Consider the following 461,373-nt stretch of genomic DNA (forward strand, 5'->3'; position numbering starts at 1 on the left):
TCTTTTACGCCTGGCGTACCAAAATCGTTAGAGGTACTGCCTAAGGCCATGACCAGAATGTCATAGGTCAATTCACGTTGGGTCACCAGCACATCACCGTGTTCATCGCAAATTTCAGCCAAACTGAGTGTTTTGGTTTCACGGTTAATGTCAGTTAAGGAACCTAACTGGAAGTTAAAGTGATGGTTACGCGCATGAGCCAGATAGCTCAATGCATCGACGCCATCATCAAGAGAACCAGTGGCTACTTCGTGTAACAGTGGTTTCCACAGATGACTGTGATTGCGATCAACCAGAACGATGTCCGCTTTCTTGCTGCGGCCCAGCTTATGGCCCAGACTCGTCGCCAGCTCAAGACCGCCGGCACCACCACCAATAATAACGATTTTCTTCTTCGGCGTTGTCAAAATGACCCCCTAAATGTGAACCAATTGTTAGCTAAGGGTAAAAGAATAATATCCTTAGATAACATAGGGTTCGCTGATGCTAAATCAATAATCTGTAGCCAGAATATCATGCAGGGTTATTTGGTCATACCAAAATTGATATATATCAACTTTTTTTGATTAAAGTGGCAGCATAGGGAATCTTTCTGGAATAGGATTCAAATAGTTAGCGTTTAGTCACAGTTTAGAATTTTTCTATTTGCAGCGAGGAAAAATCTTATTTTGCCGTTTTTAAGCAACAAAACGGCCTGGATAAAGGATTTAAACTCCCTTCCCCAAACCGGTTAGCAGAACGTTATAAGCTTTACAATTAACCAATCTTTAACAAACCGACAGTTTTAGGCTCAGCAGTCACTTTACGCTAGCCAAGAGTTTTAAAGGCTTTAATGCGCTGAAGGTGGGGTGAAAGATCCTTAAACTTGTGGTTTTGTTTCTCGTCCCAAACAATTTCATAATAAGGATGTAGGTCACCCGCAGTTCGCTGGCTATCAAGCATTTCATCATGACGAGACAACACCACCAGGCAACGATCGCGATTTTTCTCGCGAAAGTCATTAATACACTTGCTGGCGATATCAACATACTCTTCTGGGCGGTCGATTTTACCGCCCATATTGTCCTGCGGATACAGATTCGGGTTGAAAGCAACCTGTCGAATACCGCACAGGAAACCAATGCGCTCGGCCCAAAACCCGCCTAAACCAACACCACAAATCAGTGGTTTGACATCACCGCCCTGCTGAATGGCTTTATCCACTTCTTTCAGTAAATGCTGCATATCATGTCGAGGATGCAAGGTGCTGTAACTGATAAAACGCACATCTGGATCGATAAATTGCAGTTGCAGGACTTTCTCGTGATTACCGGGGCTATTGGAATCAAAACCATGTAAATAGACGATCATATTTATCCTCGCGACTTATACTTGTCATACGTCAAGCTGCATGTGCGTTGGCTACACTCAACTACTCGGCCCATCCGTGAGCCTCACCTCGTTGAGGCCGCTGCAACTCGAATTATTTAGAGTATATAACTTATTTCAATTGGCTCTTATGTGCATCCCAACGTGCGCTGAGTGCAGTTAATGCCTTATTCGCCTGTTGCCAGCGTGATGACCCCATCAATGATTGACGCTCAAACTGCCCAGAATGATACAAGCGCGCAACCTGATCCGCTTTGACCGGAGACAGGTTATCTAGCACGCTGATGGCACCCTGGCGGTTATTACACACCAAAATCATATCGCAACCGGCATCCAGCGAAGCCTGCCCGCGCTCGGCGTAACTGCCCATTATCGCAGCACCTTCCATCGATAAATCATCTGAGAAGATAATGCCATCAAAACCTAATTCCTGACGCAATATCTGCTGGAGCCAATACGCCGAGCCGCTGGCCGGGCGCGCATCAGCTTCAGTATAAATCACGTGAGCAGGCATGATGGCATCCAGCAGTCGCCGCTCGATCAACTCGCGAAATATAACCATATCATGAGTACGGATTTCTGCCAGTGGTCGATTATCATGTGGCGTCTCCTTATGGGAATCGGCGGTGACCGCACCATGACCGGGGAAATGCTTACCGGTGGTCTTCATCCCGGCACTATGCATTCCTCGGATAAAGCATTCCGCCATTGCCAGAGCCTGTTGTGGCTCGCTGTGGAAAGAGCGCTCACCAATAGCGGCGCTAACATGGCCGATATCCAGTACTGGCGCAAAACTGATATCGATATCCATCGCTATCATCTCTGCCGCCATCAGCCAACCGGCCTCTTGCGCCAGCTTAGCTGCCGTAGCTGCATCATTAATAGCGGCAAACGACTGGGCCGCAGGCAGGCGAGTAAAGCCATCACGAAAACGCTGCACCCGGCCCCCTTCCTGGTCAACGGCCACCACCAGACGCTCACGAGAGGCCGCCCTGATTTGACGAACTAGCTCACGCAACTGCTCCGCATCATGAAAGTTACGGCTGAACAAAATCAGACCGCCCACCAGTGGGTGTTTTAAAATCTCACGCTCTTCAGCATCCAGCTCATAGCTGGCGACGTCTAACATTACTGGTCCCACAACAACCTCACTTCATTCAATAAAATACCCCTCGGACGGGGCCGCCACAGGGGGTCGATTTGCCTGGCTGCTACGCCAATTTCTTTGGGTAACGCTACGAATTAAAACGATAAATTAAACCGCTGGCGCAGTGGCGACGCCCATTGTAAAAATGTCTCATCACCCGTTTGCTGCCAGCGCACCTCAAACCACATCAGCATCAGGTAATCAATCCACGGTAACCAGCGCTGTATCTGCTGTGATAAGCGTTTGATGTCAGGGTATCCCTGCTCACTCGCGCAGTAGTGCTGTAAAAAGGCATGTTGTTGTGGCAATAACCAGTTATTGCCGCGAAACAGCGCCGCAATATCCAATGCGATATCCCCATCGGCAGCATATTCCCAATCAATCAGTTTCAGCCCGGTTGGGGTCATTAACACATTGCCGGGATGGACATCCATATGCAACGGCGCCAACTTAATAGGCTGCGGTAGCGGGCGGCGCAGAAAGTCATGTTGGCGGCGCAACCAGGCAGGTGAGCGGCGCGTTGAGTCAATCAATTGCCCATAGCGGGTTAACTGACGGCGCAAGTCGAAACGGTAGCCGCTGATGGGCAGATGATGCAGACGGGCCAATAACTGTGGCAACTGCCCATTATCTGATAATTCAATAAATTGCTCATTAGTGACAACGTCACCTTCAAGCCAATTAACCACTAACCAGTACTGATCGGCGGCAATAATGGCCGGTGAGAAATGCTGATTGGCCACGTGTCGTAACAGTTTTCGTTCCCGCCGCCGGTTCACCCCCAACTGACGTTTGGCTAGTGATTGTTGACGTGCCAACCAGTCAATATTGGGTGCTGTAATACGCCAGCTTTCACCGGTTAGCCCCGCGACCGGACTAAAGTGATAATCGGCGATTTTCATCGCCGGATTTATGCTGTCAATGAATGCATACAGAGAGGGATCAGCGCTGAACCGGGCCATTACCAGACCAAATGATTTCGCCTGATTGCGCCTGCATCAATTGCATTTCAATGGTTGGCGACTTCACATCACCACTCACATCGCTGTACAGCACATATTGAGCGCCGACATAGCGGGCCAAACCAATCGCTTTGCTGCGCGACCCCAGGCTATCTTCTTCCGAAAGCCCCAGCGTTTGCTTAGCAACGGCTAATTGTTGCGGCGAGATCAAAACAAACTTTTTATTCGACGCTAGCACTTGATGTAATGCGGCGGTGGCTTTCGCCGTTTGCAATGCACCATTGGTGTTGTTTTTAACGCTATCCAATAGCAGAATGCTGCCATTCGCCACTTCGTTGTTATTCACCATTTTCGCCACCAACGGCTCGACACTGATAGCCCAATCGATAGATTGCACTTTCGGTGGCTGCGGCACGGTGTCTACCGGCGGAGGTGTCTCAACGACAGGGGGTGTTACCGGTTCAATGGTGACGGGCGGTGTCGTTGGTGCAACAGGCGTCCGAGACGGACAACCGGTCAGCACTAACGCTGCTAAAACCACAAATAAATACCTTTTCATTGCCCTACTCCAATGGTGAAAATCAATCGGTTATAAAAATAAATGAAGGCGTGCACTGCGCGCATTAAAATTATTATTAACTGACTGAATAGTGACATCGTCCCCTGGTGCTATCATCATAAAACGCGGCGCTTCCAGCGGCGGCACATCTAAGCCCTGGGTATCATACCAATAAAAACGGTAGTTGATTCTTACCGGCTTATTCTGGCTATTCGTGATAACTGAACGCGCAACATTATTGCCAGAAGAGAGTGATACTGTGGGTTGAGAAGCCAAAATACCTGCCGTCAGAACCGACGAATCCATTACCACGGTTTGCTGTTTATTTACTGCAATCCCTTTCGGGTTGCTGCACCCCAATAATGTCGCGATACATGCCGACACCATCACCGGTAATAAAAACGCCTTAACACGGCGCATAGGCTTACCTCATTTAGACTCAATCATTATGCCGCTATTGATGCAGCATCATTATTTATGTGACAACAATGAACCCAGATAGCGACCACCAACCAGGTGCATATGAATATGATAGACCACTTGCCCGGCATGTTGGTTACAGTTGATGATCAGGCGATAACCCTCTTCGGCAATGCCTTCTTGTTGTGCAAGTTTAGCGGCCACGGTAATCATACGACCCAGTGTGGCTTCATGTTCTGCCGTGACATCATTCACAGTTGGAATAAGAATGTTGGGAATGATTAAGATATGGGTGGGTGCCTGTGGGGCAATATCACGAAACGCCGTCACCAACTCATCCTGGTAGACCACGTCGGCAGGAATTTCACGGCGGATAATTTTGCTAAAAATCGTTTCTTCGGCCATTACGCATTTCCTTTATCATTATAAAACGGAGAATGCGTAGTATGAGCGACAAATTCTATTGATTTCAACCTCAATAATCAGCCTCTGGCATAAGCCGCCGCTTTTTCAAACAAAGCGGGCTCTGGGCGAATCCCCGTATACAGCACAAATTGCTCAACCGCCTGAATAGCAAATACTTCTGCGCCAGTAATAACGGTTTTCTGCTGTGCTTTGGCGTAACGGATAAGTGGGGTGACTGCCGGCAGTGCCACCACATCAAAAATGATATCCGCACTATCTATTTCACCCTGAGTAAATGCCAAAGCATCAGCATCCTTCCCCCCCGACATCCCCACCGGAGTAGCATTAATCAACACATTAGCCCGAACGTCCTGCATATCAGGGCGATAAATATAACCTGATTGATCCGCTAACTGCTTACCTGTCACTTCATTTGTCGCAATGATATAACCCTGCTTAAAACCTGCATTTTTTAATGCAAAAGCCACTGCTTTTGCCATGCCACCACTGCCACGTAAAGCAAAAACCTGCTTTGATGACACCTGATATGTCGCAAGCAACATGGCGATGGCGATATAGTCGGTGTTGTACGCCTTAAGGTAGCCTGCGGTATTGACCAGAGTATTTACTGAGTTAATGGCTTTAGCTGATGGGTCCATCTCATCCACCAGCGGAATCACCGTCTCTTTAAAGGGCATTGAGATGGCACAACCACGAAATCCCAGCGCCCGCACACCACCGATGGCGGCAACAAGATCAGTGGTGGTAAAAGCCTTATACAGATAATCGAGGTCTAAGGCATCGTACAAAAAGTTGTGAAAACGGGTACCAAAGTTACTGGGCCTGGCCGCCAGAGAAATACACACTTGGGTGTCTTTATTTAAATACCGGGTCATCTTCTCACCTTAAATAGTCATTACGCCCTGCCCGTACAAGCTTTTCATACCGAAGGACGGTGGGCGATAAGCCCTTGCTGTACTAAAAATTATCGGCTAAAAAGGTGATATTAAAAACTGCTGAGATTCATTCAATAGAGATCCTCTTTTATGGTCAGTCGACGTCTTGAGCAACAATATTTACGCTTATTGGGCGTGGTTGGGGTGCAACAGGTTACGATTACACTGCACGAATTAGCCGACAAGCTTAGCTGCACTAAGCGCCATATGCGGACATTGCTGGTTAAAATGCAACAGGCTGGCTGGTTAATATGGCAGTCAGAAGCTGGCCGTGGTCGCCGTTCACATTTACAACTATTGCGGAACACTCATCAACTATTGATTGAAAAAGCGGAACAGTTATTGGATTCAGGCGATTTCAACGAGGCCATTGCGCTACTGGGAGAAGATAAGCAGCTTATTACCCCGTTGCTCCGAACCAAGTTGGGGTACCGGATACGTGATGACTATCAAGCCTTGCGAATTCCCTACTACCGCGCCATGGCTAACCTTTATCCTGGAACCCCACTGCGCCGATCTGAATTACATTTAGTTCGGCAGATCTTTAATGGCCTGACGCGGATAAATTAGGAAAACGGCCAAGTTGCCACCGATTTAGCCCATCAATGGCGCATGTTGGACCCATTACACTGGCGCTTTTACTTACGCCCTGGCGTACAGTTTCATGATGGTCGCGAGCTTTCCAGCCATGATGTGGTCAACTCATTGATGCGTTGTACTGACTTGCCGCTATTTTCACATATTCAATACGTCAGCGCATATGGGCCACTGAGTGTCATTATCGAACTGAATCAACCCGACCCGCAGCTTGCGCTATTGCTGACTCACCACGCAGCACTGATTTTGCCGAGCGACCACGCCTCACGACCCGATTTTGCGTCTCATCCGGTAGGCACCGGCCCTTATCGGGTCGCCGAAAATGATGATTGGCATTTGCAGATAAAATCCTTTGACCACTATTTTGGTTTTCGTGGCCTGCTGGATGAAGTTGAAGTCCTTATCTTCCCTGATCTGGCCCGTCAGCATACGCAAACGCCAACTGTACTCGCTGAGCAACTGAGTATTGATCATATTCAGAGTGCAACGTGGCTAAGCTCCAGTATCAGTGATATTGATTATGTCGCTGGATTCGCTGCCAGCCTGACGGGTAAACCTTCAGATTCAACCCAAGAGATGTTTTTGGAACGGGGTGGATATTTTCTGTTATGTGACAGCCGCTCACCCCATTGGCACCACATAGAGCAACGCCGTTGGCTGCGAGAGGTACTCAATCCATATAACGTTACCCAACGGTTGATTGAGCCAATTCGCCCGTTCTGGGTACCCGCCAGCAGTGTTTTACCGACATGGTTCCACTCAATGCATTCAGGAGATAAAAGTTCTCCTTTCGCCGCGACGACAATGGCTGATGACAGCCCGGTGTTAACCTTGGCCTATCATGCCCAACACCCAGAATATACGATGCTGGTTACGGAAATGTCGCATATTTTGGCGGCACAGGGGATTAGGCTAGTGGTATCAGAGCTTGATTACGCCACCTGGGCGAAGGGCGATGCCGATGTTGATTTGTGGCTGGGGACGGTGAATTTTGCAGTTCCAGAAGAGTGGAATATCGGGGCATGGTTACTGGGTATGCCGCTATTGCGCCAATCTATTGTAGGTGGTGATGAGATGCGTTTGCAGACATACCTGCACAACTGGCGTAACCAGTCCCTCAGTACCGGGCAATTAGTCAGAGAGGTTATAGCTGACGGCTGGTTACAGCCATTATTCCATCACTGGATGCGCCTGAAAGCCCCACCGCAGGCTCAGGGCGCACATCTGAATAACCTTGGTTGGTTTGATTTCCAGACGACATGGTTAGAACCACAGTAACGTTTTTCCAACAAAAAAAGGGAGGCTTTCGCCTCCCCTTTGCACTCCCCAAACCTGAATTAATGGTTACGAATATACTCGTCCATATCTGTTTTCAGGTTATCTGATTTAGTCCCGAAGATAGCCTGAACACCAGACCCTGCCACCACTACACCCGCAGCACCCAGTCGCTTCAGACCAGGTTGGTCAACCTTGGAGACATCCGCCACGCTGACACGCAGACGGGTAATACAAGCATCCAGGTTAGTGATGTTCTCTTTACCACCAAACGCATTTACCAGTGCCGCTGACATTTCTGTGCCGCCCTGGACAGTTTGCTCAGTGGTTGTCTCTTCACGACCCGGTGTTTTCAGGTCCAGTTTGGTAATCAGCACACGGAAGATGGTGTAGTACACCAGACCGTAGCAAATACCCACCAGAGGGAACAGCCAGATACGGCTACTGTTACCACTGAGAACAATGAAGTCAATCAAACCATGGGAGAAGCTGGTACCGTCACGCATTCCAAGCAGAATACAGATTGGGAACGCCAGACCAGCCAAAATTGCATGGATAACATACAAAATTGGTGCCACGAACATGAAGGAGAATTCAATTGGTTCGGTGATACCCGTCAGGAATGAGGTCAGTGCTGCGGAGATCATGATCCCGCCCACTTTAGCGCGGTTTTCCGGCTTGGCTGAATGCCAAATCGCAATCGCAGCGGCTGGCAGACCGTACATTTTGAACAGGAAGCCACCAGACAGTTTACCGGCAGTTGGGTCACCCGCCATGTAACGTGGAATGTCACCGTGGAACACCTGACCTGCTGCGTTGGTGTATTCACCAATTTGCATTTGGAATGGTACGTTCCAGATATGGTGCAGACCGAATGGTACCAGCGCACGTTCAACTACGCCGTAGATACCAAAAGCAACGACTGAGTTCTGGTAAGCCGCCCATTGGGAGAAGGTCTGGATCGCAGTACCGATAGGTGGCCATACGAAGGACAGGATCACACCAACGAAAATAGCGGTGAAACCAGAAATAATCGGAACAAAGCGTTTGCCCGCAAAGAAACCGAGATATTCAGGTAACTGAATACGGTAGAAGCGGTTGAACATGTAGGCGGCTATAGCACCTGCAGTAATCCCGCCCAGTACCCCAGTATCGGCTAAATGTTTGGCCGCAATTTCTTCTGCTGGCAGATGCAAGACCAGAGGCGCTACCACAGCCATGGTTTTCACCATGATGCCGTAAGCAACAACTGCCGCCAACGCGGATACACCGTCGTTATTGGTAAAGCCGAGTGCAACGCCAATAGCAAAGATTAATGCCATGTTAGCAAAGACGGAACCGCCCGCTTCTGCCATTACGTGAGAGACTACTGTTGGTAGCCAGCTAAAATTCGCGGAACCGACACCCAGCAGAATGCCTGCGATGGGTAAGACGGATACCGGTAGCATTAGCGATTTACCTACCTTTTGCAGGTTTGCAAATGCGTTCTTAAACATAGTTGAGTGTGCTCCTGAGTAATAGTGCTTTTCTGCTGTTTCTCGCGTTTATTGGCATTACAAAGGGGGGAGTAAGCCTTTGCGAATAAGGGTGTCTAAAGCACCCTTTTAATTTTTACGAAGAGTAAAATAAATAGCCTGCTTAATGTTTGATGGCAGTCACGTTTCTTTCAAGAAAGCGCTTAATTTGCATCAAATCGCGCATTTTTTGTAAAAAAACGTCAACAAGACCTGCCCTCACCCAATAAATCGGGTGAGAACATTACTCGTTCCGGGGATTAATTACGAGCTTAAAAAAAAGTATTATGAAGGAGGCTAACTATTTTCACTGGCGAGCCGGGAAGGGTCCAGATGAAATAACCGGCAGAAGTTGTCAGTCGTCGCCTGCGCCAGTGATTCAAGACTCACGCCTTTCAGCACTGCCATATACTCTGCAACATCACGGACATAGGCTGGTTGATTCTCTTTGCCACGGTGGGGAACCGGGGCCAGATAAGGTGAATCGGTTTCTACTAATATCCGATCCAGCGGAACATAACGGGCCACATCACGCAGTTGTTCCGCATTACGAAAAGTGAGAATCCCCGAAAATGAGATATAAAAACCGAGGTCTAATAGCGTTGCTGCCGTGGCTTTGTCTTCTGTAAAGCAATGTAAAACACCACCACACTCCTGCGCCTGCTCTTCCTGCAAAATTGCGAGTGTATCTTCACGCGCATCGCGGGTATGCACAATCACCGGTTTGTTTAATTCGCGACCAATACGAATATGTTCACGGAAAGAGGCTTGTTGCAGCGGGATATTATCTTGCTGATAAAAATAATCCAGCCCGGTCTCGCCCATCGCCACCACATTATCTGCCGCAGCCAGGCTTCTGAGTTGCTGGAAATCATAGCCACCATCGAGATTCAGCGGATGGACACCACATGAAAATGCCACATTTGGGCGTTCGCCAATAAGGGATGTCATGGCAGAAAAGCCCGGTAACGTAGTGGCTACCGCCAGGACGAAACCGACATCTCGCGCACTTGCTTTGGCTAATACATCATCGACGCTGCTGTGCAACGTCTGGTAATCAAGGCTATCAAGATGGCAGTGTGAATCTACTAACAACATAATATTAAACTCTTCCATACTTTTCATAATTGAAGCCGCAGGGGCGCTCGCTATATTCGTTACTCGGCCCATCCTTCGGCCAGCCGCTGCAACGCCAATTACGTTGAGTGTACAATCAAGGTGAGGTGGAATAGGTGCCGGTGGATAACGCGGTTTCCCAGTTAAGTAACAACTCAGTGAGTAACAATTCACGGTTGACACCGACGACAGATAGTAATTGATGACGGCATTTTGCCAGTTGTTGCGTTGACTGAAGCAACACCAGTGTGGTGGCTACGCGTGCCAACTGTTGTACCAGCGACAATTGATCCTGATTAACAGCAAACTCACCAGCACCTTGTTGCCATTTCAAAGCATCCAGCAGCAGCGAAGAGAGCCATTGGAGGCGTTCAGCTGCATCATCATGGTTCAACTGCACTAACAATGACAGTAGATCCGAACTGTTCAATGCACTACTGAGCGCGCTACACAGCGCAGTTCGTAGAGTCCAGCGCTCCGGTTGCAACAACCGCTCGGCTGCCAAGGGTGCGCCCTCACTCAATTTAAGCGCGGCCAGCGCCGTCACCGGTTCTGCTTGAGTCTGGCGTTGCAGCCATTGCAAACTGAGTGCGGTATCTGGGCAGGCTAAATACCAGTAAAAACAGCGGCTACGCAGCGTAGCTAACAAACTGGCGGGTTGATGGCAGTCCAGCAGGAAATAGGTTTTCTCCGGTGGCTCTTCCAAGGTTTTCAATAAGGCATTTGCCGCCGCATCGGTCAACAGTTCGGCGTGTGGCAACCACACCACCTTAGCCCCACCTTGTTGTGCATGGGAATAGAGCTTATCTATCTGCTGACGCACCAATTCGACCCCAATACTGCTTTTACCTTTTTCCGGTGCCAGTACATACCAGTCCGGGTGGTTACCCGCCAGCATTAAACGGCAGCTATGGCATTCACCACAACTTTTCTCACCTTGCCGCTGCTGGCACATCAGCCAGCGACTGAGGCCATAAATCAACGCCTCTTCACCATTACCGGGCAAGGAGTGGAGTAATAACGCGTGGTGCCCGCGCCCGGCAGTATGCTGCCCTATCAACTGGCGATAAGGGGCCGTAAGCCACGGATACCATTTCATTATGCGGTTTCCCGGCTGGCCAGCCATTGAGTCAGTACCCGGCTGATTGATGTGCTCACTTGCTCAAGAGATTGGGAGGCATCGATGGTTTTTATGCTGCTATCAGCGGCGGCCAGTTCGAGATAGCGTGCCCGCGTGCGTTCAAAAAAGGCCAGCGACTCTTGTTCAATACGATCCAACTCGCCACGGGCACGAGCGCGTGCTAAACCGACCACAGGCGGCAGATCAAGATACAGCGTTAGATCAGGGCGGAATTCACCCAATACGGTATCACGCAGTGACGTCATCAGTTGGCTATCAATGCCACGCCCTCCTCCCTGATACGCCTGAGATGAGAGATCATGGCGATCACCCACCACCCAACTGCCTCGAGCCAGCGCCGGTTTAATTACATTCTCAACTAATTGTACTCGCGCGGCATACAGCATCAGCACTTCGGCTTTATCTGTCAGGACTTCACCATCAATACCTTGTTTAATCAAATCACGCAGTTTTTCTGCCAATGGTGTCCCACCCGGCTCTCGGGTAAAAACAATATCGTTAATCCCTTGGGCGCGCAGCGTGGCAACCACGGTGTCTCTGGCGGTGGTTTTCCCTGCCCCTTCCAGCCCTTCAATAACGATAAATTTACTGTTCATTTTTATCCTTAAGCGATTGACGATAGACCCGTACCGCTTGGTTATGACTGGCTAAATTGGTGGTAAATGTATGCCCGCCCTTACCATCTGCCACAAAGTAGAGATAGGCGGTTTTGGCCGGATGCGCGGCAGCCGTCAGTGATGCCAGCCCCGGCATGGCTATTGGGGTGGGCGGCAAACCAGAAATCACATAGGTATTATAAGGTGTTGGTGTATCTAAGTCTTTACGACTAATGTTGCCATTATACTTGTCACCCATACCATAAATGACTGTAGGGTCAGTTTGCAGGCGCATACCAATCCGCAGACGGTTAATAAACACCGATGCGACTTTAGTGCGTTCTTCATTTACTGCGGTTTCTTTTTCGATGATAGATGCCATGGTGACCAGCTCACCCGGTGTCTTATAGGGTAAAGATTCCTCTCGCCCTTGCCAAATTTCATCAACCGTCTTTTCCATCTTCGCATGGGCACGTTTGAGTAAGGCCAGATCAGTCGTCCCGGCGGTATAGGAGTAGGTATCAGGATAGAGCCAACCCTCAGGGTGATCACTGTCTTTTAACCCCAGTAACACCGCAATCTCACTATCACTTTTGCCGGCCAAAACATGTTTTACGTATTTCGACTGCTGCAACTCATCCAGCCAGTCACGTAGCCGCTTGCCCTCAATAAAGCGCACGGTAAATTGTGCTTCTTTACCACTGGCGAGTAATTCCAGCATGCCGCGCACCGTCATGCCAGGGGTAAAACGGTAAGTCCCCGCCTTAAATTTTGCCAACTCAGGCTCTATACGTAACAGCCAGGGGAACAAACGGGTGTTTTTAATCACGTGGTCACGTTGCAGTAAATTCTCCAATGCGACCCGCCCCGTACCGGCGGGGAGTTTAAAGATGGTTTCTTGCTGGATAGCCAGCGGCTGGTCCGCAAAGTGTTGTATTTTCTGATAACCCAACAGCACTAATCCCAAACAGATAGCGGCAAAAAGGATTACAACTCGGGTGCTTTTTATTTTCATCGGGTGGCCATCTTCAAATTAAAGGTAGTCATCTACGCTATACATTAAAACCAACATGCTGCTGAGACCATCAGTTATGCATCGCAACAATACTGATTCAGGAAATCAAACAACTGACGCGAGTGATAAAGCCATTTATCGGCGCGGTTCACAGACAGTAGCGGCATCAGCGCGTTGCACACGATAATTTCATCCGCATCAGCCAGTGCCTCCAGTGGCTGCGCCACAATCGCTACCTGCTGCCCATGCCCGGCCAGACAGGTAATAATCATCTGGCGCATGATGCCATCAACACCCGACTGGCTTAAGTCCGGGGTAAATATTGCACCACCTTTACGCCAGAATAAATTAGCCGCACAGCATTCCACCAGCAGGCCCGCAGTGTCAAGCACCAGTGCCTCATCAGCCTCTGTCTGCTCAAGATGCGCACGAATCAACACTTGCTCAAGGCGATTCAGGTGCTTAACACCCGCCAGCAATGGGCTGCGAGCTAATGTCACCGGGCTTAATGCCAATGAAATACCCCGCTCACGCCAACTATGATAATGCGCCGGATAATCACTAAGCGAAATAATGCGCGTAGGGTGCTGACAAGCAGTACCGCTGTAGCCGCGCCCACCGCTACCCCGGCTAATAATCACTTTCAGTACCCCATCTTCAGTATGGTTTGCCGCCTCGACCATTTCCTTAGTCAAGGCATTCCAGTTTACTGTCGGCATCAACAAGCGTTCGGTTGCCTGTTGCAGGCGCAGTATATGTTTATCAAGCCACACTACCCGACCATGAGATACCCTTGCCGTCGTAAAGCAGCCATCACCAAACTGCACTGAGCGGTCTGACGCTGAAATCAAATTTTGCTCTATACCATTAATCCAGAACATTCAGACTCTCTTTAAATGGGAGGGGTATTGTTTGCCATACATTCAGTTGCTAAATATACCTTGCCAGTAAATATATACTGTACATAAATAAAAATTGTACATGGCGACAGTAGCAGATTTAGTCAATGGCTGTTTTCAGATTTATCTCTTATTAAGACAGTGATTATGGCGGGATGTTATCTCTTTCTTACTTGGCACTGTGGCGCGACGTTAGCGGTGACAGCACTCACGTTGAGCCATTAAGTGATGCGGGGTTAACCTAATAAAAGACCCGGAAAACCGGGCCTTTTTAGCAGCAGAAGCTTAACAGCAGAAGTTAGACCTTGCGGAAAACTAAAGAACCGTTAGTGCCACCGAAGCCGAAGGAGTTACACAAGGTGTACTCCATATCTTTTACCTGACGGGCTTCATGCGGAACAAAATCCAAATCACAACCTTCATCCGGGTTATCCAGATTAATGGTTGGCGGAATAGCTTGATCACGCAACGCCAGCACAGTGAAGATAGACTCAACCGCACCGGCTGCACCTAACAAGTGCCCAGTCATGGATTTGGTGGAACTGACCATCACTTTGCGGGCATCTTCACCAAATACAGACTTAACTGCCTGCGTTTCGGCTTTGTCGCCAGCAGGAGTCGATGTGCCATGGGCATTGATATAGCCGATTTGAGATGCGGTCACACCCGCATCACGTAATGCATTCACCATTGCCAGCGCTGCTCCTGAACCGTCTTCCGGTGGAGAGGTCATGTGATAGGCATCGCTGCTCATCCCAAACCCAACAACTTCAGCATAGATTTTTGCACCACGTTTCTTCGCGTGCTCGTACTCTTCCAGCACCATCATGCCTGCGCCGTCACCCAGAACGAAACCATCACGGTCTTTATCCCACGGGCGGCTTGCGGCTTGCGGATTATCGTTACGAGTAGACAATGCACGAGCGGCACCAAAACCACCGACACCCAGTGGAGTACTGGCTTTTTCAGCGCCACCTGCCAGCATGACATCCGCATCATTGTAAGCAATGATACGTGCCGCTTGACCGATGTTATGCACACCAGAAGTACAGGCAGTCGCGATAGAAATGCTCGGCCCACGCATACCACACATAATGGTCAGATGGCCGGCAATCATGTTAACAATGGTTGATGGCACGAAGAACGGGCTAATTTTACGTGGCCCACCATTCACCAGCGCAGTGTGGTTCTCTTCAATCAGACCCAACCCACCAATACCAGAACCAATAGCGGCACCGATACGAGGAGCATTAGCTTCGGTTATTTCAAGCCCTGAGTCTTGCATGGCTTGCATGCCAGCAACAATGCCGTACTGTATGAATGCATCCATTTTGCGTGCATCTTTACGCGAAATGAACTCTTCACAATTAAAATCTTTTACTAAGCCAGCAAATTTCGTTGCATAGGCACTAGTATCGAAATGGTCGATCAGGCTGATGCCACTCTGCCCGGCAAGAACAGCGTTCCATGTGGATTCTACTGTATTACCGACAGGAGACAACATGCCCAGTCCAGTCACAACAACTCGACGCTTAGACACGGTTGTCCTCCAAGGAGGGAAAATAACACTTAGGACAAAAAAAACTTAGGCGGTCGAGTGACCGCCTAACTATCTAAACTTAAAGCATGTTCGCTTACTGCTGGTTAGCGTTGATAAAATCAATAGCTGCCTGAACAGTAGTGATTTTCTCTGCTTCTTCGTCTGGAATCTCAGTATCAAATTCTTCTTCCAGAGCCATTACCAGCTCAACGGTGTCCAGAGAATCCGCGCCAAGATCTTCAACGAAAGAAGCACTGTTCTTCACTTCGTCTTCTTTAACACCCAGTTGTTCAACGATGATTTTCTTAACGCGTTCTTCGATAGTGCTCATACTCTTAAATTTCCTATCAAAACTCGCTTTCGCGATGGTTTTCGTAGTGTATAAAATGTTGAAAAAGATGCAACTAAATCTCGGCTGGTCAAACCACGATTTTACGCTATTTTGCGGTTTTCACCTCAAATAATGCAAATACTTTCGTGATTTTTAAATCATATACATGCCGCCATTGACATGTAACGTTTCACCAGAGATGTAGCTGGCCTCGTCAGAGGCTAAAAATGCAACAGCGCTGGCGATTTCTTTAGCTTGCCCAAGCCGGTTAGCTGGTACTTGGGCTAAAATGCCTGCGCGTTGTTCATCTGTCAACGCCGTCGTCATGTCCGTCTCAATAAAGCCAGGTGCCACAACGTTGACAGTAATGCCACGTGAAGCAACCTCACGCGCCAAAGACTTGCTAAAACCGATCAGACCCGCTTTAGCTGCCGCGTAGTTAACCTGCCCCGCATTGCCCATTGTCCCAACCACAGACCCGATGGTGATGATACGCCCAAACCGCTTTTTCATCATAGCGCGCATTACCGCTTTTGACAGGCGGAATACAGAAGTCAGATCGGTGTCAATAATATCTTGCCACTCTTCATCCTTCATACGCATCAGCAGGTTATCACGCGTAATACCTGCATTATTCACTAAAATATCAACTTCGCCAAATTCCGCACGAATCGCTGTCAAAACAGCATCGATTGACGCGGGTTCCACGACGTTCAACATATAGCCTTTGCCATTGCTACCCAGATAGGCACTAATCGCTTCTGCACCCTTCTCACTGGTCGCAGTGCCAATAACCCGGGCACCACGTTCGACCAATAATTCTGCAATCGCACGGCCAATCCCACGGCTCGCGCCGGTTACCAGCGCAATTTTTCCTTCGAAGCTCATGTTATCCTCTTTCTTAGTTTTCAAGCGCGCTGGTCAATGTAGCAACATCGTTTACCGGTGCTGCGGTTAAAGTATCCACGATACGCTTGGTCAAGCCAGTCAAGACTTTACCTGGCCCAACTTCTAACAGCAGCTCAATACCTTCTGCTGCCATAAATTCAACACTCTCAGTCCAACGTACCGGGTTGTAGAGTTGGCGCACCAGCGCACTACGGATAGCGTCTGGTGAAACTTCCGTTTTCACATCAACATTATTGACAACCGGGAACAATGGCGCCTGGAATTCAATGTTTTCCAGTGCTTCGGCTAACTTATCAGCCGCCGGCTTCATTAACGCACAATGAGATGGCACACTGACCGGTAAAGGCAAGGCGCGCTTGGCTCCGGCCGCTTCACAAGCAACCCCTGCGCGTTCTACTGCTTCTTTGTTGCCGGCAATCACGACCTGGCCTGGCGAGTTAAAATTGACAGGCGAAACAACCTGACCTTGTGCTGATTCTTCACAGGCTTTAGCAATGGATTCATTATCCAGACCTATGATGGCGTACATTGCGCCGGTGCCTGCTGGTACCGCTTCTTGCATCAGTTTGCCGCGCAATTCAACCAGAGTGATCGCCTGTTTGAAATCAATCACACCCGCGCAAACCAGCGCTGAGTATTCACCCAAGCTATGACCTGCCATCATTGTCGGCAGCTTGCCGCCTTGATGTTGCCAGACACGCCAAATTGCAACAGATGCCGCCAGCAATGCCGGTTGTGTCTGCCACGTTTTATTCAATTCGTCTGCCGGGCCTTGCTGCACTAGCTGCCAAAGGGAGTAACCCAGTACCGACGACGCTTCACTGAAAGTCGCTTCAACTATCGGAAATTGTGCCGCCAAATCGGCCAGCATGCCAAGGGATTGAGAACCCTGGCCTGGAAATACCATTGCAAATTTCGACATTCTGCTTTCCTGTTAAATCAAAAAAGGTACTGTTAAATCAAAAGCGAACCAGCGCAGAGCCCCAGGTAAAGCCACCGCCAAACGCTTCCAGCAGCACTAACTGCCCACGTTGAATACGCCCATCTCGCACCGCTTCATCCAGCGCCGCAGGGACAGATGCCGCAGAGGTGTTGCCATGACGATCAAGAGTTATCACCACTCTATCCATCCCCATGCCTAACTTCTTCGCCGTTGCGGTAATAATACGCAGGTTAGCCTGATGCGGCACTAACCAATCCAGCGCACTGCGCTCCAGATTGTTGGCCTGCAATGTCTCATCCACAATGTGGGCAAGCTCAGTCACCGCGACTTTAAATACTTCATTACCGGCCATGGTGACATAGGCTGGTTGCTCTTGTTTTTGGCGATCTTGGTACGGCAGTGCCAGCAACTGACCATAGCTGCCGTCGGCATGCAAATGGGTTGACAGTATGCCAGGCTGTTCAGATGCGCCTAAAACCACAGCACCTGCACCATCACCAAACAGAATAATCGTACCGCGGTCTTCTGGGTCCAGCGCGCGCGATAACATATCGGAGCCAATCACGATGGCATGCTTAACCGCACCACTTTTCACATATTGGTCAGCCACACTCAGAGCATAGGTAAAGCCCGCACAGGCTGCTGCCAAATCGAAAGAGGCTGCATCTTTAATACCCAGCATTTGCTGTACCTGACAGGCCGAGCTTGGGAAAGCATGGCTTGAAGAGGTGGTAGCAACAATAATCAGCCCAATCTGGTCCTTACTAACGCCAGACATCTCCAGTGCTTTTTCAGCCGCATGGAAACCCATGGTTGCGACTGTTTCATCCAGGCCGGCAATACGCCGCTCACGAATACCTGTACGGGTGACAATCCACTCGTCCGAAGTATCCACCATTTTTTCTAAATCAGCATTGCTGCGCACTTGTACGGGCAGATAACTCCCCGTACCGAGAATCTTAGTATACATGTACGATCAGTCACTCTTGGGTAATACCGCTTCAAGGCGCGCGGCTATCCGTTGAGGGACTTGCCGCTGCACCGCCTGCACCGCCTGTTCGATTGCGACTGCGAATGCACGTTGATTCGCCGCGCCATGACTCTTGATTACAATGCCCCGCAATCCTAACAGACATGCACCATTATACTGGTCGGGGTTCAAATGACCGAACCGTTTTGCCACACGTTTTTGCAGCCAGCGCCCAATGAGTTTAAGCCACCAGGACTGTTTACTGCCTTCGCCCGATGATTTGAGCAGTGACAAGAACATTCTTATCACACCTTCCATGGTCTTTAGAGTGACGTTACCCACGAAGCCGTCACAAACCATCACATCGGTCTTACCCGTAAGCAAATCATTGCCTTCCAGATAACCAATATAGTTGATCGCCGGTGTATTTCTTAATACTGCGGCGGCTTCGCGGATATTATCTAACCCCTTGGTTTCTTCTTCGCCGATATTGAGCAAAGCAACACGCGGGTTGGTAATACCGACAACTTCTTCTGCCATCACCGAACCCATGACAGCAAACTGCACCAACATTGTACTATCACATTCAACGTTAGCCCCTAAATCCAGCACCACCGTCTTGCTGCGTTGCTGGTTTGGGATGACAGTCATTAACGCCGGGCGCTCTATTCCATCTAATGGCTTAATCATCATCTTCGCCAGCCCCATCAAGGCTCCTGTATTCCCTGCACTCACACAGGCTGCCGCGTCCCCGTTTTTGACCAACTCCAGCGCTATGTGCATCGAGGTACCACGACTGGCACGAATAGCTTGTGAGGGTTTAGCATCGCTGGCAATAACATGCTCAGCAGGGATGACCTGTAACCTCACCAGCAACAAAGGATCGGCATTAACAAGTAACGGAGTGATGGTGTCGGGATTCCCGACCAGCAGGAGTTTAAGCCGTGGATTAGAGGCCAGTGCCTGCAATGAAGCAGGCACTGTGACGTGGGGACCGAAATCCCCACCCATTGCATCTAACGCTAGGGTTAGACAAGTCAAGGTATCGCCTTGCTAAAGATTAGCAAGTACTACTCAGCCGATAACCTTGCGGCCACGGTAGAAACCGTCGGCTGTGATGTGGTGACGCAGGTGAGTTTCACCGGAAGTTTTGTCCACAGACAGAGTGGCAGTGGTCAGCGCATCGTGTGAACGGCGCATGCCACGTTTGGAACGAGTTGGTTTGTTCTGTTGTACGGCCATTGACCTTACTCCTTAATTACTTTCTTTAAACTGGCTAATACGGCAAATGGATTCGGTTTCTCCACCTCTTCAGGCAGTTTACCAAATACCATGTCCGCCTCGGACACTTCACAGTGTTCAGAATCATGTACCGGAACGACAGGCAGTGAAAGAATAATTTCGTCTTCAATCATAGCCAGCAGATCAACTTCGCCAAATTCGTCGACTTCGATCGGCTCGTACGCTTCCGGTAATGCTTCAGCCTGCTCATCATTGACGACCGGGCTAAAACAATACGTTGTATGAACATGTTGTGCAAACGTGTTACTACAGCGCTGACACATCAATGTTACATCGACGTCCGCGTGACCTGTAATAACCGCCAGGCGCTGATTATCGATATTAAACGATAATGAGGCCACGACATCGCTGTCCACACTTACCACTGAATCGGCTACACGTGTAACCTGCTCAGGAGAATAGATACCTGCGTAATCTAAACGTTTCTGAGCGGTACGAACCGCATCAATGGTCAGGGGTAATTTTACCTTTTGCATAGGGCGCGCATATTAACTTTGTAACGACATAGAGTCAAAGAAAAAGGCCTTTTTACTGCACCTTTCACCAATATTCGCTTCCGAAGCGGCAGACAGTTTAAAATGCCTGATTAAATTACGCTACGGTTTATGGAAAATATTATGCTGCAACTGGTTCTTGCTTCAACCTCATCATATCGTCGGACTTTGCTGGAAAAGCTGCAATTACCTTTTGTTACTGCGGCACCACAGACCGATGAAAGCCCACAGGCAGGTGAAGAAGCCAGCGCGCTAGTGCAGCGGTTGGCGAGTACAAAAGCACAGGCACTGGCGGGGAGTTTTCCACAACATCTGATAATCGGCTCTGATCAGGTCTGTGTCATTGACGGATTAATCGTCGGGAAACCCCACAATTATGCAAACGCAATGAAGCAATTGCAGCAGGCCAGTGGACAATGTGTCACTTTTTATACCGGTCTGGCCCTATTGAATACAGCAACCAACAGCATTAACTGCCTGTGCGAAACTTTTGACGTTTATTTCCGAACGCTAAGTGAAGCAGAAATAGACGGTTATTTGACGCGAGAGCAACCATGGGATTGTGCCGGCAGTTTTAAAAGTGAGGGATTGGGTATTACCCTATTTGATAGATTATCAGGCCGCGACCCAAATACACTTATCGGTCTGCCGTTAATCGCCCTCACCGAGATGCTGATTGAGCAAGGAGTAAATCCGCTCCTGTAAATACTGCATAACAAAACAGGGCGCAATTGATACTTGCACCCTGTTACTTCAATTATTTATTACGGCAATTTATTTTTCTGCTGCTTTCTTTCGTAATATCAACAAACAGTGGCGTAACTGATTATCCAGTGGCGCTTCAATGCGCATGGTTTCACCGCTATTGGGATGCTCAAAACGTAATGCCGCCGCATGCAGGAATAAACGATGCAGCCCGGTTCCTTGCAATTGTTGATCAAATTCACGGTCGCCATAGCGATCATCAAAAGCAATTGGGTGACCCGCATGGAGCGCATGTACGCGGATCTGGTGAGTACGACCAGTAATCGGGCTGGCCTTGACCAAGGTTGCATGCTCAAAGCGCTCTTCAACTTTAAAACGCGTTTCTGACGGTTTGCCCTCGCTGCTGACTTTCACCACTCGCTCGCCACTTTGTATAATATTCTTCAACAAAGGTGCCTGCACCGCTTTACAGTGAGATTGCCATTGACCACGAACCAATGCCAAATAGTCTTTCTGCATCCCTTTTAACCGCAGTTGCTCATGCAAAGAACGCAGCGCAGAGCGTTTTTTCGCTACCAATAAGACACCGGAGGTATCACGGTCAAGGCGATGAACCAATTCAAGGAAGCGGGCTTCGGGGCGCAATGCACGCAAGGCTTCAATAACACCAAAACTCAAACCACTGCCACCATGAACCGCCGTGCCAGAAGGCTTGTTCAACACCAACAGATAGTCATCTTCAAATAAAATACAGTCGGCCAACGCCGCAACTTTATCAAGTTTGGCAGAGACCTGAACCTCTTCGCGCTCAGCGACGCGCACTGGCGGTATCCGGACCACATCCCCGTCAACCAGTTTATATTCTGGCTTAATGCGCCCTTTATTAACGCGAACCTCACCTTTGCGCACGATGCGGTAGATCATACTCTTTGGCACACCTTTCAATTTAGTGAGCAAAAAGTTATCGATCCGCTGACCAGCTTCGTCGGCAGAAATGGTGATTAATTGTACTACTGGATTATTCGTTTTCATGGTGCGCGATTCTAAATACACCGAGGAATTAGCGCCACCCCTTTTTCTGTGCTTAACTGTCAGTCTGGCTATTTAAAGATAACGTTTGCGCGCATTTATTGTTTAATAAGACAACGATAGCCGCCAACGCTGTGAAAACAGTAAAAGAATCTTTACGTAGACAGGTAAAGTCATCTTGCTATATCAGTGTCAGCAATGGAATAATGTCACTAATTCTGCGTTGATTCTCGTTAGACCAAGAGACTTGTGGAATAATAAACTTTGCCTGATCACACAAAAACGCAGCAATGGCGTAAGACGTAATGTGAAATCAAGCAATTAGCGGGCTGCGGGTTGCAGCTTGGCCGGCAAGTGGGTCTGCTCTGTTGTCTTATATTCAGAAGCGCCCCTTTATATAAAAGCGCTGTTTTTCAGAAAGAAACACAGGCTTACCGAAATAATGCGCCCCTATGCAGGCGACAACCGTGAGGTTGACGGCTTTGCTAGAAGACTCGGGGTCATCGGTTTACCCGGCCATAGAGGTTATTTTGCCCGCAGTTCTAACGCCAATGTAAAAATAACGAGTAAGTTAAAGATGAAAAGAATGTTGATTAACGCAACTCAGCAAGAAGAGTTGCGTGTTGCCCTTGTAGATGGACAGCGGCTGTATGATTTGGATATTGAAAGCCCAGGTCATGAACAGAAAAAAGCGAATATTTACAAAGGCAAAATCACCCGAATAGAACCCAGTCTGGAAGCCGCTTTTGTTGATTACGGCGCTGAACGTCATGGTTTCCTCCCACTAAAAGAAATTTCTCGCGAATATTTCCCTAGTAATTATTCCTCTCATGGCCGCCCAAACATCAAAGATGTGCTGCGCGAAGGCCAAGAAGTTATCGTTCAGGTTGATAAAGAAGAACGTGGCAATAAAGGTGCCGCACTAACAACTTTCATCAGCCTGGCTGGCAGTTATTTGGTTCTGATGCCGAACAACCCACGTGCCGGTGGTATCTCCCGTCGCATTGAGGGTGATGACCGCACCGAACTGAAAGAAGCCCTATCCTCCCTGCAATTGCCTGATGGCATGGGTCTGATTGTCCGTACTGCCGGTGTTGGCAAATCTGCTGATGCACTGCAATGGGACTTGTCATTCCGCCTCAAGCATTGGGATGCGATTAAAAAAGCCGCTGAAGGTCGCCCTGCACCATTCTTAATCCATCAGGAAAGTAACGTAATTGTCCGCGCTTTCCGTGATTATTTGCGCCCGGATATCGGCGAGATCCTGATCGATAACCCTAAAGTTCTCGAACTGGCAAAAGAGCATATCGCCGCTCTGGGTCGCCCGGATTTCAGTAGCAAAATCAAATTGTATAGTGGTGAAATCCCCTTATTCAGCCACTACCAAATTGAGTCTCAGATTGAGTCAGCGTTCCAGCGTGAAGTACGTCTGCCTTCCGGCGGTTCTATCGTTATTGATACCACCGAAGCCCTGACGGCAATTGATATCAACTCCGCGCGTGCAACACGTGGTGGCGATATCGAAGAAACCGCGTTTAACACCAACCTTGAAGCCGCTGATGAAATTGCCCGCCAGTTACGTTTACGTGACCTCGGTGGCCTGATTGTTATCGACTTCATCGATATGACACCAGTGCGCCATCAGCGTGAAGTTGAAAACCGCCTGCGTGATGCCGTTCGCCAAGACCGTGCCCGCATCCAGATTGGCCGAATCTCTCGCTTCGGCTTGCTGGAGATGTCCCGTCAGCGTCTTAGCCCGTCACTGGGTGAGTCAAGCCACCACGTGTGCCCACGCTGTAGCGGTACCGGTACCGTTCGTGACAACGAATCACTGTCACTTTCTATTCTGCGTCTGATTGAAGAAGAAGCGCTGAAAGAAAATACCCATGAAGTTCACGCCATTGTACCGGTACAGATTGCGTCGTATCTGCTTAACGAAAAACGTGAATCCGTCAATGCCATTGAAAAACGTCAAGGTGGTGTACGTGCGGTGATCGTGCCAAACGATCAGATGCAAACACCGCACTACTCTGTTCTTCGGGTACGTAAAGGCGAAGAGGTTCCTTCTCTCAGCTACCTGCTACCACAACTGCATGAAGCAGAAATGGCGCAGCCGTTAGAAGAAGCAACAATTGAGCGTAAACGCCCAGAACAACCAGCGTTGGCGACTTTCTCTCTGCCAACCGAAGTACCACCGGAAGCTGCACCTGCTAGCGTCAGTGCTAAACCAAGCGTTGCGCCACAAGTAACCGCATCTGCTGCTACCTCAGAACAGCCTGGCTTCTTTAGCCGTTTGTTCAGTGGCCTAAAAGGTATATTCGGCACATCAGCAGAAGAAGTTAAACCGGTAGAGGTCGAGAAAACCGAAACCACCGAAAACCGCCGTAATGATCGTCGTAATCCTCGTCGCCAGAACAATGGCCGCAAAGAGAGAGGCGACCGTACACCACGTGAAGGCCGTGATAACAGCACACGTGACAACAGTGGCCGTGATAGCAATAGCCGTGACAACAGTGGTCGTGACAATGCGAACCGCGAAGGTCGTGAAGATCAGCGTCGCAACAAGCGTCCAGTGGCGCAAACTACTGCGCCGCAAGCACAAACTGACGTTGTTGAAACGGATAAAGCGCCACGTGACGAGCAGCAACCACAGCGTCGCGGTGATCGTCAGCGCCGTCGTCAGGAAGATAAACGTCAGGCACCACAGGAAGTCAAAGCAGAAGTAGAAGTGGCAGCAGTCAGTGTGGTCGAAGAGGTGCAACCTGAGCAAGAAGAACGTCAACAGGTTATGCAGCGTCGTCAACGCCGCCAATTGAATCAGAAAGTCCGTATTCAATCTGCCAATGATGAGCTGAATGTGCTGGAAAATGCAGCCCAGGAAAATCCTGTTAGTGCACCGCTAGCAAGCATTGCAGCGCCAGTTGTGCAGGAAGAAGTGAAATTACTGCCACAAACGACTGTTCAAGCGGATGATGAAGCTACTCACGATCGCAATGCCAATAATGAAAATGGTATGCCACGTCGTTCACGCCGCTCACCTCGTCATCTGCGCGTCAGTGGCCAGCGTCGTCGTCGCTATCGTGATGAGCGTTACCCGACACAATCTGCTATGCCACTGGCCGGCGCTTTCGCCTCACCAGAAATGGCTTCAGGCAAAGTGTGGGTCCGTTATCCAGTAGCTCAAACAGTTGAACCTGCTTTTGTAGAAAACCCGGTTGAACAACCATTGCCAATAGCAGTTGCAGCAGTAGAGACCCCGGTTAATATTCCGGCCGTGATTGTAGCAGCCCCAGTCGTTGCCGCACCTGTCGTCGTCGCCGTGACTGAAACTGTCACTCCGACACCTGCTGCGCAACATAAACCAGGTGGTTCTTCATCTTCAGCCGCAGCCGTTCCTGGCCGTGCTCCTGTTGTCGTGCCAGTGGTTGTAGAACCTGTTGCCGTTGAGCCAACTGCTGTAGAACCAACCGTTGAAGCTGTCGCTGAGGTGGTGCAAGCTGAAACTACCGCAGCGGTTGAAACAGTATCCGACGTTGAAGAAACTGGCGTTGCGGAAGCTACCGCTGAACCTGTGGTTCAGGAAACGGTAATTGAGGATACAACTGCTGAAGAAGCGGTGGTGGAAGAAACCATTGTTGCTGAAACTGCTGTTGTTGAAACAACTATTGTTGAAACACCGGCGGAAGATGCGGTTGTAGCTGAAACTGTGGTGGAAGACGCTGTAGCTGAAGCACAGGCAGTGACCGAAGTCGTTGTTGAAACATCGACAATTGAAGAACCGCTAATTGAAGAAACCGCTGTCGAAGCCAGTGTCAGTGACACGGTTGTGGTTGAGGCTCCTGTTGCTGTTGTGCCACAACAGTCGACTATCGCTCACCCTGAAGGTGTGGTGTTCAAACATTACGCTTCAGCACCGATGACCAAAGCACCGGCACCGGATTACGCGCCAGAGTCACCGTCTAAAGGTCAGTGGGAACGTCCAGCCTTTGATTTTGCAGGTAAAGGTTCTGCTGGTGGCCATGCGGCGGCAACTCAGGCAACCGCGCCGGCAACAAAACCGCAATCTGTCGAATAAATGTAATATTATTCCGACCAGACATTGCAAAGACAAAACCCGCCATCAGGCGGGTTTTTTTATATTGGTGATATCTTTAACCAGAGATCACTCTCAGGCTATCTGTTTCAGTTTCTTTATTTCGAGGTTTTCCAGTTTCCCTTCAATAGCTTTGACAAACGCTTTGAAGTGCTCGGTTTTATTATGTTTTTCCAATGCATCATCAGATGCCCAGCGTTCGAAAAACACAAAAGAACCTTTCTGGTCGCTTTCGGCATGGAGATCATATTGCAGATTCCCCTTCTCCTCACGACTCGGTTCTATTACCAAATGAACCGCTTCTTTTACTGCATCAATAAATTCAGGTTTTGCCACTAAACTGGCGATGACACGGACTTCCATAGTTATTCTCCCATGCTGTACATTCAATTAGCGTATTTTACTGCTAATCAATAGCTCACCCTAACGGGCAATTTTATCCCGAGCCCCTCTATAAGATGCCCTTTTTGCCTTGTTTTCAACTTAACCCTAACAATCAGATGCATCCTGCGCACTTTCCGCTTATCCTTAGACCCCGCCGGAAACAGTATAAAAACCCCAATATCTCATCATGACTGCGGAGCTAGTTGAATGACTGCACAACCCCAAACCCTGAAAATTCGCCGCCCGGATGACTGGCATATTCACTTACGTGATGACGAAATGCTCAGTACCGTGCTGCCCTATACCTCCGAGGTGTTCGCCCGGGCCATTGTCATGCCCAATCTGGCTCCACCAATTACGACTGTTGCCAGTGCTATCGCTTATCGGGAACGAATTTTAGCCGCAGTACCTGCCGGGCATAACTTCACGCCGTTGATGACCTGTTATCTGACCAATACACTTGATGTCAAAGAACTGACCACCGGCTTTGAACAAGGCGTATTTACTGCGGCAAAACTGTATCCAGCGAATGCTACGACCAACTCAAATCATGGTGTATCCGATATCCCGGCGATATACCCGTTGTTTGAGCAAATGCAAAAGATAGGTATGCCGCTGCTGATCCACGGTGAAGTAACAGAAGCTGCCGTTGATATTTTTGATCGCGAAGCGCGCTTTATTGAACAGATTCTGGAACCGATACGTCGCCAATTCCCTGAATTGAAAATTGTCTTCGAGCACATAACCACCAAAGATGCGGCCGATTACGTGCTGGCAGGCAATCGTTTCCTTGGTGCAACTATCACCCCACAGCATCTGATGTTTAACCGCAATCACATGCTGGTCGGTGGTATTCGCCCCCACTTGTTCTGTCTGCCAATATTGAAACGCAGCACGCATCAAGAAGCATTGCGCCAGGCCGTTGCTAGTGGTTCAGACCGTTTCTTCCTCGGAACCGATTCCGCTCCCCATACCAAACATCGTAAGGAGTCATCCTGTGGCTGTGCTGGCGTGTTCAACGCACCATCAGCGCTGCCAGCTTATGCTACTGTGTTTGAAGAGATGAATGCGCTACAGCATCTTGAAGCATTCTGTTCATTAAATGGTCCACGCTTCTATGGCTTGCCGATTAACGAAGAGGTTGTTGAATTGGTTAAGGCCCCCTTCCAACAACCAGAAGAGATCCCATTAGGTGATGAATCTGTGATTCCTTTCCTGGCCGGTCAGACTATCAATTGGTCAGTTAAAAGCTGATAAGCGCCGCTGTAGGGGCTAACCCTTTACAGCGACGATTTTTATATCAGTCACTTGCAACCCGAATACTTGTACGGTATAAATAACCAGTATAAATATTCGGAGGGCCAAATATGCGTGTTGAAGTGAGTATTGATAAAAAAAACCCGTTACCCGCAGGTGCTATCGAAGCACTAACCCATGAATTGAGTAAAAGACTCAACACCAAATTCCCGGACACCACCACCGCAGTACAAATACGTTATGCCGGAGCAAATAATCTTTCCGTTTTAGGTGGTGCCAAAACAGATAAAGATTTGATCTCTGAAATATTACAAGAAATATGGGAAAGCGCTGACGACTGGTTCGACGCGGAGTAACCCAATGTAATGCTGTTTTGCCGGGGAGTCGCTCCTCGGCTTTTTTATATAAGCGTCTAAACTTCCTTTACTCACCGACTTCTTTTAACCCATTTATTGTTGATTAAGAAATCATCATAAAATAAATAATTTGTAAAGATCTTGCGATAATCTCCAAATTTATCGGCGGTTGCGTATACTGAAAAAGCTCACTTGATAATGAGCCGCATTGATCCTCATTAGTCACTCCAGTCAGTAACTACTATATAAGGGGTCTTTATGGACAGAAATGATGAAGTTATTCAGACTCACCCGCTTGTAGGCTGGGATATCAGCACTGTAGATGTATACGACGCTATGATGATACGTCTTCATTACCTGTCTTCCATGGATCAACCGCCAGAAGATGCGCTGGTTGATAGAACGCTCTGGTTAACCACCGATGTTGCACGCCAATTAATAAATATCTTAGAAGCAGGCATTGCTAAAATTGAGTCATCGGAATATCAAGATCGCGATCACCGTAAACATTAATTTTTTTCCACCAGAAAACGAGTTTAATGTTCGCCAAAAAAGGCACGAGTGAATATCACTTAGTGCCTTTTTATTAACCATTCCCACCACTCTATGGCTAACAGCGCTTTTTCTCCTCTCAGTCCCGTGCTATTACTATCGTTTTAATTTTTATCAGCACTGTTGCTACCTTTAATTCAAATCGTTCGGGTTATTGCCGCGATAAATACACATTGCTAGCACAAACCCTATTGAAAAAGCCAGGTGGCGATATTCCCCGGGATGCAAAATATGGATTATGATCTAGTTGTCATTGGTAGCGGTTCGGTCGGCTCTGCCGCAGGCTACTATGCGTCACAAGCTGGTTTAAACGTACTGATGATTGACAGTGCCATGCCGCCTCATCAAGCAGGCAGTCACCATGGTGATACACGGATCATTCGCCATGCCTATGGCGAAGGTGAGAAATATGTTCCCTTAGTTTTGCGTGCCCAAACATTGTGGGACCAGTTATCAGCTCAAACAGGTGAATCATTATTTCAGGCCAGTGGCGTGCTTAATCTTGGGCCAGATGACTCTATTTTCCTGCAAAATGCGCAGCACAGCGCTCAACAATATAACTTGCCGGTTGAAACCTTAAACGCGGCCCAGATCCGTGAAAAGTGGCCGGTATTTACCGTACCAGATAATTATATTGGTGTGTTCGAACCACAATCAGGTTATCTACGTTCTGAATTGGCGATTAAAACGCTGATTAAAGCCGTCACAGAAGCAGGCTGCGGTATTTTATTCAATTGTCCGGTTACCGCTATCGAACCGCTGGATGGTGGTGTAGATGTCGTGACTATAGATGGTACCTACAGTGCTAAGAAAGTGATTGTCACTGCCGGAACCTGGGTCAAAGAGCTGTTACCCGAATTACCGGTGACCGCCATACGTAAAGTGTTTTCATGGCACCATGCCGATGGCCGCTATAGCGAAGGAAATCATTTCCCGGCATTCACCGTCGAGACACCGGATAATATCCATTATTACGGCTTCCCCTCGCAAAATGACGAGTTAAAACTAGGCAAACATAATGGTGGTCAGCCTATTGAAACAGCGGCACAACGTAAGCCCTTTGGCAGTTATGCCGAGGATGGAACCGAAGTATTTGGTTTTTTACGTAACTTCTTACCGGGAGTGGGTGTCTGTCTGCACGGCGCGGCATGCAGTTATGACATGAGCCCTGATGAAGATTTTATCATCGATACATTACCCGATAACAAAAATATCATGGTGGTAACAGGCTTAAGCGGCCATGGATTTAAGTTTGCAACTGCATTGGGGGAAGTCGCTGCACTCTTCGCACAAGATAAACCCTCACCTATTGATATTTCAGCCTTTTCGCTATCCCGCTTCGCCAAATCGTAATGCTGTAACCCGCGAGTTCAGCACTTGATTGCTACCGATGACTGTTTCTTTTTATTTCAGTCATCGGTATATCTCGCTCTCATTTTCACCTCATTATTAATATAAAACGCCGCAAATTTAATAATTAGCAGAGTCTTATATTCGTAAAAGCCGCTAAAAACAATCGTGAATCCCGAATTGACGTTTTAGGCATCAGGGGATTACTTTATCCTTGTATGCGGCCAGGTATGGTTGCTGTTAGACAAGGATGTATGCCACATGAAAATATTAATTATCGATGAATGTTTTTATACCCGATCAGGGGTAAATACTTATTTAAATAACGCTTCATATCTCGATTTAATGGATGTTCCTACGGTGGAACAGGCTACATTAGCTGTTCATGAGTTTGATCCTGAGGTAATTATTGTTAACCTTACCCAATATTGTCGCTATGGTGGACATTGCCCGTTATTAGCACAATTTTTGAGTTGTTGCCTGCGGGCTAAAGTTTATATTTATCTGGATGCGTCATATCCGTTTAGTGAAACACCGATACCCCTGACAGATTCTGTCTCTATTTTGGCTAAAAAACGCTTACCGGAGTTGTTACAAAGACTATCGGACTTTTCAAGTGAGGGTATCGGTAAGCCACATCCCCCCTGTCCAGCATCCCTATTCAGTCCACAAGAGCATAAAGTCATGTGCTACTGGATGATGGAGATGCCCAATTACCGCATTGCCAGGAAGTTAAATATCAGTGACAGTACAGTTTATTCGCATAAACGGCATATTACCGAAAAAATAAAAGTCAGAAACCGTTTGGAATTATGCTTTATTTACAATGTATTTAAATATTTATACTAAGGCGTTGGTGTATAGAGAGTCGCAATAAAGGGAGTATTCCCTTTCAGTAAATTTTCTGTATATGTGATTTTTGTTCTTAACAAATAATGTAACCGGATTAATATAGTGAGTTATCGCTTGCAGTTAAAGAATCGGTTACATTTCACTTAATATCACCAATACATATCAATCTTTTCCATTCGTACCACAATGCCCATATTATCCAAAGAAATGACTTATTTCATCATGCTGTAACTCAGGAATTTAGCCTGCCAGCTTATTGTTTATAAAAGTAAAAATCCTTATAATGGGCGATAATTCTAGCCTCAGGCACCCTGCATGTTAAATAAATTGCTATCGATGGTTATCAATAATGTACGGGAACATCTACTGCTCTATATCTGCTTGTGGCTGATTCTGTTAGCACTGGATATTTATTTCTTTTTCTATTAACGCGTTTTCTCTACCTTTTCTAGCCGGGCCACCAGATAGCTTCCCACCTGTGGCCCAGCAATAAATACGATATCCGCAGTTTGCACTACTCTACCTTGGCCGGTTTGCCATCACTCAATAACACGGCGATTTTATAACCGGCTGGTGTTAACTCTAATACTATTTTGGCAATAATGGTTAACGGAACGGAAAGCAGCATACCAATCGGCCCGAGTAGCCACCCCCAAAAAATCAAGGATAAGAACACCACCAAGGTTGATAGACCCAAACCACGCCCCATCATCCGTGGATCAATAATATTGCCACCAATCAGGTTAATCAAAATATACCCGCAGGTAACGGCAAAAGCATCAGCAAAACCATTAAACAACAGTGCCTGAACGATGGGTGGGATAGCCGCCAATACGGAGCCGATATTAGGAATGTAATTGAGGACGAAAGCCAGTAGCCCCCAAAGGAAAGCGAATCTGACCCCCATCGCTGCCAGGAATAACCAAATAACAATCCCCGTCGCAATGCTAATAATCGTCTTGATCACCAGATAATGAGTTACACCATTTAATGCACGCTTGAGAATCGCATTCCCTTGCTCTGGGTTATCAAACATCAACTGCATTTTATAAGGCAGTCGTTCCACTTCAAACAACATAAAGACCACCGTCATCAGCAGCAAGAACATACTAGCCATGGCACCAGAAAGGTGGCTCAGGAGACGGGTCACAAAGTTCATCGCGGTGCTAGGATCGACATGCTTCATAATGTCATCCACCGAGAACTCAATATTAAAGCGCATTGCAAACTCTTGCAGGTCGCGCATTTTTTCCAGCATCATGCCACGATATTGCGGCAACGAGCGGGCAAACTCATTTAATGAAGAACCCAGGCGGCCAAAGAGCAATGCCATGAGTAAAATAATAATGCTAACCAATAAGACAATAGCTAAGGTGCGGGGAATTCTTATTTTCTCCAACAGTTTCACTAAAGGATTTAATACGATAGCAAGAAATATAGCCAACAAGAATGGAACCACGATCGGCGATGCCGCTTTAATTCCCGCCATAATCACCACCAGCATAGCCAGCATCGTGACTAACCGTAGCCCTTGGCTACTCACTCCAGGTATTGTCATTATCAATCCTTGTATTGGAATCGCCATTGCGCTAAAAATGGCATAAAAAAGACGCTATCGAATAAAATAACCGACAACGTCTAACTTTAATAGTACATCCAGTAGGTTAACCCTACGACTATTTTTTATCTGTGCTCTTTTCTGGTATCGGAATGTGCATGGTAGTTTGCAACAATCCCTTCGATTTATTAAAAATCTTAATGCCGTTTTCGCGCCCAGCACGCCGGGAGCGTTGCTCTTCCTGCGGCAACTTCAGCTCTTCCTGACAGATATCACTACAGCAACCAGCAAACTTTGCCGCACAGGTCGGACACTGAATAAATAGTAAGTGGCAGCCATCATTCTTACAGTTGGTATGCGTGTCGCAAGGTGTACCGCACTGATGGCAGTGGGCTATCACATCATCAGAGATCCGCTCCCCCATCCGCTCATCAAAAACAAAGTTTTTACCGATAAATTTCAGCGGCAACCCCTGTTCTTTTGCTTTACGGGCATATTCGATAATACCGCCCTCAACGTGATAAACGTTTTTGAAGCCATTGTGCAGCATATAGGCGCTGGCTTTCTCACAGCGAATCCCACCAGTGCAATACATAACAATATTTTTCTCTTTGTCATGTTGCAGCATATCAACCGCCATTGGCAATTGCTCACGGAAAGTATCAGAAGGGACTTCAATGGCATTTTCGAAATGGCCTACTTCGTACTCATAGTGATTGCGCATATCAACAAACAAAGTATCGGGATCATCAATCATCTGATTAACCTGATCGGCCTTCAGATAATGCCCTATATTACTGGGATCGAAACTCTCGTCATCAATACCGTCCGCCACAATGCGTTCGCGAACTTTCATGCGCAGCACCCAGAATGACTTCCCATCATCTTCATGAGCCACATTCAGCCGCACCTGATCTAGTGCAGGATGTGCGGCAAACAACGCGGTTTTGAACTCATCATAACGATTAGCGGGCACACTGATTTGTGCATTGATCCCCTCTTTAGCCACATAAACCCGACCAAACACGCCGAGTTTAACAAATTGACTATAGAGGTCGTCACGGAAGGTTTTGGCATCTTCCAGAGTGAAATATTTATAAAAAGAAACTGTGGTGCGCGGTTCGGTTTCAGCCAACATGCGCGCTTTAAGTTCCTCATTAGAAATTCGGTTATGTAACACTGGCATGGTGTACGTTCCTGTCTTTCGAAGAGGTTACTGATAAAAATTTAATCATTGATCAATGGGTTAGGTAATTCATTAGACGGCTAATCACGTTAATTCATTGTACAATAGAACTGATGTTTCACCACGGGACAGCCGTGCGGCGCATATAATACCTGAAACATTACTGCGGAACATCTTTAGCGGTAATCACTATCAGTAAAAGCGGAAAGAACGATCCCAGTGAGTAAGGCAATTCCGGCAGCAATCAGCAAAGAGAGGGTTTGCCAGTAAGCCCCCATATAACCCAATATGCCACCGACGACCAATAAACCCGCACTGAGTCTTGCTACTGCCATCGACGGCTCTCCGATAAGAATGAATGAAACTCATTTATACATCGGGAATATCATAACGTAGAAATAAAAATCCCTCTTCAATTGAGAGGGATTTAAGTCAAAATTGATAGCCTGCTAGCTAATCACTTCCAATCTGGCTGGTAGCCCTTGCCGAACCGCGGCACCACTGACCCAATCCAGCCAGGTATTGGGGACTTCTCGCGTTGGATCAGTAAACCCCAAGTCATTCAGATTGCTCCCCTGACCGATACGCGGGTCTGACGCCATGATCACACCATCCAACGAATGTGTTCTGGCACCCATCTCGCGATGTCCATAACCATGTTCAATAGCAACCACACCAGGCATAACACCATCCAATAAACTTACCTGTACCTTCATCTGACCACCGGGGGTCATCAGGCGTACACTGTCACCGTGCTGTATCCCGTAGCGCTGAGCATCGGTTGGATTAATCGCCACCAAATTGGTGGGTTTGACCGCGCGTAAGCGCTCAATCATCGCAGTAGAACTGCTCATGAGATGAGACTTGAAGGACATCAAGCGCAAAGGCCAGTCAGTTGCCGGATAATGGGTAAAGACATCGGAACCATCGGCCAGACGAGGTGGATACCAAGTCGGACAGCCGCTATAACGCTCACCGGTTATCGCATGGTGATGTTGCGCGACATTTTCGTTCCAGATTTGCAGTGGCTTTTTCCACTGCGGCCCGGTGGCATCGCCATTCCAACTTTTCTCATAAGGCGCAAAACGCCCACCACGCGCCAACAGGTAAGCCACTCGGCGCTGCTCATCAATATGCAGACTGCGTTGTAAGTCGGGCCATAAGCGATCGACGCCGGTTAATTTCAGTTCTTCATCCGAGGCTGGTGGCAGTGGTTTTTCACCGCCATAAGCAATATTGGCCGCGGCCCGTAAATAGTAATCCTCGGCCCGCTCCAGCGACAAATTGTTTCCCTGGCTGTCCTGCATCGCATTGGCACCGAACCCCGGTAATTGCAATGCCTTGGCCACTGCAATCAGGAAGCTCTCCATGGCCACAGGCTCGCCTTGAGCCGTGCGGACAGTACGTGATGTCACCACGGGCCAGCGGGCAGTGCTGGCTTTGACCAGTACCCCGGCCCAGGGCGCACTGAATCCCCAACTCTCAAAATTATGGGTATCCGGTACGATATAATCCGCCAATGCGGTGGTTTCATTCATAAAAGCATCAATGGCAATAAACAGCGGCAATTGACGTGGATCTTGTAGTTTCGCCTCAATCAAGTTGCGCAGCCCCGCGACCCCGTACAGCGGATTAGTCATATGGCTAATCCATGCCTTAAGCGGATAGGGATAACCCGCCAATGCCGGTGCCAATTGTTCGGTCAATTGCCCACCGACAAAGGGATACCATGGGCCACGGGCCGGATAGCCAGGCTGACCCTGCTGAATCTTTTGCTGATACTCTTGCGATTGTTCATAGGGCTGCTTGCTGCGCGATAGCGGTAAGCCTTTTGGTTTTATCATTCCAGCGAAAGTAGCTAACTGATAGCGAGGACCATCAGCAAAACCATCAAACTTACCCCCCCCAACCGAAACTCCCCCCTTAAGATTCAAATTACCAATCAGGGCATTGAGCATCATGACCGCCCAGGTGGTATAAAAACCGTTACCCCCCATCATGCCACCATGGGAGATAACCGCAGCCTGACGCTGGTAAGCCGTAAACTCTTTCGCCAAACCAACCATCGTCTCTGCTGGGACGCCGCATTGCTGGCTGTATTCTTCCAGAGTAAAACGCTCTGCCGCTTGCCGCAAACACGCCATACCTGATTGCACCTGCACAATTTGACCATCATGTAAGGTGACCTCGCGCGTGACAAACAATTGAGCGTGTAATGCTAATGCAGCAGGCTGCAATGTACCGTCAACCACTTGCACTAATACCGGACTCTCTTCAGCTTCGGCCACTGACTCACCACTTAGCTGGCTGGCACGTAGGAACTGGCCTGCCAAGGGATGGGTTTCAGTGGTTATCACCAGATGGCTGGCATTGGTCCAACTGCGCTCACCCGCCGCTTGCATGGCAACCTCACCAGGAACGGACAAATAAGCGTGGTTAAAACGATTCTGTTCGATAATCCAACGAATCATCCCCATTGCCAGTGCCGCATCCGTCCCCGGCAACACCGGAACCCAGCGGTTATGCTGATTAGCCAATGTGGTTGTCAGTGGCAGCGCGGGGGCGACCACCACATAATTGAAATCATCACGCCGGCGAGCATTGGCTAGCTGACGCCCTTGCCGCTTAAATGGGTTGCCAGATTGCGCAGGCGACGTCCCCAAAAATAGGGCAAAACGGACGTTATCCCAATCAGGCTTAACATGGGCATTTTTATCTAAATCCCCCATCAACGCACCTGAACCGGCACGATACGCCAAACCACAATATGCCCCGTGGCTACCGAGATTTTTAGTGCCGAACGCTTGATGAGCAAAACGTCGGATAAAAGCATCGCGCCCATCATCACCGGCGTTAGTCACTAGTAACTGATTGGCTTTCGGCCCCAATGAGGGCTGCTGAGTATCAATGGGGGTAATCAGGTCACGGATAGCCCGCAACCCTTCAACCGGCCCCTCGCCAAAGAGATCACCGCCTTCGGTCACTTCCGCCACCAATTGCTCAAAGCTGATACGCTGCCATTTGCCACTGCCCCGTGGCCCGGTGCGCTTCATTGGCTCGGTAATACGATAAGGGCTATCGACCCCTTCTAATAGCGTCGCGCCGCGCGCGCAAGCCGTTGAACGCCTGGCCATGCCTGACTCTCCACCTAAACGTTGCAGCGCTTCACTTAGTGGTAACTGATACGGAAAATGGTGGTCATGAGACAACGGATGATAAGGGTTACCGGCGATGCGCAGGATTTTATTGTGCTGGGTATCGACTCGCACCCGTAAGCCACACAAGGTCCAACAACCAAAACATTGTGTCATTGAAACCGCTTGTTGCGGATTGGCCTGCCACTGCTGCCCAATACGTCCTTCTGGTGCTAATGCGTTGGCACTAACAGGATCGAGTGTAAGCTTTCCGGCACTACCATCAATCAGGCCAGCCAATGTTTTGCGTGCCACCGCATGATAACTGGCAGCAAATGCAACCACGCCCCCCAAGGCTAAACTGCCTTTTAACCATTGACGCCGTGTAGACTTAGCCATGATGCATTTCTCCTTTCACTGTTTTCTCGCCTGAAACTGTTTTTTCACTTGAGACTATTTTTTCACTTGAGAATTGTTGTTCAAGCCATCTGACACCTTCACGGATAGCAATAATCACCGCTATCCATAATCCGCATGTACCCACCACGGCCAGCAATCCTTCACTCCCCAGCGGCAACGAATAGGGATTGGTTAACACATTGTATTTAGTCAACGTTTGAGTATGCATCAGCAATAGCCAACGTACCGACCAACACAACGTCAGGGCTGCCAGTGCCTGAGCCACTACCATCCCGCTTGATAAGGTTTTTTTCCTGTTGAACAGCGCCATTGCCAAAAGCAATAGCCACAGCACCACAGGAAATGCTGCCAAAGTCTGGGCATGCATAGCCCAGTAGCGCAGAGCCTGTGCCGAGGCATTATCACCACTGGCCCACAGCACAGTAACCAACGCCAGCATCATTAAATTGATGGGTTGCCAGCGCGCCAATGACACCTGATAGTGCGGCTCACGCCATAGCCAGGTAGCCAGTAAAGGCGTGATCGTCTGCCAGGCAGTCAGGAAGATAAACAGTGGCAACCATAAACTAAACCACAGGGGTTGGGCGCGCAGGATTGACACCTCGCGGCCGGTATAGAGCAAAATAGTGATAGCAGAAAACGCACAGAGTCCGGCTAATCCTGTCAATAATCGCGCTAATGGTTTTGCCCGCAATCGGCTGTAGGTCAGCGCCAGAAAATAGGACAACACCAGCAGGGTAAACAAGGGTAAGAAAAGAGATCCCCATGACATCCACGACCACGGCGTAAAGTGGGCATAGAAGTGCCAGACGCGGGCCGGTTGATGTAGGTCCGCATTGAGCGCCAATGGCGCAACCACCACCGCAGTCACCGCCAACATCAGTGCAGCAAACTCCAATGGATTCTGCTGATGGCGAGAGAACATCCGTTGCCAGCAGGCAAACAACACGCCACTACAAGCCAGCCCGATAAAAAAGAAATACTGCACCGCCCAAGGCAACCAGGCGATATCTTGTGGGCGAGCTAAAATTTCACGGATCATGGGTGTACCTCCTGCCAGAGCGCGGGTTGGCCCTGCAATGGTCGGGTGAAAATGTCATTTAGCCCGAGGTAAAACACTTGAGGGTGAGTGCCTTGCTCCGGTTTCAGCACTTTAATGTCAGCGGCATGTTCTAGTAGCATTTGGCGCAATATACTGTTGCCATCGCGTAAATCACCGATAATCCGCGCCCCGCCGACACAAGACTCCACACAGGCAGGCAGCAATCCAACATCCAGACGATGAACACAAAAAGTACACTTGTCCGCAGTTTGGGTACTGTGATTGATAAAACGAGCTTCATACGGGCAGGCCTGAACACAGTATGCACAACCAACACAACGGGTATTATCGACCACCACAATGCCATCTTGACGCTGATAAGTGGCCTGTACCGGACAGACTGGCACGCAAGGCGGGTTATCGCAGTGGTTACACAGGCGGGGTAGCAATACATTGGTGACACTTTCTGCCCCAGACAGGGCAATTTGATACTGATTAACTGTGGTACGGAACTGGCCTTGTGGCAGTTGGTTTTCAATCGCGCAACTGACAGTACATGCCTGGCAACCAATACAGCGGCGCAAATCAATCAACATGGCGTAGCGCCGTTTGATATCACCTTGTTTGCGTGCCGGTTCCATCCGCCAGCCCGCATCCGCCAATGGTACCAATGCTGCGCCAGCAGTTAAGCCCCCGAGCCGCTGTAGAAATGCTCTTTTTCCTTGATCCATTTTTCTTCTCATCTGCTTAATAACAATGCTCTTAATTCAAGGATTGTAGAAATCGACGAGCAGAAGCCCTATTGTGGTTTTCCACATTCCCTTTAAGGACTTGATCCAGGACAATTGCGCACTGCGACGGGGATCATAAAAAGGAACATGCATGAGTTTCAGAGGGCTGGTGATAGTGCTGTTTTGGTGGTTTTCAACCGCCCATGCCAATGATTGGACCATTGGCGTGCTGGCATTACGCGGTGATGCTCAGGCGCAAGCACATTGGCAACCGTTGGCCGATCGCCTTAATCAGCACTTGCCTGGGCAGCACTTTCAGTTATTACCCTTGGATTTAAATGCGATGAAAAGTGCGGTGCAGCAGAACCGAGTTGATTTTCTGCTGACCAATCCAGCGCAATATGTGCAAATTGATAACCACTATCCTCTGCGTTGGTTGGTCTCTTTGCGCTCCAATCATGAGCCAGACAGCACCAGCCGCAATGTGATCGGTAGTGTTATTCTGGTACGCGCTGACAGTGATATCCATAATCCCCAAGGATTGATTGGCAAACGTGTTGGTGCCGTCTCTCCCGATGCCTTTGGCGGTTACTTGTTGGGATACAAAGTGCTACGCGATGCGGGGCTGCAACCAGAACGGGATTTTCAATTGCATTTTTCTGGCTTCCCGGTGGATGCGTTAATTTATCTACTGCGTGATCGCGCTATCTCCGCGGCTATTGTGCCCACCTGCCTGCTGGAAGATATGCAGGCAGAAGGATTAGCGCATACCGCTGACTTTAAGCCGCTATTGGCGAAGAAAACCGCCATTCCATGCCTGAGCAGCAGCGAGTTATACCCAAATTGGTCGTTTGCCGCGTTATCACAGGTACCGGATGAATTAGCCGATAATGTTACGCGGATTTTGCTCAGCCCCGATGGGGACAAAACACCACAATGGGGTGCCCCCTCCTCCACCAGTCAGGTCGAAAGTTTATTACGTTCAATTAATCAACATCCCCAACAGCCGCAGTTCTGGCAACAGACTCTTGAGTGGGCACAACAACATCGGCTGTTGATCGTCGCCATCGCGGTGATTCTGTTATTGCTCGCGGCCAATCATATCTGGGTGGCGTTTCTGGTGCGTCGTCGCAGCCAGCAATTGGAGCAACTTCACCAGCAACTTAGGGCTAGGGAAAGTGCGTTGGAACAAGCTCAGCGCCTGAGTATTCTCGGTGAGATGGCCGCGGGATTCGCTCATGAATTAAATCAGCCGCTCAGCGCTATTCAGCATTACGCCGATGGCTGCGCTATTCGCCTGCAACGGGAACAGGCTGATCACTCATTACTGCCCATTTTGAGTCAAATCAGTCATCAGGCCCAACGCGGGGCTGATACCATTGCTAACTTACGGCTGTGGGCAGGAAAACAGCCGGCCATGAACAGCTCTGCCGCCTGCCAACCATTACCTGCCTTGGTTAATCACCTCTGGCAGTTACTGGCAGCCACCAATCCAGCGCCGTGTTGCACGTTGCACACTGATATCGAGGCATCATTAGCGCTGCATTTACCGCCCACGCTGCTCGATCAGGTCTTGTGTAATCTGATCACTAACAGTTTGCAGGCCGGTGCCCACCAGTTATGGTTCAGTGCTTATCAGCAAGCCGATGTGGCAATATTAATTTTGCAAGATGATGCCGGTGGCCTGACGGCCGAACAGCTCAACCAGCCTTTGACCCCATTCCGTTCCACCAAAAGTGATGGCCTCGGTCTCGGCCTGGTCATTTGCCAGCGATTAATCTGTCGCCAGGGCGGAAATCTGGCACTACTTAACCACATGGCCGCCAATGATAAGATTGGACTACGCGTTACCCTGACACTGCCACTTAACCCAAGCAAGGAGCTTACTCTTGTCACTGATTCATCTACTTGATGACGATATTGCCGTCACCGACGCTTGCCGTTTTTTGCTGGAAAGCCTGGATTACAAAGTGAAGGTATGGCATGACGGTGAGCGTTTCCTGGCCCAAGCTGATTTATATCAATCTGGTGTATTACTGCTCGATATTCGTATGCCGCTGCTAGATGGTACGCAAGTCTATAACCAGATGCGCCAGCGAGACAGCACGCTGGCCGTCATATTCCTTACCGCCCATGGAGAAGTGCCGCAGGCGGTTGAGCAGATGAAACTGGGGGCGGTTGATTTCTTACAAAAACCAGTCGCGACTGCGCCGCTGATTACCGCCTTACAACAGGGCTTCCAGCACACAGAGCAGTTGACAGCCCGCCGACAGGTACAACTGCGTTATGCCTCGCTGACGCCACGGGAACAGATGATTGCGCAATGGGTTATGCAGGGTTTGATTAATCGGGATATCGCCGACAAAGCTTGTGTGTCTGTCAGAACCGTAGAAGTGCATCGGGCTAAAGTGATGGAAAAGATGGCAGTTAACAGTCTGGCTGAGTTAGTCAGCTTACTGAATCCGTTCAAATAGCCAAATTCAATCATGGTTATTTAACCATCAGATAGGTGATTTAATCGGCTGGAACTTCAACCGAAAGGCATAAAAATGGCTTTTTGGTGCGGTCTGTTTTCCTGTAAGCCACTAAAAATGTCACAATAGGCTACCTTAAATGACAGATGAATACGTTGGTATGGATGACCGGCAACTGCCTATTGAGGTTCGCTAAAGAACCACATATCCGCTATCAAGAGTAAATAGTTAACTGTCCGACTGAATTACAATAACGCAGAGAACAGATATGCAAGTTCCTTCTTTTGAACGCTCACTGCTACACCCTCGTTATTGGCTGACCTGGCTTGGCCTCGGTATCCTCTACCTATTGGTGTTGCTCCCCTACCCAGTTATCTATGTCCTGGGCACCTCCCTTGGCCGCTTTTCTATGCGTTTTCTCAAACGGCGTAAACGGATAACACAGCGTAATCTCGAGTTGTGCTTTCCTGATATGCCACAGGCTGAACGCGATGAACTGCTGGTTAAGAACTTTGAATCAGTAGGGATGGGGTTATTTGAAACAGGCATGGCTTGGTTTTGGCCGAACTGGCGCATTGAGCGCTGGTGTAGCGTTAGTGGTCTAGAACACATTCAACAAGCACGAGAGGAAGGCAAAGGGGTTTTATTGATCGGCTTGCATTTTCTTACGCTGGAACTGGGTGCCCGCATCTTCGGTATCTACAATCCGGGCATCGGTGTCTATCGCCCGCATGATAATAAAGCCATGGACTGGATGCAGACTTGGGGCCGGATGCGTTCAAATAAAGCCATGTTAGACCGCAAAGATCTGAAAGGAATGATCCGCAGCCTAAAACAAGGCGAAATTATCTGGTATGCGCCGGATCATGATTACGGTCCGCGCAGCAGCGTATTTGTGCCCTTGTTCGCTGTCGATCAAGCGGCAACCACCACTGGGACTTACCTGCTGGTACGTATGGGTAAACCGGCAATTATTCCTTTCACGCCGCGTCGTTTACCTAATGGCAAAGGTTATCAACTGCTGTTGCAACCCGCGGTAGAGAACTTCCCGTTAGATAATGAAGTGGCGGCGGCCGCGTTTATGAATAAAGTGATCGAAAAAGAGATTGCCCAAGCCACAGACCAATATATGTGGCTACACCGGCGTTTTAAGACCCGGCCAGAAGGCGCGCCTTCATTGTATGAATAGCATGACTTATTCAGAAATAGAATATTGCTAATGGTAATGAGAATTAATTTATATCAATTTTTTTGATACACTTCGTCAGATTTATCCGCTAGGCAAATAAGATTTATCTGACGATACTGAGAGTAATTAATCTTAGTTATTATCCGGTTATTTTCTTTTTTAATAAGGATATATATGCTCGCAACACTTAATCTCTGGTTCACTCGATTAACAGACCATCCTAACGGCGGCAAACTATTATTACGCCTAACGTTCGGTGTCTTGATGTTATTTCATGGTGTCGCCAAAATTCAGCATGGCACAAGTTGGATAGCCGCGTCTTTACAGGCGCAAGGCATCCCCAGTTTTGTCGCCTATGGCGTTTACATCGGCGAAATTGTCACCCCGATCCTGATTATTCTTGGTCTGTTTACCCGCCCTGCGGCGTTCGTTTACGCCGTTAACCTGCTGGTTGCAGTATTAATGGTCGGTACGGGGAAATTCTTTACCCTGACCCAAGTCGGTGCTTGGGGTTTGGAAAACGAAGCTATGTATTTCCTCGGTGGTGTCGCTATCATGCTACTGGGTAGTGGCCGTTATTCCGTGACTAAAAATGAAGCTTACCGCTAATCACTGGCGCTAAATAACAAATATCAGACTAACCACTTCGCCTTTGGCGGGGTGGTTTTTCCTGTTTTCTGTGCCAGCTGTAACATCATGCTAATGCCACAACTTCTGTGTTATTACCAAATAGAATAAGCATATCCATCCATTTCAAACCACCTTTCCATTTTATAAAAACTAATATTTATCTCATTGATGTCGCTGCACTATGAGCGCATACTTATCAGGCTAAGTATCTGCTTCTCGTGCTTTGCCGCCCCTTCAAACGCCCTACTGACGAATAAAGAGACGCAAAGCAATCACTTACTTAATCGGTAATTTATGACCTCGGCGCCACAACCTGTTAACTGGAAAAGAAACCTATTTGTCACCTGGTTAGGCTGTTTTCTAACCGGTGCTGCATTTAGTTTGATCATGCCATTCTTGCCATTGTATGTGGAGGAGTTAGGCGTGAGCGGTCACCAGTCATTGAATATGTGGTCCGGTCTGGTATTCAGTATTACTTTTCTGTTTTCTGCCATTGCCGCCCCCTTCTGGGGGAGCCTGGCTGATCGTAAAGGGCGGAAAATCATGCTATTACGCTCAGCGTTAGGCATGGGGATCGTGATGGTTTTAATGGGTATGGCACAGAATATCTGGCAGTTTCTGGCATTACGTGCACTGCTGGGACTATTGGGTGGTTTTATTCCAAATGCCAATGCACTGATCGCCACTCAAGTACCGCGCAACAAGAGTGGCTGGGCTTTGGGGACGCTCTCAACCGGTGGAGTGAGCGGTGCATTAATCGGGCCACTGATCGGCGGGTTGTTAGCGGATAACTATGGCCTGAGACCGGTATTCTTTATTACCGCGGCGGTGTTGTTGCTCTGTTTTGCTCTAACCTGGCTGTATGTCAGGGAGCAGTTTGCACCGGTACTGAAAAAAGACATGCTTAACGGGCGGCAAGTATTTAACTCCCTGAAGAACCCGAAGTTAATCCTGAGCCTGTTTGTCACCACCATGATAATCCAGATTGCTACTGGCTCAATTGCGCCGATCTTGACGCTGTATGTGCGCGAACTGGCCGGTGATATTCATAATTTGGCTTTCGTCAGCGGCATGATTGCGTCAGTCCCAGGGGTTGCTGCATTGATGAGCGCGCCGAGATTAGGAAAACTGGGTGATAGAATCGGCCCAGAGCGCATTCTGATTGCCGTGCTGGCTCTGTCAGTGCTTATCCTGATCCCGATGGCTTTCGTGCAGACTCCATTGCAATTGGGTATTTTGCGCTTCTTGTTGGGGGCAACGGATGGTGCATTGCTCCCTGCGGTACAGACGTTACTGATTTATAACTGCACCAATCAAGTGGCTGGCCGGATTTTCAGTTATAACCAATCGTTTCGTGATGTCGGTAATGTCAGCGGCCCGCTACTCGGGGCTGCGGTTTCTGCCAGTTATGGTTTCCGCGCTGTATTTTGTGTAACTGCTTTGGTGGTGCTATTTAACGCGATCTATTCTTACTGGTGTTTACAGCGCCAGCCCTTAAAAGCACGGCAACGTGAGGTTCAACAACAGCAAGATAGCTAAAGATTAGAGGGGTAACCCAACCGCCGGATACCAGCATAAACCATCCTAAGTCCCTAAACAAAAGCACGTATATTCCTGCTCTTTTCTGCCCGAATCCTCCTGAGATGCACTGACAAAGACCCCATCAAACGTTAATCCCTCGCCAAGTTGCTGTTTATTGTGTTTTTATGCGAAAATTTTTTATTTCAGCACTCTCTCATGTCAAAATAGCCATAACCTATTGATTTAACTTATTGATAAATAATATTAATAATAAGATTAAATAATGAAACTTAGTCCCTATCTTTTGTAGTGAAATGCACTCAAAGTCAGAAAGATAACCCTGATAAATGCGATGTGTATCGACTTTTCATCTAAAAATACGATATAACCCCGATAAGCAGCAAAAAATGACGTTATTATTGCGTTAAATTCTACTGTAACGAGTGTTAACCCTGATAACTGGCCGTAGTGCCAAAGGGGTGAACATTCGATGATGGCTTATTCGCCCGACTTTAACGGCGATTCTATGGGAAGACTTTATGCAAACCTCTGTTAACTCCGAAGGCGGCCGCACGTTCTTTGGCCATCCTTATCCGCTCAGCGGCCTGTTTCTTTCTGAAATGTGGGAGCGTTTCTCGTTCTACGGCATCCGCCCACTGTTAATTCTGTTTATGGCCGCCACTGTATTTGACGGTGGTATGGGCCTGCCTCGTGAGCAAGCCTCCGCTATCGTCGGGATTTTTGCCGGTAGCATGTATCTGGCAGCATTACCCGGTGGCTGGCTGGCTGATAACTGGCTCGGCCAGCAACGTGCAGTCTGGTATGGTTCTATCCTGATTGCACTGGGTCATCTGTCGATTGCGCTATCAGCGTTCTTCGGCAATGACATGTTCTTTATCGGTTTAGTGTTTATCGTGCTGGGTACCGGTCTGTTCAAGACCTGTATCTCAGTCATGGTCGGCACCCTGTATAAGCCAGGTGATGCCCGCCGCGACGGTGGTTTCTCTCTGTTCTATATGGGTATCAATATGGGGTCATTTATCGCGCCGCTGCTTTCCGGTTGGTTGCTGCGATCCCACGGCTGGCACTGGGGTTTTGGTATCGGCGGTATTGGTATGCTGGTCGCACTGGTTATTTTCCGTGGTTTTGCTATCCCAGCGATGAAACGCTATGACGCAGAGGTCGGGCTAGACTCAAGCTGGAATAAACCGACCAATCAGCGTCAAGGGGTTGGCAAGTGGGTTGCAGGTATTATGGTGCTAGTGGCGGTGCTGATTACCCTGATATCACAAGGGGTTATCCCGATAAACCCAGTATTGATTGCCAGCTTATTGGTCTATGTTATTGCGGCCTCAGTAACACTCTATTTCGTTTATCTGTTTGCCTTTGCCAATATGAGCCGTAAAGATCGCGCTCGCCTATTGGTGTGCTTCATTCTGTTAGTGTCTGCGGCGTTCTTCTGGTCAGCCTTCGAGCAGAAACCAACCTCATTCAATCTGTTTGCCAATGATTACACTAACCGTATGGTTATGGGCTTTGAGATCCCAACAGTCTGGTTCCAATCAATCAATGCGCTGTTTATTATTCTGTTGGCACCGGTATTCAGTTGGGCTTGGCCTGCCCTGGCGAAGAAGAAAATTCAGCCCAGCAGTATCACCAAATTTGTCATTGGTATTTTATGCGCAGCGGCCGGTTTCGCTGTGATGATGTATGCCGCTCAGCATGTGCTTAGCAGTGGTGGTGCCGGTGTTTCACCGCTGTGGCTGGTGATGAGTATACTACTGCTGACACTGGGTGAATTGTGCCTTAGCCCGATCGGTTTGGCCACCATGACCCTACTGGCACCAGACAGAATGCGCGGCCAGGTGATGGGCTTGTGGTTCTGCGCCAGTTCTCTGGGTAATCTGGCAGCAGGCCTGATTGGCGGACATGTTAAAGCTGACCAGCTTGATATGCTGCCGACACTGTTCGCCCGTTGCTCAATTGCATTGGTTATCTGTGCGGCAGTGTTAATATTGCTTATCGTACCGATTCGTCGGCTGATGAATAATACTCAGGGCCAACAAGCGGCCTGATGCATATACTGCAACCACTGTTCACGCAAACCCGCCCTTGTGGCGGGTTTTGTTCTACAACTGCCATTCCTGTTGCTGTAACACCACACGATAACCATCGCTATCTTCGAACGTTTTGCCGCTGACATCCCAATAAGGATTATAAGCAGTGACCTCGCGAAAACCTGCCGCCGCCATCTGCTGGCACTGCACAACCCATTGCGCTTGATCCGGTATATAAAATACTAATAAGTTGTCCTGCGTCGGTGCCGCCCCTACCCGAACACCGCGATGATGAGTAAACTCTAAATGGTAAGTGTGATGTGGATGTCCGAGAATAACACCATCAAACCCCTGATGATCGACAAAATGGCCCAGTTGGCTAAAGCCTAGCCCACGGCAGTACATCTCACTGATTAATTTAAGATTATCTGTGGGTCTGGCAACACGCATTATCGAGGTTTTCGGTAATACTGACGGCGGTTTACTTACGTGGGTATCGGGTAACCTCACTGCTTTTGATGGCATCGACTCTCTCCTGATAACACATTTGAACCTAGAGATTAAACATGAAAATAAGACCTGCGCAACCTGCAGACTACCTGGCTATATTAGAGTTGCAGCGACAAAACACCCCAGAAAACTTAAGTCCAGAGCAGCGAAAGCAGGGTTTTATTGTGTCACAAATGGATGAAAAGCAACTGGATTCGATTAATCAGGATTTGGGGGTTCTGGTTGCAGTTGATGATGGGCTAGTCGCCGGCTTTGTCTGTTTGGCCCACACGCATAAACAACCACGACCACCGGTGGTTGATGCCATGCTGGAAGCCATAAGCCATCAACAGTATCAAGGCCAACCATTAGCACAATTGCGGGTATTTCTTTACGGGCCGGTGTGTATCGATAGCCGCTGGCGCGGCAAAGGGGTGCTTAAACAGCTGTTTAGCGCCGTTAAAAATCATACCTGTCATCAATTTGATGTAGGGGCCGCGTTTGTTAACAACAATAATCCACACTCATTGGCAGCCCATGTCAAAGGGTTACATATGACACCGATCAATGAATTCGTTTGTCAGCAACAACACTACCAACTGCTGATTTTTGCTACCAACGAATGATGTTACTCATAAGGACCATGACGAGCATCGATTGGCAGCATAAAAGTATCAACTATCATTGACAGCGGAACGTCTATCACCGTGACATATTTCCATGGTCCCTCACGCATATCCCATTGCACGCCAGGATAGTATTGATGCCCATGGCCCTGCCCCGGCACCGTGCGGCTGATAATGCTGCCACAGCCGGACAACAACATAATACCGATCACCAGCATAACAATGCGGGCCATGCTGGTAGGGCAATGGGTCAGTTTAACGATGGGATTCACACAGTTACTCTTCAGGTTTAGCGCGATACACAGCTTATCATAGCGCCATGTAAACAACGGTTAAGACTCAATCTGGCTAATGTAAAACATAGAAAGTGTTAAAGCGTTAGTCCGTATTCACTAATACGCTATCACCGCTCAGACCGAATTATCACTAATAAAAAAACGGGCTATACATAATGTACGCCCGTTTTTACTCAATATTACCGTTACTTCATATCAGCGTTACTTCGCTGCTGGAAACGCCTTTATATTATGCGCGAGTTGGCGATAATACCCGTTCCAAATCTGATACTGCTCCGGCTGCTGCCAGACTTGCTGGTGCAAACGCGAAATCAATACCGGGTCGCTGAGTAATTCCAGACGCTGTAATTTAGCCAATTTATCCGGCCCAGCCTCCAGCGCGAGTGTCAGCCGCTCGCCACGCACCTGCTCGATAATCGCACGGGTATGGTGGCGAGCTGTCGCCATCGCACTGGCCAGCGCGTTATACGATGGGTTCATCACCGCATGCAAGAAACCATTACTGAGCGCCCGCTGATGGTTAAGCTTCAGGTACTCTTCCGTCGCCAGCAATTCTCGTGGTGGATTATACTCTTCCGGGATCAAAAATAATTTAGCCCGTTTACTGGCCATCCCCAATGTCCGACGGCTGGAAACCACAGAGACTAGCGGTGACAGAATCAACGAAAATACAATCGGCGATAACCACCACAAGAAGCGCAGATCCAGCCAGGCCACGCCACCGGCCCAAACCAGACCCAGTATCAATTGCGAGCCGTGACGAACCATAGCTTCACTCCACGGCGTGGCATCATCATCACGTTGTGGTGAGTTCCATTGCACTGACCAACCGAGGAAGGCGCTAACCACAAACACGGTATGGAACAGCATGCGCACAGGGGCCAGTAACACGGAGAACAACATTTCAGCCAGCATCGACAGCAATAGACGCAGCGCCCCACCGTACTCTTTCGCCCCTTTTGCCCAGATCAAAATGATGCTGAGTAATTTTGGCAAGAACAGTAATACCAAAGTGGTGGAGAACAAGCCAATTGCCAGCTCGGGCCGCCACTGGGGCCAGACTGGGAACAGTTGACGCGGTTGCAGGAAATACTGCGGTTCCATCAAGGTATGCACCGCTTGCAAAGCAGTACACAGCACCAGGAACATAAACCACAACGGCGCAGACAGATATGACATCACACCGGTGAGGAACACAGCCCGGTGAACCGGATGCATGCCCTTAACCAGGAACAACCTGAAATTCATCAGATTACCGTGGCACCAACGGCGGTCTCGTTTTAGTTCATCAAGCAAATTAGGTGGCAGTTCTTCATAGCTACCCGGCAAATCATAAGCAATCCACACTCCCCAGCCGGCACGACGCATTAATGCCGCTTCCACAAAGTCATGCGACAAAATGGAACCTGCGAACGAACCTTCACCCGGTAATGGTGCCAGTGCACAATGCTCGATAAAAGGCTTAACCCGAATAATGGCATTGTGGCCCCAGTAATGGGATTCGCCTAACTGCCAGTAATGTAAACCAGCCGTAAACAGCGGACCATAGACTCGCGTGGCAAATTGCTGGATACGGGCATACAGCGTGTCCATACCTGAGGCTTTCGGCGCAGATTGGATAATCCCGGCATTTGGATTGGCTTCCATCAGCCGCACCAGCCCGGTCAAACACTCACCGCTCATCACGCTATCGGCATCCAGAATCACCATATAGCTGTACTGACTGCCCCAACGGCGGCAGAAGTCATCGATATTACCGCTTTTGCGTTTAACCCGGCGGCGGCGGCGGCGGTAGAAAATGCGCCCATGCCCATCGACATCACGACACAGCTCCAGCCAGGCTTTCTGCTCTGCCACACAGATATCGGGGTCATAACTGTCACTCAGCACATAAATATCGAAGTGCTCAAGCTGACCCGTGGCGGCGACTGACTCATAAGTAGCACGTAGCCCCGCAAATACCCGCTCCACGTCCTCATTACAAATTGGCATAATCAGCGCGGTCCGGTGAGCTGGATTGAGCGCCTCATCTCCTTTGATAGTAGAGGATATGCTGTATTTATCTTTGCCAATCAGCAATTGCAGGAAGCCCATCAGCGCGGTCCAGAATCCGGCAGAGACCCAACAAAACAGCACGGCAAACAGAATCAGGATGCCGGTTTGTAGCAGGTAAGGCAGCAATTGCATTACCGAAACCTGCCAGTTTTGTTGCCAGATCTCAAAAGGATCGATTAACGCCCACCCCTGGTAGGGCAGAATGGTCTTCATATAACTGGTCGCAATGGTGGTTTGCAACACAATGAGTATCAGCAAAATATAGCGGCGCAGAGAACCTACGCTACGCCATTTCTTCTCGGCGATGGCCTGCTCATGGGTTTGTGCCCGTGACACCGGGTTACGACCCAATAATGAATCCCAAAAACGCCCCACCGGATTGGTCCGCCATGCCTGCGGTGCCATACTGGTGCGTTTGATGGGCGGCATCGCATTAATGATCGTGCGCCCTTCGCAATCTGACTCCAGTTGTTTCCCTTGCGCCAAGGCCTCCGGCCACGCCGCACGCAGACGGGCATTGACTGATGCTAACGCACTGTCTTCCTGGCTAAAAACTCCCGTTGGTGGCGCACTGGCCGCCAGTTGCTGATGCAAATGCTGCATCGCTTCAGGGGGGCTATCGAGTAATACATCTTCAGGTAGAGCATCACGCAGCGCCCCTTGCTGCTGAGCAGTCAGGGGCAAGTCCGCAATATAATCCTGTACAGGAGATTGATTTGACTTATTCATCGGCAGGTAGCTGATAGCTCCAGGTTTCAGTCAGGGTTTTATCACCGTTAACCAGCGCAGCACGCATTTCTATCGGTTTTTTTGCGTCCTTAACTTTCAGCCGCAATGTTAAACGCCAGCCCTTAGTAACCGGGTTGTAGCGCACACTGTTCTCGATCAATTCACCGTTGTCGTCGATACTGACCTGTGAAGCTAGCGGTGTATTTTCATCAAGTGATTTCAACACTGGACCGACAAAATCAACCAGGAATGCCACACTGCCATCAGGCTGACGAATCAGATTCGACTGTTTCACATCACCGGTTGAACGTAAGGTCTGTTTGACATAGGCCACGTCCGGCGAATGCAATTTCTCTTCATCGCGCGTGAAGTGCAGGCGGTAATTCAGATCAAGTGATGTTTTTGCATCCGGCAACACGTCTGGTGACCAGAAGGCCACGATATTGTCGTTGGTTTCATCCGCCGTTGGAATTTCCACCAGCTCAACTTTACCTTTGCCCCAATCACCACGCGGTTCAACCCAGGCACTCGGACGCAAATCGTAGCGGTCGTCTAAATCTTCATACTGCGAGAATTCACGACCCCGTTGTAGCAAACCAAACCCTTTTGGATTTTCCACCGTATAGGTGCTGACCGACAGGTGTTTTGGATTATTCAGTGGTCGCCAAATCCATTCACCATTACCCGCATGAATAGAAAGACCATTGGAATCATGTAATGCCGGACGATAGTTCAACACTGCTGACGGCTGGCTTGGCCCAAATAGGAACATGCTGGTTAATGGTGCAATACCCAGCTTCTCAACCTTGTCGCGCAGGAAGACTTTGGCCTGTACATCAATAGTGGTGTCGCGCCCCGGATAAATGACGAAACGGTAAGCACCGGTGGCACGAGGTGAGTCCAGCAGAGCATAGACAACCAGATGTTTGTCATTTGGTTTAGGCCGCTCAATCCAGAACTCACGAAAACGTGGGAACTCCTCGCCAGAGGCCAATGCAGTATCAATGGCCAGCCCGCGTGCAGAAAGGCCATAAACCTGACCTTTACCAATCACACGAAAATAGCTGGCACCAAGCATACTTACGATTTCGTCTTTCTTATCCGCTTTATTGATCGGATAAAGCACTTTAAAACCAGCAAAACCTAAGTTCTTCACTGACTCGGCATCATGCTTGACCGAACCAAAGTTAAAATAGTCAGGGCTATAATTGATGGGTTTAACACTGGTCGCAGTAACTTCGTTGATCTGCACTGGTGTGTCGAAGTACATGCCTTGGTGATAGAACTCTAACTTAAATGGCGTATCCAGTTTGGTCCAATACGATTTGTCATGGTTAAACTGAATCTGCTGATAGTCGGCAAATTTCATTTCGCGAAATTGCGATGGAAGGTTACTTTTTGGTGCCTCGAAGCTTTTACCCGCCAATGTCTGTGCCTGTTTAGCCACATCATCTAACGAGAAAGCCATTGCCTGAGAAGTGAATAATGACAGCAAGAGAGTTACCCCCAGCCATCTGACGCTGTTCGCGCGTGACCCTTTAGACATTCTATTAACGTTTGAAAAAATATTAACTCGCACATCTCCCCCTGTTCGGGTGCTTAAATCATCACAGCCAAATTATTGACGGTTTATCCCACATACCGTACAGATAAATTCAGGTTAGCGTAAATGCCTGAGTTATGCCGACGGTTGATTGTTTAAACCCGTGGCTAAGCCACAAGACTATCTTGCCCAGCTAAAATACGCTATGGAAAATCATTAGCCCTTATAGTAGTGTTTCTCGCCTTACTGATCCATTGAATAACGTATATTGTTATCAATAAACGTTTACTATAAAAACAACTCCGTGGGTAAAACTGGCGCGTTATTCTAATTCCGATAACAAATAGTGAATAAGTATGAAAAAAAATACTAACCAACGGGAGTACTTTCTAGACGCTATCCGCGCCTATTTGATGTTACTCGGCATTCCTTTTCATCTTTCTCTTATATACTCCAACCATCATTGGGCGGTGAATAGTACGCATCCTTCACATCTATTTACCTTACTAAACGATTTCATTCACGCCTTTCGCATGCAGGTATTCTTTGTTATTTCCGGCTATTTTTCGTTCATGTTATATCAACGCTATGAGCGCCAGCGCTGGCTTAAGGTCCGCCTGGAGCGGGTGGTTATTCCGTTACTCACCGCCATCCCATTAATAACATTGCCACAATTTTACCTCCTTAAAAATTACACCACCAAATTACAAGATTGGAATTCATTTACAATTTATCAAAAAATAAATATTGCTATTTGGGAAATGGTTTCACACTTATGGTTTTTGTTAACCCTCGCATTGCTGACGACAATCTGTTTTTATCTGTTCAAAAAAATCAAGAATAACCAACAGTCAGTTCCAGTGTTGATAAAGGAAATGAATAATATAGGAAAAATCTCACTATCATTGTTTGGCTTTGTATTAATCTACGCGGTCATTCGTAGAATAATATTTCTTCTTAACCCGGAAATACTCTTTAATAGTGTCTTCAATTTCTTTGTTATGGAGACTTTGTTTTATCTACCGTTCTTTCTATTGGGTGCTTACAGCTTTATCTATCCGCCACTCAAACGGGTATTTCTTACCTTTTCACCTGGTGCATTTTTGGCCTCAGTGTTGTTATTCATCGCCTATTCGATAAACCAACATATTAATACTGCTGAGTTTTTTGCCTTTGAGCTGGATCTTATCATCAAGGCATTGATGGGCGTGACCATGACCAATGTGGTCTACTCTATGCCCCATTCCCGAACGAAACGCAACAAACCATCATGCGTTATGCAGCGAGTAGATACTCTAAAAATACCTCATTCGGTGAGCTGTATTCCAGAGATTTGCGCCCCCGAGTGTTGAGGATGTGCTCCAGTCTCGCAATATCTTCATCGCTGACGCCATTAAAATCGGTTCCTTTCGGATAAAACCGCCGTATCAGACCGTTGGTATGCTCATTCAACCCCCGCTCCCAGGAATGATAAGGCCGGGCAAAGTAAACCTTTGCGCCCGTTACCTGAGTGATGTCCTTATGTTTCGCAAACTCGGGTCCGTTATCTGCCGTCAGGGTTTTAAACTCGCAGAAAGTATTCGCCACGATGTCCCTGAACGCTTCCACGACGCTCTCAGCGCACTTATTGGGGAGTTTACGGATAATGACCTGCTTTGTGGCTTTGTCCACGACCGTCAGCAGGAATGACTTCTGGTCTTTGCCAAAAATCGTATCGATTTCAACATGCCCGGGAACCTGTTTGAGTTCAGCCTCAGCAGGCCTGTGCTCAATGCCAACCCTGTCCGGGATGGGCGTGCGTCCGGGCTCACCCGTATCATAGCGATAGCGTTTACCCCGGTGAGGGAGCTGAAGGTAAAGCTTACCGCCAGCCTGTCTGTCCGAACGGATATAGCGGTAGAGGGTATTTTTGCTGACGGCGATATCAAACTGGATTTTCAGTCTCCCACAGATAACCTCAGGGGAGGTATGTACAGCCAGCGCCTGCCGGAGAAAGTCTTGTGTCTGCTGGCCCAGAGGGAAACAGGCATTGTGTGCCGAGGTGGCGCCCCGCCGTTGTCTGGCTAAGGCATCAGCGCGTCTGGAGGAGTAAAGTCCGTTGAAGGCGGGGTCCGTATTACGCCTGAGCTCCCGGCTCAGGGTAGAGCGAGAGACGCCGAGCTCTCTGGCAATGCAGGACTGATTAACGCCTTCAGCTTTTCGTTTTTCGATGTAAAAGCGCTCATGCTGAGTCAAATGTTTTCCCTTCATGCAACAGGGTCTCCGACAGGGTCAATACGGCTATTTTATCCGTACCTGACCGGTGGGTCACTTTGTAGCATTTCGTTTGGGAATTGGCGTATTGGGTACCGGTTATTAAACTACCCCTCACCACGTATCACCTATCTGGTTAATGCCTCACTTTTCATCTACCTGGTGCATCATCCGCTAACCTTGATTTATGGTGCCTTTATTACACCGCTAATTGACAATAATGGCCTTGGCTTTGTAGTGGGCATGGCCTTTGTTTGCCTGATTTCATTCATGTTATATGAGATTCATCGCCGTATTCCATTGCTGAAATTCTTATTTTCTGGCAAGCCGCAGCAAACGGTGTAATCAAATTATTATTCAAACGAATAATGTTATTGCTAAGTGATATGAATATCGGCATACCGCTTAAGCGATAAAACGGCTACACTGTGAAACCATCATGTAGATGGCGGGATGGCTAATGCCTCACTGCTTGCTCTGCTTTCAGAGCAACTATCCTGTTGATTCCTTATCAGGATTTGTTTCACTTGCAGTGACAACAAAAAGAGGAATTGTGATGAAAAAGCAAGAATCTACTGAGAATAATCCCAAGTCTGATGCTGTTGCAGTCACCGAGTTCGCTACCCTGTTTGCCTTGGTTAGCCGCCTTAGCGGAGCGCTGGACAGCGCAATCACCGGAAAAGATCGCAGCGTATTAGTTAACGAACTGTCACAGCTTTCTGTCGATAATCTTCCTGAACAGGAAAAAGCACCGACAGCAGAAGCACTGAGAAGAGCGCTGGTAACACTCAAACGCGACTAGTTCTACTATCCAACGCTCACCCTTGATTCCCCGCTGGGCAATTAAAGGTGAGCGACCCCTCTTTTATCCTCATAATTTTAATCATTATATAGACTTAACGTCTTTTACATTTCAGCAAAGCTGCAAATGATTCCATTCCAAAGAACTGACAAAATCAGTGGTTCAAGTGAGTAAGTACCACAACGCTATGAACTAAAGAAATGCTGATTTAACACATTGAATTAGGTCATCTCTTCGCATTAGATGAGGTAAATCTGTGTATAATAATTTTTTATAACTTTGGCCTGTTATTCATTTATTTTCGCCTTAAATCAGGAGAACTCCCACCTTGGACGCCATCGCAATTAATAGCCTCTTTTTGATCGGCGCAGTGCTGGTGGGAGCCAGTATTTTACTGAGTTCACTCTCTTCCCGGCTGGGTATTCCGATTCTGGTTATCTTTCTGGCCATCGGTATGCTGGCAGGCGGCGACGGTATTGGCGGGATTGCTTTCGATAACTACCCAGTGGCGTATCTGGTCAGTAACCTTGCGTTGGCGGTTATCCTGCTAGATGGCGGGATGCGCACTCGAGCCTCATCATTCCGTGTTGCCCTATGGCCTGCGCTCTCTTTAGCAACCGTCGGTGTGGGGATTACTGCCGGTCTGACGGGCCTGGCTGCGGCCTGGCTGTTCGATTTAGATATTATTCAAGGGCTGCTCATTGGTGCGATTATTGGCTCGACCGATGCCGCTGCGGTATTCTCACTGCTTGGGGGTAAAGGCCTCAACGAGCGCGTCAGTGCCACTTTAGAGATAGAATCAGGCAGCAATGACCCCATGGCGGTGTTTTTAACCGTTACCTTGATTGCCATGATCTCCGCAGGTGAAACCAGCCTCAGTTGGATGTTCCTGGTGCACTTAATCCAACAGTTTGGTCTGGGAATTATCATCGGGTTAGGCGGTGGCGGTTTACTGCTGCTCTTTATAAACCGAATAGAGCTAGCGAATGGTTTATATCCCCTGCTGGCAGTTAGTGGTGGGATTCTGGTTTTCTCATTGGCAACGGCCATGAACGGCAGTGGTATTCTGGCAGTATATCTCTGCGGGCTATTACTGGGTAACCGCCCTATCCGTAACCGCTCCGGTATATTACAAACTTTCGATGGGCTGGCATGGCTGAGTCAGATCGGGATGTTCCTGGTGTTGGGGCTGTTGCTTAATCCAAGTGACCTATTGCCGATAGCGATCCCAGCGCTGCTCCTCTCATTGTGGATGATTTTGTTCGCCCGACCACTGTCGGTGTTCATTGGTTTACTGCCGTTCCCAAGCTTTAATCTGCGTGAACGGATCTTTATTTCCTGGGTGGGTTTACGCGGTGCAGTGCCGGTTATTCTAGCCGTATTCCCGATGATGGCCGGCATTCCCAACGCGAATTTATTTTTCAATGTGGCCTTTTTTGTCGTGCTGGTATCACTGCTGCTACAGGGTACCAGCCTGTCATTTGCCGCACGTAAAACTAAATTGGTGGTGCCTCCAGCACTAGCACCGGTCTCGCGCATTGGGTTAGATATTGATATGAATAACCAATGGGAACAGTTCATTTACCAGTTGAGTTGTGACAAGTGGTGTATCGGTGCTGCGCTGCGCGATTTGAAAATGCCTAAAGGGACACGTATTGCGGCGCTGTTTCGTGGTAAAGACTTATTGCACCCCACCGGCAGTACCCGTCTGAAAGAAGGTGACATCTTGTGTGTTATCGGTCAGGAACACGACCTGCCAGCATTGGGAAAACTGTTTAGTCAGTCGCCCAATATCCAACTGGATGAACGCTTCTTTGGTGACTTTATTCTTGATGCCGATGCCAAGCTCCACGATATCTCTCAGATTTATGGCCTTAATCTGGAACCCGGAATCGATAAACAGCAAACATTGGGCCAATTCGTCCTCTATTTATTTGGTGGAGAGCCTGTTATTGGCGATCAGATTGAGTGGGATGGCTTGACCTGGACGATTGCCGAAATGGAATCGGATCGGGTAAGTCGGGTCGGGGTGAAAATCGTTACCGATAAAGCCTGATGTTATGATGAATAAGTGATAGGGATACCGTACAGGGGAACGCAATGAAATTGTCTATTTATGACCATCTGACAGTATCAATTTTATGAACCTACCTCCTGCTGATTGGGATAACCAGCGTACATTTCTGGCCATTATGCGTGAAGGCAGTTTATCTGCCGCCGCACGGAGTCTGAATGTTTCGCAACCGACAGCCCGCCGGCATATTGAGTCGCTGGAACAATGTCTTGGGCAAAAATTGTTTAACCGCACGTCCACTGGATTAATCCCAACGGAAACAGCGCGGGCACTGTTACCCCATGCCTTGGAAATGGCCACCGCTGCCGACGCTTTTGTACGAGCCGCCTGCGCCGATATTGGGTCAGCTAAAGATACCGTGCGCATTGCCACCAGTGAGTTACTTGGCGTTGAAATCCTGCCGCAACGCTTAGAACCTCTGCGCTTACACTATCCTGAGCTGGTGCTGGAATTAAGTCTGGGTAGCAAGATAGAGGGGTTAACCCGCCAGGAAGCCGATATTGCAGTAAGAACCTTACGCCCCAAAGCGTTGCCAGTTATTGCGCAACGGGCGGGTTATTGCGAAGTTGGGCTGTTTGCTACTGAAGATTACATTGAGCGCCATGGTATGCCGCAGAGTCTCGGAGCATTAGCGTTTCACGCGTTAATCGGTCCGGATCGTAACACCTACGATGTCCAGGTTCTGCGTGAACAGGGAATCGATTTTAAACCGCACCAATACCGCCTACGTACTGATAGCCATTTGGCACAGTTGGCGGCAATACGCAGCGGTTTGGGCATTGGTGCCTGCCATGAACCCATAGCTCGTCAATCTGGGTTAGTGCGGGTGTTAGCACAAGAATTCTCGTATCCACTGGAGTTTTGGCTGGTGATGCATGAAGATCTACGCAATACCCAGCGAGTCCGCGTGGTATTCGATCATTTACTCAATACACTGCGCCAATATCTGGCTGAATAAGCGCTAAGTGCAACAGGGCCTATGCGACCCTGTTGATTAATTAAGACAATTTAAAGTGGATAACGCAATATAGCGCTCAACTGATTACCGGCTAAATCGCTTTCCCGCACCGCCAAAACTCGAGCTCCGGTTGCCAATGCACGTCTGGCAATCTCATCGATAACCCCATATGTCAGAGCATCATCTTCTGACGCAAAAGTAATAATACCCTGATCATTGATAGTTCCTGGGACTTGGCTTTCAATATCAACCAGTAATAAATCAATAGCACCGAACGTTGCCGCCCGTGCCGCATCCGACAAATCATGAGTGACTCGACGTTCTCCTGCGCGCTGTTCAAATAACGGCTTCAGCCCCTCTATTTGCGCCCGATAGAAATTATCCAATACCGGGCGCGCTAATGTGGCAAGTTCCGAAATATTAAGATGTTCTGCATTGGTAGATAACGTTTCATCCACCAGATTTGATAATGAATTTGTCGCCCGATAAATTGACGTCAAAGGTTCAGTACTGACTAAAATAAGCGGATAGTTATGACGGGCAAATAATGGCCGCAGGGCATTATCTATTTGCCGGGTATATTGTGCGAGCCTTACTTTTTCATGTACGCCATCATACTTACGTGCATTTAATGAAGCTTTACCTACTGCATTTAACACATTGTCAGGTAGGTTGGGAACAGAAACGATAGCGGGTGGTGCATCGGCAAAAAACTCAATCAAACGCACTTCATTTTCTGATAATGCCAGAATATAAGCGGAGTGTGGAAATGTCAGTGCGCGTAATAACGGTTTGAGGTGGAAACGCTCACTGATCTCTACTTGGTCTTGCAGTTTATTAGCCAAACGGTAGGTTCGCAAAGTATCAGGCGTCGCAAGTATTGCGAGGCTGTAAGCATGCAGATCCCAGAATGACTCATCCTCTAATACGGAATATAACTCTTCTTCCAATAAAGCCAGACGCCGTTTATCAAAGTTTACGGCCTCAAGCTGTTGTAATGCCTCTTTTATTAAGTTCCCCAGCTGGATTTTACTGCCAGCTAACTGTTGATGTAACGGTGATGTTTCAAGATAGATGGAAACGCAGGCATCGGAGCGTACATCAGAAAGACTAAGAAATTCTTCACGACTTGGAATGTCAACATGTAGCATAGGTCACCTTCAAGAAATAATGGACACGATACTTATATCTTTATCAAGTGCATGTTTATTATAGCCAACCAATGCCACTTTGCTTTCTATCGACATCGAAAAAATCGTTGCACGCTAAAATTGTTAAAATACATTTAACTGCTGGTATTAGCCCTAATATCTCAAATTCAATTAAGGCTAGTACATCCCCCACATTGATAACTTTGCACTATTTATTCTTTATTCGTTATTCTGTCTTATTCTGTTTTATTCGATTAACCAAAATGATCCCCGCACAAACCAATACCAGCGCAAGGGCATTCTTCCATTCTAAAATGCTTTCATTGAGGAAAATGGCGGACAGAACCGCACCTGAAACCGGGATGAGAAAATTGAACGGTGCAACCATCCCTACCCGATTATATTTGAGTAGCAAGCTCCAGAGTGCAAAAGCGGCCGATGACAACAGCACCAGGTAGGCCAATAACAATAAAGCCCGCCAGCCAATGTCACTCAAATGGCCACCAAAGAGATAACCGCCAAGCGTCAACACCAACCCTCCGATGGCAAGTTGGTAGCCTGTCATCACCGTGGTATCCATGGTTTGTGAAATACGTTTGCCGTAAATACTGGCGGCAGAAAGGATGAAAGCAGCCAGTACCACACTTCCCTCACCTAACAGTGAAAAATTAAAATCCATCAAATCGGCGCCAAAATTCACCACCATCACGCCAGCAAAACCCAGTGCGCAGCCAATGATTTTATTAAATGATAATCGATCATTTTTATAAATATAATGCGCCAACAAGACACTGAAGAATGTCCCCGTTGCATTCATGATGGAACCTTTCACCCCGGTAGTATATGCCAGCCCAATATAGAAAAAGACATACTGTAACGTGGTCTGTGTTAGACCTAAAATGGCAATCTGCCTATATTGGCCCTTGTTAAGTCGGCCAATAGCTTTACCACTGGCAACAGCAAAAATGAGTAGCACTAACCCGGCCAATAAAAAGCGATAACCCGCAAACACCATCTTGCTCGGAATGTCATCTGGGGCGATATGAAACAGTGCATAACCATTTTTAATCGCAGGGTAGGCACTGCCCCAAAGAAGGCAACAGAAGGTTGCCACGAGGAAAACAAATTTTTTATTGGTAAAAAGCGCAGGACTGCGGTCCACGTGAACATCCTTTTCAATCAAAAAATGAAATGATGTTTCGTTATAACTATTTCCTGTTGAAAAGTCCCGTCTGATGTCACTTTTCTCTTAAAAAGATCCATCAACTCTCCGAGTACCGCACCTATAGCACGTGGCCATCAAAAATAGATTGTCTGTCTTTTTGCTATTTGTAGAATAATTGAACGACGATGCTGACATTCATTAGTTATTCATGGCGTTGTCTAACCTCGTTCAATGTTTGCACTAACGGACAGAGATCGTGTACGATGCTGGTTTAATTAAATAACTTTGGTTTTCATCATGTTAAAACTATTTAACGTAAACTTTAACAGTATGCCTGAAAGAAAGTTAGACGAGATCTTCACACTTAGAAAAATAACATTTAAAGATCGCTTAGATTGGAAAGTAACCTGTACTGATGGCAGAGAAAGCGACCAATATGATGATGAGAATACAAACTATATATTAGGAATAATAGAGGACACTATTGTTTGCAGTGTCAGATTTATTGAAATGAAATATCCGACAATGGTGGCAGGGCCATTCGCACCTTATTTTTCCGACATTGACCTTCCGGTCGATGGTTTTATAGAATCCAGCCGTTTCTTTATTGAAAAAAAACTAGCAAGAGATATGGTAGGCAATAATAGTGCACTCAGCGTATTACTTTTTTTAGCAATGGTTAATTATGCCAGAAGCCGTAATTATAAAGGTATACTGACTGTTGTCAGCCGAGGGATGTATGTATTACTGAAGCGTTCCGGCTGGAATATTACAGTTTTAAACCAAGGTGAGTCAGAGAAAAATGAGGTTATTTATCTTTTACATCTGGGTGTCGACATTGATAGCCAACAACAATTAATAAAGAAGATACGCAGAACGCATCACGTTGAACCTCATATACTTGAAACCTGGCCATTAGCGGTGCCAGATATAGTTAAATAGGTTTAATTAACTTTAACTCTATGCCAAGTCTTATCGCATGCTTGGCATTTAAAACACCAAGTTTTCTGACAACATTACCAATATGAAACTTAACTGTACTTCTTTTTATTCCCAATATTATGGAGATTTCCGAGTATGTTTTGCCGACACTAGCCCAATATAAAATTTCGTTCTCTCTAGGCGAAAAGATTTCCCTTTCGTCACCAGCACCATTCAACTTATTGTTTTTACTGTTATTTTTGTGGTAAAGACCCAACATTCTATCATGAGTCAGAATAAGCAGCATTTGAATTTTCTCTTTATTGGTCTCAATGCTCTCATCAAAAGAAATGCTATCATCACTTCCATTAGAAATATTCAGCGTTGCCATATTATGATTATTATCATGAAGAACAAATGTATAACCATTAATGATATTATATTCTCTGGCAAGGTTAAATACGGCTGAGTCGGTTGACTTTATATTAATCACCGAATTATCGTCCCAAGCAAACGGAGCAACTTTGTCTTTTGCCGTCAAAATAACAGGATCGATAAGGTGGTAGTTATTTTTTTATATGTTTGTATCCAATCCATTGGATAGTTTGAAATAATAGTCGGGTGTAAGGGTGTTTTCTTATTCATTACCAAATAGGAATAACGCAGATCACCATAAGCTTTTATTCTTCTTTGAATATAGTTCTTTATATCTTCATTAATACTTTCATTGTCAAAATAATCAATTATCATAACAGACCAAGTTTACTATATATGTTGAGCAACGATACAATTTTATGACATTGTTTTCAATAGAAATCAGTGTATAAAATAGACTTACAGAGTTTCCTCACAAACGCCCGGCTAACATTATATGAACAAACAACCTAGACTTAAGGCTAGCTATTATTATAGCCCTATGTTTATTAGACTGTTTTTGCTTTAAATAATTAGTTTTAGATATTATAGAACTAATATATTAGCGCACAGACGCTAAGAAAGTTAGTCAAAAAAGAATATATTTTCGCCAACACCAGGGGACTTTTAGTCCCACAAGACCTGCTCTGCCTAGCCATCTGGATGCATTTACATTCAGATGGCCATAATATCGCCCCGCCCCCTTCTCATCGTTTAAAAATCATACAAATAATCAATGTGTGCAGTAAATCCATGCTCCTTGCGATTAATAAATGATTCCTAATACATATAAACATTAACCTTATTTATATAATTTTGATAAACTTGACTTAAGTCATATCACTAACCCGAATTAATTGTATGATTAATAAACGGTTATAATGTTTTCCCTGGTGTTGGCCGAATTGGCATCCCTTACCAAATGAGATTGGTAAGGGTTTTTTTTGTCTATCATTCAGCCTGCTGCATCACCCGAGCTAATGTAATAGCACGGATAATCACCGCACGATCAACCTGTGGGTTACCACTTTCCAATAACTGCTGCCAAATAGCGATGGCCTGCGCGTATCTATCATGGGTAAAGTTATCAGCGGCTTGCAGCATTAGCGCAGTATATTGCATGGGATCTTTAGTCAAAGCCTGCTGTAACCAGTACGTCACATCACCCGTCATTTTTTGCCCTGACCGGTAATAGAACACCGTCGCTCGTGCAGCATCAAAGTGGGCACTGGCCCCCTGCAAACGTTCAGCCTGCTGCAAGGCGATCAATGCATCCTCAAATTCGTTACGATATAAATAATGTTGAGCTAAACTGTACCATCCATCCCCCTTATCGGGAGCCAAACGAATACGTTGTTGTAACCGAGATAGCGTGGGATCACTGCTCTGCTTATCGAGCATATTATTCAACCGCTGGGCTTCCTGTAGCCGCAAAGCCTCTTGCTGCACGGCGGTATAATGGCCCAGTTGCCGGTATCCCAACATAATTAGAATCAGCACCACCAGGCTGAAGCCCAGTGGCCAGCGCCAGCTCAACCTACCATATTGCACCAGCCACGGCCACCACAAACTCACTACCACCAACAGCACCAGTATCGCCAGCCCTATCGATAGCACCATTATCGCGGCCCTCTCACACCTGAGACAGATTGCCGGCGTATCCTAAAAATCAACCCACCTAACACGCAGACCAGCAACCCCCCAGGCCCAAACCATAGCACCAGTGTGGCACTGCGCAACGGAGGACGATACAGAACAAAGTCCCCATAGCGCTGGGTCATTACGGCCATTATCTCCTGAGAGCTGTGTCCTGCTTCTACCAACTGATAGACCTCTAATCGCAAGTCTTGCGCTATCGGCGAGGTCGACTCCAGCAAGTTCTGATTTTGGCATTGGGGACAACGCAACTCCTGCGCCAATGCCAATGCTTGTTGCTGATGTTGCGGCGAACTAAAATGATAGGTATCCACCAGATCAGCCGCAACACCAGATGAAAAAACCAGTGATAACATCAGGAATAAAACTTTCATGGGGTTCCCACCCTCGCCCATTGCGCCAGTAGCGGCATAAACTGTTGTTGCCATATCTCTGTCGTCATTTCACCAGCATAGCGCTGGCGAATAATGCCATTTGCATCAATTAGCCAGGTCTCAGGTGTACCATATACCCCCATCGCCAGTGCTAATGTGCCATGCGGGTCATAAAGGTTCTTCTGATAAGGATTGCTGTAGCGCCGCAGAGTATTTAACGCCGCCTGACGGTCATCGCGGTAATTCAGACCATAGAACTGCACACCATGCAGCGTCCCGGCTATCTGCCCCAGTAGGGCGAGCTCTTGCTTACAACTGGCACACCAACTGGCCCATACATTAATCACCGTCACCTTACCCAACAGTTGCTCTCGCGTTATGTTCTGCCCGGGCTGTTGCAATTCGGATAAAGAAAAAGCGGGAAACGGCAGGTCTTGCTCGGCCAACTCGATACGATGCGGATCCCGCGTTAAGCCGCTATAAAGCAAGCAGCCCAGCAGTAAGGCAACCAGAGGGACAATCAACCAAGGCCAACGTTGTTTCATTTATCCCCCGCGAGGTCGCTAACAGGGTGGATTCTGCGCCATAGCGCCAATAAACCACCAACTACCATCATCAGTGCGCCCCCCCAAATCCAGCTGACCATCGGTTTATGCGACAAACGTACGCTATACTCCCCCGCGCCCAAACTATCCCCCAGAACCACATAAAAGTCGGCCAGGGGGCTACTGGCTATCGCCGGCTCTATCATCAACATTCCTCGCGCTGTATAGTGCCGCCGCTCCGGTAACAATGTGGTTAACGCTTGCCCATTCTGGCTGACCACAATATGCGCCTGCTCACTGGTATAGTTTGGGCCGATCACTAATTCAGTTTGACGATAGGTAAACTGATAACCCGCCAGCGTGACCTGACTGCCTGGTGCCATACGTCGCCCCTGCTCGACGGTGTAATATGAAGCAAACAGCATTCCCAGCAGGCTGACCGCAACGCCACCGTGTATCAACCATAAATAGCCACGTATCTTTGGCGCAAATAATGGCGCGAACAACGTCCAGAGGGCCAGAGTGACACCTATCAGCATCCCCACCTGCCACGGTGATTCGAATAGACCTAAACTGAGCACCCCACCGGAGATAGCTAATACAGCAGGTACGACAAGACGCCAGCCATTGATTTTGCGGCTTTGCCGCCAATCGGCAAACGGCGTTATGCCCATCAGCAATAGCAACAGCAGCACAAAAGGTGTCAGGGTTTGATTAAAATAGGGCGCACCAACAGACAGTGATCCTAACCCCAGCACACTGACAATTAATGGATACAATGTGCCAATCAATACGGTTACCGCAGCAATGCTTAGCAGCACCATTGCCGCCAGCAGTAATGACTCCAGTGAGAAGAGGTTGAAAGCAGCAGAGCGATTGTTGCCCCGCACCCGCAGGGCAAATAGCATCAATGAACTCAACGTCACCATGCCAAACAGCGCCAGTAAAGCCTCACCGCGCGCCGTATCAACAGCAAAAGCGTGAACTGAGGTCAACACCCCAGAGCGCACGATAAAAGTGCCTAACAAGCAGAGTTGAAATGTCACCAGCGACAGCAAAATGCCCCAATGATGATATAAGCCCCGTTTCTCAATAACAGCCAGAACATGTAACAGTGCAGTTGCGGTGAGCCATGGCAGTAATGACGCATTTTCAACCGGGTCCCAGAACCACCAGCCGCCCCACCCCAATTCGCTGTATGCCCACCATGCCCCCAACAAAATGCCAAACGTGAGAAAACTCCAGGCAGCCAATACCCAGGGACGGCAGTAGTGCACACTATTGTTGCCATTGCGGCCTGCAAGCAACGCCGAAACGGCAAAAGCAAAACTAACGGCAAAACCGCTATACCCCAGATACAACAAGGGTGGATGAAATATCAGCGCCAGATCCTGCAACATTGGATTTAAATCACGCCCCTGCGCCAACGTCGGGAACAATCGCTCAAAAGGATTGGAGAAAAAGAGGATAAAAACGCTCAGGATAAGCAGTAGCCCCCCCATCACTGCCAACGCGCGAGCAAAAAAACGCAGCGGAAAATGACGGCGAAAAAGCGTCAACGCGGAACTCCACAGGCTCAGAGCAAACAGCATAAACAACAAGGAGCCTTCATGCCCGCCCCAGATTGCCGCAACCTTATAAAATAGAGGGAGCTGGCTATTACCGTGTTGTGCTACATAAAGCAGAGAAAAATCATCGCTAACAAAGCACCAACCCAGTAACAACAGTGCCAATGTAATGAATAAGGTCACGGCGTAACTGAACGACGGTAACCAATACAACAAAGCCAATCGCCGCCCATGGAGAGCAATAATAGGCACACCAGTGAGCAGCAGCGCCAATGACGCAGCCACCAACAGTGACAACAGCCCCAACTCACCTACCATACATTTTCACCCATCACCGGTTCGCCTCCTCACACAACCGTCATCTGACCGGCATAAAGAATAAAGAAACGTAAAACCAATACGCCAAACAAACTCAAGCCGGATACCGTCACTAGAAATGAAACCCGATGGCGCATTCCATGGCTACAAAAACGGTTTAAAACTAATGGCAGCACCATGCCGCAACCGATAACCCAGAACCAAAACATCGCGGCCCAAAAACCACCGCCCAACGCGACAGCAACCGCGACTTCTTTCTGACCACCGCCGAACCACAGCCCGGTGAAGAATGCTAGCAGCAGAAATAGCTCCAACCACACCACCGGTTTTTCCAGCCGATGAACAAATGCCAGTGCCGGGCTATCTATGGGTTCTTTAAAAAAGGTCACTGCGCACAACACCATGGCGGCAATACCCGAAGAAACGCCGGAGAACAGAAATAACACCGGCAATACCGGATTATTCAACAAGGGGTAACTCTTCAGGGCCGATAACAGGAAGCCGGTATATGCCCCCAACGCCACAGCCAGAAACATCATCAATGGTTCCAACTTGCGTTCAATCGGTGCCAGTTTATGCAGTACCGTGCCAACCCAATTCAATTTGCGGTAAGGCTGTAATAACGCCGTCAGCCCGTGGCGAAATATCACCGCCAGCCAGACCAACAGCACCACCATATAAATTTGAAACAGCATGACACCCAATGACATCACCGAGCTGGTACTGTAGAAAAACATCAGCTTCCAGAAAGTCCACGGCCGGGTAAGGTGCAGTATCAAAATAAACAACCCCATAATCACCGCTAAGGGCGCCATCATAGCGGTCGATTTAACTAACCCACTGCGCGCCGCCTCACCGCCCAGAACCCGTTGCTTAACCAATAGGCTAACTACCACCATACCCGCCGATACTCCTATCAAAAACAGATAGATGGCTATCGGCCAATCCCACACTAACGAGGCAAAGTGAAACGGGGTATTCAGTTCAGGATTCATCCGGTTATCTCCCCATACTGAAAGGGAACACGATACAATTTCGGTTGTGTCCCAAGATGTAACTTGGCGCGATACACAGTGCGCTGATGCAATAATTTCACCAGTTCACTGTTAGGGTCGTCCAAATTGCCAAAGGTGAGTGCCTTGGTTGGGCACGACAAGACACAGGCGGGCTGTTTACCCTGCTTTAGATTAGTTTTCCGACAAAAATCGCATTTATCGGCAGTTTTCGTCACCGGATGGATAAAGCGCACCCGGTACGGACAGGCGGCGATACAGTACTGGCACCCTACGCAGAGGTCGGGATCGACATCAACAATCCCAGTCCCGCTATCGCGATACGAGGCTCCGGTTGGGCACACATCGACACAGGGTGCCTTATCGCAATGCTGGCAGGAGTGACGATAGAACTGATATTTTACGGCAGGAAACTCACCGACCGGTTGGCTACGGATGATGTTTAACCGTGAGACCCCAGCGGGTACATGATTAACCTCACGGCAAGCATCCATACAGGCCGTGCAACCAATACAACGGGTTTCATCATGTAGCATCCCGTAACGAATGCCATCAACAGTGCCGCTGAGTGCCAGTGAACGTCCAGCAGAACCGGTCAGGAAAATCAGCGCCCCCATACTGGCGATAAAGTGACGACGGTTCGTATTCATGGTGTTTCCTTCGATATCAGCTCCTGCTGACGGCGATGACAGTCAACACAGAGTTTGACCCGCCCTTTATCGTCAAGGCCATGCATCGGGTCGGTTTTAGGATGCAACTGATGACAACTGACACAAGAAAGCTTCAACATGTGCACATCATGGGGCCAGAACGCCTCGCGTAATTTCTCCGGCAGATGGCAGCTCATGCAGACACTGTTTTGTTGTGAGACGCTGTACATCGCTTTATCGGCATTAAACATATCGCGGTTAAAACGCATCACATCTTTAATACCATTACGGTGCAGCACCGATGCCTGCCCATGGCAGTTGGTACAGGTTAAGGCCAACTGCGTATTCGGATTTACCGCGCCAGCATGTTTGCCATGCAACTCATCTTTTTGTTCTTTATGACATTGGATGCAAGCAGCATCCGGGTTGCGCTGCGGCTCAACAATATGGCGCAACGCGGGCATTTTCGCCGTCGTGTTCGGTGTTGTGGCGAGAGTGGGCAGCGTGCACAGAATCAACACTACCAGCAGCGCGGCTGAACCGAATGAACGTAAAACGCGCATAGTTATTCCACCTTTGCTATGGCCCCAATCTAGGGCCGTTTGTCTCTGGAATAGATCCGGTGAGCGTATTGTCACACCGGAACGCCTCTTACTGGCTCAACCGGCCCGCTTTTCTGGCTTGATCATCCCAGGCTGGTACCACTTGTTGCAGAAACTCCTGCTTCTCGCGGTTCAGCTTATCCATATCCATTCCCAGCGCTTTCTGGGCATTGAGTTTGGTCGAAATATCCGGCAGCGGAATTTCGTGGCTAATCCCTTTTGTCGCCAGCAGACGTGCAAGTTTGGTGCGGGCATCGGCAGCTTTATTCAACGCGCCCCCCAATACACGCAGACCAACATCCGGTGCATGCATATGAATACCGTGGGAAGCAATGGCATAATCCCAGCGCCATTGGGCATGGCGGATATCTTGCAGAATAGGTTGCATTTCTTGTTCGGTTGCCCCGGAATCCCAAGCAGCTTTTGCCTCGTAATGCGCGTGAACCAGTTGTTTCTCAACATTCAGTTTTAACTCCTGAATGCTGGCTTTGCGTTCAGCAACAATATCTTGCAAGATTTTTTTATCCTGGGTATGGCAGTTAACACAGGTAGTTTCAAAGCTATCAAACGGGTTGCGGATCTGGTGGTCGGTATACACCTTACCTGCCGCATTTTGGATTTTCGGCATATGGCAATCGATACAACTGACATTGTTTTTACCGTGGATCCCCGCACGCCAGGTTTCATACTCAGGATGTTGGGCTTTCAACATCGGGGTTTTTGACAGCGGATGAACCCAATCGGAGAAAGCGATTTCATCGTAATACTTCTCCATTGACGCCACATCCGTGCCTTGATCCCATGGGAATTTCACCGCTTTATCTTTACCGGCGAAGTGGTACTCAACATGGCACTGGCTGCACACCATGGATTGTTGATCCAAGCGGCTGGCATCTTCGAAAGGTTTATTGATAGATTGCAAAGCACGCTCAGCATAGGGCCGGGAGAGGACTAAAGCTGGCTTCCCGGCAGCAAAATCAGCAGAAGCGGTATTATGGCAATCGGCACACCCCAACTGATTGACGACTTCCGGGCCACCTCTGGCCCAAGTCCCTTTGAAATACCCTTCTTCACCTTGTTCATTGATCAAGCGGGCAACATCCGGGCTTTTACAGCTCCAGCAGGCCATCGGCAAGGGGCCATCCTCTGCGGTCTTCGGTGCTGCGGTACGTAAGGTTTCCCGCACATCAGTGACAGCATAATAGTGCCCACGAGGTTTGCTATAATCTTTGGCAAACGGATATCCGGCCCAAAGGATCACCAAATTGGGGTCATCCGCCAGCGCATCTTCTCGTGGCCCACTCTCTTTGGTTTTCAGCCATGAGGTGAATTGGTCAACATGCTGTTCAGCGAATTTATCGTTGCGGGCCTCAATCGGCGGCGTAGGTGCCGCCGACAAAGAAAATACCGCGCCTATTGCCAAAAGAGCCATTATCCCTACCAACACCTGTCTTATAAATTTGCTCACAATATTTACTCCAGTGTGTTTTTCCATACCGGACGCTATCAGTGCCCGCACCAGATGGTTTTTTTATTTTTAAACCCGCAATCAGGTGAGAAATAGCGAGCCAGGAGGCGAAGCATGACTGATATCACCCTGTGGGTTAGGCAGATAGTAAGGAGGATTTGCAGCAAATGATTTGTAGTAGTAAGAATGCTTGTTTTAGATCAAACAATTTTTGTGTGGGTATTCGCTTTTATGAACCAGCTCAAAAAAAAAGCATCTCATCGATCAATTTTTACATAAAAGTCAATCATATACCTCTTTGTAGGTATACCAAGACCATTAGAGCTCCTCGCTACGTAAATATAAGGGCTACCAGTTTCACAACTCACTTCAACCGCCAAGATATAGGTAACCAGCAACCACAACACAATCAGGCAAGCGAGTATCACTTGCATCATAACTTTCGATTTATTTCGAATTGCTATTTTATTTGCTATCGATCTCAAATGCCGGATCGCTATCCGGGCTGCAAAAATGGTGCAACCAGGGGATTCCATCATTCTCGACAGTGGCAGTACCACATTAAATGTTGCGCAAGAGCCGGCAAAACAAGATGGAATAACGGTACTGACCAATAATCTGCCGGCTGCCTGGGCACTTTCCAGCAATAAAGAGATTACGTTAGTGATATGTGGTGGTACTTTTCGCCATAAAACCCGTTCATTCCACGGTTCCCATACTGAATCTGAGTTGATGGTTAATCAGTATTCTCGCTAATGGGGCGATTCACACGGGATACGGCATACCAGACGGCATACTGAATAATTTTGTTTGGGATAAGTAACTGGGGGAAAAACAAGAGGATAAAGAGAAATGATGGCGGAGGAGGAGAGATTCGAACTCTCGAACGGTTACCCGTCGACGGTTTTCAAGACCGTTGCCTTCAGCCACTCGGCCACCCCTCCGCAACGAGCCGAACTATAAACAGAGCTCTGCCGCTTGTAAAGCCTGTTTGTGCTTAATTGACCAAAAAATCCGCTAGCTGATTGTCGAGTGCTGAATTTATCGTCATCCCTTATGCTAACTGGCCATTAGGCGTACAGCAGCCGGTTTATTTACTCTCGCACAGATGGCACCTCACCAAATAACAGCAGAGACTTCTTTGGGGTAGTGGCAAATATTTGCTAAATTAGCGGCCGTTTCATTGATTGAATTACCGAGGTTGTATGTTGGAGTTTAAAGGCCAGGTTATTGATACCGATGCACAGGGTTATCTGAAAAATAGCACGGACTGGAGCGAGGCTTTAGCGCCCATACTGGCTGAACAGGAAGGGATTATACTCACTGAACCACATTGGGAAGTGGTGCGCTTTGTGCGTGCATTTTATCAAGAATTCAATACATCACCTGCAATCCGCATGCTGGTAAAGGCCATGGCACAAAAGTATGGTGAAGAGAAAGGTAATAGCCGATATCTGTATCGTTTATTCCCCAAAGGGCCAGCAAAGCAAGCAACCAAAATTGCAGGATTACCCAAACCCGTTAAGTGTATTTAACGACAGATAACAGTATTTAACGACGGATAGCTGTGTTCTGGTACTGCTCGTGAGTTAATAGCGGATGTTAAATTTTTCAAACGCGGTGCTCGGATAAGGTTCCGTCAGCAGGCGATCCACCCGCGCACCGCGTGGCCCCCCCAGCTTAATCCACTCAAGCAGGTGTTCAACCGCATGTTGCTCGCCGTAAGCCACCACTTCCACACTGCCATCATCACAATTTTTAGCGTAACCCGTCACACCCAGCGCTTGTGCCTGACGTTGCGTGCTATAGCGGAAACCCACGCCCTGAACAACGCCATAAACATAGGCGGCAGTGCATACTTTTGGCATATAGACTCCTCATCTACGTGATAATTTGCATTTTCCGGCTCATACTCCGACAATACTGCTCTTTTTTACCTAGCTGGCAGCAACTTAATTATGACCGTAAGCCTGATTCTTGCCAAAGGACGTGAAAAGTCCTTACTTCGTCGCCATCCGTGGATCTTCTCTGGGGCCGTTCAACGCCTTGAGGGGAGTGCCCTGCCCGGTGAAACCCTCGATATCCTTGATAGCCAGGGTAAATGGCTGGCCCGTGCCGCCTACTCTCCTGAATCACAAATTTTGGCACGAGTCTGGACGTTCCAACAAGATGAAGTTATTGACCGCGAGTTCTTCATCCGCCGTCTACAGCAAGCGCAAAGCTGGCGTGATTGGCTGGCAAAGCGTGATGGTTTGAACGGCTATCGCCTGATCGCCGGTGAGTCTGATGGCCTGCCGGGTATCACCATAGACCGCTTCCAGAACTTTCTGGTATTGCAGTTACTGTCGGCCGGCGCTGAATATCAGCGGGAAACGCTGGTTAGTGCCTTACAACATTGTTACCCAGAATGCTCTATTTATGACCGCTCCGATGTTTCCGTACGTAAAAAAGAAGGCTTACCTCTGACGCAAGGTACAATCAGTGGTGAAATGCCGCCTGACCTGCTGCCAATAACCGAAAACGGCATGCAACTGTTGGTTGATATTCAGCACGGCCATAAAACAGGATTTTATTTAGATCAGCGCGATAGCCGCCTGGCGGCGCGTAACTACGCCGATGGTCGCCGTGTTCTGAACTGTTTCTCTTATACCGGTGCCTTTGCTGTCGCAGCGCTGATGGGAAATTGTAAGCAAGTTATCAGCGTTGATACGTCACAAGCTGTACTGGATATAGCCAAACAAAACATTGAACTCAACCAGTTGGATTTGAGCAAAACCGAATTCATTCGGGATGATGTGTTCCAATTGCTGCGTAACTACCGCACGCAAGGGGAAAAGTTTGACATGATCATTATGGACCCACCGAAGTTTGTGGAGAACAAAAGTCAGTTGGCAAGTGCGTGTCGTGGCTACAAAGATATTAATATGTTAGCGATACAATTATTGCGCCCAGGCGGGATCTTGTTAAGTTTCTCCTGCTCTGGTTTGATGCCAACAGATTTATTCCAGAAAATTTTGGCCGATGCTGCGTTAGATGCAGGGCATGATATACAATTTATAGAACAGTTCCGTCAGGCAGCGGATCACCCGGTTATCGCGACATATCCAGAAGGTCTGTACCTGAAAGGGTTCGCGTGCCGGATAGTATGACTTGAAATGCCCTACACTGCCCTCATATAGAAGGCAGAGTAATGTTTCTCAGGAGGTTATCATGATTGCCAGCAAATTTGGTATTGGGCAGCAGGTCCGCCACAGCCTACACGGCTATTTGGGTGTAGTGATTGATATCGATCCTGAATATTCTCTCGAGCCACCGGAACCTGATGAGGTTGCAAACAACGCTATGTTGCGTTCGTCACCTTGGTATCACGTGGTTATTGAGGATGATGAGGGGCAACCGATACACACCTATCTAGCTGAAGCGCAACTAACCTATGAAGATATGGATGCTCACCCAGAGCAACCTTCATTGGATGAACTGGCGGCGTCCATCCGCCATCAGCTACAGGCTCCGCGTCTACGCAACTAAATCTTGAGATTTATCGATAAAACCCGGCGCTTAGTACCGGGTTTTTTATCGCCAAAATTAGCAACGTCGCGTATCACTGTTTTTCTAATCCCAGGCGCGGTATTTCAATCTTCGGACAACGGTCCATCACCACCTTTATTCCCGCATCTGCCGCCAAGGTAGCCGCCAACTCATTAATAACACCAATTTGTAACCACAGAACCTTGGCGCCGATAGCAATAGCATCTTGCGCAACGCCGTATGCAGCCTCGGCATTACGGAAAACATCCACCATATCGATAGCATGAGGAATATCCGCCAGTTCTGCATATGCCTGCTGACCCAATAATGATTTCCCCGCCAATTTAGGGCTAACAGGCGTGACTTGATACCCCTGCTGTAGCAGATAAGCCATAACACCATAACTTGGCCGCGATGGGTTATCACTCGCCCCGACTAATGCAATTGTTTTTACCTGTTGGAGAATGTCAGCAATATCTTTATCGTGCATTTTTCAGTTCCTCTGATGCGCTAAAAGAATATCCCAATCCATGTGCACCCGGAGGGATACTACCAATATTAGGCGATCCTCTAAGTGTACATCATGGGGAAAATGGATCATAAATGCGGTCAGATTGATTTGGTTTAAGAGATGTCGCAGTAATTACTGTTAGAGTGCCGGCTTTATCCTTATAATTCATCAGGATAAAAACGTTATATTTATACTGATCATTTCAAAAAGTAAATAAATGTGGGCGAACGGAAAGACTTTGACACATAATCTAGCCTGTCTGACAATGTACGCGGATATCACCCTCAGGAGCAGCACATGAAATTTGGTCTGGTGGTCGTAGGGATTTTGGCCGTTTGCTGTAGTGCTTCAGCTATCGCCACGACCTTAAAACTCGCGCCGGAAATTGACCTGTTGGTGGTCGATGGGAAAAATATGTCAGGATCCTTGCTAAAAGGAGCCGATAGCTTGGAATTAAACAGCGGTCAGCATCAAATTCTGTTCAAAGTGGCTAAACCACTGCCAGCCGATCCGAAAGTGTTGTATGCCTCTCCGCCATTAGTGGTGGTGTTTAATACCCGCAATGTTCGTTCAGTCGCCATAAAATTACCGGTCATTGATACCGAACGAGATGGGCATAAGTTTTCTAAAAACCCGGTATATCAGCTTATTGGAGATAATGGCCGCCCATTATCTGTGCGCCACGATGTATTACATCAGGACAATCTCAACACTGCCAGCACACTTGAAACTGCAATGGCCAGTTATAATGTTGGCCAATTTAGTGCTTCAGTTCCCTCTTTTGCCACCATTCCACCGTCAACTGTGAGTGCGGTGCCGGGGACCACTATTGCCGTGGCAGGGACAAATACCGCGCAGAATACCACCAGCCTGCAAGGGGAAAATGTTGCCGAACAGATGCTGCAATATTGGTTCCTGCAAGCCAACGCCGAAACTCAACAACGCTTCCTACTCTGGGCTAAAAAGCAACCGGGCAAATGATCCGTTTACGATAAGGCGGTTCTTAAACATCAGGTTATGCTTGTTTCCTCGCATTTCTTTGCGTTACCGCTATGCACAAAATCTCCGTTTCAGTAATCTGTTAGCAAACCGCTAGCATTTATTGAAGGATATCTTGATGGAACTGACTACCCGCACTATTGCGGTACGCAAGCATATTGCCCTTGTTTCCCACGATCACTGCAAAAAATCGCTGCTCGAATGGGTTATGGAAAATAAACAACTGCTGTCCCAGCACGAACTTTATGCCACAGGTACCACCGGAAACCTGGTACAAAAAGCCACCGGCATTGACGTTAACTGTTTACTAAGTGGTCCGATGGGGGGAGATCAAGAAGTGGGTGCGCTGATATCAAAGAAAAAAATCGATATTTTGATTTTCTTCTGGGACCCACTGAATGCTGTGCCGCATGATCCCGATGTGAAAGCCCTACTACGTCTGGCAACAGTCTGGAATATACCTGTCGCCACCAACCGCTCGACCGCAGACTTCTTAATTGGTTCTAACTTGTTTAGCAGCGAAGTTACCATCGCAATCCCTGATTATGATCATTACTTAAAACAGCGACTGCAATAAGCATTACGCCCGGTGCCACAACCACCGGGCGTAATGTATGCGATAGCTCCGTTAAGGTTTACGCTGAACAGGAACACCTAACTCGCTAAGTTGCTTAACAAAAATAGAGGGTTTTGCTGTATCTTGCAGTAACCAGACCTGGTGTTTCGCACGAGTCATTGCGACATATAATAAACGCCGCTCCTCCGCATCTGGGAAATCTTCCGGTGCCGGTAACAGCACATCTTCCACAATTGATTCCCGCGCTACTGCCGGAAAACCATCATTACCTTCATGCAGCCCTGCAATAATCACATAGTCGGCTTGCTGCCCTTTACTGGCATGAATAGTCATAAAATCAATCGTCAGTTTTGGCCAGCGAGTTGCCGCTTTTTGCAAAATCTCAGGCCGTAAATGGTGATAGCGGGCCAAAATCAAAATGCGCTCATCATCCTTAACAAAACCGCTTAATTTATCCAGCAAGGTGTCAAGCTGTTGGTCCGGTAAAATGATGACTGACTTTTTGTTACCTTTACTCAAGCTGTTAAGTGGCTTTTTCAATTGATGTGGGTTTTGCTGAATAAACCGGTTCGCAATTTCACCGATCCTATCATTAAAGCGGTAAGTGGTATCCAAGGCACATTCAGCCCCTTCACCGAAGTACTGGCTAAAAGCTGTAGTGAGCGAGAGCTGCGCGCCACTAAACCGATAAATCGCCTGCCAATCATCACCCACCGCAAATAAACAGGTTTGCTTATTTTGTTTGCGCAGTGCTGCCAGCAGCATAGCGCGTTGCGGTGAGATATCCTGAAACTCATCCACCAAAATATGCTTCCACGGACTAACAAAACGCCCTTTATCCAGTAAGTTAACTGCCTGATGAATCAAGCCGGAGAAATCAACCGCACCTTCTTCTTTCAACGCCGTTTTCCACGCTTTCAATAACGGTGCCATTAACCGTATACGTTTCTGGAAGAGATCACGCACTTCTTCATCGGCCTGCTCAATCATTTCGGCTTGACTACCACCGTGCATTCGCATCAGCCCTACCCAACGCTCCAGCCGCCCCGCCAATCTGGCTGCTAAACGTTTATCTTGCCAAAACTCACCCTCATCAACCTCCCACTCAAGCTCATCAGTTAGCCATTCACGCCACCCTTTTGCCCGCGCTTTTTTCTCACTACACTGCTGTTGCCAATTCTTAATCAATAACGACCTTCTGGCCTGGCTGTCTGATTCTAATTTACTGATTAGTGGTGTTTTACGGCTGCCTTGCTGGATAATCTGCAATGCCAGTGCATGGAAGGTTTTAGCCTGAATATCATCCACAGCTAACCGTTGCTTAATGCGATGATTCATCTCATCAGCCGCCTGACGGCCAAATGCGAGCAGTAAAATCTGCTCCGGTAATGCTTCATTACGGCGTAACAACCAACCGGCACGGGCTACCAGCACCGATGTTTTACCACTGCCGGCACCTGCCAGAACTAATACCGAGTCTTCGCCATTAACCACCGCCCGGCTTTGCGATTCATTCAGAGGGGAGGTTTCTACACTTTGGAAGAAATCTTGATGCTCTTCCAACATTCGGTTGGTCCATTGCTGATTCCGGCGTTCTACACTGCGACTACCTTGCTGCAACCAGCGCAAACAGATCTCATAATCTGCACGACAGGTCTCAAATTCGTTCAACCGCTGCACCGGTATTGGCAATGAGGCTAAAGCCTCGCGAATAGAGTGCTGCACCTGTCCTAACTCACTGCGTTTAAACCATTTATCCTGTTGCTCAATCCGCTTGATTGATTCCACTTGTTTATGTAAAACCTCAACACAAACCAAGCTCATCTCTTCACTCCATTGCTGCCAGATGCCCAGTAAATGTTGATAGAAACGTTGAGTTTCCTGCCATTCGGTGCCATGTAAACGGACAACTTGTTGGTCTGGCAATTCAAATTCCAGTTCGCCCCAGACAATACCGCGCTTACATTCAATGTTAACCAACTGGTTAAAAGGAATTAGGTACTGATGTTTATCACCGCATACTTCGATGCCAGCATTGAGCAAACGCACCCGGTTGTAAGGGTGCTGAGCCAAATGCTTGCCAAAAGATGTCGCTTTAAGTTCCATATCTGCGCGCCATTACTCGTATTAAGTGAATTGAAATAACACAATGGAGTGTAAATAAAATAATTGAGTTTAAACAACAGGTATCCGATAGTTGACAACGGAAACTAACCCGCTCTATTCATATAGAATGGTTAGCGTTTGTTATCACTCATCCGCGTTGCGGTTTTTTTATTCAGCTAGGCAGATAAATCACTATGCGTACTGTACTGAATATTCTTAATTTTGTTTTAGGTGGTTTCTTCACCACACTGGGCTGGCTATTCGCCACAGTCGTCAGTGTCGTTCTGATTTTTACCTTACCATTAACGCGCTCTTGCTGGGAAATTACCAAATTATCATTTCTTCCATATGGCAATGAGGCGATCCATGTCAATGAATTATACCCAGAAAAAAGTAATGCTCTGATAACTGCAGGCGGCTCGTTACTGAATATTGTCTGGTTCATTTTATTTGGTTGGTGGCTGTGTTTATCCCATATCGCCACAGGGATTGTGCAATGCATAACCATCATTGGTATCCCGGTCGGTATTGCCAATTTTAAAATTGCTGCTATTGCTTTGTGGCCCGTGGGCCGCCGTGTCGTTTCAGTCGAAATGGCACAGCAAGCGAGAATGGCTAACGCTCAACGCCAATATCAGCAACGCTGAATTTTCAGTTTTAGAGGTTTTTTGTGCTCACTTTCGTCACTGGTTTACGCCGTTATGTCTACAATAGTAGCCTGCTTTATCATGCCCGTATTTTTATCGCGTTGGCGGGAGTAACGGCGGTTCCGTGGTGGATTGGTCAGCCCAAACTGACAATTCCGTTAACACTCGGTGTCGTCGCGGCAGCACTTACTGATCTTGATGACCGCCTGACAGGGCGATTACGCAATTTATTCATTACGCTGATCTGTTTTTTTGTCGCCTCCGCATCGATAGAGTTGTTATTTCCTTATCCCTGGTTTTTTGCCCTCGGTCTGACCTTTTCAACCTGTGGTTTTATTCTGCTGGGGGCTTTGGGGCAACGCTATGCAACCATTGCCTTTGGCGCATTGCTAATTGCTATCTACACCATGTTGGGTACCTCGATGTACCATATCTGGTACCAACAGCCGCTACTGCTGCTGCTCGGAGCTGTTTGGTATAACGTACTGACCTTGTGCGGACACCTTATTTTCCCTATCCGCCCCTTGCAGGATAATCTAGCTCGTTGCTACCAGCAGCTTGCTCACTATTTGGAAGCAAAAGCTAATCTCTTCGATCCTGATATCGAATCTGATGTCGACCAGCCTCTTATTGATGTGGCGATGGCCAACGGCACACTGGTATCAACCTTAAATCAGGCCAAAGCCTCACTGGTGACTCGCTTGAAAGGTGATCGGGGCCAGCGTGGGACCAGACGGACACTTCACTACTATTTTGTCGCACAAGATATTCATGAACGCGCCAGCTCGTCACATGTCCAATATCAGGTTCTACGAGAGAAATTCCGTTACAGCGACGTGCTATTCCGCTTTCAGCGCTTACTGAGTATGCAAGCCAGAGCCTGCCTGCAACTTTCGCAATCCATTCTGATGAGACAAAAGTATCAGCATGATCCTCGCTTCGAGCGAGCCTTTACGTTTTTAGATGCGGCACTGGCCAGAGAACTCGCGCAAAACGAGAATATCCCGCAAGTTAAAGCCCTTTCCCACTTACTGAGAAATTTACGGGCTATTGATGCCCAATTGGCGGGAATTGAATCCGAACAAGTATTAGCCGAAGGCCCTCAGCCCGAGAGCCGTTTGTCTGACGACCACATTACCGGATGGAGTGATATCAAGCTGCGTATCAGCCGCCATCTCACCCCACAATCTGCACTATTTCGCCACGCAGTTCGCATGTCAGTGGTGCTATGTCTCGGTTATGCGTTTATTCAACTAACAGGCATGCGCCACGGCTATTGGATCCTACTGACCAGTCTTTTTGTCTGCCAACCTAACTACAATGCGACGCGCCGCCGCCTTGCATTGCGTATAATTGGCACGCTAGCGGGTATTCTTATTGGTTTGCCTATCCTGTATTTTGTGCCTTCCATTGAGGGGCAACTCATCCTTATTGTCATTACCGGGGTACTATTTTTTGCTTTCCGTAATGTTCAGTATGCTCATGCAACGATGTTTATTACCCTGCTGGTTTTGCTCTGTTTTAACCTATTAGGGGAAGGATTTGAGGTTGCCGCACCTCGGGTATTTGATACCCTGCTAGGCTGTGCCATCGCCTGGGTAGCGGTGAGTTTTATCTGGCCGGATTGGAAGTTCCGCCACCTCCCTGCGGTGGTTCATAAAACGCTGAATGCCAACTGCCGCTATTTGGATGCAATTCTGGTGCAATACTATCAAGGCAAAGATAATAGCCTGCCCTACCGTATAGCCCGCCGTGATGCACATAATTGCGACGCGGAGTTAGCCTCAGTGATCTCAAATATGTCTGCCGAACCCAAAAATGACAAAGAAACTCAGGAGGCAGCATTCCGATTGCTCTGTCTGAACCACACGATGCTGAGCTATATATCCGCGCTGGGTGCTCATCGAGAGAAACTGAGCAACACCGCCACCCTGAATCTGCTTAATGATGCGATTTGTTATGTCGAGGGTACACTTGAGCAAGAGCAGCCTGACAGCGCGAAAATGGCCCAGGTGCTAGCCAGCTTATCTACCCGGCTACAGAACTGTAATCCTGAGCCGGAGAGCAAAGACCAATTGGTTTTACAACAAATAGGTTTATTGCTTGAACTGTTACCTGAACTCAGTGAACTGAATAGGCACATCAGCCAGACTAATTAAGATTGGGGCCATTCCCGATGGCCCCGCTATGCTGTTTCAAACTGCGTAATGTTGGGCGAACGGATGTGTATCTCAAACCATTCAATAAGTTCACTACGCATCAATAAAGGCAGCACAGCATAATGGTGGCCACTTATCGCCCCAGCAAGCGCCAATAATACATTAACCCCGAGTGAGCGCCTTAATGCACGTAACTTCAGATAACAGCATTTGGCCCCTTCACGCCGCAGTTCCGCCGCATTCTTGATGACGGCTTTCCACAATAGTCGTTCAAGGCTGGCACTGAGATTCGGCAAATCTTTCAGACGAACTGTTGGCCCTTTTTTGCTTAAAATCTCAGCTTTCGCCCCTTGATAAGCGCGTGTAGCAAAATGACTTAGTGTGCACTCATCACTCCATAATGCAGAGTCTACCCAATAATAACGCAGCAATACCGGTAACCCGCGTTTAGCGTAGACAAAGTTACTCATCCCCCGACTGCGGAATAGCGTTTCTATCTTATTATTAGCGCGTAAATACAGTTCGCCGTCCGAAATCACCGCAAACATAATGCCGTTCGCCAATAGGCCATAGCCACCAAATTGCGAACGAACTGTGATCTTGCCTAAAAAATCGAAACGATCCTGTGCTTGCATGATTTTGTTTTCTGATGCGTTTTCCATAACTACTCCTTTAGTAAAAATCCAATCCAACGTCCCTATCCAGTTGCAATAAGTGTAAGAGGAACAACCAATTAAAAAATACGCAATATGGATTACCTAGCCAAACACAAAATGAATTTGCACGGATTTACATCACAATTATGCGAAGCGTCTTGTAAAAATTTAGTTGATCTTCGAACAAACAGTGACTACTGTATATGCATACAGCACACTACAGGCGAGGTTCATAATGCGTACTCAATCACTAAAACCTTATAATGCTAATTATCATTCTCTTATTAGCCGTGAAACACCGGAAAGAGTTGATGCTCCAACAGATAGTGGCCTTATCAGTGAACTTGTGTACAGTGAAAACCAGCCTGCGGTAACTCAGTTATTGCTTCCTTTATTGCAACAACTTGGTAAGCAGTCTCGGTGGCTTTTATGGCTGGCCCCACAACAGAAATTAAGTCGTTTATGGTTACAGCATTCAGGCTTACCAATAGATAAAGTCGTTCAGTTACGGCAAATCAATCCATTGTCGACTGTTGATGCAATGGAGAAGGCATTATTGACGGGAAATTACAGTGTCGTTCTTGGTTGGCTACCGGAGTTGTCAGAAAATGATCGAATCAGATTACGTTTGGCAGCAAAGTTAGGGAATGCTTATGGGTTTGTTATGCGTCCGTTGAATGACATAAAACTGAACCAAGGACAGTGCGCAACGTTAAAAATTCATTCTTCTTTGTATCATTAAGTAAATTTAGGATTTATCCCATGAATTATTACAATATTTAGCGCTTACTCCTATAAAACCGGCATAAAGCGAGTCGGAATGCGGCTTGCAGCAGAAAATAACGTCTAGAAAACGCGGGTTTTTACCGCTAAATCGTTAAAGATAATGCACTATTTCGCTTTTTTTTCAGGCGGTTTATCACATCACACTTGTAACTTTCTCGCCACGTTGTAGACTTTACATCGCCAAGGTTGCTCTAAAACGCCAAATTATACTGGCAGCGTGATTAACGGGAGCGTTAAAACCTTGGCGAAGAATTTTAACCAAGGGCTTAGCTTTTTAAAGCTCATTGCCTATTTGGATGATAACGAGGCGTAAAATGAAAAAGACAGCTATCGCATTAGCAGTGGCACTGGCTGGTTTCGCTACAGTAGCGCAAGCCGCACCGAAAGATAACACCTGGTACACCGGTGGTAAACTGGGTTGGTCCCAGTATCAAGATACTGGCACTGGCGGTATCTATGGCAACGTTGGCAACGACGGTCCTACCCATAAAGACCAACTGGGTGCTGGTGCGTTCTTGGGTTACCAAGCAAACCAATACCTGGGCTTTGAAATGGGATACGACTGGCTTGGCCGTATGCCTTACAAAGGCGACGTAAATAACGGCGCATTCAAAGCACAAGGCGTACAGCTGGCTGCTAAACTGAGCTACCCAATTGCTCAGGACTTGGACCTGTACACCCGTCTGGGTGGTCTGGTTTGGCGCGTAGATTCTAGCGCTTACGATGCTCCTACTGATAGCCGTGCTAGCAACCATGACACCGGTGTTTCTCCACTGGTAGCGCTGGGTGCAGAATATGCATGGACCAAAAACTGGGCAACCCGTATGGAATACCAATGGGTTAGCAACATCGGTGATAAAGCTACCGTTGGTGCTCGTCCAGACAATGGCATGCTGAGCCTGGGTGTTTCTTACCGTTTCGGTCAGGAAGATGCAGTAGCGCCAGTAGTTGCTCCAGCACCAGCTCCAGCTCCAGTTGTTGACACTAAGCGTTTCACACTGAAATCTGACGTGCTGTTCGCTTTCAACAAAGCAACTCTGAAACCAGAAGGCCAGCAAGCTCTGGACCAACTGTATGCACAACTGAGCTCTATCGATCCTAAAGACGGTTCTGTAGTTGTTCTGGGCTTCGCTGACCGTATCGGTCAACCAGCACCGAACTTAGTTCTGTCTCAGCGTCGTGCTGACAGCGTGCGTGATTACCTGGTTTCTAAAGGTATCCCTGCTGACAAAATCACCGCTCGCGGTGAAGGTCAAGCAAACCCAGTTACTGGTAACACCTGTGACAACGTGAAACCACGTGCTGCTCTGATCAATTGCCTGGCACCAGATCGTCGCGTAGAGATCGAAGTTAAAGGCTACAAAGAAGTTGTAACTCAGCCACAGGCTTAAGTTTACTCCTTTCGTAAAAAACCCCGCATTGCGGGGTTTTTTTTGTCATCAATGATAACAAACCAGGCCACATCTCTTTTCTTAATGGCTCTATATCAATATCAACTTTTATCTAATTCATACCAAGACAGGTTAAATCTCTTTACCGAGAATATCCTGTAAGTCCTGTTTCAAAGATGACATCTGGTTGGCATATTTCTCTTTACGCTCAGCATCTTCAATTAACTGCACCACTGTATCTGACAGAGTATTGCCACGGCGCCGGGCTAGAGCTGCCAAACGCTGCCAAACCAGAAATTCCAGATCGATCGACTTTTTGCGCGTATGCTGATGCTCAGCATTGAAATGGCGCTTACGTCTGGCGCGGATAGTCTGCTTCATCCGCGTCGCCAGTTGTACGTTCATATGAGTGTCAATCCACTCCAGCACCTTTACTGGTTCACTTTCCAGTTTCATCAATTGCTCTACTGCGTCTGTAGCTGCACTGTTTTCAATGTGGCGGGTAATGGCTTCACCTTCACGGTGTTTTTTTACCAAATACGCCCATTTCCAACCACTTTCCAGATTTTCCAGTTGTTGATATTTCATCGTGAGCTCTTTAGTGACCGTGTAACTTAAGTCAAGCATAACAGTTTTACGCAGAATTTCACCCTACTAAAAGCCTATGATTAGTTTGTTTTTTGTACGGAATACTGCCGATGTCTTACTCCTTGCTACCAACTGCCACTCTACGTATATGCAGCCTGCTTTATTCTTGTATAATCGCCCTTTCCCTTTTTGACGATTGCATCTATTACTTTGACCAATAACCGACTTGAATGGCAGTCAATGCTGCCGAACGCAACGCCCTATGAAGCGTTATTTACTACTGCCTCCCTGTTGGAGCCGGTTTCTTTCTCGGCGATTCAGCCCCGGTTAGAGAATGGCATGACGCTATTTTGTCATCCACAATCTCAACCGCGTTTTATGCTGATTAAAGCACAGGAGAGTACTGAGTATCTGGCATTGATCGCGCAGGCAGTTAAAGAGCTGCAACCTGAAGCCTCTGCCGTGTTTGGTGGCGATTATCAGATTGATACCAATCTAGTGACCTGGCAGCCGGCACAACGTGGTGACGAGCCTTTTGCGGCACATTCACGCTGTCTCTATCAGGAATGGATAGAACCAGAACAACTGTTTGGTTGTGTTAGATGGCATAAAGATCAAATCAGTCTGCAACCCGGCTTGGTTCATCAGGCTAATGGCGGCATATTGATCCTGTCAGTACGGGCATTACAAGCTCAACCACTGATGTGGCTGCGTCTGAAACAGATGATTGTCCAGCAGCGCTTCGATTGGTTGTCACCTGATGAAACTCGCCCTCTGCCAGTACACATTCCCTCTATGCCACTGGATCTGCGCCTGATTCTCGTTGGCGACCGTCTGGGCCTTGGCGATTTCCACGATATGGAACCCGAGTTAGGTGAATTGGCTATCTATGGCGAGTTCGAAGTCGAGCTGCCGCTGGTCGATATCGATGGCATGACCCTATGGTGTGGCTATATCAATGCGTTATTGCAGGAAAAGCAGTTGCCATCTTTATCTGCCGATGCCTGGCCAGTTCTGTTTCGTCAGGCAGTGCGCTACAGCGGTGATCAGGGCAGTCTGCCGCTGTGCCCAGTATGGCTAACTGGCCAGTTGGCAGAAGCAGCGCTGTATGCTGAAGAAGAGTCAATTACAGCCAATGCGCTGGACATTGCCTTGAATGCCCGTGATTGGCGTAATAGTTATCTTGCTGAGCGGATGCAAGATGAGATTGAACTAGGGCAAATTTTGGTTGATACCGAAGGGTTAGTCGTCGGTCAGATTAATGGTTTGTCGGTACTGGAATACCCAGGTCACCCTTATGCTTTTGGCGAACCTGCACGTATCAGTTGTGTGGTTCACTTGGGTGATGGCGAGTTTGTTGACGTTGAACGTAAAGCAGAACTGGGCGGTAATCTACATGCTAAAGGCATGATGATTATGCAAGCATTCTTGATCTCAGAATTGGAACTTGATCAGCCGCTACCCTTCTCGGCTTCGATTGTTTTTGAGCAATCCTATGGTGAGGTCGATGGTGATAGCGCATCACTGGCCGAGCTTTGCGCCTTGATCAGTGCCCTTTCGCAGCAGCCTATCAACCAGCAAATTGCGGTCACAGGCTCTGTTGATCAGTTTGGTAATGTGCAGCCTATTGGCGGCGTAAATGAAAAGATCGAAGGCTTCTTCGAAGCTTGTCAGCGTCGCGGGTTGACGGGCACTCAAGGGGTGATTCTACCGACGACCAATGTCCGTCATTTATGCCTGAATCAGGCAGTGATTGAGGCGGTACAAAATGGTCAGTTCCATCTCTGGGCGGTTGATAGCGCCGCTGAAGCACTGCCGTTATTGACAGGCATGGTGTATGCCGACGAGCAGCAACCAAGCCTGTTAGGTATAATTCAAGAGCGAATCTCACAGGTTAATCCGCAGGACAGACACCGTTGGCCTTGGCCATTACGCTGGCTAAACTGGTTCAACCAGGGCTGATCGGACTTGCTCAGCGTACAGGTGTACGCTATTCTGCGCACTTCACTAAAATAAGGCTTACTGAGAACATGGTAGATAAACGCGAATCCTATACAAAAGAAGACCTTGAAGCATCAGGCCGTGGCGAACTGTTTGGCGCTGGCGGACCACCATTGCCAGCAGGCAATATGTTAATGATGGACCGTGTCGTCAAGATGACAGAAGACGGCGGTACCTATGGCAAAGGTTATGTGGAAGCGGAACTGGATATCAATCCAGATCTATGGTTCTTCGGTTGCCACTTTATCGGTGATCCTGTAATGCCAGGCTGCCTGGGCCTTGATGCTATGTGGCAATTGGTTGGGTTCTATCTTGGCTGGTTAGGTGGCGAAGGCAAAGGTCGCGCGCTGGGTGTCGGTGAAGTTAAATTCACCGGTCAGGTACTGCCTGAAGCCAAAAAAGTAACATATCGTATTAATTTTAAACGCGTTATTATGCGTAAATTAATTATGGGTGTCGCGGACGGTGAAGTTTTGGTTGATGGCAAAGTGATTTACACTGCCACCGACTTGAAAGTCGGTCTGTTTAAAGACACCAATACTTTCTAATATCTGTTATCCCTGTGCAGGGGCAGTTACTCCCCTGCACCATAATAATGATGCCACGAGGCATTTTTTTTAACCCAAGTGACTACAATAAATGTAGTCACCTGTTGAATGTTAATTTTCAGCCCACGCTCAGCCAAAACCACAATAATGATGTGAGGAATGGAATGCAAAGAACCCGCCTTGAAGACATGCCTTGCCCGATTGCCCGCTCTCTTGAACGCGTCGGCGAATGGTGGAGCATATTAATCATCCGCGATGCCTTTCAGGGGTTAACGCGGTTTGATGAATTTCAGCAAAGTTTGCAGCTATCACCCACTATCCTCACCCGCCGCCTAAAGTATCTGGTGGAAAGTGGAATCCTTGAAAAGCGGCTCTATAATCCGCGTCCTGCCCGCTATGAGTATTTACTGACTGAGCGTGGCAATGATTTTTTCCCAGTGATGGCGGCACTATTCCAGTGGGGTAATCAGCATTTTGCACCACTTGGTCCTGCGGTAGTTCTCGCAGATCGCCGTACAGGTAATCCGGTAGAAACTATCTTACTGGACAGAAATACCGGGCAACCTATTTGTGCACAAGATGTCACTCTTGCGGCAGGCTCCGTCAAGAGCGATATAATTAATAAACGGTTGGCACTGATGCATGGCAAACAGTCAATAGATACCAGGTAACAGTCTCACTCAATTAAGTCTCAAAAGGAAAAACAATGAATACGCGCCGTGTAGTAATTACAGGTATGGGTGTGGTTTCCCCGTTAGGCTGTGGTAGCGAAACTGTTTGGCAACGTTTGCTGGCAGGGCAATCCGGCATCCGTATTCTGCCGGATGAGATTGTCGGTGATTTGTCAGCTAAGATTGGTGGGCAAGTGCCTACACTTGACGCAGACTCAGAAGCAGGCTTTGATCCTGATAAAGCTGTTGCGCCAAAAGATCAGAAGAAAATGGATCGTTTCATTGCGTTTGCGATGGCGGCGGCAGATGAAGCTATTACCCAAGCCGACTGGCATGCTGACGATGTAGAAAAACAGGAACGTACCGCTACCGTGATTGGTTCTGGTATTGGCGGTTTCCCTGCAATTGCCCATGCCGTACGCACCACCGACACTCGCGGGCCAAAACGCCTCTCCCCTTTCACAATACCTTCATTTTTGGTGAATTTGGCTGCGGGTCATGTTTCTATTAAACATCATTTTAAAGGGCCAATTGGCGCGCCCGTCACCGCTTGTGCGGCGGGAGTGCAAGCTATTGGTGATGCGGTGCGGATGATCCGCAACGATGAAGCGGATGTTGCCTTATGTGGTGGCGCTGAAGCCGCGATTGATAAGGTCAGTTTGGCTGGTTTTGCTGCAGCTCGTGCTCTATCAACCGGTTTTAATAGCACACCTGAGAAAGCCTCCCGTCCCTTCGACAGTGCTCGCGATGGTTTTGTGATGGGGGAAGGTGCCGGTTTACTGATTATTGAAGAATTGGAACATGCTCTCGCCCGTGGCGCACAACCGTTAGCTGAGATTGTCGGCTACGGTACCAGTGCTGATGCCTACCATATGACCTCTGGAGCTGAAGATGGTGATGGCGCATATCGCGCAATGAAGATCGCATTGCGTCAGGCTAAAATTAAGCCAGAACAAGTTCAGCATCTTAATGCGCATGCAACCTCAACTCCGGTGGGGGATCTTGGCGAAATCAATGCGATTAAACACTTATTTGGTGAAGGTAATACCTTAGCCATTACCTCAACCAAGTCAGCCACCGGGCATTTGCTGGGGGCGGCTGGCGGATTGGAAACCATCTTCACGGTACTGGCACTGCGTGATCAAATCGTGCCTGCCACTCTGAATTTGGAGAATCTGGATGCCGCGGCCAAGGGGTTGAATATTGTGGCAGGTAAAGCTCTCCCCCATGAGATAACCTATGCACTGTCAAATGGCTTCGGTTTTGGCGGGGTTAACGCGAGTATCTTGCTAAAACGCTGGGCTGAATAATTTGGTCAGACCTCGATGAGTTGACGCCAGTCAATGATTCGGGTGAGCGAATTCAGACAACAATGCTGCAGCGACAAGTACCACCTGTATTACTCAAAGTAATTGGTGTTGCAGCTAGGCGGCAAATGAGTGAATCCCGATGAGTTGACACTAGTCAATGATTCGGGTGAGCGAATGCAGCCAACAATGCTGCAGCGACAAGTACCACCTGTATTACTCAAAGTAATTGGTGTTGCAGCTAGGCGGCAAATGAGTGAATCCCGATGAGTTGACACTAGTCAATGATTCGGGTGAGCGAATGCAGCCAACAATGCTGCAGCGACAAGTACCACCTGTATTACTCAAAGTAATTGGTGTTGCAGCTAGGCGGCAAATGAGTGAATCCCGATGAGTTGACACTAGTCAATGATTCGGGTGAGCGAATGCAGCCAACAATGCTGCAGCGACAAGTACCACCTGTATTACTCAAAGTAATTGGTGTTGCAGCTAGGCGGCAAATGAGTGAATCCCGATGAGTTGACACTAGTCAATGATTCGGGTGAGCGAATGCAGCCAACAACGCTGCGGCACCAAGTACGAAGAGTAAAAATGAAAACCTCCGCAATATGCGCATAAAGCGGAGGTGATCCCTTAGTCTGACAGAGAGCCGCTTAAGCGGTCACAGCCCTGTCCTCCATGGCTTGTCGCCAACCTCCTAACCAATGCGATCTGGCGTCTAAAGCTTGATAGGGACAAATTTCCCTTGAACGCCCTGAAATACCTGCTTGATACCCGCGTGACAACGCCCTTTCCAGGCGATCTCTTTTCTGTCTCTTCATGCCTCGTTTCCCTCATCTTTCGGTCTGGTGGAAAGAAAACAGTGACCACTTTATGTGCAGTCACAATTAAGTGATAGACCTTAGGAAACAGAAAAGCAATGCGCAAAATTCACGCCAATGTCATATTTGTGAGCTATGTCCGCTGAATTTGCTAAGTGATTGATTTGGGATAACTGAAAGCAATATATTGATATTAAACAAAAAACCCTCTTTCGCAGTAATTTTTCATTAGCAACGAAAGAGGGTTTGACTGATATTAGACTAAATTAGAACAAAATATTACTTAACGTTTTGTAACTGAGCAGCAATAACCTTGGCTTCCTGCTGCCAGCCCTGCGCCAAGGTTCGGATCAGAGCATCGTAGCCGTCTTCACTCTGTTTAAGCTCGAGATCGAATGGCTGCTTAATCAACTGTCCCTGATGTTTCAGTATCCACACACCACGAATGACGGCGCGACCATCATAGCGGCCATGGAAGCCGGTTACAGTCACATTGAGGACATCCTGATCGCTATCCAGTGGTTGTGAAGAGACCAACCAACCCGGCAGCGCATTACTCAGATTGGTTACCAAGGTTTGCTGCAACTGTTGATCCAGTGGACTGGCCCACAAGTTGTTGCTGGCAATGACATACTGTACATCATTGGTTTGGTATACCACTCCCGTCGCAGCCAGATAATCAGCAACACCAACATGTTCAATCCATAATTGCCTTGAAGCAACACTACTACTGACCGTAGCAGGTGCGCTGAGTGCCGGTAACTGATAGTAGGTTTTGCCGGGTTCGCTACTGCAAGCGCTAAGTAACAGCGCTGCGAGAACTGCCATCCATTTCATCATTTTTTGGCCTTCTTAGGCTGAGGATCCTGACTTCCTGCCGCTTCAAATACCAGCGCGTTACTCTTCTCATTCAGCGTACGCAATACTGGCTGTAATTCACGCAAGACCTGATCTAACCGTTGCATATCACCCACCATCTTGTTGTAGGCCGGTGAACCTGGCTGGAAGCCTTTCATGCTGCGATTCAACTCATTCAGGGTTTTTTGCAGATCTTTGGGGAGATCCTGCATCGCCGGGCTTGAGGTGATTGCAGTCAATGCCGCCAAGGTTTTCTGAGTTTCACGCATCGTTTTCTGACTTTCAGCCAGTGTCTTCGTGACTTCATTCACCATTGGATCCAGAGGTAGACTATTAATCTTATCCAGTGTTTGCATCAATTTCTGCTGAATTTGCGCTAAACCACCACTGACTGTGGGCAGCAATGGATAGCCCGCCACTTCCAACGGCCCTTTCCACGGTTTGGCATCTGGGTAGAAATCCAGATCAATAAACAGCGCCCCCGTCAGCAAGTTACCTGATTTCAATGAGGCACGTAGCCCGCGTTCTTTGGCTGTTTTCAATATTTGCGCAAAGTTGGTATCCGAGCCTAAATCATCGCGGAAACGGCCTGGCTCAATGCGAATAAGCACCGGAATACGGAAATCATTATCAACTCGCTGCCTCATACCTTCGGTGAAGAACGGCACATCGGCCACAGTACCCACACGAATACCACGGAACTCTACCGGCGCACCAGACTGCAAACCACGTACAGAGTCGGAGAAGAACAACAAGAAATCTTCATGTTCAGTGAACAGAGAATTTTGAATGCTGCTGCGATTATCAAACAGTTTGAATTCAGCTTTATCTGCCGTGACCGGTTTGCCCAGATCCAAACCATCAGGCACATCGAAACTTACGCCACCACTGAAAAGGGTTGCCAGCGATGCCATTTCAACTCGCATTCCTTGTGATGATAGATCGACCGCTACACCACTGTCCTTCCAGAAACGGACATTACTGGTGACCAGACTGTCATAAGGCGCACCAATAAATAACTGATAACGCATTAAGCGTGACTTGGCATCGAAGGTGCTGGTTTCTACCGATCCGACCCGGTAGCCACGGAACAATACCGGGTCGCCAGCATTCAACTGCCCAGCCTGTTCGCTGTCCAGAATGATACGCACCCCTTTAGCATCAGGTGAGGCCAGCGGTGGGGAATCCAATAAGGTGAATTCACTTAATGATTTACCTTTGCTACCCGGTTGCAGCTCAATGTAAGCACCGGAAAGTAGTGTTCCCAGGCCAGATACACCCTCACGGCCAATCTGCGGCTTCACCACCCAGAAGACGGTATCGCCATGTAACAGGGTATTCATGCCTGAGCTGAGCCGTGCCTGCACGATAACATGGTTCAGATCCTCACTCAGCGTGACCTGCTCTACGATACCGACATCCACACTACGACTTTTTATTTTTGTTTTACCTGCTTCAATACCTTCGGCATTCAGTGTGGTCAATACCACCTGTGGCCCCTGGTGGCTGAAATGATAAAACAAAATCCATGCGCCAATCAGCACAGTGACAATCGGGATGATCCACACCGGCGACCATCGCTTGATTTTTTCAATTTCCGCCACATTCTGGCTGGGATTATTGTCCGTCACCTTGCGGCTCCTTTTGGGTTGATTCACTGATTCGATCCCAGGTTAAACGAGGATCAAAGGTTAATGCAGCAAACATTGTCAGAACCACTACCATGGCAAATAGCAGTGCACCAATCGCTGGATAAATACTCATCAGTTGCCCAATACGGACTAATGAAGAGAGCACAGCAATAACAAAGACATCGATCATTGACCAACGGCCAACAAATTCCACGATTTCATAGATGAAATGCATCCGTTCAGTATCGCTATTACCTTTACCTTTTGCATCCCAACACAGCCAGGCAATCGCTAACATTTTTAACGATGGCACCATGATACTGGCGATAAAAATCACCATCGCCACCGGATAAGAACCTTCGCTCCACAAGAAAATGACCCCCGCCATAATGGTAGAACCCATTTGACTCCCCAGACTTTCGGTAATCATAATCGGCATCAAATTAGCCGGAATATAGAGCAGAATCGAGGTGATCAATAGGGCCATTGTCCACTGCAAGCTATGGCGACGACGAACATAGCCATGAGTATGGCAGCGCGGGCATTGCACCTGGGATTGCGGCAAAATTGCGGTACAACAAGAACAGGATCGCAACCCCTGACGCAAACCAGTACGGCCCGCAACCAACGGGAGCTTCAGTTCAGGAGCCGGGGCAATATCCTGCCACATCCAATGACGATCGACACATTGGAAGGCGCGGACTTGTAACAGACAAAATAGGCAATAGGGGATAAAACTGCTGCCAATACCGATGTCGCCATACGCCATCAGTTTGACAAAGCTCACCAGCACACCGGCGAGGAAGATCTCAACCATGCACCAGCTTTTAAATTGGAATAACGCTTTCGCTATTGCGGCTTTCAAGTGGGCTGGCATCCGCACCCGCAGGCAAAGCAGGATGATGGCTACCATACAGAATGCCGGTATCAACTGAACCAGTACCATAAATAACGTTGCCATGCTGGCATAGTTATCTGACACCATGACTCTGGGTATTTGGAGTAAGGTAATTTCGCTGGTGATCCCGGCCACACGCATGTTGACGAACGGAAACATATTAGCCAGTAATAGCATAAATAATGCGCTAACCGCGTACCCCACAGGGCGCTTGCGTGGCTCATCCCACCTAGTAGTCAGTGTGGTTTTGCAACGCGGACATACCGCTTTAGTGCCATAAGGCAGGGAGGGTAAGGCCACTGACATGTCGCACTGCCGGCACAGGATGACATTCCCTGACTGCCCGCCGTGTTTAGGCTCAATAACAGAATACAATATCTATGTCCTTACGGCTGGCCTGTATATCCCTTCATCTTTCAACATGCAGATGGTTGGCTGTTCCGTTACTCCGCCATCCATGGTTCTCGCCTCTATCAGGCCGCTGCAAGCTACCTTCCTGCACGTTGAAATCTATTGGGTATTGTTGAACACCGTTCTATCAAGAGACTTACTATAACAATAGACATAATATCGTATTGCACGTCATCTGGTAGAACGGTGGTTACACATTTTTAACCGTTTTTCTGAGCTTCCAGCTCTTCCCAACGACCAAATGCTACTTCTAACGCCTGTTCAGCATCAGCTAATGCTTTCAAGACCTGTTGTGTCTCTTCATGCGGGCGGGAGAAGAAATCTGCGTGACCAACTTCAGCCTGTAACTCACTGATTTCATTTTCCAGTTTTTCTAGCTGTTGCGGTAACTGATCCAACTCACGTTGTAAGTTATAGCTCAACTTACCCGGGCGCTTCGCGGCGGGAGCATTACTCTTAACCGGTGTCGCAGTTTTGGTTTCTTCAACTTTAGCCGCTACCTGACGGATAGGTTTTGCCTCAGCACGTTGCTGATGCGCGTCATAATAGCCGCCAACAAAACTATTGATCTGGCCAGTACCTTCAAAGATCCAACATTCAGTCACTGAGTTATCAACGAATTGACGGTCATGGCTTACCAACAGCACTGTGCCCTGATAGCTATCAACCATCTCTTCCAACAACTCCAGTGTTTCCACATCCAGATCGTTGGTCGGTTCATCGAGAATCAGCAAGTTGCTAGGCTTAAGGAATAATTTAGCCAATAACAGGCGATTACGCTCACCACCAGACAGCGCTTTCACCGGTGTCATTGCGCGTTTAGGGTGGAACAAGAAGTCTTGCAGGTAACCGAGTACATGGCGCGAGCGGCCATTTACCATCACTTCTTGCTTACCTTCTGCCAGGTTATCCATCACCGTACGTTCGGGATCAAGTTCTGCCCGATGCTGGTCAAAATAAGCCACTTCCAACTTGGTGCCACAATGTACTTTGCCGCTGTCCGCTTTAAGCTGACCGAGCATCAGTTTCAGTAATGTCGTTTTACCGCAACCATTTGGGCCCACCAGCGCGATTTTATCGCCACGCTGTACTTGTGCGGTAAAATCTTTCACTAATACTTTGCCATCAATCTGATAGTTAACATTCTCCAGATCAAAGACAATTTTGCCTGAACGCACAGTCTCTTCGACTTGCATCTTGGCTGTGCCCATCACTTCACGGCGTTCAGAACGCTCCATGCGCAGCGCTTTCAGCGCGCGCACACGGCCCTCGTTACGGGTGCGGCGCGCTTTGATACCTTGGCGTATCCACACTTCTTCCTGCGCCAGTTTGCGGTCAAATTCAGCGTTTTGCAGCTCTTCAACCCGCAGTGCTTCTTCTTTGCTGGCAAGATACAGTTCGTAATTCCCTGGCCATGACACCAATTTGCCACGATCAAGGTCGACAATACGGGTCGCCATCGCGCGGATAAAGGAACGGTCATGAGAGATAAACACGATGCTGCCCTGGAATTCTTTCAGGAAGCCTTCCAGCCAATTAATGGTTTCGATGTCCAAATGGTTGGTCGGTTCATCCAGCAGCAGCACTTTCGGCGAGCTTACCAGCGCACGGCCTAGTGCTGCTTTACGCAACCAACCACCTGACAGTGATGAAAGTTCGGCATCAGCAGATAAACCAAGTTGAACCAGCACTTCCTGAATGCGGCTGTCTAATTGCCACAAACCTTGATGGTCCAGAATCTCCTGCAATGCCGCCAGACGATTGAGGTTCTTCTCACTTGGGTCTAACTCAACCTGATGCAAGCTTGCGTGGTAGGCTTTTAAATGTTCAGCCTGTTCTTGCACGCCTTCAGCCACAAAGTCAAACACGGTACCGGCCACATTGCGTGGTGGGTCTTGTTGCAGACGCGCCACAATCAAATCTTGCTCATAAATGATGCGGCCATCATCCAGTGCGACTTCTTTGCTCAAAATTTTCAATAAGGTGGATTTACCTGCGCCATTACGGCCCACCAGACAAACGCGCTCGTTTGCCTCAATATGCAATTCAGTATTATCCAATAAAGGTGCATCGCTGAACGACAGCCAGGCACCGGACATGCTAATTAACGACATAGTTTCTACTTTTCCTCGTGGCTGTGGGTGACCAGCCAACAGTTGTGGATTTGACGATTACGGGCAAAGTCTTCTGATTGTGTCTGAGCTGTTATCTCTTTCGCTTCCAGCCCTAACGCCTTTATCCCGTCCAAATCCATCTGGAAACCGCGCTTATTGTTCGAGAACATGATTGTTCCCTTACGGCGCAGTAACCGTTTAAGTTCTTTCATCAGCACTAAGTGATCGCGCTGAACATCAAAGGTGGTCTCCATACGCTTGGAGTTGGAGAAAGTCGGTGGATCAATGAAGATCACATCGAACTGCTCATCGGTGTTACTGAGCCATGAAAGGCAATCAGCCTGAATCAAGCGGTGTTGTTGGCCAGTTAAGCCATTCACCCGCAAATTCTTCTCGGCCCACTCCAGATAGGTACGCGACATATCAACCGTCGTGGTACTGCGCGCACCACCCAAGCCGGCATGAACACTGGCCGTACCGGTATAGGCAAACAGGTTAAGGAAGTCTTTACCCTGGCTCATTTTACCTAGCATCTGGCGAGCGATACGGTGATCAAGGAACAGACCGGTATCGAGGTAATCGGTCAGGTTAACCCATAGCTTGGCGTTATATTCACTCACCAGCAGGAATTCACCTTTTTGTGCCAGCTTTTCGTATTGGTTTTTGCCCTTCTGGCGCTCACGGGTTTTTAATACCAATTGATTGGATGGGAGATCCAGTACCGCAAGGGTGGCATTAATCACATCAAATAAGCGCTGGCGGGCCTTTTGCGCATCAATCGTTTTCGGCGGCGCATATTCCTGTACCACCACTTTGCTGCCGTAACGATCGACGGCCACATTATAATCAGGCAAATCGGCATCATACAGACGGTAGCATTCGATACCCTGCTGTTTGGCCCACTTATCCAGCTTTTTCACGTTTTTACGTAGACGGTTGGCATAATCTTCTGCCACCTGAACACCCGCAGCACCCTGTGGATTCGCCGCTAACTGATAGTTTTTCTGCACGCAATCCAGCGGGCCATTTTTCGCTTTAAATTCACGTTCCGCCCGCAGTTGCAGGCAACTCAGCAATTCCGGTGATGCACTGAACAGCGATAAACGCCAGCCACCAAATGCCGATTTCATGATGCGACCGAGCATATTATGCAATGCAATCAATGCCGGCTCGCTTTCCAACCGCTCACCGTAAGGCGGGTTACTGATAACCGTGCCTACCGGCCCTTCCGGCAGGGGGTTCACTAACTTACTGACATCATTGGCATTGAAGCTAATCAGCTCTGATACCCCAGCGCGGCGGGCATTAGCACGCGCCATTTCGATAACTCGTCTGTCGATGTCTGAACCGAAGAAGCGAGAAGTGGTTGCCTGCAAACCATTGCGGGCACGCACTTGCGCCTCGGTGGTCAATTCACGCCATAGCACTTCGTTGAAGGCACTCCAGGCGGTAAAGCCCCAATGGGCGCGATGCAAACCAGGGGCGCGATCAGAGGCTATCATTGCCGCTTCAATCAGCAATGTACCGGAACCACACATCGGATCGACCATCGGTGTACCTGACTGCCAGCCAGAACGCTGGATAATTGCCGCTGCCAGGTTTTCTTTCAGGGGAGCCTGACCGGTCAGATCACGGTAGCCGCGCTGATGCAGCCCTTCACCACTGAGATCCAATGCCACACTGGCCATATCCCGTTGTAGGAAAACATTCACCCGAATATCCGGTTGCTGCTTGGCAACCGTTGGGCGCTGCTCCAACTTACGGGTAAAGCTGTCAACAATGGCATCTTTTACTTTCAATGCACCGTACTGGCTGTTGCGGATTTCATCATTCACGCCGCTAAAGTGCACAGCAAAGGTTTTATCCACACCAAAAATTGACGGCCAGTCGATCGCCTGCACCCCGAGGTACAAGTCCAAATCGCTGTAAACTTTAAATTCGTTAAGCGGTAACAAGATGCGCGAAGCCAGGCGGCTCCACAGCAGGCTTTGGTACATGAGTCGATCGTCACCCTGAAAATGTACCCCACCCTGTACTATTTTACAGTCGTGAGCGCCCAGCGCTTCGAGTTCGCTTTTTAACAGTTCTTCCAGTCCACGCGCCGTGCTGGCAAACAGAGAGTTCATATCGCACTATCACCAAAAAGAAAATTGTTGCGCATTATAGCTAATCCCAGCAGCTTGTCATAAAGTTGCTCCTTCTTATTTAATACTCGCACGGAGGCAATGGTGATTACCCTCTCCCGACTCTACGTTCATCCGGTGAAATCCATGCGCGGCTTGCAGCTTTCTCATGCTCAAGTCAGCAGCAGTGGGCTGGCCTTTGACCGCGTATTTATGATTACCGAACCGGATGGCACTTTTATTACTGCGCGCCAAAATCCGCAGATGGTGTTGTTCACCCCGGCATTAATGCCGGACGGTTTATATCTCACGGCGCCCGATGGCGAGAGTGCCAGTATCCGCTTTAATGATTTTTTAGCCAATGCTGAACCGACGGAAGTCTGGGGAAATCATTTTACGGCGCTAATTGCCCCTGAGACCATCAACAACTGGCTCAGTGGCTATTTTCAGCGTGAAGTGCAATTACGCTGGCTCGGTGCACAGTTAACCCGCAGGGTGAAGCCGATGCCAGAGATTCCACTGTCTTTTGCTGATGGCTTCCCTTACCTGCTCGTTAACGAAGCATCATTTAAAGAACTACAGCAACGCTGCCCTGGCAGTATTAAATTAGAACAGTTTCGCCCGAATTTAGTCGTAACCGGTGCCAGTGCATTTGCCGAAGACAGTTGGCAGGTGATTCGCGTTGGAGATATCACCTTTGATTTGGTTAAGCCATGCAGCCGTTGTGTATTAACCACCGTCAGCGTAGAACGCGGGCGGAAACATCCAGCCGGTGAGCCATTACGAACACTACAGACATTCCGAACTGCGGAAAATGGCGATATCGATTTTGGCCAGAATATGGTGGCCAGGAACAGCGGTATTATTCGGATAGGTGATGAAGTAGAAATTCTGTCAACCAAACCACCTCGGCCATACAGTGCAGGTGCCATAGTTGAAAGCCTGGCGGCACCACTTGATCAATCCAAAGCGGTATCGATTGAATATAACGGCATTCGCTTTAATGGTAATAATCAGCAGGTATTGCTGGAACAATTGGAACAACAAAATATCCGTATTCCTTATTCATGCCGGGCTGGGATATGTGGCAGTTGTAGAATTACATTAGTGAATGGCGATGTTGCACCTTTAAAACAGAGTGCCATTGGCAACGACGGAACTATTCTTTGTTGTAGCTGTATTCCCACAGGGGATATTACCCTCAGCGGTAAATAAGATAATCCCGATAAACTTACTCTCTGCACGCAGCTAACCACTTTACTGCGGTATGAAGGGGAATTATACCGCTCGGTCGAAAGCTGGGGCGGTATAAACCTCTGCAATGATAAGGGGCAACAAACGGTCATTCATTATCTTAATGGTATCACCTAATACCATCTGCCGTCCAGCTAATACCACTTGTGATTGTGCTAATAAACACAAACTTGCCGAATCACCCGACTCAACCACTAACAAGCGAACATCTTCACCACTATCCAATACTTTAACTAACGCCAACTCACCATTTTTTGGCATCAGCGCTTTAGGGTATTGTACAAAATACCAACTTTTGGGCATTAGTGGTTTTAGGAAACGAAATGCGACCAATGCATTTAACACTAATTCTGAACGTTGTTCATGGCTCAATTTAATTTGGCGACATTGATCTTCGAATTCAAAATAGAGAGCGGCATCGTCGACACAGAATGCGGATTCATCGAAAGCATCTGGGGTTAGCATTTTAGACGGGAAACGCGAGCGAAATATCATACCATTAGCTAAATCCAACATCAGTCGGTCGTGTTCGGTATCAAAATACCAACGCCATTTATCATCTGGTTTAATTCGCATATTTTTCCTTCCCGCCATGCTGCTAACATCATTGACTCAATAACTGAGTTCTTCGCCCATCAAATGGGATTAATTTCATATATCCGCATCATACTTCAAACAGCATGTGCGTTGGCGGCTCTCGTTACTCAGCCCATCCATGGAGCTCGCCTCTACGAGACCACTATAAGTCGCGTTCAAATCAGTTCACGACCACTTTGTTATTCGATTACCGGCTACCTGCAACTCACATTATTTAGGTATAGGGCTTTCGCTGTATATTTAATCTACCGGAGTAAAATATAGACGAGCCGGAGGAAGAAATAAACCCCCCGGCCAGTAATGAAGTTAAATAATTAGATATGAGTGATGATATTCTTAATCAAACCAGGCCCACGGAAGATAAAGCCGGAATAAATTTGAATCAATGAAGCACCTGCCGCCATTTTTTCGCGAGCGGCAGTAACCGAATCAATTCCACCTACCCCGATAATTGGCAGACGCCCTTGCAGCTCTTGTGATAAGCGACGAATGACTTCCGTGCTGCGTAATTGTAATGGTCGGCCACTTAAACCACCGGCTTGTTCGCAATAATTTAATCCCTGAATGAGAGAGCGATCTAACGTTGTATTAGTGGCAATAACGCCATCTATATTATGGCGAACTAAACTGTCAGCTATTTGGATCAACTCTTCCTCGGTAAGATCCGGCGCGATCTTTACTGCCACAGGAACATATTTATGATGGCGCTGATGTAATTCAGTTTGTTTATTTTTAATTGCTGCCAACAAATCATCTAACGCTTCACCATACTGCAAAGATCGTAACCCTGGGGTATTAGGTGAGGAGATATTAATCGCAATATATCCCGCGTAAGGATAAATTTTATCCATACAAATCAAGTAATCTTCTTTACCTTGCTCTACCGGGGTGTCTTTATTTTTCCCGATATTAATACCTAATATTCCGCCAAAATGTGATTTTTTGACATTTTCAATTAAGTTATCAACTCCGTGATTATTAAATCCCATCCGGTTGATCAAGCCTTCAGCTTCAACGATCCTAAACAACCTTGGCTTATCATTACCTGACTGTGGCCGGGGTGTCACCGTACCCACTTCGATAAAACCGAACCCCATCGCGCCCAGCGCATCAATACACTCACCGTCTTTATCCAGCCCCGCCGCCAAACCTAATGGATTTTTGAATGACAATCCCATACAGCTCACTGGTTTGGTTGGTACCGACTGGCGAACCAGGAATTCGAGTGGTGTGCCAGTAACACGTTTTAACTGCCGGAAAGTGAATTCATGGGCACGTTCTGGATCAAGCTGAAATAGTGCTTTTTTGACGAGTGGGTAGTACATGTGATCTCCTGACCGGCTTTCAACCTATGGATAGACGCGGGAATGGTAAATTTATCTATCAGGAAAGTAAACGATTGCTCAGTAAAGCCACGCAAAGAATCTCTTTGTTTAACTATATTGATAACAAGGTGTTAACTATTTGTAGGTCAAGAACCATAAAAAAGAGGGCATTGCTGCCCTCTGTGCTGTGAAGGTAACGTTAGTGGGCAGCGCTATTGGCTGATTCAGCCATTATGCGGCCAGTGCTTTAGTTATCTTCTCGTATAAATCACCGGACAGATTATCTAGCGTTTTAAGTTGCTCCAGCGCCTGGCGCATTAGAGCCTGACGGCCAGCATCATAACGTTTCAAGCGAATCAACGGCTCAATCAGCCGTGCAGCCACCTGCGGGTTACGGGTATTCAAATCACTGAGAATTTCGACTAGGAATTGATAACCACTGCCATCGCTGGCATGGAATGCCGCCGGATTACCCGAAGCAAAACTACCGACTAACGCACGAGTGCGATTTGGATTGCTCAAACTGAATGCCGGATGCTTAAGCAAAGCCCGCACCTGTGTCAAAACATCAGCCGCCGGACTCGTCGCTTGCAGTGCAAACCATTTATCCATAACCAAACCATCATGATTCCAACGCATATCGAAGGCTGTAAGCAACTCATCACGGCAAGGTAATTGTGCAGAGACTGCCGCCGCTAATGCGGCCAGCGAATCAGTCATATTATCCGCCTGGTGGTATTGTGACGAGACCAGCTTGTTAGCAAAATCTTCATCAGCAAAAGCCAGATAATTCAGGCAGGTATTACGCAATGCACGCTTGGCAATATCACTGTGTTCAATACGATACACAGGTGTCATATTCGCAACATATACGGCTAACAGTTCATCAGACAATGCCTGAGCCAAACAACGAGTAATAGCCTCATGAACCGCACTGATCGCCAGCGGATCAATGGTAGTAAACAGCTCTGCTATTTCATTTTCTGACGGTAAGGTCAAGATCTGCGCTGCCAGAGCCGGATCAAGATTTTCATCGAGTAATACTGCCCGGAAAGCATCCGCAACGTGAGTGGGTAAACTCAGCGGCTGTTTCTGCTGATACTTGGCAACATTAAGTTTGATATAGGTTGCCAGCAAGCTCTGGGCAGCATCCCAACGAGAGAATTCATTACGCGCATGCTGCATCAGGAAAGTGAGCTGCTGATCACTGTAGGTATAATCCAGTTTGACTGGGGCGGAGAATTCGCGCAGCAAAGAGGGGATCGGCGTATGTTCAACATTATCAAAGGTAAATGTCTGCTCAGACTCCGTCACATTCAGGACATGATGGACGGGCAAGCCGTTTTTCTGTAGCGCAATCACATTACCGTTACTGTCATATAGTTCAATATCTAATGGAATATGCAGCGGCAGTTTTTCCGGCTGGTCAGCGGTTGGTAAGGTTTTCTGGCTGACGTGCAGATGGTACTGCTGCTTCTCAGCATCATAGTCATCACGAATGGTCAGAATCGGAGTGCCGGACTGGCTATACCAGCGACGGAATAAAGAGAGATCGACATTCGATGCATCTTCCATTGCTTGTACAAAATCATCGCACGTTGCGGCACTACCATCATGGCGTTCAAAATAGAGCTGCATACCGGCCTGGAATTGTTGTTCACCCAGTAGGGTATGCATCATGCGGATAACTTCTGAACCCTTCTCATACACGGTAAGGGTGTAAAAGTTGTTCATCTCGATAACTTTGTCTGGTCGAATAGCATGGGCCATTGGGCTGGCATCTTCGGCAAACTGTGCGGCACGCATTACGCGTACGTTCTCAATTCGATTAACTGAACGTGAACCTAAATCAGAGCTGAACTCTTGATCACGGAATACCGTCAAGCCCTCTTTCAGGCTTAACTGGAACCAATCACGGCACGTGACTCGATTACCTGTCCAATTATGAAAATATTCATGTCCGATAACCGCTTCAATATTCAGATAATCTTTATCTGTTGCTGTTTCAGCTTTTGCCAGAACATATTTAGAGTTGAATACATTCAGGCCTTTATTTTCCATCGCACCCATATTGAAGAAATCAACCGCGACAATCATATAGATGTCGAGATCGTATTCCAGACCAAAACGAGTCTCATCCCATTTCATGGAGTTCTTCAACGACGTCATCGCCCAGTCGGCACGATCTAAATTACCGCGGTCAACAAAAAGCTCTAATGCGACTTCACGCCCGGAGCGGGTAATGAACTTATCGCGCAAGACATCAAAATCACCGGCAACCAGAGCAAACAGATAACAAGGCTTAGGGAATGGATCTTGCCATTTTATCCAATGACGACCATCTTCCAGTGTCCCCTGCCCCACAGGGTTACCATTGGAAAGCAAATAAGGATAACGAGATTTGTCAGCCACGATGCGGGTCGTAAAACGGGCCAAAACATCAGGACGGTCTAAATAGTAAGTAATATGGCGGAAACCTTCAGCTTCACACTGGGTGCACAGCGCGTCACCGGAAAGATATAATCCCTCAAGTGCACTGTTGGTCGCAGGATGAATATCATTGACGATTGTCAGTGTGAAATGTGCGGGTAATTGCTCAATGACCAGCGAGTTATCCTGTAGCTGATAATGAGGCCAAACTTGCCCATCAACACTGATACTGACGAGCGTGAGATCCTCACCATTTAGAATCAACGGCGTCACATCTGCTACCTGACGTTTTACTTTACTGACCGCCGTTACCGTCGTTTTTTGCGCATCCAGTGCGAAGTCCAAATCGATATCGGTAATGGTGTAATCCGGCGATTTATAATCGTGACGGTATTTAGCTTGCGGCTGTTGTGTCATAGGAACCCTTTTGACGTCATCAGTGAATATGATTATCAGGTCTGTATTAATAGTCGTATAAGGCCAGTATCACGGCGACCAGAACATTGCTGTCAGCCCATTAGCCTCAGACTCAGATAGCTTTTTAATGTATCACAATTGTAAAAAAAACCTAGGTGAGAGCGAGTGCTATTACGGCAGATAACGCATTGAATGTGCTTTTTTCGAGCCGCCTCGCAGCTCATTTTCCTTCTTGCATTTGGCGAGCAAAATATCCGTTGATTTGCTCGGTATCGTCATTTCTGACAGCAGAATATGCCAATACCATCAGACGAAACCCGACATCATGCACATTGGCCTTCATACATTAATAAGATTGAACATAGATTCAGATCTTTTTGTCGTTGCCCCCTAACTCATCGTTTTCTTTAACGCAAAATAGCCATCCATTCCATATAACAATAAAAAATAAGCTCAACACACTGAAGATTCAACACTTCATAATACATATTATCGATTTAACAAAAACAATAGAGACCTCGTTTTATTTAAAATAAAATTATGTTCTATTTCAATGGAGGATTGTTAAGATATTCAAATGTAAAAGGAGTTATTATGACCAGCAGAATCAATTCACGTGTCATTCATCAAGCTGCAAGAAACATTTCTCCTGTCGGAGGCTGGGCCGCTGAAGCCGGAGGAACTACCGGAGGCAGCGAAGCCACCAGTGATGATATTTATCTGGTTTTTTCGGTATCAGAACTTAGACGGGCATTATCGGAATCAGGAGAGCGGCCGAAGATAATTCAAGTATATGGTCTGATTGATGTGAGTGAAGGTCTTCCTTATCAGGACCAAGCAGACCAGAAACAGCGTGGTATTGTTTATCTCAATGCCAATACCACGTTAATTGGTGTCACCGAGAATGCGAAATTTATCGAAGGTTCAATCATTATCCAAGATGCCAGTAATGTTATCGTTCATAACATCTATATTGAGAACCCAGTAGATGTCGATCCCCAGTTTGAAGAAGGTGATGGGTGGAATGCTGAATGGGATGGTTTAAATATCATTAATTCACACCATGTCTGGATCGACCATGTCACGTTTAGTGATGGTCGTTTTACGATTGATCAATACACCGAGAAGGATGGCTGGAAGTTTGTTCAGCATGATGGCGCGTTAGATATTAAACGCGGCTCTGACTATGTCACGATTTCTCACTGCCGTTTTGAATTACATGACAAAACTATTTTGATTGGTCATAGCGATAGTAATGCTGAGCAAGATGCAGGAACCATGCACGTTACATTCTTTAATAATTACTTTACGCGGATAATCCAGCGTACTCCGCGAGTTCGTTTCGGCAGCATACATCTCTATAATAATTTATTTGAGCAAGATAAATCAGATCCTATATATCCCTACGAATACAGCTATGGCTTGGGTTATCAGTCTAGTATTTTATCAGAGAAAAATATATTTTTGGTTAATGACCTTACGGCTGAATGTCGGGTAATGAAGGCGTTTAATGGCGGCGATAAAGTTAATGATGACAGCTCGACTTTTAACCATAGCCTTGCTGAACTCAACAATTGTGGGTTTGACGCTGATATCGGCTGGGTCCCACCCTATGCCTATGATGTTGTAGCGCTTAGCCAAGAATTCACCGACCATATCCGCAATCAAGCGGGATCGGGTCTACCCTACGGCCATCTTCCCTGATCGTACTTATCTAAGTCGATGTCTAAACATATAGTATGATGTTTGCTATTTCCCCACATTGCTCTGCGTTGATTGTGATATCTCAATGATGGGGAAATACCCGCACCAGGCTGCCAAGGTGACCTCTGATAACTAACAGGAAACAAAGATTTACCTTTTGTTGCTCGGTAGTGCAATTTAATAACCCTATATTTTATAAGTCAATTTATCCTTTATTCGCTAAACAGTTAAAAATCTGACCTTCAGGGCCAACACCACTAAAGAAAATAACCGTTTCACTGATAATGGCACGTTTAATCCTAGACCTGTGATTAGCATTTATGGTGTGATGAGACTTCAATAACAGGATAATACCGGTATACTCCTGCGACTTTATAGATTATGTCCAAAGTAATTGGTGTTGCCGGTCGGCGGCCAGTGAACGCATTACGATGAGCTTACATAAGTAGGTCATTCGGGTGAGTGAACGAAGCAGCCCTGACAACTTCAAGTACCAAGGGTATATGCTGACTGCGGAAAATGCTCCTACGAGGATGCTGTATAGCGCCATGACCCAAGACGCCTCACCGATTTTGACTTCACTGCTTGATACGGATGCTTATAAGCTCCATATGCAACAAGCCGTGTTCCATCGCTATCGCCATATTACCGTTGCCGCTGAATTCCGCTGCCGTGGTGATGAGTTGCTGGGCGAATATGCCGATGAAATCCGCCATCAGATAGCGCTAATGAAACAATTAGCGTTAACCGATGATGAGTTTACCTACCTCTCGGGGTTACCCTTCTTTCAAGATGATTACCTCAATTGGTTGCGGGATTTTCGTTTTAACCCTGAGCAGGTCACCGTATCCAATAATGACGGTAAATTAGATATTCGGATTGCCGGTTTATGGTGCGAAACGATTTTATGGGAAGTCCCTTTGCTGGCGGTGATCAGTGAAATCGTTCATCGGCGCCGGTCAGTCGGTGTCACAACAGCCGAGGCCGTCACGCAACTGCGCAACAAACTTCAGCAGTTTAAGATTCTCAGCGCGGATATCGATATTAGTCATTTCAAGCTAATGGATTTTGGCACCCGTCGCCGTTTTTCACGCGATATACAGCATGCTATTGTCAGCAGCTTAAAAGATGAGTTCCCCTATATTGTAGGTACCAGCAACTATGATTTAGCCCGCAACCTGGCATTAGCTCCGGTCGGTACTCAAGCCCATGAATGGTTCCAGGCTCATCAGCAGATAAGTCCGATACTGGCCAATAGTCAGCGCGTGGCACTTCAAGTCTGGTTAGATGAGTACCCAAATCAACTTGGTGTCGCACTGACTGACTGTATTACCATGGATGCCTTCTTGCGCGATTTTGATGAGACATTCGCCAATCGCTATCAAGGATTGCGCCATGACTCAGGTGACCCGGTAGAATGGGGTGAAAAAGCTATCGCCCATTATGAAAAGCTGGGTATTGACCCAATGAGTAAAACATTGGTGTTCTCAGATAATTTAGATCTGGAAAAAGCGTTGTCACTCTATCGCCATTTCTATCAACGAATTAAATTGGTGTTCGGTATCGGTACCCGTTTAACTTGTGATATTCCCGGCGTTAAACCGCTCAACATTGTCATTAAACTGGTTGAATGCAACAACAAGCCGGTCGCAAAGCTCTCGGATAGTCCGGGTAAAACTATCTGTCAGGACCCGGCTTTTGTTGATGAGTTACGCGAAGCATTCGCCCTGCCGTTAGTCAAAAAGGCCAGTTAGTATCGGCCTGCATAATGAGGGTTCGTCGGGGCGTTAATATAGCCCGGCGAGCCACTTCACTTAGCCGTTTTCCCCTCACAACCACTTCCCAATTAAACCCAACTCTGATTTGTGCCGCCTTTATTAAGGATAACGACAGAAATGTTGCACTGATCTGGTGATTTCTACTTGTGTCCTGCACTGCCGCAAGTAACATAGCAACATCCCCATTTGGTTGGGTTGTTAACTATTTCTATATCAAAACTATTAAAGAGAGAAATCTATGAGCGTAGTGCCTGTAGTCGACGTACTGCAAGGCCGTGCTGCGGTTGACAGTGAAGTCACCGTACGCGGTTGGGTGCGTACCCGGAGAGATTCTAAAGCGGGTATCTCCTTCGTTGCCGTTTATGACGGTTCCTGCTTTGACCCGTTACAGGCCGTCGTGAATAATGCTTTGCCTAATTATCAGGATGAAGTACTGCATCTGACTACCGGCTGCTCAGTAGAAGTCACTGGAACAGTGGTGGCATCACCAGGTGAAGGCCAGAGCTTTGAAATTCAGGCAACTGCTATCAAAGTGGTCGGCTGGGTTGATGATCCCGATACCTATCCGATGGCGGCAAAACGTCACAGCATCGAATACTTGCGCGAAGTGGCTCACTTACGCCCACGTACAAACCTGATTGGTGCTGTTGCCCGTGTCCGCCACACCTTAGCGCAGGCAATTCACCGTTTCTTCGATGAAAACGGCTACTTCTGGGTTTCTACCCCACTGATCACCGCTTCAGACACCGAAGGTGCTGGTGAAATGTTCCGTGTGTCGACGCTGGATCTGGAAAACTTGCCACGCACGGATACTGGAGCTGTCGATTTCAGCGAGGATTTCTTCGGTAAAGAAGCATTCCTGACGGTATCCGGTCAGTTGAATGGAGAAACCTACGCCAGTGCATTGTCCAAAGTTTACACTTTCGGCCCCACTTTCCGGGCAGAAAACTCCAACACTAGCCGTCATTTGGCGGAGTTCTGGATGGTTGAACCTGAAGTCGCATTTGCTTCTTTAGATGACGTCGCCGCATTAGCCGAGAAAATGCTGAAATATGTTTTCCAGGCTGTGCTCAATGAACGTGCTGATGACATGAAGTTCTTTGCTGAGCGGGTAGATAAAGACGCGGTAGATCGCCTACAACGTTTTGTCACCTCTGATTTTGCTCAGGTTGATTACACCGACGCTATCGAGATTTTGCTAGCATCGGGCCAGAAATTTGAAAATGACGTGTCATGGGGCATAGATTTGTCTTCTGAACATGAGCGTTATTTGGCTGAGAAACACTTTAAGGCACCGGTAGTGGTTAAAAACTACCCGAAAGACATTAAAGCTTTCTATATGCGGATGAACGAAGATGGCAAAACCGTTGCAGCGATGGATGTATTAGCGCCGGGAATTGGTGAAATCATCGGGGGTTCACAACGTGAAGAGCGCTTAGATGTGTTGGACGCACGTCTGGAAGAGATGGGCCTCAATAAAGAAGATTATTGGTGGTATCGTGATCTGCGTCGCTACGGTACGGTACCGCATTCAGGATTTGGCCTTGGATTTGAACGATTGATCTCCTATGTAACAGGGGTGCAAAACGTTCGGGATGTCATCCCATTCCCACGCACGCCAAGAAATGCCAGCTTCTAAGTTCGTCATTTCGAAAAAAAATGTTTATTTGTATAAATAAAAGCCAGCTCAGCTGGCTTTTGTCATTTTTTAAAGTTCGATCTAAGTCACAAAGTTCCCCAGTATTTACATTTAGTAACACATAGTATCTCAATGAAACACATTCAGGTAATTGGTAGCATTTTCGGTGTGGATTATCAGGTCTGTGAATGGAACACTGCGTTCAGACACAGACGACACCAAACTCTCAACAATAGTTCCAAAAAAATTATTGGCGGCAGTGGCAGGTGTCCGAATAACACCAATGAGGGTAATAATAATGATGAAGCGCAATATTCTTGCAGTAGTAATCCCAGCATTGTTAGTAGCTGGCGCAGCTAATGCAGCAGAAATCTACAACAAAGACGGCAACAAACTTGATCTGTACGGTAAAGTTGATGCGCGTCACCAGTTCTCTGATGCCAAGGGTCAAGACGGCGACGAATCTTATGTTCGTTTCGGCTTCAAAGGTGAAACCCAAATTACTGACCAACTGACCGGTTACGGCCAGTGGGAATATAACATTCAGGCTAACAATGCTGAAGCTCAAGAAGGCAAAGGTAACAAAACCCGTCTGGGCTTTGCTGGTCTGAAATTTGCTGAGTTCGGTTCATTCGACTACGGCCGTAACTACGGCGTAATCTATGACGTCAACGCATGGACTGACATGCTGCCAGTGTTCGGTGGTGATTCAATCTCCGCCTCTGACAACTACATGACTGGTCGTTCTACTGGTCTGGCTACTTACCGTAACACCAACTTCTTCGGTCTGGTTGATGGCCTGAACTTTGCTCTGCAATATCAAGGCAAAAACGAAAGTGGCCGTGATGGCTTGCTGACCACTCAAAACGGTGACGGCTTCGGTATCTCTTCTACTTATGATATCGGTTACGGCGTAAACTTCGGTGCTGGTTTCTCTTCTGCTAACCGTACTACTCTGCAGAAAGATGCTCACCTGTCTAACCAAACATTTGCTGAAGGCGATAAAGCTCAAGCATGGAACGTTGGTGCTAAATACGACGCTAACAACGTATACTTGGCTGTAATGTATGCTGAAACTCAGAACATGACTCCATTCGGTGACGATTCTGTTGCTAACAAGACTCGTGACATCGAAATCACTGCACAGTACCAGTTCGACTTCGGTCTGCGTCCGTCACTGGGTTATGTTCAGTCCAAAGGTAAGGATCTGAACAACAACACTGATGACAACCATGACCTGTTGAAATATGTTTCTGTTGGTACCTACTACGCATTCAACAAAAACATGACCACCTATGTTGATTACAAAATCAACTTGCTGGACGAAGACAACTTCACCCGTGCTAACAATCTGATGACTGATGACGTTGTTGGTGTTGGCTTGGTATACCAGTTCTAAGTTAAACTTAATCACGCAGTTTATCTGCTGACATAAGTTGAAAAAAGACAGGGCTTCGGCTCTGTCTTTTTGTTTTTATCCTTAGCCAATAGAGGGATATTACGCTGTCGAATGCACTATTTTGCCGATTTTTCACCCTGAATTCCCCCGCCTCACAACATTCATTTCTTTTTATCGCAAACGGTTGGCAAAGACTGCAACTGGCGCTACCCTGATAGTTCTGTTTGCTTAACGCTAAGCCATGGAAGCCTCTGACATGTTTGAAAAAATCACTGCTGCACCTGCTGACCCGATTCTGGGCCTGACCGATATTTTCCGCGCGGATGACCGCCCTCATAAAATCAATCTGGGGATTGGTGTCTACAAAGACGAAACCGGTAAAACGCCGGTGCTGACCAGCGTGAAGAAAGCTGAGCAGTATTTGCTGGAAAACGAAGTTACTAAAAACTATCTGGGTATTGATGGCCTGCCGGTTTTCGCCAGTTGCACGCAAGAACTGTTGTTCGGTGCCGACAGCGCTATTATTGCCGATAAGCGTGCGCGTACCGCTCAAACCCCAGGTGGTACCGGTGGGTTACGTATTGCTGCTGATTTTATCGCCCATCAGACCAGCGCTAAACGTGTATGGGTCAGTAATCCTAGCTGGCCGAACCATAAAAATATCTTCGCCGCTGCCGGGCTTGAAGTGGTTGAGTATGCCTATTATGACGCTGCGAACCATTCACTGGACTTCGATGGGCTATTAAAAAGCCTCTCAGAAGCTCAGGCTGGCGACGTAGTGCTATTCCATGGCTGCTGCCATAACCCTACCGGTATCGACCCAACCGAAGCCCAATGGAGCCAATTAGCTGAGCTGTCAGTTGCCAAAGGTTGGCTGCCACTGTTTGACTTCGCCTACCAAGGTTTTGCCAAAGGTTTGGAGGAAGATGCTCAGGGGCTGCGTATTTTCGCTGCTAAACATCAGGAACTGATCGTTTGTAGCTCTTATTCGAAAAACTTTGGTTTGTATAATGAGCGTGTCGGGGCTTGCACCATTGTTGCCGCTAGCAGCGACGTGGCCGATATCGCCTTCAGCCAGGTTAAAGCCGTTATCCGTGCTAACTATTCCAACCCACCAGCCCATGGGGCGTCAGTGGTTGCCACCATCCTGAGCAACGCGACATTGCGCGCCATTTGGGAACAAGAACTGACCGATATGCGCCAGCGCATTCATCGTATGCGTCAGTTGTTTGTGAATACATTGCAGGAAAAAGGTGCGAAGCAGGACTTCAGCTTTATCATTAACCAGAATGGGATGTTTTCATTCAGTGGCCTGACTAAAGAGCAGGTTCTGCGCCTACGCAATGAGTTTGCTGTTTATGCTGTCAACTCTGGCCGAGTAAACGTTGCAGGTATGACACCTGATAACATGGCTCCGCTGTGTGAAGCTATCTGTGCTGTGATTAGGCATCAATGACCTACCGTAAAAAGGGTGCATATGCACCCTTTTTATTTTGTTTCAAATGTCAGAATATGAGTCTTAATGGAACATATATTTGGCAAATTCGCTCATCGGCATGGGCCGCCCATACATATAGCCTTGCAGATAGTCGACGTTATGGGCCTGTAAATAGCGCATTTGAGTGTCGTTTTCGACTCCCTCTGCAATGGTCTGCAACCCCAGTCGGGTCGCGAGATCGATAACATTCCCGACAATGTGGCTCGACAATGCATCGGAACCAATCATGCCAACAAAACTTTGGTCAATTTTCAGAAAATCCACTTTAAAGTTCTGCAAATAAGTCAGACTTGAATGCCCGGTACCAAAATCGTCGATAGCAATAAATACCCCCAAAGCATGCAACTCGGCAAACAATCGGTCAGTAATCTCATCGGCAACGATTAATTTCCGTTCAGTTAATTCCAATGTGATATTGATTTTATTACCACCAAAGGCCTGAATAAAACGGCGGCAATCATCTACCAGACTCAGATCACGGCAATGGTTAGCACTGATATTAAAACCAAAGTGAAAACCTTCCGGTAACTGATTTACGTAAGGTGCAAAAGTGGTACTAACTTGCTGCATGATAGCGCGAGTCATCGGAACAATAAGTTCACTGTCCTCGGCCATCGGAATAAATTTATTCGGCTGAATTAAACCATTAACAGGATGCTGCCAACGCATTAGAACTTCACAACCCACCCAGCATTGCTCTTTGCCTGATACTATCGGCTGCATATAAGCAACAAACTCGTTGTTTTCTAACGCCTGTTTTAATACCTGTGTGGGTGATGCCGCCCTACCCGATAACCAGAAAACCAGCGCGGCTGAACCGATGCTCATTAAGATGAAAAATATCAGGCTACCTTGATTATATTGCCAGGCATAGGCCAAATATTGCTGGTTAGAGAGCGTCGTATTTAATGAATAAGCAAACTTGTCTGAGGCCAGATATAACGGTTCGCTTCCCTCGGGGGGGTGGCCTGGATGTACCATACCCACCGCATCCATCCATTTATCACCCACCCTCAGATACAACTGTATATCACCACTTAATAAGTTAAGGATGCTGCGCAGATAATAGCCATCGACCGCAACCAGTATGCTGTAATCACCTCGCGCCAGCCGATACACCATCAAAGCACGATCTGGAGTGACATCATTACCCTGCATTAGCTCCAGTTGACCATCAACGAACACATCTAGATCAAACGGCGTGGAAAGTGGGCCATATATCGAGGAACAATAGATGGTCGTCCCCTTAGCTAAAGAGACTGAACGCACATCCGGTATAATGACAACTTGATCCCGCAGATTTTGAACAACTTGCATGCAAGGTTTGCCTAATCCGGTTTCTACCTGAAGCGCCGCATGCTGCAAATTATTAAATATCTGCTCGAATCGAGCCCTACCTTGTAATAACTTAGCTTCAGCATCCTGATGCATATTGGCTTTGGTTTGCGCATAAATCACTGCCGCCCCTAACAACAGAAATAAGAATAATACCATGAAAGAAAAACTTAGCCGGGACAGGAATTTATTCAGTCTGAAACGACGAAACGGCATAGTGGCTTCCATTGAAAGGCGCTCGTAATATTACGAACTCAAAACGGCAGCAGAAACAGTGCCGGGTCAATAAACGTGACGACTGTTTGTTGGTCAGGCTTTATCCATCTCGCAAAGATAATATAAGCACCGACCGCTATCATCATTATGATCACAGCACCAATAGATAAATAACTATTGCTTCAAAAAATATGTAAATCACTTATTCAATATAACGTAAAAAGGCACCAGACGGTGCCTTCTTTGAAATTCTAGCTGTTTATGATGTCGACATCACCAAATAGCCGGTTCTTCACGTATAAACGGGTTAGTCTGCCGTTCATGGCCTAACGTAGACATTGGACCATGACCGGGAATAAACGTTATGTCATCACCTAAAGGCAACAATTTAGTCCGAATGGAGTTAATCAGTTGTTGGTGATCACCGCGTGGGAAATCACTACGCCCAACACCACCGTTAAAGATAACATCACCGACCAGTGCCAGACGCCCCTGTTGGTCAATGAAGACAATGTGACCTGGCGTATGCCCAGGGCAATGCAATACCGATAACTCCACTTCACCAACAGTGATTTTGTCACCCTCGGTCAACCAACGGGTTGGGGTAAAAGCTTCACATTCGCTCAAACCAAACATTCTGCTCTGCGCCGGTAGCCCTTCCAACCAGAACGTATCTTCTTTTTCAGGGCCATAAATCGGGATATCAAAATGAGCGGCTAACTCAGCAGCAGCACCCACATGATCCAGATGGCCGTGAGTCAACAAAATCTGGCTGACCTTTACCCCCTGACGTGCAACTTCAGCAATGATCTTGGCTGCATCACCACCAGGGTCTACCAATGCGGCCTGCTTTGTGGCTTCACACCAGATTAAAGTGCAGTTCTGGCTAAAGGCCGTCACCGGAATAATTTGATATTTCATAAAACTCCACCCCAAATGCAACTGGCAATATACCTATCATCTTTCAACCATACATCTGTATGGGCTGCGGTCGTTTACCCGAATCACTGATAGCATCAGTTTATCGAGATTAGCGAGCCAGGACTTTGAGGCTCGCCCTGTGGCTGGCATAAGTGCTATTCAAACCCACTCTGACCGATTTGGCACTTGCTTGCCACCGCCCTACAATTTGAAATCTGTTAGGTATGATTCAATGCATTGGCATAAAAATGTCTGCTACCAGGTTCTTGTCGGCCCAGTATCAATATGTACAAAGTTACTGCGAGGGTAATATCCTACACCACCTGCACGCATTTTTAATGCTGCTTTGCGGATATTACTCAATTGAATACCTTCAATATGAAAATCCATTGCCCGCCCTTGCGTGTGGAAACTGTGTTTGGCCACACCACGGCTGCGTTCGCGCAGTTCATTATTGGTATCAAGTGAGCGGTAACCGGAAATAAGCTGCACTGGTTTAGTTGTGCCAAGAAGCCCTTGTAGGCGGTATAGTTGATCAAACAGGCGTGGGTCGATAGTTTTTACCTTATTGGCCCGATAATCGCGAAAGAGATGGTTTAAGCGGGAAAGTTCATCTTTGTTATAGCCCCGACCATCAAAAAATTCGGCTTTTATGGACTCGCCTGTATTGAGGTTATTCAGGGTCAAGATCCGTGGGCGAGGAGTAGAAAGGGTGGCAAATGCCTGCCCTGGAAGCAGCGATATACCCAGCGCTGCCCCGCCTAACGTTAGCCATTTACGGCGATAATTATCAATTTTATCCATGATCTCTGTTAATACCCGGCAAGAATGTCAAAAGAAAGCACTAACCAAATGTGCCGTCCCGAACCATAACCGCCTACGGAAAACCAGTCAACCCGCATTCGGCCCGCACTCGCTGTGCGTTTAAGTTCGGTTATAGAGAACCCCAATTTGGGGCCCCCTACGACAACCCGATATTAAGACCATTAGTTATTGAGTTTTACTGCATTTATTGCATTAAAAGTTCAGCCTGAGGTGAGATTTGTGCACCGGATCTCACCGTCTTATCATAATTGTAAATATCTGTTCTAAATTGTGGCCTACCGTCATCCGCTACCCATGCTGTCAGATAATACAATTGCACCGGGACACGTTGGCGAATATTCACGTAGGTGGTATCGCCTTGTTTTAACGTTGAGGAAACCCGCGCATCATTCCAGCCAGCATCTTGCAATAACATATTTGCCAGATCCGAAGCTTTATTGACGCGGACACAGCCGGAACTTAATGCACGGATATCTTTCTGGAACAGACCATGGTTCGGCGTGTCATGTAAGTAGATAGCATCAGAGCTTGGCATATTGAATTTGAAGCGCCCTAATGAATTGCTGGCACCTGGTGCCTGACGCAGACGGTACGGGAAGTTATTAGGCGAAATCATGCTCCAATCGATCATCGATGGATCAACAACTTCAGCCTCATTACTCCAACCAGACAGAACGGTATAACCATGACGCTGGAAATAGCCGGCGTCATAGCGTGCTTTGGGTACGATATCCTGGCGCACCAGAGACGTTGGTACATTCCACGGCGGATTGACCACCACATTATTTAACGCACTGCTCATCAACGGTGTCTTGCGGCTTGGACGGCCAACAATCACCCGCGATGAGAGAACCTCAGCACCATTCTTATAATAATTAAGCGAATAGTTTGGGATATTAACCATAATGCCGTTATCGACGTGTCCCGGTAAAATACGCAACCGCTGAATATTCAATGCCAATAATGTTGCCCGCGTTTGTGGTGAGACATTCAACCATTCACGAGTTCGGACACCAATAACACCATCATCACTTAGCCCATGCCACTGTTGAAAACGTTTAACGGCTTCCACCAACTCAGGCGTATAAACATTGTCGGTTATAGTTGTGGTGAGCGGCGCTGATGGCGACGCTACAACCCCACCGGTAACAGGAACGTCGGCCACGGGTGCCGCTGAAGGGCTAACCACTAAACTGTGAGCCTGAGCACGGCTCTTTTCTTCATCAACCGAGAGATCATCATTGACCACGGCTACTGCTGGATTATCCACCGGGATAACCTCTGGGGCTTTGGCCGGTTCAGATGCAATGGGGTGTAGCATGCCCGTTCTGTCTAGGATTTCCCGTAGCGCTGGAATATCGTCACTTAACTGACCTGGGCGCAGGCTGGGGCCATTAGACATCTGTGGCCATGGCTGACGGTCTGCCAGCATCAGTTTCAATGCCTGATGCATTTTGTCGTATTGAGGATGTTGGGGGGCCAGCGATGCCAGATAGGGTGCGGTGGTCCCTTCATGCACCGCTTGCTGCCAACGATTTAAAATAGTAACCGGCGGCATCGCCATTTTGTATGGCACATTGCTGTATAACCAGACACTACCGTTAGCGCCAACACCTGAGATAAAGTGCAAGTATCCCAGCATGGCATCTGACAAAATAACATCGCGAGCTTGACCGGTAATGTCAGGGTCACTCAGCCATTTTACCCACTGCATAAATTGCGGCTGGAGACCGGAGAGTGCCACTTCAGCTAATTGCTGCTGAAAATGCTGCACCGCAGTTCTATCCTGCCACATCGGTTGCATACGGTTGGCGGCATAAAGCAATGCCAACTCAGAAGCATAGAAAGGTGTCACCGTTTTAGGCAGCACTGATAATAACTGTGAGCGGCTTTGTGCGACCGACATTGTCGTACCACTCATAGGCAGCGCTGAGGATGAGTCTAACGGCATGACAGGTGCCGTGGCTGATGCTGTAAATATCGGCATCAGGCTATAAATTAAAGCGCAGTATAATGCTAATGCGCGTTGCGGATTTCGTTTCCCTATCGACATTCTATGCCCCCGGTATGCTTATCTAAGTACGTCATAGTCTGTCGTTACCCTTCTTCCCTGAAGCCGCAGCATTGTTGCTGCTCTGGCACCCGAATCCCTGAGCGTCGATCAGTTCAACGAGATTTGTTCGTTGGCTACCACTTCAATAGTTTCGGGTTTTCATCATTATTATACAAACAGAACTGCCCCTTGCGTGGTCAACGATATAAATTTAACCATTTACGTTACGCTAACAGATTTCCAGTGGTTATAAAATATAACCCTAAGGTGTGGAAGAAATAAAAATGGCCGCTAGTTAGCGACCATTTAATCGGATTAATTATTGCCGCCTTCTTTCTGAACAATAATTAACCGCCGGGTTGTATCTCGGCAGGTATCGGCGGCAATGTTGGTATTTCATTGGCAAAACCTCGTAAGCCAACCACATGTACATGCTCATGATTTTGGAAGACTTTTCGTACCAACTTATAGGTTGTCCCTTTTTCCGGGCTGATATTTTCTGGTGCTGCAATTATTAATTGCATTTCCAGCCGCTCGCACAGTTCAAATAATGTCGCGATAGATTTGGCATCCAAACGCGCCGCTTCATCGAGGAACAGCAAACGGCAAGGGGAAATATCTTTGCCGCGCAGACGACGTGACTCTTCTTCCCAACTCTGTACCACCATGACCAGTATTGACATACCGGTACCAATAGCCTCACCGGTTGACAATGCGCCGCTTTCTGCCCGCAGCCAGCCATCTGAACCGCGATAAACTTCGACTTCCAGTTCCAGATAGTTACGGTAATCAAGCAGTTCTTCACCGATGGTCTGCGGCAAGCGCTGCCCCATATCCATTTGTGGGTTCAACCGCTGGTACAGTTTTGCCAATGCTTCGGAGAAGGTCAGACGATTGCTATTAAACAGATCCTGATGCTGCTCTTGCTGCTCGGATAGCACATCGAGCAAGGTCGCGTGAGCTTCACGTACATTCACATTCAGCCGCACGCTCTTGACCTGACCAAATGACACCGCTTGCAAACCCTGATTCAGCATACGGATGCGGTTCTGTTCGCGCTGAATAGTTTTACGGATAATATTCGATACACTTTTGGAACTGATTGCCAGCTTCTGTTCGCGAGCGGTTAATTCTTCGGTCAAACGGCCCAGTTCAATCTCCATCTGTTCAATGGCTTCAACCGGATCATCAGTGCGAATAATATCCTGACGAATACGTTCACGCAGATGTTGGTAGACCGCGATATAGAACTGAATCTTACGCTCAGGCCGTTTCGGATCTTCAGACAAACGCAGCACATCGCGCAGATGTTCATTATCAGCCACCGCCAGACGCAGAGCACCCAAGGCTTTATCCGACATAGAACGCAGCTCGTCACCGTCCATATAGGCCAGTTCGCGGCGATGCAAACGACGCTCAACGCCATTATCTTTCACCATCCGCATCACCGCACACCAACCTGCTTTGGCATTGACGACTTGTTCACGGATCTGATGATAATCTCGTTCCAGCTTGCGCAGTTTCTTCTGGAGGCTATCCATCTCAGCTTCACAGAAGGTTAGCTGTTTTTCCAACTGATTACGGCGTGAACGGTTAGTACTTAATGCCGCATGCAACTCGTCACGGCGGGTACGAGCACGGGCTTCTGCATTAGCATCAGCCTGAACACCGATATCCACCAGTTCCTGACTTAACTCTTTCAGCATGTCACGCTTGGCGTCATAAGAACTTTTTAACGACGCTAGCACCTGATTATACTGGGTAAATTGCGCTTGATACTGACGTAACTGCTCACGAGCGCGAGTGCGTTCTGCTTCCGCCAGCTCCAAACGCTGGCGCAGTTTGTCGTTGAGATCAGAGTTCTCCGTCAACATGCCCGCAGAATCGGTATAGCTAAAGTGCGCACGACGCTGAACAACTTCAGTCAGTGCAAAAGCTTGCTGTTTAGCCTGACGCTGGCTGTTTTGCGCCAATACATAGTTTTCCTGCAACTGTTCGTGTTGTTGCGGGTCACTTTGTAATACCGCTAACAGCGGTTCAAGTTTAGTCAGGGAAGCGCCATGCTTCTGAATATGGCGAGCCGCCTCTTGCGCTTGCGCCGATTCTTCAGTTATCTCTTCGACACGGTCAGTCAACGTATCATCAAGTAGCAATGAAATCAGTGGGATCAAGCGGTTAAGGGCTGAAATCCCCTCTTTAGCCTGTTCAAATTGCTGGCGCTGCTGCTGGTTGCTTTCTTCGTGTGCACTCAGAGCTCGCTCTATTTCACCACGACGGGTATTGAGTAAACGAATTTCAGCTTCAGGATCTGCATCAAATGCCACGGCCAGATGAGAACCGATAAAACGGCTGAATGCTTGATGCAAGCGTTGCGTTTTTTGCACATCAAATGACAGCGTGGCATAACGTTCAGCCAGGCTGTCACGCTCTTGATACAGTGCTTCCAGCCGGTTCTCACGGGCAGCGCGGCCAAACAGCGGCAGTTCTGGATAACGGGAGTAACGCCACTGGCGATCCGCAATTTTAACCACTACTGCTTTTTCATGCTCTTCAACGGCAAATACACTGTCATCAAATGATTGTGGGTCACCCTCGATAAGATAGAGGTCTTCCGGGCAGTCTTCTAAACCCTGTAGTTGATCCCGCACTAGTGACAAGTCCGGTACCACGATACCGTGGCGCGATGGGCCATACAGCGCGGAGAAGTATGGCGCATCATCGATGGTGACATCGTCATAAATCTCGGAGAGCAACACACCACCGAAGCGTTCGGCCAAAGCAATCATCCGCGCATCTTCAGCACCACTTGGCTGACTTAACCGCTCAATCTGCGTATCAACAGCACGTTTGCTTGCGGCAACTTCATCGCGCTCCACCGTGGTTTCGCGTTCACGCTCCAGCAGTTGCTGCATGTGTTCGGTAACCTGACGGCTATCCTCCAGCGCCTCACCGCTCTGTTCGCTGAGTTGACTCAGCGCATCTTGTGCCGCCAACCAGACTGGCGCACGCGCCGTCAGCTCTTGAATTTTGAGCTTAATTTGCTCGAGTTCCTGACGCATTTCCATGCGCCGCTCACCAGCATCACTGACGTTGAGAGAGAGCTCTTCAACCTGTGACTCCAGCTCACGCTGCAACTCTTCCAACTCCTCCGGCTGGTATACTTGCCCCTGACGTTTACAGAACTCTTGCAGCAAGCGCTCTGCGTCTTGCTGAGCACGTAAACGCTGTTCCAGCTCTGACAAACGCATCCGCAATGGTTGCACACGTTCAGCCAAATGTTGTTGAGACGGCCAGTCACGCAACAATTCCCGCGCAGTTTGCCAGGCTTCACTGCGACTGACTTCGCCGGCGATAGCCACCACTAACTGATAAGCTTGCTCAAATTGGCTGTGCGCAGCATCAGCAACACTCAGTTTTTGCTCAAGTTGTAATAAAGATTCAGTCGCTTCCTGCTCTTTGGCATGGAAGGTTTCTAGCCACTCTTCGGCATTATCGGCAGTTAATTCTGGCAACTGACACAGTGCGCGCGCGCGTTCCAAAGCCTGTAAGGCTTGCTGATATTGGATAGCACGGGTCTGTTGAACGTCCAGCGCTTGCTGGTAATCGGCCAACTGACTTTTCAGTTCGTCCACCTCCAACTCAGCAGCTTCAGCACGGGCTTCGTTATCGGCCTGCTGCTCGCTGGCCTCGGCGACAACTTCATTTTGCTCTTCCAGCCGGTAAGTCAACTCTTCCAAATCACTCTGGTAGCGCTCGATCTTTTCCTGCTGGCGCATGGCGGTCTGCACCAGACTCAGGTGGTCACTGGCCGCCTGATAATCTGTTTCCAGATCCGATTCCGCACTGCTTTGCTCGGCTAACTCTCGCGACATTTCCACATGACGATACTGCTCAGTCACCAATTGCTTGCGGCTGGTCAGCAAGTCACGGCGCAATACCAATGCGCCATCAAGATGGATCCGCCGCTCATTGGCATGACGCATATAGTCAGCAGCAACGTAGGACGTTGCCTCTGAAATCAGATGCTTAAACAGATCACGATCAGATTGAGTGACACGAATAGCCTCAAGGGTCATACGGTTTTCACGCAATGCCGCTTCCATATCCTGGAAGGCTTTCCGCACGCCGCTGTTTTCTGGCAATAAGTAATCACGCAGTGAGCGGGTAATCGCGCTGGAAATACCACCGTACAACGATGCTTCTATCAAACGGTAAAATTTGCTGCGATCGGCAGAAGAGCGTAAACGCTTTGGAATCACACCCAAATCAAACATCAGCGAGTGGTAGTCAGTGATGGAGTTAAATTGCTTGAACTGCACCCCTTCCATCGCTTCGACGCGCTCTTTCAGCTCTTGTAATGACAGGACGCGCGCCTGACGCTCACCCACCACCTCTGTAAGAATCTGGGTAGGTTGGATAGCCGTCGGCAGCCCCTGAATGGTGAAAGGCTTAATATCAACCTTGCGGTCACGCCCTGCCACTTGTTGCAACCGCACCCCGACAACCACACGTTGGTGGCGGGAGTTGACGACATCCAGCGTTGAATAACAGACCCCGGCCCGCAATTTGCCGTGCAGACCTTTATCACGAGAACCACTGGTGGCACCGGCTTCGGTGGTGTTACGAAAGTGCAGCAGTGTCAGGTCAGGAATCAGTGCTGTAACGAAAGCGGCCATAGTGGTGGATTTACCCGCACCATTGCCGCCAGATAAAGTGGTTACCAGCTCATCAAGATCGAATGTCCGGGCAAAAAAACCATTCCAGTTAACCAAGGTCAGCGAGCGAAATTTACCGCGTTCAATCATTCCTGTTCATCCTCTGCACTGTCCGCTGCATTACCCATGGTGATGTCAGTTTCATCGCTTTCATCATGGAGTGACAGACTGTTTTCCACCGCCATGGCCTCGCCATCACGGATCATGCGTAACTGGGCTTCCCGTGGGTCATCGCCGCTACGCACATCAGCACCAAAGCGAAATACCGCTTCAGTGATACGAAACTTGCTGCTGTCATTGCCCATAAAGTAGATCATCCCCAACCGACGCAGCCGGTTAAGTGACGTTCGTACTTTTTCCTGCAACTTCTGTTTATCCAAATCCGACCCGGTTGAGCGCTGGTTAACAAACTTCAGCAATTTGCTCTCATCAGCCAGACTTAGCAGCTCTTCGTATAATTCGTGCTGCGCGAAAATGCCTTCATGGGCCAAACGTTCAGGGCTGAGATACAGATAACAAAGGATCTTGCCAACCATCATATCCAGCTCAGATAGCACCGAGCGTGGAATCAGCGTGGTAGAACGGGGACGCAGATAGAAGAAACCTTCCGGTGCACGGATTAACTCCACGTTATAACGGGTATAAAACTCTTCCAGTTGCTCCTGAAAATCCATCAGGAAAGCATGATTATCCAGTTCATCAATCCCGATATGACGACCGGCACGTAACTGGCTGTCAAGTGCTGGAAACAGTGAGTTGGCCAATGCCTGAGCCAGTTTAACGGGCATTACTACTTCAATATTTGTTGATGACATGTGCCTGCACCTTGGCTCCGTAATCATTGATTGCCAACCATTCTGCTGGTAACCCTGAGAAATCGGCTTCGGCCACACCAAGGCGAACTGCCTGGTCGACCAGGATACGAGCCACGTCGAAATGACGAGCACGCGGATATTGCGCGAGGTAGTCGCGCATCACTTCCCCCAGATTAAGTGGCATCTTTTGTTGCTGGTATACCAACAACGCCTGCTCAATCAGGGCGGCTAATTGCTCACGGATCTCATTAAATTCTTCAAATTCCAGATCCGGTGGCAGCTCCCCGGTAACTTCCTCACTGCGCAACGCCAGTTCTTCATCGCGCATATCCAGCAAGCGATCAGCGTTGGCATAGGTGAGAGTCCATGGGCTATCAAAATAATTCTGAACTGACTGGCGCAAGCGTTGGGCGAAGACACGGTTTTTATCCATATCAATCGCAGTACGGATAAACTTATGCACGTGGCGGTCATAGCCGATCCACAGGTCAATCGCCTGCTGACCCCAACTGATAATGCGGTCAAGTTTACTTTGTAAATCAAAGACCAACTTATCCACCAGATCCAGACCCGCATTGCCGATAGTGGCTTCTTGAATACGTAACAGGTTAGCCTGAAGTTTATCACCTGCCGCTTCCAGCGTATCTTGTAATTCACGCAGTGTGCCGGATGTTTCTGACAACAGCATTTCACAACTGGCAATAGCCGCCCGCCAATCCTGATTCAGCAACGCGGCGATATCTTCCTTCACACTATGTTGCTGCTCGTCCATCAAGCGTTGCGTCATATCAATGCTGTCGAAAATTTCAGCAACTGAATATTTTAGCGGGGCAAAAACATTACGATGCCAGTGGAATTCATCCCCCCCCTCTTCGGCTGCTTCTGCCGCCCGTTGTAGCTCTTGTGCGACAATCGATAACTGCATTGACAGGCGCAGGGTGGAGAATTCGCGCTGCCGGATATAGTAGTCAGTGATACCAATGCCTAACGGCGTCAGGCGGTAAATCGCATTACCATCGGCAATTTCACTGGTAAAGCGGTTGAGTAACCGCTGGCGCACCATGTCATTGATAGCATTATTCGCGCGCACGGCCACGGTTTCATGGGTCTGCTCAAAACCTTTGCAGACGTGGCGAAATGCATCAACTAACTCCCCTTCACTCATTTCGCCATCCAGCCGCTCACCGTTTAACGTGGCAATAGCTAAAAGAAAGGCCAAACGATCGGTGGGCAGAGTAATCGAAAAGTCATTTTTCCGCGCCCAGGCGACCAGTTCGGGTACTGTCTGGGAAAAGTCACTCATAATGGGTCCTTCAGATTTGGCTTAAACGCCATGACATGCACGTAGCGCCCCAGGCTGATAAAGGGCTCCTGCCGGCAATAGCGCTGTTCCAACGCCAATAATTCAGCAAACTCATCAACTTGTTGCTGTTTATTTTTCATGTAATCGTGAAACACCCGTACTCCCGTCTTACCGCTAATGGATAAACCCATTTGCTCAAGCCAACCATATACCGTTGGTGGATCTAAAGGGTATTGCGGCGATAGCGAACGCTGCCTACGCCTTTTTACACCCGGTAACGCCAACTGAAAGTTACCCAATACCGCATTACGCATCACCAATCCATTGGCATTGAAAAACATCAATGAGAGCGCGCCGCCGGGAGTCAACGCATTAAAGAGTATTTGCAGAACGTGTTGAGGCTCTGCAATCCATTCTAAAACCGCATGGAACAATATCAGATCAACCGGCTGTTCTAAATGATGGGTGATGTCCTGAGCCGCACTTTGTACAAATTGCATGTTGTGGCTCACACCTTTTTCCAAGGCAGCGGCCTTCGCGCGCTGGATCATCTCCGCTGACAGGTCACATAATAGGACCTGATGGCCTAATGCCGCCAGTTGGCAAGCCATATGCCCTTCGCCACCACCTGCATCTAAAATCCGCAACGGGCGTGGTGGCAACTGCGCTAACAGCCCGCTGATATCTTGCCAAACCACCGCCTGGCGAATCATTCCCTTCGTCGTACCATAGATATTGCGGGAAAACTTCTCAGCAATGTCATCGAAATTGCGATCCTGCATGAACAACTGCTCCGCTATAACTATTGATTTAACGGCTTTGATAGATAATGGTAAATCAATAGCCACAGTAAAAAGAATGCCTACCAACCTGCTATTTTGGCACAGCCTGACTTAGAATAAATCCTCTTGGCCTGTAATCAGCGCCAAATGCCGGTTTTTCAGCCAAAAGGGCCCTATTTTTATGCTTTTCACCTTAAAAAAGTTTGTTGGCGGCTTATTAATGCCCCTGCCCTTGTTACTCATCATCATGGGGCTGGCACTAATTTTATTGTGGTTTACCCGCTGGCAGAAAAGTGGCAAAACACTTTTTGCGTTGAGTTGGCTGGTATTATTGCTTATTAGCCTGCAACCTGTCGCTGACCGCCTGCTATTGCCACTGGAAAAGTCATACCCGACTTATCAGGGAAACGACCCAGTAGATTACATTGTTGTGCTCGGCGGCGGCTACACGTTTAATCCGAATTGGGCACCAAGCGCCAATTTATTCGCAAATAGCCTGCCAAGAGTCACTGAGGGTGTCAGGCTGTATCGTGCACATCCTAACGCAAAAATGGTTTTTACTGGCAGTGCGGGTCCGAACAACCAAAGCAGTGCAACAACAGCAGCTCAGGTGGCAGAAAGCTTAGGTGTTCCGGTGGCGAATATTATTGCGTTAGAGCAACCGAAAGATACCGTTGAAGAAGCCGCGGCGGTGGCCACTCTGGTGGGTAATAAACCATTTTTGCTGGTCACCTCGGCAAATCATCTGCCCCGAGCGATTAAATTCTTTACCGCCATTGGGTTACATCCAATCCCCGCGCCTGCAAATCAGTTAGCCATCACCACGCCACTGCATAGCTGGGAGCGTGCTATTCCAGCAGCGGCTTATTTAGGCCACACCGAGCGTGCCTGGTATGAAACATTGGGGCTGTTGTGGCAAAAATTAAGCGGGGATAGCAAGGATGAATAATTTTGCTATTAATAACTCATTGTCACCCGTCAATATCCAATAGATTTCGAAATGCAGGAAGGCGGCAAGGGAAAAAATCCCGATGAGCTTACTTATTTTTTAAGATCAAGACCAGTAAGTGATTCGGGTTATTGAGCGCAGCCAACACACCAGCAACTTGAAAGATGAAGGATATTAATCTAGCCAAGGGAGAAGTTGCCTGGCGGCATTATCAAATACAGCACGATCCAGATTCCCGGTATGGATGAAGCGGGCCACCAGTTCCCAAAGGGTATAGAGCCATCGGCGGGCAACAAAGGATTCAGAGACCGGTGCTTTATTGAGATAACGATAGAATAGCTGACTAGGCATGCCCTCTTCGCTGAGGCGGAACAAGTCATACTCTCGTGGAGCCCACAACATCGGACCAGGATTAAGCATCGCTAGCAACTGATCGCTGCGCGCATCTTTTAACATGCTGCGGAGAGTCAGGTTGCCGTGCACCAGCACTGAGCTGTCATCAAAACCGGCAAAAAGTGCCGTTAATGACGCCTTCGCACGGTAAAGTATTGCACGGTCTTCCAATGTCATAACCGGTGAATTCATATTAGACAAGGTCGCCCACAACACTTCAACTCGTTGCTGATACCAACTGAACCAATCATTTTCCTGGGTGCTATCAACATTACCCACACAACCGTGGCTATCAATGCGGTGCCATGCCAGCACACCTTCAACTATCTGATCCATTAAAGCATCCCAGCGCTCCCCCGTCCGAGTCGGTGCCTCCACCGAAACACCACGTAAACGCTCCATCAACAGAATTTCTTTATACGGGGATTGGTGGGTCATCACCAGTCCGTACACTGTGGGTAACCGGATATCACCTTCCCGAGCCAGCATGGAAAGTTTATACGCCTCTTGCTGTGCAATCCCCTGACAAACATAGCTCTTCGCCAGTAATGGGATTGCCTGCCCCTGCTGGTTATACATCGCGTACAGGTGGGCATAGGGCTGCTCGCTGATACGTTCGAGGCGGGTGATAGATTCCCCGAGCACCACACTTAATTCAGCTTTCAGTTGTTCCATTATGCTCAGTCCAATTATCTGGCGAAATTGATGGTTCATAATGGGATGACGGGCGGGAAATTTCCAGAATGCAGATCAACTATTATTGATAATAAAAATCAAACTATCGGATACAAAGTAAAAACGCCAGGCCCAATTGGACCTGGCGCAAACAGTTCGGTGCCCGTAATGGTTACTGATGAAGCATGATAGCGCGCACCCGATCCAGATCAGCCTGAGTATCAACCCCAACCGTGGGTATCGCTTTTGCTACCGCGACGTGGATCTTTTCGCCATACCACAGTACTCGAAGTTGCTCTAATAGCTCGATTTGTTCGAGTTTGCTCGGCGCCCAATTAACATAACGGCGGATAAAACCTGCACGATAAGCATAGATACCAATATGGCGTAAGAAACAATCACCGATAGTCTCTTTTGACTGAGCAAAACGCTCTCTTTCCCATGGGATCGCCGCGCGGGAGAAATAGAGCGCGTAGCCTTGCTCATCCATCACCACTTTAACCGCATTAGGGTTAAATGCTTCTTCGCTACTTTCAATCGGCACCGCTAATGTTGCCATGCCAGCACGACAAGCGGCCAGATTATCAGCCACCTGACGGATAATTACCGGGGGTATCAGAGGTTCATCCCCTTGGACATTTACGATAATATCATCATCTGAAAAACCATATAGTTCAATAACTTCGGCTAAGCGCTCGGTGCCAGATTGATGATCGGCACGGGTCATACAGACCTCACCACCGGCATCCTCAACGGCTCTCACCACCTCAGGATGATCTGTTGCCACAATCACCCGTGACGCGCCCGACGCCTTTGCTCGTTCCATCACATGAACTACCATCGGTTTGCCCGCAATATCAGCCAATGGCTTGCCGGGTAACCGGGTTGAAGCATATCGAGCGGGAATTATAGCGATGAAACTCATGCGTGCTTCTCATCAATTGACAGTGGGCGGGCTTCATTCTCCAACAATACCGGAATACCATCGCGCACCGGGTAAGCCAGATTGTCAGCTTTACATACCAATTCAAGGTTTTCTTTATTGAAATACAACTTGCCGTTGCAAACCGGACAGGCAACGATCTCGAGTAAACGGTGGTCCATACATCCTCCAGAATGGAGTTTAGCCAGCAGGAAAGTGCTCGAGGATACCATATCTGCTGAGGCAGGTTAACTGTACCGATGCTGCCTGCGCTATCAGCGATTAATAACAAGGAGTTATGTTAATTAGCAACTACATAAGTAAATATAGATAGCTATCTCGTGGGATAAATGCTGGTTTTGTTATTGATATGTTGAATAGCGAGGAGTAGAATTTTGTGATTCACATCACATAAATGGGCATGTCGAGTAAGAGATGAAAGTATTCCATAAAATTATTGCGCTGTTTGCTAACTTCAGCAACTAAGCCGCATAAAGACAAATAGAAGCACCTGCAAAAGCTGCCCGGCGACAAAGCAACCTGTCGAATAGAGGCCAAAAATACCCAAGGGTATAAATACAAACGGCTACCAAAAGGTAGCCGTTTGCTTAGAAAACGAGTTGATCGTCGTCGTTTACTTAGAAAGCGATCACATCTGCTGCTGACGGCCCGTGAATACTACGATAAGTAGAGAATTCAACGTCCTGCCCTTCACTGAGTGATTTATTTTTGGTGTTGGCGATAGCCGTCTTGCTGACATACACATCCAAACTACCATCGTGTGGCGAGATGAAACCGTAACCTTCTGATTGGTTGAACCATTTCACGCGACCCATTTTTAACGTCATAATAAATTTCCTTTTACTGGGCATCCTAACAACTCATTTTTATTTATTGTTTAGATGCAGTTGCCCATCCTAAAGTTTTCTGATTAAACCTCTATGAGCTTGATTTTATGAAAAAACCCGCATAAGTGCGGGCTTTAGAATTTTGCTATCCAGATCGATGATTAGCACATCGGCATCATCACTTTCTAAGATAATCTAAACATTATTTCTCTTAAATTACAGAGCAACAACGTTTGCAGCAGCCGGCCCGCGCGGGCTGTCTTGGATGGTATACTCAACACGCTGGCCTTCAGCCAAGGTTTTGAAACCATCAGTTGCGATCGCGGAGAAGTGAACAAACACATCTTTACCGCCATCATGCTGTTCAATAAAACCAAAACCTTTGCTTTCGTTGAACCACTTAACCTGACCTGTCTTCTTAGACATAAACTTCACCTTCAACTTCTTCTTTCAAATAACATTAAATCGGCCATAAGGCACTCGCGCTATGAGTAATAGCGGGCCTGCATCAGAACATTACTTATGGGAGTTACTATCAGAGATACTGGAAGGTTCGTCTTTGGATCGGCATCAACAAGATAACGTCTGGGAGGAACTGCTTTACTTTAGTCTCGAACACTCTTACACATAAATAGGTCTGTAGCACAGGCCAGCGGCTATTAACTCATAAAATACCATGCCGCGCAACTATTTTATCTGGGAAGGTAGTTCAGTAAGTAGCATCAATGGGATGCCACGCATAAAAAACCAATATTCTCCACTGCTTACCCCATTAATTATCGATATCAATCTAGACTAAAAACTGAATAAGCATGAAGGAGCTATCCGATTATGACTCACCCACCGTTTGTCCACCCCGATGAGATTCGCGCCAGATTCTCCAGTGCCATGTCGGATATGTATCAGGATGAAGTGCCGCTATACGGAGCCTTGTTACAACTGGTTGCTGATATCAACAACCAAACTATGGGTCAGCAACCGGAACTTACCCGCCATTTACGCCGGACCGGAGAGATTGAGCGCCTGAACATGGAACGACACGGTGCTATCCGAGTGGGAACCGCCGCTGAACTTGCGACCCTGCGCCGCCTGTTTGCGGTGATGGGTATGCTGCCTGTTGGTTATTATGACCTGGCCCCGGCTGGGGTTCCGGTTCACTCGACGGCATTCCGCGCTGTCCATGAAGCTTCGCTGCAAACTTGCCCATTTAGAATTTTCACCTCATTATTGCGCCTTGAATTAATTGAACAACCAGAGCTGCGGCAACAAGCTGCCGATATTCTGGCAAAAAGAGTGATATTTACTCCACGGGCTATCGAATTAATTACTCAGCATGAAATTTCCGGCGGGCTGACCAGCAATGAAGCCGATGACTTTATTGCTCAGTCATTAGAGACATTTCGCTGGCATAATCAAGCGACAGTAAGTGCTGATGTTTACCAACAACTGCACGATCAGCATCGTTTAATTGCCGATGTGGTGGCTTTCAAAGGACCCCATATTAACCACCTAACGCCACGAACGTTGCATATCGATGCCGTACAAATTGCGATGCCAGAACATCAGATTACCCCCAAAGCGGTGATCGAGGGGCCACCTCCGCGCCGCTGTCCAATATTATTACGGCAAACCAGTTTTAAAGCCCTTGAGGAACAGGTTTCGTTTGTCGCAACAGATGGTCGACTCACTCGAGGGCATCACACCGCCCGTTTTGGTGAAATAGAACAACGGGGGACAGCGCTGACAGCGAAGGGGCGTAATCTCTATGACTGCCTGCTACAGGCGGCACAAGATCAACTACAGGTTCCCGTAAATGAAAAAAATGCCCTGCAATACATGGCGATTCTCAAGGAGAAATTTAGCCAGTTCCCAGATGACTACCCGACAATGCGCGCTGAACAGCTCGCTTTCTTTCGCTATTTCCCTACCGAGAGAGGGCTAAGTACCCTTACTGAATCAATGCAAAACCTGACATTAGACCAATTGATTGACGGGGAATTTATCCAATATGAGCCGTTAGTTTATGAGGATTTTCTCCCCGTCAGCGCAGCAGGTATTTTTCAATCAAATTTAGGGGACAGTGGTCACAGCCAGTTTGCGGGGCACTCCAGCAAGCAGGATTTCCAGCGGGCGCTGGGAGCCACGGTAATTGATGAACTACAGCTATATGAAGAAACCCAGCAGCGCTCAATTGTGGCATGCGCGGCATCCCTCAAGCTAACACTGCTGAGTCTATAAAGTGGGCTACTTGGTGTGGCGTGATAATGCCTGAATGTTCAACAGCAATTGTTCAGCCTGATCCGGCGGTAACTGTGCATCTACCGGCAGGTACCACCAATTAGGCTGAGCAAAAGCCCGGCACTTGACTGCATCTTTTTCAGTCATCAATAATATTTGCGGGCCACTCGTTAGCGGACTAAGTTGTGCTAATGAATAATCCTGATGGTCAGCAAAAGCATGTTTACTCTTAGGCTCAATACCCAGTAAATTCAGGGTAGTAAAGAACCGAGGAGGATGACCAATACCCGCCATTGCAACGACATGCTGGAGTTGCTGTGCGGGTAACCGCTCACCGCTAACCAGATTGACGGCCTGCCGCGCCACCAACTGCATCGGTATTTCTCCGCTGGCGGCAATACCACCATTGGTAATTACCGCATCCACTGAGTGCAAACGCCCCGCCCGTTCACGCATCGGGCCTGCCGGTAACCACCAACCATTACCGAAACGACGCACACCATCGATCACCACCAGCTCAAAATCACGCTGTAGCGCATAATGTTGCAATCCATCGTCGGTGATGATGAAGTCCAAAGTGTGAGCTTTTAGTAACGCTTTGATGGCATCTGAGCGCTTTGGTGAGACAGCGACCGGTGCCTGAGTACGTTGATATATCAGAACCGGCTCATCACCTGCCTGCACCGTGGATGTCTCATTGGATAGCAGTAGCGGATACACCGTAGATTTGCCCCCGTAGCCACGAGACACCACCCCAACACGGTAACCCCGTAGTTTTAGCTGTTCCACTAACCAGATTACGACCGGTGTCTTACCATTTCCGCCAGCAGTAAGGTTGCCGACAATAACCACCGGGACCGGTGAGCGCCAAGCAGAACGCCAGCCAAGAGAGTAACTGGCCCGGATAAGTGCTGTGACCGCACCGTATAACCAAGATAGTGGCAGCAGTAGCAGATACAGCCGAGACCGCCCAGACCAGATACGCTCAATCATTGGCCAAACTGCATACGATTAAGTTGGGCATAGGCACCATGTTGCGCCAACAACTCTGCATGTACACCACGCTCGACAATGCGCCCCTCTTCAATGACCAAAATTTCATCGGCTTTTTCAATCGTAGATAAGCGATGGGCAATAACCAATGAAGTACGGTTTTTCTGCAACTCATCCAATGCGGACTGAATCGCCCGTTCAGATTCAGTATCCAGCGCTGAGGTAGCTTCATCCAGAATCAATATCGGGCAATCTCGCAATAACGCACGAGCGATAGCGATACGCTGACGTTGCCCACCTGAGAGCATCACACCGTTCTCGCCAATAACAGTATCAAGGCCAAATTCCATTTTATTGATAAAATCCATGGCATATGCCATTCGGGCGGCTTCTTCGATTTCAGCGCGGCTATAGTGCTCGTCACGGGCATAAGCGATATTATTGGCAACCGTATCATTGAACAGATGAACATTTTGCGACACCAAGGCGACTTGGTTTCGCAAGGCACCAAGCCGATAATCACGCAAATCGTGCCCGTCCATCAAGATACTGCCTTCGCTGACATCATAGAACCGGGTCAGTAAATTGGCGATAGTTGACTTACCTGAGCCTGAACGCCCTACCAATGCCACGGTCTTACCCGCTTCAATGTGCATATTGATATCATTCAGTGCTGGGGTGTCTTTGCCTGGGTAGTAGAAAGTGACATGGCGGAATTCTATTTCGCCTTTAGCCCGCTCAACTTCCAGTTTCCCCTCGTCTTTTTCCTGTTCCATATCCAGAATAGCAAATAGCGTCTGACAAGCTGCCATCCCGCGCTGGAACTGTGCATTCACATTGGTAAGGGACTTCAACGGGCGCATCAGAGCAATCATTGCCGAGAACACCACAGTGATGGTACCCGCTGTCAGAGTTTCCATCACACTAGGGAAACTTGCCGCATACAGCACAAACGCCAACGCAAATGAAGCAATCAACTGAATGATGGGATCAGAAATGGAAGAAGCAGAAACCAGCTTCATCCCCTGCTGACGCATGCGATTACTGACGGTATCAAAACGCTCGGTTTCAACTTTCTGGCCACCAAAGATCAACACTTCTTTGTGCCCTTTCAGCATTTGCTCTGCACTGGTGGTCACTTCTCCCATGGTGCTTTGCATATTTTTACTGATATTACGAAAACGCTTAGAGACTAACCGGATAGAAACAGAAACAATCGGTGCAATGACGATTAAAATCAGCGACAACTGCCAGCTGTAATAAAACATCATGATAAACAAACCGATAATAGAGGCCCCTTCACGCACCACTGTAACCAATGCGCCAGAAGACGATGCCGCTACCTGCTCAGAATCATAGGTAATACGGGACAACAACGTGCCAGTCGATTGCTGGTCAAAGAAGGATACCGGCATCCCCATCATATGGCTAAATAAGCGGCGACGGATGAACATCACGACTTGACCAGAGACCCATGAGATACAATAGCTAGAAATAAAGCCGGTTATTCCACGAACCACCATCAAACCGATAACAGCCAACGGCATCCATTTTAAAATTGAGCTATTCGCTTTACCAAAACCATCATCGAGCAAAGGTTTCAGTAACGACAGCATAAACGTGTCACTGGCGGCATTAAGGATTAATGCTATCGCCGCGACAACAAGACCGGTCTTATAAGGAGAGATCATTGGCCAGAGGCGACGGAACGTCTGCCATGTGGATAGATCTTTATCATTCATCATGCAAATACCAGCACCAGAAGAAATAGCGGCCCATTCTACTCATTATGGCCTCCAACGCCAAACCGCTGGTGATACCAACGTGGCATTATTTGTTCCCGATAGCCCCTAATTTGCCAACTATCGCTGTAAAAATACACAGTTAGCTGTCCGGATACCGAGGTATCACGCCAAATAATGCTATTTTTTTGATAGCGTTTAATCACTTTTTTAGCTGGCAGGTGCCATTGGTTATAGCGTGCAGCGGAAGCAAAAGCCAATTCTGGCTTCACTGCCCGCAAAAATGGGCCGGTTGAAGAGGTATTGCTGCCATGGTGGGGAACTTGCAGCAATGTTGAGGCTAGCTTAGCACGATAATTTTTAACTAACTGCCGCTCTCCCCGTGTTTCAAGGTCGCCCGTCAATAACAGACTGTGTTTGCCATCATCAATGCGAATAACACATGAGTCATCATTTTGGGCGTTAATCACATGAGTTCTTGGCCATAAAACCTCAAAATTTAAATTTTGCCATTGCCATTTCACGCCTTGCTGACAGGGCAAACCCGCTATCGGGCCAGTTAAGGAGAAAGGTGCACGGATTTTCGCCTGCGGGAATGCCGCCTTTAACTCAGCTAGCCCTCCGGTGTGATCAAGATGATCATGGCTAAGGATAATTTGCTCAACCACAATGCCCCGCCAACGTAAATAAGGGAGAATAACCGCAGCTGCCATGCTACTGGTGTGCCAACGATTGCCCGTATCAAAGATAATTGCTTTCCCTGCGCGTTCTATCACTATTGCCAGACCGTGCCCAATATCCAACATATCAACACGCCAGCGATAATCATCACGCCGCTGAGTGAATAACACCAAATTGACACACAGGACTACCACCCCAATTGGATAGCTGCGCCACCACTGAAAACGCCAAATAAGTATTACCAGCCACCCCGCATAAGCCATGGCAACGGATGCTAACCCAGTATGCAACCAACCGGTTTTTAGATGATTGAGTGGCCAGAGTACCGCGCAAAGCGATATATCGGCCAAGAACCAAAACAGGCCAGCTACGGTAGGCAATGGTATGCAGGCCAAGGCCAACAATACGCAAGGCACAGTAAGCAGGGATATGATAGGCACTGCCCACAAATTTGCAGGGATAGAAAACAAGCTGACGCCATGAAATAGGCCTATCTGCAGTGGCATCAATAGTAGCATCATACCAAATTGTAAATGGAACCAGCGGATAGTCAGCCCAAGCCATCCGCCCCTAAAACGCTGAGTAATTGGCACCCAATAGAACCAACATATCAGACTGAATACCGCCAGACAGGAGAGCCAAAAACTGTCTGATAGTACCGCCAGTGGTTCACTAAGTAATATTAACGCCAACACCCAGAGCCACACTTGCCAGGCGCTGCATAAAATACCGAACAACCTCAGCAGTAACCATAGGGTTAATGCTATAGCCGCCCTCATCGCGGGTGGATTCGCGCCCGCCAACCAAACATAAACCATTGCCACAAACCAGCCAATCAGCAGCGGGAACACGGGCCCTACCCAACTAACGGGTAGAAAGAACTGGATCCCACGAGCCAGTATCCCGCCAAACAGCGCCGCTAGCCCGATGTGCAAACCCGATATCGCCATCAGGTGCGCCGTTCCGGTATTACGAAAAAGTGCCCACTGACGTGTGTTCAACTGTTCTCTTTCACCAAAAGCTAAAGCTAGCAGTATCTGCCGCTGGTCATACTGCTGTAGCTGCTGTTCAATAACACTGATGGCCCGCTGGCGGAGATTACAATGAGCATCACGCAATTCAGCCTTAATCACTCGCCCTTGCAATGGACGCTGGTTGGCTATAGCCCAGCGTTGGCTATCAAACCCCCCTTCATTGAGTAAGCTATGCACCGCCCGCATTCGTAGCCTCAACACCCATTGCTGTCCAGCACAATAGCGCTCAAGCTTCTCCGGCCACTTTACTGATACTGCAATCGGCGGAAATACTCTTTGCCCATTAACTTGCTGAATGCCCAGCAGGACCTTATTCCCTTCTCCCCATGTCAGATAGGCATTCTTTATAGTGGCGATAACTTGCTGCTCACCTTGAGTTAACGCCTCAATTTGCATTAATACCCTATTTCCGTGCCAACTTCCCCACGCAAAACTGATGATGACTAATGCCACGCATTGCCAGTATATACGCCCACTTAACCATACCAGTCCCCCCAACACTAGCAGCCCCACAATGATGAGAGTTCCTGGCAACTGAGGTAGAAAAATAAGAGGTAAGAAGCCAATGGCAATAGCGGCCGCAGCATGATCGATTGATAAAGTGATAAGAAGCCATCCCTTGTATTACTGCCAGATAGCCTCATTGCCATCCGCTTGCCTCATCGTGAATATGTTGATTTTCTCTGTTGATGGATGATGCAGCCAGTACAAAAAGTGGAAGTTCAGAGCGGCTTCGCGGATAGTTTAATCTTGTTACATAGCTAACAACGCCTATGCGGAATGTATCGAAAATAAAGCTGAGCTTATTACAGGTAAAAGGGAGATAGAGATAGAGATAGAGATAGAGATAGAGATAGAGATAGAGATAGAGATAGATGAGGGTATTTGAATAAGTGAATAAGTGAATAAGTGAATAAGTGAATAAGTGAATAAGTGAATAAACAATATTTAATCTATTCGTTATAAGGTTTTAATATATATTCAGCTAATTTTAGCGCGTGACATTAGAAAGAAAAAAGAAAAACGGTGCCATTAGGCACCGTTTCTTATCAGCGTTTATACCTTTTATAATCAGCGTCATAGCAGTATTAGCTATGACACCAATGATTTAGGTATAGATAATAACGCGGTAAGTTGTAACCAACTTAACCGTAGATATTAGCGCGATCACGCAATTCTTTACCTGGCTTAAAGTGTGGAACGTACTTACCTTCCAATTCAACTTTAGCGCCAGTCTTTGGATTACGGCCAACACGCGGAGCACGGTAGTGAAGAGAAAAACTGCCAAATCCTCGGATCTCAATGCGCTCACCTTCAGCTAGTGTTCCAGCCATATGTTCAAGCATTTCTTTCACTGCATCCTCAACGGCTTTAGCCGGTACATGAGATTGCTGGCCAGCAAGTCTTTCAATAAGTTCAGACTTGGTCATATTACCTCCAAGCTTTGCAGCTAAACTACCGTATAGGGGCGGAAAAACCGCCCCCCGTTATTACTCGCCTTTTGCAGCTTTGAACGCTTCTGCCATTGCGCTAGAGAAGTTACCTTCTTCTGGCTTGTTGTTAACTGTAGCAATAGCATCTTTCTCATCAGCTTCGTCTTTAGCACGAACAGACAGGCTGATTACGCGGTTTTTACGGTCAACGCCAGTATATTTGGCTTCAACTTCATCACCGACGTTCAGAACCAGCGTCGCATCTTCAACGCGGTCGCGAGTTGCTTCGGAAGCACGCAGATAACCTTCTACGCCGCCTGCCAATTCAACTGTAGCACCTTTAGCGTCAACTGCAGTTACTTTACCAGTAACAATAGCACCTTTCTTGTTAACAGACAGGTAGTTATTGAACGGGTCTTCTGCCAGTTGTTTCACGCCCAGGGAGATGCGCTCACGTTCTGCGTCAACTTGCAGAACCACAGCTGCGATTTCGTCGCCTTTCTTATATTCACGAACTGCTTCTTCGCCTGCAACGTTCCAGGAGATGTCAGACAGGTGAACCAGGCCGTCGATGCCGCCGTCCAAGCCGATGAAGATACCGAAGTCAGTGATAGACTTGATTTTACCTTCAACGCGGTCGTTTTTGTTGTGAGTTTCTGCAAACAGCTGCCATGGGTTAGATTTGCACTGTTTCAGGCCCAGAGAAATACGACGACGTTCTTCATCGATGTCCAGAACCATAACTTCCACTACGTCGCCAACGTTAACAACTTTAGACGGGTGAATGTTTTTGTTGGTCCAATCCATTTCTGAAACGTGTACCAAACCTTCAACGCCTTCTTCGATTTCTACGAAGCAGCCGTAATCAGTCAGGTTAGTTACACGACCAGTCAGCTTGGTGCTTTCTGGGTAACGTTTAGCGATAGCAACCCATGGATCTTCGCCAAGCTGTTTCAAGCCCAGGGATACACGAGTACGTTCGCGGTCGAATTTCAGAACTTTAACAGTGATTTCGTCGCCCACATTGACAATTTCGCTTGGGTGTTTAACACGTTTCCAAGCCATGTCAGTAATGTGCAGCAAGCCATCAACGCCACCCAGATCAACGAATGCACCGTAGTCAGTCAGGTTCTTAACGATACCCTTAACTTCCATGCCTTCTTGCAGGTTTTCCAGCAATTGATCACGCTCAGCGCTGTTCTCAGATTCGATAACTGCACGACGAGAAACAACGACGTTGTTGCGTTTCTGATCAAGCTTGATGACTTTGAACTCAAGCTCTTTGCCTTCCAGATGCAGAGTATCGCGAACTGGGCGCACATCAACCAGTGAACCAGGCAGGAACGCACGGATACCGTTCAGTTCGACTGTAAAGCCGCCCTTCACTTTGCCGTTGATCACACCAGTAACGGTTGCAGCTTCTTCGTAAGCTTTTTCCAGCATCAGCCATGCTTCGTGACGCTTAGCTTTTTCACGGGACAGCAGAGTTTCACCGAAGCCGTCTTCAACAGCGTCCAGAGCAACGTCAACTTCGTCACCAACTTGAATTTCCAGTTCGCCTTGCGCGTTCTTGAACTGTTCTGCTGGAATTGCTGACTCAGATTTCAGACCGGCGTCAACCAGTACGATATCTTTATCGATAGAAACAACAACACCACGGACGATAGAGCCCGGACGTGTTTCAATTGTTTTCAGGGATTCTTCAAAGAGTTGAGCAAAAGATTCTGTCATGTTAATAATCTTCAGGATTCTTAAGTTTAACGTCCATCTAGCATCCCGCCGGATGGGGTTGTTTCACATGCCTCGCCACAGATCCTTGCAGCAAGGTTAAAGTGCTCATCAAAAATAATTTTAATTAAAAAATAAATCGTTGAGAGCTCAGAACTGACCGCATTGTCGTTATTTTTTCAACGGCAACGCTAAAATTCGTTGGGCATAAGCCAGCGCCTGTTCGATCACCTGCTCGATGGACATACTGGTTGAATCCAGTACCAACGCATCCGCCGCAGGGACTAAAGGTGCAATAGACCGGTTACGATCACGAGAGTCTCGCTCCTGTATCTCGGCCAAAAGACGTTCAAAGTTAACATTAAACCCCTTTTCCTGCAACTGTAGCATACGTCGGTGCGCGCGTTCTTGCGAACTTGCATCAAGAAATATTTTCACCGGCGCATCAGGGAAGACCACCGTCCCCATATCGCGACCATCGGCAATCAGGCCCGGTGCTTCACGAAATGCTCGCTGGCGGCGTAGTAATGCCTCACGGACTCGCGGGAAAGCCGCCGCCTGAGATGCAGTATTCCCTACAGTTTCGGTGCGGATTTCATTGCTGACATCCTCACCTTCTAAAATCACTTTTAACTGCCCATTCTGTGAGACAAAACGAACATCGAGATGTGCGGCAAGTGGAACCAATGCCTCTTCGGTGCTGATATCAACCTGATGATGCAGGGCTGCTAACGCCAAAACCCGGTAAATCGCACCCGAATCCAGCAAGCGCCAGTTCAACGATTCAGCCAAAGCTTTGCAAAGCGTACCTTTACCTGCACCACTTGGTCCATCAACGGTTATCACCGGGGCTATCGCCGTCATTTCTCTCTCCTTTCGGTAGGCAAAACCTCTTGTCTACCCAGCAGGGCAAACACAGGAGCAGCATTATACGCCGCATCGATGTGAACTGTTACCCTCGCGTGGTTCAGTTGCTGAAAATAAAACCATAAGCCGTGGCTGGAGTGTAGAAGAGATGTGAAAGATAGCCAGAAAAAACATTTATTCTTATTTGCCAATAAAGAAAAGTGCTATCCGTCTATAAAATAGGGAATGGGTACCGACTGGTACCCATTAGAGGTCAATAAATTCGGCGCAAAAAGGTCAGGCTGTCTGGCTCAGATTGGCCAATTGTTCAAAGTAGTCAGGGAAGGTTTTAGCGGTGCATTGAGGGTCAAGAATCGTCACCGGAGTATCAGATAACGCCACCAGTGAGAAGCACATCGCCATACGGTGGTCATTGTAAGTCCCTATTTCAGCGGCAATTAATTGCACGGGTGGCACCACACGAATATAGTCTTCACCTTCTTCAACTTCCGCACCCACTTTTCTCAGCTCAGTGGCCATCGCAGATAAGCGGTCAGTCTCTTTTACCCGCCAGTTATAGATATTACGAATAACCGTCGGGCCATTGGCAAACAGTGCGGTGGTAGCAATGGTCATGGCCGCATCAGGAATGTGATTCATATCCATATCGATACCCTGTAATTCGCCACGGCTACATTCTATATAGTCATCACCCCAGCTAATTTTTGCGCCCATTTTTTCCAGCACATCAGCAAATTTGGTATCACCCTGCACGCTTTTTTTACCGATACCCGTAACACGCACGGTGCCACCTTTAATTGCCGCGGCGGCTAAGAAATAGGACGCAGAAGACGCATCGCCCTCAACCAAATAAGTACCCGGAGTGCGATATGTCTGGCCGCTTTTTATATGAAACAGTTGATAGTTCTCATGCACCACATCAACACCGAAGGCTTTCATCAGATGCAGGGTAATATCGATGTATGGCTTAGAGACCAGAGTGCCTTGAATCTGAATGTCGGTATCTTGCTCAGCCAAGGGGGCAGTCATCAGCAATGCTGTCAGAAATTGGCTGGAGACACTACCATCAACGGTCAGTTTTCCACCACGGAAACCACCACGTAAGCGCAACGGCGGGTAGCTCTCTTGCTCCAGATAATCAATCTGCGCCCCGCCCTGACGCAAGGCATCAACCAAGTGGCCAATTGGCCGCTCTTTCATCCGCGGTTCACCGGTTAGTACGATGTCGCTGTTACCCAAGCAAAGTGCCGCAGCCAATGGGCGCATTGCCGTGCCCGCATTGCCTAAGAACAGTTCCAAGGGTTGGTCTGCGACCAATTTGCCACCTACACCATCCACTTCACATTGAGTGCGATCAGCCGAAAGGCGGAAATTCACCCCCAATGCCTGCAAGGCATCGAGCATATGGCGAATGTCGTCACTGTCTAACAAGTTATTCAGCTGGGTCGTCCCTTCGGCCAGCGCTGCCAGAAGAAGTGCACGGTTAGAAACACTTTTAGAACCGGGTAAGTTAACGGTGCCATTGATCAGAGCAATGGGTTGTAAAGTCAGGGATTCCAACATGGGAAAAGCACTCTCCAGTCTTCTGTGTGCAAATAAATATATTTTAAATAAGGGTGATAACTCAATCTGAGCAGACAAACATCCGCCCGGAGGAATCAGCCATGGCGGCGTTCAAAGTCAGCCATAAAATCTGTTAAGACTTTAACGCCTTCAATTGGCATCGCATTATAAATCGATGCCCGCATCCCACCAGCAACACGATGGCCTTTTAAGGCTTGCAAACCCTGCTCTTGTGCCTCGCTAAGGAACACTTTATCCAAGGAGGCATCCTTCATTTGGAATGGCACATTCATCAAAGAGCGGTTGGCGTGAACCACCTGATTGCGATAGAAACCGGTCTTATCGATCGCACCATACAATAGATCAGCTTTCGCCTGATTACGTTTTTCCATTTCAACCAAACCGCCCTGCTCCTTCAGCCATTTAAACACCAGACCAGAGAGATACCAGGCAAAAGTTGGCGGCGTATTGAACATGGAATCGTTATCGGCCAGCACCTTATAATCAAGGATCGATGGCAATTCAGTGCGAGCTTTACCTAATAAGTCGTCGCGCACGATAACCACTGTCAGGCCAGCGGGACCGATGTTTTTCTGGGCGCCAGCATAAATGACACCATAGCGACTGACATCAATCGGGCGAGAAAGGATAGATGATGAGTAATCGGCAACGACAATTTTATCGCCAAAATCCGGCTCTTCTTTGATAGCCAGCCCATCAATGGTTTCATTTGGGCAATAATGTACATAAGCAGCATTATCACTCAACTGCCATTGCTTCATCGGCAAAATACCCGTTAGACTATTTTCGTGGGTTGTCACGTCGATAACGTTAGGGACACAGTATTTTTGTGCTTCTTTGACTGCACTGTGTGCCCAATAGCCGCCGTCAATATAATCAGCACTGTTGTTGTCGCCGAGTAAATTCAATGGCACTGCGGCAAACTGCGCGCGCGCGCCACCATGGCAAAATAACACTTTATAATTGGCCGGAATTCGTAACAGATCACGCAGATCTTCTTCTGCGTCTTCAGCAACCTGAATAAATTCCTTACTCCGGTGACTGATCTCCATCACCGATGTCCCCAAGCCATGCCAGTTACGTAATTCCTGTTCCGCATGACGTAAAACTTCAACCGGTAACATCGCAGGCCCTGCGCTAAAATTATAAACTTGTGTCATTTCCCCTCACCACACTCAACTGAGATTGCCATCGTTATCATTACTCGGTTTTATCATTCGAGTCCGCCTGCTGCAACGGTTATTCACTGGCAAGGGAGAAACTCTCACCCCCTGCGATAGCAGGCTGTGCGTTATCCTGTCATTAATTTGGAATTATTCACCAAAAGCTACCGAACCAAGGTGTTAGCGCACGATAGATGACTCATTTTGCTCGTTGATGGTCCAAAGCTTCAACCCAGTGGTGGTGACCACAACGTTGGCAGGTTTTCTCTGCACCGCTGGATAACGCCACTATCAGGCTGCACTGGCTACAGGCATACTCCGCAGGTTTTTCAATGGTGACCAAGGGGTTAACACAGCATTTAGGTAATACCGGCAAACCGGGTTTGACATGTTCTTGCGCGAAGAAAAACACACTGATTGCACCATTGACTTCCAGGATGGCCAGCCGTACCTGACCAAGATGCTCGACGCCTTGTTGGCGCAACTCCATAAAAAACTCATCATGGGTAATATTTTCCTGCTGCATGGTTTCCCAAACAAATATCCCATCACTGATGATGATCAACGGCTTCCCTTCCATCCACTGCTGTATTTTTTCGCTGCGTGACATCAAGAAAGTAGAGAGGCGGTACAAAATCATAATGCAGATAAATACCATTACGACTGGCAACATCGGCACATCTTCATAAAAAGTGACATCACCCGCAGCGGATCCCAATGTCAAAATGATCACGACTTCAAATAGCGACATCTGCCGCACGCCACGGCGACCACTCAGTTTGAGGAATAAAAAAACCAAGACAAAGGTGAATAAACAGCGCATGCCCACTTCGGCCAAGAATTCGATGGGGAATTTATCCAGTGCCATTCGTTTGAGATCAAATGTTTGCATTTATAGTTGCCCAATAACTTTTTGATTCATTAAAGATAGTCGCCGGACGGCATGGGTGGGTTTATTTCAGATTAGTGGTAATAAAGCAGATACGGAGGCCGAAGCCCCCGTCAAAGACTTATTGAATCAATATGCGTGGAATAGCTTTTGGATCTCTTGCGGTTTTTGCGTTTGGGTTAATGCCAATTGCAGCAAGACACGTGCTTTTTGTGGATTGAGTGAGCCGGATGCAACAAATCCATATTTGGTGTCATCAACTTCTGCATCTTCCGTGGTAGAACCAGTAGGCACACGGGATGAACGCACAACAGCAACCCCACTATGTGCTGCCGTTGCCAGCGTGTCAAAAACAGAATGATAGAGGTTACCGTTACCAACACCGGCACTGACAATCCCTTTATAGCCATCAGCAATCAGCGCTTTAGCCGGTAAATCAGAGGCATTGGCATAGTTATAAATAATGCCAACTTTTGGTAATTCACTCAGTTTGCTGATATCGAAAGCGGGTTGTCTTGGCGCGGGTTGGTGCAGATAATTCACTTTACCGTCATAAATAGACCCCAAGGATCCGGTATTCGGTGACTGGAATGTCTGCACCGAGGTGGTATTGGTTTTCATCACATCACGGCCACTTAACACTTGGTCATTCATCGCTACCAGCACACCACGTTTAGCTGAATTGGCGTCACTGGCGACGACCACTGCATTATAGAGATTCAGCGGACCATCTGCACCCAGGGCAGTTGCCGGGCGCATCGCCCCAACCATCACCACGGGTTTATCGCAATTCACCGTTAAATCAAGAAAATAGGCAGTTTCTTCCAGAGTGTCAGTGCCATGCGTAATCACGAATCCGTCTGTTTTGGCGCAATCGGCATTAATTTTTTTCGCCAACTTCAGCCAGACCTCGTCATTCATATCTTGAGAACCGATATTAACCACTTGCTCGCCCTGAATATTGGCGATTTTTTTCATTTCCGGCACCGCGTTTACCAGGGCATCAACCCCCAATTTACCGGCTTTATAGTTAGATTTTGTGGCTGAATCTCCGCCACCGGCGATAGTTCCCCCGGTTGCCAATAGGGTGATATTGGGTAGAGCAAAGGCCGAACCGCTGATCCCTGCTAAGATTCCGGCTAAGACAGTTAGCTTTATAGATTTCACATTATGACTCCGTTATTTATAAGCTAGTGAATTATGCGGAATATCCATACTGAAACTGTGACATTTGCTGCGCTTTAGGAATACATGGAGCTATTAACTAAAACCCCGTATGATTGCGCGTTTTTAGTACCGCCAAAAAGTGACGACAATGACCCAAACCTTTATTCCCGGCAAAGACGCCGCGCTGGAAGACTCAATCTCTCGCTTTCAGCAAAAGCTGAGTGACCTCGGTTTTAATATTGAAGAAGCCTCTTGGCTTAACCCGGTTCCTCACGTTTGGTCGGTACATATCCGCGACCGTGATTGCCCGTTGTGCTTTACCAACGGCAAAGGTGCCAGCAAGAAAGCGGCACTGGCTTCGGCTTTAGGTGAATATTTCGAACGCTTATCCACCAACTATTTCTTCGCTGACTTCTATCTGGGCAAAGCCATTGCCGAAGGTGATTTCGTTCATTATCCCAACGAGAAGTGGTTCCCGATCCCAGCAGATAACTTGCTGCCAGAAGGCATTCTCGATGAGCGCCTGCTGGCGTTTTACGATCCAGAGCAGGAATTGGTCGCCAGTGACCTGGTGGATTTGCAATCAGGTAACGCCAAACGCGGGATCTGTTCATTGCCCTTTACCCGCCAGTCAGATTTAGAAACCGTCTATATTCCAATGAATATTATCGGCAATCTGTATGTCTCAAACGGCATGTCTGCGGGCAATACTGCCAATGAAGCTCGGGTACAAGCCCTGTCCGAAGTCTTTGAACGTAAAGTTAAAAACCGTATTATCGCAGAATCTATCAGCTTGCCGGAGATCCCTGCTGCGGTGTTAAACCGCTATCCAGGTGTGGTAGAAGCCATTGCCAAGCTGGAAGAAGAAGGTTTCCCAATTCTCTCTTACGATGCCTCTCTAGGTGGCGCTTATCCGGTTATTTGCGTAGTACTGTTTAACCCGTCAAATGGCACCTGTTTTGCCTCATTCGGTGCACATCCTGACTTTGGTGTCGCGCTGGAACGCACCGTGACTGAGCTATTGCAGGGCCGTAGCCTGAAAGACCTGGACGTCTTTACCGCGCCGACCTTCGATGACGAAGAGGTGGCAGAGCACACCAATCTGGAAACCCACTTTATCGATTCAAGTGGCTTGATCAGTTGGGATATGTTCAAAGACAAGGCCGACTATCCATTTGTGGACTGGAGCTTTAAAGGCAGCACAGAAGAAGAATTCGCTACCCTGATGGCTATCTTCAAGCAAGAAAACGCCGAAGTGTATATCGCTGATTATGAGCATTTAAGTGTCTATGCCTGCCGGATTTTGGTACCAGGCTGGTCTGATATCTATCCTGCCGAAGATTTGCTGATGGCGAACAACACCATGGGTGTGCATCTGCGAGACAGCTTGCTGGCCCTGCCCGGCAGTGACTGGCAACCTGGGGAATATCTGGCGCTCATTCAGCAGTTGGATGATGAAGGGTTGGATGATTTCGCCCGCGTACGTGAATTGCTGGGTATCGCCTCGGGTAAAGATAACGGCTGGTATACCCTGCGTGTCGGTGAGCTGAAATCCATGCTGGCATTGGCTGGCGGTGATTTGGAGCAAGCACTGATTTGGGTTGAATGGACGCAAGATTTTAACTCTTCAGTCTTTACGGCAAAACAAGCGAACTATTACCGTTGCCTGCAAACCCTATTGTTACTGACTCAGGAGCCGGATCGTGAAGCGGCACAATATTACACTGCCTTTGTGAAAATGTATGGTCAGGAGGCGGTAGATGCAGCCTCAGCAGCCTTGGTGGGTGAGGCGCGCTTCAATGGCCTGTTCAGTGTTGATGAGGATCTAAAAGCCTTACCAGCTCATCAGGCACTACTAGGTGCTTATGAGAAGTTGCAAACTGCCAAACGCCGCTATTGGGCTAAAAGCGAGTAAACATTTTCTGCCAGCAAATAGCTAAATGCTAATCAGCAGAAAACGACCCACGGCGTTGTCTTTTGGCAGCGCCGTTTAATTTAGTACTGCATTTAATCCTGACGAAAATAAATACAAATCGCCGCGCTCAACAATTGTTTTTGTCATAAAAAAACGTTATTTTCTGACGCCGTAATAGCACCTTTAGACAAACATTATTTAGCGACCAGATAAAATAGATAAATAGGTGAATGAATAGTTAATTTTTAATGACTGATAATAATAAAAATAACTACAAATACCCCTTTTAGTTAACCTTCTCAACGGCTTTAAAACAGTCCAATCAAAATTATTTGTAAATATTAAAATATTTTTTTCAATTAATAATCAATAAGTTAATCGCATTAGCCCTATATTTTATGGTGTTTCACAGCTAACTAAACTCGCGCAATATGATCCATATCAATTTTCACGCTATACTGCTTTGCTAGTATCTCGTTGTGCTTTATTAACCCTTAAGAGAGAGTTAGTGTGAAAGCTGACAACCCCTTCGATGCATTATTACCTGCGGCAATGGCTAAAGTAGCCGAAGATGCCGGTGTCTATAAAGCCACCAAGCATCCGCTAAAAACCTTTTATTTAGCGATTACTGCTGGTGTGTTTATTTCAATTGCGTTTGTTTTTTATATTACAGCGACTACCGGTACTGCTGGCGTGCCTTTCGGCTTTGCCAAGTTGGTTGGTGGTATTTGTTTCTCCCTGGGGCTAATGTTAGTGGTGGTGTGTGGGGGTGATCTTTTCACATCGACCGTACTCACAACTGTCGCTAAAGCCAGCGGCCGTATCACATGGCGTCAACTGGCATGTAACTGGGTTAATGTCTATATTGGGAATCTGTTCGGTGCACTATTCTTTGTGTGTCTTATTTGGTTCGCAGGCCAACATACTGTGGCAAATGGTCAATGGGGTCTGAATGTTTTGCAAACAGCCGACCATAAATTGCACCATACTTTTATTGAAGCGGTGTGTTTGGGTATTTTAGCTAACCTGATGGTCTGTCTGGCGGTATGGATGAGTTACTCCGGCCGTACCATAATGGATAAAATGTTCGCGATGATCTTACCGGTGGGGATGTTTGTTGCCAGCGGCTTTGAGCATAGCATCGCAAATATGTTTATGATTCCTATGGGTATTGTGATTAAAAATTTCGCTTCGCCTGAATTTTGGCAATCCATAGGATCAACACCTGAGCAATTTGCTCACTTAACCGTAAGTAACTTTATTATTGATAACCTGATCCCAGTCACTATCGGTAACATCATTGGTGGCGGATTATTGGTTGGGTTGACTTATTGGGTAATTTATCTGCGCGGTGACCAGCAACATTAATATGTGGCCGCTACGTCTGGTTTTCGAAGAAATTAACATTAAAAGGTAGATGCATTATGACCGAACTTAATGAAAAATTGGCCAAAGCATGGCAAGGTTTTACCAAGGGTGACTGGCAGAACGGTGTAAACGTTCGTGACTTCATCCAGAAGAACTATACCCCTTATGAAGGCGATGAGTCCTTCCTTGCCGGCCCTACCGATGCGACCGACAAACTGTGGGCGCAGGTTATGGAAGGCATCAAACTGGAAAACCGCACCCATGCGCCAGTTGATTTCGATACCGACGTAGCTGCAACCATCACATCTCATGATGCTGGCTATATTAATAAAGATCTGGAAACCATCGTTGGCTTGCAGACTGAAAAACCATTGAAACGTGCACTGATCCCATTCGGTGGCATTAAAATGGTAGAAGGCTCTTGCAAAGTTTATGGTCGTGAACTTGACCCACAACTGAAAAAAGTCTTCACCGATTACCGTAAAACACACAACCAAGGTGTGTTCGACGTTTATACCAAAGACATCCTGAACTGCCGTAAATCTGGTGTACTGACTGGTTTGCCAGATGCCTATGGCCGTGGCCGTATCATCGGTGACTATCGTCGTGTAGCCGTTTACGGTATCGACTTCCTGATGAAAGACAAACTGGCCCAGTTCAATTCATTGCAAGATGATTTGGAAAACGGTAAAGACCTGGAAATGACTATCCAGTTGCGCGAAGAAATTGCTGAACAGCATCGTGCTCTGGCTCAAATCAAAGAAATGGCGGCCAAATATGGCTGTGATATCTCAGGTCCGGCAACTAACGCCCGTGAAGCAGTACAGTGGACCTACTTCGGCTATTTAGCTGCGGTTAAATCCCAAAACGGTGCGGCAATGTCCTTCGGTCGTGTATCTACCTTCCTTGACGTGTACATCGAACGTGACATGAAAGAAGGTAAGCTGACTGAAATTGAAGCGCAGGAATTGATTGACCATTTGGTTATGAAACTGCGTATGGTTCGCTTCCTGCGTACCCCTGAGTATGATGAACTGTTCTCTGGTGACCCAATCTGGGCAACTGAGTCTCTGGCCGGTATGGGCGTTGATGGCCGTACTCTAGTGACCAAAACCAGCTTCCGCTTCCTGAACACCCTGTACACTATGGGGCCGTCTCCAGAGCCGAACATGACCATTCTGTGGTCTGAAAAGCTGCCACTGAATTTTAAAAAGTATGCTGCTAAAGTCTCCATCGATACTTCATCTGTGCAATATGAAAATGATGATCTGATGCGCCCTGACTTCAACAACGATGACTATGCTATCGCTTGTTGTGTTAGCCCGATGATTGTCGGTAAACAAATGCAGTTCTTTGGTGCCCGTGCCAACCTGGCAAAAACCATGTTGTACGCAATCAACGGCGGCGTTGATGAAAAAATGAAGATCCAGGTTGGCCCGAAAGAAGCGCCAATGATGGATGACGTGCTGGACTATGACAAAGTCATGGAACGCATGGACCACTTTATGGATTGGCTGGCTAAACAATACGTTACCGCGCTGAACATCATCCATTACATGCATGACAAGTACAGCTATGAAGCTGCGCTAATGGCACTGCATGACCGTGATGTTTACCGTACTATGGCATGTGGTATTGCAGGTCTGTCTGTTGCGGCTGACTCCCTGTCTGCTATCAAGTATGCCAAAGTAAGCACCATCCGTGATGCTGACGGCCTGGCTATCGACTTCAACATCGAAGGCGAATATCCACAGTTTGGTAACAACGATTCACGCGTTGATGATATCGCTTGTGACCTGGTTGAGCGCTTCATGAAGAAAATTCAGAAGCTGCGTACTTACCGTGGTGCAGTGGCAACTCAGTCCGTGCTGACCATCACCTCTAACGTGGTTTATGGTAAGAAAACCGGTAACACCCCAGATGGTCGCCGTGCTGGTGCGCCATTCGGTCCAGGTGCTAACCCAATGCATGGCCGTGACCAGAAAGGTGCTGTTGCCTCTCTGACTTCGGTTGCTAAACTGCCGTTTGCTTACGCGAAAGATGGTATCTCTTACACCTTCTCTATCGTGCCAAACGCATTAGGCAAAGACGACGAAGTACGTAAAGCTAACCTAGCCGGTCTGATGGATGGTTACTTCCATCACGAAGCGTCCATCGAAGGTGGTCAACACCTGAACGTGAACGTAATGAACCGTGAAATGCTGTTAGACGCGATGGAAAACCCGGAAAAATATCCGCAGTTGACTATCCGTGTATCGGGTTACGCAGTACGTTTCAACTCGCTGACCAAAGAACAACAGCAGGATGTAATTACTCGTACCTTTACACAGTCGATATAATTCCCTGCCGCAGTAAAATGGCATAAACTTAAAGGCTCCACTTTAGTGGGGCCTTTATTCATCCAGCGTTGGAGAAATCCTGCTATGTCAGTACTTGGTCGTATTCACTCATTCGAATCCTGTGGCACTGTTGACGGCCCTGGTATCCGATTTATCGTATTCTTCCAGGGCTGCTTGATGCGTTGCCTGTATTGCCATAACCGTGATACTTGGGATACCCACGGCGGTAAAGAAGTTACCGTTGAAGAATTAGTCAAAGAAGCCATCACCTATCGCCACTTTATGAATGCCTCTGGCGGCGGTGTGACTGCATCAGGTGGCGAAGCTATTTTGCAGGCCGAGTTTGTGCGCGATTGGTTTCGTGCGTGTCATGAAGTAGGCATCCATACCTGTCTGGATACCAACGGTTTTGTACGCCGTTATGATCCGGTCATCGATGAGTTACTTGATGCCACAGATTTAGTGATGCTGGATTTAAAACAGATGGATGACAGTGTGCATCAGAATCTGGTGGGGGTATCGAATCATCGAACACTGGAGTTTGCCCGTTACTTGGCAAAACGTAACCAGAAAACCTGGATCCGCTATGTGGTGGTGCCGGGTTGGTCAGATGATGATAAATCGGCGCACATGTTAGGTGAGTTTACCCAGAACATGACTAATATCGAGAAAATCGAATTACTGCCTTACCATGAGTTGGGTAAGCACAAATGGGTCGCCATGGGCGAAGAATACAAACTGGATGGGGTGAAGCCCCCTACCACAGAGATCATGGATCGGGTGAAAGGCATTCTCGAAAGCTATGGTCACAAAGTAATATATTAAGTCATTACAGTTGCAAGCAGCTAATGGTGCGGCAACTTCAAACAAGAAGGGGGGCGTAGTCAGTTAATTAACGCATCCCCATAGATACCGCCAAATTGGGTTATGCCACTGGCGGTATTTTTTTGGTTGTTATATGGCAGCGTAAGGGGTCTGTTGTTTACCTGGCTTACGCAGCAACATCATCAAATACACTAAGGCGACAGCGGCTATCATGATAAACAGTAAATTATCGGAATAGCGCTGCATCAGCAGCGAGGTCATGGTCGGGCCGGTCAGACTACCGAGGGTATAACTCATCAGTAATGCCTGATTCATTGCCACTAATTCATCAGCGCTGGCCTTTTCACACGCCCAGGCCATGGCGACCGGATAAAGGGTAAAACCGGCACACCCCAGAATAAATAATGCCGGGGCCAAGGCATAATTACCTAAAATGGCTACACTGCCGAGGATGACGACAAACACTTGAATGCGCAGCACCAGTAAACGACCATAACGGTCCGCCATTTTGCCTATCGGCCATTGACCGATAATGCCTGAGCTAACCAGCAAAGCCATCCACCATCCAACGCTGGCATCACTCATGCCCTGATGCGATAAATAGAGCGGCAACAGGCCATAGAGCGAACCTAACAGTACCCCTGAGATAATGCAGCCATTAATACCCAGGCGAGCGCTACGGCGCTTAAGCATCGGCCAAATGGCAATGTGTGAGGACTCACTGCTACCCTGATGTGAGAAGTGGGCAAACAGCAGCGGCAGCATGGCTGTAATAACCAATGTACTGACCCAAGGGATAACATTGAGTAATTGCGTTGACACGACACCTAATAATAATTGCCCGGTGACGGTTCCCAGATAATAGACCATCATATAAGCCGCCAGCAGTTGCCCACGGTTAGCTAACGTGCCGCTGCGCAGTAACGCACTTTCGACAATGACCCAAATCAGGGCGCAAGCCACGCCGGCCAAAAAGCGCCATCCCAGCCAACTCCAGAAGTCCACTGATAGCATTAATCCGCAAGTCGCCAACGCAAATAAAATACAGGCGTAATGGTAGCTGCGATTAAATCCAAGTTGCTGGATCAAGCGCCCTGCAATCAGTGTCCCAACCAGATTCCCACTAAAATAAGACGAGCTAACCATCCCCACCTGCCAGGTTGGCAATTGTTGATGGGATAACCACAAGGGAACCAATGTATTTAACACTGCGATAGAAATCGTAAACAGCAAAAGCCCACAGAGCAGAAGCAGAAGCAGAAGCAGAACCGGGCGAGAATATGCGGACATAATAAGACAGGAGCCGTCGGGACGATAAAAGTGAGCGCATCATGCCACCGGCGATATAAAAGTCAATTACTGCGCGGGAGGGGATAGCACGATATGTTGGAAGCACCTACGAGCAACCTTCAGCCTTTACTCTGGCTATACGCCAAAAAGAAAAAGCGCCCTGGGGCGCTTTCTGCATATTGGATTAGTGATTAATCCGTATGTTATTAACCGATAAAGTCCAGGCCACCCATATATGGGCGTAATACTTCTGGAACCTCAATTCGGCCATCTGCCTGCTGGTAGTTTTCAATCACTGCAACCAGGGTGCGGCCAACCGCCAAACCAGAACCATTCAGGGTATGAACTAAACGGGTTTTTCTATCGGTTTTATTGCGGCAACGAGCTTGCATACGGCGCGCCTGGAAATCCCACATGTTAGAACAGGAAGAGATTTCACGGTAAGTATCCTGCGCTGGCAGCCATACTTCCAAATCGTAAGTCTTGCTGGAACCAAAGCCCATATCACCAGTACACAGCAGCACTTTGCGGTATGGCAGGCCCAGTAATTGCAGAACTTTCTCTGCATGACCGGTCAACTCTTCCAGTGCCGCCATCGAATCTTCCGGGCGAGTAATCTGCACCATCTCAACTTTGTCGAACTGATGCATACGAATCAAGCCACGGGTATCACGACCATAGGAACCCGCTTCAGAACGGAAGCATGGGGTATGGGCCGTCATTTTCAATGGCAGAGTGTCTTCTTCCAGAATCTCATCGCGTACCAGATTGGTCAGCGGCACTTCAGCGGTCGGAATCAGTGCATAGTTACTGCTATCTGACTCTTCTTCCAGCGGTTTGGTGTGGAATAAATCTTCACCAAACTTAGGTAACTGGCCAGTACCATACAAAGTGGCATGGTTAACCAGATAAGGAACATAAGCTTCTTGATAACCGTGTTTTTCGGTATGCAGGTCCAGCATAAACTGGGATAACGCACGGTGCATACGGGCTATTTGCCCTTTCATCACCACAAAACGCGCACCGGTCAGCTTCACTGCAGCAGCAAAATCAAGACCACCGGCCATTTCGCCCAGCGAGACGTGATCTCTCACTTCAAAATCATACTTACGCGGCTCACCCCAACGGCTGACTTCAAGATTGTCTTTCTCATCTCTCCCCACAGGGACAGAATCATCCGGCAGGTTAGGAATAGACAACGCCAGTAAGCGGATTTCGTTTTGCAGTTTGTCCAGCTCAGCCTTAGCCGCATCCAGCTTCTCACCCAGCGCATTCACTTCCAGACGTAATGGTTCGATATCTTCGCCACGCGCCTTGGCCGCACCAATCAATTTCGATCGGGAGTTACGTTCTGCTTGCAGACTTTCTGTTTCAACCTGTAAAACTTTGCGGCGCTCTTCTTGTTGGCGCAACATCTCAACATCAAGTTTAAAACCTCTGCGAGCAAGTTTTTCGGCGACTGCGTCTAGCTCATTGCGCAGCATATTGGGATCGAGCATGCTAGTCCTGTGCTTGTAGTTATAGAATGCCTTTCATCTTTGAAGTTGCAGCGGTATTAGCAGCGTTCTCTCACCCGAATCACTTACCTCAGTAAACTCATCGAGACTCGCTTACTTGCTGCCTACCTGCCACTTCAACTATTTTGGGCATAATGGTTATTAAAGGAGAATTTCATGACATAAGCGGTATAAACAGCCACTTACCATATAGCGCTAACCTTACCGCAACAGCAAGACTAGCGGTAGCGTTTTATCGGGCTATTTTGATCCTGCTCAGCCAACCATGCCAGCTTTTCACCGATTTTACCTTCCAGACCACGGGATGAGGGTGAATAGTAGCGAGTCGCGGCCATTTCTGGCGGGAAATAGTTCTCACCTGCAGCATAAGCATGCTGTTCATCATGGGCATATCGGTACTCCGCCCCAAGCCCCATCTCTTTCATCAGTTTGGTCGGTGCATTACGTAGGTGTTCTGGCACATCAAAGTCAGGCTTATCACGCGCGTCCTGCATCGCTGCTTTAAACGCGGAATAAACCGCATTACTTTTTGGTGCACAAGCTAGATAAACAATGGCCTGAGCAATCGCCCTTTCACCTTCTGCCGGACCGACTCGAGTAAAGCAGTCCCACGCTGATATAGCCACTTGCATGGCACCAGGATCGGCATTACCGACATCTTCCGAGGCAATAGCCAATAAACGGCGGGCGACATAAAGGGGATCCCCCCCTGCAGTGATAATACGCGCATACCAATATAGCGCCGCATCCGGGGCCGAGCCGCGAATGGATTTATGCACCGCCGAGATCAGATCATAATAACGATCACCTTTGTTATCAAAACGGGCGCTCCGCTCGCCAGACACTTCTTTCAGCAAATCAGGGGTTAATACTCGCACCCCGTTGGCATCTATTTCTGCCATATCTGCCATCATCTCAAGGCTGTTTAACGCGCGACGAGCATCACCACCAACCAGCTCCGACATCATGCGGCGGGTCTCGTCCGGCAGTTTGATATTCTGCCCACCGTAACCACGGCTGCCGTCTGACATCGCTTGATCAATCACTTTCTCGATATCTGCGGCGGTTAATGCCTTAAGCAAATAAACCCGCGCTCTGGAGAGCAATGCCGAATTCAGTTCAAACGAGGGGTTTTCAGTCGTAGCACCGATAAAGGTAATAGTGCCATCCTCAATATGCGGCAAAAAAGCATCCTGCTGGCTTTTATTGAAACGATGGACTTCGTCAACAAACAAGATAGTGCGCCGACCAGCATCACGGTTTTGCCGTGCGCGTTCGATGGCCTCACGAATCTCTTTAATACCGGAGGTCACGGCAGAAATGCGTTCCACATCAGCTTGGCCGTAACGACCAATAATTTCGGCCAATGTGGTTTTGCCCGTCCCAGGTGGCCCCCAGAGGATCATGGAGTGTAACTGCCCCGCAACGATTGCCCGTGGTAGCGGTTTACCCGGTGCCAGCAAATGTTGCTGACCAATATATTGATCCAACGTCAAAGGCCGCATCCGCGCGGCCAGTGGTTGAAACTCATTTTGGGAAAAGTCGAGGGACATATTACTCACGCAAACCTCACTGCCGCTGGTCGTCCAGCGTCACCCCTTTTGGTAGGGTAAATTTAAATTTGCTGGCGTCAGCCGAGCTATTTTGTTGGCCTTTCAGGGTGTAAGCACTGCGCTGCCCATCTTGCTCAACCGCAGTAAAACTCTTGATAGTCCCCGTCGGCGTAACCGTAATGGCAAATTGCTTCAGATTACCGCTGGCACTTTTAGGTGTCAGTTCAAAATCATCGCCTTTCTGCTTAACATTGTACTGTTTCCAGTCATCCGGGTTGTTGCGGGTAATCAGCATAAACGGAGTGTTACCGGTTGCATTCTTCAACCAGGTTGCCGTGGCCTGCTCAACAAAGGGGTTGTAGAACCACAAGGTTTCCCCGTCTGAGATAAGTACGCTTTCATCCGGTGAGGTCATATGCCAGTTAAACAGATTTGGCCGTTTCACCCATAGCTCCCCTTCACCTTCCTGCACCGTCGCGCCATCAGCGCTGGTCACTTTTTGCGAGAAATTAGCATGGAAACTGTTCACCTTACTCAGACGACCTTGCAAATCGGTACTGACATCCGCCAGAACTGAAGCTGAAATTAAACCCGATAACAGACAGCAAGCAACAAGCAGTTTTTTCATTATTCTAAATACCTTATAAAATTCTCTGATAAATACGGGGTTATGCTTCTTTGCATAAGGGCCGCAAAGCGGCCCTGTCTATACCCGTCATCTTTCAAGATGCAGGGGTGTTAGCTGCCATCACTCACCCAACTCATTGAGTTATCTCAACTCCTTGGGTTCATTTCGTTGCCGCCTACCTGCAACTCGAAATCTATTGGGTATATGTTAACTTCCTCAGAGCAAAATATGACTACTCATGTGGCGGCGGGGCCAACACTTCACGATTACCATTATGGCCCGGCGTACTCACAATCTGCTGGGCTTCCATCTGTTCGATAATACGTGCAGCACGGTTATACCCAATACGGAATTGGCGCTGCACGCCAGAAATTGACGCCCGGCGTTTCTCTAACACAAAGCTCACGGCCTGATCAAACAGTGGGTCCAGCTCTTCATCACTGTCCAATCCAAGACTACCGCCTTCCCCTTCTTCACTACCACTAAGAATGCTCTCAATGTATTGAGGACGACCTCGGGCTTTCCAATCATTAACCACGGCATGCACTTCTTGGTCACGGACAAAGGCACCGTGCACACGTACCGGAATCGAAGAGTTTGGTGCCATATACAGCATGTCCCCCATCCCCAGCAGTGATTCCGCGCCGCCCTGATCGAGGATAGTCCGTGAGTCGATTTTACTGGAAACCGTAAATGCGATACGGGTTGGAATGTTAGCTTTTATCAAACCGGTGATGACATCTACCGATGGACGCTGGGTAGCCAGCACCAGATGGATACCGGCAGCACGGGCTTTCTGTGCCAGACGTGCTATCAACTCTTCAACTTTTTTGCCCACTGTCATCATTAAATCGGCAAACTCATCCACCATCACCACGATATAAGGCAGTTTCACCAGCATCGGCGGTGAGATGTCCATGCTATCGGATGGCTTCCAGAATGGATCAGGGATTGGCCGCCCCATAGCTTCAGCCTGAGCTACGCGCTCGTTATAGCCTGCGAGATTACGCACGCCCAGCGCCGACATCAATTTATAGCGCCGTTCCATCTCGCCGACACACCAGCGCAATGCATTCGCGGCATCCTTCATATCAGTAACCACTTCGGTTAGCAGATGAGGAATGCCTTCATACACCGATAACTCCAGCATTTTCGGGTCAATCATGATAAAGCGCACCTCATCTGGTGTGGCTTTATACAAGATACTGAGGATCATCGCGTTCACCCCAACCGACTTACCAGAACCGGTAGTACCGGCCACCAGCAAGTGTGGCATTTTGGCTAAGTCTGCCACCACTGGCTGCCCGGCAATATCTTTACCAAGCACAATAGCAAGCGGAGAAGGGTTATCACGGAATTTGGCACAGTCGAGCACTTCCCTCAGGTAGACCGTTTGACGATGCTTATTCGGCAATTCAAGCCCGACATAAGGTTTGCCCGGAATAACTTCCACTACACGCACAGCGATAGCTGATAGAGAACGGGCCAAATCGCGGGAAAGATTGGAAATGCGCGACGCTTTAACACCTGGAGCCAAATCCAACTCAAAGCGAGTAATGACTGGCCCTGGAGAAATACCCACTACTTCCGCTTTTACCCGATAATCACCTAAACGTGCTTCAACCAGACGAGCCGTTTGCTCTAAAGCAAACATATCAACTGGTTCTTCCTCCGCTGGCGGAGAAGAAAGTAAATCAAGCGTAGGCAGTGGTGTGGTCGGTTTAATCAACGGCTGATCATTACGCATCAGGAACGGGTGAATCAAGCTGTCCATTGCTGGCGTTGGTTGCACGGGGGCGACAGGTGGTACCGGTATTGTTGGCTCAACAGCAGACGGGGCTATTGCCGGAGCATGTGCTGTTGTCGGTGCATAAGTAGGCGTTGCCGCAGACTGCGTATAGGGTGCTGGCACCGATGTGACTTGCCCTGAATGCGTTTGATGCACTGATGGCTGCTGATATTGCGCTGGTTGCTCAGGCGAAATAGCGTCTGGAGAAGCTGTGGGTTCCCCTTCATCAACATAGGGAGAAAGCGTGAACAAGGGCTCACGAGGGCTATCATCAACAAGATCTGCGACCGGCGAGAATGTATAGGCGCGGCGGATATCAACAGGCTGCATTCCTTCTGCGACACTGTTTTTGTGATGAGTAGAGTCTTCGTGATGAACAACGTCTTGGTGCTGAACCGCCCCATAACGATGCTGTTGTTGTGCTGCGAATGCCTGCCGTAATGCGGCTTCTTCTAAAGCTTGCTCATCTTCTGGCTCAGGGGCGGTGAACGTATTACCCCCTGCGTCTGATGATTGCTCGTAACGCTCGGATTGCTGGTCGGCAAACGCTTTACGCAAGATAGCCTGCTGCAACGCATCATCATCTGCTGATAGAGGCTCGCTGTCGAACGACGCTGCAGTAACCTGAGGATTTTGCGCTTCTTGTTCGCGTTGTTCCTGTTCCGCCATACGTTGTGAAGGCAACTTGATACCGTAAGAGGCCAACTCACGCCGCGTTGGAATACGCACAGGGTTAGGCCGTGGTAACTCAGGACCGATACCCTGTTTTACCTGAGAACCGGTGTCACTAGTAGCAGTAAATGCTGGCATAAACGTCGCTGCTGCACTCGCAGCGGCGATGGCTGTTCCCGACAAACCGTGATGAGACAATGGGTTATTTGACAAGCTGCTATTGATCAATGGGTCACTAATCAGTGGATCACTGGCCGAACTTACTGCGGCCAAACCATCAAGGGCACGGCCAAAACCAGTGTTCGCATTAGGAACACTATCGACCTGATCACTATGGCGCTGTGCTGTTGAGAAATCGAACGGCGAATGGCTGACAGGTGCAGGTGCAGGTGGTACATCCCATGCCCCCATTTGTGGCTCTGGCCGCTCAACAGGCGTGGCAACGCGAGTCTGAACCGGTGATGGCGTCTCTTGCGGAATTTCAAACGAATATAACGGCGGTGTCGCTGTCGAGTTAGCCGTCATCGGTGCCGTGCTATGGCTGCTAACAGACTCGGCTATCACCCCAGGAGCAGGTTGATAGTCATCATCTGTTGCCCGCAGGCTGCTTAATAGAGGATCATAGTCGCCATTGGACCCCGGCGCTGGGGATAAGGCCGGCTCAGGCGCATTGGCGATGGCGTCGGTTGCTGATGGCGCGGAGAATAGCACGTCGTCATCAGCATGAGCCGCAGATGCCGCAAGTGCGGCGCTAGCCGCGCCTACTGCTAGCGCTTTATTTGAAGCCGCCCGCTGCTCTTGTTCAGCAACGTCGGAATCTTCAACCTGATAATCGTCATCTTCATCGTCATAGCGTTCTTCACGACGTGAGCGATTAGTCATAAATGTCAGTGAGCCTAAGACCACTCCGCCAATTTTCTCAGCAATGACCAACCATGACCAGCCGGTAAACAGCGTCAGGCCAACAGCCCAGATACAGAGCAATGTCAGTGTTGCACCGACACCATTGAACCACGGCAACATGGCATTACTGAACAAACTGCCAATTACCCCACCAGAGGCAAAGTAATAAAGATCGTCAACATTCAATGCAGCCAGGCCACATGACGTTAAAATCAGGGCTAATGTGCCAATCAGACGTAAAGAAAGAGCAAAGTAATCAACGTGTTCATTGGCATCGCGCTGACGGAAAGCCGCCCAGCACAACATCACCATAATCACAGGGATTGCGTAAGCCAAAACACCAAAGGTGAAGAACAGTGTATCGGCCATCCAGGCACCAATACCCCCACCAAGATTGTGGATAGGCTCATGCCATGCAGTTTGGGACCAGCTTGGGTCCGAAGGATTAAAACTGAGCAGCGCCGCCATCAGGTAGGCTGCCAAAATTGTTACCACAATCAAAACCGCCTCAAGTAAACGACGCCCGCTGCTGAGTTTTTTCAGGGTAACTTCTTTATCTTCTGTATATTCCTGGCTCAAGAAAGGCTCTCCAGGTTCCTGTTAACTGGTATGAGTGACAACGCCGAGAACCCTCCCGGCGTTGAAACTGTATGAATAAACAGGAGTGTAACCAAATTACTCAGGTTTTGCACCTGCCTGTTTACCGCGTTTTAATGACTAGGCGGTTACTCTGCTTCACTTCTTCCATGACCACATAGGTACGAGTGTCATTGACGCCCGGCAGGCGAAGCAAGGTCTCACCGAGTAATGTACGGTAAGCAGACATATCAGGTACGCGGGTTTTCAACAAATAGTCGAAATCGCCGGAAACCAGGTGACACTCTTGAATTTCCTCAAGATTTTTAACAGCGGCATTAAATTGCTCAAACACATCCGGAGCGCCACGATTCAGAGTAATCTCAACGATAACCAGCAGCGATGCATCCAAATACTGTGGATTAAGCAGTGCGGTATAACCTTGGATGAAACCCTGACGCTCTAAGCGGCGAACTCGTTCCAAACATGGTGTTGGTGATAATCCTACTCGTTTTGAAAGCTCAACGTTAGAGATGCGCCCATCCTTTTGTAATTCATTCAGGATGTTACGATCTATACGATCAAGCTCTTTCCCCGGGCGTTTTTTATTATCTATCATCTTATAGTCTCTCTTAATTTCCTTGAGTCTGTGACATGCTCTCATCGTGCTTATACTTCGAGCCTGCTACAGACAACGACCCGCAGCCTGTTTTATGCAAATATATCAACACGTTGTTATCTCACACCCTGTCTGTCCAACTGTATGCGAGGTACTCGATGATTATTAGCGTTGAGGAAGAGATAGCACATCACGAACCGCCGTAGAAACTCCCCCCTACAGTTGTTCGAGAACTTACTTCACACGCCATCCAGCATTAATCGAAAACGTTCCAGGGTTTTCGCTTGGCATCACTGATACCAAATCTGAAATTTATGGCGCGCAGATAATTTCTTCTTCCTATGATGTTTTCGCAAATGCACAGCCGATTGTCAAAGTAAAAGAAGTTAAATCAGTAGAACGTGCCAGAATTAAAATCCCAGAGTGTTTCCCTTAGCTATTTTTTCGTCCTAAATTTGCTATAAAATGGTGCAAAAAGGTGGTTTTGTGTCATGGCTATTTTTTGCTCAATCGGCTTGCAAGCCACATTTTTTATAGGGTCAAAGCTTTTCAGCGCGAATTGGCGCGTAACGTAAAAATTAATTTGGGTCCAATTTGCCCGCAGCCTGACGTCACTTCACCGCTAACTGCCGATTCTTAATACATTTAGTTCATTAAATAGGCATCACCTATCAAACAAATCGCTAACAACATTTTTGTCTGCTTTTTTTAATGCCCAATTTTCCCTACAATCGCTAACATTGTCCGCCATTGTGGGAAAGAGGTATTCATGAGCACGGCTAAACATAGCAAATTGATTATTCTGGGTTCTGGCCCTGCGGGTTACACTGCGGCGGTTTATGCTGCACGCGCCAACCTGAAACCTGTATTGATTACCGGAATGGAGAAAGGCGGTCAGTTAACCACCACTACTGACGTGGAGAACTGGCCTGGTGATCCTGAAGGCTTGACTGGTCCTGCTCTGATGGAGCGGATGCATGAGCATGCAGAAAAATTCCAAACAGAGATTCTATTCGATCATATCAACTGCGTTGATTTGCAAAACCGCCCATTCCGCCTGTTTGGTGATGGTGCTGAGTACACCTGTGACGCGCTGATTATTGCTACAGGGGCTTCTGCCCGCTATCTGGGAATGGCGTCAGAAGAAGCCTTCAAAGGCAAAGGGGTCTCTGCCTGCGCGACTTGTGATGGTTTCTTCTATCGGAATCAGAAAGTGGCGGTAGTCGGTGGCGGTAATACTGCGGTTGAAGAGGCGTTGTATCTGGCGAATATCGCAGCTGAAGTTCATTTAATTCATCGTCGTGATAGCTTCCGCTCAGAGAAAATCCTGATTGATCGCCTGATGGAAAAAGTAAAAAACGGCAACATCGTATTGCACACTGATCGCACCTTGGACGAAGTTTTGGGTGATGATATGGGTGTCACCGGTGTCCGCCTTAAATCCACCAAAAACAGTGAGACAGAAGAGATTGCTGTTGCTGGCGTCTTCATTGCGATTGGTCACAGCCCAAATACCGCCATCTTTGATGGTCAGTTGGCACTGGAAAACGGCTACATCAAAGTTCAGTCAGGTCTGCAAGGCAATGCCACACAAACCTCCATTCCGGGTGTGTTCGCTGCGGGCGATGTTATGGACCATATTTATCGCCAGGCAATTACCTCCGCCGGTACCGGCTGTATGGCGGCACTGGATGCAGAACGCTATCTGGATGGGCTAGTAAACGATAAGTAACGATTCCGCATGGGGATCCAAGCGCTATGTGGCGGGTGGTTTACGATAAGTGAACCACCCGTTTTTTATTTTCACTCGCCCGCATCCCAATTAAAAACAGTAAATTACTCCTGTTGTGGAATGCGGTGACTATCACAACCTAATGGTTTCACCTCTCGTCATGACAAGGTAATATTGCCTTTCGCGAGTTTGCCACCGTCAACGGTGACAGACACTTTTTGATATTTTCTAGCTCCCTGCGCAGATAAATTGCCTGATGAATAAAACAAGACAGTATGAGTTGATTCGTTGGCTGAAAAAACAAAGCGCCCCCGCGCAACGTTGGCTCCGCCTGTCCATGTTACTTGGCCTCCTCAGCGGGTTATTGATCATCGCTCAGGCATGGTTACTGGCCACCCTGCTGCAATCTCTGATTATCGACCAACTCCCCCGATCGGCATTGACTGCTGATTTTTGGCTACTGGCCGGAACCTTTGCATTGCGCGCCGTGATCAGTTGGTTGCGTGAACGGGTGGGATTTATCTGCGGAATGAAAGTTCGCCAGCAGATCCGTAATGTCGTTTTAGACCGATTAGAACAGCTCGGCCCTGCGTGGGTGAAAGGTAAGCCCGCGGGCAGTTGGGCAACCATCATTCTGGAACAAATTGAAGATATGCAGGACTACTACTCCCGCTATCTACCACAGATGTATCTGGCCGTATTCATTCCATTGCTTATCCTGATTGCCGTCTTCCCTATCAACTGGGCGGCAGGTTTGATCTTGTTTGTCACCGCGCCATTGATCCCGCTGTTTATGGCACTGGTCGGGATGGGTGCCGCCGACGCCAATCGGCGTAACTTTGTCGCACTGGCACGGTTGAGTGGCAACTTCCTTGATCGCTTACGCGGATTAGACACGTTACGGTTATTTAACCGCGCTAAAGCAGAAACCGACCAAATTCGTGATGCCTCAGAAGATTTCCGCCGCCGCACCATGGAAGTGCTGCGTATGGCATTCTTATCTTCAGCCGTATTAGAGTTTTTCGCCGCCATCTCTATTGCCGTGGTTGCCGTCTACTTTGGTTTTTCCTATTTGGGTGAACTGAATTTTGGTAGTTATGGTTTTGGCGTCACCCTGTTTGCGGGTTTTCTGGTATTGATCCTGGCCCCTGAATTCTTCCAACCGCTGAGAGATTTAGGCACGTTTTACCACGCAAAAGCTCAGGCAGTTGGCGCAGCAGAATCGCTGGTCACATTTTTGAGTAGTGAAGGCGAAGCGATTGGCCAAGGTGACCAAGTGCTGACAGGTAACCAAGCTATCACCCTGGAAGCCGACCAACTGGAAATTCTGGCCCCTAATGGCACCCGGTTGGCCGGACCGTTGACGTTCTTATTACCCGCAGGCAAACGCGTTGCCATTGTTGGTCTGAGTGGCGCAGGTAAAAGTTCATTACTCAACCTGCTGCTGGGCTTTTTACCCTATAGTGGCTCACTGAAAGTGAACGGGGTTGAATTACGCGAACTGGAAGCACCAGCGTGGCGTAGACAATTAAGCTGGGTTGGCCAAAACCCACATTTGCCGGAACAGACGCTGGCGGCCAACATTTTGCTGGGCCAGCCAGATGCGTCACACAGCCAATTACAACAGGCGGTGGAGCGTGCCTATATCAATGAATTCCTGGCTGATTTGCCACAAGGGCTGAATACTGAAGTCGGCGACCATTCTGCACGTCTCTCCGTTGGGCAGGCGCAACGTGTTGCCGTTGCCCGCGCCTTACTGAATCCGTGCCGCTTATTGCTACTGGATGAACCCACCGCCAGCCTTGATGCTCACAGTGAACAGTTGGTGATGAAAGCACTAGAGGAAGCCTCTCGCAGGCAGACGACGCTACTGGTTACCCATCAGTTAGAAGATACGCTGGGTTATGATCAAATCTGGGTAATGGATAGTGGCCTTCTGATTCAGCAAGGTGATTACTCCACCCTCAGCCAGTCTGACGGTTCATTTGCCAATCTGCTGTCCCATCGCAGTGAGGAGCTTTAATTATGCGCGTACTTCTTCCTTTTTTGGCGTTGTATCGCCGCCATTGGTTCCTGATTTGTCTGGGTATCGTGCTGGCAATTGTCACGCTGCTGGCCAGTATCGGCTTGCTGACATTATCCGGTTGGTTCCTGGCGGGTACCGCCATCGCTGGCCCTGCTGGATTATATACGTTTAACTACTTACTACCGGCAGCCGGTGTCCGAGGGGCCGCAATTACCCGTACGGCGGGCCGCTACGCAGAGCGAGTTGTCAGCCATGACGCGACATTCCGTGTACTGGCACATCTGCGGGTCTTCGCTTTCCAGAAGATCCTACCACTCTCCCCTGCCGGTATTGCCCGTTTTCGCCAAAGTGAACTGCTGAACCGGTTGGTCGCCGATGTTGATACCCTCGATCATCTCTATCTGCGCGTCATCTCACCGCTGGTGGCCGCCATCGCAATTATTGCTGCCGTGACGTTTGGTTTAAGCTATCTGGATGTCAATCTGGCCCTGACACTCGGTGCAATTCTGCTGGGGTTATTACTGCTCGTCCCATTGATCTTCTACCGTGCCGGTAAGCCCATTGGTCGTGACCTGACGGACCTGCGTGGTCTTTATCGTTCGCAACTGACCTCTTGGTTACAGGGGCAGGCAGAGTTATTGGTATTCGGTGCGTTGCAGCAATTCCGTGCCTCGTTGCAGGATATTGAACAACGCTGGATGAAACGCCAACAACAGCAAGCATCCTTGGCTGGTTTAGCGCAGGCGCTAATGATTCTGGCTACTGGCCTAACGGTCACGCTAATTTTATGGCTCGCCGCTGAAGGTATTGGCGGGAATAATCAACCAGGCGCATTACTGGCGCTCTTTGTTTTTACCTCTTTAGCCGCATTTGAAGCCTTGCTGCCGGTGGCTGGTGCATTCCAACACTTGGGGCAAGTTATCGCTTCCGCGACCCGCGTTGCGCAATTGATGGAACAACAGCCTGAAGTGACATTCCCGACCCATGGTCCAGAGGTGACCGCACAGGTGGCGCTAGAAGTGACAGGGTTGAGTTTTACCTACCCACAGCAGCCTTTACCCGTTTTGCAGAATATATCGCTGTCACTGGCCGCAGGGGAGCATATTGCGCTACTTGGGCGCACGGGCTGTGGAAAATCCACACTGTTACAATTATTAACCCGGGCCTGGGATGCCAGCCAAGGCAGTATCACGCTTAATGGGGAACCATTGGCCAATTATGACGAAAATACCTTGCGCCAAATGATGACAGTGGTCAGCCAGCGGGTACATGTCTTCAGCAGTACGTTACGTGAAAATCTGTTGCTGGCTTGCCCTACGGCATCTGATGCACAGTTGAAAACGGTTTTGGAACACGTCGGGTTAGCCAACTTACTTGATAACAGTGAGGGACTGAATGCCTGGATGGGGGATGGTGGCCGGCCACTCTCTGGCGGTGAACAGCGTCGTTTAGGAATTGCCCGTGCCTTGCTACATCCAGCGCCTCTTTTGCTACTTGATGAACCTACCGAAGGGTTAGATGCTGAAACAGAACAACAAATTCTGGCTCTGCTGCGCCAACACTGTCAGCACAAGAGCCTGATCATGGTCACTCATCGTTTATACGGTCTGGAATATATGGATCGAATCTGCGTGATGGATGGTGGCAAGATAGTCGAGCAAGGCAATCACCACAGTTTATTGCAACACAAAGGGCGCTATTACCAATTCCATCAACGCCATTGAACAGTGGGCTGCGTGAATTGTGAATGAGTCACCTGATGCGAGCAGGTAATTAGCATAATTCGCGCTAATATGAATAAAAACCACTGAAGAAAAAGTGGTATTCATTGTTATTTATTATACCCAGCGAACTGAGCGTAACAGCTAACAACGCTGTGGCTTCAAGTACCAAGGCTATGGAGCCTGAAGATATCATCAGGGGGATTTATGCGCATTACACAGCTATCTTCTCAGTCATTTGCATTCCCCTCACCTGAGCTGGCTCTGCGCGAACCTAATGGTTTGCTGGCTCTTGGGGGCGATTTAGCCGCTCCTCGCCTGCTGGCAGCTTACCAAAAGGGGATTTTTCCTTGGTTTAGCCCCGGAGAGATGATCCTATGGTGGTCACCGGACCCGCGCGCGGTGTTATTCCCAGAAGATTTGCATATTAGCCGCAGCATGCGCCGCTTTCTGCGCCGTTGTCCTTATCGCCTCACACTTAACCATGCTTTTGCCGATGTGGTCAGCGCTTGTGCTGCGCAACGTGATGAGGGGACGTGGATTGGCGAGGATGTACAGCAAGCTTATTGCCAATTACATGCATTAGGGCACGCGCACTCAGTTGAAGTTTGGTTGGAAAATGAACTGGTTGGCGGATTATATGGCATTGCAGTAGGTAAACTGTTTTGCGGAGAATCGATGTTTAGCCGAGCTGACAATGCTTCAAAAAGCGCATTAATGGTTTTTTGTCATCATTTTACCCGTCAAGGTGGAGAACTGATTGACTGTCAGGTCCTCAACGCTCACACTGCGTCGCTGGGTGCGATTGAGATCCCACGAAACTTTTTTATGCAGCAGTTGAGTCAACTCCAGTTTAGTCCACTACCGGCTGAATGCTGGTTACCGCAATCGTTGAATTTTTCATCCGCGATGCAGTAAAGATCAACCGTTGAGAAAGTACCCCACATTAGGCTTTATCCCCTCTTACCGGCAGACTAATTTTGCTGAAATGGTGCGATGACCGCCAACACTTCTTTACATAATGTGGGTTTTTCGGCATTATCTTGCCGGTTAAAAACTAAGGTAGTAACACCTAGAGGATTCGATGGCCAAAGAAGACAATATTGAAATGCAGGGCACCGTTCTTGATACGCTGCCGAACACCATGTTCCGCGTTGAATTGGAAAACGGGCACGTGGTAACCGCTCATATCTCCGGTAAAATGCGTAAAAACTATATCCGCATCCTGACGGGTGACAAAGTCACTGTAGAGCTGACCCCGTACGACCTGAGCAAAGGCCGCATTGTCTTCCGTAGCCGTTAATCGGCTAATCTGTCGCCAGTTTAAGACTGGCGAGCTCTGAGGATGTAGTCCCCCTCCGGCGCCCTTCCCATTTATGGCAAGGGCGTTTTGCGTTTTCTTTTTTATCGATTGAGTAGGTTTATTCATCGTGAAATAAACAGCAAAATGCAAAAGTCACTAATCGTGGAAAACAAAAAGGGCGATAAGTTTATAGCTTATCGCCCTTTTTTATTGCCCGGTATACTTGACGCAGTAGTCGTGTAACGCCGATATCCCCCGAATCACTCAATACTCACTCATCGGGAATCTTTCATTTGCCATCGACTGCAACGCCACTTATTTCGGACATCTTACATTTAATGAACGGCACCTTCAGTTTTGCGTTTTTGCGCACTCTGAAACTCATAAGCCAGTTGTTGTTTTTCTTTATCCAGCCCAACAGTGACCGAGCCACCATCAACCAGAGAACCAAACAACAGCTCGTTTGCCAGCGGTTTCTTCAGATTCTCCTGAATCACCCGCGCCATTGGTCGTGCACCCATCGCTTTGTCATAGCCTTTATCAGATAACCAATTACGGGCTTCTTCACTGACTTCCAGCGACACGCCTTTAGCATCTAATTGCGCCTGCAACTCAACAATAAATTTATCGACCACCTGCTGAATAACAGTAGGTGACAAGTGGTTGAACCAAATAATGTTATCCAACCGGTTTCGGAATTCCGGGGTAAACACTTTTTTGATCTCTTCCAGTGCGTCAGTGCTGTTATCTTGCTGTTTAAAACCAATTGAGGTCCGTTGCGTTTCACGCACACCAGCATTGGTGGTCATCACCAGAATGACGTTACGGAAATCAGCTTTACGCCCATTGTTATCCGTCAGAGTGCCGTTATCCATCACCTGTAGTAACAGGTTAAACACATCTGGATGGGCCTTTTCAATTTCATCCAGCAGCAGAACTGCATGAGGATGTTTGATAACCGCATCGGTCAACAGACCACCTTGATCGTAACCTACATAACCCGGAGGCGCACCAATCAGGCGGCTGACAGTATGGCGCTCCATATATTCAGACATATCAAAACGCAGCAGTTCGATATCCAGTGCTTTGGCCAATTGCACCGTAACTTCTGTTTTACCAACCCCTGTTGGGCCAGCAAACAGGAACGATCCGACCGGCTTATGCTCGTGCCCTAATCCTGCGCGGCTCATTTTGATCGCCTCAGATAGCGCATCAATGGCTTTATCCTGACCGAATACCAACATATTCAGCCGATCACTCAGATTTCTCAGCACATCGCGATCACTGGCAGAGACGGTCTTCTCAGGAATACGGGCGATACGAGCCACCACGGATTCAATATCCGACACATTGACAGTTTTCTTACGTTTGTTAAGTGGCATCAGGCGGCTACGAGCACCAGCCTCGTCAATCACATCAATGGCTTTATCCGGTAAATGGCGGTCATTAATATACTTAACCGACAACTCCACCGCTGCGCGTATCGCTTTCGCGGTATAACGCACATCATGATGTGCTTCATATTTCGGTTTCAGGCCGTTAATAATCTGAACGGTCTCTTCCGGTGTCGGCTCAGTAATATCAATTTTCTGGAAACGCCGTGCCAGTGCACGATCCTTTTCAAAGATATTGCTGAATTCCTGATAAGTGGTAGAGCCAATGACCCGGATCTTGCCACTAGAAAGCAGTGGTTTAATCAGGTTAGCTGCATCCACTTGCCCACCGGAGGCAGCACCTGCGCCGATAATAGTATGAATTTCATCGATAAACAGGATGCTATCTTTGTCATTTTCTAACTGTTTCAGCAGCGCTTTGAAACGCTTTTCAAAGTCACCACGGTATTTGGTTCCGGCCAGCAGTGAACCTATATCCAGTGAGTACAGAGTGCATTCCGACATCACTTCAGGAACATCGCCCTGCACGATACGCCAGGCCAGGCCTTCTGCGATAGCCGTTTTACCGACACCGGACTCTCCGACCAACAGCGGGTTGTTTTTACGCCGACGGCACAATACCTGAATAGTCCGTTCCAGCTCTTTGTCGCGACCGATAAGTGGGTCAATGCCCCCCACCCGAGCCAGTTGATTCAGATTGGTGGTGAAGTTTTCCATACGGTCTTCCCCTCCTGCCTGCTCTTCATTTACCGGGTTTTCTGCATTCGGTGCTTGACCCGGTTCGTCCTTACGAGCGCCGTGGGAAATAAAGTTCACTACATCCAGACGGCTGACATCATGCTTACGCAGCAGGTAGGCCGCCTGAGACTCTTGTTCACTGAAGATGGCGACCAACACGTTGGCACCCGAGACTTCATTGCGCCCAGAGGACTGGACGTGGAAAACTGCACGTTGTAACACGCGCTGGAAACTGAGCGTAGGCTGGGTGTCACGCTCTTCTTCGCTAACAGGTAATGTTGGTGTGGTTTGTTCGATAAACGCTTCCAGCTCCTGGCGTAACGCTACCAGATCAACCGTACACGCCTCCAGCGCTTCCCGCGCAGCCGGATTGCTTAGCAATGCCAGCAATAGGTGCTCCACGGTCATAAACTCGTGTCTGTGCTCACGCGCTCTGGCGAAAGCCATATTGAGACTGAGTTCAAGTTCTTGATTGAGCATAGGCACCTCCCAATAATTGCCTTAATCAGGCTTTTTCCAGCGTACAAAGCAATGGATGCTCGTTCTCCCTGGCGTATTGATTTACATGTGCGACTTTCGTCTCTGCAACTTCAGCAGTAAAAACACCGCAAATCGCCTTTCCTTGATAATGCACATTGAGCATCAGTTGTGTTGCACGTTCAATATCATAAGAAAAGAACTTTTGCAGAACGTCAATCACAAATTCCATCGGTGTGTAATCGTCGTTGTTAAGTATAACTTTATACATAGACGGCGGTTTGAGCGCCTCTTTCTGTTTATCTTTGACTAAATGTTCAAAATTTAGCCAATCGTTGTTGTTACCCATTGCCTGCCCATCGTTTCACAGAACCATACAGGAGCAATACCTCACTCCGGTTATAAGACCATTTCATGCAGATATCTATTATTATTTTAACATCACTTATGCCATAACGCCGCCAGAGAAAGAAGTCGGTTTTTTTGCGTTAAAAGTGATTAAATTGTAACCAGATAAACACAATAGCGTTAGCTACATCAAACTTTGAATAACTGCCTTGGTCAGACAAAAGCCCTCCCCTTGACGTTAAGGCCATTTCCACTAGAGTGTATTTTCGTGAGCTGTTGGAATTTTAACCAATTCGCGCTCACTTTAACCAGTTATTACCTCATCTCAAACTAGAATAGCCTTGCGAGGAACGTAGAAGTATGGAGACGGGTACTGTTAAATGGTTCAACAATGCCAAAGGTTTTGGCTTTATTTGCCCTGAGGGCGGCGGCGAAGATATCTTCGCTCACTATTCAACTATTCAGATGGATGGCTACCGCACATTAAAAGCCGGTCAGATGGTTAACTTTGATGTCCATCAGGGACCAAAAGGAAACCATGCCAGCCTGATAGTTCCACTCGGGTTAGAGGTCCTATTGCAAGAAGCCATACCGCAGGAGCTCGCTGCAATGGCCTGACACCACGCATTCACTCGCCTGCACCTGCCCATCAGCGAAACAGTCTGGTGCCAACGGTATTTCCCGGGCGGCGTGTTGCTACTAACATCGATTGCGTTTCAAAATGCCAGCCAACGATGACTGGCATTTTTATTTCTCATACTTCTAATATGCGGCCATATGAACCAAGTTCAATCCTTTGACTGATCTATTCACCAGCTAATTTATTCTCGAGCCAATTTATTCTCGAGCTAATGCATCAATCGGGTTTAGTCGAGCAGCACTGCGGGCCGGTAGATAACCAAACACCACACCTATCACTGTAGAGCACAAAAATGCGCTGAACAATGCAACCGGCGGGAAAGCTATCTGCCAGTTAGGCAGAAACATCTCTACAACCAGACCGATGGCAAAGGATAGCGTGATACCCAGAGCTCCACCGACCAGGCAAACCAGAATCGCTTCAATTAGGAATTGCTGCATAACATCACTGGATCTCGCCCCTACAGCCATGCGAATACCAATCTCTCGAGTGCGTTCGGTCACCGAAACCAGCATAATATTCATCACCCCAATTCCCCCCACCACTAATGAAATTACTGCCACCAGTGTCAGGAACAATTGCATGGTACGGGTAGTTTTTTCCGCCGTTTGCAACAAACTATCCATGTTATAGGTGAATATGTCTTTCTTGCCGTGGCGCATCGTCAACAACCGCACTAGCTGCTGCTCAGCTTCTTTGCTGCTATACCCCTCTTTAATGCGGATAGTTATCGAATCAAAGTAGGCACGCCCCATCAGACGGCTCGCCATGGTGCTGTAAGGTACCCATATTCGCAGCGCTTTACTGCTACCAAACATAGATTGCTTTTCTTCTACCACCCCAACCACGGTGGCAGGCATATTCCCCACCAATATGACCTGCCCTACGACGTCTTTCATATGCGGGAACAAGCGGCGCTGGGTATTACGTTCAATAACAGCAACTTGCGACTGGCGTTCAACCTGCTCACGGGTAATGGCCGTTCCCTGTTCGAGTTTCATACCATATACACGGAAATACTGTTCACTGACCCCCGATACGCTGGCGGCAACATCAATATTGCCATAGCGGAGCCGCATACTGCCTGCGATGGTCGGGGATACAGCACTGACGTAGGACTGTGCTTTCAGTGCTGCCATGTCGTCATAAACCAATGCCTGCCGGGTACTGGGGTCGTCATCACCGAAATCTTTGCCGGGATAAACATCAATAGTATTGGTGCCAATAGCCCGGATATCAGCAAGAACGAGTTGTTTGGCCGCATCCCCAACTACCAAGATAGAGACAACAGAGGCAATACCGATAATGATGCCCAACATGGTCAAGGCCGTGCGCATTTTATTGGCCGACATAGCACGCCAGGCCATTAATAAAGCCTCGCGGAAACGACCCGCCAGTTGCTGCCATGATGGAGCGGGTGGCGTCAGACTAATTGCCTCAGAAGCGGCCACTGCTTGCACCGTTTTCGAGCCTGAATCCGCCATAATGCGGCCATCTTTTATTTCGATAACCCGCTCAGCTTGAGCCGCAACAGTAGGGTCATGAGTCACAATAATAACCGTGTGCCCCTGCTGCTGTAGCTGTTTCAGAATAGCCATAACTTCAACGCTGGAATGACTATCCAGTGCACCGGTTGGCTCATCAGCCAAAATCACCTGCCCACCATTCATCAGAGCACGGGCGATACTGACACGCTGCTGCTGCCCACCAGATAGCTGGTTGGGTTGGTACCCGACACGGTCGCCCAGCCCCAGACGGGTGAGTAACATATTGGCCCGCTCGCGGCGTTCATTTTTACCCAAACCGGCATAGACCGCCGGTACTTCGACATTGTGGGCAGCACTGAGATGCGGCAGCAAATGATAACGCTGGAAAATAAAGCCAAAGTGCTCACGGCGCAGAGCCGCGAGTGCATCATTATCCAATACCGCCACATCCTGCCCTGCGACGCGGTAAACACCAGCACTAGGCTTATCCAGACAACCCAGAATGTTCATCAGCGTCGATTTACCCGAACCGGAAGCGCCGATAATTGCTACTAACTCACCGGCATTAATTGTCAGTGAGACATCCTGCAATACATCAACGGTCTCTTCACCGGACTGATAGCTACGACGGATGCCTTTTAACTCAAGCAATGCCGTCATTACGTCTCCTCCGTGCCACCGCGGCTAACGATGACCTCATCACCGATATTCAAACCAGAAATCACCTGTGCATCAACGTTATTACGGATACCAATCGTCACTTCACGTTTCTCTTCTTTACCGTCTTTCAGCACCGCGACCTGATAACGGTTAGTCCCTAACTCATCACCCAAGGCCGATAACGGAATAACCATTGCCTGTTTTACGTTGGCAAGTTGAATTGAAACCTGCGCAGTCATTTGCAGGCGTAATAAGCGATCTGGATTCGGCACCTCAAAACGTGCCGAGTAGAAAATGGCATCATTTACTTTTTCTGGTGTTGGTTGAATATCTTTTAACTCCCCATCAAAGTGTTTCCCAGGATCACCCAGCACGGTAAATGAGGCTTTCATCCCCGGTTTAAGATGAATGACATCCGCTTCGGATACCTGCGCATTCACCAACATAGTGCTCATATCCGCCAACGTCAGAATATTAGGCGCTTGCTGAGCGGCGATCACTGTTTGCCCCTGCAAGGTGGTGATTTGCACCACATCGCCATCCATTGGCGCAGAAATTTTGGTGTAATCGAGATTAATATTGGCTGTATCCAAACTGGCTTTAGTTTTATTAATTTGCGCATTAATCGTCTCTACCTGCGCTTTTTTCACTGCCAGCGTGGTACTGGCCTGATCCAAGTCTTGGCGTGATACCACCTGTAATTTTGCCAAATCCTGTTGGCGGCGCAGGGTGACCGCGGCCAGTTGCATTTCAGCCTTCGCCTGTGCCAACTGAGCATTCAAATCCTGTAATGTCGCCTCTACTTCTTTAATTTGGTTCTGTGCCTGTTGCGGGTCGATCATCGCCAGCAATTGTCCTTGCTTAACTTGATCGCCAATCTCCACATACAGTTTTTCCAACTGGCCACTGACCTGTGCACCCACATCAACTTTACGTACCGCATCGAGTTTGCCGGTTGCCAGAACATTCTGTTGCAAGTCACGATTGGCAACTTTTACTGTTTGGTATTGCACCGGGGCTGGGGCCGTCAGATGTCTGATGAGGAAAAAACCCCCGATAATTAACACGGCAATTATGGTAAGCCATCGGCGCTGACTGCGACTGAACTGAATCAAATCAATTACCTTCCCTATTCGTCAATTTTTCAATCTGCTGAAAATAGCATCAGAAATTCTCATTTAACTAAACCAAATATCAATACAACCGTGCTATAGGCGAAATCTAAGATGCATTGAGCCTCTGTTTAGTTCCCGTTTGTTTGAATAGCGCCAGAAACACAGCGATATTACGGATTTAATCATGCATAACATCAATAACACAGCATCAATCCCCAACAATATTAACCGTTGGGGGTTAATTACATTGCTATTCAAAGGTAGTCAGGCTCTGGGCGGCTCTGGGCGGCTCATGGCAAAAGTTGCGGTTTCGGCTTAAATTTATCGCCCGGACCCTTATCAGCCCAAAACTGACCTTTCGTTTATTGGGTGTACTGGTAAAACAACCGTTACTAAACAGTATACTGCGCGCACAACCCGATTTGCCTTGTAAGTTGCATCGTCCTTATCTGACTAACACGCTCAATAATCGCCAAAAACTGGGGGTGCTACAGGATCATTTCCTCTTGGTAAACCAATGTATGCCTGCAGCATTACGTCGCAACTACTTGCATACTTCGCCCTATAAACTGGCTGAATTAATTGGCAAGAATGAGGAAAAGTATTCTCTTTATTTGGGTGTTATTCCAAAACTCAATAAGGAGGGAGAAATTACGCTGATGCTGGCAAATGAGCAACAGCAAACGCTGGCGGTGCTGACTTTCAGCCTGTTTTACTATCAACAGCAAAAAACATTGTTTATTGGTGGGTTACAAGGTGCCGATAATGGAACACCACACAGCGCAATTCACACCAGCACTAAAGCTTGTCATGGTTTATTCCCTAAACGTTTGGTATTGGAAGCCGCATGCTGTCTGGCAGAGTTAATGGGAATAACACAAATTAAAGCCGTGGGGAATGAAACGCACATTTATCAAAACTGGCGCTATCGGGCCAAGAAAAAAGAGAAATTGCATGCTGACTATGACAGTTTTTGGTTGTCTGTTGGCGGAGAAGCGTGCACAGAAGGCCATTTCAATTTACCGACCAAAATCGCGCGTAAACCGATTGAAGATATTGCTAGCAAAAAACGGGCAGAATATCGCCGCCGCTATGAGTTACTTGCACAACTTGAGGGGGCGTTAGCCACGCATTTTACTCACGACGTGGCGTGACCCGTGTTGAAGTGATCTGGTGCTAATCGGCTCGACCACGCGCCAGCCAAACTACTTGAGAGAACATTTTTTTCAGTAATAGGGGGACAGATTCTACCCCCCTCTCTTTGGCCTGACTGGCAACCTCAATAGCCAGATCCGGCTTGGAGGTACGGTGAATCGCCTTTTCAATCACTCTACGCGGCTGCATTTTGGCATTGGCAGGAATTGCTGAGATCCGATGATAGACATCATCAAAGCCAGCGCGATATAAAAAGTGTTCCATATCTGGTGCTGGCAATATGGTCAGGCGATCCCGTTCATGATCGCGCCCATTGTCCGCCATATTACGCACCGTGGCGGCATACTTTTTACCGGCATCATCGCCATCAGTCAGAACATGCCATTGAATGCCCATCCGGTTGGCAAACTTAAGCAGCGGGCGCAAACCACTCTGAGCGAACTCAATCACTTTTACCCCTTCAGCTTCAAAGTGGTAACCACACTGGCGAGCAAACTCATTGAGTAACCAGATCTCTGTTTCACCTTCCACCAGCAGCCAGCAACGGGCAAACAGGGCTGAGGGCCGATTGAAACGAATATGGAAAGCGATACGGCGGCTATCTTCAGGGCTCATGCCACGAGAGCCAATACGATAAGTCGCGACTTTTGCCGATTCGCGCACCAATCGGCAAATGCTCTCTATCGGCACTAATGACACTAACTCACCGGAATTTGTCGTGGTAATCCGTTGCAGAGGGAGCTGGCTGAGCAACCCCCAGGCGACGGACAGCATTATCGGATGCAAGCGGGTTTCAGGGTCTTCTACCAGTAGCAAGGGCCGAGAATGGGGATCGAGACTCAATGGCCCTTTAGCCTGCAATAACGTTGAAAACATCCCTAAAAGTATCAACCGCATACTGCGGCTGTTCGGCTCAGCCACCATCCGGTTTATATTGTCGAGGGCCAGCCAAGCTTCACGTTCCGGTTGTGGCCGATAACGGTGATTACGCAAACCGGCGGACTGCGATCCAGACTCGGCAAAGTAGTGTTCCAGCAGTTGGCGCATCGCCTCCAAGCCCCGGCGTAATTCTGAATTAGTCAGTTTCTGTGGGTTACGGACCAACTCACGGCTTAATTGATCCAATTGCTGGTTCAACGCCACTTTATCAGGTGCATGGCTGTTTTCGGTGCTGCTACGGAGCCGGCGCATAAAGCGCGCATCACGCAATCGCAATACCGGGTGGATACGAATAACGCCACGTGCCAACTTCTCAATATCGTGCAAAGACAGTGGCTGGCCTTCTAAATCAAGGAACGTACGCCAGGTACACACCGTGCCATCATCAGCCAGTTCCCCCTCGACCCGATAATAAATACGATGCAGACCATCATCATTTTTTATCCATAATGGGGCTAAATGGCGGTAACGTGGGGAGTGCCAATGACCAATGTCTTTCTCACAAAAGGTAAAAATAACCTGTAAATGGCGCTCTTTAGCCGTCTCGTCCCCTGCCGGATAATAAAAATCCTGCACGGTAAAATGATAGAGTTGAGGTTCGGGAGACAACAGCAACGTGAGCGCATCTAATAAGCTGGATTTACCCCAGGCGTTCTCACCGATTAGCACAGTATTATCGTCAAGGCTCAATGAAATACGATTAATACCGCGAAAACCGACAATATCAACACGTTCAAGATACATGCTACGCCTCCGGTGCGGATTTATTCATACTGATACTACAGATAACACTGTTAACTCAGCAATCATAGTCGATTGTCTTGACGCCAGACGCAAAAAAACCTTACGGGTCAAGTGCCGCGGCCCGTGCGTACTGCTTTACTCTGCCGCTGATTTTAGATAGCTTATTGCGCCACAGCTCATTATTCATCTGCTCATGATAACCAAAGTCATTGGCGTTACAACAAGTCCACAAACGAATGGTTAATCGGTCTCGAACCGATTTGCATAACATTCATGCTCGTTCACAGGGTGAGTCTCAAGTAGGTTCATTCATTCCGATGAGCTTACATCGATAAGTGATTCGGGTGGGCAAGTGCAGCTAACACCACAGTAACCTCAATGAAGAAGGGTATAGGACGGTATAACTCGTGTATTCAGGATTGTTGATCATACTTTTGCCGTTAATTATTGGTTATCTGATCCCACTTAGTCGCAAACCATTAATTCAATTAATCAACCGCTTATTAAGCTGGATGGTTTACGTTATTTTATTTTTTATGGGGATCAGCTTGGCCTTTTTGGAAAACCTCAGCGCTAACCTGCTGCTCATTTTCCAGTACACCGGCATCTTTTTTCTGTGTATTTTTTGTGCCAATTTGCTCGCACTGTTTTTGCTCGAACGCAAAATACCGTGGAAGAATACTCATCGGCAGGAAGCATTACCCTCACGTCTGCATATGGCGCTAGAGTCATTAAAACTGTGCGGCGTAGTCATTGTTGGCTTCCTGTTGGGTCTAAGCCAATGGGAGTGGTTGCAGTTTGCCGCCAAAGGCAGCGAGTTGGCACTGATTTTCCTGCTGTTCTTAGTGGGGATTCAATTGCGTAACAGTGGTATGACACTGCGCCAGATAGTGTTGAACCGCCGTGGCACCATGGTGGCATTTGTGGTAGCAATCAGTGCCTTACTCGGTGGTATGCTTGCTGCACTACTGATCGGTTTGCCGGTTAAAACCGGGCTGGCGATGGCCTCTGGCTTTGGTTGGTATTCACTGTCTGGTATTTTGCTGACTGATGCGTTCGGCCCAGTAATTGGTAGTGCCGCATTCTTTAACGATTTGGCGCGTGAATTAGTGGCAATCATGCTGATTCCAACCTTAGTCCGCAGTAGCCGCTCCACGGCGCTTGGCTTATGTGGCGCCACTTCTATGGACTTCACCTTGCCGGTATTGCAGCGCAGTGGTGGGCTGGAGATGGTCCCTGCCGCTATCGTCCACGGTTTCTTGCTAAGCTTACTGGCCCCGGTATTGATCGCTTTCTTTTCTTAATCACTTTATTACCCAGCGCCGTGGATCAGCCGATTCACTGTGCGCTGTTCCTACCTAATAGTGAATAAATTCTCATTCGCAGCAAAAGTTGCGCCAAATCAAAACAAGTGAAAGTTGCATTAAAAAAGCCTTTTTAAACCTCGGGTGCACCTCTATGCTTTTAAACACGCATTACAAATGCAACTTTAAAAGGAAAAATAATTATGTTCTGTGTGCAATGTGAACAAACTATCCGAACACCTGCGGGTAACGGCTGCTCTTACGCGCAGGGGATGTGCGGAAAAACCGCCGAAACCTCTGATTTACAAGACCTATTAGTTGCTGTACTGCAAGGGCTTTCCGCATGGGCATTGACCGCCCGCGAACTTGGTATTATCGATCATCAGATTGATAGCTTTGCACCCAGAGCTTTTTTCTCGACCCTGACCAATGTGAATTTCGACTCAGACAGAATCGTCGGTTACGCGAAAGAAGCCATCTTATTGCGCCAATCACTGGCCATTCGTTGCCGCTTGCTTGATAGCACTATCACGGTTGATCACCCACTGGCTGAGCTACAACTACTGTCCGACGATATCCCTACCCTGCAACAACAATCGCTGCAATTTGCGCTAAACAACGATAAAGCTGACGTCGGTGACGATATCCACGGCTTGCGCATGCTGTGCTTGTATGGACTGAAGGGGGCGGCGGCCTATATGGAACATGCCCATGTCCTGGGGCAGTTCGATGAGCAGATTTATGCTGATTATCATGCTTATATGGCCTGGTTGGGTACCCAACCGCGTGATGTCGACACGCTACTGAATAATGCAATGGGTATTGGCAAAATGAACTTCAATGTGATGGCCATTTTGGACCACGGCGAAACCCAAGCCTATGGCGATCCACAGCCAACGTCGGTGAATGTGCGCCCGGTTGCCGGTAAAGCTATCTTGATCTCCGGTCATGATCTCAAAGACTTACAAATGCTGTTGGAGCAAACTCAGGGAACCGGCGTTAATATTTATACCCACGGTGAAATGCTGCCTGCTCACGGCTACCCTGAGTTAAAACGCTATCCACATCTGGTGGGTAACTATGGCAGTGGCTGGCAGAATCAGCAGACCGAATTCGCCAAATTCCCCGGTCCGATCCTAATGACATCTAACTGTATCATTGACCCGAACGTAGGCAATTACGGTGATCGTATCTGGACCCGCAGTATTGTTGGCTGGCCGGGTGTTAATCACCTGGATGGGGAAGATTTCACCCGCGTCATTGAACAGGCATTGGGGATGGCTGGCTTCCCGTATAATGAGCTGGAACACTTGATTACTGTCGGTTTTGGCCGCCAGACCTTGTTGAATGCGGCAGATACCGTTATTGATTTGGTCGCCACTAAAAAGCTGCGTCATGTATTCCTGGTCGGGGGATGTGACGGTAGCCGTACAGAACGTAGCTATTTCACTGATTTTGCCCGCAGTGTGCCACAAGATTGCATCATCATGACACTGGCTTGCGGCAAATATCGCTTCAACAAACTGGATTTTGGTACCTTGGAAGGCTTGCCACGCCTGCTGGATGTCGGCCAGTGTAATGATGCTTACTCCGCCATCATGCTGGCGGTTAAATTATCAGAAAAACTGGGTTGTACCGTCAATGACCTGCCACTCAGTCTGGTACTGTCATGGTTTGAACAGAAAGCCATTGTCATTCTCCTGACCCTGTTGTCATTGGGTGTCAAAAATATTTATACCGGCCCGACCGCGCCAGGTTTCCTGACTGACAACCTGATGGCCATCCTCTACGAGAAATTTGGTATGCGTCCTATTACCACCGTAGAGCAAGATATGAGTGCGATTTTGGGGAGTTAAGTCAATATTTTGGCTCATTAAGTAATGGCACATTGCCCGGCCAGAGTGGTTTATTGCCACTGGTCGGGCACTATTAATGGCTTTTTTGCCCGAAAATGACCTGATTCGTTGTGAGGTTTTGATGACCGATTTTATCCCAACCGCTGATTTTATCCCAACCGACTGTCCTACCGCCCTGTGCCCTAACCGCATGCAAGTTCATTCCATCTGGCAAGAAACACCCGATGTCTGGAGCCTGCGGTTAATTAATCACGATTTTTATCCTTATTTACCGGGCCAATATGCCTTGGTAAGCATTCGCAATAGTGATGAAACGCTGCGGGCATATACGCTTTCCTCGACACCCGGTTTAAGTCCGTTTATCCAGCTCACCGTGCGCTGTTTAGCTGATGGGGAAGGATCACGCTGGTTGACCCAGCAAGTCAAGGTGGGGGATTACCTGTGGCTTTCCGATGCTCAGGGCGATTTTACTTGTGCTCACGCTGATGATGACCACTACCTGATGCTAGCTGCTGGCTGTGGTGTCACTCCCGTGATGTCGATGTGTCGTGACTTACTGGCACGGCGTGCACAAGCAGATATCCGGGTGATATTTAATGTGCGCTCACCAGCAGATGTCATTTTTGCCGCTAGCTGGCAAGCCTTGTTACAGCGCTATCCACAACAATTACAGCTCACATTGATGGCTGAATCAGAGGCCAGCGATGGGTTCGTTGCAGGTAGAATCAATGCACAAATAATGCAACAGGTAGCACCTGACATTGCCCACCGCCGGGTGATGACTTGTGGGCCCGCGCCCTATATGGATTGGGTTGAGCAGTATTGCCGCGAACAATCAGTTCCAGCAGATCATTTCCAGAAAGAGCAGTTCCGCACCCGTGACGACGTTGTCGATAGCGGTAATGAATTGACGATGACCATCAGCCATCCTTTGCGCAGTGTTAAAGTCCCGGTGGGTACGTCCCTGCTATTCGCCTTGGAACAACACAAAGTACCGGTGATGGCCGCCTGCCGCGCGGGTGTTTGTGGTTCTTGTAAAACCCGTATTCTGCATGGCGAATATACCACCAGCAGCACCATGACGCTGACAGCAGAAGAGATTGCTCAAGGTTATGTGTTAGCTTGTAGCTGCCAGTTACAAGGTGATGTCCAACTAGCCTGAATGCCGATTAGCCTCCATTAATGGCGCAATTATTGCCAAACGCGCCATACTTTGACCTCATAGAATAATGACTCGCCATTAATCCTTGAGGGAACACAACTATGAAGCAAACTGTGGCAACACTGGTCGCAAAAACGTTGGAACAAGCAGGTGTTAAGCGAATATGGGGTGTAACCGGCGACTCACTCAATGGCCTGAGTGATAGTCTGCATCGGATGGGCACTATCGAATGGCTGGGTACTCGCCATGAAGAGGTGGCCGCCTTTGCCGCCGGGGCTGAGGCACAACTCACCGGGCAGTTAGCAGTCTGTGCCGGTTCCTGTGGCCCGGGTAATTTGCATTTGATTAATGGCCTGTTTGACTGTCATCGTAATCATGTCCCCGTATTGGCTATTGCCGCACATATTCCCTCCAGTGAGATTGGCAGTGGTTATTTCCAGGAAACCCATCCGCAAGAACTGTTTCGCGAATGCAGCCACTATTGTGAGCTGGTTTCTAACCCGGAACAGTTGCCACGGGTGCTGGAAATCGCCATGCGTCAAGCTATCCTCAATCGCGGCGTATCAGTGATCGTATTGCCAGGTGACGTGGCGTTACAACCTGCACCAGAAGATGCCGCCATCGTGTGGCAAACACCCAAATTACCGCTAGTTCAGCCGCTGATGAGTGAGTTGAACATTTTGGCGCAAACGCTTAATCAGGCGAAAAATATCACGCTAATGTGTGGTAGCGGCTGTGCTGACGCCCACGATGAAGTGGTGAAGTTAGCTGAAATGCTGCAAGCCCCGGTAGTACATGCCCTACGCGGGAAAGAACATATTGAGTGGGATAACCCTTACAGCGTTGGCATGACAGGGCTGATTGGTTTTGCCTCCGGCTATCATGCCATGCTCAATGCCGATACCCTAATTCTGCTGGGAACACAATTCCCCTACCGTGCATTCTATCCAACCAACGCCAATATCATCCAAATTGATATCAACCCCGGCAGTATTGGTGCGCATTGCCCGGTCAATATGGCGCTGGTCGGCGATATCAAAACCACACTTAGCGCGCTGTTGCCACAACTAGAAGTCAAAAGTGACAGCACATTTTTGCAAAAAGCGTTAGAGCACTACCGTACCACCCGTAAAGATCTGGATGGTTTGGCGACCGCCAATGATAATCAACCCATCCACCCGCAATATCTGGCACAACAGATTAGCCGCCATGCCACTGATGACGCAATATTCACCTGTGATGTCGGCACACCAACGGTATGGGCGGCCCGCTATCTGGAAATGAACGGTAAGCGGCGTTTACTGGGATCGTTTAACCATGGATCGATGGCCAATGCCATGCCACAAGCCATTGGCGCGCAAGCAACGGCCCCTGACAGGCAAGTGGTTGCCTTATGCGGTGACGGTGGTTTCACCATGCTGATGGGGGATTTTCTCACTCTGGCACAATTAAAACTGCCGGTGAAAATTGTGGTGTTTAACAACAGTGTTCTGGGGTTTGTCGCCATGGAGATGAAAGCCGGTGGCTATCTGACCGATGGCACTGACTTGCATAATCCAGACTTTGCCGCCATTGCCAATGCCGCCGGTATCAAAGGGATTCGGGTCGAGAAAGCCTCCGAATTAGATGCCGCACTAGAGAGTGCTTTCGCTCATCCGGGGCCGGTTTTGCTCGATGTGGTCACCGCCAAGCAAGAGCTGTCGATGCCACCACAAATCAAATTTGAGCAAGCCAAAGGATTCAGCCTTTACATGCTAAGGGCTATCATTAATGGCCGTGGCGATGAGGTGGTCGAGCTGGCAAAAACCAACTGGCTCCGCTGATTCCCTAAGCCATCTGGTAACAGAATAATTAGCAATGAAAGTGGTTTTTTATTCACTTTCATTGTTTCCCCCCTCCAGTTTCTGATTGAGACAGAAATTATCCTTATATTTTATGTGTCATAAACGACATTTTTTACTCGTCACCCAGCAAAATAGCAAATAGAGGCGTACTGTCTTTTAATCAGTGGTTGCCATTATTTATCAGGATAATTGTTAGTAGCTATATAAGCAGCACGCTAACTTTATTTATGGTGGTGTCATTATGTCAAAGAGAGCCAAATCAGGGACTTCGGCTACGGCTGAATTAACCTGTTTACTGCGGGCAAAGTCATACGGTGATAAACGGCCTTATTTTAAAAGTGATGATTACGTGGCGGTTATTCTAAGCCAGACCTTCCATTCATTCTTTTCTATGATGCAGAAAACCTTTCTATTGGGCGATGATAGTTTACATATCGCTACCCCAGCAGGAATTTACCCTTATATTGTCGCCAGAACCTTGTATATCGATGATCTATTTAAGAAAACCGCAGGTCGATTTAGTAAAATATTTATTCTGGGTGCGGGCTTTGATTCAAGAGCAATTCGTTTCTATCACGCACTGCAACATAGCCGGGTTTATGAGATAGACCATCCAGCCATGCAACAATCTAAAATAGAGAAACTCCGTGAGTGCGATATCACCCCACCTACCAATCTAACTTTTTTACCCCTTGATTTTAATCTGCAAAGTCTGGCGGACATTCTGGCGGATATCCCGTTACAGGCGGGTGAAAAATGCCTGTTTCTGCTGGAGGGGTTATTGATGTACCTCGAGCCAGAACAGGTAAGAACACTGTTTAGTGCCATAAGTGACTACTGCAATGAAGGTAGCCAAATTATCTGCGACTTTGTTTACGCTCATCTGTTGACGGAACTCTCGGTATTAACCGACGAAGAAGGCTTACCCCAGCACAACCCGGAATATGGCGCAAAAGAGAGTGTTGAACGTGTGCGCAGTATTGGCGAAGAGTGGACGTTTGGTATCACTACCCGCGGCATAGATACCTTGCTGGAGCAATACGGTTTCATATTATTGGATAAGGCTGATGCCCACGAACTGGAAACGCGGTTTTTTACCGATAAACAAGGCAAATGCCTGGAGGAAATTAATACATCTTCGTGTTTGGTCTATGCCCAGCGAGAAAAATCCTAATAAATCAGCCAATAATGCCAATTCGAATTAATTATCAGTTATCACGATAAATATTACTCACCAAATAGCTAAATAATACCTTTCACTCCTTTCTTGTTTTATCAATCTGGCTATGATGAAGAATATCTTCTTATTCTGACCGCGAGAAAATTATGCTGATCGATTTACGTAGTGACACAGTAACTCAACCTGACACCGCAATGCGCAATGCGATGGCTAACGCTGAAGTGGGTGATGATGTCTATGGCGATGACCCAACGGTTAATGCCTTGGAAGCTAAAGCCGCCAGCCTGTCAGGTAAGGAAGCGGCACTGTTCCTACCAACCGGCACCCAGGCCAATCTGGTGGCACTATTAACCCACTGCCAGCGGGGTGAAGAGTATATTGTCGGTCAGAAAGCCCATAACTATCTGTATGAAGCTGGTGGCGCGGCAGTGCTTGGTAGCATTCAGCCACAACCTATTGAAGCCAATGATGACGGTACCCTGCCACTGGATAAAGTGTTGGCAGCCATCAAACCCGATGATATTCATTTTGCTCAGACCCGGCTGTTGAGTTTGGAAAATACCCATAGCGGCAAAGTGTTGCCTCTTCGTTATTTACAGCAAGCTTGGGCGCTGACTCGAGAGAAGAAACTGGCACTGCATATCGATGGCGCACGTATTTTTAATGCTGCCGTCGCCTTAAATGTGCCACTAAGCGAGATCAGCCAGTATTGCGATACCCTGACGATTTGCCTCTCAAAAGGGTTGGGCACACCGGTGGGTTCCCTGTTGTGCGGCAGTGCTGAGTATATTCAACGCGCCCGCCGCTGGCGTAAAATGACCGGTGGCGGTATGCGTCAGGCGGGTATTCTGGCCGCGGCAGGCTTGTATGCCTTAGAGCACAATGTCAGCCGGTTAAAAGATGACCATGACAATGCAATATGGCTAGAGCAGCAACTGCGCGCATTGGATATCGAAATTGCAGCACCCGGAGCGCAGACCAACGTACTGTATATTAAGCAATCCGCCGAGGCTGCCGCCAAGCTTGGCCCTTGGATGCGTGAACGCGGTATATTGATCAGTGCAGGCCCGGTAACTCGAATGATTACTCACCTCAATATCAGCCGCCATGATCTGGAGAAAGTGGTTGCGCTGTGGCGTGAATTTTTGACCGAGCAGCGCTCATGACACCGCAACGGATATTGGTATTAGGTGCCAGTGGCTATATCGGCCAGCACCTGGTTCCAAAGCTCAGCCAACAAGGACACCATGTTATTGCCGCCGCCCGCCGCATTGAGTGGTTAAAAGAGCAACAGTGGTCGGGGGTCGATTGTCGCTTCGTTGATCTTTATCAGCCAACCACCCTCAGTGCTGCGTTGCAAGATATTGATGTCGTTTATTATCTGGTTCATGGTATGGGCGACGGGCAGGACTTGATTGAACAGGAACGTATTGCTGCTAATAATCTGAAAACGGCGCTACAACACAGCGCCGCAACCTCATCGCCCACGGTGAAACAGATTATTTATTTAGGTGCATTACAACCCGAGGATAACAGCTCGCCTCATCTGATTGCGCGTAAGTTAACCGGTGAACTGCTGCGCCAAAGCGGCATTCCGGTCACCGAACTGCGCGCCAGTATTATCGTCGGCCCCGGTTCGGCCGCGTTTGAAGTGATGCGCGATATGGTTTATAACCTGCCCATCCTCACCCCGCCACGCTGGGTTCGTTCTAAATCTTCGCCCGTTGCACTGGATAACCTGCTGGTGTATTTGACTGAATTACTCAACCATCCGGCACAAGATAACCGAATTTTCGAGGTTGCCGGGCCGGAATACATCAGTTATCAGACCCTGTTTGAGCGCTTTATTGCGATCAGTGGTAAACGGCGTTGGCTGATTCCGATCCCACTCCCTACCCGGTTTATTTCGGTTTATTTCATCAATCTGGTCACCTCGGTACCCACGTCGATTGCCAGTGCATTGATTGCCGGATTGAACCATGATTTACCAGCCAATGGTGAGGCTTTGCAGGCGCTTATCCCACAACAGCTGATAAGTTTTGACGACGCGGTCAAAGAGACACTGCGCCGTGAAGATGAAGTGGTCGACTCCGCCGACTGGGGCTACGACCCCGAGGCCCGCGCCCGCTGGCGGCCCGGCTACGGATTTTACCCTAAACAGGCCGGTTGCCAGCTATCGACTACCGCCTCCAGTGAGGCGCTGTGGCACGTGGTGCAACAAATCGGCGGTAAAGAAGGTTATTTTTATGGCAATCCGTTATGGAAAATCCGCGCCTGGATGGATGACATCGCCGGTGGTGGCGTGGTATATGGCCGCCCAGAGCGGGAAACACTGGCATTAGGCGACCTGATTGATGGTTGGAAAGTCATTACAATCAAACCATTACGCCAATTAGCCATGATGTTCGGCATGAAAGCGCCGGGTCTGGGCCGTCTCACTTTTACTATCAAGGATTTAGGTGGCTGCCGAAGCATTGATGTGCGGGCGTGGTGGCATCCGGCCGGTTTTAGCGGTTTACTGTACTGGTTTGTAATGATGCCAGCACACCTGTTTATTTTCCGTGGAATGGCAAAACGCATCGCGGCGCTGGCCGAGCAATATGATCGTGAACCTACCGCACCCGCGCACAACGAATCAGAGCCTTAAATCAAACGGCGTGATGCATCCCCTATTTAATGGGCGTTGCAGCTAATAACGCTGCAAATTCAAGTAAGCAGGGGATTCTGATTGCATAGCACCGCATTTCACGAAAGAATGGCATCTTATTTGCTGGGCGAATGATTCCAAACGCTAGCATTCTGATTTTTGGTGGGAACCGAATTCGCTATGAAGGTATTGGTCACCGGTGCAACCTGTGGGTTAGGCCGAAATGCCGTTGAATATCTCCGTCGTCAGGGTATTAAAGTCATCGCCACCGGCAACAATCCGGCGATGGGCGCATTGTTGACAAAAATAGGTGCTGAATTTATTCATGCAGATTTGACAAACCTGGTCTCCTCGCAGGCGAAAGCCATGCTGGCAGACGTCGATACCCTATGGCATTGCTCTAGTTTTACCTCTCCTTGGGGCACCGAACAGGCGTTCGAACTGGCTAATGTGCGCGCCACACGCCGTTTGGGGGAATGGGCCGCAGCCTATGGTGTGGAGAATTTTATTCATATCTCCTCACCTGCTATCTATTTCGATTATCACCACCATCGAAATATTCAGGAGGACTTCCGCCCGGCACGTTTTGCTAACGAGTTCGCCCGCAGTAAAGCTGCCGGTGAAGAGGTTATCAAACAATTAGCACTTTCCAATCCACAAACCCATTTCACTATTTTACGTCCGCAGGGGTTATTTGGCCCTCACGACACCGTGATGCTGCCGCGCCTGTTACAGATGATTAAGTATTATGGCACTTTGCTGTTACCCCGTGGCGGTAATGCGTTGGTGGATATGACTTACCTGGAAAATGCAGTGCATGCGATGTGGCTGGCGACTCAACGTGAGAACACGCTGTCCGGTCGCGCTTATAATATTACCAATCAGCAGCCCCGCCCGTTGCGCACCATCGTGCAACATTTACTGGAAGAGTTGGATATGACATGCCGTATCCGCTCCGTGCCCTACCCGATGATGGATATCATGGCCAGAGCCATGGAGAAACTGGGGAATAAAGCAGAAAAAGAGCCGGTGCTGACACATTATGGCGTCGCTAAGCTCAATTTTGATCTAACGTTGGATACCCACCGAGCTGAAGAAGAATTAGGCTATCGGCCCATTGTCTCACTGGACGAAGGGATTATCCGTACCGCCCGCTGGCTGAAAGAGCACGGTAAGTTATGCGCTAAGTAAAACAGCACCCTAGGTAAAAATTGGTGGAAATGGTTGATTTACTGACCAACTGCAACTCTGATGACTTTGGGTATATACTGAAATAACTTTCATAACAGATTCTTTCACCTAAGGTCATCATATGAAAAAGAAAAATATTGCCGTTGTTCTTCCTCTTGCCATTCTACTTAGCGCCTGTACCAGCACCGTTGATCCCGCTTATAAGGATATCAGCAGCCGTACTGCACCTTGTGTTGAAGGTGGGCCGGATACCGTAGCGCAAAAATTCTATGACCTCCGCGTGCAACAAATTGGTCATCAAAGTGGCTTGCCTGATGATAATCTCTCGGCCCAATTTCGCCCTTATTTGAGTCAGGCGTTGTACGAGCAAATTCAGATTGCCAGAAAACAGACTGGCAACCGCACTACGACACAGGTGAATAAAACTCAAACCATAAACGGCGATATTTTCACCAGCCTGCGGGAAGGGAGTACCAGTGCCGACGTTGCCAGTGCCTCAACCATTCCCAATACCGATGCCAGAAATATTCCGCTGCGGGTTAATTTGACGCATCAAACTGCAGGTGGCCAATCGGTGATGTGGCAAGACGAAGTGCTGATGATACGTGAAGGGACATGCTGGGTTGTCGACGATATCCGTTTTATGGGGGTATCTGCACCGGCAGGGAGCTTGCGGCAGCTACTGGGTGATCACTAACCAGCCCAAAATGCCACCAACACCCCTGCAATTTGAAAGAAAATGAGTATCCCCTATAGATTTCGGATTGCAGGTAGGCGGCAAAAGAGTGCATCCCGATGAGCTTACACTGGTAAGTGATTCGGGTTAGCGAGAGCAGCCAACACCCCTGCAATTTGAAAGATAACGAGGATAGCTCTGTCAGATTTATGCATCGCGTGACAAATTCCCTCGGATATCAGTCAAATCCAAATGTTATGCTGTTTTGCTGGGTTTATTCTGGTTATTAATAAATTTTAACGCACAAAGATTGCATAAGTATGCCGCGGAAGTTACCATTCACCGCATCATTGGCTATTCAGATTTGGCGCATGAGTATTCAACTTAACGGAATTAACTGTTATTACGGCGTACATCAGGCGCTGTTCGACATTACATTAGACTGCCCGGCCGGCGAGACCTTAGTGCTATTAGGGCCAAGCGGTGCAGGTAAAAGCTCATTACTGCGCGTACTCAATCTGTTGGAAATGCCCCGTTCAGGGACTTTGCAGATCGCCGGTAATCACTTCGACTTTACTCAGGCTCCCGGTGCAAAAGCGATTCGCGAATTGCGCCAAAATGTGGGTATGGTGTTTCAGCAATATAATCTTTGGCCACATCTGTCAGTGGTACAAAACCTGATTGAAGCCCCTTGCCGTGTGCTGGGTCTATCAAAAGATGAAGCCATGGCACGGGCGCAGAAGCTGCTGTCACGGTTGCGTTTGACTGATTTTGCTGACCGCTTCCCCCTGCACCTTTCTGGTGGCCAACAACAGCGAGTGGCGATTACCCGCGCGTTGATGATGGAGCCGCAAGTTTTGCTGTTTGACGAACCCACAGCGGCACTTGACCCGGAAATTACCGCACAAATCGTCAGTATCATCCGTGAATTGGCCGGCACCGGCATCACTCAGGTGATTGTTACCCATGAGGTTGAAGTGGCCCGCAAAACGGCCAGCCGTGTGGTCTACATGGAAAACGGTCATGTGGTGGAACAAGGTGATGCCAGCCACTTTACACAACCAACAACCGAAGCTTTTGCCAGCTATCTGTCACATTGATATCTATTTGGGAATTTGCGATGAAAAAATTAATAATAGCGGCCGTCCTTGCCAGTATCAGTCTGTCCGCCTCTGCCGCGGAAACTATCCGTTTCGCGGCTGAAGCCACTTACCCGCCATTCGAATTTATTGATGCTAATAATAAAATGCAGGGCTTCGATATCGATCTGGCTAATGCGCTGTGTAAAGAGATGCAAGCCGAATGTACCTTTACCAACCAAGCCTTTGACAGCTTGATCCCAAGCCTGAAATTCAAACGTTTTGATGCGGTGATTTCAGGTATGGACATTACCCCTGAGCGCCAAAAACAAGTAGCCTTTACTAAACCTTATTACGATAACTCCGCACTGTTTATCGCTGAGAAAGGTAAAGTGGCTGATTTGGCGGCCCTGAAAGGCAAACGAGTCGGGATGCAGAATGGTTCTACCCATCAGAAATACCTGATGGAAAAACACCCTGAGATTACCGCCGTACCTTATGACAGCTATCAGAATGCTATTCTTGATTTGAAAAATGGCCGTCTGGACGCAGTATTTGGCGACACTGCGGTCGTCAACGAGTGGTTGAAGCAGAATAACCAACTCGCTGCGGTGGGTGACAAAGTGACTGACGCTGACTATTTCGGTACCGGTTTAGGTATCGCAGTGCGTCAGAACAACACCGAGTTACAGGGTAAGTTAGATGCTGCACTGGCGAAAGTTAAAGCAGATGGCACCTATCAGACAATTTATAAAAAATGGTTCCAGCAGTAATCTAAACACCCATGAATGAATTTCAACCTTTAGCAAGCGCCGCCGGTATGACCGTCGGCCTTGCCGTTTGTGCACTGGCCCTCGGTCTGGTTCTGGCGATGCTGTTTGCCGTCTGTGAATCATCACGGGTGAAAGTGGTCAGCTACCTGACTACCGGCTGGGTCACCATTTTGCGTGGGCTACCGGAGATTCTGGTGGTCCTGTTTATCTATTTCGGCTCCTCCCAGTTGTTGATGATGCTGTCGGACGGTTTTACCCTGAATCTTTATCTGTTTGAGCTACCCATTAAGCTCAATATCGATAATTTTGAGGTGAGTCCGTTCTTGTGCGGTGTTATCGCACTCGCCCTGCTCTATTCTGCTTACGCCTCGCAAACCTTACGCGGCGCACTGAAAGCAGTGCCTATCGGGCAGTGGGAGTCCGGTCAGGCATTGGGTTTGAGTCAGGCGGCCATCTTCTTCCGTTTGATCATGCCGCAGATGTGGCGTCATGCATTGCCAGGCTTGGGCAATCAGTGGTTAGTGCTGCTGAAAGACACGGCGTTAGTGTCACTTATCAGCGTCAATGACCTGATGCTACAAACCAAAAGTATTGCAACCCGGACCCAGGAACCTTTCACTTGGTATGTAATTGCAGCGGCAATCTACTTGGTGGTGACTCTGCTGAGCCAGTATGTGCTCAAATGGATTGAACTCCGTACCACTCGTTTTGAACGGAGCCCATCCTGATGCTGGAATATTTACCCGAGATCCTTAAAGGGCTGCATACCAGCCTGACGTTGACGATTGCATCACTGTTGGTGGCACTGGTGTTGTCGCTGCTGTTTACCATTGTGTTAACGCTAAAAACACCGATTATCACGCCACTGGTTAAAATTTATATCACACTGTTCACCGGCACCCCGCTGCTGGTGCAGATCTTTTTGATCTATTACGGTCCAGGTCAATTCCCCGCTATCCGTGAATATCCGTGGTTATGGAGCTTATTGTCGCAACCTTGGTTGTGCGCAATGATTGCGTTGGCATTGAACAGTGCGGCCTATACTACGCAACTGTTCTACGGTGCAGTTAGGGCAATTCCATCGGGTCAGTGGCAATCTTGCGAAGCATTGGGGATGTCAAAAGCCCAATCGTTACGCATCCTACTGCCATTTGCCTTTAAGCGCGCATTATCATCCTATTCCAATGAAGTGGTCTTGGTATTCAAAAGTACCTCATTGGCTTATACCATCACATTGATGGAAGTTATGGGCTATAGCCAACTGATGTATGGCCGTACCTATGACGTGATGGTGTTTGGTGCCGCCGGGATTGTCTATCTGTGCGTGAATGGTTTGCTGACGTTGCTGATGAGATTGGTGGAACGCAGAGCACTGGCGTTTGAGCGGCGCAATTAAGATTATTCTTTTGATTTTGTGACCAATTTGGTTGTTAGCTGTTTAGTTATCATATTCGGTTGTTAGGGCTTCACAGCTCACCTGACCTCCAATGAACCAACCGGCAAAGGGGCCATAAGCGTGGCCCCTTATGCAATCCCGCGCTTGCGCGAAATATTGCCCTGTGGGTAAACCTCCTGCGTCTTTCGGGCTAACGAGCCAGCGCGATTCGCATCCCTGCTCAAGCGCGCTTTTCGCGGGGGTAATTTGTCCCATCCCTGGAACTCACCCCTTCGGGGCCGCTGCTAGCAGCGTTCAAATCTGCTCCCGGCAGATTTGTCCATGCCCGCTCACTCTACCCTCCCTCCTGGTCGGCAACATTCCTGATTGCGCTCAACGTCAAAAGCCAATTCAAAACCATGGTTTTTAGGTTTTGATGTTTAAAAGCACATTTGAGCAGCCGAGTGAAGAGTGGAGTAAGGGAAATCCGCCATGGACGGCGGGTTGAGGCGTCATGAGCAGGGACGCGACAACACTGCGAAGCAGTTTTGAACAACGCTTGCGTTGGCCCGGAGGCTAGCCTCAAAGAGGCCATAATAAAGCCGTCCGCTAGCCGAAATGATGAGCCGAGGGTACCTGCGAAGCAGGCTGGGGATACGTGCGCAAGCGCAGGGGTTCCAAGGGGTTACGCGCTTGTAACCCCCTTGGCGGTTGAGGCACCACATGGCGAGGTGATCACCGCACTCATGTCAACCAAACCCAAACATCTCGCCTGTCCTGTCCTTCCAGTGATTAAAATAAAATTAAATTTTTAATCACATTACTTGCATATAAATTCATAAAATGGCAATGTAAATACCATAATTTATCCGAATAGAACGTGATGAAAAACCACCAGTTATAATAAAATCAATAACTAATAGCTCATTTTATTTAAAAAATTCAGACAGGAGTTTAAGCATGAAAAAGTTACTATTGGCAACCCTACTAAGTGGTATGGTTTTCAGCGCGACTGCCGCAGAAACTATTCGTTTTGCTGCCTCAGCCACCTATCCGCCATTTGAATCAATGGATGCCAATAACGAAATCGTCGGCTTCGATATGGATCTGGCAAAAGCGTTGTGTAAACAAATGGAGGCCAACTGTACCTTCACCAATCAGGCTTTTGATAGTCTTATCCCAGCGCTGAAATTCAAACGTTATGATGCCGTCATTTCTGGCATGGATATTACCCCTGAGCGTAGCAAGCAGGTCGCGTTCACCCAACCTTACTATGCAAACTCCGCCATTGTGATTGCACCAAAAGGTAAATTCAGTTCTTTTGCCGATCTGAAAGGCAAGAAAATCGGGATGGAAAATGGCACCACTCATCAGAAGTATTTGCAAGACAAACATCCTGAAATTCAGACGGTGGCTTATGACAGCTACCAGAATGCCATCATTGACCTGAAAAATGGCCGTATTGATGGGGTGTTTGGTGATACTGCGGTAGTGAATGAGTGGCTGAAAACCAACCCGAACCTGGCATCAGTTGGCGAACATGTGACCGACCCACAATACTTCGGCACTGGCCTTGGCATTGCGGTACGCCCGGAGAATACCGCATTGTTGGAGAAGTTGAATAAAGCCATTGATGCAGTGAAAGCCGATGGGACATATAAAGCTATCAATGATAAGTGGTTTCCAAACTGATTTAATAACTTCCCCAAAGTCATTGCAGTTGTAGGTAGGCGGCAAACGAACGCATCCCGATGAGTTTACTCAAGTAAGTGATTCGGGTGAATGAAGGTAGCTAACAACCCTACAACTTCAAGGCCGCAGGGTAAGTAAGATTAGAACTTCATAGTGGGCGGTATGCGGAAACATATCAAACAACTGCACCCGCTCAATATGGTAATCGGCTAATAGGCTGATATCTTTCGCCATTGTCTGCGCATTACAGCTTGAATAGAGTATGAATTCAGGTGCCATCTGAGCAAGATAGTCACACAGTTCAGCACCAATGCCACGCCGTGGGGGGTTAACCAATACCAACTGCGGCACTTGCGTTTCTGCGGTGGCGAAACGGGTGGAATCCAGTGCAGCAAAACTGACATTCTTTAATCCCAACTGCTGCGCCGATTGGCGTGCGCAGGCGATGGCTTCCGCGTTGATTTCAATACCGATGAGTTGCGTCTCGGTGCTGGCACAATGCAAACCAAAACCACCTACTCCGCAAAACAGATCCCACATACTGCTGATATCCAGCTCCCGCACCCATTGCCGTGCCGTGGCATACAGTGAGGCGGCAACCTGAGGATTGGTCTGGAAAAAACTTTGTGGCCGGATAAACAGCGGCACCTGATTAAACAGTTCGGGCAGCGCCTGCTGTTCAGTTAACGGGACTTCTTGCTCCCCTTCCAAGATTGCCATATGCACTGGCTGAATATTAGCCGAGATAACAGCCAGTTGAGGCAATTGCTGCTGTAACCATGGCAGTGCTGCGCGTAATTGCACCAGCTTGGTTTCAGAACGCAGTACAAAGCGCAGCATTAACTCACCGCTATAAGTACTTTCAGTCAATAACAGGAATTTAAGCTCGCCGCGTTTACGTGCAACGTTATAGGGTGTGAGACCGGCGCGGGCTATAAACGTTTTCAGCACGGTAAAGACCGGGGCAAAACTGGCCGGGTAGAGTGGACAGTCAGATAAATCGACCGGGGTACCGTCACGATGCAACATTCCTAATAGCGGCCGTTCAACACTACCACTGACCACCATTTTCGCTTTATTACGAAAAGCGTTCTCACGCCCGAAAACCGGCGCTAACCACTGAACCACAGGGTGACCAGCTAGCAGACTCTCCAAATGATGTTGTTTGTCAGCCAGTTGTTGTGGATAGGGTTTATCCAGCCACTGGCAGGAACGACAGCGACCCGCCGTATACTGTGCGCAATGCATTAATATTGACCGTTATAATCTGAGAAGTTGAATAATTTGCAGCCGAGGCTGTTGATGAGGCGAATTGTAGCATTGTGCCGCGCTAAACACTCATTTTGACTGAGGGAAATAGCGGTACCAGGGGAAAAACAGCAAACCGATAATCACCACATCAGGGATCTTCTGTAACAGTAGGCTATGTAGAATTTCGCTGCCGGTATCACCTTCAACCCGAAAAACATCTAAATACAACCAGTCCAGTGATACCATCAACAAATAAACACTCGCGATAATCTGACACGCCAAATAGCACCAACGCGCCCAGTTCTTGCGATAACACACCGCAGCGCCGCAGACAATCTCTAACAGCAATAGCACCACACTGGCCAAGAAGATCAGGCCAAAATCCCAGCTTTGCAGACTTTCACTGATAAATTCACCGGTACCCACCCACCCCAGAGTCGCAACCAATAATAATACGCCGAGGATACGGGTAGCAATAATGGCAGTACCGGCGATGAGGACCGGTACTGGCGTCGTTGCAGAGGATGAAAATGCTAAGGATGAAAATAGTTTTCTCATGTCGCCCTATCTGCCCTCAGTCCGGTTGCTGCAACCTAATGTTATCCCTGACAATAACGCCGCTGGTCAGCGGCGTTAAAGCAGAATGAAGCCTAACAGTTTTAACGGCAATCAGCTACGGGCAGCTTTTCGTAATTCACGCAACCGCTGCTTTTCCGAACGGGACATAAACCACCACGCGATTAAACCGATTATCCCAACCACCAGCAAGATAAGTGTGGCAAGGGCATTAATCTCTGGATTAACCCCCATCCGCACACTAGAAAAGACCAGCATCGGCAAGGTTGTCGCCCCTGGGCCGGCAACAAAGCTGGCAATCACTAAATCGTCCAGCGATAAAGTAAAGGCCAATAACCAGCCGGAGATTAATGCCGGTGCAATCATCGGCACGGTAATCACGAAGAACACTTTCAGTGGTGTGGCCCCCAAATCCATGGCGGCTTCTTCAATAGAACGGTCCAGCTCACGCAGACGAGAACTTATCACTACCGTCACATAGGCAGTACAGAAGGTGACGTGCGCCAGCCAGATGGTGAACATGCCACGCTCTGCTGGCCAACCGATAGCATGCCCCATAGCAACAAACAGCAGTAGCAATGATAAACCGGTAATCACATCGGGCATCACCAACGGCGCTGTCAGCATAAAAGCAAAACCGGTTGAACCGCGAAAACGGCCAAAACGCACCATCACCACCGCGGCTATTGTCCCCAGAACCACCGCCATCGTGGCGGAGGCGGCGGCAATAGTCAGACTCAGGCCAACGGCAGATATCATCGCTGAATCATTAAATAGCTCTGTATACCAACGGGTTGACCACCCCGCCCATACGGTTACCAGTTTAGAGCTGTTAAATGAGTAGATAACCAGCATCAACATCGGCGCATACAAGAAGGTATAACCGACAATAAGGATCACCCGACGCCAGACCGAACGTACTTCCGGTAGGTTATTCATACCGGGCCTCCTATCTCTTTATTCTGATGCTTGTGGAACCAGAGTATCGGCACAATCAGCAGCACTAACATCACCGTCGCAACCGCCGAGGCAACCGGCCAATCGCGATTGTTAAAGAACTCTTGCCACAAAATACGACCAATCATAATGCTGTCCGGCCCACCGAGCAGTTCAGGGATAACAAACTCACCCACCGCAGGGATAAACACCAACATGGAACCGGCAACAATGCCACCTTTGGTCAATGGCACAATGACACTGATAAAGGTCTTAAATGGCTTGGCCCCCAGATCCAGCGCCGCCTCCACCAACGAATAATCCAGTCGGGTCAGCGCAGTATAGATTGGCAGTACCATGAATGGCAGATAGGAATAGACCACACCAATGTATACCGCCAGATTGGTGTGCAGAATAATCAGCGGTTGATCAATAATCCCGGCCCACATCAGGAAATTATTCAAGATTCCATTGTTTTTCAGAATACCCATCCAGGCATAAACCCGAATGAGGAATGAGGTCCATGAAGGTAAAATCACCAACAGCAATAAGATATTACGAGTGGATGATTTACTGTGTGCAATCGCCCAAGCCAATGGATAGCCGATAATCAGGCAGCATAGCGTCGACACCGCAGCCACTTGCAATGATTGCAGGTAAGCATCGATATACAGCGGATCATCGAGCAGTTGCAGATAGTTACCAAGATTGAGCGAGATATCCAACTTGCCGTCCAGCCAGGTAACCAGATCGGTATAAGGGGGTACGGCGCGCGCCATCTCGGCCAGACTGATTTTGAATACAATCAGGAACGGCAACATAAACAACAGAAATAGCCACAAATAAGGCATGGCAATAACCAGTTTACGGCCATGCGCCATTTGGTAACGCTGGACAAAAGCCTTAATCGGCCCGACAGTACGGGTCGGTGGTTCTGCTGCCCCACGGGTAGATTTAGACATCACGATATTAACTCCCCAAGGCTCTTAATTACCCAAAACCACGCAACTGTCAGCATCCCAACATAATTGCACTTCATCGCCCCATGTTGGCATCCCTTTACGGTAGCGATGACCATTTTGTAGCTGTGCACTCAGCATCTGCCCGCTGTGTAACTTCACATGATAAATGGATAAATCCCCCAGATAAGCAATGTGTACCACTTCACCGACCGCGAAGTTGCAGCCATCTTCTGGCACTTGTTCACACAACATCACTTTTTCCGGGCGCAGAGCCACAAATACCGGGACACCGTCTACCACCGAGGCATCAGAATCCACTTTCAATGGATGGCGCAGACCGGGGCTGTCAATCACCAATGCATCATCCAGCCGCTCTTTTAGTACTCCCTCAAATACATTCACCGAGCCGATAAATTCAGCGCTGAATCTACTGTTCGGATGTTCATAAATCTCTTCCGGTTCGCCAATTTGCACAAACTTGCCACGGTTCATAATGGCGATGCGCCCGGCCATCGTCATCGCTTCTTCCTGGTCATGGGTAACCATCACACAGGTCGCCCCCACCCGCTCCAGGATATCAACCACTTCCAGTTGCATCCGATCACGCAGCTTTTTATCCAACGCCCCCATGGGTTCATCCAGCAACAGCAGTTTTGGCCGTTTGGCCAAGCTACGGGCCAGAGCCACGCGCTGACGCTGCCCGCCAGAGAGTTGGTGTGGTTTACGCTTAGCAAACTCTTGCATGTGCACCAATGTCAGCATCTCTGCGACGCGGCTTTTGATCTCATCAGCAGGTAACTTGTCTTGCTTCAAGCCAAACGCGATATTTTGCTCAACCGTCATATGGGGAAATAACGCATAAGACTGGAACATCATATTGATCGGGCGCTGATACGGCGGCACATGAGACAAGTCCTGCCCATCGAGCACTATCTGCCCCTGAGTCGGCTGCTCAAAACCGGCCAGCATCCGCAACAGGGTGGATTTACCACAGCCTGAAGCCCCTAACAGCGCAAAAATCTCACCTTTGTAGATAGTCAGATTGACGTCATCTACCGCGGCCTGACCATCAAATGACTTGGTTAAGTTGCGGATCTCCAACAAGGGTGTAAACACCTTCTGGGATTTTGGCTGCGGGCGGGGAATTACATCATTCACTCAGCGTGCTCTCCGTAAAAGCAGAACAGGCCGCATTTAAGGTGCGGCACAATAAAAAACAGGAACAGGAAGATAAACTCCCTGCCCCTACCCTCGTTCATTTCACTTTCCATCAATGTGATATCAGCCACGCGTTGAGCGCAAGCTACTGATTCACACCAATGGGTTATTTACCACTTTTCACTTTTGTCCAAGCCCGGGTGATCACACGATCAATTTTCGGGTCTTGTACTTTCAGCGTGAACATTTTGGCGCGCACATCCGCTGGCGGATAAATACCAGGGTTATCACGTACTTCTGCATTTACCAATGGCGTTGCCGCTTTGTTGGCGTTGGCATAGAACACATGATTACTGATATTAGCAATCACATCAGGGCGCATCAGGTAATTCAGGAACTGATAGGCTTCATCCTGATTTTTAGCATCAGATGGCATCGCAAACACATCAAAGAACGCTAATGCGCCTTCCTTCGGAATGCTGTAGGCCACATTCACGCCATTTTTCGCTTCTTTGGCCCGATTAGACGCCTGCATGATGTCACCGGCCCAACCGACAGCGACGCAGATGTCACCATTTGCCAGATCATTAATATATTGTGAAGAGTGGAAGTAACGGATGTTCGGCCGCAGTTTCAGCAACAATTCAGTGGCAGGACCGGTGTAGTCGGTCGCCTGAATACTGTTTGGGTCTTTACCTAAGTAATTGAGTACAGTTGCAAAGATCTCACTTGGTGCATCCAGGAAAGAGACACCGCAACTTTTCAACTTCTCAAGATTTTCAGGTTTCAGTACCAGATCCCAACTGTTTACTGGCGCATCTTTCCCCAGAGCAGCTTTCACTTTCTCGACGTTATAGCCGATACCTGTTGTCGCCCACAAATAAGGAATAGCATATTTATTTTCTGGGTCGTGTTTGCTGACCAGCGCCAACAACTCAGGATCGAGATTTTTATAATTAGGTAGCTTACTTTTATCTAACGGCTTAAAGACACCCGCAGACAATTGGCGCTCAAGGAAACTAGCTGATGGCACCACTAAATCAAACCCGGTACTCCCGGCCATCAACTTACCTTCCAACACCTCGTTGGAGTCAAACACATCATAGACAACCTTAATGCCGGTTTCCTTTTGGAAATTAGCCAGCGTATCGGGTGCGATATAATCGGACCAGTTGTAAACGTGCAGTGTTTTTTCCTCAGCAGATGCTGAGACGGACGCGGCCATTAATAAGCCAGCAGCAACACCCGATAACCACTTTTTACGATGGGTGAACATCCGTTAACTCCTCCAGAATAGGGGGTGAAGTCGTGCGCTAAATTTGTATCCGCTAGGATACAACACCTTTGCCCTGCCGAGTGCTATTGCCACCTGCACCAGATGCATGACTATGCACGGTGAGTGATTATTCACCTAGTAAGAATAATCACTGTTTAGGCGGAGGAATATTATGCCCTTTGCAGAAACAGCAGCATAACCGCACTTGGCAATCCGTACCATACTCTAGGGTAAAAAACGCCTTTTATCGATTTTTTATGCACATTCTATCTATGTAATGCGCCACTAATGGCATAAACGGCGATAAATATCTGGCAAAGTAGGGTAAAAAGCAGAATATCTTATGGTTTACAGGGGAAATAACAGTGTGCCACCGCTATCAGCGGCACATTTAATGAAGGGATATTAGTGGATAACCGGATAAGCCGTCGCCGTCTGTAGCGATTCATCGTCGTCACTGTTGCCAATAAACAGTAAATCATTGGCACGCGCTTCCAGAATGATCATCGAAATCTGCTCTTCACACTGCTGCATAAAATAGCCAAATTGAGCAAATGTGACACCCACTTCTACCGTCAGTGACTGGCAGACAATCAATTTCGGCAAATTATCATCCTGAATATCGATAAAGGCTTTAACCGTCAGCGAGCTGGCATTTATTTGACTCAGATCCGTGACTAACGGGATAAGGGCCGTCGGCCTGACTTCAGCCAGCGCCGAGAACAAGATGATGTTATCAACCAAATCAACTTTGGCATCAAACACGCCCTCAAAGTTCTGCATATGCGGCAAATGCAGCGCCTGACAGGAGTCGCACTCAAAAAATGAGATACCGAGTTGATCCAGCCAACGCCGTAATAAGGCTAAATCCGGGACGATGAGTGAATCCATAACTACCTACCTCACGATTCTCATAAGACGAAAAGTGGCATAGCTTACGGAATATTAACCGACAGTGCTATGATCAATACCGACAAATTTAATGCCCTTATAAAGACTCAGTCATTATCCTGATCGGGTTTATTATCCTTTTTGCTCTGCTCTGCCTCTGATTCTTTGTTGGATGGCGGCCTTGATATTCTATCGGCGCTACCTAATAGTGGGCCAAAACCACTCGCTACGCGCCAAACAATACACGCAGCGGCAGGGAGCATCAGGCCAATCCCGACAAAAATCATAATAATGGCGACAGCTGGTGTTCCCATTGAACCAGATAATGACAAGTAGCCATTAATACTTAGGTAGGCAACAACCAGTAACAGCATCCCCAGCACTTCTGAAATAATCACAATGCGGGGCATATCTCCTAACGAGCGCATCTTTACCTCCGATAGGCTCTGCATAAGCGTTTATACAGTGTATTGAATCCCCACAACTTGTAACAGTACCGATAAGCAAATAGGTACGATTAATCAAACTAACAGGCAAATCCTGCTTTTTTTTCACCGCGTCAAAGGGCATAGTAGACCGCAGTAAGAGTGAGTAATGCGCTAGAAGTCATTTAACAGTTGAAGATAGAAAGAGCTGTTGGCGAAGTGATTACCCCTGTTTGAGAAATGGCGGGGATAGCTCAATTTAATTAAGGAGTTTTACATGTTTGCTGTGATTTTCGGGCGTCCTGGATGTCCTTATTGTGTCCGTGCTAAAGAACTGGCAGAAAAACTGGAAACTGAACGCGACGATTTTAAATTCCGTTACATCGATATTCATGCGGAAGGTATCACCAAAGCTGATTTGGAAAAAACCGTCGGCAAACCGGTAGAAACCGTACCGCAAATCTTCATTGATGAGAAACACATTGGCGGTTGCACAGATTTTGAAGCATACGCTAAAGAAAATCTGAGCCTATTCCAGTAATCTGGTCAGCCGCACAGAGCGTTTCCTCGCCAATATTATTTGGTTTTATTCGAAAAAGGGTGCTTAGCGCCCTTTTTTTATTGCTGGGACTCTAGTACCACACAGTAAAAACCGCCTCAGGAAACCAGACGAAGCGACCTACAAACAACATATAAGCCCATCTATAATTGGTAACAAAGCATATCCTTCTAGCGAGACCAAACTTCCTGCTTATTACTGGCTGTCTCGCAGCAGACAGATTAGAATAACTCCCACTATCGCCTGCCTTTATGTGCTGTTTAGCGATAAATATTCTGAGTTTAAAGAAATGCCCCTTCTACCTTTAAACCAAGAGCGTATACATCGTGGTCATTCGAGCTAAATAGAAAGTCATACTCGTGAATATAAACGTCGCAAATCTGTTAAACGGCAATTACATCTTGCTGTTATTCGTAGTTTTAGCCTTGGGGTTGTGCCTGGGTAAACTGCGACTCGGCCCTATTCAATTAGGTAATGCTATTGGTGTGTTGGTGGTATCACTGTTGCTTGGGCAACAGCACTTTACCATCAATACTGAAGCGCTGAATCTGGGCTTTATGCTATTTATTTTTTGTGTCGGTGTTGAAGCCGGTCCAAACTTTTTCTCTATATTTTTCCGCGACGGTAAAAACTACCTGATGCTCGCTCTGGTCATGGTAAGTAGCGCAATGATTCTGGCGTTGGGGCTGGGTAAATTATTTGGCTGGGATATTGGCCTTACTGCCGGGATGCTGGCAGGCTCCATGACCTCCACACCGGTTTTGGTCGGTGCAGGTGATACGTTGCGCCATACCATCGCCAATAACCCGGCGTTGCAACACGCGCAGGATAATCTGAGCCTCGGGTACGCCCTAACCTATCTTATCGGGCTGGTGAGCCTGATTTTGGGCGCACGTTATTTGCCCAAACTCCAACACCAGGACTTACCGACCAGTGCTCAGCAGATTGCTCGGGAGCGCGGTCTGGATACCGATAGCCAGCGTAAGGTCTATTTGCCTGTCATTCGCGCTTACCGGGTTGGCCCGGAACTGGTGGCATGGGCAGATGGTAAAAATCTACGTGAATTAGGTATTTACCGCCAGACGGGTTGTTATATTGAGCGTATTCGCCGCAATGGTATTTTAGCCAACCCAGATGGTGATGCGGTGCTGCAAGTGGGAGACGAGATTTCACTGGTCGGTTACCCTGACGCTCACTCCCGTCTTGATCCCAGTTTTCGTAACGGTAAAGAAGTTTTCGACCGTGACCTGCTGGACATGCGCATTGTTACCGAAGAAATTGTGGTTAAAAATAGCAATGCTGTTGGAAAGCGACTCAGCCACTTAAAATTGACTGACCACGGCTGTTTCCTAAACCGGGTGATCCGCAGCCAAATTGAAATGCCGATTGATGACAACGTAGTATTGAATAAAGGCGACGTACTGCAAGTCAGCGGTGATGCACGGCGCGTTAAAAGCGTGGCAGAAAAAATTGGCTTTATCTCTATTCACAGTCAGGTCACCGACCTGCTGGCTTTCTGTGCCTTCTTTATTCTCGGATTGATGATTGGTTTAATTACCTTCCAATTCAGTAATTTCAGTTTCGGCATTGGTAATGCTGCCGGCCTATTAATGGCTGGCATCATGCTCGGATTTTTACGTGCTAACCACCCTACTTTTGGCTATATCCCGCAAGGTGCGTTGAATATGGTGAAAGAGTTCGGGTTAATGGTCTTTATGGCTGGCGTCGGATTAAGTGCAGGTGGCGGTATTAATAGCAGCTTGGGCGCGGTCGGTGGACAGATGCTTATCTCTGGCCTAATCGTGAGTCTGGTCCCAGTCGTCATCTGCTTTCTCTTTGGCGCTTATGTATTACGCATGAACCGTGCTCTGCTTTTTGGTGCCATTATGGGTGCTCGCACTTGCGCACCGGCCATGGACATCATCAGCGATACTGCCCGCAGTAACATCCCGGCACTAGGATACGCAGGGACTTATGCCATCGCCAACGTACTATTAACATTGGCAGGTTCGTTGATCGTTATTATCTGGCCGGGAGTATTAGGCTAGTACACTAAAAAGGCCGTTGCGGAAAAAGCTAAACATTATTTTATACTTTTTTTATTTCCCCAGAACTTTCTTACTGGACTGGGGTCTGATTTAATGCCACTGCTTTTCTTTGATGTCCCCATATTGAGGAGCCCGATAGTCCCGCCTTCTTAGGTTCAAGACTAATCGGGTTTTTTCTTGCCTGAAATTTGAGTTCTGCCTATTTCTACTCTCGTTCATATCGCGCCATCTGCCCCTTAAGGCTTTCTTAAGACAATATTATTACAGTATTAGTATTCCCTATTTCCGCTTCAGGTTACTTCGTGAAGACCAGTAAACCCACCTCTCAAGCCGATGTCACTCCAGTGACATTAAATAATGCCTCAACAGCACAGATAATTAAGACAAACTCCCTTTACTCGTTGCCGTTATCCTTCTATTTTTGGCAGGTTTTTGGGTTAGTGATCTGTGGATTGCTCTTTCTGTGGCTGTCGAACAACGAGCAACTAGATTGGTTTATCAGTAATTACTGGTTTGATCCCGTCGGGCAAAATTTTCCATGGGAAAACAATTACTGGCTGGATTTACTCAACCACCGATTATTGAAAATAACCATTATCAGTACTGCCGTGGTGGCATTGTTATGGGGGATTTATCGCCGTAATGGTCGCTTGGTGACGACCATGTTGTTGTTTGGCATCGGTCCATTGGTAGTTGGGGTGCTAAAGGCCGTCAGCGCCCACTCCTGCCCTTGGGATCTGGTGGAGTACGGTGGCAAAGCTATCAGTTATGCGCTGATGGGTACCGCTCCTGTAGGTGCAGGTCCCGGCCACTGTTTTCCCGGTGGCCATGCATCCAGCGGTTTTGCCGTGATGGCACTGTTCTTCCTGTTCTACCCCGAGCGGCCTCGGTTGGCTTCGCTGTGTTGGTTGCTCGGTATTGGTCTTGGCATGTTGATGGGGTTTGGTCAAATTATGCGCGGGGCACATTTTCTTACTCATAACCTGTGGGCGGGTTGGTGGGTATGGCTGAGCCAGTTGGCTCTGTTTTGGATGATTAGCGGTTTTTACCGCCGCGATAAAGGTACTGAATAATGGAACAAATGAACTATTTTTTCTTTTCCATGATAAATGCGACCCCGGCATCACCGCCATGGATGATTTCTTTTGCGACCTTCATCGCACGTGACCTGATCATGATTATCCCCATGTTACTGGTGGCACTGTGGCTATGGGGGCCAAAAGATAGCATTAACTTGCAGCGAGCAGTGGTAACCAAGGCAGCAATCGCTCTTGTTTTCTCTATGCTTTCAGCGGCTTGCATCGGGATGCTTATCCCACACGATCGCCCTTTTGTTGTCGGTTTTGGCTATAACTTTATGAGCCATGCACCCGACAGCTCTTTCCCAAGTGATCACGGCACCGCTATTTTCACCTTTGCCTTAGCCTTTGTTTTTTGGCACAAACTCTGGTCCGCAGTCAGCATGATGGTCGTCGCGGCCGCCATTGCATGGTCACGTATTTACCTGGGTGTTCATTGGCCACTAGATATGGTGGGTGCCTTCTTATTAGGGATTATTGGTTGCCTATTCGCACAGTTAGTATGGAATTTATTCGGTGACGCTATCGCAAGTGGTATGACTCGCCTTTATCGTATTAGTTTTGCTCTGCCTATCAGTAGAGGATGGGTCAGAAGCTAGTCACGCTAGGTTATAAATCTCACATTGCCGATGGCTCTAAAAGATCGGCAATATCCACCGCCGCCAGTCACATTATAAAATAATCCTTTAAAATCAATTTACAAAAGAAAGTCACCTATTGATTACCGGTGCATTTAAGCCGCTAAAATGTAATTAAAATAACAAAATAAAATGTAAAACAGTTAAATATGTGAGAATTACCTTTGTTTTCCTCTGATAATGTTACTATTATAACAGTAGTGATAACTTACAGATGAACAAAAGGATAAAAATCATGACGATCAATTATGCTAATTACATTGACCATACTCTATTGGCAATGGATGCCACGGAAGCCCAAATTATCAAGCTGTGTGAAGAAGCTAAACAGCATCATTTCTATGCCGTATGTGTTAATTCTGGATACGTGCCAGTCGCCGCTCAACAGTTAGCCGGTAGTACGGTTAAGGTGTGCTCAGTCATTGGTTTTCCACTGGGTGCGGGTCTGACTGAAGCAAAAGCCTTTGAAGCTCAGACAGCAATCAACGCTGGGGCGCAAGAGATTGATATGGTTATCAATGTTGGCTGGCTAAAAAGTGGCAAAATTGCCGAAGTTAAAGCCGATATTAAGGCTGTACGTGATATTTGCGCCACTACACCGTTGAAGGTAATATTAGAAACCTGCCTGCTAAGTGATGCTCAAATCGTACAAGTTTGTGAAATGTGTCGTGAGCTTGACGTAGCTTTTGTGAAAACCTCAACAGGCTTCAGCACCGGTGGTGCCAAAGAAGAACATGTTAAATTGATGCGTGCTACGGTTGGTCCGGTAATAGGCGTTAAAGCCTCTGGTGCAGTTCGTGATCAAAAGACAGCAGAAATCATGATCAACGCAGGGGCGACACGCATTGGTACCAGCTCTGGTGTAACCATTGTTTCGGGCCAACAGGCCGTGGCATCAAGCTACTAACTCATTGTAAGTCTATTAATCGATTGTTTAGATTCGAATCGATTGTCAGCCCGGCTACTGCCGGGCTTATTTATTGCAATACGTTGTATTATAAGAAACTATAGTGCAACGTATGGTATTAATAATTGTTTGTCAGGAATAGCTTATGGAAACCCGCCGTGCAGAACGAATCAATAAACTTACTCAGGCCCTAAAGCGTTCCGACAAAATCCACCTCAAAGACGCGGCCAATTTGCTGCGAGTCTCTGAAATGACTATTCGCCGTGATCTTAGCGCCGAGCCGACCGCCGTGATTTTGTTGGGTGGTTATGTGGTGATGGACCCTAAAAGCAATAACGCCAATAACTATTTTGTTTCTGACCAGCAAGCCAAACAGGTGGAAGAAAAACGCCGTATTGGTCAGTTGGCAGCAAGGTTGATCGCCGAAAATGATACGGTTTTTTTTGACTGCGGCACTACAATTCCCTCTATTATCGACGAGATAGACGAAGAACTGGTATTTACTGCCATTTGTTACTCCCTTAACACCTTTCTTTCCTTACAAGACAAACCCAACTGTAAAGTGATTCTGTGCGGTGGTGAATTCAAACCCAATAACTATATTTTCACACCGATCAGTCAGCACAATGAGCTGGACAATGCCTGCCCAAACAAAGCTTTTATCTCCGCAGCCGGCGTTTCAATTGAGTATGGCGCCACCTGTTTCAACTTCGATGAAATTCTGTTAAAGCACCGAGCTATGGCCAAATCACAACAGAAAATCCTGGTGGCCGACCACAGTAAGTTCGGTAAAATAAAACCTGCCAGCATTGGAGCATTGACCCTGTTTGATGCGTTAGTCACCGACCGCCAGCCTGATGCCGAGTTCAGCCAGTTCTTTTTACAACATGGCATCAAAATCGACTGTTAGACTTGATTACATAGCAAAAATCTTAACCCGGTAAATACCGGGTCGATAAACCTATCCGCATATATCAAGTAAAAATTGGATTATATTTAAGCAGAATAGCACAACATTAAATAACCATATTATATTTGTGGTTAAATCACTCTTTGCCTATCAAATTTCTAAAACACAATTCCATTATTAAATGAACATGCAACAGTATAAAGATTTAAGGTAAATTAATTTAACATTTAGTGTTCATTTAACGCATTTAAATAAAAGAATAACGTTAGTTTATTGTCAGACAAATTAGTGACAGAAAAAATTTATATGACAAATATAGGGCTCGATACTAATAATCATGCGCTGACTTATTCCCCCTCACTATGCCTATTGTCTTTTTTCCTCTTATTTTCCTGTTGAATTTATCATCAAATCCATAAACCACCATCACATGATAATTGATTTAATAACATTAAAAATCAACAAGTTAAATTATTTTTGTTGTTTTAAACTAATGATATTCATCAATAAATCAGTGAAAAAATCGATTTCCGCTAGATCCATAAGCGTGGTTAAAATATATTGCACGCCAAGAAGCAAGGAATAAAGAATAGTCTGTTTATTTATCGGCCAGAAGGGAAAGTATACTTTTCATTATTTCTAGTGATAAATCATAAACATTTACATAACAATCAGTTTTAAATTCGTAACAAATGATCGGCGGCGAGTTTATTAAGCATTTGGGAGCATGATCACGGTAGTTTTCACTGCAAATCGCTATCTTGCCGCCAGCAAAAACTATTGTTCTTCCAAGAACACCAAAAATATCCGATACCGCGAATTCATCTTCTTAATATCGGTTAAATTTTGCACTTGACAATTTAGGTATAAAGCACGATTACGGCACCAAAGTAATAACCAGGGCACCAATTTTAAACGAATCGTTTTGACTGAATTTTTCGCCTGATTATGCAACTCGATAATGCATAGCGGGTATCTAACTTTCGGCTCTTAATTTTAAATTAACGTGTTCACAGTGGAGATCTTTATGGACACTACTCAAGCAGGCACTATTGCCTCCCCGGGAAAAGTTTCATCAAGCACATGGCGTAAAAGTGACACCATGTGGATGTTGGGCCTGTACGGTACTGCAATCGGTGCAGGCGTATTGTTCCTGCCTATCAATGCCGGTATCGGCGGCCTTCTGCCGCTGATTGTAATGGCCATCATTGCTTTCCCGATGACCTTCTTTGCTCACCGTGGTCTCTGCCGGTTTGTGCTGTCAGGCAAAAACCCAGGTGAAGACATTACTGAAGTGGTTGAAGAGCACTTTGGTATCGGCGCAGGTAAGTTGATTACCCTGCTTTACTTCTTCGCTATCTACCCGATTTTATTGGTATACAGTGTGGCAATCACCAACACCGTTGATAGCTTCATTACCCACCAGATGCATCTGCCATCACCACCGCGTGCTATTTTGTCCCTGATTCTGATCGTGGGCCTGATGACTATCGTGCGTTTTGGTGAGCATGCCATTGTAAAAGCAATGAGTATTCTGGTATTCCCGTTTGTTGCAGCATTGATGTTGTTGGCTGTGTACCTGATCCCTAACTGGACCGGTGCAATATTTGAACATGTATCAATGGACGGCAACGGTACTGGTAGCGGTCTGTGGATGACCATGTGGCTGGTTATTCCGGTCATGGTGTTCTCATTCAACCACTCCCCTATCATCTCGGCGTTTGCAGTATCAAAACGTGAAGAGTACGGCGTAGATGCAGAGAAAAAATGTTCACGCATTTTGGCTTTTGCTCACATCATGATGGTTGTCACCGTTATGTTCTTCGTCTTCAGTTGCGTACTGAGCCTGTCTCCTGCGGATCTGGCGGATGCGAAAAGCCAGAACATTTCTATTCTGTCTTACCTGGCTAACCACTTTAATACTCCAATAATTGCCTACATGGCGCCGGTTATTGCCTTTATCGCTATCACCAAGTCTTTCCTGGGTCACTATCTGGGCGCACGTGAAGGCTTTAATGGCATGATGATTAAGTCTCTGCGTAGCAAAGGCAAAACCATCAATCATGACAAACTGAACCGTATTACTGCCCTGTTCATGCTGGTAACAACCTGGATCGTCGCAACCATGAACCCAAGCATTTTGGGTATGATTGAAACCTTGGGTGGCCCAATCATCGCGATGCTGTTGTTCCTGATGCCAATGTACGCAATCCATAAAGTTCCAGCGATGCGTAAGTACAGCGGCCATATCAGCAACGTATTCGTGGTTATCATGGGCCTGATTGCTATCTCTGCAATCTTGTTCAGCCTGTTCGGTAAATGATTCTGAGGCTGGCCAACGTCCACGGCCAGCCAGTTATCATGGTCTGATGTTGTAAATTGTTTCAAAAACCGGAGCGTCCGCTCCGGCTTCCTACCACGGCAATGTCATCACTTTAATAATTAGAACCTTTAAGGGGCGATATATGGTCAGCGTTTTTGACATTTTCAAGATTGGTATTGGTCCATCCAGCTCTCATACCGTCGGCCCAATGAAGGCTGGCAAGCTGTTTACCGATGACCTAATCGAACTGGGGCATCTTTCTGCCGTCACCCGAATCACTGTTGATGTTTACGGCTCTTTGTCTCTTACCGGTAAAGGCCATCATACCGATATTGCGATTATTATGGGTTTGGCGGGGAATCTGCCTGATACCGTTGATATTGATGCAATCTCTGGTTTTATCCGCGATGTAGAGTTGCGGGAACGTCTGCTGTTGGCAAACGGCAGCCACGAAGTTGATTTCCCGGCCAATGGCGGGATGAACTTCCACAGCACTAACCTGCCATTGCACGAAAATGGTATGACCATCAGCGCTCATGCGGGTGATGACTGTATTTTCAGTAAAACGTATTACTCCATCGGCGGTGGTTTTATTGTCGATGAAGCACACTTTGGTCAGGAAGATAGCCAAGCGATTACTGTGCCTTATCCGTTCAAGTCTGCCCGTGACTTGCAAAAGCACTGTAAAGATACCGGTTTATCACTGTCCGGTTTAGTGATGCAAAATGAACTGGCATTGCACAGCAAAGCCGAAATAAGTGCTCACTTTGCCGCAATCTGGGCAGTGATGCGTGCCGGTATTGAGCGCGGCATCAATACTGAAGGGTTATTGCCTGGTCCAATGAAAGTACCACGTCGCGCCGCAGCTTTGCGCCGAATGCTGGTTAGTACCGATAAAAATAACTCGGATCCGATGATGGTTGTCGATTGGATTAATATGTATGCATTAGCCGTCAATGAAGAGAACGCTGCGGGCGGGCGGGTCGTGACTGCCCCGACTAACGGCGCGTGTGGCATTATTCCGGCAGTTTTATCTTACTACGACAAATTCATTCGTCAGGTAAATGAGAACTCATACAGTCGCTACTTCCTGGTCTCTGGTGTGATTGGGGCGCTGTATAAAATGAATGCGTCTATTTCCGGCGCTGAAGTGGGTTGTCAGGGCGAAGTGGGTGTGGCCTGTTCCATGGCCGCAGCAGGCTTGGCTGAGTTGATGGGCGGTAGCCCTGCTCAGGTGTGCATTGCAGCAGAAATCGCGATGGAGCATAACCTAGGGCTGACCTGTGACCCAGTGGCAGGGCAAGTTCAAGTGCCGTGTATTGAGCGTAATGCAATTTCTGCGGTGCAAGCCGTTAACTCTGCGCGCATGGCGCTACGTCGTACTAGCGAACCCAGTGTTTGTCTGGATAAAGTCATCGAAACGATGTATGAAACCGGCAAAGATATGAATTCTAAATACCGCGAAACCTCCCGAGGGGGGTTAGCAATCAAGATCGTTGCCTGTAACTGATTTATATCAGTGATAGGTCACCTAATATGCTAAAAGGGCTACTTTTCAGTAGCCCTTTTTCTTATTAATCAATCATCTTCTTTAAACTAGCCAAATACGCTACCAAACCATTGACTGAGTTTCATCATCACGAAGTCCCAGATGCGACTAAAGAAACCGCCCTCTTTTACTTCGTTTAATACCACCAGCGGGCGTTGGTCAATCGTCTTGCCATTAAGCTGAAAATCGATGGTTCCGACCACTTGATTTTTGGCCAGCGGCGCACGCAGCTCCGTTTGATCCAACTTATAACTGGCTTTAAGATCCTTCATCTGCCCTTTCGGGATAGTGATAGCGGCATCCTCTGCCACCCCAAGCTCGGCCTCGCCGGTATCACCAAACCACACTTTCTGCGTCACAAAAGGTTTGGTGGCTTTAATCGGCACCACGGTTTCATAGAAACGGAAGCCCCAGGTCAACAGTTTTTCACTTTCACTAAAGCGAACCCGATCACTGGGTGCACCTAACACCACAGAGATTAAACGCATTGGCCCTTCGGTTGCAGATGCGACCAGATTATGCCCCGCACCGGAGGTAAAACCGGTTTTCATGCCATCCACATTGAGATTAGTGCTCCATAGCAGACGATTACGGTTAATCTGACGAATCTTATTAAAAGTGAATTCTTTCTCTTTGTGCAGCGCATACTCTTCCGGCACGTCGCGGATCAGTGCCTGACCTAATACCGCCATATCCCGCGCAGTGCTGTACTGCCCTGGCGCATCAAGACCATGGACGGTCATAAAGTGAGTATTCGCCAGGCCCAAGGCTTTGGCGTAATTGTTCATCAGGCCAACAAAACTGTCTTGGCTACCAGCCACATAATCGGCCAACGCAATACTGGCATCATTGCCTGACTGAATCACAATACCTTTATTCAAATCGGACAATTTTACCTGATCGCCCGGTTTCAAAAACATCAGTGAGGAACCACGTAATGCCGGATTACCCGTAGCCCAGGCATCTTTCCCCACGGTCACTAAATCATCAGGGTGCACTTTCCCCGCTTTAATGGCCTGTCCAATCACATAACTGGACATAATCTTAGTCAAACTGGCCGGATCGAGGCGCTGGTCACTGTTCCCTTCCACCAACACCTTTCCACTGTTGTAATCCATCAGCACATAGGCTTTGGCATCTACCGGCGGAGCAGCCGGGTCTCCAGCCGCATGCGCGGCGGGCAGCACCAAAAGCAATAAGCCAGCACTGAAGGTTAATTTCTTTATCTTAAAGGGGAGGATAAATTTCATCATGAGGTCGCCAGAGTATCCTTGCTAATAATTGGAAATAAGTGGTATTCCCAGAACCAACCACTGTCCAATTAGCGAAAAAATAACGTCTTTTCACTTAGACTGAAATATTAGCTTAGTCATATTTCAGTCCCTTTTCTAAATTTATCCCATTGCTGGCTCAATTGGGCGTAGTTTTACGTTTTGTTTTGTAAAGAGACTGTTTTTTGTGAATATCGATGGCTATACGGCTAACCATCTTCCTGTCTGAACATCCTTACACCTAAGCACCTAAACGTCTAAAAAAACATAAATATATAACAAAAGGTAATATAGACAGGTTATTTGTTCTTTTTAATGCTTAAGCCGCTAGCGCTATTATCCAGCCCATCAGTTGTTATCCAAATTCATGCTGTTAAACAATTTATGCTGTTAAACAAATAATGCTGGAGTATGCAATGGCTATCCCACGCTCGGTACTTGATCTTATCGGCCACACCCCGCTACTGGAACTGACCCACTTTGATACCGGCCCATGCCAACTGTTCGTCAAGCTGGAAAATCAAAATCCCGGTGGGTCGATTAAAGACCGTGTCGCGCTCTCGATGATTGAGCAAGCTGAAAAAGAAGGGTTGCTGCAACCCGGCGGAACCATCATTGAAGCCACCGCTGGCAATACCGGCCTTGGGTTGGCATTGGTGGCGGCGCTAAAAGGTTACAAACTGCTATTAGTGGTACCGGATAAAATGAGCCAGGAGAAAATTTTCCACCTGCGAGCATTGGGCGCACAAGTGCTATTGACCCGCTCGGATGTGGGCAAAGGGCATCCGGCTTATTATCAGGACTATGCTCTGCGTCTGGCGCAGGAAACACCGGGGGCTTTCTATATCGATCAATTCAATAACCCGGCAAACCCCGCGGCGCACCGGACATCGACCGGCCCTGAGCTGTGGCAACAGATGGATGGGCAGGTCGATGCCATCGTGGTGGGTGTTGGCTCCAGCGGCACCCTGAGCGGCCTGAGCCAATACTTTGCCGAGGTTTCACCCGCCACCGAGTTCGTACTGGCCGATCCTGCGGGATCTATTTTGGCAGATTACGTCGACAGCTCGCAGATTGGCGATGCGGGTAGCTGGCTGGTCGAAGGAATTGGTGAGGATTTTATCCCGCCACTGAGCAACTTTTCTCAGGTAAAAAAATCTTATCGCATCGATGATGCTGAAGCCTTCAGCACCGCACGCGCGCTATTGCGGGAAGAAGGGGTACTGGCAGGCTCATCTACCGGCACCCTACTGGCCGCAGCATTACGCTATTGCCGCGAGCAAACCACACCAAAGCGAGTGGTCACCTTCGTTTGCGACAGCGGCAACAAGTACCTGTCCAAAATGTTCAACGATTACTGGCTCATGGAACAAGGTTTGCTGAGCAAGCCCCAGTATGGCGATTTGCGTGATTTCATCACTTATCGTCATGAGGACGGCGCAACAATTTCTGTTTCACCGCAGGACACGCTGGCCGTGGCTCACGCCCGAATGCGCCTATATGACATCTCCCAACTACCCGTATTAGACGGCGAAAAAGTGGTCGGGTTAATCGACGAATGGGACTTGCTGAACACCGTACAAGCAGATGCCAGCCATTTCAAATTACCGGCCAGTGCCGCTATGACCCATCAAGTGAACACATTACAAAAAGAGGCCGATTACCGCTCTCTACTGGCAACATTCAATGATGGCCATGTAGCAGTAGTGTTGGATGGAGAGCGTTTCCTTGGCTTGATTACCCGCACTGATGTTTTGAATACCTGGCGTCAAAAGCTGGCTTAATCTTCTCATATTAAGGATTTTTATTATGGCAAAGTTCGATACCTTAACCGTTCATGCCGGTTATACCCCCGATAGCACCGGTGCGGTGATGCCCGCAATTTACGCGACATCCACCTTCGCACAACCCGCTCCCGGTGAGCATACTGGTTATGAATATTCGCGCAGCGGCAACCCAACGCGTGCCGCGCTGGAAAAGGCGATTGCGGAACTGGAAGGGGGCACTCGAGGTTACGCCTTCGCCTCTGGTCTGGCAGCCTGTTCAACTGTGCTTGAACTGCTGGATCAGGGTAGCCATATCATTGCCGTGGATGATTTATATGGTGGAACCTATCGCCTGCTGGAAAAAGTTCGCAGCCGAACGGCCGGTTTGCGAGTGACCTATGTCTCCCCTGCGGATACCGAGGCATTAGAACAAGCAATATTGCCAGAAACCAAAATGATCTGGGTGGAGACACCGACCAATCCATTGCTGAAACTGGCTGACCTGGCGGCCATTGCGGCGATTGCCAAAAAGCATCAACTTATCAGTGTGGCCGATAATACCTTCGCCTCCCCTTACATCCAGCGCCCGCTGGAACTGGGCTTTGATATTGTGGTGCATTCCGCCACCAAATACCTTAATGGCCATTCTGATGTGGTCGCTGGCGTCGCGGCGGTGGGCAATAACCCTGAACTGGCAGAACAGTTAGGCTTTCTGCACAATGCGGTGGGCGGAATTTTAGATCCTTTCAGCAGCTTTCTGACGTTACGCGGACTGCGCACCTTGGCTTTGCGCATGGCGCGACATAATCACAGCGCTCAGCAGATAGCCGAGTGGCTCGAAGGGCAACCACAAGTTGAAAATGTCTATTACCCAGGGCTGAAAAGCCACCCACAACATGAGCTGGCATCACGGCAAATGGCGGGTTTCGGCGGTATGATTTCTGTGCGATTGAAAGGGGATGATGAATACGCTCGCGCGGTAATCAAACGCTCACATCTGTTTACCCTGGCCGAAAGTTTGGGCGGGGTGGAAAGTTTAATCAGCCAGCCATATAGCATGACTCATGCCTCCATCCCCTTAGAAACCCGGCTGAAACACGGTATTACGCCACAATTGCTACGTTTGTCGGTGGGTATTGAGGATACCGAGGATCTGATTGCGGACTTGGCACAAGCACTAAACGGTTAATCTCCTGCTGACAGGACGTTGCCGCGTTGATAGCGGCAACGTCCATTATTACGCAGTGAAACCACAGCAATCAATACCGCGGCTGTTATATCAAATATAGGTGGTGATAAATTTTAGCGCCGGTGAGCCAACGACCTGACCCATCTATCGCCCAGGCTTTGTACGCCCTGAACCAAAATGACCAATATGATTAATGTCGCTACCATCACTTCATTATTAAAACGTTGATAACCATAACGAATAGCCAAATCACCTAATCCACCGCCACCAATAACCCCCGCCATTGATGAGAATCCCACCAGCATCACGACAGTTAAGGTAATACCGGCCAATAAAGCGGGAAGTGCCTCTGGCAACAGAACTTTTTGAATCACATGGCGTGCCGAGCCGCCCATCGATAAAATTGCCTCAATCCGCCCTTTATCCACTTCATCCAAGGCCGCTTCGACCACTCGGGCAAAAAATGGGATGGCCCCCAGAGTAATTGGCACGATGGCCGCGGTACTGCCTAACGTGGTGCCGATAATCCAACGGGTAATCGGAATCAACGCAATCAGTAACACCACAAAGGGCATTGAGCGCCCCAGATTAACAATGGCACCGACCAATGTATTCAAGCGCGGCGCAGGCAAAACCCCATTGGGGCGCGAAATAAATAACAACACCCCCAGTGGTAAGCCAATCAATACAGTGAAAAAGGTGGCAATTACCACCATATAGATGGTTTCGCCGGTGGCATTGGTGACCAGTGCCAGCAGATCTTGCCAACTCATGCCGCTGTTCATATCAGTTCTGCCCTCACGCCACGCTCATTAAGAAATTGTAAGACCTCAGCTAAACTCAACCCGCCGTCTGGGTGGCTGAAATCAACCTGCAAACGCCCAACCCGCTGGCCACCTATCGATTCCACCCCACCGCCAAGTAGGGTTACCCCCACGGCATGTTGCTGCGCCAACTCACTGAGCACGGGGGAAGCCGATAAGGTATCGAAAAAGGTTAGCTCCGCCACTGGCGCACCAGACAACGACGCCGGCCCCCGAGCGGGAAGCAATGAACGCCCTAAACGGGAATGTGTTGATGCCAATAAGTCAGCAATAGCGCCGGTTTCCACCACCCGCCCCCGCTCCAACAGTGCTGCGCTATCACAGATGGATTTCACCACCTCCAATTCGTGAGTGATCAACACGATGGTCAATCCAAGTTGGCGATTGATATCACTGAGCAATGCCAGGATCGATGCGGTGGTTTCAGGGTCCAGCGCGCTAGTCGCTTCATCAGATAACAAATATGACGGTTTGGCGGCCAGCGCTCGGGCAATTCCCACGCGCTGTTTTTGTCCGCCCGATAACTGCGAGGGGAAAGCATAAGCCTTGTCACTCAAGCCAACCAAATCCAATAACTCCGCAACGCGCTGCTGGCGTTGCGCTTTGGGCATCCCAATAATTTCCAGACCAACAGCAATGTTGTCCCATACATTACGTGAATGAAGTAAATGGAAATTCTGAAAAATCATGCCGATATTTTGCCGTTGCAGCCGCAATTCACGGTCAGAAAGTGTGGTTAATTCCCGGCCATCCACTTGAATACGGCCCGAAGTGGGCCGTTCCAATAGGTTTAGACAACGGATTAAGGTACTTTTACCTGCCCCGCTACGGCCAATAATACCGAACACCGAGCCTGTCGGGATCTCAAGCGAGACCTCCTCCAGGGCCACCATTGGCAGCCCTCCTTGTGGATAGGTTTTACTCAGGCGTTCGATGCTAATCATGATTTAAGGCCTGCCACAGGGATAACTGAACCGGCGTATTTCTCAGTGATAAACTTCGCCACTTCGGGTGACTGTAAATCTTTCGCCAATTGTTTGATTCGTGGATCACTGGCCAGCGCGGGGGTGGTGACCAGAATATTGGCATAAGGGTTACCGGCAGCTTTCTCCAGTCCTAATGCATCTTTCGCCGGATTAAGCCCTGCCTCCAACGCATAATTTCCATTAATCACTGCTAAATCAACATCATCCAATGAACGAGGGATTTGCGGTGATTCAATCTCTAAAATTTTCAGGTGTTTTGGATTGTCCGCGATATCCTTCGGCGTCGCCTGATTTTTAGCCGGATCGGTAAAGCCCGGCTTCAAGGTAATCAGTCCCTGATCTTTCAGTAAATAGAGCGCACGGCTGAGATTAGTCACGTTATTCGGCACCGCTACCGTGCCATTTTGCGGGACATCAGCAAAGGTTTTATGTTTGTGGGAATAGACGCCAAGTGGCTCAATATGCACCGTTGCGGCCACGGCAAATTTTTGCCCCAGCGCCTGCTCCTGGGAGTGCAGATAAGGCACATGCTGGAAGTAGTTGGCATCGACATCACCGTGTGCCAGCAACTCATTCGAGTTCACACCATTGGGGATCTCGATGACCTTCAGGTTCAGAGAGGGATCGAGTTTTTGCACAAATTGCAGAATTTCTGCATGAGGAACCGGATCGGCGGCTACCCGCAGCGCTTCGGCTGCCTGTGCTGACAAACTAAAAGAAGACACCCATGCAGTTAGTAAGGTGGCACTAATCAGGCCGGAAATACGTGTTTTAGTCATTATCATCACCCCAAAAATAAAGTTTTTAATTCAAGCGACCCAAAAATCAGTGCGCCAGGTAGATTGCCAGCAGACGATCCGCGATGAACTTATCCAACCCCTACAGCTTCAATTGCGCAGGGTAGTAACGCTCGGCAACATCGGGGTGAGAGCGCAAACGGCCCTTGAGATAATTAAGCCCAACATCACGAAACAGCGGGTTATGAGGATCACTGGCTGGCCCACGCGCTTGCGCCACCAGCGGCGCTGGCAGTTGATACAGCGGAACCACCGCATCCAGACGCGCCCCCAGGAAGAAGGCGATAGATAACCGGTCTGTACCGGCAGGAGGTGTTTCCACCCGGTGCACCGTGGCGCGCAGATAACCATTACTGGCCAGCTCCAGCAGCTCTCCAATATTGACCACGAAGGTGCCGGGTCGTGGTGCGGCATCAATCCAGCGCCCTTCCTCCACCTCCACCTGCAAGCCGCGTTGCTGGTCTTGCAATAAGAAACTGAGGAAACCGGAGTCTTTATGCGCACCGACCCCCTGACCGCTTTGCGTGGTTTCACGCCCCGGATAGCGAATCAGCTTGATATGTTCATTGGGTTTATCGCCATACAACTCATCAAATGCATGTTCATCCAGTTCCAATGCCAGAGCGAAAGCCCGCAGCAAGCGCAGTGCCATTCCGGTCATTTCCCGCTGCCATTGCAGTATTGTTGGTTTTAATTCCGGCAGAGCCTCGGGCCACTGGTTTGGCCCTTGCAGCCGTGCCCAACTTGGCGTGCCCGGCGTTTGCGGTAATGGGGCTCTTTCAGCACCAATATCGAACTGTTCACGCCAGTCCGGCTGGCCTCGTGTTAACTCAGAGGCCGCACGGTTATAGCCACGAAAATGTGGCGAGCGCACCATGGCCACCGCCAGTTTGTCCTCATCAGGCAAGGCAAAAAATTCACGGGATAAGGTTTGGATTTGTTGTAATAACGCGGGGTCAATGCCATGTCCGGTGAGATAAAAGAATCCGATATCTCGTGCGGCATGGCGTAAATCGACTAAGAATGCCTGACGTTCAGTTTCACTGCCATTAAGCAGAGAAAGATCCAATAGTGGTAATGTGTTGGCAGATAATGGGTTAACCGCGGTTGGGTTAACAAATAATGGGTTGCTTAGTGTTTGATGACTCATGTTTCACTCCAGGATTTTCAGTCGGTTGCTTTTTTTGCTCAGAACCAATGAAAACTGGACAACCATATAAACGAATAATCAGCATAATCAGCTCCTGGGCTGTGGGGTGAAAGCAGACAGACGACAACACTCTTTCTTTAGCCATCGGGCGTTTAGTGACAAACCGCGTTAATAACCTGTCATTTAAGGATAAAAAGCAGTTTTAAGAGCGTTCTCGACTAGATACTTAACAATCTATATCTAAACGATATAAACAATTAACACCGAAACTGAGTAACTCACCAATATCAATCCGTTCTATGTTATTTCTTTCATTACTGATAACAATGCCGTATCGCCTGCCCGGCAACATCGAAAACCAGAGTCATAACGTTGTCTTAATATTCAGATAATCTGCCATCCATAACTGTATCGGGGTGAGCTAGCAACCCTGCCGTGCTAAGTAAGCTTCCATGTTTTGCTAGAAAGTATTAGCTTAACGGTTGATACCCTTTTTTCCATCGGGGAATTTCAGATGCCCAGCACATGCACTGTTAAGTTTCACTTCAATCTTTCTGTCAGCCGGGAGGTGACTTAATGGATTTGGCCCTGTTTGATCTCGATGAAACGCTGATCAGTGATGATAGCTCCGGCCTTTGGTTACGCTGGCTGGTTGATAAAGGGCTGGCTCCTAGTGAGCTGGCAGAACAAGAACAGTATTTGATGAAACAGTACTATCAAGGGCAGATGTCGATGTCCTGTTATATGGAATCAACATTGTCGCCCTTAATCGGCAAACATACGGCTGAAGTTGCTGGCTGGGTTGAGCGTTTTATCGAGCGAGATATTCTGCCTCGGATTTATCCGCAAGCCAGGAAGCTACTGGCCTGGCACCGTAATCGCGGTGATTACATCGTGATTATTTCAGCTACCGGCGAACATTTGGTTACCCCTATTGCGCAGCATTTCTCTGCCAATGCAGCATTATCTATCGGTGTTGCGGTGGAGGATAACCGCTACACCGGCAAGACCTATGGCACCCTGACTTACCGTGAAGGCAAAGTCGAACGGTTAAAACAGTGGCTCATGGCGTCGCCTCAGTTAGATTTTCAGCATACCTACGGTTACAGCGACTCGATTAATGACAAGCCGCTACTGGAATATGTTGATCATGCGGCAGTGATTAATCCCGGTAATGAATTAGTGGATTTGGCAATACTGCATGACTGGGATATCCACCATTGGCAACGGCGTTAAATAACGCTGTTTCAGGGGCGTTGGTAGATAAAAATCAAATAAATAGAGAGAATTATATGCTGACTGTTTGGGGTCGGAATAACTCGACCAATGTCAAAAAAGTACTTTGGTGTTTAGAAGAACTGGGTATCAGCTATCAGCGCATTGATGTCGGTGGCCAATATGGCAAGCTCAATGATCCCCTGTATCGCTCAATGAATCCAAATGGCCTGATCCCTTGCCTGCAAGATGGAGACTTCATCCTGTGGGAGTCCAATACGATTGTCCGCTATCTGGCCGCACAATACGGCGATAGTGCACTTTATTTACCTGATGCACAGTTACGCGCAGGGGCAGAAAAGTGGATGGATTGGGCCACTTCCAGCATGGTGGAACCCTTTAAAGCGGTGTTTATCGGGTTGGTACGCACCCCACCAGAACAGCAGGATAAAGTGAAAATTGCTCAGGGTATGACACAACTCAATACCCTGATGGCAATTGCCGATCACGCACTTGAGAAACAAGCGTATCTGTCTGGCGATAAATTCGGTATTGGGGATATCCCGTTAGGGTGCCTGGCCTATGCCTGGTTTAACCTGTCGATCGAACGTCCATCACTGCCAAGTTTACAGCGGTGGTATCACAGCGTGTCACAACGTGCTGCATTCAAAAAAGTGATTGATATTGGCCTGAGTTGATTAAACAGGGGTGAGCTAACGCCGCTAACACCCCTGTGGCTTCAAGGACAAAGGGAGATTAGAAATCGTAGCTGGCACCAACCATATAACGGCGCCCATCCAGCACTTTATCGTTAACTTCGATATCTACACGTTTATCCAGTACGTTATACACGCCTCCCATCAAACGGAACTCTTTGGTCAGTTGATAGTTAGCCCCTAAATCGACAAAAGTGTAAGACGGCGTTTTATTGCCCATACTGGTACGATCAAGATACTCTGATGTTCTACCCCGGTAGTTAGCCCGAACCCAGGTGGCTAATTCTTCATTTGCCTGCCAGTTCAGCGTACCGTTCAACATGTGCTTAGGCATCTGGTTCAACGGTTGACCCGAGAATTGCCCACTTTTCTGCTCAGATTGAGTAAAGGTGTAGTTCGATGTCAGTGACCAGGCTTTATTGATTTCCCAACCGAAAGTCGCTTCCACACCACGGGTCATGGCTTTATCCACGTTGGTGCGATCACTAATAAATTTATAGCTGGTACCATTGATCATACATTGGCCGGACGCATTGCCCGTGGTATCAGTACAACGGCGTACCTCGGTGATTTTATCTTTAAAATCAGTGTTAAACAGTGTCACACCGGCATTCATACCTTCCTGATCATCCCACAGCACACCAATTTCCTGGCTGAGGCTTCTTTCTGGTTTCAGGTTGGCATTACCGACAATGATCGCAGGATCACCCCGACCACCGCCGGTGATTTGTCCCCAGTTTTCCGTGGCCTGACGTAAATCAGGTGAACGATAGCCACCAGATACCCCGCCCTTTAATGTCCATTGTTCAGCCAGATGCCAGACACCGTACAGACGTGGTGTCCAGTGAGTACCATAGTTTTCGTCCTGATCCATACGGACACCGCCGGTCAGCGCGAAATCATTGGTCATCTGCCATTCATCTTCTGCAAATAACGCCCAACTCCAACGGGTCAATTTAGTCAAATCTTTGGCGGAGGCTAGTTGATTACCCTTGTCATTCAGCTCTTCATAACGATATTGACCGCCAAGAATTAAAGTATGGCTATCGAACAGGAATGAGGTTTGGCTATTAAAGATATTATCAACACTCTTCATGTCACGTGATGGATTACGGGTTTCATCTCGTTGAACATAGCTGGTTGAATTACCGAAATCATAATAACCGTGGTGGGTAATCGCATAATTATTACGGTCATATTGCACGTCACTGCTTTTACCGGTTAATGCCACTGAACGCCCGGCGGTTGAGTTTCGGTCCTGCACATAATGGCCGATATCAAAATCAAATTCGTTTTTATCATCGGGAGTCAGGGTAAATGTTGCCGCACCGTTTCTCATGCGCTGTTCATTGTAGCTATCGATTATCTTATCTTCGCTACGATGCGAGAGAAGCCCGCTAACTTTCAATCCCAGCAAGCCATCAATTAATGGACCAGAAGCGTAAGCATTGGTCTGATATATATCGCCGGAGTCTGAATCCTCCTGCAAGGTGGCATCTGCGCGCACCGTGCCTTGCCACTCTTTACCCACCTTCCGGGTAATAACGTTGATTACCCCTCCCATGGCATCCGAACCATATAAAGAGGACATCGGGCCACGTACAACTTCAATACGCTCAATGGCGGCAAGTGGTGGCAGCCAGCCTTGCTCAATCCCTGAACCGTCGCTGTTAGGGCGGGTGCTACGGGTATCAACACGTTTACCATCCACCAGAATCAGGGTGTATTTAGCGGACATGCCACGAATACTGATATCACTGTGGCTACCACCACCGGTGACAACAACGCCGGGAACATCTTTCAGCGCATCGGTAATATCACGATAGGCTTTATTTTCAATCTGCTCGCGGGTAACCACAGAAATAGATGCCGCAGAATCTTGAATGCGTTGTTGGAAACCGGATGCCGTGACAACCATGGTGTCAGTTGCCGTGGTATTTTTTGTTTCAGCGGCGGATGCCTGAGATGAGATAATTGCAGCTATCACTAATGCCGCACTGTGAGATTTTCTAAAACCCTTGTTAACCTTAACCATTACACGATCTCCATGAGGTGTAAATTTATCAACAACCTTTTCAGCAGGCGTTTTTTACTTGCAGCAATGCCGCCTGGCGGACAGGTGAAAATTTATTTTTTATTAATGTCGGCAATAGCTCACCACAGCAGAAATATCGCTTCCGGCCCTTTCTGCCTAATTATTATTTTATGAAATCTGTTACTGCCAAAATATACCCAAAGTAATTAGAGTCACGGGTGAACTGCGTCCCGATGCGCTTAGACGAGTAAGTGAATCGGGTGAACCAGCATCGCTAACCCCCCTTTGGCCATGCTCCGTGACGACTGTTGCACCGCTTCCCCTTATCGTTCCTTATAAGATGGCGCTAACAATAAAACAAACGATAATACTTATCAATAAGATTGCGATAAACAATTAGGTACAATACGATGTAAATCCTTATTTTATAATATTATTTAATCAATAAGCCTGATTTATCCCCGCATTCAAAAGGGCAATAAAGAGAAGTTAGCGAAATTATTTGCTTAACTTTGCTTAAATAATCACCAGCTTACAGCCCAAAAAAAGGGCGATAAGATTATCGCCCTGCCATCACTATGGCTTAATTTTGATTAGCGCTAAAAACTAGTCAGCGGTCATCACCGGCTTTGTCGGCTCAGGATTATCTTCACTGTCATCACGCCATTTCGGGAATTCCATCTCTTGGTATTTGATAACCTTAGTGCCACGGCTCAATTTGTAGCCAAACCAAATCACCAGGAACAATGGAATACCAATATAGGTTGCAGTCACACCATACCAATCAATGCGGTCTTGCAAGAAAGCCTGATAGTTCTGCCCCAAAGTAATAACCAAACACAGTACGAAGGCGAAAATCGGCCCTATCGGGAAGAAACCAGACTGATACGGTAAGTCGTTCAAGTCACGGCCTTGCATCATATAGCCACGGCGGAAACGATAATGGCTGATAGCAATACCCAACCAAGCAATAAAGCCAGTCATACCTGAGGTATTAAGTAACCACAGATACACAGTTTGGTTGCCAAACATTGAACTTAGGAAGCACAATCCGGCCACTACCGTGGTGGCATACAGAGCATTACGTGGCACCCCGCCCTCAGACAGCTTGGCAAAGATACGTGGCGCTTTACCTTCTGAGGCCAGGGTAAACAACATACGGGTTGAGGCATACATCCCCGAGTTACCCGCTGACAACACTGCCGTCAGGATAACCGCATTCATCACCGCGGCCGCTGACAGCAAACCTGCATTCTGGAATACCAGCGTGAATGGGCTAACACTGATATCTTTGACATCATTACGTAACAGACTTGGATCGGTATACGGAATAATCAGGCTGATAATCAAAATAGCAAAGATATAGAACAGTAAAATACGCCAGAACACCTTGCGCACTGCGCGTGGAATATTTTTACCTGGATCTTTTGATTCACCGGCCGCAATACCAATCAGTTCAGTGCCTTGGAAAGAGAAACCAACAATCATTGCCACACCAATCATCGCCGAGAAGCCCCCTGCAAAGGGTGCATCACCAATGGTCCAGTTGTGCCAACCCGCGCTCTCACCGCCTTTCATAATGCCGCTAATCATCATTACACCAATAATGATGAAGATAATGACTGTGGTGACTTTAATCAGTGAGAACCAGTATTCCGCTTCACCAAAGCCTTTTACTGAGATGTAGTTCAGTAAAAACATCAGGGCGAGGAACAGCGCACTCCAAATCCAGCCTGGTGCGTCTGGGAACCAGTAATTCATCACCAATTGTGCCGCGACCAAGTCAACAGCGATAGTGACGGCCCAGTTGTACCAATAGTTCCAGCCAAGGGCGAAACCAAAGCCTTCCTCGACGTATTTGGAGCCATAAGTTGAAAATGAGCCTGATACCGGCATAAATGCCGCCAGCTCACCGAGACTGGTCATCAGGAAATAAACCATCAGGCCAATCAATGCATAGGAGAGCAATGCTCCACCCGGGCCTGCTTGCGATACCGTTGCCCCTGAGGCAACAAACAAACCGGTACCAATAGAACCACCGATAGCAATCATGGCTAAGTGCCGTGATTTAAGCTCCCGACGTAAACGCTGCGCACCCTGCTGCACTGGGATTTTAGTATTTTGCTGAGTCATTCTTACCCTAATCCACCCTTAAAAAATAAGGCGGGATTGTAACAAATCTCACCGACTCGGATAGTAACAATGCGCTGATATAAGATACCTTCATGATCCCGGTGCAATTATTAGCAAAAGCTCATTTGCCAGTAAAAGCCTCTCTCTATCGGGTATTCTTGCCGCAATAGCCAATATCATTGGTGTAAAACGCTTAAAAACCTTATCCCTACAGGAGTAACTCACTCTCGGCTAATTCTGCGGTTCAGACCTCTTCCTGACAGTAGCTGAGAAAGCGCTGCAAGGCGTTAGAGATATGTTTTTGCCGATGATGAATCAGATATAAGGTTCGTATCAGTGGTGGCAAAGGGATGTTGAGTACGATCAGTTCGCCGTTGGCCAGTTGATCGGCAATCACCCGGCGCGACAAACAACTGATTCCCATGCCATAACGCACCGCCCGCTTAATCGCTTCTGAATTCCCAAGCTCCATAACCAACTTGAAATGCGGTAATTTTGCCAACAGTAAGTGATCGAGCACTTCGCGAGTGCCAGAACCGCGCTCACGTAGGATCCAAGCTGCATCGGCCAGTTCTTCCAGTGTCAGCATCTTATGGCATAACGGATTATCTGGGGCCGCAAACACCACCAACTCATCCTGTTGCCAGGCTTTAGTCATCAGTTCCGGCATATGGCACGGCCCTTCAATCAGCCCCAGATCACCGCGAAAATCTGCCACTGCTTCAATCACATCCTGACTGTTACCGATATTCAATTCCAGCGGTGTGTCGGGAAAGTCACGCCGGTATTTGGCAATCATGCCCGGTAACATATAGTTGCCAATAGTGCTGCTGGCAGCAATCCGCAACGCACCTAAGTCCTGCAAAAAAAGCTGTTCTATTTCAATTGCCTGATCCAGCAATGCCAATGCTTTGGGATAAAGCAACCGCCCATGCTCATTGGTGACTAAACGCTTACCGACCCTATCAAACAGTTGCACCCTCAATTGCCCTTCCAAATCCGCCAACGCAGCGCTGACTGCCGATTGTGAAAGCGCGAGCACAACCGAGGCTTGGGTCGTAGAGCCGCTTTTTAGCACCTCAGTAAAGACTTCAAGTTGACGTAAGGTTATGTGCATAACGGTCTCTGTAGTAAAAAATGGAGGACGCTATCATCACTCTGTTCGTCAGTGACTGGATGAAACGAGCTACCTAATTAGTTGTTAATACAATAACTGACGGACAAAAGTGTACCCAATAGATTTCAAAATACAGGCCGACGGCAAGCAACAGAACCCTCGATGAGCTTACACCAGTAAGTGATTCGAGTGAGCGAGCACAGCCAACACACCTGTAACATGAACGATGGCGGGTATATAGCCTCTATTACCGTATAAGACTAACACCTTTGAGTAAAATCGGGAGGTTATCGGCGGATGAAATTAAGCAGTAAGAATACTATTCATTATCATCTGAATAAAAGAATATGCGGTAAATAATAGCCACTATAGCGCTGATAACCGCGTTAAAAATCAACCAGATAAATAATAAATAGCTAAACGTTTGAGATAAAGGAATCCCACGTTCACTCTTGAAGGGATTAAAATGGGGTAGCGGGACAATATGAAAAGGATTCAAGTTATATAACTTGAAAAAATAAGCGATCAAATAAGGAGGGATCAACAAATAAATAAGTGAGGCAATCACCAATATCACCCACAGCGACTTTTCATGTTTTGCTTTCTTCATATCAAAACTGCTGCCTTGACGGTTATGGGGATACCCCCGCCCGTGTACATTTCCGTTATGTATATCATACCAAACTTCATGGTCATTCACGCTCCCTCACAGAGATAGGCAAAATCAGGTGTTGGGCGCTGCCATCACCGCCCTTACCACTTATATAGATTAATTATAAATATATAATGAATTTATCTATTAAGATTGAAGTCGTTAAACTGTGTGCAATCTTTACAGAACACAGGACACAAACATGGCGACTTCTCATACTAAAGAACTCCCTCGAACACATCAGTTCCCCCTAAGCCGCTATATTGCGGGCTTGGTGTTAACCGGCGTGATTACCGGGTTGGCGCTCAACGTGGGTGATATGCCGTGGTTTATCAATATGGGGTTGGGGGCACTGACGCTGGCCATTTTGTTTGGCATCGTGGTCGGCAATACCTTGTATCCGTGGGTACAACCCGTCTGCTCTGATGGCGTCGTCTTCGCCAAACAGCATTTATTGCGTCTGGGTATCATTTTATACGGCTTCCGGCTGACCTTTCAACAAGTGGCGGATGTGGGGGCTACCGGTATGGTTATTGACCTTTTGACCCTCAGTTCAACCTTTGTGCTGGCATGTTGGCTGGGTAAACGGGTATTTGCTCTGGACCAGCAAACCGTAATGTTAATTGGTGCCGGTAGCAGTATTTGTGGCGCCGCAGCTATTATGGCCACCGAGCCGGTGCTAAAAGCTGATGCCAGCAAAGTGGCGGTTGCTGTCGCCACTGTGGTGATTTTCGGCACGCTCGCCATTTTTGTCTACCCATGGCTGTATCAGCTAAACCTGCATTACCAATGGTTGCCGTTTAGTCAGGAAACCTTTGGTATTTTTGCCGGTTCAACGATTCATGAGGTCGCACAGGTGGTTGCCGCCGGGCATGCCATCGGTGATCAAGCTGAAAACGCCGCCGTGATTACTAAAATGATCCGGGTAATGATGCTGGCTCCATTCCTGTTGTTACTCTCAGCCTATTTGGCGCGTTGCAACATCAAAGCCGGCAGTGAAAAACGGGAAAAAAGTGCCATCACTATTCCTTGGTTTGCAGTGATATTTATTCTGATGGCCGGGTTTAACTCACTGAATCTATTACCTGCGGCATGGGTGAATCACCTGATTACACTGGACACCATTTTGCTGGCGATGGCGATGGCCGCACTCGGACTGACCACTCATGTGGGCTCTATCCGTCAGGCTGGGGTAAAACCGTTATTATTGGCACTGCTGCTGTTTGTCTGGCTGATAGTCGGTGGGACCGGCATCAATTTGCTGGTGCAACATATCGCGGCATAAAACATGTCACTTCAGGGCCGCTCGCGGCCCTTTTCTTTTCCTTGCAGCTTCGCCCATTCAATCATGGCGTTATCAGTGCCATAATGGCCCGGTTATCAAAGGAGAATGGAATGAAATTTGTCGGTGCACATGTCAGCGCAGCAGGTGGTGTAGACCAGGCTGTTATTCGGGCGCACGAACTTGAGGCCACCGCCTTTGCCCTGTTTACCAAGAATCAACGTCAGTGGCGTGCCGCACCGCTGGCAGAAGATGTGATAGAGAAGTTCAAGCAAGCTTGTGAGCTATACGGTTATAGCTCCGCTCAAATTCTGCCACATGACAGCTATCTGATTAATCTGGGCCATCCCGTCACTGAAGCGCTAGAGAAATCCCGCGAAGCCTTTATCGACGAGATAGCCCGCTGTCAACAACTGGGGCTGTCATTACTGAATTTCCACCCAGGCAGCCATTTACTGCAAATTGATGAAGATAAGTGTCTGGCACGTATTGCCGAATCTATCAATATGGCGCTCGATGTCAGTGAAGGGGTGACAGCGGTGATTGAAAACACCGCCGGTCAGGGCAGTAATCTGGGGTTTAAGTTTGAGCACCTGGCCGCCATCATTGATGGGGTGGAAGATAAGAGCCGCGTCGGTGTCTGCATTGATACTTGCCATGCTTTTGCTGCCGGTTATGATCTGCGCACGGAAGAAGATTGCGAACATACCTTCAAGCAACTTAGCGATATCGTCGGGTTTCAGTATCTGCGCGGTATGCATCTTAATGATGCGAAAAGTGAATTTAACAGCCGGGTCGATCGACACCACAGTCTCGGTGAGGGCAATATTGGTAAAACCGTGTTCAGCTATATTATGCGTGATCCCCGTTTTGATAATATCCCGCTGATTTTAGAAACGGTCAATCCTGATATTTGGGCTGAAGAGATAGCCTGGCTGAACTCACAAGCTAACGTTTAGCTGAATGGTATTTAGCCGAATCACAGTGAGTAAACATAAAAAAAACCGGCACATAAGGCCGGTTTTTTATGGGTGAAGCTTATGATGCCAGGCTTATGCCGCTTTTGCGACCACGACATCAGCGCGTTTCAACATCGCATACAGACCACCGGCCAATACGGTACCGGCAATGATTGCCACCAGATACAGCAGCACCGGATGAATTGCCCCAGGGATCAGTAACACGAACAAACCACCGTGTGGGGCCATCAGTTGCGCACCGAATGCCATAGACAATGCACCTGTCAGCGCACCACCGGCGATACAGCACGGCAAGACACGCATCGGGTCACGGGCAGCAAACGGAATTGCCCCTTCAGAGATAAAGCACAGCCCCAGAACCAATGCAGCCTTGCCCCCTTCCTGCTCACCTTTGTCAAACTTGTGACGTGCCAACAGTGTTGCCAGTCCCATCGCCAGCGGAGGAACCATCCCTGCGGCCATGATAGCGGCCATCGGCGCGTAAACAGAAGAACTCAGGAGTGCCACACCAAACGCGTAGGCGGCTTTGTTCACCGGCCCCCCCATATCGGTACACATCATGGCGCCGAGGATAGCCCCCAACAACACGGCATTGGCGGTACCCATGGATTGCAGCCAGTTAGTCAGACCTGCCATGATTTTTGCCACCGGCGTACCGACCACATAAATCATAATCAAACCCACTATCAGACTCGCTACCAGTGGAATAATCAATATCGGTTTAAGTGCTTCCATACTTTGCGGCAAACGCAGCTTAGTGCTGATTGCTTTCGCCACATAACCGGCCAGGAAACCTGCGATAATACCGCCGAGGAAACCCGCCCCGGTACTCACTGCCAACATCCCGCCAATCAAGCCTGGGGTCAGACCCGGACGATCAGCAATTGAGAATGCAATGAAACCGGCCAGAACAGGTACCATCAGCGCAAAAGCAGAACCGCCACCAATTTGCATCAAGGCGGCAGCCAATGTGCCTTTCACTTCAAAGGCTTTAATACCGAACACAAATGACAGGGCAATACACAAGCCGCCAGCAACCACCATTGGCAACATGTAAGACACACCGGTCAGTAGGTGACGATAAGGACCACCGGTTTCTGTTTTTTTGGTACCGGTGCTGCTGCCGGTTTTAGGCTGATAGACTTCAGCTTCAACCAGTGCTTTATCCAGTTCTTGTACGGTTTTCTTCAGCGCCAAACCTGTCGTGGTACGGTACATCGGTTTGCCAGCAAACTTATCCAAATCCACTTCAATATCCGCAGCAACAATCACCAGATCAGCCGCAGCCACTTCTTCTGGTGTAATTGCATTACCGGCACCAACGGAGCCTCGGGTTTCTACCTTCACCCACCAGCCACGTTTTTTCGCTTCACTTTCAATGGCTTCAGCAGCCATAAAGGTGTGAGCTACGCCTGTCGGGCAGGCGGTAATAGCCACAATACGTTTCGGGCCAGCCACCGTGGTGGTCGCGGGTGCGACAGCAACCGCAGCCTGGTAAGGTTTAGCCTGCGCAATGGCTTGCGCCAGGAAACCATCAGGATCGCGCACCGCTTTTTCCACATCACCGATATAGAGTTTTTTACCGTTCAGCGCACTGTCAGCCGGGGCTGATTGCCCGGCGACAATCACCAGCTCTGCATCAGTGGCATTCTCAACCCAGCTCAGTCCTGCTTTTGCCGCCGCAGCACCCAACATCAGTGTCGCAAGGTGGCCTCTGGCCTGCCCGAGCGAACTGTCTATTATTAGTAGCGTTTTCATTTCGCCTCCAGGGATTAATTAAAGGGTTTCAGGTCGACTCTTGCCATCATGGCTGCCAACTGCGGGCGATCCGTAATACCAACATTGCTCTGACTTACCGCCAAAGCTGCAACTGCTGTTGCCAGACGCAGCGTGTGCTCGCTGGACTCGCGCATTAACAAACCATAAATCAGGCCACCGACCATGGAGTCACCAGCACCGACGGTACTGACCACTTCACAGGCGGGTGGTTTTGCCAACCAGGCACCCGACGCATTGACCCATAATGCCCCTTCAGCCCCGAGAGAAATCACCACATGAGCAATCCCTTGATCACGCAGAGCGTGTGCAGCTTCTACCACATCACCCAATTCAGGTAATGGACGACCCGCCCAGATCTCCAGTTCACGACGATTGGGTTTCACCAACCAAGGTGAGGCTTTCAGGCCTGCGACCAATGCTTCACGACTGCTGTCGAAAATAATGCACGGGCATTGGCTACGCAGGCGTTTCATCCAATCGGTAAAGTCATCAGGGTTTACGCCCTCGGGCAAGCTACCACTGACCGCGACCATATCGAATTGCCCCAACCAGCTCAGCGAGTCAGTGACAAAACGATCCCAATCCGGTTTATTGACTTCAAAACCGGAGAAGTTGAAATCGGTCACTTCGCCATCTTTTTCTGTCAGTTTGACGTTAATGCGAGTACGGCCCGGTACCACCTGAAAGCGGTTAGCAATACCCAGCTCGCTGAATAACAGTTGAAAACCGTCTTGGTTATCTTTACCCAGGAAGCCACCGACCGTGACATCAATCCCTAGGTCTTTCAGCACCTTGGCAACATTAATCCCTTTACCAGCGGCATGCAGGCCGGCAGTTTTCACCAAATTAACTTCACCGCGTTCAATTTCAGGGCAAAAACCCACCAGATCATAAGCTGGGTTCAGCGTGATGGTTGCAACTCTTCTGCTCATGCTGCCCCCTCGCCCAAACCGGCGGCGATAGCTTCACCAATAGCATCCAATGCTGCTTGTGCATCTTCACCACTGGCGGTAAAGCGCAGGCGATTGCCTTTTTTAACCCCTAAAGCCACAACTTTCATCAGACTACGTCCATTAGCGGGTTTACCGGTGCCGTCCAGATTGGTCACGGTGATTTCACTGGTAAACTGTTTGATTGTATTGACTAAAATCGTCCCTGGGCGCGCATGTAACCCGTGTTCATTACGGATAGCAAACTCAGCGCTTAATACTTCATTCTGCTCGACATACTCACTGGTGAGCAACGCTAGCAAGGCGGCAGCATCAGCGTTCAGCAAAGCGTCAGCTTTTTTCGCCAACAGTAAATCACTTAAATAGTTCAATACCGACAGCGGTTGGTCATCGGCCACGGAGAGCGTCAGCAACAGCGCCACTTTTTCGCCATGGTGCTCAAATGCAGCTACCGGGCGGCTTACTGTGGCAGCACTGACCAAATTACCTTCAGTACTGTCGCTCAGCCAGATACCCTGTCCCAAATTGAGTGGATCACGGGTAATGACATCGCTGACAAAATGAGCATCTACTGCGCCAATTTGTTGCAAGCGACCGGCATTCAGTGCTTGCAGCGTGATCAGATTGTCAGCCGCCACATCGATTGCGATCAGTGACGTGTCAAAATGGAATTCAGCGGTTTTTTGCTCACCCATCAGCAAACTGCGTAACTCTTCAGCCGAGGTAGTTTTCGCCAGACGTGCAGCAACGGCATCATCACTTAATACATGGGTCAGTTGGCGTAACAATGCCAGATGTTCATCTGAACGCGCGGCGATACCGATTACAATATAGGCGGTTTGATCTTCGCCCCATGCAATACCCTGCGGGAATTGGAAAACTTGCACACCGGTGTTTAGCACCAGGTCGCGAGTATCAGTGGTACCATGTGGAATGGCAATGCCATTACCCAGGTAAGTAGAGGTTTGCTGCTCGCGGGCCAGCATGCCATCGACATAAGCGGCGGCAACACAGCCAGCCTGAGTAAGTGCTGCAGCAACCTGAGTAATAGCATCGTTTTTGCTGTCTGCCTGTGCAGCCAGATGGATATCTTGCGTAGATAACTGGAACATAAATCTCCTCTCTTGCTGAAATTGAATCGTTTCAGCTTTAATGAGAAAAAGGAGCGTTACCCTTTATCATTTGGTGACGAGATAACGCTGAAACGTTTCAAGTAGTGTGTTTCCGACTGAGAATATATGCAAGTTTTCTGCTTCTATTCTTGATGGATTTTTGACAGCCCGCACATTTTCGTGGTGAATATAACTCCGTCAGCAGTAAAAAAACCATAATAGCTGATGGTTGCTGACCTTCATTTAACAGGAGTCCGTACAATGTCCGTTGCAGTCGGTGTGGGTGTCATTATCGTTAATCAACAAGGTGAGGTGTTACTGGGTAAACGTTGCGGTCAGCACGCCCCTTATTGGTCGATTCCCGGTGGTCACATGGAGGCTGGAGAGTCTTTTGAACAAGCCGCAAAACGTGAAATAGCCGAAGAAACAGGCTTAAATATCAAAGATATAAGTGTTATCGCGTTATGCAATAACATCGCCACCTGGCGCGCAGAAGGTAAACATACCGTTTCCGTTTGCTTGTTGGCGCAACACGCCGGTGGGCAGCCAGAGCTGAAAGAACCAGACAAGTGTCAGCAATGGCTATGGTGCAATCCGCGGGAATTACCCGAACCTCATTTTGAAGCCAGTCGTCATGCCATCGATTTATGGTTAAATAAGCAGTTCTATTATCCCTTCGACTAAAAAATAGCGCTATACCCGTCATACTTCAAGCTGCATGTGCGTTGGCTGCCATCACTCACCCGAGTCATTGAGTTATCTCAACTCCTTGGGTTCATTTCGTTGCCGCCTTCCTGTAACTTGAATTATTTAGGTTATATAACAAGGTATATAACCCTTTAATTCAGAGAGTTATTTGTGGTATAGCGCTAAAACTGACTGATACCTCGCATTTATATTCAGCAAATCTGAACTAATATTGCTAAATACCCCTAACGAGTTAGTCATCAGCACCAAATCCCCCTACAATAGACCTACTTATTTTATGGGAAATACTTATCGCTAGTGGATAAGGGTCTGTTGGCAGATTATCTGGCCTTTTGAGTATCGAGGCATTAGATAACTTCGTTTTACCAATAACTATTAGATATATTAAGTGGGGCAATTTATGAGCAAGAAACAAACTGGCTTCGTGAAGCGACGCCGGTGGGGATGGTTATGGCTCCTGCTGATCGGCATCATTATTGGTGCTGCACTATTAGCAGGTACCGCCACCGTCTTTCATAAAACCAGTGATACCGCGTTCTGCGTGTCCTGTCACACCATGCAACAGCCATTGGCTGAATATCAAGGCAGTGTCCACTTCCAAAACACCAAAGGCATCCGTGCTGAATGTGCTGACTGCCATGTGCCACACGAACCGCTTGATTATCTGTGGACCAAAATCCGCGCGGTCAAAGATATCTACGGTGAAATGGTTGGCACTATTAATACACCTGAGAAATATGAAGCCCATAAACTCGCCATGGCGCAGTCGGTATGGAAAACGCTAAAAGAGAATGACTCGGCCACTTGCCGCTCATGTCACAGCTTTGATGCGATGGATATCACCGGGCAAAGTGCTGAAGCGCGGATTCAGCATCCGGTGGCAATTAAGCAAGGTGAAACCTGTATCGATTGCCATAAAGGTGTGGCCCATATCCTGCCGGATATGAGTGAGGTGACCCAGGCTGGCGCGGCAGAGTTGGCAACGGCGGCGGCACAAACACCCGCAACGGCGACCACTTTATATACCATCGCCACCGAGCCTTTCTTTATGAATGCTGGTGACAGCCATAACGCCGGTAACCTGATGCCCTCAACACAAGTTGAAGTGGTAAAACAGCAAGGTGATCAGGTGTTGGTTGATGTTAAAGGCTGGCAGCAAGATGGGGTGGCCGAAGTGTTCTATGCCGCACAAGGGAAACGTATTCTGAGTGTATTACTGGGCGAGGACGCACAAAAAGCGCTGAAAACATTGAATACGCAAACCGATGCAGAAACCAATCTGGTTTGGCATCAAGTTGCACTACAGGTGTGGTTACCTAAGAAACAACTCGTTGATGATCAACAGAAAATTTGGCGCTATGCCGCAGATATGATGTCGGCCAACTGTACCGGCTGCCACGGTTTAACCGCACTGGATCGCTTCAACGCTAACCAATGGATTGGGGTAATCAAAGGCATGGCACCACGCACCTCCCTGACTCAGGAACAGTTGCGTGTGATGACACAGTATGTACAAAAACATGCCAGTGATATGCCGGCCAAGCTGTAAATAAGAGGCGAAAATGACTAAATACGAACAACAACCGTTAGAAATGAGCCGCCGTCGCTTCTTACTCGGAACCAGCGCACTGGCTGTATTGCCTATCGTTGGTGGCCTGTGGCCCAAATCTGCATTAGCCCAAGCCATCAGTCAGGCATTACCTCAGTTTCTGGCACTGCGTCAGGCGCAAAAAGGTATTCTGACCGGCGCTCATTGGGGCGCATTTGAAGCTATCGTTGAGAACGGCCGGATGATCGGTGTGCAACCTGTCAAAGATGATCCATGGCCGAATGACCTGATCACTATGGCACCCTATCAGGTGCATGCCGATAACCGCATCAAATACCCGATGGTGCGTAAAAGTTGGTTGGAAGGCGGCCCCGGCAGCCATACCGAACTGCGTGGCCGGGATGAGTGGGTACGCGTCAGTTGGGATAAAGCCACTGAACTGGTATGCGGCGAAATTGTGCGGGTGCAGAAAGACCACGGTCCGCAAGCGCTGTACGCCGGATCTTATGGCTGGAAAAGTGTGGGGATGCTACATAACAGCCGCACGCTACTACAACGCTTAATGAACCTGAGTGGGGGTTTTTTGGGCTATGCCGGTGACTATTCAACCGGTGCGGCACAGGTGATTATGACCCACGTCATGGGGTCAATGGAGGTCTACGAACAGCAGACGGCCTGGCCAAACGTGGTAGATAACAGTGAACTGGTGATCCTCTGGGGCTGTAACCCAATGATCACCTTGAAAAACAGTTGGAATATCCCCGATCATGTGGGTCAAACTGGTTTTGAAGCGCTGAAAAAGAAAGGTACCAAAGTTATCAGTATTGATCCGGTGCATAACGACAGTGCTAAATTCACCAATGCACAATGGATTGCGCCACGGCCATATACCGACAGCGCCATGTTGATCGGTATCGCCCATACGCTATTGACAGAAAAACTGCATAATCCTGACTTTATAAAAACCTACACTATTGGTTTTGATAAATTCCAGGCCTATCTGCTCGGTGAAACTGACGGTCAGCCGAAAAACGCAGAATGGGCGGCGGATATCAGTGGTGTGGATGCCGATGTGTTGCGCCAACTGGCGCGAGATATGGCTAAACAGCGCACCATGATTATGGGGGGTTGGGGGATTCAACGTCAGCATCACGGTGAGCAGCAACACTGGTTACTGGTCACGGTCGCGGCAATGCTGGGCCAAATTGGCCTGCCGGGTGGCGGCTTTGGCTTCAGCTATCACTACTCCTCTGGCGGTAGCCCAACGGCCAAGGGCGGCATTTTACCGGGGATTTCTGCCGGGAGTGCACCGAAGAACTCACCATCGCCGATTCCAGTGGCGCGGATTGCCGAATGTTTGGCCAATCCAGGGAAAGTCATTGATTTCAATGGCACCAAAGTCACCTATCCAGATGTCAAAATGGTCTATGTGGCCGGTGGCAATACTTTCCATCAGCATCAGGATACCAACAATCTGGTGAAAGCCTGGCAGCACCCTGAAACCATTGTGGTTAACGAACCCTATTGGACCGCCACCGCCAAGCACGCCGATATTGTATTACCGGCGACCACCAGCTATGAGCGTAATGATCTGGAAATGGGCGGCGACTACTCACAACTTTATGTCTTCCCGATGCACCAGTGCGTACCGCCACAGCATGAAGCGCGTAATGATTTTGATATCTTCGCGGCGATGGCCACCAAGCTGGGGGTGATTGATGCCTTTACCGAGGGCAAAGATGAGACTCAGTGGCTGAAAGCGATGTACGACGATATGAAGTCACAGGCCCGTACCGCACGGGTCGCCCTGCCGCCATTCGATATGTTCTGGCAATCGAACAACTACATTCGCTTCCCTATCCCCGAAGCGAACCAGCAGTGGGTACGCTTTGCTGATTATCGTGACAATCCATTGCTCAACCCGCTGGGTACCCCGTCTGGCAAGATTGAGATCTACTCCGATACTATCGCTAAAATGGAATACGCCGATTGTCAGGGGATCCCGACCTGGATGCCACCTCATGAATGGTATCGCGGGGTGGAAGCGAAGAAATATCCACTGTCGCTAAACACCGCACACCCAATCAACCGGCTGCATTCACAGTTAGATAACACACCACTACGTGAAAAATACGCCGTGGCCGATCGGGAAGCGATACTGATAAGCCCACAGGATGCCAAGGGGCGTAACATTGTTAATGGCGATTTAGTCCGTGCGTTCAATGACCGTGGGCAGATATTGGTAGGTGCTGTGGTATCTGAAGATGTACGTCCAGGGGTGGTGCGCATCAGCGAAGGGGCATGGTTTGACCCGGCGGATCCAGCGGTACCGGGTTCCCTTTGTAAGAACGGCAATATCAACTGCCTGACTTTCGATATTGGTTCTTCCAGTCTGGCGCAGGGTAACTGTGGGCAAATGGCGCAGCTTGAGATTGAGAAGTATACCGGACCGGTGCTGAAAAACACCGCGCATGCGGTTCCTGCTGGGGCTTAGCCACCAGAAGAACCAAGGGTTAAGCGTACCAACGGGCACTCCGGCGTTTCGCGTCGTTTACGGCCCGAACAGCACGCTTCCCCTTAGATTACTGACAAAGTCCCGGCCTATTGGCGGGGACTTTACTTTAATAGGGGTAGGCTAAAAGGTGGTCAAGAGACGGTTTTTATTCCCCAACAAGGAGCACTTCAATCCCACCTTTTCGTAATCCATTCAAACTTTCCTCTGGAATACCTTTATCGGTGATAACCATATGTATGCGCTGGGTATCAATTATTTTATGCAGGCTGGAGCGGTTAAATTTACTGGAATCAGTGACCACAATGATGCGTTCCGCGACTTCACACATTCGGCGATTTAGGCGAGCTTCGTCTTCATTATGCGTGCTCACACCGCGCTCAAGACTGATGGCGTCTACCCCCAGAAAAAGTATATCGAAATGATAATTTTGCAAGGACTGGTCAGCCTGATCCCCATAGAAGGAAAGGGACTGGCGGCGTAAGTGCCCTCCTGTCATCAGCAATTCCACGCCCTCAGCCTCAAGCAGCGCGTTCGCCACATTCATACCGTTTGTCATAGCAATGACCTCCTTATGATTACGCATATGACGCGCTATTTCATTAGTGGTCGTGCCCGAGTCTAGAATCACGCGGTGCCCAGGTTTAATAAGATTTGCAGCAACGCGAGCAATATCGCGTTTTAAAGAAATATTAAGGGAGCTTTTATCTTCTACCGTGGGTTCAACGCCAGGTGTGCCAGCATCACACACCAGCGCACCGCCGTATGCACGTACAGCAATCCCCTGCTTTTCCAGAAAGGCCAAATCGTTGCGGATAGTCACCGTAGAAACACCAAAGAATGACGATAAATCATTAACCTGAACACTTCCTTGCTGACGAAGCCGCTGAATGATCTGCTCACGCCTTTCACTGGTACCCGTTATACGCTTGTCCATTACTGAATCGGTATTGCTCATATCAGATCCTTCCCAAAAGCCTTTCGTTTCATTTCACTTTATCTATTAACACCTTTCTTTTGCCGGAAAGCAAGTCTTTACATCAGGCCAAACCGTGCTACCACCCGATAAAAAAGCCTTTCATTATGTTTCTTTTGCGAAACAGATCCCATTTCCATTATCTTTCGTTTTGTTTTTATCAACCCATAAAGCAGTATCAATGAAACAAACCGAAAGGCATAAGTAATCAAAACCCCATACGGAGAGGAAAGTGAAACATTTAACCGAGTTTGTGGCCGACCATAAGCACGATAAGCGATGTGGCATTTTTGCCGTCTGTTCTGCTCACCCATTGGTTCTGGAAGCAGCAATGCGCCACGCCCGGGACGCGCAATCCATCTTATTAATAGAAGCCACCTCCAATCAGGTGGATCAGTATGGCGGCTATACCGGTATGACCCCAGATGACTTCCGTGGTTTTGTTGAGCAAATGGCGGATAAACACCACTTCCCTCGCAATCAGTTGGTGTTAGGGGGCGATCATCTGGGGCCAAATCGCTGGCAAAACGCCCCAGCCGCAGAGGCTATGTTTCATGCAGAAGAACTTATTCGCCATTATGTCGCGGCTGGCTTTAAGAAAATTCACCTTGATTGCAGTATGTCTTGTGCAGATGACCCCGTGCCATTAACAGATGAAATCGTCGCCGGAAGAGCAGCAAGGCTTGCCTTAATTGCAGAACAGACCCGCAAGGAAAAACAAGGTTCGTCTGATCTGGTTTATGTTATTGGAACGGAAGTCCCTGTTCCAGGAGGAGCACATGAAACGCTGTCAACGCTGGTGGTCACCTCTCCCCAAGCGGCAAAAGCAACGCTTGAAGCTCATCGTCATGCTTTTGAACAACAAGGTCTGCACGACCTGTGGCCACGCATTATCGGGCTAGTCGTCCAACCCGGTGTAGAATTCGATCATACTCATGTTATTGATTATCAACCTGAGAAATCTCTTGCTCTGAGCCAGACTATCGAAGAGTTTGACACGATGGTCTTTGAAGCTCACTCCACCGATTACCAAACTCCGCTCGCCCTACAACAGCTAGTTCAGCACCACTTTGCCATTTTGAAAGTGGGTCCGGCACTCACTTTCGCGTTACGTGAAGCGCTATTTTCACTGGCCGGCCCCATTCCCGAACGAAACGCAACAAACCATCATGCGTTATGCAGCGAGTAGATACTCTAAAAATACCTCATTCGGTGAGCTGTATTCCAGAGATTTGCGCCCCCGAGTGTTGAGGATGTGCTCCAGTCTCGCAATATCTTCATCGCTGACGCCATTAAAATCGGTTCCTTTCGGATAAAACCGCCGTATCAGACCGTTGGTATGCTCATTCAACCCCCGCTCCCAGGAATGATAAGGCCGGGCAAAGTAAACCTTTGCGCCCGTTACCTGAGTGATGTCCTTATGTTTCGCAAACTCGGGTCCGTTATCTGCCGTCAGGGTTTTAAACTCGCAGAAAGTATTCGCCACGATGTCCCTGAACGCTTCCACGACGCTCTCAGCGCACTTATTGGGGAGTTTACGGATAATGACCTGCTTTGTGGCTTTGTCCACGACCGTCAGCAGGAATGACTTCTGGTCTTTGCCAAAAATCGTATCGATTTCAACATGCCCGGGAACCTGTTTGAGTTCAGCCTCAGCAGGCCTGTGCTCAATGCCAACCCTGTCCGGGATGGGCGTGCGTCCGGGCTCACCCGTATCATAGCGATAGCGTTTACCCCGGTGAGGGAGCTGAAGGTAAAGCTTACCGCCAGCCTGTCTGTCCGAACGGATATAGCGGTAGAGGGTATTTTTGCTGACGGCGATATCAAACTGGATTTTCAGTCTCCCACAGATAACCTCAGGGGAGGTATGTACAGCCAGCGCCTGCCGGAGAAAGTCTTGTGTCTGCTGGCCCAGAGGGAAACAGGCATTGTGTGCCGAGGTGGCGCCCCGCCGTTGTCTGGCTAAGGCATCAGCGCGTCTGGAGGAGTAAAGTCCGTTGAAAGCGGGGTCCGTATTACGCCTGAGCTCCCGGCTCAGGGTAGAGCGAGAGACATCCAGTTCTCTGGCAATGCAGGACTGATTAACGCCTTCAGCTTTTCGTTTTTCGATGTAAAAGCGCTCATGCTGAGTCAAATGTTTTCCCTTCATGCAACAGGGTCTCCGACAGGGTCAATACGGCTATTTTATCCGTACCTGACCGGTGGGTCACTTTGTTGCATTTCGTTTGGGAATTGGCGCCGCTATCGAGCAGGAACTCCGCCCCGCATACCAATGTTCAGGGCTACGAGATGTGCTGGAAAGCGTCATGCAGGAACACCCGGAGCACTGGAAACAGCATTATCACGGTAATAACGATGAACGTCGTCTGGCGCGCGGCTACAGCTATTCTGATCGCGTTCGTTACTACTGGCCCGATCACCACATTGACGAGGCTTATGCTCGGTTAGTAAATAATTTAACGGACAAACCGCTGCCCTTGCCGTTGATCAGCCAGTATCTGCCACTTCAATACGTTAAGGTCCGTGAAGGCCGGCTCGCGGCAACACCGCACGAACTGATTATTGACCATATTCAGGATGTATTGCGCCAGTACCATGCAGCCTGCATGGGAACATCGTCATCCCATTAACACAATGATAATAAGGAATAAAACATGCCAAACATTGTATTAAGTCGTATTGATGAGCGCCTGATTCACGGCCAGGTTGGTGTTCAATGGGTTGGTTTTGCCGGAGCAAATCTGGTGTTGGTTGCCAATGATGAAGTTGCCGAAGATCAGGTTCAACAAAACCTGATGGAAATGGTTCTGGCAGAAGGGATTGCCGTGCGCTTCTGGCCACTGCAAAAAGTGATCGACAATATTCATCGTGCAACCGATCGGCAGAAAATTTTACTGGTCTGCAAAAGTCCCGAAGACTTTCTAACGCTGGTCAACGGTGACGTACCCGTGGCCCGAATCAATGTCGGCAACATGCATTATGCCGAAGGTAAACAACAAATAGCGAAAACCGTCTCTGTCGATGATCAGGATATTGCCGCTTTCTATGGCCTGAGAAAAGCAGGGGTGGAATGTTTTATTCAGGGCGTGCCGACCGAGCCCGCTCAGGATCTCTACAAACTCCTCTGAGGTATTTTCTATGGAAATTAGCTTATTACAGGCATCCGCGTTGGGGATTCTGGCCTTTATTGCTGGCTTGGATATGTTCAACGGCCTGACACATATGCACCGCCCGGTGGTCCTTGGGCCGTTGGTTGGCCTGATCCTTGGCGACCTTCATATGGGGATACTCACTGGTGGTACTCTGGAACTGGTCTGGATGGGGCTTGCTCCACTGGCCGGTGCCCAGCCGCCGAATGTGATTATCGGTACTATTGTCGGCACGGCTTTTGCTATTACTGCCGGTGTAAAACCGGAGGTCGCGGTTGGGGTTGCCGTGCCGTTCGCCGTGGCGGTGCAAATGGGCATCACCTTCTTGTTCTCTATCATGTCTGGTGTGATGGCGCGCTGCGACCGGATGGCGGCAAATGCGGATACCGACGGCATTGAACGCGTTAATTATCTGGCCCTGCTGGCTCTGGGGACGTTCTATTTTCTGTGTGCATTCTTGCCCATCTATTTTGGTGCTGAGCATGCGAAGACGGTCATTGATGTCTTGCCAGCCCGCCTGATAGATGGCCTTGGTGTCGCCGGTGGCATCATGCCTGCAATCGGCTTTGCCGTATTGCTGAAAATAATGATGAAAAACGTTTATATCCCCTACTTCATTCTTGGCTTTGTTGCTGCGGCCTGGCTGAAACTGCCGGTACTGGCGATTGCCGCCGCAGCCTTGGCAATGGCGTTAATCGATTTCATGCGTAAAGACTCAACTCCGCAGCAGACTTCCAGCACTCAGAAAGAGGAATTCGAAGATGGCATCTAATACTCAGGTTCTGCCAAGCGCTAACGTCACTGAAAAGCCGGTCATTGATAGCAACGACAATATCTATGAAGACCAAAGTATCGGTGCGGAGCTGACAAAGAAAGATATCAACCGCGTAGCATGGCGTTCCATGCTGCTGCAAGCCTCATTTAACTATGAGCGTATGCAGGCTTCCGGCTGGCTGTATGGCATATTGCCCGCGCTGAAAAAGATCCACACCAATAAAAATGATCTGGCGCGGGCGATGAAAGGCCATATGGGGTTCTTCAACACCCATCCTTTCTTGGTGACGTTTGTCATCGGCATCATACTGGCGATGGAACGTTCAAAACAGGATGTGAACAGTATTCAAAGTACGAAAATCGCTGTTGGTGCGCCACTGGGAGGAATTGGTGATGCGATGTTTTGGCTGACCTTGCTCCCCATCTGTGGCGGTATTGGAGCCAGTTTGGCTCTGCAAGGTTCGATCCTCGGCGCCATCGTATTTCTCGTGATGTTTAATGTCGTCCATCTTGGGCTTCGTTTCGGGCTTGCTCACTATGCCTATCGCATGGGTGTCGCAGCTATCCCGCTTATCAAAGCCAATACACTTAAAGTGGGGCGAGCGGCGTCTATCGTTGGGATGACGGTGATCGGTGCACTTGTCGCCACCTACGTTCGCTTGTCCACCACGCTTGAAATCACCGCAGGCGATGCTGTGGTTAAGCTGCAAACCGATGTTATCGACAAACTGATGCCAGCCTTCCTTCCACTGGTATACACCCTCACGATGTACTGGTTAGTGCGCCGTGGCTGGAGCCCTCTGCGACTCATCGGGCTGACCGTGGTATTAGGCGTTGTTGGAAAATTTGGCCACTTTTTGTAAGCAAGAGGAAACTCCATGTTAAGCATTATTCTTAGCGGTCACGGTGGGTTTGCCACCGGACTGGAAAAAGCGATGAAACAAATACTTGGCGAACAACAGCAAGTGATAGCCATCGATTTTCCTGAAAGCTCCTCCACCGCGCTGCTTACCGCTCAGTTTGAAGAGGCGTTAGCTAATCTGGATGAAAAAGAAGGGCTAATTTTTTTGACGGATTTGCTCGGAGGTACCCCCTTCCGCGTGGCCTCGACGCTGGCAATGCAGAAAGCAGAACGTGAAGTGATCACCGGAGTAAATCTACAGCTTTTGCTGGAGATGGTGCTGGAGCGCGATGGCCTCAGTAGTAAAGAGTTCCGCCTTCAAGCGCTAGAGTGTGGTCACCGAGGGTTGACCAGTCTGGTGGACGAAATGGGCCGTTATCGCGAAGCCGCCTCGGTCGAGGAAGGAATATGACAGCACTGTTGCGGGCCAGACGGGTGCTAACCGAGCATGGCTGGCTCGACGATCATCAGTTACACATAGATGGCAACACCATCGTGGCCATCGAGCCAATCCCCGCAGGGGTTACGCTGCGCGACGTTGAACTACTGTGCCCAGCCTATATCGATATTCATGTCCACGGCGGTGATGGTGTCGATGTCATGGATGACTCGCCAGAGATACTGGATCAGTTGGCATTGTATAAAGCACGCGAAGGGGTGGGTGGCTGGTTGCCGACCACCGTCACCGCTCCCCTTGGGGAAATAGAGTGTGCACTGCGGCGTATTGCGCAGCGCTACCATCAAGGTGGACAAGGTGCGACGGTGTTGGGTAGCTATCTTGAAGGCCCTTACTTCACCCCGCAGAACAAAGGGGCACATCCACCGGAGCTGTTCCGTGAGCTGGACATTACCGAGCTAAATAGGTTGATTGACGTGTCACAAAACACATTACGTGTTGTGGCATTGGCACCTGAGAAATCGGGTGCGCTGGCGGCAATTAAGCATCTAAAAAGCCAGGGGATAAAGGTCATGCTCGGCCACAGCGCGGCGAACTATGAAGAAACTATTCGTGCGTTTGATGTGGGAGCCGATGGACTGGTGCATTGCTTTAACGGTATGACAGGTCTTCATCACCGTAATCCCGGCATGGTTGGCGCAGGGCTCACCGATAAGCGAGCATGGCTTGAGTTGATAGCAGATGGTCACCATGTTCACCCCGCAGTAATGAGCCTTTGCTGTAGCTGCGCCAAGCCTCGAATATTGCTGATAACCGATGCGATGAGCGCGGCTGGCATGCCTGATGGTGACTATGCGATTTGCGGTCATCCAGTAACAATGCAACAGGGTATTGTCCGTACTGCCTCTGGCGGGCTGGCCGGAAGTACACTTTCGTTGGATGCAGCGGTGCGAAATCTGGTCAATAACGTGGGTGTACCTGCTGAGGATGCAATTCATATGGCCTCGCTGCACCCTGCCAAAATGCTGGGGCTTGACCACACATACGGCTCTCTATTGGCAGGCAAACGAGCCAACATTATCGCGCTTGATTCGCGGCTCATGCTACAAACCATTTGGATTGATGGACAACGAATCGCCCTGTAGACCTTTCATTATATATCACTTTGGTTTGTGGCCAATTCCGCCACAAACCTTTCATTTCCTTTCTTTATGCTCTAGCTCACTTATTAAATAAATATAATATATCCATATAAATCAATAAAATAAAACCAAAAAGTCCACTTTCAGATCACGTTTTTCGTTTTATTACTTTTCTTATATTGACCTTTCGTTTTCTTTTCTATAGATTTTCACTTAGACATAAAATTGATGAAATGAAATGAAACGAAAGATTGTCATGTTCTACTTTGTACTGACCCATTGAATATGTACTACTAAGGACTGAGTTATGAGCGAAACCCAATCTGCCGGTACTTGCGGCACATCAACCTGGACTGAAAAAGAGATCCGCCAGCAACCAGCAAGCTGGATCCGATCGTTAAAAAACATTGAACGTCAACGTAACGATATCGACACTTTCCTTGCGCCGCTCCTGCAAACATCTGACCTACAGATTGTCCTGACAGGTGCCGGTACCTCAGCATTTATCGGCGATATTATTGCGCCGTGGCTGTCGCGCCATAGCGAGAGAAATTTTGTCGCAGTGCCCACAACAGACCTCGTTACTAACCCTGCTGACTATTTATCTCCCCAGCGCCCGACACTGCTCATCTCCTTTGCACGCTCTGGTAACAGCCCTGAAAGCGTCGCCGCAGTGGACTTAGCCAACCAACTCGTCAGCCAGTGCCACCATCTGGTCATCACCTGCAATGAAGCCGGCAGCTTGTATCACAATGCGTTGAAAAGTGATAACGCACTGGCGCTGTTAATGCCAACCGAAACCCATGACCGTGGTTTCGCCATGACCAGTAGCATCAGCACCATGATGGCCAGTTGTTTGGCTGTCTTCGCCCCCGAGGTCATCAACAGCACCAGTTTTCAGGATGTAGCAACGCGCTGTAAGCAGATAGTTGCTTCGCAGGGCGACTTTAGCACTGCCGTATTTGGTGACCTTCCCTTTAAACGGATTGTTTACCTCGGCAGTGGCGGATTACAAGGCGTGGCACGCGAATCAGCACTGAAAGTGCTGGAGCTAACGGCTGGTAAATTAGCGGCGTTTTATGAGTCCCCCACCGGCTTTCGCCACGGACCAAAATCACTGGTTAACGCTGAAACGCTGGTTGTGGTGTTTGTTTCAAGCCACCCTTATACCCGTCAATACGACCTCGATTTGCTGGCTGAGTTGCGCCGCGACCAACAAGCGATGCGCGTCGTAGCGATTTGTGCCGAATCCAGCCCAGAAATCGACGCAGGCCCGCATATTTTGTTACCCGCAGCCCGAGAATTTATTGATGTCGAACAGGCGTTCTGCTTCCTGATGTACACACAGATTTTCGCTCTCAGCGAATCTATCAAAGCAGGTATCACCCCCGACACGCCTTCCGCCAGCGGCACGGTAAACCGTGTAGTGAAAGGCGTCGTTATTCATCCCTGGAAAGGCTGAGAGGATCACTACATGAGCATTATTTCTACCAAATATCTTTTGCAGGATGCGCAGGCTCGGCGCTACGCCGTACCTGCTTTTAATATCCATAACGCGGAAACCATTCAGGCCATTCTAGAAGTTTGCAAAGAGATGCAATCACCGGTGATCCTTGCAGGTACGCCCGGCACCTTTAAGCACATCGCTTTTGAAGAAATCTACGCACTGTGCGAAGCCTACTCTGAAAGTTATGGCATGCCACTCGCGCTGCATCTCGACCATCACGAGTCACTGGACGATATCAGCCGCAAGGTCAACGCCGGTGTACGCAGTGCGATGATTGACGGTAGCCACTTCCCATTTGCTGAGAATGTGTCTCTGGTGAAGAGTGTCGTCGATTTTTGTCATCGCCACGATTGTAGCGTTGAAGCTGAGTTAGGGCGTCTGGGGGGGGTGGAAGACGATATGGATGTCGATGAGGATAGTGCTTTTCTCACTGACCCACAAGAAGCGCGTCGCTTTGTGGAACTTACCGGTGTCGATAGCCTCGCGGTTGCGATCGGAACAGCCCACGGCCTGTACGCCAAACGGCCCAAAATTGATTTCCAGCGCCTGGCAGAAATCCATGAAACCGTCGATATTCCATTGGTTCTACATGGTGCAAGCGATGTCCCTGATGACTATGTCAGACGAGCCATTGAACTGGGTGTTTGCAAAGTAAACGTAGCAACTGAGTTGAAAATCGCCTTCGCAGCGGCGGTGAAAAAATGGTTTGGCGATAACCCGGAAGGTAACGACCCACGCTATTACATGCGCGTCGGTATGGATGCCATGAAAGACGTCGTGCGCAGTAAAATCATCGTCTGTGGATCAGCTAATAAGTTAATCCCCGAAACTGAAACCTCGCTATAAATCTTGTGTCATCAAAATGTTGCCCGGCTACCGTCGGGTAACATCATGAATTCTAATCATTATCAGACTCAAAGCACCGACTCAAAATGCAAATAACCTTTCTGGACCTCAAATAACAAGGATATCGTATGAGAACAATCATAAAGAGCTCGTTATTATTATTGCTGATGAGCAATGGCGCCTTTGCCTCCGAATACTTGCTGAATAACAATAAAATCTCCCTCTCTTTTGACGATACAAACTCAGCGGTGGTGATGAAAGATAAGCTTTCAGGCCACAAGCTTGCGCCGGTGGAGTTGTTCTTTCTAACACTGCCCAACGAAGAGGTTATTCACGCAGCCGATTTTAAAATTAAAAATATCAGCCAAAAAGATGATGCAATTCATATCGACTATGAACATAAAGATTTTGATGTCACCGTGGTGCTCAACGTACTAAAAGGTCAATACGCCAGTATTGACTACCGTATTCAGGCCAAAGGTCAGGCACGGGATGTTGCGAAAATCACCTTCTTCCCAACCAAAGGGCAATCCCAGGCACCTTATGTGGACGGCGCAATTAATAGCTCCCCCATTATCGCTGACAGCTTCTTTATTCTGCCGGAAAAACCGATCGTCAATACCTATGCATATGAAACAACAACTAATCTGAATGTCGCGTTAAAAACACCGATTAAAATGGAGACGCCCGTCAGCTTCACCCTGTATTTCGGCACGTTTGAAGAAAACAACCAGTTGCGTCGCAGCTTTAACCAATTTATCAACAGCATGCGCGCGCGCCCATATCAACCCTACCTTCACTACAATAGCTGGATGGATATTGGTTTCTTCACCACCTACACCGAGCAAGAAGTACTCAACCGGATGGATACCTACGCCGACGAACTGATTAAAAAACGCGGGGTAAAACTTGATGGTTTTCTACTGGATGACGGCTGGGATGACCGCACCGGTAAATGGCTGTTCGGCCCAGCATTCAGTAAGGGATTCGGGGGAGTGAAACAGAAAGCTGACAGCTTACATACTTCGGTAGGTTTATGGCTGTCACCTTGGGGAGGCTATAACAAACCGCGCGATATTCGCGTCTCACATGCCAAAGAAAACGGCTTCGAAACCGTTGATGGGAAATTCGCACTCTCCGGCCCCAATTACTTCCGTAATTTTAATGAGCAAATCATTAAGCTTATCAAAAACGAACATATCACCTCCTTCAAGCTAGACGGTATGGGCAACGCCAATTCGTATATCCCAGGCAGCCAGTTCGCCTCTGACTTTGACGCCTCCATCGAGCTGATTAAAAACATGCGCGAGGCCAATAAAGATCTGTTTATCAACCTGACCACCGGCACCGATGCCAGCCCCTCATGGCTGTTCTACGCGGACGCTATCTGGCGTCAGGGCGATGATATCAACCTGTTTGGCAAAGGTTCCCCCGCTCAGCAATGGATGACCTACCGCGATGCTGAAACCTACCGTTCCATCGTGCGCAAAGGCCCGCTATTCCCGATAAACTCGCTGATGTACCACGGCATTGTTAGCGCGGAAAATGCCTATTTTGGGTTGGAAAAAGTGCAGACCGACCATGACTTTGCTGATCAGGTCTGGAGCTACTTTGCAACGGGAACCCAACTACAAGAGCTTTACATCACGCCGTCCATGTTAAATAACAACAAATGGGATACGCTGGCGACCGCCGCTAAATGGTCACGGAAAAATAGCGATGTGCTGGTTGATACCCATTGGATTGGCGGTGACCCTACGGCACTGGACGTTTATGGCTGGGCCTCGTGGAATAAAGATAAAGCGGTATTTGGATTGCGTAATCCATCCGACAAAGAACAAAGTTACTATTTAGATCTCACTAAAAACTTCGAAATTCCGAGCGGCGAAGCAACGAGCTTCACACTTAAGACGGTATATGGCACCAATGCAACTCTGCCACTCGATTACAGTAAGCCGGCGATTGTTACGCTAAAACCACTGGAAACACTCGTCATCGAAGCAACACCGATGACTAATATGAAGTAACGCGCCTATCAGACCTGTCGTAATAATGCCGCCCGTTCTATCACGAAGGGGCGGTATCCGCTTCCAGCTTAATCAAATAGACCAACGCTTGTTCTCGGGTATCAGCGCACATCTCCCGCAATGCTTGTAAGCTGGCACATACTGCCGGGCGAGAAGGGGAATGAAAAATGGCGCAACGCATAGTCTCATCCAAATGCAGACAACGGGTATTGGCAGGCTTACCGAATGGCATACCGGGGATCGGGCTGGAAATAGAAGGAGCAATACAGCAGGCACCGCAATCTGAGCGACAGTCCATCAGCAGGCTCCTGTAGGCTGGTGGAATAACAGCAGACAATAGCAATCACCCCCATTAACTACCAGCACTATCCTTGCTCGGCGGTTTAATAACCGATCCATGCCATAGGCGGTGCTTTTCACCTCCGCACCATCAGTTCACTTTTTAACCGTTACAATCCCAGTTTGTACGATATTCAATCACAAGTTAATACCATTACCAGACTAATCACTGATCATATGATCGGCATGAGTATATTCGTCTGTTTACAGAATCCTCGCCAACATGTACCATTAAGCTAGTACAAAAGAACCACTAACCTATCATTTATAGCCCGCGTCATTAACGTTACAGCAAGGCAACAAATTCTGCTGTAGCGGCAAAGATGAAGGATATTTGGAGTTACCGATGTCGATGGATGTATCCCAACCGTTATCACGCCCTTCCGTTCTTGGCGGAGCGATGATAGTCGCCGGAACCGCTGTAGGTGCGGGAATGTTCTCAATCCCAATCGTCACAGCCGGGGTATGGTTCAGCGGCTCAGTAATACTGCTGATTTATACCTGGGCTTGTATGCTGATTTCTGGCTTGATGATTTTGGAAGCTAACCTGAACTACCCCACCGGGGCCAGCTTTCACACCATGGTACAAGACCTGCTGGGTAAGATCTGGAGTTCCATCAATGGATTGTCGATAACCTTTGTGCTCTACATCCTGACCTACGCCTATATCTCCGCCGGTGGCTCAATCATTTCTCACACCCTGCAAAATGTCGTGGGGATTGGTCAGACCGGTGCTGGCTTTATCTTTGTGTTATTGGTCGCATTTATCGTTTGGTTATCGACCCGCGCAGTGGATCGCTTAAGTACGATATTAATCGGCGGAATGGTAATTACATTTGTCATGTCGGTTGGTGACATGTTTAGCCATGTACAAAGTGCCATTCTATTCAATCAAACTGATAGCAGCGCCCACTATTTACCTTATGCACTGGCCGCACTGCCCTACTTACTGACCTCATTTGGTTATCACGGTAATGTACCGGGGCTGGTGAAGTACTACCACAAAGACAGCAAAGCAGTGGTGCGCAGCCTGCTGTACGGCACCCTGATCGCGTTAATCATTTATGTCCTATGGCAGTATGCTATTCAAGGTAATATCGCCCGTGACGCCTTCAAACAGGTGATTGCTGACGGTGGCAACATCGGTAGCCTGCTAAAACAGATGGACACCATTTCGACCAGTCAGGCCACCAGCCAGTTACTCAATGCCTTCTCTTATATGGCGCTGGCTAGCTCATTCCTTGGGGTATCTCTGGGGTTGTTTGATTATATCGCCGACTTCTTTAAATTTAGTGATACCCGTAACGGGCGGACTAAATCAGCACTGATCACTTTTGTGCCACCGACCCTCGGTGCGCTGCTGTTCCCGAATGGTTTCTTATATGCCATTGGATTTGCCGGTTTAGCGGCTACCATTTGGGCGGTAATTGTGCCAGCGCTGATGGCGCGGGCCAGCCGTAAACGCTTCCCACTGGCTGTTTATCGTGCTCCCGGCGGGCGTTTGATGATTGGTTTTATCATCCTGTTTGGTTTGATCAATGCCATTACCCATATTGCCGCACTATTGGGTTGGTTACCGGTCTATAAATAGGGTCATTTTTACACCGGAATAACACTCTTTTTAGCGCTATCTCCAAAGCGTTTACTGTTGCCGCCAGGCCGCAAGCGAATACCCCCAGCGACTTCAAATATGGCGGCGATATTTGCTTGCCTGAAACTGGCGGCGCGAGTAACTTGTCGCAACTTATCTTCAATCCTGATTGGCGGTTAATAAATGGCTAGAGCTAACGAAATAAAACGTGGTATGGCGGTCAACCTCAACGGCAAGTTACTGCTGGTGAAAGATATTGATGTGCAAAGCCCAAGCGCCCGTGGCGCAAGTACCCTGTATAAAATGCGGTTTTCTGATGTGCGGACCGGTTTAAAAGTTGAAGAGCGTTTTAAAGGCGATGAGATCCTCGATACCATCACCCTGACCCGCCGATCAGTGGATTTCTCTTACATCGATGGCGACGAATACATCTTTATGGATGATGAAGATTTCACCCCTTATAACTTCAAAAAAGAACAGATCGAAGAAGAGCTGTTATTTATTCCTGAAGGGGGCATGCCAGGCATGCAGGTTCTGACGATGGATGGTCAATTATTGGCGCTGGAATTGCCGCAGACCGTTGATATGGAAATTGTTGATACCGCCCCAAGCATTAAAGGCGCATCGGCCAGTGCTCGCAACAAACCTGCTGTGATGAGCACCGGCTTATCTATTCAGGTGCCGGAATATATCAGCCCGGGTGAGAAAATCCGTATTCATATTGCAGAACGCCGTTATATGGGCCGCGCTGAATAATACCCAATATTCTTAATTTTTCAATATGTTAAGAGCCGGAAAACCGGCCCTTAACTGTTTTATACCCTATAGATTTCAAGATGCAGGAAGGCGGCAAGCAAGATAACCCCGATGAGCTTACATAAGTAAGTGATTCGGGTTATTGAGTGCAGCCAACACACCTGCAGTTTGAAAGATGGCGGGTTATTTTAGCTCAGGGAAGAACGCCCGCTTCAGCGCCAACTCCACACCACGCACCTCAGCTAACCCTTTCAAACGGCCAATCGCCGAATAGCCCGGATTGGTTTTCTTATGCAAATCATCCAGCATCTGATGACCGTGGTCTGGGCGCATCGGGATCGGACGCATATCACCGGCAGTCTGGCGGCGTTGCTCTTCGGTCAAGATGGCTTTGACGACGGAATACATGTCCACATCGCCTTGCAGATGGCCGCCTTCATGGAAGGTCTTTGGGTTCCCTTCGCGGCAGGTCGAGCGTAAATGCGTAAAATGAATACGATCACCAAAGGTTTCGATCATCTTCACCAGATCGTTGTCAGCCCGCACCCCATAAGAGCCGGTGCACATAGTAAAACCGTTATGAATACTATCAACTGTCTCTTTCAGCCACTGCATATCTTCAATGGTGGAAACAATCCGCGGTAGGCCAAGGATTGGGCGCGGTGGATCATCGGGATGTACCGCCATACGCAGACCAACCTGTTCGGCAACCGGTATAATGGCTTGCAGGAAGTGAGCCATATTTTCACGCAGTTGCGCTTTATCGATGCCGTCATACTCCGCCAAACGTGCACGGAATTGATCCAGTGTATAACCTTCTTCAGCCCCCGGCAGACCAGCAATAATATTGCCCGTCAGCTTGGCAATATCCGCTTCAGTCATCGCATCGAAGTAATCTGCTGCCTGCGCCTGTTCTTCCGCAGTGTAATCATTCACCGCACCAGGGCGTTTAAGGATATGCAGTTCGAAGGTAGCAAATGCTATCTGATCGAAACGTAATGCTTTGGAACCATCTGGCAGTTGATATTCCAGATCTGTGCGTGTCCAGTCGAGCACTGGCATAAAGTTATAGCACACGGTATCAATACCGCAGGCAGCCAGATTACGCAGCGTTTGCTGATAATTTTCAATATGTTGCTGATAGTTGCCACTGTGCGTTTTGATCTCTTCATGAATCGGGACACTTTCAACTACCGACCACACCAAACCTTTTGCGGCAAGCTCTGCCTGACGTTGCTTGATCTCACTCACCGGCCATACTTCACCATTCGGGATGTGATGTAATGCTGTCACTACTCCAGTTGCACCCGCCTGACGGATATCATCCAGCGACACCGGATCATGCGGGCCATACCAACGCCATGTTTGTTCCATTTATTTTTACCTTCTCTGCGTAAACTGTTCAGGTGCTAAAAATGTTGTTATACCGATTTCCAAGAGGTATCACTCAGCTTTATCCTTACTTTTTAACCGCCGGGTGTCAAAAAGCAAAACCTCATTGGTTGATCCAACTCACGAATATAACCAATATTGGACTTACCAATTTTATTTTCTGTCATATGGCTTTACACTGCAAGCCGATATTCATGGCAACGAGCAAAAGAAAATGGTCAGTATGGTGTGGCTTCTTTCCTACAAACAGCCGACTAAAACTGGTCTAACAACTTTTTATTTGCCACCTTTTATGTCAGCCCCTTTGTAATAATCGTGGGGTGAATGATTTTGGAGCCACGTATGAACACCATTGCCAACAGCCCCCTTCCCTCAACCGTACAGCAGCCTACTTATGATAGAACAGCACTGAAAAGCCGCATTGTTCACATTGGCTTTGGTGCATTTCATCGCGCCCATCAGGCACTGCTCACTGACCGGGTGTTAAATAAACAAGGGGGCGACTGGGGCATTTGCGAAGTCAGCTTGTTTGGTGGCGACGTTTTGATTCAAAATTTACGCCAACAGAATCATCTCTTCTCAGTGCTGGAAAAAGGGGCGCAAGGTAATCAGGCCATTATTGTCGGTTCGGTATGCGAGTCAGTCCATGCCCGATTAGATGGCATCATTCAAGTATTGGAAAAATTGGCCGAACCACAAGTGGCGATTGTCTCACTGACGATTACTGAGAAAGGTTACTGCATCGAACCGGGTAGCGGCCAATTGGATCTGCAAAATGAGTTTATCCGCGCAGATCTGGCGATACCCGATGCGCCAACCTCCGCTCCCGGTATTCTGGTAGAAGCCCTGCGCTTACGTCGCTCACGCGGCCTGCCACCTTTTACTGTGCTTTCTTGCGATAATATTCCAGAAAATGGCCATGTCGTGAAAAATGCCGTCCTCGGCCTGGCTATGGCCCGAGACCCAGAACTGGCTAGTTGGATCAGTCAACATGTCACCTTCCCTAATACTATGGTCGACCGTATTGTTCCAGCCGCCACCGCTGAAACCTTGCAACAAATTGCCGATACCCTGAGCGTAGCAGACCCTTGTGGTATTGCCTGTGAGCCGTTCATTCAATGGGTAGTTGAAGACAAATTTGTCGCGGGCCGCCCGGACTGGGAAGTGGCTGGAGTACAATTGGTCGATGATGTCTTGCCATTCGAAGAAATGAAGCTGCGCATGTTAAACGGTAGCCACTCATACCTCTCCTATCTGGGTTATCTCGCCGGTTATCAACATATTAATGATTGTATGGCCGACAGTAACTATCGCCTCACCGCCCGTCGCCTGATGATGGATGAACAGGCCCCAACCTTGCGCGTTACCGGGGTGGATCTTAATGCCTATGCTGATCAATTGATTGAGCGCTACAGCAACCCGGCGTTAAAGCATCGCACCTGGCAAATTGCCATGGACGGTAGCCAAAAATTACCACAACGGATGCTCGATTCCGTGCGTTGGCATTTACAACATGGCGGCGCTTATCGCTGTCTGGCATTAGGTATCGCCGGTTGGATGCGCTATGTAGGAGGGATCGACGATAACGGCCAGGCCATAGATATCCGTGATCCGATGGCTGACAGCTTTAAAAAATGTGTCGCCAGCAGTGAAGATGGCGTGGCCCGGGTACAGAGTTTGCTCTCACTGAAGTCGCTGTTTGGTGAGTCCTTACCACAGCAGCCGGTATTTGTTGATGCAGTCACCGAGGCTTACCTCAGCTTGCAACAATTTGGCGCGAAAGAGAGTGTAAAACGTTTGGCGCAGCAGGATTAATTTAGCGCGCTCACAGGGTGAGCCTCAAGAGTGAGGCTCATTAATTCCAATCGGGTAAGTGAGTGCAGCCAACACCGCTGCAACTTCAAGGCCGAAGGGTTTACCCAAAGTCATTGGAGTTGCAGGTAGGCGGCAAGCAAATGAATCCCGATGAGCTTACTCAAGTAAGTGATTCGGGTAAGTGAGTGCAGCCAACACCGCTGCAACTTCAAGGCCGAAGGGTAAATTATTCTTCAAGCTGGTACGGCGCAGACTCAAACAAATAACCATCAAAATCAGGATGGTTGGCATCTGAAAGCTCGAGCAGTTTTAGTTTTACATTTTCCAAGTGCTGCCACATGGCTTGCTTAGCCGCTTTGCTGTCACGGCGTAACACCGCTTGCAAGATTTTCTGATGGTCTTCCAACCACTGCCAACGGTAGCTGAAATCCAGGGTGTGACGGTGAGCAACCTGCCACATGGCGCTGGTTTTGCGCGCTTGCCAGGCCTCTGTAACCATATTGGCTAGCACGCTATTTTGCGTCGATTGTGCCAGTAGGCAATGAAACAACTCATCAGCGCTTTCATCCACTGCCCCCGCAGCCAGTGCAGTCTTTTCCTGCTCGATGGCGTGACGCATTTTGATGATATCGGTTTTGGTCGCCTGCATGGCAGCAAAAGCGGCAACTTCGCTTTCCAGTAATTGGCGGGCTTGCAGTAATTCAAATGGGCCGTAACCACTATCAGAGGCCACTGCGGATTCACCGTTTGCTGGCATATCGGGCACGTTAACCACATAGACGCCTGAACCTTTGCGTACCTCCACCAATTTTTCCAGCTCCAGCATAATCAGTGCTTCACGAACCACACTGCGACTGACACTGAAATTTTCGGCGATGTCACGCTCAGGCGGTAAACGATCGCCTAAGTTGTATTGCCCGCTGACAATCGCCTCACGCAATTGACTGCCCACTTCCTGATATAACCGCATAACCTTATTTCCTGCATCAGGTATTGGCGTGACTAATACCAAATTGGCCTGACCAAAGGGTGTCTGAATGAGGGTTAGTATATCATGTGGTCGAACAATATCATTGTAGCGAAACAAGATGATTTCATTTGAATCGCATCATCCATCTAACACGGCTTATCACTGTGATAAGCCGTGCTTGTAGGAATGCGTCATATTGTTTGAATATATTAGAGATAAGTGACGGTGAAAATTCCCAGACTACGCTGCGGGTTCAACCATTCCAGATGGGAAGAAGCTAAATTACCCGGTAAACGAGCAGTGAGAGGCATATTAGCAGAAACAACTTGCCGTTGAGTCAATGTCTCACCATTACGATAACAGCGTGTGGTAATGATACTCTCGATGAAAGCGGTATCACATGGACTATCTACAATAGCACCAAAAAATGTAATTGTTCCTGTAGCAGACCGGGTAGATTGCGCACTACTTGCAGCAAAGGAGACTATCCATGAAAACATTATTGCTACGATAATTAGCACTCGAAAATTCATCATAACCACCTCGACTCTCATATCTGTCATTTTAAATGATAGAGGATTCCAGCCAGAGCGATGGGAATGAGCGAGCATTTTTTATTGCCCGACTCCGTTTATAACTCACTAAGATTCCTCGTAGAAGTGAATTATATTGCTTAGTCTTGCAACGCTATTAGGCGAGGTTCCTAACATACCTAGGAAATTGTCTGCCTTTTAGCCTTTTTCGTTTAATAATAAGCTTGGCTGGTGTTATATCCTCTTCTGATAACATCGACACCCATGAGCCTTTTCTTGAGAGGTTATTGAAAATAAATTTACGGTAGGAGGCCTCTGATGACAAAAACGAACTTGATTACTGGCTTTTTGGGGTGCGGTAAGACCACCACCATTCGCCATTTATTGTCACAAAAACCGCAAAATGAAAAATGGGCGGTACTGGTTAATGAATTTGGTGAGATTGGTATTGATGGTGCGCTATTAGCAGACAGCGGTGCGGTATTAAAAGAAATACCGGGCGGGTGCATGTGTTGTGTTAATGGGTTACCGATGCAAGTGGGTTTGAATATGCTGCTACAGCAGGCAAAACCGGATCGGTTATTAATCGAACCGACTGGATTGGGCCATCCAAAACAGATCTTGTCTTTATTAACCTCCGATATTTACCAACCCTGGATTGACCTGCGTGCCACCCTCTGTCTGGTCGATGCCCGCCAGTTAAGTGAACCGCGTTATACCGAAAATGAGAACTTCCGCGACCAACTGGCGGCCGCAGATATCATCGTGGCAAATAAGCAGGATACCTACACCTCACAGGACTACAGTGCATTGCAGCAATGGCATGACCGCCAATCCATGCCACGTCCACTTTATTATGCAGAACAAGGAAAGGTAGATGCGGCCCTGCTTGATATCCCACACAGTAATAATAATGAATTGCCTGACGGTACCCATCACCACGGTTCAGGGCGACAAAAAGGCTTGGCGGCACTCCGTTTAAAAGGGATCGAGCCTTGGCGGCGAGCGCTGAATCAGGGGCAAGGTTATCAGAGCTGTGGTTGGGTATTTAATGCTGAGACAGTGTTTGATACGGTTCCATTGTTGGAATGGATACGGTTAAATCCAGTGGAGCGGGTCAAAGGTGTTATGCGTATTGCCGAAGGCACTTTGGTGGTTAACCGGCAAGGTGCTGACTTGCAAATAGAAACACGTCAAATAGCACCACTGGACAGCCGAATTGAGCTGATTAGTGCCTCTGAAGCGGATTGGAACATGCTACAGCATCAATTACTGACTATCAGACTACATAAAGGGGTATGATATACCTCGATTTTTATTTGTTACACAATTCATACATTGATAATTTATAGGCCCCGCATGACTCGGCGTAATTTACCGACAATACTACTGCTCAATTTTCTTGGGATTGCTTTGTTCTTATCTTGGTATATCCCGGCGCACCATGGCATTTGGTTTAAAATAGACTCGGCAATATTCTTCTATTTTAACCAACACCTGCTGTCCAGCACGTCATTTCTGCATTGGGTGGCTATCACCAACAACCGGATTTTTGATGTTATTTCCCTAATATCTATGGGGCTGCTTTATTTGTACTTCTATATGAAGGAAACACCCGCGGGTCGCCGCCGCCTGATAGTCACCGGGTTTGTTATGCTATTAACTGCGGTGGTCCTCAATCAACTAGGTCATCTGCTGCCTGTTTCGCATCCCAGCCCGACACTGACGTTTGAAAATATAAATCGCGTCAGTGAATTAACCGGTATTCCAACCAAAGATGCCTCCAGTGATAGTTTCCCTGGCGACCATGGCATGATGCTGATGATCTTTGCCTGCTTTATGCTGCGCTATTTTTCCCGCGGTGCTTTTGCCATCGCCCTACTGATCGTCGTTATTTTTTCAATGCCACGGGTGATGATTGGCGCGCATTGGTTTACTGACATTGCGGTCGGCTCACTGTCGATAGTGCTGGTTGGGATAAGCTGGGTATTGCTGACGCCATTAAGTGACAAGATAATTGATGTGATTAACCGGAATCTACCAGGGGCAAAAAGCCAATAGCGTTATTGGCTTTATATTAAGGCAAAAAAGTTCATTTTTTGCCTTTCTCTCACCTTAACCTTTTCCTTCATTTATTGTTACCAAACGGCTACAAATCCAGCTATCCACTTTTAATCTGAAATTTTACATTATGTTACATAACCTTTAGCTATAATAATGGATGTAAAAGGTCTCGCCTTTTATTAATCATTACGGTAATCTCGAAAACGTTTGTGTTCGGATTTGGGTCATTCGCCTCTTGCATGATTAATATTGTGCGTTCTAGCACAGTTATTCAGTTAAGTGATTGTCTAATCGGATCTCAATCAATAATCTCGATTCGTTTGGTTTTTTTGGTAGCGACATCCGTCGTAAGGACAGCAAGGGAAAACAACAACAATGGTCAAGTCTCAACCTATTATGAGATATATTCTGCGGGTAATTCCTGCGGTTGCAGCAGCGGTAATGTTATCCGCGTGTAGTTCATCACAGACTTCGAACTTACATAATGCGCAAACTGAGATGCGTGCAGTTAATGACAAAGATGGGCTTTTACTGCAAGCCTCTCAGGATGAATTCGAAGCGATGGTACGCAACGTTGACGTCAAGTCGAAGATTTTAGAACAGTATGCAGGGTGGAAAGGGGTTCGTTATCGTTTAGGCGGTAGCAGCAAACGCGGTATTGATTGCTCCGCATTTGTACAAACCACTTTCCGTGAACAATTTGGTATGGATTTGCCACGCTCAACCTCTGAGCAGCAGGATCTTGGCAAAACAATCCAACGAACTAAATTGCGCCCCGGTGATTTGGTGCTGTTCCGTGCAGGTTCGACTGGCCGCCATGTAGGTATCTACTTAGGTAACGATAAATTTGTGCATGCATCGACCAGTGTCGGTGTGACGATATCGAGCCTAAATGAAGATTATTGGAATAAGCGTTATCGCGATGGCCGTCGTGTCCTAAGTAGCGGTTCGCGCAGTTAGCTGATTTTTATTCCTGTTGTCCGAGATACCAAACGAAACTGTAAAACGCTGCCATTGGCAGCGTTTTTTATTGTCTGAACATACCTCCTTATCCTTCCGCTACCAGCCCAATTTCCGGTCAATTTGTAGGAAACCTCCTTTTTTGGCTGGAGGGCGCGAAATCCAAGAATTTTCTGTGTAAGATAATTCCCGCTTAGCTGAGACTTTTCTGGCGATCAGAGATCTCTACCAACGATTTATCCTTATAAAATTATATAGGTCGTGTTAATAAGCTGGGGATTTGTTTTATCGAAGCATATTGCCAAAAATATATCGGTATAAATGAACGCTGCTTGTTTCAGTTATTTGATGCATTTAAACCGCATCTTTTATTTATATTGAATAGAGATTCAATTGGATAGGCTAATTACTGTTAACCCTGCGCATTGGCAAACTGGTAGCGTTGCGTTGCTAACTTAACTTATACTCATAACACTTTATCGATCATGCTGAGGAGCGGCGTAACATGGGTTCAAACAGTGCGTTCTCCCGCAATATTTTATCCAGACGCCATCTTGTAAAAAAAAGTGTCATCCTCGCACTCTGTTTTTTTATTTGCTTTGTCATTATTACTTTGTCATTACTTTATCGCAGTAGTGAACGTAAATTAACAACACAAAGTGATCATATTATCTCCTACACCTCCCAGTTTCTAAATGAACTGACTACCACTATGTCTCAACTTATCCCGCTAAGTGACAAAAGTTGTGAGCAAGCCAGCCCGGCACTCCACTATCGGGCTGCATTTACTAATGGTGTCAGAGCATTTTTATTGGTTAGAGACAGTATCGCTTATTGCTCTTCAGCAACAGGTGATATGCAAGTCGCTGTCAGTGCGCTATATCCTAAAATAAACTTACATCAGCCGTTGGACTTTAAAATTCAGCAAGGCACCCCCATGATGCCCAGTAAACCTGCGGTCGGGGTGTGGTTGCGTGAAGCTGGGCGCGGCAATACCGGTGTATTGGCGACATTAGAATTAACCTTACACCCTTATTTATTGCTGAATTATTCAGATAATCAAGTCAACGGCTTAGCCATTATTATTGATGAATTAGCGGTAACGACTTTTGACTCTAAAGTCTTACCTATCAGCCAGCTACCGGCACGCGCCTCGCGTGAGATCCAGCTACCGGGCTACCCGATTAAAATATTGATTTATCATACTAGCCTGACAGCTGATGACATTCGCATGACCCTATTAGGAGGGCTATTACTTGCCGGTCTGGTTGGAATCCTTGCTTATTATATTTTAATTGCCAGCCAGAGTGCTGAAGCTGAAATTTTGCGCGGTATTCGACGCGGCGAATTCTTCGTTGAATATCAACCAGTATTTCGTTCACATGATCGTTCATTATCTGGCCTTGAAGCGCTTATTCGTTGGGAACATCCTATTGAAGGGCGCATATCCCCGGATCTTTTTATTCCGTATGCGGAAGCTCAACATCTGATTCAGCCATTAACCCGGCATCTATTTGAGTTAATCATCAAAGACAGTGAATTAATAGCAGACCACCTTCCGGCTGGGACTAAACTGGCCTTTAATATTTCCCCTGTCCATCTTGCTGATGATAACTTCCGCAAAGATGTTTCTCAGATGTTAAAGCAATTAAATACGGATATCTTGGCACCAGTATTCGAGATTACCGAGCGTGGTATGGTTGAAGAAGAGCTCGCTATTAAACAATTTGCCTGGCTGCGTTCTCAGGGGATACAAATTGCTGTCGATGATTTTGGTACCGGTCATAGCGCCCTGATCTATTTAGAACGTTTTACTTTAGATTATATTAAAATTGATCGTGGTTTTGTCAGCACCATCGGCATTAATACCGTAGCAGCACCGGTATTAGACGCAGTACTGATGCTGGCAAATAAACTCAATATTGAAACCGTCGCTGAAGGTGTTGAAACAGAGCAACAGCTCCAGTATTTGGCACATCATGGCGTAAACTACTTACAAGGTTACTTACTCAGCAAACCATTATCTGTTAAAGATCTCGTCATATTTTATAATAAAAAATAGTAACAAAAAAACATATTCAAAGTAATTGACGTTGCGGCCTGACTGCGCATACACAGCTCGAATGAGCTGATTCGAGTAAGTTATTTGGCTTAATGTTTGCTTTAATCCCCTGCAAACTGGTAATTTCGTTTAAGATTATTATCAGAATGAAACGCAGGAGCTTACCGCCAATATGTTGCCACGCCTATTTGCTGCCTTGGTACTTTCAGCCCTGAGTTTTGGCCTACAGGCTGAAACCATCAAAGAAGGCGTCTCTTTTGCCATACTGGGTGAACCTAAGTATTCATCCGATTTCAGCCATTTTGATTACGTCAATCCAGCCGCCCCGAAGGGTGGGGATATCACGCTATCGGCCATTGGTACCTTTGATAACTTTAACCGTTATGCATTGCGCGGTAACCCGGCGATACGCACTGAACGGCTGTATGACTCACTATTTGGTACCTCAGACGATGAGATTGGCAGCTACTATCCATTAATTGCCGAGTCCGCACGTTTTGCGCCTGACTTACACTGGATTGAAGTTGATATAAATCCACGTGCCCGTTTTCATGATGACACCCCTATTACCGCACAGGATGTCGCCTTCACCTTCAATAAATTTATGACCGAAGGTGTGCCACAATTTCGCATTATTTATAAAGGCGTACAGGTAAAAGCCATTTCCCGGCTGACAGTGCGTTTTGAATTCCCGGAACCGAATAAAGATAAAATGTTAGGTTTGTTTGGCTTACCGGTGATGCCTGCTCATTTCTGGCAAAACCATAAACTGAGTGATCCGCTGAGCAAGCCCCCCGTTGGCAGCGGCCCTTATCGCATCGGCAAATATAAGATGGGCCAGTTTATTACCTATGAACGGGTGAGAGATTACTGGGCAGCCAATCTACCGGTTAACCGTGGCCAATATAATTTTGATACCATCCGCTACGACTACTATCTGGATGATAAAGTCGCATTGGAAGCCTTTAAAGCCGGTGCATTCGATTTCCGTGAGGAAACCTCACCGAAGAGTTGGGCGACACAATATGTCGGGGGTAATTTTGCGAAAAATTATATCGCCAAGCAGGATATTGTCGACAACTCGGCACAAAATACCCGATGGCTGGCATTTAACGTTCAGCGCCCGATTTTTAGCGATCGACGAGTTCGCCAGGCACTGACGTTAGCTTTTGACTTTGACTGGATGAATAAAGCCTTCTATTTCAATAGTTATCAACGCACCAATAGTTTCTTCCAAAATACTGAATATGCGGCAAAAGGTTATCCAGATAGTGCCGAACTGGCTTGGCTGGGTCCGTTGAAGGGCAAAGTACCACCAGAGGTGTTCACACAGATTTATCAGCCGCCACAAACTGATGGCAGCGGCGACTCACGGGATAATCTGTTAAAAGCACGGGAATTGCTCAGCGAAGCAGGCTGGGAAGTGAAAAATCAGCAATTGGTTAACAGCAAAACCGGTAAGCCTTTTGTTTTTAAATTGCTGTTACTCAGTGGCAGTAACTTCCAATATGTTCAACCGTTTAAACATAATTTGCAGCGTTTGGGCATTACCATGAATATCCGCGAGGTTGACAGCTCCCAGTTTGTTAACCGCCTGCGCAGTCGGGATTACGATATGATCCCGACGGTTTACAGTGCCTTCCCCTACCCTAGCCCAAATCTGCAAATTTGGTGGAGCTCGGCTTATATCGATTCCAGTTATAACTCCTCCGGGATTAAAGATCCGGCTATTGACCAATTGATCGCAGAGATTATCAAACATCAGGATCAGCCAGAGGCATTACAGTCCCTTGGCCGGGCACTTGATAGGGTATTGACCTGGAACTATCTGATGATTCCGATGTGGTACTCCAACCATGCCCGCTTTGCCTATTGGGATAAATTCTCGATGCCGGCAGACCGCCCCACCTATTCGCTTGGGTTTGATAGCTGGTGGTTTGATGTCAACAAGGCAGCTCGTCTGCCAACAGAACGTCACTAGGGGGCTGCTGTGGGTGGATATCTATTACGGCGACTATTGCTGGTTATTCCCACGCTGTGGGCAATCATTACCATCAACTTTTTTATTGTGCAAATTGCACCGGGTGGGCCAGTTGATCAGGCGATTGCCAATATTGAATTGGGTCACTCCAGTGGATTTACCGCCAGTGGCGGTGATGGTGGGCTGGGGGGGGCTAAAGTCGGCCTCAATGCGGCACAAGTGGGTGATAGCAACTATCGCGGTTCACGCGGGTTAGACCCAGAAGTTATTGCCGAAATCAAACAACGCTTTGGTTTTGACAAGCCGCTGCACCAGCGCTATTTCGATATGCTATGGAGCTATGTCCGCTTTGATTTTGGCGACAGCCTGTTCCGGGGTGAATCGGTAATGTCGTTAGTGAAACATAGCCTGCCGGTCTCTATTTCACTTGGGCTATGGAGCACGCTGATTATTTATCTGGTTTCTATTCCATTAGGCATTAAAAAGGCGGTGCGCAATGGATCAGCTTTTGATACCTGGAGCAGTACTCTCATTATAATCGGGTATGCCATTCCTTCGTTTCTGTTTGCGATTTTACTGGTGGTGTTGTTTTCCGGCGGCAGTTATTTCGATCTATTCCCACTACGGGGGCTGGTTTCCAGTAACTTTGATACCCTGCCGTGGTACGGCAAAATAACCGACTATTTGTGGCATATTACTTTACCGGTATTGGCTACCGTCATTGGCGGCTTCGCCACGCTGACGATGCTGACCAAGAACTCGTTCCTTGACGAAATCCGCAAGCAATATGTGGTGACTGCGCGCGCTAAAGGGTTACCCGAAGAAAAAATTCTGTATCGCCATGTCTTTCGCAACGCCATGTTGTTGGTTATCGCTGGCTTCCCTGCCACCTTTATCAGCATGTTTTTCACCGGGTCGCTGTTGATTGAAGTGATGTTTTCACTCAATGGTTTAGGGCTATTGGGTTATGACGCCACTTTGCAGCGTGATTACCCAGTGATGTTTGGCACTCTTTATATTTTCACCCTGATTGGTTTACTGCTGAATATCCTCAGTGATATCACCTACACCCTGGTTGATCCACGGATTGATTTTGAGGGCCGCCAATAATGATACGGCTAAGTGCTATTAATCAGGCCCGCTGGGCGCGTTTTCGCAATAATCGCCGTGGCTACTGGTCACTGTGGATCTTCCTGACACTGTTTATTATCAGTCTGTTTGCCGAACTGATAGCCAATGACAAACCGCTACTGGTGAACTATCAGGGCCGAATTTATATGCCTTTTATGGTTAATTACAGCGAATCCACTTTTGGTGGGATTTTAACCACGGCGGCAGATTATCAAGACCCTTATGTGATTGGCCGGATTAATGACAATGGCTGGGCCATCTGGGCACCCATACGTTTTAGCAATAACACCATCAATTTTGCGACTGATGTCCCTTTCCCTTCGCCACCTAGCCGGACCAACTTGCTGGGCACCGACAGTACTGGCGGCGATGTCTTAGCCAAAGTCATCTATGGTTTCCGTATCTCGCTGTTATTCGGCCTGACATTAACCCTGTTCTCCAGCGTAATTGGTATCTGTGCTGGCGCGGTACAAGGTTATTACGGCGGCAAAATTGACTTGTGGGGGCAACGATTTATCGAGGTGTGGTCGGGGATGCCGACACTATTTTTAGTGATTCTACTGTCCAGCATCGTCCAACCCAACTTCTGGTGGCTGTTAGCCATCACCGTGCTGTTTGGCTGGATGGGATTAGTGGGTGTGGTGCGAGCAGAATTTCTACGTACCCGAAATTATGACTATATCCGTGCAGCACGAGCTATGGGAGTAGGTGATCGAGTCATTATGTCGCGCCATATGTTGCCCAATGCCATGGTGGCAACACTAACCTTCCTGCCCTTTATCCTGTGCGGTTCGATAACCACACTAACCTCACTGGATTTTCTCGGTTTTGGCCTGCCGATGGGGTCACCGTCATTAGGCGGTCTGTTATTAGAAGGTAAAAATAACCTTCAGGCTCCCTGGCTTGGCATCACCGCATTCCTGGTATTGGCAGTGCTGTTATCTCTGTTGATCTTTATCGGCGAAGCAGTACGTGACGCCTTTGACCCAAGTAAGGTGTACTGATATGGCGACTTCACCACTTCTGGATATTCAAAATCTCAGTGTTGCATTTCGCCAGGCGAATATTGATCGCGAGGTGGTCAGCGAGCTGTCATTGCAAATCAATGCCGGTGAGACACTGGCACTGGTCGGGGAATCGGGTTCGGGCAAGAGTGTCACCGCGTTATCAATATTGCGTTTACTGCCTTCACCACCGGTGGTCTACCCGGGCGGTGATATTCTGTTTGCTGGGCAATCTCTGCTGCATGCCGATGAACCGACGCTGCGAAAAGTGCGCGGCAATCAGATTTCAATGATTTTCCAAGAACCTATGGTGTCACTCAACCCACTGCATACCATTGAAAAACAGTTGGCAGAAGTGTTGTCACTGCACCGCGGTATGCGCCGGGAGGCGGCCAGAGTTGAGATTATTCAATGTCTCGACCGGGTGGGTATTCGTAATGCCAAAGGGCGTTTGGGCGATTTCCCTCATCAACTTTCCGGCGGAGAACGCCAGCGGGTGATGATTGCGATGGCGGTATTGACCCAACCTAAATTACTGATTGCCGATGAACCTACCACTGCGCTGGATGTTTCGGTGCAAGCCCAGATTTTGAGTTTGCTGAAAGAGTTAAAGCAAGAGATGGGCATGAGCTTGCTATTTATCACCCATAACCTGAATATCGTGCGCCGGTTGGCAGATAACGTGGCAGTGATGCGCGAAGGCCGCAAGGTGGAGCAGAATAGCCGTCAGGCGCTGTTTAGTACCCCACAGCACCCCTACACCCGCCAATTATTAGACGCCGAACCACAAGGTGACCCACTGCCCCTCACGCCGGGTCTAAAACCCCTGCTTGAAGTAAAAGGTCTACAGGTGGCGTTTCCTATTAAACGTGGTTTATTACGACGTACCGTTGATTACCATTATGCTTTGCACGATCTTAATTTCACCCTGAATCCCGGTGAGAGCCTTGGTTTGGTGGGTGAATCAGGCTCAGGGAAAAGCACCTCAGGGCTGGCATTGCTGCGCTTGTTACCCTCAAAAGGTGAGATTTGGTTTAGCGGGCAGCCATTACACAAGTTTACCCCTAAACAGATGCTGCCCTATCGCAGCCGAATTCAGGTGGTATTCCAGGATCCCTACTCAGCGCTAAACCCACGCCTGAATGTGCAGCAGATAATCGCCGAAGGGCTGGAAGTTCATCAAAGACTCAGTGCGGTACATCGTGAACAACGGGTGATTAAAGCGATGGAAGAAGTGGGATTAGATCCGGTCACCCGTTATCGTTATCCAACCGAGTTTTCTGGTGGCCAGCGCCAGCGCATTGCCATTGCCCGTGCGTTGATCTTGCAACCGCAGTTACTGATTCTTGATGAACCGACCTCTTCATTGGATAAGTCGGTACAGGCCCAAATTCTGGCTTTGCTGAAATCCCTTCAGCAGCGTTATCAGCTCAGCTATCTGTTTATCAGTCATGACTTACAGGTAGTGCGATCACTCTGCCATCAGGTGATTGTATTAAGACAAGGCGAGGTAGTAGAACAAGGTGACTGTCAGGCCATATTTGCCGCGCCCCAGCAGCAGTATACACAGCAGTTGCTACAATTTGCGGATACGTCAGATTGAGGTCTGGTGCGGGGGGCATACCCAAGCGCCATGACACCGACCAACGCGCAATAGCTAATTAGAAGGGGTACAAGGCGGTCAGGGTTTCGGCAATGGCGACACCGACATCTTTCAGGCGACACATAGTAGCACTCTCATCCTGAGTGTGAACAAATAGACAAGGCTCGCCTTCCCATTCGACTATCGCGGAATCCACTTGTATCTCTTGTAGAGAGAGGTGGAGCCGCTGCATGATAATCTGCGCATGGCTGCCATCGTGGCTGAGTAACTTCAGCCCCATAAGATCATTATTGCTATCGTCTATCGCCGTCAGTGGTATCGGTTCAACTTTGACCCCGATAAAACCTGATAACCAACGGTAACTTTGCGGCAGACGATGTACTACCGAAAGTTGGATATTATTCACGTGTTTTTCCTAGTAAAAATAAAAATTCAAAAATTACAAAAGCACCACAATGACTCACACTCACTAAAGTTATAGCCGCTAAGTTGGCATTGTGCCTGATTCACCCCTCATCAAAACACAACATTGATAACAATTTAGAAACTTAAAACCAACAAAGCCATTTTTGTGTTGTTTTTTTAATCGTGTGTCAGCCCTGCATATCCAGACTGAAACCACCGGTTTGAGATTTAGATCCCATTTTTCGTTATATTTATACCTTTATGGCGACCATCTCAACCATTTTTCTTGCAAACCCATTACTTATTGCTCGCGAAATTTTTACATTTGATGAACAATCACATGTTATCTCTATAGCTCAAAATGAAATTAATCAATTGATAAATATATAAATTTACTAACATACGTAACTATTCGACTGACAGAAATATCTGATAAAAACGCTTCAATAACAATTTGCGATTTTTTATATGTTCGCTCAAAAAGTTAACAATATGGTGCCAATCATAACTATGCAATAAATAATGATATGCATGCTTATTATATTGATTGAACGCAAGAACCGCGCATTTTTAAGTGGCAATTCGGGCGATATTGACGGGAATAAATGAGTCGACGAGGAAAATAATTGAATAAATAAATAATGAGTACATTGAGGATAAATAATGTCAGTGAAGGGAACGCCCTAAGACGCCCCCTCACCTTCTTGCAATAACCATTAACTGATAAGCCCCAGCAACTTAGCCTTGATAAGGATTACGGCGATAGTTATTACGACGATAGTTATTTCACCGCATCCTTATGTGGGCGACTGGCATAAAGATACAACAACATGGCCACAATTATACAAAATGCCATTGAGCTTACCATTGGCCAGGCACTGCGGGATGGCGCCATCGACAACAGCGTTCCTACCACCGCACCAATACCAAAGCGTAGGGTCCCTGCCAGAGAAGACGCAGTACCGGCCATATGGGGGAAATCATCCAAAATAACCGCCATCGCATTCGAGGTGATCATGGCGATGCAACCGACATAAGCCGCTACACCCAATACCAACGCCCAGAACCCCATCCCAGTGGCGCAAACCACCAGCAACCAGATCCCCATAACAAATTGCACTAGCATGCCAAATCGGAACATTTTAAGCGCTCCGAAGCGGCGTACATTGCGGCTATTAATCAAGGTCATCAAGAACAAGAAGACAATATTCAGCGCAAAATAATAGCCAAAGTTTTGTGGAGAAACGCCGTTTAAATCGATATAAACAAAGGGACCGGCACTGAGGAATGAGAACATCCCAGCAAAAGAGAAACCGCTCGCTAACATATAGCTCAGTACCCGCTTATGGCGGAATAACGTGGCAAAATTGCCAATAGTGGTGCGCAAATGGAATCGTTGCCGTTTCTCTCGCGGCAAGCTTTCTTTAATAAACAGTGCAACCAAAATCGCGCCGACCAATGCAGCACCCGCCATGGTCCAGAAGATGGCGTGCCAGCTAAACCATACCAACAATGCACCACCGATAATCGGTGCCAGCAAGGGTGCGATGGTCATCACCAACACTACAAAAGACATCATGCGAGAGAAGTCATCTTTAGTGAACATATCGCGCATCAATGCATTAATCACCACACTCGCGGCGGCGGCAGACAAACCATGCAGGAAACGCAAGTTAATCAGTTGTTCGATTGATTGCGCCATGGCACAAGCCATACCCGCGAGCGCAAATATTAGCGTACCCCAAAAGATAACCGGCTTGCGCCCGAGGCTATCAGCCATTGGCCCATAGAACATTTGTCCGATGGCAAACCCCAGCACATAGGCGCTTAGAGTCATCTGCACCGCACCACTCTCTACGCCAAACTCCTGTGCAATAATCGGCATACTCGGCAGATACATATCAATTGCCAAAGGCATCAGCATTGATAACAAACCGAGGATAAAGATCAAGCCAACGTGGGATGTCCGGTTCTTCTCTTCATTTTGGGTACTGGCATGCACGTTCAACAACTCCTTCAATAACCTACCGCGGGTTATACCCGTCATACTTCAAGCCGCATGTGCGTTGGCTACGCTCTTTCACCCGAATCATTGACTCCCGTCAACTCATCGGGACTCTATCGCTTGCCGCCTTCCTGCAACTCGAATTATTTAGTGTAATATCAACGGCAAGACAGCCCGCGCTGTAATAGAAAATCAATTACAGATGAGGCGCGCCGACACTGGCAATCTCTTCTGTGGTTAACGGGCGGTACTCGCCTGGCGCCAAATCGTCATCAAGTTTAATGTCGCCAATTCGCTCACGATGCAGCTCTATAACCCGATTTCCCACCGCCGCGAACATCCGTTTTACCTGATGATAACGCCCTTCACTGAGGGTTAAACGCACCAACTGAGGCTCTATAACCTCAAGTTGAGCCGGTTTGGTGAGAGATTTTTCATTATGCAACTGTACACCATCAGTAAATTGTTGCGCGGTATCATCAGCCAATGGGTGTTCCAGCGTCACCAGATAGGTCTTTTCACAATGATGGCGCGGTGAGGTGATCCGATGCGACCACTGACCATCGTCGGTCATCAGTACCAATCCGGTGGTATCGATGTCCAAACGCCCGGCGGCATGGAGTTTGTATGCCACTGGCTCATCAAGGAAATACAGCACGGTCGGGTGATCTGGGTCTTCTGTCGAACACACATAACCCTGCGGTTTGTTCAGCATGAAATAACGTGGGCCAACGGTTTGTTGTAATGGGTTGCCATCAAATCTCACGTCTTGTTCCGGTGTCAGCTTAATCGCACCACTTTTGACCACTTCGCCATCAATAGTGACTCGTTTTGCCCGCAGCTCGCGCGCGACTAACGCCCGGCTGACACCTAATTGCTGAGATAAAAACTTGTCCAATCGCATTGAATCTACTTTGCCTGTTGTCTTGTCGTACCGCTGACGGGCACGATACCCGCAATCACACCCGCCAACGACAGCAGGATGCTCATGATACGGTGTGAAATGAATGAAGCAGTTGGGAGAAAATCATTTGCTGCCTACCAGATTCATCAGTATAGCGGCGGTTGCCATATCATCCTAGGAACAGTTACGTAAAAAGTTGTTATTGAGAAACAACTTACCCCCAGAGTGCGCCGCGTCTATCACGCCACCCCATCAGTGCTAACTTGGGGCCTCGCGCCAACAGCCTCCGACAGGCATAATAGTCAAAAGTTTTTCATTATAAAGAGAGAGAAATGTCACGCATACGCGCGGAAAAGGGTTGCGGGGAGAATGGGTTGAAAACCATCGGGCTGGTGCACTAATGGCATTTACACTGCGCCCCTATCAGCAAGAGGCTGTCGATGCCACTCTTGCCCATTTTCGCCGCCACAGTGAGCCTGCGTTGATTGTTCTACCCACCGGGGCAGGCAAAAGTCTGGTGATCGCCGAATTGGCGAAACTGGCTCGCGGGCGCGTTCTGGTGCTGGCTCATGTCAAAGAGTTGGTAGCACAGAATCACGCCAAATATTGCGCCTACGATTTAGAGGCTGATATTTTCGCCGCTGGCTTGCAGCAACGCCAAAGCGCAGGAAAAGTGGTGTTTGGCAGTGTGCAGTCAGTGGCACGAAACCTGCCCCTGTTTGATAGTGCCTTTTCACTACTGATTATTGATGAATGCCATCGTATCAGTGATGACGATGACAGCCAGTATCAGCAAATTATTCAGCATTTACGTACCACCAACCCCCGACTGCGCTTGCTGGGATTGACCGCCACACCTTACCGATTGGGAAAAGGCTGGATTTATCAATTCCATTATCACGGTATTACCCGTGGTGATGAAAAGTCCCTTTTTCGCGATTGTATTTATGAATTACCCTTGCGCTACATGATCAAGCACGGTTTTCTGGTCCCCCCAGAGCGGTTGGATATGCCCGTGGTACAGTATGATTTCAGTCGCCTGACCAGCAACAGTAGCGGCCTGTTCCGAGAAGCAGATTTAGACCGTGAACTTAAGCAGCAGCAACGAATTACTCCGCATATTGTTAACCAGATAATTGAATATGCCGCTCAACGTCGCGGGGTAATGATTTTTGCCGCGACAGTTGAACACGCCAAGGAGGTGTATGGCTTGCTGCCAAAAGACGAGGCTGCACTGGTGAGCGCCACTACCCCGCCTAATGAGCGCGATGCGTTAATCACTGCCTTTAAGCAGCAGCAACTGCGCTATTTGGTTAATGTGGCGGTGTTAACCACTGGCTTTGATGCCCCCCATGTTGATCTGATTGCCATTCTTCGCCCCACGGAATCGGTCAGTTTGTATCAACAGATAGTCGGCCGAGGTTTGCGGTTATCACCGGGTAAAGAAGATTGCCTGATTCTGGATTACGCTGGCAATCCCCATGACCTTTTTACCCCTGAAGTGGGTACCAGCAAGCCGCATAGTGGCAGTCAGCCGGTTCAGGTATTTTGCCCAGATTGCGGCTTTGCCAATATCTTCTGGGGAAAATGTACCGAGTCGGGTGACATTATTGAACACTATGGTCGCCGCTGTCAGGGGTGGTTTGAGGACCAACAAGGCGTGCGGGCGCAATGTGATTATCGCTTTCGCTTTAAGTGCTGCCCGCATTGTGGGGCGGAAAATGACATTGCCGCCCGCCGTTGTCACCAGTGCCAGGAGGTTCTGGTCGATCCCGATGATATGCTGAAAGCCGCGTTAAAATTAAAAGATGCCCTGGTGCTGCGTTGTGGCGGTATGAGTCTGGAGACGGGCCATGACGCAAAGGGTGAGTGGCTGAAAATCACCTACTACGACGAAGACGGCACTAATACCAGCGAACGTTTTCGCTTAACCACCGCCGCGCAACGTATGGCATTTGAACAAATTTTCCTGCGTCCACACCAACGGGCACCCGGTGTGGCGCTGAAATGGCAAACGGCGGCCGATATCATCGCGCAACAAGCCCTGTTACGTTATCCCGATTTTGTCGTGGCCCGCCGTCGTGGGCAATGGTGGCAAATTAGAGAAAAGATATTTGATTATCAGGGCCGTTTCCGGCGGGCTGACTCCCTTGCCTGAGCCGCATTTAGCCTGAGATTTTCGCAGTTTTATTTGCTGTCTGGTCGATATTTCGCTAGAATGCCGCCCGCTTTGCTCTGGGTTTACCCAATCAAAGCCGAGTATCGAACCTGTTGCTGGGTCGCCTGTAGCAGGGTAAATTTTCTTTAAGAGAAAACAAAATGACCACTATCAATGTAGAAGTACGTAACGACCAGGGTAAGGGTGCGAGCCGCCGCCTGCGTGCAGCAAATAAATTTCCGGCAATCATTTACGGTGGTTCTGAAGCAGCTATCTCTATTGCTCTTGACCATGACACCACCAAGAACCTTGAATTGAAACCGGGCTTTTATGATTCCGTACTGACTCTGGTTGTTGACGGTAAAGAAACCAAAGTTAAAGTACAGGCTGTTCAGCGTCACGCTTTCAAGCCAAAACTGACTCATATCGACTTCGTTCGCGTTTAATCGCGTCGCTTTCGATATTCGGGACGCCGAAATAAAAAACGCCGCTTATGCGGCGTTTTTTATTGGCTATCGTCACGGTGGTAACCGTTACTTTTTGCCTGAATTACGCTGTAACTGATCACGCAGATTGGGTGGAGTGCCTTTAATAGTCAACGTATCTGTCGCGGCATCCCAAAAAATACGCTCACCCAGCAACAATGCATCAAAATTGATACTCAACCCACCCCCACTGCCAGCAAATTTGGTTAACTGGCGCAAAGTACCGCGATCTGCTGGGAAACTCTCTTCTAACGCATAACCCTGTTCAGCCGAGAATTGCTGAAAATCTTTCTCACCCAGCGTTGGTAGCTCTTGAGAAAGCGCCTGCAACGCAATCTCTTCACCGGCTTGTAACTGCTCATTACAATAGCTATAAACCTGCTGACGGTATGCCTGGCGCTCATTTTTGCCAAGTTCAGCATCCGCGCAGTAATCATCAACCGCCTGTAATAAGCCCCGATTTTGTGCTTTGGTGTCCAGCCCCTCTGCTGCAGAGAGGAAATCCATAAAGAAGTCGGACACTTTGCGCCCTACCCGCCCTTTCAAGAACGTAAGGTAACGCGTGGATTCTGGATTATTTTCCCATTCGGTTAAATCGATACGGGCGACAATATCAGCACGGTTAATATCGAGATAATGAGTGGTACTGAGATCAAGTTGCTCATTCACTCGCATACTATTACAACTGCTCAGTACCGAGATAAGCAGATACTCCACCGCCAGATAACGATATTGGCAAAACAGCACCACACCGCCTTCGGCAAACGGATATTTGGCTAACTCATCACGTAAACGCCCGGTGGCAGCACGGCTAAAACTGAGGAAGTCTTCATCACCCTTACGGCTTCGTTTCAGCGCTTCAGCCAGCTCGCTCTGCTCATTAAACAGCCCGTAAGCTTTGCTTTTGGCGCTGTAAACACGATGCAGTTCGGCCATCATTTCTTCAACTACAGCATTGGCAGGTAACAGAGAATCGCGCAACACCACATCAAGCGTTTGTTCATCACGCTTGATAAGCTGATGTAAGGCTATCTGGTCAATATCCAGACTCATGATAAATACTCCTTTTGGCTAGGGGCGTATTCAATCACTGATGCCTGAGAGCTGCAACCCTAAAGCATTCGCGCCCCTCAATTAATGGCTAATGATTCTTAATGCTATAAAATAGCGGAAAAGCGTGTCTCTATACGGTAAGATGTGGGACTTTGTCAGGTATTGAGCACACTTTTTATGGCACAATCATCCCGTTATAGCGACGAACAAGTCGAAAAACTGCTGTCAGAATTGGTCAGCGTAATGGAAAAAAACCGTACTCCCACCAATCTTTCTTTGATGGTGTTGGGGAATATGGTAACAAATTTGATCAATACTAGCGTGGCCCCAGCGCAGCGCAAAGTATTGGCACGTTCTTTCGCTGAAGCTCTTCAAGCTTCGATAAGTGAAGATAAAGCTCATTAATTTATCGGCCAAGACTGCAATCTCAATATGGTGACAAATCGTCAGCGCTATCGTGAAAAAGTCTCCCAGATGATCAGCTGGGGGCACTGGTTCGCCCTGTTTAATATCCTGTTTAGCCTGGTGCTGGGTAGCCGCTATCTGTTTGTCTCCGATTGGCCCTCATCGCTGGTTGGCCGTATCTATGCCCTCGTCAGTTGGCTCGGGCACTTTAGTTTTATCGTTTTTGCTGCTTATTTGTTGGTGATCTTCCCACTCACCTTTGTGGTGATGTCGCAGCGACTACTCCGTTTCCTTTCCGCCGCCTTTGCCACTGCCGGCCTGACTCTGCTGTTGGTTGATACCGAAGTTTTCACCCGTTTCCATTTACACCTTAACTCGGTGGTATGGGAATTGGTGGTTAACCCAGACCAGACCGAGCTGGCGCGTGATTGGCAATTAATGTTTATTGCCGTGCCTGTCATTTTCCTGGTCGAGATGCTTTTCGGCACTTGGGCCTGGCAAAAACTACGCAGCCTTAACCGGCAACGCTTTGTTAAGCCGTTGGTGGCGGTGTTTATTTCTGCGTTCTTTGCCTCTCATCTGATTTATATTTGGGCCGATGCCAATTTTTATCGCCCAATCAGTATGCAACGCGCAAACCTGCCACTCTCTTACCCGATGACCGCCCGTAAGTTCCTTGAGAAACACGGCCTGCTCGATCAGCAGGAATATCAGCGTCGCCTGGTGGAACAAGGTAATCCAGATGCACTGGCGGTTGAATATCCACTCAACCCAATTACCTTCAGCGATAAAGGCAGTGGTTATAATTTGTTGCTTATTGTGGTTGATGGTATTCGTGCCAGTAGCCTGCAAAAAGACATGCCTACCCTGGCCGAATTTGGCCGTTCCAACATTCAGTTTGACAGCCACTACAGTTCAGGCAACCGTCAGGATACGGGCTTATTTGGCCTGTTTTATGGCATTTCGCCTACTTATTTAGACGGTATTCTCTCCGCGCGCGAACCCTCAGCGTTTGTTACAGCATTAAGCGCGCAGGGTTATCAGTTTGGTCTGTTCTCATCCGATGGTTTTGAGTCACCACTCTACCGCCAGGCACTGTTAGCTGATTTCACATTACCAACTCCCGCAGTGCAACCGGATAGCGAAACCACGGCACAGTGGCAGCAATGGCTGTCCACGCTCAACAATAATGCACCATGGTTCTCATACATTAACCTCAACGGGGCAGTTGAAGCACAAGACCCGGTAATCGGGCAGAAGGTTGCGTTACCGACTGACTTTATCCGTCACTACCAGGCAGGCGCAAAAGATGTAGATCAACAGATTGCGACTATTCTGGATACACTGAAACAGCGCGGTCAGCTCGATAAAACCGTAGTTATTATTACTGCAGCCCATGGTGTTGAATTTAATGACAGCGGCAATGATACCTGGGGTGCAAGCAGCAGCTTTAATCGCCAACAACTGCAAGTGCCATTAGTGGTTCATTGGCCAGGCACGCCAGCGCAGGCCGTGAATAAACTGACCAATCATGAAGATATCATGACAACGCTAATGCAACGTTTGTTACACGTCAAAACAGCGCCTGAGGATTATTCGCAAGGGGAAGATTTATTCGCCGCACAGCGCAATAATAACTGGGTGGCAACCGGTGACAATGGCATGTTAGTTATTACTACGCCAACACAAACCGTTGTATTAGATAATAACGGTGAATACCGCACCTATGATGAGCAAGGCAATGAAGTCAAAAATGAAAAGCCTCAGCTTCCATTACTGCTGCAAGTGTTGACGGATATAAAACGTTTTATTGCGAACTAGCTCTAAAAACAAGCATTGGTGCGCTCAAAAAACAAGCGAACGTTTTGCCAAGTCTTGCATTAATAACGGTAAAATGTAGTATAACCGTCATAGCATCGGCATGTAGCGCAGCTTGGTAGCGCACCGTCATGGGGTGTCGGGGGTCGGAGGTTCAAATCCTCTCATGCCGACCAAAATACCTTAAGAAAACCAATCCGTTAGGGTTGGTTTTTTTGTTTGTGGGATTTGACTGATGTGGCTATGGTGTAAAATAACCAGACGGCAAAAAGCCACGCGCACTACCTGCCAGAAGACAGGATAGTGCGACTCATACGTAGTTTTAATCGATAATGACTCGGCCATTAAGTGGCTGTACAGGGCGATTATTCGTATGATGAACCACAGAGCGGAATTGATTAATTTGTTCAGCAGAAGCGCTCGCAGGCTGCTCAAGCACCATCCAACTGACACCTTCAGAGCAAGGTGGTGTGGTTAGTGAGCCACTAAAGCGATAAAAATCAAACTTTTTGGGTAGCAATGCTTTGATATCAAGAGGCTTATTTAATATCGCCATTTGGTCAATCGCCGTTGGCATTTGCTGCCAAGCCTGTGCCAGTTGTGGATTTGCATCCCCCTGCTGGAACATGAGTGCGAGCACAGCCAGTGCCCCATCTTTATCTTTATAAACAAAATGAGCTTCTAACGGAAACTGTTTGCCATCAATCTCATTTTCACTTGGGGTATGGAAATGGAATTGCTGTAATGTGAAAGTATCGCCGTCCAGTTTCAGGGTATTGCCAGTGCTGACATTCACCTGAATCGTATGGCCGTTATTCACGATTTGCTGTTTACCTGGTTGGAAAGCCAACTCGAGTTGACTGTGATGGGTTTTCAATGCTCCGTGAATATTAACCGGCGACTGATTTTTACCTGTTTCGCACAGTGAGAAATCCGGTGAGAGCTTTCCCCAATGGGCAGGATCTTCCTGACCTTCATATCCCCAATGAGCATGTTCCGCCGCACAGACTGAAAAACTGGCGGCCAACAGCGCTGCAACTAATAACTGCCCTTTCATTTCTAATCCTTTTTACACAAAAAAACTGAATTAACCCTGACGAATATCCCATGCAAAGAATGATGTTATCGCTTAGGGTAAGAGAATAACCCAGCTTTTTTTAAGGATATGTCAGCCACATCCTACAGACAGGAGGAATAAGCTCTAATTAACTGAATTTAAATATATTTTTTAATCAACCAGAAATGTAACAAACTGCGTTTGTTCACCTGAAGTGATGGGTAAAATGGGGCGAGGGGAAATTAATGGAAAGGCCAAAATTATAATCAGCCTTTCCAACATTACGGGGTTATCGCGGGTTTAGAGCACTTCACCATTGCTGGCAATCACTTGCTTATACCAGTCAAAACTTAATTTGCGTGAACGCGCCATAGTACCAGTGCCATCATCATTTTTATCCACGTAGATAAAGCCATAACGTTTGCTATATTCACCCGTAGTGAATGATACACAATCAATACAGCCCCATGGGGTATAGCCCATTAAATCAACACCATCTTCAAATACCGCTTTTTTCATTTGCTCAATGTGGGCTTTGAGGTAAGCAATGCGGTAATCATCGTGGACCATACCGTCGGCAGCCACTTTGTCGATCGCGCCAAAACCATTTTCAACAATAAACAGCGGCTTTTGATAGCGCTCGTACAATACGCTCAGTGAATAACGTAAGCCGACAGGGTCAATCTGCCATCCCCAGTCTGACGCTTTAACGTGTGGATTTGGCACGCTGCCTTCAAAGCCAGAAAGTGAATTACCGCTGCCAGGGTTAGTAGCAGAAACGGCATTACTCATGTAATAACTCAGCCCCATATAATCAGCACAGCCATCACGCAGAGTATCAAGATCACCCTCTTCCATTTTGATGGTGAATCCGCGACGTTCCCACTCATTTAGAATATAGGAAGGATAGTAACCGCGCATATGGACGTCACCAAACAGATAACGCTCACGCATAGCTTCTACTGAATACATCATGTCATCAGGATGGCAGGAGAATGGATACAACGGCACCATCGCCACCATACAACCAATTTTGAACTCAGGATTAATGGCATGACCAAGCTTGACGACCTTAGCACTGGCAACAAACTGATGATGCAGCACTTGGTACAGCGTTTCCTCTGGATTTTCTTGCTCAGTAAACACTACGCCCGAACAGCAATAACCAAATAACGGATACTTCCAGTTGCGCTGATTATTGATCTCGTTAAAGGTCATCCAGTATTTAACTTTGCTTTTATAACGCGCCATCACCACTTCACTGAACTTCACGAAGAAATCGACCACCTGACGGTTTTTCCAACCACCGTATTCTTTCACCAGATGCCAGGGCATTTCGAAATGAGATAAAGTAATGACCGGTTCGATACCGTGTTTCAGTAACTCATCAAACATATCATCGTAAAATTGTAACCCGGCCTCATTGGGTTGCTGCTCATCGCCATTCGGGAAGATACGCGTCCAGGCAATAGAAGTACGGAAACATTTGAAGCCCATCTCAGCAAACAGCGCAATGTCTTGTTTGTAATGGCCATAAAAATCAACCGCTTCATGGTTAGGATAACGGTAGCCGTCCTGTACGCCATCAGTCATCACCCGGTCAATTCCATGCGCACCACCCGACAATACATCGGCGATACTCACACCCTTGCCGTCTTTATCCCAGCCGCCTTCAACCTGGTGTGCTGCAACTGCGCCGCCCCATAAGAAATCTTTCGGTAATTGTTTGTGGCTCATTATTTTCTCCCTTAATACTGTGGGCAACTGTAGGCCCTTGAAATGAAAATCAATGGCGGGATGGCCCATCTGAATATTTAAACGGTTAACCCCGATTCATTTGCGCCTGAGTAATCGGCGCGCCAGATGCTTTAGCGCTGTTTTGCTGTTGCACACTTTCAGGCTCATCAGTAAACCCAACCAACCAAGTGAAAAGTGCGCCCAACACGAACGCTACCGTGATCGACAGCAAGAAACCAAGGAACTGCGCCATATGGCCCTCTTTGAAAAAGACCGGTAATACCGCAATACCCGGTAAGCAGTAACTCCATGACACCGCATTAGATGCCCCTGCGATAGCACCGCCAATTCCGCCAGCAGCACAACTGCATAAGAACGGTTTTTTTAGGCGTAGTGCCACACCATAAATTGCCGGTTCGGTAATACCGAACAACGCGGTGATACCGGCCGACAGTGAAATACCCTTCATCTCACTATTGCGGGTTTTTAAGTAAACGCCAAACATGGTGCCCGCCATGGCAAAGACAGCGGAAGCTTGTAAGCCAGTAAAGGTGTCATAACCCAGCGTCGCATAGTTACCAACGGTAACAGGCGTGATCCCCCAATGCACACCCAGTGTGACCAGCGGCTGCCAGAAAGCGCCGACCATAAACCCAGCCACTGCCGGGCTAAGGTTATAAAGAGAGTTATAAACACCACCAATCGCACCGCCGATCAGATTACCCACCGGGCCGAACACCAATAACGTTAGTGGCACCATGATGGCAATACAGAACATTGGGGTGAATAGATTGCGCACCACCATTGGCAGGATCCGCTCAAAGAAGCGCTGCACGTAAGACATGGCCCATACCATCAAAATAATCGGAATAACCGAGGCGGTATAGCTCAGGTATTGCACGGGAATACCGAAGAAATCCAAGGTTGGCGATGATAAGGGAATACCAGCGATAGTGTTTAAAATATGGGCCACTTGCGGATTATTCAGTGCTTCTTGCATTAGCTGCTGAACGGCTGGATCGGCCGAATTCAGCGTAGTAATTTTATTGGCTGTCAGCATATTCATATAATCAGGACTGATCAGGGCACAAGCGGTAATGACTGCGGTGAAAGGATTAACATTAAATTTTTTGGCAGCGGTAAAGGCCACCAGCACGGGCAGGAAGGTAAAACCGGTCCAGGAAACAAAATTCAGAATACGGTAGGTGCCGCTCGCCGCATCCATCCAGCCAATGGCGGCAAGAAATGAAATAATCCCCTGTAAAATACCGCAGGCGGCTAACGGGTAAAGGAATGGGGCGAAGATGCTGGAGATAATATCCATCAAACGGCTAACAATACCGACCTTGGGTGCAGCAACCGGGGCACTTTCATCGACATTAATCAAGCTGATGACATGTTTATAAGCATCGCCGACATGATTACCGATCACCACTTGCATTTGCCCACCCGCTTCAATAACGGTGATGACCCCTTTAACACGATTTAAACGTTCTTTGTCGACAATTTTATTGTCTTTCAATATAAACCGTAAACGGGTCGCACAATGTGTGACATTAATCACATTATTATCACCGCCAATATATTGGATAATTTCCTGAGCGGTCAGTGCGTAATCTATTGCCATTATTAATCTCCTGTCGCGGGTACTGAGCGTAAGATAAACAGAGCGTTATTGGCTTATTATTAATATTCGTAGCCGGTTGAGATTGGATTCTAGCAAAAAGAAAAGCGAAGTCACGATATAACAAAAATCGTGAATTGGAATATGTTACACTCAAAAAACACAGTGTTTTATGGTGCTTTTTTATTAATTAATTGCGGGAGTTTTTTACCAATAGTTTCTATTATATATAATACTGGAATTTGAGTGGTAATATTATAATGCCCTTCCAATACAATAGGTGGCATATGATAGGAGATATTAAGGTCGGCCATTTTGGCCAGCGTTGAGTTATCACTGTTTGTCAGGCTGATTATTTTACAATTATGTAAACTGAACTGATTAGCAATACGGATAATCTCTTCGGTTTCACCCGAGACGGAAAATATGATAGCAATAGCATCCTGATACATATCGCTGTTGATAGGATAATAGGGATCGTCAATATAAGTACTAAACTTGCCAATATTCGAGAAGAAACGCGCGCTGTATTTCCCTAACGCCCCAGAGGTTCCTATACCCACAAAAATAATTCGGCGCGTGGCGGCTATTTGTGCCGCAGCCATATCCAATAAGTCATCAAACTCGCTATTATTAATACTTTTAAAATAGCTAATTATCTCACTGATACCAAAACTAACCGGTGGTTTTTCGTCATGCTCTACATATAATTTAAACCGCACCCGGAATTCAGAATAACCATCACAATTCATTTTTTTGCAGAATCGTAAAACCGTAGTAGTAGAAACACCCGCTGCATCAGCCAGTTCTCTGATGGTCATATACATCACTTTATCAGTGTTTTTTATGATGTAATTATAAACGATCAATTCCAGTTCGTTCAGCGCTGATATTTCTTTATATGTAAACATACTGATACCTAGATTCCCGTGATTCGCCTGTAATCAAGGCACTTATGCAACGCAATGGCCCAAGATAGCGAATTTAACATGAAATGGGGTCGCTAACGAGCCAGTTGTGGCTGAGAACTGAACTCATAGCTGTTACTCAGTAGAGTCAATATGAATAGGCCGGGCTATTAAGCCCGGCTTAGAGCACTGGCACTATTTTACGACCGGCCAATCAGGTACTCGATAACCTTGATTGACAGCTTCAATTAAAAGCCATTGTGGCAGTTCTGGTAAATCAATCAACGGCCAGTTTTCCCTTGTTGGCCATGCACGATAATCAGAGCGGATTGCTGTTAGCTCGGTACGTTGGGCTTGGGTTAGTGGGGTATCGTCGATACAATAATCACTGACCATCATCGGGTCGGTCGCAATAATAAAAGCATCGCGATAACTGCGAGCCTTTGCTGCCAGTTCATCCGCTGTAAGGGCTGGCGACGGTGGAATATTTAACCATGCTGGCATCCCCTCGACTGTACCCCTCATTTTCCCCTCTGGAGGCATGCCCGAATAGGTAATAAAAACATCCTCAGACACCTCTATTCCATCCTCCGGCCAAGAGCTTGCCTGCTGATAGGCATCAATTAAATCAACCGGATAAAAACTATTATCTGTTTGGCTATAAAAGTAAGAACTCATTTTGTATCCTTATTTATTAACATCCGATCGCAATCCAGGCAATAGCACCGCCTGTCGCTGACACTACCTGTAATGTTGTTTTTGTGAATATTCCTGTCGTCGCATAAGCTGATGGTGTGCCAGATGATGCAAAAGCAACAAGTGCGTTATTAGGAAAAACAATAGGTAAATTAACGATTTGACTCCCTGATGCAGAACCAAACTGAATAATGATCCCGCCTGGCAATTTTTGATATCCGTTTGGACTTGGTGAAGCAGCAAAACTTGCCATATCAGGTATTTGATTAACGCCCGTTCCCACGTTCCTTTTAGCCGCATCTCCCAAACCAAGGTTTAAGAGAGTACTTGCAACGGCTGCCGCCCCCGCATTTTTAATTTCCACAAGGTTATTGGCTGTTTTTAAAAATCCACCATCAGTAATTAATTTAGAGACAGCAGTCGCCACCTGATCAAACTTCTCACTGTCAGCATCAATATTCGCGGCAGAAAGAACACTCATTAATTCCCGCTGTAAGGTGTTAAACCATTCAGCCGGTAATATCGTTGGGGGAACGCCGCCGGCGACATTGCCGTCGGTAAATTCGCCATTATTGTCGGCGCGTGAATTAGGAATATCTCCAATTTTTTGCATAGTAATACCTCACCAATTAAGGCGTTTTAAATTAATAGAAATTGATTAGTTAGCTAACGTAGCCAAACTTCAGAATGCTATGAGACGGATTTAACACCGCAAACCGGCATTCAAGTTGTTTATTGCCCCATGACCGCAGCGGATCATTGCAATAAGTGAGGCCACATTGAGCATAATGAAGCGTGGTTTCGGGTGCAGTAATCAACCACGTGAATGGCCACTCGTCACCGTTCAATGCATCACGACATACCGACATACCTGCGCATGCTTGTCGGTATTGGGTGATAGCAATGGAGTAACCCAATGCCTTGGCCACACGGATAAAATAGGCCGCAGACTGGCCGCCGATGCCAAACAATTTCGACACCACTGCCCGCTGGCGCTGGATCATGCTGTCTACTTCACCAATGGCACATAGATCCGGTAGCCCCACAGTGGCTTCCCACTCAGGTAACATAGCCGTCGCCGTTGCCGGGAATGCCGCAGACAGCAAATCTTGCGCATCTTCATCGCTACGCTGATACGCATTCGCCAGCGCCCGCAAGACATCAGTCTGCACACCATCCGGTCGCCGTGGCCAGACTAATCCCATCGGCATTAATGCTTGCAAAGCGGTGGTATATTCACTGACAGAGTAGCGACTCATAGGTAGCTCACCGTACCCCTAATGGGGAGTTTGCCAGTTTGTAACTCAATATTGGCCGCCGGAGATTGCATAATAAAGCCCCCGGTTCCCGGGATCTCACCAATTGCCAGTAATAGTGATGACCACAAGATTTTGCCACCGGGTTCACCTTCGCTGAAAAACACCTCATCGATAGCGGCATTGATGGCGGTCGTGGTAGCACTGTCGGCATGCGATATCCCACTAATAATAAAATCAATGGGTTGTGCAACTGGCGCACAAACATAGACCAGCGCGATGATCGGTTGCTGTGGATAAATATTATCTGCCACCCGCTGTTGATCACCAGTGGCTTTTACCGCACCCCATGATTCCAGAGATGAAATACCGTCGCTACCTTGCGGAAAACCGTCGTGGTCGTTGTCATCGCACATAATATAAACCCCGACAGTCCCTACCCCCATCAGCCGCCGTTTTACCCAACAACGGGTCACTCCCGGTACCCTTAATGCCCAAGATTGATAGTCGGTATCATTACCACCTTGCGGGATATTCTGGTAAGCCAATAGCATACGGGAACGAAATGCATCCTCAGATTCAATATCCGCACCGCCGGAAATTTTACTCAGTGCCGTGGCGGTGGCCTGAACACCATCAATAGCAATATCTAGCGTCAGCAGGGTGCCAGCCGCACTGTTACCCCGGCTACCGCCGCCAGTCGCATCCTCTAATGGACGGGGTAACATGGCAGTAATAGCTCCCAGGACGTAGCCATCTGGAGAAATCTTCACTTCATTATCAAGCCGATACTGATAGCCGTCGGCCCGATTAAGCAAGCGCCCGGCAGGAATAGTTCGTCCGGCTATCCCACTAAAGCGAACGTCAGTCGCAGTAGCCGGATTTGCTGCTTTACGAAACACGTCTTTCAGTGCCGCCCAAGCCGCAAGGTACTCGTCGGTGGCATGGTATGGCGTGGCTTGCTGGGCGATATAATCCAGATAGCCATAGTGCAGGTGTGCCATCCCCGCATCTGCATCACTGATAATGCCAATATTGGAGAAACGCAGTAAGTTGCCGCCGGTTTTCAGTTCCGATTGAATATAAGACTGATTGAGTTGTCGCAATTCACTTAACGTGGGTCGATTAAATGGCATGAATTACTCCTCCCATACCCATGAAAATTTCACTGAAGATTGGGCTTTACCCGGTTGTTGGTAAGCAATAATCAACAGCAATGTATTGGGGTAAATTATTTGTGCCCGGGTGTTTATGGCCGCCACAACACTATCCTCGGTCAGCCACGCCAATGCTTCTGCCGCGTAGTCCTCGGCTTTGATCGCAACCTGAGTGGTAAGTTTTTCCCGCCGCAATAACCACAACCGCGAACCAATAGCTGATAGCGCCCCGCTGTCCCCCCACCAGCCGCGGCGATCATCGCCATCAATAGCATCATCAATTCGCGCCAGACGGTCAGTAAACAAACTCAGTAAAATAGCGGTATGCAAATCATCGCCATCCAGCACTCCCCCGCGACCTGTCTGCCAATCCCCCAATGAGGCATCGACATCCCAAACCGTTTTAATATCTGTTGTCATTGCACCACCTTAGCGGGCGTCTCACTGGTAAGGGTCGCGCTGCCCGACTGTACATTTTTGAGTTGATGGTTGTGGCTGTTATAGGCATCACGTAAGGTTTGCAGCGTGATGCTATTGCTGTCTGCGTTATCAACAATATCGCCGCTAACCTCGAGTAACGGCGTATTCAGCCGTACTTTTACCGATGCGTTTACCGTCACCGCGGTAGCATTATTGATTGTCACCGGCTGATTGTTAGCCTCAATGATTACCCCACTTTCCGTCAGTTTGATAAATTGCCCCCACTGGGAATAAATCACCGTTTCTCCGGCTGTTAGTCCTGAATGGCGATAAGCCGGATGGTTGGAGGCGATGATCAGGCCGTTGGATCGGTCCCCGCCCAGAAAACCGATAACCACGTCACTGCCAGCGGGCAATCCCGATGAAAAACCAAACTCAGCCAGCCTGGGGGTATCAGAGTGGACTTCCAGTTGGGTTTGATACTGCACAGTTTGTATCCCGTCACTGTCGTCAAAGGCACTCACTCGCCCAAGTCCCAACAGCATTTTTATCTGCCGGTACAGGGTCGAAATTTGCCCGGTTAGGTCATTCATAGTTAGCCCCTATATCACTTAATGTTGTAAGGCTGGAATGTGAAGGCAGCAGGTGGCATCAGGGTCATTTTGCTCGTCGTCCCTTTCTCATCTTTGGCATAAACCACTTCCGAGAGTAGCCACAGCTCATCATTAAGCCCAAATACTGGAATAGTAATGGGAATCAATGTATTAACTTCCCATAGCCGGCCATCGCGATCGCGCCAACTGTCAACTTGTACTGTCAAGACGTTGGCGCGACCAGAGCGGCGGTTCATTTCCCATTCGATGCAATCTTTCAGCAAATGTGGCGAATTCACGGTACTTTCGACGATAATGACCCGGTTACGATGGCGGGCCGGAAATTGTTCGGCCAATAGTGTGTCTCGCGTGGTAGCTCGCACCGAGGTGTTATCCCCACCCGAGGCAGAATGCCTGGCTGCGGCATTGGAAGAGAGCACCACGCCGGTGTAATCAACAAAGCGTTGATTGATATCGGTATGAAGATTGGCACTAAGAATATTGATGCCCTGTGCCACACCACTTGCAGCTTTATGCGTTCCAGCGCGGGTCAGATATAAGTGGCCATCCGGCTGGTCGTAATAGAGCAATGCAGCAGAGCGCGTGACGTGATCAATCACCGCTTGCGCCGTTTCTCCCCAATTCAGAGTGAATTTCGGCACAATGGTCATATCGGTAATATCAGAGGTCACTTTGATGCCGTAAGGTTCGGCCAGTTTTTGCGCAATCTGTAACACCGTGGACTGACTAATCACGCTGTTTGTCCATTCAGCAGAGCAATCCACCAGATCCTGGCACTTACTGCGCCCCGAGGCACTGACTTGATGTGTTGTGGCCGCAATAGCGCAATCCCAACTGTCAATATAGCCATTTAACACAGCATCATTACCCAACTTAACCACGCAGGGAGCTCCTGGGATAATCCACTGTTGCCCTCCACTGGCGGGATAACGATCCATCAGCGATAACTCAAAACTACTGGGTAATTTTTCAATACTCCGCGTGACCTGAACTTTGCTCCAACCGGTGATCGCTCTGCCGTCTATCTCTAGTGTTAAGTCATCACTTGGCATTTTATTATTCATAGATTCAATGCCCTAAATCGAATTGGCATAAATGCCGGATGAATCGGATTCGCCATTTTCACTAGTGCATCACCACGTAGCGCATCCTGATATAACCGATTCGCCAGCATCAGCGCGGGTAGTGAGCGGTTAAAACTAACCTCGTTGATGCGAGATAAATTCGCCCCGGACTGTTGCAATAGCGCCACGATAGATTCGCGCATTTGCATCAGCGCACGGTAGGTTTCATCATTGCCGCGATCGGCGGCGGCCAGTGCTGAGCTATCAATCACCTTACTGACCCTGCCAAGTACAGCGACAGCATCGTCATAACTTTCCGGTTGATACTGCGCCGCCGCGATAGCCATCCCTCCGGCGCATAAAGTCATCATTAAATGATGGCTGGCGTCAGCAATTGCGATATCACTGCTATTGGCTCGGAAGGCGTCTTCGTGAGCCGCTGTCAGGCTTTCCATCATGCGGATAACATCCAGTGTGCTAAAACCACCATTTAGCAGCGTGTTAACCAGAGTGAGTAACTTGTCGGCATGCCCCTCAACACTGTTAGTCGCAAGTAACTCATTCACGGCAGCACTGATTGCCGCTCGCCCTTCGACGATAAACGCCAGCCGTTGCGCCACTAACATGGGTAAGTTGGTGGTATCACTTTGCTGGTTCACAGCTTCCGTCACGCCCGAACTGCTGCCACCGACAGTACCGTGGTTAAAGCGGCCATAACGGTTTCGGCCAAAGGTTGAGCGCAGTGCGTTACCCAGATTACTGGCCTCATTGGCAGTATTCGTTACCATTCGGCTCCAAAATTCCGCCGTACTTTTCAAGGTTTTTATTACCTGAGTGGCCGAGCGCATCTCTCCTTTTACCGTTGAGATAAAACCAGCGACTGCTTTGGCGCTCAATCCCAGCCAAGAGGAGTGCGCAGACGCGCTCATTTCAGCCATACCGGTGATGGCAAAGGCACGTAAGCCGGATTCGATAACGGTTAAGCTGAACGCGAATACCCGCTCGCTGCCAACACCTTCATCAATTTTCAGCCCCGTGTCAGCGATGCTGACAGTCATCTCACCCAACGTTGGGTGGACCAATGTCCCTGGCCCGGCCATTTCACAAGCTGCGATCAATGAATCGCGCTGAGTCATTACATCAGGTGCGGCGTAGATCTGGCTGTTTTGTACCAAAAATCCAGTTAAAACAATGTTCCGCGTACTGCGCCCCAAATCCTCGATATAGCTGGTATCGCGATAAGGGTAAGTGTGCACTGCCTGACGACGACCAAAACTGCCCTTGCTATTCAGGACCACGAAGGGCACCCCCCGAAAGGAGGCTTGATGGAGGTGTTCCGACCATTGCCAACTGTCGTCGCTTCCTCCCAAGAGCGCTGATAGTGCGTTATTGATAAGTGACATTTCGTTCTCCTGTCCAGTAGTAGACGTTAGGAAATAAAAAACCCGCCGGAGCGGGTTATATCGATATGCTGATTGGTTAATTTTTACGGATATTAATAGGGAATTACATCTGCATGGCGTGAGCTATTCTGCTGCCTCCCTGAGTTGGGATCACTAAGCTTTCACCGCTTCGACTGTCGATTAACGTCAATTCAATCTGCACCCGATTGTTCTGCATCGCGGTAGCGATAACATCAGCAATAGCATTAACGTTAACCCCCCCCCACTGAGTCAGTATAAAAAGGTGATTCAGCTGTAGGGATGCTGCCTATATTATTATCTGGTACAAGAGAAGATGAGGGGCTAAGGGAATAGGGATCTTCAGCACCGAATTCAGTTATGCGATTGTTGCTCCAGGTGTTTTGTGTTTGAGTTTCAACTTCAACCCCGGATCCCAGATTAAAAAGATCGGTTAATGGAGTGGACTCAATTTTAATTGGCCGGCGTCCGGAAATATCACCCGCACTTTCAGTCTGATAATTTATTTTCTCTGCATCATTGGGCTTAATATGATCCTGATATTTCTTACGAAATCCATCAGTCATAAGACCGCTATTAAGCATGGTTATTTCATACCAATTAAGTTGTTTTTTAAAATCTGTATTATTATATGCCCATCGCATTTTCGCCGAATCATTACCACTGATTACCCCTAAAGTACGCATTATGGCAAAATTATCTGGACCATAAGTCAGCGTGTCAGTTAAACCACCAATGCCATCAGCCACTGAGCCATCAGAGACAAGAATTTCGTATCCGATGTTAGATAGCTTATCTTTCAGACCATCCCAAGCAGCACTTAACTCATCGGTGTTCTGGTCTAACTCTGTCAATTGTATATTAAGCTCAGGATCAATAGTTAGGCCAAATAGAGTAGATTTAGCCAGCAAATCTTTTAGTTGCGCCCCCTCTCGCAGCAACTCAATAGTATTACCGTCTATTTTCAGAGCATTCGTCAGTTTACTTTGTACTTGGGGTGCCATTTGTGGAAAATCCTCGGCAATTTTAGCTATTGTTGCTGTAGCATCAACCGTGCCATTTTCATTACTGATAATGTCAAACCCATACTCATGTAGCTGCGCCAGCCCCTGAACATTATGGCCCCATAGCATATTATTCAAATTGCTGTAGAGCTGCTCAGTTGATTTTATCGCAGCCATTTGTTCAACACCTCGAATACGCATAGCGCCACTTATTTGACTAAATTGATCAATAGGTGCATTAACGTTCCTCGCCGCTGTATTTATTTTACGGGCCTCATCAGCACCATTATTAAGCCATTCCACTCCCGCAGTTACAACAGCAATAATTGTGTTTCCACCACCAGCTAATTTATAGTTACTGAATATTTGAGGTGGTATTTTAGATAATGGAGAAACCGTATTCATATTGTATTTATTAGCCATTTTTGCCAGCCTTAATTTTATTAATCCGCCCGGCCTGCTGGCACCACCACATTAAGCTACTGTAGGTCAGGGACCAGGCATCGCCCGGCCCCCAGCTATAATAGTAAGTGACGTCAGCGATTATTTCGCGCCATCGCCCCCTGTTGGGGAGTAGGCTAAAAAACCCATCATATAAACCTCACAGGCTTTATAGTCGGTAAAAGCCATTTTCTTGATAGCCTCACGCGGCACCCCTGAGACCAAGGCAATCAGCAATCCCATACCGCTGAGCGAACCTGACTTGGTTTGCTCATCGTAGAATTGCTGTACTTGCAACAGTGTCGGTTCACTAAGCTCGACCACCTCGTAGGTGGTCTTGGTTGCGTCGTGTTGAATGGCTTTCACCAGTGAAATAGTTTTACTGCGCTCCAGTACAGTCATATCAATTCTCCGTCACCGAACCGCCTTCCCAGCTCACATCAACCGTGCCTTCAGTGCTGTCAACCACCAACGTGCTCACCGACCACATGCCGCTACCAATAATGGTTTTGCCGTTCGCCAATTCGCAGACAATATTGACATTGGTCTGGTCGTTAAAATCACTGATAGAGACCCCGCCGCTGTCACGGATAGTGCAGGAAATGGACGGTGCCACCACGGTTTCTTTATAGCCATGTACCCCATCCATGCCCATGACAGTTTCACGTTTTACCTTTGAAGGGCTGTATTTGAACTGACCGGCCACCATAATAGTAATGCCATCAACGGTGACATAAGCCGTACCTGCCAGGCGGTTTGAAGTATCGCTCATAATTTATTTCCTATTTTGTTAGTGCATTAAATGGCTAAGGGTTAAACAGCCGCTTGCAGACGGAATTGATTGAGAACCGCAAAGATACGCAACTGATTAATCAGCACGCCGGTCCACAACACATCAACACGATTTGGATTACTGGCATTTTTCTCAACTATCAGGCCACGGGCGAAACCTTTGGCATCCTGAACATAGCCATTAAATTCCAGGGTCTGATACTGAGCAATCAGCTCGGCACGGATGGTATTTGGCGTGATGATGGCCGAGCCTGGTGCAAAACGGGTACCATCGGCAGCCAACTTCATGCGAGCAAACTTCGAGGTCACCTGAGTTCGTAGGTAGCGCGTGACAAACATCAATAAGAACAAGGTCTCAATTTGCAAATAACTATCATCCGCAGCACCGTATTTGTTGGTCTGATAAGTCGTAATGATATTTTCGATTTGAACTGTCCCGTCGTCCGCCACCGTCACGGTTGAAATACCGCTATGCAGCAAGTTATTCCGCTCAGTCAGGGTAAAACGGCTAGAAAGGGGCGCTGCCAATACACCACTTACTGCCAACGTTTGCAGTGGGCGGCCGGGATCATTACGCAAGCTTTGTGCAATAGCACCAACATACGCGGCTGACCAGAGGTAAGCCGGTGTCGGCGAGTTATGGATCCCGAGCAATGAGGCATGTTGGTCATTACGCAGTTCACCGGCCGCAGTCAGTTGACCATAGGTGCCGGAGTGAGCGGCAAAGCTGTGACCATACAGTTGCTGACTATAGCTCCAGCGCCCGGTGCTATCAGAAAGGAATGCCTTGATGGCATCCAATGACGCGGTATCCGTGTAAGGGTTGATAATGAAATCGAAGGTACGATCTTGTAAGTTTGCCAGGCCACTTGCCAGTTCAGGCGCGCCTGCACCGCCTGCCATCGGGGTGATCGACAACACCAGACTCTCCGGAGTGGTCTCTCCACCGGCACTCCCCAAATAGTTCAAACGCAGATCGATATTGTTGCCATGTGCTCCTTTGTTTTTGGCTGTTAGCACCACAACAGCGCCTTCCGATACGCCATCACCAGTATGGGCAACCGTTACCGGTAATTCAGGTTTACTCTCGATTGCCGCTGCCAGCGCCAGAGCGATGGTATTGGCATCATCAGTCGGCACTACCGTGGTTTGTACACGAATACCGGCGATATACAGTGAGATAACACCGGTTGCTGATGCCGGGGTCGTCACGGTAATTTTACCGATGGCAGCAACCATAGCTTCAGAGTCGCGCAATGGTAGAAGATAGATTTCGCCAGCGCTGTCATTGGCCAGATATGCTGCCATTTGCCCATGTAGCATTGAACCTGCACCACACAAACCGGCAACGGTGGCGACAGATGAAACCAGCAGCGGCACATTGACGGGCAAAGTGCTTTCCGCCAGGGTTTGCCCGATAATCAAAGTCCGTTGAGGGGTGCTCGCTGTGTTAGCTTGGGAATTATCAAACTCGGCAAAGAACAGTGGCGTACGTAGATTACTCGGGATATTAGTGAAAGGAATTGTCATAATTTTTTACTCTCCGTTGTTAACACTTAAAATGCAGGTTTCGCTGTTTTTACCGTAACCTGCACCACATCACCGTCTTGAATACGACGGTGCCAAAATGGGTTATCAGGAACCTCTGCGCCAGATTCAGGCAAAAAGGTGCCCTTGACCGGGTCACGCACTGCGCGGCCAGTCATCGGTTTTACAAACATAGGGTTACTCCGAAAGGGTGATGGCGATCAGCGGGTCTGTGGTGCCATCAGGCATATCAATCGCAATGTCGATACCTGTCAGTGGCGTGGTTTCTACTGGGAAGAAGTCTTCCGGCCCTTGGTAATACTCAAGATCGAGTTCTATTTTCACTTCAGCAAAATGTTGCTCGCTGCTGGTATCGATACCCATCGTGGTACGCACTTTGGCAAATTGCTGAATCTGGCGAGTCAGTTCATAACTGTTAATCACTGCCCGTTGAATCTGTTCACACAAACGCTCAAGTGCCGATGCCGCTTCCGTGACTCGATTTACTGCCTCACTTAGTTGGATATGTCCGCTAATGCGTAAGGTGGTCATGGTATTAAACTGCGGTACATTGCGGCCAATAGACTCTTTTACTTCAAGTGGTGTCTGTAACAAAATGGCTGGATAAGTGGTTACCGGCCATGCATCAGTTGAATAGATACGACCTTCCGCATCTGTTTTGCCCAATAATGCGGCAGCGGCCAGTTGCCTGATTAGTGCAGCATTCATAGGCTCACCTGATAAAAAATGAGATATCTGACATTACTACCGATCATGGTTATTCTCCTGGTAAATGGTTGCCCCGTTCGGGGATAAGCCTGTCGTCTCACGGCGGTAGTGGATTATTGATTTGGTTATTACGCCAACGAATGACCTCATCAAGCCGTCCTTTACAGAGGCGTAACTCTCGCTTGAGTGCCAACGCATATAAACTACTGTCACCCCATGTGGAACCAACAAATTCCGGGATTTCACACTGGGTCATCGCCGACTCAGGTGGCAGTAATAAGGGGGATTTCACCACCTGAAGGGCCGGCTTATTCACGCAAGATACTAATGCCAGGCTCAGGCATACGGCTGACAGCGCAGTTGTCAGTTGCGGTTGCCGCCACAAAACGCTTGAGACGATCCTCAGTTTCATGTCGCAATACCCTTTCATTTTCCAACTGCCGTGCGACGGCAGCCCGATTAGCCGCATCGTTTAACTGATAGGCAGCGATGGTGTTATCCAATGTTTGATTAACAACTCGTTCAGCCTGTAACTCCGCATGCTCCTGCACCTGTTTGGCACTCAAGCGATAGGTATTGGCCATCAGCCCCATGAGTAATATCGCGAGCAACACCGTGGTGATGGCACGCCTATTCATTTGCCCTCCCTGGCTTTCGCTTTTATTGCCGTCAGGTTCGGTGTCAGACAAAGTTCATGTTCAATCTCACGCCGATTAACCAAACCCTGCCAGCGCTTGCCACCCGCCATAATCCAGCGCCGCAACTCCCCGCATGCGCCGGTTATATTTCCGCTATTGAGTTTCTTTAATAAGGTTGAGTGGATAAATGCGGTTTTACCGACGTTATAGGTAAATGAATAGAGCGCTGCGCGGGTGTAATCTCCCACAGGTACCTGTATCGCATCATCGACCGACTTTTTCACCACCAGTAAATCCTGCTGTAATAGCGCATCACACTGTTGATCGCTATACAGTTTTCCCTGGATAATGTCGTTACCAGTGTGACCATCACACAGCGTCATGACGCCCACTACGTCGTTGTAGGCGATGTATTTACGTCCTTCAAAACCATCGTGCCCACCCAGCAATGTTCCGGCAATGGCTACTGCTCCACCGGCTGCGGCACCCAAAACTTTCTTACGCAGTGAAGGCGTCATGTCAGCTCTCCATTTTGTGTAGCGCGTCATTACATACCGCAATTGCGGCTGGAATATCGGCCACTGTTTTATTACGCAAAAAATCCCGTAGAATTTCTGTTCGTCTCTGCTCTTCTTTAATTATTGCGTCCTTTTCCCGTAAATTAACGTAATAAGTTTTGATGGTAAATATTACGCTAATAATAGTACCCAGAATAAAGATGTAATCCTGTAAACTCAGCGCTGAAAATAGAGCAAGCGATCCTGCCCACCAATACGGCAGTGGATTTTGTTCACTCATTTAATACCTCCCAAGCCGATACACTTGCGCGTATGACTAACAGAAAGAGGAAAGCCCCAACCATGCGGGGCTTTCCTCTTTCTTAATCAGTATGTAACGAACCAGTGATATCAGACTAATATACTTTTTGCGGACCGCGTTAGTGTTTTTTTATAAAAAATAGATTTATTTTTAATTAAATACACATCAACTAAAAAACAAAAAACCTCACCAAAGCGAGATTTTAAATTATGATAATTGCGTAACAAACTAACCAGTAATGTCAGACTAATACACTTTTTGCGGACCGCGTGAGTGTTTCTTCATAAATATGTAAATTCTCTATTAAAGGGTCCATAGTTAATTTCACATTCAACATTGCCAGGCAGCCATCAACAAAGCCTTCCGCCATTTGCATATTAATTCGCACCAGTTTTTCATCTCTTTTCTGCTGACGAGCAATTGCTCGCTTGGATTGATTAAGCACATAGTGACGGATGATCAATTCATATTCATCTGGCCGGTATTGTTTTAATCGAGCAACGCAACCATCGACAACCAGACCGTCATCATCACAACAGGAGGCTTTACTCTTAGACGTATCAGGCAATAACCCCTTAAAGCCCGCAGCGATAGATGAATAATCCAGCCCGGAGCTATATCTTGCCCATACTCCCCAGCGCGCCAGGACTAATTGAATATCTCTCATGTTTTGGTTCTGCTGACTGTGGCTTCCGGTTTGTGTACCGTTTATTGAACTCATAAATAATTACTCCACAAAAGGCAGGGCACCGTGATGACACCTCAGCCTATCGATTGCTCAACAACGGAAACCACCGTAAGTCTGGCCGCCGTCTTCTTGTGATAAACAGGAACAACCTATGCTACATATCTGGATAGCAGTGATGCGTGCCAGAACGATCTCATACGTTTCCCTGATATATTTTGATTGATTATTACCGCAAGTGATTTTATAGTCAACACCGCAGATGATTGGATATTATTGCTAACGGTAATAAAATTGACTGATGAAAAAGAACCCATTGACGCCAGAACAGTTAGACGACGCTAAGCGGCTGAAAGAGCTGTTTAATGCCAAGAAAAAAGTACTGGGTATATCCCAAGAGTCTGTCGCGCACGAATTAGGGGTTGGGCAAAGTGCCGTAAACCAATTCCTTAACGGCATAAATCCGCTCAATGTGACCAACGCCGCTGCTTTTGCCAAAATACTCAATGAACCAATCAGCAGCTTTAGCCCTTCTCTGGCGAAAGAATTGGCGAAAATGGCCGAAAGTTTATCGATCTCGGCGCGTAATGGGCTAAATGATAAACCGGCCGGATCAGTTGCTAACAGCTATCCGTTAATCAGTTGGATAAGTGCAGGTAACTGGTATGAGGCAATAGAGCCTTATACGCTGCGTGATATTGAAATCTGGCCTGAATCGACCAAAAATGCCCATGACAACGCTTTTTGGCTCAGCGTTAAAGGAGACTCCATGACATCGCCTTCAGGGATCAGTTTTCCTGAAGGAATGATTATTCTGGTTGACCCGGAAAAAGAGCCGCTACCCGGTAATTTTGTTATTGCCAAACTGACTGATGATAACGAAGCAACATTTAAGAAACTCATTGTTGATGCTGGTGTTAAGTATTTGAAACCATTGAATCCCTCCTATCGATTAATCGAACTCAATGGCAACTGTAAGATACTGGGTGTGGTGGTTGATGCTCGCTGGCTGGAAATAAACTAGCCCCCATCTAGATAAACACCGGTGCTCAGTTGTAGTTGGAAAAATAAATCACTTGTATAAACAATCAGATAAGCACCCACACATAAAATAACCGCCAGTGATTCCCACAATTAATCACCTGCGGTTATTTTATTGACGTTAAAAAATCAGTAATAGTCGTTTTCTCGCCTCAATCCGTGTAAAACAGCGTTGTCTGCCACTCGCCAGTGCTGTATATTAATACAGTATTTACTCATTCAGGAAAAAGCCATGCGTGTTGAATTGATTTATGACAAACGGAATGTCGCCGGCCTACCCAACGCCGCTGAAATGATTAAGGCAGAGTTAACCAAGCGGGTGCATCGGGTGTTTCCTGATGCTGAAGTTAAGGTTAAACCAATGCAAGCCAATGGCATCAATACTGATGCTAATAAACAAGAAAAATCAGTACTGAACCGGTTGGTTGAAGAAATGTTTGATGAAGCCGACGAATGGCTGGTTAATGAGTTTTGAAAACCATTTAGCCGGGTAATCAGGCGCGGCTCATATTAATGCATTATAGTGCGCCATTATTAAGTAATATTTTTAATACGTTTAATTTTCTTTTAATCTTTATTTTAAAAAATTAATCTCCCGTCAATGTTAACTTTTACCTTCTATTTTTAAAGGGATTAAAGGTTAATGATGGAAAAGAATAGATGGGTAAAGAGAAGTGTTGCTGTATTACCGCTGATTATCACCTGCCATACAGCAGTAGCCAGCTATCACTCAGATATAAACGATGGTCTGACGATTAGCTCCTCATTGGGGTTATTGAATGCAGAATCACAAGAGTTTGTTTATCAGCGCCAATATAATGGTCACAAACTAAGCCAGATAGATTGGAAAGCGGAAAACACGCCTATTGTAAAAATGGATATATCATGGGATCTGTTATCACGGTTAACATTAACCGCGCGCGGATGGTCCACATTATCACCTGGGAAGGGGGTCATGGATGATTATGATTGGAAGACGTTAGGGCAATCTAAGTGGACTGATTGGTCTCATCACGAAAAAACCAATTTAAATTATGCGAATGAAATCGATCTTAATGCAAAGCTTTGGCTTTTAAAGCAAGACAATTACCGTATTGGTATGATGGCCGGTTATCAGCGCAATAATAATAGCTGGACATCTTATGGTGGAAACTATAATTACAATAAAGGCAATAACCTATTTACAGGTTCCGATAGTGTTACCGGCATTGGTTATAAGCAAAAGTTTGAAATGCCCTATCTTGGCTTAGCCGGGAGCTATCATTATCAAAAATTTGAGTTTAATACCTTGCTGAAATACAGCAGTTGGGTAAATGCCTATGGTGATGATGGACACTATTTACGTCAACTTTCATTTAAAGACAGCAGCAAAGGCTCTCGCTATTACGCAGTAGTGGTTGATGCGGGCTACTACGTCACCGATAACACTAAATTATTTGTTGAAGCGTCCTGGAACAGGCATGCCGAAGGAAAAGGAGATACACAAATCATCGACACTGGTGCAGGTGTTTCTGCAAATGTAGCTAATAGCGCCAGCATTGCTCAACAACATCAAACTATCGCTATAGGTTTGCAGTATAAATTTTAATCTAACCACCCTCTTATTACTGCCATCCCTCAGCATCAATGCAGCCTGAAAACCGCTGCTTTAGCTGCATTGATGCTAATTTTACCTTTTTGATGTCACTATTTTTTTCAACTTTATTTGAATTTTTACCTTCAAATGAAGCAGAAAGGAATAATCAAGCTTATGTTTTTATTGAATATAGATGTCAATAAAATCCACCTAATTTGTCACCGTTACATAAAGAAGTATTAACAATGGCGTATTAATTACAGTTTGTTACTGTGACACAGCTCAAGTTTATCTCTGCCAAGCCGTTACTTGAATCATGCCTTCCCTCTTATTTAGGACGCTCTATGCTTGATTCCATTCGTTCACGTATCTTGGCTGCCTGTATCATCATCGTGGCAGGCTCTCTGGCCATTAACACCTATTTTAACTACTCGGTTGCCAGTAAATATAACAATAGTGCCATAGATAATACCCTGACCGCCGTTACCGCCAGTCATGGTGTCGGGATCGCCGATTGGGTTGCCTCCAAAACACAAATGATTGTGTCACTAAAAGACAGCGCACTGACGGCAGACCCGACAGCGGCACTGCGACAAGTTGCAGCCGCAGGTAACTTCATCAACGTGTATATCGGCTACGCGAACAAAACCGCGATTTTTTCTAATCCCGATGGTATTCCAGCCGGCTACGACCCCACTGGGCGGCCATGGTATCTACAAGCGGTAAAAGCGGGCAAACCCGTGGTCACCCCACCCTATGTTGATGCTGGAACCAATCAGTTAGTGGTAACGTTCGCATTGCCGATTATTCAGGACGGCAGCGTTAAAGGGGTATTGGCTGCTGATGTCACCATGGACAGCGTGATTGCAAACGTGAAATCCATACACCCGACTGAAGATAGTTTTGGTATGTTAATCGATGCCGATGGCACCATTATCGCTCATCAAGATGCGAAACTAGCCCTTAAGCCACTGAGCGATATTGCGCCGACGCTGGACCTTAAAACACTGTTAACAGCAACTGAGCCTGTCGCTGCCAATATTGGCGATAACAGTAAATTGCTGCTGGCCCAAGCAGTACCAGGGACTCAATGGTTTACCGTTGTCGCCCTGGACAAAGCTCAAGCTACCACCGGCATGCGGTCGTTACTGACCACATCACTGGTGACGCTGGTGATTATTATTTTAATCGCTGTTGTCATTATTAGCCTCATTACCAAACGTGCTCTGGCACCGCTGACCCATGTGCATAAAGCCATGGATGCTATCAGCTCCGGCTCAGAAGACTTAACTCAGCGACTGCCGGTAGAAGGCCGTGATGAAGTGGCAAAAATAGCCCTTTCGTTCAACAATTTTGCCGACAAACTGAGTGTAGTAATGGCGCAAATCCGTGATACCAGCGAATCAGTACGGATTGCAGCCAATGAGATAGCGGCAGGTAATCAGGATCTGTCGGGCCGCACAGAGTCTGCCGCCGCCAGTTTGCAGCAAACCTCGGCGGCGTTGGAACAAATCTCGGCAACCGTGGCCCACTCCGCCAGCGCAGCGCGCCAGGCCAATACTGCGGTACTTTCGGCGGCTAACGATGCTTCACGTGGTGGCGACGTGATAGCTAAAGTCATCACCACAATGGAATCGATTGAAGCGGCATCTGGCAAGATCGGCGATATCACCAGTGTGATCGACGGTATCGCTTTCCAAACCAATATTCTGGCACTTAACGCGGCGGTAGAAGCGGCACGCGCGGGTGAGCAAGGACGCGGTTTTGCTGTGGTCGCAGGGGAAGTTCGTACATTGGCGCAGCGCAGTGCACAGGCAGCGAAAGAGATCAAAACGCTGATCGAATCGACAGTCAGCAGTGTGGCATCTGGCTCCGGCCAGGTACGTCAAGCCAGTAATACCATGACCGAAATCGTCAGCAGCGTGTCGGATGTCACCACCATTATGTCTGAAATAACCAACGCAGCCGATGAACAAATGCGCGGCATCCACGAAATAAATAGTGCGGTCGCGCAATTGGATACCATGGTGCAGCAAAATGCCGCATTGGTGCAGGAATCCACCGCAGCATCTGCGGCGTTACAAGCTCAGGCTGCTGATTTAACCAGTGCCGTGAATCAATTTAGGATCTAGTTCAGCATCGGTATAAATAGAGAAAATACCGATTGGTTTCAGTGGGTTGAAAACTACCCACTGAACCCCCCTACCCCAGCAATATTCGTGCACCAATTTTAATCGGTGCAAAATTGTCGTGTTTCATACCCGCTTCAGTTAGTGCCTGCTTGAGTTGTTGTGGTGGTTCATCCAGTGGTTCGTCAGCCAGTTCAAACACCCCCCAATGAATCGGTACTGTCATCGGCTGCTGTAATTGTTTAAATAACTGCACCGACTGCTGTGGATCCATATGTTGGGCCTGCATAAACCACCGCGGGGCATAAGCACCAATGGGCAAGGCGGCATAATTGAATGGCCCCAACCTTTCGCCAATGGTTAATAGTTGCTGGCAATAACCTGTATCACCGGTAAAGTAAAAGTTAATATCATCACGCTTGACCACCCAACCAGACCACAAACTTTGGTTACGATCCCAGGGGGTACGCATGCTCCAATGCCGTGCCGGTACACAATGAAACTCAAATTCAGCTGCGAGGTGTTTATCCCACCAATCCAGTTCATGAACATGGCGAGCACCCTGCTGTAGTAACCAACTTTTTAACCCTAACGGTGCCAGAAAAATCAGCTTAGGAAAGCGGCGCAATAATTGGCTAATCGTTGTCACATCCAAATGGTCGTAATGGTTGTGAGAAATCACTACCACATCTATATGGGGTAACTCTTTTACGCTGGCAGGTACCGGTGTTCTCCGTGCTGGCCCGTAAAAATTGAGCGGCGAGGCACGACCGGAGAGTACCGGATCAAACAAAACCGTTTTCCCACTGACCCGCAATAACAGTGACGCATGGCCTAGCCACCACAACGCATCCTGCTGCCCGCTAAAATCTGCCGCTTGCCACCAATCAGTGACAAACTGCGCATATCCTTGCTGCGGCGGTTTTGGTAGCGACTGGCGTTTTCGCTCTTCACGCCAACGCTTCAAATCTTGTGGATGATGAACAACCGGCTCCAGATTCTGAAATCCAAACTCAGTGTGGTGTGGCTTACTGGCATCATAATAGGGGTTTTTCTTTGCCATTCTACGTCCTTCACTGTCAGCCGCGATTGCAACCAACATTTATTCATGGGCTATGCCCGCAATAATTCGCCCTTTCACAAAAGTGATATTTTCACACTGTAAGCAATAGCGCTAATTCTAGTAATGGTCTTTCATTTTGCTGGTTAAAATCTTGCCACACGTGTCACGGTCATTATTGTCACAAAATGGCATTATCGATTATTCGCATTATCATGGATATTCTGTTTTTTGCTGAATATCCACCCTAGCTACTAATTTGATTCATATCAATTTTTACTGTAATAGGCGCCTTTTCTGGCCGAAAAACCCTTTTTCGTGATCGAACACTCATTTTTATAAACGCCATACCTTTATAAAGAAAACGATTATCCATTATTAATGAAACATTGTTTTAATTTGAGGTGGCAGTAAAAATGAGTAAACAGATTTCAACAAGGCATACGCTGGCGTACGGGAGTGCCAACTTACTGGGAAGTGGGGCACTGGCAATCAGCGGAGCCTGGCTGATGTATTTCTACACCACCTTTTGCGGGCTATCAGTCGTAGAGGCTGCGACTATTTTCTCAATCGCCAGTATTCTTGATGCGATTAGTAATCCAGTAATGGGTTATATCACCGATAACTTCTATAACACCAGACTGGGCCGCATCTTTGGTCGTCGTCGCTTCTTTATCTTACTGGGTATCCCGCTGGTACTTGTCTATCCAATGTTATGGATGAGCGGTTTTGGCTTTTGGTATTACCTACTGACCTACGCGCTGTTTGAACTGATTTATACCTCCATCATGGTGCCATATGAAACATTGGCGACCGAGATGACCACCGATTTTGCCAAACGCTCCAAATTAACTGGTTCTAAAGCCATTTTCGGTAAAGTAGCAAACTTTTTGGCCGCTTTTATTCCCGGTCAGTTTATTGCCATTTACGGTAAAGATTCTGCAACCCCCTTCCTTTATACCGGTATCGCTTACGGTCTGATTATGTGCTGCGCGATGATCTGGCTTTATAGCTCATCATGGGAACGCCCAGCGAGCGAAGTGGTCCGTGAAACCACCAGCAGTTTCGGCCAGGCGCTGAAAAAGCTGTGTGTTGATATGGCGTCTACTTTCCATCTGCGCATTTTCCGCAAGCATCTGGGTATGTATTTGTTCGGCTTTGGCGCGGAGTGGTTATTCGCATCGGCATTTACCTACTTTATTATTTTTGGTTTAGGTCAAGATGCCGCACTGGTTTCTCAGCTCAATAGTTTCAGTTCAATAATGCAGTTGATTTCCACCGCCGTCTTTATCGGTATCTGCGTCAAAATGGGCTTTGCTCGCCCGTTCCGCATCGCTCTGCAAGTGGTTATTGTCAGTGTGATTGCCTATGCTGCGCTCTATTTTACTGGCTGGTCGCAAACAACAACTGTCATTGTACTGTTCTGTATTACCGCAGTTTTCGGTTTAAGCACTGGGGGGATTTATTATATTCCGTGGACGGTTTATACCTTCCTGGCGGATGTGGACGAAGTATTGACCGGCCGTCGCCGTGAAGGGATCTACGCCGGAGCCATGACCTTTGCAGGTAAAATGGTACGTTCGATTATTGTTTTCGCCATGGGCTGGACATTAAGTCGCTTTGGTTTTGTCTCCGGGCAATCGAGCCAACCGGAAGTTGCCGTGCAAGCCATCGTAGGGGTATTTGCCATCGGCGTTATCGCTCTGGCACTGGTGGCTATCTATTACACCACGCAAATGAAACTGGACCGTAATAATCACAAAATCCTGCTAGAAGAGATTGAGCGGATTAAAGGTGGCGGTGCCATGGCAGATATTCCGGCCCATGCCAGAGCGGTTGCTGAAGAACTAACCGGTTGGAAATATGAACAGTGCTGGGGCAACAACCACCTTGGCATGAAAGAATCATCCAATGTGGCTCCAAAGCCTGTGACTGAAAGCTAATTGATTTTCGGTTTTAACCACAAAACGCATCGGCCAACACCGGTGCGTTTTTTATTACGTGGAATAACCTTATGATTCTGCTCAACTAACCGCAGAATTTCATTCGTTTAACGATATCCCGCTAGTGAGCAACTCGCGATCCTAAATCACGATCCTGAGTTTCGCCGTGGATCAGATGTGTCAATTCTTCAACACACTGAATCAGCCCATGTTCGATGCGGTAAAAAGCGATAACTTTCATCAAGACCCTTTGCCCGCTCTTTTTGACCACATCAACCAGATGCACACTGGCAATCTGATCACCATCCGCCATCACTTTTTCCAGCGTGATGGTTCCACTAGCAAGTGTGCTTTTCAACACCTGCACATGGCGAATAAACGCCTCATAATCTAATTGATTACCATCAGCTTGCTGTTGATAATCGGTCGAAAAAAATGCAGCAACATCCTGGGTGCTATAGCTCGAGTCAACCAAAGCAGTAAATACCTGTTGGAGAAATTGTTTTGCCTGTTGCGAATTCATCATGGTGACTCCCGTTATCCAGCGCCAATGCTGAGAATGCCAGACTAGCAATATCCTTGTGGCCTTGATAACGTATCTGAGTCATTCAATACGGTTTTTACGCCATGCAATCTCATTTAATTGATCCTTCACAACTGATGCTGACAACGATGCCAGTATTGACCGTGGTACAGCGTCACGACAAGCTAGCACGAATGACGCAGCCGCATCGCCACAGTGCGGGCCAATTATTAGCGGCAATAAATGGCTTGTTAACTATCGTCATACCCGAGGGTCAATGGGTGGTACCGGCAACACATGTGGTCTGGCTTCCCCCTCATCAACAGCACGGTTTCCGCTCGCACGGCCCTTTTCACGGCTGGAGTGTATATTTGCGCGAAGATGTCTGTGCGTCTTTACCGCTACAGCCGCGAACGATGCAATTAAGTGGCTTATTACGAGAAACCGTAAATCGCGCAGCGCAATGGCCCCGAGGGGAATTACTTGAGAACCAGCAGCGGATTATGGCGGTGATGCTAGACGAAATTGCATCATTACCTGCCGAACCATTTGAATTACCAACGCCACAAGATCCACGGCTGATAAAGGTCGCGCATGAGTTACTGAGTGACCTAGCTAACAAACAGAGAATGGATCAATGGGCACACTGGGCTGGAATGTCACCCCGAACACTGAGCCGTCGTTTCATCGCAGAGACAGGCTATAGTTTTAGCCACTGGCGGCAACGCGCACGTTTCATGCGCGCGCTGGAAATGCTGGCAGAGAAAATACCCGTGACCCATGTCGCGTTGGATGTCGGCTACGAAAACCTCAGCGCTTTTATTGATCAATTTCAGCGCGTTTTTGGCGTGACCCCCGGCAAGTACTTCCCGGTAATGTAAATTTTTCGTCTGTCTGAAAATTTTAGCATGTTTTATGCCAATATCCGATTACTATAAGCACACGACCACTTACTTTGTTTTTGAACATGGATAAAAGATTGTTGAAACATTTCACTGCCCCGCTACTGGCCGCTGCTCTATTCACTATTCCATTGCACAGCGATGCCAAGACAGAGCTTTTGACCTCACAAGTTGTTGATCAATATGCCGAACATATTTTCTATAACAGTGGTGCCATGGGAATGGCTCTGGTGGTTATTGATAACAATCAAGTGGTAAACCGTAGTTTTGGGGAAACCAAACCCGGTAACAACCTGCGTCCACGGCCAGACTCACTGATTCGCATTGCATCAATTACCAAGCTAATGACCAGTGAAGTGATGGTAAAACTGGCCGATGACGGCACGGTAAAATTGACCGATCCCCTGCGAAAATACGCACCTAAGGGAGCACGAGTCCCTGCTTATAACGCAAAACAGCCGATTACCTTGCTGAATCTAGCCAGCCACACCAGTGGCCTGCCGCGCGAGCAACCCGGTGGCCCACAAAAAAGGCCGGTGTTTACCTGGCCGACTAAAGATAACCGCTGGCAATGGATGAAGCAGGCCACGGTCACCGTGCCGCCTGGGGTTAAAGCCGCCTACTCCAATTTGGCCTACGACTTGCTGGCCGATGCGCTGTCACGGGCATCAGGCAAGCCTTATAGCAGTTTGCTGCGTGACAAAATCACCGCTCCGTTGGGGATGAAAAACACCACCCTGACCCCAACGGCAGAACAATGTAACCGTCTGATGGTCGGAGTAGGCAGTAGTCGTTGTGAAAACACCCTTGCGGCGGCGGGAAGTGGTGGGATTTACTCAACACCGGAAGATATGCAGCGTTGGATGCAGCAATTCTTAGCTTCTGATAACAGCGCGCGCAAAAGCTCAGCCAAACGTGAACAGGCGCTCTATTTCCAACGTCGTGATTTGGTGTCATTAAAAGGTATGGATGTTGCCGGTCAGGCAGACGCACTGGGGTTAGGCTGGGTCTACATGGCGCCTAATACCGAACTACCAGGAATTATGCAAAAAACCGGTGGTGGCGGTGGATTTATTACCTATATGGCGATGATTCCAGAAAAGAACATTGGGGTTTTCGTCGTAGTGACCCGTACCCAACTGACTAAATTTACTAATATGAGTGATGGCGTTAATCGATTAGTCGCTCAATTGGCGAAGAATAGTTAGCATCGGCTCAATTGCGGTGAACATAGGCCCGTTTTAGTTCCCAGCACTTTTTGATATACCGACCGAATAATAGCTCGGTGAGTATTGCTTCGGTATCAGATTGTTAGGCGACATATGCGGGCATTCGATGTCAGTTTGCCGCAAACCGCCCCAGCACAGCACAACCCGCGGTGCTGGTAGGTATCGGCAATGGGCAAACATACCTGCGCATAGATGTAGCCCGTAGCATCAATTATGCTGCCGCTCAATGATGCTAACTCTCGGGCCGTGAGGAAGATAAGGCGCACAGTTGCGCCATAAAGGACCTGCCGTTCTGTGGCGGGGCCGCGTTAAAGAAATCACAAACAGTGGCCCCTACATCAGACAGCGTTGTGCGGTAACCAATCTCCCCTCCGGCAATACCGGGTCGCCACACCAGTAAGGGCACATTCTCGCGAGTGTGATTACTATGCCCAATTGTCGGGTCATTACCGTGATCCGCCATCACCACCAGGCAATCATCCTGCTGCATTCGCCCCATCAAGATCGCCAGATTCTGATCCACTACCTGCAACCTTTCGGCGTAGCGCGCCACATCCTGTGCATGACCCGCCAGATCGGTTTCCTGAATGTTAGTGCAGATAAATCCATCTCCTGGTTTTTGCAATTCCGCCAAGATGATATCCATGATGGTCTGGGTATCGACCAGATTTTGATAGTTGGTACCGTGCGGATTGAGTGCGATATCGGCCACTTTGCCCACCAGCACCGTTGGAATACCAATATCATAGAGCTGCTGTGGAACTTGAACGCTGGCATCTACGCCATAGCCCAGATGTACGACCTGAAATCCTTGTTGATAAACCCCTGAGCGTGGTGCATTAATCCCGATATAACGACCCTGTTTCTCCTCTGCGGCAGCGAGTAGCTGCTCATTGCTCGCTAGCAAGCCACCAAAAGCAATCACCCGCCCAACCTTCACACAGCTACGCACTGTCTCACCAATGGCACGGACATCAGCAAACGAAATCGCACTCAGGTTAGCGCTGATGTTAAACACCTGTCCGAGATCCGCTTCCAGGTTATCACCGACCGCCGCGGCCTGATTTACCAACAGATACTGCAACCGGCTTCCCTGACGTTCGACATGCCAACCCGCCGCGACCAGTTTTTGCTCGACCTTATCGATCACCTCGGAAAACGGCATACGCAGCGGTGACTGTGGGCGGGTACCCAGTATTTCCTGATGCCCCATAAAGGTGTCACCGCCTTCGTGTTGCAGCGCTGCCCTGCCGTACACCGCCGTTAGCGAAGGTTTCATCACGTTCGGCGCGAACCCCAGAGCGTTGATGAGCCCCAATTGTTCAAGTGTCGCTAGACTCAATTGCGGAAAACGCTCCAGAATATGCCCACAGGTATTCGCACCGAGGTCCTGCGGCCTGACCTGAGGCACATCGGCCATGCTTCCCACACCAAAGCTGTCTATGACTACCACCACGAATTTACTCACCTTGCCCCCTGAATAACATTGCCGAGTCTGTCATACAGCGCTTCGAGTACTGGGTGACCAGACACAATAGCGAAAACCAGTGCCACATCGCTACCCGTGACGAAAATCTGAGTACGGAAACTGACTTACCTACACCGAATGACTTAGGTGCAAGGCCGGGAGACATAGCTTGCCACTAGACTCCATCAGATTAAAAGCCTAATAATCATTTTTTTGAATATTTAACATGAAGGCAAAACTCACTGGCATTGACCTTTATGCGCCATCCACAAGCTGAACAGATTAGCTAATAAATACCCCTCTTCATTTGGGTGCAGGGCCAAATTAAACCGTGACAGCAGCGCCAAATGGATCTGTAAAATTTGTGGAAACGCGTCAGAGGCTCTGATTTCAGCCAACAATTCATCATCAAGTGGTCCAACTTCCTCACCACGGCGACTGCGCATTAATGCATTTGCCATATGCGTGAGCGCCATTTCCCCCTGCTCCGTGCGCACCGGCAGTGCCCATACCGTTTCCAACTGTGCGACAACCTTTTTCATGCCATCGCAGATGTCCTTATCAATAACCCCTGCCTGATATAGCACGTTTAGCCGATTCTCCATACCGCCAACTCCCTGATAGCTTTTAGTCATTGGGTTGCTGTTCGGCGTTCAACGCCCATGCTGTGATCAGCCAACAATAATTGAATATAGATAACAAGCAGAGAACAGACAAAAAGAGAATGGGATCACAAAAAGAAATAACCCAGGAGGGGGGACAGCAGAAAATCAGCAGTGGCAGTAGTACAAAGGCAAAAACCCGCTATCTTATTCAGATAACGGGTTTTTAATTGGTGCCGGCACCAAGAGTCGAACTCGGGACCTACTGATTACAAGTCAGTTGCTCTACCAACTGAGCTATGCCGGCGAAATTTTTTGGAACGTTACTACGTTTCCTTGGCGCGCAATATAGTATAACTCAGAACAAACAATCAAGCGTTATCAACAAATTATTTGTATCCCGCTTCATAAAACAACAGATTGATGAATAAATAAGCGTAGCAGTTATCATAATCGGATTCCCATCACCAATCGATACCTTTCTGCGCCTTAATTCCATGATCAAATGCATGCTTCACTGGTCGTAACTCACTAACGGTATCTGCCAGTGCGATAATTTCCCGATGGCAAGCTCGCCCGGTGATGACCACACTTTGATGTACAGGCCGATTTTTTAACGCCGCCAACACCGCATCCAAGCTCAAATAACCGTAAGTGAGCATATAAGTGAGCTCATCTAAAACCACAAGCTGGTAACCAGGGTCAGATAACATCCGCGCGCCCTGCTGCCACACTAGTCTGGCCGCTTGGATATCCGCCGCTTTATCTTGGGTATCCCAAGTAAAACCGGTTGCCATGATATGAAATTCGACCCCGTTACGCTCCAGTAGGTTACGTTCACCACACTCCCAGTCCCCCTTGATAAATTGAAGCACACCTACCCGCATATCATGGCCAACGGCTCTGGCTGCAGTTCCAAATGCGGCGGTACTTTTCCCTTTGCCATTACCGGTAAATACAATAATGATCCCGCCGTTTTTTGTCGCGGCAGCAACCCGCTCCTCAACCTGTTGTTTAAGATGTTGCTGCCGCTGCTGATAACGTTCTTCGTACATCGTGGTTTCCTCAACACAACGTTATTTCTGACAACCGGCACAGGCCTTGATTTGAATTTGATCAAAGAATGAATTGCCTTTGTCATCAACGAGTATGAACGCCGGAAAGTTCCTGACTTCCATCTTCCACACAGCTTCCATTCCCAGTTCGGGATACTCAAGGCATTCCAGACTTTCGATATACTCCTGCGCCAGAATGGCCGCAGAACCGCCGATACTGCCCAAATAGAAACCACCGTGCTTATGGCATGATTCGGTGACTTGCTGGCTACGATTGCCTTTTGCCAACATGATTAAGCTGCCCCCCTGGGATTGGAACAGATCGACATAAGGATCCATGCGCCCTCCAGTCGTTGGCCCCATCGAGCCGGATACCAATTCATCCGGTTTTTTTGCAGGTCCAGCATAATAGACGGGATGATCTTTCATGTATTGAGGTAATGGCTGGTTCTGTTCCAAACGCTGTTGCAGCTTGGCATGCACAATATCGCGGGCAACAATTAACGGGCCATTGAGTGATACGCGGGTGGATACCGGGTAAAGTGAAAGCTGTTGACGAATTTCATCCATCGGGCGGTTAAGATCAATGTTAACTACCGTCCCTTCGTTATTAATCCGCAAATCTTCAGGAATATATCGCTCAGGGTGGCGCTCTAATTTCTCCAGCCATATGCCCTCTTTATTAATTTTGGCTTTAATGTTCCGATCAGAAGAACATGAAATTGCCATCCCTATCGGGCAAGAGCCACCATGACGCGGCAAACGAATAACCCGAACATCATGTGCAAAATATTTGCCACCAAACTGAGCACCCAAGCCAAATTCACGTGAAGCTTGTAACAGATCCTCTTCCAGCGCCTTATCACGGAAAGCCTGACCGAACGCATTACCCTCGCCAGGTAAGTTATCGTAATATTTTGTCGAGGCGAGTTTAGCGGTCTTCAAGGTTAATTCTGCGGAGGTACCTCCTATAACAAAAGCAATATGATAAGGAGGACAAGCAGCCGTTCCCAGGCTCTTCATTTTCTCAATTAAAAAGGCTTTGAGTTTTGCCGGTTCCAACACCGCTTTTGTTTCCTGATAAAGCGCTGCTTTATTGGCGGAGCCGCCGCCCTTATTCACAAACAAGAACGAATATTGCATACCCGAGGTAGCAAAAATATCAATTTGCCCAGGAAGATTGGTACCGGTATTCACTTCGTTATACATATCTAACGCCGCATTTTGTGAGTAGCGCAGATTATCTTGGCGGAAGGTGTTATAGATGCCGCGTGATAATGCTTCGGCATCATCAGTATCAGTCCAAACCCGTTGGCCTTTTTTCGCTACAATGGTGGATGTGCCCGTATCCTGGCAGTTCGGCAAAATACCTTTGGCTGAAATCTCCGAATTTCTCAATAATTGCAATGCGACATATTTGTCATTTTCGCTCGCTTGCGGATCATGCAAAATGGCAGAAACTTGCTGCTGATGTGCTGGGCGCAGGAAGAATGAGGCATCATGGAACGCTTGCTGGGAGACTAATGTCAGCGCTTCAGATTCAACTTTTAATACTTCGTTGCCATCAACCTCGATAGTGGAAACATACTTATCCGTTAACAAGTAATATTCTGTGCGGTCCTCAGACAGAGGGAAGAGATCTTGGTAAAAAAAATCATTTTTATACATTATTTTCACTCGATTAGCTGAATGGGAAATAGTAAGAAAATATCGCTGACCCTTTGTATTTAAAAAATCAAAGAATAAAAAAACCTCAGTAAGTCGCTGGTATCATCGTGCTATTATTAATAGAGTAAAATAAAAAGCAATTGTTCTATCTGCAACACATAATGCGTATTGGTGAATAACTCCAGAACAATTTCCACAGCCGAAAAAGAAAGAAAAACCAAGGTAATAACCCATAAAAAATAGGCACAAACCAGAAATGGCTGCGCTATGGTAATATGCCATAAAAATACGACAACTCAATTATCATCGTAAATTTAGAACACGACATTAATTTAATCCTACGTTCAAAACATATATTTTATTTTAAAAAATAAAATATAATTCTTTATCTGTCGCTTTGAAAAATTAATTAACCCATGCTCTTTTTAGCTCTTCCTCTTTAGATTTATCATGGAGCCAGCGACTTAATTTTTGCAAGCTTCTCAACCCTCTTTTACCTTCTTTGTAGGTCAGTACAAAGTGGTTTCCGGTGCTCATGGGTAAATCACATGGAATGACCATATCACCATTTTCCAAATCCTTGTGAATAGCAAATCGGGGCAATAACGCCATGCCAAGATTGGAGCGCACAGCAGAAATCAGCATCGATAAAAGATCAAAACGTGGCCCCATTCGTACTTTAGGGCTATTAACGCCTGATAATGTAAACCAGTCATGCCACGAATCTAAACGAGTTGTTTGATGAAGCAACGTAAGTTCATCCATCAACTGCTCTGCAAGCATCACTTTTTTCTCATCCTGCCACAACATCCGGCTGCAGACAGGCACTAGCTCTTCTTCAAACAAGTGCTCATTTTCAGCCCACGGGCTACAAAATCCTCACGCATAATTGCCGCATCGTATTTCAAATTCAGAAAATCAGCAGGCGTAGTCAGCGCCACTAAATTAAGAACAATCTCAGGATGCTTCTCATGAAAGTCACTGAGATTTGGAATGAGCCAATGTGTGCTAAATGTTGGTGTAACCGCCAGCTCCAACACTTGCTGAGTTGACTGGTAAGACATAATGCTTTGCGTATCTCTTTCCAGTTGCTCCAATGTATCTCTGACTAAACCAAGATAATAACGACCCGCATCATTGAGGAAAATTCGCTTACGGACATGGTGGAATAATGACACATTAAGTAGCTCCTCCAATGCTGTAATTTGACGGAAAACAGCACTTTGTGTTAACGCTAACTTTTCTGCCGCTCGCGTGTAGCTTTCATATTGAGCAACAGCTTCAAATGTCACTAATAAATCAGTTTTAGGAATTTTACACCGCATTATAGCTCACCCATTATTTCATAAAACACCGATTAAATAGTTGTGTACCTGGGCACAACTAATATTCAAATATTGATAGCGACGCTTCTTTTTTTGATTTTTAAAATACACATTTCTATTTAGATAGACATGGGTCTCCGTCATTTTTGTGATAGCCCTCATGATTATCAATAGCAATATCATATTAAAGATAAAAAATAAGCGAATAAACCAAAACTATAACGAAGGACATTGCACATTTAAATATTGATGCTTTAGCGTTAACACAAATAAAATAAAACCATAATTTAATATGAAAATCATATAGTTATAAAAACAAACATCAAATGCGAAATATTTGAAAGAGATCATTCCATAAAATTATTAAATATTGGGAGCAAGGTCAAATATATAATCTCATATTTATGAATAATGATGCGGAGTTTAATAATCATATGCCGTTTTTATATAACGCATTTCTGGTGATTAATTTTAATAAAATTAAAAATCTTATCGGCCATAAAGGTTGCTCGAATGAGTAAAGGAAAAGTATTGTTAGTTGGGGCGGGACCGGGGGATGCATCTCTAATCACTGTAAAAGGATTGCTAGCCATTCGTGAAGCTCAAGTTATTGTGCATGACCGTCTGGTTAATCTTGAGTTAATTTCTCAAGCACCACCCCATTGCCAAATTATTAATGTGGGGAAAACCTCAAATCATCATCCAGTCCCACAAGAACAGATCAATAAAATCTTGGTCGAGCATGCCCTGGCGGGGAAAAATGTTGTTCGTCTTAAAGGAGGCGACCCTTATGTATTTGGCCGAGGTGGAGAAGAAGCCGAGGCACTTGCCCATGAAGAGATCCCTTTTGAGATAATTCCAGGTATCAGCTCAGCTATTGGCGGTTTAGCCTATGCCGGTATCCCCGTGACCCATCGGCACTACGCTTCCAGCTTTCATGTGGTCACCGGGCATATGTGTCAGGGAAATGAACCACAAAACTGGGATATTTTGGCCCAACTGGATGGGACGTTAATCGTATTAATGGGAATGACGCGACAAGAGGAGATCTGCCAACGCCTAATCGACGGAGGTAAATCACCCGACACCCCCGCCGCCGCCGTGATGTATGCCAGCCAGCAACGGCAAGAGATAGCAAAAGGGACACTGACCACGCTAAAAGATGAAATTGTACGTAAAAAATTACATGCCCCCGCACTGTTAGTGATTGGTCATGTCGTCAATCTTAGTGATGTTCTGGCTTTTACTGCCCACCAAATTGATATCAGTCATGAACCACTATTGCAGGCAATCTGAGTATGTTGTCAGCAATAGTTATTTGTTCCAAGGGGCCAGTAGTGCATAAGAACGGCATTCAATCCGTCAGTTATATCAGGCATCCAGACCACATCTGGCCACAGGCTGTTTCTCATGGCTGAAGCCCGTTGCCCAGCCTCTTGCGGTGAACTGATCCAAGGGTGGATTTTTGGCGGAGAAAAACTTATCTCTTGCCCGATTAACTGGTTTAGCACCGTTTCAGTTACCGAAGGGGAACCGAGCTGGCGTGAACGACCGCGTATGCGTCACATGGTCAGGCAAGTGTTGGCGCATTTTGGCGAGCCTGCCCAATATAGCGAGAATATCTGCATTGCGTTTGAATCCACTATTCCCGTGGCTAAAGGATTAGCCAGTAGCACCGCCGATATTGCCGCAACAGCTATCGCGACCAGCCGCTTACTGGGTAAATCACTGAGTGACGAATCACTGGCCAAACTCTGCGTGGCAGTTGAACCCACCGACAGCACGATATTTAAAGATCTCACCCTTTTTGATCACCAGACCGCGCAAAATCATCATCCCTTTACCTGGCGACCCGACATCGACATTCTGCTACTTGAAAGTACACAAACGCTGTTAACCGAAGAGTTCCATAAACGAAATCGCCAACCCTTGTTACTTAAACAGGCAGCCAACTTAGCCAATGCTATGCAACTGTTTCAACAGGCTAACGATACCCAGTGCCACTATCGTTTGGGCGAAGCCACCACGCTAAGTGCCGTCGCCAGCCAGTCAATGCTGCCTAAGCCTGAATTTCATCAGTTACTGGATATCGTTGAGCGCAGCGGAATTTATGGTTTGAACGTAGCCCACAGTGGCAGCGTTATTGGTTTGCTGTTCAATCATCAACGACACGATCTAGACCGCCTTATCAGCACACTGCATCAACCACAGATAATTAAGCACTATCCGCATATTCATATTGTCAAAATGGTTGTGGGTGGCGTGCGTTGATGAACATATTATTTTCGCAAACATCATTGATTTTTAATATTCAGCTAATGTGATAATAACTCACTATTATTTTTAACATTATAACTCTCACATCTATAAAATATCTCATATTAATTCATTAAATATAGCCAACCAACAGAAAACAAAACTAAACCCTAGAAATATAAATATGATCAGCATCACACAAACAGAATTAACCCATAACTTTTATATAGATCACACTTTCACTCTAAATAATCACATTCATTTTTAATTATATTTATAACCATGCATTAACAAAAAACAAATAACATAAACAATAGATTGATTTTAAAGAATTTACTCAATCTAAACTGCCAATTTAAAATAATTTATTTTGCTTTTTTATTTTTTTAAAGATGTCCTGACAATAAATCAATTGTATTTAATTTGTTGGAAAAGCACATTATAAGCCAGCCAATTCCCAGTGAATTGCCATCGATACCTGAAGAATAAAATAGATAATCTTGATTTACGCGTAGAGGGCTAAAAAAATAAATTTAGCTCTCTACTCACAAAACCAATATACGGATCGTAATCTACATAGAGGACTTAACATGCAAAATCCAACAATTGTTATTGGCGTCATTGGTGCTGATTGCCATGCTGTTGGTAATAAGGTGCTAGACCGAGTGTTTACAATGCACAACTTCAACGTCATCAATCTCGGAGTGATGGTGAGTCAGGATGAATATATTGATGCTGCCATTGAAACCGGTGCTCACGCCATTGTCATCTCCTCTATCTATGGGCACGGTGAAGTGGATTGTATTGGTATGCGTGAGAACTGCATTGAACGCGGAATTGGCGAAATCTTGCTGTATGTCGGCGGAAATTTGGTTATTGGTAAACATGCATTCTCAGAAATTGAGTCAAAATTCAAAGAGATGGGATTCAACCGCGTCTTCGCACCCGACACTGATTTGGAATTAGTCTGTTCTTTAATGAAAGGCGATATTGAACATGCCATGCAACCAGAAGCAGCGGCTGGGGGCGTGCAATGATCACCGTTTCTATCGATATCGGCTCCACCTGGACAAAAGGGGCAGTGTTCGAGGTGGGAGATGATGACCATATTGATGTGAAGAATTATGCATTATCTCCTACTACGCCACACCATTTGGCTGAAGGATTTTTTTCGGTATTGAATAAGATCCTGAATGTTGCCGATGCACGCCCTTTATTAGCGTCAGGGCAGGTCAATATTGATTACTCCTCATCGGCCAAAGGCGGATTAGCGGTTGCTGCTATTGGGCTGGTGCCCAATATTACCCTCGAATCCGCCAAGGTCACCGCGCATTCTGCGGGGGCTAAAGTGTCACAACACTTCGCCTATAACCTGAATAAATCAGATGTACGGGCTTTAGAAGCATCACCGCCGGATATCCTGTTATTTACCGGTGGTACTGACGGCGGTGACTACGCTCATGGCCTGTCTAACGCGAAACTATTGGCTCAATCTAAATTGAAGTGCTCCATTATTTATGCCGGAAATCGCGACTTGCAAGATGACGTATTGGAGATCCTCGGTGATAAAGATTTAACCATCGTTAATAACGTGCTGCCCAATCTCGACAGCCCTAATCCATTTGATGCGCGTAAGGCTATTTGCAACATTTTCCTCAAAAAGATTATTAGAGGGAAAGGTTTAGACGTCATCGTTGATCAAACGGGTGAAGACCCACTGCCTACGCCCTATTCAGTCTTCGAACTGGTACAACAAATTCGCCAATACGTGCCCGATTGGGAAACGTTCATGTTGATAGATATGGGGGGCGCCACCACCGATGTTTACTCCTCCTATAACAGTCATATGCTGCCCGACACCGTGATACACGGGATCCCAGAACCGCTGATTAAACGAACCGTCGAAGGTGACCTGGGGATGCGCGTTTCAGCGATGAATGCCGGCGAAACCGGTATGCCGATGATTGCTCATTACTTCTCACATCAACAAAACCAAATTGATGCTTTTTATCGATATTTAACCCATATCACTGCGCATCCGGGCTATTTACCCCGTAGCGACGAAGAAGTTGTTTTCGACCAATTGTTGGCTGGGATTTGTGTCGGATATGCCACTGAACGTCATGCGGGCAAAAAAACACAGGTTTGTACCTGCGCAGGCAATATTGACCTACAGGTCGGTCGCGACTTAAGCCTGGTTAAAAAGGTGATTGGCACTGGCGGGTGGCTATCCCGAGCAGAATCATTCGATATTCATAACTGGCTGAAATATCGCAATTTAGATGATGAGGGCAAGCAGGTTCTGCTCCCCGGCAAGTTTGAATATTACAGAGATACACAAGGTTTACTTCCCCTGCTCGCCAATGTCGCCCGTCGCTTTCCTAAAGCTGCCGCCCAAACTGGCGTTCGAATTTTGAACAAGTAAAAACTGGAGTCATGATGGAACTTCGCAACAAAAAGATTTCTTTAGATCACTTTATGTCAGAACGTTTTCACGTCTTACAAACGTGGCACACCGGCAAAGACGTTGAGAAATTTGAAGATGGCGTTAAGTATCAGCAAACAATTCCTGAGTCGAAAAATTTTGCCCGGGCATTATTTGAAGCAGACCGCCAAGGCATTACGTTGAGCCAACCTCGTGCTGGGGTCGCATTAATCGAAGAACATATCGCACTGCTGACAGCGTTGCAAAAAGATTGCGACCTCCTACCCACCACGATTGATGCCTATACCCGCCTTAATCGTTACGAAGATGCAGCCATCGGCATCCAAAAATCTATCGAAGCAGGGACATCAAAACTCAATGGTTTACCGGTCGTCAACCACGGTGTAACAGCTTGTCGCAGCATTACTGAAAGTTTGTCTAAACCGTTGCAGATCCGTCACGGAACACCTGATGCACGGCTGCTGGCCGAGATAGCAATGGCCAGTGGGTTTACCAGCTACGAAGGCGGCGGGATCTCCTACAACATTCCTTATGCAAAACGCGTAACGCTGGAGAAATCCATTCGTGACTGGCAGTACTGCGATCGCTTGATTGGGGTATATGAAGAGCATGGTATTCGTATTAACCGCGAGCCATTTGGCCCATTGACCGGCACCTTAATCCCGCCGTTTGTGTCCCATGCGGTCGCGATTATTGAAGGTTTACTCGCGCTGGAACAAGGTGTCCGGTCTATCACCGTGGGCTACGGCCAGGTGGGTAATATTGTGCAAGATATCGCGGCTATCCAATCATTACGCGAGCTGGCTCATGAATATTTCCACGCTAATGGCTACGACAATTACGAGTTGAGTACCGTGTTCGGCGCGTGTCAAGGTAGTTGTCGCCTCAGTTAATTCATGCGGCCAACGTTTCACGTTCCGGATTTAACCAGACCTCATCCTGCCGGTGCCAGTTTCTCGTTGAACCTGACCACCGATGTGGATTCTGCATTTTCGCCGCTTCATAGACCGATTTACGCTGCGCCAGTAGTGCCCGATCTTCACCTCTGTGTCGTTGCCCTGGTGTGACGTAACGGATACCACTGTGCCGATGTTCTTCGTTATACCAGCCAACGAAGGTTTCTACCCACGCCTGCGCATCCTCCAGCGTCGCGAAGCCCTTCTCCGGCCAGCTCGGCACGTATTTCAACGTCCTGAACAGCGATTCAACATACGCGTTATCGTTGCTCACCCGTGGCCGGCTGTGCGACGGGGTTATCTTAAGTTCCGCAAGCTTTACCTGCAGCACCTGTGACTTCATCGGGGCTCCGTTATCCGCATGCAGTACCAGCGGCTCCTGCCAACAGCGTTCGCTCAGCACTGTCCGATTCATCAGCTCTGCCGCATGCTCACCACTTTCAACCAAGTGAACCTCGTGACCGACGATTTTGCGGCTGAACACGTCTTCTATCAGGTACAGATAGAACCAGTGTCCTGCCGTCAGCGACCTCAGCCAGGTAATATCCCATGACCACACCTGATTCGGTGCCGTCGCCCTCCAGGTCGATAGCGGCTTGCTTTGCGCTACCCTCTGCCGACCACGGTGCGTTGTTTCGCCAGCACGTCTTAGTATCCGATAAAACGTTGACTCACTGGCGATATAGCGCTTTTCATCCGCCAACAAAGGAACGATTTGCGTCGGTGGCAGGCTGGCGAACCGCAGTTCATGACAGAGGGCTAAAACCTGTTGTTCCTCTTCGGCAGTGAGTTTGTTCTTCGGGATGGGCCGTGACGCCGTGGGTCTGCGGTCATGCGTCCCTTTTCCCCAACGCTGTAATGTTCGCTCACTAAGCCCAATAGACTGGCAAGCCTCGCTCAGCCTCGCGCCTGCAGCAACGGCTTCCTTTACGATTGTCATCAATCGCAGCCTGTCCGGAGTCGGCGTCATTCGTCCCCGTTTTCCTCGACGAACAACGCCTTGAACTTTTTTTGCAATATCAGCAATGCCGCAGCCTCAGCCAACGCCTTATCCTTGCGGGCAATTTCACGCTTAAGCTGATGAATTTCGTTTTGCTGTTTCTTGACGAGTGCTTTCTCTTCACGCGGATCTGGCTGCATTATCTCATTCTTCCACTGCTGAATTTGCTCAGGGTAGAGCCCTTTACGGCGACAGTACTCAGCAACAGCATGGGCGGAAAGAGGTGCCGTTTCAACCAGGATGGCAAAACGAGCCTCACGGGACCATTGCTGCGGGGTTTTTACCTCAACGTGGGTGCTCGCGGTCGAAATACCTGCCTTGGAGCGCCAGGTGTAAAGCGTATTGACAGGGATCCCCTCAGAGCGTGCAATCTGAACAACCGGCTGATTGTGTGGTGGCATCATTCTGGCAATCACAGCGGCTTTAAGCTCAGGTGAATACGTTTTCATTCTTGTTGTCTCCAGCCCCTTGGATGTTTTCAGTTAGAGGCGACAACTACCCTGACATGGGGGGTGTTCCATCAATGGATGGGGGGATTCCCAGAAGATGAGTCCCGTGCATTCGCGGTTATCTCTTGGGGGGCCGCAGTAGCGGGGATGGCCGGTGCTACCAAGGTGATTACCAAAAGCCCACATGAGGCCTACGGGATCCCAACTGCCGAGGCAAATGGTCAAGGATTAAGAGCCTCGAACCAAATGCTGAACATGGTTCGTGACCAAAAATTCCCACCTTGTCTGGAGGTCGATCGCGAGGTTGATCTGATTAAACGTGAAGTTCGCGCCGTTATGAACAAAGTGCTGGAACTGGGTCAGGGCGATATTGCGATAGGTACCGTACGTGCCTTTGAAGCGGGAGTCCTTGATGTGCCATTTGCCCCCGCCACCTGTAACTCCGGCAAAATGATGCCTATCCGCGATAACCACGGCGCCATCCGCGTCTTCGATCCGGGTTCAGTACCCCTGCCCGAAGATGTACTAGCACTCCACCATGATTTTGTTGCTGAACGCGCTAAAGAAGAAGGCCGTGTACCTTCATTCCAAATGATTATTGATGACATTAACGCTGTATCCCACAGTAAATTAATAGGAAGACCATAATGAAAATCAAACACGCTCTGTTCACCGCCGGTTACTCATCTTTCTACTTCGATGACCAACAAGCAATCAAAAATGGCGCGAAATTGGATGGGTTTATCTATCAAGGCAAGCCGGTGACTGAGGGATTCACGTCAATTCGGCAGGCAGGTGAATGCGTCAACATCCAATTAATTTTAGAAAATGGGGCCGTGGCAGTGGGTGACTGTGCCGCAGTGCAATACTCAGGCGCTGGTGGTCGTGATCCTTTGTTTATCGCAGCAAATTTTGTTCCTTTCTTAGAAAAACATATCAAACCCCTACTGGAAGGGCGCGATGTCAGTGAGTTTCGTCTGAATGCCCGTTTCTTTGACGACGTGACCATTGATGGCAAACAGCTACATACCGCCATTCGTTACGGCCTTTCTCAGGCATTGCTGGATGCCACTGCGTTAGCTACCGGGCGTTTAAAAGCCGAGGTAGTGTGTGACGAATGGCATCTGCCGCTGGTTGCCAAACCTATTCCGCTGTTTGGTCAAAGTGGCGATGACCGTTATATCGCTGTGGATAAAATGATCGTTAAAGGCGTCGATGTTCTGCCACATGGTCTTATCAACAACGTTGATGAAAAACTGGGCCGCAATGGCGAAAAACTGCGTGACTATGTGAGTTGGTTAGCCAAACGCGTGGCTGAACTGCGCGTTGATCCTAACTACAAACCGAATCTGCATATTGATGTTTACGGCACCATTGGCCTGATTTTTGACATGGACCCAATGCGGTGCGCTGAATATATCGCCAGTCTGCAAGAACAAGCCGGCGATCTGGATCTGTATATCGAAGGGCCGGTTGATGCGGGCAATAAACCAGACCAAATCCGCCTGTTAACTGAGATTACCCGCAATCTGGCAAAACTCGGTTCGAAAGTCAAAATTGTGGCCGATGAATGGTGTAACACCTATCAAGACATCATCGATTTTACTGATGCGGGTAGTTGTCACATGGTGCAGATCAAAACCCCTGATTTGGGCAGTATTCACAACATCGTGGACGCAGTTCTTTACTGCAATAAAAAAGGGATGGAAGCGTACCAGGGGGGGACTTGTAACGAAACCGATATCAGCGCTCGCACCTGTGTGCATGTCGCTATCGCCTCCCGTCCGATGCGGATGCTAATCAAACCGGGGATGGGTTTTGATGAAGGGATGAACATTGTGTTCAACGAGATGTCTCGCACCATCGCGCAACTTAATGCAAAGGCTAACTGATATGTCTAAGACCTTTAAAATTCTCTCACCAACGGCCATCTTGGGGTACGGATTCCCGGAAGAGAGCTTTATGAAAGCGATGGAGGAGTCACCTGATTTAATCGCCGTAGATGCTGGATCCTCTGACCCCGGCCCTCACTATTTGGGTGCCGGTAAACCTTTTACCGACCGCGCTGGAGTAAAACGCGATCTGCGCTATATGATAACCGCAGGGGTGAAAAATGGTATTCCTGTGGTTATCGGTACTGCGGGTGGTTCAGGTGCTGCACCGCACCTGGAGTGGTGTCGCCAGATAATTTTAGAGATTGCCAAAGAGGAATCGCTCAACTTTACGCTGGCTGTTATCCCTGCCGACGTCAGTAAAGAAGTGGTGCACGCCGCCCTTGATGCCGGCAAGATTCAGTCGCTGGATTTTGTCCCTGAACTGACTCATGAAGCCATTGATGCCACAACCTATATCGTTGCTCAAATGGGGATCGAGCCTTTTCAGGAAGCATTGCAAGCGGGCGCACAAGTGGTGTTAGGTGGCCGTGCTTATGATCCCGCCTGCTTTGCGGCGTTACCGATTATGAGGGGATTCGATGAAGGTCTGGCGTTGCATTGTGGCAAGATTTTGGAATGTGCTGCTATTGCAGCAACACCGGGATCAGGCTCCGACTGCGCAATGGGTATTCTGGACGAAACTGGCTTTACCTTAAAAACCTTCAACGAGAAACGTCAATTTACCGAAACCTCGGCCGCGGCACATACCTTGTATGAAAAATCTGACCCATATTTCTTACCCGGCCCCGGCGGCGTGTTGAACCTGAAAGCCTGTCGCTTTGAAAATGTCGGCAACGGCCAGGTTCGTGTCAGCGGGTCAGTACATGAAAACACGCCATACACCGTGAAGTTGGAAGGCGCACGTCCGGTGGGCTATCGTACCCTGAGTATTGCCGGCACCCGTGATTCCATTATGATTGCCGGTATTGATAATATTTTGGTCGAAGTACGCAACAGTGTCGAAAAAAACCTCAAAATCGATCCTGATGCGGTGAAGCTCAATTTTCATCTGTACGGCAAGAACGGTGTCATGGGCAAAATGGAGCCAGAGCCGGATACCACTTCTTATGAATTGGGTATTTTGCTGGATGTTGTCGCCCCGACTCAAGCCATGGCTGATAGCATATGTTCACTCGCCCGCTCTACTCTGCTTCATTATGGTTATGCCGGGCGAATAGCTACTGCGGGTAATTTGGCCTTCCCATTCTCTCCGTCAGATATTCGAGCGGGACTGGTTTATGAATTCTCCATTTATCATTTGATGGAATACACACCAGAAGTTGTATTTAAATTCCGCCTGGAAAATGTAACAACCGAAGGAGTGGTAGCATGAAAAAATCAATTTTAGATTTGGCACACGTTGTCAGATCGAAAAATGCCGGTCCTTATGAATTAGTGCTGGACATTTTATTTAAGGATAAAGAGATATATTCAAGCATTAAAGCATCAGGGCAATTTAAAAAAGAACTGATTGCGCAACTCTATAAAATTGACCCCAAATTTGTACACCGCATTGTTTGGTTCGATCCCGCCAATGCTGTCAAGGTAGTCATGCCGCGCAGCCTGGTATCGGGTGCAGTAGGCGATACTGACGTCTATGGTGCTCAGCAACATGCACCATTATTGAAACTCGAGTTTAGCATTTAGTATTTCATTAACTGTAGCAATAGAAAAAACACTCTAATAATCCGGTGCACTGCGCTGCGTCATTCGCTTCGTCCTGCACCGTGATTAATATAGAGGCAAATACAACATCAGCACTGTTATTAATTAAGTTTAGAGCAACGATACCACCCTACTTATAAATGGAATCCTTATGAAATCAAAAAATTTGACCACAATGATCATATTGGGTCTGATAATAGGTATTATTGTCGGATTTTTAATTAATTCCTTTAGCAGCCCTGAGTTCGCTAAATCATACTCATCTGAAATATCTATTTTCACCGATATTTTCCTGCGATTGATCAAAATGATCATTGCTCCATTAATCATCTCAACATTAGTGGTTGGGATTGCCAAAATGGGGGATGCCAAAACCTTAGGACGCGTTTTCTCAAAAACGCTGTTCTTGTTCATTTGCGCCGCATTCATTTCCATTCTGCTCGGGTTGGTGATTGTTAACCTGTTAAGACCCGGTGATGGGATTAACTTCGTGGCGGAAACTGCCAGCGCTGTTGACGGTATCGCACCAGTACCATTCTCGGCTAAGGTGTTTATCTCACACGCTATCCCAACCAGTATTGTGGATGCGATGGCACGCAATGAAATCCTGCAAATTGTTGTGTTCTCTATATTTATGGGAATTAGCCTGTCCGCCATCGGTGAAAAAGCTACCCCTATCGTTTCGGTATTAGATTCGTTGGCACACCTGATGCTAAAACTCACAGGTTACGTCATGTTGTTTGCCCCTCTGACCGTATTCGCTGCCATTTCAGCCATGATTTCTGAGCGTGGCTTAAGTGTATTAGTCAGTGCCGGTATCTTTATGGGCGAGTTCTATCTCACCCTCGGCCTGCTGTGGCTTATTTTGATTGGTTGTTCGATACTTCTGATTGGCCGCTGCACGCTGCGCTTAATTAAAGGCATCAGCGAACCCGCGCTGTTAGCTTTTACCACCTCAAGTTCTGAAGCGGCCTTCCCTGGTACGTTAGAGAAATTAGAAGAGTTTGGCGTATCCAACAAAATTGCCAGTTTTGTGTTGCCGATTGGTTATTCCTTTAACCTTGTAGGCTCCATGGCATATTGTTCGTTCGCGGTCATATTTATTGCTCAGGCATGTAATATCCATTTGAGCATGGGTGAGCAAGTCACCATGTTATTGATTCTAATGCTGACTTCTAAGGGCATGGCGGGGGTTCCACGTGCTTCATTAGTGGTTATTGCCGCAACGTTGAGCCAGTTCAATATCCCGGAAGCAGGGTTGATTCTACTGATGGGTGTTGATCCCTTCCTCGATATGGGCCGTTCTGCCACTAATGTGATGAGTAACGCAGTTGGTGCAGCATTGGTTGGGCGTTGGGAAGGTGAACACTATGGTGAAGGCTGCCGTGGCGTGGCAAAAGCGCGCACGGAAACTATCATGGTTAAAGAGATGGCGGTGATTCAAGAGACATTTACTCTCGAGGCGCAGGCCAAGTAATAGCCGCTCTCTGTTTGTTCCCGCTGAAAAAGCAAAAAGCCCAAGCTTGCAATAAGCTTGGGCTTTAAATTTGGCGGAAGGATAGAGATTCGAACTCTAGGACCTGTTACAGTCGACGGTTTTCAAGACCGTTGCCTTAAACCACTCGGCCATCCTTCCAATGGGCAGCATTATCATCTATAGCGCGATGATATGTCTAGTGTTTCATTTAGAAAAAATTGAAATTCGATTCGTTTGGTTAAACTTCACACCAAAATTGGTCAAAAAAAGTCTGTGCGGCTAAAAATGGCGCGACTTTTGATAAACCATCGGTTGTTTTCAATGCACGTAAGAGCTGCCTTCGGCGGATAAACATCCTGTCCTAACAATACCAGCCTGATGACCGACACAAAAAAACGCGGCCAGATTGACCGCGTTCTGCCTCAGAACTTATCCTGTAATCAGAATTAGAACTGGTAAACCACACCAACAGCTACGATATCATCAGTGTTGATACCGGCGTTTTTGGTAAAGGTATTTTCATCCAACAGGTTGATTTTGTAATCAACGTAGGTGGACATATTTTTGTTGAAGGCATAAGTTGCGCCGACATCAACGTATTTCAACAGATCCTGGTCACCATAACCGTTGCCAAGGTCTTTACCTTTGGATTGCAGGTAAGCCACGGATGGGCGCAGGCCGAAATCAAATTGATATTGAGCCACTAACTCAATGTTTTGCGCTTTGTTAGCATAACCTGCATCGGCATTGTTATTGCCGAAATCACCGAAGCGGGTCAGGTTATAAGTCTGAGTATAGTTAGCCGCCAGATAGACATTGTTGGCATCGTATTTCAAACCACCGGTGTATGCATCTGCACGGTCACCGTGACCAAATTTCAGGTTATTTTGATCAGTAGTACGCAGAGAACTGGCCATCGCCGCAGACGCACTCACACCCCAGCCCAAATCGTAAGATACGGACATACCGTAACCATCACCATTCTGCCCTTGTACATCACGGCCATTATTGGTTTCAGTACCGTTACCATTTTTGCCCTGATATTGCAGCGCAAAGTTCAGGCCGTCCACCAGACCAAAGAAGTTGGTGTTACGGTAAGTCGCCATGCCGTTACCACGTTGAGACAGGAAGTTATCCGCACCATATGTATCGCCACCAAACTCTGGCAGCACGTCAGTCCATGAAGTTACGTCGTACAGCACACCATAGTTACGGCCGTAATCCAGAGAACCGTAATCCGCAAATTTCAGACCCGCAAAGCCAACACGCGTGAAGTTGCCTTGATCCTGACTTTCAGCTTTATTCAGGTTTGCCTGATATTCCCACTCGCCATAACCGGTCAGTTGGTCATTAATTTGTGTTTCGCCTTTTAGGCCGAAACGCATGTAGGACTGATCGCCATCATTGCTTTTATTGTCAGAGAAATAATGCAGACCATCAATTTTACCGAACAAGTCCAGTTTGTTGCCGTCTTTGTTGTAAATTTCAGCTGCACCTGCACTACCTGCGACTAATAAAGCCGGAACCAGCAGAGAAAGAACTCGAAGTTTCATCGTTATTATCCTCTATTATTAGATTTGATTATGCCACTGCTCTTTCGAGCAATTACTCCCAATGGGGTTTCTCTATTGTGGGAATAAGATTAGGATTAATCTATACAGAAAATGCTACTAAGTGACGGATAATGTTTCATATACCCAGCAAAGTATTTCAAAATGTAAATACTGGCGAACTTTAACAAATATTAAAAACACTAACGCCAATTCCCAAACGAAATGCAACAAAGTGACCCACCGGTCAGGTACGGATAAAATAGCCGTATTGACCCTGTCGGAGACCCTGTTGCATGAAGGGAAAACATTTGACTCAGCATGAGCGCTTTTACATCGAAAAACGAAAAGCTGAAGGCGTTAATCAGTCCTGCATTGCCAGAGAGCTCGGCGTCTCTCGCTCTACCCTGAGCCGGGAGCTCAGACGTAATACGGACCCCGCCTTCAACGGACTTTACTCCTCCAGACGCGCTGATGCCTTAGCCAGACAACGGCGGGGCGCCACCTCGGCACACAATGCCTGTTTCCCTCTGGGCCAGCAGACACAAGACTTTCTCCGGTAGGCGCTGGCTGTACATACCTCCCCTGAGGTTATCTGTGGGAGACTGAAAATCCAGTTTGATATCGCCGTCAGCAAAAATACCCTCTACCGCTATATCCGTTCGGACAGACAGGCTGGCGGTAAGCTTTACCTTCAGCTCCCTCACCGGGGTAAACGCTATCGCTATGATACGGGTGAGCCCGGACGCACGCCCATCCCGGACAGGGTTGGCATTGAGCACAGGCCTGCTGAGGCTGAACTCAAACAGGTTCCCGGGCATGTTGAAATCGATACGATTTTTGGCAAAGACCAGAAGTCATTCCTGCTGACGGTCGTGGACAAAGCCACAAAGCAGGTCATTATCCGTAAACTCCCCAATAAGTGCGCTGAGAGCGTCGTGGAAGCGTTCAGGGACATCGTGGCGAATACTTTCTGCGAGTTTAAAACCCTGACGGCAGATAACGGACCCGAGTTTGCGAAACATAAGGACATCACTCAGGTAACGGGCGCAAAGGTTTACTTTGCCCGGCCTTATCATTCCTGGGAGCGGGGGTTGAATGAGCATACCAACGGTCTGATACGGCGGTTTTATCCGAAAGGAACCGATTTTAATGGCGTCAGCGATGAAGATATTGCGAGACTGGAGCACATCCTCAACACTCGGGGGCGCAAATCTCTGGAATACAGCTCACCGAATGAGGTATTTTTAGAGTATCTACTCGCTGCATAACGCATGATGGTTTGTTGCGTTTCGTTCGGGAATGGGGCTAAAAATATAGCACTTATAATCAAGAACAAATATAATTCACATATAAAACAACATGTTGAAAAAATACATCAGCAGCACAAATTGATAAGTAAAATACAATAATCGAGGGCTATAATACATCCGCTATCATCATTATTTTTACTTTTATTCACATTGTGGCTTATGTGGCCAGATAATTAGTTAGTGTTACGGCCGGTCTTTGACCGGCTTTTTTATTGCCAATAATATATAGTTAAGTATATTCATAGTGAGCACGTATTAACAAGATGAAATAGTAGCCGAATAATATAGTTTCATAGTTTTATTTAAGCACAAATAGCTTAAAAATATCTAATCAGTGATTATAATGCCCTATGGATGACCGTTCAATTATTCATCAACGATGAATAATTGAACGGTTCACTCTCTACTAGAAATAATCCTCGGCTAATCATTTTTGATTTTAAGCCACAATCTTATTGAGTGATACGGTTATCCTGCGGTGTATTTAGGATGATAAAAACCACATTTTAGCCTAATGAGTAGCTAAAGAGAGGCCAGCTATGCCATGCATATATAGGGCTTAGAGTCATGGGGTGCCCGCAAGCAACCGTATATAAAAAGCAACTATTCTACTAATCCAGACAAATCCCTTCGACCCGCATTTCTCTTTGTGATAGAAACATCTGTCAATATCACTTGTTCGTTTCAATCGCAGATCTGATACCTCATGACCACCAAAGTACTCCAACAAACATTGCAGCCAGGTGTTGCACAGCAAGTCTCGACCCGACTGGCATTCTTTATTGCAGGATTGGGTATGGCCGCTTGGGCCCCTCTGGTGCCTTTTGCCAAAGCGCGTATCGGTCTTAACGATGCGTCGTTGGGCTTACTGCTATTGTGTATTGGTATCGGTTCGATGCTGGCAATGCCCCTGACCGGGGTACTAACGGCAAAATGGGGTTGCCGCCCAGTGATTTTACTGGCAGGGGCAGTGCTGTGCCTCGATCTTCCCTTGTTAGTCCTGATGAATACCCCGGTGACGATGGCTCTCGCTCTGCTCGTATTCGGTGCTGCTATGGGCATAATAGATGTCGCCATGAATATTCAGGCGGTTATTGTTGAAAAAGCCAGTGGCCGGGCCATGATGTCCGGTTTCCACGGTCTGTTTAGTGTCGGAGGGATTGCCGGTGCTGGTGGCGTGAGTGCTTTATTATGGTTGGGGCTAAGCCCATTGGCGGCGATTATCGCTACCGTGGTGCTAATGATTGTTCTCCTGCTCACTGCCAATAAGAATTTGCTACGAGGTAGCGGAGAAGCCCATGACGGCCCACTGTTTGTTTTGCCGCGTGGTTGGGTGATGTTTATTGGCTTCCTGTGCTTTGTTATGTTTCTGGCCGAAGGCTCGATGCTTGACTGGAGTGCGGTTTTCCTGACTACACTGCGCGGTATGGACCCCTCACAAGCGGGAATGGGATATGCGGTATTTGCCATCGCCATGACACTCGGGCGTTTGAATGGCGATCGGATTGTCAACGGATTGGGCCGATACAAGGTATTATTAGGTGGCAGTCTGTGTGCTGCGCTTGGGATTATCATTGCGATAAGCGTTGATAGCTCAATTGCCGCTCTTTTGGGCTTTATGCTCGTAGGGCTTGGGGCATCCAATGTCGTGCCTATCTTATTTACCGCCGCCGGTAACCAAAACGTGATGCCAGCCAATTTGGCGGTAGCATCGATTACCACCATCGGATACGCCGGGATTTTAGCCGGGCCTGCGGCAATTGGGTTTGTCGCACAATTAAGCAATTTATCGGTGGCTTTTGGCTGTGTGGCGTTACTATTACTGACCGTCACTGCCAGCGCCAGAGCCGTCACGCGCTAATCAAGGAATATGCATTATCGTTATGCAAAATAACTCGTTATCTACCAGTTCTGCGAATATCACTCGCTGTTTCTGGCTGTTTATCGTCCTGCTGCTCGTCACGATGGGCCTGTATAGCTACAACTATACCAATGCCTATCTGGCAGAAAAAAAATACGCGCTAACGACTATCGCCGCAGGCCTGCAACAACGTATCGATGATTACCGCTATCATACCTATCAGATATACGATTTAGCCAATAACCCCAATATGTCTGAGAAAAGTATCCTCTCCGCACAAGAGGTCCGGCTACGCCCTGATATTTACTATATCGAAAAGCCGCGCAGAAAAACTGACTCGGTCATTTTTGGCAATCACGAGCCAGCAACACTGCCGATGATCTTGCAGATATCTGACTATCTTGATAGCCATTGGGGGTCACAAAATGATACTTACTCGATGTATTATCTTAACGGCCAAGATAATAGTCTGACACTCATCACCACCCAGGCATTAAAAGAAGTCACTTCGCGTTTTAAAGAAAGTTACCTGACCGTTGCTGCTGAATCTCGGCGCGCGGAAATGTTGCAACAGGCCAATACCTTAGATGAACGTGAGAGTTTCTCACCGTTACGTAAATTTCGCTTTCAGAACGCCTACTATTTTACGCTGAGAACCACATTTAACCATCCTGGGCATTTGGCTACCGTTATCGCTTTTGACTTACCAATTAATGACTTAATACCTTCCAACATGGCGCGTTCTAACTTTTTGCTGCAACAAGATAAGACTCCCATTAATGAAGGTATGGCGCCCGAGGACATTGTAGCAACCAGCGTGGCATTGAATGGTTCCTGGCTAGAATTTTCAGCCCCTCTGGCGAATGCCGCGCTGAAAATTGTCTATCGTGTCCCGGTCGGGGGGTTAGCCATTGATTTGCTGAGAAACAACTTTTGGCTCCTTTTGTCCAATATATTGTTGCTAGTACTGGCTGTTTTAGGCATCTATTTTGTGCGCCGCCAATATGTGCGCCCAAGTGCAGATATGGTCGAACAGTTAGAAACACAGAAATCACTGAGTCAGGAGATTATTACCAGCCTGCCACAAGGGTTATTGGTCTATAACTTCAGCAACAGCACTGTAGTCGCCAGTAACCAGATTGCCGATAACCTGATGCCCCATCTAAATCTGCAAAAAATTGCTCATATGGCAGAACAGCACCACGGGGTGATTCAGGGCACGGTAAATAATGAAGTTTATGAGATTCGGATGTTCCGCAGCCAGATTTCACCAGAAACCTATCTGTTCCTGCTTCATGATCAGGATAAAGAGGTACTGGTAAATAAAAAGCTGCAACAAGCAAGGCGTGAATACGACAAAAACCTGCAAGCCCGCAAATTGATGTTGCACAACTTGGGGATTGAGCTGAATCAACCTATCAACAACCTCAATCAGATAGCCCATGAGCTCCAGAACACCACCGACTTACAGCAACAACAGAATCTGAAAGCCAAATTGGTAGCGCAAACTGACACTATCGCCGAGTTGATAGATAACATTACCCTCCTGACGCGGCTGGAGACTCAGGACTGGCAGCCTGAACAGGGGGCCTTCTCTCTATCAGCATTAATCGATGCGCTACTGCTGGAGGTACTGCCTGCGATAAATCAGAAAGGTTTAACGCTGTTTAATCACTATCATGTCAATATCGATCAGGATTACATCGGCGATGAAAAAATCTTACGTAAAATACTGTCGCTGCTACTGCATTATTCTGTTATCACCACAGCTTATGGGAAAATCACGCTCAATGTTGGCCACGAACCCGGGCATCCAGAACAACTGATTATCCAGATAACCGATACTGGTGTCGGTATTTCTGATGAAGAGATCAGTAATCTTAATTATCCTTTCCTCAGTCAAACATTGGTTGACCGATACAACCATGGCTCGGGGTTAACATTCTTTTTATGTAACCAATTATGTAAGAAATTAAACGGCCAACTTGAGATTCGCAGTAAAGTAGATATAGGTACTCGCTATACTATCCGTGTATCCATGGCTATCCAAAATGAACAAGTAGAGGAGCAAGAAAAATTATTGGACGGAGTTACGGCGCTATTAGATATAACTTCAGAAGAAGTACGTTCAATTATCACCACGTTATTGAATTCATTCGGCGCCAATTGCATTGTCGCGGATGATCGTTTGCCAGGGCGGGATTACGATGTAACCTTAACGGATAACCCACAACAGTATGATAACTTTACCTTATTGCTAGTCTCAGACGAGGTGGGTTTACAGCAGTTGCAGGATAATTATATTCGGGTAAATTATAATTTGGGCAGCGCTGTCATTGATGCAATATTATTATTAATCGAGCAACGAATCTTATCAGATGAGTCTCCTGAAGAGTCTGAATCCATTGCTGCTGATGATATAAATACCTACGAGCAACAACTAAAGTCCAGTGACTATTATTCCTTATTTGTTGAGACAGTACCGGTAGATCTGAAGAAACTGTATACTGAAGTTCAGCAACGTGATTTCATATCGCTTTCGCAGACCGCACATCGATTGAAAGGCGTATTTGCTATGTTGAACCTGATACTTGGCAAACAGCTATGTGAAACATTAGAACAGCATATCGCAGATGGCGATCGGTTGAAGATCGAAAATAGCATCAGTCAAATTGATTCTTTCGTCACCAGACTGTTGCAGCAAGGTAACCCATAACCATGAACAACCTTAATGTAATTATTGCTGATGACCATCCAATTGTGTTGTTTGGCATCCTAAAGTCGCTTGAGCAAATTGAATGGGTAAACGTTGTCGGGGAGTTTGAAGACTCTACAGCGCTTATTAACAGTTTGTCTAAACTTGATGCCAATGTGCTAATTACCGACCTCTCCATGCCTGGGGATAAGTACGGTGATGGCATCACTCTGATAAAATATATAAAAAGGCATTACCCAGATTTAGCCATAATTGTTCTGACCATGAATAATAATCCCGCTATTCTTAGTTCAGTTTTGGACTTGGATATTGATGGGATAGTATTAAAGCAAGGCGCACCAGCCGACTTGCCTAAGGCATTGGCCGCACTACAAAAAGGGAAGAAATTCACCCCAGAGAGCGTGGCTAAACTGCTAGAGAAAATCAGTGCTAATGGTTACGGTGATAAACGTTTATCACCGAAAGAGAGTGAAGTTTTACGGTTATTTGCTGAAGGTTTCTTAGTGACTGAAATTGCCAGAAAACTCAATCGCAGCATTAAAACCATCAGTAGCCAGAAGAAATCGGCCATGATGAAGCTGGGCGTAGATAATGATATCGCGCTGTTAAACTATCTTTCATCTGTAACCATTAGTCAGGTTGATAAAGAACAATAATCTTTATCTACCGATATAATCTCAAGCCCGGTGTTGCTCAGCAAAATTTACTCAGTGACCTCGGGCTTATTTTTATCCATTTTTCCATTCATGCTATTAATGCATTAACTCTCGTTATAACAACCAAACGACCTAAACAGCTAACCCCTGCGGCTTCAAGACCAAGATATAAGCCAAAGTAATTGGAGTTGCAGGTAGGCAGCAAACGAATAAATCCCGAGGAGCTTACTCACGTAAGTGATTCGGGTGAATGAGTGCAGCTAACACCCCTGCGGCTTCAAGTACGAAGGCTTTAACGTGAACGGCGGACTTTGTCACTATAGTAAACCAACATCTGGCGCAATGTATCCAGTGTCACTGGCTTGGACAAACAGTTATCCATCCCTGCTTCAATACAGCGTTGTTTGCCTTCAGCTAATGCATTGGCGGTTACACCAATGATCGGGAAATGATGGTTTAACTGCCGCAGGCGCTGAGTCAGACGATAACCATCCATATTTGGCATGTTCACGTCAGTCAGTACAATATCGACATTATTGGCACTCAATACTGCCAGAGCATCCAACCCATCATTCGCGGTAATCACTTGGTAGCCCAGAGTGGTGAGCTGATCGGCTAACAAGCGGCGATTAATGGGATGATCGTCCACAACCAGAATTTGCAAGTCTGCATTCTCATCCTGATTTGCTTTCGGTGCTGGCAACTGTAATGGCGCGCACTCAACCAATTGTTGTTCCAGCAATATCTGGTCCAATAGCGGGATAATCTCGAGTAGGGTCGATGTGCTCAGTAACCAATAGCCTGGACGCGTCTCTTGTGGCAGACCAATGTGCTCAATGGAGATTTGAATCCACGTCGATAGAGGTGCGTTTATTTGCGGTAAGTAATCACAAATCAGCACTTGATCCTGCAAGGTCTGTTCATTACTGTAACGCCGGATCGTGGCTCCAAAATGACGCAATAAATCAAGTAAATAGCTTTCCAACCGCGCATTGCGGATATCCAACCACAAGGTTTTCCCTTGCCAACGGTCGCTTTGCGGTAACACGGCATTTTTAGCCCGATTGCCATTTTCGGCAAAATATAATGGAATGCGGATAGCAAAAATACTGCCCATTCCTAGCTCTGAAACCACTTCAACATCGCCATCCATCAGGTTGACCAACTTCTCACAGATAGCCAGGCCTAGCCCCGTCCCTTGAAAATGGCGCTGCACTCCAGTTCCAACCTGGAAGAATGGATCAAATAACTGGTTAATCTCACGTGAATTAATCCCCACGCCGGTATCTCGCACTCGGAATTCCAGATAATCACCGCGCACCCGTACTTGCAAGATAATACAGCCAGTATCTGTAAATTTTATAGCATTATTCAACAGGTTAGAAATCACCTGTTGCAAACGGACAGGATCGCCGAGCATCTGTCGTGGTACATCAGGCTCAATAAAGCAGTAGAGACCTAAGCGTTTTTTGACCACCAGCGGTAAATAGTTAGCCGTAATATGGGTTATCACCTCCACGGTAGAGAACTCACTCGGCTCAATTTTCAGTTGTTCAGATTCTATTTTAGAAAAATCGAGGATGTCGCTGATAATTTTGAGTAATAAGCCTGACGAATTATTCATCGCCGTCACCAGCCGCTCAACACCGTGAGGTAACTCTTTGGTTTGCAACAAATCGAGGTTACCGATAATCCCATATAGCGGCGTGCGCAACTCATGGCTGACCGTGGCTAAAAACATCGATTTTGATTGGCTGGCCTGCTCCGCCGCCGCCGCCATCTCTTGCAGTGACTCTTCCATTTTGACCCGCGAGCTGACGTCAACCAGCACACAGATAGCCACATCTTCATTACGATAACGGGAGTGAACAAAGCTAATTTGTAGATTATTGTTATTGCTGGTCATGACATCGACAAAGTTCGCCTGCTGCTCACAAATAATGCGTGTAATACGTTCGCGATCCTCATTCGTCAGCAAATTAATATAATTATGTGCCAATTCATTGCTGAGGATATTGGTCCCGTCACTAATGCGCAGAATAGAAATGCCCACAGGAGCCGAAGCGACAATTTTGCGGTTGAACTGTTCATGTTCCTCCAGCCTCAAAGCGTTATCTTCTGCTGGATGGAACATTTTTCGCTCAAATAGCCACGCCAGAGTAAAGATCACAACACCAGAAAGCGCATTCAGAAGAAATGCATTAAAAATTAATAACTTGAACGTATCTATTATCGTTCTAACCGGCAAGGAATAAGCGATGCTGAGGGTTGATGGCAGTAAATTCTTTTTTAGAATAAGCGAGTTGTAGTCATCAACGTAGCCAAAATAAGACGGAGAATCAGGGTAATCGTCTAACATCGAAGCATACCGTTCCCCTGTTGCTAACCGTAATACCGGCTCATTATCCTGATCAAGTAATGTCACGCCGACAGGCAATGTCCCGGAAGAGATAAAATCCTCCAGGCGGATAGTTTGCTCAGTACCCACCATTGCCTCTAGCTTGTTGCCCACATAGAGGGGGGTCAGGACATATAAGGTACCAATTTCAGGCCGCACACCCGGTACTATCCAATACAACGTGCTGTCTTTATCCTGATTTTTTGCATCTCGATATTTTAAAATATTTTCATTCAATGACTTAAGCAGACTCTCCTGCTCCATCGGGGTATTGCGAATATCGAAATCCACCATGCACAGCGTGTCGCTGCCAATAAAGAATATCCGGTTAAGGTCATAAGCTGCAGCAAAGTTCTCTTTCCAGTACAGAATCAGGTTACTAAGAGAACTTAATGAAGAGTGGCGCGACGAATTAAGTGCAGCACAATCCGCACCGGTATTAAGCGGATGATATTGTGGTGTCGTTTTGTTTTTGATAAAAGCGCCAGCAGCGATATCACTGCTCGCCGAATCCTGATTTAATCTGTTTTCCGCCATATACTTGATATCGCGGATGATATCGGCAGAGTGCCTGATGTAGCTCTGAGCCTGCTCAAAGTTAGTATTATATTCCTGACGGATGTCAGATTTTTTCTCGTTGAGGATGTTCAGGATATAAAAAGTGGTCAACAATGCACCAAGTGACCATAACATAATGGCCAATACCCGAAACAAGTAACGGGATATTTTCAGTGTCGTGCGAAATGAAGAGAGATATTTCAATCTGATTCCAGGGTGGAAAGTAGGGCCAGACAGGCTGCATGAGCAACAGAATACACTACCAATAGCCCATAAAAAAGCCAGCTCGTAAGCTGGCTCTTGTTTTCAACAACGCATTATACGTTGTCGTCCTCATCTTCAGCATCGCCTTCTTCTGCTTCATCAGCAGCATCTTCATCTTCTGGTGTATTCAGTGCAGCATCGTCTTCGCCGCCCTCTTCACCTTCTAATGATTCGCCATCAAGGATTTCATCATCCTCTTCTGGCTCAGCAACACGTTGCAGACCAACGACATGCTCATCTTCTGCGGTACGGATCAGCGTCACACCTTGGGTATTACGCCCCACGACACTCACCTCAGATACGCGAGTACGCACCAGAGTACCCGCATCGGTGATCATCATGATCTGGTCAGTCGGAGCCACCTGAACAGCCCCCACAACCTTACCATTACGCTCACTGACTTTAATGGAGATAACACCCTGAGTCGCACGGGACTTGGTTGGGTACTCTTCCACTGCGGTACGCTTACCATAACCGTTTTCAGTCACAGTCAAGATTTCGCCATCACCACGTGGGATAATCAGAGAAATAACCCGATCATCACCATTGAGGTTGATACCACGTACACCGGTCGCAGTACGGCCCATCGAACGGACCTGTGACTCAGGGAAGCGAACCACTTTACCCAATGCAGAGAACAGCATGACTTCATTGCTGCCATCGGTCAGATCCACACCAATCAGCTCATCGCCTTCATTCAGATTGACGGCAATAATACCGGCGCTGCGTGGACGACTGAACTCGGTCAAAGCGGTTTTCTTCACGGTGCCGCTGGCGGTCGCCATAAAGATGTGACGGCCTTCTTCATATTCCCGCACTGGCAGAATGGCGGTAATACGCTCATTTGGCTCAAGCGGCAATAAGTTGACGATCGGACGACCACGTGCACCACGGCTGGCTTCCGGCAACTGATAGACCTTCATCCAATAGAGACGGCCACGGCTGGAGAAGCACAAAATAGTATCATGGGTATTGGCAACCAACAGACGATCAATGAAGTCTTCTTCTTTGATACGGGCAGCCGACTTACCTTTACCACCACGGCGCTGAGCTTCGTAATCCGTCAGCGGTTGATATTTGACGTAGCCCTGATGGGACAGCGTCACAACCACATCTTCCTGATTAATCAGATCTTCGATGTTGATGTCGGAAGTATTAGCCGTTATCTCAGTACGACGTGCGTCGTTATATTGCTCTTTGATAGCAACCAATTCTTCACGGATAACCTCCATCAGGCGATCCGGGTTTTCCAGAATAAAGATCAACTCACCAATTAAGGTCAACAGCTCTTTATACTCATCCAGCAGTTTTTCATGCTCCAGGCCCGTCAGTTTCTGCAAACGCAGATCCAAGATTGCCTGAGCTTGTTGCTCGGTGAGGAAATATCTGCCGTCACGGATACCGTATTCAGCTTCCAGCCACTCAGGGCGGGCAGCGTCATCACCGGCACGTTCCAACATTGACGCCACGTTGCCTAATTCCCATGAATTGGCAATCAAGCCCGCTTTGGCTTCAGCAGGAGTGGCGGCACGGCGGATCAATTCGATAATCGGATCGATGTTAGCCAGTGCAATTGCCAATGCTTCAAGGATGTGTGCGCGGTCACGTGCTTTACGCAGTTCAAAAATGGTACGACGCGTCACCACTTCACGACGGTGGCGCACAAATGCAACCAGAATGTCTTTCAGGTTAAGCAATTTAGGCTGCCCTTGAGACAGAGCCACCATATTGATACCGAAAGTCACCTGAAGTTGCGTCAGTGAATAGAGGTTATTTAGAACCACTTCCCCGACGGCGTCACGTTTAATCTCAATCACGATACGCATGCCGTCTTTATCAGACTCATCACGTAACGCGCTGATGCCTTCTACGCGTTTCTCTTTGACCAGCTCAGCGATTTTCTCAATCAACCGTGCTTTGTTCACCTGATACGGGATCTCGTGAACAATAATGGTTTCACGGCCGGTTTTCGCGTCAGCTTCAACTTCAGCACGGGCACGGATATAGACCTTGCCACGGCCAGTACGATAAGCCTCTTCAATACCACGGCGACCATTAATAATGGCGGCTGTTGGGAAATCTGGACCTGGAATGAACTCCATCAACCCTTCAATGGTGATGTTTTCATCTTCGATCAGAGCCAGACAGCCATCAATAACCTCAGACAGGTTATGTGGCGGAATATTGGTTGCCATCCCTACGGCAATACCTGACGAACCGTTAACCAACAGGTTAGGGATTCGGGTTGGCATCACTGCGGGGATCTGTTCCGTACCATCATAGTTAGGCACGAAGTCAACGGTATCTTTTTCTAAATCCGCTAACAATTCGTGAGCAATTTTAGACATACGGATTTCGGTATAACGCATCGCCGCAGCAGAATCGCCATCGACGGAACCGAAGTTGCCCTGCCCATCCACCAGCATATAGCGCAGTGAGAACGGCTGGGCCATACGCACAATTGTGTCGTAGACCGCGCTGTCACCATGCGGGTGATATTTACCGATAACGTCCCCGACTACACGGGCCGATTTTTTGTATGGTTTATTCCAGTCATTACCCAGTACATTCATCGCATACAGTACGCGACGGTGCACCGGTTTCAGTCCATCCCGGACATCTGGTAAAGCACGTCCGACAATAACGGACATCGCATAATCCAGATAGGAGCTTTTCAGCTCTTCCTCGATGTTGACCGGTGTTATTTCTCTGGCAAGGTCGCTCATTGAGCCGCTATCCCTCTACTAATTACCGGATTTAAAGGTACGAAACTATATCACAAAACCCAGATTTTGGCGAAACTACGTGATGTTTGTCGAAACGACTTTATGTCGGGCTTATCCGCCTAACTTAACGGTATTATTCTGCGTCAATTGGAAGGGAACATGTATAATCTGCGCAAAGAAACAGAACAGTGAGAACTCTCCATGCGTGTAGATAACACAGCTAGCCATCAGAATGTCGACGAGCAAGAAATCGCTAAATTTGAGGCAGTTGCCTCTCGCTGGTGGGATTTAGAAGGTGAATTCAAACCTCTTCATCGCATTAACCCGCTGCGTCTTGATTACATTTTACAGCGCTCTGGCGGTATTTTTGATAAGAAAGTGCTGGATGTCGGCTGCGGTGGTGGAATTTTGGCCGAAAGCATGGCTCGGGAAGGAGCACACGTCACTGGTCTGGACATGGGCTATGAGCCGTTGCAAGTGGCTCGCCTACATGCGCTGGAAACCGGTACCAAACTGGATTATGTACAAGAAACAGTTGAAAGCCACGCGCAAGCACACCCACAACACTACGATGTGGTGACCTGCATGGAGATGCTCGAACACGTGCCAGATCCCGCCTCGGTTATCCGCGCCTGCGCTCAATTGGTCAAACCCGGTGGCCACGTATTCTTTTCAACTATTAACCGCAATACCAAATCCTGGCTGATGGCCGTGGTCGGTGCAGAATATATATTGAAAATGGTTCCGAAAGGCACCCATGATTCGAAAAAATTTATTCGCCCATCAGAACTTATCGGTTGGGTTGATCAAACCCTGTTGCGTGAGCGCCACATTATCGGGCTACATTACAATCCGATAACAGATCGTTTTAAGCTTGGCGGTAATGTTGATGTGAATTATATGGTGCATACTCAACGAGATAGCGAATAAACTCATCGCGTGGGGAGTATAAAAATCAAACAATACCCAATAGATTTCGCGTTGTAGCAAGGCGGCAACCGAACAAATTCCCAGAAGCTTAGTCCACTAAGTGACTGGGGTGAGTGAGGATAGCCAACACCGCTACGGCGCGAAAGATGAAGGGGATTTTCCTAATGTTTAATAAACCGGCAAACGATCCACTTTTTAAGATTTTCAGTAAAATCTTATCCCCCAAAGCGACAGTAGGTAAGATCCAGTGATGGCGCAGTCTGAGAGCGTTTCGTAACAATTCACCCCCAAGTTATCCACACAATTAAGCGTTCTTGTTCACTTGCCAAAAGCCGCAATACTCACTATCTTGTTATCTATCCACTACCCACCCCCTACATATAGTGTTTACATACTGAACAATACACTACAGCCTCAATGATTTTCGTAATCATAGAGAGTGTAAATTTGTGCTGTTTGTGCATGAAGAACGGGGATAAAAGGTCAAGAACACATGAACCAAAGCCTACTTGTTACTAAACGCGATGGCAGCAAAGAACGCATCAATCTGGATAAAATCCACCGGGTCATCGACTGGGCCGCAGAAGGTTTACATAACGTCTCGGTCTCTCAAGTAGAATTGCGTTCACACATTCAGTTTTATGATGGCATTAAGACTGCCGATATCCATGAAACTATCATCAAAGCAGCGGCCGATCTTATCTCGCGCGATGCGCCTGACTATCAGTATCTGGCTGCGCGTCTGGCTATTTTCCATCTGCGCAAAAAAGCTTATGGCCAGTTTGAACCGCCAAAACTCGTCGATCATGTCGCGAAAATGGTAGAAATGGGTAAATACGACAAGCATCTGCTGGAAGATTATACCGCAGAAGAATTCGAACAGATGGACACTTTCATCGACCATTGGCGCGATATGAACTTCTCCTACGCTGCGGTTAAGCAGTTGGAGGGTAAATATCTGGTGCAGAACCGCGTCAGCGGTGAGATCTATGAAAGTGCCCAATTCCTGTACATTCTGGTTTCCGCCTGCCTGTTCTCTAACTACCCGCGCGAAACTCGTCTCGATTACGTGAAACGCTTCTATGATGCGGTTTCAACCTTTAAGATTTCGCTGCCGACACCGATTATGTCAGGGGTGCGTACCCCAACTCGTCAGTTCAGTTCTTGTGTGTTAATCGAGTGTGGTGACAGCCTGGATTCTATCAATGCCACCTCCAGTGCCATTGTTAAATATGTGTCACAGCGTGCCGGTATCGGTATCAATGCGGGTCGTATCCGTGCGTTAGGTAGCCCAATCCGTGGTGGTGAAGCTTTCCATACCGGTTGTATCCCGTTCTATAAACACTTCCAGACTGCGGTGAAATCCTGTTCACAGGGTGGCGTGCGTGGAGGTGCTGCCACGTTGTTCTACCCAATGTGGCATCTGGAAGTTGAAAGCCTACTGGTGTTGAAGAACAACCGTGGTGTTGAAGGCAACCGCGTGCGCCATATGGATTACGGCGTCCAAATCAACAAACTGATGTATCAACGCCTGCTAAAAGGTGAAGATATCACCCTGTTTAGCCCATCGGATGTACCGGGGCTATATGACGCGTTCTTCGCTGATCAGGATGAGTTTGAACGCCTTTATACCCAATACGAACAAGACAGCAGCATCCGTAAGCAACGGGTAAAAGCGGTTGAGTTATTCTCTCTGATGATGCAAGAGCGTGCTTCGACTGGCCGTATCTATATTCAGAACGTTGACCACTGCAACACCCACAGCCCGTTTGACCCGAAAATTGCCCCCGTGCGGCAGTCAAACCTGTGTCTGGAAATTGCATTACCAACCAAACCACTCAATGACATCAATGACGAGAATGGCGAAATTGCGCTCTGCACCCTGTCTGCCTTCAACTTAGGTGCCATTGATAGCCTTGACGATTTAGAAGAGTTGGCGGTACTGGCTGTACGTGCGCTGGATGCCTTGCTCGATTACCAAGATTACCCTATTGCCGCCGCGCAGCGTGGCGCGATGGGCCGTCGCACCTTAGGTATTGGGGTGATTAACTTTGCTTATTACTTGGCGAAGAATGGCGTGCGTTATTCCGATGGCAGCGCTAATAACCTGACTCACCGCACCTTCGAAGCTATTCAGTACTACTTGCTGAAAGCCTCTAACGCGTTGGCTCGTGAGCAAGGTGCCTGCCAGTGGTTCAATGAAACCACCTATTCGCAAGGTATTTTGCCGATCGATACCTATAAGAAAGATTTGGATGCCATCAGCAACGAGCCACTGCACTACGATTGGGAAACGCTGCGTAACGATATTAAGACTCACGGCCTGCGTAACTCCACACTGTCTGCGCTGATGCCATCTGAAACGTCTTCGCAGATCTCGAATGCCACTAATGGTATCGAGCCACCGCGTGGTTACGTCAGTATCAAAGCCTCGAAAGATGGCATTTTACGCCAGGTTGTGCCTGAATATGAGCGTTTGAAAGATGCTTACGAACTGCTGTGGGATATGCCAAATAATGATGGTTACCTGCAACTGGTCGGCTTAATGCAGAAATTCGTCGATCAGGCGATTTCAGCTAACACCAATTATGACCCAACCCGCTTCCCATCAGGCAAAGTGCCGATGAAGCAATTGCTGAAAGATTTGCTGACCACCTACAAATTTGGTGTGAAGACCCTTTACTATCAAAACACCCGCGACGGTGCTGATGATGTGCAGGAAGATATTCAAAGTCAGCCGGGTGATGATGACTGTGAAGGCGGCGCATGTAAGATCTGATTTATAGTTCTGGCCCTACGCGATAATCGCAAATACGGTTATCGCCGGGCCATTCTTCATTTGCCCTTGCATTGTTGTCCCCTGAGGAAATCATGGCCTATACCACTTTTTCGCAAAATAAAAATAACCAGTTGCTTGAACCGATGTTCTTTGGTCAATCCGTTAACGTGGCGCGTTTCGACCAGCAAAAACACGCTATTTTCGAAAAACTGATTGAGAAGCAATTGTCATTTTTCTGGCGTCCAGAAGAGATAGATGTCTCCCGTGATCGTATCGATTACAACGCACTGCCAGATCATGAAAAACACATTTTTATCAGCAACCTGAAATACCAGACCTTGCTGGACTCAATTCAGGGCCGCAGCCCTAACGTTGCCTTACTGCCGCTTATCTCAATTCCAGAACTGGAAACCTGGGTGGAAACCTGGTCATTCTCAGAAACCATCCACTCACGCTCGTACACCCATATCATCCGTAATATCGTGAATGATCCGTCGATAGTTTTCGATGATATCGTGACCAACGAAGAGATCCTCAAACGCGCAAAAGATATCTCAGCCTATTATGATGATTTGATCGAAATGACCAGCTACTACCACCTGCTGGGGGAAGGCACCCATCAAGTTAATGGTAAAACTGTCGTCGTCAATTTGCATGAGCTGAAAAAACAGCTTTATCTGTGTCTGATGAGCGTCAATGCGCTAGAAGCCATCCGTTTTTATGTCAGTTTCGCCTGCTCCTTTGCTTTTGCGGAGCGCGAATTGATGGAAGGCAATGCCAAAATCATCAAAATGATTGCCCGCGATGAAGCCCTGCATTTAACCGGTACCCAGCATATTCTTAATTTGATGCGTTCTGGCGAAGATGACCCGGAAATGGCCGAAATTGCCGTAGAGTGCCAACAGCAGTGTTATGACCTGTTCGTTCTGGCCGCCCAACAAGAGAAAGAGTGGGCTGAATACCTGTTCCGTGACGGTTCCATGATTGGTCTGAACAAAGAGATTCTGTGTCAGTACGTGGAATACATCACCAATATCCGCATGCAGGCGGTGGGGCTGGGTGTGCCGTTTGCTACTCGAACCAACCCTATTCCGTGGATCAACTCCTGGTTAGTGTCTGATAACGTGCAGGTGGCACCGCAGGAAGTTGAAGTCAGCTCTTATCTGGTCGGTCAAATTGATTCAGAAGTCAGTGCTGACGACCTGAGTGATTTCGAGCTGTAATCCATGAAATCTATTATCAAGTTGAGCACCACCGGTGCTCGACTTAACCGGCCCGCGAACAGCCGTAACTTGCTAGAAACGCTTGAATATCATCAGGTACCCATCGAATACCAATGCCGCTCTGGCTATTGTGGCTCCTGCCGCCTGCGCTTGCTGAAAGGCGAAGTCTGCTATTCGCAGCAACCTTTAGCTTTTATTCAGGCCGGCGAGATCCTGCCCTGTTGTTGTCAGCCAAAAGGCGATATTGAAATCGAGCTTTAAGCAGATAGATAAATCAGCCAATCGGATTTCACCTATAATCAGCCTGTTGAATAGATGATATTTTTGCATCTGGAATTAAAATCATAGGGACAAAAGATGAAAAGACTGTCAATCGCCATAACCAGCCTGTTAATGGCCGCCTCTGCCAGCACTATTGCCGCTACTGAGCCACCACTTAATCAACAACAGCCGTTAGAGAAGATTGCGCCTTATCCTCAAGCTGAAAAAGGCATGAGCCGCCAGGTCATTTTCCTCGAGCCACAAGAAGACGAAAGCCGCTTCAAAGTTGAATTGCTGATAGGTAAAACCATTGAAGTTGACTGCAACCGCCATATGCTCGGTGGCAAGCTGGAAACCAGAACCTTGTCTGGCTGGGGCTTTGACTATTTGGTGATGGATAAAATCTCCGAACCGGCCTCAACCATGATGGCTTGCCCGGATAACACCCGCCGCCCACAATTTATCGCCGCCAATCTGGGGGACGCCGCTATGCAGCGCTATAACAGTCGCCTACCGATCGTGGTTTATGTACCAAAAGGAGTTGATGTGAAATACCGCATTTGGGAAGCAGGCAAAGATGTAAGAAACGCGCAGGTAAAATAAACGGTTCTGTCGCATTAAGACATCGTCAGGTAACATGCTGTTTTTTTTTAAGATGTTGCCTAACCATGTCTCTGATCCGAAACGCCTTTAAACGCCGGCATTATCCCGTTGATATCATCGTACAATGTGTTCGCTGGTATCTGGCTTATACCCTGAGCCTGCGCAATTTGGAAGAGATGATGGCTGAACGCGGTATTGCCGTTGACCATTCCACGTTACATCGTTGGGTTATCCGCTTGGTGCCCTTGCTGGATAAGGCGTTTCGTCGGCATAAACGTACCGTAGGTCGGCGGTGGCGAATGGACGAGACCTACATCAAAGTCAAAGGTCAGTGGAAATATCTGTACCAGGCGGTCGATACTGCAGGCCAGACCATCGACTTCCTACTCACCGCCAAACGGGACGCTGGGGCGGCACTGCGTTTTTTCCGCAAGGCTATTCGCCAACACGGCGAACCTGAGGTGGTCACCATTGATAAAAGTGGTGCCAATACAGCGGCTCTGGCTACACTCAATTCCAGCAAACCGGCGGAAGAAAGCATTACCGTCAGGCAGAATAAGTACCTGAATAACCTTGTGGAGCAGGATCACCGAAATATCAAACGGCGGATACGATCGATGCTGGGCTTCAAATCATTTAGACGTGCGCAGACGATATTGGCGGGCATTGAGTTAGTGCACATGATACGCAAAGAACAGCTTCAACATCCAACTGGTGACAGATTGTCACCGGCGGAAAAATTTTATCTGTTGGCCACCTAAATAACCGACAACGCAACTTTTGCCAACTTCATATCACTAATGCGACAGAGCCTTCTTGATAACGTATATCGGAGCAAGGCACTTTATTTTTTAAAGTATTTAGTATATGCAACTTTCAGGAAACACCATTAATGAGATAAAATATGTCTTCTTCATACAATATAGCAGGAAATAATTTATGATATTTTGGGTACGTATTTGTCTGGTAACATTAGTGTCAGCAGCATTTGGCTTCACATTTCATGTCTTATATGGAAGAGGATGGGTTTTAGACTACATGGATGCTGCAACTAAAGCAGGTAGGATGGATGGTCTTTTGCAGGAACCTTATCCTGTTTATATTGTAGTTATAGCTGCTTTAACTGCTTTAATCCCGACTCTGGGTAAAGTGTTTATTTGGTTATTTATTCGAGAGAAGCTACCTGGAAAAAATCTTCTAATCAAAGGAATGTGGTTTACTGTAATAATGATGATTGCTGACAGCGATTTGCTGCGTCAGTCTATAATGAATCTCCTTATAGGGATGCCTATAGATGTATGGTTTGTATACAGCGCTGAGCAGTGGATTATAGTACCAACTATGTGTTTTCTAATTGTTGCGCTATCTCCTAAGAATGAGGAAGGCTAACATGCTGTTTTTTATGATGTTACAACCCTATCAGTTAATAAATTCAATTCAAAAATGTTTCTGAATGGAGCAGGATTTTGGGGTAGGTCAAGCGTGAAGATCCGCCAGTTTGGGATAATTGGGGTAAAGCCAAGGGCAGCAGGAAGGGGAGATAATCCATGAGAAAATATTCCCTATCGTACGCTTCCGTACCATTGGACCTCAAACCCAGACTACTACAAAATATTCTTAACCATATCCAGCAGTAAAGAACTCCCCCCCATCTCAGTAAATCTATCTACACCGTGTGTACGCATATAGATAACCGATTGCCTCCACATGACAGGTTTATTAATATGCTCAGAGAGGTTTTTTATTACAGAGGATACGGTATACGGACAGGCCGTCCTATTGGAGATAACTGATATCGTGGGCGATGAAAATGAAAAGTCTTGTATATATTCCCCGAATTTTATAGCTGCGGAATTTAACATCGTACTATGAAAAGCACCACTCACTCTCAGTACAACATATTTAATTGCATAGTTATCGTAAAATATCTCTTCTGCCTGTTTAATACTCTCAATCGGCCCTGATATCACCCGCCAATTCCCAAACGAAATGCAACAAAGTGACCCACCGGTCAGGTACGGATAAAATAGCCGTATTGACCCTGTCGGAGACCCTGTTGCATGAAGGGAAAACATTTGACTCAGCATGAGCGCTTTTACATCGAAAAACGAAAAGCTGAAGGCGTTAATCAGTCCTGCATTGCCAGAGAGCTCGGCGTCTCTCGCTCTACGCTGAGCCGGGAGCTCAGACGTAATACGGACCCCGCCTTCAACGGACTTTACTCCTCCAGACGCGCTGATGCCTTCGCCAGACAACGGCGGGGCGCCACCTCGGCACACAATGCCTGTTTCCCTCTGGGCCAGCAGACACAAGACTTTCTCCGGCAGGCGCTGGCTGTACATACCTCCCCTGAGGTTATCTCTGGGAGACTGAAAATCCAGTTTGATATCGCCGTCAGCAAAAATACCCTCTACCGCTATATCCGTTCGGACAGACAGGCTGGCGGTAAGCTTTACCTTCAGCTCCCTCACCGGGGTAAACGCTATCGCTATGATACGGGTGAGCCCGGACGCACGCCCATCCCGGACAGGGTTGGCATTGAGCACAGGCCTGCTGAGGCTGAACTCAAACAGGTTCCCGGGCATGTTGAAATCGATACGATTTTTGGCAAAGACCAGAAGTCATTCCTGCTGACGGTCGTGGACAAAGCCACAAAGCAGGTCATTATCCGTAAACTCCCCAATAAGTGCGCTGAGAGCGTCGTGGAAGCGTTCAGGGACATCGTGGCGAATACTTTCTGTGAGTTTAAAACCCTGACGGCAGATAACGGACCCGAGTTTGCGAAACATAAGGACATCACTCAGGTAACGGGCGCAAAGGTTTACTTTGCCCGGCCTTATCATTCCTGGGAGCGGGGGTTGAATGAGCATACCAACGGTCTGATACGGCGGTTTTATCCGAAAGGAACCGATTTTAATGGCGTCAGCGATGAAGATATTGCGAGACTGGAGCACATCCTCAACACTCGGGGGCGCAAATCTCTGGAATACAGCTCACCGAATGAGGTATTTTTAGAGTATCTACTCGCTGCATAACGCATGATGGTTTGTTGCGTTTCGTTCGGGAATGGGGCACCATTTGTAAATCGGAGTTAATATTAGCTATCGAAATATCAAAAAGATTATTCTCCTCAAGGATTTGAGCCACTTCTTCAGCATTCAGACCAAGAACAGCAGCCATACCTCCCCCCTGACTTTCAGACATCAGCAAGGCTCTTTTTTTTACCAGACGCAATCCTGTTTCAAAGTCGAATACACCGGCGGCATGTAATGCATTAAATTCGCCAAGAGAATGACCCGCTAGAAATAATGGTAACGCCCCAGACTCATCAATATATCGACGATAATACAAAGCATTAACTGTATATAAAGCTGGCTGAACGTAAAGGGTGTTGCTAAACCGATCCGCAGGATAATCCAGAAAAAAATCACGAATACTAAACTCAGCAATTTCTTCAGCATCTGCCACTAATTTGGGGTAGATATCAAATATCGGAGCCCCCATGTCTGGACGCTGCGCCCCCTGCCCCGGAAATAAAATTGCATGATGTGATGCCATGTATCGCCCTCTTTACTGTGGTGGTGCTATAAAAATAGGTAATCTTTCCTATTTTAGTTCGGAAAATGGCCCCTCCGTAGGCCATAGTTCATAGATGTCTAAGCCTCTGAACTGCTCGTTACAAACATATCAATCAGGCCGTTTATAGATTTAATATTTTTTAACTCAGTACGTGGGATTTTTATTTTTAACTCTCTCATAGCACCTGAGACAACGGAAACTATGTCTAAGCTGCTTGCGCCATAGTCTGCCATTGATTTTTGCAAATCAATGTCATCTTCCTTGATACCATCGACAGAATTAATAATGTGTTTTTTCACAATATTAGCAATATATTCTCTATCCATAACATCCTCTCTTATTTATTAATAAAAATTTATTCTTCTCTGTTCCAAACAAGCTCAAACAACCATGACTCCCCATTGAGAAATATACCATCCGTGGATTTAAGAATTAACTTATCATACTCAAAAATAAAGTATCGGCGAAATTCAGTGCCAATTTGATTGGGAATTTTGCTATTTTCAATAAAATGCGTGACGATGTTTTTATCGTGATTCACATCGTAATGGCCACAATATGTTTCAAATTTAGGAAAATCTGCCACGATCTGTTCTGACGGGATAGCACGAATATCCTCCGTGCTAAATTGAGTTCTTTTACCTGATGCAATAAACACCATCATATATTGTTCGGTATAGGTCAACATACCAAACGGTTCACTACCTATAGGATAAATATGTATACCTCCACTGTTACCAACACAGGACTCAAGTTTCCATCGGCCAAGAAATGAGTTACCTTTGGAAATAGACATGATTAATACCTTTTAGGTTAAAGTAACGTGAATAATACCGAGCGATATGAGTTAACTCGGAGTAATATTCGTGATAGAGGAGATTCTCCCTCATTATTTCTCGACAAAATGAGTTTCAATCATTTCGATCCACTTGGTAAAGTTGTCAGTAAACATCCTGCCATTATCAACGGTGATGACCTGACCACGCACGGCATCCATTAATCCGCTGCAAAGAGCTACACTTACATTGCCAACAGCCTCAGGTTTGACAATGAAATCTGGATCAAATTTTCGAATAAATGTTTGTGCTTTTTTACCAAAAACCAATTCAAAGGCTTCTGTATCTACCACACCAGGTGAAATGCAGTTAATAATGATATTTTCCCGTGCACCAATGTATTTAGTTAATGTTTCCAATACCGCTTTCGATGCCGCAACATAATCATAGCCTGTTATATGGCAACTACGATGTCCTTCGGAAGTAATTGCAACTACATAACCAGGATATTGAAAAAAATATTGCTTAATGCAATCTATATAAGTGACAAGTGGCCAGGCGTTGTGTTCAATACTATCAAGCAGCCCCCTAAATTTATAAGTATCTTTAAATTGGGGAGCAAACGCAGCATTGAGAATAAGAATATCGATTCTTTTGTTTTCTTGAGCAATGGTTTCAATTAGCCGTATGGTTGTGTCTTCATCACTGATATCCGCCTGAAGGAAGATTGGACGATTGATATATTGAGAAAAATAGTTTTCAACTTCATCTAAATTGTCTCCCCAAAAATAAGTGCCATATACTTTTGCTCCCGCCTTAACAAAGCTTTCAACAGTAGCCCGCCCGATACCTTTCGTACCGCCAGTTACCAATACGGTCATTTCACTAAAGTTATTCAGCATATCTAACCCGTGTAATTGTCTTGTATTTGCTGTTCAATATTGCTTTGATTAAATGCAATATGGTGCATAAACGCCTCTATGGTGCTTGTTTCCTCTAGTGTTTTTCGTCTGTCGATAGACATGTATTTTTTTAATAACTCCAAGCTATGGCGTGGTTTTTCAGCAATGGCTGTAGCCAATTCAATGGCTTTTTCCATGACCGTGGCGCGAGGCAAAATATAATTGAAACAACATTTTCCTTTCAGCCCACAGCCTCTAAGATAGTTACCGGTGACCATCATTTCAAAACCGGTATAGTAACCAAATGCCGCCTTACTCATGGCGGTTGATCCCATCCCTGGGGTGAAACCCATGTTCATAAATGACATGCCATAGCGGCTCTCTTCCGCCGCGACTAAAATATCCGCATATAAACCTAAGACTAATCCCCCACCTGTAGCACTGCCTTCCATCGCAGCAATAACTGGGATCGGTATATTCAGAAAGTTCTTGAGGTGATTGGCATACTCATGCTCAATATTAGTTTTGTAGTGTGTGATTAGGCTTTGTAAAAACGCCTCGGTTCCACCGGTACAAAATATATCAGGCAATCCGACTAAAATAAGTACTTTAATGGTTTTGTCTTTCTTTATCGTGTCGATAATACCATGCAACTGTAAACAGAATTCATCATCAATGGCATTATTGTTGACTGGATCGTTAATATGCATAAAAACGATGCCTTCATCAATTTTTCTTAAATAGAGTTTTTTCATATTTGTCATCCGCATATTCATCATTAAACAACTTGATGTTTTCTAAATACTGACATATTTTTTCTATGGTCTGAGAGTCATTTAATTTTTTCACCAGAAGATGTCCACCTAAATCCAGCCTTTCGTCGAAAGAATGATGTTCCGTCAACAGTAACTTACTTTCTTTTATAGCGGATGTTGGAACGCGAGATAGCTTCTTACTCATAACTTGAATATCTTGGTCTAAGTTTTCCAGTATATTTACCTGATCGATTAAACCCCATTTTAGGGCTTGTTTTGCCGAAATAACACTTGAACTCCATACGAAGTATTTAAGATGATGAGGCCTAATACGTTCAAGTAAGCAAGACATGGCTATTGTTGGTGTAATTCCAAATGTGACTTCTGGCAAACTAAAAGAAGCAGTATCGCTCGATAGAATAAAATCGACGACTGACAGTAAGGCAATTCCCCCCGCGATAACATTTCCTTCAACCTTAGCTAATACTGGCTTATGGCTACTCCTTACCATTTTTAGGATAGTGCAGAACTGTGACACAAAGTTGGCGTCATAATCGGTAGAAATATACGTAAGATCCATACCCATACTAAAGTAGGTAGGCCCGCCCGTAAGCACAATAACGTTATAGCGCTCGTTATTTAGCGCAGAGATAAAGCGGCTTTCGAAGTCGGCTAATGAATTGGGATTAAATTTGATAGGTACAGTGACATATTCATGCATAGCAATAACTCCGTAAGTGGTTATCAATACGCTCAAGAATAAGGAGCCCACTCCCGCTGTAATGTTGTGTATACCAGTCCTGTAAGTTGTCCCTGTCTAAGCTATAGTCTTTACCTTGCATTTGTGCACTACGCGCATTTTCCAGTTGCTCGTATGCCGCTATATCCAATATTTTCCGTTGGGCAAGCAATATGTCCAATGCCGTACCTTGCTGTTGCGCAATCTCTAACGCTTGATCCCCGACCTGCATACTGAAATACTCAGCACAGGACCCTGAACCATAAGAGTAGACCCCAATTCGATCACCTGGTTGAAGCTCTGGTGCTTTTACAATCAGTGAAAATAGGGAAAGAAAAATACTGCCACAATAGGTTGCCCCTATTTCTTGCGAATAATATAGAGAAGGCATAACTTTTTGTTTAAATAAAGTAGCGAATGCCTCTTTTCCAAAGAGCCCTTGGAGTTCTAATAATATTTTATGTGCTTCTTTACTAATTCCAGGGAAAGGGACGTGGTATAAATTATAATTGAAGTAGGCACTCTCTCGAGCATCAGGTGTCTGTTTACAATATTCCTCGAAAGCATTTTCGAGTCCATCCATATAAGAGAAAAGACTGGCTTCTACATCGAAAGCGACCTCTTTCCAAGGAAGAGGACGAATAACATCCGTCACTTCATGAGTATGAATACCCGATTTCCCCGTTTCAATGACCGCAAAAAGAGGATTATTTGAGATAAGCAAGGCAATAGCCCCAGCGCCAAGGCTATACTCCATCTTTCCGTGGCAAATCATGTTATTACTGATATCCACATTGATCAATAGCACTTTCTTACCGTGATTAAGACCGGATGATATCCATGACTCAGCCATTTTTAATGCCGCCGCTCCGGCATGGCAGGCAGATTTCAGTTCAAAAACACGGCAAGTAGCAGGCAGTCTCAAATAGCGGTGCGCCCAAGTACTTATAGCCTTTTCCTGGTCTAAGCCTGACTCTGTTGCAATAATAAATAAACCAATATCCGAACGGTCCTGATCGTTGAGCATATCTTTGGCACTATTGACTGCAAGGGTGACCGCATCTTCCCACTGTGGTACTAAACTGCGCTTTATAACCATTAAAGATTCTTGAATGTATTTGTTGTCTCCACCACGTGCTTGTGCCAATTCAGATAACTTCAGCACCAAGCTACTTGGGTAGATACGGATTTTTCAATACCAATATTATTCATTAAGGTATCCCGAAGTTAATAAACCCAGTCAATGCCACCGGTCACACTGAAAACCGCGCCGTTTACATAACTACTTTCTTTAGCTACAAGAAATAAAATGACCTCAGCTACTTCACTGGGGGAACCTAGCCTTCCCACTGGCGCATGTTGAGCAAAAAAATTCTTAATACCCTTAATGTCATTTCCAATAATTTCGGTATCAATTAAGCCTGGGACAACAACATTGGCCGTAATACCGAAACGTCCATATTCCTTCGCCGTTGTTTTAGTTAACCCGACCAAACCGGCTTTTGATGCAGCATAAGCCGCTTGTCCTGATGACCCATCTTTAGCGAGGGAAGATAGAGTGACAATGCGCCCATATTTATTGGCAAGAAATAAAGGCAAGAAATAACGAATGAGATAGAACGAGCCACTTAAATTGGTATTAAGTACTAAAGCCCAATCTTCATCAGTCATCGAAACCAAATTGCCAGGTAAATCTATCCCGGCATTGCAAATAACCGCATCAAAATTGCTAAAATCGGCGAGAAGGCAGTCACCTACTGACTCTACTGCGCCGCTGTCGGTAACATCGAGTTCATAAGCGCGACATAATTATTGTGGGAACTGTGCGGCGGCGATATCAAGAAGTTGTTGTGCGCCATCCCTATTATTATAGTAACTAAAACCAACATTCCAGCCTTTGCCTAAAGCCGCAATGACCACACTCCGTCCAATGCCACTGGCACCACCGCTGATAAAAAGGTTCATGCTAACCATGGTATCGACCAAATAAGCTAGCGCTGTTAATCCCACCCATACCAAAAGAATTGTTTAGAAAAATATTAACTTCTTTTTTTACATTCCCAAAGGCACAAACATTTAATTCGACCTCGGGATCAAGGGTTTCGATATTATGTGATTGGTGGAATTCACCCTGCCTCATTTGCCAAATGGCTATCGCGGCTTCCACGCCACCAGATGACCACATCGTGTGCCCCAGCAAGGATTTTGGGGCATTGATAATCAGTTTTTCCGCATGCGTACCAAACACTTTTTTAATTGATTTTAATTCTACAATATCCCCTAATTTAGTAGAGGTGGCATGCGCACTGACATAATCAACTTGCTCTGGGGAGATATTGCATTTCTTTAGGACATCTTGAATAACCCGAACTTGCCCTTCATGAGAGGGATCGCCTAAATGGTTGGCATCAGAGTTAACATTGGCACCAAGAAGCTCAGCATAAATTCTAGCTCCCCGATTTTTGGCATGGTCTATTTGCTCAAGTATTAAGACTGCACCGCCTTCAGACGGCAGGAAGCCACTGCGATTTATGTCATAGGGACGACTGGCTTTGGTGGGAGTATCTTGATACTGGCTATAACAGATAGCGTCTAAAATCGTCAGCGAATGTAACATCATCGGGTGGAAAGAGGCCATTGGGCAAACAACGGCCATTACCTGTTTTTTTTCTACTGTAATTGCATTGATTGCCGCCTGAATAGCAATGTTCCCCGTAGCACAGGTGCCACCAACCAGATAGGCTAATCCTTTGGTATTTAATACCTGGGCCACAGAAGATGAATGGTCCGTATCAAGCGAATTTAACCCGGAAAAAGCATCAATAAATTCGGGTTCATCAGAGAAAATCTTTTGCTGATCAAGTAAATATTTATCAGAAAGGTTATGGCCCCCACAAATGACTCCGCAATCAAAAGGGTCAATAATTTGTTCAAATAACCCAGCGTCTAACCAGGCATCCATTGCCATCAATACTGAAAGTTGGACACCTGTGTTAGTTTGTTTAAAGACCTTCTCCGCACGGGCAAGCACGCTTTCTGGGATACGGTTTCTAAACGAGTGCAACTTGCTTTTAATATCATACTCAGGTAGCTGGCCGCCAATCTTTGAATAGATGTTGCTGGTATCAAAATTGCGCCAGTAACCAATGGCTGATTTTCCAGATAATAAATTATTGCCCACGAGATCTAATGTGTCACCAATGGGAGTATTAATGGCAATGCCTGTAACAACGATACGATCAGTAGACATAAAATTCTCCTTTTCCGATGGTTACGATCTGATCGTTAACCGTGATTTGAACAATGGCAGTGGCTATAAATGAGTCGTACTCTGTAATGCAGCAGCGAATAGTCATTAATTCACCGGGGTGTACTGCAGACAAATGAAAGACATCATAGACTCGAGTTCCCACCGCGTTAATAATATTATCCTCTACTGGTGGTATAGCCGTTTCATTTAACAGAAAATACATCAAAATAAGCGCGGTTTGAAACATGCTCTCTTGTTGCAATACACCTGGATATATAGGAACATTGGGGAAATGACCATCAAATACTGGTTTTTTTTCGTCTACTCTTCTTATTGCTTGTATTAACCTGAGCTCCAGATTGATCAGTTCCACATTGTCTACCATAAGAAATGGCTCACGATGCGGTATCATTTTTTTAATGACATCTTGTCCAAATGATGAATTCAACTCATTAGTAACATCGTTATTAAATAACAATTTCGTTTTTAAATTATTTAATTCAGTATTTTTCATATTTAAACATGGCCCATAAAAAGTGTTTGCCATCTGAACTTTACTTATATTTATCACGAAATTACTAGCCATTAATTTATGAGACATACTCCGCACGTCAGATTTTAAATCTTCTATAATATACACACCATAAACTTCAACTTAAATTGAATGTATCTTTAATTAAAAAGATAAAATATATCATCTAAAATCAATTATTAAATATAGCTTTTTTTTACATTCCCGTGATTAATCTGATAGATGATTTTTAATTCTCCACCTCGGGTGTACCATTCTCATTAAGGTCGACTAAATGTATCACCTACATGCCTGCCATCAATGACCGTTTCGCCAAGTGAACTAAAATATGCTCTCCAAAATAAGACCGCTTCTTCAGCATCTTCTTCGGAGGAAACGTTCTCTATTTCAAACACTTCGGAAATCTGAGGGTTCTGACTAACTTGCCAATCATGTAATATCTGATCTGGGCAAAGTTCTATCTGCTGCAATAAATACATTTCATGTGTTGGGATCGACTCGCACACATAATCAATGAACAGGCTATAATCGCGTGTCCCACAGACGCCATAAATGTGATAACAACCAGTACTTACCATCATATCGGCTCCTTTCTATTTAGTCACATCATAGTCATCTGCAATTCATATCCTACTTAAGAGATTATCGATAACTGGTTTAATAGAAAGTATATACAGTGTATTCAAGAATGCTAGTTGCATCCATAGATGCTGTAAAAGAGTCATTTTCTATTTAAATAAAACACAATTAATTGAAATAATTAGTTATTTAAGTTGTTTATTTGTTTTTTAAATAAGAATTATTGATGTTTTTTTTGGGAGAAAACTCAACTCCCCCACTAACTACAATTGATTATGTCGATTAATGCTGTAATTATGGTATTTAACACTGAGATATGTTTTTTACCATAAGAAATATTTCATATTAATATAACGGGCTGTGAAAATCATTTTCCCTAGTCTAGGGTATAGGAACAGTAAATTTCGGTGAATATGTAGGGTGTGAGTATTTTAAACTGTCATGTTTGTTTTAATTTTTGTTTTTAAATAAAAATTAACTGAAGTTGCCATAAGTGTATTTTTAAGGCAATGGCATGTATCGAGTTACACTCTATAAAAATAGGTATTACATGAAAAAAACAATATTGATAACGGGGGCGCTTTCTGGGATTGGGAATGCGGCGACTAAGCTATTCTCTGAAATGGGCTATAATGTCGTGTTTTCAGGTCGCCGACCCGAAGAAGGAGAAGTGATATTAAATTCCCTCAAACTCATTAATAAAGACGTACTTTATGTTAATGCTGATATGAATAGTGAATCAGATATAAAGCACCTTATCGAGATGACTCTGGAGCGATTCGACTCGTTGGATGTAGCTGTAAATTGTGCAGGCACGGTAGGTGAAACTGCAGAGATCCAAGCCGTAACCCAAGATAACTTTCATTTGGTATTCAATACCAACGTATTAGGTACTCTGCTGGCGATGAAATATCAAATTCCTGTGATGGTGGAAAGAGGAAAAGGTAGCATCATCAATATATCTTCAATTGCTGGTATCGTTGGCCTTCCTAACACTGGGATTTATGTTGCAAGTAAACACGCAATTGAGGGATTGACCAAAACAGCAGCTCTGGAAGTTGCAACTACTGGAGTTAGGGTTAATTCGATTTCCCCAGGGCCCGTAGAAGGAAAAATGTTTGATCGTTTTTTAGGCCATAGTGAAAACAATAAAAAGACATTTATAGAAATGATGCCAAACAAGCGTTTTACCACTCAGGAAGAGGTTGCACATACTATTGTTTTTCTTGCAGAAGATAACGTGACAGCTATTACTGGACAAACGATTACGATAGATGGTGGATACACAGCACAATAAGAAGAAAAGGCTTTTGTTGCAATAAGTGAAAATCAGGAGTGCGGGGGCTTCTGTCGCATTAAGGTGCAGAAAGGTAACATGCTGTTTTTTTAATGTTGCCTATTGCCATTCAGTCAAGTTATCTGCCAATCCAATAAACCGTGGAGGCTTTAATGACGACAACCCTTGATATTCTCAATAGTGCTAAAGACCTGGATCCTGCTGAGTATCGCGCGTTTTTTCTTCAAAGCAAGGCGCCCCTATTTTACGATCTGCGATTTCTTATCGCGGCTGAGCAATCACCGTTGTTAAACGTCAGTAAAATTTTCTATTTGCTTGCGCGAGACGAGGGGAGGCTGATTGCGCTGGTCCCGATTTATCTTCAAGAATTTCGGTCCGTTGATCCGTTAGGGTTATTGGTTTCCTCCACTAAGCTCTCGGTAGGATCTGAAGAGCGCGGACTGTTTAGTCATATTATACATTGTACGGATACCACGATACCGACGTTAAGTCACGACCCGAGTCTTTACGCACGAATATTCGATGCTATTACGGCTATCGCACAGGCTGAGCAGGCACGTTATTTCTGTTTTCTCAATGTACAGGATGGTGTGCTCTTGCGTGAGGCTCAACGTAATGGGCTAAATATAAACTACATGGCGGATAAATTTTCAATCGAACTGGATGCTTTTCCGGATTTTGACAGTTTTGTGCAGCCTTTGCCCAACTATGGGCATTACGAAATGATACGCCAGCTTCGTATCTTCAACCACAGCGATGCCAAAGTTCGAATACTTGCTCCTCCCTTTGATAATGAAATTGAGAAACTGGCCCGGTTGTATCATTTGACCACCAAACGGCTGGGGACGCCCTATTATTGGCCAGAATCACAATTGGCTGTTTTTTGCCATTTTTGCGGCGATTTGGTTCGCCTTATCGTCGTAGAACAGAACGGGCAAATTGTCAGCGGCTTTATCTGCTTCGAGGAAGACGGCGCTCTCCATGTCTGGTCGGCCGGCATGGATTTTGAGAGTTCCGATTTCAGCCCTTACACCTTGGGTGTGTCTGCCGTGTATCGCTATGCATTCGAAAGAGGAATTAATCTTATCGAGTGCGGCCGCTTGAATTCCCACATCAAGACTCACTTGGAGTTCAAACCGAAACGACTCTATTCCATCGTCAGCCAGGATCTGGGAATATCCGCCGCTACGCAGACTTCTCGGTCTCTACTGAAGCTGGCATCGCAACTGGATGGCGAGGTTCGTCTTGCTTCGCATCCCGCCTTTGATGAGTGGTATCTCACCAGCGTCTGGAATGGTCGAGGCCCAACACGTAGACCTGCTGGAATAGTACGCGCTGCGACTGAGGCCGATGTGATTCGCGCGGTTGTATTTGCCAAGGAGCGAAGCATGGAAGTGAGCGTGCGTGGAAGTGGGCACAATTACTCCGGTTGTTTTCTTCGCGTTGATACGCTGATGTTGGACATTTCCGGCTTGAAGGGACTTGATATCGATAGCCGGCGCAAACGCGCCATCGTTGAACCTGGGGTCAGTAGTGGTCAATTGAGTCATGCACTGGCGGCTAAAGGTTTGGCTTTTCCGACAGGGCATGTAAAAGAAGTGGGTATCAGCGGATTCCTGTTGGGGGGAGGGCTCGGGATCAACTGTAGCCAATGGGGAGGAATGAGCGTATTCAACGTACAAGCCTTGGACATTGTCACCGCAGACGGTCGTTTACGACATGTTTCCGAAACCCAGGAGCCAGACTTGTTCTGGGCCGCTCGTGGCGCTGGACCCTGTTCGTTTTTTGTTGTGACCCGTTTTTATCTCAGTTGCTACTCATTGCCTCGGGTAATAACCAACAGCTCATATACGCTACCTTTCACGCATTTGCACGATTTATTGGCGAGACTTGAAGACGCATCTCCCCCTACAAATCTTCAGGTGATGATGTCTGTCAGCCCCCCGACATCGGGTGGCACACCAACAGTGCTGTTAAATATTTTGGCGTTTACCGATAGCCCGCAAGAGGCGCAAGCGCTACGCGAATCTTTTGAAACCAGCCTAGAGCTGCCACTTACAGCCTTGGCCATCAATCAGCCCTCAAACTTCGAGGCCATTTACGAGCAGTTCAACAGCATGGTGGTATCAAAAAGGTTTTATGCCGACAATATCCTTACAGATAACACGCAAGAATTGGTTTCCATCCTATCCCGGTATTTATCAGACGCGCCGTCCCGGAGTACCCTTACAACGATTCTCTGGCGGGGTGTGACCACCTATCCGCAAGCAGCCTTTTCGGCACACGGCAAGTTCTTTGTATCGACCTACGCCCAGTGGGATGATGCAAAAGATGACAGTGTCAATCAATATTGGTTAAAACGGATGTATGACGAGCTTCAGGAGATTGCTCGTAGCAGTTATATCAACGAGTACGATCTTGAGACAAGGGCGGGCGAGACCAGCATGTGCTTCGCCGCAGAGAACTGGGAGAAACTGCAAAGACTCCGGCTTGAATACGATCCTGACGGCGTATTTGTTGAGGTGCAACAGTTGGAGGAGCATGGCGATCAGCCAGGAGCGAACAACTAAATGGAATGTCAGCGCCTTGGTCCACCGCTGGGTTATCCGCCTGGTGCCATTACTGGATAAGGCGTTTCGCCGACATAAACGCTAAGGAGGTCGTCTGTGGAGCATGGATGAAACCTATATCAAAATCAAATGGCAGTGGAAATATCTATACCGGGCGGTGGATACTTCAGGCCAGACCATCTACTTCCTGCTGACCACCAAACGTAATGCTGCAGCTGCATTACGTTTCTTTAGCAAGGCCATTAGACACCGCGATGAACCTGAAACAGTGACCATCGATAAAAGTGGCGCCAACACGGCAGCGCTGACAAACTAAAAGAAGAAACCATTACTGTTAGGCAGAACAAGTATCTGAATAACCTCGTTGAACAAGATCAACGGAATATCAAACGCCGTATACGACCCATGCAGGGATTCAAATCGTTTCGGCGGGCACAGACGATATTGGGAGGTATTGAGTTAGTTCACATGATACGTAAAGGGCAACTTCAGCATCCTACCGGAGAGGGATTATCACCGGCAGAACAATTTTATCTGTTGGCCGCCTAAATAACCGACAACGCAACTTTTGCCAACTTCATATCACTAATGCGACAGAGCCGTTTTGTTGGGTATTAAGATAGCCGTGCGCCATATCATAACGAATATGCTTAATATCCGTTTCAGTGAGGTGTTTATTATGACGGACCCCCACACTTTCCATATTGTGAATAGCCATGGCACCAGCGATAGAATCCCCCCTAGCCACACCATTGGCTAATATGGCATAGCGATCGCCTTTGCTGGCTAAAAAATCATACATCGGGCCGGGGTCTTTACTCTCCTTATTTGCTTCTAATAATTGCCGGGCGCAGACCAGATCGGCGGCATTAAGTTGTAACTTACCTGCATTGCTATTTTGCTGTAGCATAATTATCTTCCTTAACGTTTAATATGCGATAAAAGAAATTATTGAGTACTGCTAACAATGGCTCTCCATTGCGGTAATTTCTCTACTGTAAAAATGACTTCAACCAGTGAGCCTATTTCTGGCATCACAAAACGGGCCTCACAGATATAATATCTTTTCTCTAACGGCAGCCACTGACAGTCAAATACCACCGGCACTTGCCCGTTAACTTCTGCCCAGTAATAACCATTAATCGTCTTATCAAACCAATAAGGGCTATTCCTATCCTGTGGTTCTGCCCGGAATAATTTTCTGGTGGCTTTAACAAAAAACAGCCCTAATTCATTAATATAAACAACCGGATCAAAGGTTTTATTCTCGTATTTTCTAAGTCTAAGATAGGCATCGCGCATAAAAGCAACATCAGTATCAGATCGTCTATACGGCTCGACGCTGATTGCTAATCCCTCAAACCTCAGCCCCTGTTTATACCATTTCGATTTATCCCCCGGTTGCATATCCGGCCAACTGGCGATCATGGGTAAAGAGGTAAAATTGGCATCGCAGCCTTTTTTATTTTTAGTAAAGCCAGGCGTCCAGGAACTTTTCCCTTCATATTCTGCCCAGTAGATAATATATTCTTTAGGCACTTCCATTACATGACCATTAAATTTACCACAAACAAAACCGGGGCGGTTTTCGGCAAAACTGAGTGGTGACATTAGCAGAAAAGCCATTATCAATAATGTGACAAAATATCTCAATCGTGTTTTATCACATAACAAACTACTCATATTTATCTTAGGGAACATAATTACCTTCCTTAACGTTTAATATGCGATAAAAGAAATTGTTGGGTATTACTGACAATGGCTTGCCACTGTGGTAACTTTTCTGCTGTAAAAGAAACCTCAATAAGTGAGTCAATTTCCGGCATCACAAAAAGGGCCTCACACCTGTAATACCTTTTCTCCAACGGGAGCCAGACACAATCAAATATCACTGATATCCTCCCGTTAACTTCCGCCCAGTAATAACCATTAATATTCTCATCAAACCAATAAGACCAATAAGACCAATAAGACCAATAAGACCAATAAGACCAATAAGGATCATTTTTATCTGGCGGAGGGCCTCTATTTAATTTTTTGGTGGCTTTAACAAAAAACAACCCTAACTTATCGATATAAATAACTGGTTCAAAAGTTATATCATTTTGTTTTCTTAGAAAAAAATCACGCTTATAGGTGATATCAGTATCAGAACGTTTAAATGGTCTGACACTTATAATTAGCCCTTCATACTCCAGTCTTTGCTCATACCACAGATTCTGATCCCCCGGTTGCATATCCGGCCAACTGGCTATCATGGGTAAAGAGGTAAAATTGGCATCGCAGCCTTTTTTATTTTTAGTAAAGCCAGGTGTCCAGGAACTTTTCCCTTCATATTCCGCCCAGTAGATAATATATTCTTTAGGCACTTCCATTACATGAACATTAAATTTACCACAAACAAAACCGGGGCGATTTTCGGCAAAACTGAGTGGTGACATTAGCAGAAAAGCCATTATCAATAATATGATAAAATATCTCACCAGTGTTTTATCACATAACAAACTACTTATATTTATCTTAGGAAACATAATTACCTTCCTTAACGTTTAATATGCGATAAAAGAAATCCCCTAGTAGATGTGGATATTTCCTTACATTGCGGTAGTTTATTTTTATGAAAAGGAACATTAACCGACGATTGTATCTTTGGTAAAACAAACACAAGCCAGCAGTCAGGATAACATCTCATTTTTGGCATGTGATGGCATTTGATAATAATTGGCACTTAACATAACTAAAATATAAATAATTACGAATCATAATAAAACCGCCCGATTCAAGTAATTCAAAAAAATCGATATAAGTCAGCACCTACGCAGTTAAATAGATAAAGTGAAAATAACGCAAGTGTAAAAATAAAACAAGAGATAAAAATAAAACAACAGAGCAGCAATAAATATAAAACCAGGGTAATAAATAATATGAATATAATAAAAAAGGCGCAATTTAAATACGCGCCTTTATATTATAATCGAGAGTTATCGATTAACTACAAAATCTTAACCACATCCAGCCAGCCATGCTGACCGCACACCGGGCGACCATTCAACCAACGGCGCACCATATCCAGCGCCAGCATCGCACTGCTTTCCTGGCGAATACGCAGACCATGACGGCTGGCCTGATAACGTACTGTTTGAGCAAATGTTCCTTCAGGGGTATACAGAGCCACGCTCAGGTGATCATTTTGCATAGCGCCGACCGCCAGCACCACTTGCGCACCACACAACATAGATAACGATTGTGCACGGCAGGCAATCTCGTCTAATGTCTCCTGACAATGCGCCGGTAGCAATTCACCGCCCGCCAATGGCACACCAGCACTCTGCAACTGCCAGTTCATCAACCCGCCGGTAAATTGTTCGCTCACCGCCAGTCGCAAGCCGCGTTGGTTCAATTGCTCAGCTAACAATGCCGGCAACCCTCGCGTACCTTCAAATAGGGTGCTATCTCCCGCCACTTCCCTCACCTGCTGCCATACCTGTTCCATCGCCTGATGTTGCGAGGCAGGACCGGTCAGCTTCAATTCAATAATCGGCGCAGATGAACGGTAGCCTAACACCGCCCCCTCAGGGAGTCGCAGTGGGTCCAGTTCCTGTGCCAAATCACTTTCCGAGCGGCCAAAAGTGGTCATACGTAAGCATAATGGGGGTTCGGCCACATCAAAATGTTGGCGTAAACGTGGCATGATTTGCTGTTCAACCATTACTTTAAACTCTGATGGCACGCCGGGTGTGAAGAACATCAGGCACTTATTTAGCCGTAACGCGAAACCGCACGCCGTACCTACTGGGTTATCCAGCATTTCAGCATTAGCCGGAATATGTGCCTGTTTACGGTTAGTCGCCGACATCACCCTGCCGCGCTCATGGAAGAAAGCCTCCATACGTGCGATCCATTCCGGGTGTTCAACCAGCTCCGTTCCGGCGGCGCGTGCGGCGGCCAGAGCGCTCAGATCATCACTGGTTGGCCCCAGCCCGCCGTTGACAATCAACACATCAGCAACCTGACTGCGTTCGGTCAGCACTTCTATCAGTGCCGAAAGTGAGTCACCGACCGTTTCCCTACTGCTGATTGGCAAGCCTTGATTAAATAAATAGTCAGCCAGCCATGCCGCGTTGGTATCGATAATCTGCCCATGCAGCACTTCATCTCCGGTACTCAACATCTCAACTCTGATCATTTTTTTCTCCGTCAGTGCTTATATATTCACTTTATGAATCTGATTACATAAACACAACGTTTATCTATTATCTGAATAATTAACCCCGATAAAAGTCGACTCTTCAATACACCAACAAACGTAACTATAAGTTTACACCTTGCGTAACGTCCATTTGACACAAACAGGGCAATCCACTACCCTGCTGCACTCAATAATTCCAATAAATTGTCATGTAGTAGAGGAAAGCGTGAAGAATCGCACTCTGGGCAGTATATTTATCGTTGCCGGCACCACTATTGGTGCAGGTATGTTGGCGATGCCATTGGCAGCCGCAGGCGTGGGCTTTGGTGTCACACTTGCATTGCTTATTTCTCTTTGGATATTAATGTGTTACACCGCTTTACTGCTAGTTGAAGTTTATCAGCATGAAGCGGCAGATACCGGGCTTGGTACTTTGGCCAAACGCTATCTTGGCAACCGGGGCCAATGGTTGACTGGTTTCAGTATGATGTTTCTGATGTATGCCCTGACTGCTGCCTATATCAGCGGCGCCGGTGAATTACTGGCAACCAGTATCAGCCAATGGACGCAACAATCGTTTCCGACCTCACTCGGCGTATTACTGTTTACACTGGTCGCGGGCGGTGTGGTCTGTATCGGCACCCACTCAGTCGACTTATTCAATCGCATCTTATTTAGCGCCAAAATCATTTTTCTGATTGTGATGCTGGCACTGATGATGCCACATATCGAAAAAACCAACCTACTGACACTGCCGCTGGAACAAGGGTTGGCACTGTCCGCTATTCCGGTTATATTCACCTCATTTGGCTTCCACGGCAGTGTGCCGAGTATCGTCAATTACATGGGCGGTAATATTCGCAAGTTGCGCTGGGTATTTATTATCGGCAGCGCCATTCCGCTGGTTGCCTATATCTTCTGGCAGTTGACCACGCTTGGGGCTATTTCCTCTCATACCTTTGTCGGTATTTTGGCGCAACAGGCGGGTTTGAACGGCTTATTACAAGCGGTACGTGATGTCGTGGCCTCACCTCACGTTGAGCTGGCAGTACACCTGTTTGCAGATCTGGCGCTGGCTACCTCATTCCTTGGTGTGGCCTTAGGGTTGTTCGATTATCTGGCCGACTTATTTAAACGTCGTAATTCAGTACGAGGCCGCCTGCAAACAGGGGTTATCACCTTCACCCCCCCGCTGCTGTTTGCGCTGTTTTACCCGCGTGGCTTTATTATGGCATTGGGCTTTGCTGCGGTGGCGCTGTCAGTTCTGGCATTACTGCTGCCTGCAATGCTGGCGTGGAAAGCCCGTAAGGTCCATCAAGGGCACTATCGGGTCTGGGGTGGGAAACCAGCACTGGCTGCGGTATTTGCCTGTGGTGTGATGGTCATTGCTATTCAAGTGGGGATAGTGACTGGCGCATTACCGGCTGTCGGCTAATACCCTCCCCAATTAAAAGGGCGCATATCCTGTCAGGAATGCGCCCTTTTTTAATCAAATATTACTCATGTATTATCCAAAGTAATTGGAGTCGCAGGTAGGCAGCAAGCGAACGCATCCCAATGAGCTTACACAAGTAAGTGATTCGGGTTCGCAAGCGAAGCTAACACCCCTGTGGCTTCAAGAACGAAGGATAATCAAAATGCTAAGCCAGCGCCGATATACACGCCATCCGCCACACGGTTATCCCGATGTCCGTCTTTACCTTTCATATTGATATAGCTGTAACCGACATCCACGGTTAACGGGCGGAATACACTCCAGCGCAAGCCACCGTTAGCTTCGCTATAGGATTTCATGCCACTGGTCAGCTCTTCCGGGGCGAAATAACCTTCACCGTACAGAGTGAACGATTTGTTGATCGGATAGGTTAACCCACCGCCAATCGCAATTGCACCACCGCTGCTACCGTCTTCCGGTGACATATAGATACCCTTGCCACCGACTGTTGCCATCATTGGGCCGAGGGGGAGGTTGAAGCCCAGCCCCAGTCCGTAGACATCACCATCGTGATCACTACGTGCCCAGTTACCATTGATAGCCAAACCGCCAGTGTTGGTGCCCATGCCAAAACCTAAATTAGTGTAATCACTGCCGACTTCACCATTAAAACTCACGGCACTGGCGGAACCCGCCACAAACAGCAGGCTGGCTGCACACGCGATTAAATGCTTTTTCATATTTTTCTCTCGTTATTCGTGATGTCACCCGTGAGCAAACTCTGGCCGACAGGTTTTTCCTGTCCGAGTTTAACCGAAAAAAACAGCATAAACATACCAAAAACCGATTAAATACCACAGTAATTCAAATGATTGTAAATATTTAAGCTATAGGTCCGTATTATGCTAACAATAACAACGATAAGGTATGCCTATTTGCTGAATACAACCAATAAGGCTACAACTAGTGTGGAGATCAAAGAATAACCCCTTGTTGTTGTTTAAATTATTATTTTGTCAATCAGGCTTTTGGCGCGATGTAATGCTGTAAAACACCTAAGAAAGCAATCAATTCAACAGCCATACTGGAGAAAATGATGAGCAAAAAGAAAGGATTAACTACTGCCGCGGGCGCACCCGTTGTTGATAATAATAATGTCGTTACTGCGGGCCGACGTGGACCAATGCTATTACAAGATGTGTGGTTTCTGGAAAAACTGGCCCATTTCGATCGTGAAGTGATCCCAGAACGCCGCATGCATGCTAAAGGCTCCGGTGCCTACGGTACCTTTACTGTTACCCACGATATTACCCGATATACCCGCGCAAAGATTTTCGCAGAAATAGGCAAACAAACCGAAATGTTTGTCCGCTTCTCAACGGTGGCTGGTGAACGTGGTGCTGCCGATGCCGAACGTGATATTCGTGGCTTCGCCATGAAATATTATACCGAGGAAGGGAACTGGGATTTAGTGGGTAACGATACGCCGGTGTTCTATCTACGTGACCCGCTGAAGTTCCCTGACCTGAACCACGTGGTTAAACGTGACCCTCGCACTAACCTGCGCAACCCTATTTATAAGTGGGATTTCTTCTCCCAACTCCCTGAGTCTCTGCATCAGTTAACGATCGATTTCAGTGACCGTGGTCTGCCAAAATCTTATCGTCATATGCATGGGTTCAGCAGCCATACCTTCAGTTTTATCAATACCAATAATGAGCGTTTCTGGGTTAAATTCCATTTCCGCTGCCAGCAAGGCATTGAAAACCTTATGGATGATGAGGCTGAAAAACTGGTTGGAACTGATCGGGAAAGCTCCCAACGTGACCTGTATGACGCTATTGAGCGTAAAGACTTCCCGCGCTGGAATCTACAAATTCAGGTGATGCCAGAACATGAAGCCTCACAAACACCTTACAACCCGTTTGATCTGACCAAAGTGTGGCCACACGGCGATTACCCACTGATTGATGTTGGTTTCTTCGAACTGAACCGTAACCCGGAAAACTACTTTGCCGAAGTTGAGCTAGCGGCATTTAATCCAGCTAACGTGGTGCCGGGGGTGAGTTTCTCCCCTGATCGGATGTTACAAGGCCGGCTGTTCTCCTACGGCGACGCTGCACGCTATCGCTTAGGTGTGAACCATCATCAGATCCCTGTCAACAGTGCTAAATGCCCGTTCCATAACTACCATCGCGATGGCGCAATGCGTGTTGATGGTAACAGTGGTAATGGTGCAACTTATGAGCCAAACAGTTTTGGCCTGTTCCAGGAACAACCTGATTTCAGCGAACCGCCATTAACACTGGAAGGCGCAGCAGATCACTGGAATCACCGTGAGGATGATGATTACTTCTCCCAGCCACGGGCGTTGTTTAACCTGCTGAGTGAAGAGGAGCATCAGCGGATGTTTACCCGCATTGCCGGTGAGTTGTCACAAGTACCGGAAGAGATTCAGCGCCGTCAGGTGGCGTTGTTTACTCAGGTTCACCCGGATTATGGTGATGGGGTTAAAAAGGCGCTGGGGCTAAATTAGCATTATTATTGTAACCGATTAGGTGATCAGCTCAATTGATGGTTGCCGGCGATCAGGTTCGGTTGTTAAAGCACCGAGTTAACAACCGAACCCTGTCACCTAATCGTCTATCAACCGAACCCGATCATCAAATCAACTTAGCCACAAAATCAATAACCGCCTGTCTGGATACCTTAATCCCCCCCTGCTTAAGCGCCGCCGGTAAGCGGTAAAACGCAATTGGTCGTTGGAATACCGCCAATTGTGGTATCAGCCAATCTGATAAACTCACCTCATCCACCTCATCGGCAGCATCTATCACCGCGACCGGTCGGTGGCCGAATTCAGCATCAACCATCGGCACGACGAAAGCTTGTTGTATCCCCGGATACTGTGACAAAACCCGCTCAATATCCTCCGGCTGAATGCCCTCGCCACCACTGAAAAACAGATTATCCAACCGCCCGAGAATATGCAGTTCACCTTGCCGCCACATCCCGCGATCACGGGTATGAAACCACCCTTCGCTGTCGGTTATGGGCTGCAACTTTCCCTGCTGCCAGTAACCCGCCGCAAGGCAATCTGCTTTTATCCATACTTCATCTGCTACCAGTTTTACCTCGCGCCCCGCCAGCGCAACCCCCACACCGGGCAAGCCATCGGCACGTTTGGCACAAACCGTTGAGGCCGACTCCGTCAGCCCATAACCGCACCAGCAGCGGATGCCACGGGTTTCGGCATGCTCCGTCAGCGCAGTTGGAATAGCCGCGCCCCCCAACAAAACCTCTTTCAGTGTTAGACGAGTGTCAGTGTTCGCTAACAAACGCCACAGTTGGGTTGGCACCAACGATGCATGGCTACATCCGGCCAGAGCATCATGCAATGCCATCCCCTCCTGCACCACCAAAGTGGCCCCGGCACTCAGCCAGCGCCAGACAATACCCTGCCCCGAAACATGAAACAGCGGTAACGACAGCAACCAGCTATCCGTCGAGGTGAAACTCATCAGCTTTAATATGCCATCGGCGCTAACCAGATGCGCCGCCAGCGAATGCACTGCGGCTTTGGGCAAACCGGAAGAGCCCGACGTTAATGTCATCGTCGCCAGCCGTAGACTATCCCAGACAACCGGTGTCATAACGGAGTTATCGGTATCAAGTACCAGTGGCGTGAAGCAGAGAGCCGCTGACAGCGGGGCTGCCAGGTTCAGCACAAAATCAATATCCAACTGGGGCAGAAGCTGTGCCAGCAACGCATCAGGTAACTGTGGATTGAGCGGTAAAACGCGCGCGCCACACTGCAATGCCGCCAGATAGGCCATCAACAATGTGTGACTATTCTTACCACGCAGCACCACACCACTACCGGGGGCGACACCTTGCAGTTGAAAACCTGCCGCCAGGCTATCGATATCAGCCGCCAATTGTTGCCAACTGATCAGTTGTGACCCCGAGCGGATGGCGATCGCCTGAGGTCGCAGATTGGCCCAGTATTTCCAAGGAGAAGAGTAAGTCCAGGGAGAAGAATATTGCCAGGGCCAATCATTCAACTGTGCCATAGAACGGCCAACTGTTCGGTTGTCACCATAGGCAAGGGACTCTCCGGCCACGGACGGACTAACTGTGCCTGCATCAGGTTCAGTGTATCCAACCCCGGCACGGTATCCGGTGTCAGCCAATCAGCCAGCCGTGCCAGTTGGGTTAAGCCAAGACTGGATTCAATGCTGGAACTGATCACCGCCACTAATCCCGCCTGATGCGCTTGCTGCACCAGTTGCTGACAGCGGCTGATGCTGCCCACCAGCGTCGGTTTGATAACAATCGCTACCACGCCGGGTTCGGCTTCAACCTTAAAATCAGCCTCGCGCACACTCTCATCCCACGCGATAGCAATCCCCGTGTCACGGGCAAACTCTCGAGACTCGGCGCGGGTTTTACAAGGTTCTTCCAAAAATGCAATGCGTGCACGCAGTTCAGGATTGACATATTTCGCAAACCCATCAGCTTTCGCCCGCGTCCAACTACGATTGGCATCCAGCCGTAGTGTTAAATCCGGCAAAGCTTCCAGCAGCACATTAACAATCATGCCATCACGCACCGCTTCATACAGCCCGACTTTCACCTTGGCGACTTTTTCCCCAGGCAGTGCTTGTAACACTGCAAATAGCTCATCTGGATCACCGGTGCACAGTGGTGCTTTGCGGTAATTTGCCGCTAATGGCAGCGTTTGATTCAGCTCCGCCAGCGCACAACTAAGGCCAAAAGCAACTGATGGCAAAGCATCAAATTCAGGTTCTGCCCCATTCACCCAGTTTTGCAGCCAATGCTGTGTCACAACCTGAGCTTCAGGCAGGGTTTCCTGGCTGAACTCCGGTAAGGGGGCAATTTCTCCCCAGCCAATCCGGTCGCCCTGCTGTAATTTAACCAATAGCCCATCGCGGCTTTTCAGCCGCTGGTGGCGCAATATCACTCCCGCTTCCATCGGAAGGCTATAGTGGTAAAGCGTGGCCGCGCGCATTACGGATTACGCTTGAATTTGCTGAAGTCCGGCTGGCGTTTCTCATTGAATGCGTTACGCCCTTCCTGACCTTCGTCGGTCATATAGAACAGCATCGTGGCGTTACCGGCCAACTCTTGCAGACCCGCCTGACCATCACAGTCAGCATTCAATGCGGCTTTCAGGCAGCGCAGTGCCATGGGGCTGTTTTGCAGCATTTCACGACACCAACGCACGGTTTCACGTTCCAGTTCAGCGATAGGTACCACGGTATTCACCAGCCCCATATCCAAGGCTTGTTTAGCATCATATTGGCGGCACAGGAACCAGATTTCACGCGCTTTTTTCTGGCCGACAATACGCGCCATATAGGCCGCACCCCAGCCGCCATCGAATGAACCGACTTTTGGCCCGGTCTGGCCGAAAATAGCGTTATCGGCGGCGACGGTTAAGTCACACATCATGTGTAATACATGACCGCCACCAATGGAATAACCCGCGACCATTGCCACGACTGGTTTCGGGCAGGTGCGGATCTGGCGCTGGAAATCCAACACATTCAGATGATGGACGCCACTGGTGTCTTTATAACCGCCGTAGTCGCCACGGACTTTCTGATCACCGCCGGAACAGAACGCTTTATCACCTTCGCCAGTCAAAATGATCACCCCGATATTGTCGTCATAGCGGGCATCAGCCAGCGCCTGAATCATCTCTTTAACCGTTAACGGGCGGAATGCGTTACGCACATGGGGGCGGTTGATGGTTATCTTGGCAATACCATCGCTGGATTTGTGATAACGAATATCTTCAAATCCAGTAGAGCAATCCTGCCAGTCGATAGCGGCGTACAACTGTTCTTCGCTCGGATAAAGCATAGTAAGCATTCCTTTAACGGGGGAGTGACAAAAATGAAGACTGTGATAAAAATGAAAGTACCTGCGCGGCAAAAGCACCGGGATTCGCCCGATGTGCATTGTGTCCGGCACGTGCCAGTGTGCGTAATGGCAACTGGTATTGAACAGCCAATTGCTGGAATTTATGGTCGCGATCGCCACACAGATAAGTGTAAGGGACCGTGAGCCGTTGTAACGCCGGTAGCAGCCAAGGTTGATGGCCGAGTGACGTTGCTTCGAGCATATCAGCGACTGATGGGCCATGATTGTCCGCCCGCAGTAACACCAATTTCTCGCGCTGTTGTGGGTCTAAATCAGCAAATACATCCTGTTGATACCAGTCAGCCAGCACCTGCGGCAACGGCTCTTGGCGAAAACGCTGGCCCCACAGGCGGTCTTGCTGCAAGCGTTTTTCACGCAATTCAGTGCTTTCCAGCCCGAGGTTACCCCCTTCGACCAATAAGCCCTGCAAACCATGATGGCTACCATAGCAGGCGTGATACATCGCAATTCGCCCCCCTAAAGAGTAGCCTGCCAGCCAATATTCGCGAATACCGTTAGCCTGTAACGTTTGTACTAACTGACGGCTGATATCCGCAAAACCACAGGTAGTCTCGGCGGCCGATTTACCGTGGCCGGGCAGGTCTATCAGCAGCGAGGGATAACCGCCACATAACTCAGCAACCGGCAACCAATCCAGACCACTGCCTAACAAACCATGTAACCACACCAACCATGGCCCACTATGATGCCGGGCGGGAGACTGCGGGTGGGGATCGAGCTTACGGCAAGCCAGCGTCATAATTGGGCCACCTGTTGCACCAGTTGTTGCAGTGTTTCTGCCCCCTGACTGGGCGGCACCACGATTTCAATCAATGTAACGCCACCTTGCAACCAGCATTGCGCCACCTGTTGTTGGAGCTGGGGCCAGCTATCCGGTCGAGCATAATGCAGACTGAACATAGCTGCGGCGTGCTCAAAACTCACATCTTGCGGCATACAATAAAAGCGCTGGCGGTCTGCTTCTGGGGTAGGCAACAACGAGAAAATCTGCCCGCCATTATTGTTCACCACCAGCAGCACCGTAGGGGCCGAGCTTTGGCGCAATAAGGCGAGAGCATTAAGGTCATATAAGGCCGATAAATCACCCACGATAACCAACGTCGGCTTAGCGGTTGCACGCTGAACACCGGCTGCCGTTGACAATAAACCGTCGATGCCACTGGCACCACGGTTACTGTAAACCGGATAGCCAGCAGGCAGTTGGCCCAACGCATCAATCAAACGCACAATTAAACTGTTACCGACAAACAACTGACCATTATCCGGCAATAATTCTGCCAGTTGATGCGCGACCGCGGCTTCGCTAAATTGCTCATTCAAGGCTTCAGCCACATGGGCTTGAGCATTCTCCGAGCAGACGGTCAGCTCACCGGCCCACGGCGTGCGACGCTGTGCTGGATGTTCCTCCAGCCATGTATTCACCGGTGAAATAATTCTGCGGCCACGATGATTCGCCGGATCGAGGCGACCGGGCAGGTTATCGACCAACCAGTACTCTTGCGGCTGACACCCAGCCTGCCATTGCAACAGCCGTTTACCGGTCAGGCTGCTACCCAATTGCAGCACAATCTGCGCCTGCGAGAGAATAGTTTTAGCGGTGGGATGCCCAAGCCATAAGTCAGCACAAGGTAGCGGCTGACCGGTTTGTGACAACACATCACCGATCAGCGGCCAACCGAGCAGAGCAGCCCATTCAGCCAGTAGCTGCCCCTCTTGTGCCGTCATGCGCCCGGCAATCACCACTCCGCGCTTTTGTCGCCAGAAAAACCAGTCCGCTTGCTGGCCTTGTGACACAGATAAGGATTGACGCAGCCACGGATGGCACTCCTGCCACCAGTCGCCTAAGGTGGCAGACCATTCGGCATAGGCGTGCTCATCACCACCATACAAGGGTTCGGCAAACGGGCAGTTAATGTGCAAGCCACCGTGCTGTAATTGTGCCATCGCATTATCGAGTGTGGAAACCAGCCAACTGGCAGAAATATCGGGGGTCGGACGCGGCAGATTGAGGCTTAGTGTAGGGTGGCTGGCAAACAGCCCTTGTTGACGAATAGCCTGATTGGCACCGCAATCAATCAATTCTGGCGGACGATCTGCGGTCAATAACACCAGCCGCTCACCGGTTAGCCCGGCTTCAATCAGAGCAGGATAAAGATTGGCGGCGGCAGTACCGGAAGTGACAATAACGGCCACAGGCTCGGTGGAAGCTTTTGCTAGACCTAAGGCCAAATGGCCCAAACCGCGCTCATCAAAATGGGTATGACAAACCAGCGCAGGATTGGCCGCTGCCGCCAGTGTTAACGGCGTCGAGCGGGAGCCGGGAGCAATACAGATATGACGCACACCGTGGCGGGTCAAGGCTTCCAGTAGCAACGCCGCCCAACGACGGTTAAAAACACTTGTCGACATGGTTCGCTCAACAGTCAGTTAACAGACACTGCGACCCCGATAATCAACATGAGGATAGTGCTTCATCCTGTTAAAAAAGCCCGGAGTAACTGATTAATGGTTATAAGTAAGGAAAGTGCTCACAGTTTACACCTGCCGCTTAGGTGTCACAATCCGCCCACATAATGAGTGCGGTTAATTACGGCATTTTATTATCCTACAGCTGACTTTCCAGCAAGGTGCGTAGCCCGGCTGATTTATTGTTAATTTCTTGCCATTCCTGTTCCGGGTCAGAGCCGGCCACAATACCGGCTCCGGCATACAGATGGACCTGCTGTTCTTCTACCCTGGCAGAACGCAGGGCGACACTAAATTCAGTCTGTTTTGCCGAAAGATAGCCGGCCGAACCGGCATACCAGCCGCGGGAAAAAGGTTCATATTGCGCAATAAACTGTCGCGCGACATTGCGAGGCAAACCGGCGACGGCCGCCGTCGGTTGTAGACGTTGCAGGCAATCGGTATCGCTGGCGCGGGTGAGTTGAGCATGAATGCAGCGGCGCAAGTGCTGCACTTTACGCAAGCGGATGATTTCCGGTGGCATTACATCAACTGCTGCCACCCCGCCCTGCAATCGCTGGCAGATATCATCCACCACCAACAAGTTCTCGCGTTGATTCTTTTCATCATGCATCAGCCAATCGGCCAGTTCTGCCGCTTGCTCGGGGGTTTCTGCGCTGGATACCGTGCCCGCCAGAGCCTCAGTTTCCAGATGCAACTGCTGGCGTAGATAGAGACGCTCAGGGCTGGAGCCGAGAAATGCGCGCCGCGCATCAAAACGCAGCATAAAGTGGAAACAGTGGTGATTGACCTGCCGGCTGGCGGCCATAAATGCCCCACTGGAGAGAGGCTTATCCAGCGTCAGTTGGGTGGCACGCGCCAGAACCACTTTCTCCATCTTCTGCTGCTCAATCTCAGCCAACGCGTGCTGAATAAGATGGCGCCACTGCGGATATTCCGGCATATGGCGGGCATGTTGCACCTGAGTATCAAGTGCAGGCAACGGCCTGGCAGCCACCAGTTGGTCGATAAAGCTAATTGCGTGCAGAGCATCTTGCTGTAGGGAGAAGTCGCTGGCCAAATTGAGCGTTAAATAGGTCTGCTCACCCCGACGTAATATTTCAATGCGGGGTAGAAACAGGAAACTGGCCTGCGCCAGTGGCGCGCCATCAGCGGGTTGGTTAACGATCACCGGTTCAAAGGCATTCAAGCCCCAAATACGTAATCCGCTCGCATCCCGATGCTGCTGAATAAAATGATCAGCCGCTTGCATATCATTGAAGAGCCGAGTTTGACCGCAGACCGCAGCCTCTTCATGACCTTCGCGATGGAGCCAGTAAAATTGTGGAAAATGGCATTGGGCGGCCAGCCACTCTAATAGTTGGCTACCGATTCGACCCGGTGCGGGCACGATAATTTGCCGGATACCTGCCTGGTCAGGGAAACCGGCACGTAATTTCTGCCGTAATTCACCCAGCAAACCAGAAAGTTGTTTCACGACCACCTCGGCAAATCAACAGAAAGAGTGGGATTATACGGAGCGTGAATAATAAGAAAAGTCAGATTCAAAAGTTATTGTTAGTTATCACACTAATATTTGATATTGATGGTTTTGTATACTCAATAAGTGTTATCTGGCACTCAGCACAGGTGTCTACTGGCTAGACTCCAATTATGTCGCGTTGCAGCAAAGCGGCAATTGAAAAATAAAGGGGCCGCAGCCCCTTGTAATGGATCCAGTGATCAGCCGTCAATCCTTCAGCGACGGGCGATCAATAGCCCCACGATCAAGCCAGCAGTCGCCCCTATCCCTACGCTGCACCAAGGTTTTTCACGCACATAATCATCGGTGCAACACGCCAGTGCTTTCGCCCGCTTGATATAGCATTCACTGCGGCCATTCAAACGGTTCTGAACCTCCTTTAATGCTTTTTCCGCCCGGGCTTTAATCTCTTGATAGCTTTCATCAGCCGCATCACCCGAGGCGCGCAGCACTTCTTCCAACGTATCGGTCAGCATAGTCAGATCGTCATCCAGCGAGGTTTGCTGTTCTTTATCTCGGTTCATATGCGTTCTCCATGAGTGAAAAAAGGACATCTCATAAGGATAGTCGAAAATAGCCGGCGTAATATTGATTCAAGGTGGAAATGGAGTTTTCAGGATTAATCTGTATGGCAAGTAATATGAGGGGAAAAAGAGTTACTGATGCCCCTTCCCCCTGTTTTATGACTAAAAACGGATACAACAAGCCCCTTGCTCAGCACCGGAAAGTTGTTCGCGCAATGCACCAAACAATTCACGGCCACATCCTACGTGGAAGGCAGCAATATCTGGCAAGTCGGTATGGCGGGCAGCCAGTTCAGCTTGATCCACTAACAGTGAAAGCTCGCCAGTGACACCATCAACACGCACCCGATCGCCATTACGGATTTTCGCCAGCAAACCACCGCAATACGCTTCGGGTGTCACATGGATGGCTGAGGGCACTTTACCTGACGCACCAGACAAGCGGCCATCGGTGACCAGTGCCACCTTAAAGCCACGGTCCAGTAATACACCTAATGGTGGCATCAGTTTATGCAACTCCGGCATACCAATAGCACGCGGCCCCTGATAACGCACCACCACCACGCAATCGCGATCCAGTGCGCCTGCGTCAAATGCCGGACCAACGTCGTGCTGGCTTTCAAACACCACGGCCGGGCCTTCAATGATCTGATGATCACGCGGTACTGCCGAGGTTTTCATCACTGCCCGCCCTAGGTTGCCACTTAAGACTTTGGTGCCGCCATGTGGTGAGAAAGGTATCGCGATACTGGCGATAACAGTTTCATCCAGCGATTGCTGTGCCCCGTCACGCCAACATAATTGCCCCTGATCCAGATAAGGCTCTTGGGTATAGCGCTGCAAGCCAAATCCGGCCACGGTATGGACATCTTCATGGAGTAAACCGCCCTGCAACAGCTCTTTTACCAGCAGCGCTACACCACCGGCCGCCTGAAAGTAGTTGATATCTGCTGGGCCATTGGGATAAATGCGGCATAACTGTGGTATCACTTCCGATAACTCAGAAAAATCATCCCAATCGATGATGATCCCCGCCGCGCGCGCCATCGCCACTAAATGCATGGTGTGGTTAGTCGAACCGCCGGTCGCCAGTAGTGCCACAATGCCATTGACCACCACCTTTTCATCCACCAACTGACCAATGGGTAAATAGCTACCGCTGGTTTCTGTCAGGCGCGTGACCTGACGGGCGGCAGCGGCGGTGAGCGCATCACGTAGCGGCGTATTGGGCTGGATAAAGGAAGAGCCGGGTAAGTGTAACCCCATCACCTCCATCACCATCTGGTTGGAGTTGGCGGTGCCGTAAAAAGTACAGGTACCGGCACTGTGGTAGGAGGCAGCTTCCGCGTCCAATAAAGCCTGTCTATCGACTTTGCCCTCCGCAAACAACTGGCGCACCCGCACTTTTTCTTTATTAGACAGGCCGCTGGCCATCGGCCCGGCGGGGACAAAAACCGCCGGTAAATGACCGAATGACAACGCCGCCATCAACAAACCGGGGACAATTTTGTCACACACCCCAAGATAGAGTGCACCATCAAACATATTATGTGACAGGCCAATCGCCGCAGACATCGCAATTACATCGCGGCTCATCAGCGACAGTTCCATGCCATCCTGCCCTTGCGTCACCCCGTCACACATCGCCGGAACACCGCCCGCCACCTGGCCGACCGCCCCCACAGCATGCAAGGCATCTTTTAGTTGTTGCGGATAATGTTCATACGGCTGATGTGCCGATAGCATGTCGTTATAGGAGGTAATAATCGCGATATCGCTGCGTACCATGTTCTTCAGCGCTATTTTGTCGTCCGGCTGGCAGGCCGCAAAACCGTGCGCCAAATTGCCACAGGCCAGTTGCGAACGGCGAACTGTATTTTCCTTAGCCGCGCTGATACGTTGCAAATAGGCAGTACGGGTGGCTACGGATCGCGCAGTAATACGTTGCGTGACTCGGGTGAGGGTCGCGTTCATCGCCATTCCTTATTCACTCAAGGGCGTTAAAAGTTCAATGCTGCTCAGAGGCAGGCCGATAAAATCTGCCAATACCTGTAACAACAGATTGTGATCATCCAGATGGGGGGCGCCGGATACATTCACACTACCAATCACACCAGCCTGTTGAACCTGTAACGGAAAGCCACCGCCCAAGGCGGCATAATCCCGCAAGCTGACACCATAGCGTGCTTCCAGTGAGGTTTGACGCTGCTGTAACATCAAGCCAGCGGCACAAGAGCTGGTATTAAGTAGCTCTACCACATTGCGCTTACGTCGCAGCCAGTCATGGTTTTCAGCGCTAGTCCCCAACATGGCATAACTAAACAGTGTCTGACGATTTACCGTGATATCGATGGCCAGAGCCACGCCTTGCCGCTCAGCCTGACACTTTATTTTCTCACCCAACCGCCAGGCCGTTTCATGATTGAAATGAGGCAATTGCAGTAGTTGTTGATGCTGCTGACAGCGAGCTAATTGCTGTTGTAGATTCATGAAATTCTCCGGTGATAAATGGCGGGGCATAGTGGTTATCCACCAAAACCCCACCACGGCTTAAGCGCGTTTAGCTTTAGCCAAACCTTTGTCAGCGATGCCCTTCCGCGCCGTGCTAACTTCAACATCACACTCTTTCGGCAGGGTTAAGGTTATCAATCCCGCAATAATCAGGGAGCCTGCCAGCATGCAAACTGCCGCGCTCTGTCCATAGAAGAAAATCATCACGCCTACCAGATACGGGCCACAGAAACCGCCCAGATTGCCTAAGCCATTGATCACCCCGCGTGCGCCACCCGCCACTTCTGGCACCGCGATACGGCCCGGAATTGACCAAAATGGACTGGTTGCGGCTTTGAGGAAGAACCCGCACACCACCAGTGCCAAGTAAGAGACCAGTACGTTGTGGCGGAAAATCACCGACGTCACCAGACCGGCGGCGAAGCAGAACAGGGAAACCATAATCAGCAGCCGGCGCTTACCGGTTCTGTCCGACAAGGCAGAAATGAGGTAGATACCGGCAGTGGTGGCAATAAAGGGTAAAATCGCCAGAATACCGACGGAAGCCATATTACCGCCGGTTAGGTTTTTCAAGATGGTCGGCAGCCATAAGGTATAACCATAATCGCCGGTCTGATAAAAGAAGTTCAGTGTGACCAGTTTCATCAAGCCTTTATTCAGGAATACCGCCTTTAATGGCGCATTGGTCACCGGAGCATCGAGCATCCGTTCAGCCCGTTCCCGCGCCAACTCAGTCACCAGATAATCGCGCTCCCTTGCCGACAACCATTTAGCTTCCTCTGGTCGGTCACTGATAACAAACCACCACATCACCAGCACCACGGCTGACAGTGAACCTTCGAGGAAAAACAGCCAACGCCAGTCCAGAGCATTAATAATGAAACCCGATAGCGGTGCGGTGAACATGCCGCCAATTGGGGCAAACATCATGACAAAAGCATTGGCCCGGCCGATTTCGCGTTCCGGGAACCAGTTACTGACCATAGTCAGCACCACTGGCAGCATGCCGCCTTCTGACACCCCGAGCACAAAGCGCAGGAATAGCAGTTGATAATGATTAGTGACAAAACCGGTCAGAATCGAGACGACGGCCCAAACACAAAGAGAGTAAGCAATAAATTTTCTGCCGCTGCCATGAACCGCAATACGGCCACCCGGTACTTGTAGAAATAAATAACCAATAAAGAAAATACCGCCCGCTAAACCAGCCATTTGACTGGTAATTGCTAGATCACTTTCCATACCACCAGGTAATGCAAAACTAATATTTACCCGGTCCATAAAAGAAATAATACAAGCAATCATTATTGGAACAATAACGCGAAACCAACGGGCATTAGGGATCTTACTGTCCATATAAACACGCCTCATGATAATAGCAGAGTATTACCCGCACCATAAATAATGGTGTAGGGAATGCCGCAAGCAAATAAACAGAAGTTTATTTTCTGGTGTTAATTAAAATTCACTGGCCATTTTTAATATTTAATTAAAAGTAATTATCTATTATTTATAGGTGATCGCCGTAGGGGCTTTTTCACCAGAAAAATGGGCTAATATATTTGAGAAGACAATATCGCTCATTTGAATTCGAGTTTCCGTCGTTGCACTAGCAATGTGTGGCAGCAAGACCACATTATCCATCTCGATCAATGCTGGTGGCACATTAGGCTCATCGGCAAAAACATCTAAGCCCGCACCACCAATATTTTGCTGCTGCAACGCAAGGATTAAATCATCCTGATTCACCATACTGCCCCGGGCAATATTGATCAAAATGGCGTGATTAGGCATCGCAGCAAAAACGGTTTTATTCACCAAACCGGCACTGTCTTTCCCTCCCGAGATTGCGACCACCAGAATATCGCTTTGGCTGGCAAGACTCATAAGATCAGGCATATACTGGTAGGGCAGAGTTTCGTTGTGTGCTTTGTCGGTATAGGCAATTTGCATATCAAACCCCGCCGCTCGGCGAGCAATGGCTTGGCCAATCTGCCCCATACCAAAGACCCCCAGACGCTTGCCGGTAACCTTAGATGATAATGGCAAAGTACTGTGCGGCCACTGTCCGGCACGCAGGAATTTATCAGCCAGACACAGGCGACGAGAAGTCGCAATGATTAGCCCCAGCGCGGTATCAGCAACATCGTCAGTCAGTACACCGGGAGTGGTAGTAACAATAATATTGCGCTCGTGGGTGGTTGCTAAATCCACCGCATCGGTACCGACGCCAAAGATTGAGATTATCTGCACTTCAGGCAACAGTGCCAACACCTCATTGCTGACACCAATATCACCACGGGTCACGATGCCTTTAATATTCTGCCCCTGTTCTGCAAAAAACTCAGCATGATCGGTAACCTGGAAGAGTTTATGAACAGTAAAGGTTTGCTCCAATTTTTCAGTTAAATAGTCCATTACCGGAGCGATGATTAATACGGCTTGTTTGCTGTTTTTCATTACGGGTACCTGATCATGTCAATAAATCATAAAAAACCAGAATGGCGGCAGGTAATCATCGGATGATTTAGCCATTCAGCGAATGTCGTTATAAGACCCGTTTTCAATGTTTTATTTTGTGATATAGGTCACTGTAAATCATGTTAAGAAAACATGTTACCGGTAACGTGATCGACCTATCATTGCCAGTGCTGAATTGTTTCAGCCAGGCAAATGCCGGTTAAGAACTTATAGAATTAACTAAGTAAAATGTTATCGGTTGCCGTTATTTGTTATTGATTGACGGAGGGATAATTTAGCGGCCATTGACCAAAGTGATTCGCAGCCATCATCCAGAGCCATGGCTGCTAGCGGTGATAAGAAGATCAGATAGTCCCACCGAGTGAAATGCGGTAATGCAGGTCAACCTGTTCAATTGTAGGGATTTTATTTATTTTCTTAATCAGAATTTCCGCTGCAACTTTACCCATTTCAAACCGTGGGGTGGTAACACTGGCCAGCACCGGGGTGGTTGCCTGGCCGATATCTAAGCCATGGAAACCCGAAATTGCCATTTCAGCCGGTATCGCCATGCCTATTTTCAGACATTCTTGTAACACGCCGACGGCCATATCATCATTAGTACAGAAAATAGCATCAACCTGCGGATACATTTGTCGTGCCAGAGCTAGCATCCCAGCCCCGATCGAGACAGAAGAGACCTTATTAGGAGTGATATGCAATGGCGTAAATCCTGTATCTATCATCGCCTGGCTATATCCCTGATAACGTTTGCGATCTCGTACATCTGACATCGAGCCAAAATAGACAATATTCTGCTTACCACTGGCCAATAGTGTCGCTGTCATATCGTAAGCAGCCTGATAATTATTAAAACCAACGGTAATACGGTTGAACTGTGGCTCTAAATCCATCACTTGTGCAACCGGAATTTCGGCTGCATTCAAATACTTATCAGCACGTAAGGTATGTTCTGAATCAGTGAGTATCAGACCTGAGATCTGACAGGACAACAGATTAACGATCTGCTGCTCCTCACGTTCTTTATCATAGTTATAGTTAACCACCAGCGTTTGATAGCCGCTGGCAGCGGTTACCGATTCAATACCCGCCAGCAAGTCAGAGAAAATCTGGTTATTAAAGGAAGGTATCAAGATACCAATACGCGGGATCTTTTGATTGAAACCATTTTCCCCTTCAGAATCAGGAGCATAATTAACCTCCGCCATCACTTGAGCAATACGCTCAGCCGTCTCTGGAGCCACTTTTTCCGGCGTGCGTAAGTAGCGGCTGACAGTCATTTTGGTCACGCCTGCAAGTAACGCGATATCCTGTAACGTAACACGCTGGTTTTTCATGGCAAATACCTGGAACAAGAGTGCGCAATGGGTAATATGATTATGCACTGTTAGCTTGTGTAATGAAAAGCATGTTACTGCTTTAAAATACAATAACAGCCAGGTGACATATTATTAATCTAGTTTATTATTAATAAGTTAAACTGAAACCTTGCAATAAAACAGCAAAAAAACCGACTAACAGCAGTATTTCCCCTTCATCAAGGGGATATCGCTCACGTATGTGGTAACAGCTTGTTGTAACATGATTTAAAGTGATCTGCATCACAGTTTACCCAAGCGGAAAACGGTTTGATATGCACATGTTTTCACCCAGTCATTATTCAATAATATTTATTTTATAATGTCGCTTAATAAGCGCCATTTCCATCAGGAATTTATTATGAAGAATTTATTTTCGTTAGAAAACCGCAAAGTATTAATTACGGGATCTGCTCAAGGCATTGGTTTTTTATTAGCGAAAGGCCTGGCCGAATTTGGTGCAGAGATAATTATTAATGATATTACCGCAGAACGAGCGGAAAAAGCCGTGGCGGAATTACGTGCTAGCGGTTTTATTGCTCATGCTGCCGCCTTTAATGTGACTAATCACGATGCGGTTAATGAAGCCATTGAACAAATAGAAAGTAGCATCGGTGCTATCGATATTTTAATTAATAATGCCGGCATTCAGCGCCGCCATGCCTTTACTGAATTCCCAGAAAAAGATTGGGATGACGTGATTGCGGTCAACCAGAAGTCCGTATTCTTGGTTTCACAGGCCGTATCCCGCTATATGGTTAAACGTCAACGCGGCAAAATTATCAATATCTGCTCGATGCAAAGCGAATTAGGCCGCGACACTATTACCCCCTATGCCGCCTCTAAAGGTGCGGTAAAAATGCTAACTCGTGGTATGTGTGTTGAGCTGGCTCGCTATAATATTCAGGTCAATGGTATCGCACCTGGCTATTTCAAAACGGATATGACAAAAGCGTTGGTAGATGATAAAGCCTTTACTGATTGGTTATGTAAACGGACACCGGCTGCTCGCTGGGGAGACCCGGAAGAGTTGATTGGTGCTGCGGTTTATCTCTCCTCCAAAGCCTCTGATTTCGTGAATGGTCATCTGTTGTTTGTTGATGGCGGGATGTTAGTTGCAGTTTAACCTTCGCTTGAAGTGATTGGGAGATTAGCGACCTTCGTTATTCGTCCCATCAATAACGTTGGTTAATGCTTCAATTGACTGGGAACAGAGGAACATTATGTCTGGGAAATGCATTATTGTTATGGGCGTATCCGGCACGGGGAAATCCTGCGTCGGTCAAGCACTGGCACAAGCGCTTAACGCCAAGTTTATTGATGGTGATGACCTACACCCGCGCGCCAACATCCAAAAAATGGCCTCAGGTCAGCCGCTAAATGATGTTGATCGTGCTCCTTGGTTAGAACGGTTAAGTGATGTGGCCTATAGCCTGCAACAGAAAAATGAAGTCGGTTTTTTAGTCTGTTCGGCGCTGAAAAAGCAGTATCGCGATCGTTTGCGTGCCAGCAATCAAGGGATACGTTTTCTGTGGCTGAGCGGTGATTACGATTTGGTGCTACACAGAATGCAGCAGCGCGCTGGGCATTTTATGCCTGAAAGCCTGTTGCAAAGCCAATTTGCAACCCTGGAAGTACCGGGTATCAGTGAACCGGATGTTATCCAGATAGATATTTCGCCCGACGTCGCCGGTGTGGTTAAGCACTGTATTGCCGCGCTGGAGCATGAAAATAGCGTGAGTCATTGCGCCTAAACGCGCGGGCCACATAAGCATATAGGAAGAGTTATGATACTTGATGAACTGAAAAGCGCGGCGAATAATCCAATCTATCCAGATGTTATCCGCCGCACCCTAGCGGCTATCTGCAAAATGGATTTGGTTAACCTGCCAGCGGGCGAGCAAGAAATCGAAGGGCGTGAGATTTACTTAAATCATATTATCGCCGCGACCAAGCCACTATATGAACAAGCCCCTGAATTACACCGTTACTATATTGATATTCATATTTTGCTGGAAGGTAGTGAAGTGATTGGTGCGTCGCCATCCACACAGGGCCAGCGCCCGACGATGGATTTTGATAGCGAGCGAGATTATGGGTTGTTTGAAGGTATTACTACCGAAACCTTGTTAACACTGGCGCCGGGTGATATTGCCCTGCTGTTCCCCGGCGAGTTACATCGCCCGATGGGAACATTAGGTGACATCGCACCGATTCGTAAGATCGTGGTTAAAGTGGCGAATCATCTTATCTGATTCGGTATTATTTCGGTTGATAGATACCGGATCAGGTTTCGGGGGATATTCGTTCAGATTATCGGTTCGATTGATAGATACCGGAGCAGGTTTCGGTTGATAGTCATCCAGATTTTCGGTTCGGTTGACATGAGATCGGTGTTCACTTGACCTCCTGCGCCTCAACCGCCAAAGGGGTTACAAGCGCGTAACCCCCTTGGAACCCCTGCGCTAGCGCACGTATCGCTTGCCCACTTCGCGGGTCCCCTCACTCATCATTTCGCTGGCGGGACGGCTTTACGCGGGTCCCTCCGCGTGACGCCTAAATCCGCCGTCCATGGCGGATTTCCCTTGCTACACTCTTCACTCGGCAGCTCAAATGTGCTTTAAACGTCAAAACCTAAAAGCAAGGTTTTGATTTTGACCTTGAGCGCAATCAGGAATATTACCGACAAAGACGATGGCCCGAGTGAGCCGCCATGGACGGCGGCGAAAAGCGCGCTTGAGCAGGAGCGAATCGCGCTGGCTCGATAAGGCCAACGACTGCCGGAGGGCACTGCGAATAGCAGTAATATTTCGCGCAAGCCGCAGGTGCAGGAGGGCCGGCTAGCCCTCCTGCTCGGTTGAGGCGATAGAGGTAAGGTGATAACTGAACGACTATCAACCGAAACCTGCTCCGGTATCTATCAATCGAACCGATAACCTGAACGACTATCAACCGAACCGGATCATCTAATCAATATCAACCGGCGCTCCCAAGGAGCGCCTCCCTTGACCCCGCCGCGCCGCCAACCACAACCCGCTGTTCTTCATAGCGTAGCCAAATACCACCCCGACTAACAATGAAGCAACCACCAGCTTCCAATTACCATTACCGGCAAAAGTAGCGCAAGCGCCGATAAAAGTACCTGGAACAAATGATAACCACTGCTGGCAGGCCTGGATGCACATCAAAAACGCCACAAGCCCTGTTAAAACATACCCAAGGATGGTCCATTCCGGTTGCAAGGCACTGCCCTGGATAATCATCATCGCCCAGAACACCCCGCTCAGGCAGGTTAACAGCGTAATCAGTAATCCTTTTAAACCACCTTGTGGGCAAGCGAAATAGGCGGTACAGCCAAGGAAACCAGCCCAACTGATTAGCCCTAAACTGACCGCTACCCAGCCCCAGACACCCGAGAGAATGCCGGTGGTAATGGCAATCATCAGAATAATGTTCATCAGTGTTACCTGCGCGAAAGTATCAAAGCAATATCGATTGAGTGAAAGTCGAGCAGTTTACCTGAATTGATGAGCAATATTCCGTATTTTTGTCACAAAAATATAAATATTGTTGTTATCATTACATTTGTAATGTGATCAAAGTCACACAATAAACACTATGCATAATTTGGAAGCGCGATACACGCGCGTTTATTAAAAATTTGCTTATCACCATTTGCTGTCCATTCGCTAAAATAACCCTTTTCATTAGCATATGGTGTTATTTGTGTTTGGAAATTAAAAATATTGAAAAGCAGTCTATTAGTAAGTACCTCAGGGTCGCAATCTAAAAAAGACACTCCGTTTTTTATAGATTGATAGTACTGAATGACTCTCTCTGAGATAACCGCATTAATATCAGCCTGCCCATGATTATCTTTAATACAAAACTTCAGCGCTTTAGTTAGCGGGTTTCTATTTACCCAATTATCAATATTGATATCATCTATTTTTAAGTCAGATGCTGTGCCAATGAAATGATTAATGATGACTTTATTGAGCAATTCGCCAGCTTTAATATAAATATCACTGCCTTCATCTATTTTTTTCTGCAAAATATTCAAAGAGTTAATCGCAGAAATGTTAACCTTGTCGATTAAGTCAACATAAGGGTTTCTCATATATGTATCATTTTTATTTGTAATTAAATATGCATTTTCTATCATCGCCATATTGAATTTTTCATCTCCCTTCGCCCTATCAAGCAAGAAGTTGATTGTTTCTTTATCTTTAAAAAAACCGGCCGTTGGAACTATTTCATCTGATAGCGATAAAAAATCATCCACAGAATCATATTTTGTATAAGAGTTATTATCATTAATTGATGGAGGTGAAGGTATACAGCACAACATAAATATCCTTAAGAATAGAGTGAAATAATCACTGATAAAGATATCTCAAAAAAATGTGTTCACCGCTCCATGTTTTACCCCACCCCCACCTTAAATAACATTAATTTCAGCACCGGGTAAAAAACAAAACCCCCTGCGCGTTTCGGCTAACAGGGGGTTTGGGAACAGGCTTAACAATCAATTACATCAGTGGCTGAGCCATCTGAACCAGCGAAATCAGCGGTTGCGGGTAAATACCCAGGAACAGCACCAGAATCGCGGAAATCAGCACCACCACACCACCGGCAGTCAATGCCCAGTTGCTTGGTGTGTCACGCACCAGTGTTTCCGGCGCGCTGAGGAACAGGCTCACCGTCACACGCAGATAGTAGTACAGGCCGATGGCACTGCCTAAGACCACCGCACCGGTCAACCACCACAGGTTGGCGCTGACACCCATTGCGACCACAAAGAACTTACCGATAAAGCCCAGCGTCATTGGGATACCGGCCAGTGATAGCATCATTACGGTCATCACCGCCGACAGAATCGGTTTATGCCAGAACAGACCACGATAAGAGAACAGCGATTCTGCATCCGGGCCTTTATACGGGCTAGACATCAAGCTAACCACACCGAACGCACCCAAGCTGCTGAACAGGTAACCGGCCAGATAAACACCGACGGTTTCCAGTGCCAACTGATGGGTCTGCACCGCCACCAGCGCAATCAGCAAGTAGCCAAGGTGCGCGATAGAAGAGTAACCCAGCAGACGCTTGATGTTGGTCTGGCTGATAGCCATTAAGTTACCGAACAGTATTGATGCCACCGCAATCAAGGAGAGCACCAAACGCACCGCTTCACTGTCGGCGGCCGGCGCATACAGGAACAAGCGCATGACTACCGCAAAGATGGCAATCTTACTGGCAGTCGCCAGGAAGGTAGATACCGGAGCGGGAGCACCCTGATACACATCCGGCGTCCACAGTTGGAACGGCACCAGCGACAACTTAAAGCCAAGACCAACAATCATCATCCCGAGGCCCGCCAGAATCAACGGCTGGTGGATAGCGGAGTCACTTAGGCTCTTGCCAAGACCGGCGAAAGACAAACTGCCAGACTCAGCATACAGCAGCGCCATCCCGAACAGCAGGAATGACGATGCCGCCGCAGACAGCAGCATGTATTTGATACTGGCTTCCAGTGAACGCTTCTGGCGATAGGCATAACCAATCAGGCCAAACAGCGGCAGGGAGATAAGCTCAATACCCAGGAACAGCGACGCCAGATGGTTGGCACTGGCTAACAGAATGCCGCCCATGGTGGCAATCAGCACCAACAGGTAGAACTCTTCGCGGTTATCTGGATAGCCATTCAACCAAGGATAAGCAAAGGTGCTGGTTGCCAGGCTGGCAACAATCACCAGCCCGGTATAGAACATCGCATAGCCGTCAATCCGCATCAGCGGCGTGACATCCATCGGCCCGACCTGGCCGACAAAATAGAGTGACAGCAGCGCCAGGTTAAGCCCGATGACCGTCAGGGTGGCGTTAATAAAGTGATCGCGTCGCCACGCAATGGAGAGCATCACAACCACCACCGTCAATCCGACGATCAACAGCGGTAGCATTGCGATCAGTTGTTGAGGAGTTATTGTCATGGCGAATTACGGCCTTGTAGTTGTAATAGATGAAGCATTGAACCACTGCTGTACATTACTCATCGCAGCATGGGAGGTATCAAGAATCGGCTGCGGGTAAACCCCCAGCAACACTAATAACACCACTAACAGCAGGATGATGGACAGTTCCCTTGCGCTCATGCCCGGTAACGCTTCTTGTGATTTTGGCGCACCATAATAAGCACGCTGCATCATGATAAGCGAATAAACCGAAGCAAAGACCAGACCAAAGGTAGAGATCACGGTAATCACCGGAACCACCTGGAAGCTGCCAAACAGGATCATAAACTCGCCGACGAAGTTACCGGTGCCCGGCATCCCCAGTGTCGCTACCGCGAAGAACAGCGATAGTGCAGGCAAGTATTTGATTCGGCCCCACAGGCCGCCCATCTGACGCATGTCACGGGTATGCAGGCGCTCATACAACTGACCACAGATGATGAACATACCGGCGGCAGACAAGCCGTGGGCAATCATCTGGATAACCGCACCTTGATAAGCCAGTTGGCTGCCGGTATAGATGGCAATCAATACAAAGCCCATGTGCGACACGCTGGTATAAGCAATCAGGCGTTTGATATCAGTCTGGCAGAAGGCCATCCACGCACCGTAGAAGATACCGATGACACCTAACCACATGGCGATAGGTGCAAACTCATGAGAGGCGTTCGGGAACAGCGGCAGACTAAAGCGCAGCAAACCATAAGCTGCGGTTTTCAGCAAAATCCCCGCCAGGTCAACAGAACCTGCGGTGGGTGCCTGACTGTGTGCATCTGGCAACCAGCCGTGCAGTGGCACAACCGGCATTTTTACCGCAAAGGCGATAAAGAAGCCCAGCATCAGCAGATATTCCACATTGTGGGACATCGGCGTCTTCAACAGATCTTCGTAGTTGAAGGTCCAGATACCGGTGGCGTTGTAGTGCACAAACACCAACCCCAAAATGGCAATCAACATGATAAGACCGCTGGCCTGGGTATAGATGAAGAACTTGGTTGCTGCCGCGATACGGGTTTTACCGTCTGATGCTTTGTGACCCCACAAGGCAATCAGGAAGTACATCGGCACCAACATCATTTCCCAGAAGAAGAAGAACAGGAACATGTCGATGGCGAGGAACACGCCGATAACCCCACCCAGAATCCACAACAGATTCAGGTAGAAGAAGCCCTGATTGCGCTGAATTTCACGCCACGAACAAAGGATAGCCAGCACACCTAGCAGGCCAGTTAGCACCACCATCAGCAGTGATAACCCATCCAGCGCCAGATGGAATTCAATACCAAACCGTGGGATCCACGGCAAGATGAACTCTGATTGCCACTGCGGGATACCCGCTGGGTTAACCAGTGAATAGTTGCCCTGCCCCCACAACAGCAAGGAGAGCACTAATGTCAGCCCCATCGCGAATAGCGCTATCCAACGCGGTACCTTAGTACCGAAGCGCTCACACTGCCAAGACAGCAGGCCGCCGATAAAGGGGAGAAGAATTAGCCAAGGTAATAGCATGGCGTTTTGTGTCCCTAATTAAACGAAAAGCAACAGAGCCAGTACGACGACTGCACCCAAACCCATAGACGCGACATACCAACGCACCTGTCCATTTTCACTGAGCGTCAAACCGCGATTACTCCAGCGCGAAAGTATCGCCGGGGTATTCATCAGTGAGTTCAGCGGATCACGCTGCAATAGCCTTGCAATCCACAAATACGGGCGGACAAACACATTGTGGTACAGCCAGTCGAAGCCCCACGCATGGAACCACCAGACCGTAAAGAAGCGGCCCGGCGCACTTTGCGCGATGCTGTTGACCAACTGACGCTTGCCCAGATAGAGTGCCGCAGCCAGTGCAATCCCGATAACCACTAACACGCCTGAGAAGATTTCCAGTGGCATTTTACCCTCTTCACCGAAGTGAAGCTCTGGCAACACACCCGCCAGCGGTGGTGTTATCAGCGCGCCGACGAAAGTCGACAGCACCAGCAACACAATCAGCGGCAGGCTGTGAGCTACCCCTTTAACCGGATGCGCTTTGGTTTTTGGCTCGCCGTGGAACACAATGAAAATCATACGGAAGGTATACAGCGCGGTGAGGAATGCCCCAACCAGCCCGGCGACCATCAGATTGATATGGCCACTGGCCAATGCGCCCCACAGAATTTCGTCTTTACTGTAGAAGCCTGCGGTAACCACTGGCAGTGCAGCCAATGCCGCGCCACCTACCAGGAAGCAGATATAAACCAATGGGATCGTCTTACGCAGACCACCCATTTTGAAAATATTCTGCTCGTGGTGACAGGCCAGAATCACTGAACCCGAAGAGAGGAACAGTAACGCTTTAAAGAAGGCATGGGTCATCAGGTGGAAGATAGCCGCATCCCACGCCTGAACGCCCAGCGCCAGGAACATGTAGCCAATCTGGCTCATGGTGGAATAAGCCAGCACCCGCTTGATGTCGGTTTGTACCAGCGCGGCAAAGCCTGCCAGCACTAGGGTTACCGCGCCGATAATACCCACTAAATGCAGCACTTCAGGCGCCATCAGGAACAAGCCGTGGGTACGCGCAATCAGGTAGACACCTGCAGTCACCATGGTTGCCGCATGGATAAGCGCGGAGACCGGGGTTGGGCCTGCCATTGCATCGGCCAACCAGGTTTGTAACGGCAACTGTGCCGATTTACCCACCGCACCACCGAGCAACATCAGCGTCGCCCAGGTAATGGCAGTAGAGCCCATTTCCAGTTTCTGCGGTGCCAATACCATCAGCTCGCGAGTATTCAGCGTACCCAGTTCTTGATAAAGGATGAACAGGGCAATGGCGAGGAATACGTCACCAACGCGGGTCACGATAAAGGCTTTCATCGCCGCCGCGCCGTTGGCAGGATTGGTGTAGTAGAAACCGATCAGCAGGTAACTGCACAGACCCACCCCTTCCCAACCCAGATACATCAGCATCAGGTTATCTGCCAACACCAAAATCACCATGCTGGCGATAAACAAGTTGGTGTAGGCGAAGAAACGAGAATAACCCTCCTCCCCACGCATATACCAAGAGGCATACATATGAATCAGGAAACCCACGCCGGTGACCACAGACAACATGGTCAGCGACAGGCCATCCAGTGTCAGGGTCAACGGAATGTTGAAGGTGCCAACCGACATCCAGTTCCACAACGTCTGGTTAAAGACTTGGACACCGGTGGCCTTTTGGCTAAGAAAATCCACTGCAACATACAGTGTGACCAACGCCGTCAGGCCAATCGATCCCACCCCGACCGTGGCTGAGGTATTTTCAGACCAGCGCCCACGGGAGAATGCCAACAGCAAGAAGCCCAGCAGTGGCAGCAGAATTGTTAAATATAATAAGTTCATCCGCGCATCTCACTGACTGTATCGATATTCAGAGTATGACGGCGACGATATAGCTGTAACAGCAATGCCAAGCCAATACTGGCCTCCGCTGCTGCCAGCGTGATCGCCAGGATATACATCACCTGACCGTCAGCCTGACCCCAATAACTGCCCGCCACAACAAAGGCGAGCGCCGCTGCGTTGATCATCACTTCAAGGCTTATCAGCATAAACAACAGATTGCGACGAATCAGCAACCCCGTCAGCCCTAGCACAAACAGTATGGCCGCCAGAATCAGGCCATGTTGTAGAGGGATCATGCTTGTTCCTCCGTTTTTCTTTTCGCGCTGTCGCTCGCGCCCATCACGTCACCCGGCTTATGTTCGCGCCCGATATGGAAGGCAACCACCAGACCGGCCAGCAACAACATTGACGCCAGTTCAACTGCCAGCACATAAGGACCAAACAGGCTGATACCCACAGCTTTGGCATCGACCATTTCACCGCTAATACCGGAATCAGTCACTGAACTGATGGCATAAATCAGTACCGACAGCAGCACCAGTGCTAGCAAGCCGGGGCCAATCCACAAACTCGGTTTCAGCCAGTCGCGCTCTTGTTGTTCGACGTTGCCCAAGTTCAGCATCATCACCACGAACACGAACAGCACCATAATGGCCCCGGCGTAGACGATGATTTCCAGCGCACCGGCGAAATAAGCACCCAGCGAGAAAAACACCGCCGAGATAGCCAGTAAAGAGATAATTAGGTACAGCAGCGCATGTACCGGGTTGGTGTGAGTGATGACGCGAATAGTCGCCACCACTGCCACCAATGCTGCAATATAAAATGCAAATTCCATGGAAAGCGGCTCCTAAGGCATCAGACCTTTAACGTCAATCGGTTTGGCTTCGTTTTCGGCTTCGCCTTTCTGCTTGCCGTCTACTGCCATACCGGACATCCGGTAGAAGTTATATTCAGGATATTTACCCGGGCCGGAGATCAACAAGTCTTCTTTCTCATACACCAGATCCTGACGCTTAAATTCACCCATTTCGAAATCCGGCGTTAGCTGGATAGCAGTTGTTGGGCAAGCCTCTTCACACAAACCACAGAAAATGCAGCGGGAGAAGTTGATACGGAAGAACTCAGGATACCAGCGGCCATCTTTGTGCTCAGCTTTCTGTAATGAGATACAGCCAACCGGACAAGCAACAGCACACAGATTACAAGCAACGCAGCGCTCTTCACCGTCAGGGTCACGCGTTAACACGATACGACCACGGTAGCGCGGCGGCAGGTAAACCGGCTCTTCAGGATACATTTGGGTTTCACGCTTGTGGAAGGCATGAAGGCCAATCATCCACAGGCTGCGCACTTGGGTGCCGAAACCAACCACTAACTCTTTCAACGTCATGGTTCATTCACCCCTTATTGAGCGTTGTACAAAATGACCGCGGCAGTCGCCAGCAGATTCAGCAGGGTCAACGGCAGGCAAACTTTCCAGCCGAATGACATCACTTGGTCATAACGTGGGCGCGGCAAGGATGCACGGATCAGAATGAACATCACCATGAAGAAAGCCGTTTTCAGCGCAAACCAGATAAATGGCGGCAGGAACGGACCTTGCCAACCACCGAAGAACAGAGTGACTATCAGAGCAGAGACGGTCACGATACCGATATATTCACCGACGAAGAACAGACCGAATTTCATACCGGAATATTCAATGTGGTAACCATCGGCCAGCTCTTGTTCAGCTTCTGGCTGGTCAAAGGGATGACGGTGACATACTGCAACACCCGCAATGGCAAAGGTCAGAAAACCAAAGAATTGCGGAATCACATTCCAGACGTGTTCCTGAGAGTTAACAATATCCTGCATATTGAACGAACCCGCCTGTGCGACTACGCCCATCAATGATAAGCCGAGGAACACTTCGTAGCTCAGGGTTTGCGCAGATGCACGCATCGCCCCTAACAGAGAATATTTGTTATTACTGGACCAACCGGCAAACAGCACGGCATATACCGTCAGCCCGGCCATCATCAGAAAGAACAGAATACCGATATTAAGATCCGCAACCGCCCAGGTCGGGCTGACCGGGACGATGGCGAAAGAGAGCAGTAGTGAGGTAAAGGCAATCACCGGGGCCAATGTAAAGATAGCCTTGTCGGAGAAGCGCGGAACCCAGTCCTCTTTGAAGAACATTTTGATCATGTCAGCAACCAACTGCAATGACCCGCCCCAACCGACACGGTTTGGCCCGTAACGGTTCTGGAACAAGCCCAGCAGGCGGCGCTCGCCGAAGCTCATAAATGCGCCGCAGGTCACCACCACCAACAGAATCACTACCGCTTTCAGGACAGAGATTAAAATCTCAATCAATTCAGGGGTAAACCAGCTCATAATACTGCCTCCCGCAGATTCTCAACACGCGCACCCACCATAATCGGCGGAATGCCCGGTAAGCCAAGCGGCAAGCCGACCTGACCCCGAGCCAAGGTTTCACTCAGGCGCACTGGCAGACGCAATGTCTGACCGGCACAGTTGAATTCCACCAGCGTACCGAGGTTAACCCCGAGCGTTGCAGCATCGGCTGGATTGACCATCACATAAGGTGCTGGCATGCGCTGCTGGATGACATCTGAGCGCTGCGACATCTCTTCACTACCAAACAAATGGTAGTAAGGGGCAATCTGCCAGCCATCAACCTGAGCGGTAAAGGCTGCCGGTACTGAATCAAAGTAACCGAGCGTCCCCTCACCTGCTTCAATCAGGCGCACACCCGGATCACCAAAGCGCAAGCTCCCCCCCACTTCAGCCTGGAATTTGTTCCATGCCTGCGGTGAGTTCCAGCCCGGTGCCCAAGCAAATGGGATCTGCTGACGATCGGCCAATGGGCTGTTGTTCCCTTCCATTGAGAAAGCGAACGGCGTGTCTATATCCTGTGGCTGACGCGGTTCATGCACACTGATATCCGCGCGCATAGCCGTGCGGCCACTGTAACGGATAGGTGAACGCGCCAGTTTCTGACCACGAATACGGAAGGTCGCATCCGGTGCCGCTTCAACAATACCTTCCAACTGTGGTAATGCGCGAACACAAGCCGCAATCACGTGATCCAGTTGCGTCCAGTCTACATGGCGACTGGTATAAGTTGAATGCAAGGAGTGCAACCAGCGCCAGCTTTCCAGCATGATGCTGTTGTTTTCCGGTTTTTTCGGGTCGTCGTAATAGGTTGGATCGTAAACTTGGAAGAAACGCTGAGCGCGGCCTTCCTGATTGACCAGCGTACCGTCGCTTTCAGCAAAGCTGGCGGCAGACAGAATCAGGTCTGCTTTTGCCATGATCGCGGTGCGTTGATGATCAACCACGATCACGTTGGCTGCTTGCTCCAGCGCGGCGTCAACTTTGTCTTGCGCCGCATGGCGATAGAGGTCGTTCTCCATCACGATAACGCTGTCAGCATCACCACGGGTCAGCAATTCCAGCGCGCTATCCAGTGGGCCACCGCCAATCATGGTCAAGCCGATGCTGTTCGCTGCACTGGCAACAAAGGTGATACCCACATCAGAGCCACGGCTTTTCAGCGCGGTTGCCACGTTAGCTGCCGCAGCAATGATGGCTTCGCTGCCTGCATTGCTGCCGGTCACGATCAGTGGTTTCTTCGCGCCCGCCAGAGCCCGCACGATGATATCCACTTTGCCTTTCAGCGCAGGGTCCAGATCCGTGACCGCCGGTGACGACGCATCCAGCGCGTTAGCGATAGCAAAGCCTAAACGTGCCTGATCATCCACCGGTGCGCGGTAGTTCCACGCCGCGATATCATCCATACGGGTGTTATCAACGTTAGTGATAAACAGCGGATGTTTAGCGTGCTGACCGATATTCATAATCGCCGCGATTTGCCAGTCAGCCACTTTCTGTGCGGCGGCCATTTCACGGGCTTTACCTTTCACCGCCTGACGGACAGACAGTGCGATACGTGCGCCAGTCTGGGTCAAATCTTCACCCAGAATCAGCACCGCATCATAGCTTTCAATCTCGCGCAGCGATGGTGTGTAAACCCCACCTTCTTGCAGCACTTTCAGCATCAATTGCAGGCGTTGTTGTTCACTCGCGGCAATGCCGGTATAGAAGTTTTCCGCACCGACCAGCTCGCGTAACGCAAAGTTACTTTCCAGGCTGGCACGCGGTGAACCGATACCGATGGTTTTCTTCGCCTGACGTAGAATATCCGCCGCCCCCTGCATTGCCTGTTCGGCATTCAGGTGGATCCAGTCATTACCACGCAATTGTTGTGGCTGACGTGGGCGGTCTTTCAGGTTGACATAGCCATAGCCAAAGCGGCCACGGTCACACAAAAAGTAGTGGTTGACGCTGCCGTTGTAGCGGTTCTCGATGCGGCGCAATTCACCATAGCGTTCGCCAGGGCTGGTGTTACACCCCACACTGCACTGCTGGCAGATACTTGGCGCAAACTGCATATCCCATTTACGGTTATAACGTTCGGAATGGGTTTTATCGGTGAATACCCCGGTCGGGCACACTTCTACTAGGTTGCCAGAGAACTCGCTTTCCAGCGTGCCACTCTCAGTACGACCAAAGTAGACGTTGTCGTGCGCGCCATAAACACCCAGATCGGTGCCATCAGCGTAATCTTTGTAGTAACGCACACAACGATAACAGGCGATACAGCGGTTCATTTCATGTGAGATGAACGGACCGAGATCCTGATTCTGATGAGTACGTTTACTGAAGCGATAGCGGCGGAAACTGTGTCCGGTCATCACTGTCATATCTTGCAGATGACAGTTACCCCCTTCTTCACAGACCGGGCAATCGTGTGGGTGGTTAGTCATCAACCATTCAACCACACTCTCACGGAACGCTTTGGCTTCGCCGTCATCAATGGAAATAAAGGTTCCATCGGTGGCCGGGGTCATACAGGACATGACCAAACGCCCACGGGTATCATCGGCGTTTTGGTATTGCTTTACCGCACATTGGCGGCAAGCACCGACGCTTCCCAGCGCCGGATGCCAGCAAAAGTAAGGAATATCGAGTCCCAGGGAGAGACAAGCTTGTAACAGGTTGTCGGCCCCGTTTACGTCGTATTCTTTGCCGTCTACATGTATCGTAGCCATATGCATGCTTCCAAGTGGCCTGAAATAACCGTCATTCTTTACGCTGCTGCTGTGTTGGCTGCCGTCGTTCACACCGGTCATTTAGTTCACTAAACTCCCGGCGTTTCTCTTCGTTGCCGCCTTGCCGCCACGCAAATTATTTGGTTATTTTCAAGCGTTAATTATAAAAACTTTCTTATTGGGTACACTGAGAGCCTACATTCAACGTATCTCATATATTACCCAAAGTATCACCAGCGCGCTTTTAATAGGTTCGGTTGAATACCGGCTATGGCTCGGGTATTGCCATAGTCTTTACTTGCGATCCCGGCTTCGAATTCTTCGCGGAAATATTTGATAGCACTTTGTAGTGGTTCAACCGCGCCCGGCGCGTGAGCACAGAAGGTTTTACCCGGCCCCAAGAAGCGGCAAAGTTGTTCCAGCGTCTCAATGTCGCCCGGCTGACCTTCGCCGCGCTCCAATGCACGCAAGATCTTCACGCTCCACGGCAACCCATCGCGGCAAGGGGTACACCAGCCGCAGGATTCACGGGAAAAGAACTCTTCCAGATTGCGCACCAGCGGCACCATACCGATTTCATGGTCTACCGCCATCGCCAGTGCAGTGCCTAACCGGCTACCTGCTTTGGCAATATTCTCGAAGTCCATCGGTAAATCCAGATGATCAGCGGTCAGGAAGTCGGTCCCTGCCCCACCCGGCTGCCAGGCTTTGAACTTCAAGCCATCGCGCATACCACCCGCGTAATCTTCCAGAATTTCACGCGCCGAAATACCAAATGGCAGTTCCCACAAACCTGGGTTTTTCACCCGGCCAGAGAAGCCCATCAGTTTGGTACCGGCATCGTTACTCTTACCCGCAGTGATCCCCTGATACCAGTCAACGCCGTGCTCAAGAATGGCCGGAACGTTACACAGGGTTTCAACGTTATTGACGCAAGTCGGTTTGCCCCATACCCCGGACGATGCGGGGAAAGGCGGCTTGGAACGTGGATTGGCGCGGCGGCCTTCCAGCGAGTTAATCAGGGCGGTTTCTTCACCACAGATATAACGGCCAGCACCGGTATGAACAATCAGTTCAAAATCAAAACCGCTGCCCATGATGTTTTTGCCCAGCAAGCCGGCTTCGGTTGCTTCGCTAATCGCACGGCGCAAATGCACGGCAGCTTCGATATATTCGCCACGCAGGAAGATGTAGCCGCGGTAAGCTTTCAGCGCAAATGCACTGATCAACATCCCTTCCACCAGCAGATGAGGCAATTGCTCCATTAGCAGACGGTCTTTATAGGTACCCGGCTCCATTTCATCGGCGTTACACAGCAGATAGCGGATGTTCATGCTTTCGTCTTTTGGCATCAGGCTCCACTTTAAACCGGTGGAAAAGCCTGCGCCGCCGCGCCCTTTCAGGCCAGCGTCTTTTACCAAATTGACAACATCAGGGGCTGCCATGCCTTTTAACGCTTTTTCAGCACCCAAGTAGCCGTTTTTGCTGCGATATTCATCCAGCCATACCGGCTGTTTGTCATCGCGCAAACGCCAGGTCAGCGGATGCATTTCTGGCGTGCGAATAACCTCTTTGGTAAAACCCGAATTAGTTGTCATGGATATTGCTCCAGTAACTTCTCAATATCTTCAGGTTTCAGATAGCTGTGGGTATCGTCGTCGATCATCATGGTCGGACCGCGATCACAGTTGCCCAAGCAGCAGGTTGGCAGCAGCGTAAAGCGGCCATCAAACGTGGTCTGGCCCGGCTCAATACTGAGTTTCTTCGAAATCGCGGCCTGAATCCCTTGATAACCGGTGATGTGGCACACCACGCTGTCACAATAACGGATCACATGGCGCCCAACCGGCTGACGGAAGATCTGACTGTAGAATGTGGCCACACCTTCGACATCGCTGGCCGGGATACCCAGCACTTCAGCAATGGCGTGAATCGCCCCATCCGGCACCCAACCACGTTGTTTCTGCACAATTTTCAGTGCTTCGATCGACGCGGCGCGGGCATCTTCGTAATGGTGTTTTTCATGCTCGATAGCATCACGTTCTTCAGCACTCAACTCAAAAACTTCAGTTGTGGTCGCCGGTTCAGCCGCATTGACTGCCAGATCCACCACATTTTGGCTTTCGTTATGATTCTGAGTCTCTTTTTGGTAGCTCATAATTAGCGGTCCACATCAGACATTACAAAATCGATACTGCCCAGATAGACGATCAGGTCAGATACCAGGCTGCCACGGATAACCGAGGGGATCTGCTGCAAATGGGCATAGCTTGGCGTACGTATCCGGGTGCGATAGCTCATAGTGCTGCCGTCACTGGTCAGATAGTAGCTGTTGATCCCTTTGGTCGCTTCAACCATTTGGAATGATTCGTTAGCTGGCATTACCGGACCCCATGAAACTTGCAGGAAGTGGGTAATCAGCGTTTCGATATGTTGCAGCGTACGTTCTTTCGGCGGCGGCGTCGTCAGTGGATGGTCAGCCTTAAATGGCCCTTCTGGCATGTTTTTATAACATTGCTCCAGAATGCGCAGGCTTTGACGTAACTCTTCCACTTTCAGCATCACGCGGTCATAACAGTCGCCGTTATTCCCGACCGGAACTTCAAAATCAAAGTTTTCATAGCCGGAATACGGACGCCATTTACGCACGTCAAACTCAACCCCGGTGGCACGCAGGCCAGCCCCGGTCACACCCCATTCCAGTGCTTCTTTGGAATTGTAAGCAGCAACACCGATAGAACGCCCTTTCAGGATACTGTTCTGCAACGCCGCTTTGACGTAGGAATCGAGCCGTTTTGGCATCCAGTCAAGGAAGTCACGCAGCAAACGTTCCCAGCCGCGAGGTAAATCATGCGCCACACCACCAATACGGAACCAGGCCGGATGCATACGGAAGCCGGTAATCGCTTCAACCAAGTCATACACTTTCTGACGATCGGTAAAGGCGAAGAACACTGGCGTCATTGCGCCTACGTCCTGAATAAAGGTACTGATATACAGTAAGTGACTGTTGATACGGAATAATTCAGACAACATTACCCGGATGGTTTTAACGCGGTCAGGAACCTCAATACCCGCCAGCTTTTCAACTGCCAGCACATAAGGCATTTCGTTAACACAACCACCCAGATATTCGATACGGTCGGTATAGGGGATGTAGCTGTGCCAGGACTGGCGCTCACCCATCTTCTCCGCACCACGGTGGTGGTAACCCACATCCGGTACGCAGTCGACAATCTCTTCACCATCAAGCTGCAACACGATACGGAACGCACCATGTGAAGAAGGATGGTTCGGACCGAGGTTAAGGAACATAAAGTCCTCGTTTTCGGTGCCGCGCTTCATCCCCCAATCTTCGGGTTTGAAGGTCAGAGATTCCATCTCCAGATCCTCTTTCTGCTTGGTCAGCACAAAGGGATCGAATTCGGTAGCACGCGCCGGGTAATCTTTACGTAGCGGGTGCCCTTCCCAAGTCTGTGGCATCATGATGCGCGTCAGATGTGGGTGACCATCGAAGGTAATACCGAACATTTCCCAAGTTTCCCGCTCATACCAGTTAGCATTGGGGAAAATCTTAGTCGCTGTGGACACGTGCAAGTCTTTTTCAGACAGTGCCACTTTCAGCATAATGTCGCGGTTACGCTCGATGGAAAGCAGATGATAGAAAACAGAAAAATCCGCTTCAGGGAGGCCCTGGCGGTGAGTGCGAAGACGCTCATCGACACCATGCAAGTCGAACAGCATGACATACGGCTTCGGTTGTTTTCTCAGGAACGTCATTACTTCCAGCAATTGCTCACGCTTTACCCATACCACGGGCATACCGGTACGGGTTGCTTGAACAACAAAGGCCTCAGGCCCAAAACGGTTCGACAGCTCGCTAATCACCGGATCATCGAGATGGTCACGGGTCTGCCATGCAGGCTGAGTGCTATCGGACGTCGTTAAATCGGTCATTATTTATTCACCACACTGTTTTTTCACCACACTGAATGTGTCATTTTGTGGTCATTTGCCGCACACATGTTCTGGAAGAAAATCATTCATTCCCAAAACAAATCACTTACGCACCGCGATCCTGAGCCGTTATTTTTGCCAAAATAATAAGCTTAGATCTCGTCAGGTGTACGCAGGTTAGTTACTGCAATTCGTTCAGCATGCTTACGTTCTCTTTCTGGTTGCATATTGGCGCGGTAAACGCCTTGGTCACCTACAACCCAAGAGAGAGGACGGCGCTCTTTACCGATAGATTCTTGTAGCAGTAACAGTGCTTGCATATAAGCTTCAGGGCGCGGTGGGCAGCCAGGAATATACACATCGACCGGTAGGAATTTATCCACGCCTTGTACTACGGAATAGATATCGTACATGCCGCCGGAGTTAGCACAGGCACCCATGGAGATAACCCACTTGGGTTCCAGCATTTGTTCATACAAGCGCTGAATAACCGGGGCCATTTTGGTAAAACAAGTGCCCGCCACGACCATGAAGTCAGCCTGACGCGGAGAAGCACGCAGCACTTCCGCACCGAAACGTGCCACATCATGTACGGCAGTGAACGAGGTCACCATCTCCACATAACAGCAGGAAAGACCGAAGTTATACGGCCAAAGAGAGTTCTTACGCCCCCAGTTCACCATGTCGTGCATGGCGTTCTCAAGTTTACCCATGTAAACACTACGATGGACATGTTGCTCGAGAGGATCGCCGCTGACGGTTTCCTGAGTTTGCAGGGGGTAACGGTCATTCTCACCGTTAGGGTCTATGCGGGTGAGCGTATAGTCCATGTTAATGCCTCGCTGTATTTATTGACCACTATACCCTTTGTACTTAGAGCTGCAGGGTTGTTAGCTACTTTCACTCACCCGAATCACTGACTTGAGTCAGCTCATCGGGATTAATGAGCCTCATGGTTGAGACTCACCCTACGGGCTAGCATACATGCGGTTCAAATCGTGACCGATTTATCGCCCGCTTGCTGCCGACCTGCAACACCAAGACTGTTAGGTATATCTTGTGGAGGACTGCTGGCGTATTTGACTATGCTCGGTTTGCTCACTCGGCGATTAGAACGCGTAGGAGTCCAATCCAGCGCGCCGATACGCACCAGATAAACCAAACCAGCCAAGAGCACCAAAATGAAAATGGTTGCTTCGATAAAGCCTACCCAGCCACTCTCACGAATAGAGATTGACCACGCATACAAGTACAGGGCTTCAACATCGAAAATAACGAAGAACATGGCGACCAGATAAAACTTGGCGGACAAACGCATACGCGCCGAGCCGACCGAGTCAATACCGGACTCATAGGGGACATTTTTGGCGCGGGCCCGAGCTCTCCCACCCAGAAAGAACGCACCCAATAGCATCAAGCCGCATAACCCGATAGCGCCGATCAGAAATACAGCGAACGCCCAATGATGAGCGATAACTTCAGTGGTTGTTGACATACTCATTGCTTACTCATCAAAAGTGGCGTCGGACATCCTGCTCTTATGTTGGCAGTTAGTGCACCACATCGATTCAAAGGGAAGGATAAAAACCACACGAAACACACTGTCTTTACAACTGTTTAGCCAGTGTTTTACTGTGGGCTTTTTACTCCTTTCAGTAACCTTTTGTCAACTTTGACAAAAGTAACTACAGATTAATTTACAAACGCACGATCTTACTTAACATTTGGTGCGAAGTATAAAGCTAAATCGAGTCAGTAATTTGTTAAGTCAGAACATACACCTATAACCCAACGTGGAAACTTCGCTTTAACTATACCATTGTCTCAGGAATAACCGGTTCTTCCACTCACTAGCTAGGGGTATTTTTTTGATCCAGAACACGTTTTGAGTGTTATTTCATAAATATTCGGCATGAAAAGTTGTTTTTTAAAAAAAATAAATAATGGAACGCTGTTTTAATAAAAAACAAATAGCAGAAAATGAGAAGAAATATTAACCACTATTTTTATCTGGTTTATTCCCCCTGATCCAGTACGCAGATATACCGCTAAATGAAATAAAACGACGTTTTAAGCATGAAATTAAACTGGAGCAGTAGAAAACTGTTTTTTTTAAAAGTTATAAATAAAAAAAAGCCCCTAAAATAAGGGGCTTACGATTTTTTAGTCACGTTAGACGATCAACTGTTCTCGTCTATTAAATAATCAGAATCCAGCACTAAATCCGATCCAGACTGCAAGCCATGTTGGTGGCCCGTCTGCATGGCATCGAAAATGGCTAAAGCCAATTCGTTGCCACACTGATTGTCTTTACATAATGCATAATGTGTTTCAGGCAACCGAGGTAGCCCTTCTGTTTCACCCAGTACGCGTAAATCAGGACTCATCATCTCTATTGGCCTGGCGGTCACACCCAGCCCTGCCCTGACTGCCGCACGAATGGCAGAAAGTGAAGAGGCTACATAGGCGATTCGCCATGCAATACCGGCTCTGGTCAGGTTTTCTATTGCCATATCGCGGAATGGGCTTGGCTCATCCATCACCACTAACGGTACCGATTCACCGGACTGGAACTGATAGTCGGCGGAACAGTACCAAAGCGTAGGTGATGTCCTTAAGATCACATGAGGATGAGTGTCGACCTTGGCTGTAGTAATAGCCAGGTCCACTTCGCCATTACTCAGCATATCAGCGATAAATGGACTGCGTTTTACCCGCACATCTATCGCTAGCCGAGGATATAGCGTCGCCACTCGGTTCAGCAAGAAAGGCAACAACGTATCGGCAGTATCATCAGATGCGCCGATAATGAGTGACCCTTCTATATTGCTGTACATAAGTGACGTACAAGCTTCATCGTTGAAACGCAAAATTTTTCTGGCATAGCCAAGTAACTGGAGACCATGTTCAGTCAATAATTTGTTACGCCCATGGCGGGCAAATAACTCCTTACCGACTAACTGTTCTAACCGTTGCATTTGTTGGCTAACTGCTGACTGAGTGCGACAAACCGCTGCGGCAGCAGAGGCAAAAGTATTCAAGTCAGCAACAGCTACAAAGGTTCTAAGCAGATCGAGGTCGAGATTAATTATCGGACGATTTGCATTTGTCATAGTGTATTCTTCACTTTTTTGAATTCTAATTACAAACTACCCTGGTGTATAAGTATCGCGCCATCAATAAGGGACAACGCTAAGTATGACAGTACCCCACTCACTAGAGTAGGGCAAAAAATTTACTTATATTTCGTTACCGTTATCTCTTTTTATAAAAATCTATTGAGTAAGTTATGTATTTATTTGTGAATACGGTCATAAAAAGCCACTAAATCTTCGATTAATGAAGATTTTTTCCCTTTAGGATCTTGCTTTTCCTCAGGCATTTTTAAGTGCTGCAATGCTATTTTAATTAAACAAATCTGCACTAACCCTTTTCGAAATATCAAAAAATATCAATATATCTCTATGTGTGTTTTTTATCTAATTGAGTAAATTCAACTATTAACATAGATATTCTCTAAGATTTAGCCTATTTAACATTAATTATTCTTAATAGTTTTCCTATCTACAGTTTTGTTTCTTTTCACATCTTAATAATATGTATGATGATATAAATTGTTGGATTGAGATCCCAGCTAATAGGATGCAGCATAATCGCGTCTCATTATCATCGGTATCAACCCGCGATTTTGGCACCGAAAGTGAACCTCATCTTATAGATATATTTTGTTGGTAACTGCTGTATGTCACGCAATCAGCCGGAATAAAACTTCAGATAAACTAATAAATAAGGCATAAACAAGTGGATTTAAAGACAAAAACATCAGTTATATTCCATACCAATGAAGCTGGCAGTCATTTAAAATAAGAGCAGCTATTCGCACTAAAGATGTGCATAGAACTTCAAAAAGCAGCAGCGTCGGAGTACATTGGATACCTTGCAGTGTTCCACGCTGAGGACACGCTTTTACCAGCAAAAGGCTCAATTTTTTATGTCCCCCATTGAGAAATCCAGCAAACTGGACAACGTCTGTTACGACATTCGTGGACCAGTGCTAAAAGAAGCTAAGCGTCTTGAAGAAGAAGGTAATAAAGTTCTGAAACTGAACATCGGCAACCCTGCTCCGTTTGGTTTCGATGCACCCGATGAAATTCTGGTGGATGTGATCCGTAATTTGCCAACTGCGCAGGGCTATTGCGATTCCAAAGGCCTGTTTTCGGCGCGCAAAGCTATTATGCAGCACTATCAGGCACGGGATATGCGTGACCTGACAGTCGAGGATATCTACATTGGGAACGGGGTCTCTGAGCTGATCGTGCAATCCATGCAAGCATTGCTGAATCTGGGCGATGAAATGCTGGTACCTGCACCAGATTATCCGTTATGGACGGCGGCAGTTTCGCTTTCAAGTGGTACCGCCGTACATTATATGTGTGATGAAGAGTCGGGCTGGTTCCCTGATTTAGATGATATCCGTAGTAAAATCACGCCGCGTACCCGTGGGATTGTGATTATCAACCCGAATAACCCGACCGGCGCGGTATACAGCAAAGAGCTGTTACTGGAGATTGTTGAAATCGCCCGTCAAAATGACCTGATTATTTTCGCCGATGAGATCTACGATAAGATTTTATATGACGAGGCTCAGCATCATTCTATTGCGGCTCTGGCGCCTGATTTGTTAACTGTGACCTTCAATGGTTTATCCAAGACTTACCGTGTTGCCGGTTTCCGTCAGGGCTGGATGGTGCTGAATGGTCCTAAAAAACACGCTAAAGGTTATATTGAAGGTTTAGAGATGCTGGCATCAATGCGTCTGTGCGCCAACGTCCCTATGCAGCATGCCATTCAGACGGCATTAGGTGGTTATCAGAGCATTAGCGAGTTTATTCAGCCAGGCGGGCGCTTGTACGAACAGCGTGACCGTGCCTGGGAACTGATCAACCAAATACCGGGGGTTTCCTGCGTGAAACCTCAAGGCGCGTTGTATATGTTCCCACGTATTGATCAGAAGCGTTTTAACCTGAAAGATGATCAGAAACTGGTATTGGATCTGCTATTGCAGGAAAAAGTGCTGTTGGTTCAAGGCAGCGCCTTTAACTGGCCATACCCTGATCATGTGCGGATTGTCACGTTACCGCGCGTGGATGAGCTGGAGATGGCAGTGAGGAAACTGGGGCGGTTTTTGGAGACCTACCACCAGTAATTAATCAGGGCTTGTATAGCAAGCCCTGTTTTATTTATGCAGTGATTATCTTAAACACCCTAGTTCTTCCCTTTGTTGACGGTCAATTAAAACCCTCACCGAATCATTAATGCTCCAAGATATTGCAGAACCTTGTTGTTTAATCAGCTTATTGCAACGTTCTATTCTTCGTTGCTCTTGCTGCTTATCCCTCGCGGCGTTATGCGTAGCGCAAAACTCCTCACTGAACGGCCCCAAATTTCCCCCTACACAGAATTCCTCCTGAGCTTGTGTTGTCGCACTGAATAATAAAATTGACATAGGAATAAATAATAATTTCATATAACTATCCTTAGCTTTATAATTTAAATAAAATTTATATGCTGAAATTTAATAATCCATAAAATGGACAAAAAAAGAATAATGAGTTCACATCACTAATTCAATAGAGCTAATGTTAAATAATTTCTTTTATAATTAATGAGATAGAATGGATGGCAAGAATGAAACACAAAGATAAAGTGAGGGTTTAATAAACAAAATTGAGACATTGTGAGAATATTTAATTAACTCATTATCTCATTGATAAAATCGATTTGATGTTATCCTCGTATGCAGATTGTTTCCATCATCTTATGGTTAATATATTGAATAGAGAGAAAACTATGAGTCACTTCTTCGCCCATCTATCTCGTCTGAAACTGATCAACCGCTGGCCGCTGATGCGCAATGTTCGCACTGAGAATGTCTCTGAACACAGTTTGCAGGTGGCATTTGTCGCTCATGCGTTAGCTATCATTAAGAACCGTAAGTTTAACGGCAATCTCAATGCCGACCGTATTGCGCTGCTGGCGATGTACCACGATGCCAGTGAAGTGATAACCGGTGATTTACCCACCCCTATCAAGTATTACAATCCTCAGATTGCCCATGAATACAAGAAGATAGAAAAAGTTGCTCAACAAAAACTGATTGAAATGCTGCCAAAAGAATTACAGCAAGATTTCCGCTGTCTGCTGGATGAGCATTATTATAGCGAAGAGGAAAAAGCACTGGTTAAACAGGCAGATGCTCTATGTGCTTATCTCAAATGTTTGGAAGAATTATCCGCCGGTAATAATGAGTTTATTCAAGCTAAAGCGCGGTTGGAGAAAACCCTCGCCATGCGCCAAAGCCCGGAAATGGATTACTTTATGGAAGTCTTCGTGCCCAGCTTTAGCCTGTCACTGGATGAAATCAGCCTCGATTCGCTGGATTAAAGTTGAAGTTGAAATTGAAGTTGATTTTCAAAAGCACATTTGAGCTGTCGAGCGAAGAGTATAGGCAAGGAAAATGGGCATGACGCCCGTTTTAGGGGTCACGCGCTTGTGACCCCTTTGGCGGTTGAGGCACCAAGGGGCAAGGTGAGCACCAATCTCATATCAACCGAACTAAACACAACTCTTACCCTGTAGCATCCCAATCAGAATGGAAACAGCACCGGCACCACCATCACACTAACAATCATGACTAATATCGTAAATGGCACCCCCATGCGGACAAAATCACCGAATTTATAACCACCTGGCCCCAATACTAAGGTATTCACCGGTGACGAAACTGGCGTCATAAAGGCCGCTGAAGCTGCAATACCAATAATCATCGCAAAGGGATACGGCGAGACCGACATCTCCCGCGCAGCAGCAATCGCAATCGGTGCCATTAGAACTGCCGTGGCAGTATTAGAGATAAACAGCCCAATCGTGGCACACAACACAAACAAACATAGCAGCATGACGCGCGGCCCCATCCCACCGGCCACATCCATCAAGCCACGGACAATCAAATCTACCCCACCGGTTTTTTGCAATGCTTGTGCAAAGGGCATCATCCCGATGATCAAAATCAAACTCGGCCAATGGATTGAACGATAAGCACTTTCCATATCAATACATCGGAACTGACCCATCAGTAAACAGGCTACCAATGCCGCAATCACATTTGGCACCTCGTCGGTCATCATCATGGCAACCATCAACGCCAGACAGAATAATGCATGTGGGGCTTGCGAAATGGCCGGTGCCACTTCATCCACTTCCGCCGGCAGGTTCAGTACGATGAAATCACGGGTCTTTAACTGTAACTGACGAATCAGTTTCCAATCACCGATCACCAGTAAGATATCGCCAAACTGCAATTTGTCATCAACCAGTTTGCCTTCCAAAGTCTTACCATTACGACGAATACCGACCACATTCAAACCATAGCGGGTACGGAAAGTGACCTCACGTAGACTCTTTCCCAAGAGGGCGGAATCAGGAATGAGCGAAACCTCGGCCATCCCGACGTTGCGCGCCTGCTCTGAGAAGTATTCACCGCGCAGCACCATCGGTTCCAGCATCTGTTCAGTGCAAAATTCACGTAAATCTATGTCGCAATCTGACATATCGATCAGTAAGACATCGTTCTCGTGTAATTCAGATGAACCGGTGGCACTCACCATCACACGCCGGAAACGCTTCCAGCGTTCAATCCCCACCACATTCGCCCCATAGCGGGCGCGCAGATGCAGTTCGTCAAGAGAACGGCCAATCAAAGGAGAATCATGGCGGATAGCCAAACGGCGCGCACGGCCAGTCAATTTATAATCGCGGATAAGGTCGCGGAAAGTGCGGCGTTTCCATTGCTGTTCTTTCTCTGAGCTTTCCTGCTTCCCGCCCAGCCAGCGCCGAGCCACTAACATATAAGCGACACCCATCAGCAAAATGATAATGCCGATAGGGGTAACGCCAAAGAAGCCAAAGCCTTTGATACCTTCGCGCAGTAATTCACTGTTAACCACCATATTTGGCGGCGTTGCCACCAGCGTCATCATGCCACTTATCAAGCCGGCAAAACTCAGCGGCATCATTAACCGCCCCGGCGAAATCTTCATCCGGCTGGCAACACTCAGTACCACTGGGATAAAGATTGCCACCACTCCGGTAGAGCTCATAAAAGCGCCCAATCCGGCAACCGTTACCATTAATAACGCCAGCATTTTGGTTTCACTGTGACCGGCGACCTTGACCAGCCAATCACCCACCTGATAAGCAACACCGGTTCTGACCAACCCTTCACCAATAACAAACAGCGCCGCAATCAATATCACGTTAGGATCACTGAATCCGCTGGTCGCCTCACCTAATGACAACGTACCACTCATCACAAAGGCAATAATGACCAACAGTGCTACCACGTCCATGCGCAGTTTATTGGTAGTAAACAGCACAATAGCTATTAGAAGTAGCGTCAACACCCACAATAGTTCGCGGTTCAAAATGGCCTCGTTGGCAAAAAGTGAAAGGAAATATCCGGCTCTGGCAGTAAAACATTAAAATCAGCAGCGGCCGCTGTCTGAGATCAATAATGACTGCAAATTTATGTGCTTACCATCCCACAAAGGGTTTTATTGTGTTTTTTTCCTGAAAAAAGTTTATCAACTTGTGATGTGCCAGACAGTAAAAGAGCGCCATCAGGCGCTCTCAGTGGTGATATTAAGGTATCTGGCGAAGAATTAACCTACTCGCACAACCCGCGCGCCGTTAGCGGTAACCTCAACGCTAATCTGCTCCAGCGAACTGAGCACTAAATCAACCTGATCAAGTTTGGGAGTATCAGCCGGAGCATTGACCGCAATCACCTGACAGCCCGCCGCCAAGCCTGACAAAATCCCCGCAGGGGCATCTTCCACTACGATACAATCAGCCGGTGCCAGCCCTAAGCGCTCGGCCCCCAGCAGATAAGCATCTGGTTGCGGTTTGCCGTGCTTAACTTGTTCGCTGGTGATAAACACTTCAGGTACCGGCAGATGGCCGGCGGCACGGCGCGCAGAAGCGACCGGTACTGAGCCTGAAGTGACAATAGCCCACGGAATAGACAGGCTGTTTAGTCGCTCCAACAGTGCCACCGCCCCCGGCAATGCGCTCACACCATCGGTATCATTAGCTTCAACCTGCTCTAATGCCAGAAACTCAGCCTGAATTTCAGCCTCACTTGCACCCGACATAAAATGACGTAAAGAGGTAATTGCTTGTTTGCCATGGATAAAATCAAGAACTTCTGCTGGATTGATGCCTCGACCTTGCGCCCAGCCAATCCAGGCTCGTTCGACAACAGGTAAAGAATCAACCAAAGTCCCGTCCAAATCAAAAAGAAAACCTTTACACTCCACAAGCACATCCTCATCAGTAAAACTATTTTTCAACTTACTGATAGCAAATAAGTTATGCGCTATCAGGCATTGATAATTTGCGAAATTTCAACAGCACTCAAATGGTATTGGCGTGGACATGATTGCCAGATAGCCAGCATACGTTGGTATTTATCCCACATTGGGGTTTGAGAGTTGAAACCATGAGTCCCTGAGTCAAAATGGGTGTAGCGCCCTTCAGTATTGACCATAAAGCGCACATAACTCAGGTAACGGGATTCGGTAGCAGCATCAAAACCGAGGAACGCGATACGGCGTTCATCCAAGTCTTGCTTGTCTTTCAGGTTACCACAGGAGACTTGCAGGGCGTGGTGCATCTCCATGATATTAATAATAGTACGGCAAGTATCTTCGCTCATCTCACCAAAATCACGGTCCAATTCACGCATCTGCAAACCAAAGCCGCGCTCGACAATGGTTTGCTGGCGACGATAACGCTCAGCATTTTCCGGATCCAGCATGGTCATCATTTTGTACTGATTCGACAGAATCAGTCGTTGGGCGTTGGTCATATCCATCACTAACTCCTAAGACATAAATAATGAGGAAATCATCGCACACAGGCTTGGGCCATACTTTGATTTGACAGGGGATTTTGCACCACTAATCCTTTGAGGCATGAAACCGCCACTAGAGGTCATCAAGAAACGTTTTATCCAACTGTTTGAAGGCTCGTTTCAGCACATCGGCCAGGGATTGATAAGTCGGCGTCTGCTCGATAGGCGCAACAGCCTGCCCCGCTTCTGTTAGCTTGTTACGTACCTCATGGAACCACTGGAGTAAGGTTGGCGGTAACGGGGTTATCGCTCGCTTGCCTAACCACCATAGCCCTTGCAAGGGTAAACCACAGGCGAACAGCGCCGTAGCGATGGCGGGTCCCAACTGGCCACCGAGGGCTATCTGCCAGGTCAGGGTAAAAATGGCCAGTGGTGGCATAAAGCGGATACCGAAGCGTGTCGCCGTAACCACGCGATTTTCGGGAAACATCGGCGCCAAGCGCTTATCGGCAGGCCAGGTCTTCATATAAAGCTGGCCGCGCTGGAGTACCTGAAACCAACTTACAGAATCAGAGGGTTTTGTTGTCATGGCTCACCTCAACTTCACAAGCAAAAATTAAAATTTTTTTGTAATCCACAAACTAAAAATTAGTCTGTTAAATATATTTTGTTTTTAGGCTCCGCTATCGGTATCCTAACTCGGCCTTTTGGCCGCTAGAAGATGACGCTAAATATGTCAACTTTTTGCAGCTTTTAAATCATTTTTGTTAAATCGCACCGATTTTTACCACCAGGTTTTAACGTTTGCACTTAACGTTTAATCCGCGATTTTTCCATCATCATGCCTTTTTCTCTATCGCATGATGTTAATCATTAATGTCGACGCCAATATGCGCTACGCTTTTGGAATGATTGACGTTTTATTAACCATATGTTTTTCGCTGTTTTTGCATCATCAATGTCGCATGCGCGCTGTTTTTGCAAAACAAATGTTGAACACGACTATAAAATAGGTACTTCCATGTCGAGTAAGCTAGTACTGGTTCTTAACTGCGGTAGCTCTTCCCTAAAATTTGCTATCATCGACGCGACCAACGGTGAAGAACACCTCTCTGGTTTAGCCGAATGCTTCCATCTGCCTGAAGCCCGCATCAAATGGAAACTTGATGGTGGCAAACAGGAAGCAGCATTGGGTGCTGGTGCAGCACACAGCGAAGCACTGAATTTCATTGTTAATACTATTCTGGCACAAAAACCAGAGCTTTCCGCTCAGTTGACAGCTATCGGTCACCGCATTGTTCATGGTGGCGACAAATTTACAGCATCAGCTATCGTTACCGAAGAAGTTATTCAGGGTATCAAAGATTCCATCCCATTTGCACCACTGCATAACCCAGCTCACTTGATTGGTATCGCTGAAGCGTTGAAATCATTCCCAAATCTGGCTGATAAAAATGTCGCTGTTTTTGACACCGCTTTCCATCAGACCATGCCGGAAGAATCTTATCTCTACGCCCTGCCGTACCGTTTATACAAAGAAAACGGTATCCGTCGCTATGGCGCACACGGCACCAGCCACTTCTACGTCAGCCAGGAAGCCGCTAAAACCCTGAACAAACCGCTGGAAGAACTGAACGTCATCACTTGCCATTTGGGCAACGGTGGTTCTGTCACTGCTGTTCGTAACGGTAAATGTGTTGATACCTCTATGGGCCTGACACCACTGGAAGGTTTGGTCATGGGCACCCGTAGTGGTGATATCGACCCGGCGATCATTTTCCATTTGTATGATGCCATGGGCATGAGCATGGAACAGATCAGCAAGCTGTTGACCAAAGAATCTGGCCTGCTGGGCCTGACTGAAGTCACCAGTGACTGCCGTTATGTTGAAGACAACTATGCAACTAAAGCAGATGCACGCCGCGCAATGGATGTGTTCTGTCATCGCCTGGCGAAATACATCGGTGCATACACTGCGCTGATGGATGGTCGTCTGGATGCCGTGGTCTTCACCGGCGGTATTGGTGAGAACGCCGCAATGGTACGTGAACTGACTTTGGACAAATTGGGCCTGTTGGGCTTTGAAATTGACCACGAACGCAACCTGGCAGCACGCTTTGGTAAATCAGGCACCATCACCAAAGAGGGCAGCCGCCTGGCTCTGGTTATCCCAACCAATGAAGAGCTGGTCATCGCACAAGACGCAGCCCGTCTGACTGCGTAAGAGTTTTTGACATATACCCAAAGTCATTGAAGTTGCAGGTAGGCGGCAAATGAATAAATCCCGATGAGCTGACTCAGGTCAGTAATTCGGGTGCATGAGCGTAGCCAACAACCCTGCGGCTTCAAGGACGAAGGATGTCCCCAAAGTCATTGGAGTTGCAGGTAGGCGGCAAGCGAATAAATCCCGATGAGCTGACTCAGGTCAGTGATTCGGGTGCATGAGCGTAGCCAACAACCCTGCGGCTTCAAGGACGAAGGGCATAACCGTAAAGAGGTTTAGCCGTGTCCCGTACAATAATGTTGATTCCTACCGGCACCAGCGTTGGTTTAACCAGCGTAAGCTTGGGTGTCATCCGTTCCATGGAACAAAAAGGTGTACGCCTGAGCGTATTCAAGCCAATCGCCCAGCCTCGTGCCGGTGATGATGCACCTGACCAAACCACCACCATCATTCGTGCGAACTCCAGCATCACTGCTGCTGAGCCGCTGAATATGGGTTATGTGGAAACCTTGCTGAGTTCTAACCAGCAAGACGTGTTAATGGAAGAGATTGTTGCCCGTTATCACGAAAATACCAAAGACGCAGAAGTGGTTCTGGTCGAAGGCTTGGTGCCAACACGCAAACATCAGTTTGCCAATGCATTGAACTATGAAATTGCTAAAACCCTGAATGCTGAAATCGTCTTTGTTATTGCTCTGGGTAATGACTCACCAGATCAGTTGAAAGAGCGTATCGAACTGGCTCGTTCCAGTTTCGGTGGCAGTAAAAACAAAAACATCACTGGCGTTATCATTAACAAATTGAATGCGCCGGTTGATGAACAAGGTCGTACCCGCCCTGACCTGTCTGAAATCTTTGATGACTCCACTAAGGCCAGCGTCGCGAACATCGATCCAAGCCAATTGTTTGCCAACAGCCCACTGCCAGTTCTCGGCTGTGTGCCGTGGAGCTTCGAGTTGATTGCAACTCGCGCCATTGATATGGCCAAGCACCTGAAAGCCACCATCATTAACAAAGGTGATATCAACACTCGCCGCGTTAAATCTGTGACTTTCTGTGCTCGTAGCATTCCGCATATGCTGGAACACTTCCGCCCGGGTTCTCTGCTGGTTACCTCAGCCGATCGTCCTGATGTGTTGGTTTCTGCTTGTTTGGCAGCCATGAATGGCGTTGAAATTGGTGCCATCCTGTTGACTGGCGGTTACGCTATTGATGAGCGTATCAACAGCCTGTGTGAACGTGCCTTCCAAACTGGCTTGCCAGTATTTATGGTTGATACCAATACTTGGCAGACCTCTTTGAGCCTGCAAAGCTTCAATCTGGAAGTCCCTGCAGATGACCATGAGCGTGTTGAAAAGCTGCAAAACTATGTTGCCAGCCATATCAGCAGTGATTGGATTGACTCTCTGAGCGCAACGTCTGAGCGTTCACGTCGCTTGTCACCACCAGCATTCCGCTACGAACTGACCGAATTGGCCCGTAAAGCGGGTAAACGCATCGTGCTGCCAGAAGGCGATGAGCCACGTACCGTTAAAGCCGCTTCTATCTGTGCTGAACGCGGTATCGCAACTTGTGTGCTGCTGGGTAACCCAGAAGAGATCCAACGCGTTGCTGCCGCGCAAGGTGTTGAGCTGGGCAAAGGCGTTGAAATCATCGATCCTGTTGCTGTACGTGAGCAATATGTTCCGCGTCTGGTTGAGCTGCGTAAGAGCAAAGGCATGACCGAAGTGGTCGCGCGTGAACAGTTGGAAGACAACGTCGTTCTCGGCACCCTGATGCTGGAAAAAGGTGAAGTTGATGGTCTGGTTTCCGGTGCAGTACATACCACCGCAAACACCATCCGCCCACCATTGCAGTTGATCAAAACCGCACCGGGCAGTTCACTGGTTTCTTCGGTGTTCTTTATGCTGCTGCCTGACCAGGTTCTGGTTTATGGTGACTGTGCAATCAACCCAGATCCTACGGCTGAACAACTGTCTGAGATTGCTATCCAATCTGCGGATTCTGCTGCGGCATTCGGCATTGAACCACGTGTGGCGATGATCTCTTACTCTACCGGTAATTCCGGTGCGGGTAGCGATGTCGAAAAAGTACGTGAAGCGACCCGTCTGGCACAGGAAAAACGCCCAGATTTGATCATCGATGGTCCGTTGCAATATGACGCGGCAATCATGGCGGATGTGGCTAAATCCAAAGCGCCTAACTCACCGGTTGCAGGTAAAGCCACCGTGTTCATCTTCCCAGACTTGAACACCGGCAACACTACCTATAAAGCGGTGCAACGCTCTGCTGACCTGATCTCTATCGGGCCGATGCTGCAAGGTATGCGTAAGCCAGTTAACGATTTGTCCCGTGGTGCATTGGTTGACGATATCGTCTATACCGTAGCACTGACGGCGATTCAATCGGCTCAGGCTGACGCCAGCGCATCTTAATTCTAAGATTACGTTGTCTAAGAAACGCCAGCCTTGTGCTGGCGTTTTTGTTTGTTAGCAAAGCGATGTATAAATTGGGGTTAGAACGTTTTCACCTCGCAACCACACTCGCCAAAAGACCGTATCCCTAAAATACGCCAACAAAAAAACCGCCATATAGGCGGTTTCTCTGTGCTGGTCCGGTAAGCGGCCATTCCAGCGGGGTTGTTAGTATCAAAATAACTGTTACCAACATATCGCAAGTGCAACCCTGTTCTGATATTTTGGGCCAGTTGCTATTCACTGTCAAGTATCGGCTGGGGTGCATTCGTGTACAATCGCGGCGGACCTTTTCGCCGCCTTAAGCAAGTGGGCATCGGTTTAAGGGAAGGATATCCATTGGCCGTAACGCAAGTGCAACCCTGTACTTGTATTCACGGTAGTATCACCGGTGGTGCTGGCGTGAAGCGGTCTAAGCATGGACCGCACAATGAAACGGTACTTTTGTATTGTGCTCGTTGTATTTGGCGCATTGTTAACATCCGGGAATGGGGGTCGGCGTATTTTCAATAACTCAATCACGGTGATAATCAACACGTCAGGCAAGTAAGCCCGGTAAGCCGCCCTGTGGGGCGGTTTTCCTTTATTGTTTGGCGCTAGCCTCAGGTACTCTGCCGTGGTTCAAATTTATAGCTGAAACTCTGGCTAACCGGTTCACTCAACTCGCCATCGTCCTCACTCTCGAGCAGTTCGATCAACATCTTGCCAGCATCTTTACCCATCTTCCGGTAATCGATACGCATCGACGTCAGCGTCGGGTGAGTCTGATCGCAGTTATCAGAACCATCCAGGCAGGCAACCGCGATCCCGCCGGGAATTTTCAGCAAGCGACGTTGGCATTCAAACAGTACCCCCAAAGCGATATCTTCGTGGCTGCAAATAACCGCATCCAGCTCAGGCTGGCGTTGCAGAATTTCCGTCAAGGCATAGCGACCAAACTGTAAGCTGGCTGTTTCTGGTGTGGTGACGGTTTGATCAGCATTTTTATAATGTTCCAGCATCGCTTTATGCCAGCCATTCAGTTGCTGACGTTGTAAGCGGTTATCCATATGAGCGCCAATAAAACCAATATTGTGATAACCGCGCTCCAGTAAATGACGGCTTAATGCATAAGCGGATTCAAAAAATGCCGCCTCAAGGGTAATTTTCGCCCCTTTAAAATAGGACCCCACCACATTAACGGTAGGAATATTGGCCCGTTCAAGCAGTTGATAGGTTTTATCTGCCAGTTGTGAGCCAAATATCACCACGGCTGCCGGATTGCTTTGCAGTAACGTCATCAGTATTTCAGCTTCTTTCCGCTGACTATATTCATGGCAACCCAGCAATAACTGAAATTCATTTTTGTTCAGAATCTGTTGCAGCGCCTGCATAAATCGGGAGCTGGCTTTATCGGTCAGCGACGGAATCAAAACCGCCACGGTATCACTATGCCCCGAAGCCAAAGCCCCTGCCGTGCGATTAGGAATATATCCCAATGTTTCAACCGCTTGCTCTATCTTCTCACGTAACTTATCTGAAACCTGCTCCGGCGTTCGCAGCGCTCGGGAAACAGTCATCGACCCTACCCCAGCGTAATTCGCCACATCCGATAGAGTGACCCGCCCGGTATTACGGCGCTTGCGCGTTTTTTCCATGCTGAGTTCCTGCCTAATTAAAATTTCTTGTCGGATTAAAATTTTCTGTCTGGATAAAACAAGCCAGTCTGCGGGGTCTCGACAATACATTGCATTGTATATGGCTTATTCCGAGATAGCCAAAGGCCCTGACGCGACAAATGATAGCGCTATCACAAAATTTGATAGCGCTATCAGGTAGCGCTACCAATTGAGATATTCGTCACATTAATAGCAACGATAACTATCTACTCTCAGGTTAACAGTCATCGGGAGTCATCAATATCATGTTAAAAACACTGTTAACGTCAGACGTCATTCAGGTGGTTAGCCAGGCAAAAGACTGGCGTGATGCCATCGCCATTTCATGTAAGCCACTGATTGATAATGGATCTATTGAAGCGCGTTATGTCGAGGCTATTTATCTCTCCCATGAGGCGATTGGCCCTTATTACGTAGTCGGCCCCGGCATTGCGATGCCACATGCCCGCCCGGAAGAAGGTGTGAATAAACTCGCCTTGGCATTAACCGTCATTACCGAGGGTGTCACTTTCAATGCTGAAGGTAATGACCCGGTCAAACTGCTCATAGTGTTAGCCGCGACAGACAGCAACAGCCACATAGAGGCTATTTCTCAACTCGCTCAGTTGTTCGATAACGATAACGATGTACAAACCCTACTTAATGCGCAAACGCCGCAAGAGATCCAATCTGTCATTGCGCGTTATTAATCACAGCATTCTGTACGGATAATAATTTTAAGGGGAAAAAAAATGAAAATTACAGTGGTTTGCGGTAACGGCTTAGGTACCAGCCTGATGATGGAAATCAGCATCAAAAGTATTCTGAAAGAACTGGCAGTCACAGCCGAAGTGGATCATGTGGATCTTGGCTCTGCCAAAGGGACACCAAGCGACATCTTCATCGGTACCAAAGATATTGCCGAACAGCTGATTGCTCAGGCCGTTGGTGGAAAAATCGTTGCTCTTGATAACATGATTGATAAAAAAGCCATGAAAGAACGTTTGTCTGTGGCATTAACTGAATTAGGCGCGCTGTAAGCGGAGGCTGGCATGGATTTCTTTCGTTTCTTAATGAGTGATGTGCTTTCTGAGCCGGCTGTTCTGGTCGGTTTGATTGCGTTAATTGGCCTGATTGCCCAGAAAAAACCGGTGACAGAGTGTATTAAAGGCACCGTAAAGACCATCATGGGCTTTGTGATTTTAGGTGCGGGTGCTGGCCTGGTGGTTTCATCTTTGGGTGATTTTGCCAATATCTTCCAACACGCTTTCGGTATTCAGGGCGTGGTGCCGAATAACGAAGCGATCGTTTCTGTGGCACAAAAGAGTTTTGGTAAAGAGATGGCGATGATTATGTTCTTCGCTATGGTGATCAATATTCTGATTGCCCGCTTTACGCCATGGAAATTTATCTTCCTGACCGGTCATCACACCCTGTTTATGTCGATGATGGTGGCAGTAATTCTAGCCACCGCAGGTATCAGTGGCGTGACACTGATTGTGATCGGTTCGTTGGTGGTTGGGGTTGCGATGGTGTTCTTCCCAGCCATTGCCCACCCTTACATGAAAAAAGTGACCGGTTCTGATGATGTGGCAATTGGCCACTTCTCTACCTTGTCTTATGTGCTGGCTGGCTTTATTGGTAGCAAATTCGGTAATAAAGAACATTCGACTGAAGATATGAATGTGCCGAAAAGCTTGCTGTTCCTGCGTGATACGCCAGTGGCTATCTCATTCACCATGTGTATCATTTTCATCGTGACTTGCCTGTTCGCCGGGCCGGAAGTAGTGAAAAGCCTGAGTGGTGGTAAGAACTGGTTCATGTTCTCGCTGATGCAATCCATCACTTTCGCCGCGGGTGTGTACATCATCTTGCAAGGTGTACGTATGGTTATTGCTGAGATAGTGCCAGCATTTAAAGGGATTTCAGATAAGTTAGTTCCTAATGCAAAACCTGCATTGGATTGCCCGGTGGTGTTCCCTTATGCACCTAATGCGGTTCTGGTTGGCTTCCTGAGCAGCTTTGCCGCAGGTCTTATCGGTATGTTCGCGCTCTATTTGATGAACATGACCGTGATTATCCCAGGCGTCGTTCCTCACTTCTTCGTTGGTGCGGCAGCGGGCGTATTTGGTAATGCAACCGGTGGCCGCCGTGGCGCTATTTTAGGTGCCTTCGCACAGGGATTGTTGATTACCTTCCTGCCAGTCTTCCTACTGCCAGTGCTGGGTGATATCGGCTTTGCCAATACCACATTCAGTGATGCCGACTTTGGTGCGCTGGGTATCTTGCTGGGTATTATTGTAAGATAATCAGTGAGATGAAGGTGAGATACACAAAAGCCCCTGCAAAGGGGCTTTTTTTATGGCTAAGCGGGAATCAATCTTCGCGTGGGGTAATTTTACCGTAATCCTGCTCATTGTTGCGCGTCAGCCACAGTGACAGCGCTTTCAGAGAGTCTGGGGTAAATTCGTCACAACGGGCAGTGATATCTTCCGGTACCATCCAGCATACTTCTTCAATTTCCTCAGCCTGTAGTGCAAACGGCCCATGGGACACGCAACTGAATAATCCGCCCCATACCCGACAGCACTCTTCTTCAAAATAAAACAGGCCATGTTCGGCAAACGGGACACCGGCTATCCCTAACTCTTCCTCTGCCTCACGCCGCGCAGATTCCAGGTAGTTTTCACCACTCTGCACCACCCCCCCCGCAGTGGCATCCAGTTTACCGGGATAGAAATCTTTACTCTCGGTACGACGTTGTACCAGAATTTTCCCCATTCCATCGTGCACCACAATATAGGTAGCACGGTGGCGTAGTCGTTGAGCTCTCATTTGTTGACGGCTGGATTGAGCAATAACGTCATTTTGCTCATCAACAATATCAACCCACTCGATGACTGCTGCTGGATTTTGCTCCACCATCCTCTGAAACCTTCTATCTGGGCGCGGTGAGACTCGCGCAATTGTTAATTATATGTTTACCCTCTGACATAACGTCAATAACTTTGGGTAACTAACTATTTATAATAGTTTTTTTAAAATTCAATTGGGTGACAGATTCATCATTATGTAGGGTCAAAACCTGTAAAATCCCCTCGTCTAACATGCCATAACTTGCCGGGTACCCACCTTTGGGGATACTGACCGAACCTGGATTAAAGCAAATAACCTCTCCCTGCCACCGAGCTTCAGGCAGATGAGTATGACCATAGACTAAGACATCACCATTACGCAACGGAGGAAGTGCGCCAGGGTGATAAAGGTGACCATGCGTCAAAAATAGACGGGTTTCTGGCATAATAATCTGCTGCCAACCCGCCATCATCGGGAACTGCAATAGCATCTGATCCACTTCACTGTCGCAGTTGCCACGAACCGCAATGATCCTTTCTTTATAGGCATTAAGGCGCTGTGCCACCTCTGCTGGCTGATAACCCGCGGGCAACGCATTGCGTGGCCCGTGGTTAAGAAAATCACCCAATAGCACCAGCCATTGCGCACCACTGCGCTCGAAGGTAGCCAGCACCTTTTCCGTTGCGGGCAACGAACCATGCAGGTCAGAAGCAAACATTAACTTCATGATATCGTCTTCTCTTAGGTCTACTCTCAGCAAATCAGGCGACGTAAACGCCATGGCACTCAATGAGAGATAAAAGAAGCCTATTCTATCATCCAATTGATCGGATTAATCCGATAAAAATCGATATCTGTTATGCAAAAATTTTATCGCAAAAAGCAGCGCCGACATGAAAAAATAATATCAGCGCAAGGTGAACGACAATACGAGGAAACCGTTATAATGAGGGCTGAGATACCAATTCATCCAATGTCACAGGATTGAATAAATATCCCTGCATTGCATCAATATTGCTACCCTTAAGTTGCGCCGACTCGTCTTCATTTTCCACGCCCACCACAATGACACCGAGGCAATATTTCTTAATGTTATTGATTAAGATCGGGAAGGTATGCTTATTGTGCTGCCAGAAAAAATGCTTATCGATTTTTACATATTCAAAAATATTGGCTGTGACCGCATTCAAGGTGGAGCCGCCGCTGCCCAAATCATCCAGCCATAACGGATACCGCTGCGCCAATTCCCGTAACAATGGGTTATTCATACCATCGGATAAATTAGAAAAAGTCTCCATGATCTCCAACCGTAGGAAGGGCATCTCATCCAACAACTGGCGCGTTGCGGCATCAGTCACAATCACTCCCGCCAAATCAAAATCAATATTGATTGAGAGCAAAACATGGTGAGTGATAAACCAAGCGCTATAGGCTTTTACTGCACGCAATTGATCCTGGAATAAATTAGTCTTTCCGTCGACATCTAATTCTTTAATAAACTTTTCAACATCGATGGGCAAATCAACCGATTTAGCTGAAAATCGGCTTAATAGCTCTACTGCCAGTAAGCTACCATCTTGTCTATGTATGGGTTCGCATACATAAGAACAATTAACTTCGATATTTAGCTTCATGCGCACCTGAAAAAGTGTATGGACAACAATGAGATCACAACCAGATCTCAGCCGGAGGATTTATAAGCCACCGTGAGTTTTTATAAAACACCCAATATTTATTTATAAAACATCCAAACTTCACAAGGGAAAAGGCCAACTGCCCTCTCGTCCATTCAGGTTAGTCTGTTCACTCTAGCAGAAATTCGCAAAATCAGTGTTTTAAAAATAATCAGCGTATGGCTTATAGTCGTTCTTGTTGCTCAGAAAAAATAACCATTTCGGCCGTTTTCTACCGTCGAAGTGGTATTACTTAAGCACTCAATACCGTATTAATCGGACAGATTGGTGCATTTATTTAGTTAAAATTTTTTATTTTTCCAAATGATGTGACTCACCAGACGCTCTGATGAGATAAAAATTTTAATCTCAAGATATGCTCAGTATCGTAGGAGAAGAGCGTAGGTTAGCCTATGCTGAAAGAGACACCAGACTGCCACTATTCAGGCATCAAGTAAGTTATTTGGGTAAGTGAACGCAGATAACACCTCTGCGGCTTCAAATTAAGAAGGGAATAAATGGAGGTTGGCTATGCGTATATTAATAACCGGAGCTACAGGCCTAATAGGGCGCAGTCTGACTGCCTTCCTTTTATCGCAAGCCCATCAAGTAACCGCACTGACCCGTGACACTCAGCGGGCAAATCAGGTACTCGGCGCACAAGTCACCTGCTGGTCAACGCTGGATGATAAACATGATCTCAATGGTTTTGATGCAGTAATCAACCTGGCCGGTGAGCCTATTGCGGAAAAACGCTGGACCCCGCAGCAAAAAGAGATTCTATGCCAAAGCCGCTGGCAGATAACCGAGCGCCTGACCACGCTAATACAGGCCAGCACGACACCGCCAGCAGTATTTATTTCAGGGTCCGCCGTTGGCTTTTATGGTGATCAGGGGCAAGCTCTGGTTACCGAAGAAGAGACGCCACATGATGAATTTACCCATCAGTTGTGCGAACGCTGGGAAAATCTGGCTCGGGCGGCTGAAAGTAGTCATACCCGTGTTTGCCTGTTACGCACCGGTATTGTATTAGCGCCACACGGCGGTGCACTAGCCAAAATGGTCCCGCTATTACGTCTTGGATTGGGTGGCCCGATAGGGGATGGTCGCCAATATCTACCCTGGATCCATATCGATGATATGGTACATGGTATCCATTATTTGCTGACCACCGATGGCCTCAAGGGTCCATTTAATATGGTTTCGCCTTATCCGGTACATAACGAGCAATTTATTGCCACTCTGGCCGATGTGTTAGACAGACCAGCGGTTATCCGCACACCTGCCGCCGCGATTCGTTTATTACTGGGTGAATCCGCAGCGTTAGTGCTGGGCGGGCAACGGGCAGTGCCGAAACGATTGGAAGAGGCCGGTTTTGGTTTTCGTTATTTTGAATTGGAAGAAGCACTGCGCAATGTGCTGCACAAACCCTCAGCTTAATCAAACTGCTGCGGGATAGATAAAATCGCTATCCCGCAGAGATGTTACTTCAGTGCACCAGAAAGGAACTGCTGCAAGCGGGTACTCTTTGGGTTACCAAAAAGTTCAGCCGGCGGGCCTTCCTCTTCAATTACGCCTTTGTGTAAAAAGATAACATGGCTGGAGACATGACGGGCAAACTCCATTTCATGGGTTACCACCACCATAGTTTTCCCCTCCTCTGCCAGCTTTTGCATAATACGCAATACTTCGCCGACTAATTCAGGATCCAGTGCGGAGGTGGGTTCATCAAACAGTAATACATCCGGTTCCATCGCCAATGCCCGGGCAATGGAGACGCGTTGCTGTTGCCCACCAGATAGGTGCACCGGATATTTGGCGCGTGCGCGCTCATCAATTCCGACTTTATCCAGATAACGGATAGCTCGCTCTTTGGCTACTGACTTACTCAGCCCCAAGACTTGAACCGGCGCCTCCATCACATTTTCCAACACCGTCATATGGCTCCACAAATTAAAATGTTGGAATACCATCGTCAGGCGAGTGCGTAACAGTTGCAGCTCTTTTTTATCAAAAACTTTCAACTGCCCATCTTTATCTCGTACCAAACGGATATCACGATTATTTACACTAATCGAGCCTTCACTGGGTTTTTCCAAAAAGTTGATACAGCGTAAAAAAGTGCTTTTCCCTGAACCGGAAGAACCAATAATGGAGATAACATCCCCTGCTTTAGCTGAAAGTGAAACGCCCTTGAGTACTTCGTGTTCACCGTAATGCTTATGCAATTCCGTCACAGACAGTTTGGTTTCAGCTATTTTAGTTTCTAATGTGTCAGTCATAAGGTCTCCGTACTTAATGCGATGCCTGAGGTTTTATATGAGCCAGCCAACGTTTCTCTGCCTGGCGGAACAGGCTAATTAGCGTAAAGGAGATAATCAGATAAAGTACGGCAGCAATACCAAAAGCATAAAACGGCTGATAAGTTGCGGCGTTAATATCTCGCGCTATTTTCAGAATATCTGGCACTGTGGCAGTAAATGCCAGAGCGGTAGAGTGCAGCATTAAGATTACCTCATTACTGTAGGCCGGTAAGGCAATACGCAGTGCAGAAGGTAAAATAATACAGCGATACAATTTAAAACGTGAAAAACCATAGGCTCTGGCGGCTTCGATTTCACCGTGTGGCACCGAACGAATGGCACCGGCGAAAATCTCAGTGGTATAAGCACAGGTATTCAGTGTCAGCGCCAAAATAGTGCAATTCAAGCCACTGCGGAAAAAGGCATTTAACAGGTCATTGCCTCGGACAATCTCTAAACTGTACATACCGGAATAGAATACCAATAATTGTACATATAGAGGCGTGCCACGAAAGATATAAGTAAAAACCCAGACCGGTAAACGAATCCAACGCCGTTCGGCTACCCTTGCGACTGCCAAAGGAATTGCCAGTAACCCGCCCATCACTACCGAGGAAATAAGTAACCATAAGGTGACAGCCATCCCGGTAAAGCGGTAGCCATCGCTCCAGAGCAACGCTTGCCAATATTGTTGCAGGATTTCTATCATAGCTCAGCCCTCTTCACCCCATGGGAATAGCGCCGTTCTAGCCACAGTAATACGCCATTCGATACCGTGGTGAAGATGAGATAGACCACTCCGGCCACTAAAGCGAAGAAAAACGGCTGGTAAGTCCCTTTGCCTGCCAACTGTGTGGCCTTAACCACATCATTTAATCCCAGAATAGAGACCAGTGCCGTTGCCTTTAGAATGACTTGCCAGTTATTGCCAATACCCGGCAGTGCGTAGCGCATCATGGCAGGAAACATGATTCTGCGGAAAATCTGGCTAGGGGTGAAACCAAATGCCGTCGCTGCCTCAATTTGGCCGCTGGGTACGGCCATATATGCGCCACGGAAGGTTTCAGTGAAATAAGCACCATAGATAAAGCCAAGGGTAATAATCCCAGCGGAGAGAGGATCAATATTGATTTGTTCAAAACCAATTGATTCAGTAATGCTATTTAGGGTTATCTGCAAACCATAGAAGATAAGCAGCATTAAGACTAAATCGGGTACACCACGGATAAGTGTGGTGTAACACTCAAACAAGCCAGATAACAGCCGGTTTGATGATAACTTTCCACCGGCACCAATCAAGCCGATAATCACTGACAGCAGCACTGAACACAGTGCCAACTCCAGCGTCACCAGCGCACCTTCAAATATCAGTTTCGAATATCCATCCAGCATCTGGGTTATCCTGTTTTACTGAGTAAGGAGTCTGGTTAATTGCTATGTTTAATTGCATGTAGAGGCCCCTGCCACTCTTGGCAGAGGCTCTAACGGCAAAGGTGCTTAACCGCCGTAAACATCAAAATCGAAATACTTTTTCGCGAGCTTGTCGTAGGTGCCATCTTTGCGCATTTCTGCAAAGGCTTTATCCAGCGCCGCTTTCAGTTCCGCATCATCTTTACGCAAGCCCATACCGGTACCTACGCCAAAGAACTGATCATTTTTTACTGATGGGCCAGCGAAAGCATAGCCTTTACCCGCTTCTTGTTTCAGGAAACCTTCACTGCCTGCAACTTCATCCTGGAAAGCCGCATCAATGCGCCCTGAAGCCAAGTCAGCGTAGATCAAGTCCTGATTTTGATAGGCAACCACATCGATACCTTTTGGCTGCCACTCAGCATTGGCGAATGCTTCCTGCGTAGAGCCTTGCAACACCCCAACACGTTTGCCTTTCAAGGCGACTAATGTTGGCTCTATTTTACTGTCTTTGGTCGCGATTAAACGGGCATTGGCAGCGTAGAGTTTGTCGGTGAAAGCAATCTCTTTCTGGCGTTTTTCCGTGATGGAGAGTGAGGAGATAATGGCATCGATTTTTTTGGCTTTGAGTGATGGGATTAATGCATCGAAGTCACTTTCAACAAAAGTACATTTAGTATCGATACGTTTGCATAACTCTTTTGCTATATCGATATCAAAACCTACCAATTCACCACTGGCATTTTTGGATTCAAAAGGAGCATAAGTTGGATCAGTACCAATTTTGACATCTTTCGGAATGGCAGCAAAAGCACTGCTGGCAGCAGCTAATGCTAAGACTAGCGGAAGAACCAACATCTTCTTATTCATACATAACCCTCAAATTGATTTTCGATGCCAGAAAGCGCGTTAATGTTCTGTACAACCCAGAGCGTTCATAAATCAATTTGCAGTAATCGTGCCAGTAATCATCTGGTAGGAAAGCTAATTCCACCACCGCTTAACTAGCACGATCACCACGAAATACAGGCATCAAGTCGTATACAAAAATCGAATACCACACTCATGCCATGATACGCGTTCTAAAACAGGATCATTGTGGTGCATAATCCGCCCCATTTCAGTGCGATGTTGCACAAATGTATCAATTAAGGGAAAAATGTTAATTATTGCCTTGCCATCGTGTAAACAGGTCTTCAGGCAGTTCGATGTCAAATTGATCGATAACCCGATTAACGGTCTGATCAACAATATCTTGAATGGTTTGTGGTCGATGATAAAACGCAGGCATTGGCGGCATAATGGTAGCGCCCAGCTCAGCGGCTTGTACCAGCAGGCGTAAATGCCCTAAATGCAACGGGGTTTCACGCACACATAACACTAGCGGGCGGCGCTCTTTTAAGATCACATCCGCGGCGCGGGTCAGCAAACCCTCGGTATAGCTATGGACAATTCCAGATAACGTTTTGATTGAACAGGGTAAAATAACCATACCTTGCGTTTTGAATGATCCGGATGAGATACAAGCAGCAATGTCACGTGAGTCATGTACAACATCGGCCAGTGCCTGCACATCCTTCACGCTAAATTCCGTTTCCAGCGCCAGCGTCTGGCGCGCCGCATTACTGAGAATAAGATGAGTTTCCACACCCTCGACATGTTGCAGCACCTGTAACAGCCGTACGCCATAAATGGCACCGCTGGCACCGCTAATGCCGATAATAAGTCGTTTCATGGGGTATAGCCTCGCACTGACGTTATGCCTTATAGAGTGAGCATAACATAAAGAAATATCGCCCGACTTTGCCGTATCAAGTACGGATTAGCAAGTTATTGGCCCCGTTTTGCCACAATACCCATGGCCCTCGGCTAGATAACAAAAAAGGTGCACCGCGCCGGAACGCTGGTTGCACCTTTTTGATTCACACTCTGCCGATAACTGAAGATACCCAATAAATTTCAAGTTGCAGCAAGGCACTAAACAGCGACCGCATCGCAAGATCCGTGGATTGGTCGAGGCCAACACATCTGCAACCTGAAAGATAACGGGTATTACCCTTCGTTATGCATCTCCAGATTCTCGGCCTCGTTATGATTACGTAATGCCTGCGCATCATCGTTACGTAACGATTCAAGATATTCCAGATAGCTCTGATCGACATCTTTAGTCACGTAAACGCCGTTAAAGACCGAGCACTCAAACTGGGTGATGTCTGGGTTATCTTCGCGTACTGCCTCGATAAGATCGCTAAGGTCCTGGAAAATCAGTGCATCGGCACCAATCAACTGGCGGATTTCATCCACTTCACGACCATGGGCAATCAATTCGTTCGCACTTGGCATATCAATGCCATACACATTCGGGAAACGAATTTCCGGTGCCGCAGAGGCGAAATAGACCTTCTTCGCCCCAGCCTCACGCGCCATCTCGACAATCTGTTCTGATGTGGTGCCACGCACGATAGAGTCATCCACTAATAAGACGTTCTTATCACGGAACTCTGCGCGGTTGGCATTCAGTTTACGGCGCACAGATTTACGACGTTCCTGCTGACCCGGCATGATAAAGGTACGGCCAACATAACGGTTTTTCACAAACCCCTGGCGGTACGGTTTATCTAGAATACGGGCGATTTCCAGCGCGATATCGCAAGATGTTTCCGGGATAGGAATGACAACATCAATATCCAGATCTTCCCACTGCTTGGCAATTTTGGCACCCAACTTCTGGCCCATGCGCACGCGCGCACTGTAAACAGAAATTTTATCCATAAAGGAGTCTGGGCGAGCAAAATACACATACTCAAACAAGCACGGATTGTATTTCGGATTTTCAGCACACTGGCGGGTAAACAACTGGCCTTTTTCCGTGATATACACAGCTTCGCCCGGCGCAACATCCCGCAGGAATTCAAAGCCAAGGGTATCCAATGCCACACTTTCAGAAGCGACCATATATTCATTGCGGCCATCAACTAACGTGCGTTTACCAATAACCAGCGGGCGAATACCGTTAGGGTCACGGAACGCGACCATCCCGTGGCCGATAATCATCGCAACACAAGCGTATGCCCCACGGATCAACTGATGTGTTGCGGCAACAGCAGCAAAAATATTGTCTGATTCCAATGGATAATGTTGGAAACGGTCCAATTCACTGGCAAAAATATTCAGCAAAATTTCCGAGTCAGAAGTGGTGTTCACATGACGGCGAGAAACTTCGAATAATTTCTTTCTCAGTTGGTGAGCGTTAGTCAGATTACCGTTATGAGCGAGAGTGATGCCAAACGGTGAGTTAACGTAGAAAGGCTGAGCCTCGGAAGCACTGGAACTGCCAGCCGTCGGGTAACGAACATGGCCAATACCCATATTCCCCTGTAAGCGCAGCATATGCCGGGTTTCAAATACATCCTTCACCAAGCCGTTTGCTTTACGCAGCCGGAACCCATTATGGGCATCAATGGTAACGATGCCCGCAGCATCCTGGCCTCGGTGCTGAAGCACCGTCAGCGCATCATAAATCGACTGGTTTACCGGTGCAAAACCGGCGATACCGACAATACCGCACATGTTGTCTTTTCCTCATAAGCCGCTCCGAATCGGTAATTGATTCGGTAAGAAACTCGACGTGCTCTGCAGGTAGTCAAAGAACCACCTGATTATATAACTGAACTGCGGGATTAATTGTGACTGTTTCCAGTCAACACTCTGTGAGAAGCCGGTAAACGTATCCAGAAAGAACAGCATGGCAGAGACTATCAGAACACCTCGCAGCGCGCCAAAACAGACACCCAGCACCCTGTCAGTTCCTGATAAACCAGTACGTTCAACCAACGAACCAATCACATAGTTAACAATAGCCCCGACGATCAATGTCGCGATGAACAAAATGCCGATGGCAATTCCGTTGCGAACTACTTCATCTTCAAAACGCGTGAAATAGACAGCAAGGTAAGTGTAAAAATGGCTGGCAACAAAAAACGCACATCCCCATGTTACAAGTGACAATGCTTCACGGACAAAACCCCGGATTAAGCTGACCAATGCAGAAAATCCGATAATCCCTATAATGACGTAATCAATCCAGACCATGACTATTCCAATGACGAAATCGCCGCTGCATCCTGTTCGCGGCGAATTCTAACAGAAAAAGAAAACGTTTGCGTAGGGGAATTCTTACCCGCGACAAATTAAAGTGCGGCGATTTTAAAAACAACAATCGCCGCACAAACTTAGCTCAAAAACCCCGTACACCCTGATATCTTAACTCTCGGCATAAACCTTAACGCGCCGTGCCATAGGGCTTAACTTGCCCATTCAGGCCGCTTAATGAATTAAGCTCTGGCAGCGCAGATTGCAATTTTTGTTTTGACGCATCTGGCCCGACATACACACGGGTTATTTGGCCTTGAACCGGCGTTGTAGGCACCGTAAACGCCCGATGACCTGACAAGCGCAGCGTCGCCACGATTTCATTCACTTTAGCTGCGTTTTTCAACGCGCCCAGTTGGACGACATAAGCCTGCCCTACCGGTGCTTTTTCTTCTGTGACCGGTTTAGTTTCCGGCTGAACGTCCGGTTTAACCTCAGGTTTAGGTTTTACTTCCTGCGGTTTTTTCTCTACCGGTAGCGATTTGACCTCAACCGGTTTCTTCTCAACAGGTTTCACCTCAACCGGCTTACTCTGTATCACTGGCGGTGCCACGATAGTCGGTTCAGACGGAGGGTTACCAGCATCATTAGCAGCCTGAGAGGCGGAATCATCTTTGGGGACATCCACGGCTTGCGCCGCACCTTCCGGTGGAGCAATAGGCAGAGGTTGACTGACCGGACCAACCGCATCGATCTCCTGACTATCACCTGGTTTTGGCACTAATGGGATAGCGGCGAACTCATCCTCATAATGCTTCTTTTTACCATCCAGTAGCCCCGGCAGCACAATCACGCCTAACGCCACCAGAATTATGGTCCCGACTAAACGGTTCTGGAACTTACTTGCCACTCGCACTCCCAATTCAATGCCTTGATAAACTCAAGTTGTCACAAATTCAGGCTGTCATAAATCCAATACAGCCATCACATGAGCGACAGTATGGAAAGAACCACAGACAATAACCACATCCTGTGGTTTTGCATCCAACATAGCCTGACGCCAGGCCGTTTCTACATCGCTAAACTGGCGTGATAACTCCAAATGCTCGGCTAATTGCTCCGCCGTCGCCCCACGCGGCCCTTCAAGCGGTGCGCAGTACCATTCATCGACTTGTTCAGATAAACAGGCCAGCGTCCCGCCGATATCTTTATCTGATAGCATACCTACCACAGCCCGTACTTTACCGTGTTTTGGCAATCGAGCCAGCCTGTCGGTGAGATAACGTGCTGCATGCGGGTTATGGGCTACATCCAAAATCAGCAGTGGTTGCTCACTGACAACCTGAAAACGCCCTGGCAAACTGGCAGCCAACAAGCCCTGGCGAATAACCTTATCGCTTAAAGGCAGGCCAGAATAGTGCAATACGGCCAAAGCTGTCGCCGCATTTGCCAAAGGTACGTTTGGTAAGGGTAGATTGGTCCAATGATGGTTGCCACACTGCCAATCCCAGGCATTTTCTTGTTGTTCACCTGGCTGTTGTTGGCTAAACCGCCATGCGTCATCACGGCGATACAGTTGTGCCCCCAATTGCGCCGCAACATCGGCAATCGACTGCGGCATATCCGGTTCGCCAACCACGGCAGGTTTCCCCGCACGGAAAACACCAGCCTTCTCGCGGCCAATGCTTTCTCGATCGAAGCCCAACCAGTCAGTATGGTCTATGGCAATACTGGTAATAGCCGCAACATCAGAATCGACTATATTGGTCGCATCCAAACGTCCACCCAGCCCCACTTCCAGAATCACTACATCAAGCTTAGCCTGCTTAAATAATTGCAGCGCAGATAAGGTGCCAAATTCGAAGTAAGTCAGTGATATACCCGCGCGCCCGGCTTCAATTTGAGCAAAAGAGTGGCTGTGTTCAGCCTCAGACAGTTCTTGCCCCTGAATACGGACTCGCTCGGTGTAACGCAAAAGGTGAGGTGAGCTGTAAACCCCGACCCGCAGACCCGCTGCAAGTAAAATTGATTCCAGGGTACAACAGGTGGTGCCTTTGCCATTAGTACCGGCAACGGTGAAGACTTTTGGGGCAGGGTTAAGCAGATCCAAACGCTCAGCAACCTGTTTAACACGTTCCAGACCCAACTCGATTGGTTGAGAGTGCAAACGTTCAAGATAGTAAAGCCACGCGGCCAAAGGCGACGTGGCTTGGGGAATTTGATGGTTTTTCATGAGTCCCGTCACTGGCCTTTATACCCACCATACTTCAAGCTGCATGTGCGTTGACTGCTTTCGTTGCTCGGCCCCCGTCCATGGACCTCGCCTCTGCGAGGCCGCTGCAAGCAGCGTTCAAATCGGTTCCTGACCGATTTGTCACCCGAATCAATGACTAGCGTCAACTCATCAGGATTATGAGCCTCTAATGAGACTCACCCTGCGGGCCAGCGCAAGCGATGTTCAACATGGTTTACAACCAAGTTGTCACTCAATTGCCGCCTTCCTGCAACTCAAATTATTTTGGGTAAATATTTTCTTTTTTAAAGCTATAAAGCTTAAGTTGCGACAATGCACAACAACCGGGCATCACCTTATCAGGGTGATGCCCGCGTGGATAATCAGGCTTCGGCCTGATTATCCGCCTGAGCAGTATCGGCTTTACTCTCAATCACACTGGGTTGTGGCTGATGCGTTAATTTAGACAAGATGCTGGCAATTGTCTGACGCATCACCGGGCGGCGAACGATCATGTCGATAGCGCCTTTTTCAATCAAGAACTCACTGCGCTGGAAGCCCGGCGGCAGTTTTTCCCGAACGGTTTGCTCAATAACCCGTGGACCAGCAAAACCGATTAAGGCTTTTGGTTCTGCGATATTGATATCACCCAACATTGCCAGACTGGCGGAGACACCACCCATGGTAGGATCCGTCAGCACAGAAATGTACGGCAAGCCACGCTCTTGCATTTTAGCCAGAGCAGCACTGGTTTTTGCCATCTGCATCAGTGACATCAATGCTTCTTGCATACGAGCACCACCACTGGAGGAGAAGCACACCAACGGGCAATTATCTTCCAGCGCCTGCTCAACTGCACGCACAAAACGGGCACCCACCACTGACGCCATTGACCCACCCATAAAGGCAAATTCAAATGAAGCGGCAACGATCGGCATCCCTTGTAAGGTCCCTTTCATGGCAACCAAAGCGTCTTTTTCGCCGGTATCTTTTTGTGCGGCAGAAATGCGATCTTTATACTTTTTGGAATCCTTGAATTTCAGGATATCCTTCGGCTCCAGTTCGCTACCCAATTCAACTTCACTGCCTGCATCCAGTAGCATATGTAACCGTGCACGGGCTGTCATACGCATATGGTGATCACACTTAGGACAAACTTCTAGATTACGCTCTAACTCGGCACGGTAAAGCACCTGACCGCAACTGTCACATTTCGTCCACACCCCTTCAGGAATACTCGCTTTACGGGTTTGTGTAATATTGCTTTTGTTAAGAATTCGTTCAATCCAGCTCATCGATGACCTTTCTGTTTGAACCTGGCTGTTGCCAGTCCGCTGTTCATGCTTTAACCATCTCCCTGAAAACATCCCAACAAAAAATGCCTGAGATACACGCCATTACAACGTGGCTAAGGCACTGGAACTCGGGTTGTCCGCAGGAACAGACCATAAATGTCACTCATTAAACCATATTGGCTCGACAGTGTAGATAAAAAACTGGTCGAACCCACGGCTTAGGTAACGTTTTTACTGATTTTTTTGCCGTGATTGCGCGCGCCGATGCCGCCATACCTCAAATACACCCGGCAAAATTGACACCACAATAATGGCAACAATTAGCAATTTCAGATTGTTCTGCACGATAGGTACGTTACCAAACAGATAACCAGCATAGGTGAATAACAGTACCCATACCAACGCCCCAATCACGTTATAAGCCGCAAAGTGGCGATAAGACATTTTACCCATTCCGGCGACAAACGGCGCAAAAGTGCGGATAATCGGGACAAAACGTGCCAAAACAATCGCTTTACCGCCATGTTTTTCGTAGAACTGATGGGTTTTTTCCAGATAGCTGCGGCGGAAAATTTTGGAGTCCGGGTTACTGAATAGTTTCTCTCCGAACACCCGCCCAATGGTGTAGTTAATAGCATCGCCCAAAATAGCGGCGGTAACCATCAGTGCCACCATAATGTGCACATTGATATCATTGGACGGTAATGCTGCCAACGCACCGGCCACAAACAGCAAAGAATCTCCTGGCAGGAACGGCGTCACCACCAGACCGGTTTCACAGAATAAGATCAGGAATAAAATGGCGTAAACCCAAACCCCATACTGCGCCACCAGCTCCGCCAGATGGACATCAATATGCAAAATAAAATCAATAACGAAACGTATAAATTCCATAAATACTCTCAAATGGTAAACATACTTGTGCTTTGAGTGAGTGAGATTAGCTGAACTTCCTTAGGTATTCCTTAGCCCAAGGCGACCTCACTCATCAATGTAGAGAAATCAGTCGTCTGCCAAAAAAAGGGGTCCCATTGGCGCTGTTGGTAGCGCAAAACGTTCGGGGTAATCAACCGCGACTAAATACAACCCTTCGGCTTTCGCTGTTGCCGCAGCACGTGATCGGTCTTTCAGTGCCAGCAACTGGGCCATCCAGTTGACATCCTGATTACCACAGCCAATCTCAATCAAGCTACCAACAATATTACGCACCATATGATGAACAAAAGCGTTGGCCTTGATATCTACCACGATATACGCGCCATGTCGGGTAACTTTGACATGTTTTACATTTCGCCATGGGGTACGCGACTGGCACTGTATCGCACGAAACGAGGTAAAATCATTCTCGCCGAGTAAACATTGCGCCGCTCGTTCCATTTTTTCAGCATCCAGCGGCAGGTAGCAATGGGTTACCCCTTGCGCCAACACCGCTGGACGATAGCGATGGTTAAAGATGATATAGCGATAACGGCGGGCAGTAGCGCTGAAACGGGCGTGAAAATCGTCATCCACTGTTTTTATCCAGCGTACGGCGATATCTGGAGGTAAATGGCTATTGACCCCCATCGTCCAGGCGGCATCTTTACGCACCGCCGAGGTGACAAAATGCACCACCTGCCCGGTGGCATGTACACCAGCATCAGTGCGCCCAGCACAAAATACGCCAATGGATTCATCGGCAACTTTTGACAAGGCAGCCTCCAAACAAGCCTGCACACTGGCAACCTCCAACTGCCGTTGCCAGCCGAAATAGCGGCTGCCGTTATATTCAATACCCAGCGCAATTTTTATACCGGCCGTTTCAGCCACTATGTCTTGTGGCTGAGCCAACTCGAGTTCGGACATCAGTACAGTTGCTCCTGCAACAGGTGCTCCGCCGTTTCAATCGCCATCAATGCGCCACCAAAACGAATGTTGTCGGCCACTGACCAGAACTGCAACACTTCGGGAATGCCATAGTCATTACGCACACAACCAATACTCAGCACCTCACTGCCCGAGGCATCACTGACCTGTGTTGGATAATCATCCTCTTCAGATAATTGGATATCTTCGCAATTTTCCAGTTCGCTGCGCGCTTCATCTGCGGAGATTGGGCGCAAGGCTTCCAGATGAACCACTTGTGCCTGACCGTAAAATACCGGTGATTGAATGCAACTCACCGAGATAGGCAGACCTTCGTCTTGCAATACTTTACGCACCTGATCAACCAGACGGCGCTCTTCACGCACACTGCCCTCTTCATCAGCCAGCAACGGCAACACGTTAAATGCCAGTTGTTTGGCGAAGATACTTGGCTCCGCAGGAATGCCATTTAACAACTTGGCACTTTGACCGGCCAGATCGTCCACAGCGGCCTTGCCATGGGCGGAGGCTGAAATCAATGCAGTGACATGCACGCGGGACAAGCCAGCCTGTTCCGTCAGTGGTTTAATCGCCGTCAGCAACTGGCTGGTCAGGCTATCGGCTACCGCCACAATATTGCGATTGCGATATTCTGCCAGCACCTGAGGATTCACACTTGGCACCACCAGCGGTACATCTGGTTCCATCGCGAACAGGCCACTGCTGTCGATAACCAGGCAACCGGCATTCGCCGCTTCTTCCGCATAGAGTTGTGAGGCTTCGCGCCCGGCAACAAAGAAAGCTAACTGCGCCTGAGACCAGTCAAATTCAGCAACATTTTCAACCAGTAAACTTTTACCATTAAAGCGCACAGAAGCACCGGCGCTGCGTTCGCTGGCCAGCGGATACAATTCACCAACCGGGAACTGGCGCTCATTTAACAGCTCCAGCAAAGCTTCACCTACTGCGCCCGTTGCTCCTAACAGAGCAATATTCCAGCCGTCAGACATGTTGGTTTTCTCCACTAACGTTCATTAAATTACAAGGGTTCATTCAGATACTAAGATCGATTGAAAGAGAAAGGCGGTAAAAAAACCGCCTGACAATCAATAAATTAACGTTTATACCGCGCTTATAATAACTGTGTACTAAAGCCTAATTTCTGCAACAGTTCAGCACTGGCAGCATCATCGCACTGCACGCAGAGTGATGACCACTCACGGCGTTCCTGATAGTGCTTACGCAGCCGATCAAACTCACCGGGGATACCGGCCACATGGCGCAGTGGCGCATCATCGCGGCGCACATCATACACCAAGTGCATCAATCGTTTTAATTTGCCTTCATCCAACGCACCGTTCAGTCTCAAGTGGCTAAACTCCGGTTGAGGCAATAAAGAAGCTAGCTCTACCGACTGCGGCTGCCCCAGATGTTGACTAAAAGCTTCAAACACTTGTGTGGTACCACGTGCTTTACCTTCCAGCGTATAGCCGGCGATATGTGGCGTCCCGATATCAATCCGCCCTAACAGCGGCAAAGATAATTCCGGTTCCGGTTCCCATACATCCAGAACCACGCTGAGTTTTTTACCTTTTTCCAACGCACCAAGCAGCGCAGCATTATCCACCACGGCTCCGCGGCAGGCATTAATCAGAATACGGCCATCCGGCAAGGCTGCCAGTAATTCATCGTCCGCCATGTGCAGGCTTTGATAAGGGCCGGTTTTATTCAACGGCGTATGGAAAGTGAGAACATCTGCCTCTCGCACCAGTTTTTCCAGCGGCCAGAAAGTGTCGTTATCACCTCTGTCTGCTCGTGGTGGATCGCACAGTAAAGTCCGCACACCAAGGGCTTGTAGCCTGGTATTCAATCTGGCCCCGACATTCCCCACCCCAATAATACCGACAGTTTTGTCACGCAATTGGAAACCATCACGTTCGGCCATCATCATCAGTGCGGAAAAAACATATTCCACAACCGCAATGGCATTACAACCGGGAGCTGCGGAGAAACCGATTCCCTGTTGCTGTAGCCAGTTATCGTCGACATGATCGGTACCGGCGGTTGCCGTGCCCACAAAGCCAATTGACGTACCTTGCAGCAACGCCTCATTCACTTTGGTAACCGAGCGCACCATCAGTGCGTCAGCATTAGCCAGTGCTTCACGGGGGATTGGCCGCCCCGGCACTGCCTGTACCTCACCTAAACGCCGAAATAGCACATCTGCGTACGGCATATTCTCATCAACCAGGATTTTCACTTTATTCTCCGGCAGCTTACTGCCCTATAGATGAAAAGCAGGGACTTAGTATATACCCAAAGAAGTTAGAGTTGCAGCCAACCCCCTACAGCTTCAGGATGAAGACGATCCCCAAAATCATTGGCGTTGCAGGTAGGCGGCAATTGAGTGACAACTTGGTTGTAAACCATGTTGAACATCGCTTGCGCTGGCCCGCAGGGTGAGTCTCATTAGAGGCTCATAATCCCGATGAGCTGACTCAAGTCAGTGATTCGGGTGCGTGAGCATAGCCAACACCCCTGCGGCGTCAAGGATGAAGGGGATTGTTGCGACGAAAACGCTCCGGCGTAGTCCCTGCAATTTGCTGGAACATGGCGATAAAAGCCGATGAGGAGCTATACCCAACATCCAGTGCGACACTTTGCACGGTTTTGCCCTTTTCTAACAATGAGATCGCATGTAAAAAACGCAGCCGCTGCCGCCATTCGCTAAAAGCCATACCCAGTTCTTGTTGGCAGCGGCGCGATAACGTCCGCTCGGTGGTATAGACCCGCTTAGCCCACTGCGCCAGCGAGGTATTGTCCGCCGGGCAGCGCTCTAGCGCCGCCAGAATAGGTGACAGTAATTTATCCTGTGAGGTGGGCAGATAGGTGCGTTGTACCGGTGACAACCTGAGTTGATCAATTAATACGTGGGCTAAGCGCATATCTTGCTCGCTTTCCGGCATCAATAAACCACGGGAGAAGCAATCTTCCACAATGGTATTAAAGATTGGACTGACATTAATCAGGCAAGCTGATAGCGGTAACTCATCACACAGCGTAGGTGCAATATCAATGGCACGAAATTGCATCGGCTTACGGTTATGGCTGGAGTGCTCCATGCCGGCCGGTATCCAGACACTGAATTCAGGGGGGGCCAGAAAACGCTGCCCGCCGATACTCATCGCTACCACACCTGACTTTACGCAGATCAACTGCCCGTAAGGATGGGTATGCGGCAAAAACTCAGTATTGGCATTAAAGGCCTCACAGCGAAAGGAAAGGCTCAGTGGCACGGTTGTGGCAACCACCGGGAAAGAGGGTTCTGCCATCGTGAACTGTCTCCTGTAAAAAATGATTCCTGCCGAGATTGTCCTAATCGCAGCAGTTATTGTCTGATTTTCAGTATATAGAATAAATCAGACAACTGTAGACTACGTCACATGTTATTTAGATGAGAATTATTATCATGAATATGTTATTCCCCCTGTTCGCGGTGATCATCTGGTCCATCAATGCCGTAGTCAGTAAGGTCTCTGCCACCGCAATTGATCCCGCCGCCATCTCGTTTTATCGCTGGGTGCTGGCGTTGCTAACGTTAACCCCATTCTTGCTGCTGGGTGTTATCCGCAATTGGCAGGCAATCCGCGTTTATTGGTGGAAATTGATGATATTGGGGATGCTGGGGATGGTGCTGTACCAAAGCCTGGCGTACTACGCGGCTCACAGTGTTAGCGCCCTGTTTATGGGGATTCTCAGTTCGTTAATTCCCTTACTGACTGTGCTTATTAGCATTGTGGTGTTACGAGTCGCCCCCACGGTAGGCATTGCATTAGGTAGCGTGCTGTCATTAGGGGGACTAGTGTGGTTGGTTAGTGCAGGTAACCCGGCACAACTGTTGCAACATGGTATCGGCAAAGGCGAATTGATGATGTTCGGCGCATCGGCATCCTATGCGCTGTATGGCGTATTAACCAAACGCTGGGCGATTCAATTACCCAACTGGCAGTCCCTTTATATGCAGATCGTTTTCGGCGTGGTGCTATTATTGCCTAATTTCCTGATGGCTTCAGATGTGCAATTGACGGCGCAGAATATTCCATTGGTGCTATTTGCTGGGATCCCAGCCTCAATTATTGCGCCTTATTTGTGGATCCACGGTGTGATGCGGTTAGGGGCAAATACTGCGTCGATATTTATGAATCTGACACCGGTATTTACCGCCATTATTGCCGTGGCCTTCCTTCATGAGCAATTACACAGCTATCACCTGATTGGCGGGGGTATCACGCTGGCTGGGGTGATATTAGCTCAGCGCCTGCGCACCCCATTGCGAAGAGCGGCGGCGCAGTAAAAATAAGGTAGCGGCGTATATTCTGCGCAGCTACCCCGGCCCTGTTTTTATTCCGCGCTAACCGCCACCATTGCTGCTTGAGCCTTATCTTTACGATGCAACATCAACACCCCCAGTAATACCAGCGCGCTGCCCAACAATTGGGAGGGAGAGAGTGTTTCGCCCAACAAGAAATATGCAATCACCGCAGTGAAGACCAGTTCCAGCGTTAATAGTAGGCTAGCCACCGCCAAAGAGAGTGTTTTCAAACTGAGATTAAACAGGCCAAACCCCAGTAACGTTGGACCGGCGGCTAAAATTAACAATAGCCCCCAACCAGACCATTGAATGCCATTAGCTCCATGGGATAAGAAAAATAGATCACCCACCATTGGCTGTAACCCAGACAATGGAAACCACAGCAATAACTGATTAAATATCAGTTGGTAGATGGCGGAGAAACCAAAGACGTAAAGAATAGTGTTCCAGACCGGATAACAGCGTTCAGTCGCAATGCGCCCAGCCAGAGTATAAAAGCTGTAACCAATACCGGAGGCCAATCCGATAAATAAGCCAACAAAATTAAAGTCTGATGCAGTAATATTCAGGCCATCGCTGACTAAGAAACAACCCAACAGGCTGATAATAATAACCAGTAATTCACGCCAGCCCATATATTCGTTATAGAAAACCCAGCCGAGAAACACGGTAAAACCGATTGAGCAATAGACCAGAATGGTGGAGATCGACGCACCGTTTAAAGCGACAGATTCAGTCCATAGCCCATTAAAGACCGCCAGCAATAAGCCATATGCCGTATAGAATTTTAGCTGGCACCCGCGTAATTTGGCCCATTCCGGTTTGGTCAGAAGTAAAATAGGTAATAACACCATGGCGACCAGTGCTGCCCGCCAGAAAGCCAATACCGAAGTGGGTAGATGATAATGCGCCGTGAGGATGCGAATTATGATGCCGGTAAAACCCAACAACATGGCACTAATAATCGCCAGCAGATAGCCTTGTCGTTTGCCACTAAACCCGCCGTTGCCCGCCCCGATAGAGCCAAATGCTGATGGGAATAAATCTGCCGGAATCGCCATAACAACCTCATAACTACTTTCAGGATATTAATCAGATAGCGATTGTACCCCCCATGTTCTCTGCCACCAGAGCCACTTTCCCACTGATTGATACAGGCCACTTTTTCCTCTTGAAGCCTTGTTAACCTTGAGTATAGTGACAATATATTATCCACAGTGAGCCACTTTTGGTCGGTGAGACATGCATATTCCGTTAGATCGCCAGCAAGACATTCCACTGTATCTACAAATCGAAGAGGCATTGCGCCGTGCTATCCTCAGTGGGGTGTTTGCTGATGGCGACAAACTGCCCTCAACCCGCACCTTGGCAGCAGAATTATCAGTGAGCCGACTCACAGTGGATAATGCTTATGCCGAGCTGGCGGCAAAGGGGTTATTACAACAACGTCGCGGCAGCGGTGCCTATGTCTGTCACCTCTCGCCGCCGCCAAGCCATCCGCATCCACGGCTACATGGTGAGTTTCCACTGGATCGTTTTACCACTGTCACCTCAAGGCTGGACGGGTATGCCGATATCCCCTTACCGCCAGATACCATTAATTTTGCTGCTGGCATCGGTAGCCCCAAAATTTTCCCATTGGATGAATTCCGCCAGATCTTGCATTCAATTCTGCGCCGCCATGCTGAAGAAGCATTCAGTTACGGCGATTACTGTGGCTATTATCCATTGCGCGATACACTCAGCCGCATTCTATCCGCACAAGGTATCCCAACACGGCCAGAGCAACTGTTGATAACCAACGGTTCACAACACGCCATCAGTCTGATCAGTCAATCACTGCTGGCCCCAGGTGATAGTGTGCTGGTAGAAGAACCCACTTATGCCGAAGCATTAGCCCTGTTCCGCCTGCATAAAGTGAATATTATTGCTCTGCCCAGCGACCAACAAGGCATGAATCTGGCGACCCTGCCTGCGCTGTTAGCCAGGCATCAACCGAAACTTATCTATTGCATTCCCAACTTTAATAACCCCACCGGACGCTGTATGAGTGAAGAACGCCGCCATCAGTTAGTGCAAATAGCCAGAACTGCTGGGGTGCCGATACTTGAAGATGATTATGTGGGTGACTTGCGTTACAGCGGCAAAAAGCTGCCTTCGCTGCGTTCACTGGCAGCCGCGGGTGAAGTTATCTATGTCAGTACTTTTTCCAAAATGTTACTGCCCAGCATGCGCATTGGTTATCTGGTGGCAGACGCGCCCCATTACATCCAACTGGCGCGCTTAAAGCATGTTGACAGTTTTACCAGCTCGAACCTGATCCAACGGGCGTTGGATGCATTTGTCACTGTCGGGCGCTATGACAAACAACTTCGTCGGGCTTGCCGTTTGTACCGCCAGCACCGTGATGCCATGGTCGATGCCCTCCAGCAGACACTGCCACTCGGCTGCCAGTTTGAAGTTCCTGATGGGGGATTATTTATCTGGCTACAATTGCCAGCAAACGTGCCAATGACTCAATTAATGCCGCTGGCGTGGCAGGCGGGGGTCACTTTCGCTAAAGGTGGCGGGTTTTACCGCGAAGAGTCAGATGGAGAGTTCACCCTCCGTTTGAATTTTGCCGCTAATTCGCCCGAGCTGATTAGCCAAGGAATAGCCAGATTAAGTGCGGCGATTGGTCAGTGCCAAGCATAATATTAATCAAAAAAACGCACCACCAAAAGTCAGACTGAGTCCAACTTTTGGCGTGCGTTTCACTGTGGAGTTGGCTAAACAGCGTTACCTCAGAACGAGGCCAGCCATAAACGCAGTTTCATGCCCCAATAGCTGCTCCATCCGCTGGTATTTTGTACCATTTTGCCTTGATAAAGGATCACTAACGTCGGTGTAACACTGACTTGCCACTGCGCTGACAACTCGCCGCGTGGGTCATTTATCACCGGTAACCGGTAGCCTTTTTTGGTCAGCCAGCGCTCAAGCTGTGGTGCTTCACCAGAGCGTAGTGCCACTGTCATCACATTCTCCCCCTCCTGCACCAATTGATTGACACTGGGGCTGGTGAATTTACACACGCCGCACCATGTTGCCCAAAAATAGATGAGCAACGGTTTGTCCTGGCTCATCGCCTTTAGCGAGACAGTCTGGCCCTCCAGGGTTTGTAATGACACATCGCCCCAATCAGCAGGTACCTGCGGGCTACGCAACCAATCCATCGCCAAAGAGACCACCGTGACCAGTACCAGCAGAATAACCAGCTCTTTACCCCACCGCTTCAAGCGACTCATTTACCCGCCTTAGCCAGTTGCTGCTTCACTATCTCCTCCAGTTGCTCATAGGAAATAGCACCTGGGATCATCTGATTACCAATCAAAGTGGCAGGTGTGCCTTGGATACCCAGTTGATCCGCTAATTTCAGGTTGGTACGCAACACATTCAAGCTCTGCTCGCTTGGTGCTACCGGCGTAACACCGGTTTTTTTCTGCGCCGCGGCAATACTGTCAGCATCGTGGAAACCTTTTTTCGCCATCAAGCGCTGATGAAATGGCAGAAATTGATTCGGATGTTGTTGCCACAGTGTCAACGCCAACCGTGCACTGGTCACCGAGCTTTCCCCTTTAAACGGTAGCGGTTTTATCACCACCGCCACTTGCGGGTACTCCTTCACTACCTTTTCCAGCAACGGATCAAAAGTTTTACAAAATGGGCAGTTGTAATCGGTAAATGAAACCAATGTCAGGGCTGGAGTTGCAGCCCCGAAACGTGGGCTACCAGGGTCTTGGAACAGCGCCTGCTTATTGGCTGCGATAAATTGATCCATTTGCTGCCCTTGCGCTTCATTAGCTTGCTGTTGCAAGGCATTGATGGATTGTTCAAGAATGTCTGGATTGGCGACCAGCGTTTCACGGATTAACGCTTTAATCCGCACTTCCTGCTCCGGCGTAAAAGGTGCAGCCGCCCACAGTGAGGTCGAGATCAGCGCTAACAACACAACCATGATAATTTTCATTCTTTATTTCCTTTAGCATCGGCCAAAATTTTTAATAACACGTCACGGTCCAACAGTGGCGAGAGCACCACACCCTGTGGTTGCTGTGGCCCATAAATTTGATTAAATGGGATTGCGACACTGCCGCGCTGGCGCAAAAACTCAGTAATATCAGCAGAAGGTCGCGTCCAGTCACCGCGTAACGCCACCACATCAGGTGCTTGCAACGCCTGCTGCACATCGTCACGCATCAGGACGTGTATTTTGTTAACTTTACAGGTCACACACCAATCGGCAGTGACATCGACAAACACCCGCTTATGCTCCATCAAGGCTTTCTTAATGGCTGATTCAGTTAATGGCTGCCACGGGATGGTGTCATGTAGCGGTTTGCGCCATAGATTAGCCGTCAGCGAACCCGCCAACAGTAATCCGCCGATAATCAACACCCCGATTAAGCTGACGATTGCGGCAACACGCACGCCATAGCGCCAGCCAATTGCCAGTAATAGCGCTAACAGCAACACTCCGCTAATCACCATCACCAGTTGTGAGCCAATATGGCTCACCATCAGGCTCAGTAACCACAGACTTGATGCCAGCATCAGCCCCCCCATCCCGATACGCAGACGGTTCATCCAACGACCTGGACGGGGCAAAAACAGCACCAATCTAGGCCATAGCGCCACCGCCAACCACGGCAGGCTCATACCAACCCCCAGGGCGGTAAATATGCCCCACAGCGCCGGTAAAGGGGCGGCCAGTGCAAAGGCTACCGCCGTCCCCAAAAATGGCGCGGAACACGGGGTTGCCAGTAGCGTCGCCAATGCGCCCTGTCCAAAGTGGCCGGCCAAACCGCGAGCCCCCGATTGCTCCACACGAGGCGCGGCAATACGGCTATTGAGCGATGAGGAGAGGTTAATTTCGAACAAGCCGAACAGGTTGGCCGTAAAGAGTGCGGTAACCAACACCACAAAGCCGATAAACCAAGGGCTTTGGAACTGAATTCCCCAGCCAAGGGCATGATTACCTAAACGCAAGGCGGTCATCAGTAATGCCAACAACCAAAACGAAGTCACAATCCCAGCAGACGATGCCAGAAACTGCCAACGAATCTGACGGCGGGTTTGCTGCCCAGTCTGCAAAATAGACCCCAGTTTCATTGCAAGGACCGGAAGCACACAAGGCATCAGATTAAGAATAAATCCGCCCGCCAGCGCCATCACTATCCAAGACCAAAAACGAGTGGAGGATTGCGGTAAAGTGAGCGCTTGCCCAATGGTCACCGTGGTCTCTTGCGCCAGACCCGCATCAGTAATCACCATCGTCAGGGGTTTACCACGTAGATCCCCCACGCCCTCCCCCCAACCATCAGTCGCAGGAACCCGTACCGATAACTGATTACCCTGCACACTGACCAGCGGTTTACCGAGATCCACGTCCGCCAAGGTATCGAAGAACAACTCGGGCTGTTGCCAACCTTCGTCACGCACCGCCAGAATTTGCACCTCGCCATGATCAAAACCAGCTTGGATCTGTTGGGTCAGGGCATTGGCAATGGGTACCTGCCCCATCGCCTGGGCAAAATCATGTTGGAATTGCTGTTGGTTTTCGCCACTTAACGGCGAGGAAAGATCGATGCTAAACGGGTAGTCAGTCAAAATGCAGACATTGCTACAGGTCGATAGGGTCAAGATGCCACTTAGCGTTTTGGGTGCCTTAGCGGAAATGACGATCGGCAACATGGCCTGCTCGTGATAGCCCTGAGTAGAGATACCAGAAACATCAAACCGTTGTGGTACAGGCCAGTACCATTTTACCGCATCAAGAGCGGTGCTCCAGACAATGGTCGGTGCAATGCCCCCTTCACCCGGTGAGCGCCAATAGGTTTTCCAGCCTTTCTCCAGTTGAACGGAAAGTAACAGGCGGGTTTCACCGCTCGTTGAAGGTTCGGCACGAATCCGCACCTTAGCATGTGAGTTTTGTGGGCTGACCAACCAGCCGCTGTCTGCCGCCCAAAGGGTGGGCATCCATAGCAGTAACAGACAGAACAACGCTGTCTTGCTTAAATTGAACATGATTCTTCTCCAGAAATAGATTAATCACAGCAACCGCAAGGGATGCCGTATTTATGCCAAAAGCATCTCTATTCCCGGAAAATGCACAATCGCAGATGCACCCTCAAACGGCTGGGTGATATCACTCGGGGTGGTGGAAACCTCATGCGGGTCGGGATCACCGGCCCCAATAGCAAGAGTAATAAACCCAGAGAAAAAATCGCTAATTCGAACAGAACAGGCGGGGATGCCAACAGGGATTTGGCACTTAGCTCACAAGGGGTGGGTGCCTCATCAGCATCGGCAGCAACCTGTGATGATGATGTCTGAAGGAGGTTTTTTTCCAACGCGTGCAGGCTGGCGATGCGTTGTGTCATACAAACTAATATGACCAAGCAAGCCAGGCAGAGGAACCACTTTGCCGCGCGCTGTTGTTTAACCATTATTCGTGTTTAACCATTATCCGTATTTAATTCTAATCCATATAATTCATCAGTAAAATTGATAAATTAGTCTCATTCAAGACCGAGCGCCCATCTTAGCGGCATAATCAAGATTATCAATGTCTGAACTTAAACAATCACTCAAAGTGACATTTAATTACAAACGTAGTTAACAAAAAAAACATAATCTGACGGTATGGGTCGCCCACATTTGCGCGTATCATATTGGTAGCCTGCATCTATTGCCGGGTACTTTATGAATTTCCACAGTATCGCCTCCACAGCGAAGGACCGGTTATATGCAACCTTTGAACGGCCCAAGTGTGCCGATTGCCAATGATCGCAATGTCGCACCGACCAAAATACCTCATCAGGGCCAAGTGGAAGATCAGGCACTTACCCCTGCGCAACGCACTACGCTGGAGAAGCTAATTGTGCGGATCATGGCCCTTAGCCCAATCAAATCTGCTGAGATCTGGGCCGGTCTGCGTCATGATTTATCCTTGGGTAGCACTAGCGACTTACTGGCACGCCACTTCCAGCCCGCTGAGCAATTGCTGCAAACCCGTCTGGCGCAGGCACAGGAAAATCATGCCAATCACCAGTTGCGCCAACAACTGACCGAACTGCTGCCTCAAGGCAACAACCGGCAAGCTGTCAGTGATTTTATCCGCCAGCACTTTGGTCATACTGTATTAAGTCAGTTAAGCCATTCAGAGTTACAACAAGTTCTGGTGCTGCTGCAATCCGGGACACTGAATATTCCACAGCCACAACTGGCAACAATAACTGATCGGCCGTTACTGCCGGCGGAGCATCAGAATATTCAATCGCTAGTAGCAAAACTTAGTGCCGCAACCGGCGAGCAACCGGCCAAAATATGGCAGGCATTATTTGATATGGTGGGGGTGAAAAGTAATGATCCGTTACCTGCACGCCATTTCCAGATACTCAGCCAGTTTTTACAGACCAAAGTGGCACTCAGCCAGCAAACAGCACCGACATTGGTTAACTTGCAAACCGCGTTGAAACAGCCCGCTGATGCGCAGGAACAACAATTATTAATTGATTACAGCCAGAGTCGCTTCCAGGCCAGTCCCACCACGCCGCTGACGCAAGCGCAGTTGAACGACATTATCAATGTCCTGTTTACCGCCAGATTGGATCGGGCCAATGCAGCCCAACGTTTAGCAGAAGATCAAAAAATTCTGCAACCAGTGATTAACCCGCTAATTGCCGCCTTACCTCAATCATTACAGCCATTGTTGCAAAAACCGTCACTGGCATTTGTGGCGCTGATTATAGTGATGGTCTTTTTGTTGGCTATCTTCTTCTAATGACAGATGTCGGCTCAGGTTATTTCCCGCTGAGCCGCGCCTGTGACTATCATAATAACCACCAGCCAACCAGAGCACTCCACAACAAAAATGGTAGTGAGTAAGCATGGAATTTTAACCAAATGGCCGGCTCTGCCGCCATTCTCAGCGCAATTAAATTAGCCATAGAACCCAACACAAAACCAAAACCACCAATATTGACCGCATAAGCCACCAGCGCGCTGGAAGGCAGATAATTAAGCAGCAATATTGTGGCGGGGACATTACTGATCAGTTGCGATAGGCCAATAGCCAAAATATAGGCGGCAGCCGTAGACAATGTTTTGATTTCACCGAACAGCGATTGTAAAGCAGGTAATTCCGTCAGTAGGCGCACGTCAATAAACATCGCCATAAAGACCACAATCAAGCTCCAGTCAATGGCCAGTAACACCCGCCGCGCCAATAGCAATAAACCGGCAAAAACGATAAGTAGCCCATAACCTTCCCAGCCCAAATCCACGCAGATAATAAAAATCACATACAGCGCCAAACAACTCAGCAACAGGCGGAACTGGTAAGGATAAATCGGGCTTGAGGCCTGTTTCTTTATCTTACGCGCCGGAAAACGCCACCATGTTACCGCGAATAATGTCAGCAGAATAATGGCTGCTAAAGGTGCCATTTGGCGAGTAAAACCGATAAAAGAGAGTTCGGAACGGCTCCATAACAGAATATTTTGTGGGTTGCCGATCGGTGTTAATAGCGACCCAGCATTGACTGCCAGCGCCGAGAAAATGATCAGACGAGAAACCGGCAAAGACGATATTTTTTTCAACGTCAAAATCAGTGGAATGATGATAAATAGCGCCACATCATTGGTTAGAAAGGATGACAACAGCGCCGCGGCTAAGACTAAAAACAGCGCCAGATGCCGCTCAGTGTGGAGTGTATTAATAATTTTCCGGCCAATAAAATCGAAGTAACCGCTAACCTCAACCCCTTTAGTCAGTAGCATTAATCCCAATAAAGTAACAATGGTGGTCCAGTCAATAAACTGTGGAAAGGAGACAATTTGGGCCGGCATTAAGACGGTTAACCCTATCCCAAAGATCAATAGAATATGTAATAGACGATCTTCCAGAAAAGGTCTGAATAGTGTTTTTACTGCTCGCTGAGTCGTGGCAAATAATGTCATCAGAAAATCTACAAACGGCCTGGGGCTGACAAAGAGAGATTACGTTAGCGTAGCCTATCATTTTATGCCAGCCCCTATTATCTACTGGCTGCCGCAACCTGCGGCGAGGTAGTGTGAACTTAACTTTGCGTGTTGTGTTTTATCGCTTTTCTGAAATCATCCATTGAACAGAACCCGTTAGCATCAATCGGACAGCCCTTAATTTCCAGCGTGACACGTTTTGGTGGTGCCTGAAGGGTCAGCGGCGTCTTATTACGAATTTGCTCAGTCGACAGATAGATATATTCGATCTTCATCATATCTTTATTTTGTTTCGTATCTTTCCAGCGCTCAAATACCACTTTGCCGCTGATTGGCGTTTTCTCATATTGGTCTGGCAATTGGTACTCTTTAGTCTTAAGGGCTGCCAACAATGATGCAATATTAGAGTCATGCCCAACCAATACCGCCAATTTAGCTTTCTGCGCTGCTAATTCATTAGGCGTTTTCTCACCGACGGGATCAAGAGCAGCACTGATAAAACCGACTAACTTCTCAGCCGCATTATCCGCAATGGCAGGAGAACCGAATAACGTCTCATGGTAGAGGTTTTTGATATCGATTAATTTACGCCACTCTTCCGCTGACTGAATCCGTCCCCAAGCCACATCTTTAATCGGAAAACCCTCGTAATATTGCAGCATAAACGCATCTGATGCACCGGTACCTAATTTTAACGGGCCGGTAATGCCTGGCTCTTTATTTTGTACCAATACAATATTGGTTGGCTGGGTACTCCAGTCACATTTCTTATCCGTTAAACAGGCGGGTGATTTTTTATAATCCAATACGCGGGAAAGTAAGTCGTAATTAGGCTGTAAACGTTTATTCAGCCCTTCGACCCCACCCGGCCCGGCGTGTTGATTAATCGATGCCAAGGCTTTTTCTTTAAATTCTGGTGTGACATCTAGCGTGATGATCGGATTAAAAACCGGATCCATTTTGCCGATATCTTTTTGGTGCGCCACTGGCACATTACAACCAGGGAAAGCGCCGAATAAGAAATGCTGCGCGGTACCAATGGTCCTTGGCAAGCTGTTAGCATAAGTAAATACCGTGGTATCTGCCGGGCATCCTGCCGCTTTCAGCAATTTGGCATTAACCAGCCACTCGCGGAAATACCCCCCCATCATCGCCTCAAGCTCTGCCCCTTTCGGTGTCAGATACCCTCCTGGGGTGGTCCATTGTGGCCATTTATCTGGTGTCGCACTGGAAAGCATATCGCCATAATTAACTAAAGGTGCGCGTATACCATGCCGGCTCATCACCAGCACTTGTTCAAGTTTATAGTTGTCACTTTTATCCTGTGCTACAACATGGGTTGACGCTGGCAAGAGTAGCGCTAATAGTGTCAGGGTGTATGCCGTCTTTATTTTTATCATCCTAATCTCCGTCATCCTGTTGATGGTAATAGTGTAAAAATAGATAGAAGAATAAATAGATTTTTCTATTGCTACAGATTTGTTACAACAAACATGATAGACAGAGATAACAGCTATAGTCGGAGTCTTGTCACAGTTCCGCTAATTGCTTCGTTACAACGTATCCGGGTGTTTCCGCATCGTTAAACTCTTATCCATACTCAGTGCTGATGTTTGCATAGGAATAAACTAATGAAAATTTTGGGTCTTATTGGCGGAATGAGTTGGGAGTCAACCATCCCTTATTACCGGATGATTAACCAGCAGGTTAAAGAACAACTTGGCGGTTTACACAGTGCCAAAATCATTCTCTACAGTGTCGACTTCCATGAGATTGAACAACTTCAGGCCAAGGGTGACTGGGAAACCGCAGCACAGTTGCTGTCTGATGCCGCCGTTTCATTAAAAAATGCCGGGGCTGACGTCATCGTGGTATGCACCAATACTATGCACAAAGTGGCTGATGACATTGAAGCGGCCAGCGGATTACCATTATTGCATATTGCCGATGCCACTGCCGCACAAATTAAGCAGCAAGGGAGCAATAAAATTGGCTTATTGGGTACCCGCTACACCATGGAACAAGATTTTTATCGGGGACGATTGACGCAAAAACACGGTATTGAGGTGATTACCCCCGATAGTATCGATCGCGAGATTGTTAACCGTATTATTTATGAAGAGCTGTGTCTGGGCGTTATCAGTGAAACTTCCCGTCAGGAATATCGCCGCATTATGGGCAAATTAGAACAGCAAGGCGTGCAAGGGATTATCTTTGGTTGCACTGAAATAACATTGTTGGTTAACGCACAAGACGCGAGCGTGCCGGTATTTGATACCACCGCAATACATGCCTGTGCGGCCGCAGAATATGCACTGAAATGCTAATGGTGATTATGCCCCATGCCCCATTTCCCAATGGCAGCAGAGCTTAACACCGCTTACTTCGGTCTCCCTTGCAAAGCTCAGCAATAGGCCGGGTAATAAAGGCTGCTACATCAATGCACCATTACGTTCGAAAAATATCAACCGCTAATAATATTCCGTCCCGCCGCTTTTGAGTTATAGAGCATTTTATCTGCGCGAATTAATAGTTGTTCCTGTGCTTCATTTTGCCCCAGCTCCACCACACCTAAACTCATTGTCACATTGATATTCCCTTCCACGGGCATGGTTTCGATACGTTGCCTGATTTTCTCGGCGATACATTTAGCCTCATTTAATTGCGTGTTAGGTAACACAATCATAAACTCATCGCCGCCCCAACGGCCTAAAACATCAATTTCCCTAATATTATTCCTAATCACATCAACAATATGCGTCAAGGTTAAGTCCCCAACAGAATGGCCATACTTATCATTAATAGATTTAAAATTGTCTAAATCCAACGAAAGCAATGACAACGGCTGGCAAAATCGTTTTGCGCGGTTATATTCGTGCTTGAGTACTTTTTCCAGCAAATAACGGTTAGCCGCAGAGGTTAATACATCTGTTTCAGATAGACTTTTTTTGATATCGAGTTGCTGTTGTAAGCGGAAATTGGTTTCGCGTAATTCAACGGTTCGCTCTTCGACTAACGCTTCCAGAGATTTATTCTTTAACTCTAACTTTTCCAGACGATGCTTTTTGTCATGGATATTACGGTGAGCGCCGATCATCCTCGATACTGAACCATCACTATTACGCTCAATCACCTTGCCGCGATCTTCAATCCACACATAATCGCCATCATGAGTCCGGCAACGGTATTCAATCTGGTATCTCTCGGCCTGATTATTAATATAGGCATCAAACTGAAACATCACTCGGTCAAAATCATCTGGATGGATGATTTTCTCCCAAGTATGGACTGTATTTTCAAATGCATCGGCGGGATAGCCCAGCATTTCATACCAGCCAGTATTACGATAAACAAATCCATTGTTGGCATTCCAATCCCAGATATCATCACTTATCACTTCCAGAATTTCATGAACAACGCGCTCGTTTAAATCGGCAATCTTAACCTTCTGATCACTTGGATTATGGCTCATTGAACTACCCTGCTGTGTTGGTAAATTAAAAGACAAAAATAAAATTGTTTAATTATTGTTCTAATATTGTAATTGACGTTTTTGAGCAGGCAAGGATTTTTTAACTTCAAATTTGGCTTTAAAGGAATAAAAAACATTAAAAATAGCTGAAATTAGAGCTAACGCATTAATATTCAATCACCTACATTTTATAATGTTATTCACCTTGGTTATTGAGTATAAGATATTTTTATGAATAGTCAGTGATCAACTAGTCTTCTTTGATACAAAAAGATGAAATTACTAAAAAAGGTTAATCACCTGATGATTATAGTATTTTTCTGTAGAAGTGTTTATTTATAGCGAATAAAAAGGCCCGCGATTGCTCGCGGGCCTTAATGACTCAGTATCAATGAGCAGAAATATCTGCGATTGACCTTATTTCTGGTATTTACGCATGACCAGAGTGGCGTTAGTACCACCAAAACCGAAGCTGTTAGACATAACAGTAGTCAGTTCGCGCTGAGTTGGCTCAGTGATGATATTCATCCCTGCCGCTTTCTCATCCAGATTTTCAATATTGATGCTTGGTGCGATAAAGCCGTGCTCTACCATCAACAGGCTGAAGATAGCTTCATGCACACCCGCCGCACCCAGAGAGTGACCGGTCATGGCTTTTGTTGAGGAAATAGCTGGCGTGTTATCACCAAACACCTCACGAATCGCGCCTAGCTCTTTCACATCACCAACCGGTGTAGAAGTGCCATGTACGTTCATGTAGTCAATTGGTGTATCAACACCTGCCATTGCCATCTGCATGCAACGAACAGCACCTTCACCTGATGGTGCAACCATATCAGCACCATCAGAGGTTGCGCCGTAGCCAACAATCTCAGCGTAGATGTGAGCACCACGCGCCAGAGCATGCTCAAGTTCTTCAACCACCACCATACCGCCACCACCGGCGATTACGAAGCCATCACGGTCTTGATCATAAGTACGGGAAGCTTTAGCCGGAGTTTCATTGTATTTGGTCGACAACGCGCCCATGGCATCGAACTCGCAGGCCATTTCCCAGCACAGTTCTTCACCACCACCCGCAAACACTACATCCTGCTTGCCCAGTTGGATTAACTCCAAAGCATGGCCAATACAGTGCGCAGACGTCGCACAGGCAGAGCTGATTGAATAGTTAACACCTTTGATTTTAAAGGGGGTTGCCAGGCACGCGGACACACCAGATGCCATGGCTTTGGTCACCATATAAGGACCAACACCTTTCAAACCGCGCGGGGTACGCATTGCATCAGAACCGGCAACCTGATTACGGGGTGAACCACCACCGGAACCCACCACCAGCCCACTGCGGAAATTAGATACCTGATCGTCTGACAGGCCAGAGTCTGCTATCGCTTCTTCCATCGCAAGAAAAGCATAAATTGAGGCGTCGCTCATAAAACGCAGCACTTTGCGATCAATGAGGTCTTTAGGCTCAGATGCCAGCTTTACATCGCCCCATACGTGGCTACGCATACCTGCGTCTTTAAATTCCTGAGCGAAAGTAATGCCAGAGCGGCCTTCCTGCAAAGATGCCAGAACTTCCTGCTGGTTATTACCAATGCTGGAGACAATACCCAAGCCAGTAATTACTGCACGCTTCATTCAATACCTCTTCCACTTATTTTACATTCGGGATTTTGCAACGCACTTTAGCGTACAGTTGTACGCCGAACAAGTCCGATCAGCGTAATATACCCAGATAATTTTACGATTTGCACGCGGCCGGTCACATAGTTAGAATCGCCCTACCCCTTGAGATACGAGTCTTTCAACGTGAGCCATCCCCCAATCCAAACCGCGACATTAAGCTGGAATGAACAGGGTACACCTGTATCGGAACAGTTTGGTGACATCTATTTTTCCAATGAAGATGGGCTGGAAGAGACTCACTACGTTTTTCTTAAGGGGAATGGCTTCCCTGAGCGTTTCATTCAACACCCGTGGGATAACTGCATTTTTGCCGAAACGGGCTTCGGGACTGGCTTAAATTTTCTGACATTATGGCGCGATTTCGCTCAGTTCAAACAGCAACACGCCAGTGCAAAACTCCAGCGATTACACTATATCAGCTTCGAAAAATACCCCCTACAGGTGGCAGATTTAGCTGCCGCCCATGACCGCTGGCCAGAACTGGCATTTTTTGCCGAACAATTGCGCGCGCAATGGCCGTTACCTCTTGCTGGCTGCCATCGTATTCTGCTAGCGCAGGGGAGTATCACTCTGGATCTGTGGTTTGGTGATGTCAATACCTTACTGCCCCAGTTGGATGCCAGCCTGAATAATCAAGTAGATGCCTGGTTTCTTGATGGCTTTGCCCCGGCGAAAAACCCCGATATGTGGAATGATATGCTGTTCAATGCCATGGCGCGGATGGCAAGGCCGGGGGGCACTTTTGCCACATTTACTGCCGCCGGATTTGTTCGCCGTGGTTTGCAACAAGCAGGTTTTGACGTAGCTAAAGTGAAAGGTTTTGGGCAAAAACGTGAAATGCTCACGGGCAGATTGCCGCAAAGCATCGGGTCAGCCTCAGCGCCTTGGTACCATCGGCCAGCCGCGGTCCGTTGTGATGATATCGCGATCATTGGCGGCGGTATCGTCAGTGCATTGACAGCATTAGCCTTATTGCGCCGTGGGGCCAAGGTCACGCTCTATTGCGCCGATGCACAACCGGCGCAAGGTGCATCAGGTAACCGGCAAGGTGCGCTCTATCCCCTGCTAAACGGCAAAGATGATGCACTGGAAAACTTTTTCACCAGCGCATTTACCTTTGCCCGCCGCCAATATGATCAATTGTTAGCACAAGGCATTCATTTTGATCATCAATGGTGCGGTGTCAACCAATTGGCATTTGATGAAAAAAGCCGTGGCAAGATTGATAAAATGCTGCAAATAAGCTGGCCGGTGTCATTCGCCGAAGCCATGAGCCGTGAACAGCTCAGTGCGCTCGCGGGGCTGGATTGCGCCCACGATGGTATACATTATCCCGCCGGAGGCTGGTTATGCCCATCAGACCTCACCACAGCGCTGCTGCTGCTGGCCCAACAAAAAGGCATGGCATGCCACTATCAGCATGAACTGAGTCAGTTAGAGCATGTTGACGGGCAATGGCAGCTCAGCTTCCAGCAACTCAGTGCCCAACCCATCGATAGCCAACAACACGATACCCAACAACCACTGACGGCGAAACAACATGCTACAGTGGTGCTGGCCACCGGCCACCGCTTAGCTGAGTGGCAACAAACCCAGCATCTGCCACTGTCAGCCGTGCGCGGGCAGGTCTCGCACATTCCCACTACCTCAGTACTCAGTCAGTTGCAGCAAGTGCTGTGCTATGACGGCTATCTGACGCCAGTGAACCCGGCTAACCAGCATCACTGTATTGGTGCCAGTTATCAGCGCGGCGATATTGCCACTGATTTTCGTGCCGATGAGCAGCAAGAGAACCGGGACCGCCTGTTACGCTGTCTGCCACAAGTAAATTGGCCGCATCAGGTTGATATCAGTGATAATCAAGCGCGCTGCGGGGTGCGTTGCGCTATTCGTGATCACTTACCGATGGTGGGCGCGGTACCGGATTATGCTGCAACACTGGCACAATATCAGGATCTGCCACGCAAAATTCAGCGTGGTGATGAGATAGCGCCAGCGCCGGTATGGCCGGAATTATTCATGGTGGGAGCTTTGGGGTCACGGGGGTTGTGCAGTGCGCCATTGGTGGCAGAAATTTTGGCCGCACAAATGTTTGGGGAACCGCAGCCATTAGATGCGCCGACGCTGGCGGCACTCAATCCCAATCGATTTTGGATTCGAAAATTGCTAAAAGGCAGGCCGGTACAACAGCGCGTTGCGAGGTTATCTTAGCGGGCAGCTCGCGGGGTGGCTTGCAGCGACGTCAAAGTCATTGGAGTCGCAGAGGCGAGGCCAAATAACGAACATCGCTACCCCCCCCCCCCCGCGACTCCAGCAATGAACGCTATTTTATAGCTTGCTCAAGTAAACGATCCCATAAACCCAATACCAAAACCTGATCCGGTGGGGAAAGCTCCCCGGCTTTGATCGCTTTTTCCAGGCTGGTCTGCACGCGGGCATGTAACTGCTCAGCCGTATGTTCACCAAACTCTTCAGATTCTGCCACGGCTAGAGTCAGATGGCCGCGCAGATAGCCGCCGGCAAATAAATCATCATCACTGGCGTGCTCTACCATGTCATCAATCTGCGCTAATATGTGCGTTTCGAACTCTGCGATCATCAACTTTCCTCAATAACCCGTCATATTTCAAAGCGCAGGTGTGTTGGCAGCATTCATTAACCCGAATCACTTACCGTCGTGGGCTCATCGGGATTATGAGCCTCATCAGAGGCTCACCCTGCGGGCCAGCGCAAGCGTTATTCAAAATGATTTACACCCAATTTGTATCTTGCTTGCCGCCTTCCTACACCTTGAAATCTATTGGGTTATATTCTATATCCAAAAATAATGGCGTTACAGCCAGGCTGCAAGCTACACGAGATCTTCCGGGTAAGGGAAAAGCGCGGCTACCAACGGCGGCGTATTGTAAAACGATTGTAGTGCCTGAATAAAGCCCGCAGGTCGTGGGGATATACCGTTTTCTAAATTCCACAACACTTGTTCGCGTACTTTGCGCTGGAATGTTATGCGATCCGGCTCACAATCCCCCTCCAGGTTGTCGCAACTGACGTTGAAAGGGAAACCCGCCGCTACACAGAACATCCATTCCAGTGCCTGTGGCTTGATCTCAACCACTTCAAACTGGCTCTGGGTTAATGCATCACGCCCATCCGGGCAGTACCAATAACCAAAATCGACCAACTTGCGCCGCTCTTCACCGGCAATACACCAATGGGAGATCTCATGCATTCCGCTGGCATAATAACCATGGGCAAAAATCACCCGATGATAGGGGAATTCGTCATCGGCAGGCAGATAAATAGGCTCATCGTCACCTTTTACCAGCCGGGTATTATATTGGTCGCTAAAACAGGCATTAAAAACATCGATTAATTGCTGATAATCATGGGTCATACTTGGGTCCGTAAGAGCGGTATCGTCAGCGACAGTCAGGCTCACTGCTATTTTGATACCTTAAGTTATGCGAAAACGTGTAACCCTAACCAGGAGGAGATCTCAGAACCGTGGCTGTCATACAGCAGCTTGCAGCTCATTACGAATGACACCACGACAATCATTGGGCGGATTAATTTTTGGCCTTTGGTCAACACCATATGTGCACCAAGGCGTGCGCCCAACACCTGCCCTACTAGCATCACCAACCCGATACTCCACACTACTTTGCCGCCGACGATGAAGAAGGTCAGGCCACCCAAGTTGGAGGTAAAATTAAGCACTTTGGCATGAGCGGTGGATTTTGCCAGATTAAATCCGCACAGCGTCACAAAGGCCAGCGCATAGAAAGAACCGGCTCCGGGGCCAAAGAAACCATCATAAAAACCGACACCACCGCCAGCAATCAAGGCAAAGGGTAGTGCGGATAGACGGCGCTGCTGATCAACTTCACCCAGCTTGGGAGTGAGCAGAAAATAAACACCAATCCCTATCACCAGCAATGGCAGAATTTGCCGCAAAATATCGGCCCGCATATGCTGAACCAAAATAGCACCCAGCATTGAGCCGACCAGTGTTAGAGCAATGGTCAGCTTTTGCTCTTTTAAATTCACCGCCCCACGGCGGATAAAATAGAGGCTGGCGGATAATGACCCGCCGACCGATTGCAATTTATTGGTCGCCAACGCCTGTGCCGGTGGTAATCCAACCGCCAGTAATGCCGGCACGGTGAGCAAGCCTCCGCCACCCGCAATGGAATCAATAAAACCCGCCAATAAGGCGACGACAAACAGTATCCCTAAAACCTCAGGGCCCAGCGTAAACCAATCCATGATTTATTCCGCAGCAAAATGGTTATCCAACAAAGCCTGACATGAAGGCGGCAATGGTGGGGGTAAGGTTTTACCCGGTTTAGCACTCGGTTGATGGGGCTGGAACCAGCTTTCCAGTTCTGCACCACAACCATCCCCCGCAGGAGGCGTGTCTTGATCCAAACACTCCAGGCTATCTGCCGGGCAGCGCAATCTTACATGCATATGTGCACGATGGCCGAACCACGGGCGCACTTTATGCAACCAATTACGATCCGTTCCGGCATCCAGACACAGTTGCTTTTTAATCGCCGGATTGACGAAAATACGCGTCACTTCGTTATCGTTAGCCGCTAACTTGATAAGGCTCTCGACCTGAGGTTGCCACAGTGCGGGGACGACCCGTTTGCCGTCGGCTGCCACCAAATCAACAGGTTGCGGTTTCAGCAATTGCTGTTGTCTCCAGCGCTGTACTGGCAGTTGTAACCAGATATCCACATCCAGACCAGATTGATGGCTGGCATGCCCACTACTAAAGCGCCCACCGGCGGGCATTGCCATATCGCCAATCAATACCGTTCCCAAGCGATGTTGCTCAGCCTGCGCACTCAGACGGTGGATAAAGTTCAGTAAATCAGGATGACCGAAATAACGGCGCTGATCCGGGCGCATCACCTGATAATCTGCCGATTGGAGCGGCAAAGGCATTGCACCAATAACGCAGCCGTTGGCAAAACCACCAATCGACTGTGGAGAACCTGCAACCGGGTTGGCTATCTGTTGCCATGGCGTCGCCGCCATGACCGGGGCTATAGCGGTGAGTGCTACGGTAGCGGCAAGTGCCACTGCACCCACAATCCATTTGTTCATTGTGCCTACCAGCGCGGAACGTCGGAAACCACATCACCGCACTGTGCACGCTGGCGCAGCAAGTGATCCATTAACACAATAGCCATCATGGCCTCAGCAATAGGGACGGCGCGAATACCGACACAAGGGTCATGGCGACCACGGGTAACCATCTCAACCGCCTCACCCTGCCGGTTAATGGTTTGCCCTGGTACCATAATGCTGGATGTCGGTTTCAAGGCGATATGGGCCACAACCGGTTGCCCGCTGCTGATGCCGCCTAAAATGCCCCCGGCATGATTGCTCTGGAAACCTTGTGGGGTAATCTCATCACGGTTTTCACTACCACGCTTAGTAACAACAGCAAAACCATCACCGATTTCCACCCCTTTCACCGCATTGATACTCATCAGCGCATGGGCCAAATCTGCATCTAAACGGTCAAATACTGGCTCACCCAAACCAACCGGCACGTGTTCAGCGACCACGGTAATTTTGGCTCCAATAGAGTCACCGGCTTTTTTCAGTTCACGCATCAGCGCATCCAGCGGCTCCAACTTACTGGCATCTGGACAGAAGAACGGATTTTGTTCAACCAAATCCCAATCAATCAAATCACAACTAATATCGCCAATTTGTGCCAGATAGCCACGCACCTGCACCCCGAATTTCTGCGCCAGATACTTTTTAGCAATGGCACCGGCGGCAACACGCATCGCGGTTTCACGGGCTGAAGAACGGCCCCCTCCCCGATAGTCACGCACGCCGTATTTTTGTTCGTAGGTATAGTCAGCATGGCCTGGGCGGAAGACATCTTTAATCGTGCTGTAATCCTGTGACCGCTGGTCAGTATTCTCAATCATCAACCCGATGCTGGTACCGGTGGTTACTCCCTCAAACACGCCAGATAAAATACGCACCTGATCCGGCTCGCGGCGTTGAGTGGTATAGCGTGAGGTACCCGGGCGACGCCGGTCGAGATCCAACTGAATGTCAGCTTCAGTGATTGGAATGCCCGGCGGGACGCCATCAATAATACACCCCAAGGCGATGCCGTGAGATTCACCAAAAGTGGTGACGCGGAAAAACTGCCCAATACTGTTGCCAGCCATCACGGCTCCTTACCATTTAGTCATAAACAATCTGCCAGCATGATATTTATCACACTGACAGACTTTATAAGCAGAGATCGATTAATCGCGGTACATACTAAAATGCGGAGCGCAGTCAATCAGTTGCTGTTTGGTCAGCATAAATACGCCATCACCGCCGTTGTCGAACTCCAGCCAGGTGAAAGGCACATCAGGATATATGTCCATCAAATGCACCATGCTGTTGCCCACTTCGCAAATCAACACGCCATCATCTTGCAAGAAGTCCGGGGCGCAAGCCAGAATACGGCGAGCCAGTTTCAAGCCATCGCTGCCAGCAGCCAACCCAAGTTCAGGCTCGAAGCGGAACTCCTGCGGTAAGTCGGCCATATCTTCGGCATCAACATACGGTGGATTAGTGACAATCAAGTCATATTTGATTGGCGGTAAATCACGGAACAGGTCAGAGCGAATCGGTGTGACCTGATGTTCCATCTCATGCTGTTGAATATTATGTTCAGTTACTGCCAGAACATCATTAGAGATATCAACAGCATCCACTTCAGCGTCTGGGAAGGCATAGGCACAAGCAATAGCAATACAACCACTACCGGTACACATATCCAGAATATGCTTAGGCTGGTGTCTGATCAGACCATCAAAGCTATTATTAATCAATTCAGCTATCGGTGAACGTGGCACCAATACACGCTCATCAACATAATATTCCATACCGCAGAACCAAGCTTTATTGGTCAGATAAGCAACCGGAATTCGCTCGTTAACCCGGCGGATCACCCGTTCGACAATACGGTGCCGCTCGCTCGACGTCAGGCGCGCACTGCGCATATCCTCAGGGATATCTATCGGTAAAAATAGGCTTGGGAAAACCAGTTGTACTGCTTCGTCCCACGGATTATCAGTACCGTGACCATAAAAAATATTGGCCGCATTAAACCGGCTAACTGCCCAGCGCAGCATATCCTGAATGGTGTGCAGCTCATTTACTGCTTCATCGACGAAAATCTTGTCCAAGGTATTCTCCAACAACGGTGCGAAAAATCATTATCTATCCCCTAGTTTGCCATGAAGCCCGCGACAAATCAGCAGCAATACATCAGTTGAATGATAACCGAATAATGAAAAGCACATTAACATTGAAAATTGTATGGATAACCGCTTGATTGCGAGAACAACCAATACACCTACACCTTGAAATATGACGACATGCCTATACCCAATAGATTTCGAGGCGTAGGAAGGCGGCAACCGAGATAATCCCGATGAGCTTACACAAGTAAGTGATTCGGGTAAGCGAGGGCAGCCAACACACCTACACCTTGGAATATGACGACATGCCTATACCCAATAGATTTCGAGGCGTAGGAAGGCGGCAACCGAGATAATCCCGATGAGCTTACACAAGTAAGTGATTCGGGTAAGCGAGGGCAGCCAACACACCTACACCTTGAAATATGACGGGTATAGACATTTATTTAGACAGATGACGTTCAACAGGTAAACTGGAGGTAATCAAATAAGTACAACGAACTGATGATGAAAAATAAATATCACCTCACGACTGATGATTTACAGCTATTTAAGGAGTCAATAGTTGGGGCGAAGAAGCTGAAACAAGATACGATTGTTCTGCATACACCGCCCAAGTTGGGCAAAAGAATCGCACCGGAAAAATTACTGCAAGAGCAGGTTGATGCCAGTTATTATTTTTCCGATGAATTCCAACCGCAGTTGGATTACGACGGTCCCACCCGCTATGTGCGGCCTGGCGTTGATCATTTTGAAGTTAAAAAGCTGCGGCGCGGTGATTACTCGCCCGATATGTTTTTGGATTTACACGGATTAACCCAGAAACAGGCCAAACAGGAGTTGGGCGCACTGATTGCTGCCTGTAAGCGGGAGCATGTGCATTGTGCCTGCGTGATGCATGGCCACGGCAAACATGTTCTGAAGCAGCAAACCCCTTTGTGGCTGGCGCAGCACCCTGATGTGCTGGCATTCCATCAAGCCCCTAAAGATTGGGGTGGGACTGCGGCATTACTGGTCTTAATTGAGTTAGAAGAATAGACGCGAAATGCGGTTTGACAGAAAAACAAAGGCGCGACAGAGATGCCGCGCCGATTGAATATTCACTAACACTGTTTTAACCGTGGCAAGCCTTTGCCAACAGTTGTGACGGGCTGACCTGCCAATCAAATGTCCCCTTCCCGGTATCACCATTAAGATCAACACAGGCGATTGCCGAGGTGGCAAACATTGGTGGGCATTGCCCTGGACAGAGCTCAGAAACCAGATACCCGACCAGCGGCAAGTGCGAAATGACCAGCACTGCGGCACAATCTTCTTTTGCCAATGCCTGCAAATAGCAGCAGACAAAAGCGGCATCCCCACCCGGCGTTAATTCTGGCATCACTTCCTGCTCTGCCGGTAGCGTAATCACCTCACGCGCGACGTCTAATGTTTGCGCTGCGCGTAGATAAGGGCTAACCAAAATCTGATCGATATCAACAGACTGCTCGCTTAGCCAGCTTGCTATCTGACGTGACTCATCCTGACCACACAGAGTAAGAGGCCGTTGTGCATCACTTGCTGCATCAAGGGCCGCGTCACCGTGACGCATAATGAAAACTTGCATATTGCACCGTTTTTGTTAACAAAATAACGCTATACAGAAACGCTTTGCGTGCTGTACCGCCGAAACCTTTGCCATGGGCAA

391 protein-coding genes, 4 tRNA genes and 16 pseudogenes (1 of these 411 running past the window's edge) are annotated in these 461,373 nt (G+C 47.9%); 164 read left to right on the top strand and 247 right to left on the bottom strand.

The window, feature by feature from the left end:
- The 8 genes from ACWJJO_RS13445 to ACWJJO_RS13480 form a co-directional block, all read right to left on the bottom strand.
- Positions 1 to 407, bottom strand: partial view of an NAD(P)/FAD-dependent oxidoreductase gene (locus ACWJJO_RS13445; RefSeq protein ID WP_083158537.1) — the beginning only. 898 nt of this gene lie to the left of the window's left edge; only the first 407 of its 1,305 coding nucleotides appear in the window; its start codon is at positions 405 to 407; its stop codon lies off the left edge, out of view.
- 400 nt (positions 408 to 807) lie between these two features.
- A complete protein-coding gene (ycfP, locus tag ACWJJO_RS13450) occupies positions 808 to 1,350 on the bottom strand; it encodes an alpha/beta hydrolase YcfP (protein WP_083158536.1) in 543 nt (180 codons plus the stop codon).
- Positions 1,351 to 1,480: 130 nt separating this feature from the next.
- On the bottom strand, positions 1,481 to 2,497 hold the full coding sequence (gene nagZ, locus ACWJJO_RS13455) for a beta-N-acetylhexosaminidase (RefSeq protein ID WP_193784640.1): 1,017 nt from the start codon (positions 2,495 to 2,497) through the stop codon (positions 1,481 to 1,483).
- A gap of 113 nt (positions 2,498 to 2,610) precedes the next feature.
- A complete protein-coding gene (gene thiK, locus ACWJJO_RS13460) occupies positions 2,611 to 3,417 on the bottom strand; it encodes a thiamine kinase (protein ID WP_102970553.1) in 807 nt (268 codons plus the stop codon).
- Positions 3,418 to 3,457: 40 nt separating this feature from the next.
- The gene (gene lpoB / locus ACWJJO_RS13465) at positions 3,458 to 4,036 is read right to left on the bottom strand and encodes a penicillin-binding protein activator LpoB (protein ID WP_083158533.1); all 579 of its coding nucleotides are present in this window, start codon (positions 4,034 to 4,036) and stop codon (positions 3,458 to 3,460) included.
- A gap of 30 nt (positions 4,037 to 4,066) precedes the next feature.
- The gene (locus ACWJJO_RS13470) at positions 4,067 to 4,456 is read right to left on the bottom strand and encodes a YcfL family putative periplasmic lipoprotein (RefSeq protein ID WP_083158532.1); all 390 of its coding nucleotides are present in this window, start codon (positions 4,454 to 4,456) and stop codon (positions 4,067 to 4,069) included.
- A gap of 51 nt (positions 4,457 to 4,507) precedes the next feature.
- Positions 4,508 to 4,861, bottom strand: a complete 354-nt coding sequence (gene hinT, locus ACWJJO_RS13475; protein ID WP_083158531.1) for a purine nucleoside phosphoramidase — start codon at positions 4,859 to 4,861, stop codon at positions 4,508 to 4,510.
- A gap of 77 nt (positions 4,862 to 4,938) precedes the next feature.
- On the bottom strand, positions 4,939 to 5,757 hold the full coding sequence (locus ACWJJO_RS13480; protein ID WP_083158530.1) for a shikimate 5-dehydrogenase: 819 nt from the start codon (positions 5,755 to 5,757) through the stop codon (positions 4,939 to 4,941).
- A 150-nt stretch (positions 5,758 to 5,907) separates the two neighbouring features.
- Here ACWJJO_RS13480 and ACWJJO_RS13485 point away from each other — a divergent pair.
- Positions 5,908 to 7,692: pseudogene (locus ACWJJO_RS13485) on the top strand (SgrR family transcriptional regulator).
- Between the two features lie 59 nt (positions 7,693 to 7,751).
- On the opposite strand, the gene ptsG reads toward ACWJJO_RS13485, so the two are convergent.
- The 14 genes from ptsG to yceD all read right to left on the bottom strand — a co-directional run bounded on the left by ptsG (position 7,752) and on the right by yceD (position 20,441).
- A complete protein-coding gene (gene ptsG, locus ACWJJO_RS13490) occupies positions 7,752 to 9,185 on the bottom strand; it encodes a PTS glucose transporter subunit IIBC (RefSeq protein WP_481091135.1) in 1,434 nt (477 codons plus the stop codon).
- A 315-nt stretch (positions 9,186 to 9,500) separates the two neighbouring features.
- Positions 9,501 to 10,301: a metal-dependent hydrolase gene (locus ACWJJO_RS13495; RefSeq protein ID WP_372569889.1), complete on the bottom strand. Its 801-nt coding sequence runs from the start codon at positions 10,299 to 10,301 to the stop codon at positions 9,501 to 9,503.
- A 115-nt stretch (positions 10,302 to 10,416) separates the two neighbouring features.
- Complete coding sequence (gene holB / locus ACWJJO_RS13500) at positions 10,417 to 11,418, bottom strand: DNA polymerase III subunit delta' (RefSeq protein ID WP_083158527.1); 1,002 nt, start codon at positions 11,416 to 11,418, stop codon at positions 10,417 to 10,419.
- Positions 11,418 to 12,056 (bottom strand): dTMP kinase, encoded by a 639-nt coding sequence (gene tmk / locus ACWJJO_RS13505; protein WP_083158526.1) that lies wholly within the window; start codon positions 12,054 to 12,056, stop codon positions 11,418 to 11,420. The genes holB and tmk overlap by 1 nt, the downstream gene beginning before the upstream one ends.
- Positions 12,046 to 13,071 carry an endolytic transglycosylase MltG gene (gene mltG, locus ACWJJO_RS13510; RefSeq protein WP_083158525.1) on the bottom strand — a complete coding sequence of 342 codons (1,026 nt, stop codon included), beginning with the start codon at positions 13,069 to 13,071 and terminating at the stop codon, positions 12,046 to 12,048. The genes tmk and mltG overlap by 11 nt, the downstream gene beginning before the upstream one ends.
- A 74-nt stretch (positions 13,072 to 13,145) precedes the next feature.
- A complete protein-coding gene (gene pabC / locus ACWJJO_RS13515) occupies positions 13,146 to 13,952 on the bottom strand; it encodes an aminodeoxychorismate lyase (protein WP_372569287.1) in 807 nt (268 codons plus the stop codon).
- A 316-nt stretch (positions 13,953 to 14,268) separates the two neighbouring features.
- Entirely contained in the window at positions 14,269 to 15,510 is a 1,242-nt protein-coding gene (gene fabF, locus ACWJJO_RS13520) for a beta-ketoacyl-ACP synthase II (protein WP_372569288.1), read from the bottom strand.
- A 94-nt stretch (positions 15,511 to 15,604) separates the two neighbouring features.
- Complete coding sequence (gene acpP / locus ACWJJO_RS13525; protein WP_002220787.1) at positions 15,605 to 15,841, bottom strand: acyl carrier protein; 237 nt, start codon at positions 15,839 to 15,841, stop codon at positions 15,605 to 15,607.
- Between the two features lie 153 nt (positions 15,842 to 15,994).
- A complete protein-coding gene (gene fabG / locus ACWJJO_RS13530; RefSeq protein WP_083158522.1) occupies positions 15,995 to 16,729 on the bottom strand; it encodes a 3-oxoacyl-ACP reductase FabG in 735 nt (244 codons plus the stop codon).
- Between the two features lie 13 nt (positions 16,730 to 16,742).
- A complete protein-coding gene (gene fabD, locus ACWJJO_RS13535; protein ID WP_481091136.1) occupies positions 16,743 to 17,672 on the bottom strand; it encodes an ACP S-malonyltransferase in 930 nt (309 codons plus the stop codon).
- 37 nt (positions 17,673 to 17,709) lie between these two features.
- Entirely contained in the window at positions 17,710 to 18,663 is a 954-nt protein-coding gene (locus ACWJJO_RS13540) for a beta-ketoacyl-ACP synthase III (protein WP_083158520.1), read from the bottom strand.
- A gap of 6 nt (positions 18,664 to 18,669) precedes the next feature.
- Positions 18,670 to 19,704, bottom strand: coding sequence for a phosphate acyltransferase PlsX (plsX, locus tag ACWJJO_RS13545; RefSeq protein WP_481091137.1), 1,035 nt, complete (start codon positions 19,702 to 19,704; stop codon positions 18,670 to 18,672).
- 33 nt (positions 19,705 to 19,737) lie between these two features.
- Positions 19,738 to 19,905 (bottom strand): 50S ribosomal protein L32, encoded by a 168-nt coding sequence (rpmF, locus tag ACWJJO_RS13550; protein ID WP_002210931.1) that lies wholly within the window; start codon positions 19,903 to 19,905, stop codon positions 19,738 to 19,740.
- Positions 19,906 to 19,910: 5 nt separating this feature from the next.
- Entirely contained in the window at positions 19,911 to 20,441 is a 531-nt protein-coding gene (gene yceD / locus ACWJJO_RS13555; RefSeq protein ID WP_083158518.1) for a 23S rRNA accumulation protein YceD, read from the bottom strand.
- Between the two features lie 141 nt (positions 20,442 to 20,582).
- On the opposite strand from yceD, the gene ACWJJO_RS13560 reads away from it, so the two are divergent.
- A complete protein-coding gene (locus tag ACWJJO_RS13560; RefSeq protein WP_481091138.1) occupies positions 20,583 to 21,164 on the top strand; it encodes a Maf family protein in 582 nt (193 codons plus the stop codon).
- Between the two features lie 69 nt (positions 21,165 to 21,233).
- Here ACWJJO_RS13560 and rluC read toward each other — a convergent pair whose 3' ends face one another.
- Positions 21,234 to 22,196: a 23S rRNA pseudouridine(955/2504/2580) synthase RluC gene (gene rluC / locus ACWJJO_RS13565; RefSeq protein ID WP_083163572.1), complete on the bottom strand. Its 963-nt coding sequence runs from the start codon at positions 22,194 to 22,196 to the stop codon at positions 21,234 to 21,236.
- A 574-nt stretch (positions 22,197 to 22,770) separates the two neighbouring features.
- Here rluC and rne point away from each other — a divergent pair.
- Positions 22,771 to 26,268, top strand: a complete 3,498-nt coding sequence (rne, locus tag ACWJJO_RS13570) for a ribonuclease E (protein ID WP_481091139.1) — start codon at positions 22,771 to 22,773, stop codon at positions 26,266 to 26,268.
- A 93-nt stretch (positions 26,269 to 26,361) separates the two neighbouring features.
- Here rne and ACWJJO_RS13575 read toward each other — a convergent pair whose 3' ends face one another.
- Positions 26,362 to 26,649, bottom strand: coding sequence for a putative quinol monooxygenase (locus tag ACWJJO_RS13575; RefSeq protein ID WP_083158516.1), 288 nt, complete (start codon positions 26,647 to 26,649; stop codon positions 26,362 to 26,364).
- A gap of 228 nt (positions 26,650 to 26,877) precedes the next feature.
- On the opposite strand from ACWJJO_RS13575, the gene pyrC reads away from it, so the two are divergent.
- The 6 genes from pyrC (at position 26,878) to ACWJJO_RS13605 (ending at position 31,466) form a co-directional block, all read left to right on the top strand.
- Entirely contained in the window at positions 26,878 to 27,924 is a 1,047-nt protein-coding gene (pyrC, locus tag ACWJJO_RS13580) for a dihydroorotase (RefSeq protein ID WP_083158515.1), read from the top strand.
- A 113-nt stretch (positions 27,925 to 28,037) separates the two neighbouring features.
- Positions 28,038 to 28,283, top strand: coding sequence for a DNA damage-inducible protein I (gene dinI / locus ACWJJO_RS13585; RefSeq protein WP_083158514.1), 246 nt, complete (start codon positions 28,038 to 28,040; stop codon positions 28,281 to 28,283).
- Between the two features lie 258 nt (positions 28,284 to 28,541).
- Positions 28,542 to 28,796 carry a biofilm formation regulator BssS gene (bssS, locus tag ACWJJO_RS13590; protein WP_083158513.1) on the top strand — a complete coding sequence of 85 codons (255 nt, stop codon included), beginning with the start codon at positions 28,542 to 28,544 and terminating at the stop codon, positions 28,794 to 28,796.
- A 270-nt stretch (positions 28,797 to 29,066) separates the two neighbouring features.
- Entirely contained in the window at positions 29,067 to 30,188 is a 1,122-nt protein-coding gene (gene solA, locus ACWJJO_RS13595; protein ID WP_481091140.1) for an N-methyl-L-tryptophan oxidase, read from the top strand.
- 258 nt (positions 30,189 to 30,446) lie between these two features.
- Positions 30,447 to 31,034 (top strand): helix-turn-helix transcriptional regulator, encoded by a 588-nt coding sequence (locus tag ACWJJO_RS13600; RefSeq protein ID WP_083158512.1) that lies wholly within the window; start codon positions 30,447 to 30,449, stop codon positions 31,032 to 31,034.
- Positions 31,035 to 31,352: 318 nt separating this feature from the next.
- On the top strand, positions 31,353 to 31,466 hold the full coding sequence (locus ACWJJO_RS13605) for a DUF2770 family protein (RefSeq protein WP_005183270.1): 114 nt from the start codon (positions 31,353 to 31,355) through the stop codon (positions 31,464 to 31,466).
- 85 nt (positions 31,467 to 31,551) lie between these two features.
- Here the strand turns inward: ACWJJO_RS13605 and ACWJJO_RS13610 are convergent, their stop codons facing one another.
- The 6 genes from ACWJJO_RS13610 to ttrB form a co-directional block, all read right to left on the bottom strand.
- On the bottom strand, positions 31,552 to 32,595 hold the full coding sequence (locus ACWJJO_RS13610; protein WP_083158511.1) for an AI-2E family transporter: 1,044 nt from the start codon (positions 32,593 to 32,595) through the stop codon (positions 31,552 to 31,554).
- Between the two features lie 118 nt (positions 32,596 to 32,713).
- Complete coding sequence (trhO, locus tag ACWJJO_RS13615) at positions 32,714 to 33,781, bottom strand: oxygen-dependent tRNA uridine(34) hydroxylase TrhO (RefSeq protein WP_481091141.1); 1,068 nt, start codon at positions 33,779 to 33,781, stop codon at positions 32,714 to 32,716.
- A gap of 176 nt (positions 33,782 to 33,957) precedes the next feature.
- Positions 33,958 to 34,116 (bottom strand): hypothetical protein, encoded by a 159-nt coding sequence (locus ACWJJO_RS13620; protein ID WP_193784639.1) that lies wholly within the window; start codon positions 34,114 to 34,116, stop codon positions 33,958 to 33,960.
- A gap of 114 nt (positions 34,117 to 34,230) precedes the next feature.
- Positions 34,231 to 37,314, bottom strand: a complete 3,084-nt coding sequence (gene ttrA / locus ACWJJO_RS13625) for a tetrathionate reductase subunit TtrA (RefSeq protein WP_481091142.1) — start codon at positions 37,312 to 37,314, stop codon at positions 34,231 to 34,233.
- Positions 37,307 to 38,377 (bottom strand): tetrathionate reductase subunit TtrC, encoded by a 1,071-nt coding sequence (ttrC, locus tag ACWJJO_RS13630; RefSeq protein WP_481091143.1) that lies wholly within the window; start codon positions 38,375 to 38,377, stop codon positions 37,307 to 37,309. The genes ttrA and ttrC overlap by 8 nt, the downstream gene beginning before the upstream one ends.
- On the bottom strand, positions 38,374 to 39,108 hold the full coding sequence (ttrB, locus tag ACWJJO_RS13635; protein ID WP_083158507.1) for a tetrathionate reductase subunit TtrB: 735 nt from the start codon (positions 39,106 to 39,108) through the stop codon (positions 38,374 to 38,376). Before ttrB ends, ttrC begins: the two co-directional genes overlap by 4 nt.
- 151 nt (positions 39,109 to 39,259) lie before the next feature.
- On the opposite strand from ttrB, the gene ttrS reads away from it, so the two are divergent.
- The 6 genes from ttrS (at position 39,260) to ACWJJO_RS13665 (ending at position 46,997) form a co-directional block, all read left to right on the top strand.
- Positions 39,260 to 41,020: a tetrathionate respiration histidine kinase TtrS gene (ttrS, locus tag ACWJJO_RS13640; RefSeq protein WP_481091144.1), complete on the top strand. Its 1,761-nt coding sequence runs from the start codon at positions 39,260 to 39,262 to the stop codon at positions 41,018 to 41,020.
- Positions 40,998 to 41,582 (top strand): tetrathionate respiration response regulator TtrR, encoded by a 585-nt coding sequence (ttrR, locus tag ACWJJO_RS13645; protein ID WP_372569296.1) that lies wholly within the window; start codon positions 40,998 to 41,000, stop codon positions 41,580 to 41,582. The genes ttrS and ttrR overlap by 23 nt, the downstream gene beginning before the upstream one ends.
- 268 nt (positions 41,583 to 41,850) lie before the next feature.
- Positions 41,851 to 42,771: a Kdo(2)-lipid IV(A) acyltransferase gene (locus ACWJJO_RS13650; protein ID WP_083158504.1), complete on the top strand. Its 921-nt coding sequence runs from the start codon at positions 41,851 to 41,853 to the stop codon at positions 42,769 to 42,771.
- Between the two features lie 174 nt (positions 42,772 to 42,945).
- Complete coding sequence (locus tag ACWJJO_RS13655) at positions 42,946 to 43,380, top strand: DoxX family protein (protein WP_083158503.1); 435 nt, start codon at positions 42,946 to 42,948, stop codon at positions 43,378 to 43,380.
- Positions 43,381 to 43,695: 315 nt separating this feature from the next.
- Positions 43,696 to 44,940, top strand: coding sequence for a multidrug efflux MFS transporter MdtG (gene mdtG / locus ACWJJO_RS13660; protein WP_481091145.1), 1,245 nt, complete (start codon positions 43,696 to 43,698; stop codon positions 44,938 to 44,940).
- Positions 44,941 to 45,461: 521 nt separating this feature from the next.
- Entirely contained in the window at positions 45,462 to 46,997 is a 1,536-nt protein-coding gene (locus tag ACWJJO_RS13665; protein ID WP_083158501.1) for a peptide MFS transporter, read from the top strand.
- A 54-nt stretch (positions 46,998 to 47,051) separates the two neighbouring features.
- On the opposite strand, the gene ACWJJO_RS13670 is transcribed toward ACWJJO_RS13665, so the two are convergent.
- Positions 47,052 to 47,429 (bottom strand): VOC family protein, encoded by a 378-nt coding sequence (locus tag ACWJJO_RS13670; protein ID WP_481091590.1) that lies wholly within the window; start codon positions 47,427 to 47,429, stop codon positions 47,052 to 47,054.
- Between the two features lie 116 nt (positions 47,430 to 47,545).
- On the opposite strand from ACWJJO_RS13670, the gene ACWJJO_RS13675 reads away from it, so the two are divergent.
- Positions 47,546 to 48,094: a GNAT family N-acetyltransferase gene (locus ACWJJO_RS13675; RefSeq protein WP_420073490.1), complete on the top strand. Its 549-nt coding sequence runs from the start codon at positions 47,546 to 47,548 to the stop codon at positions 48,092 to 48,094.
- 2 nt (positions 48,095 to 48,096) lie between these two features.
- Here ACWJJO_RS13675 and ACWJJO_RS13680 read toward each other — a convergent pair whose 3' ends face one another.
- The 3 genes from ACWJJO_RS13680 to ACWJJO_RS13690 all read right to left on the bottom strand — a co-directional run bounded on the left by ACWJJO_RS13680 (position 48,097) and on the right by ACWJJO_RS13690 (position 52,720).
- Positions 48,097 to 48,327: a YceK/YidQ family lipoprotein gene (locus ACWJJO_RS13680; protein ID WP_083163564.1), complete on the bottom strand. Its 231-nt coding sequence runs from the start codon at positions 48,325 to 48,327 to the stop codon at positions 48,097 to 48,099.
- A 264-nt stretch (positions 48,328 to 48,591) separates the two neighbouring features.
- The gene (gene mdoH, locus ACWJJO_RS13685) at positions 48,592 to 51,174 is read right to left on the bottom strand and encodes a glucans biosynthesis glucosyltransferase MdoH (RefSeq protein ID WP_481091146.1); all 2,583 of its coding nucleotides are present in this window, start codon (positions 51,172 to 51,174) and stop codon (positions 48,592 to 48,594) included.
- The gene (locus ACWJJO_RS13690) at positions 51,167 to 52,720 is read right to left on the bottom strand and encodes a glucan biosynthesis protein G (protein ID WP_481091147.1); all 1,554 of its coding nucleotides are present in this window, start codon (positions 52,718 to 52,720) and stop codon (positions 51,167 to 51,169) included. The genes mdoH and ACWJJO_RS13690 overlap by 8 nt, the downstream gene beginning before the upstream one ends.
- Before the next feature lie 353 nt (positions 52,721 to 53,073).
- Here ACWJJO_RS13690 and mdoC point away from each other — a divergent pair.
- Positions 53,074 to 53,985 (top strand): annotated as a pseudogene (mdoC, locus tag ACWJJO_RS13695) (glucans biosynthesis protein MdoC); the annotation flags it as partial.
- 7 nt (positions 53,986 to 53,992) lie between these two features.
- On the opposite strand, the gene ACWJJO_RS13700 reads toward mdoC, so the two are convergent.
- Complete coding sequence (locus ACWJJO_RS13700; protein WP_481090511.1) at positions 53,993 to 54,967, bottom strand: IS30 family transposase; 975 nt, start codon at positions 54,965 to 54,967, stop codon at positions 53,993 to 53,995.
- A 93-nt stretch (positions 54,968 to 55,060) separates the two neighbouring features.
- On the opposite strand from ACWJJO_RS13700, the pseudogene opgC reads away from it, so the two are divergent.
- The 4 genes and pseudogenes from opgC to ACWJJO_RS13720 all read left to right on the top strand — a co-directional run.
- Positions 55,061 to 55,315 (top strand): annotated as a pseudogene (gene opgC / locus ACWJJO_RS13705) (glucans biosynthesis protein MdoC); the annotation flags it as partial.
- A 211-nt stretch (positions 55,316 to 55,526) separates the two neighbouring features.
- On the top strand, positions 55,527 to 55,772 hold the full coding sequence (locus ACWJJO_RS13710; protein ID WP_193784638.1) for a hypothetical protein: 246 nt from the start codon (positions 55,527 to 55,529) through the stop codon (positions 55,770 to 55,772).
- 328 nt (positions 55,773 to 56,100) lie between these two features.
- Positions 56,101 to 57,828: a potassium/proton antiporter gene (locus ACWJJO_RS13715; RefSeq protein ID WP_481091148.1), complete on the top strand. Its 1,728-nt coding sequence runs from the start codon at positions 56,101 to 56,103 to the stop codon at positions 57,826 to 57,828.
- Between the two features lie 85 nt (positions 57,829 to 57,913).
- Positions 57,914 to 58,804 carry a LysR family transcriptional regulator gene (locus ACWJJO_RS13720; protein ID WP_372569301.1) on the top strand — a complete coding sequence of 297 codons (891 nt, stop codon included), beginning with the start codon at positions 57,914 to 57,916 and terminating at the stop codon, positions 58,802 to 58,804.
- 50 nt (positions 58,805 to 58,854) lie between these two features.
- Here ACWJJO_RS13720 and ACWJJO_RS13725 read toward each other — a convergent pair whose 3' ends face one another.
- Positions 58,855 to 59,955: a baeRF11 domain-containing protein gene (locus ACWJJO_RS13725; protein WP_083158492.1), complete on the bottom strand. Its 1,101-nt coding sequence runs from the start codon at positions 59,953 to 59,955 to the stop codon at positions 58,855 to 58,857.
- A gap of 226 nt (positions 59,956 to 60,181) precedes the next feature.
- Positions 60,182 to 61,117 (bottom strand): DMT family transporter, encoded by a 936-nt coding sequence (locus tag ACWJJO_RS13730; RefSeq protein ID WP_372559297.1) that lies wholly within the window; start codon positions 61,115 to 61,117, stop codon positions 60,182 to 60,184.
- 300 nt (positions 61,118 to 61,417) lie between these two features.
- On the opposite strand from ACWJJO_RS13730, the gene ACWJJO_RS13735 reads away from it, so the two are divergent.
- The gene (locus tag ACWJJO_RS13735; protein WP_481091149.1) at positions 61,418 to 62,062 is read left to right on the top strand and encodes an acyl-homoserine-lactone synthase; all 645 of its coding nucleotides are present in this window, start codon (positions 61,418 to 61,420) and stop codon (positions 62,060 to 62,062) included.
- On the opposite strand, the pseudogene ACWJJO_RS13740 reads toward ACWJJO_RS13735, so the two are convergent.
- The 9 genes and pseudogenes from ACWJJO_RS13740 to nrfA all read right to left on the bottom strand — a co-directional run bounded on the left by ACWJJO_RS13740 (position 62,055) and on the right by nrfA (position 70,613).
- Positions 62,055 to 62,791: pseudogene (locus ACWJJO_RS13740) on the bottom strand (helix-turn-helix transcriptional regulator). The gene ACWJJO_RS13735 and the pseudogene ACWJJO_RS13740 overlap by 8 nt on opposite strands.
- Before the next feature lie 615 nt (positions 62,792 to 63,406).
- Positions 63,407 to 64,075, bottom strand: coding sequence for a TPR domain-containing protein (locus ACWJJO_RS13745; protein ID WP_372569303.1), 669 nt, complete (start codon positions 64,073 to 64,075; stop codon positions 63,407 to 63,409).
- The gene (gene nrfF / locus ACWJJO_RS13750; protein WP_372569304.1) at positions 64,075 to 64,485 is read right to left on the bottom strand and encodes a heme lyase NrfEFG subunit NrfF; all 411 of its coding nucleotides are present in this window, start codon (positions 64,483 to 64,485) and stop codon (positions 64,075 to 64,077) included. Before nrfF ends, ACWJJO_RS13745 begins: the two co-directional genes overlap by 1 nt.
- Positions 64,482 to 65,030, bottom strand: a complete 549-nt coding sequence (locus ACWJJO_RS13755) for a DsbE family thiol:disulfide interchange protein (RefSeq protein ID WP_083158487.1) — start codon at positions 65,028 to 65,030, stop codon at positions 64,482 to 64,484. Before ACWJJO_RS13755 ends, nrfF begins: the two co-directional genes overlap by 4 nt.
- The gene (locus ACWJJO_RS13760) at positions 65,027 to 66,916 is read right to left on the bottom strand and encodes a heme lyase CcmF/NrfE family subunit (protein ID WP_481091150.1); all 1,890 of its coding nucleotides are present in this window, start codon (positions 66,914 to 66,916) and stop codon (positions 65,027 to 65,029) included. The genes ACWJJO_RS13755 and ACWJJO_RS13760 overlap by 4 nt, the downstream gene beginning before the upstream one ends.
- 29 nt (positions 66,917 to 66,945) lie before the next feature.
- Entirely contained in the window at positions 66,946 to 67,911 is a 966-nt protein-coding gene (gene nrfD / locus ACWJJO_RS13765; RefSeq protein WP_083158486.1) for a cytochrome c nitrite reductase subunit NrfD, read from the bottom strand.
- Positions 67,908 to 68,579: a cytochrome c nitrite reductase Fe-S protein gene (gene nrfC / locus ACWJJO_RS13770; protein WP_442850816.1), complete on the bottom strand. Its 672-nt coding sequence runs from the start codon at positions 68,577 to 68,579 to the stop codon at positions 67,908 to 67,910. The genes nrfD and nrfC overlap by 4 nt, the downstream gene beginning before the upstream one ends.
- Positions 68,576 to 69,142, bottom strand: a complete 567-nt coding sequence (nrfB, locus tag ACWJJO_RS13775; protein WP_083158484.1) for a cytochrome c nitrite reductase pentaheme subunit — start codon at positions 69,140 to 69,142, stop codon at positions 68,576 to 68,578. Before nrfB ends, nrfC begins: the two co-directional genes overlap by 4 nt.
- Positions 69,143 to 69,230: 88 nt before the next feature.
- Positions 69,231 to 70,613 carry an ammonia-forming nitrite reductase cytochrome c552 subunit gene (nrfA, locus tag ACWJJO_RS13780; protein WP_481091591.1) on the bottom strand — a complete coding sequence of 461 codons (1,383 nt, stop codon included), beginning with the start codon at positions 70,611 to 70,613 and terminating at the stop codon, positions 69,231 to 69,233.
- A gap of 510 nt (positions 70,614 to 71,123) precedes the next feature.
- On the opposite strand from nrfA, the gene ACWJJO_RS13785 reads away from it, so the two are divergent.
- Positions 71,124 to 71,405, top strand: a complete 282-nt coding sequence (locus ACWJJO_RS13785) for a sugar phosphate isomerase family (protein WP_481091592.1) — start codon at positions 71,124 to 71,126, stop codon at positions 71,403 to 71,405.
- A gap of 100 nt (positions 71,406 to 71,505) precedes the next feature.
- Here ACWJJO_RS13785 and ACWJJO_RS13790 read toward each other — a convergent pair.
- Positions 71,506 to 71,593, bottom strand: a tRNA-Ser gene (locus tag ACWJJO_RS13790).
- A gap of 261 nt (positions 71,594 to 71,854) precedes the next feature.
- On the opposite strand from ACWJJO_RS13790, the gene tusE reads away from it, so the two are divergent.
- Positions 71,855 to 72,184: a sulfurtransferase TusE gene (gene tusE, locus ACWJJO_RS13795; RefSeq protein WP_083158481.1), complete on the top strand. Its 330-nt coding sequence runs from the start codon at positions 71,855 to 71,857 to the stop codon at positions 72,182 to 72,184.
- A gap of 54 nt (positions 72,185 to 72,238) precedes the next feature.
- Here tusE and yccX read toward each other — a convergent pair whose 3' ends face one another.
- Positions 72,239 to 72,517: an acylphosphatase gene (yccX, locus tag ACWJJO_RS13800; RefSeq protein WP_442847728.1), complete on the bottom strand. Its 279-nt coding sequence runs from the start codon at positions 72,515 to 72,517 to the stop codon at positions 72,239 to 72,241.
- Between the two features lie 90 nt (positions 72,518 to 72,607).
- On the opposite strand from yccX, the gene rlmI reads away from it, so the two are divergent.
- Both rlmI and hspQ read left to right on the top strand, forming a co-directional pair.
- The gene (rlmI, locus tag ACWJJO_RS13805; protein WP_083158479.1) at positions 72,608 to 73,798 is read left to right on the top strand and encodes a 23S rRNA (cytosine(1962)-C(5))-methyltransferase RlmI; all 1,191 of its coding nucleotides are present in this window, start codon (positions 72,608 to 72,610) and stop codon (positions 73,796 to 73,798) included.
- A 61-nt stretch (positions 73,799 to 73,859) separates the two neighbouring features.
- Positions 73,860 to 74,177 (top strand): heat shock protein HspQ, encoded by a 318-nt coding sequence (hspQ, locus tag ACWJJO_RS13810; protein WP_083158478.1) that lies wholly within the window; start codon positions 73,860 to 73,862, stop codon positions 74,175 to 74,177.
- 73 nt (positions 74,178 to 74,250) lie between these two features.
- On the opposite strand, the gene ACWJJO_RS13815 is transcribed toward hspQ, so the two are convergent.
- The gene (locus tag ACWJJO_RS13815) at positions 74,251 to 74,667 is read right to left on the bottom strand and encodes a CoA-binding protein (protein ID WP_083158477.1); all 417 of its coding nucleotides are present in this window, start codon (positions 74,665 to 74,667) and stop codon (positions 74,251 to 74,253) included.
- 318 nt (positions 74,668 to 74,985) lie between these two features.
- Here ACWJJO_RS13815 and ACWJJO_RS13820 point away from each other — a divergent pair, with 318 nt between their 5' ends.
- Together ACWJJO_RS13820 and ACWJJO_RS13825 are read left to right on the top strand one after the other, a co-directional pair.
- Positions 74,986 to 75,669, top strand: coding sequence for a DUF2057 family protein (locus ACWJJO_RS13820; RefSeq protein WP_193784636.1), 684 nt, complete (start codon positions 74,986 to 74,988; stop codon positions 75,667 to 75,669).
- Positions 75,670 to 75,805: 136 nt separating this feature from the next.
- Positions 75,806 to 76,264, top strand: coding sequence for a methylglyoxal synthase (locus tag ACWJJO_RS13825; RefSeq protein WP_481091151.1), 459 nt, complete (start codon positions 75,806 to 75,808; stop codon positions 76,262 to 76,264).
- A 51-nt stretch (positions 76,265 to 76,315) separates the two neighbouring features.
- Here ACWJJO_RS13825 and helD read toward each other — a convergent pair whose 3' ends face one another.
- On the bottom strand, positions 76,316 to 78,370 hold the full coding sequence (helD, locus tag ACWJJO_RS13830; protein WP_481091152.1) for a DNA helicase IV: 2,055 nt from the start codon (positions 78,368 to 78,370) through the stop codon (positions 76,316 to 76,318).
- A gap of 194 nt (positions 78,371 to 78,564) precedes the next feature.
- Between helD and ACWJJO_RS13835 the strand changes: the two genes are divergently transcribed.
- Complete coding sequence (locus ACWJJO_RS13835; RefSeq protein WP_083158474.1) at positions 78,565 to 79,017, top strand: YccF domain-containing protein; 453 nt, start codon at positions 78,565 to 78,567, stop codon at positions 79,015 to 79,017.
- A 23-nt stretch (positions 79,018 to 79,040) separates the two neighbouring features.
- Complete coding sequence (gene yccS / locus ACWJJO_RS13840; protein ID WP_083158473.1) at positions 79,041 to 81,176, top strand: YccS family putative transporter; 2,136 nt, start codon at positions 79,041 to 79,043, stop codon at positions 81,174 to 81,176.
- A 26-nt stretch (positions 81,177 to 81,202) separates the two neighbouring features.
- Here the strand turns inward: yccS and ACWJJO_RS13845 are convergent, their stop codons facing one another.
- Positions 81,203 to 81,838, bottom strand: a complete 636-nt coding sequence (locus ACWJJO_RS13845) for a TfoX/Sxy family DNA transformation protein (protein WP_481091153.1) — start codon at positions 81,836 to 81,838, stop codon at positions 81,203 to 81,205.
- 229 nt (positions 81,839 to 82,067) lie between these two features.
- Between ACWJJO_RS13845 and sulA the strand changes: the two genes are divergently transcribed.
- Both sulA and ompA read left to right on the top strand, forming a co-directional pair.
- Entirely contained in the window at positions 82,068 to 82,574 is a 507-nt protein-coding gene (gene sulA / locus ACWJJO_RS13850; RefSeq protein WP_372559313.1) for an SOS-induced cell division inhibitor SulA, read from the top strand.
- 358 nt (positions 82,575 to 82,932) lie between these two features.
- A complete protein-coding gene (gene ompA, locus ACWJJO_RS13855; RefSeq protein WP_083158470.1) occupies positions 82,933 to 84,009 on the top strand; it encodes a porin OmpA in 1,077 nt (358 codons plus the stop codon).
- A 132-nt stretch (positions 84,010 to 84,141) separates the two neighbouring features.
- Here the strand turns inward: ompA and matP are convergent, their stop codons facing one another.
- On the bottom strand, positions 84,142 to 84,597 hold the full coding sequence (gene matP / locus ACWJJO_RS13860) for a macrodomain Ter protein MatP (RefSeq protein ID WP_083158469.1): 456 nt from the start codon (positions 84,595 to 84,597) through the stop codon (positions 84,142 to 84,144).
- A 210-nt stretch (positions 84,598 to 84,807) separates the two neighbouring features.
- On the opposite strand from matP, the gene ACWJJO_RS13865 reads away from it, so the two are divergent.
- The 4 genes from ACWJJO_RS13865 to fabF (ACWJJO_RS13880) all read left to right on the top strand — a co-directional run bounded on the left by ACWJJO_RS13865 (position 84,808) and on the right by fabF (ACWJJO_RS13880) (position 89,127).
- The gene (locus ACWJJO_RS13865; protein ID WP_481091154.1) at positions 84,808 to 86,559 is read left to right on the top strand and encodes an AAA family ATPase; all 1,752 of its coding nucleotides are present in this window, start codon (positions 84,808 to 84,810) and stop codon (positions 86,557 to 86,559) included.
- 68 nt (positions 86,560 to 86,627) lie between these two features.
- A complete protein-coding gene (fabA, locus tag ACWJJO_RS13870; RefSeq protein ID WP_083158467.1) occupies positions 86,628 to 87,146 on the top strand; it encodes a bifunctional 3-hydroxydecanoyl-ACP dehydratase/trans-2-decenoyl-ACP isomerase in 519 nt (172 codons plus the stop codon).
- Between the two features lie 164 nt (positions 87,147 to 87,310).
- Positions 87,311 to 87,817, top strand: a complete 507-nt coding sequence (locus ACWJJO_RS13875) for a winged helix-turn-helix transcriptional regulator (RefSeq protein ID WP_481091155.1) — start codon at positions 87,311 to 87,313, stop codon at positions 87,815 to 87,817.
- Positions 87,818 to 87,852: 35 nt separating this feature from the next.
- Complete coding sequence (fabF, locus tag ACWJJO_RS13880) at positions 87,853 to 89,127, top strand: beta-ketoacyl-ACP synthase II (protein ID WP_083158465.1); 1,275 nt, start codon at positions 87,853 to 87,855, stop codon at positions 89,125 to 89,127.
- A 650-nt stretch (positions 89,128 to 89,777) separates the two neighbouring features.
- Here the strand turns inward: fabF (ACWJJO_RS13880) and rmf are convergent.
- The 6 genes from rmf to rlmKL all read right to left on the bottom strand — a co-directional run bounded on the left by rmf (position 89,778) and on the right by rlmKL (position 97,983).
- The gene (gene rmf / locus ACWJJO_RS13885) at positions 89,778 to 89,945 is read right to left on the bottom strand and encodes a ribosome modulation factor (protein ID WP_005170911.1); all 168 of its coding nucleotides are present in this window, start codon (positions 89,943 to 89,945) and stop codon (positions 89,778 to 89,780) included.
- Positions 89,946 to 90,224: 279 nt separating this feature from the next.
- Positions 90,225 to 90,785, bottom strand: a complete 561-nt coding sequence (gene pqiC, locus ACWJJO_RS13890; RefSeq protein WP_083158464.1) for a membrane integrity-associated transporter subunit PqiC — start codon at positions 90,783 to 90,785, stop codon at positions 90,225 to 90,227.
- On the bottom strand, positions 90,782 to 92,434 hold the full coding sequence (gene pqiB, locus ACWJJO_RS13895; RefSeq protein WP_193784634.1) for an intermembrane transport protein PqiB: 1,653 nt from the start codon (positions 92,432 to 92,434) through the stop codon (positions 90,782 to 90,784). Before pqiB ends, pqiC begins: the two co-directional genes overlap by 4 nt.
- Entirely contained in the window at positions 92,421 to 93,707 is a 1,287-nt protein-coding gene (gene pqiA / locus ACWJJO_RS13900; protein WP_420073599.1) for a membrane integrity-associated transporter subunit PqiA, read from the bottom strand. Before pqiA ends, pqiB begins: the two co-directional genes overlap by 14 nt.
- A gap of 236 nt (positions 93,708 to 93,943) precedes the next feature.
- Complete coding sequence (locus tag ACWJJO_RS13905; RefSeq protein WP_481091156.1) at positions 93,944 to 95,857, bottom strand: ABC transporter ATP-binding protein; 1,914 nt, start codon at positions 95,855 to 95,857, stop codon at positions 93,944 to 93,946.
- Between the two features lie 5 nt (positions 95,858 to 95,862).
- Positions 95,863 to 97,983: a bifunctional 23S rRNA (guanine(2069)-N(7))-methyltransferase RlmK/23S rRNA (guanine(2445)-N(2))-methyltransferase RlmL gene (gene rlmKL, locus ACWJJO_RS13910; RefSeq protein WP_481091157.1), complete on the bottom strand. Its 2,121-nt coding sequence runs from the start codon at positions 97,981 to 97,983 to the stop codon at positions 95,863 to 95,865.
- Positions 97,984 to 98,082: 99 nt separating this feature from the next.
- On the opposite strand from rlmKL, the gene ACWJJO_RS13915 reads away from it, so the two are divergent.
- Positions 98,083 to 99,195, top strand: coding sequence for a YcbX family protein (locus tag ACWJJO_RS13915; RefSeq protein ID WP_420073600.1), 1,113 nt, complete (start codon positions 98,083 to 98,085; stop codon positions 99,193 to 99,195).
- A 63-nt stretch (positions 99,196 to 99,258) separates the two neighbouring features.
- On the opposite strand, the gene ACWJJO_RS13920 is transcribed toward ACWJJO_RS13915, so the two are convergent.
- From ACWJJO_RS13920 to pepN, 3 genes are all read right to left on the bottom strand, one after another.
- Entirely contained in the window at positions 99,259 to 99,810 is a 552-nt protein-coding gene (locus tag ACWJJO_RS13920; protein WP_481091158.1) for a cell division protein ZapC, read from the bottom strand.
- A 335-nt stretch (positions 99,811 to 100,145) separates the two neighbouring features.
- Complete coding sequence (gene pyrD / locus ACWJJO_RS13925) at positions 100,146 to 101,156, bottom strand: quinone-dependent dihydroorotate dehydrogenase (protein ID WP_005184626.1); 1,011 nt, start codon at positions 101,154 to 101,156, stop codon at positions 100,146 to 100,148.
- Between the two features lie 231 nt (positions 101,157 to 101,387).
- On the bottom strand, positions 101,388 to 104,003 hold the full coding sequence (gene pepN / locus ACWJJO_RS13930; RefSeq protein ID WP_083158457.1) for an aminopeptidase N: 2,616 nt from the start codon (positions 104,001 to 104,003) through the stop codon (positions 101,388 to 101,390).
- A 594-nt stretch (positions 104,004 to 104,597) separates the two neighbouring features.
- On the opposite strand from pepN, the gene ACWJJO_RS13935 reads away from it, so the two are divergent.
- From ACWJJO_RS13935 to ACWJJO_RS13955, 5 genes are all read left to right on the top strand, one after another.
- Entirely contained in the window at positions 104,598 to 105,707 is a 1,110-nt protein-coding gene (locus ACWJJO_RS13935) for a pectate lyase family protein (RefSeq protein WP_193784633.1), read from the top strand.
- Positions 105,708 to 106,255: 548 nt separating this feature from the next.
- Entirely contained in the window at positions 106,256 to 107,461 is a 1,206-nt protein-coding gene (gene pncB / locus ACWJJO_RS13940) for a nicotinate phosphoribosyltransferase (protein ID WP_083163557.1), read from the top strand.
- Positions 107,462 to 107,723: 262 nt separating this feature from the next.
- A complete protein-coding gene (asnS, locus tag ACWJJO_RS13945; RefSeq protein WP_083158454.1) occupies positions 107,724 to 109,124 on the top strand; it encodes an asparagine--tRNA ligase in 1,401 nt (466 codons plus the stop codon).
- A gap of 301 nt (positions 109,125 to 109,425) precedes the next feature.
- A complete protein-coding gene (ompF, locus tag ACWJJO_RS13950) occupies positions 109,426 to 110,523 on the top strand; it encodes a porin OmpF (RefSeq protein WP_193784809.1) in 1,098 nt (365 codons plus the stop codon).
- A gap of 256 nt (positions 110,524 to 110,779) precedes the next feature.
- Positions 110,780 to 111,979 (top strand): amino acid aminotransferase, encoded by a 1,200-nt coding sequence (locus ACWJJO_RS13955; protein WP_481091159.1) that lies wholly within the window; start codon positions 110,780 to 110,782, stop codon positions 111,977 to 111,979.
- A 63-nt stretch (positions 111,980 to 112,042) separates the two neighbouring features.
- Here the strand turns inward: ACWJJO_RS13955 and ACWJJO_RS13960 are convergent, their stop codons facing one another.
- From ACWJJO_RS13960 to cmoM, 8 genes are all read right to left on the bottom strand, one after another.
- Complete coding sequence (locus ACWJJO_RS13960) at positions 112,043 to 113,572, bottom strand: EAL domain-containing protein (RefSeq protein ID WP_083158451.1); 1,530 nt, start codon at positions 113,570 to 113,572, stop codon at positions 112,043 to 112,045.
- 273 nt (positions 113,573 to 113,845) lie between these two features.
- On the bottom strand, positions 113,846 to 114,493 hold the full coding sequence (locus tag ACWJJO_RS13965) for an MBL fold metallo-hydrolase (RefSeq protein WP_083158450.1): 648 nt from the start codon (positions 114,491 to 114,493) through the stop codon (positions 113,846 to 113,848).
- Between the two features lie 255 nt (positions 114,494 to 114,748).
- A complete protein-coding gene (mepK, locus tag ACWJJO_RS13970; protein WP_083158449.1) occupies positions 114,749 to 115,297 on the bottom strand; it encodes a peptidoglycan L,D-endopeptidase MepK in 549 nt (182 codons plus the stop codon).
- 205 nt (positions 115,298 to 115,502) lie between these two features.
- Positions 115,503 to 117,371 (bottom strand): L,D-transpeptidase, encoded by a 1,869-nt coding sequence (gene ldtD, locus ACWJJO_RS13975; protein ID WP_372569313.1) that lies wholly within the window; start codon positions 117,369 to 117,371, stop codon positions 115,503 to 115,505.
- 347 nt (positions 117,372 to 117,718) lie between these two features.
- A complete protein-coding gene (gene mukB, locus ACWJJO_RS13980; RefSeq protein ID WP_481091160.1) occupies positions 117,719 to 122,176 on the bottom strand; it encodes a chromosome partition protein MukB in 4,458 nt (1,485 codons plus the stop codon).
- Positions 122,173 to 122,901, bottom strand: a complete 729-nt coding sequence (mukE, locus tag ACWJJO_RS13985) for a chromosome partition protein MukE (RefSeq protein WP_042568220.1) — start codon at positions 122,899 to 122,901, stop codon at positions 122,173 to 122,175. The genes mukB and mukE overlap by 4 nt, the downstream gene beginning before the upstream one ends.
- Positions 122,882 to 124,204 carry a chromosome partition protein MukF gene (gene mukF, locus ACWJJO_RS13990; protein WP_102970391.1) on the bottom strand — a complete coding sequence of 441 codons (1,323 nt, stop codon included), beginning with the start codon at positions 124,202 to 124,204 and terminating at the stop codon, positions 122,882 to 122,884. Before mukF ends, mukE begins: the two co-directional genes overlap by 20 nt.
- A complete protein-coding gene (gene cmoM, locus ACWJJO_RS13995) occupies positions 124,201 to 124,986 on the bottom strand; it encodes a tRNA uridine 5-oxyacetic acid(34) methyltransferase CmoM (RefSeq protein ID WP_083158446.1) in 786 nt (261 codons plus the stop codon). The genes mukF and cmoM overlap by 4 nt, the downstream gene beginning before the upstream one ends.
- A gap of 181 nt (positions 124,987 to 125,167) precedes the next feature.
- Here cmoM and elyC point away from each other — a divergent pair, with 181 nt between their 5' ends.
- A complete protein-coding gene (gene elyC, locus ACWJJO_RS14000; protein WP_083158445.1) occupies positions 125,168 to 125,935 on the top strand; it encodes an envelope biogenesis factor ElyC in 768 nt (255 codons plus the stop codon).
- A 174-nt stretch (positions 125,936 to 126,109) separates the two neighbouring features.
- On the opposite strand, the gene ACWJJO_RS14005 is transcribed toward elyC, so the two are convergent.
- From ACWJJO_RS14005 to cspE, 5 genes are all read right to left on the bottom strand, one after another.
- The gene (locus tag ACWJJO_RS14005) at positions 126,110 to 127,003 is read right to left on the bottom strand and encodes a YcbJ family phosphotransferase (RefSeq protein WP_083158444.1); all 894 of its coding nucleotides are present in this window, start codon (positions 127,001 to 127,003) and stop codon (positions 126,110 to 126,112) included.
- A gap of 172 nt (positions 127,004 to 127,175) precedes the next feature.
- Positions 127,176 to 127,928: a 3-deoxy-manno-octulosonate cytidylyltransferase gene (gene kdsB / locus ACWJJO_RS14010; RefSeq protein WP_481091161.1), complete on the bottom strand. Its 753-nt coding sequence runs from the start codon at positions 127,926 to 127,928 to the stop codon at positions 127,176 to 127,178.
- Positions 127,925 to 128,107, bottom strand: a complete 183-nt coding sequence (locus tag ACWJJO_RS14015; RefSeq protein WP_004700032.1) for a Trm112 family protein — start codon at positions 128,105 to 128,107, stop codon at positions 127,925 to 127,927. The genes kdsB and ACWJJO_RS14015 overlap by 4 nt, the downstream gene beginning before the upstream one ends.
- Positions 128,108 to 128,563: 456 nt before the next feature.
- Positions 128,564 to 128,773, bottom strand: coding sequence for a cold-shock protein (locus tag ACWJJO_RS14020; protein ID WP_005159937.1), 210 nt, complete (start codon positions 128,771 to 128,773; stop codon positions 128,564 to 128,566).
- 216 nt (positions 128,774 to 128,989) lie between these two features.
- Positions 128,990 to 129,199 carry a transcription antiterminator/RNA stability regulator CspE gene (cspE, locus tag ACWJJO_RS14025; RefSeq protein ID WP_032906172.1) on the bottom strand — a complete coding sequence of 70 codons (210 nt, stop codon included), beginning with the start codon at positions 129,197 to 129,199 and terminating at the stop codon, positions 128,990 to 128,992.
- 405 nt (positions 129,200 to 129,604) lie between these two features.
- Here cspE and hglS point away from each other — a divergent pair, with 405 nt between their 5' ends.
- Positions 129,605 to 131,011: a 2-oxoadipate dioxygenase/decarboxylase HglS gene (hglS, locus tag ACWJJO_RS14030; protein ID WP_083158442.1), complete on the top strand. Its 1,407-nt coding sequence runs from the start codon at positions 129,605 to 129,607 to the stop codon at positions 131,009 to 131,011.
- 6 nt (positions 131,012 to 131,017) lie between these two features.
- Here hglS and lpxK read toward each other — a convergent pair whose 3' ends face one another.
- The 10 genes from lpxK to ansB all read right to left on the bottom strand — a co-directional run bounded on the left by lpxK (position 131,018) and on the right by ansB (position 144,292).
- On the bottom strand, positions 131,018 to 132,004 hold the full coding sequence (gene lpxK / locus ACWJJO_RS14035; protein ID WP_372569318.1) for a tetraacyldisaccharide 4'-kinase: 987 nt from the start codon (positions 132,002 to 132,004) through the stop codon (positions 131,018 to 131,020).
- Positions 132,001 to 133,749 (bottom strand): lipid A ABC transporter ATP-binding protein/permease MsbA, encoded by a 1,749-nt coding sequence (gene msbA, locus ACWJJO_RS14040; RefSeq protein ID WP_083158440.1) that lies wholly within the window; start codon positions 133,747 to 133,749, stop codon positions 132,001 to 132,003. The genes lpxK and msbA overlap by 4 nt, the downstream gene beginning before the upstream one ends.
- Before the next feature lie 35 nt (positions 133,750 to 133,784).
- Positions 133,785 to 136,067 carry a ComEC family protein gene (locus ACWJJO_RS14045; protein ID WP_481091593.1) on the bottom strand — a complete coding sequence of 761 codons (2,283 nt, stop codon included), beginning with the start codon at positions 136,065 to 136,067 and terminating at the stop codon, positions 133,785 to 133,787.
- Positions 136,068 to 136,606: 539 nt separating this feature from the next.
- A complete protein-coding gene (gene ihfB, locus ACWJJO_RS14050) occupies positions 136,607 to 136,891 on the bottom strand; it encodes an integration host factor subunit beta (RefSeq protein WP_005184672.1) in 285 nt (94 codons plus the stop codon).
- A gap of 60 nt (positions 136,892 to 136,951) precedes the next feature.
- Positions 136,952 to 138,625, bottom strand: a complete 1,674-nt coding sequence (gene rpsA, locus ACWJJO_RS14055; RefSeq protein WP_004391091.1) for a 30S ribosomal protein S1 — start codon at positions 138,623 to 138,625, stop codon at positions 136,952 to 136,954.
- 168 nt (positions 138,626 to 138,793) lie between these two features.
- Positions 138,794 to 139,486, bottom strand: coding sequence for a (d)CMP kinase (cmk, locus tag ACWJJO_RS14060; RefSeq protein WP_050084945.1), 693 nt, complete (start codon positions 139,484 to 139,486; stop codon positions 138,794 to 138,796).
- A gap of 279 nt (positions 139,487 to 139,765) precedes the next feature.
- Positions 139,766 to 141,052: a 3-phosphoshikimate 1-carboxyvinyltransferase gene (gene aroA / locus ACWJJO_RS14065; protein WP_083158438.1), complete on the bottom strand. Its 1,287-nt coding sequence runs from the start codon at positions 141,050 to 141,052 to the stop codon at positions 139,766 to 139,768.
- Positions 141,053 to 141,147: 95 nt separating this feature from the next.
- On the bottom strand, positions 141,148 to 142,233 hold the full coding sequence (gene serC, locus ACWJJO_RS14070) for a 3-phosphoserine/phosphohydroxythreonine transaminase (protein WP_481091162.1): 1,086 nt from the start codon (positions 142,231 to 142,233) through the stop codon (positions 141,148 to 141,150).
- A 202-nt stretch (positions 142,234 to 142,435) separates the two neighbouring features.
- Positions 142,436 to 143,128 (bottom strand): DUF421 domain-containing protein, encoded by a 693-nt coding sequence (locus ACWJJO_RS14075; protein ID WP_083158436.1) that lies wholly within the window; start codon positions 143,126 to 143,128, stop codon positions 142,436 to 142,438.
- A 126-nt stretch (positions 143,129 to 143,254) separates the two neighbouring features.
- Positions 143,255 to 144,292: an L-asparaginase 2 gene (gene ansB, locus ACWJJO_RS14080; protein WP_083158435.1), complete on the bottom strand. Its 1,038-nt coding sequence runs from the start codon at positions 144,290 to 144,292 to the stop codon at positions 143,255 to 143,257.
- A gap of 148 nt (positions 144,293 to 144,440) precedes the next feature.
- Between ansB and ycaO the strand changes: the two genes are divergently transcribed.
- The 4 genes from ycaO (at position 144,441) to pflA (ending at position 150,739) form a co-directional block, all read left to right on the top strand.
- The gene (gene ycaO, locus ACWJJO_RS14085; RefSeq protein WP_083158434.1) at positions 144,441 to 146,207 is read left to right on the top strand and encodes a 30S ribosomal protein S12 methylthiotransferase accessory factor YcaO; all 1,767 of its coding nucleotides are present in this window, start codon (positions 144,441 to 144,443) and stop codon (positions 146,205 to 146,207) included.
- A gap of 510 nt (positions 146,208 to 146,717) precedes the next feature.
- Positions 146,718 to 147,575 carry a formate transporter FocA gene (gene focA / locus ACWJJO_RS14090; RefSeq protein WP_050084953.1) on the top strand — a complete coding sequence of 286 codons (858 nt, stop codon included), beginning with the start codon at positions 146,718 to 146,720 and terminating at the stop codon, positions 147,573 to 147,575.
- A gap of 56 nt (positions 147,576 to 147,631) precedes the next feature.
- Entirely contained in the window at positions 147,632 to 149,914 is a 2,283-nt protein-coding gene (gene pflB, locus ACWJJO_RS14095) for a formate C-acetyltransferase (protein ID WP_083158433.1), read from the top strand.
- 84 nt (positions 149,915 to 149,998) lie between these two features.
- Positions 149,999 to 150,739, top strand: coding sequence for a pyruvate formate lyase 1-activating protein (pflA, locus tag ACWJJO_RS14100; protein ID WP_083158432.1), 741 nt, complete (start codon positions 149,999 to 150,001; stop codon positions 150,737 to 150,739).
- A 129-nt stretch (positions 150,740 to 150,868) separates the two neighbouring features.
- On the opposite strand, the gene ACWJJO_RS14105 is transcribed toward pflA, so the two are convergent.
- The 6 genes from ACWJJO_RS14105 to lrp all read right to left on the bottom strand — a co-directional run bounded on the left by ACWJJO_RS14105 (position 150,869) and on the right by lrp (position 160,286).
- Complete coding sequence (locus ACWJJO_RS14105) at positions 150,869 to 152,029, bottom strand: MFS transporter (protein ID WP_481091163.1); 1,161 nt, start codon at positions 152,027 to 152,029, stop codon at positions 150,869 to 150,871.
- Positions 152,030 to 152,235: 206 nt separating this feature from the next.
- Positions 152,236 to 153,528, bottom strand: coding sequence for a serine--tRNA ligase (gene serS, locus ACWJJO_RS14110; protein ID WP_083158430.1), 1,293 nt, complete (start codon positions 153,526 to 153,528; stop codon positions 152,236 to 152,238).
- 236 nt (positions 153,529 to 153,764) lie between these two features.
- Complete coding sequence (locus tag ACWJJO_RS14115) at positions 153,765 to 155,108, bottom strand: replication-associated recombination protein A (RefSeq protein WP_481091164.1); 1,344 nt, start codon at positions 155,106 to 155,108, stop codon at positions 153,765 to 153,767.
- 7 nt (positions 155,109 to 155,115) lie between these two features.
- On the bottom strand, positions 155,116 to 155,727 hold the full coding sequence (gene lolA, locus ACWJJO_RS14120; protein WP_083158429.1) for an outer membrane lipoprotein periplasmic chaperone LolA: 612 nt from the start codon (positions 155,725 to 155,727) through the stop codon (positions 155,116 to 155,118).
- A 232-nt stretch (positions 155,728 to 155,959) separates the two neighbouring features.
- Positions 155,960 to 159,670, bottom strand: coding sequence for a DNA translocase FtsK 4TM domain-containing protein (locus ACWJJO_RS14125; protein WP_481091165.1), 3,711 nt, complete (start codon positions 159,668 to 159,670; stop codon positions 155,960 to 155,962).
- A 121-nt stretch (positions 159,671 to 159,791) separates the two neighbouring features.
- Positions 159,792 to 160,286 carry a leucine-responsive transcriptional regulator Lrp gene (gene lrp / locus ACWJJO_RS14130; RefSeq protein WP_005184714.1) on the bottom strand — a complete coding sequence of 165 codons (495 nt, stop codon included), beginning with the start codon at positions 160,284 to 160,286 and terminating at the stop codon, positions 159,792 to 159,794.
- A 769-nt stretch (positions 160,287 to 161,055) separates the two neighbouring features.
- Between lrp and trxB the strand changes: the two genes are divergently transcribed.
- The 5 genes from trxB to infA all read left to right on the top strand — a co-directional run bounded on the left by trxB (position 161,056) and on the right by infA (position 167,068).
- A complete protein-coding gene (gene trxB / locus ACWJJO_RS14135) occupies positions 161,056 to 162,018 on the top strand; it encodes a thioredoxin-disulfide reductase (RefSeq protein WP_083158427.1) in 963 nt (320 codons plus the stop codon).
- A gap of 256 nt (positions 162,019 to 162,274) precedes the next feature.
- Positions 162,275 to 164,041 (top strand): heme ABC transporter permease/ATP-binding protein CydD, encoded by a 1,767-nt coding sequence (gene cydD / locus ACWJJO_RS14140; RefSeq protein ID WP_442820773.1) that lies wholly within the window; start codon positions 162,275 to 162,277, stop codon positions 164,039 to 164,041.
- A 2-nt stretch (positions 164,042 to 164,043) separates the two neighbouring features.
- Positions 164,044 to 165,768: a heme ABC transporter ATP-binding protein/permease CydC gene (gene cydC, locus ACWJJO_RS14145; RefSeq protein ID WP_083158425.1), complete on the top strand. Its 1,725-nt coding sequence runs from the start codon at positions 164,044 to 164,046 to the stop codon at positions 165,766 to 165,768.
- A gap of 204 nt (positions 165,769 to 165,972) precedes the next feature.
- Positions 165,973 to 166,683 carry a leucyl/phenylalanyl-tRNA--protein transferase gene (aat, locus tag ACWJJO_RS14150; protein WP_083158424.1) on the top strand — a complete coding sequence of 237 codons (711 nt, stop codon included), beginning with the start codon at positions 165,973 to 165,975 and terminating at the stop codon, positions 166,681 to 166,683.
- 166 nt (positions 166,684 to 166,849) lie between these two features.
- Complete coding sequence (infA, locus tag ACWJJO_RS14155) at positions 166,850 to 167,068, top strand: translation initiation factor IF-1 (protein ID WP_002211347.1); 219 nt, start codon at positions 166,850 to 166,852, stop codon at positions 167,066 to 167,068.
- Positions 167,069 to 167,403: 335 nt separating this feature from the next.
- Here the strand turns inward: infA and clpA are convergent, their stop codons facing one another.
- Together clpA and clpS are read right to left on the bottom strand one after the other, a co-directional pair.
- Positions 167,404 to 169,680: an ATP-dependent Clp protease ATP-binding subunit ClpA gene (clpA, locus tag ACWJJO_RS14160; protein ID WP_050084965.1), complete on the bottom strand. Its 2,277-nt coding sequence runs from the start codon at positions 169,678 to 169,680 to the stop codon at positions 167,404 to 167,406.
- Positions 169,681 to 169,705: 25 nt separating this feature from the next.
- The gene (gene clpS, locus ACWJJO_RS14165) at positions 169,706 to 170,026 is read right to left on the bottom strand and encodes an ATP-dependent Clp protease adapter ClpS (RefSeq protein ID WP_005184739.1); all 321 of its coding nucleotides are present in this window, start codon (positions 170,024 to 170,026) and stop codon (positions 169,706 to 169,708) included.
- A 359-nt stretch (positions 170,027 to 170,385) separates the two neighbouring features.
- Here clpS and cspD point away from each other — a divergent pair, with 359 nt between their 5' ends.
- On the top strand, positions 170,386 to 170,643 hold the full coding sequence (gene cspD, locus ACWJJO_RS14170) for a cold shock-like protein CspD (protein ID WP_083158423.1): 258 nt from the start codon (positions 170,386 to 170,388) through the stop codon (positions 170,641 to 170,643).
- Positions 170,644 to 170,862: 219 nt separating this feature from the next.
- Here cspD and macB read toward each other — a convergent pair whose 3' ends face one another.
- Complete coding sequence (gene macB / locus ACWJJO_RS14175; RefSeq protein WP_481091166.1) at positions 170,863 to 172,812, bottom strand: macrolide ABC transporter ATP-binding protein/permease MacB; 1,950 nt, start codon at positions 172,810 to 172,812, stop codon at positions 170,863 to 170,865.
- Complete coding sequence (macA, locus tag ACWJJO_RS14180) at positions 172,812 to 173,924, bottom strand: macrolide transporter subunit MacA (protein WP_442821431.1); 1,113 nt, start codon at positions 173,922 to 173,924, stop codon at positions 172,812 to 172,814. Before macA ends, macB begins: the two co-directional genes overlap by 1 nt.
- A 187-nt stretch (positions 173,925 to 174,111) precedes the next feature.
- Between macA and ACWJJO_RS14185 the strand changes: the two are divergent.
- Positions 174,112 to 175,081: pseudogene (locus tag ACWJJO_RS14185) on the top strand (VirK/YbjX family protein).
- A 22-nt stretch (positions 175,082 to 175,103) separates the two neighbouring features.
- Here the strand turns inward: ACWJJO_RS14185 and ACWJJO_RS14190 are convergent.
- Positions 175,104 to 176,765, bottom strand: coding sequence for an ATP-dependent endonuclease (locus ACWJJO_RS14190; RefSeq protein ID WP_083158419.1), 1,662 nt, complete (start codon positions 176,763 to 176,765; stop codon positions 175,104 to 175,106).
- A gap of 407 nt (positions 176,766 to 177,172) precedes the next feature.
- On the opposite strand from ACWJJO_RS14190, the gene ACWJJO_RS14195 reads away from it, so the two are divergent.
- From ACWJJO_RS14195 to artJ (ACWJJO_RS14260), 14 genes are all read left to right on the top strand, one after another.
- Positions 177,173 to 178,069 carry a LysO family transporter gene (locus tag ACWJJO_RS14195; RefSeq protein ID WP_083158418.1) on the top strand — a complete coding sequence of 299 codons (897 nt, stop codon included), beginning with the start codon at positions 177,173 to 177,175 and terminating at the stop codon, positions 178,067 to 178,069.
- 203 nt (positions 178,070 to 178,272) lie between these two features.
- A complete protein-coding gene (hcp, locus tag ACWJJO_RS14200; protein WP_083158417.1) occupies positions 178,273 to 179,925 on the top strand; it encodes a hydroxylamine reductase in 1,653 nt (550 codons plus the stop codon).
- A 190-nt stretch (positions 179,926 to 180,115) separates the two neighbouring features.
- Positions 180,116 to 181,087, top strand: a complete 972-nt coding sequence (gene hcr / locus ACWJJO_RS14205) for an NADH oxidoreductase (RefSeq protein ID WP_420072793.1) — start codon at positions 180,116 to 180,118, stop codon at positions 181,085 to 181,087.
- A gap of 101 nt (positions 181,088 to 181,188) precedes the next feature.
- Positions 181,189 to 182,910, top strand: a complete 1,722-nt coding sequence (gene poxB, locus ACWJJO_RS14210; RefSeq protein WP_372569325.1) for a ubiquinone-dependent pyruvate dehydrogenase — start codon at positions 181,189 to 181,191, stop codon at positions 182,908 to 182,910.
- A gap of 262 nt (positions 182,911 to 183,172) precedes the next feature.
- Positions 183,173 to 184,105 (top strand): class I SAM-dependent methyltransferase, encoded by a 933-nt coding sequence (locus ACWJJO_RS14215; RefSeq protein ID WP_372569326.1) that lies wholly within the window; start codon positions 183,173 to 183,175, stop codon positions 184,103 to 184,105.
- A gap of 152 nt (positions 184,106 to 184,257) precedes the next feature.
- Complete coding sequence (ltaE, locus tag ACWJJO_RS14220; RefSeq protein WP_083158414.1) at positions 184,258 to 185,277, top strand: low-specificity L-threonine aldolase; 1,020 nt, start codon at positions 184,258 to 184,260, stop codon at positions 185,275 to 185,277.
- Positions 185,274 to 186,758 carry a DUF2867 domain-containing protein gene (locus ACWJJO_RS14225; protein WP_372569328.1) on the top strand — a complete coding sequence of 495 codons (1,485 nt, stop codon included), beginning with the start codon at positions 185,274 to 185,276 and terminating at the stop codon, positions 186,756 to 186,758. The genes ltaE and ACWJJO_RS14225 overlap by 4 nt, the downstream gene beginning before the upstream one ends.
- Before the next feature lie 180 nt (positions 186,759 to 186,938).
- Entirely contained in the window at positions 186,939 to 187,949 is a 1,011-nt protein-coding gene (locus ACWJJO_RS14230; RefSeq protein WP_083158412.1) for an NAD-dependent epimerase/dehydratase family protein, read from the top strand.
- A gap of 121 nt (positions 187,950 to 188,070) precedes the next feature.
- Complete coding sequence (locus ACWJJO_RS14235; protein WP_372569329.1) at positions 188,071 to 188,646, top strand: lipoprotein; 576 nt, start codon at positions 188,071 to 188,073, stop codon at positions 188,644 to 188,646.
- Between the two features lie 350 nt (positions 188,647 to 188,996).
- Positions 188,997 to 189,725, top strand: coding sequence for an arginine ABC transporter ATP-binding protein ArtP (gene artP / locus ACWJJO_RS14240; RefSeq protein WP_481091594.1), 729 nt, complete (start codon positions 188,997 to 188,999; stop codon positions 189,723 to 189,725).
- 20 nt (positions 189,726 to 189,745) lie between these two features.
- The gene (artJ, locus tag ACWJJO_RS14245; protein WP_005184779.1) at positions 189,746 to 190,477 is read left to right on the top strand and encodes an arginine ABC transporter substrate-binding protein; all 732 of its coding nucleotides are present in this window, start codon (positions 189,746 to 189,748) and stop codon (positions 190,475 to 190,477) included.
- 11 nt (positions 190,478 to 190,488) lie between these two features.
- On the top strand, positions 190,489 to 191,205 hold the full coding sequence (gene artQ / locus ACWJJO_RS14250; protein ID WP_005184781.1) for an arginine ABC transporter permease ArtQ: 717 nt from the start codon (positions 190,489 to 190,491) through the stop codon (positions 191,203 to 191,205).
- The gene (gene artM, locus ACWJJO_RS14255) at positions 191,205 to 191,873 is read left to right on the top strand and encodes an arginine ABC transporter permease ArtM (RefSeq protein ID WP_032899150.1); all 669 of its coding nucleotides are present in this window, start codon (positions 191,205 to 191,207) and stop codon (positions 191,871 to 191,873) included. The genes artQ and artM overlap by 1 nt, the downstream gene beginning before the upstream one ends.
- Positions 191,874 to 192,812: 939 nt before the next feature.
- The gene (artJ, locus tag ACWJJO_RS14260) at positions 192,813 to 193,544 is read left to right on the top strand and encodes an arginine ABC transporter substrate-binding protein (protein ID WP_083158405.1); all 732 of its coding nucleotides are present in this window, start codon (positions 192,813 to 192,815) and stop codon (positions 193,542 to 193,544) included.
- A 117-nt stretch (positions 193,545 to 193,661) separates the two neighbouring features.
- Here the strand turns inward: artJ (ACWJJO_RS14260) and rlmC are convergent, their stop codons facing one another.
- From rlmC to ACWJJO_RS14300, 8 genes are all read right to left on the bottom strand, one after another.
- Positions 193,662 to 194,792: a 23S rRNA (uracil(747)-C(5))-methyltransferase RlmC gene (gene rlmC / locus ACWJJO_RS14265; RefSeq protein WP_083158404.1), complete on the bottom strand. Its 1,131-nt coding sequence runs from the start codon at positions 194,790 to 194,792 to the stop codon at positions 193,662 to 193,664.
- 90 nt (positions 194,793 to 194,882) lie between these two features.
- A complete protein-coding gene (locus ACWJJO_RS14270) occupies positions 194,883 to 195,353 on the bottom strand; it encodes a YbjO family protein (protein WP_083158403.1) in 471 nt (156 codons plus the stop codon).
- 111 nt (positions 195,354 to 195,464) lie between these two features.
- Positions 195,465 to 196,310, bottom strand: coding sequence for a putrescine ABC transporter permease PotI (potI, locus tag ACWJJO_RS14275; protein WP_050084992.1), 846 nt, complete (start codon positions 196,308 to 196,310; stop codon positions 195,465 to 195,467).
- Positions 196,307 to 197,269 carry a putrescine ABC transporter permease PotH gene (gene potH / locus ACWJJO_RS14280; RefSeq protein ID WP_372569332.1) on the bottom strand — a complete coding sequence of 321 codons (963 nt, stop codon included), beginning with the start codon at positions 197,267 to 197,269 and terminating at the stop codon, positions 196,307 to 196,309. The genes potI and potH overlap by 4 nt, the downstream gene beginning before the upstream one ends.
- Positions 197,270 to 197,293: 24 nt before the next feature.
- On the bottom strand, positions 197,294 to 198,427 hold the full coding sequence (gene potG / locus ACWJJO_RS14285) for a putrescine ABC transporter ATP-binding subunit PotG (RefSeq protein ID WP_083158401.1): 1,134 nt from the start codon (positions 198,425 to 198,427) through the stop codon (positions 197,294 to 197,296).
- Positions 198,428 to 198,593: 166 nt separating this feature from the next.
- Entirely contained in the window at positions 198,594 to 199,703 is a 1,110-nt protein-coding gene (potF, locus tag ACWJJO_RS14290) for a spermidine/putrescine ABC transporter substrate-binding protein PotF (protein ID WP_083158400.1), read from the bottom strand.
- Positions 199,704 to 200,108: 405 nt separating this feature from the next.
- Entirely contained in the window at positions 200,109 to 200,594 is a 486-nt protein-coding gene (locus ACWJJO_RS14295) for a type III secretion system chaperone family protein (protein WP_481091167.1), read from the bottom strand.
- A 107-nt stretch (positions 200,595 to 200,701) separates the two neighbouring features.
- A complete protein-coding gene (locus ACWJJO_RS14300) occupies positions 200,702 to 201,022 on the bottom strand; it encodes a YbjC family protein (protein ID WP_083158398.1) in 321 nt (106 codons plus the stop codon).
- Between the two features lie 274 nt (positions 201,023 to 201,296).
- Here ACWJJO_RS14300 and ACWJJO_RS14305 point away from each other — a divergent pair, with 274 nt between their 5' ends.
- From ACWJJO_RS14305 to ACWJJO_RS14340, 8 genes are all read left to right on the top strand, one after another.
- Positions 201,297 to 201,560 (top strand): GrxA family glutaredoxin, encoded by a 264-nt coding sequence (locus ACWJJO_RS14305; protein WP_004873700.1) that lies wholly within the window; start codon positions 201,297 to 201,299, stop codon positions 201,558 to 201,560.
- Between the two features lie 377 nt (positions 201,561 to 201,937).
- On the top strand, positions 201,938 to 203,626 hold the full coding sequence (locus ACWJJO_RS14310) for an aspartate:alanine antiporter (RefSeq protein ID WP_083158397.1): 1,689 nt from the start codon (positions 201,938 to 201,940) through the stop codon (positions 203,624 to 203,626).
- Positions 203,627 to 204,027: 401 nt separating this feature from the next.
- Positions 204,028 to 204,699 (top strand): phosphatase PAP2 family protein, encoded by a 672-nt coding sequence (locus ACWJJO_RS14315; protein WP_193784807.1) that lies wholly within the window; start codon positions 204,028 to 204,030, stop codon positions 204,697 to 204,699.
- A complete protein-coding gene (gene ybjG, locus ACWJJO_RS14320) occupies positions 204,699 to 205,304 on the top strand; it encodes an undecaprenyl-diphosphate phosphatase (RefSeq protein ID WP_193784632.1) in 606 nt (201 codons plus the stop codon). Before ACWJJO_RS14315 ends, ybjG begins: the two co-directional genes overlap by 1 nt.
- Before the next feature lie 274 nt (positions 205,305 to 205,578).
- Positions 205,579 to 206,250: a deoxyribose-phosphate aldolase gene (gene deoC / locus ACWJJO_RS14325; RefSeq protein WP_442847712.1), complete on the top strand. Its 672-nt coding sequence runs from the start codon at positions 205,579 to 205,581 to the stop codon at positions 206,248 to 206,250.
- A 145-nt stretch (positions 206,251 to 206,395) separates the two neighbouring features.
- The gene (gene deoR / locus ACWJJO_RS14330) at positions 206,396 to 207,160 is read left to right on the top strand and encodes a DNA-binding transcriptional repressor DeoR (RefSeq protein ID WP_083158394.1); all 765 of its coding nucleotides are present in this window, start codon (positions 206,396 to 206,398) and stop codon (positions 207,158 to 207,160) included.
- A gap of 1,027 nt (positions 207,161 to 208,187) precedes the next feature.
- On the top strand, positions 208,188 to 209,483 hold the full coding sequence (locus ACWJJO_RS14335; protein ID WP_083158393.1) for an HAAAP family serine/threonine permease: 1,296 nt from the start codon (positions 208,188 to 208,190) through the stop codon (positions 209,481 to 209,483).
- 142 nt (positions 209,484 to 209,625) lie between these two features.
- Complete coding sequence (locus ACWJJO_RS14340) at positions 209,626 to 210,993, top strand: L-serine ammonia-lyase (RefSeq protein ID WP_083158392.1); 1,368 nt, start codon at positions 209,626 to 209,628, stop codon at positions 210,991 to 210,993.
- An 86-nt stretch (positions 210,994 to 211,079) separates the two neighbouring features.
- On the opposite strand, the gene ACWJJO_RS14345 is transcribed toward ACWJJO_RS14340, so the two are convergent.
- Positions 211,080 to 212,285: a serine hydrolase gene (locus ACWJJO_RS14345; protein ID WP_083158391.1), complete on the bottom strand. Its 1,206-nt coding sequence runs from the start codon at positions 212,283 to 212,285 to the stop codon at positions 211,080 to 211,082.
- A gap of 434 nt (positions 212,286 to 212,719) precedes the next feature.
- On the opposite strand from ACWJJO_RS14345, the gene ACWJJO_RS14350 reads away from it, so the two are divergent.
- Together ACWJJO_RS14350 and ACWJJO_RS14355 are read left to right on the top strand one after the other, a co-directional pair.
- A complete protein-coding gene (locus tag ACWJJO_RS14350) occupies positions 212,720 to 214,087 on the top strand; it encodes a pyridoxal-phosphate dependent enzyme (protein WP_083158390.1) in 1,368 nt (455 codons plus the stop codon).
- 25 nt (positions 214,088 to 214,112) lie between these two features.
- A complete protein-coding gene (locus tag ACWJJO_RS14355) occupies positions 214,113 to 215,258 on the top strand; it encodes a trans-sulfuration enzyme family protein (RefSeq protein WP_083158389.1) in 1,146 nt (381 codons plus the stop codon).
- A 113-nt stretch (positions 215,259 to 215,371) separates the two neighbouring features.
- Here the strand turns inward: ACWJJO_RS14355 and ACWJJO_RS14360 are convergent, their stop codons facing one another.
- The 4 genes from ACWJJO_RS14360 to ACWJJO_RS14375 form a co-directional block, all read right to left on the bottom strand.
- On the bottom strand, positions 215,372 to 216,043 hold the full coding sequence (locus ACWJJO_RS14360; protein ID WP_083158388.1) for a methionine ABC transporter permease: 672 nt from the start codon (positions 216,041 to 216,043) through the stop codon (positions 215,372 to 215,374).
- Positions 216,040 to 217,026 carry a methionine ABC transporter ATP-binding protein gene (locus ACWJJO_RS14365; RefSeq protein WP_372569337.1) on the bottom strand — a complete coding sequence of 329 codons (987 nt, stop codon included), beginning with the start codon at positions 217,024 to 217,026 and terminating at the stop codon, positions 216,040 to 216,042. The genes ACWJJO_RS14360 and ACWJJO_RS14365 overlap by 4 nt, the downstream gene beginning before the upstream one ends.
- Positions 217,023 to 217,847, bottom strand: a complete 825-nt coding sequence (locus ACWJJO_RS14370; protein ID WP_083158386.1) for a MetQ/NlpA family ABC transporter substrate-binding protein — start codon at positions 217,845 to 217,847, stop codon at positions 217,023 to 217,025. Before ACWJJO_RS14370 ends, ACWJJO_RS14365 begins: the two co-directional genes overlap by 4 nt.
- Positions 217,848 to 217,947: 100 nt before the next feature.
- The gene (locus tag ACWJJO_RS14375; protein ID WP_420073685.1) at positions 217,948 to 219,015 is read right to left on the bottom strand and encodes an isopenicillin N synthase family dioxygenase; all 1,068 of its coding nucleotides are present in this window, start codon (positions 219,013 to 219,015) and stop codon (positions 217,948 to 217,950) included.
- Between the two features lie 576 nt (positions 219,016 to 219,591).
- Here ACWJJO_RS14375 and ACWJJO_RS14380 point away from each other — a divergent pair.
- Together ACWJJO_RS14380 and ACWJJO_RS14385 are read left to right on the top strand one after the other, a co-directional pair.
- Positions 219,592 to 220,251 carry an HAD family hydrolase gene (locus ACWJJO_RS14380; RefSeq protein ID WP_083158385.1) on the top strand — a complete coding sequence of 220 codons (660 nt, stop codon included), beginning with the start codon at positions 219,592 to 219,594 and terminating at the stop codon, positions 220,249 to 220,251.
- A 56-nt stretch (positions 220,252 to 220,307) separates the two neighbouring features.
- Positions 220,308 to 220,928 (top strand): glutathione S-transferase, encoded by a 621-nt coding sequence (locus ACWJJO_RS14385; RefSeq protein ID WP_083158384.1) that lies wholly within the window; start codon positions 220,308 to 220,310, stop codon positions 220,926 to 220,928.
- Between the two features lie 58 nt (positions 220,929 to 220,986).
- Here the strand turns inward: ACWJJO_RS14385 and ACWJJO_RS14390 are convergent, their stop codons facing one another.
- The 4 genes from ACWJJO_RS14390 to ACWJJO_RS14405 form a co-directional block, all read right to left on the bottom strand.
- On the bottom strand, positions 220,987 to 222,981 hold the full coding sequence (locus ACWJJO_RS14390; protein ID WP_481091168.1) for a ligand-gated channel protein: 1,995 nt from the start codon (positions 222,979 to 222,981) through the stop codon (positions 220,987 to 220,989).
- 606 nt (positions 222,982 to 223,587) lie between these two features.
- Positions 223,588 to 225,114: an amino acid permease gene (locus ACWJJO_RS14395; protein WP_083158382.1), complete on the bottom strand. Its 1,527-nt coding sequence runs from the start codon at positions 225,112 to 225,114 to the stop codon at positions 223,588 to 223,590.
- 244 nt (positions 225,115 to 225,358) lie between these two features.
- Positions 225,359 to 226,231 (bottom strand): DNA-binding transcriptional regulator YeiE, encoded by an 873-nt coding sequence (gene yieE / locus ACWJJO_RS14400; RefSeq protein WP_372559375.1) that lies wholly within the window; start codon positions 226,229 to 226,231, stop codon positions 225,359 to 225,361.
- Between the two features lie 319 nt (positions 226,232 to 226,550).
- Entirely contained in the window at positions 226,551 to 226,931 is a 381-nt protein-coding gene (locus ACWJJO_RS14405) for a hypothetical protein (protein WP_227746528.1), read from the bottom strand.
- A gap of 154 nt (positions 226,932 to 227,085) precedes the next feature.
- Between ACWJJO_RS14405 and ACWJJO_RS14410 the strand changes: the two genes are divergently transcribed.
- Together ACWJJO_RS14410 and nfo are read left to right on the top strand one after the other, a co-directional pair.
- Positions 227,086 to 228,168 (top strand): YeiH family protein, encoded by a 1,083-nt coding sequence (locus tag ACWJJO_RS14410; protein WP_102970388.1) that lies wholly within the window; start codon positions 227,086 to 227,088, stop codon positions 228,166 to 228,168.
- A 110-nt stretch (positions 228,169 to 228,278) separates the two neighbouring features.
- Complete coding sequence (nfo, locus tag ACWJJO_RS14415; protein WP_481091169.1) at positions 228,279 to 229,124, top strand: deoxyribonuclease IV; 846 nt, start codon at positions 228,279 to 228,281, stop codon at positions 229,122 to 229,124.
- A 93-nt stretch (positions 229,125 to 229,217) separates the two neighbouring features.
- On the opposite strand, the gene fruA is transcribed toward nfo, so the two are convergent.
- Genes fruA through fruB form a run of 3 tightly spaced genes read right to left on the bottom strand, consistent with a single transcriptional unit; the run spans position 229,218 to position 232,986 of the window.
- Positions 229,218 to 230,903, bottom strand: a complete 1,686-nt coding sequence (gene fruA / locus ACWJJO_RS14420) for a PTS fructose transporter subunit IIBC (protein WP_420073448.1) — start codon at positions 230,901 to 230,903, stop codon at positions 229,218 to 229,220.
- Between the two features lie 14 nt (positions 230,904 to 230,917).
- On the bottom strand, positions 230,918 to 231,856 hold the full coding sequence (fruK, locus tag ACWJJO_RS14425; RefSeq protein ID WP_083158377.1) for a 1-phosphofructokinase: 939 nt from the start codon (positions 231,854 to 231,856) through the stop codon (positions 230,918 to 230,920).
- Positions 231,853 to 232,986, bottom strand: a complete 1,134-nt coding sequence (fruB, locus tag ACWJJO_RS14430; protein ID WP_481091170.1) for a fused PTS fructose transporter subunit IIA/HPr protein — start codon at positions 232,984 to 232,986, stop codon at positions 231,853 to 231,855. The genes fruK and fruB overlap by 4 nt, the downstream gene beginning before the upstream one ends.
- Positions 232,987 to 233,247: 261 nt before the next feature.
- On the opposite strand from fruB, the gene ACWJJO_RS14435 reads away from it, so the two are divergent.
- The 3 genes from ACWJJO_RS14435 to torA all read left to right on the top strand — a co-directional run bounded on the left by ACWJJO_RS14435 (position 233,248) and on the right by torA (position 237,737).
- On the top strand, positions 233,248 to 233,670 hold the full coding sequence (locus tag ACWJJO_RS14435) for a nucleotide triphosphate diphosphatase NUDT15 (protein ID WP_083158375.1): 423 nt from the start codon (positions 233,248 to 233,250) through the stop codon (positions 233,668 to 233,670).
- 424 nt (positions 233,671 to 234,094) lie between these two features.
- Entirely contained in the window at positions 234,095 to 235,243 is a 1,149-nt protein-coding gene (locus ACWJJO_RS14440; RefSeq protein ID WP_083158374.1) for a NapC/NirT family cytochrome c, read from the top strand.
- 13 nt (positions 235,244 to 235,256) lie between these two features.
- Entirely contained in the window at positions 235,257 to 237,737 is a 2,481-nt protein-coding gene (torA, locus tag ACWJJO_RS14445; RefSeq protein WP_083158373.1) for a trimethylamine-N-oxide reductase TorA, read from the top strand.
- Positions 237,738 to 237,903: 166 nt separating this feature from the next.
- Here torA and ACWJJO_RS14450 read toward each other — a convergent pair whose 3' ends face one another.
- Positions 237,904 to 238,713 carry a DeoR family transcriptional regulator gene (locus ACWJJO_RS14450; protein ID WP_083158372.1) on the bottom strand — a complete coding sequence of 270 codons (810 nt, stop codon included), beginning with the start codon at positions 238,711 to 238,713 and terminating at the stop codon, positions 237,904 to 237,906.
- A 250-nt stretch (positions 238,714 to 238,963) separates the two neighbouring features.
- On the opposite strand from ACWJJO_RS14450, the pseudogene ACWJJO_RS14455 reads away from it, so the two are divergent.
- Positions 238,964 to 239,866, top strand: a pseudogene (locus tag ACWJJO_RS14455) (class II D-tagatose-bisphosphate aldolase non-catalytic subunit); the annotation flags it as partial.
- Between the two features lie 39 nt (positions 239,867 to 239,905).
- Here ACWJJO_RS14455 and ACWJJO_RS14460 read toward each other — a convergent pair.
- Positions 239,906 to 240,880, bottom strand: a complete 975-nt coding sequence (locus ACWJJO_RS14460) for an IS30 family transposase (RefSeq protein WP_481090514.1) — start codon at positions 240,878 to 240,880, stop codon at positions 239,906 to 239,908.
- Between the two features lie 88 nt (positions 240,881 to 240,968).
- Here ACWJJO_RS14460 and ACWJJO_RS14465 point away from each other — a divergent pair.
- The 9 genes and pseudogenes from ACWJJO_RS14465 to ACWJJO_RS14505 all read left to right on the top strand — a co-directional run.
- Positions 240,969 to 241,361: pseudogene (locus tag ACWJJO_RS14465) on the top strand (class II D-tagatose-bisphosphate aldolase non-catalytic subunit); the annotation flags it as partial.
- 24 nt (positions 241,362 to 241,385) lie between these two features.
- On the top strand, positions 241,386 to 241,859 hold the full coding sequence (agaV, locus tag ACWJJO_RS14470; protein WP_083158371.1) for a PTS N-acetylgalactosamine transporter subunit IIB: 474 nt from the start codon (positions 241,386 to 241,388) through the stop codon (positions 241,857 to 241,859).
- A gap of 10 nt (positions 241,860 to 241,869) precedes the next feature.
- Positions 241,870 to 242,652, top strand: a complete 783-nt coding sequence (agaW, locus tag ACWJJO_RS14475) for a PTS N-acetylgalactosamine transporter subunit IIC (protein ID WP_005193049.1) — start codon at positions 241,870 to 241,872, stop codon at positions 242,650 to 242,652.
- Entirely contained in the window at positions 242,642 to 243,517 is an 876-nt protein-coding gene (gene agaE, locus ACWJJO_RS14480; RefSeq protein ID WP_083158369.1) for a PTS N-acetylgalactosamine transporter subunit IID, read from the top strand. Before agaW ends, agaE begins: the two co-directional genes overlap by 11 nt.
- Before the next feature lie 15 nt (positions 243,518 to 243,532).
- The gene (gene agaF, locus ACWJJO_RS14485) at positions 243,533 to 243,967 is read left to right on the top strand and encodes a PTS galactosamine/N-acetylgalactosamine transporter subunit IIA (RefSeq protein WP_442847707.1); all 435 of its coding nucleotides are present in this window, start codon (positions 243,533 to 243,535) and stop codon (positions 243,965 to 243,967) included.
- Entirely contained in the window at positions 243,964 to 245,097 is a 1,134-nt protein-coding gene (nagA, locus tag ACWJJO_RS14490) for an N-acetylglucosamine-6-phosphate deacetylase (RefSeq protein WP_481091171.1), read from the top strand. The genes agaF and nagA overlap by 4 nt, the downstream gene beginning before the upstream one ends.
- A gap of 304 nt (positions 245,098 to 245,401) precedes the next feature.
- Complete coding sequence (locus tag ACWJJO_RS14495) at positions 245,402 to 246,556, top strand: SIS domain-containing protein (protein WP_083158367.1); 1,155 nt, start codon at positions 245,402 to 245,404, stop codon at positions 246,554 to 246,556.
- Between the two features lie 12 nt (positions 246,557 to 246,568).
- Complete coding sequence (gene kbaY, locus ACWJJO_RS14500; protein ID WP_481091172.1) at positions 246,569 to 247,447, top strand: tagatose-bisphosphate aldolase subunit KbaY; 879 nt, start codon at positions 246,569 to 246,571, stop codon at positions 247,445 to 247,447.
- A 128-nt stretch (positions 247,448 to 247,575) separates the two neighbouring features.
- Positions 247,576 to 249,474: an alpha-amylase family protein gene (locus tag ACWJJO_RS14505; protein WP_481091173.1), complete on the top strand. Its 1,899-nt coding sequence runs from the start codon at positions 247,576 to 247,578 to the stop codon at positions 249,472 to 249,474.
- A 40-nt stretch (positions 249,475 to 249,514) separates the two neighbouring features.
- On the opposite strand, the gene ACWJJO_RS14510 is transcribed toward ACWJJO_RS14505, so the two are convergent.
- Complete coding sequence (locus ACWJJO_RS14510) at positions 249,515 to 249,772, bottom strand: YkgJ family cysteine cluster protein (RefSeq protein WP_083158365.1); 258 nt, start codon at positions 249,770 to 249,772, stop codon at positions 249,515 to 249,517.
- Between the two features lie 387 nt (positions 249,773 to 250,159).
- Here ACWJJO_RS14510 and mtr point away from each other — a divergent pair, with 387 nt between their 5' ends.
- Positions 250,160 to 251,404 (top strand): tryptophan permease, encoded by a 1,245-nt coding sequence (gene mtr / locus ACWJJO_RS14515; RefSeq protein WP_372569346.1) that lies wholly within the window; start codon positions 250,160 to 250,162, stop codon positions 251,402 to 251,404.
- Between the two features lie 8 nt (positions 251,405 to 251,412).
- On the opposite strand, the gene ACWJJO_RS14520 is transcribed toward mtr, so the two are convergent.
- Entirely contained in the window at positions 251,413 to 251,556 is a 144-nt protein-coding gene (locus ACWJJO_RS14520) for a hypothetical protein (protein WP_193784630.1), read from the bottom strand.
- 31 nt (positions 251,557 to 251,587) lie between these two features.
- Here ACWJJO_RS14520 and yeiP point away from each other — a divergent pair, with 31 nt between their 5' ends.
- Positions 251,588 to 252,160 carry an elongation factor P-like protein YeiP gene (gene yeiP / locus ACWJJO_RS14525; protein WP_481091174.1) on the top strand — a complete coding sequence of 191 codons (573 nt, stop codon included), beginning with the start codon at positions 251,588 to 251,590 and terminating at the stop codon, positions 252,158 to 252,160.
- Positions 252,161 to 252,343: 183 nt separating this feature from the next.
- On the opposite strand, the gene uxuA is transcribed toward yeiP, so the two are convergent.
- Entirely contained in the window at positions 252,344 to 253,534 is a 1,191-nt protein-coding gene (gene uxuA / locus ACWJJO_RS14530; protein ID WP_083158362.1) for a mannonate dehydratase, read from the bottom strand.
- 360 nt (positions 253,535 to 253,894) lie between these two features.
- On the opposite strand from uxuA, the gene ACWJJO_RS14535 reads away from it, so the two are divergent.
- Positions 253,895 to 255,367: a mannitol dehydrogenase family protein gene (locus ACWJJO_RS14535; RefSeq protein ID WP_372559390.1), complete on the top strand. Its 1,473-nt coding sequence runs from the start codon at positions 253,895 to 253,897 to the stop codon at positions 255,365 to 255,367.
- Positions 255,368 to 255,593: 226 nt separating this feature from the next.
- Here ACWJJO_RS14535 and ACWJJO_RS14540 read toward each other — a convergent pair whose 3' ends face one another.
- Both ACWJJO_RS14540 and ACWJJO_RS14545 read right to left on the bottom strand, forming a co-directional pair.
- Entirely contained in the window at positions 255,594 to 256,337 is a 744-nt protein-coding gene (locus ACWJJO_RS14540; RefSeq protein ID WP_083158360.1) for a GntR family transcriptional regulator, read from the bottom strand.
- A gap of 209 nt (positions 256,338 to 256,546) precedes the next feature.
- The gene (locus ACWJJO_RS14545) at positions 256,547 to 256,873 is read right to left on the bottom strand and encodes a hypothetical protein (RefSeq protein WP_083163547.1); all 327 of its coding nucleotides are present in this window, start codon (positions 256,871 to 256,873) and stop codon (positions 256,547 to 256,549) included.
- 315 nt (positions 256,874 to 257,188) lie between these two features.
- Between ACWJJO_RS14545 and ACWJJO_RS14550 the strand changes: the two genes are divergently transcribed.
- From ACWJJO_RS14550 to yejF, 8 genes are all read left to right on the top strand, one after another.
- Positions 257,189 to 258,172 (top strand): CobW family GTP-binding protein, encoded by a 984-nt coding sequence (locus ACWJJO_RS14550; protein ID WP_083158359.1) that lies wholly within the window; start codon positions 257,189 to 257,191, stop codon positions 258,170 to 258,172.
- A gap of 57 nt (positions 258,173 to 258,229) precedes the next feature.
- Positions 258,230 to 258,931 carry a phosphatase PAP2 family protein gene (locus ACWJJO_RS14555; protein WP_083158358.1) on the top strand — a complete coding sequence of 234 codons (702 nt, stop codon included), beginning with the start codon at positions 258,230 to 258,232 and terminating at the stop codon, positions 258,929 to 258,931.
- A gap of 378 nt (positions 258,932 to 259,309) precedes the next feature.
- Positions 259,310 to 259,894: a bifunctional murein DD-endopeptidase/murein LD-carboxypeptidase gene (gene mepS / locus ACWJJO_RS14560; protein WP_083158357.1), complete on the top strand. Its 585-nt coding sequence runs from the start codon at positions 259,310 to 259,312 to the stop codon at positions 259,892 to 259,894.
- A gap of 505 nt (positions 259,895 to 260,399) precedes the next feature.
- The gene (locus ACWJJO_RS14565; RefSeq protein WP_481091175.1) at positions 260,400 to 261,956 is read left to right on the top strand and encodes a cyclic di-GMP phosphodiesterase; all 1,557 of its coding nucleotides are present in this window, start codon (positions 260,400 to 260,402) and stop codon (positions 261,954 to 261,956) included.
- 172 nt (positions 261,957 to 262,128) lie between these two features.
- Positions 262,129 to 263,937 carry an extracellular solute-binding protein gene (locus ACWJJO_RS14570; protein WP_481091176.1) on the top strand — a complete coding sequence of 603 codons (1,809 nt, stop codon included), beginning with the start codon at positions 262,129 to 262,131 and terminating at the stop codon, positions 263,935 to 263,937.
- 9 nt (positions 263,938 to 263,946) lie between these two features.
- Positions 263,947 to 265,047 (top strand): microcin C ABC transporter permease YejB, encoded by a 1,101-nt coding sequence (locus ACWJJO_RS14575; RefSeq protein ID WP_481091177.1) that lies wholly within the window; start codon positions 263,947 to 263,949, stop codon positions 265,045 to 265,047.
- Positions 265,047 to 266,072 (top strand): ABC transporter permease, encoded by a 1,026-nt coding sequence (locus ACWJJO_RS14580; protein ID WP_193784629.1) that lies wholly within the window; start codon positions 265,047 to 265,049, stop codon positions 266,070 to 266,072. The genes ACWJJO_RS14575 and ACWJJO_RS14580 overlap by 1 nt, the downstream gene beginning before the upstream one ends.
- Position 266,073: 1 nt before the next feature.
- Positions 266,074 to 267,675 (top strand): microcin C ABC transporter ATP-binding protein YejF, encoded by a 1,602-nt coding sequence (yejF, locus tag ACWJJO_RS14585; RefSeq protein WP_372559398.1) that lies wholly within the window; start codon positions 266,074 to 266,076, stop codon positions 267,673 to 267,675.
- A gap of 58 nt (positions 267,676 to 267,733) precedes the next feature.
- On the opposite strand, the gene ACWJJO_RS14590 is transcribed toward yejF, so the two are convergent.
- The 3 genes from ACWJJO_RS14590 to rsuA form a co-directional block, all read right to left on the bottom strand.
- Positions 267,734 to 268,081 (bottom strand): YejG family protein, encoded by a 348-nt coding sequence (locus tag ACWJJO_RS14590; protein ID WP_083158351.1) that lies wholly within the window; start codon positions 268,079 to 268,081, stop codon positions 267,734 to 267,736.
- Between the two features lie 780 nt (positions 268,082 to 268,861).
- Positions 268,862 to 270,082 carry a Bcr/CflA family multidrug efflux MFS transporter gene (locus ACWJJO_RS14595; RefSeq protein WP_083158350.1) on the bottom strand — a complete coding sequence of 407 codons (1,221 nt, stop codon included), beginning with the start codon at positions 270,080 to 270,082 and terminating at the stop codon, positions 268,862 to 268,864.
- A gap of 199 nt (positions 270,083 to 270,281) precedes the next feature.
- Positions 270,282 to 270,989, bottom strand: coding sequence for a 16S rRNA pseudouridine(516) synthase RsuA (gene rsuA, locus ACWJJO_RS14600; RefSeq protein ID WP_083158348.1), 708 nt, complete (start codon positions 270,987 to 270,989; stop codon positions 270,282 to 270,284).
- Positions 270,990 to 271,389: 400 nt separating this feature from the next.
- On the opposite strand from rsuA, the gene radD reads away from it, so the two are divergent.
- Together radD and rplY are read left to right on the top strand one after the other, a co-directional pair.
- Positions 271,390 to 273,147, top strand: a complete 1,758-nt coding sequence (radD, locus tag ACWJJO_RS14605) for a DNA repair helicase RadD (RefSeq protein ID WP_083158347.1) — start codon at positions 271,390 to 271,392, stop codon at positions 273,145 to 273,147.
- Between the two features lie 161 nt (positions 273,148 to 273,308).
- A complete protein-coding gene (gene rplY, locus ACWJJO_RS14610) occupies positions 273,309 to 273,593 on the top strand; it encodes a 50S ribosomal protein L25 (protein WP_004700538.1) in 285 nt (94 codons plus the stop codon).
- Between the two features lie 87 nt (positions 273,594 to 273,680).
- On the opposite strand, the gene yejK is transcribed toward rplY, so the two are convergent.
- Positions 273,681 to 274,685: a nucleoid-associated protein YejK gene (gene yejK, locus ACWJJO_RS14615; RefSeq protein ID WP_083158346.1), complete on the bottom strand. Its 1,005-nt coding sequence runs from the start codon at positions 274,683 to 274,685 to the stop codon at positions 273,681 to 273,683.
- Between the two features lie 177 nt (positions 274,686 to 274,862).
- Here yejK and ACWJJO_RS14620 point away from each other — a divergent pair, with 177 nt between their 5' ends.
- The 3 genes from ACWJJO_RS14620 to ACWJJO_RS14630 all read left to right on the top strand — a co-directional run bounded on the left by ACWJJO_RS14620 (position 274,863) and on the right by ACWJJO_RS14630 (position 277,084).
- The gene (locus ACWJJO_RS14620; RefSeq protein ID WP_372559402.1) at positions 274,863 to 275,090 is read left to right on the top strand and encodes a YejL family protein; all 228 of its coding nucleotides are present in this window, start codon (positions 274,863 to 274,865) and stop codon (positions 275,088 to 275,090) included.
- Between the two features lie 27 nt (positions 275,091 to 275,117).
- Complete coding sequence (gene yejM / locus ACWJJO_RS14625; protein ID WP_420073729.1) at positions 275,118 to 276,911, top strand: LPS biosynthesis-modulating metalloenzyme YejM; 1,794 nt, start codon at positions 275,118 to 275,120, stop codon at positions 276,909 to 276,911.
- Positions 276,912 to 277,007: 96 nt separating this feature from the next.
- Positions 277,008 to 277,084: transfer RNA gene (locus ACWJJO_RS14630), tRNA-Pro, on the top strand.
- A gap of 146 nt (positions 277,085 to 277,230) precedes the next feature.
- Here the strand turns inward: ACWJJO_RS14630 and ACWJJO_RS14635 are convergent.
- The 23 genes from ACWJJO_RS14635 to ACWJJO_RS14745 form a co-directional block, all read right to left on the bottom strand.
- Entirely contained in the window at positions 277,231 to 277,965 is a 735-nt protein-coding gene (locus ACWJJO_RS14635; protein ID WP_083158343.1) for a carbonic anhydrase, read from the bottom strand.
- A gap of 300 nt (positions 277,966 to 278,265) precedes the next feature.
- A complete protein-coding gene (locus tag ACWJJO_RS14640; protein WP_083158342.1) occupies positions 278,266 to 279,702 on the bottom strand; it encodes a 6-phospho-beta-glucosidase in 1,437 nt (478 codons plus the stop codon).
- A gap of 85 nt (positions 279,703 to 279,787) precedes the next feature.
- Entirely contained in the window at positions 279,788 to 281,329 is a 1,542-nt protein-coding gene (locus ACWJJO_RS14645; RefSeq protein ID WP_083158341.1) for a PTS transporter subunit EIIC, read from the bottom strand.
- 167 nt (positions 281,330 to 281,496) lie between these two features.
- Positions 281,497 to 282,237 carry a MurR/RpiR family transcriptional regulator gene (locus ACWJJO_RS14650; protein ID WP_083158340.1) on the bottom strand — a complete coding sequence of 247 codons (741 nt, stop codon included), beginning with the start codon at positions 282,235 to 282,237 and terminating at the stop codon, positions 281,497 to 281,499.
- 192 nt (positions 282,238 to 282,429) lie between these two features.
- On the bottom strand, positions 282,430 to 282,912 hold the full coding sequence (locus ACWJJO_RS14655) for an L-threonylcarbamoyladenylate synthase (RefSeq protein ID WP_481091178.1): 483 nt from the start codon (positions 282,910 to 282,912) through the stop codon (positions 282,430 to 282,432).
- Positions 282,913 to 282,928: 16 nt separating this feature from the next.
- Positions 282,929 to 283,543 (bottom strand): gp53-like domain-containing protein, encoded by a 615-nt coding sequence (locus ACWJJO_RS14660; RefSeq protein ID WP_481091179.1) that lies wholly within the window; start codon positions 283,541 to 283,543, stop codon positions 282,929 to 282,931.
- Positions 283,544 to 283,592: 49 nt separating this feature from the next.
- The gene (locus tag ACWJJO_RS14665) at positions 283,593 to 284,189 is read right to left on the bottom strand and encodes a YmfQ family protein (protein ID WP_083158339.1); all 597 of its coding nucleotides are present in this window, start codon (positions 284,187 to 284,189) and stop codon (positions 283,593 to 283,595) included.
- Positions 284,186 to 285,322, bottom strand: coding sequence for a baseplate J/gp47 family protein (locus ACWJJO_RS14670; RefSeq protein WP_481091180.1), 1,137 nt, complete (start codon positions 285,320 to 285,322; stop codon positions 284,186 to 284,188). Before ACWJJO_RS14670 ends, ACWJJO_RS14665 begins: the two co-directional genes overlap by 4 nt.
- Before the next feature lie 3 nt (positions 285,323 to 285,325).
- On the bottom strand, positions 285,326 to 285,763 hold the full coding sequence (locus ACWJJO_RS14675) for a phage GP46 family protein (protein WP_083158337.1): 438 nt from the start codon (positions 285,761 to 285,763) through the stop codon (positions 285,326 to 285,328).
- Positions 285,760 to 286,356: a phage baseplate assembly protein domain-containing protein gene (locus tag ACWJJO_RS14680; protein ID WP_481091181.1), complete on the bottom strand. Its 597-nt coding sequence runs from the start codon at positions 286,354 to 286,356 to the stop codon at positions 285,760 to 285,762. The genes ACWJJO_RS14675 and ACWJJO_RS14680 overlap by 4 nt, the downstream gene beginning before the upstream one ends.
- Before the next feature lie 14 nt (positions 286,357 to 286,370).
- Positions 286,371 to 287,441, bottom strand: a complete 1,071-nt coding sequence (locus tag ACWJJO_RS14685; protein WP_481091182.1) for a phage baseplate assembly protein — start codon at positions 287,439 to 287,441, stop codon at positions 286,371 to 286,373.
- Positions 287,438 to 288,844: a DNA circularization protein gene (locus ACWJJO_RS14690; RefSeq protein ID WP_481091183.1), complete on the bottom strand. Its 1,407-nt coding sequence runs from the start codon at positions 288,842 to 288,844 to the stop codon at positions 287,438 to 287,440. Before ACWJJO_RS14690 ends, ACWJJO_RS14685 begins: the two co-directional genes overlap by 4 nt.
- 251 nt (positions 288,845 to 289,095) lie before the next feature.
- Positions 289,096 to 290,289: a chemotaxis protein gene (locus ACWJJO_RS14695; protein WP_481091184.1), complete on the bottom strand. Its 1,194-nt coding sequence runs from the start codon at positions 290,287 to 290,289 to the stop codon at positions 289,096 to 289,098.
- Positions 290,290 to 290,409: 120 nt separating this feature from the next.
- The gene (locus tag ACWJJO_RS14700; RefSeq protein ID WP_042568283.1) at positions 290,410 to 290,709 is read right to left on the bottom strand and encodes a phage tail assembly protein; all 300 of its coding nucleotides are present in this window, start codon (positions 290,707 to 290,709) and stop codon (positions 290,410 to 290,412) included.
- Between the two features lies 1 nt (position 290,710).
- On the bottom strand, positions 290,711 to 291,079 hold the full coding sequence (locus tag ACWJJO_RS14705; RefSeq protein WP_042568284.1) for a phage tail tube protein: 369 nt from the start codon (positions 291,077 to 291,079) through the stop codon (positions 290,711 to 290,713).
- A gap of 41 nt (positions 291,080 to 291,120) precedes the next feature.
- Positions 291,121 to 292,629, bottom strand: a complete 1,509-nt coding sequence (locus ACWJJO_RS14710; protein WP_372569357.1) for a phage tail sheath subtilisin-like domain-containing protein — start codon at positions 292,627 to 292,629, stop codon at positions 291,121 to 291,123.
- 26 nt (positions 292,630 to 292,655) lie between these two features.
- Positions 292,656 to 292,820, bottom strand: coding sequence for a DUF2635 domain-containing protein (locus ACWJJO_RS14715; protein ID WP_071843434.1), 165 nt, complete (start codon positions 292,818 to 292,820; stop codon positions 292,656 to 292,658).
- Positions 292,821 to 292,824: 4 nt separating this feature from the next.
- Positions 292,825 to 293,355, bottom strand: a complete 531-nt coding sequence (locus ACWJJO_RS14720; RefSeq protein WP_083158331.1) for an ATP-binding protein — start codon at positions 293,353 to 293,355, stop codon at positions 292,825 to 292,827.
- A gap of 97 nt (positions 293,356 to 293,452) precedes the next feature.
- Positions 293,453 to 293,671 carry an Rz1-like lysis system protein LysC gene (gene lysC, locus ACWJJO_RS14725; RefSeq protein ID WP_481091185.1) on the bottom strand — a complete coding sequence of 73 codons (219 nt, stop codon included), beginning with the start codon at positions 293,669 to 293,671 and terminating at the stop codon, positions 293,453 to 293,455.
- Positions 293,664 to 293,993, bottom strand: coding sequence for a DUF2570 domain-containing protein (locus tag ACWJJO_RS14730; RefSeq protein WP_083158329.1), 330 nt, complete (start codon positions 293,991 to 293,993; stop codon positions 293,664 to 293,666). The genes lysC and ACWJJO_RS14730 overlap by 8 nt, the downstream gene beginning before the upstream one ends.
- Positions 293,990 to 294,511 (bottom strand): lysozyme, encoded by a 522-nt coding sequence (locus ACWJJO_RS14735; protein ID WP_083158328.1) that lies wholly within the window; start codon positions 294,509 to 294,511, stop codon positions 293,990 to 293,992. Before ACWJJO_RS14735 ends, ACWJJO_RS14730 begins: the two co-directional genes overlap by 4 nt.
- A 1-nt stretch (position 294,512) precedes the next feature.
- Positions 294,513 to 294,791: a hypothetical protein gene (locus ACWJJO_RS14740; protein WP_083158327.1), complete on the bottom strand. Its 279-nt coding sequence runs from the start codon at positions 294,789 to 294,791 to the stop codon at positions 294,513 to 294,515.
- 262 nt (positions 294,792 to 295,053) lie between these two features.
- Complete coding sequence (locus ACWJJO_RS14745; RefSeq protein ID WP_372569899.1) at positions 295,054 to 295,479, bottom strand: antiterminator Q family protein; 426 nt, start codon at positions 295,477 to 295,479, stop codon at positions 295,054 to 295,056.
- A gap of 319 nt (positions 295,480 to 295,798) precedes the next feature.
- Here ACWJJO_RS14745 and ACWJJO_RS14750 point away from each other — a divergent pair, with 319 nt between their 5' ends.
- The 4 genes from ACWJJO_RS14750 to ACWJJO_RS14765 all read left to right on the top strand — a co-directional run bounded on the left by ACWJJO_RS14750 (position 295,799) and on the right by ACWJJO_RS14765 (position 300,246).
- On the top strand, positions 295,799 to 296,521 hold the full coding sequence (locus ACWJJO_RS14750) for a LexA family protein (RefSeq protein ID WP_481091186.1): 723 nt from the start codon (positions 295,799 to 295,801) through the stop codon (positions 296,519 to 296,521).
- 249 nt (positions 296,522 to 296,770) lie between these two features.
- The gene (locus ACWJJO_RS14755) at positions 296,771 to 297,013 is read left to right on the top strand and encodes a DinI family protein (RefSeq protein ID WP_005190119.1); all 243 of its coding nucleotides are present in this window, start codon (positions 296,771 to 296,773) and stop codon (positions 297,011 to 297,013) included.
- 168 nt (positions 297,014 to 297,181) lie between these two features.
- Entirely contained in the window at positions 297,182 to 298,126 is a 945-nt protein-coding gene (locus ACWJJO_RS14760) for an omptin family outer membrane protease (RefSeq protein ID WP_481091187.1), read from the top strand.
- A gap of 332 nt (positions 298,127 to 298,458) precedes the next feature.
- A complete protein-coding gene (locus ACWJJO_RS14765; RefSeq protein ID WP_083158323.1) occupies positions 298,459 to 300,246 on the top strand; it encodes a methyl-accepting chemotaxis protein in 1,788 nt (595 codons plus the stop codon).
- Between the two features lie 70 nt (positions 300,247 to 300,316).
- Here the strand turns inward: ACWJJO_RS14765 and ACWJJO_RS14770 are convergent, their stop codons facing one another.
- Positions 300,317 to 301,345 carry an MBL fold metallo-hydrolase gene (locus ACWJJO_RS14770; protein ID WP_083158322.1) on the bottom strand — a complete coding sequence of 343 codons (1,029 nt, stop codon included), beginning with the start codon at positions 301,343 to 301,345 and terminating at the stop codon, positions 300,317 to 300,319.
- A gap of 374 nt (positions 301,346 to 301,719) precedes the next feature.
- On the opposite strand from ACWJJO_RS14770, the gene ACWJJO_RS14775 reads away from it, so the two are divergent.
- Positions 301,720 to 303,246, top strand: coding sequence for an MFS transporter (locus ACWJJO_RS14775; RefSeq protein ID WP_083158321.1), 1,527 nt, complete (start codon positions 301,720 to 301,722; stop codon positions 303,244 to 303,246).
- Positions 303,247 to 303,367: 121 nt separating this feature from the next.
- Here the strand turns inward: ACWJJO_RS14775 and ACWJJO_RS14780 are convergent, their stop codons facing one another.
- The gene (locus tag ACWJJO_RS14780) at positions 303,368 to 303,772 is read right to left on the bottom strand and encodes a nuclear transport factor 2 family protein (RefSeq protein ID WP_083158320.1); all 405 of its coding nucleotides are present in this window, start codon (positions 303,770 to 303,772) and stop codon (positions 303,368 to 303,370) included.
- Between the two features lie 101 nt (positions 303,773 to 303,873).
- Between ACWJJO_RS14780 and ACWJJO_RS14785 the strand changes: the two genes are divergently transcribed.
- Both ACWJJO_RS14785 and ampH read left to right on the top strand, forming a co-directional pair.
- On the top strand, positions 303,874 to 304,650 hold the full coding sequence (locus ACWJJO_RS14785) for an AraC family transcriptional regulator (RefSeq protein WP_481091188.1): 777 nt from the start codon (positions 303,874 to 303,876) through the stop codon (positions 304,648 to 304,650).
- An 86-nt stretch (positions 304,651 to 304,736) separates the two neighbouring features.
- Positions 304,737 to 305,879: a D-alanyl-D-alanine-carboxypeptidase/endopeptidase AmpH gene (ampH, locus tag ACWJJO_RS14790; protein ID WP_083158319.1), complete on the top strand. Its 1,143-nt coding sequence runs from the start codon at positions 304,737 to 304,739 to the stop codon at positions 305,877 to 305,879.
- 253 nt (positions 305,880 to 306,132) lie between these two features.
- On the opposite strand, the gene ACWJJO_RS14795 is transcribed toward ampH, so the two are convergent.
- The 6 genes and pseudogenes from ACWJJO_RS14795 to ACWJJO_RS14820 all read right to left on the bottom strand — a co-directional run bounded on the left by ACWJJO_RS14795 (position 306,133) and on the right by ACWJJO_RS14820 (position 312,018).
- Positions 306,133 to 307,368 (bottom strand): phosphopentomutase, encoded by a 1,236-nt coding sequence (locus ACWJJO_RS14795; protein ID WP_481091189.1) that lies wholly within the window; start codon positions 307,366 to 307,368, stop codon positions 306,133 to 306,135.
- 239 nt (positions 307,369 to 307,607) lie between these two features.
- Positions 307,608 to 307,973: a PRD domain-containing protein gene (locus ACWJJO_RS14800; RefSeq protein WP_083158317.1), complete on the bottom strand. Its 366-nt coding sequence runs from the start codon at positions 307,971 to 307,973 to the stop codon at positions 307,608 to 307,610.
- Positions 307,974 to 308,201: 228 nt separating this feature from the next.
- Positions 308,202 to 308,277, bottom strand: a tRNA-Thr gene (locus tag ACWJJO_RS14805).
- Positions 308,278 to 308,434: 157 nt separating this feature from the next.
- Positions 308,435 to 309,025: a cob(I)yrinic acid a,c-diamide adenosyltransferase gene (cobO, locus tag ACWJJO_RS14810; protein ID WP_083158316.1), complete on the bottom strand. Its 591-nt coding sequence runs from the start codon at positions 309,023 to 309,025 to the stop codon at positions 308,435 to 308,437.
- A 21-nt stretch (positions 309,026 to 309,046) separates the two neighbouring features.
- Entirely contained in the window at positions 309,047 to 310,693 is a 1,647-nt protein-coding gene (locus tag ACWJJO_RS14815; RefSeq protein ID WP_083158315.1) for a fumarate hydratase, read from the bottom strand.
- Between the two features lie 405 nt (positions 310,694 to 311,098).
- A pseudogene (locus tag ACWJJO_RS14820) lies at positions 311,099 to 312,018 on the bottom strand (LysR family transcriptional regulator).
- A 513-nt stretch (positions 312,019 to 312,531) separates the two neighbouring features.
- On the opposite strand from ACWJJO_RS14820, the gene cobA reads away from it, so the two are divergent.
- The 5 genes and pseudogenes from cobA to ACWJJO_RS14845 form a co-directional block, all read left to right on the top strand.
- A complete protein-coding gene (cobA, locus tag ACWJJO_RS14825) occupies positions 312,532 to 313,314 on the top strand; it encodes a uroporphyrinogen-III C-methyltransferase (protein ID WP_083158313.1) in 783 nt (260 codons plus the stop codon).
- Between the two features lie 114 nt (positions 313,315 to 313,428).
- Positions 313,429 to 314,289 carry a GHMP family kinase ATP-binding protein gene (locus ACWJJO_RS14830; protein ID WP_083158312.1) on the top strand — a complete coding sequence of 287 codons (861 nt, stop codon included), beginning with the start codon at positions 313,429 to 313,431 and terminating at the stop codon, positions 314,287 to 314,289.
- Positions 314,290 to 314,864: 575 nt separating this feature from the next.
- Positions 314,865 to 315,311: a methylaspartate mutase subunit S gene (gene glmS, locus ACWJJO_RS14835; protein ID WP_083158311.1), complete on the top strand. Its 447-nt coding sequence runs from the start codon at positions 314,865 to 314,867 to the stop codon at positions 315,309 to 315,311.
- Positions 315,308 to 316,699 carry a methylaspartate mutase accessory protein GlmL gene (gene glmL, locus ACWJJO_RS14840; RefSeq protein ID WP_083158310.1) on the top strand — a complete coding sequence of 464 codons (1,392 nt, stop codon included), beginning with the start codon at positions 315,308 to 315,310 and terminating at the stop codon, positions 316,697 to 316,699. The genes glmS and glmL overlap by 4 nt, the downstream gene beginning before the upstream one ends.
- Positions 316,700 to 316,713: 14 nt before the next feature.
- Positions 316,714 to 317,595, top strand: a pseudogene (locus ACWJJO_RS14845) (methylaspartate mutase subunit E); the annotation flags it as partial.
- Between the two features lie 19 nt (positions 317,596 to 317,614).
- Here the strand turns inward: ACWJJO_RS14845 and ACWJJO_RS14850 are convergent.
- A protein-coding gene (locus tag ACWJJO_RS14850) for an IS3 family transposase (protein ID WP_481090522.1) occupies positions 317,615 to 319,125 on the bottom strand; the annotation gives its coding sequence in 2 pieces (ribosomal slippage) (positions 317,615 to 318,690 and positions 318,690 to 319,125; 1,512 coding nt in all).
- Between the two features lie 63 nt (positions 319,126 to 319,188).
- Between ACWJJO_RS14850 and ACWJJO_RS14855 the strand changes: the two are divergent.
- The 5 genes and pseudogenes from ACWJJO_RS14855 to ACWJJO_RS14875 all read left to right on the top strand — a co-directional run.
- Positions 319,189 to 319,773: pseudogene (locus ACWJJO_RS14855) on the top strand (methylaspartate mutase subunit E); the annotation flags it as partial.
- Positions 319,773 to 321,017 (top strand): methylaspartate ammonia-lyase, encoded by a 1,245-nt coding sequence (locus tag ACWJJO_RS14860; protein ID WP_102970385.1) that lies wholly within the window; start codon positions 319,773 to 319,775, stop codon positions 321,015 to 321,017. The pseudogene ACWJJO_RS14855 and the gene ACWJJO_RS14860, both read left to right, overlap by 1 nt.
- A gap of 1 nt (position 321,018) precedes the next feature.
- Positions 321,019 to 322,392, top strand: a complete 1,374-nt coding sequence (locus ACWJJO_RS14865) for an acyclic terpene utilization AtuA family protein (protein WP_481091190.1) — start codon at positions 321,019 to 321,021, stop codon at positions 322,390 to 322,392.
- Positions 322,389 to 322,706 (top strand): DUF4387 domain-containing protein, encoded by a 318-nt coding sequence (locus ACWJJO_RS14870; protein WP_083158307.1) that lies wholly within the window; start codon positions 322,389 to 322,391, stop codon positions 322,704 to 322,706. Before ACWJJO_RS14865 ends, ACWJJO_RS14870 begins: the two co-directional genes overlap by 4 nt.
- A 169-nt stretch (positions 322,707 to 322,875) precedes the next feature.
- Entirely contained in the window at positions 322,876 to 324,201 is a 1,326-nt protein-coding gene (locus tag ACWJJO_RS14875; RefSeq protein WP_083158306.1) for a dicarboxylate/amino acid:cation symporter, read from the top strand.
- Positions 324,202 to 324,272: 71 nt separating this feature from the next.
- On the opposite strand, the gene ACWJJO_RS14880 is transcribed toward ACWJJO_RS14875, so the two are convergent.
- Both ACWJJO_RS14880 and ompC read right to left on the bottom strand, forming a co-directional pair.
- Positions 324,273 to 324,360, bottom strand: a tRNA-Ser gene (locus tag ACWJJO_RS14880).
- Between the two features lie 287 nt (positions 324,361 to 324,647).
- A complete protein-coding gene (gene ompC, locus ACWJJO_RS14885) occupies positions 324,648 to 325,754 on the bottom strand; it encodes a porin OmpC (protein ID WP_083158305.1) in 1,107 nt (368 codons plus the stop codon).
- Positions 325,755 to 326,047: 293 nt separating this feature from the next.
- On the opposite strand from ompC, the gene ACWJJO_RS14890 reads away from it, so the two are divergent.
- The 5 genes from ACWJJO_RS14890 (at position 326,048) to rcsB (ending at position 332,297) form a co-directional block, all read left to right on the top strand.
- A complete protein-coding gene (locus tag ACWJJO_RS14890) occupies positions 326,048 to 326,314 on the top strand; it encodes a helix-turn-helix domain-containing protein (protein WP_481091191.1) in 267 nt (88 codons plus the stop codon).
- Between the two features lie 3 nt (positions 326,315 to 326,317).
- Complete coding sequence (locus ACWJJO_RS14895; RefSeq protein WP_481091595.1) at positions 326,318 to 327,022, top strand: IS30 family transposase; 705 nt, start codon at positions 326,318 to 326,320, stop codon at positions 327,020 to 327,022.
- A gap of 748 nt (positions 327,023 to 327,770) precedes the next feature.
- Positions 327,771 to 328,925, top strand: a complete 1,155-nt coding sequence (locus ACWJJO_RS14900) for an MFS transporter (protein WP_481091192.1) — start codon at positions 327,771 to 327,773, stop codon at positions 328,923 to 328,925.
- Positions 328,926 to 328,947: 22 nt separating this feature from the next.
- A complete protein-coding gene (gene rcsD, locus ACWJJO_RS14905) occupies positions 328,948 to 331,641 on the top strand; it encodes a phosphotransferase RcsD (RefSeq protein ID WP_442848622.1) in 2,694 nt (897 codons plus the stop codon).
- Positions 331,642 to 331,643: 2 nt separating this feature from the next.
- Positions 331,644 to 332,297 (top strand): response regulator transcription factor RcsB, encoded by a 654-nt coding sequence (gene rcsB, locus ACWJJO_RS14910; RefSeq protein ID WP_481091193.1) that lies wholly within the window; start codon positions 331,644 to 331,646, stop codon positions 332,295 to 332,297.
- 292 nt (positions 332,298 to 332,589) lie between these two features.
- Here rcsB and rcsC read toward each other — a convergent pair whose 3' ends face one another.
- Complete coding sequence (gene rcsC, locus ACWJJO_RS14915; RefSeq protein WP_372569366.1) at positions 332,590 to 335,457, bottom strand: two-component system sensor histidine kinase RcsC; 2,868 nt, start codon at positions 335,455 to 335,457, stop codon at positions 332,590 to 332,592.
- Between the two features lie 113 nt (positions 335,458 to 335,570).
- Positions 335,571 to 338,243, bottom strand: a complete 2,673-nt coding sequence (gene gyrA, locus ACWJJO_RS14920; RefSeq protein ID WP_083158301.1) for a DNA topoisomerase (ATP-hydrolyzing) subunit A — start codon at positions 338,241 to 338,243, stop codon at positions 335,571 to 335,573.
- Between the two features lie 201 nt (positions 338,244 to 338,444).
- Between gyrA and ubiG the strand changes: the two genes are divergently transcribed.
- The 7 genes from ubiG (at position 338,445) to ACWJJO_RS14955 (ending at position 345,428) form a co-directional block, all read left to right on the top strand.
- Positions 338,445 to 339,173 (top strand): bifunctional 2-polyprenyl-6-hydroxyphenol methylase/3-demethylubiquinol 3-O-methyltransferase UbiG, encoded by a 729-nt coding sequence (gene ubiG, locus ACWJJO_RS14925; protein WP_372559445.1) that lies wholly within the window; start codon positions 338,445 to 338,447, stop codon positions 339,171 to 339,173.
- A gap of 493 nt (positions 339,174 to 339,666) precedes the next feature.
- Positions 339,667 to 341,952: a class 1a ribonucleoside-diphosphate reductase subunit alpha gene (gene nrdA / locus ACWJJO_RS14930; protein ID WP_083158299.1), complete on the top strand. Its 2,286-nt coding sequence runs from the start codon at positions 339,667 to 339,669 to the stop codon at positions 341,950 to 341,952.
- A 92-nt stretch (positions 341,953 to 342,044) separates the two neighbouring features.
- The gene (nrdB, locus tag ACWJJO_RS14935; RefSeq protein WP_083158298.1) at positions 342,045 to 343,175 is read left to right on the top strand and encodes a class Ia ribonucleoside-diphosphate reductase subunit beta; all 1,131 of its coding nucleotides are present in this window, start codon (positions 342,045 to 342,047) and stop codon (positions 343,173 to 343,175) included.
- A gap of 3 nt (positions 343,176 to 343,178) precedes the next feature.
- Positions 343,179 to 343,436, top strand: a complete 258-nt coding sequence (gene yfaE / locus ACWJJO_RS14940) for a class I ribonucleotide reductase maintenance protein YfaE (protein WP_372569367.1) — start codon at positions 343,179 to 343,181, stop codon at positions 343,434 to 343,436.
- Between the two features lie 96 nt (positions 343,437 to 343,532).
- The gene (eco, locus tag ACWJJO_RS14945; protein WP_372569368.1) at positions 343,533 to 344,039 is read left to right on the top strand and encodes a serine protease inhibitor ecotin; all 507 of its coding nucleotides are present in this window, start codon (positions 343,533 to 343,535) and stop codon (positions 344,037 to 344,039) included.
- A 65-nt stretch (positions 344,040 to 344,104) separates the two neighbouring features.
- Positions 344,105 to 344,800 (top strand): IS6 family transposase, encoded by a 696-nt coding sequence (locus ACWJJO_RS14950; protein ID WP_481091194.1) that lies wholly within the window; start codon positions 344,105 to 344,107, stop codon positions 344,798 to 344,800.
- 178 nt (positions 344,801 to 344,978) lie between these two features.
- Positions 344,979 to 345,428 carry a hypothetical protein gene (locus ACWJJO_RS14955; RefSeq protein WP_083158295.1) on the top strand — a complete coding sequence of 150 codons (450 nt, stop codon included), beginning with the start codon at positions 344,979 to 344,981 and terminating at the stop codon, positions 345,426 to 345,428.
- A gap of 215 nt (positions 345,429 to 345,643) precedes the next feature.
- On the opposite strand, the pseudogene ACWJJO_RS14960 reads toward ACWJJO_RS14955, so the two are convergent.
- Positions 345,644 to 346,009: pseudogene (locus ACWJJO_RS14960) on the bottom strand (ACP S-malonyltransferase); the annotation flags it as partial.
- A gap of 90 nt (positions 346,010 to 346,099) precedes the next feature.
- Between ACWJJO_RS14960 and ACWJJO_RS14965 the strand changes: the two are divergent.
- Complete coding sequence (locus ACWJJO_RS14965) at positions 346,100 to 347,074, top strand: IS30 family transposase (protein WP_481091195.1); 975 nt, start codon at positions 346,100 to 346,102, stop codon at positions 347,072 to 347,074.
- A 37-nt stretch (positions 347,075 to 347,111) separates the two neighbouring features.
- Here ACWJJO_RS14965 and ACWJJO_RS14970 read toward each other — a convergent pair.
- From ACWJJO_RS14970 to ACWJJO_RS15020, 11 genes and pseudogenes are all read right to left on the bottom strand, one after another.
- A pseudogene (locus ACWJJO_RS14970) lies at positions 347,112 to 347,597 on the bottom strand (acyltransferase domain-containing protein); the annotation flags it as partial.
- Positions 347,598 to 347,695: 98 nt separating this feature from the next.
- Positions 347,696 to 347,944 carry an acyl carrier protein gene (locus ACWJJO_RS14975; protein WP_083158293.1) on the bottom strand — a complete coding sequence of 83 codons (249 nt, stop codon included), beginning with the start codon at positions 347,942 to 347,944 and terminating at the stop codon, positions 347,696 to 347,698.
- A gap of 29 nt (positions 347,945 to 347,973) precedes the next feature.
- Positions 347,974 to 348,414, bottom strand: coding sequence for a lipocalin-like domain-containing protein (locus ACWJJO_RS14980; RefSeq protein ID WP_083158292.1), 441 nt, complete (start codon positions 348,412 to 348,414; stop codon positions 347,974 to 347,976).
- 93 nt (positions 348,415 to 348,507) lie between these two features.
- Entirely contained in the window at positions 348,508 to 349,296 is a 789-nt protein-coding gene (locus ACWJJO_RS14985) for an SDR family oxidoreductase (protein ID WP_372569369.1), read from the bottom strand.
- A 2-nt stretch (positions 349,297 to 349,298) separates the two neighbouring features.
- The gene (locus ACWJJO_RS14990; protein ID WP_481091196.1) at positions 349,299 to 350,051 is read right to left on the bottom strand and encodes a polyketide synthase; all 753 of its coding nucleotides are present in this window, start codon (positions 350,049 to 350,051) and stop codon (positions 349,299 to 349,301) included.
- Entirely contained in the window at positions 350,023 to 350,772 is a 750-nt protein-coding gene (locus ACWJJO_RS14995; protein WP_083158289.1) for an enoyl-CoA hydratase/isomerase family protein, read from the bottom strand. Before ACWJJO_RS14995 ends, ACWJJO_RS14990 begins: the two co-directional genes overlap by 29 nt.
- A pseudogene (locus ACWJJO_RS15000) lies at positions 350,765 to 352,002 on the bottom strand (hydroxymethylglutaryl-CoA synthase family protein). The gene ACWJJO_RS14995 and the pseudogene ACWJJO_RS15000 overlap by 8 nt, the downstream one beginning before the upstream one ends.
- A gap of 15 nt (positions 352,003 to 352,017) precedes the next feature.
- Positions 352,018 to 352,755: pseudogene (locus ACWJJO_RS15005) on the bottom strand (SDR family NAD(P)-dependent oxidoreductase).
- A gap of 1 nt (position 352,756) precedes the next feature.
- Complete coding sequence (locus ACWJJO_RS15010) at positions 352,757 to 354,040, bottom strand: beta-ketoacyl-[acyl-carrier-protein] synthase family protein (RefSeq protein WP_083158286.1); 1,284 nt, start codon at positions 354,038 to 354,040, stop codon at positions 352,757 to 352,759.
- Positions 354,030 to 354,554, bottom strand: a complete 525-nt coding sequence (locus tag ACWJJO_RS15015; RefSeq protein WP_481091596.1) for a 3-hydroxyacyl-ACP dehydratase FabZ family protein — start codon at positions 354,552 to 354,554, stop codon at positions 354,030 to 354,032. The genes ACWJJO_RS15010 and ACWJJO_RS15015 overlap by 11 nt, the downstream gene beginning before the upstream one ends.
- Positions 354,555 to 354,832: 278 nt before the next feature.
- Positions 354,833 to 355,051 carry a hypothetical protein gene (locus ACWJJO_RS15020; protein WP_050691900.1) on the bottom strand — a complete coding sequence of 73 codons (219 nt, stop codon included), beginning with the start codon at positions 355,049 to 355,051 and terminating at the stop codon, positions 354,833 to 354,835.
- Between the two features lie 650 nt (positions 355,052 to 355,701).
- On the opposite strand from ACWJJO_RS15020, the gene ACWJJO_RS15025 reads away from it, so the two are divergent.
- The 3 genes and pseudogenes from ACWJJO_RS15025 to ACWJJO_RS15035 all read left to right on the top strand — a co-directional run.
- Positions 355,702 to 356,448 (top strand): SDR family NAD(P)-dependent oxidoreductase, encoded by a 747-nt coding sequence (locus tag ACWJJO_RS15025; protein WP_083163536.1) that lies wholly within the window; start codon positions 355,702 to 355,704, stop codon positions 356,446 to 356,448.
- 152 nt (positions 356,449 to 356,600) lie between these two features.
- Complete coding sequence (locus ACWJJO_RS15030) at positions 356,601 to 359,018, top strand: GNAT family N-acetyltransferase (RefSeq protein ID WP_083158285.1); 2,418 nt, start codon at positions 356,601 to 356,603, stop codon at positions 359,016 to 359,018.
- Between the two features lie 19 nt (positions 359,019 to 359,037).
- A pseudogene (locus tag ACWJJO_RS15035) lies at positions 359,038 to 359,567 on the top strand (IS6 family transposase); the annotation flags it as partial.
- A gap of 52 nt (positions 359,568 to 359,619) precedes the next feature.
- Here the strand turns inward: ACWJJO_RS15035 and ACWJJO_RS15040 are convergent.
- From ACWJJO_RS15040 to ACWJJO_RS15055, 4 genes and pseudogenes are all read right to left on the bottom strand, one after another.
- Positions 359,620 to 359,928 (bottom strand): annotated as a pseudogene (locus ACWJJO_RS15040) (hypothetical protein); the annotation flags it as partial.
- Between the two features lie 38 nt (positions 359,929 to 359,966).
- Positions 359,967 to 360,644, bottom strand: a complete 678-nt coding sequence (locus ACWJJO_RS15045) for a hypothetical protein (protein ID WP_481091597.1) — start codon at positions 360,642 to 360,644, stop codon at positions 359,967 to 359,969.
- 86 nt (positions 360,645 to 360,730) lie between these two features.
- A complete protein-coding gene (locus ACWJJO_RS15050; protein WP_481091197.1) occupies positions 360,731 to 361,549 on the bottom strand; it encodes a hypothetical protein in 819 nt (272 codons plus the stop codon).
- Positions 361,550 to 362,010: 461 nt separating this feature from the next.
- Positions 362,011 to 363,204, bottom strand: coding sequence for a nicotinamide mononucleotide deamidase-related protein YfaY (locus ACWJJO_RS15055; protein WP_420073451.1), 1,194 nt, complete (start codon positions 363,202 to 363,204; stop codon positions 362,011 to 362,013).
- A gap of 229 nt (positions 363,205 to 363,433) precedes the next feature.
- Here ACWJJO_RS15055 and tyrP point away from each other — a divergent pair, with 229 nt between their 5' ends.
- Positions 363,434 to 364,642, top strand: a complete 1,209-nt coding sequence (gene tyrP, locus ACWJJO_RS15060; RefSeq protein ID WP_083158282.1) for a tyrosine transporter TyrP — start codon at positions 363,434 to 363,436, stop codon at positions 364,640 to 364,642.
- A 197-nt stretch (positions 364,643 to 364,839) separates the two neighbouring features.
- Here tyrP and ACWJJO_RS15065 read toward each other — a convergent pair whose 3' ends face one another.
- The gene (locus tag ACWJJO_RS15065; protein ID WP_481091198.1) at positions 364,840 to 365,382 is read right to left on the bottom strand and encodes a YfaZ family outer membrane protein; all 543 of its coding nucleotides are present in this window, start codon (positions 365,380 to 365,382) and stop codon (positions 364,840 to 364,842) included.
- A gap of 356 nt (positions 365,383 to 365,738) precedes the next feature.
- Between ACWJJO_RS15065 and ACWJJO_RS15070 the strand changes: the two genes are divergently transcribed.
- Positions 365,739 to 367,178: a catalase gene (locus ACWJJO_RS15070; protein WP_481091199.1), complete on the top strand. Its 1,440-nt coding sequence runs from the start codon at positions 365,739 to 365,741 to the stop codon at positions 367,176 to 367,178.
- A 127-nt stretch (positions 367,179 to 367,305) separates the two neighbouring features.
- Here ACWJJO_RS15070 and menE read toward each other — a convergent pair whose 3' ends face one another.
- The 12 genes from menE to ACWJJO_RS15130 all read right to left on the bottom strand — a co-directional run bounded on the left by menE (position 367,306) and on the right by ACWJJO_RS15130 (position 381,453).
- Positions 367,306 to 368,715, bottom strand: coding sequence for an o-succinylbenzoate--CoA ligase (gene menE, locus ACWJJO_RS15075; RefSeq protein WP_083158279.1), 1,410 nt, complete (start codon positions 368,713 to 368,715; stop codon positions 367,306 to 367,308).
- On the bottom strand, positions 368,703 to 369,674 hold the full coding sequence (menC, locus tag ACWJJO_RS15080) for an o-succinylbenzoate synthase (protein ID WP_481091200.1): 972 nt from the start codon (positions 369,672 to 369,674) through the stop codon (positions 368,703 to 368,705). The genes menE and menC overlap by 13 nt, the downstream gene beginning before the upstream one ends.
- Positions 369,674 to 370,531 carry a 1,4-dihydroxy-2-naphthoyl-CoA synthase gene (gene menB / locus ACWJJO_RS15085; protein ID WP_005191245.1) on the bottom strand — a complete coding sequence of 286 codons (858 nt, stop codon included), beginning with the start codon at positions 370,529 to 370,531 and terminating at the stop codon, positions 369,674 to 369,676. The genes menC and menB overlap by 1 nt, the downstream gene beginning before the upstream one ends.
- Before the next feature lie 13 nt (positions 370,532 to 370,544).
- Complete coding sequence (gene menH, locus ACWJJO_RS15090) at positions 370,545 to 371,354, bottom strand: 2-succinyl-6-hydroxy-2,4-cyclohexadiene-1-carboxylate synthase (RefSeq protein WP_481091598.1); 810 nt, start codon at positions 371,352 to 371,354, stop codon at positions 370,545 to 370,547.
- Entirely contained in the window at positions 371,348 to 373,021 is a 1,674-nt protein-coding gene (menD, locus tag ACWJJO_RS15095) for a 2-succinyl-5-enolpyruvyl-6-hydroxy-3-cyclohexene-1-carboxylic-acid synthase (protein ID WP_442820702.1), read from the bottom strand. Before menD ends, menH begins: the two co-directional genes overlap by 7 nt.
- A 196-nt stretch (positions 373,022 to 373,217) precedes the next feature.
- Positions 373,218 to 374,555, bottom strand: coding sequence for an isochorismate synthase MenF (gene menF, locus ACWJJO_RS15100; RefSeq protein ID WP_083158275.1), 1,338 nt, complete (start codon positions 374,553 to 374,555; stop codon positions 373,218 to 373,220).
- Positions 374,556 to 374,815: 260 nt separating this feature from the next.
- Positions 374,816 to 375,124, bottom strand: coding sequence for an ElaB/YgaM/YqjD family protein (locus ACWJJO_RS15105; protein WP_083158274.1), 309 nt, complete (start codon positions 375,122 to 375,124; stop codon positions 374,816 to 374,818).
- A 162-nt stretch (positions 375,125 to 375,286) separates the two neighbouring features.
- Entirely contained in the window at positions 375,287 to 377,098 is a 1,812-nt protein-coding gene (edd, locus tag ACWJJO_RS15110; RefSeq protein WP_481091201.1) for a phosphogluconate dehydratase, read from the bottom strand.
- 9 nt (positions 377,099 to 377,107) lie between these two features.
- Complete coding sequence (locus ACWJJO_RS15115) at positions 377,108 to 377,614, bottom strand: heme-degrading domain-containing protein (protein WP_481091202.1); 507 nt, start codon at positions 377,612 to 377,614, stop codon at positions 377,108 to 377,110.
- 60 nt (positions 377,615 to 377,674) lie between these two features.
- Positions 377,675 to 378,991: an MFS transporter gene (locus ACWJJO_RS15120; RefSeq protein WP_481091203.1), complete on the bottom strand. Its 1,317-nt coding sequence runs from the start codon at positions 378,989 to 378,991 to the stop codon at positions 377,675 to 377,677.
- A gap of 150 nt (positions 378,992 to 379,141) precedes the next feature.
- The gene (locus tag ACWJJO_RS15125) at positions 379,142 to 380,095 is read right to left on the bottom strand and encodes a 2-hydroxyacid dehydrogenase (protein WP_083158270.1); all 954 of its coding nucleotides are present in this window, start codon (positions 380,093 to 380,095) and stop codon (positions 379,142 to 379,144) included.
- Between the two features lie 365 nt (positions 380,096 to 380,460).
- Entirely contained in the window at positions 380,461 to 381,453 is a 993-nt protein-coding gene (locus ACWJJO_RS15130) for a substrate-binding domain-containing protein (protein WP_083158269.1), read from the bottom strand.
- Between the two features lie 382 nt (positions 381,454 to 381,835).
- Between ACWJJO_RS15130 and idnO the strand changes: the two genes are divergently transcribed.
- From idnO to ACWJJO_RS15145, 3 genes are all read left to right on the top strand, one after another.
- Complete coding sequence (gene idnO / locus ACWJJO_RS15135) at positions 381,836 to 382,600, top strand: gluconate 5-dehydrogenase (RefSeq protein ID WP_083158268.1); 765 nt, start codon at positions 381,836 to 381,838, stop codon at positions 382,598 to 382,600.
- A 97-nt stretch (positions 382,601 to 382,697) separates the two neighbouring features.
- Positions 382,698 to 383,228, top strand: coding sequence for a gluconokinase (locus ACWJJO_RS15140; protein WP_083158267.1), 531 nt, complete (start codon positions 382,698 to 382,700; stop codon positions 383,226 to 383,228).
- Between the two features lie 33 nt (positions 383,229 to 383,261).
- Positions 383,262 to 383,729 carry a NanQ anomerase/TabA/YiaL family protein gene (locus tag ACWJJO_RS15145; protein ID WP_083158266.1) on the top strand — a complete coding sequence of 156 codons (468 nt, stop codon included), beginning with the start codon at positions 383,262 to 383,264 and terminating at the stop codon, positions 383,727 to 383,729.
- Positions 383,730 to 384,440: 711 nt separating this feature from the next.
- Here the strand turns inward: ACWJJO_RS15145 and ACWJJO_RS15150 are convergent.
- The 16 genes from ACWJJO_RS15150 to rovM form a co-directional block, all read right to left on the bottom strand.
- Entirely contained in the window at positions 384,441 to 384,932 is a 492-nt protein-coding gene (locus ACWJJO_RS15150; protein ID WP_083158265.1) for a DUF1097 domain-containing protein, read from the bottom strand.
- A gap of 158 nt (positions 384,933 to 385,090) precedes the next feature.
- Positions 385,091 to 385,759, bottom strand: a complete 669-nt coding sequence (locus ACWJJO_RS15155; RefSeq protein WP_102970379.1) for a hypothetical protein — start codon at positions 385,757 to 385,759, stop codon at positions 385,091 to 385,093.
- A 247-nt stretch (positions 385,760 to 386,006) separates the two neighbouring features.
- Entirely contained in the window at positions 386,007 to 387,464 is a 1,458-nt protein-coding gene (gene nuoN, locus ACWJJO_RS15160; protein WP_083158263.1) for an NADH-quinone oxidoreductase subunit NuoN, read from the bottom strand.
- Between the two features lie 6 nt (positions 387,465 to 387,470).
- Entirely contained in the window at positions 387,471 to 388,994 is a 1,524-nt protein-coding gene (nuoM, locus tag ACWJJO_RS15165; RefSeq protein WP_083158262.1) for an NADH-quinone oxidoreductase subunit M, read from the bottom strand.
- An 18-nt stretch (positions 388,995 to 389,012) separates the two neighbouring features.
- Positions 389,013 to 390,857: an NADH-quinone oxidoreductase subunit L gene (gene nuoL, locus ACWJJO_RS15170; RefSeq protein ID WP_481091204.1), complete on the bottom strand. Its 1,845-nt coding sequence runs from the start codon at positions 390,855 to 390,857 to the stop codon at positions 389,013 to 389,015.
- The gene (gene nuoK, locus ACWJJO_RS15175) at positions 390,854 to 391,156 is read right to left on the bottom strand and encodes an NADH-quinone oxidoreductase subunit NuoK (RefSeq protein WP_032815102.1); all 303 of its coding nucleotides are present in this window, start codon (positions 391,154 to 391,156) and stop codon (positions 390,854 to 390,856) included. The genes nuoL and nuoK overlap by 4 nt, the downstream gene beginning before the upstream one ends.
- A complete protein-coding gene (gene nuoJ, locus ACWJJO_RS15180; protein ID WP_083158260.1) occupies positions 391,153 to 391,698 on the bottom strand; it encodes an NADH-quinone oxidoreductase subunit J in 546 nt (181 codons plus the stop codon). The genes nuoK and nuoJ overlap by 4 nt, the downstream gene beginning before the upstream one ends.
- A 12-nt stretch (positions 391,699 to 391,710) precedes the next feature.
- Entirely contained in the window at positions 391,711 to 392,253 is a 543-nt protein-coding gene (gene nuoI / locus ACWJJO_RS15185; RefSeq protein ID WP_005191305.1) for an NADH-quinone oxidoreductase subunit NuoI, read from the bottom strand.
- Between the two features lie 14 nt (positions 392,254 to 392,267).
- Positions 392,268 to 393,245, bottom strand: coding sequence for an NADH-quinone oxidoreductase subunit NuoH (nuoH, locus tag ACWJJO_RS15190; RefSeq protein ID WP_049613037.1), 978 nt, complete (start codon positions 393,243 to 393,245; stop codon positions 392,268 to 392,270).
- Positions 393,242 to 395,986: an NADH-quinone oxidoreductase subunit NuoG gene (gene nuoG / locus ACWJJO_RS15195; protein ID WP_481091205.1), complete on the bottom strand. Its 2,745-nt coding sequence runs from the start codon at positions 395,984 to 395,986 to the stop codon at positions 393,242 to 393,244. Before nuoG ends, nuoH begins: the two co-directional genes overlap by 4 nt.
- Positions 395,987 to 396,216: 230 nt before the next feature.
- Positions 396,217 to 397,584, bottom strand: coding sequence for an NADH-quinone oxidoreductase subunit NuoF (nuoF, locus tag ACWJJO_RS15200; RefSeq protein ID WP_050132658.1), 1,368 nt, complete (start codon positions 397,582 to 397,584; stop codon positions 396,217 to 396,219).
- Positions 397,581 to 398,144 (bottom strand): NADH-quinone oxidoreductase subunit NuoE, encoded by a 564-nt coding sequence (nuoE, locus tag ACWJJO_RS15205; RefSeq protein ID WP_227746524.1) that lies wholly within the window; start codon positions 398,142 to 398,144, stop codon positions 397,581 to 397,583. Before nuoE ends, nuoF begins: the two co-directional genes overlap by 4 nt.
- A gap of 2 nt (positions 398,145 to 398,146) precedes the next feature.
- Entirely contained in the window at positions 398,147 to 399,943 is a 1,797-nt protein-coding gene (gene nuoC, locus ACWJJO_RS15210; RefSeq protein WP_083158259.1) for an NADH-quinone oxidoreductase subunit C/D, read from the bottom strand.
- A gap of 152 nt (positions 399,944 to 400,095) precedes the next feature.
- Complete coding sequence (locus ACWJJO_RS15215) at positions 400,096 to 400,773, bottom strand: NuoB/complex I 20 kDa subunit family protein (protein ID WP_002210278.1); 678 nt, start codon at positions 400,771 to 400,773, stop codon at positions 400,096 to 400,098.
- 161 nt (positions 400,774 to 400,934) lie between these two features.
- Positions 400,935 to 401,444 carry an NADH-quinone oxidoreductase subunit NuoA gene (gene nuoA / locus ACWJJO_RS15220; protein ID WP_420073483.1) on the bottom strand — a complete coding sequence of 170 codons (510 nt, stop codon included), beginning with the start codon at positions 401,442 to 401,444 and terminating at the stop codon, positions 400,935 to 400,937.
- Positions 401,445 to 402,123: 679 nt separating this feature from the next.
- Positions 402,124 to 403,056 (bottom strand): virulence transcriptional regulator RovM, encoded by a 933-nt coding sequence (rovM, locus tag ACWJJO_RS15225; RefSeq protein ID WP_083158258.1) that lies wholly within the window; start codon positions 403,054 to 403,056, stop codon positions 402,124 to 402,126.
- Positions 403,057 to 403,934: 878 nt separating this feature from the next.
- Here rovM and ACWJJO_RS15230 point away from each other — a divergent pair.
- Complete coding sequence (locus ACWJJO_RS15230; RefSeq protein ID WP_083158257.1) at positions 403,935 to 405,149, top strand: pyridoxal phosphate-dependent aminotransferase; 1,215 nt, start codon at positions 403,935 to 403,937, stop codon at positions 405,147 to 405,149.
- A gap of 45 nt (positions 405,150 to 405,194) precedes the next feature.
- On the opposite strand, the gene ACWJJO_RS15235 is transcribed toward ACWJJO_RS15230, so the two are convergent.
- A complete protein-coding gene (locus tag ACWJJO_RS15235; RefSeq protein ID WP_032907645.1) occupies positions 405,195 to 405,470 on the bottom strand; it encodes a hypothetical protein in 276 nt (91 codons plus the stop codon).
- A gap of 323 nt (positions 405,471 to 405,793) precedes the next feature.
- Here ACWJJO_RS15235 and yfbR point away from each other — a divergent pair, with 323 nt between their 5' ends.
- Positions 405,794 to 406,387 carry a 5'-deoxynucleotidase gene (gene yfbR / locus ACWJJO_RS15240; RefSeq protein ID WP_372569381.1) on the top strand — a complete coding sequence of 198 codons (594 nt, stop codon included), beginning with the start codon at positions 405,794 to 405,796 and terminating at the stop codon, positions 406,385 to 406,387.
- Between the two features lie 203 nt (positions 406,388 to 406,590).
- Here yfbR and ACWJJO_RS15245 read toward each other — a convergent pair whose 3' ends face one another.
- The 4 genes from ACWJJO_RS15245 to yfbV form a co-directional block, all read right to left on the bottom strand.
- Positions 406,591 to 408,426, bottom strand: coding sequence for an SLC13 family permease (locus ACWJJO_RS15245; protein WP_372569382.1), 1,836 nt, complete (start codon positions 408,424 to 408,426; stop codon positions 406,591 to 406,593).
- Between the two features lie 237 nt (positions 408,427 to 408,663).
- A complete protein-coding gene (locus ACWJJO_RS15250) occupies positions 408,664 to 409,320 on the bottom strand; it encodes a sugar phosphatase (protein ID WP_481091206.1) in 657 nt (218 codons plus the stop codon).
- 62 nt (positions 409,321 to 409,382) lie between these two features.
- Entirely contained in the window at positions 409,383 to 409,877 is a 495-nt protein-coding gene (locus ACWJJO_RS15255; RefSeq protein WP_083158253.1) for a YfbU family protein, read from the bottom strand.
- Between the two features lie 112 nt (positions 409,878 to 409,989).
- Positions 409,990 to 410,445, bottom strand: a complete 456-nt coding sequence (yfbV, locus tag ACWJJO_RS15260; RefSeq protein ID WP_083158252.1) for a terminus macrodomain insulation protein YfbV — start codon at positions 410,443 to 410,445, stop codon at positions 409,990 to 409,992.
- 432 nt (positions 410,446 to 410,877) lie between these two features.
- Here yfbV and ackA point away from each other — a divergent pair, with 432 nt between their 5' ends.
- Positions 410,878 to 412,080, top strand: coding sequence for an acetate kinase (gene ackA / locus ACWJJO_RS15265; protein WP_481091207.1), 1,203 nt, complete (start codon positions 410,878 to 410,880; stop codon positions 412,078 to 412,080).
- Between the two features lie 296 nt (positions 412,081 to 412,376).
- Positions 412,377 to 414,515 carry a phosphate acetyltransferase gene (gene pta, locus ACWJJO_RS15270; RefSeq protein ID WP_193784805.1) on the top strand — a complete coding sequence of 713 codons (2,139 nt, stop codon included), beginning with the start codon at positions 412,377 to 412,379 and terminating at the stop codon, positions 414,513 to 414,515.
- Positions 414,516 to 415,156: 641 nt separating this feature from the next.
- Here pta and ACWJJO_RS15275 read toward each other — a convergent pair.
- Positions 415,157 to 416,191, bottom strand: coding sequence for a LacI family DNA-binding transcriptional regulator (locus ACWJJO_RS15275; RefSeq protein ID WP_083158249.1), 1,035 nt, complete (start codon positions 416,189 to 416,191; stop codon positions 415,157 to 415,159).
- Positions 416,192 to 416,457: 266 nt separating this feature from the next.
- Between ACWJJO_RS15275 and ACWJJO_RS15280 the strand changes: the two genes are divergently transcribed.
- The 3 genes from ACWJJO_RS15280 to ACWJJO_RS15290 are packed head-to-tail and all read left to right on the top strand — an operon-like array spanning position 416,458 to position 418,500.
- On the top strand, positions 416,458 to 416,901 hold the full coding sequence (locus ACWJJO_RS15280; protein ID WP_083158248.1) for a PTS sugar transporter subunit IIA: 444 nt from the start codon (positions 416,458 to 416,460) through the stop codon (positions 416,899 to 416,901).
- Between the two features lie 42 nt (positions 416,902 to 416,943).
- Positions 416,944 to 417,231: a PTS sugar transporter subunit IIB gene (locus ACWJJO_RS15285; RefSeq protein WP_083158247.1), complete on the top strand. Its 288-nt coding sequence runs from the start codon at positions 416,944 to 416,946 to the stop codon at positions 417,229 to 417,231.
- 12 nt (positions 417,232 to 417,243) lie between these two features.
- The gene (locus ACWJJO_RS15290) at positions 417,244 to 418,500 is read left to right on the top strand and encodes a PTS ascorbate transporter subunit IIC (protein ID WP_005277900.1); all 1,257 of its coding nucleotides are present in this window, start codon (positions 417,244 to 417,246) and stop codon (positions 418,498 to 418,500) included.
- Positions 418,501 to 418,567: 67 nt separating this feature from the next.
- On the opposite strand, the gene yfcD is transcribed toward ACWJJO_RS15290, so the two are convergent.
- The 3 genes from yfcD to ACWJJO_RS15305 all read right to left on the bottom strand — a co-directional run bounded on the left by yfcD (position 418,568) and on the right by ACWJJO_RS15305 (position 420,681).
- Complete coding sequence (yfcD, locus tag ACWJJO_RS15295; RefSeq protein WP_083158246.1) at positions 418,568 to 419,116, bottom strand: NUDIX hydrolase YfcD; 549 nt, start codon at positions 419,114 to 419,116, stop codon at positions 418,568 to 418,570.
- Between the two features lie 91 nt (positions 419,117 to 419,207).
- Positions 419,208 to 419,774 (bottom strand): phosphodiesterase, encoded by a 567-nt coding sequence (gene yfcE / locus ACWJJO_RS15300; protein ID WP_372569384.1) that lies wholly within the window; start codon positions 419,772 to 419,774, stop codon positions 419,208 to 419,210.
- Positions 419,775 to 419,988: 214 nt separating this feature from the next.
- On the bottom strand, positions 419,989 to 420,681 hold the full coding sequence (locus tag ACWJJO_RS15305; RefSeq protein ID WP_193784623.1) for an EAL domain-containing protein: 693 nt from the start codon (positions 420,679 to 420,681) through the stop codon (positions 419,989 to 419,991).
- Between the two features lie 570 nt (positions 420,682 to 421,251).
- On the opposite strand from ACWJJO_RS15305, the gene ACWJJO_RS15310 reads away from it, so the two are divergent.
- On the top strand, positions 421,252 to 422,160 hold the full coding sequence (locus tag ACWJJO_RS15310) for a TIGR01777 family oxidoreductase (RefSeq protein WP_481091208.1): 909 nt from the start codon (positions 421,252 to 421,254) through the stop codon (positions 422,158 to 422,160).
- A 44-nt stretch (positions 422,161 to 422,204) separates the two neighbouring features.
- Here ACWJJO_RS15310 and hisP read toward each other — a convergent pair whose 3' ends face one another.
- The 15 genes from hisP to ACWJJO_RS15385 all read right to left on the bottom strand — a co-directional run bounded on the left by hisP (position 422,205) and on the right by ACWJJO_RS15385 (position 437,230).
- Positions 422,205 to 423,002 carry a histidine ABC transporter ATP-binding protein HisP gene (gene hisP, locus ACWJJO_RS15315; protein ID WP_005192680.1) on the bottom strand — a complete coding sequence of 266 codons (798 nt, stop codon included), beginning with the start codon at positions 423,000 to 423,002 and terminating at the stop codon, positions 422,205 to 422,207.
- 13 nt (positions 423,003 to 423,015) lie between these two features.
- Entirely contained in the window at positions 423,016 to 423,732 is a 717-nt protein-coding gene (locus ACWJJO_RS15320; protein WP_083158242.1) for an ABC transporter permease, read from the bottom strand.
- Positions 423,729 to 424,415 (bottom strand): histidine ABC transporter permease HisQ, encoded by a 687-nt coding sequence (locus tag ACWJJO_RS15325; RefSeq protein WP_083158241.1) that lies wholly within the window; start codon positions 424,413 to 424,415, stop codon positions 423,729 to 423,731. Before ACWJJO_RS15325 ends, ACWJJO_RS15320 begins: the two co-directional genes overlap by 4 nt.
- A 105-nt stretch (positions 424,416 to 424,520) precedes the next feature.
- Positions 424,521 to 425,303, bottom strand: a complete 783-nt coding sequence (gene hisJ, locus ACWJJO_RS15330; RefSeq protein ID WP_083158240.1) for a histidine ABC transporter substrate-binding protein HisJ — start codon at positions 425,301 to 425,303, stop codon at positions 424,521 to 424,523.
- 292 nt (positions 425,304 to 425,595) lie between these two features.
- Positions 425,596 to 426,168 (bottom strand): UbiX family flavin prenyltransferase, encoded by a 573-nt coding sequence (locus tag ACWJJO_RS15335; RefSeq protein WP_083158239.1) that lies wholly within the window; start codon positions 426,166 to 426,168, stop codon positions 425,596 to 425,598.
- Positions 426,169 to 426,485: 317 nt separating this feature from the next.
- Positions 426,486 to 428,003: an amidophosphoribosyltransferase gene (gene purF / locus ACWJJO_RS15340; RefSeq protein ID WP_083158238.1), complete on the bottom strand. Its 1,518-nt coding sequence runs from the start codon at positions 428,001 to 428,003 to the stop codon at positions 426,486 to 426,488.
- A gap of 12 nt (positions 428,004 to 428,015) precedes the next feature.
- Positions 428,016 to 428,525: a colicin V production protein gene (gene cvpA / locus ACWJJO_RS15345; RefSeq protein WP_050112971.1), complete on the bottom strand. Its 510-nt coding sequence runs from the start codon at positions 428,523 to 428,525 to the stop codon at positions 428,016 to 428,018.
- Between the two features lie 190 nt (positions 428,526 to 428,715).
- Entirely contained in the window at positions 428,716 to 429,435 is a 720-nt protein-coding gene (gene dedD / locus ACWJJO_RS15350) for a cell division protein DedD (RefSeq protein ID WP_481091209.1), read from the bottom strand.
- 54 nt (positions 429,436 to 429,489) lie between these two features.
- Positions 429,490 to 430,758: a bifunctional tetrahydrofolate synthase/dihydrofolate synthase gene (folC, locus tag ACWJJO_RS15355; RefSeq protein ID WP_420072974.1), complete on the bottom strand. Its 1,269-nt coding sequence runs from the start codon at positions 430,756 to 430,758 to the stop codon at positions 429,490 to 429,492.
- A 383-nt stretch (positions 430,759 to 431,141) separates the two neighbouring features.
- Complete coding sequence (accD, locus tag ACWJJO_RS15360; RefSeq protein ID WP_083158235.1) at positions 431,142 to 432,053, bottom strand: acetyl-CoA carboxylase, carboxyltransferase subunit beta; 912 nt, start codon at positions 432,051 to 432,053, stop codon at positions 431,142 to 431,144.
- Between the two features lie 231 nt (positions 432,054 to 432,284).
- Positions 432,285 to 432,947: a DedA family protein gene (locus tag ACWJJO_RS15365; RefSeq protein WP_083158234.1), complete on the bottom strand. Its 663-nt coding sequence runs from the start codon at positions 432,945 to 432,947 to the stop codon at positions 432,285 to 432,287.
- Positions 432,948 to 433,055: 108 nt separating this feature from the next.
- Positions 433,056 to 433,898, bottom strand: coding sequence for a tRNA pseudouridine(38-40) synthase TruA (gene truA / locus ACWJJO_RS15370; protein ID WP_083158233.1), 843 nt, complete (start codon positions 433,896 to 433,898; stop codon positions 433,056 to 433,058).
- Positions 433,898 to 434,908 carry an aspartate-semialdehyde dehydrogenase gene (locus ACWJJO_RS15375; RefSeq protein WP_083158232.1) on the bottom strand — a complete coding sequence of 337 codons (1,011 nt, stop codon included), beginning with the start codon at positions 434,906 to 434,908 and terminating at the stop codon, positions 433,898 to 433,900. Before ACWJJO_RS15375 ends, truA begins: the two co-directional genes overlap by 1 nt.
- A 122-nt stretch (positions 434,909 to 435,030) precedes the next feature.
- Positions 435,031 to 436,158: a 4-phosphoerythronate dehydrogenase PdxB gene (pdxB, locus tag ACWJJO_RS15380; RefSeq protein ID WP_083158231.1), complete on the bottom strand. Its 1,128-nt coding sequence runs from the start codon at positions 436,156 to 436,158 to the stop codon at positions 435,031 to 435,033.
- 286 nt (positions 436,159 to 436,444) lie between these two features.
- Positions 436,445 to 437,230 carry an AraC family transcriptional regulator gene (locus ACWJJO_RS15385; protein WP_372569390.1) on the bottom strand — a complete coding sequence of 262 codons (786 nt, stop codon included), beginning with the start codon at positions 437,228 to 437,230 and terminating at the stop codon, positions 436,445 to 436,447.
- Between the two features lie 137 nt (positions 437,231 to 437,367).
- Here ACWJJO_RS15385 and ACWJJO_RS15390 point away from each other — a divergent pair, with 137 nt between their 5' ends.
- On the top strand, positions 437,368 to 438,252 hold the full coding sequence (locus ACWJJO_RS15390) for a DMT family transporter (protein ID WP_083158229.1): 885 nt from the start codon (positions 437,368 to 437,370) through the stop codon (positions 438,250 to 438,252).
- A 47-nt stretch (positions 438,253 to 438,299) separates the two neighbouring features.
- On the opposite strand, the gene ACWJJO_RS15395 is transcribed toward ACWJJO_RS15390, so the two are convergent.
- Positions 438,300 to 439,331 (bottom strand): DMT family transporter, encoded by a 1,032-nt coding sequence (locus tag ACWJJO_RS15395; protein WP_420072976.1) that lies wholly within the window; start codon positions 439,329 to 439,331, stop codon positions 438,300 to 438,302.
- 181 nt (positions 439,332 to 439,512) lie between these two features.
- On the opposite strand from ACWJJO_RS15395, the gene pdxR reads away from it, so the two are divergent.
- Positions 439,513 to 440,964 carry a MocR-like pyridoxine biosynthesis transcription factor PdxR gene (gene pdxR / locus ACWJJO_RS15400; protein ID WP_083158227.1) on the top strand — a complete coding sequence of 484 codons (1,452 nt, stop codon included), beginning with the start codon at positions 439,513 to 439,515 and terminating at the stop codon, positions 440,962 to 440,964.
- Positions 440,965 to 441,053: 89 nt separating this feature from the next.
- Here pdxR and ACWJJO_RS15405 read toward each other — a convergent pair whose 3' ends face one another.
- The 4 genes from ACWJJO_RS15405 to ACWJJO_RS15420 form a co-directional block, all read right to left on the bottom strand.
- Positions 441,054 to 441,554 (bottom strand): protein disulfide oxidoreductase, encoded by a 501-nt coding sequence (locus tag ACWJJO_RS15405; RefSeq protein WP_083158226.1) that lies wholly within the window; start codon positions 441,552 to 441,554, stop codon positions 441,054 to 441,056.
- The gene (locus ACWJJO_RS15410; protein ID WP_083158225.1) at positions 441,551 to 442,276 is read right to left on the bottom strand and encodes a DsbA family protein; all 726 of its coding nucleotides are present in this window, start codon (positions 442,274 to 442,276) and stop codon (positions 441,551 to 441,553) included. The genes ACWJJO_RS15405 and ACWJJO_RS15410 overlap by 4 nt, the downstream gene beginning before the upstream one ends.
- On the bottom strand, positions 442,273 to 444,333 hold the full coding sequence (locus ACWJJO_RS15415) for a protein-disulfide reductase DsbD family protein (RefSeq protein ID WP_481091210.1): 2,061 nt from the start codon (positions 444,331 to 444,333) through the stop codon (positions 442,273 to 442,275). Before ACWJJO_RS15415 ends, ACWJJO_RS15410 begins: the two co-directional genes overlap by 4 nt.
- A gap of 68 nt (positions 444,334 to 444,401) precedes the next feature.
- Complete coding sequence (locus tag ACWJJO_RS15420; protein WP_372559498.1) at positions 444,402 to 444,755, bottom strand: copper resistance protein; 354 nt, start codon at positions 444,753 to 444,755, stop codon at positions 444,402 to 444,404.
- A gap of 299 nt (positions 444,756 to 445,054) precedes the next feature.
- Here ACWJJO_RS15420 and flk point away from each other — a divergent pair, with 299 nt between their 5' ends.
- Positions 445,055 to 446,092 carry a flagella biosynthesis regulator Flk gene (gene flk / locus ACWJJO_RS15425; protein ID WP_420072977.1) on the top strand — a complete coding sequence of 346 codons (1,038 nt, stop codon included), beginning with the start codon at positions 445,055 to 445,057 and terminating at the stop codon, positions 446,090 to 446,092.
- A gap of 49 nt (positions 446,093 to 446,141) precedes the next feature.
- Here the strand turns inward: flk and ACWJJO_RS15430 are convergent, their stop codons facing one another.
- Positions 446,142 to 447,269 carry an SLC13 family permease gene (locus ACWJJO_RS15430; RefSeq protein ID WP_372569395.1) on the bottom strand — a complete coding sequence of 376 codons (1,128 nt, stop codon included), beginning with the start codon at positions 447,267 to 447,269 and terminating at the stop codon, positions 446,142 to 446,144.
- Positions 447,270 to 447,388: 119 nt separating this feature from the next.
- On the bottom strand, positions 447,389 to 448,690 hold the full coding sequence (agp, locus tag ACWJJO_RS15435; protein WP_083158220.1) for a bifunctional glucose-1-phosphatase/inositol phosphatase: 1,302 nt from the start codon (positions 448,688 to 448,690) through the stop codon (positions 447,389 to 447,391).
- 231 nt (positions 448,691 to 448,921) lie between these two features.
- On the opposite strand from agp, the gene ACWJJO_RS15440 reads away from it, so the two are divergent.
- Positions 448,922 to 449,617 (top strand): aspartate/glutamate racemase family protein, encoded by a 696-nt coding sequence (locus ACWJJO_RS15440; RefSeq protein WP_442850768.1) that lies wholly within the window; start codon positions 448,922 to 448,924, stop codon positions 449,615 to 449,617.
- Positions 449,618 to 449,754: 137 nt separating this feature from the next.
- Here the strand turns inward: ACWJJO_RS15440 and ACWJJO_RS15445 are convergent, their stop codons facing one another.
- Entirely contained in the window at positions 449,755 to 450,762 is a 1,008-nt protein-coding gene (locus ACWJJO_RS15445; RefSeq protein WP_481091211.1) for a sensor domain-containing diguanylate cyclase, read from the bottom strand.
- Between the two features lie 417 nt (positions 450,763 to 451,179).
- Positions 451,180 to 452,403, bottom strand: a complete 1,224-nt coding sequence (fabB, locus tag ACWJJO_RS15450; RefSeq protein WP_083158217.1) for a beta-ketoacyl-ACP synthase I — start codon at positions 452,401 to 452,403, stop codon at positions 451,180 to 451,182.
- A 171-nt stretch (positions 452,404 to 452,574) separates the two neighbouring features.
- On the opposite strand from fabB, the gene mnmC reads away from it, so the two are divergent.
- Positions 452,575 to 454,662: a bifunctional tRNA (5-methylaminomethyl-2-thiouridine)(34)-methyltransferase MnmC2/FAD-dependent 5-carboxymethylaminomethyl-2-thiouridine(34) oxidoreductase MnmC1 gene (gene mnmC, locus ACWJJO_RS15455; protein WP_481091212.1), complete on the top strand. Its 2,088-nt coding sequence runs from the start codon at positions 452,575 to 452,577 to the stop codon at positions 454,660 to 454,662.
- A 112-nt stretch (positions 454,663 to 454,774) separates the two neighbouring features.
- Here mnmC and ACWJJO_RS15460 read toward each other — a convergent pair whose 3' ends face one another.
- The 6 genes from ACWJJO_RS15460 to prmB form a co-directional block, all read right to left on the bottom strand.
- The gene (locus ACWJJO_RS15460; RefSeq protein WP_005183422.1) at positions 454,775 to 455,050 is read right to left on the bottom strand and encodes a YfcL family protein; all 276 of its coding nucleotides are present in this window, start codon (positions 455,048 to 455,050) and stop codon (positions 454,775 to 454,777) included.
- A 252-nt stretch (positions 455,051 to 455,302) separates the two neighbouring features.
- Positions 455,303 to 455,845 (bottom strand): elongation factor P hydroxylase, encoded by a 543-nt coding sequence (locus tag ACWJJO_RS15465; RefSeq protein ID WP_372559930.1) that lies wholly within the window; start codon positions 455,843 to 455,845, stop codon positions 455,303 to 455,305.
- Between the two features lie 65 nt (positions 455,846 to 455,910).
- On the bottom strand, positions 455,911 to 456,717 hold the full coding sequence (locus ACWJJO_RS15470) for a sulfite exporter TauE/SafE family protein (protein ID WP_083158214.1): 807 nt from the start codon (positions 456,715 to 456,717) through the stop codon (positions 455,911 to 455,913).
- A 3-nt stretch (positions 456,718 to 456,720) separates the two neighbouring features.
- Entirely contained in the window at positions 456,721 to 457,566 is an 846-nt protein-coding gene (gene mepA / locus ACWJJO_RS15475; RefSeq protein WP_481091213.1) for a penicillin-insensitive murein endopeptidase, read from the bottom strand.
- Positions 457,567 to 457,571: 5 nt separating this feature from the next.
- Positions 457,572 to 458,657, bottom strand: a complete 1,086-nt coding sequence (gene aroC, locus ACWJJO_RS15480; protein ID WP_005183428.1) for a chorismate synthase — start codon at positions 458,655 to 458,657, stop codon at positions 457,572 to 457,574.
- Positions 458,658 to 458,738: 81 nt separating this feature from the next.
- Complete coding sequence (prmB, locus tag ACWJJO_RS15485) at positions 458,739 to 459,671, bottom strand: 50S ribosomal protein L3 N(5)-glutamine methyltransferase (RefSeq protein WP_050084895.1); 933 nt, start codon at positions 459,669 to 459,671, stop codon at positions 458,739 to 458,741.
- Between the two features lie 522 nt (positions 459,672 to 460,193).
- Here prmB and smrB point away from each other — a divergent pair.
- Positions 460,194 to 460,724 carry an endonuclease SmrB gene (gene smrB, locus ACWJJO_RS15490; protein WP_083163530.1) on the top strand — a complete coding sequence of 177 codons (531 nt, stop codon included), beginning with the start codon at positions 460,194 to 460,196 and terminating at the stop codon, positions 460,722 to 460,724.
- Between the two features lie 76 nt (positions 460,725 to 460,800).
- Here the strand turns inward: smrB and sixA are convergent, their stop codons facing one another.
- Positions 460,801 to 461,292: a phosphohistidine phosphatase SixA gene (gene sixA / locus ACWJJO_RS15495; RefSeq protein WP_372569399.1), complete on the bottom strand. Its 492-nt coding sequence runs from the start codon at positions 461,290 to 461,292 to the stop codon at positions 460,801 to 460,803.
- Positions 461,293 to 461,373: the final 81 nt, after the last annotated feature.

The sequence above is a fragment of the Yersinia antarctica genome (assembly GCF_056636475.1).

Bases quoted from the DNA above. Each gene is read 5' to 3' on its own strand.
- ACWJJO_RS14535 (WP_372559390.1), top strand. From the start codon at position 253,895: ATGAACACCATTGCCAACAGCCCCCTTCCCTCAACCGTACAGCAGCCT.
- rluC (WP_083163572.1), bottom strand. From the start codon at position 22,196: ATGAAAACGAATAATCCAGTAGTACAATTAATCACCATTTCTGCCGAC.
- ybjG (WP_193784632.1), top strand. From the start codon at position 204,699: ATGGAACAAATGAACTATTTTTTCTTTTCCATGATAAATGCGACCCCG.
- cspD (WP_083158423.1), top strand. From the start codon at position 170,386: ATGGAGACGGGTACTGTTAAATGGTTCAACAATGCCAAAGGTTTTGGC.
- ACWJJO_RS14295 (WP_481091167.1), bottom strand. From the start codon at position 200,594: ATGGATTCACTCATCGTCCCGGATTTAGCCTTATTACGGCGTTGGCTG.
- ACWJJO_RS14235 (WP_372569329.1), top strand. From the start codon at position 188,071: ATGAAAAAGAAAAATATTGCCGTTGTTCTTCCTCTTGCCATTCTACTT.
- hglS (WP_083158442.1), top strand. From the start codon at position 129,605: ATGACTCACCCACCGTTTGTCCACCCCGATGAGATTCGCGCCAGATTC.
- ACWJJO_RS14675 (WP_083158337.1), bottom strand. From the start codon at position 285,763: ATGACAACAGATATTAAAACGGTTTGGGATGTCGATGCCTCATTGGGG.
- yejF (WP_372559398.1), top strand. From the start codon at position 266,074: ATGGCGACTTCACCACTTCTGGATATTCAAAATCTCAGTGTTGCATTT.
- mukE (WP_042568220.1), bottom strand. From the start codon at position 122,901: ATGTCATCAACAAATATTGAAGTAGTAATGCCCGTTAAACTGGCTCAG.
- menB (WP_005191245.1), bottom strand. From the start codon at position 370,531: ATGCTTTATCCGAGCGAAGAACAGTTGTACGCCGCTATCGACTGGCAG.
- ACWJJO_RS14705 (WP_042568284.1), bottom strand. From the start codon at position 291,079: ATGAGCGATACTTCAAACCGCCTGGCAGGTACGGCTTATGTCACCGTT.
- ACWJJO_RS15440 (WP_442850768.1), top strand. From the start codon at position 448,922: ATGAAAATTTTGGGTCTTATTGGCGGAATGAGTTGGGAGTCAACCATC.
- ACWJJO_RS15305 (WP_193784623.1), bottom strand. From the start codon at position 420,681: ATGAAGCTAAATATCGAAGTTAATTGTTCTTATGTATGCGAACCCATA.
- ACWJJO_RS14215 (WP_372569326.1), top strand. From the start codon at position 183,173: ATGTCAAAGAGAGCCAAATCAGGGACTTCGGCTACGGCTGAATTAACC.
- ACWJJO_RS13620 (WP_193784639.1), bottom strand. From the start codon at position 34,116: ATGGCAGTAGCAAGACTCAGTGCGGGTTTATTGGTCGTCGGTGGCATA.
- ACWJJO_RS15235 (WP_032907645.1), bottom strand. From the start codon at position 405,470: ATGAAATTATTATTTATTCCTATGTCAATTTTATTATTCAGTGCGACA.
- purF (WP_083158238.1), bottom strand. From the start codon at position 428,003: ATGTGCGGTATTGTCGGTATCGCCGGTTTTGCACCGGTAAACCAGTCG.
- yfaE (WP_372569367.1), top strand. From the start codon at position 343,179: ATGAAATCTATTATCAAGTTGAGCACCACCGGTGCTCGACTTAACCGG.
- ACWJJO_RS13815 (WP_083158477.1), bottom strand. From the start codon at position 74,667: ATGCACGATAAAGATATTGCTGACATTCTCCAACAGGTAAAAACAATT.
- ACWJJO_RS15290 (WP_005277900.1), top strand. From the start codon at position 417,244: ATGGATTTCTTTCGTTTCTTAATGAGTGATGTGCTTTCTGAGCCGGCT.
- tusE (WP_083158481.1), top strand. From the start codon at position 71,855: ATGTTGGAGTTTAAAGGCCAGGTTATTGATACCGATGCACAGGGTTAT.
- ACWJJO_RS15130 (WP_083158269.1), bottom strand. From the start codon at position 381,453: ATGAAAAACCAGCGTGTTACGTTACAGGATATCGCGTTACTTGCAGGC.
- ACWJJO_RS14505 (WP_481091173.1), top strand. From the start codon at position 247,576: ATGAGAACAATCATAAAGAGCTCGTTATTATTATTGCTGATGAGCAAT.
- ACWJJO_RS13610 (WP_083158511.1), bottom strand. From the start codon at position 32,595: ATGACAATACCTGGAGTGAGTAGCCAAGGGCTACGGTTAGTCACGATG.
- ACWJJO_RS14390 (WP_481091168.1), bottom strand. From the start codon at position 222,981: ATGGTTAAGGTTAACAAGGGTTTTAGAAAATCTCACAGTGCGGCATTA.
- ACWJJO_RS15065 (WP_481091198.1), bottom strand. From the start codon at position 365,382: ATGAAAAAGCATTTAATCGCGTGTGCAGCCAGCCTGCTGTTTGTGGCG.
- ACWJJO_RS14680 (WP_481091181.1), bottom strand. From the start codon at position 286,356: ATGAATGACCTAACCGGGCAAATTTCGACCCTGTACCGGCAGATAAAA.
- ACWJJO_RS14270 (WP_083158403.1), bottom strand. From the start codon at position 195,353: ATGAGAAAACTATTTTCATCCTTAGCATTTTCATCCTCTGCAACGACG.
- mukF (WP_102970391.1), bottom strand. From the start codon at position 124,204: ATGAGTGACTTTTCCCAGACAGTACCCGAACTGGTCGCCTGGGCGCGG.
- ACWJJO_RS14870 (WP_083158307.1), top strand. From the start codon at position 322,389: ATGAAAAAATCAATTTTAGATTTGGCACACGTTGTCAGATCGAAAAAT.
- glmS (WP_083158311.1), top strand. From the start codon at position 314,865: ATGCAAAATCCAACAATTGTTATTGGCGTCATTGGTGCTGATTGCCAT.
- ACWJJO_RS14860 (WP_102970385.1), top strand. From the start codon at position 319,773: ATGAAAATCAAACACGCTCTGTTCACCGCCGGTTACTCATCTTTCTAC.
- kbaY (WP_481091172.1), top strand. From the start codon at position 246,569: ATGAGCATTATTTCTACCAAATATCTTTTGCAGGATGCGCAGGCTCGG.
- yieE (WP_372559375.1), bottom strand. From the start codon at position 226,231: ATGCACATAACCTTACGTCAACTTGAAGTCTTTACTGAGGTGCTAAAA.
- ACWJJO_RS14695 (WP_481091184.1), bottom strand. From the start codon at position 290,289: ATGGCTAATAAATACAATATGAATACGGTTTCTCCATTATCTAAAATA.
- ACWJJO_RS15120 (WP_481091203.1), bottom strand. From the start codon at position 378,991: ATGGACAGTAAGATCCCTAATGCCCGTTGGTTTCGCGTTATTGTTCCA.
- aroC (WP_005183428.1), bottom strand. From the start codon at position 458,657: ATGGCTGGCAACAGTATTGGGCAGTTTTTCCGCGTCACCACTTTTGGT.
- ACWJJO_RS15430 (WP_372569395.1), bottom strand. From the start codon at position 447,269: ATGACATTATTTGCCACGACTCAGCGAGCAGTAAAAACACTATTCAGA.
- ACWJJO_RS13960 (WP_083158451.1), bottom strand. From the start codon at position 113,572: ATGCCGTTTCGTCGTTTCAGACTGAATAAATTCCTGTCCCGGCTAAGT.
- elyC (WP_083158445.1), top strand. From the start codon at position 125,168: ATGCTTTTCACCTTAAAAAAGTTTGTTGGCGGCTTATTAATGCCCCTG.
- trxB (WP_083158427.1), top strand. From the start codon at position 161,056: ATGAGCACGGCTAAACATAGCAAATTGATTATTCTGGGTTCTGGCCCT.
- ACWJJO_RS13665 (WP_083158501.1), top strand. From the start codon at position 45,462: ATGCAAACCTCTGTTAACTCCGAAGGCGGCCGCACGTTCTTTGGCCAT.
- nuoJ (WP_083158260.1), bottom strand. From the start codon at position 391,698: ATGGAATTTGCATTTTATATTGCAGCATTGGTGGCAGTGGTGGCGACT.
- lrp (WP_005184714.1), bottom strand. From the start codon at position 160,286: ATGATAGATAATAAAAAACGCCCGGGGAAAGAGCTTGATCGTATAGAT.
- ACWJJO_RS13675 (WP_420073490.1), top strand. From the start codon at position 47,546: ATGAAAATAAGACCTGCGCAACCTGCAGACTACCTGGCTATATTAGAG.
- ACWJJO_RS13495 (WP_372569889.1), bottom strand. From the start codon at position 10,301: ATGTTGTTAGTAGATTCACACTGCCATCTTGATAGCCTTGATTACCAG.
- mukB (WP_481091160.1), bottom strand. From the start codon at position 122,176: ATGATTGAACGCGGTAAATTTCGCTCGCTGACCTTGGTTAACTGGAAT.
- ycfP (WP_083158536.1), bottom strand. From the start codon at position 1,350: ATGATCGTCTATTTACATGGTTTTGATTCCAATAGCCCCGGTAATCAC.
- ACWJJO_RS14830 (WP_083158312.1), top strand. From the start codon at position 313,429: ATGGCTGAAGCCCGTTGCCCAGCCTCTTGCGGTGAACTGATCCAAGGG.
- acpP (WP_002220787.1), bottom strand. From the start codon at position 15,841: ATGAGCACTATCGAAGAACGCGTTAAGAAAATCATCGTTGAACAACTG.
- ACWJJO_RS15070 (WP_481091199.1), top strand. From the start codon at position 365,739: ATGAGCAAAAAGAAAGGATTAACTACTGCCGCGGGCGCACCCGTTGTT.
- cspE (WP_032906172.1), bottom strand. From the start codon at position 129,199: ATGTCTAAGAAGACAGGTCAGGTTAAGTGGTTCAACGAAAGCAAAGGT.
- nuoM (WP_083158262.1), bottom strand. From the start codon at position 388,994: ATGCTATTACCTTGGCTAATTCTTCTCCCCTTTATCGGCGGCCTGCTG.
- ompC (WP_083158305.1), bottom strand. From the start codon at position 325,754: ATGAAACTTCGAGTTCTTTCTCTGCTGGTTCCGGCTTTATTAGTCGCA.
- radD (WP_083158347.1), top strand. From the start codon at position 271,390: ATGGCATTTACACTGCGCCCCTATCAGCAAGAGGCTGTCGATGCCACT.
- ACWJJO_RS14640 (WP_083158342.1), bottom strand. From the start codon at position 279,702: ATGAGCCACAAACAATTACCGAAAGATTTCTTATGGGGCGGCGCAGTT.
- nuoI (WP_005191305.1), bottom strand. From the start codon at position 392,253: ATGACGTTGAAAGAGTTAGTGGTTGGTTTCGGCACCCAAGTGCGCAGC.
- ACWJJO_RS15310 (WP_481091208.1), top strand. From the start codon at position 421,252: ATGCGTATATTAATAACCGGAGCTACAGGCCTAATAGGGCGCAGTCTG.
- pncB (WP_083163557.1), top strand. From the start codon at position 106,256: ATGACCCAAGACGCCTCACCGATTTTGACTTCACTGCTTGATACGGAT.
- ACWJJO_RS15285 (WP_083158247.1), top strand. From the start codon at position 416,944: ATGAAAATTACAGTGGTTTGCGGTAACGGCTTAGGTACCAGCCTGATG.
- ACWJJO_RS15045 (WP_481091597.1), bottom strand. From the start codon at position 360,644: ATGGCTTTTCTGCTAATGTCACCACTCAGTTTTGCCGAAAACCGCCCC.
- sixA (WP_372569399.1), bottom strand. From the start codon at position 461,292: ATGCAAGTTTTCATTATGCGTCACGGTGACGCGGCCCTTGATGCAGCA.
- hinT (WP_083158531.1), bottom strand. From the start codon at position 4,861: ATGGCCGAAGAAACGATTTTTAGCAAAATTATCCGCCGTGAAATTCCT.
- agaV (WP_083158371.1), top strand. From the start codon at position 241,386: ATGCCAAACATTGTATTAAGTCGTATTGATGAGCGCCTGATTCACGGC.
- ACWJJO_RS13650 (WP_083158504.1), top strand. From the start codon at position 41,851: ATGCAAGTTCCTTCTTTTGAACGCTCACTGCTACACCCTCGTTATTGG.
- ACWJJO_RS14540 (WP_083158360.1), bottom strand. From the start codon at position 256,337: ATGCGGTTATATCAGGAAGTGGGCAGTCAATTGCGTGAGGCGATTGTC.
- ACWJJO_RS14565 (WP_481091175.1), top strand. From the start codon at position 260,400: ATGGGTTCAAACAGTGCGTTCTCCCGCAATATTTTATCCAGACGCCAT.
- ACWJJO_RS15140 (WP_083158267.1), top strand. From the start codon at position 382,698: ATGTCTGGGAAATGCATTATTGTTATGGGCGTATCCGGCACGGGGAAA.
- ACWJJO_RS15325 (WP_083158241.1), bottom strand. From the start codon at position 424,415: ATGCTGGATGGATATTCGAAACTGATATTTGAAGGTGCGCTGGTGACG.
- nrdA (WP_083158299.1), top strand. From the start codon at position 339,667: ATGAACCAAAGCCTACTTGTTACTAAACGCGATGGCAGCAAAGAACGC.
- pqiC (WP_083158464.1), bottom strand. From the start codon at position 90,785: ATGATGAAATGGATGGCAGTTCTCGCAGCGCTGTTACTTAGCGCTTGC.
- ACWJJO_RS15145 (WP_083158266.1), top strand. From the start codon at position 383,262: ATGATACTTGATGAACTGAAAAGCGCGGCGAATAATCCAATCTATCCA.
- ACWJJO_RS14300 (WP_083158398.1), bottom strand. From the start codon at position 201,022: ATGCGCTCGTTAGGAGATATGCCCCGCATTGTGATTATTTCAGAAGTG.
- nagA (WP_481091171.1), top strand. From the start codon at position 243,964: ATGACAGCACTGTTGCGGGCCAGACGGGTGCTAACCGAGCATGGCTGG.
- ttrC (WP_481091143.1), bottom strand. From the start codon at position 38,377: ATGATCCGTGAAATTTTAGCTCGCCCACAAGATATCGCCTGGTTGCCT.
- yccX (WP_442847728.1), bottom strand. From the start codon at position 72,517: ATGCCAAAAGTATGCACTGCCGCCTATGTTTATGGCGTTGTTCAGGGC.
- lolA (WP_083158429.1), bottom strand. From the start codon at position 155,727: ATGAAAAAACTGCTTGTTGCTTGCTGTCTGTTATCGGGTTTAATTTCA.
- ACWJJO_RS13825 (WP_481091151.1), top strand. From the start codon at position 75,806: ATGGAACTGACTACCCGCACTATTGCGGTACGCAAGCATATTGCCCTT.
- ACWJJO_RS14545 (WP_083163547.1), bottom strand. From the start codon at position 256,873: ATGATGAATTTTCGAGTGCTAATTATCGTAGCAATAATGTTTTCATGG.
- rlmI (WP_083158479.1), top strand. From the start codon at position 72,608: ATGACCGTAAGCCTGATTCTTGCCAAAGGACGTGAAAAGTCCTTACTT.
- artJ (WP_083158405.1), top strand. From the start codon at position 192,813: ATGAAAAAGTTACTATTGGCAACCCTACTAAGTGGTATGGTTTTCAGC.
- fabF (WP_083158465.1), top strand. From the start codon at position 87,853: ATGAATACGCGCCGTGTAGTAATTACAGGTATGGGTGTGGTTTCCCCG.
- lpxK (WP_372569318.1), bottom strand. From the start codon at position 132,004: ATGATTGAGCGTATCTGGTCTGGGCGGTCTCGGCTGTATCTGCTACTG.
- mepA (WP_481091213.1), bottom strand. From the start codon at position 457,566: ATGAACAAATGGATTGTGGGTGCAGTGGCACTTGCCGCTACCGTAGCA.
- rcsB (WP_481091193.1), top strand. From the start codon at position 331,644: ATGAACAACCTTAATGTAATTATTGCTGATGACCATCCAATTGTGTTG.
- ACWJJO_RS14380 (WP_083158385.1), top strand. From the start codon at position 219,592: ATGGATTTGGCCCTGTTTGATCTCGATGAAACGCTGATCAGTGATGAT.
- pflA (WP_083158432.1), top strand. From the start codon at position 149,999: ATGTCAGTACTTGGTCGTATTCACTCATTCGAATCCTGTGGCACTGTT.
- ACWJJO_RS15365 (WP_083158234.1), bottom strand. From the start codon at position 432,947: ATGGAATTTATACGTTTCGTTATTGATTTTATTTTGCATATTGATGTC.
- ACWJJO_RS15280 (WP_083158248.1), top strand. From the start codon at position 416,458: ATGTTAAAAACACTGTTAACGTCAGACGTCATTCAGGTGGTTAGCCAG.
- ACWJJO_RS15115 (WP_481091202.1), bottom strand. From the start codon at position 377,614: ATGAATCTACAACAGCAATTAGCTCGCTGTCAGCAGCATCAACAACTA.
- ACWJJO_RS15150 (WP_083158265.1), bottom strand. From the start codon at position 384,932: ATGAACATTATTCTGATGATTGCCATTACCACCGGCATTCTCTCGGGT.
- ACWJJO_RS15105 (WP_083158274.1), bottom strand. From the start codon at position 375,124: ATGAACCGAGATAAAGAACAGCAAACCTCGCTGGATGACGATCTGACT.
- ihfB (WP_005184672.1), bottom strand. From the start codon at position 136,891: ATGACCAAGTCTGAACTTATTGAAAGACTTGCTGGCCAGCAATCTCAT.
- ACWJJO_RS14510 (WP_083158365.1), bottom strand. From the start codon at position 249,772: ATGGACTGTCGCTCAGATTGCGGTGCCTGCTGTATTGCTCCTTCTATT.
- deoC (WP_442847712.1), top strand. From the start codon at position 205,579: ATGACGATCAATTATGCTAATTACATTGACCATACTCTATTGGCAATG.
- cydD (WP_442820773.1), top strand. From the start codon at position 162,275: ATGAATAAAACAAGACAGTATGAGTTGATTCGTTGGCTGAAAAAACAA.
- ACWJJO_RS15015 (WP_481091596.1), bottom strand. From the start codon at position 354,554: ATGAAAAATACTGAATTAAATAATTTAAAAACGAAATTGTTATTTAAT.
- ACWJJO_RS14900 (WP_481091192.1), top strand. From the start codon at position 327,771: ATGACCACCAAAGTACTCCAACAAACATTGCAGCCAGGTGTTGCACAG.
- ubiG (WP_372559445.1), top strand. From the start codon at position 338,445: ATGCGTGTAGATAACACAGCTAGCCATCAGAATGTCGACGAGCAAGAA.
- ACWJJO_RS14335 (WP_083158393.1), top strand. From the start codon at position 208,188: ATGGACACTACTCAAGCAGGCACTATTGCCTCCCCGGGAAAAGTTTCA.
- ACWJJO_RS14965 (WP_481091195.1), top strand. From the start codon at position 346,100: ATGAAGGGAAAACATTTGACTCAGCATGAGCGCTTTTACATCGAAAAA.
- ACWJJO_RS14990 (WP_481091196.1), bottom strand. From the start codon at position 350,051: ATGAAAAAACTCTATTTAAGAAAAATTGATGAAGGCATCGTTTTTATG.
- bssS (WP_083158513.1), top strand. From the start codon at position 28,542: ATGGACAGAAATGATGAAGTTATTCAGACTCACCCGCTTGTAGGCTGG.
- uxuA (WP_083158362.1), bottom strand. From the start codon at position 253,534: ATGGAACAAACATGGCGTTGGTATGGCCCGCATGATCCGGTGTCGCTG.
- ACWJJO_RS14800 (WP_083158317.1), bottom strand. From the start codon at position 307,973: ATGGAGAATCGGCTAAACGTGCTATATCAGGCAGGGGTTATTGATAAG.
- ACWJJO_RS14580 (WP_193784629.1), top strand. From the start codon at position 265,047: ATGATACGGCTAAGTGCTATTAATCAGGCCCGCTGGGCGCGTTTTCGC.
- fabG (WP_083158522.1), bottom strand. From the start codon at position 16,729: ATGAGCTTCGAAGGAAAAATTGCGCTGGTAACCGGCGCGAGCCGTGGG.
- ACWJJO_RS15395 (WP_420072976.1), bottom strand. From the start codon at position 439,331: ATGGCGATTCCGGCAGATTTATTCCCATCAGCATTTGGCTCTATCGGG.
- ACWJJO_RS14890 (WP_481091191.1), top strand. From the start codon at position 326,048: ATGAAGGGAAAACATTTGACTCAGCATGAGCGCTTTTACATCGAAAAA.
- ACWJJO_RS15405 (WP_083158226.1), bottom strand. From the start codon at position 441,554: ATGAGTCGCTTGAAGCGGTGGGGTAAAGAGCTGGTTATTCTGCTGGTA.
- poxB (WP_372569325.1), top strand. From the start codon at position 181,189: ATGAAGCAAACTGTGGCAACACTGGTCGCAAAAACGTTGGAACAAGCA.
- nfo (WP_481091169.1), top strand. From the start codon at position 228,279: ATGAAATTTGTCGGTGCACATGTCAGCGCAGCAGGTGGTGTAGACCAG.
- fabD (WP_481091136.1), bottom strand. From the start codon at position 17,672: ATGTCGAAATTTGCAATGGTATTTCCAGGCCAGGGTTCTCAATCCCTT.
- yejK (WP_083158346.1), bottom strand. From the start codon at position 274,685: ATGAGTCTGGATATTGACCAGATAGCCTTACATCAGCTTATCAAGCGT.
- ACWJJO_RS13845 (WP_481091153.1), bottom strand. From the start codon at position 81,838: ATGGAAAACGCATCAGAAAACAAAATCATGCAAGCACAGGATCGTTTC.
- ACWJJO_RS14660 (WP_481091179.1), bottom strand. From the start codon at position 283,543: ATGCAAAAAATTGGAGATATTCCTAATTCACGCGCCGACAATAATGGC.
- ACWJJO_RS13540 (WP_083158520.1), bottom strand. From the start codon at position 18,663: ATGTATACTAAGATTCTCGGTACGGGGAGTTATCTGCCCGTACAAGTG.
- cmoM (WP_083158446.1), bottom strand. From the start codon at position 124,986: ATGCAGGATCGCAATTTCGATGACATTGCTGAGAAGTTTTCCCGCAAT.
- ACWJJO_RS15420 (WP_372559498.1), bottom strand. From the start codon at position 444,755: ATGGTTAAACAACAGCGCGCGGCAAAGTGGTTCCTCTGCCTGGCTTGC.
- yfcE (WP_372569384.1), bottom strand. From the start codon at position 419,774: ATGAAGTTAATGTTTGCTTCTGACCTGCATGGTTCGTTGCCCGCAACG.
- cmk (WP_050084945.1), bottom strand. From the start codon at position 139,486: ATGACGGCGATAGCCCCGGTGATAACCGTTGATGGACCAAGTGGTGCA.
- fruB (WP_481091170.1), bottom strand. From the start codon at position 232,986: ATGTTCCAGTTATCTACGCAAGATATCCATCTGGCTGCACAGGCAGAC.
- ACWJJO_RS14105 (WP_481091163.1), bottom strand. From the start codon at position 152,029: ATGTCCGCATATTCTCGCCCGGTTCTGCTTCTGCTTCTGCTTCTGCTC.
- ACWJJO_RS14765 (WP_083158323.1), top strand. From the start codon at position 298,459: ATGCTTGATTCCATTCGTTCACGTATCTTGGCTGCCTGTATCATCATC.
- clpA (WP_050084965.1), bottom strand. From the start codon at position 169,680: ATGCTCAATCAAGAACTTGAACTCAGTCTCAATATGGCTTTCGCCAGA.
- ttrB (WP_083158507.1), bottom strand. From the start codon at position 39,108: ATGGATCAAGGAAAAAGAGCATTTCTACAGCGGCTCGGGGGCTTAACT.
- nuoH (WP_049613037.1), bottom strand. From the start codon at position 393,245: ATGAGCTGGTTTACCCCTGAATTGATTGAGATTTTAATCTCTGTCCTG.
- folC (WP_420072974.1), bottom strand. From the start codon at position 430,758: ATGAAAAACCATCAAATTCCCCAAGCCACGTCGCCTTTGGCCGCGTGG.
- eco (WP_372569368.1), top strand. From the start codon at position 343,533: ATGAAAAGACTGTCAATCGCCATAACCAGCCTGTTAATGGCCGCCTCT.
- rlmC (WP_083158404.1), bottom strand. From the start codon at position 194,792: ATGCATTGCGCACAGTATACGGCGGGTCGCTGTCGTTCCTGCCAGTGG.
- ACWJJO_RS14460 (WP_481090514.1), bottom strand. From the start codon at position 240,880: ATGAAGGGAAAACATTTGACTCAGCATGAGCGCTTTTACATCGAAAAA.
- yfbR (WP_372569381.1), top strand. From the start codon at position 405,794: ATGAGTCACTTCTTCGCCCATCTATCTCGTCTGAAACTGATCAACCGC.
- ACWJJO_RS14740 (WP_083158327.1), bottom strand. From the start codon at position 294,791: ATGAGTGAACAAAATCCACTGCCGTATTGGTGGGCAGGATCGCTTGCT.
- fruA (WP_420073448.1), bottom strand. From the start codon at position 230,903: ATGAAAACGCTACTAATAATAGACAGTTCGCTCGGGCAGGCCAGAGGC.
- fabB (WP_083158217.1), bottom strand. From the start codon at position 452,403: ATGAAGCGTGCAGTAATTACTGGCTTGGGTATTGTCTCCAGCATTGGT.
- macB (WP_481091166.1), bottom strand. From the start codon at position 172,812: ATGACGGCATTGCTTGAGTTAAAAGGCATCCGTCGTAGCTATCAGTCC.
- ACWJJO_RS14385 (WP_083158384.1), top strand. From the start codon at position 220,308: ATGCTGACTGTTTGGGGTCGGAATAACTCGACCAATGTCAAAAAAGTA.
- rplY (WP_004700538.1), top strand. From the start codon at position 273,309: ATGACCACTATCAATGTAGAAGTACGTAACGACCAGGGTAAGGGTGCG.
- potH (WP_372569332.1), bottom strand. From the start codon at position 197,269: ATGTCTAAATCTACCCGTGGGGCAGCAGAACCACCGACCCGTACTGTC.
- lpoB (WP_083158533.1), bottom strand. From the start codon at position 4,036: ATGAAAAGGTATTTATTTGTGGTTTTAGCAGCGTTAGTGCTGACCGGT.
- ACWJJO_RS13735 (WP_481091149.1), top strand. From the start codon at position 61,418: ATGTTAAAACTATTTAACGTAAACTTTAACAGTATGCCTGAAAGAAAG.
- tmk (WP_083158526.1), bottom strand. From the start codon at position 12,056: ATGAACAGTAAATTTATCGTTATTGAAGGGCTGGAAGGGGCAGGGAAA.
- ACWJJO_RS13725 (WP_083158492.1), bottom strand. From the start codon at position 59,955: ATGCTACATGTTGACATTCCAAGTCGTGAAGAATTTCTTAGTCTTTCT.
- ACWJJO_RS13835 (WP_083158474.1), top strand. From the start codon at position 78,565: ATGCGTACTGTACTGAATATTCTTAATTTTGTTTTAGGTGGTTTCTTC.
- ACWJJO_RS13700 (WP_481090511.1), bottom strand. From the start codon at position 54,967: ATGAAGGGAAAACATTTGACTCAGCATGAGCGCTTTTACATCGAAAAA.
- ACWJJO_RS14370 (WP_083158386.1), bottom strand. From the start codon at position 217,847: ATGACTAAAACACGTATTTCCGGCCTGATTAGTGCCACCTTACTAACT.
- ACWJJO_RS14815 (WP_083158315.1), bottom strand. From the start codon at position 310,693: ATGTATAAAAATGATTTTTTTTACCAAGATCTCTTCCCTCTGTCTGAG.
- ACWJJO_RS13690 (WP_481091147.1), bottom strand. From the start codon at position 52,720: ATGTCTAAAGGGTCACGCGCGAACAGCGTCAGATGGCTGGGGGTAACT.
- ACWJJO_RS15255 (WP_083158253.1), bottom strand. From the start codon at position 409,877: ATGGATATGACCAACGCCCAACGACTGATTCTGTCGAATCAGTACAAA.
- agaF (WP_442847707.1), top strand. From the start codon at position 243,533: ATGTTAAGCATTATTCTTAGCGGTCACGGTGGGTTTGCCACCGGACTG.
- ACWJJO_RS13600 (WP_083158512.1), top strand. From the start codon at position 30,447: ATGAAAATATTAATTATCGATGAATGTTTTTATACCCGATCAGGGGTA.
- ACWJJO_RS14670 (WP_481091180.1), bottom strand. From the start codon at position 285,322: ATGCCATTTAATCGACCCACGTTAAGTGAATTGCGACAACTCAATCAG.
- menD (WP_442820702.1), bottom strand. From the start codon at position 373,021: ATGTCGACAAGTGTTTTTAACCGTCGTTGGGCGGCGTTGCTACTGGAA.
- ACWJJO_RS14665 (WP_083158339.1), bottom strand. From the start codon at position 284,189: ATGAGTCGCTACTCTGTCAGTGAATATACCACCGCTTTGCAAGCATTA.
- pyrC (WP_083158515.1), top strand. From the start codon at position 26,878: ATGACTGCACAACCCCAAACCCTGAAAATTCGCCGCCCGGATGACTGG.
- ACWJJO_RS13820 (WP_193784636.1), top strand. From the start codon at position 74,986: ATGAAATTTGGTCTGGTGGTCGTAGGGATTTTGGCCGTTTGCTGTAGT.
- ACWJJO_RS15390 (WP_083158229.1), top strand. From the start codon at position 437,368: ATGAATATGTTATTCCCCCTGTTCGCGGTGATCATCTGGTCCATCAAT.
- mltG (WP_083158525.1), bottom strand. From the start codon at position 13,071: ATGAAAATAAAAAGCACCCGAGTTGTAATCCTTTTTGCCGCTATCTGT.
- trhO (WP_481091141.1), bottom strand. From the start codon at position 33,781: ATGCCAGTGTTACATAACCGAATTTCTAATGAGGAACTTAAAGCGCGC.
- ACWJJO_RS15410 (WP_083158225.1), bottom strand. From the start codon at position 442,276: ATGAAAATTATCATGGTTGTGTTGTTAGCGCTGATCTCGACCTCACTG.
- ACWJJO_RS15375 (WP_083158232.1), bottom strand. From the start codon at position 434,908: ATGTCTGACGGCTGGAATATTGCTCTGTTAGGAGCAACGGGCGCAGTA.
- ACWJJO_RS14395 (WP_083158382.1), bottom strand. From the start codon at position 225,114: ATGACTCAGCAAAATACTAAAATCCCAGTGCAGCAGGGTGCGCAGCGT.
- rsuA (WP_083158348.1), bottom strand. From the start codon at position 270,989: ATGCGATTGGACAAGTTTTTATCTCAGCAATTAGGTGTCAGCCGGGCG.
- ACWJJO_RS15335 (WP_083158239.1), bottom strand. From the start codon at position 426,168: ATGAAACGACTTATTATCGGCATTAGCGGTGCCAGCGGTGCCATTTAT.
- ACWJJO_RS14750 (WP_481091186.1), top strand. From the start codon at position 295,799: ATGAAAAAGAACCCATTGACGCCAGAACAGTTAGACGACGCTAAGCGG.
- ampH (WP_083158319.1), top strand. From the start codon at position 304,737: ATGGATAAAAGATTGTTGAAACATTTCACTGCCCCGCTACTGGCCGCT.
- cydC (WP_083158425.1), top strand. From the start codon at position 164,044: ATGCGCGTACTTCTTCCTTTTTTGGCGTTGTATCGCCGCCATTGGTTC.
- ACWJJO_RS13575 (WP_083158516.1), bottom strand. From the start codon at position 26,649: ATGGAAGTCCGTGTCATCGCCAGTTTAGTGGCAAAACCTGAATTTATT.
- potI (WP_050084992.1), bottom strand. From the start codon at position 196,310: ATGAATAACCTACCGGAAGTACGTTCGGTCTGGCGTCGGGTGATCCTT.
- aroA (WP_083158438.1), bottom strand. From the start codon at position 141,052: ATGTTGGAATCCCTGACTTTACAACCCATTGCTCTGATCAATGGCACC.
- cobO (WP_083158316.1), bottom strand. From the start codon at position 309,025: ATGTACGAAGAACGTTATCAGCAGCGGCAGCAACATCTTAAACAACAG.
- ACWJJO_RS14650 (WP_083158340.1), bottom strand. From the start codon at position 282,237: ATGTTTACATATAAAGAAATATCAGCGCTGAACGAACTGGAATTGATC.
- ACWJJO_RS14355 (WP_083158389.1), top strand. From the start codon at position 214,113: ATGGCAAAGTTCGATACCTTAACCGTTCATGCCGGTTATACCCCCGAT.
- ompF (WP_193784809.1), top strand. From the start codon at position 109,426: ATGAAGCGCAATATTCTTGCAGTAGTAATCCCAGCATTGTTAGTAGCT.
- yceD (WP_083158518.1), bottom strand. From the start codon at position 20,441: ATGCAAAAGGTAAAATTACCCCTGACCATTGATGCGGTTCGTACCGCT.
- nrfC (WP_442850816.1), bottom strand. From the start codon at position 68,579: ATGAATACGAACCGTCGTCACTTTATCGCCAGTATGGGGGCGCTGATT.
- ACWJJO_RS13710 (WP_193784638.1), top strand. From the start codon at position 55,527: ATGAAAAAGCAAGAATCTACTGAGAATAATCCCAAGTCTGATGCTGTT.
- ACWJJO_RS14710 (WP_372569357.1), bottom strand. From the start codon at position 292,629: ATGACAATTCCTTTCACTAATATCCCGAGTAATCTACGTACGCCACTG.
- nuoE (WP_227746524.1), bottom strand. From the start codon at position 398,144: ATGAGCTACCAAAAAGAGACTCAGAATCATAACGAAAGCCAAAATGTG.
- ACWJJO_RS15055 (WP_420073451.1), bottom strand. From the start codon at position 363,204: ATGATCAGAGTTGAGATGTTGAGTACCGGAGATGAAGTGCTGCATGGG.
- ACWJJO_RS14655 (WP_481091178.1), bottom strand. From the start codon at position 282,912: ATGAGTTCTTACTTTTATAGCCAAACAGATAATAGTTTTTATCCGGTT.
- ACWJJO_RS14550 (WP_083158359.1), top strand. From the start codon at position 257,189: ATGACAAAAACGAACTTGATTACTGGCTTTTTGGGGTGCGGTAAGACC.
- rcsD (WP_442848622.1), top strand. From the start codon at position 328,948: ATGCAAAATAACTCGTTATCTACCAGTTCTGCGAATATCACTCGCTGT.
- pyrD (WP_005184626.1), bottom strand. From the start codon at position 101,156: ATGTACTACCCACTCGTCAAAAAAGCACTATTTCAGCTTGATCCAGAA.
- ACWJJO_RS14690 (WP_481091183.1), bottom strand. From the start codon at position 288,844: ATGTCACTTATCAATAACGCACTATCAGCGCTCTTGGGAGGAAGCGAC.
- ACWJJO_RS15470 (WP_083158214.1), bottom strand. From the start codon at position 456,717: ATGGATTGGTTTACGCTGGGCCCTGAGGTTTTAGGGATACTGTTTGTC.
- rne (WP_481091139.1), top strand. From the start codon at position 22,771: ATGAAAAGAATGTTGATTAACGCAACTCAGCAAGAAGAGTTGCGTGTT.
- ACWJJO_RS15415 (WP_481091210.1), bottom strand. From the start codon at position 444,333: ATGTTCAATTTAAGCAAGACAGCGTTGTTCTGTCTGTTACTGCTATGG.
- ACWJJO_RS14700 (WP_042568283.1), bottom strand. From the start codon at position 290,709: ATGACTGTACTGGAGCGCAGTAAAACTATTTCACTGGTGAAAGCCATT.
- fruK (WP_083158377.1), bottom strand. From the start codon at position 231,856: ATGAGCAGAAGAGTTGCAACCATCACGCTGAACCCAGCTTATGATCTG.
- potF (WP_083158400.1), bottom strand. From the start codon at position 199,703: ATGTTCACCCATCGTAAAAAGTGGTTATCGGGTGTTGCTGCTGGCTTA.
- ACWJJO_RS14075 (WP_083158436.1), bottom strand. From the start codon at position 143,128: ATGCAAACATTTGATCTCAAACGAATGGCACTGGATAAATTCCCCATC.
- ACWJJO_RS14375 (WP_420073685.1), bottom strand. From the start codon at position 219,015: ATGAGTCATCAAACACTAAGCAACCCATTATTTGTTAACCCAACCGCG.
- infA (WP_002211347.1), top strand. From the start codon at position 166,850: ATGGCCAAAGAAGACAATATTGAAATGCAGGGCACCGTTCTTGATACG.
- ACWJJO_RS14305 (WP_004873700.1), top strand. From the start codon at position 201,297: ATGTTTGCTGTGATTTTCGGGCGTCCTGGATGTCCTTATTGTGTCCGT.
- ACWJJO_RS14755 (WP_005190119.1), top strand. From the start codon at position 296,771: ATGCGTGTTGAATTGATTTATGACAAACGGAATGTCGCCGGCCTACCC.
- msbA (WP_083158440.1), bottom strand. From the start codon at position 133,749: ATGATGAATGATAAAGATCTATCCACATGGCAGACGTTCCGTCGCCTC.
- ACWJJO_RS13760 (WP_481091150.1), bottom strand. From the start codon at position 66,916: ATGGTAGGTGAGTTGGGGCTGTTGTCACTGTTGGTGGCTGCGTCATTG.
- ACWJJO_RS13755 (WP_083158487.1), bottom strand. From the start codon at position 65,030: ATGAAACAACGTTGGCCTTGGTTGATTGTCCCTCTGGTTGCCTTACTG.
- edd (WP_481091201.1), bottom strand. From the start codon at position 377,098: ATGAACGCGACCCTCACCCGAGTCACGCAACGTATTACTGCGCGATCC.
- ACWJJO_RS13905 (WP_481091156.1), bottom strand. From the start codon at position 95,857: ATGTCGTTAATTAGCATGTCCGGTGCCTGGCTGTCGTTCAGCGATGCA.
- thiK (WP_102970553.1), bottom strand. From the start codon at position 3,417: ATGAAAATCGCCGATTATCACTTTAGTCCGGTCGCGGGGCTAACCGGT.
- ACWJJO_RS14230 (WP_083158412.1), top strand. From the start codon at position 186,939: ATGAAGGTATTGGTCACCGGTGCAACCTGTGGGTTAGGCCGAAATGCC.
- hcp (WP_083158417.1), top strand. From the start codon at position 178,273: ATGTTCTGTGTGCAATGTGAACAAACTATCCGAACACCTGCGGGTAAC.
- ACWJJO_RS14735 (WP_083158328.1), bottom strand. From the start codon at position 294,511: ATGACGCCTTCACTGCGTAAGAAAGTTTTGGGTGCCGCAGCCGGTGGA.
- ACWJJO_RS15125 (WP_083158270.1), bottom strand. From the start codon at position 380,095: ATGAAAAACAGCAAACAAGCCGTATTAATCATCGCTCCGGTAATGGAC.
- artQ (WP_005184781.1), top strand. From the start codon at position 190,489: ATGAATGAATTTCAACCTTTAGCAAGCGCCGCCGGTATGACCGTCGGC.
- matP (WP_083158469.1), bottom strand. From the start codon at position 84,597: ATGAAATATCAACAACTGGAAAATCTGGAAAGTGGTTGGAAATGGGCG.
- ACWJJO_RS15020 (WP_050691900.1), bottom strand. From the start codon at position 355,051: ATGTATTTATTGCAGCAGATAGAACTTTGCCCAGATCAGATATTACAT.
- nrdB (WP_083158298.1), top strand. From the start codon at position 342,045: ATGGCCTATACCACTTTTTCGCAAAATAAAAATAACCAGTTGCTTGAA.
- agp (WP_083158220.1), bottom strand. From the start codon at position 448,690: ATGATAAAAATAAAGACGGCATACACCCTGACACTATTAGCGCTACTC.
- ACWJJO_RS14645 (WP_083158341.1), bottom strand. From the start codon at position 281,329: ATGGCAATAGATTACGCACTGACCGCTCAGGAAATTATCCAATATATT.
- ACWJJO_RS14635 (WP_083158343.1), bottom strand. From the start codon at position 277,965: ATGAAAGGGCAGTTATTAGTTGCAGCGCTGTTGGCCGCCAGTTTTTCA.
- nrfF (WP_372569304.1), bottom strand. From the start codon at position 64,485: ATGAAAGTTTTATTCCTGATGTTATCACTGGTTTTTTCATCTGGTGTT.
- ACWJJO_RS14980 (WP_083158292.1), bottom strand. From the start codon at position 348,414: ATGTCTATTTCCAAAGGTAACTCATTTCTTGGCCGATGGAAACTTGAG.
- ACWJJO_RS13605 (WP_005183270.1), top strand. From the start codon at position 31,353: ATGTTAAATAAATTGCTATCGATGGTTATCAATAATGTACGGGAACAT.
- ACWJJO_RS14360 (WP_083158388.1), bottom strand. From the start codon at position 216,043: ATGAACAGCGGCATGAGTTGGCAAGATCTGCTGGCACTGGTCACCAAT.
- ACWJJO_RS14005 (WP_083158444.1), bottom strand. From the start codon at position 127,003: ATGGAACAACTGAAAGCTGAATTAAGTGTGGTGCTCGGGGAATCTATC.
- nuoC (WP_083158259.1), bottom strand. From the start codon at position 399,943: ATGACCGATTTAACGACGTCCGATAGCACTCAGCCTGCATGGCAGACC.
- pflB (WP_083158433.1), top strand. From the start codon at position 147,632: ATGACCGAACTTAATGAAAAATTGGCCAAAGCATGGCAAGGTTTTACC.
- ACWJJO_RS15230 (WP_083158257.1), top strand. From the start codon at position 403,935: ATGTCCCCCATTGAGAAATCCAGCAAACTGGACAACGTCTGTTACGAC.
- cvpA (WP_050112971.1), bottom strand. From the start codon at position 428,525: ATGGTCTGGATTGATTACGTCATTATAGGGATTATCGGATTTTCTGCA.
- ACWJJO_RS14865 (WP_481091190.1), top strand. From the start codon at position 321,019: ATGTCTAAGACCTTTAAAATTCTCTCACCAACGGCCATCTTGGGGTAC.
- artP (WP_481091594.1), top strand. From the start codon at position 188,997: ATGAGTATTCAACTTAACGGAATTAACTGTTATTACGGCGTACATCAG.
- ACWJJO_RS14495 (WP_083158367.1), top strand. From the start codon at position 245,402: ATGAGCGAAACCCAATCTGCCGGTACTTGCGGCACATCAACCTGGACT.
- helD (WP_481091152.1), bottom strand. From the start codon at position 78,370: ATGGAACTTAAAGCGACATCTTTTGGCAAGCATTTGGCTCAGCACCCT.
- ACWJJO_RS15385 (WP_372569390.1), bottom strand. From the start codon at position 437,230: ATGGCAGAACCCTCTTTCCCGGTGGTTGCCACAACCGTGCCACTGAGC.
- ackA (WP_481091207.1), top strand. From the start codon at position 410,878: ATGTCGAGTAAGCTAGTACTGGTTCTTAACTGCGGTAGCTCTTCCCTA.
- ACWJJO_RS14020 (WP_005159937.1), bottom strand. From the start codon at position 128,773: ATGACGTTAAAAATGGGTCGCGTGAAATGGTTCAACCAATCAGAAGGT.
- pta (WP_193784805.1), top strand. From the start codon at position 412,377: ATGTTGATTCCTACCGGCACCAGCGTTGGTTTAACCAGCGTAAGCTTG.
- ltaE (WP_083158414.1), top strand. From the start codon at position 184,258: ATGCTGATCGATTTACGTAGTGACACAGTAACTCAACCTGACACCGCA.
- ACWJJO_RS14440 (WP_083158374.1), top strand. From the start codon at position 234,095: ATGAGCAAGAAACAAACTGGCTTCGTGAAGCGACGCCGGTGGGGATGG.
- ACWJJO_RS13955 (WP_481091159.1), top strand. From the start codon at position 110,780: ATGTTTGAAAAAATCACTGCTGCACCTGCTGACCCGATTCTGGGCCTG.
- ACWJJO_RS14775 (WP_083158321.1), top strand. From the start codon at position 301,720: ATGAGTAAACAGATTTCAACAAGGCATACGCTGGCGTACGGGAGTGCC.
- ACWJJO_RS15320 (WP_083158242.1), bottom strand. From the start codon at position 423,732: ATGATAGAAATCCTGCAACAATATTGGCAAGCGTTGCTCTGGAGCGAT.
- ACWJJO_RS14730 (WP_083158329.1), bottom strand. From the start codon at position 293,993: ATGAATAGGCGTGCCATCACCACGGTGTTGCTCGCGATATTACTCATG.
- yejM (WP_420073729.1), top strand. From the start codon at position 275,118: ATGGTGACAAATCGTCAGCGCTATCGTGAAAAAGTCTCCCAGATGATC.
- ACWJJO_RS15465 (WP_372559930.1), bottom strand. From the start codon at position 455,845: ATGACCCATGATTATCAGCAATTAATCGATGTTTTTAATGCCTGTTTT.
- ACWJJO_RS13480 (WP_083158530.1), bottom strand. From the start codon at position 5,757: ATGACCCGGTATTTAAATAAAGACACCCAAGTGTGTATTTCTCTGGCG.
- nuoN (WP_083158263.1), bottom strand. From the start codon at position 387,464: ATGACAATAACTCCTCAACAACTGATCGCAATGCTACCGCTGTTGATC.
- ACWJJO_RS14770 (WP_083158322.1), bottom strand. From the start codon at position 301,345: ATGTTGGTTGCAATCGCGGCTGACAGTGAAGGACGTAGAATGGCAAAG.
- ACWJJO_RS13560 (WP_481091138.1), top strand. From the start codon at position 20,583: ATGCTGCAACTGGTTCTTGCTTCAACCTCATCATATCGTCGGACTTTG.
- nrfB (WP_083158484.1), bottom strand. From the start codon at position 69,142: ATGCGCGTTTTACGTTCATTCGGTTCAGCCGCGCTGCTGGTAGTGTTG.
- nrfA (WP_481091591.1), bottom strand. From the start codon at position 70,613: ATGGCTCTTTTGGCAATAGGCGCGGTATTTTCTTTGTCGGCGGCACCT.
- idnO (WP_083158268.1), top strand. From the start codon at position 381,836: ATGAAGAATTTATTTTCGTTAGAAAACCGCAAAGTATTAATTACGGGA.
- ACWJJO_RS15050 (WP_481091197.1), bottom strand. From the start codon at position 361,549: ATGTTTCCTAAGATAAATATAAGTAGTTTGTTATGTGATAAAACACTG.
- mdtG (WP_481091145.1), top strand. From the start codon at position 43,696: ATGACCTCGGCGCCACAACCTGTTAACTGGAAAAGAAACCTATTTGTC.
- yeiP (WP_481091174.1), top strand. From the start codon at position 251,588: ATGGCTAGAGCTAACGAAATAAAACGTGGTATGGCGGTCAACCTCAAC.
- nuoF (WP_050132658.1), bottom strand. From the start codon at position 397,584: ATGACAACTAATTCGGGTTTTACCAAAGAGGTTATTCGCACGCCAGAA.
- rmf (WP_005170911.1), bottom strand. From the start codon at position 89,945: ATGAAGAGACAGAAAAGAGATCGCCTGGAAAGGGCGTTGTCACGCGGG.
- yfcD (WP_083158246.1), bottom strand. From the start codon at position 419,116: ATGGTGGAGCAAAATCCAGCAGCAGTCATCGAGTGGGTTGATATTGTT.
- ACWJJO_RS13670 (WP_481091590.1), bottom strand. From the start codon at position 47,429: ATGCGTGTTGCCAGACCCACAGATAATCTTAAATTAATCAGTGAGATG.
- serC (WP_481091162.1), bottom strand. From the start codon at position 142,233: ATGACACAAGTTTATAATTTTAGCGCAGGGCCTGCGATGTTACCGGTT.
- ACWJJO_RS14570 (WP_481091176.1), top strand. From the start codon at position 262,129: ATGTTGCCACGCCTATTTGCTGCCTTGGTACTTTCAGCCCTGAGTTTT.
- pabC (WP_372569287.1), bottom strand. From the start codon at position 13,952: ATGTTCTGGATTAATGGTATAGAGCAAAATTTGATTTCAGCGTCAGAC.
- ACWJJO_RS14410 (WP_102970388.1), top strand. From the start codon at position 227,086: ATGGCGACTTCTCATACTAAAGAACTCCCTCGAACACATCAGTTCCCC.
- ACWJJO_RS13470 (WP_083158532.1), bottom strand. From the start codon at position 4,456: ATGCGCCGTGTTAAGGCGTTTTTATTACCGGTGATGGTGTCGGCATGT.
- pdxR (WP_083158227.1), top strand. From the start codon at position 439,513: ATGCATATTCCGTTAGATCGCCAGCAAGACATTCCACTGTATCTACAA.
- ACWJJO_RS13655 (WP_083158503.1), top strand. From the start codon at position 42,946: ATGCTCGCAACACTTAATCTCTGGTTCACTCGATTAACAGACCATCCT.
- ACWJJO_RS15010 (WP_083158286.1), bottom strand. From the start codon at position 354,040: ATGTCTACTGATCGTATCGTTGTTACAGGCATTGCCATTAATACTCCC.
- nuoK (WP_032815102.1), bottom strand. From the start codon at position 391,156: ATGATCCCTCTACAACATGGCCTGATTCTGGCGGCCATACTGTTTGTG.
- rlmKL (WP_481091157.1), bottom strand. From the start codon at position 97,983: ATGAACTCTCTGTTTGCCAGCACGGCGCGTGGACTGGAAGAACTGTTA.
- ACWJJO_RS13965 (WP_083158450.1), bottom strand. From the start codon at position 114,493: ATGAAATATCAAATTATTCCGGTGACGGCCTTTAGCCAGAACTGCACT.
- mtr (WP_372569346.1), top strand. From the start codon at position 250,160: ATGTCGATGGATGTATCCCAACCGTTATCACGCCCTTCCGTTCTTGGC.
- rpsA (WP_004391091.1), bottom strand. From the start codon at position 138,625: ATGACAGAATCTTTTGCTCAACTCTTTGAAGAATCCCTGAAAACAATT.
- ACWJJO_RS14620 (WP_372559402.1), top strand. From the start codon at position 274,863: ATGGCACAATCATCCCGTTATAGCGACGAACAAGTCGAAAAACTGCTG.
- ompA (WP_083158470.1), top strand. From the start codon at position 82,933: ATGAAAAAGACAGCTATCGCATTAGCAGTGGCACTGGCTGGTTTCGCT.
- ACWJJO_RS14875 (WP_083158306.1), top strand. From the start codon at position 322,876: ATGAAATCAAAAAATTTGACCACAATGATCATATTGGGTCTGATAATA.
- ACWJJO_RS15445 (WP_481091211.1), bottom strand. From the start codon at position 450,762: ATGAGCCATAATCCAAGTGATCAGAAGGTTAAGATTGCCGATTTAAAC.
- agaW (WP_005193049.1), top strand. From the start codon at position 241,870: ATGGAAATTAGCTTATTACAGGCATCCGCGTTGGGGATTCTGGCCTTT.
- ACWJJO_RS14785 (WP_481091188.1), top strand. From the start codon at position 303,874: ATGCAATCTCATTTAATTGATCCTTCACAACTGATGCTGACAACGATG.
- clpS (WP_005184739.1), bottom strand. From the start codon at position 170,026: ATGGGTAACAACAACGATTGGCTAAATTTTGAACATTTAGTCAAAGAT.
- ACWJJO_RS14780 (WP_083158320.1), bottom strand. From the start codon at position 303,772: ATGATGAATTCGCAACAGGCAAAACAATTTCTCCAACAGGTATTTACT.
- nagZ (WP_193784640.1), bottom strand. From the start codon at position 2,497: ATGTTAGACGTCGCCAGCTATGAGCTGGATGCTGAAGAGCGTGAGATT.
- ACWJJO_RS14745 (WP_372569899.1), bottom strand. From the start codon at position 295,479: ATGAGAGATATTCAATTAGTCCTGGCGCGCTGGGGAGTATGGGCAAGA.
- ACWJJO_RS13680 (WP_083163564.1), bottom strand. From the start codon at position 48,327: ATGGCCCGCATTGTTATGCTGGTGATCGGTATTATGTTGTTGTCCGGC.
- flk (WP_420072977.1), top strand. From the start codon at position 445,055: ATGCAACCTTTGAACGGCCCAAGTGTGCCGATTGCCAATGATCGCAAT.
- agaE (WP_083158369.1), top strand. From the start codon at position 242,642: ATGGCATCTAATACTCAGGTTCTGCCAAGCGCTAACGTCACTGAAAAG.
- ptsG (WP_481091135.1), bottom strand. From the start codon at position 9,185: ATGTTTAAGAACGCATTTGCAAACCTGCAAAAGGTAGGTAAATCGCTA.
- ttrS (WP_481091144.1), top strand. From the start codon at position 39,260: ATGAGTTTCAGAGGGCTGGTGATAGTGCTGTTTTGGTGGTTTTCAACC.
- ACWJJO_RS15030 (WP_083158285.1), top strand. From the start codon at position 356,601: ATGACGACAACCCTTGATATTCTCAATAGTGCTAAAGACCTGGATCCT.
- ACWJJO_RS14995 (WP_083158289.1), bottom strand. From the start codon at position 350,772: ATGCATGAATATGTCACTGTACCTATCAAATTTAATCCCAATTCATTA.
- gyrA (WP_083158301.1), bottom strand. From the start codon at position 338,243: ATGAGCGACCTTGCCAGAGAAATAACACCGGTCAACATCGAGGAAGAG.
- ACWJJO_RS14950 (WP_481091194.1), top strand. From the start codon at position 344,105: ATGTCTCTGATCCGAAACGCCTTTAAACGCCGGCATTATCCCGTTGAT.
- dinI (WP_083158514.1), top strand. From the start codon at position 28,038: ATGCGTGTTGAAGTGAGTATTGATAAAAAAAACCCGTTACCCGCAGGT.
- kdsB (WP_481091161.1), bottom strand. From the start codon at position 127,928: ATGAGTTTCATCGCTATAATTCCCGCTCGATATGCTTCAACCCGGTTA.
- ACWJJO_RS15275 (WP_083158249.1), bottom strand. From the start codon at position 416,191: ATGGAAAAAACGCGCAAGCGCCGTAATACCGGGCGGGTCACTCTATCG.
- ACWJJO_RS14435 (WP_083158375.1), top strand. From the start codon at position 233,248: ATGTCCGTTGCAGTCGGTGTGGGTGTCATTATCGTTAATCAACAAGGT.
- hisJ (WP_083158240.1), bottom strand. From the start codon at position 425,303: ATGAATAAGAAGATGTTGGTTCTTCCGCTAGTCTTAGCATTAGCTGCT.
- ACWJJO_RS15025 (WP_083163536.1), top strand. From the start codon at position 355,702: ATGAAAAAAACAATATTGATAACGGGGGCGCTTTCTGGGATTGGGAAT.
- rpmF (WP_002210931.1), bottom strand. From the start codon at position 19,905: ATGGCCGTACAACAGAACAAACCAACTCGTTCCAAACGTGGCATGCGC.
- ACWJJO_RS14225 (WP_372569328.1), top strand. From the start codon at position 185,274: ATGACACCGCAACGGATATTGGTATTAGGTGCCAGTGGCTATATCGGC.
- rovM (WP_083158258.1), bottom strand. From the start codon at position 403,056: ATGACAAATGCAAATCGTCCGATAATTAATCTCGACCTCGATCTGCTT.
- hisP (WP_005192680.1), bottom strand. From the start codon at position 423,002: ATGACTGACACATTAGAAACTAAAATAGCTGAAACCAAACTGTCTGTG.
- nuoA (WP_420073483.1), bottom strand. From the start codon at position 401,444: ATGAGTATGTCAACAACCACTGAAGTTATCGCTCATCATTGGGCGTTC.
- ACWJJO_RS14365 (WP_372569337.1), bottom strand. From the start codon at position 217,026: ATGATTAGCATCGAACGCCTGAGTAAAACCTATCCACAAGGAGGGCTG.
- mepK (WP_083158449.1), bottom strand. From the start codon at position 115,297: ATGGATAAAATTGATAATTATCGCCGTAAATGGCTAACGTTAGGCGGG.
- nuoG (WP_481091205.1), bottom strand. From the start codon at position 395,986: ATGGCTACGATACATGTAGACGGCAAAGAATACGACGTAAACGGGGCC.
- ACWJJO_RS14720 (WP_083158331.1), bottom strand. From the start codon at position 293,355: ATGAATGCTGCACTAATCAGGCAACTGGCCGCTGCCGCATTATTGGGC.
- ACWJJO_RS14450 (WP_083158372.1), bottom strand. From the start codon at position 238,713: ATGAGCAATACCGATTCAGTAATGGACAAGCGTATAACGGGTACCAGT.
- ACWJJO_RS14985 (WP_372569369.1), bottom strand. From the start codon at position 349,296: ATGCTGAATAACTTTAGTGAAATGACCGTATTGGTAACTGGCGGTACG.
- ACWJJO_RS13935 (WP_193784633.1), top strand. From the start codon at position 104,598: ATGACCAGCAGAATCAATTCACGTGTCATTCATCAAGCTGCAAGAAAC.
- ACWJJO_RS15460 (WP_005183422.1), bottom strand. From the start codon at position 455,050: ATGATCGCAGAGTTCGAAACGCACATATTAGCGCAGATTGATGACATG.
- ACWJJO_RS14955 (WP_083158295.1), top strand. From the start codon at position 344,979: ATGATATTTTGGGTACGTATTTGTCTGGTAACATTAGTGTCAGCAGCA.
- nrfD (WP_083158486.1), bottom strand. From the start codon at position 67,911: ATGAATCCTGAACTGAATACCCCGTTTCACTTTGCCTCGTTAGTGTGG.
- ACWJJO_RS13720 (WP_372569301.1), top strand. From the start codon at position 57,914: ATGAACCTACCTCCTGCTGATTGGGATAACCAGCGTACATTTCTGGCC.
- nuoL (WP_481091204.1), bottom strand. From the start codon at position 390,857: ATGAACTTATTATATTTAACAATTCTGCTGCCACTGCTGGGCTTCTTG.
- artM (WP_032899150.1), top strand. From the start codon at position 191,205: ATGCTGGAATATTTACCCGAGATCCTTAAAGGGCTGCATACCAGCCTG.
- ldtD (WP_372569313.1), bottom strand. From the start codon at position 117,371: ATGTCGATAGGGAAACGAAATCCGCAACGCGCATTAGCATTATACTGC.
- ACWJJO_RS13875 (WP_481091155.1), top strand. From the start codon at position 87,311: ATGCAAAGAACCCGCCTTGAAGACATGCCTTGCCCGATTGCCCGCTCT.
- hcr (WP_420072793.1), top strand. From the start codon at position 180,116: ATGCAAGTTCATTCCATCTGGCAAGAAACACCCGATGTCTGGAGCCTG.
- ACWJJO_RS14760 (WP_481091187.1), top strand. From the start codon at position 297,182: ATGATGGAAAAGAATAGATGGGTAAAGAGAAGTGTTGCTGTATTACCG.
- asnS (WP_083158454.1), top strand. From the start codon at position 107,724: ATGAGCGTAGTGCCTGTAGTCGACGTACTGCAAGGCCGTGCTGCGGTT.
- glmL (WP_083158310.1), top strand. From the start codon at position 315,308: ATGATCACCGTTTCTATCGATATCGGCTCCACCTGGACAAAAGGGGCA.
- hspQ (WP_083158478.1), top strand. From the start codon at position 73,860: ATGATTGCCAGCAAATTTGGTATTGGGCAGCAGGTCCGCCACAGCCTA.
- ACWJJO_RS14190 (WP_083158419.1), bottom strand. From the start codon at position 176,765: ATGTATCTTGAACGTGTTGATATTGTCGGTTTTCGCGGTATTAATCGT.
- ACWJJO_RS15215 (WP_002210278.1), bottom strand. From the start codon at position 400,773: ATGGACTATACGCTCACCCGCATAGACCCTAACGGTGAGAATGACCGT.
- cobA (WP_083158313.1), top strand. From the start codon at position 312,532: ATGAGTAAAGGAAAAGTATTGTTAGTTGGGGCGGGACCGGGGGATGCA.
- ACWJJO_RS14685 (WP_481091182.1), bottom strand. From the start codon at position 287,441: ATGAATAATAAAATGCCAAGTGATGACTTAACACTAGAGATAGACGGC.
- ACWJJO_RS13745 (WP_372569303.1), bottom strand. From the start codon at position 64,075: ATGGTGCTATCGATAGGGCTGGCGATACTGGTGCTGTTGGTGGTAGTG.
- ACWJJO_RS14555 (WP_083158358.1), top strand. From the start codon at position 258,230: ATGACTCGGCGTAATTTACCGACAATACTACTGCTCAATTTTCTTGGG.
- ACWJJO_RS14975 (WP_083158293.1), bottom strand. From the start codon at position 347,944: ATGGATAGAGAATATATTGCTAATATTGTGAAAAAACACATTATTAAT.
- fabA (WP_083158467.1), top strand. From the start codon at position 86,628: ATGGTAGATAAACGCGAATCCTATACAAAAGAAGACCTTGAAGCATCA.
- mepS (WP_083158357.1), top strand. From the start codon at position 259,310: ATGGTCAAGTCTCAACCTATTATGAGATATATTCTGCGGGTAATTCCT.
- truA (WP_083158233.1), bottom strand. From the start codon at position 433,898: ATGTCCGAACTCGAGTTGGCTCAGCCACAAGACATAGTGGCTGAAACG.
- yfbV (WP_083158252.1), bottom strand. From the start codon at position 410,445: ATGACAACAAAACCCTCTGATTCTGTAAGTTGGTTTCAGGTACTCCAG.
- accD (WP_083158235.1), bottom strand. From the start codon at position 432,053: ATGAGCTGGATTGAACGAATTCTTAACAAAAGCAATATTACACAAACC.
- ycaO (WP_083158434.1), top strand. From the start codon at position 144,441: ATGACCCAAACCTTTATTCCCGGCAAAGACGCCGCGCTGGAAGACTCA.
- ACWJJO_RS14015 (WP_004700032.1), bottom strand. From the start codon at position 128,107: ATGGACCACCGTTTACTCGAGATCGTTGCCTGTCCGGTTTGCAACGGC.
- torA (WP_083158373.1), top strand. From the start codon at position 235,257: ATGACTAAATACGAACAACAACCGTTAGAAATGAGCCGCCGTCGCTTC.
- smrB (WP_083163530.1), top strand. From the start codon at position 460,194: ATGAAAAATAAATATCACCTCACGACTGATGATTTACAGCTATTTAAG.
- pepN (WP_083158457.1), bottom strand. From the start codon at position 104,003: ATGACACAACAGCCGCAAGCTAAATACCGTCACGATTATAAATCGCCG.
- ttrA (WP_481091142.1), bottom strand. From the start codon at position 37,314: ATGGCTAAGTCTACACGGCGTCAATGGTTAAAAGGCAGTTTAGCCTTG.
- ACWJJO_RS14345 (WP_083158391.1), bottom strand. From the start codon at position 212,285: ATGATGAAATTTATCCTCCCCTTTAAGATAAAGAAATTAACCTTCAGT.
- menC (WP_481091200.1), bottom strand. From the start codon at position 369,674: ATGCGCGCGGCCACGCTTTACCACTATAGCCTTCCGATGGAAGCGGGA.
- sulA (WP_372559313.1), top strand. From the start codon at position 82,068: ATGCGTACTCAATCACTAAAACCTTATAATGCTAATTATCATTCTCTT.
- ACWJJO_RS14715 (WP_071843434.1), bottom strand. From the start codon at position 292,820: ATGTTTGTAAAACCGATGACTGGCCGCGCAGTGCGTGACCCGGTCAAG.
- artJ (WP_005184779.1), top strand. From the start codon at position 189,746: ATGAAAAAATTAATAATAGCGGCCGTCCTTGCCAGTATCAGTCTGTCC.
- holB (WP_083158527.1), bottom strand. From the start codon at position 11,418: ATGAAATGGTATCCGTGGCTTACGGCCCCTTATCGCCAGTTGATAGGG.
- solA (WP_481091140.1), top strand. From the start codon at position 29,067: ATGGATTATGATCTAGTTGTCATTGGTAGCGGTTCGGTCGGCTCTGCC.
- ACWJJO_RS14350 (WP_083158390.1), top strand. From the start codon at position 212,720: ATGGCTATCCCACGCTCGGTACTTGATCTTATCGGCCACACCCCGCTA.
- ACWJJO_RS14340 (WP_083158392.1), top strand. From the start codon at position 209,626: ATGGTCAGCGTTTTTGACATTTTCAAGATTGGTATTGGTCCATCCAGC.
- menE (WP_083158279.1), bottom strand. From the start codon at position 368,715: ATGGCACAGTTGAATGATTGGCCCTGGCAATATTCTTCTCCCTGGACT.
- serS (WP_083158430.1), bottom strand. From the start codon at position 153,528: ATGCTCGATCCCAATATGCTGCGCAATGAGCTAGACGCAGTCGCCGAA.
- ACWJJO_RS13920 (WP_481091158.1), bottom strand. From the start codon at position 99,810: ATGCGAATTAAACCAGATGATAAATGGCGTTGGTATTTTGATACCGAA.
- aat (WP_083158424.1), top strand. From the start codon at position 165,973: ATGCGCATTACACAGCTATCTTCTCAGTCATTTGCATTCCCCTCACCT.
- ACWJJO_RS13915 (WP_420073600.1), top strand. From the start codon at position 98,083: ATGGTGATTACCCTCTCCCGACTCTACGTTCATCCGGTGAAATCCATG.
- mdoH (WP_481091146.1), bottom strand. From the start codon at position 51,174: ATGAATAAGTCAAATCAATCTCCTGTACAGGATTATATTGCGGACTTG.
- deoR (WP_083158394.1), top strand. From the start codon at position 206,396: ATGGAAACCCGCCGTGCAGAACGAATCAATAAACTTACTCAGGCCCTA.